Source organism: Thioclava marina, from assembly GCF_002020135.1.
Lineage (GTDB): Bacteria > Pseudomonadota > Alphaproteobacteria > Rhodobacterales > Rhodobacteraceae > Thioclava > Thioclava marina.
The window spans coordinates 278,558-733,061 of sequence record NZ_MPZS01000002.1 but is presented as its reverse complement, the minus strand read 5'-3'; the positions used below and the strand labels follow the sequence as shown (position 1 = coordinate 733,061).

The following is a 454,504-nucleotide window of genomic DNA, read 5'->3' as shown; positions in this document are numbered from 1 at the left end:
ACCGTCGAGGCCGAGATCTCGCCTGCGCATAGCCTGCGTATCGGCGATATCGAGAGCTTCCGGCGCGAGCTGGGGGCGGATGGACACTTCGAAGGAGTGGGGGCGCTGTGCACGCTCGTCGCCGACGAGGCCCATGCCGAGGCGCTGCTGGAACTGGCCGAGGAGCGCGCGCCGCTGCTCGACCGGGTCAAGCTGATCATCGCCTTCGAGGATGACCGCTTCGGCGAGACGCTGATGGATCGCTTCGGCGCGCGAATCCTTGCGCGGCAGATCAGCCTGCTGCCGATGAACCTCAACCTGACGACCTGGCTTCTCAGCCTGCGCATGATCGTCTCGGGCGGGCACTACATCCCGCCCGCGCTCCTGCGCTGTCGTCCGGCAGAGCCGCCGGGCGCCGAGCGCCGTGGCTCGATGGATCCTGATGAGGTCGCCGCGCGCTCGGGGCTCACCCCGCGCGAGGCAGAGGTTCTGGGTATGCTCGCCTCGGGCCAGCCCAACAAGATCATCGCCGGTCAGCTCAGCCTGTCCGAGCATACGGTGAAGCTGCATATCCATCGCATCATCGGCAAGCTCGGCGTGTCGAACCGGACCGAAGCGGCGATCTGGTATCACCGCCGTGGCGGGGCGTGAAGCGCACCTGGGCGGCGTGCCGCCGCCCGAGTTCGACGCCTTCCTCATGCAGGTGGGCCGGATCAATTATGCCTGGACCAATACCGAAAGCCTGCTGATCCACTTGATCGCGGGGCTTGCGGGAACGGACAAGGACGCGGCGGTGATCATTCACCTGACGCTCAATACGACGCGGGCGCGCCTTGATCTCGTGGAGCGTCTCGCCAAGCGTGAAGCCTGCCCGCTGCCTGAAACCGCGCGGGCGCGCATCCTCGCCGTCGCTGCGCGGATGAAGAAGGTGTCGGGGCTGCGCAACCATTTCAACCATTGTCTCTACGCCTTCGACGCGGGCGGCGGCCCGGTGCGCGCGATCCAGATGCGCATCGCCGATCGCAAATCCAGCCTGCGGATCGGAGAGGAAAGCGTGCTCGATGGTGCGACGCTGGCCGAGATGGAGACCGCATTAGCCGAAATGCAGGCGATCAACGCCGAGATCTGGTCGATCATCGCCGCCCATCGTCTGCCGGTCTGAGCCGCTCAGCCCCGGGTCGGCCCGGTGGTCAGGTGATAGCGCGAGAGTTCCTCCGCGCTGAGCACATGGATCCGGTCGGGCGGGGTCGCGAGCGCGGGCTGCAACATGCCCGGACCCACGCCCATCTCGTCGAGATAGGAGATCACCCGCGCCTCGCTCGATTGCAGATCCGACAGCGCCTTGCGCGGGTTTTGCCGGTCCCGATCTGGTTCGGCATCCGTGCTTTGATGCACCCCAAGCCGTGCCTTCGCCTGCACGATCCGCTGCGCGCCACCGGCGAACAGATAGGGGCAGGCGGAAAAGCAGATGTCGTTGTCGCGCACCTCGGTCGTGACGCCGGCGCTGCGCAGCACCCGCCCGATCAGGATCGCGTCATGCAGCGAGCCGCCCGTACTGTCGAGCGTGACCCGCGCGACCGGACTGCCCGCGCGCCGCCGCGCCGCGATCTCCAGCGCGACACGCCCCGCATCGCCCGGCGCGATATGGCCGCGCAGGCTCATCTCGTCACCAGAGACACGGATCACGAGATGAACGGGCATCGCATCTGTGCTGCCGCTCTCGGGGTCGGGACCGCTCGCGAGATCGGCTGCATCGGCCACTTGCGGCGTCTCGGGGCGGGGGCCTTTGCCGCTGTCGAACTCATAGCCGAATACGACGAGGCCGATCGCGGCAAGCATTCCGTTCACGGTATGAAACGGGGTAGCCGCGCCCGCTGGACGGGGATCGTTCTGGGATCGGGTCATGCGTCACCTCCCTTTGGCGCATAAGGTGACGGGAACTATGGGGAGACGCCCGCCGCTCCGGCGACTGCCCGAAATGTCGCACCCGGTCACGCTTGCGCGAGCGATCGGTGAAGGTCCGGGGCTGTCGCCGGGGCACTCAGCGCGTCATCTGCTCGTGCAGTGCGGCGGTGAGCATTTCCGGCATCGTCGGTTTGGAAAAGACCGGCACGTCGGGCAATTGCGACTGGAACGAGAGCGGCAACGGCTCGGCGGTATTCACCACCAGCGGGATGTCGCGCTCGTGCAGCTCGAGAACAAGGCTCTCCGCCCGCCCGTCGAGAAGGTTCATGTCGAGAATCGCGCCATCGATCGCGCAATCCGAATCCGCCAGCAACACGCGCGCGCGGCTGAGAGAGGCGACTGGTCCTTCCACCACTCCACCCGCTTCCTCGATCGAGTAAGCGATGTCATAAGCGATGAAGATTTCGTCCTCGACAACGAGGACATGGCGGCCTTCCAGCCGCGTGCTGCTCATGTACATGGGCTTACCTCACCCTTTTATCAGATCCATTGGCACGGTCATGCAGGATCTAAACCCTTCGGGGGCCCATTCGGTTCCATAGGAGCCACGCAATTGTCCGTTCACCGTCAGATCGATCAGGCGTGAGCCAAAGCCGTTATGCCCGGGTTGTGAGAGAACGCCCGGATGGCCGCTCTCTTCCCAGCGCAGTTCCAGCTGGCCTTCGGGGGTCAGCGACCAGCTGACCGCAAGCCGCCCCGCGTCATGCGAGAGCGCGCCGTACTTCACCGCATTCGTCGCCAGCTCGTGCAGAATCAGCGAGAGATTGGTGGCGCCCGAATGGTTCAGCACGATCTCGGGCCCGCCGATGTCGAGCCGACTGTCGGTCGCCTCCACGAAGGGCGAGAGCACCACCGCGATCAATGCGCCGAGATCCGCCGCGCCGCGGAAGTCGCGCTCGATCGTGGCGGTCGGGCTGATCAGCTCATGCGCGCGCGCCAGCGCCGTGATCCGGGATCGCAGACCTGCGGCCATCGCCTCGGGGCTCGCGGCATGGCGCGCGGTCATCCCGATCAGGCCCGACATCATCGCGAAGGCGTTCTTGACGCGGTGATTGAGTTCACGGGTAAGCGTGTCGCGCGCCTGCGCCATCATCCGCTCGTCGGTCACGTCGCGTAGATAGACGACCATCGTCTCGCCATCGGGATAGATCCGGGCCTCGAGCACCCGCTCATCGAGCCCCATCTGGTCGGTGCTTTGCGGCTCGCTCGTCGCGCGCGCGCGCTCGAGTGCCGCCTCGAAGGCCGAGCCGCGCAGATGCGGCGCGCTCTCCCACAGCACCGAACCGATAAGGCCGCTCGCCACCGTTTCGCTCACCGTGTCGCGGAAACGTTTGCGCAGCACGGAATTGGCAAAGCGCACGCGATCCTCGCGGTCGAGTTCGACGATGCCGTCGCGCGTCACCTCGTGGAAATGCGCGAGGCGCTTGTAGCTTTCGGCCGCCTCGCGACGCGCGGTGTTGAGTTCAGTCACGTCAAGCGCGGTCGAGACCGCAAGCGGCGGATCGCTGTCGATGCGGCGTGCGGAAACGACGAGGTCACGCGGCGCGGCATCGCTGCGTTCGATGCGGATTTCCTCGGCCGTGATGACCTCTCCCGACACGGCGGCGCGGCTGAGCGGCAGGTCCTTCGTCTCGTAACGACGTCCGTCGCTGGCATAGATCTCCAGCTTCGGCGCGAAGGGGCTGTTCGGCTTTTGCGTGCCCATCACCGCCCGCGCACTGGAATTGACATCGACCAGGCGGCCCGTGCCCACCTCGGCCAGCGCCACGCTCACCGGCATCTGGTCGAGAATGGCGCGGAACACCTCCTGTTCGCGGCGCGAGATGATGTGCTGGCGGCGCAGACGGATTTCCGCCTCCACTCCGGCTGCGATATCGGCGACGAGCTCGTGCTCCTCCTCGGTCCAATCGCGCGGGTCATGGCCGAGCACGCAGAACGAGCCCAACACATGTCCCTCGGTCGTGCGCAGCGGCACGCCGAGATAGGAGATCACGCCCAGATCCTCGACCGCGCCATTGTCGCGCAACTCCGGGTCCTTGCGGGCGTCGGGCACGATCAGCGAGCGGTCACGCTCGACCACGTAGCGGCAGAAGGAATGGCTCAGCGGCGTCTCGAGGAGCGGCACGTCGCCGGGGGCGCTCAAGCCGCTCTGCCCGGCAAGGATCTGGCGGTTTTCATCGATGAGCGAGACCAGAGAGACCGGTGCGCCGATCAGTTTCGTCGCCAGTCGCGTCGCACGCTGGAACGCGGCAACCGGCGCTGCCTCCAACAGGCCCGTCTGTCGCAGGGCGTTGAGCCGCTGCGGATCCGCGACTTTGGAGAGCTGCGGGCTCTCCCCCTCGGGAAGGTCGACGTTCATCGGGCAGCACTCGTTCCACAAAAGACACTCGCGGACACCTCTATGACGAAGATGCCGGATTTTACCTAGTGTCGAAAGACATAAGTCCCACCATTTTTCGCCCCTTTGGAGTGTTTTTTGCGGCGCTGCAGCACAAGCGATGGTGAGGGAAATTGTCGCACCGAAACCAGTTTCGGCTTTACGAAACCGGTTTCGGTCGCGTAGCTTTCCGACATGGAGGAGATTCGCGACACGGTTTCGCAAGGCAGGGGCGCCGCCCGCAGGGTGCGCATCTCTGATCTTGCCGAGGCGCTTGGGTTGACCAAGAGCACCGTTTCGCGTGCGCTCAACGATTATGCCGATATCGCACCCGAGACCCGCCGCCGCGTGGCCGAGATGGCCGCGCAGATGGGCTATGCGCCGATGCCCTACGCGCAGGCCGTGCGCACGGGGCGGGTGCGCGCGCTGGGTCTGGTGCTCGAACTCGACGCGCCCGACCGCTACGGCCCGTTCCTCGCGGATTTCCTCGGTGGCATCACGCAGGAGGCGACGCTGGAAGGCTGGACGCTGACCGTCGCCTCATCCAATTCGCGCGAGGAGATGGAGGCGACCGTCACTCGGCTCCTGCAAGAGCACAAGGTCGACGGCTTCATCCTGCCGCGCACCATGGTCGAGGATCCTCGTGTCGCGTTCCTGCGCGCCAAGCATGTGCCCTTCGTGCTGTTCGGCCGCGTCGGTCACGGCAAGCCCGATCCGGATCTGAGCTGGTATGACGTGGACGGGGCCGCGGCGATGCGCGCCGCCGTCGCGCGTCTTGTCGGGTTGGGACACAAGCGGATCGGTTTCGTCGGTCCGCCGTCGGCCTATAACTTCGCGGTGCTGCGGCGTGAGGGCTATCAGGCGGGACTGGCCGAGGCCGGGATCGGCTTCGATCCCGCGCTCGAGATCATGGAGGTCAGCGATCGTGCGGGCGGGGCGCGGGCTGCGCGTGATCTGCTCGATCTGCCCGATCCGCCGACCGCCATACTCTACGCGACCGACGCCACCGCGCTCGGCGCCTATGACGTGGCGCGCGAACGCGGGCTGCGGATCGGGCGCGAGCTGTCGGTGATCTCCTATGACGGCATTCCCGAGGGGCGGATGGTCGACCCGCCGCTCACGAGTTTCGCGGTGGACAGTCGGCATGCGGGCGAAAGACTCGCCGCTTTGCTCATCGCGCAATTGCGGGGCGCGGACCCGGCCAGTTTGCAAGAGCTGGTCCAGGCGCGCCTCGAACCCGGCGGCTCGGACGGGCCGCCACCCGCAAACCCATAAGCCAAACTTATCCAATCGGGAGGAAAATAAGTGAAACTTATCCGTGGAACCGGCCTGGCACCCCTGCTGGGCACCGCCGCCGCCGCGCTGATGCTCGGCGCGGTCGCGGTGAAGGCTGAGACGATCAAGTTCTGGACCACCGAGGAACAGCCCGAACGTCTGGCCAAGCAGCAGAAGATGGCCGATGACTTCAAGGCGAAGACCGGCATCGACGTGGAGGTGATCCCGGTCACCGAGAGCGACCTCAACACCCGCGCCACCGCCGCCTTCGCCGCCGGCGATCTGCCCGACGTGATCTACACGCCGCTGCAAAACGTGCTGCCCTGGACCGAAGCGGGCATTCTCGACAGCGGGGCCGCGACCGACGTCGTGGACAAGCTCGATCCCAAGACCTTCGCGCCCGGCGCGCTGAACATGGTCGAGACCGACGGCGATTATGCCGCCGTTCCGGTCGATGGCTGGACGCAGATGATCCTGTACCGCAAGGACATCTTCGAGAAGGAAGGCCTCGCGCCGCCGACCACCTTCGCCGCGATGGAAGCGGCGGTGAAGAAGCTCAACGATCCGCCGAACATGTACGGCTTCGTCGCGGCCACCAAGGTCGACGACAATTACATGAGCCAGGTGCTCGAACAGATCTTCCTGGCCAATGGCGTCTCGCCGGTGGGGCCTGACGGGTTCAAGCCGCTCGACGAGAAGAAGACGGTCGACGCGCTGAAATTCTACAAGACGCTGGCCGAGGCCTCGCCTCCGGGCGACAATTACTGGAAGCAGTCGCGCGAACTGTATTTCGCAGGCAAGGCGGCGATGATCATGTGGTCGCCCTTCATCCTCGACGAACTGGCGGGCCTGCGCGATTCCGCGCCGCCGATGATCGACGGAGATCCCACCTCGAAAGCGCTCGCGCAGGATACCGGCGTCGTGACCAAGATCGCCGGGCCGGACAATCCCGACGGGGCGAGCTGGGCCGACATGCGCTATTTCGGGATCACCACCGATGCCGACATGAACGCGGCCGAGCAGTTCGTGGATTACTCGATGAACGAAGGCTATGGGCAGACGCTTTCGATCGCGCCGGAGGGCAAGTTCCCGACCCGTCGCGGCACCGATGCGGACCCGGCCAAGTTCACCACCGAATGGGCGACCCTTCCGGTCGGCGTGGATCGCAAGGCGCCGCTGAAGGATCTCTACGATCCGGCCGTGATCGACGAGATCACCAAGGGCCTCGACACCGCGCAGCGCTGGGGCGTGAGCGACGGTCAGCTGGCGCTGGCCTCGAAGATGCTCAACACCCAGTCGATCAACCGCGTCGTGCGCGACTATCTCGACGGCAACATCTCGGCCGAGGATGCGGTCGCGAAGATGAATGACGAGCTGTCGAAGATCAACTGATCGCGCTTGAGTGACAGGGCAGGGCGCGCGCGCCCTGTCCGACCCCGCCCCGCCGGACAAGGGGGCGATCCAGGGAGGATGTCATGACCGAGATTTCGCCGCCCAAGGGGCGCGGCGCGCTCGCCCGACGCGAGGCGCGTCTGGCCTGGGGCCTGCTTTTACCCACGATCACGATCGTCGCACTGGTGGTGATCATTCCGCTTCTTGCGATCTTCTGGATCTCGGTGAAGCCGGTGAAACTGGGCGACCTTCGCCCCGCCGAGACCCGCCTGCGCGTCTCCTTGCGCGACCGGGGCGACGTGCCGCAGCTGGAATATCGGGTGACGAACCCCTCGCGCACGGCAGAACTCTATGGCGCGGGCTTTACCGATACTCTGCCCGAGGGCGTGACGCTGACCGGCGAACTGCCGCAGGGCTGTGCGCTGAGCGGTCAGACCATGACCTGCGATTTCGGCACGCTCGCGCCGGGTTACAACGAACGATTCCGTATCGACGCGCAGATCGCGGGCGACCCGAAAGCCGCCGAGCAGGCGGTGCGCGACGGGGCGCCTGTCGTGCGTGGCGCCGCCGATAACGTGCTGACCAATTCCACCTTCACGCTGGAGAATTTCCGCAAGCTCTTCGACAGCGGCGAGTTCTGGTCGGTCTTCGGCGTTACCGTTTTCTATACCGTCTTCGGCACGCTTGGCGCGCTGGTCGTGGGGCTGTTCGCGGCGATGCTCTTGAACAAGAGCTTCAAGGGGCAGGGCATCCTGCGGGGCCTCTATCTGTTCCCTTACGTGGCCCCGGTGATCGCCGTGGCCTTCACCTGGATCACGCTCTTCGATCCGTTCTCGGGTTCGGCCAATGCGCTGCTGGTGCAGATGGGCGTGAGCCAGGGTGCGATCAATTTCTTCGGTCAGAAGCCTCTGGCGCTGATCATGGTGACGCTGTTCGAGGTCTGGCGGTATTTCCCGCTGTCCTTCCTGTTCATCCTTGCGCGGATGCAGAGCATCGACACGGATATGTATGAGGCGGCCGATATGGACGGGGCCTCTCCGTTCCAGAAGTTCTGGTATCTGAGCCTGCCGCAGCTGCTGGGGATCCTCTCGGTCCTGTTCCTGCTGCGCTTCATCTGGACCTTCAACAAGTTCGACGACATCTTCCTGCTGACGGGCGGCAATGCGGGCACGCGCACGCTGACCGTGAACGTCTATGAGCAGGCCTTCGCCGTGTCGAATATCGGTGCGGGGGCGGCGGTCGCGGTGGTCGTGTTCGGCTGCCTGCTGATCTTCTCGGCCTTCTTCTTCCGCATGATCAGCCGGGAGGAAGGGCTATGAGTTTCCTGCACAAAGGCTATCTGACCGGGCCGATCATCGGGGCGCTCTGGGCGCTGGTGATGTCGGTGACTTTGGGCGTCGCGGTCTCGTTCGCGAGCGGCGAGGCGGCGCGGCCCGCGCTTTGGGGGGCGCTGGTCCTTGGCGCGATCACCGGGCTGGTCAGTGTCTGGCGCGGCAATCGCTGGCTGACCGATGGGGTCGCGGTGGTCGTGGCACTGGCCTTGATGGGCACGGGTCTTGGTGCGCTGCAATTCGGGGGTGGCTTCGCGATGGCGAGCCGGGTCGCGCTGACCATCGTGCTGGCTGGCATCGTGGCGATCCCGCTGGGCACGATCCTGAAGGGGCTGCCCTTCGGGGTCGCCAACCGGCACGAGTTCGAGGAGGCGGTGATCCGCTTCCTGACCGGCTTTGGCTACCTGTTCTTCACCGCGATCGTCATCATTCCCTTCTACGTGATGGTGATGACCTCGATGAAATCGCAGCAGGAGCTGATGCTGAATCCGCTCGATTTCACCATCGATCTCGGCAAGGGCTGGCATCTCTTCGACAGTTATTACGAGCTGTTCGAGAAGTTCCATTTCGGCCGCTACATGTGGACGAGCTTCTATGTCTCGGTGCTGACGGTTCTGTTGACGCTGCTGTTTTCCGTGCCTGGCGCCTATGCGGTGGCGCGGCTGCGGTTCCGGGGGCAGAAGGTGTTCTCGCGCGGGATTTTGCTGATCTACATGGTGCCGATGATCGTCTTGGCGCTGCCGATCTACATCGCCTATTCGATGGTGGGGCTGCGAAACTCGATCCTCGGGATCGTGCTGATCTACCCGGTCACGACCATTCCCGTGGCGCTTTACATGCTGCAGGGCTACTTCCGGGGCTTGCCCGTCGAGGTCGAAGAGGCCGGGCTGATGGACGGGCTCTCGCGGCTGAAGGTAATCTGGAAGATCACCCTGCCGCTGGCGCTGCCCGCGCTGGCCTCGGTTGGCCTTTACGTCTTCATGATCGCCTGGAACGAGTTCCTGCTGGCGTTCATGCTGCTCGACGATCCAAGCAAATTCACCCTTACGCGGGGGATTGCCTCGCTCAACTCCTCCGAGATCCCGCGCCAGCATCTGATGGCGGGGGCCGTGATCGCGACGGTGCCGATCATGGCGATCTTCCTCGGGCTGGAACGTTTCATGACCCGTGGCCTGACGGCCGGCGCGGTGAAAGGATAAGACGATGATGACCGATACCTTGCCGCCCGAGGCGGTGTTTTCCGAGCGCGACGAGGCCGCGAAGGCGATCCTGATCGCCAATGACCGCGGCGGCTATACCGTGCCGACGGCGGGGCTTTATCCCTACCAGTGGAACTGGGACAGCGCCTTTGCCGCGCTTGGCTTCGCGCGGTTCGATCTGAACCGGGCGTGGCAGGAAATCGAGACGCTCTTCACCGGGCAGTGGGAGAGCGGCATGGTTCCGCATATCCTGTTTCACAAGCCCGATCCGGGCTATTTCCCGGGCCCCGATGTCTGGGGCTGCAACGGGCCGATCGCGTCCTCGGGGATCACGCAACCGCCCGTCGCGCTGAGCTTCACGCCGCGCCTGCTGCGGCAGGACCCCGATTTCGGGGCCGAGCGGTTCCGCGCGCTCTATCCGAAGATGCGGGCCTGGGCCGACTGGTTCCTGCGCTGGCGGCGTGACGAGAAGGGGGCGATCTTCGTCATCCATCCCTGGGAGTCCGGGCGCGACAACGCGGTGGATTGGGACAACGCGATGGAAGGCGTGGATCCGCAGGGCGTGGGTTATTACGAGCGCCGCGACACCCAGCATGTCGATGCCTCGATGCGGCCGACGAAATACGATTACGACCGTTATATCTGGCTGGTGCAGCGCGGCAAGCGACTGGGCTGGGACGATGCGGCCATGGCCGAGGACAACCCGTTCCGTGTCGCCGATCCGACGATGCATTTCATTCTGCTGCGGGGGCTGCGCGAACTTCTGGTCGCGGGCGATCACCTCGGGCTGGATACCGAGGGTCTGGAGGACCAGATCGCCGGGCTCGAAGAGGGGGCGAAGGCGCTCTGGAATCCCGGCATGGGCTTCTTCGACAGCTACAATTGCAATAACGGGATCTGGGCAAACGCCCTGACCAACGCCTCCTTCCTGTGCTGGTTCGGCGGTGTCTCGGCGCCCGAAATGGATCGCCACCTTCAGCGCGTCCTCGATGCCGCGCCCTATGGGGTGCCTTCGCTCGCGCCCTTCGATCCGCGCTTCGATGCCAAACGCTACTGGCGCGGGCCGACTTGGGCGATGATGAACATGATGATCGGCGAGGGCGCCGCCGAGGCCGGGATCGCGCTGGGCGAGGAGGTCCGCAAGCGGACGCAGGAGGTCATCGCGAATTACGGCTTCGTCGAATATTTCGACCCGATGACCGGCGAGGCCGCGGGCGGCAAGGCGTTTACCTGGACGGCGGCGGTCTGGCTCGCCTGGGCCGGGAAGGAGGGCTGAAATGGGTGCGATTACACTCTCAGGTGTCGAGAAATGGTTCGGCGAGGTTCAGGTCATCAAGGGAATCGACCTCGAGATCGCGGATGGGGAATTCGTGGTCTTCGTCGGCCCCTCGGGCTGCGGGAAATCCACGCTTCTGCGGATGATCGGCGGGCTTGAGGATACCTCGCGCGGCAAGATCCTGATCGACGGCAAGGACGTCACCGATCAGCCGCCCTCCAAGCGGGGGCTGACGATGGTGTTCCAGTCTTACGCGCTCTACCCGCATATGTCGGTGGCCGAGAATATGGGTTTCTCGCTGAAGATGGCCGGGGTGAAGGAGGCCGAGTGGCGCGCCAAGGTCGATGCGGCGGCCGATATCCTGAAGCTCGAACCCTATCTTGACCGGCGGCCCAAGGACCTTTCGGGTGGGCAGCGTCAGCGGGTCGCGATCGGACGTTCGATCGTGCGCGACCCGACGGCGTTCCTGTTCGACGAGCCGCTGTCGAACCTCGATGCGGCCTTGCGGGTCGAGATGCGGCTGGAGATCGCGCGGCTGCACCGCAATCTCAAGCGCACGATGATCTACGTGACCCACGATCAGGTCGAGGCGATGACGCTGGCGGATCGTATCGTGGTTCTGGAATACGGGCGTATCGCGCAGGTGGGCACCCCGCGCGAGCTTTACGAGAACCCGGCGAACCTGTTCGTGGCGCAGTTCATCGGCTCGCCGAAGATGAACGTGATGCCCTGTTCGGCGGCGAGCGGAAGCTACAGCCTTGAAGGCGGGCGCGGCGGGGCCTGTGCGTCTGGCGCGGCTACTCAGCTTGGTATCCGGCCCGAGCATATTTCGCTCGTGGCAGAGGGCGAGGGGCAATGCGACGGGCGCGTCGATGTGGTCGAATTCCTCGGCGCGGATACGTTCATCCTGTTCGATTGCGGGCCGCTGGGGCCGGTGAACGTGCGGGTGGCGGGAGATACGCATTTGCGCCCCGGCGATGTGGCGGGGCTGGCCTTCGAGGCCGACCGGCTGGTGTTCTTCGACAAGGACGGGCTGGCGGTGAAGTGAGCGATGAGGGACGCGCCTGACCCTCGGGTGGGCGCGTCGCAACGCTCGTGGCCTGCGCTTTATCTCAAAAGTCCGCAGGTCGGTCGGACCCGCGATCTCATCGCCAATGCTCCCTCCCGGGGGGGAGGGTCGGGCGCGCGGCCCGGGGCTGGTTGCCCCGCCCCAAAGAGGCTTTACCGGCTGCCTCCCGGCACCCAGAGCACGTCGTCCTTGCCATCGTCATTGGCGATCCGGGCGGCGACGAAGAACCAGTCCGACAGGCGGTTGAGATATTTCACCGCCCATTCGTTCACGCCCTCGATCGCGGCCAGCGCCACCGCCTCGCGTTCGGCGCGCCGCGCGACGGTGCGGCACATGTGCAGATGCGCGGCCAGAGGCGTGCCGCCGGGCAGGATGAAACTGCGCAGCGGCTCGAGCTTGGTGTTCATCGAGTCGATCTCTGTTTCGAGTCGGGTCACCTGACTCTCGACCATGCGCAGCACCGGATAGCCCGCTTCGTGATCGTGCTCCATATCGGGCCGTGCCAGATCGGCGCCCAGATCGAAGAGGTCGTTCTGGATCACCGAGAGCTGCTTTTGCAGCGCCTCGCCCGCATGCAGCCGCGCAATGCCGAGCGTCGCGTTGAGCTCATCGACCGTGCCATAGGCGGTCACGCGGGCGGAATGCTTCGCCACGCGGGTTCCGTTCGACAGCGCCGTCTCCCCGGCATCGCCGGTGCGCGTATAGATGCGATTGAGAACGACCATCAGCCACCTCTTCTCAGATAAACGAACAACAGGATCAGCGCGATCGCGACTGCCTGTGCGGCGATGCGCAGCCGCATCAGCTTGTTCGCGTGTTTCTTGTTGAAATCACCGCCACGTCCGAACCCGGCGATGCCAATCATCAAAATGACCAGTACCGCAAAACTCGCAGCGGCCACGACATAGAACAACGGGTCGTTGCGCATGCATTTCCTCTCCCTCTCGTACCAAGACATAGCCGGAGCGAGCGGAATTGCGAAAGCTTTTTCACCCGTTCGCGAGCACCCAATCCAGCATCCTGTCGGGCAGGATCCGGCGCGCCACGCCCATCACCTTCGTCGGGGTGGTGATCATGTAGCGCGCCTTCGGGCGGGGGGCTTCGAGCGCGCGCAGGATGACCTGAGTGACGGCCGAGGCGGGAAGCTCGAACTTGGCGGGGCCTTCGCGGTGGTAGAGCTGGTCGAGGAGTTGCTCTTCATATTGCGCGCGCCGGGCGGAGTTCTTCCAGTCCACCCATTTCTCGAAATGCGGGATCGCGTTCTTGCGGAATTTCGAGGTGATCGGTCCGGGCTCGATCAGCACCAGCTTGATCCCGGTGTCGCGCATCTCGAGGCGCAGCACATCGGTCAGCCCTTCGAGCGCGAATTTCGTCGCGACATATGCGCCGCGCCACTGATAGCCGACCATGCCCAGAACCGAGGAGCACTGAAGAATGCGCCCCTCGCCGTTGTCGCCCTGCGCGCGCATCACCTTGATCGCGCGGGCGGTCAGGTCGTGCAGGCCGAAGAGATTGGTCTCGAAGATCTCGCGCAAAGCGCCGGGGGGAATGTCTTCCGCCGCTCCGGGGCAGGCGAAGGCCGCGTTGTTGTAGAGCGCGTCGAGACGTCCATGTCCGCGCGCCAGGGCTTCGTTGAAGCCCGCGTCGATGCTCTCGGGATCGGCGACGTCGAGCTGGAAGGAGGTCAGCCCCTCGGCGCGCAGGCGCTCGCAATCCTCTTCGCGGCGGCAGGTCGCGAAGACCTTCCAGCCCGCGGCCTTGAGCCCGTGCGCCGCGTCATAGCCGATGCCCGAGGAGCATCCGGTGATCAGGATCGTCTTTGCCATTCTTGCCCGCCTCTTCCTGTCTGTCGTCGCCTGCCGTGCCGCGCATCGGAGCGTCCCTGCCGTTTGGCGGGATATGGAGGGGGCGATGAAAAGGCAAGGTTTGCAAGTGTCACGGCAAGATCGCCCGCGCGGAGCGTTGCGCGAAAGGCAAAAAAAGCGGGCCGTTTCACGGGCCCGCCTGATCAATCCGTTCAGTCGTGGAGCGCGGATCAGTTCGCCGGGCTCAAGTAACGTTTCGCGACCCAGCCGTCGATCCCGTCGCCTTCGATCTTCACATGTGCCCAGCCATCCCTTTCGGCCACGACGAGCACCTGTTCACCGCGCAGGACGCGGTCGATCGCGCTGTCGCCGGTCGAGGGGCCCGAACGCACGTTGAGCGAATTGGCGGTGACCTCCCAGAGCGTGCCGCCCTTGACCGCAGGGGCTTTCTCGCGGCTGCGATATTCGGGCGAGGGTTGCAACGCCGGACCGGGCATGCGCGCCACCGGCGTAACGCGGGTGATCAGGGCTGCCTTCTCGACCATCGCCGCGTTGGCGGACGGGGCGGTGATCTTCGTCGGATCGTAGAGCGGGTCGGTCGCGGCCTGCGCGACCTCCTCCGGTGCAGCCTGCTCCTGCGGAGCGGGCGCGGCCTGAGCCATCTGCGTCTGGTCTGTCGGCAGGTCCCGTCCGCCGATCGCCATCACTGCGTAGATGCCCGCGAGGGTCGTAATCAAAAGTTTCCCCATCTTTTCGCTCCCCCGTGATCGCAAAGGACTCGGATCACATTTAGTTTATCATTTCTTGTTCTTCCTTACGCTGGGGGAATTCCTCCAACAGGGGAAAAGTTCCCGAGTTTTTCCCCCGAAAGCGTTTCCCGCTGGACCGTGACCGGGCGCGGCTTTAGAAAAAATCCATGAGCAGTGACGACGAAAACCCCCTCTCCACGACCACCGAACCGTTGAGCCGTGCGATCGGCGAGCGCTACCTGACCTATGCGCTCTCGACGATCATGCACCGGGCGCTGCCCGATGCGCGCGACGGATTGAAACCGGTGCACCGGCGCATCCTTTTCGCGATGCGCGAGCTGAAGCTGTCGCCGACCGGTGGCTTCCGGAAATCGGCGAAGATCTCGGGCGACGTGATGGGCAACTATCACCCGCATGGCGATGCCGCGATCTATGACGCGATGGCGCGTCTCGCGCAGGATTTCGCGATGCGCTACCCGCTGGTCGACGGGCAGGGCAACTTCGGCAATATCGACGGGGACAACCCGGCGGCGAGCCGATACACCGAGGCGCGTCTGGCCTTCCCGTCGGAGGCGCTGCTCGAGGGGTTGGCCGAGAACGCGGTCGATTACCGCCCGAACTATGACGGCACGCTCGAAGAGCCCATCGTTCTGCCCGCCGCCTTCCCGAATCTGCTGGCCAATGGCGCAAGCGGTATCGCGGTGGGGATGGCCACGAACATCCCGCCGCATAACCTTGACGAACTCGTGCAGGCGAGTCTCGCGATGATCGCGAAACCCTCGATCACCGAAGAGGAACTTGTCGAGCTTATCCCCGGACCCGATTTCCCCACCGGTGGCGTGATCGTCGAGCCGAAGGAGAATATCCTCGAGGCCTACCGCACCGGGCGCGGTGCGTTCCGGCTGCGCGCGCGCTGGGAGAAAGAAGATCTCGGTCGCGGCCAATGGCAGATCGTGGTCACCGAGATCCCCTATCAGGTGCAGAAATCGAAGCTGATCGAGCGTCTCGCCGAGGTCATCCAGACCCGCAAGGTGCCCGCGCTGGCCGATGTGCGCGACGAGAGCGCCGACGATATCCGCATCGTGCTCGAGCCCAAGACCCGCACGGTCGAGCCCGAGATGCTGATGGGGATGCTGTTCAAGAACTCCGATCTGGAGATCCGCTTCTCGCTCAACATGAACGTGCTGATCGACGGGCGCGTGCCGAAGGTCTGTTCGCTGGGGGAAGTGCTGCGCGCCTTCCTCGATCACCGCCGCGAGGTGCTGGTGCGCCGCTCGCAGCACCGGATGGACAAGATCGACGCGCGTCTCGAAGTGCTCGAAGGTTACATCATCGCCTTCCTCAACCTCGACCGGGTGATCGAGATCATCCGCTACGAGGACGAGCCGAAAGCGATGCTGATGGCCGAGTTCGAGCTGTCGGAAGTTCAGGCCGAGGCGATCCTCAACATGCGCCTGCGCAGCTTGCGCAAGCTTGAGGAGATGGAGCTCAAGCGCGAGCGCGATGCGCTGATCGAGGAGCGGGCCGGGCTCGAGGATCTGCTGGGCTCCGAGAAGCTGCAGTGGAAGAAGATCGGCTCGGAGCTGAAGGACATCGCGAAGAAATTCGGCAAGGATGCGCCGGGCGGCGCGCGACGCACCGGTTTCGCCGAGGCCGGCGAGGTCGAGGAAGTGCCGATCGAGGCGATGATCGAGCGCGAGCCGATCACCGTGATCCTGTCGAAGATGGGCTGGATCCGCGCGATGAAGGGCCACAACCCGCTTGATGCCGAGGTGAAGTTCAAGGATGGCGACGGTCCGATGTTCGCCATGCATGCCGAGACCACCGACCGGATCGTCGCGATGGGCTCGAACGGGCGCGCCTTCACTGTGCTGGGTGCGAACCTGCCCGGCGGGCGCGGCATGGGCGAGCCGCTGCGGCTGATGGTCGACATGCCCAACGAGGCGGAGGTCACCCATCTTCTGGTGCCGAAAGCGGGCGAGAAATACCTGCTGGCGTCGTCGGATGGCGACGGGTTCGTCTGCCCCGGCGAGGAGCTGGTGGCGCAGACCCGCTCGGGCAAGCAGGTGCTCAACATGAAGGGCGGGGCCAGGACCACCGTCTGCGCGAAGATCGCGGGCGATACGGTCGCCTGTGTCGGCCAGAACCGGAAACTGTTGGTCTTCCCGCTCGACGAGCTGCCCGAGATGGCGCGCGGCAAGGGCGTGAGGTTGCAGAAATACAAGGATGGCGGGCTGTCTGACGCCACCACCTTCCTGTTGGCGGACGGGTTGAGCTGGAAGGATCCGGCGGGCCGCACCCGCACCGAGCTCGACCTTGCCGAATGGATCGGCAAGCGCGCCTCGGCCGGCCGCATGGCCCCGCGCGGCTTCCCGCGCGACAACACCTTCACCTGAGGTTTCGCCCGGGCTGCCCCGGGCGAGCCACAATGGGGGCGCTGCCCCCTCTTGCCCTGCCGGGCAATTCACCCCCGGGATATTTTCGCCAAGAGGAAGAGATGAGGTTTCTTCCTCCCTGTTCATATCTGCCGCGGAGGCGAAGCCGAGGGGTTGCCCCCTTGGCCCCGGATCAGGCGCGTTCCGCCGTCAGCCAGATGCCACCCCTCGGGCGGGTCGTCAGGATCATCTCGGGCACCGGCTCGCGCCCCGGAACGGCGGTGAAGCGGAACCGGGCGAGGAGCGTCGCGAGGATGATCTGCGCTTCTTGCAGCGCGAAGCCCGCGCCGATGCAGATGCGGGGGCCCGCGCCGAAGGGCAGGAAGGCGAAACGGTCATGGGACGGATTGGCGAAGCGTTCGGGGCGGAAGGCGTCGGGGTCCTCCCACAGAGCGTGGTGGCGGTGCAGCGCGTAGATCGGCAGCATCACCGTGTCGCCCTTGCGGATCTCGCGCCCCAAGAGCCGGTCGGGCCGGCGCGCGGTGCGCGAGAGGAACCCGGCAGGCGGGTAGAGGCGAAGGCTTTCGTTCACGATCTGCGCAATCCGCGGAAGATGCGGCAAGTCCTCGACACCGGCGGGGCGCGCGCCGAGCCGGGATTGCGCCTCGGCGCGCGCAGCCTCCTGCACCTGCGGGTCGAAAGCGCACAGATAGAGCGCCCAGGCCAACGTCAGCGCCGTCGTCTCGTGGCCGGCCACGATGAAGGTCAGAAGGTTGTCGCGCAGCTCGGCCGGGCTCATCTCGCGGCCCGTTTCGGGATCCTGCGCGCCGTCGAGCAGGTCGAGCAGATCCGGAACGGTTTTCGCGCCCGCCTTGTGCCGCGCGGTGATCGCGGTATCCGCGTGACGTTTGAGATCGCGCAATACATGGGCCGAGGCGAGACGATGCGGGCGCGGCACCCAGCCGGGCAGGGCGAAGAAATCAAGTAGCGAGACGCGGGCGGTCTGCGCGATATAGGCGTCGATCGCGGCATGAATCGCTGCGCGGTCGAAGCCTTCGTCGCCCGAGAAGGTCACGTCGGAAATCACCTCGAAGGTCGCGGCGACCATCTCCTGATGCAGGTCGATCGCGCGGCCGGTTCCGGCGGCGGTGGCGATACGGCGCGCAGAGGCTTCGGCGGCGGCCTGCATCACCGGGGCGAGGGCTTCCATGTTGCGCGCGGCGAAGACCGGTGCTGCGGCCCGGCGCTGCCAGCGCCATTCCGCACCTTCCGCGACGAAGAGGCCTTCGCCCACGGCGGGGCCGAGGATCAGCTTGGTCACCACCGACTTCGGATAATCCTCGACGCGGGTCTTGAGCACGTGGCGCAGGCTGTCGGGATCCATCACCATGTGCCAGCGCGCCCCGGTATTGCCCGAGATGATCGGTGCGTGAGTGGCCAATTCCGGAATGATTTCAAGCAGATTGCGCCGCGCGGCCCGCAGGCTGGGCAGGATCCCGAGGGGTTTCTCGGCGAGCGGCGCGCGGGCAGGCAGGGCCCGGGACGGGACGATGGCGGAACGTTGCATCCGCGAAAGGTAGCACGGGCCGTCGCACGGCCAATATGAAACCGTTCGCAGGGGGGCGAAACCGTGCAATCCGGGCTTGATTTTTCCCCGCTGGCGCAATAGGTAGCGCGCGATATTGACTCGGGCCCGCGCCAAAGCGGCCCCCTAACCAGAGGCGCCCTGCGAGATGGCAAAGGAAAAGTTTGAACGTAACAAGCCGCACGTCAACATCGGCACGATTGGCCACGTTGACCACGGCAAGACCACTCTGACGGCTGCGATCACCAAGTACTTTGGTGACTTCAAGGCGTATGACCAGATCGACGGCGCACCGGAAGAGAAAGCGCGCGGGATCACGATCTCGACGGCGCACGTTGAATACGAGACGGAGAACCGTCACTACGCGCACGTCGACTGCCCCGGCCACGCCGACTACGTGAAGAACATGATCACGGGTGCGGCGCAGATGGACGGCGCGATCCTGGTGGTGAACGCGGCCGACGGCCCGATGCCGCAGACGCGCGAGCACATCCTGCTCGGCCGTCAGGTGGGCATCCCGGCGATGGTCGTTTACATGAACAAGGTTGACCAGGTCGACGACGAGGAACTTCTCGAGCTCGTCGAGATGGAAATCCGCGAACTGCTGTCGTCCTACGACTACCCCGGCGACGATATTCCGATCGTGAAGGGCTCGGCCCTGGCCGCTCTCGAAGGCCGCGACCCGGAAATCGGCGAGAACTCGATCCGTGCGCTGATGGAAGCGGTCGACGCTTACATCCCGACGCCGGAGCGTGCGGTTGACCAGCCGTTCCTGATGCCGATCGAAGACGTGTTCTCGATCTCGGGCCGTGGTACGGTTGTGACCGGCCGCGTCGAGCGTGGCGTGATCAACGTCGGCGACGAACTGGAAATCGTGGGTATCCGCGACACCAAGAAGACGACCTGCACGGGCGTCGAGATGTTCCGCAAGCTGCTCGACCGTGGTGAAGCTGGCGACAACATCGGCGCGCTGCTGCGCGGCATCGACCGTGATGGCGTTGAGCGTGGTCAGGTTCTGTGCAAGCCGGGTTCGGTGACGCCGCACACGAAGTTCGAAGCGGAAGCCTACATCCTCACGAAAGAGGAAGGTGGCCGTCACACGCCGTTCTTCGCGAACTACCGTCCGCAGTTCTACTTCCGCACGACGGACGTGACCGGGACCGTGACGCTGCCGGAAGGCACCGAGATGGTTATGCCGGGCGACAACCTGAAGTTCACCGTCGAGCTGATCGCCCCGATCGCGATGGAAGACGGCCTGCGCTTCGCCATCCGTGAAGGCGGCCGCACCGTCGGCGCCGGCGTCGTCTCGAAAATCCTCGAGTGATCCTCTGATCCTGTCGAGTTGCGAAGGGCCGCCCGGTTGGGCGGCCCTTTTGCTTTTGGTTTGCACTCTTTTGCGCGTTTCACCAATTTGCCGCCTATGGTTCGGGAGGAGCTCGTGGAAACTGATTTGGACCGGCTGCAAGGGCGTTGGGTTCAACGGTCTTTCGAGGAAGACGGCGAGGCGGACCGCCCCGATACGCATGGAGCGCAGGGCGCGGTGATGACGGTGTCGGGCTGCACCTTTCATGTAGCGCTTCCCGAAGGGGCGACGCTCCTAGAGGGTAGCTTCAGGCTCGATGAGGCCCGCTATCCGAAATGTATCGACTGGGTGGACGCGATCGGTGACGATGCCGGACAGACGATACCCGCCATCTACGAATTGGACGGCGATTTTTTCAGGTTCGCAGCGGCAGACCCGAATATGGAGCGACCCGAAGGGTTCGCAGGTGGGCAAGGCATCTCGATCCGGAGCTTTTCTCGTGCGTGAGAGGGATATGCCGCGACCGGTTCGGCTTGGCGCCAGCACGTGACAATCTGGCCTCAGGCCCGTCTTTGCGGTATACGGGGGCCACAGCGATGGAGACTTCGATGGACAAGACCCTTTCCTGATCCCGTTTCCCTGAAACCCTGATCGAGAGAGGTCTCTGCATGTCCGCCCATCCGCTGCCGCGGCGCTTTCCTGCGCCCGATACCCGTCATCCCGTTCTTCTGCCCGACGGCACGCCCCATGAACCGACCGTGTTTCTTCAGGCGGTGATCGATCACCCGAATATCGAGGTCGGGCCCTATGCCTATTACAGTCCGCTTGCCCCGGTGACGGATGCGGCGGCAGAGCTGGCGCCTTATCTTTATCCCGGTTGCCCCGAGCGGCTGGTGATCGGGGCTTTCGCGCAGATCGCGCATGGGGTGCGCTTCATCACCGCTTCGGCCAATCACCCGATGGGCGGGCTCACCACCTATCCGTTTCGTATCTTCGATATGGAGACGGCCGGGAAATATCTCGAGGAGAATGCCGCAATCGGAGACACCGTGGTCGGCCCGGATGTCTGGCTGGGGTTCAACGCGATGGTGATGCCCGGTGTGACGATCGGGGCCGGGTCGATCGTGGCCGCGGGGGCTGTTGTCGCGACGGATGTGCCGCCCTTTGCGATCGTCGCGGGCAATCCCGGGCGGGTGGTGCGGTGGCGTTTCCCGCCCGAGGTGATCGAGGCGCTTCTGGCGCTCGCATGGTGGGACTGGCCGATCGAGGCGATCCGCGCGGCGCTTCCCGCGCTTGAGGCGGGGGATGTGGAGGCGCTCGCAAAGGCCGAGCCTTGACGCACGGGCTTGTTCCGCGCCCGCCATGCGCTAGGGTCTTGCAAAGCCCGACGCCTCGCGAGATCCGATGACCCAGAGCCCGATTCTCTTTTCCCACGTCCTGACCGGTGCGCCCGATCCTGAAGGCCCCTCGGATATCGTGGCGGCGCTGCGCGACGAACGGCTGGCATGGGCGCATCTCGACGGCACCCACCCGCAGGCGCAGCGCTGGATCCGCGAGGAGCTCGATTATCTCGACCCGCAGGCGGTCGAGGCGCTGCTCGACGTGGATACGCGGCCGCGGATGAGCGTGGTCGGCGAGGGCATCCTCGTGATCCTGCGCGCGATCAACTTCAACGAGGGCGAAGACCCCGAGGACATGGTCTCGCTGCGCATGTATCTCGACAGAGAGCGGATCCTGACGATCTCGCGCAAGCGGGTGCGGGCGATCGAACGGATGAACCAGATCCTGCATGACGGGGGCGGGCCGAGCGATCCGGGCACTTTCCTCGTGCGGCTGACCGAGGACATCGTTTCGAGCATCGGGAATTTCCAGCGCGAACTCGACGAACAGGCCGAGACGCTGGAGGATCAGGTTTATTCCGGTCAGGCCGATCACATGCGTCAGGACGTGCTCGAACTGCGGCTGAAGGTGATCGCGGCGCGGAGATATATCTTGCCGCAGCGCGACGCGCTCTTGCGGGTCTCGCAGGCGGAAAGCCCGGTGATCGACGAGGTGACCCAGCGCGAGATCGAGGAAGAGACCCTGAAGATGACGCGGATCGCGGAAGATATGGACGAGCTGCGCGATCAGGCGCAGGTCTTGCGCGAGGAACTGTCAAGCCAGCTTTCCGACCGGGTCAACCGAAATACCTTCGTGCTTTCGGTGGTCTCGGCGATCTTCCTGCCGCTGGGCTTCCTCACCGGGTTGTTCGGGGTCAATCTCGGGGGCATGCCGGGGCTGACCTCCGCCTCTGCCTTCACCTATCTGGTGATTACCTGTGTGCTGATCGTGGTGGGGCAACTGGTGGTGATGGGGCTCATGCGCCTGCTCAAGAAATACGCAAGAGACTAGGTCGCGCTGCAATGGATGCGCCGGATTTTTTCGTGTCGCTTGAGGCGCTGGGAGCGCCTTGCCTTGGGCCACGAATGAGAGGCGCGCGCGGCGCGTTCCGAGGTCTTTTCGTCCGCGATCGGGCGGCAGAGCGGAGGCGAGGCGTAATCTCTTTGAAAATCGCGAAATCGCTCTTGATTTCGCCTGCGCGCTGGCTTAGCACCCACGCCACGGCCTAGGGGTGTAGCTCAGTTGGTAGAGCATCGGTCTCCAAAACCGAGGGTCGGGGGTTCGAGCCCCTCCGCCCCTGCCAGCCGTTTCCCGTAAATTAACGCTTCTTCGCGTAACTGTTCAGGCGCGCCCCGCTACGGGCCGCGCGCTTATGTGTTACGGAGTGCGTCTTGCTGGGCAGAACCCTTCGCATTTTTGACCGGTTCGCCGAGGCGAATCTGCGGATTGATTTGTGTGCGCCGTATCCGTGGGCGTTGCCCGGCCGGATCGCGCGGATCGAACTGCGGCAGAACCGGCTGCTGCTGGAGGGCTGGATCGCTGCGCCGCGCATCGGTTTGCGGCTGGGCGCTGCGACCAGCTGGGCACGGCCGCAAGCCGAACCCGGCCCGGACAAGGGCCATTTCCTCTTCGATCTGCCTTATGAACTGGGCTCTGCGGCGCTCATCGTGCAAACTGAGGCCGGGGTGGAGGAGATCGCCTTGCCGGGGCTTTCGCGTCAGCGCATGGCGTGGGCCCGCGTGATGTTAATGGTGCGTTTCCTGTGGATCCTCTCGTGGCACATGCCTGCAATCTGGCGTTGGAAACGGCACGGGGATCTGCGCTCGCGTCAGCGCGTGAAAGAGGCGCTGGGCTTGGCTGTACCTGCCGCTGCGGGAGAGATGCCTTCGGGGCTTCTGGCGGATGTGATCGCTGAAAGGGCGCGAGCGCGGGGGCCGGTGGTGATCGTCATGCCCATCTTCAACGCCTTCGATCTATTGGCCGAATCGTTGCGACGGGTCGAAGCCCATACCGATCTCGACTGGCATCTGCTCCTGATCGAGGACGGATCGAGCGATCCGCGCGTGCGTCCTTTTCTGCGCGACTGGGCGGTGGCGCGCACGCGCGTCACACTTCTTGAAAACGCGCGCAATCTCGGCTTCGTGGCAAGCGTCAATCTCGGCTTCGACTGGGTGCGGACCCATGCGCCCTCCCGCCCGGTGATCCTGCTCAATTCGGATGTCTTCGTGCCTTCGGGCTGGGCCTCGCGGCTGGTCGCGCCGCTGGCCGCGCAAGATGTCGCGAGCGTGACACCGATGTCGAATGACGCCGAGATCCTCTCCGTCCCGGCGATGGGGCAGCGCAATGACCTGCCCGCGGGGGCTGTGGACCGGATCGACGCGCAGGCACGGCGGCTTGCTCCGGAATTCGCGACGGCAGAGCTGCCCACGGGGATCGGGTTCTGCATGGCGATGGCGCCTGGGTTTCTGGCTCGATTGCCCCGGTTCGATCCGGCGTTCGGGCGCGGCTACGGGGAGGAAACCGATTGGTGCCAGCGCGCCGCGGCTCTGGGTGGGCGGCATCTCGGGATCGCGACGCTTTTTGTGGAACATCAAGGCGGTGCATCCTTCGGTACGGCCGAGAAGGCGCGGCTCTTGTCTCGCAATCACCTCGAGATCTGTCGCCGCTATCCGCGTTACGAGGGGGCGGTTCGACGCTTCCTCGCAGACGATCCTCTGCGCGCGGCGCGGTTCGCGGTGGCGTTGGCCCATGCCGGGGCCTGCCAGACGTCGCCGTTGCGCATCTGGCTCGCCCATGCCCAAGGCGGCGGGGTGGAGCAATACCTCGACGGGCGGCTTGCCGCAGAGATCGTAGCGGGGCGGCGGGCAGTCGTTCTGCGCGTGGGGTTGCGGCATCGCTGGCAGATCGAGCTTCACGGATCCGAAGGGGTGATGCGGGGATATAGCGATGATACCGAGGCAATGATCCGGCTGCTTGCCAACATCGAGCGGCGAGAGGTGATTTACGCCTGCGGGGTAGGCGATCCCGATCCGCTATCGCTGCCGGACGTTCTGAGGGAGTTGTCCGCCGGGCAGAGGCTCGAGATCGAGATGCATGACTATTTTCCGATCAGCCCTTCCTACACGTTGCTTTGCGCCGATGGTCGCTATCACGGAGTGCCCGTGGCGGGCGATGCGCTTGCCCGAGATTGCGCGCATCGCGGTAAGAGTGGGCTTGCGGAATGGCAGTCAGCCTGGGGACGCGCGATTGCAGCCGCAGATCAGGTGACGGTTTTCTCCCATGCCGCGCGTGCGGTGGTCATGCAGTTTTTTCCGGCGGCGCGCGACAAGATCGTCCTGCGCCCGCACGAGATGGATCTGCGTCTTGCGGCTCTTCGCAATTGCCCGGTTTCGGGCCATGCGGGGTCCGTGGTGATCGGTGTTCTCGGCAATATCGGGGCGCATAAAGGTGCAGCCGAAGTCGCGGCGCTGAGCACGGAACTCGCGCGCCAGGGCATTCGCCTTGTGGTGATCGGCGCGCTCGATCCCGGATATCGGCTCGCGCCACCCTCGGTCGTGCATGGCGCGTACCGGCTCTCGGATCTGCCGCGTCTGGTTGCGCGCTACGGTATTTCGGCCTGGCTTATCCCGTCGATCTGGCCCGAGACATTTTCCTACACCACGCGCGAGGCGCTTGCGACAGGTCTGCCGGTTGCCTGTTTCGACCTTGGTGCGCAGGCCGAGGCGGTGCGAGCCGCCGGGGCGCAGGGTGTCGTCTTGCCGTTGCCCGGCGTGCCGGGGGAGATCGACATTTCACCGCTCGTCGCGCGGACCCGACATATGCGGTGTGCGGCATGAGCGCTTTCGGGGACAGGGCTGCGGTCTTGCATATCGGTGCGCCGAAATGCGGCAGTTCGGCGCTGCAGACGGTTCTGAGCGCGCGACCGGATCTGACCGGGGCACAGGGGCGCTCGTTGCGCTACAGCGCCATGCTGGAAATCAGGGGGCGCGTGATGCGGTTGCACGGTTCGATGCTGCGCCAGCTCGCCGCCTGGTCGCCCTATGGCTACCAATCCTGGCCCGATCTCGGCAGGCAGGTGTCCGGCTCGGCCCTGTTCCATGCGATCGGCTTGGAAATTGCGCAAGGTCGTCGCGATGGCTACCTGCCGATCATGTCGAGCGAGGGCTGGATCCGCCATCCCGAACGCTTCGCGCAAGCACTCGGCGCCATGGGATTTCCACCGGTTCAGGTCATTGCCTATTTGCGCCCGCCCTTGCCTTGGCTCAATGCCGCATTCTGGCAATGGGGAGTGTGGACGCGCCCGTGTTTCGACGATTGGGTGCGCCAGCGGCAGCTGTCCTACAGTTTCGGCATGAACCTGCGACGCTGGTCGGAGATCCCGAATGTCACGTTGGATGTGGCGACCGGCAATGTGCTGCAGGATTTCAAGGTGCGGATCGCGAGCGATCTCGCGCTGGAGGGGCCGCGCCACGGGGCTGCATCGCCCGCGCTGGTCGGTTTTTTGCTCCGCAATCGGCAGTTTCGCCGCACGGGTCACGATGCGGCGCTTGAGTTCATCATCCAGCGTTGGTGTCCGCGCCCCGCGCGCCGTGCCTGGGCGATCGCGCCCCATCACCTGCCTCGGATCGCAACACTCACGCGCGAAAATCGCGGTGTGCTTGAGCGTTGTTTGCCCGAAGGGGTGGTGCGGCAGCTGCTTTGTGATCCGCTTTGGCAAGAAGACTGTCCCTATCTTCCCGAAATCGAAACAGGCCCCACGCCTCTCGATGACCGCGCAGAGCTCGTGCAACTGATCGAGGCTCTCGTCGCGGGATGCGCTCGGGCGAGCCTTGCAAATGGGCTCCCCCCGCCGGGAATTCCTGACCGGCCCCGCCTCGCGGCGCCGTTGTCGGACTGGGATGCGGTCGCGACCGGTTTGTTGCAGCGCTTGATCGCGCTCGACCGGCGTGCCCGGCAGCGCTGGGCCTGGGGAGGGATGCAACGTCTCGACGCGCGGATCGCCCGGGTCGAGGACATGGCAGCCTAGCGGGCAAGCAGATCGCGATAGCTTTTGCGCAGGAGTGCGAGACCGAGCGCGAGGCAGATCAGCGAGACGCCTGCAACATAGGATGGCGAGAGATAGTCGGGCCGGTAGCCGCCGTAGATCCCTTCGCGCAGCCGCCCGATCACATGCACGAGCGGGTTGAACCAGAGCAGGCGTGCAATGGGCTCCGGCAGGTGGTCGATCAGGAAAAAGACGCCCGATACGATGAACATCGGCCGCATCAGGATCGACCAGCCATACGCCCAGACAGGGAAGCGGATGAAGAGATAGCAGTTGAGCACGCCAACCCCGAGTGCGAGCAGCGCGCCCAGCCCGTAGGCCTCGAGGATGCGCGCGAGATCAGGACGAGCGCCGGTGTCGAGCAGGAGCAGGCATCCTGCAAGCACGGCGTAGGAGACGAGCAATTTCGTCAGCGTGTTGAGGAGGAAGCGCGCGATCAGCGCGTCGAGGAAGCTCACCGCCGGATAGGCCAGAAGCGCGCGCGAATAGATCAGTGCATGGGCGATCTTCGCCTGCACGTCGGAAAACAGCATGAAGGGCAGGAGGCCCGTCGCGTAGAAGAGCGCGAAGCTCGAGCCCAGGGGTGGCGCGTGGAAGGTGAACGAGAAGACCAGCGTCAGAAGCGCAATGCCGCCAAGGGGCTCGAGGAAAGCCCACAGATAGCCGCCCGGAGAGCGCCCGTAGCTCGAAGACATCTCGCGAAGGATCAGCGCCCAGATCGCGCGCAGCCCCGGCAGGGAGCGCGCGCGGGGCGCTTGGGCGGGGGGCGCGTTGAATGACATGCTCTGAGCTTCCTTAACCAAAATGCAAGTCCGCTCCCGTTAGATGGCCTCAGAGGGTTCGGCGGGTGACCGGATATGGAGGCGATCTTGAGGGCTCTGGCTAAAGAAAACGCTAAGAATGGCGAGATTGCGGAGACGGCAAAGGTGCAATCTCTGCACGGGAGCCGCGCGGATGTGGCGCCGGTCGAGTCTCCTCCCGTTCCTGCCCGTCGGATCGAACCCTCCGCTCCCGGCGTCAAGGCGCTGCCGGATCCAGCGCGGCACGGAGGTTGGCGGTTGCGTCATACGGTGGTCGCGCTCAGTTTCCTGCTGTTCGTGCTGGCCCCGGCACTGGGTTCCGCAGCCTATCTCTGGGGGCGGGCTGCGGATCAATTCGTCTCGCGGCTGGGATTTACCGTGCAGCGCGAGGAGGCGGGGCCAACGGTCGATCTTCTGGGCGGGTTATCGAGCCTTTCGGGCAGCAGTTCGAGCGATACCGACATTCTTTATGCCTTCATCCAGAGCCCGACCCTTGTAGCCGAGCTCGATGCCGCGCTTGACCTGCGCGCGATCTGGTCGCGGACGCGGGGTGATTACGTCTTCGGTCTCGCCCCCGATGCCGCACTCGAGGATCTGGCCGCGTATTGGGGCCGGATGGTGCGGGTCAGTCATGGTGCCGGGGCGGGGCTTCTCGACATCGAGGTGCGCGCCTTCGATCCGACGGATGCGCAGCGCATCTCGCAGGCGCTTCTGGCGCGCAGCTCGGACATGATCAACCAGCTGAGTGCGATCGCGCGCGAGGATGCGATTGCCCATGCGCGCGGCGAGCTGGAGCGCGCCGAGGCGCGATTGAGCGCCGCGAGAATGAAGCTGACCGGCTTTCGCAACACCCACCAACTGATTTCGCCGGAGATGGACCTGCAAAGCCAGGCCGGGGTGCTTGGTACGCTCGAGGAGCAGCAGGCACAGGTGATGATCGATATCGACCTGCTGCGCGACACGGTGCGCAACGTCTCCGATCCTCGGCTCAAGCACGCCGAGCGGCGGCTGGCGGTGATCGAGGAGCGGATCCGGGCGGAGCGTGAAAAGCTCGGCATAGGGCAGGGCGATCAGGGTGATCAGGCCTATGCCGATATCGTTGGTGAGTTCGAGCGGTTGATGGCGGAGCGCGACTTTGCCGAGCGTGCCTATGCCGCGACGCTGGCAAATTACGATGCGGCAGCGGCCGAAGCACGGCGCAAGAGCCGGTATCTCGCGGCTTATATGGAGCCAACATTGGCCGAGAGTGCGGAACATCCAAGGCGCGTCGTACTGTTCGTGATGGTCGCGGGGACGCTGTTTCTGCTCTGGGCGATCGGTACGCTCGCGGGCTATTCGGTTCGCGACCGGCGCTGAGGACGGCCGATGATCCGCTTGCACAATCTGAGTAAATCCTACCGGATCAATGGGGGAACCAAGATCGTCGCGCGCGATCTGTGCGCGCGTTTCCCCAGCCGCCGCGTGGTCGCCCTGCTTGGGCGAAATGGTGCCGGGAAATCGACCCTTTTGCAGATGATCGCGGGCACGCTCAATCCGGATCGCGGCCGGGTGATCACACGCGGCTCGGTCTCTTTCCCGGTGGGCTTCGCAGGCTCGTTTCACCACGATCTGACGGGCGCGCAGAATTGTCGCTTCATCGGGCGGGTCTACGGCGTCGATACCGACGAGCTGGTTGCGTTTGTCGAGGGCTTCGCGGGCCTCGGCGGCCATCTCCGGATGCCGCTGCGCACCTATTCGGCGGGGATGCGATCGCGGTTGGCTTTCGCGGTCTCGATGGGAATCGCCTTCGACACCTATCTCGTGGATGAGATCACAGCGGTGGGCGACGGCGCGTTTCGCGAACGCAGCGCAGAACTGTTCCGCGCGCGGATGGCCCATGCGGGAGCGATCATGGTGAGCCATTCGATGGGCCAGGTGCGCGAGCTGTGCGACGCGGCGGCCGTACTCGAAAATGGGCGGTTGGAGTTTTTCGACGATGTCGAGGCGGCGATCGCCTGTCACGAACGCAACCTGGCGCAGACCGCCTCGGCCTGATCGGGTTCTTTCTGCGTCGGGTTTGAATAGAAAGCGAAGGTTTTTCCACATTTCCGCCGGGTTTCAGCAAGGCTTTCCTTAATCCGCTCAGAGAGAATTTCACCAAGTGACGATGAAATCTCTTTCGGGGAGAGCTGAGAGGATCATGGTGGAGATCACGCCGATTGCGACGAAGAACGACGGGCCCGACGGGTTCATGGCGTCGATTTCCGATCTGCTTCTGGTGCAGGAGGCCGACGCGCTCAAGCTCTACACGATTTCCAACGCCGGCGGCGGCATCCAGCAGCTTCTGCCCGAACGCGGGCTGAGCCTGAAGGATACGGCCTATCTGTTCGAGACCGAGGGGCTGGATGCGGCGGGCGCGCTGACCGAGATCAGCATTGATGGAAGCCCGGCGCTGCTGATCACCGGGGCGTCTTCGGGCGCGTTTCGCGCGGTGAGCCCGCAGCCAGCGACCGGCAAGATCAGCGATGTCTTCACCTTGCCGGGAGATGTCGCGCCCGGCCCGGTCCTGTCGATCGAGGCGCTCATGCTCGAGGGGCGGCAATTTCTCGTAGGCGCTCTCAGTCAAGGTCCGGGGCTGCATGTGTGGGAGATCGGCTCGGGCGGGCAGATCTCGGAAATCGCGCAGGGAAATTCCGGCGCGCTCTGGCAGAGCAATGACGTGCATGCGCTCGACGCGGTCGAGATCAACGGGGAGCATTTCCTGCTTGCGGCCTCGGTCGATGACAACAGTCTCACGAGTCTCGCTCTGGGCGCGGACGGGCAGCTGTCGCCAGCCGGGCGGATCGACATGCGCGACGGGCTTTATATCAACACGCCCAACTCCATTGAAACGGTGACGGTGGGAGGACAGGCTTTCGCGCTGCTCGGCGCGGCGGGAACCAGTTCGATCTCGGTCGTCGAAATCGGGCCGGGCGGGTCGATGAGTGTCGCCGATCAGGTCAATGACGACCTGTCGACCCGTTTCCAGGGGGTGACGTCGCTCGACTCGGTCGAGATGGGGGCACATAGCTACGTACTCGCCGGCGGAGCCGATGACGGGGTGAGCCTGATGACGCTCTTGCCGAGCGGGCGGCTGGTGCAGATCGGTACGATTGCGGACGGGATCGACACCGCGCTGGCCGATCCGCGCGCAGCCGAAATGATCGCGGATGCGACCGGGCTCGATATCTTCGTGGTGGGGGATGTGCCGCCGGCGCTGAGCGATCAGGGGACCGGGATTACCCAGCTCCGGGTCGAGTTGGGTCCGGCCGGACTGGCGCTGCGAATGGCGGATGGTGGCGGGCAGGCGGTGGGAACCTCTGCGAATGACCTGATCTCGGGTGGCTCGGGGAATGACGGGATCACCGGCGGAGAGGGGGCGGATATCCTGCAAGATGGGGCGGGCGCGGATTCGCTTTGGGGCGGGGCGGGCGCGGATATCTTCGTGCTCGATGCAGACGGGCAGACTGACTGGATCATGGATTACGAGCCGGGGACGGACCGGCTCGACCTCTCCGGCATGGCGTGGTTCTACAGCAAGGATGCGCTCGACATCACATCGACCGCCACAGGGGCAGAAATCAGCATCGGGGATGAACGGGTCTTCGTGCAGTCCGCCGATGGCAGCAGCCTGAGTTCAGACGATTTCACGATCGGCGATCTGCGCGACATGTGGCACAGCACGATCACCCCGCCCGAGATCGGCAACATTCATACCGAAGGCACGCAGCAAGCCGATTTCATCGACGGGCGCGGCGGCAACGATACGCTGGTGGGCAATGACGGGCCCGATATCCTGCAAGGTCTGGGCGGCGACGACCTGCTCAACGGTGGGCGCATCGACCGCAGCTATGATCCGTTCGCGGCGCAGATCTACCGGGTCTATCAAGCCACGCTCGACCGCGCGCCGGACGCGAAGGGGCTCGCCTATTGGACCGATATTCTGGGCTCGGGCGCGTTGAGCCTGCAACAGGTGGCCGACGGTTTCATCAACTCGGCAGAGTTCCAGACGCTCTATCAGGATACCAACGACACCCAATTTCTGACGCTGCTTTATCAGAACGTGCTGGACCGCCCCCCCGACAACGGCGGTTTGACCTGGTGGCTCGATCAGCTCGAGGCGGGAACGAAAAGCCGCGAGGAGGTCGTGGTCGGCTTCTCGGAGAGCGCTGAATTTCGTGACGCCACCGCGATTGACACATTGGGCCTGTCGCGAGTGAGCACGCAGACGGATTTCACCGATGATGTGTTTCGGCTTTATCAGGCGACGCTTGGGCGTGAGCCGAACCTGGGCGGAATGGTCTATTGGAGCGAGATGCGGGCCGAAGGAATGGACTTCCTCGAGATGGTTACGGGTTTCGTCAATTCGCCGGAATTCCTGGGTACCTATGGCAATCTGGACGATGAGGGGTTCATCTCGCTTCTCTATCAAAACGTTCTGGGCCGTGCGCCCGACAGCGGCGGGTTGACCTGGTGGCTCGATCAACTCGACAGCGGCGTTTATACGCGCGAGCGGGTCGTGGCTTCTTTCGCACAGAGCCCCGAAATGATCACCCAGAGTGCGCAGGCGCAGATCGACTGGTTCCGCTCCTTCGACTTCGAGGACGTCCTCGATGGGGGCGCGGGCTACAACTTGCTGCAAGGCGGGATCATGGCTGATCAGTTCGTCTTCCGCGCGGGCGAGGACGGCCACCATGTAGTCCTCGACCTCGAGCCCTGGGACAAGCTGAGTTTCGAGGGGTTCAATTACACTTCGGCTGCCGACGTGCGCGCGCATATGAGCGAGCAGGGCGACGACCTGCTGTTCAGTGATCTCGGCGTGACGATCGAATTCGTCGATGTCGATCTGAGCGGGATCGGCGACGGGATGGTCGATGTGTGATCTCAGCCCAGACTGTCACGCAGCTTCGCGAGGTGGTGTTCGACAAGGGCGCGGGCACGCGCGGGGCTATCGGCTTCGGCGTAGCAGCGGCACTCCGGGGCATTGCCCGAGGGGCGCAGGTGAACGATCTCGCCCGAGGTGAATTGCAGGCGCAGGCCGTCGGTGCGGTCGATCGTCTCCGTGGGCCCCAGCGTGTCGAAGAAACGCGCGCGTTCGGCCGGATCGGCGGCGAGCGCATCTATCAGCGCGGCGGAGCGGTCGGTCGGGATCTCGGCGAGCCGGTCGGCGGCGGTGAAGCGCGCGGGAAGGCGCGAGACGAGTTCGGAAAGGCGGACCCCGTCGCGGGCTGCTGTAACAAGGGGCGCGAGGATCGGCAGGAGGCAATCGCGGGTCGCAAGCGGTGGGATCGGGCCAGTGGGGCCTTGCGCCGTGAAGCCGAGAAGGAAGCCGCCATTGGGTTCGAAGCCGACGACCCTGGCGTGAGGGTCTGCGTCGAGCGCAGCTTCCATCGCGGCGATGACGAAGGGAGAGCCTATCTTCGTGCGCTCGATCCGCGCGAATTCGGGCATGGCATCGATCATCGTGTTGGATGAAACCGGGGTGCAGAGGATCTTCGCGCCGAGCGCCTGCGCGGTGAGCGCACCGAGGACGTCGCCGGGCACGATCGTTCCCGTCTCGTCGGTGACCATCGGCCGGTCGGCATCGCCATCGGTGGAAATCAGGGCATCGAGTGCGTGCTCGGCGCACCAGGTTGCGAGCCGGGTGCGGGTTGCGGGGTCGACGGCTTCGGTATCGACGGGGATGAAGATGTCGGACCGCGCGAGCGGCACGGGCTGCGCACCCAGCTGCTGGATGGCGGCGATGAGGATGTCGCGCGCGACCGAGCTGTGCTCGTAGATGCCGATGCGCATCCCGGCGAGCGCATCGGTCCCGAAACCTGAGACATAGCGCGCGATGTAATTTGCAGCACTCTGCGCACCCTCGGTCAGCGCGCCGGGTTGGCGCGCAATCTCCCAGTCCTGGCCGATACGCATCAGGATTTCGCGTTCGTCTTCCTTGGTGATTTCGCCCCCGGGAACGTAGAATTTCAGCCCGTTGCGGTCTGCGGGAATATGACTTCCGGTGACCATGATCGCGGCGTGCCCCGTACCCATCGAGGACAGTGCCAGCGCGGGGGTGGGCAGGGCGCCTTCGCGGATCGCCTCGATCCCGGCCGCTCTGATCGCGGCAATCACCATCTCGGCGATCGCAGGCGAGGAGGGGCGCAGATCCCAGCCCACATGCACCGCGCCGCCGGTCGGGCAGGCTTCGAGAAAGGCGCGGGTGTAATCGGTGACGAGATCCGCAGTCAGCTCGGTCACGAGACCGCGCAAGCCACTGGTGCCAAATTTGGGAGCCATCGGGAAAGTCCTGAACCTGTGATCGTACCGAACCTAGGGGTTGGTGGAGAGGGGGGCAAGGCAGCGCGCGCCGCGCTCGAAATCTGTTAACCCTGTCCGCCTATCGTCCTGCCCCGTAACGTCTCAGCGCAGGAAGTTCTCGATGTCTGATCTCTCGGCCAATCTCGCGCTGCCCTATATGCTCGGCAGCCAGGCGCAAAAACACGTCACCCATAACGAAGCGCTGCAAATTCTCGATGCGCTGGTGCAGCTCGCGGTGCTCTCACGCAGTCAGGCCGAGCCGCCGCTCGCACCGGCCGAAGGCGCGCGCTACCTTTTGCCGACTGGCGTGACGGGAGCTTGGGCGGGGCAGGCCGGCAAGCTCGCGCTGTGGTCGGCGCAGGCTTGGCAATTCCTTGAGCCGCGCGACGGCTGGCGGGCATTTGTGCTCGACGAGGGTGTGGAACTGGTGCTTGCGGGCGGGGCGTGGGACATGCTGCCGCTGCCCGCGCTGACCAATCTCGACGGTGTGGGGATCGCGACGGGCTATGATACAACGAACAGGCTGGCGGTTTCGGCCGATGCGACGCTGCTGAGCCATGCGGGCGCGGGCCATCAGCTGAAGGTGAACAAGGCGGCGGTGGGCGAGACGGCGAGTCTGCTGTTCCAGTCGAACTGGTCGGGTCGCGCCGAGATGGGAATCGCGGGCGGTGACGATTTCGCGATCAAGACGAGCGCGGATGGCGCGAGCTGGTTCGAGGGGCTGCGCGTAGAGGCCGCGACGGGGCGCGCGGTAATGGCGCAAGGTGCTGTGATCGAGGGCGCGCTGAGCGGTTCGGCGATCGTGGGGACGGTTTCGCAAACGGGCGGCGCGGTGATCGAGCGGGGCACGAATGCCTCGGGCGAATATGTGCGTTTCGCCGATGGCACGCAGATCTGCACGCAGAGCCTTGGCCTTGCCTATGACGCGAACTGGGCGCTCAAGGTCTATTGGTCGTTCCCGCAAGCCTTCGTGGCGACACCCGCGTTGAGCATCGCGCTCGATGCGGACAGTCTCGCGGCGGGCAGCGCTATCGGGGCGGGCGCGGTGTCCTTTGCCGGTTTCGAGGGCGGCAGCGCGGCCGGGGCCTGGGGGGTGCTCTATGCGGCGAACGGTGCGAGTTTCGCTGCGGGCGACAGCTGCACGCTCTCTGTCACGGCGATCGGGCGCTGGGTCTGATCAACGCGCGTCGAGTTCGTCAAAGATCTCGCGCAGGCGCACCTCGTAGCGGCGTGCTATGGCGGAGGCCGAGAAATCGCGGCGCACCCTGATCTGGGCCTGCGCCGCTTTTTTCCTTCGAAGCTCAGGGTCAGATCGGAAAGCGCGCAGTTGCTCGATTGCGACGGCAAGGTCGGGCTCGCCCCAGTGCTGGCCGGGGCGGGCGAAGATGTAATCCTGAGGGCCGACTTCGACGAGATCGGCCGGAACGAGCCATGCGGTCTGAGGGTCGCAAAACTCGAGATTGCCGGAATATCCAGTGCATAGGACCGGCGTGCCGAGCGCCATCGCCTCGAGCATCCCGAAACCCCAACCCTCCGAGCGGTGCAAAGAGAGATAGCCATCCGCCCCCGCGATCAGGCGCAGGACCTCGGAATAATCCATCGTTTCATCAAGCAGCAGAATTCGCGGATCGGCGGCGATCTCGCGGTCGATTTCCGCCCAGAGCGCGGCTTGTGCCGGGTCGCGCACCTTCGCGCGGTTCTGGCTCTTGAGGATCAACCGGGCTTCGGGGTCGTCGGGGAAGGCCGCGCCAAAGGCGCGCAGCGTCCCGAGGGGGTTCTTGCGCTGGAGGAAGGAAAAGCTGTCGAAGCTTGTGAGCAGGGTAAAGGCAGAGGTGGGCAGTTCGAGGCGGGCGTGCAGCGCGTGGCGGGCTTCGGGGCGCTCGATCGCGGGGGGCTCTTCGAAACACATGCCGACATTGGTGACCGGCTTGGTGGTCGCGCCCCGATAGATCTCGGCGCAGTACTCGGACGAGACCCATATCTCATCCACCAGATCGAGCGCGAGATGGTGACAGAGTGCGGGGCTGTCGAGCTCCCAGTAGATATAGGCGATCGTGTAGGCGCCCGAGAAAATGTCGGGCTCGTAGGCGAGCGCGGCGGGGACCGCTTCGGCGTTGAGATGCAGCAGGTTGATGCGCGCGGGGCGCGCGGCTCCGGTCTCGATCCGCGGGCGGCTCGGTGTGGGGTTGTCGCGGGCGATATCGACTGCGTGAAGGCTGTAGGGGGTGTGGCCGAGGATCGCTTGCGAGAGCCGGGTCGACTGGCCGAGCCCAGCGGCCTTGTGAAAGGGGCCGAGAATCTGGATATCGACGGGAGCCTCTGAGGGCACAGGGAGGCGGGCGGCCTCGATCCGGTGACCCTCGGGGCTGCGCAGGAAGCTGCGCGTGTCGAGATCGAACCCGGTTGCGCGCAGGGTCGCGCCATAGCGGGACCGAGAAGCCGACGTGCCGGGACACAAGTCGGTTGCGAAATTCGAGAAAGCGCCGCTGTCGAGGAGCGTGTCGAGATCGGTGCGCGGCACGAACCAGAGGAAGGCAGGCTGTTCTAGCGCAAGCGCCATCACCGCGAGTGTCAGGGTGCGCCGATCTTCGCTCTGCGTCGGGTCGAGGGCTGTGAGCGCCGGGATCGTGGTGTGCAGGTGGCGCGTGAAATGGTTGAGCGCGAAAGGGTCGGATGTGAGCGGTTCGCAGAGGTGGGCGCGATGCGTCTCGGAAATCAGGCAATCCGCCAGGTCGAGGCTGGGGGCGAGTTCGGTCGCCCAATGGGCGATCGCGCGTTCTCGGTCGGGGGCGTGCGGGTCAAACAGCCCAATGGCGCGGGTGATCCCGTTCTCCTCCGTGTTGAGCCAGTCGATCGCCGCGCGCGAGAGCGGGGTCTGAAGGCCGGTGCGCCGCGCGCCGTACTCGTCGAGATACCAGCGCAGGAGTTCGCCGATCTGCTCGGCATCGTGTTCGGGGGGGAATGTTTCCGGACGAGCGTCGCGATGCCGGACGAAATCGAGATAAGCGAAGAGAGGGGCCGGAAGAGCTTCGGGGCCTGCGGCGGCGCGGTTGCTGAAAAGCGCGCGATGGCGGGAAAGATCGGGGCGCGCGTCGTGCGCGACGGGATCGCCGAGACGCAGGAGTGGACCGAAGAGATGGCGGGCAAGCGGTGAGCCTTTTCCCGATGCATGCGCTTCGGTGCCGAGTTCGAGCCGCGCGATCTCCGGGCCTGCCTGCGCTTGGCGAAGCGCGATCCAGCCTCCCGCATGGACGGCTTCGATCAGCTGAGGCGGCAAGGCAATCGAAAACCCGTGCCGCCCCGTGCCGATGCCTGCCCCTTCGAGATCAGCCCGATACGCAGCCGCGCGCAGTGTCGCGAGGCGTCCGTCTGCGCAATGCAGTTCGACTGTGAGAGGGGGCGACGCGCCTCGCTGCGCCGCCCAGCCGGTGACGGTTGCCCCCTCTATGCGGTCAATCGCGCCGCGCAGTCCACTCAAGCGTCGCCAGAGCCGGAGGGCCGGTGTGGCGGCGCGTGTGTGAAGCAAGGAGGTTTTCGGGGGCAACAGAAGCTCGAAATGCAATCATGAGTTGCATTCCTTTTTAGAGCGCCCCCGCCCGTGCGGCAACGGGTTTGGCGTTGGTTACTCCGCAGGTTTCATAAGCTCCTGCGCCAGCGAAGCCGCAGAGCTGCCCTGTGCCTCCGCGATCTGGGTCAGGCTTTGGCCGATCGTGGTCGCGCCAAGTTTGGCAAGTGCCTCCTGCTCGGTGAGCCCGAAGACCGGGGCGACGGTGCCGAGCGGCGCATCGAACATCGCCTGAGCGATCGCGAATTGCGGCGGACCGCCACGCACCGCGCCACTCGGTTGCATTGCGGCGGGAATCGCGAAGGCGAGCGCTGCGACCAGCGACACGGCGAGCGCCAGGAACATCGGTGCACGCTTGAAGTAATTCATCATCGCGCGCCAGTTCTTCCAGATGTGAAGAACAAAGGGCACGATCAGGACCAGCGAGAGCCATTCATGCATGCCGCGGAACCACGACGAGCCCCAGTGGAAGAACAGCGCCACCCCGGAAATCAACGAGATGAGGAAGAGGCCGGTGATGAACGGCGTGGCATAGCGGTTGAGAACGGTCGGCATCGGGTTGCTCCATGACTGGCGCGGAGGGCGCCATCTTCTTGTGATCTCCTTTAGCACGAAGCAGGTGCAATTTTCCGTCTGCAGGGCCGCCATGCGCATCACGCAGATCACTGCGCGCGCGGCCAGTGACGGCATCAGCCTTGAAATCCGGGAGGGGAGCGCGTATCTGGCGGCAATTGCGCCTCTCGGGGCGCTTCGGGCAGATGAGGCGGCGCGACATGCGGCGCGCATAAGGGATGACGAGAATGGCAAACCCCCTCCAGTTTCTCCAGCAGGTGCGCTCGGAAGCGGGCAAGGTGACCTGGCCGAACCGGCGCGAGGTTCTGCTGACGACCGGCATGGTGCTCGCGATGGCGGCCCTGACGGCGATCTTCTTCTCGCTCGTCGACTGGATCATCCGTCTTGGCGTGACCCAGGTGATCGGCAGCTGATCCCCGAACGGGCACGCGGCGATTGCGCCTCTCGCAGTTGCGGCGAAGAAGTGACCGCGCTGCGGCCTAACGGTCTTGAATTCAAAGGCCTTCGGCGGTAAAGGGGCGGAACTTTCCAGAACCGGCGTGCATCGATTCGCGTGGTGCACGCTGTTTTTTGTTCTGGGGATGGCGGGCCAACCCCGTGATATAACAGGAATTTTCGATGCCTTGGCATCGGTGGTAAGAGGCAAAGAATCGGCATGGCGAAACGTTGGTATTCGGTGAGCGTTCTCTCGAACTTCGAGAAGAAAGTGGCCGAGAGCATCCGTCAGGCCGTGATCGACAAGGGTCTGGAAGACCAGATCGAAGAAGTCCTCGTGCCGACCGAAGAGGTGATCGAGGTGCGTCGTGGCAAGAAGGTGACCTCCGAGCGTCGCTTCATGCCGGGCTACGTGCTCGTGCGTATGGAGATGACCGACAAGGGTTATCACCTGATCAACTCGACGAACCGGGTGACCGGTTTCCTCGGGCCGCAGGGCAAGCCGATGCCGATGTCGGATGCGGAAGTGAACCGCATCCTGAGCCGCGTCGACGAATCGGGTGAGCAGGCCGCGCCGCGCAGCCTCATCACCTTCGAGGTCGGCGAGAACGTGAATGTGACCGACGGGCCCTTCGAGGGCTTCTCGGGCATGGTCGAGGAAGTGGACGAGGCGGCGAGCCGCCTGAAGGTCACCGTCTCGATCTTCGGCCGGCCGACGCCGGTCGAACTGGAATACACGCAGGTGCAGAAAACCGCCTGAGTGTGAGCCGTGGGAGGCGAGGGTCCTTGCTGAGACAAGGTGTCCCGGACCGAACCACTAAACTTCGCATCCTCCGGGTGTGACAGTGATAAGGAGAGGGCCACATGGCCAAGAAAGTTATCGGGCAGCTCAAGCTGCAAATCCCGGCAGGCGGCGCGAACCCGTCCCCGCCGGTCGGTCCGGCGCTGGGTCAGCGCGGGATCAACATCATGGAATTCTGCAAGGCGTTCAACGCCAAGACGCAGGAGATGGACAAGCAGGCGAAGATCCCGACGATCATCACCTATTACGCTGACAAGTCCTTCACCTTCGAGATCAAGCAGCCGACCGCCAGCTTCTTCCTGAAGCAGGCTGCGGGCCTCAAGCCCGTCGGCAAGCGCAACCGTCCGAAGGGCTCGGAGAAGCCGGGTCGTGAAGTCGCCGGCACCGTGACCGCCGCTCAGGTTCGTCAGATCGCCGAAGCGAAGATGAAAGACCTGAACGCCAACGATATCGAAGGCGCGATGAACATCATCCTCGGCTCCGCGAAGTCGATCGGCATCGAGGTGAAAGGCTAAGTCATGGCAAATCTCGGTAAACGCACCAAAGCCGCCCGCGAAGCCTTCGCCGGCAAGGACAACATCACCGTCGAGGAAGCCGTCGCGCTGATCAAGTCGAACGCGAATGCGAAATTCGACGAGACGCTCGAAATCGCGATGAACCTCGGCGTCGACCCGCGCCATGCGGACCAGATGGTCCGTGGCGTCGTCGCTCTGCCGAACGGCACCGGCAAGACCGTCCGCGTGGCTGTCTTCGCTCGCGGCGCGAAAGCGGATGAAGCCAAGGAAGCCGGGGCCGATATCGTCGGCGCCGAGGACCTGATGGAAACCATTCAGGGCGGCACGATCGAGTTCGATCGCTGCATCGCGACCCCCGACATGATGCCGCTCGTCGGCCGTCTGGGTAAAGTCCTGGGCCCGCGCAACCTGATGCCGAACCCGAAGGTCGGCACCGTGACGATGGACGTGAAAGCGGCTGTCGAAGCGGCGAAGGGCGGCGAAGTCCAGTTCAAGGTCGAGAAGGCCGGCGTCATTCATGGCGGCATCGGCAAGGTCTCCTTCACCGAGGAGCAGCTCGCCCAGAACGTCCGCGCTTTCGTGGACGCCGTGTCGAAAGCCAAGCCCACGGGCGCGAAGGGCACCTACCTCAAGAAGGTGTCGCTGAGCTCGACCATGGGCCCGGGCGTGTCGCTCGACCTCACGTCGGCGACCGGCAACTAAGAGAATTCCGCCGGGGGAGACCTCGGTGGATGGCAGGGCGGCGGCCTGACGCTTCCGCCCTGACCTGTCCGAGACGGAGGGTGCCCGATCCCGCAAGGTGACGGCTTAATTTCCTTCCTGAGATGGGGATCGAGACCAATCCGGGTTTGGGCCTTCGGGCCGATCTCGGGCGATCTGGCCTCGGGCCCTTCGGACCCGACCCCGGGAAACCGGGACAATGAGAGCCGGGGGGAAACCCCCATACTTGGAGTGTAACTGTGGATAGAGCCCAAAAAGAGAAAGTGGTCGAGGAACTCGGCCAGATCTTCGCAAGCTCTGGCGTCGTGGTGGTTGCTCACTACGAAGGCATGACGGTTGCTGACATGCAGGACCTCCGCGCACGCATGCGTGAAGCGGGTGGTTCGGTTCGTGTTGCCAAGAACAAGCTCGCCAAGATCGCCCTTGAAGGTCAGCCCTGCGCAAGCATCGCTGAATACCTGACGGGCATGACCGTGCTTTCCTATTCTGAGGACCCTGTCGCCGCGGCGAAAGTGGTCGTCAAGTACGCCAAGGATAACGAGAAACTCGAAATCCTCGGCGGCGCAATGGGAGACTCGGCCCTCGACGTCGCCGGTGTCAAAGCCGTCGCCGATATGCCGTCGCGTGAAGAGCTCATCGCTCAGATCGTTTCGGCCATCGGTGCACCCGCTTCGAACATCGCCGGTGCCGTTGGCGCGCCTGCTTCGAACATCGCGAGCATCCTTTCCACCATCGAGGAAAAGGCTGCGTAAGCAATCGACTTGTCCCGTAGCGGCTTGAAACCGCGACGTTGGAAAACCCAAATCTAGGAACTGTAAAATGGCTGATCTGAAAAAACTCGCCGAAGAAATCGTGGGCCTGACCCTTCTGGAAGCCCAGGAACTGAAAACCATCCTGAAAGACGAATACGGCATCGAGCCGGCCGCCGGTGGCGCCGTCATGATGGCTGGCCCGGCTGCTGGTGCTGCTGAAGCTGTCGAAGAGAAAGACGAATTCGACGTCGTTCTCGTGGAAGCTGGCGCCAACAAGATCAACGTGATCAAGGAAGTCCGTGGCATCACCGGCCTGGGCCTGAAAGAAGCCAAAGACCTCGTTGAGGCTGGCGGCAAGGTCAAGGAAGGCGCTGCGAAAGCGGAAGCCGAAGAGATCAAGAAAAAGCTCGAAGAAGCCGGCGCGAAAGTCGAGCTCAAGTAATCGAGCCGGATGCGCCTGCATCCGATCTGAAAAATGGGCTGGGTCCGGGCAATCCCCGGGCCCAGCCGAACCTGTCTCGGAGAGGGCTTTGCCGCCCTGAAGCCCTCTCCAAGGCGGCGTTCGCGGTTCGGGAGCCTTTCGGTGGGACGGAAGGCAGGTATGGAACCGCCCCCCTTCATTCGCCTTGCGGCGCGCAATGGGCCCCGACATTGCGCCAGTCGCGAAGAGACGAAAGGTCACGCAGAGCATGGCTCAAGCTTACGTTGGTCAAAAACGCATCCGCCGCTATTACGGCAAAATCCGTGAAGTCCTTGAAATGCCGAACCTCATCGAGGTTCAGAAATCCTCCTACGATCTGTTCCTGCGCTCCGGCGAGGCGGACAAGCCCACCGATGGCGAGGGTCTCCAGGGCGTTTTCCAGTCGGTCTTCCCGATCAAGGATTTCAATGACAACGCCATCCTGGAGTTCGTGAAATACGAGCTCGAGAAGCCGAAATACGATGTCGAGGAGTGCCAGGCGCGCGACATGACCTATTCGGCGCCGCTGAAGGTCACCCTGCGTCTCATCGTGTTCGATGTGGACGAGGAAACCGGCGCGCGCTCGGTCAAGGACATCAAGGAACAGGATGTCTTCATGGGCGACATGCCCCTGATGACGAAGAACGGTACGTTCATCGTGAACGGGACCGAGCGGGTCATCGTGAGCCAGATGCACCGTTCGCCCGGCGTGTTCTTCGACCATGACCGCGGCAAGACGCACAGCTCGGGCAAGCTGCTGTTCGCCTGCCGGATCATCCCCTATCGCGGGTCGTGGCTCGACTTCGAATTCGACGCCAAGGATCTGGTGTTCGCACGCATCGACCGTCGCCGCAAACTGCCGGTGACGACGCTTCTCTATGCGCTCGGCCTCGATCAGGAAGGCATCATGGATGCCTATTACGAGACCGTCTCCTACACCGCCAAGGGCCGTTCGGGCTGGGTCACCAAGTTCTTCCCCGACCGCGTTCGCGGCACCCGTCCGACCTTCGACCTCGTCGATGCGGCTTCGGGCGAGGTGATCCTCAAAGCGGGCGACAAGGCGACCCCGCGCATGGTCAAGAAATGGCGTGACGACAACTCGGTTCCCGAGCTGCTCGTGCCGTTCGACCACATCCTGGGCCGCTTCTGCGCCAAGGACATCATCAACGAGGACACCGGCTTCATCTACATCGAAGCGGGTGACGAGCTGACGGCGGATTACGACAAGGATGGCGAGCTCGTCGGCGGGTCGATCAAGACGCTGCTCGACAACGGCATCACCGAGATCCCGGTGCTCGACATCGATAACGTCAATGTCGGCCCCTACATCCGCAACACCATGGCCGCGGACAAGAACATGAACCGCGACACCGCGCTCATGGACATCTACCGCGTCATGCGTCCGGGTGAGCCGCCGACCGTCGAAGCCGCCTCGTCGCTCTTCGACAGCCTGTTCTTCGACAGCGAGCGCTACGACCTCTCGGCCGTCGGTCGCGTGAAGATGAACATGCGTCTTGACCTCGATGCGCCGGACACCCAGCGCACGCTGCGCCGCGAAGACATCATCGCCTGCATCAAGGGCCTGGTGGAACTGCGCGACGGCAAGGGCGAGATCGACGACATCGACCACCTCGGCAACCGCCGTGTGCGTTCGGTCGGCGAACTGATGGAGAACCAGTATCGCGTCGGCCTGCTGCGCATGGAGCGCGCGATCAAGGAGCGCATGTCCTCGGTCGAGATCGACACGGTCATGCCGCAGGATCTGATCAACGCGAAGCCGGCCGCGGCCGCGGTGCGTGAATTCTTCGGCTCCTCGCAGCTGTCGCAGTTCATGGACCAGACCAACCCGCTCTCGGAAGTCACGCACAAGCGTCGTCTTTCGGCGCTCGGGCCGGGCGGTCTGACCCGTGAGCGTGCCGGCTTCGAGGTGCGCGACGTTCACCCGACCCACTACGGCCGGATGTGCCCGATCGAAACGCCGGAAGGTCAGAACATCGGTCTGATCAACTCGCTGGCCACCTTCGCCCGCGTGAACAAGTATGGCTTCATCGAGACCCCGTATCGCAAGGTCGAGGATGGCAAGGTCACCGACGAGGTGGTCTACATGTCCGCGACCGAGGAAATGCGTCACACCGTGGCGCAGGCGAACGCGACCCTCGACGAGAACGGCAAGTTCATCAACGACCTCGTCTCGACCCGCCAGTCGGGCGAATACGCGCTCAACCCGCCGGAAATGGTGGACCTGATCGACGTGTCGCCGAAACAGCTGGTCTCGGTCGGTGCGGCGCTCATCCCGTTCCTCGAAAACGACGACGCGAACCGCGCTCTGATGGGTGCGAACATGCAACGTCAGGCCGTGCCGCTGCTGCGTTCGGAAGCGCCCTATGTCGGCACCGGCATGGAAGCGACCGTGGCGCGCGACTCTGGGGCTGCGATCACCGCGAACCGTGGCGGCATCATCGACCAGGTCGATGCGCAGCGTATCGTTATTCGCGTGACCGACGATCTCGAAGCGGGCGATCCGGGCGTGGACATCTACCGTCTGCGCAAGTTCAAGCGTTCGAACCAGTCCTCGACCATCAACCAGCGTCCCGTCGTGAAAGTGGGCGACAAGGTGGTGAAGGGTCAGGTTGTCGCTGACGGTCCGTCGACCGATCAGGGCGAACTGGCGATCGGCCGCAACGTGGTCGTCGCCTTCATGCCCTGGAACGGCTACAACTACGAAGACTCGATCCTGATCTCCGAGCGGATCCACCGCGACGACGTGTTCACCTCGATCCACATCGACGAATACGAAGTGGCGGCGCGTGACACCAAGCTCGGCCCGGAAGAGATCACCCGCGACATCCCGAACGTTGGCGAGGAAGCCCTGCGCAACCTCGACGAAGCGGGCATTGTCTATATCGGCGCCGAAGTGGGGCCGGGCGATATCCTCGTGGGCAAGATCACCCCGAAGGGCGAAAGCCCGATGACGCCGGAAGAGAAACTCCTCCGCGCCATCTTCGGTGAGAAAGCGTCCGACGTGCGCGACACCTCGCTGCGTCTGCCGCCGGGTGCCTATGGTACGATCGTGGAAGTCCGCGTCTTCAACCGTCACGGCGTCGACAAGGACGAGCGTGCGTTGCAGATCGAGCGTGAGGAAGTCGAACGTCTGGCCCGTGACCGGGACGACGAGCTCGCGATCCTCGAGCGCAACATCTACGCGCGCCTCAAGACCCTGATCATGGGCAAGACCGCCGTGAAGGGGCCGAAAGGCATCAAGGCCGGTTCGACCATCGACGACGAACTGCTGGGCACCCTGTCGAAGGGCCAGTGGTGGCAGCTCGCGCTCGAAGACGAGGGCGATGCGAAGGAAGTCGAAGCGCTCAACGACCAGTTCGAGGCGCAGAAACGCGCGCTCGACCTGCGTTTCGAGGACAAGGTCGAGAAGGTCCGCCAGGGCGACGACCTGCCTCCGGGCGTGATGAAGATGGTCAAGGTCTTCGTGGCCGTGAAGCGCAAGCTTCAGGCAGGCGACAAGATGGCCGGTCGTCACGGGAACAAGGGCGTCGTGTCGAAAGTCGTTCCGATGGAAGACATGCCGTTCCTCGCCGATGGCACCCCTGTCGATCTCGTGCTGAACCCGCTGGGCGTGCCTTCGCGCATGAACGTCGGTCAGATCCTCGAGACTCACATGGGTTGGGCGTCGCGCGGTCTGGGCAACCAGATCGACGAGGCGATCCGCGCCTATCGCCGCAACGGCGACATGACCCCGGTTCGCGAAGCGATGAAGATCGGCTATGGCGAAGAGACCTATGACGAGGTCCTCGCCGGTATGGATGACGAGGCCTTCATCGAAAGCGCCGAAGCTGTCCGCACCGGTGTTCCGATCGCGACCCCGGTCTTCGACGGTGCGAAAGAAGCCGACATCAACGACGCGCTCAAGCGTGCGGGCTTCGATCAATCCGGTCAGTCGACCGTGTTCGACGGCCGCACCGGCGAGCAGTTCGCGCGCAAGGTCACGGTGGGTGTGAAGTACTTCCTCAAGCTTCACCACCTCGTCGATGACAAGATGCACGCCCGTTCGACCGGTCCGTACTCGCTCGTCACGCAGCAGCCGCTGGGTGGTAAGGCGCAGTTCGGTGGTCAGCGTCTCGGGGAGATGGAAGTCTGGGCTCTGGAAGCCTACGGCGCCGCCTACACCCTGCAGGAGATGCTGACGGTGAAATCGGACGACGTGGCCGGCCGGACGAAGGTCTACGAGTCGATCGTCAAGGGCGAGGACAATTTCGAAGCCGGCGTGCCGGAATCGTTCAACGTTCTCGTCAAAGAGGTCCGGGGCCTCGGCCTCAACATGGAACTCCTGGACGCGGAGGAAGAGGAGTGAGGGCTTTGGCCCTCCTCTGATCCCTTCCGCCCTCATTCAAGGATTTACAGATGAACCAGGAACTGACCCAAAACCCGTTCAACCCGCTCGCGCAGCCGAAGGCGTTTGACGAGATCAAGATCTCGCTGGCCTCGCCGGAGCGGATCCTGAGCTGGTCCTACGGCGAGATCAAGAAGCCGGAAACCATCAACTACCGCACGTTCAAGCCCGAGCGTGATGGCCTGTTCTGCGCGCGTATCTTTGGCCCGATCAAGGATTACGAATGCCTGTGCGGCAAGTACAAGCGCATGAAGTATCGCGGCGTTGTCTGCGAGAAGTGCGGCGTCGAAGTCACCCTCCAGAAAGTCCGCCGCGAGCGTATGGGCCATATCGAACTGGCCTCGCCCGTCGCGCATATCTGGTTCCTCAAGTCGCTGCCTTCGCGCATCGGCCTGATGCTGGACATGACGCTGCGCGATCTCGAGCGCATCCTCTATTTCGAGAACTACGTGGTGATCGAGCCGGGTCTGACCGACCTGAGCTACGGCCAGCTGCTCTCGGAAGAAGAGTATCTCGACGCGCAGGACGCCTATGGCGCTGACGCGTTCACGGCGAATATCGGTGCGGAAGCGATCCGTGAGATGCTGGCCGCGATCGACCTCGAGGCGACCGCCGAGCAGCTCCGCGAGGAGCTCAAGGAAGCCACGGGCGAGCTGAAGCCGAAGAAGATCATCAAGCGTCTGAAAATCGTGGAATCCTTCCTCGAGTCGGGCAACCGCCCCGAGTGGATGGTGCTGACCGTGCTTCCGGTGATCCCGCCGGAACTGCGTCCGCTCGTCCCGCTCGATGGTGGCCGTTTCGCGACCTCGGATCTCAACGACCTCTACCGTCGCGTGATCAACCGGAACAACCGTCTCAAGCGTCTGATCGAACTGCGTGCGCCCGACATCATCGTGCGTAACGAAAAGCGGATGCTTCAGGAATCGGTCGATGCGCTGTTCGACAACGGCCGTCGCGGCCGCGTCATCACGGGCACCAACAAGCGCCCGCTGAAGTCGCTGTCGGACATGCTCAAGGGTAAGCAGGGTCGCTTCCGTCAGAACCTTCTGGGTAAGCGCGTGGACTTCTCGGGTCGTTCGGTCATCGTGACCGGCCCGGAACTCAAGCTGCACCAGTGCGGTCTGCCCAAGAAGATGGCGCTCGAACTCTTCAAGCCCTTCATCTACTCGCGCCTCGAGGCCAAGGGCCTGTCGAGCACCGTGAAGCAGGCGAAGAAGCTGGTCGAAAAAGAGCGTCCGGAAGTCTGGGATATCCTCGACGAGGTCATCCGCGAGCACCCGGTTCTGCTGAACCGCGCGCCGACGCTGCACCGTCTGGGCATCCAGGCGTTCGAGCCGATGCTGATCGAAGGCAAGGCGATCCAGCTGCACCCGCTCGTCTGCTCGGCGTTCAACGCCGACTTCGACGGTGACCAGATGGCCGTCCACGTGCCGCTCTCGCTGGAAGCCCAGCTGGAAGCGCGCGTGCTGATGATGTCGACGAACAACGTCCTCTCGCCCGCCAACGGCGCGCCGATCATCGTTCCTTCGCAGGATATGATCCTTGGTCTCTACTACGTGACCATGGAGCGTCAGGGCATGAAGGGCGAAGGCATGCACTTCGCCTCGGTCGAGGAAGTGGAGCATGCGCTCAATGCGGGCGAGGTGCATCTGCACGCCAAGATCACCTGCCGCGTCAAGCAGATCGACGAAACCGGCAACGAGGTGTTCGAGCGCTTTGAGACCACCCCGGGCCGCGTCCGTCTGGGCTCGCTGCTGCCGCTCAACGCGAAGGCGCCCTTCGAGCTGGTCAACCGCCTGCTGCGGAAGAAAGACGTGCAGAACGTCATCGACACCGTCTACCGCTATTGCGGTCAGAAGGAGTCGGTCATCTTCTGTGACCAGATCATGGGCATGGGCTTCCGCGAAGCGTTCAAGGCCGGCATCTCCTTCGGCAAGGACGACATGGTGATCCCGGACAACAAGTGGGACATCGTCGAAGGCGTCCGCGACCTCGTGAAGGACTTCGAACAGCAATACATGGACGGTCTGATCACCCAGGGTGAGAAGTACAACAAGGTCGTCGATGCCTGGTCGAAGTGTAACGACAAGGTCACCGAGGCGATGATGAACACCATCTCGGCGCCGAAATACGACGAGGCCGGTGCCGAACAGGAACCGAACTCGGTCTACATGATGGCCCACTCGGGCGCTCGTGGCTCGGTGACGCAGATGAAACAGCTCGGCGGGATGCGCGGCCTCATGGCCAAGCCGAACGGCGAGATCATCGAAACGCCGATCATCTCGAACTTCAAGGAAGGTCTGACCGTTCTTGAATACTTCAACTCGACCCACGGCGCCCGTAAGGGTCTATCGGATACCGCTCTGAAGACGGCGAACTCGGGTTACCTGACCCGTCGTCTCGTCGACGTGGCGCAGGACTGCATCGTGCGTACGCATGATTGCGGCACCGAGAACGCGATCACGGCTTCGGCTGCGGTCAATGACGGTGAAGTCGTGGCCCCGATCTCCGAGCGTATCCTCGGCCGCGTCGCGGCTGATGACGTGCCGGTGCCGGGCACCGACGAGGTGATCGTGCGCAAGGGCGAGCTGATCGACGAGCGCAAGGCCGACGCGATCGAGCAGGCGGGCGTGCAATCCGTCCGTATCCGCTCGGCGCTGACCTGCGAGGCCGAAGAGGGCGTTTGCGCGCTTTGCTATGGTCGCGACCTCGCACGCGGTACGCTGGTCAATATCGGCGAAGCGGTGGGTATCATCGCGGCGCAGTCGATCGGCGAACCGGGCACGCAGCTCACGATGCGGACCTTCCACTTGGGCGGTGTTGCGCAGGGCGGCTCGCAGTCGTTCCTCGAGGCCAGCCAGGAGGGCAAGATCGAGTTCCGCAACCCCAACCTCATCACCAATGAGGCGGGCGAGCAGATCGTGATGGGCCGCAACATGCAGATCGCCATCATCAACGAGCATGGCGAAGAGCTTGCGAGCCACAAGATCGGCTACGGCACCAAGGTCTTCGTGACCGACGGCGCGGATGTGAAGCGTGGCGACAAGCTGATCGAATGGGACCCCTACACCCTGCCGATCATCGCCGAGAAACCCGGTAAGGTTCGCTTCGTCGACCTCATCTCGGGCATCTCGGTCCGCGAGGATACCGATGACGCGACCGGCATGACGCAGAAGATCGTGTCCGACTGGCGCGCGGCGCCCAAGGGCAACGACCTCAAGCCGGAGATCCTGGTGCTGGGTGAGGATGGCGAGCCGGTCCGCAACGATGCGGGCAACCCGGTGACCTATCCGATGTCGGTGGACGCGATCCTCTCGGTCGAAGACGGTCAGGACGTGAAAGCGGGCGACGTGGTTGCACGTATTCCGCGCGAAGGCGCGAAGACGAAGGACATCACCGGTGGTCTGCCGCGTGTGGCCGAACTCTTCGAGGCACGCCGTCCGAAAGATCACGCGATCATCGCCGAAATCGATGGCTATGTGCGCTTCGGCAAGGACTACAAGAACAAGCGCCGCATCGCGATCGAACCGCGCGACGAAGGTCTGGAGCCCGTCGAATACATGGTGCCGAAAGGCAAGCACATCCCGGTGCAGGAAGGCGACTTCGTGCAGAAGGGTGACTACATCATGGACGGCAACCCGGCGCCGCACGACATCCTTCGCATCATGGGGATCGAGGCTCTGGCCGACTACCTCATCAATGAGGTGCAGGACGTGTATCGACTGCAGGGCGTGAAGATCAACGACAAGCACATCGAGGTGATCGTTCGCCAGATGCTGCAAAAGATCGAGATCCTCGACTCGGGCGATACGACGTTGCTGAAGGGCGAACATGTCGACAAGGTCGAGTTCGACGAGGAGAACGAGAAGGTCGCGGCCCGCGGTGGTCGTCCGGCGAACGGCGAACCCGTTCTGCTCGGCATCACCAAGGCCTCTCTGCAGACCCGTTCGTTCATCTCGGCGGCCTCCTTCCAGGAGACGACCCGCGTTCTCACCGAAGCCTCGGTGCAGGGCAAGCGCGACAAGCTCGTGGGCCTCAAGGAGAACGTCATCGTCGGCCGCCTGATCCCGGCGGGCACCGGTGGCGCGACCACCCGCGTTCGCAAGATCGCGGCGGAGCGCGACCACAAGGTCATCGTGCAGCGTCAGGCGGAGGCGGAAGCCGCCGCAGCGCTCGCCGCACCGATGGACATGGCCGAGAACGATGCTGATTTCGGCCCGGTCGAGACGCCCGAAAGCCGCGATTGATCCTCAAACCGAGGTTTGATCGAGTGAAAATCACCCCCGCGCGGTCCGTCCGCGCGGGGGTTTTGCTTGTCTTGGCGGGCAAAGCCGCGCACCTTGCCCGCGACGCGATGACGGCAAGAGGGACGATTGCGATGTTGAAGGCGACGATTCTGGCACTCGGTATGACGGCGCTCGGTGCGGGAACGCTCTGGGCCGGTCCGTTTCAGGACAGCGAGGCGCAGTTGCGGGCAGCCTACGGCACCTATCGTTCGGCCTTGTTCCTGTCGAACCAGGGTAAGGGCCCCGAGACCGCGGCCGCGCTGGAGCGTTTCTCCACGGAATGGGCGAAGATCACGCAAAATTGGTCGGCCGACCCGCCGCCGCAATATGCCGACGATCCGGTGCTTGGTGCGACGTTCGAGACGGTGACCGAGCTTGCGGCGAAGGCCAGTGAAGAGGTCGAGGCGAACCAGCTTCCCGAAGCGCATGAGACGCTCGAAGGCGTACGTGAGGCAATCGGCGACCTGCATGTGCGCAACGGTATCGTCGGCTTTTCAGACCGGATGAACGCCTATCACGCCCAGATGGAGCGAGTGCTGACCACGGATTACGTCAATCTGGGCGAGGAAGGCGGGCGCGAGTTGATCGCCGATGCCTCTCTTCTGAGCTATCTCGCCGCTCAGATCGTGAAACATCCTGCCCCGGAGGCCGAAACTGCCGAAGGGTATCAGAAGCTCGTCGATGGATTCGCGGTTTCGGTCGCGTTTTTCTACGACGCCGCGATTTCGGGAGATGTCGCCCGCGCGATGGTCGCACGTACGAAACTCAAGCCGAGCTACGCGATGCTCTTCGCGAAATTCGGCTGATCGCCTGCGGCGCGGATCGGTCCGTGCCGCAAGACTCGTTTACAAGCCGGGGCGGCGCGGCTAAGAGGAACCCGCCTTCGCGCCCAGCCAAGAGTTCGGCCTTTCATGCCTGAAATTTCCATCGTCATCCCCGCCAAGAACGAGGCGCCCAATATCGCGTCGCTGCTCGACGAGATCGACGCCGCTTGCGCGCCGGTCTGCGACTACGAGGTGATCGTGGTCGATGACGGCTCGGATGACGGGATGGGGGCAATCGTGCGCGAGCGGATGAAGAGCCATCCCAACCTGCGTCTGCTGCATCACCCGAACTCCGCGGGCCAGAGTGCGGGCGTGCATTCGGGCGTATTGGCGGCAAAAGGGCAGATCATCTGCACGCTCGATGGTGACGGGCAGAACCCGCCCTCGGAACTGCCTGCGCTGATGGCGCCGCTGCGCGCGGCGGGGTCCGACGCGGTGGGGCTTGTCGCCGGACAGCGGGTCGGGCGGCAGGATACGCTTTCGAAGAAACTCGCCTCGAAATTCGCCAACAAGATCCGCTCCGCGATCCTGAAGGACGGCACGCGCGACACAGGGTGCGGGCTCAAGGCTTTCCGGCGCGAGGCTTTCCTCGCGCTTCCCTATTTCGATCACATGCACCGCTACCTGCCCGCGCTGTTTTCGCGCGATGGCTGGCAGGTTGCGCATGTCGACGTGACGCACCGCTCGCGCGGGGGCGGACGGTCGAATTACAACAACCTGCAACGCGGTCTGGTCGGCATCGTCGACCTGATGGGCGTCGCCTGGCTCCTGAAGCGGCGCAAGAAGGCGCGCGCCAGCGAGATCGCACGCGAGGAGTGAGCCGATGCAATGGCTGATGAACATGCTGCATGTGGACAGCATCACCGAGCTTTGGTGGGTCATCTTCGGTCTGCTCGCGCAGCTGATGTTCACCGGGCGCTTCATCGTTCAATGGATCGCCTCCGAGCGGCAGCGCGATTCCGTCGTGCCGCTGGCGTTTTGGTATTTCTCGCTCGCGGGCGGGCTGATGCTGTTCAGCTACGCGGTCTATCGCAAGGACCCGGTCTTCATTCTCGGCCAGTCGCTGGGCGTGTTCATCTATTCGCGCAATCTCTGGCTGATCTATGCCAAGCGTCGCCGCGAAGCCTGATCTCGGCGCGGATCGGGGCGGCTGGTTCGGCCCGGCCCTGATCGTCGTCGCGGCCGTCACGGTCTTGCGGCTGGGGCTGTTGGCGTTCAACCGCACCGATCTTTTCGTCGACGAGGCGCAATACTGGCTTTGGGGCCAGCATCTCGATTTCGGCTATTACTCCAAGCCGCCTCTGATCGGTTGGTTGATCCGCGCGGTCACCGATCTTGCAGGGTCGGATGCACCGTTCTGGGTGCGTATGCCCGGCGCGGTGCTGCACGGGGTCACGGCGCTGGCGCTCGGTGCGCTCGCGGCACGGATCGCGGGTCGGTCCGTGGCGGTCTGGACGGCGGCGCTCTATGTGACGCTGCCTTTCGTCGCGCTCGGCTCGGTGCTGATCTCGACCGATACGGTGATGGCGCCCTTTTACGCGCTGGCGCTGTTGTTTTTCCATCGCGCGGGGCAGGGGCGGGGTGCTGTCGATGCTCTGGCGGCGGGGATCTGCGCCGGCCTGGCCTTCATGGCCAAATATGCCGCGATCTACCTGATCCCGGGCCTCGCCCTCGCCGCGCTGGTTTCTCCCGCATGGCGGGTCGGCTGGCGAAATGTGGTGATCGCGGCCCTGGTTTTCGGGGCGGTGATCGCGCCGAACGTGATCTGGAACCTCAACAACGGGCTCACTACGGTCTCGCATACGATGGACAATGTGGGCTGGGTACGCACCGGAGCGGCGCTGAATTTCGGCTCGATGGCGGAGTTCTTCGGCAGCCAGTTCGCGGTCTTCGGTCCGGTGACGATGGCGGCGCTGCTGATCGGTTATGCCAGCTGGCGCGACCCGGCCAAGCGTGGGCTCGCGATGCTTTCGCTGCCACCGCTGGTCGCCGTGACGCTCGAGGCGCTCTTGGATCGGGCCTATGCGAACTGGGCCGTGGCGGCCTATTTCGCAGGGACGGTTCTGGCGGCGATGGTGCTGCGCGGCGCGTGGCGCTGGATCGCGCTGGCGGTGAATGTCGTGATCGCGCTGGCGATCCCGGTTCTGACGGTGCTGGCGCCATGGCCCGAGCGCGATGGCGCGCCGCTTCTCAAGCGCTGGCTGGGGCAGGGAGATTTGAGCCGCTCGATCCTCGCGTTGGCCAAGCAGACGGGCGTGCCGGTCTACGCGGACAACCGGGCAATCCTCGCTGACCTCTACTATACCGGTCGCGATGCCGGAATTGTGGTCTACGCCCCCGCGCCGCGCGGACGTGCCGAGAGCTATTACGAACAGATGTGGCCGCTGCCGGAGCATTACACGGGCGAGCTTCTGGTGGTTTCCGACCATGCGCCCGATTGCGGTGCGGGTCCGGTCGCGCCTGTCGGGGTCCTGGATGCAAGCGGCACCTGGGCTGGCAAAGGCTATCAAGCCTATCGAGTGGAGGCGCGCTGTGTCCGAGCCGAAGATTGACATGATCCTTACCGGCTGGGCATTGCTCGCGGCCTGGGTTCTGGGGTTCGTGCTGTTTCGCGCGATCCCGGGGCTCGACACCGGAGTCGCAGGCCTGTTCTACCGCGCGGGTGAGGGCTTCACGGTCATCACCAACCCGCTCTGGGAATGGTTCCGCCAGCGAATCTGGGATGTCTCGATCGTCCTTTTCCTGATCTCGCTCATTGCCTGGCCGCTCGCAGGGCTGCGTCATCGCAAGGTGTTCGCAATCCCCGCTCGGATCTGGGGCTTTGTGGGGCTCCTGTATTTCCTCGGGCCGATCCTGATCGTGAACGGCATCCTCAAGGCCAATTCGGGACGGGCACGGCCTGCCAATGTCGACCTCTTCGGCGGCGAGCATCATTTTACCCTCGCGGGCACCTTCACCGATCAATGCGCGAAAAACTGCTCTTTCGTGTCAGGCGAGGTCTCGGCGGCGGTGGCGCTGGCGATCCTGATCTGGCTTGGCGCGGAGTTGTGGCGCAAGTCCTTGCCGCACTGGGGGGTGGTCTACCTCCGCGCCATCGGGGTTTTCGTGGCGCTCTTCATCGTGCTTCAGCGGATCGGGACGGGCCGGCACTTCCTGTCGGACACCTATTTCGCGGGGCTCGTGTCGCTTTCGGTGGCGTGGCTTCTCTGGGGGTTGCTCTTTGCGGGCTGGGTGCCCGCGATCCGCGCAGGGCTCCGGCGCAAGAGTTGACAACCTAACCGACTCCCCCTATACGCCGCGCTACCTGACGGGCGCAGTATGTCCTGAGGGTAGCCGATTTCTAGTGGTCAAGATCCGGGTTTTCGCCCCGATCCTCTGGAATTCAACGCATTCACCGCGGTCCTCGGGCCGGGGAGGAATGCGATTTGGCGTTTTCGCGAATCCGCGCGGGAACGTGTCGAGAAGTGGCGCCTCCGGAAACGGGGCGAGTATTGACAGCAGAACGGGGAACCGAATGCCGACGATCCAACAGCTGATCCGCAAACCGCGGCAGCCCAAGGTGAAGCGCTCTAAGTCGCAGCACCTCCAAGAATGCCCGCAGAAGCGTGGCGTTTGCACGCGCGTCTACACCACGACGCCGAAGAAACCGAACTCCGCTATGCGTAAGGTCGCCAAGGTGCGCCTGACGAATGGCTTCGAGGTCATCTCCTACATCCCGGGCGAGAAGCACAACCTGCAAGAGCACTCGGTTGTTCTCATCCGCGGCGGTCGTGTGAAAGACCTTCCGGGTGTCCGTTACCACATCCTGCGCGGTGTGCTGGATACCCAAGGTGTCAAAGACCGTCGTCAACGCCGTTCGAAATACGGCGCGAAGCGTCCGAAGTAAGGAGATCTCCAGATGTCTCGTCGTCACGCCGCTGAGAAGCGCGAAGTTCTGCCCGACGCCAAGTATGGCGATCGCGTGCTGACCAAATTCATGAACAACCTGATGATCGACGGCAAGAAGTCCGCCGCCGAGAAAATCGTCTACAACGCGCTCAACCGCGTTGAGGGCAAGCTCAAGCGTGAGCCCATCGAGGTGTTCCACGAAGCCCTCGACAACGTGAAGCCTTCGGTCGAAGTGCGTTCGCGCCGCGTCGGTGGTGCCACCTACCAGGTTCCGGTCGAGGTTCGCCCGACCCGTCGCGAAGCGCTGGCCATCCGTTGGCTGATCGCGGCCGCCAAGTCCCGCAACGAGAACACCATGGAAGAGCGCCTCGCCGGCGAGCTTCTGGATGCGGTGAACTCGCGTGGTTCCGCGGTCAAGAAGCGCGAAGACACCCACAAGATGGCCGACGCGAACAAAGCGTTCAGCCACTACCGCTGGTAATAACGGAAGGACGCCATTATGGCACGCGATTATCCCCTCGAGCGTTACCGCAACTTCGGGATCATGGCCCACATCGATGCGGGCAAGACCACCACGACGGAGCGGATCCTCTACTACACCGGCAAGTCCCACAAGATCGGCGAAGTCCACGACGGCGCCGCGACCATGGACTGGATGGAGCAGGAGCAGGAACGCGGGATCACCATCACCTCGGCTGCGACCACGACCTTCTGGCAGTGGCAGGAAGATCCGACGGCTGAAGGCACCGACGACACCAAGTTCCGCTACAACATCATCGACACCCCCGGCCACGTTGACTTCACCATCGAAGTCGAGCGTTCGCTGGCGGTTCTCGACGGTGCTGTTGCGCTGCTCGACGGTAACGCCGGTGTGGAGCCGCAGACCGAAACGGTGTGGCGTCAGGCCGACCGTTACAAGGTTCCGCGTCTCGTCTTCGTCAACAAGATGGACAAGATCGGCGCTGACTTCTTCAACTGCGTGAAGATGGTCAAGGATCGCACCGGTGCGATCCCGGTTCCGGTCAACTTCCCGATCGGCGCCGAGGACCAGCTCGAGGGGATCGTCGACCTGATCACCATGGAAGAGTGGGTCTGGAAAGGCGAAGACCTGGGCGCTGCCTGGGTGCGTCAGCCGATCCGTGACGATCTGAAGGCGACCGCCGACGAATGGCGTGCGCACATGATCGAGCACGCCGTCGAAATGGACGACGACGCGATGATGGCCTACCTCGAAGGGGAAGAGCCGGATGTCCCGACGCTGCGCAAGCTGATCCGCAAGGGCTGCCTGTCGATGTCCTTCGTGCCGGTTCTCGGCGGCTCGGCCTTCAAGAACAAGGGCGTCCAGCCGCTGCTCAACGCCGTGGTCGACTTCCTGCCCTCGCCGCTCGACGTGCCGCCCTACATGGGCTTCTCGCCGGACGACGAGAGCGAAGAGCGCAACATCGCGCGTCATGCTTCGGACGAAGAGCCCTTCTCGGGCCTCGCGTTCAAGATCATGAACGACCCCTTCGTCGGCTCGCTGACCTTCACCCGTATCTACTCGGGCGTGATCAACAAGGGTGACTCGATCCTCAACTCGACCAAGGGCAAGAAAGAGCGCCTCGGCCGTATGATGATGATGCACTCGAACAACCGCGAAGAGATCGAATCGGCTTACGCCGGCGACATCATCGCGCTGGCCGGTCTGAAGGAAACCACCACGGGCGACACGCTCTGCGCCGTCAACGCGCCGGTCGTGCTCGAAACCATGACCTTCCCCGATCCGGTCATCGAGATCGCCGTTGAGCCGAAGTCGAAAGCCGACCAGGAAAAGATGGGCCTCGCCCTTCAGCGCCTGGCTGCCGAAGACCCGTCCTTCCGCGTCGAGACCGACCTCGAGTCGGGCCAGACCATCATGAAGGGCATGGGCGAACTTCACCTCGACATCCTCGTCGACCGCATGAAGCGCGAGTTCAAGGTCGAGGCGAACATCGGTGCGCCGCAGGTGGCCTACCGCGAGACCATCTCGCAGCCGGCCGAAATCGACTACACGCACAAGAAACAGACCGGTGGTACCGGCCAATTCGCGCGCGTGAAACTCGAGATCACCCCGACCGAGCCGGGCGAAGGCTACTCCTTCGAGTCGCGCATCGTCGGTGGTGCGGTTCCGAAGGAATACATCCCGGGTGTCGAAAAGGGCATCAAGTCGGTCATGGACTCCGGTCCGCTCGCCGGCTTCCCGGTTATCGACTTCAAGGTCGCGCTGATTGACGGTGCGTTCCACGACGTCGACTCCTCGGTTCTGGCGTTCGAAATCGCGACCCGTGCGGCGATGCGTGAAGGTCTGCGCAAGGCCGGCGCGAAGCTGCTCGAGCCGATGATGAAGGTCGAAGTGGTGACGCCGGAAGAATATACCGGCGGCATCATCGGCGACCTGACCTCGCGTCGCGGCCAGGTGCAGGGCCAGGACACCCGCGGCAACGCGGTGGTCGTGAACGCCTTCGTGCCGCTCGCGAACATGTTCGGCTACATCAACAACCTGCGTTCGATGTCCTCGGGCCGTGCGGTCTTCACCATGATCTTCGATCACTACGAAGCCGTGCCGCAGAACATCTCGGACGAGATCCAGAAGAAATACGCGTAAGGGATGCGCGCCGGGGCGACCCGGCGCCTCTCCAACGTCACGAAATGACAGGAGGCCATCATGGCAAAGGAAAAGTTTGAACGTAACAAGCCGCACGTCAACATCGGCACGATTGGCCACGTTGACCACGGCAAGACCACTCTGACGGCTGCGATCACCAAGTACTTTGGTGACTTCAAGGCGTATGACCAGATCGACGGCGCACCGGAAGAGAAAGCGCGCGGGATCACGATCTCGACGGCGCACGTTGAATACGAGACGGAGAACCGTCACTACGCGCACGTCGACTGCCCCGGCCACGCCGACTACGTGAAGAACATGATCACGGGTGCGGCGCAGATGGACGGCGCGATCCTGGTGGTGAACGCGGCCGACGGCCCGATGCCGCAGACGCGCGAGCACATCCTGCTCGGCCGTCAGGTGGGCATCCCGGCGATGGTCGTTTACATGAACAAGGTTGACCAGGTCGACGACGAGGAACTTCTCGAGCTCGTCGAGATGGAAATCCGCGAACTGCTGTCGTCCTACGACTACCCCGGCGACGATATTCCGATCGTGAAGGGCTCGGCCCTGGCCGCTCTCGAAGGCCGCGACCCGGAAATCGGCGAGAACTCGATCCGTGCGCTGATGGAAGCGGTCGACGCTTACATCCCGACGCCGGAGCGTGCGGTTGACCAGCCGTTCCTGATGCCGATCGAAGACGTGTTCTCGATCTCGGGCCGTGGTACGGTTGTGACCGGCCGCGTCGAGCGTGGCGTGATCAACGTCGGCGACGAACTGGAAATCGTGGGTATCCGCGACACCAAGAAGACGACCTGCACGGGCGTCGAGATGTTCCGCAAGCTGCTCGACCGTGGTGAAGCTGGCGACAACATCGGCGCGCTGCTGCGCGGCATCGACCGTGATGGCGTTGAGCGTGGTCAGGTTCTGTGCAAGCCGGGTTCGGTGACGCCGCACACGAAGTTCGAAGCGGAAGCCTACATCCTCACGAAAGAGGAAGGTGGCCGTCACACGCCGTTCTTCGCGAACTACCGTCCGCAGTTCTACTTCCGCACGACGGACGTGACCGGGACCGTGACGCTGCCGGAAGGCACCGAGATGGTTATGCCGGGCGACAACCTGAAGTTCACCGTCGAGCTGATCGCCCCGATCGCGATGGAAGACGGCCTGCGCTTCGCCATCCGTGAAGGCGGCCGCACCGTCGGCGCCGGCGTCGTCTCGAAAATCCTCGAGTGACCTGACGCTCTCGGGGCCGGTTTTCCGGTCCCGAAAAACGACAATGGACAAGAATTTGGATGGTGCGCCGAAAGGCGCGCCATTCGCTCTTGACAGACTCAGGGAACCCCCATAGAGGACGCGCCTGATCTGCCAAGATTACAGGTTCGACGCAGGCGCCACATTCGGTGCCGTCTGCCTCTCAACCTTCACGCCATGCGAGAGGCATGACATATGACCGGCCAAAATATCCGCATCCGGCTCAAGGCGTTCGATTACCGCGTGCTGGACGCCAGCACCCAGGAAATCGTCAACACCGCGAAACGCACCGGTGCCCAGGTTCGCGGGCCCATCCCGCTTCCGAACAAGATCGAGAAATTCACGGTTCTGCGTGGTCCGCACATCGACAAGAAGTCGCGCGACCAGTGGGAAATCCGTACGCACAAGCGTCTTCTCGACATCGTCGACCCGACCCCCCAGACCGTGGACGCGCTGATGAAGCTCGACCTCGCTGCGGGCGTTGACGTCGAGATCAAGGTTTAAGGAGAGCAACATGCTGCGGACTGGTGTTATCGCCAAGAAGCTGGGCATGACCCGGCTCTTCCTCGAGGACGGCAAGCAGGTTCCTGTGACCGTTCTCCAACTCGACAAACTTCAGGTGGTGGCTCAGCGCACCGCCGACAAGGACGGCTACACGGCCGTTCAGCTCGGCGCCGGCGAAGCCAAGGCCAAGCGCACCACGGCTGCGATGCGCGGTCACTTCGCGAAAGCGAACGTGGCGCCCAAGCGCAAGGTCGCCGAATTCCGCGTCGCCGAGGAAAACCTCATCGACGTGGGCGAGGAGATCACCGCCAACCATTACTTCGAAGGTCAGTTCGTGGATATCGCGGGCACCTCGATCGGTAAGGGTTTCGCGGGTGCGATGAAGCGTCACAACTTCGGTGGTCTGCGCGCCTCGCACGGCGTGTCGATCTCGCACCGCTCGCACGGTTCGACCGGTCAGTGTCAGGATCCGGGCCGCGTGTTCAAGGGCAAGAAGATGGCCGGTCACCTCGGTGCCGTCCGCGTCACGACCCAGAACCTGCAAGTGGTCAAGACCGACGCCGATCGTGGCCTGATCATGGTCAAGGGTTCGGTCCCGGGCGCCAAGGGTGGCTGGGTCACGGTGAAAGACGCCGTGAAGAAGCCGCTCTCGGAGAACGTGATCTACCCGGCCGCGCTGAAATCGGCTGCCGAAGCCGCCGCGAAAGCCGCTGAAGAAGCTGCCGCCGCCGCTGCTGCCGAGGCCGAGGCCGAAGCCAAGCGTCTCGCCGAAGAGCAAGCTGCTCAGGAAGCCGCCGCGCTGAAGGAAGCCGAAGCCTCGATCGAGGCCGACAAGGCTGACGACGCGGGTGACGCGCCCGAAGGAGACAAGTGATGAAACTCGACGTGATCAAACTCGACGCCGGCAAGGCCGGTTCGATCGACCTCTCCGACGAGATCTTCGGGCTCGAGCCGCGTGCGGACATCCTGCACCGCGTCGTGCGCTGGCAGCGTGCGAAAGCGCAAGCTGGCACCCACTCGGTCTTGACCAAGTCGGAAGTCAGCTACTCGACCAAGAAGATCTACCGCCAGAAGGGCACCGGTGGCGCACGCCACGGCTCCCGCAAGGCTCCGATCTTCCGCAAGGGTGGTGTCTACAAGGGCCCGACCCCGCGCAGCCACGCTCATGACCTGCCCAAGAAGTTCCGGGCTCTGGGTCTGAAGCACGCGCTGTCGTCGAAAGCGGCCAGCGGCAAGCTGGTGGTGCTGGACGATGCCGTGATGGCCGAAGCCAAGACCAAGCTGCTTGCGAAAGCCGCGAAGGAGCTGGGCTGGAAGAAGGTCCTGGTGATCGACGGTGCCGAGGTGAACGAGAACTTCGCCAAAGCCGCGCGCAACATCGAAGGCATCGACGTGCTGCCCTCGATGGGCGCCAATGTCTATGACATCCTCAAGCGTGACACGCTCGTGCTCACGAAGGCGGGTGTCGAAGCTCTGGAGGCTCGTCTGAAATGAGCGCGAAACCCGAACATTACGACGTGATCGTCAAGCCGATCATCACCGAGAAAGCCACCATGGCCTCGGAGAACGGCGCCGTGGTCTTCGAAGTGGCGAAAACCGCCTCGAAGCCGCAGATCAAGGAAGCCGTGGAGACCCTCTTCGGCGTCAAGGTGAAGGCGGTCAACACCACCATCACCAAAGGCAAGACCAAGCGCTTCCGGGGCATCCCGGGCAAGCGTTCGGACGTGAAAAAAGCCTACGTGACGCTGGAAGAAGGCAACACGATCGACGTGTCGACCGGTCTCTGATCCGTTCCGGATCGTGAAATTGGAAAGGCCCTCGCGTTCGCGGGGGCCTTTTCGTTTGATGGTTGGCGCAGGTAGGGCCGGGCCCTCACTTCTCCCGAAGGTAGCTCTCGGAGACGTAGCCCTTGAGCCCCGGCGCGCGGTCGAGCCGGATATTGCACCAGCGGGTATTGCCGATCCGTTCGCAGCTCTGGACACGGACGACCGTGCCGTTGGGAAGCCCCACGATCACCTGGTAGCCGGTGCCGGGGCCCTCGCGCATTTTCAGCATGTCCTCGCCCTTCACCCCGGCGACCAGATAGGTGCCGCGCCAGGCATCGGCGAGGGCAGGGGGGGCGAGAAGGGTGGCCGTCGCGAGGGCGGTGGCCAGCGGACTGAAGATCGCTCGACGCATGGGGGCTCCTGTTGTTGTTGTCTGCCTAGCAGCCACTGTGGCGTCTTCATGCCGCGAATTCCAGTTGCGGCGGCGCATCATGCGCGAATTCAGGCCCAAGCCTATAGACTCACCCCCGCATCCCTGCTACATCGCGCCAGTCTCGAGGCCTCGGATTCGTTCCGGGGCCCGTGATTTTTGAATTCGGGGACCTTCGGGGCCCTATACACACAGACAGGCGAGGCAACTCGCCGCAAGCTAACGGAAGACAGAAAGCATGGCACTCAAGTCGTATAAACCGACGACGCCGGGCCAGCGTGGGCTGGTTCTGATCGACCGTTCGGAGCTTTGGAAAGGCCGTCCGGTCAAAGCCCTCACTGAGGGTCTGACCAAGACGGGTGGCCGGAACAATACCGGGCGGATCACGATGTGGCACAAGGGTGGTGGCGCCAAGCGTCTCTACCGCATCGTCGACTTCAAGCGTCGCAAGTTCGATGTTCCGGCGACCGTCGAGCGGATCGAATACGATCCGAACCGCACCGCCTTCATCGCGCTGATCAAGTATCAAGATGGCGAGCTCGCCTACATCCTCGCTCCGCAGCGTCTCGCTGTCGGCGACACCGTGATCGCGGGCGCCAAGCAGGACGTGAAGCCGGGCAACGCGATGCCCTTCTCGGGCATGCCGATCGGTACCATCGTCCACAACGTCGAGCTGAAGCCCGGCAAGGGCGGCCAGATCGCACGCGCCGCGGGCACCTACGCCCAGTTCGTCGGCCGTGACGGCGGCTACGCACAGCTGCGTCTGAGCTCGGGCGAACTGCGCCTCGTGCGTCAGGAATGCATGGCCACCATCGGTGCCGTGTCGAACGCTGACCACTCGAACCAGAACCTCGGTAAAGCCGGCCGCAAGCGCCACATGGGCGTGCGTCCGACCGTTCGCGGTGTCGCGATGAACCCGATCGACCACCCGCATGGTGGTGGTGAAGGCCGCACCTCGGGTGGCCGTCACCCGGTGACGCCGTGGGGCAAGCCCACCAAGGGCAAGCGCACCCGCTCGAACAAGAAGACGGACCAGTACATCCTGCGTTCGCGTCACGCGAAGAAGAAGGGTCGCTAAGATATGTCTCGTTCTGTTTGGAAAGGCCCTTTCGTTGACGCCTATCTGCTGAAGAAAGCGGAAAAGGCGCGCGAGTCGGGCAAAGGCGAAGTGATCAAGATCTGGTCGCGTCGTTCCACCATCCTGCCGCAATTCGTGGGCCTCACCTTCGGGGTCTACAACGGCCAGAAGCACATCCCGGTGAACGTCACCGAGGAAATGATCGGTCAGAAATTCGGTGAATACTCGCCGACCCGTACTTACTACGGGCATGCGGCCGACAAGAAAGCCAAGAGGAAGTAATCGTCATGGGTAAGGAAAAGAATCCGCGCCGCGTGGCGGACAACGAAGCAATGGCGAAAACCCGCATGCTTCGCACCTCGCCGCAGAAACTGAACCTCGTCGCTGCGATGATCCGTGGCAAGAAGGTCGACAAGGCTCTGGCCGATCTCACCTTCTCGAAGAAGCGTATCGCTGTCGACGTGAAGAAATGCCTCCAGTCGGCGATCGCCAACGCTGAGAACAACCACGGCCTGGACGTGGATGAGCTCGTCGTGGCCGAAGCCTGGGTTGGCAAGAACCTGGTGATGAAGCGTGGCCGTCCGCGGGCACGTGGCCGCTTCGGCAAGATCATGAAGCCGTTTTCGGAACTCACCATCAAGGTGCGCCAGATCGAGGAGCAAGCGTAATGGGTCAGAAGGTCAATCCGATTGGCATGCGCCTCCAGGTCAACCGCACCTGGGACAGCCGCTGGTACGCCGACAGCAAGGACTACGGCAACCTCCTGCTCGAGGATCTCAAGATCCGCGAGTTCATCCACGAGGAAGCCAAGCAGGCCGGCGTCAGCCGCGTCATCATCGAGCGTCCGCACAAGAAGTGCCGCGTGACCATTCACGCTGCGCGTCCGGGCGTCATCATCGGCAAGAAAGGCGCTGACATCGAAGCGCTGCGCAAGAAGCTGGCGAACTTCACCGACAGCGAGCTGCACCTGAACATCGTCGAAGTCCGCAAGCCGGAACTCGACGCGCAGCTCGTCGCCGAGTCGATCGCTCAGCAGCTCGAGCGCCGTGTCTCGTTCCGCCGCGCCATGAAGCGCGCCGTGCAGAACGCGATGCGCATGGGTGCCCTTGGTATTCGCGTCAACGTCGCCGGCCGTCTGGGCGGTGCCGAGATCGCGCGCACCGAGTGGTATCGCGAAGGCCGTGTGCCGCTGCACACCCTGCGTGCCGACATCGATTACGCACTCTCCGAAGCCATGACCCCCTACGGGATCATCGGCATCAAGGTGTGGATCTTCAAAGGCGAGATCATGGAACATGATCCGCAAGCTCGCGACCGCAAGCACGCCGAAGCCCAAGAGGGCCCGGCTCCGCGCGGCCCGCGTCGCGATCGCTGAGGGAGTAGATAGTCATGCTGCAACCGAAACGGACGAAGTTCCGCAAGATGCACAAAGGCCGGATCCACGGCGAAGCCAAAGGTGGCTTTGACCTGAACTTCGGTCACTTCGGCCTCAAGGCAGTGGCGCCCGAGCGCGTCACCGCCCGTCAGATCGAAGCCGCGCGTCGTGCGATCACCCGCCACATGAAGCGTCAGGGCCGTGTCTGGATCCGGATCTTCCCGGATACCCCGATCACCGCGAAACCCACCGAAGTCCGTATGGGTAAAGGTAAGGGCTCGGTCGACCGTTGGGCCGCCAAGGTCAAACCCGGCCGCGTGATGTTCGAAATCGACGGCGTCAACGAAGTCGTCGCGCGTGAGGCCCTGCGCCTCGGCGCCGCGAAGCTCCCCGTTGCCTGCCGCATCGTCGAGCGTCAGGACTGGTAATCCCGGTCTGACCGCGAGAGAAACGAAAGCCCCGCCAGAGATGGCGGGGCTTTTGGTTTGTGTGGGGCGCGTTCCGGTAGGCGGCGTCTCAAGGTTGAGAAAAATAGGGGTCGTCCGCATCCTTGAGGCCGCAGACATTCCCGTCGGGATCCAGAAAGGCGCCCGTCGTTCCCCAGTCATGGTGTGTTATCTTCACACCGATGCCCTGCGCTGCGAGAAGGCGTGCCGATAGCTCGACATCGGCCACGTTGAAGCGCAGCACGGTAGGGTTCTCGGCGATCGCCTTGCGTTCGGCACTCGCGTTCCCGCCGGTTTCCACCATCAGATAGCCGGAGCCGAAGCGCAGACAGCACAAGTCTGGCTTCTCGAACCAGACAGGCAGCCCCAGCTTGTCCCGGTAGAAGACAACGCAGTCGTCAAATCGCTCGGTGAAAAGGATGATACCCGGTGTGACCAGCGCATCGAACAAGGTTGCGGGGGCGTTTGTCATCTCTCACTCCTTGAACAGTTTTATTGCGTTGCTTCAACTGTGTCGGAACGAGGGAATGTAAAGGGATGTGCTCCGCCTCACTCCACCCACTTGTAATTGAAGCTCACCGAGATCCGGTCGTATTCCGACATGTTCATCGGCACTTCGTGGCGCAGCCAGCTTTCCCAGAGAAGCACCTCGCCGGGCTCGGGGGCGACGTAGATGAAGGGCTGCAATTCTCGCCGTGCGGTTTTCACCCGCGTCGGTGCGGCCATCATCATCGCCAGCCGCGGGTCTTCGAGTTTCAGTGCCGAGGCGCCGTCGGGCATCGCGACATAGGTCGTGCCAGAGATCACCGAATGGGGGTGGATATGCGAGCCATGCGTGCCGCCCTCGGGCAGGATGTTGATCCACAGATCCTCCAGCACCAGCTTGCCGCCGCCAAGCTCGAATTGCAGATCCTCGGCAAAGGCCGCGACGTGCTTGTCTAGCGATTTCACGATGTCGTCGAAGATCGGGAAGCGCCAGGGCAGGTCGGTGAGCGAGGCGTAGGACGTATAGCCCGGATAGCCGTTCTCCTCGCACCATTCCTGGCCCGCCTCGTCATCCTCGGCGATCGCGTAGCACGAGGCCTCCAACTCGTCGGTGTCGACCTTGGGGCCGAGTTCCGAGAGTTTCGCGCGGTAAAGGCGGGTTGCGAAGAGGCTTTCGATTTGCGACATGGCTGGGCGCTCCGAGAGGGGGAAGTTGCCTTCTCCTACCCGATCGGAGGGCAAAGGCCAAACAATCCTTGCCATATCCGATTCTCTCTGATATTGGCCCCGAGTTCCTGAATTCAGGACCGACATAACCCATCAGATACAGGGTCACCCGCGAGGGGCCCTCTGATGCCAAGAAAGGACCCGGGATGAACGCCCAAGAACTCAAGGCGAAGACGCCTGATGAGCTGCGTGATCAGCTCGTCGCGCTGAAAAAAGAAGCCTTCAACCTCCGCTTTCAGCAAGCCACCGGCCAGCTCGAGAACACCGCGCGCATGCGCACCGTTCGTCGTGACGTTGCGCGGATCAAGACCGTGCTGAACGCCAAAGCCGCTGAAGCCGCGAAGTAAGGAGAGCTTCCTATGCCCAAACGCATCCTGCAAGGCACCGTGACGTCGGACAAGAACGACCAGACCATCACCGTTTCGGTCGAGCGCCGCTTCACGCATCCGGTTCTCAAGAAGACGATCCGGAAATCGAAGAAATACCGCGCCCATGACGCGGAAAACCAGTTCAAGACCGGTGACATTGTTCGCATCGAAGAATGCGCGCCGATCTCGAAGACCAAGCGCTGGCGGGTCGTGGTTTCGGCGTAAGCCGGGGCCATATCGCCAGTATTCGAAACCCTGGGGCCCTTACTGCATAGGCGTCCCCAAAGGTCGGGAGTAACCCCATGATCCAGATGCAGACCAATCTGGATGTCGCTGACAACTCCGGCGCTCGCCGAGTTCAGTGCATCAAGGTCCTCGGCGGCTCGCACCGCCGTTACGCATCCGTGGGCGACATCATTGTGGTGTCGGTCAAGGAAGCGATCCCGCGCGGCCGCGTGAAGAAAGGTGACGTCCGCAAGGCCGTCGTCGTGCGCACCGCCAAGGAAGTTCGTCGTGAAGATGGCACCGCCATCCGTTTCGACCGCAACGCCGCCGTCATCCTGAACAACGCGGGCGAGCCGGTCGGCACCCGTATCTTCGGGCCGGTCGTGCGCGAGCTGCGCGCCAAGAACTTCATGAAGATCATCTCGCTTGCTCCGGAGGTGCTGTGATGGCTGCTAAACTCCGTAAAGGCGACAAGGTCGTCGTGCTCGCCGGCAAGGACAAGGGCAAGCAAGGTGAGATCACCTCGGTTGACCCGAAAGCCGGCAAGGCTGTCGTGGACGGCGTGAACGTCGCGATCCGTCACCAGCGTCAGACCCAGACCACCCAGGGTGGCCGTCAGCCGAAGGCGATGCCGATCGACCTGTCGAACCTGGCTCTGATGGATGCCAACGGCAAAGCCACCCGCGTCGGCTTCCGTGAGGAAGACGGCAAGAAGGTGCGTTTCGCCAAGACCACCGGGGAGGCGATCTGATGCTTGATCAAGCGACCTACACTCCGCGTCTGAAAGCGCTCTACAAGGACCAGATCCGTGCGGCGCTGAAAGAAGAGTTCGGCTACAAGAACGACATGCAGATCCCGCGCCTTGAGAAGATCGTTCTCAACATGGGCGTTGGTGAAGCCGTCAAGGACACCAAGAAGGTCAAGCAGGCTGCCGAGGAGCTCTCGCTCATCGCCGGTCAGAAGGCCGTGATGACCAAGGCGAAGAAGTCGATCGCAGGCTTCCGCGTCCGTGAAGAAATGCCGCTGGGCTGCAAAGTCACCCTGCGCGGCGACCGGATGTACGAATTCCTCGACCGTCTGATCAACGTCGCCATGCCGCGCGTCCGTGACTTCCGCGGCGTGAAACCGTCCTTCGACGGCCGCGGCAACTTTGCCATGGGCCTCAAGGAACACATCGTGTTCCCGGAAATCGACTTCGACAAGGTCGACGAGGTTCTCGGCATGGACATCATCATGGTGACCACGTCTGACGTGGATGCCGAAGCGAAGGCGCTGTTGAAAGCTTTCAACATGCCTTTCAACGCCTGATCGCGGAGGAACTCAATCAATGGCTAAGAAATCCATGGTTGCGCGCGAAGTTAAGCGCCAGCGTCTTGTGAACAAGTACGCTGCGAAACGGGCCGCGCTCAAGGAAATTATCGCGGATCAGGACCGCCCGATGGAAGACCGCTTCAAGGCGTCTCTGAAACTCGCGGAACTGCCCCGCAACTCGTCGGCGACCCGGCTGCACAATCGTTGCCAGCTCACCGGTCGTCCCCATGCTTACTACCGTAAGCTCAAACTCTCGCGGATCATGCTGCGCGACCTGGCCTCCTATGGCCAGATCCCCGGCATGGTGAAGTCGAGCTGGTAAGGAGGGCGACATGTCTGTGAACGATCCTCTCGGCGATATGCTGACCCGCATCCGCAACGCTCAAATGCGTGGCAAATCCACCGTCCGTACGCCGGCTTCGAAGCTGCGCGCCTGGGTGCTCGACGTGCTCAAGGACGAGGGCTACATCCGTGGCTATGAGAAAACCGCTGACTCGAAAGGTCATCCGGAGCTCGAAATCAGCCTCAAGTACTACGAAGGCACCCCGGTCATCCGCGAACTCAAGCGCGTTTCGACCCCCGGCCGTCGTGTGTACATGGCTGCCAAGGACGTGCCGTCGGTCCGTCAGGGCCTGGGCGTTTCCATCGTCTCGACCTCGAAGGGCGTGATGTCGGATGCAAGTGCGCGCACTGCCAATGTTGGCGGTGAAGTGCTCTGCACCGTGTTCTAAGGAGGGCTCAATGTCTCGTATTGGTAAGAAACCGGTCGAGCTTCCCAGCGGCGTTTCGGCGTCTCTGTCGGGCCAGACCATCGAGGTGAAGGGGCCGAAAGGCACCCGCACCTTCACCGCCACCGACGACGTGACCCTCGCGGTCGAAGACAACGCCGTCAAGGTCACCCCGCGTGGCCAGTCGAAGCGCGCCCGCCAGCAATGGGGCATGGTGCGCTCGCAGGTCGCCAACCTCGTCACCGGCGTGACCGAGGGATTCAAGAAAGAGCTCGAAATCCAGGGTGTCGGTTACCGCGCCCAGATGCAGGGCAACGTCCTGAAGCTGTCGCTCGGCTACTCGCACGAGGTGAACTTCGAAGTCCCGAACGGCGTGACCGTGACGGCTCCGAAGCAGACCGAGATCGTTGTGGAAGGTATCGACCAGCAGCAGGTGGGCCAGGTTGCGGCCAACATCCGCGAGTGGCGTGCGCCGGAGCCCTACAAGGGCAAGGGCATCCGCTACAAGGGCGAGTATATCTTCCGCAAAGAAGGTAAGAAGAAGTAAGGAACGCGAAAATGGCAAACAGCAAACGGGATCTGTTCCTCAAGCGCCGCCTGCGCGTCCGGAACAAACTTCGCAAGATGGCCGCTGGTCGCGCCCGTCTTTCGGTTCACCGCTCGTCGAAGAACATCAGCGTTCAGCTGATCGACGACGTCAACGGCGTGACGCTGGCTTCGGCCTCGTCGCTCGAGAAAGATCTCGGCGTCGTCGGCAAGAACAACGTCGAAGCGGCGGCGAAAGTCGGTGCTGCGATCGCCGAGCGTGCGAAGAAAGCCGGTGTCGAAACCTGCTACTTCGATCGCGGCGGCTTCCTGTTCCACGGGAAGATCAAGGCGCTTGCCGATGCAGCCCGCGAAGGCGGTCTGAAGTTCTAAGAACCGGAGGGTGGCGGCAACGCCACCCCGATGATCCGGGAGCGTCCCCGCGATGGGGCGCTCACCTGGATTGGATGAAACGGCGTGTTACCACGCCATCACGAGAAGGAATGCCTTATGGCAGAACGTGACAACCGTCGGGGCCGCCGCGAAGAGCGCGAAGAAACCCCGGAATTCGCCGATCGCCTTGTTGCGATCAACCGTGTGTCGAAAACCGTGAAGGGTGGTAAGCGCTTCGGCTTCGCAGCCCTCGTGGTCGTCGGCGACCAGCGCGGCCGTGTCGGCTTCGGCAAGGGCAAGGCCAAGGAAGTTCCGGAAGCGATCCGCAAGGCGACCGAACAGGCGAAGCGCCAGATGGTTCGCGTGCCGCTGCGTGACGGCCGCACCCTGCACCACGACATCGAGGGCCGTCACGGCGCCGGTCGTGTTGTGATGCGCACCGCCCCGGAAGGTACCGGTATCATCGCAGGTGGTCCGATGCGTGCTGTCTTCGAAATGCTCGGCGTCAAGGACGTCGTGTCGAAGTCGCTGGGCTCGCAGAACCCCTACAACATGATCCGCGCCACGCTGAACGGTCTGACCAAGGAAGCGAGCCCCCGTCAGGTGGCAGCGCGCCGTGGCAAGAAAGTGGCCGACATCCTGAAGAAGCCCGAGGCTGAGGCGACCGCCGAAGCTTCGGAAGCGTAAGGAGAGCGATCAATGGCTACCATCGTCGTCAAGCAGATCGGTTCGCCGATCCGTCGCCCCGCCATCCAGCGTGAGACGCTGAAAGGTCTGGGTCTGAACAAGATGAACCGCACCCGCGAGCTGGAAGACACCCCGGCCGTGCGTGGCATGGTCGCGAAGATCCCGCACCTCGTGGCGATCATCGAAGAAAAAGCCTGAGCCAAACGGTTCTGGTGAAAAACGAAACGCCCCGACCGCAAGGCCGGGGCGTTTTGCTATTCCGTGTCGCGAAGCGCCCGCGAAGCTTTTCGGAACGGCGGCTGCAAACTGCTCGGGAGCGATACGCTCGCGCCCCGTTCCTGTGTCATTTCATATGATTTTATTCACGTTTTTTGGAACCCGACCCCAAGGCACCCGTTGGTCGGATAGGTTCCCCGCATGCTCTCGCCGGGAACTACGGAAACGTGAGGGATTAAAATGTTCAATAAAATCATGGTTCCGGTGGATCTGCGTCATGTCGAAAAGATGGGCAAGGCGCTGAGCATCGTAGCGGAACTCGCAACCACGCATGATGCCGACGTGATCTTCGTGGGCGTCACCAGCCCGGAGCCGAATGCGCTCGGGCACAATCCGAAGGAATACGAGGCGCGTCTGAAGGAATTCGCGTCCTCCAAGGCCGCAGAAAAGGGCTATCGAAGCGCCGCGCATATGATCGTTGCGCACGACCCTGCGATCGACCTCGACAAGCACTTGCTCGAAGCAAGCAAGACCTTGGGAACGGATCTCGTCGTGATGGCCACGCATCTGCCCAATGTCGCGGATTATGTCTGGGCGTCGCACGGTGGTCATCTCGCGGCCCATGCGCAGGCTTCGGTCTTTCTCGTGCGCGGCTGAACGCGCACCAAGAATCAACACACAAGGACAGGAGGACGGCATATGGCCGAACCTGAGGACATTCAGGGAATACCTGCCCCGGAGGGGGAAACCCAAATCATCGACACCGATTACGAAATCGGTCAGGACAATCTGGAGGGGCAGCTCGGTCCCTTCGGTTTCGACGTTCACAACCCGGTCTTTCTGGTCTCCGCACTGACCATCGTGGCCTTCGTCTTCTACGCGCTGGCCCTGCCCGAGCAGGCGAGCGCGGTCTTCGGGGCGATGCGCCCCTGGCTGACCTCGACCTTCGACTGGTTCTTCCTGAGCGCCGCGGACATCTTCGTGATCTTCTGCCTCGCGCTGATCGTGAGCCCCTACGGCGCGGTCCGCCTGGGCGGCACGGATGCCGAGCCCGACTACACTTATATCGGCTGGTTCGCGATGCTCTTCGCCGCCGGCATGGGCATTGGCCTGATGTTCTTCGGTGTGCTCGAGCCGGTCTACCACATGGCGATCTCTCAGCCGTTGGGCACGCCTTCGCCCTTTGACGCCGATGGCAACCTGATCCCGGCCAATGTCGAGCGGGCCAAGGAGATGGGCCTTGCGGCCACGATCTACCACTGGGGTCTGCACCCCTGGGCGATCTATGCGGTGGTGGCGCTGGCGCTGGCGCTCTTCTCCTATAACAAGGGGCTGCCGTTGACGATCCGCTCGGCGTTCTACCCGATCTTCGGTGAGAAGATCTGGGGCTGGACCGGCCACGTGATCGACATCCTCGCGGTGTTTGCCACGCTCTTCGGTCTGGCGACCTCGCTCGGCTTCGGCGCGCAGCAGGCCAATGCGGGTCTGAACCACGTCTTCGGCGTGCCGATCAATACCACGGTGCAGATCGTCCTGATCACTATTATCACCGGTATCGCGCTGTTCTCGGTTCTGCGGGGTCTCGATGGCGGGGTGAAGCTGCTGTCGGAGATCAACATGGGGATTGCTGCGCTGCTTCTGGTCTTCGTGCTCCTCGCCGGACCGACACTGGCGATCTTCACCGATTTCGGAAAAGGACTTCTGGCCTATGCGAAGGACATCATACCCCTTTCGAACCCGGTCGGACGCACGGATGACGTCTATCGCGACGGCTGGACCGCGTTCTACTGGGCGTGGTGGATCTCCTGGTCGCCCTTCGTCGGCATGTTCATCGCCCGCGTCTCGCGCGGCCGCACCGTGCGCGAGTTCATCATCTGCGTGCTGCTGATCCCCTCGCTGGTCTGCGTGCTCTGGATGGCCGTCTTCGGCGGCGTGGCGATCGATCAGGTGATCTCGGATCCGGCAGGCTCGCTGGTGAAGGCGAACGTGATCGACAGCTACAACCCGCCGCTGTCGCTGTTCGCGATGCTCGAAGGGCTGCCGCTGAGCTCGATCACCTCAGTCATCGCGATCGTTCTGGTCATCGTGTTCTTCGTGACCTCGTCGGACTCGGGCTCGCTCGTGATCGACACGATCACCGCGGGCGGCAAGGTCGATGCACCGGTGCCGCAGCGTGTGTTCTGGGCGACGTTCGAGGGCGCGGTCGCGATCGTGCTGCTTGTCGGCGGCGGGCTGAGCGCTTTGCAGGCAATGGTCATCTCGACCGGGCTGCCCTTCACGCTCGTCCTCCTGGTGATGTGCTGGGCGATCTTCAAGGGACTGCGCAGCGAACCGCGCTGAGCATCGCTCAGTTGAGGGGAAAGCGCGCGGGGCAGGGGTGCCTCGCGCGTTTTCGTTCCGGGGCTGGCTGCCATAGGTTCTTTCTCTACGACCAATGCCATCTGGAAAGCGCGCGCGGCTGCGTGTAAGCACGCGCGCATGTCCGGAACTGATCCGATCCCCGCCGCGAGTCATCTCCGGCTTGATGCTCTGGGCCACGAGCTCGAAGGGCGCGTGGTTTTGCAAGATATTTCCGTCGAGACGCGCGCGCGCCGGATCGGGATCGTCGGGCGCAACGGATCGGGAAAATCGACGCTGGCGCGGCTGCTCGCGGGGCTGATCGCACCGACGCAGGGGAGTTTGCGGATCAATGGCTACGACCTTGCCACCGACCGCAAGGCGGCGCTGCGCGAAGTGGGCATCCTGTTCCAGAACCCCGATCACCAGATCATCTTCCCGACCGTGCTCGAGGAGATCGCCTTCGGGCTGCGCCAGCAAGGGGCCTCGAAGCGCGCCGCAGAAGCGCAGGCGCACGAGACGCTGACACGCTTCGACAAAGAGGGCTGGCGCGATGCTTATGTGACGACGCTCAGCCAGGGCCAGAAGCAGCTTCTGTGCCTGATGGCGGTGAGCGCGATGGCGCCGAAACTTTTGATCCTCGACGAACCCTTCTCGGGTCTCGACATTCCGACCAAGGCGCAGCTCGCGCGTTATCTGGGGCTCTATCGCGGCACGCTGATCCAGATCACCCATGATCCGCGCGAGGTCGAGACCTATGACGAGGTCCTCTGGCTCGATCAGGGGCGCTTGCGGATGCACGGCGCCGTGGGCGAGGTCCTGCCTGCCTATATCGAAGAGATGACGCGACAGGGAGAGGCCGATGATATCGCTGACCTCTCCGGTTAAGACCCGCGCGCATGACTGGCCCGCAGGCCTGAAGCTCGCGGGGCTCTGCGCGAGCACGCTGGGGCTGTTCTACATCACCAGCCCCTACGCGCATCTGGCGATCCTTCTGACGATCCTCGCCGCCTATGCCGCACCGGGGCGGGCGTTTCTGCGCTCGGGGCTGCGCGCGCTCAAGGTGCTCTGGCCCTTCATCGTGATCGTCGGCATCTGGCAGGTGGTGATCGGAGAGATCGCCGACGGGCTGATGATCGTGATGCGGATGATCTCGGCGGTGGCGCTGGCCAATCTGGTGTCGATGACGACGCGGCTGAGCGACATGATCGCGGTGGTAAGCTGGCTGAGTACGCCGCTGCGCAAACTCGGGATGCCGACGCAGGTGCTGGAGATCGCGATCGCGCTGGTGATCCGGATGGTGCCGGTGCTCATGGGAAAGGGCACGCGGCTGACCGAGAGCTGGCGTGCGCGGGCAACACGGCGGCCAAGTTGGCGGCTCGTGCTGCCCTTCACGCTTCTTGCGCTTGACGACGCCGACCATGTCGGCGATGCGCTTCGGGCCCGGGGAGGGCTCACATCTGAAAGGGAGAATTAGATGGAAAAGAATGTCGCGCTGATCGCGCTTTTTGCGGCGCTGATCGCCGTTCTGGGGCTGATCCCCAAGATCACGCTGGGCTTTGGCGTGCCGATCACGGCGCAGAGCCTCGGGATCATGCTGGCCGGCGCGGTGCTGGGCTCGAAACGCGGGGCGCTGGCGGTTCTTCTGTTCCTTCTGCTCGTGGCCGTGGGCCTGCCGCTTCTGGCTGGTGGCCGGGGCGGTCTGGGCGTCTTCTTCGGCCCGACGGGCGGTTTCCTCTTCAGCTGGCCGGTCGCGGCCTGGCTCATCGGGTTCATCGTCGAGAAATGGCGCCAGCCGCCGCTCGCCGTGTCGGTCTTCGTGGCCTCGATCCTCGGCGGGATCGTGCTGTCCTATGCGATGGGGATCGTGGGTCTGTCGCTCGCGCTTGGCAAGAGCCTGACCGAGAGCACCTCGCTGATGCTCGTCTTCATCCCCGGTGACCTGATCAAGGCAGCGGTCGCCGGTGCGCTGACCTCGGCTCTGGCCAAGGCGCGCCCCTCGAGCGTGCTCTCGCGCGCCTGAGCACCGTGGCGATCCTGCTGATCCATACCGGCGGTACGATCGGCATGATCGCCACGCCTGATGGTTTTGCACCCGCGTCCGGCGTGATCGAGGGGTTCCTCGCAGATCACGCGGATGCGTTCGAAGGCGTGGAGATCCGCGCCTTCGCACCGCTTATCGACAGCGCGAACGCAACACCTGCCGACTGGGACCGGATCGCCCGCGAGATCGCCACCCATTACGACGCTTTCGACGGGTTCGTCGTGACGCATGGCACCGATACTCTGGCCTACACCGCAGGCGCGCTGTGCTTCGCGCTTGAGGGCTTGGGCAAGCCTGTGATCGTGACGGGGGCGATGTTGCCGCTGACGGTCGAGGGCTCGGATGGCGGACGCAACCTGCTTGATGCGCTCGACGCTGCACGCTCGGCCGAGCCCGGCGTCTGGGTGCAATTCGGAGGCCGCCTTCTGCATGGCGCGCGGGTCCGCAAGAGCCATTCGCGTGCTTTCGACGCTTTCAATGCCGACCCTTCGGAGATCCCGCCCCGCCAGCCGGGCGCTGCGCTCCGGCGTCACCCGATCGCTCCGGCGCGGATTGCCGTTCTCGCCGTGGCGCCGGGAATGGAAGAGAGCCTTTTCGAGCATGCCGCGCAGGTCTGCGACGGGCTCGTGTTGCGCTGCTACGGCTCGGGTACCGCACCAGATACCGCTGGGTTGCGTCAGGCGCTCGCCACCGCGCAAGCGCGCGCCATTCCGGTCATCGCGGTCAGCCAGTGTCCCGAGGGTGGGATCGCGCTTGGAACCTATGCAGCTGGCGCGGTCCTGCGCGATCACGGCGTGATCGACGGGCGCGACATGACCGTCGAGGCCGCCTTCGCCAAGCTCAACCACGCGCTGTCCTTCAGTCCTGATCGGCACGCTCAACAGGCGCGTCTCGGTCGCGCACTCTGCGGCGAGATGACGCCCGAACTTTGAACTGGCGGGATCGTTTCGGCCGATGGCGCGTGGTCAGCGCCGGTCAGGGGGCAGGGCGCCGAAGATCGAGCGCAAGTCACGCAGAAAGGCCGCATCGCTTTCGACATCTGTCATCTCGTCGAAAGAGATGAAATTCACGAAACGCATGTTCTGAAGGCTGAAGATCGCCTTGCCGAGATCATAGGCCGAAACGTCCGGAGAGACCGCGTCCCGCGCCTGAAGCACCTCGATCTCGCGCACCAGTACCAGCGCGAGTTGATGGTCGAGCGAGTGATAGGATTTGCCGAAGCGCGAATTCGCCTCGGCGATGGAGGCGGCGAAGACCTGCCGCCAGATCTCCTTGTCGAGGAAGGTGATCGCGTGGTCGCGGATGATCGCGGCGAAGCGGCGTGCGAGGTCGATCACATCGTCGCTTTGCCCGGGCAATTCACGCGCCATCTTTTCCAGGAGCTCCCGGTCGCTCTCGGCCACAAGGGCCAGCAACACGCCGGATTTCGTTCCGTAGTAATTGTGCACGGTCACGCCCGAGACCCCGGCCGCGTCGGCGATCGCCTCGATCGTGGTCGCGTCGGGACCGGCCTTGGCAAAGAGCTTGCGCGCCGCTTCGAGGATTCGGCGGCGTCGATCTGCCTTCTGCTTTTCTCTCAACCCGGACACGAGGGAGCCTCCTTGAATTCAGCCTTGACTAACGCGTCCAGCTTGAAGGGACAAGAAAGATTAAGCCAGAAAAATTTTTTATTGCCTAAAAAATTTTTCGAGACAAAGATTGTGACAGAAGCCATCACGCACAGAGGATCGAATCATGCGTACTCTTCCGCTCCTCCTTCCGGCCGCGACGCTCGCCGCCGCATTGAGCACCACCGCCGCCTTCGCAAAAGAAACCGTCAATGTCGGCGTCTGCGTCTCCTGGCCGGGCTACGCGATGCTTGAGGTTGCCAAACAGAAAGACCTCATCCCCGATTACGACCTGAACATCACGATCTTCGAAGACCCGCTCGGCGGCCATGCGGCGCTCGCGGCGGGGCAGGTCGATGTCTACGGCTGCACCGCGGATTATACGCCGCTGGTGGCCGATCGCGGAACCGACGTCGTCAATGTCGCGCTGCTCAACCCCTCTTACGGTGTGGATCACGTGATCCTTGCCCCCGATGTGACCGCCGCCGATCTCAAGGGCAAGAAGGTCGCCGCCCCGCAGGCCTATATCGGCCAGCTCCTGATGGGTGTCTGGCTCGACGGGGAAGGGATCGCGCCGGGTGATGTCGAATGGGTCAACCTCAATGCCGATGAGGCAGTGGGACCGATGCTCTCGGGCGATCTTTCGGCGGCCTATATGTACGAGCCCTGGATCTCGAAAGTTCTCGAGGCGAGCCCGGGCGCGAAAAGCGTCACCGACACGTCCAAGCCCGAGGTCCTGCAAACCGGGATCTTCATGGATGCGCTCTACATGAACAAGAACTTCATCGCGAAGGACCGCGATGCGGCGCTTGCAGTGCTCAAGGCGCGCTGGGAGGGTCTGGGCTACTGGCACGACCATGTCGAGGAAACCAACCAGATGCTGGCCGATTTCCTGCAATGGCCGGCCGAGGATATCGGGTATGTCATCGGCACCAACGGCAAGAGCTTCGAGGGCGGCATCTACATGTTCGACTTCGACGAATCCGCGAAAGCCTGTGGCGTGCTCGAGGGTGACATGCCGCTTGGCCTGAAGAACGGCTTCATGCCGGAGGCGGCCGCACTCACCAATGACTGGTGGATCAAGCTCGGGTTGATGACCAACAAGGTCGACGTGACCTCGGCCATCGACTGCTCGCTGATGGGGGACCTCGTGGCCTCTGGCTACCGCCAGTCCTTCGGTCCGAACGAGTAAACCCCTGCGGACGTCGCCCATCCCCACCAAGGGCGGCGTCCGTATCTGATCAAGACAGGCTCTGACATGCGTCACCCCAGCCCGCATAAACCGCGTTTTCTCGAAGTTCGGCGCCCCGTTTCGCGCCGACAGGCCGTGCTCTCGGCCATCGCCATCTGGGTGCTGTTCTTCGGCATCTGGCTGATCGCCTCGGAGAGCGGCATGGTGAACCCGCTGCTCGTGCCCTCGCCGGTGCAGGTCTTCGAGACCACCTGGAACCTCTTCGTCGATCGCGGCTTCATCGGCGATATCGGAATCTCGGTCTGGCGCGTGGTGCTGGCCTTCGCGATGGCGAGCGCGCTCTCGGTCCCGCTGGGCGTGATGATGGGAACCTTTCCCGCCATCGAGGCGATCTTCGCGCCCTTCGTCTCGGCCTGGCGCTACCTGCCCGCGCCCTCTTTCATCCCGATCCTCTTGATGTGGTTCGGCACGGGCGAGGCGCCGAAACTGGCGCTCCTGTTCCTCGGGGTGGTGTTCTTCCTGATCACGCTGGTGATGGATCACACGAAGACCGTGCGCAAAGAGCTGATCGAGACCGCGCTGACGCTGGGCGCGAACCGCAAGGTGACGGTGCTTAACGTGGTGCTGCCCGCCGTCCTGCCCGAGATCGTCACCGCAATGCGACAGATGCTGGCGATGACCTGGACCTATCTCGTGATTGCCGAGATCGTCGCCTCGACCACCGGTATCGGTGCGATGATGATGCGTGCGCGGCGCTTCCTGAAGACAGACGAGATCCTCTCGGGGATCATCGTCATCGGGGCGCTGGGTCTTCTGTTCGACCTGCTCTTCAAGGCCGCGCATCGCTGGCTCTTCCCCTATCTTCAGGAGAAACGCTGATGAGCTCGGCTGTTCTTCATCTCGATGAGGTCTCCAAGACCTTCGCGCTTGCGAAGGGGCGGGAACTGACCGCCGTCGACAAGGTCTCCTTCGAGGTCGAGCGCAATTCGATCGTGGTCCTGCTCGGTCCCTCGGGCTGCGGCAAATCGACGGTGCTGCGGATGATCGCGGGGCTTGAGACGCCGACGGGTGGCGCGATCACCCTGGGAGAGACGCCGGTCACCGGCCCCGGGCGCGACCGCGGGATGGTCTTTCAGGCCTATACCTCCTTCGACTGGCTTTCGGTGCGCCGCAATGTCGAGTTCGGCATGAAGATCAACGGCGTGCCCGCCGCCGAACGGCGCGAGCGGGCGGAGCATTTCATCCGTCTCGTGGGCCTGTCGAAATTCCTCGACGCCTATCCCTCCCAGCTCTCGGGCGGAATGCGCCAGCGCGTTGCCATTGCGCGTACGCTCGCCAACGGGCCCGAACTTCTGCTGATGGACGAGCCCTTCGGCGCTCTCGATGCCGAGACCCGCTGGCAGATGCAGGAACTGATGATCGACGTGGCCGAACAGGCCCAGACCGGCATGATCATCGTCACCCATGACATCGAGGAGGCGATCTTCCTTGCCGACAAGATCGTCTTTCTCTCCGCCCATCCCGGCCGGGTGAAGGAAGAGATCATCCCCGCCTTCAAATCCGGTGGCCGTATCCGCTCCAAGGAAGAGCTGGTTCAGACGCCCGGCTATGCCGAGCTGGAACGCAAGATCATGCGCCTGATGCGCGAAGAAGGACAACACGAATGAGCAAGACGATGCGCACCCATGTGATGCCGGAAATGACCTGGCCCGAATATGCCGAGGCGTTGAAATCGAACCCGGTCGTCTTCATTCCCACTGGCGCGCTCGAGCAGCACGGGCCGCATTTGCCGATGGGGCTCGACTATCTCGTGCCCTCGGCGATCGCGAAGGATGTGGCCGAGGCGGTGGGCGGCGTGGTCGCGGCGCCCGTCACCTATGGCTACAAGTCGATGACGCGCTCGGCAGGCGGGCCGTTCTTTCCCGGCTCGACCGGGCTCGACGGGCAGACGCTGAGCAGCATCATCCGCGATATCATCCGCGAACTCGTGCGCCATGGCGCACGCCGGATCTGCGTACTCGACGGCAATTACGAGAACCTCTGGTTCCTCAACGAGGGGATCGACCTCGCGATGCGCGAGGTCGGTGACAAGGGCGTGCGGGTGATGTGTCTCCAACATTGGGAGTTCCTGACCGAAGAGACGCTCGGGCAGGTTTTCCCCGACGGCTACCCGGGGATCGAGCTGGAACATGCCGCCGTGCTCGAGACCTCGCTGATGATGCATTACCGCCCCGATCTGGTGCTCTTCGACAAGGTACCCGACAACGCACCCGCCGATGCGCCCTGCTACGACACCTGGCCGCCGCGTCGCGAGTGGGTCGCGAAAGAGGGCTCGCTGATCTCGGCCAAGGGCGCCAGCCCCGAGAAAGGCGCGCTGATCGCCTCGCAATATCTGCGCGACATCTCGGCCGCCGTGAAACACGAATTCTACGAGCTCGGCTGATGCGCGCCTCTTTCGATTACAGCGGCACGCGCGTGCTGGTCACCGGGGCGAGCCGAGGCATTGGCTACGGCATCGCAGAAGGCTTCGCGAAGGCCGGAGCCGATCTGACGATCCTGGCCGAGAGTGAAGAGGTCTTTGCGGCGGCCAGCGCGCTCGGCGCGACCCCGATCCTGTGCGACATCTCCGATCGAGCCGCGCTGGCCGATGCGCTCTTGGGTATCGAGAGCCTCGACGTGCTGGTGAACAATGCCGGGATGGAACGCCCGACGCCGCTCAACGGTCCCACACCCGCGACCGACGAGACTTTCGAGCGGGTGATCTCGGTCAATGTCACCGGCACGCAGAACGTGACGCGCGCTCTGGTCTCACGCATCCGCGACAGGGGGCGGGTGATCCTGACCTCCTCGATCTGGGGCAAGACCTCGGTGCCGGAGTTTTCCGCCTATGCCGCCTCGAAACACGCGATGATCGGGCTGGCGCGCACCTGGGCGCGCGAGCTTGGCCCGCGCGAGATCACGGTGAACGCGGTCTGCCCGGGCTGGGTGAAAACCGATGCGGCGATGGCCTCGCTTGCTGCGATGTCGCGATCGACCGGCCGACCCGAGTTCGAGCTTCTGGGCGAGGTGATGGCGGCGCAATCCATCGGCGGACTGATGGAGCCCAAGGACGTCGCGGGGCTTTACCTCTTCCTCGCTTCGGACGCGGCGGCCAATATCACCGGGCAAGCCATTTCCATCGACCGCGGAGAGATCCTGCAATGACGCTTTCGGGAAAGACCGCTCTCGTCACCGGAGGCACGCGCGGCATCGGTTTTGCGATCGCCAAGGCGCTCGCGGCCGAGGGCGCGCGCGTGGCGATCTGCCATCCGGGCGATCCGCGTGCGGGCCGCGCCGAGGCCGAGCTTTCAGCCCTCGGACCTGCCTTCGCCTTCACGGCCGATGTGTCTGTCGAGGCCGATGTGGTCGCGTTTTTCGATGCGGTGGAGGAACGCCTTGGTTCCCCCGATATCGTCGTGGCCAATGCGGGTATCTTGCGCGAAGCCCCGATCACCGAGATGCCGGTCGAGCAGTTTGACCGGGTGATCGCGGTGAACCTGCGCGGCAGTTTCCTGACCACGCGCGAGGCGGCGCGCCGGATGAGCGCGGCCAAGACCAAGGCCGGGCGGATCATCACCATCGCCTCGGATCTGGCGCATCTGGGCCGCGAGGGGCTCTCGGCCTATGCCGCCTCCAAGGGGGGCGTGGTCAGCCTGACCCGCTCGCTCGCGCGCGAGCTTGCGCCCGCGATCCTCGTGAACGCGATCGCACCGGGCTCGACCGTGACCGACATGACGAGCCCCGAGAACATGAGCCCCGAGGCCTTGGCCAAGGATCTCGACACCCCACTCGGACGCTTTGGAGCGCCCGAGGAAATAGCAGCGATGGCGGTCTTTCTCGCCGGACCCGGCGCCGGGTTCATCACCGGGCAGGTCTTCGGCGTGAATGGCGGCAGCGCGATGACCTGAGGACCCACGATGAACGATCCCTTCTTCCTCCCCGTTTCCGCAATGGAGATGCCGCGTTACGCCGGTATCCCGACCTTCATGCGCCTGCCCCATGTCGGGCTCGACGACGCGCGCCTCTCCGAGGTGCAGATCGGCCTGATCGGCGTGCCGTGGGATAGCGGTACCACGAACCGTCCCGGCCCGCGTCACGGGCCGCGCCAGCTTCGTGACATGTCCTCGATGTTGCGCGCCGAGAACGGAGCGACCCGTGTGCGCCCCTTCGAGTTGGCGAACTGCGCAGATCTCGGGGATGTCTCGCCCAATCCCGCCGATATTCAGGATGCGATGGGCCGGATCACGCGGTTTTACACGCGCGTTCTCGAGGCCGGAATCGTGCCGCTGACGGCAGGCGGAGATCACCTGACCTCACTGCCGGTTCTGCGCGCGGTGGCGGCAAAAGCGCCGGTGGGCATGATCCATTTCGACAGCCATACCGACCTCTTCCATTCCTACTTCAACGGGATGATGTACACCCATGGCACGCCCTTCCGCCGCGCGGTCGAGGAAGGCCTGCTCGATCCCAAGCGGGTCTGCCAAATCGGCATTCGCGGTTCGACCTACGATCAGGAGGATCGTGATTTCGCCCGCTCTGTCGGCATCCGCGTGATCCCGATCGAGGAATTCCACGCTCGCGGCGTCGAAGACGTGATGGCGGAGGCGCGCGAGATCGTCGGGCAGGGCGACACCTATATCTCCTATGACATCGACTTCATCGACCCCGCTTTCGCGCCGGGAACCGGCACGCCCGAGATCGGCGGGCCGAACTCTTATCAGGCCTTGCAGGTGGTGCGCGAACTGAAGGGTGTGAAGGTCGTCGGGGCCGATCTCGTCGAGGTCTCTCCGCCCTTCGACTCCGCGGGGGGCACGGCCTATCTCGGCGCGACGGTGATGTTCGAGCTGCTCTGCATCATTGCCGAGCAGGTTGCGGCTCGGGCCTGAACACGGTGGGCGAGGGCGGATATGCCTGCTCGCGCCTGTCGGAAAAAACTGGCGATCCCTGAAGGACTCGAACCCTCAACCTGCTGATTAGAAGTCAGCTGCTCTATCCAGTTGAGCTAAGGGACCGCGCGACCCTTAAATGCGCGATCACGCCCGGGCGTGCAAGCTCAGATCGTGCGTGTCAGGAAGACCGAGTTGGGATCGGGGCGGTAGCTGGCGAAGGGCGGGCATTCCGTGAAGCCCGCGCGCAGGTAGAGCTGACGCGCCGCCTCGAAGGAGGCCTGTGCTCCGGTTTCCAGGCTGAGCCGGGTGATCCCCTCGGCGCGGGCCTCGCTGATGAGGTGATCGAGCATCACCCGCGCGAGCCCCTGTCCACGCAGCTCCGAGAGCACATGCATCGACTTGATCTCGGCCTCCTGCGCCGACATCCGCTTGAAGGCGCCCATCCCCACGGGCGTACCTGCGCGGCGCATCACGAAAAAGGCGATCTCGGGCGCGGCCAGCGCATCGGCGGGCAGCATGTGGATCGAACCGGGCGGGGTGTCGGCATGCATCGCAGCGGTATGACGCGCGTGAAGCTCGGTCAGATCGGGGCCGAGCGGGGTTTCGCGGGCGATGGTGATGTCGGTGCTCATGCCGGGCTATCCTTCGTGCAGGCGCGTCGATGACCGGGGCAAGATAGTTCAGCGCCTGCCGAGCGCAATCGCAGAAATTTCTTTGCGTGCCACGGCGGGTGCGAGGTTGTGGTGTGCCGGTGGCGGTCCTAGAAGTTTCGCCAACGCGGACACAGCCGGAGGCAAGGCGATGAACAGACGCAACCTGATGCAATGCGGTGCGGCAGCGATGGGCATGATGATGATGCCGCGCATGTCGCTGGCGGCCTTCACGCCGAAGCCCGAGGGCTGGCGCAAGTTCGAGCTGGTCACCAAGGTCACGCTCCCCGCAAGCGACAAGGGCGCGCAGCTCTGGTTGCCGGTGCCGTCGGTCCATGAGGCGGGCTGGATGAAACCGGGCGAGGCGAGCTGGACGAGCGGGGCGCAAAGCACCGAACTGGTGGTCGACCCCGAAAAGGGTACACGCATGCTTCATGCGGTCTGGGGCCCGTCCGACGCTCCGCGCGAACTGGTGCTCGTCGCCATCGCCTCGACGCAGGATTTCGTCGTCGATCTCGACGCGGCGCAGGAGGTCACTCCGCTGAGCGCGGACGAACGCGCGCGTTACCTCGCGCCGACCGATCTGCTGCCGACCGACGGGATCGTGCGTGAGACCGCCGACGAGATCACCCGTGGCAAGCGCGGCGATCTCGAGAAGGCGCGCGCGATCTATGAATGGATCGTCGAGAACACTGCGCGCAACCCGAAGACACGGGGCTGCGGTCTGGGCGATATCGCTTCGATGCTGACGATGGGCGATCTGAGTGGCAAATGCGCCGATCTCAACGCGCTCTTCGTAGGGCTGGCGCGGGCGGCAGGGCTTCCGGCGCGCGATGTCTATGGCCTGCGCGTCGCGCCTTCGCGGTTCGGTTACAAGAGCCTCGGTGCGAAGTTGGCCGATATCACCAAGGCCCAGCATTGCCGCGCCGAGGTCTACCTCGACGCGCATGGCTGGGTGCCGGTGGACCCCGCCGATGTGCGCAAGGTGATGCTCGAAGAACCGCCCGGAAATCTCAAGCTCGACGATCCGAAAGTGGTCGATGTGCGCCGCGCTCTGTTCGGGGCGTGGGAAGGCAACTGGGTGGCCTATAACTATGCGCATGACGTGACGCTGCCCGGCTCGGATGGGCCCAAGGTTCCCTACCTGATGTATCCGCAGGCGGAGCTGGACGGGGTGCGGCGCGACAGTCTCGACCCGGCGAGCTTCACCTACGAGATCACGGTGCGCGAAATCGCCGCCTGAGGACCAGGCGGGCCCGTATCGGTGACAATCGCGCGCTTCCCCTTTGCCCCGCGCGGGGGTAAGGGCGAAGCAGGAGGTGCGCGATGCGTGTTTTCATCAACGGTTTCGGGCGGATCGGACGTTCGGTCCTGCGGGCTTGGGCGGAGGCGCCCGAGCGCTGGCCGGGGCTCGAGATCACGGGCGTCAACGATATCGAAGCACCCGAGATGCTCGCCTATCTCTTCGAATATGACAGCGTCTTCGGTCCGTGGCGCGGGACGGTGAGCCTTGAAGATGGCGCGCTCGTGGTGAACGGGCGGCGCATCGCGCTCCATCGCGCCTCCGATATCTCGTCTTTTGATTTGGCGGGCGTCGATCTGGTGATGGAATGTACGGGGCGCGCCGACAGCGCGGAGATCGCAGGGCAAGGGCTGGCCGCGGGGGCGGCGCGGGTGCTGGTCTCGGGGCCATCGAAAGCGGCGGAGATCACGGTCGTACTTGGGGCCAATGACGCGGCGCTCAACGGGCAGAAGATCGTCTCGAATGCGAGCTGCACGACGAATGCGCTGGCGCCGCTCGCGCGGCTGCTCGATGCGGCATTCGGCATCGTGACCGGCTCGATGACGACGGTGCATTGCTATACGGGTTCGCAGCCCACGGTCGACAAACCGCGCGGCCCGATGGAGCGCTCGCGCGCTGCGGCGCTCTCGATGGTGCCGACGACGACATCGGCGGGCCGCCTCATGGAAGAGGTACTGCCCGATCTTGCAGGCCGGTTGATCGCGCAGGCGGTGCGTGTGCCCACCGCCTCCGTCTCGGCGGTGGATCTCGCGGTGACGGTCGCGCGTCCCGCATCGGTCGAGGCGGTCAACGCGGTGCTGCGCGAAGCGGCGGCGGCGCCCGGTGCGGTGATCGGTGTCACCGAGCGCCCGCTCGTCTCGACGGATCTGCGCGCGCGGCCCGAAAGCGTCGTGATGGCGCTGCCGGAAACGCGTGCGACCAATCACGGTTTGATTCGAGTATTTGGCTGGTATGACAACGAGTGGGGGTTCTCCAATCGCATGCTCGATATGGCGCTTCGGATGAACTGAGCGCGGTCACGGCGCGAGTTTTGATCACTTTCTTTACCTTAGGGCAATTTTTACGCCTCGGCCCTCGACGGCGTTCGGGCCATGACCTTCGCAGGTTGAAAAGGTTTGTGACAGAAGGGTGACCTTCGAAAAACAAGTTTCCGATCCGGTCGCGACGCGATCCCTGTGCACTGAGAAAGCCTTGAAATTAACGCACAGACGCGTGATACGGCGTGAGCTGGCCTGTCGTCCGGGCCAGCCGTTTTCTGCGGCTCATCGGTTACGCAGGCGAAATTCAGACCTCCGTATTTTCGCAAACTGCGACGCATGAACGGGGTGTTGCCCGCTCGCACCCCTTTTTTTCTTGGCCCAGAATGCATTGACAAAACGTCGCACCCAAAATTAACCTTTTCGTGTCTGAAGACGCACGGTGTCGGTCATCACCGTGGATATGCCGTAAATCCGGTCCAGGCGTTTTGACCATTTGTCTCGGCCTCCGGGCCGTTTTCAAATGGGTTGCGCATGTTTGAATGTCTGACGGCGGATTTGGTTCGAGTGTCTTTGACGCGGGCGGTCCTGTGTGTGGTCGGGATCACCCTCTTTTCGAGTTCCGCTGATGCTGCGCCGCAGAGCTGGGCGTTCCGAGACTGGTCCGCGACCTGTCCCGGCACCCCGCAACCCTGCATCGCATCGACGACGACTTTCGCGAAGGACCGGACCTGGCTGGCGACGTTGCGGGTGCAGCCCGCAGACAAGGGGGGCGTGCGCTTGCAGGTGCTATTGCCGCAGCAGATCCATCTCGGCTCGGGCGCGTTTGCGCAAGTGCCGGGTCACAAGGCGCAAGAGTTGCGCCTCATCCAATGTGTTCCTGGTGCTTGCGAAGCGCGGCTCGACCTCGACGCGCAGGGGCTCGCGGGCTGGAAACGCGCTTCGTCCGCCACCCTGACCTACCGGCCAGCACCCAATGTGCCGCCGATCAGCTTCGACGTTTCACTGATGGGTCTGACCAAGGCACTCGAACGCGCCGGCGAGGGGGATGGTGCACCGTGAGACCGTGGATCTTTTCTCTCGCGCTTTTCGGCGCCGTGCTCGCCCTGTCGCCGCTTGTGCTGCCGTCGCAGGCGCGCGCAGAGCAACAGCCCGCCGCGCAGGCAACGCCGGTTCAGACCTTTACCCTGAGCAAGGTGGTCTTCGATCCCTCGAGCTATCTCACGCCCGATCAGCTTCAGGAGGTTGCCGACCGCTACACCGGACGCCCCATCAGCTTTGCCGATCTGCAAGCGATGATCGCGGAGATCAAGCGGCTGTACCTGACACAGGGCGTGCCCACGGCGGAACCGATCCTGCCGCCGCAGGAAATCCGCAACGGGGTGCTCCATGTCGCGCTGATCGAGGCGAAGATCGAAAGCGTGCGCATCGACGGTTTCCCGCGCACCAACCCGACCTTCCTCAACGACCGGATCAGCGTCACCCCTGGCCAGAAGCCCGATTTCGACCAGATCTCGCGCGAGCTGCGGGTGTTCGATCTGTCCTATGACATCCAGCCCTCGCTGAAATTCTCCCCCGGTACCGAGCCGGGCACGACCATCGCCACGATCTATGGTGAGCCGCCCAAGCGCTTTGCCGCCACGCTCTCGCTCGACAATTACGGCCGCCCCGAAACCGGGCGCGAGCGCGCCTCGGTCTTCCTGCGCTGGTCGAACGTCTCGGGCGTGCGCGATGCGCTCTCGTTCCAGGCGCAGAAATCGCAAGGGGCTTATGCGCTGTCATTGGGTTATTCTCGGCCCATCGGCACGCGCGGGGGCGTGATCACCGGCGCGATCAGCTCGTCGAACAGCTCGATCATCGGCGGCGAGTTCACCCCGGTCCAGATCACCTCGGATTCGACCGAGTTCACGATCAACTACCGCCAGCCCGTCAAGATCCGTCCCGATCGCTATTTCACCATCGAGGCCGGGGTTGATGCGGGACGCAACCGCTCGAAGGCGGGGACGCTCGGGTTTTCCGACATCACGCTGCGCGAGATCTACGCGGTCGGGCGTTTCTACCGGCAATGGCCACGGACGCAGATCAGTTTCGGCATAGGTGCACGGATCGGACGGGCGGATGCGAAAGGCACTTCCGAAACCGAGGGCTCTTACCAGCTGGTTTATGGCGATGCCTCCCTGAGCACGCGGCTGGGCGAGCGGCTGCAATTCGACGCGACCGCGACCTACCAGATAGCTCCGGGCCAGAACCTGCCAGTCTCGCGGCTGATCACCGCGGGTGGCGCGGGCAGCGTGCGCGGCTATCCGAGCGAGGTGCGCGGTGGCGATTCCGGTCTCGTGCTGAACCTCCAGCTCTCGCGCGCCCAGCCCTGGAGCCTGATGGAAGGCAAGCTGAACGTGCGTCCTTTCGCCTTCATCGATGCGGCCGTGATCGTTCCCTACCGCCAGTCGGGCGGGTTCGACTCCAGTCAGGACGTGCTGGCCTCGGCCGGGGTCGGCGCGGCGGTGATGCTGAAGGAGAAGACGGCAATGCTGGCAAGTGTCGGTGTGCCGCTGAAGGAAACGCTTGGGTTTACCGATGTGGGCAAGCCGACGGTTTATGTCGGGCTCGATTACAAATTCTGAGGAGAAATGAGCGAATGAACTGGATGGAAGACAAGGGCGTGACGCGGTCGCGGATCGCGAAGGGGCTTGCCGCGGGGGCGCTCGCGTTGACCTGCCTCGCTCCGGCTGGCTGGGCCGAGACCGCAGCGAAGGATGCGACCAAGCCCGCCGCCAAGCCCGAGACCATGGCGCAGGCGGCAGAAACCACCGCGCCGACCGAAGTGGCCGACATCGCCAACAACACGGCCTTTGGCGACTGGATCCTGTCTTGCCAGGCCGCGACCGTGAAAAAGACGGTGTGTCAGCTCGTGCAGGAGCAGCGCGTCAAGAGCTCCAACCAGCTTCTCGCCCGGTTCATCGCGATGCCCGCCAAGGATGGCGCGGTGCTGATCGCGCAGGTGCCGATGGGTGTCTATCTGCCCGGCGGCGCGGTCTACCGTTTCGAAAACAAGGAAGACCTCAAGCAGCGCGACATGGTCTGGCAGACCTGCCTCAACGGTATCTGCGAGGCCGCCGCGCCGCTTTCCGCAGACGAGCTGAAACTCTTCGACGAGAACCCGGCGATCCTGTTTGGCTACAAGCCGACCGCGACCGGAAAGCCGATCGTGCTGCGCGTCAGCACCAAGGACTTCAGCAAGGCTCTCGAAGTTCTGAAGAAAGCCGAAGGCTAAGTGTCTGACGCGGCCCGTGGGGGGCCGCGAAGCATACGGGGAAATGCGATGATGGACCGCCGTAAGACGACGAAACGCTCTCTGAGCCGCCTGATCCTCATGCGGCTTGGCTGGTTCTCCAGTGTCTCTGCGGCGGCCCTCTTCGCAGCCCTTCCGACCTTTGCCGATGTGATCGCGGCCACGTCCACCACGAATGTCGTGACCTCGGGCACCACCACCGACGTCACCACTTCGAACATTCAGGGCTCGACCGCCTACAACAAGTTCAGCCAGTTCAATGTAAACGCAGGCTCGACCGTCAATGTGTATCAGCCGCTCAACACGGATGCGCTGGTCAACATCATCAATGGCGGGCAGAGCACGATCGCGGGCACGCTGAATGCGATGAAAATCGTTGATCCGAATGTCTTGAATTCGGCGACCGCGATCGGCAGCAACGTCTTCTTCGTGAATTCGGACGGCTTCGTCGTCAGCTCCAGCGGCACGATCAATGCCGGGCAGCTGACGATGAGTGCTCCGACCTCGGATTTCGTCGCGAGCCTGACGAATGAGGCGGATGGCAACCTGACCGTCGGGCTCGACTCGCCCACGGCACAGCTTTTCGCGGGCTCCGAACCGCTCAGCGATACGGGCCAGATCACCATCGACGGCCAGATCAATGCGGCGCGGCTGGCGTTGCGTTCGGGTGGGGCGGGGATGCTGCTGAGGGGGCGGATCACGGTCGAGGATCCGACGGCGCTCGGTCCGGTCTCGGTCGGCGTCAACGTCGACGGAACGCCGCAGGCGGCGGGGCTTGTCAGTCAGGGTGGGGTGATCCGTCTCGTGTCCAAGGGCGGGATCTCCAGCTCGGGCACGATTTCGGCCAAGCGCGGAACGGGGACGACCGCGACGGGGGGCGTCGTCCTTGGTGAAGCGCAGGGCACGCTGAGCGCAGGCGGCACCTATGACGTCTCCGGCACGGGCGCGAGCGATCCGACAGGCACCGGCAAGGGCGGTACGATCTTCCTTTATACCGAAGGGTCGGCCTCGATGGAGCCGAGCCTCAAGGTCGATGCGAGCTCGACCGCGGGTGACGGCGGGGCTTTCGTGCTGCGCGCTGGGCCCACCGATGGCAATACGCTGAGCGCTCAGGGCGATTTCGACATGTCCGCGCCGAACGGGACGGCCGGTTCGGTCTTCCTGCGCGGGCAGGATATCTCGACGGCGGGCACGATCACGACCCATGGCGGCGACCTCGCCATCGCGGCGGACAAGACCGTCACGCTGAGCGACAATATCTCGACGCGCGCCGATGGTGCGGGCGATCCGATCACCGGCGGGCCCGGCGCGGGCACCGCCGGGTCGATCTATGTCGCCGCGCAGGATATCAACGTCGAGTCCGGCACCACGATCCGGGCCGACAGCACCGGCGCCGATGGCGGCGGGATGCTGCTGCTCTCGGCGCGCTCCTTCAACACGGGGATCGTCTGGGCGATCAACCCCGACAGCGAGACCGCCTCGATCACGATCACCAGTGCCGATCTGAAAGCGGGTTCGATCGTGGTGAACTCGGTCGCGACCGTCTCGAATACGCTGGGCAGCGATGTCGACAGCGTCGAGGCCGCGCAAGTCGAGGGGCTCGAGGACGCGACGAACGAAGACAGCCTGCTGACGACCGTCAATTCCGGCATCGACATGATGGAGGGGCTGTTCACCCAAGGCGCGAGCGCCGCAAACGGTTTCGTGCCGCTTCAGGTTCAGGTGCTCAACGCGCAGTCCAATGTGACGATCACCGACAGCACCCTGACGGCGGACGGCAACTGGAAGGACCGCTACCTCGCGCCGCGCGTGCTCAACACCGATACCGCGGCCGATAACGGCCAGCTTGGTGCGACGGGTCTGCTCGAGAACACTTACGGCTTCCTGTCCGATCCGCCGCTGAGCTTCACTTCGACCCCGCAGGATATTCTGGACAACGCGACCGGAAGCCTGCTGGGCGGCGGCGTGCCCTACAGCCTGTCGATCAAGCTGCCTGCGGCATGGGATCCTTCGCAGGACGCGATGCTGATCCAGTCGCATGCGCAGACCAGCTATTCGATCGCCCCCAAGGCCTATGCGCTGGGCGTTGTCGTGGCCGACAGCCAGGTTGCGAGCCAAGTGCTGCTTTCGGGCAATTCGCTGACGACCGGGGCAGGCAACATGCGCCTCGCCAGCACCGCAGCCGAGGATCACACGGTCTCGATCGCTGCGAAGAAGGTGAAGGATGTCGCGGCGGCGGTCGTGGTCACGACGCGCAACCTCACCAATCAGTTGATTGTCGAAGGGGGCACCACGACATCGGCGGGCGCACTCTATGCGGGCGCGTATACCGGCAAATCCCATTCGATAACCACCGGCGCCAATGCCGGCATGGAAGGCCTCGGGGCGCTCGCGGTCAGCGTCGATGTGTCCAAATCGCTCACCGAGGCTGCGCTGGGCGGCACGGTCAATACCGGCGGTGCGCTCGATCTCGACGCCGAGACGCTGTTCTTCAACAAGGTTCACGCGACCACCGCGACGATGGGCGTGGCCAATCCGGCGACCAAGATCGCCAAGCAGAAGGCAGCCGACAGCACCCTCGTTCAGGCGATCCCCGGCGCGCAGAGCAAAATCCAGGGCAAGCCGGTCGATCCGAACCGCGCTCCGCATCTGGGCCTTGGCGTCGCGATCGACGTGCAGGTCGACAATGACAGCACCTACGCGACGCTGGGCGGGAATTACCACGATCTGAGCAATGCCAATGGGCTCACCGCGCTGGGCGCGACCAATGTCACGGCTACCGGTCAGAATGTGTCTGTGAACTCAGCCTATCGCTTTGCCTCGGTGACCGAGGGCGGCAGTGCGCTATCGCGCAGCGTCTCGGCGGCGTTTGGAACGCTGAATTTCGCGGCGAAGAAAGTGCTCGACCGGTACAATGCCGCGCACCCGAACGCGACGATCACCCAAGATGAACTGCTCGGCAAATATTCGCAGGCTCTGATGCTGACCGCATCGGTCTCGACCATGGCGGGCGACACGCAGGCCGAGATCGGGGCGGACGCCACGGTGAATGCAGCTGGTGCCACGGTGCAAGCCCGGACCCGTTTCCCGCATGCGGATCCGATTCAGGATATCCGCGACAAGTGGGAGCAGTTCGTCAGTCAGGTCACCGCTTACGAAGCGCTGCCCGACAATCCGACCGATGCAGCCAATCTCGAGACGCCTGACGCGCCGGGTCTTCTCGACACGCTCAATCCGCTCAACCTCATCACAACCGACGTCAAGAGCAAAGCCGAAGCTCCCGTCCCGAGCGATGGCTCGCGCCCGGTCGTTCCCGAGGATCAGCAGAAGCTCGCCCTCGGTATCACCGCGAATGTCTTCAACACCGACAACACGACGCAGGCGGTGGTGCGTGACGGCGCGGTGCTGAACCTGACCGGCGACATGAATGTGCTCTCCAGCCAGGAGGGCTGGTTCCTCCACGTCGCCAACCTGCCCAAGAAGAACCCGATCTCGGGCGATGCCAAGGTCAACGACGCGATCGGTGTCGCGATCAATGTGGACCGCGTCGGCAGCAAGGTCTCCTCGGTGGTCGAATCCGGGGCGACGATCAATGCGGGCACCAACGCGACCAATGTCACCGCCTATACCCGCAACATCACGGGCATCCTGAGCTTCTCGGGTGGGCAGGGCGCGAGCACGGCCGTCAACGCGACGGTGGCGACCAATATCGCCGATGCCGAGACCACGGCGCGGATCGGTGACGACGCCTCGGTCACCGCAGGCGCCGTGACGATCTCGGCCAAGGACGAGTCCGTCGACTGGGCGGCGGCGGGCGCGATTTCGGCCTCGGAAAACATCGGTGTCGGGGCCTCGGTCGGCCTCAACATCACCGGTCGCAAGGTCTGGGCAGGGATTGGCCCTGACGACCCGGCGGCCCCGGCGGTGAACGCGGGCAGCACGGTGATCGACGCGGACAGCCTCGTCATCAGTGCCGAGAACGCAACGGTCGATGTCGTCGTCGGCGTGGCCGGTTCCAAGGTCCAGGGCAAGCCCACGCAGCAAGCCGAGCCGGATCAGACGAGCCAGGACGATGACACGATCATTCCGTCCTGGCTCTTTGCCGAGGATGAGAACGACGCGATCGATGCCCAGCAGAGCATGGACACGCCATCCGATAGCGACGGCAATACGCAGAAATCGGGCTGGGCGGTTACCGGCGTCGCGTCGCTCAACCTGTCGCTCGGCAACGAGACCACGGCGGCGATCAACACCCAGGGCACGATCGAGCTCGCTTCGACCCTGAGCCAGACGGCGAAGAACAACGCGGTGCAGATCGCGGTTGGCGGGGCCGTGTCGGCGGGTCTGGGTCAGGCGCAGGACACCAACGCGATCGCCGGGGCTTTCTCGGTGATGGTCGACACGCGCAAGCTCAGTTCCGAGGTCTCGAACGCCACGATCAACGCGGGTGGCGCGGTGACGATCGGCGCTGAGGATCACGCGACGGTGGTGAACGTGGCCGTGGGCGGTGCGGGAACCTCGCGCGGCGATATCGCGCTGGCGGGCTCGGTCGCGGTCGCGGTACTCGATGGCGGTACGACCGCCAGCATCGCCGATGCCTACATCACCTCGAGCCAGCTCGATCTTTCGGCCACCGATGGCTCGACCACGGTCGCGATCGGCGGCGGCGTCGGCATCAACATGGACAAGACCAAAGGCTACGGCGTCGGCATCGGGATCGCGGTCAACACCGTGACCCGCAGCGCGACGGCCAAGCTCACCGGCGCGAGCACCATCGACACCGGTGCCTTCGGGATCATCGCCAACAGCACCCAGTCGATCTACGGCTTCGGTGTATCGGCAGGCTCGGGCAAGACCGGGATCGCGGGCTCTGTTTCGGTCAATAACATCACCGGCGGCGCGCGGGCGGATGTGACCGGCAACGGGCCGGATGCGGACCGGTTGGGCATCTCGGCCAGCTCCATCAATATCGGCGCAACCGAGGCCAATTCGATCTTCTCGCTCGGCGGTGCGCTTGCCAATGGCGACAATGCCTATGGCGGTGCTGCGACGGTCAACGTCATCTCGGCCGATACCGGCGCGACGATGACCGATGCCGTGGTGACAGGACAGGGTGGCACCGGCGGGACGGGCACGATCACCCTCGATGCGACCGGAACGAGTACGATCTTCTCGATCGCCGTCGCGGGCGCGGTGGCGAACGAGCAGACGGCTGCGGGGGCGGGGATCTCGGCCAACAACATCACCGCAGGCGTCGTCGTTTCGGCCGCTGGGACCGAGGCGCTGGATGCGCAAAGTATCGCTCTGAATGCGACCGGCACGCGGACGATTTCCAGCATCGGCGGCGGTGCGGCGGCCTCCAATGGCAGCGCGGGTGGTTTCGCGAGCACGCTCAACCTGCTGACGCAGAACACCACCAGCGTCAATCTCGACGGCGCGCATCTCACCACCACCGGAGCGGGCACGATCGCGGCCGACGCGACCGCGAATGGCACGATCCGTTCGGCCGCCGTGGCGCTGAGCGCATCGCGCGACACCTCGCTCGGCGGGGCGGTGACAGTGAACTATTCGCAAGCGGTCACGCAGGTCTCGAGCGTCGGTGCGACGCTTGGCGCAGGTGGCGCGTTGAGCCTGACCGCAGACGATACGGGCCTGATCGAGAGCCTTGCTGGCGGTGCGGTGGTGAGTGCGAACGGCAGCGGAGTCGGCGGCGCGATCTCGGCCAATTTCATCGGCCATGATACCGGCGTTCTGACGAATGGCGCGACCCTGTCGGGTGAGGGCGTGAGCCTGACGGCCACGAATGGCTCGACGCTCAAATCGGCGGCCGTTGGCTTGACGCTTACAGGCGCAGGTCCGACTGCCGTGGCGGGTTCGCTCGCGATCGGCGATATCGGCAATACGACCTCGGTGAATGCGACGAGCACCTCGATCGACGCAGGCACCGGGGCGATTTCGCTCAGTGCGACGCGCACGGGGCAGATTTCGATCCTGTCTGGAGCCGCTGCCGGAGCGGGTGGCGCGACCGCGGTGGGCGTGGCGCTGACCGTGGCCACGATCCATGGCGGCACGACCGCCGATCTCGTGAGTTCCGAAGCGGTGACTGGCGACTCGCTGTCCGTCTCGGCGACCGATACCGCCGGGATTGACGCGATTGCGGTTTCGGGCGCGGCCTCGGGGCAGGCTGCGGTTGGCGGCTCCGTGGTCTATGCTCAGATCGGCCAGCCCGGCACGGATGGTCCGAGCGTCGATCCGCTGCCCGGACCGGCGAGCGATGATCCGGTCGGTGGTGCTCAGAGCGAGGTTGCCGGCCTTCGGGATACGGCTCTGACAAATCTCGCGACGAGCGTGAGCGACACGACCAAGGCACCCGATTTCGACGCGAGCAAACTGGCGTTGACGCTGGATGCCGATGCGGTCACCCGCGCCCGGGTCGAGCTTTCGGGCACGGCGCCCGCGCTTCCCGCCACCACGATCAATGCCTCGACCACCGGCACGATCCGCTCGCTCGCGGGTGCGGTCGCGATCGGCGGCTCTGGCGCAGGTGTCGGCGCGGGCATCGGGGTGAACCTGCTCTTCGGCAAGACCGAAGCGGAACTGGTGCTTCCGGCGGATGCGGAAACCTCAGCTCCCTCGGTGGCGCTGAGTGCGATGCAGACCGGCACGATCGAGACGGCCGCCGTGTCGGGCGGCGGCTCGGGCGGTGTCGGCGGGGCGGGTTCGATTCTCGTCAACGTGATGAACCGCCAGGCTGATGCGCATATTCGCGGCAATGGCACGGGCGCGCGCGCCGCGCTGCGCACCGATCGCGGCGATGTCTCGCTGAGTACGACGCAAACCGGCACGATCAAGGCGCTGGCCGGTTCCGCCGGGATCGGCGGGCAGGCGGGTATCGGAGGCGCGATCGTCGTCAACGTGATGTCCGACGATACTGAAGCAGCGATCGAGGATGCCGCGATCCTGGCGCGGCAGGAGACCGAGGATGCGGCCAATCCGCTGGCGAATGCGGGCGCGCTGACGATCTCGGCGACGCAAGGCATGACGCTGGAATCGCTCTCGGTCGGCGCGGGCGGCGGTGGCAGCGGCGCCTTCGCGGGCAGCTTCGCCGTCAACGTGGCCAATGGCGAGGTCTACGCAGGGCTGCGTCGCTCCGAGGCGCAGGTGGGCAGCCTCTCTGTTTCAGCGACCTCGACTCCGTCGCTGACGGGCAAGGCCGGTGCCTTCGCGGGCTCGGGCGGTGCCTCGGTCGGTCTTGGTATCGTGATCAACAATTCCTATCAGACCGTGCGTGCCGACATCACCTCAAGCACGGTGCGCAGCGGAAGCTCGGTGGTACTTGGCGCTTACGAGACCACGACCTTCTCGGGCAGCGCGATCTCGGGGGCAGGCGGCACGGTCGGCGTGACCGGCACGGGTGTCAACAACACTGCCGCGAACACTGTCGAGGCACTGATCCAGGGCGAGCCGATCGCGCTCGTCGATCCGGTGAGCGGCACGAGCGCGAATACGCTTTATGGCTCGGATGTGGTGGCGCGCGGCTCGATCCTGGTCGATGGCCAGTCGAAGACCACGATTTCGCTTCTTGGCGGGTCGGAAGAGTCGAAGCCCGGCTCGACGGAGGACGCGCGCGGCGACACGCCAGGCGTCAACCTGTCTTTCTCGGGCGGGGCGACGGCGGGTGTCGGCGTCTCGGCCTCGATCAACACGATCAAGAACCGCGTCAAGGCGGCCGTTCTCGACACGGCGCGCGTGACCGCGCTGGGTGAAAGCGCGATCAGCTGGGATGATGCTGACGGCGCAACGCGCTCGACGCGCGGGTTCGCGGTGAATGCTCAGGCGCGCAGCGCGATCTCGATGCTGACCGCGAATGGCTCGGTTGGCGGGGTCGCGGGCGTGAGTGCGCTCTTCGCCCTCAATCTCATTGATGACGAGGCACTGGTGCAGCTCGGCTCGGAGACCGGCGAAAGCCTCGTTCGGATCAACCCCGAGAACGACGCGGATTTCGAGGGCGATATCGGCACCGCCACCGCGAATGCGGGCCAGGACGTTCTGGTGAACGCGGATGTGGCGAACTCGTCGACCTCCTATACCGTCAATGTCGGCATCGGCGGCGCTGCGGGCGTTGGCGCGAGCGTGGCGACCACGGTTGTCACTTCGGCGGCGAAGGTCGCGACCTATGATGCGCAGCTCAACGCGGCCGATGCGCTGACGATCAATGCCAACAGCAAATCCGTGCTCACGAGCTTCGTGGCAGGGATCGGTGGCGGTTTCGTCGGGGTGACCGGGAACGGGAACGTCAACGTGCTCTCCTCGACGGCGGATGTCGCCATCGGGGGCGGTTCGCTTGAAGCGGGCGGTGCGCTGAACATCGACAGCAAGATCGACAACGACATCTATGCGATGACCGGCAGCGGCGGCGGCGGGCTCGTCGCGGTGGGCGGCGCGATTCAGGTGACCGTGGTCGATGGCAGCTCGAAGGTGACGGTCGGAAACGGCCGCGCGGGCCAGAAAGCCTATCTGACGGCAGGCGGCGATCTTGGGGTCAACGCGAAATCCTACCTGACCCAGCAGGGCTATGTGGGTGCGGGTGCGGTTGGCGGCGTGGGCGTTGCGCTCTCGGCCAATGTGCTCGTGGACCGGACCTTTACCGGCGTGACCATCGCTGACGGGCAGAGCCTGAGTGCCGCGGGCAAGATCGATCTGACGGCCTTCGAGAAGGCGACGATCACCGGTGTCGCGGGCTCCGTTGGGGGCGGCGCAGTGGGCGTGGGGCTTGGCCTCGATTACGCAAACCTGCAAGGCACGACGACCGTCAATATCGGTGACGGGGCGTCGATCACCGCGAATTACAATGCGGGCGGCACGCGCGGCGTGGGCCAGAAGGGCATCACCATTTCGGCGGCGTCCGAGCGTGAACTCGGCTCGACTGTCGTCGCGATTGGCGGCGGGGCGATCAGCGTCGGCGCAGCGCTGTCCGTCGCGGAACTGGGCGGCACCGTCGATGATCAAAGCGGCAACCTCTCGGATGCGCTCGCCTCGATCAACAGCGACCTGTCGAGCGATCAGAACGGCGATAGCGGTCTGGATGCGAACGCGAGCGATCAGGACAAGCAGAACACCGCAGGCTCGGTGGTCGGCTTCGCGGGTGGTTCGGACACGCAAAGCCAGATCGTCGCGACGCGCCAGGGCCTCGACCCGTCCGCGGCTGGCACCGATCAGGTCTCGGTCACGATCGGCTCGGCCAAGCTCTATTCCGACGGCGATATCAAGGTCGACAGCTCGGCCAAGATCCGCGTCACGCAGGATGCGGGCGCGGGCTCGGGCTCGATCTTCGGCGGCGCGTCGAGCGGTATCGCGATTTCGAACGTGGCGACGGGTGCGGGCATCGAGTTGCAGAGCGGCGCGGTGCTGAGCGCGGGCGGTGCGGTCGATCTTGGCGCGGCGACCGGTCAGCTCGACACCAATCCGCTGATCTCCTCCTCGGTGACCACGGCCTCCGCCTCGGGCGGGTATACCGGCGGCGCGGGCGTCTCGGTGGCCAAGCTCGACGCGGGCGCCTCGGTCTCCGTGGGCGATGCGGTCGCGATCTCGGGCAAGTCGGTCGCGCTGAGCGCGGACCGTTCGGGTCTGGTCAGCACCGACAGCTACAATGTGAATGTCGCGATCGTCGGCGCGGCGGGGGTTGCCGTCTCGGATGCGACGAGCGTCGGAACGAGCGCAATCACCATCGGCGCGGCAGGCGGCAACTCGGGCTCGATCTCGAGCGGATCGGGCGGAACCAATATCTCGACCAGCGACACCACGCGCGTCACCGCGACGGGCGAAGGGAGCTCGGGCGGTATCGCGGGCGGCGTCAACGCGGTGATCGTGACCGCGACGAACAGCGGCAACAGCCTTGTCACGGCCCGCGACTACACCTTTACCAGCTCCGGAGCTTTCGATCTGGAGAACACGAGCGCGGGTTCGGCCAAGGCCTATGCGAAAGGTATCGCGGTCGGCGGCGGTATCGCCATCGGAGCCGGTGTCGCGACCTCGCGCGCCAACATGAACGTGGCGACGATTTTCGAGGCCGACGTCACGGCGAACAACATTGCGATCAATTCCGAGATCAAGCTCAATTCCGGCTTCACATCGAGCTATGCCGAAGCGCACTCGACCTCTGGCGGGCTGCTGTCGGGCAACGGCGCGGATGCCAAGGCCTTCACGGGACACGCCATCACCTCGACGATGAGCGGCACCTATATCGCGACCGGCACGCTCGAGTTGAGCGCGGATGCGAGCGCGGTGAAGGCGGAAGCCTATGCGACGGGCCGCTCCGGCGGCGCGGTCGCGATCGGCCTCACGCTGGCGACCGCCGGTCAGGACACCGCGAATGGCGGCAGCGGCGATGTCGTCTTCAATCTCGACAACGCGCGTCTGAGCGGACGGGTCGTGACGCTTTCGACCGGCAATGCGCCCAGTGCCGTCGCCAAATCGGATTCCGGCTCGGGCGGGCTTGTCTCGGGCTCTGGGGCAGAGACCCATGTGAGGACGGACACGCGCTCGATCTTCAATATCGGGGCGACCACCACAACCGTCATCACCGCAACGGATCAGCTCCAGATCACCGCAGCGCAATCAGGCACCTTCGGCAGCCAGGTCGATTCCACCAGCGCAGCCGCGCTGGGATATTCGGGGGCCTTCAGCGAAACCACGATCGCGGCGACGACCGCGCTGACGCTGGGTGGCAAGACCACGATTGCGGCGAAGAACATCGATATCGGGGCGGAAACCTCGATGAACCGGCCCGATGACGGCTACAACGTCGTTTCCGGCTCGGGCGGTGCGATCGACGTCGCGGCGATGCGCAGCGAGGTGACGGTCAACGCTTCCACCGATCTCGTGGTCAGTGACGATGCGGCGCTGGTGCAGACCGGGCTGCCGGACAACAACCAGGTCTTCCGTCTCGGCGCCGCGACCAACATGGCGCTGACCGACCGGCTCAAACTCGATTCCGGGGGCGCGATCGCAAGCCCGATCGGCCAGAGCACGCTCGACGTGCAGAGCAATACCGCGCATGTGACGATCGGTGCTGCGAAGCTGCTCGCGGTCGATGTGCTTCAGCTCTATGCGGGCGGGGATGCGAACCTCTATTCCGAGGTGGACACGACCTCCTACGGTCTCTCGGGGGCGGCCTCGGGCAAGACTTACGCGACCTATAACGCCGACAACCAGATCACGCTGAACTCGGGTGCGGATCTGCAATCGCTGACCGATATTCAGCTCAAATCTGGCTATACGTCGAACGGGGCGCAGCAGGTCGCGGTCAAGGCCGAGACGCGCGTCTTCAACAAGACCGCGATCCCGATCCCGATCACCCCGGTCGCGGATGCGACGGCCAACGCCAATCAGCGCGTGAATATCGACACCGGCTCCAGCGTCGCGGCGGTGCATGACGTCTACATCTTCGCGGAGCGTGGCGGTGGAGAGGTCATCGGCTATGGCCGTGGCAAGGATCTCTACCGCGAGGTCGCGGCGGCGATCGGTTCGGCACTGAGCGAAGCCTTCGGCGGTGATCCGGTCAGCCTCGACATCGAGAGCGGTACCTCCACCGATACCGGCGACAACCTGATCACGGTGAACGGCTATGTCCGCGCGGGCTCGCGCAACAAGCAGATCCTGATCCTCGATCAGAACAACCAGCTCGACAATTCGTCGGAATACTACGTCAACGGCTCGGGCCAGCAGATCTGGTTCACCGATGAGGACGCCCGCGGCATCCTCGAGGATCCGACCAACTCGGCGGCCGAGATCGCGGCGATGATCCGCGAGAACGTGCCGCTGAGCGATCTGCTCGACGCGCGCATTGCGGAACTTCAGTCGAAGATCAACGATCCGATTCTGAGCCAGGATGCGCAGGCCGTGCAGGCGTGGAATGACGAGCTTGCCTCGCTCATCACCCGTCAGGCCGATTTCAGTGGCAATGCCGATTTCATCGATCTACCCGATATCCGTGCCTCTGAAGGCAGCATCTATCTGCGCGCCGACACGGTCCAGGGCGCCTCGACCGGCACGCTCGATGCGCCGGGCAATGCGCTGATCCTCGTGCATGTCTATTCCGATGCCTATGTGAACACAGGTTCGATGGAGATCCCGTGGAACGAGGGCGGGCGGATCGTCTTCAACGACGTGACCGTCAAGACGCCGCAGGAAATCCAGAACCTCGCCAACCCCAAGGGCGCCCCGATCGACTACACGATGATCTCGGGCACCGATGCGGGCGAGCCGAAGATCGAGGTCGTGACCTATGGCAACGGCTCGATCGAGGTTGGCGGTCCGATCACCAACATGGGCGGCACGGTCCTGATCAATTCCAACTTCGGCGATCTCGACGTACAGGCCGACATCTCGGCCAAGACGATTCGTCTGAGCGCCGGGCGCGACTTCACGCAGGGCTACACGCCGGGGCTGCGCAATGTTTCGGGAGATCCGCGCTCGATCTATGACAACTACTTCCAGCAGGTCGATGACGACGCGCGCGCATGGATCACCAGCGGCTTCACCGTGACCGGCAGGTCAGGCGGCGACCTTACGGTCCCGTTCTCGACCACCACGCTCGATATCGGCAATGTCGCCGCTTTCGAGCTCGGCGCACGGCCGACCGCGATCCGCGCCGGGCGCAATGTCTACATCACCGCAGACAAGCTCAATATCAACGGGCTGATCCAGGCGGGTGTGGGCTCTTACGAGATCGACATTGCCGCGGGGCTGATGGATGACATCGCGGGCTTCTCGACGACCACGCCGACGGTTCTGTTCGACCCGTCCGAGCCGGTCACGCCCAATGTCACGCGCAATGCCAATGTCACCTCGGATGTCTGGGTGAAATACGACCCGACCATGCTCAACGACAAGGGCGAGCAGACCGGCGCGATCGTGATCGATCCGATGGTCGTGCAGGGTGGGCGCGTCGAGATCACCGGCCAGATCCTCTCTACCGGTGGTGGCAAGATCGAGTCTCTCGACGGCTATGGCAGCATCACCGTCAACAACGACACCTCACTTCCGGTCGTGCTCGGGCGCGTCGACACCGGCGATCCGGGGGCGAACGAGCAGGGCATCGAAGGCGTGGTGCGGATCACCGACACCGATCCTGCCAAGGCGGTCAACGGGGCCGCGCGGGTCACCGAATTCACTCGCATCGGCCGCACGCTCTACGTCAGGGACAACTCCAGCACCTTCGACACCGAGACCCTTACCTATGGCGATCCTACCGATCCCAACAGCGTCAGTGTCACCCGCGTAATCCCGACGACGCTGGTTTCGTCCAGCAGCGTGAGCGACGGGCGCGAGGGCAGCTACCAGCCGACGCTGAATCGAGACTTCGTCGTGCTGCAATCCGAGGTCGTTACGCAGGTTGTCGAGTATAGCCAGAAGACTTCCTACTTCTGGTTCAAGCTTGGCGAGTCGATTTCGTCCAAGGTCTACGATCCGAAGGTCACGCCGCTCGATCCGACTGTCGCCTTCGGGGCCGACGGCAATTACGTCGCCTCGGAAAACACCTCGATCAATGGCGGTGTGTATGACTATGGCTTCACCGGCTCGCTGACGTCGCAGAACACCAAGAAAGGCACCGTCAAAACGGATGACCGCCGCATCCTCGGGATCGGCGATGTCTACAAGAGCTGGAACGAGACGGTCACGTCGAACGTGCTCTATACGCATCGTCTGAAGGCCGATTACCCGATCGAGATCGTGTTCAGCGGCTCGGATACGGGTGGGCTGAACATCACCTCGAAAGGGGACGTGATCTTCACCGATACGGTCTCCAACGTGGTTGGCGATAGCAAGATCACCTCGAGCGCGGGCTCTGTGCTGACCGCAGGCTCGGAAGTCACCGCCACGCTGGCCAATCTCGATGTCTCGGCCGTCAACGGCCGGATCGCGGGCAGCTCGGGCGCGTTCCGCATCGATCAGTCGGAAGGCTCGACGCTGACGGCAGCGGGCGGCAGCGCGGTCAATATCCGCGAGCTGTCGGGGGCGATGAACCTCGTGAGCGTGACCACCAAAGATCGTCCGGCCACCAGCGACGCGCCGATGACGGGGGTGGTGACGCTGACCGCTGATGGCGACATCACCATGGCGGATGCCTCGACGGGCGGGATTGTCGCGAGCTCGATCGACCTGGTCTCGATCAACGGCGCGGTCGGTCAGTCGGGCGCCCCGATCTGGGTGACCCATGAGGGCGGTGTGCTCGATGTGACCGCGCTCAACGATGTCCATGTGAGCGCGCTGACGGGCGATCTGCCCCTGCATGGTGTCACCTCGCAGCTTGGCTCGGTCACGCTGAGTGCGGCGAGCGGGTCGATCCTCGATCGCAACAATGTCGAGGTCCGCGATATCCGCTCCGAGTCCGAACTGGCGAAGCTCTGGACGCAGGACATGGGGCTCGACGATGCGGTCGCGCAGGATGACCGCGCGCAGCAGCAGCTCGACGCGCTCGCCAATGCCCGCGAGCATGCCTATCGCGAATACTGGCGCGAGCGGCGTGCGGCGGGCGGCAATCCGATCGACTACACGATCGATCAGGCCACGGCGGATGCCCTTAGCTCTGGCGGCTGGACCCAGACGCAGCTCGACAATTACGTGGCAGAGCAGCAGGGGCTTTATGCGGAGTGGAACGCGGAGAGCGCAGAGCAGGAGACCTTCACCTACGTCCCGACGGCCAGCGATCAGGCGCAGATCCTCGAAGGGATCGGCTGGACCACGGATGAGCTCAAGCACTGGATCCGGGCGGGTCTGATCAAGGGCACCGGCGATACCAATACCCGGATCGAGGATCCCAACGTCACGGCCTATGGCGACATCACGTTGAGCGCCGGCGGAACGGTCGGTGAGATGCTCGATCCCTACACGGTGGGTTCGACCAATGATCTCACGCAGGATCTGCAGATCCTGTCGCAGGCTGAGCCGTCCGATCTGACCTTCACCGCTGACGGCAAGGTCGTCGTGCGCCGGGCCGAGGATCTGAACTTCGCCTTCACCGGCTTCGACGCGAATGATGCGCCGGTCGGTACGCTCACCGCGATCTCGGAAGGCACCGATGTCTATCTCGGCGCCGAAACCCCGGCCGCACTGCATCTCGTGAACGCAGCGCGCGACGTGACGGTGAAGATCAACGGCATGATGTCGGATGCCCATGGCAGCGAACCTGCGGTGATGGGTCGGATCATCGTGCTCGAGAGCGGCAACGACGCGCCGATCGCGACGCAGGACAACCCGCTGACCGTCGCGGTTCGCACCGGTGGCATGCTGACCGCGCGTTCGGGCGTCGAGGTGAATATCGCGGCGACCGGCGATCTGCCCCTGGCCGAGATCTATGCACCGGGTGCGGTGCGCATCAGCGCGACTGGTGCGATCACCGATGCGCTGGCGACGGGTGCGGTGCGCATAAGTGCGGGCAGCCTGACGCTCTCGGGGGCCTCGGTTGGCACGCAGGCCACGCCGCTTCCGATCGAACTGACCGATACCGCGAATGGCGGCGCACTCGATCTCGAGACGCTTTCGGGCGATGCCTGGCTGACGGCCACGGGAGACCTGCCGATCACGCGGGCCTCGATCGCGGGCGGCGGGGCCATCAGCACCGATGCGCTGATGTCCTTCATCGGCACCGACACGGTGAGCTTCGGCACCGCATCGGCCCTGACGCTGAGCACGGCAAGTGGCATCGATCTCACCGGATCGAGCGGCACCGATGTGAAGGGCGGCACGCTCACCATCGTCACCGGCGGTCCGGTCGGCACCGAGACCAAGCGCCTCGAGACCGCGCTTGTCGGGCTGAACTACGCCGCGACTGGCACCGCGCTCACGCCGTTCTGGCTTCACGAGGCGGATGATCTGACGATCACCAGCCTGACCCAGCTCACCGCCGGGTCGATGACCGATCTGGTCGTGGACGGAGCGCTGACCATCGGCACCATCTCGTCGCCCGACGAAGTGCATGTCGCGGCGGGCTCGATCACCGAGGGCCGCATCATCGCGAGCCGCACCCAGCTGAGCGCGAACGGCGCGATCGGCTCGGCGGCGCCGCTGAACGTGAAAACCGGACGCCTCTACGCGAAGACCGTTGACGGCGATATCCGGATCGGGCTGCGCGATGGTGCGACCGATATCGAAGAGGTCACGGCAGGCGGCTCCGGGGCGATTGCGCTGAGCTCGACCAACGCGCCGCTGACATTGCTGGCAGGTCCGGGGATTACCACCCAAGGTGGAGCGCTCGGTCTGGATGTGACCAGCCTTGTCGCGAATGCCGATATTCTCAGCCATGGCGGGGCGATCTCGATCCTGTCCGCGGGGCTGCTGCGACAGGCGGCCGGGACCGCGATCGACGCCGGAACCGGCACGATCAAGATCGGCGTGAAGGGCGACATGATCGCATCGCATGTGGTGACGCAAAGCACCGCTGACCCGGCGCTGACCCTCTCGGTCGATGGCGCGCTCTCGATCGCTTCGGGCCAGACCGGCACGGTGCTCGAGGCGAATGCTGCGGGGGCGGGCGCGGTCCTGACCCTCGGCGCGCTGACCCCGGTCGGCCCCGATGGGCTACCGGTCGCCTTCGACCATGTCACGGCGCAGGTCGCGAATGGTCCGATGCATCTCAACGAGCGCGACGCGATCCGGCTGGATCAGCTGCGCACCGATAGCGGGCTGATCGACCTCTATGCGGGTGGCCCGATCACCGTGCGCGATGTCATCTCCGGTGACGCCTCGCCGATCGTTATTTCGGCGGGCACGGGCGATATCCGCTCGGATGGCGCGACGATGTCGGGTGGCGATGTCCGGCTCTTCGCCTTCGGTGGTGCGATCACCGGCGAGACCGGCGCGACCTTCATGGGCGACATGTCCCCCGGCACCACGGGTCATTTCTACGCCGATGGCGACGTGAACTACACGGAGACCGCGGGTGATATGCGGGTAGGCTTCGCGCTCTCGCAAAATGGCGGGCTCTATCTCGATACGATGGGCGGGACGATGGAGCTTGGTGTGCTGGGCGCGCGGACCGATGTGATGCTGGCAGCCGACGACGCGCTGCATGTGAATATCATCGGAGGGGCGAGCGTCGATCTGGCCGATGAGACCGCGATGGCGTTGATCCATCCCGAACTCTACGGGCGGCGCGAGGCACAGGCGCCCGACAATGCCGATCTGCGTGCGCGCAATCCGGGCTCGACGCTTTATGCGGGCTTCGTGAACGTGCGCAAGACGCTGGGGCTGCATGCCGATTACATCGACGCCCAGCTCTATGACATGACCCCCGAGGATGCGCTCGCGCTGACCCTCGACGGGCATGATGACGGCATGGCCTCTTATGTCGATGTGGCTTCGATCGGTGACGGTCCGATCCTGTTCATCCCAGAGGGCCAGTATTTCGACGATGTGCGCGACCGCCTGACGGGCCGTGACAGGGCGCGCGGACCGCTCAACCTCGTGCGGGGCCGGATCACGACGGGTCAGGTGAGCCATGCCGGGCCGGTGCTCAACGGTCTCGACGTGGTGATCGGCGGCGATGTCTGGTTCTACCAGCAAGGCTTCTCGGTGCTGGCGCAGGCGGTCTACGATCAGCTCTCGACCGTGGCCGATGCGCAGACGCTGGCGATCAACGACGGCAAGTACAGCTTCACCCAGTCGAACCGGATCGACCTGACCGTGACCGAAGGGTTGGTACTGAACCGTCGCCTCGGCGGGGCAGGCGTCAATGGCGGTCAGGGCTATGGCTTCGAGGTGGGCGTGGAGACCGATATCCTTGGCTTCCCCTATACCACCACCTCGGGTGCCCCCGCGGGCGTGACGCGTCCGGGGGCCTTGATACGACTGCCGAGTTCCAGTGCGGAAGAGGAAGATCCGCGCGTCACCTGGGTGATCTCCTCGGCGGAGTGAGCGTTGCCAAAGAGCGAAACAGGGAAAGGGCTGCCGAGAGGTGGCCCTTTCTTTGTCGATGCAAAGCCGAGAGGACCACGGGCGCAGGGCGGCAGAGGCCCGGCCGCGCTGCGCAAGGCGCAAGCACTTCGACAACGAATCGCGGGTGACTTCTTTGAGGGGGGAAGTGGTGCTGCTGGAGAGACTTGAACTCTCGACCTCTCCCTTACCAAGGGAGTGCTCTACCGCTGAGCTACAGCAGCGCCGGTTTTCGGTCCGTCGCTTCGACCGTGGGCGGGGATTTAGACGCAATCGCCGAGGGGTGCAAGGGTAAATCTTGCTCTCTCTCGACAGGATTTGCAGGTCGCGTTAAACGGGGCGCCATGACGGGCGAAGACAAAGACGGATCGGGCAAGTCCCGCGAGGCGCAGATGAGCCGCGAGGAACGCCGCGCCGAAGCGCTACGGGCGAATTTGCACCGGCGCAAGGCACAGGCGCGCGCGCGCAAATCCGCCAGCTCCGCGCCCAAGGATAACGAGAACGAGGGCAGTTGAGATGGATAGCATCGTCGTGCGCGGCAACGGGCCGCTTTCCGGGCAAATCCCGATCGCGGGTGCGAAGAACGCCTGTCTGGCACTGATGCCGGCGACGCTTCTGAGCGACGAGCCGCTGACGCTGACCAATGCGCCGCGCCTCTCTGACATTCGCACGATGACCGAGCTTCTGGCCTCTCTCGGGGCCGAGGTGACGGCGCTGCAGGACGGCAAGGTTCTGGCGACCTCGTGCCATGGCGAGATCAACCCGGTCGCCGATTACGACATCGTGCGGAAGATGCGGGCGTCGAATCTGGTGCTTGGCCCTCTGCTGGCGCGTCTGGGCCATGCGGTCGTGTCGCTGCCCGGCGGCTGCGCGATCGGCGCGCGCCCGATGGATATTCATGTCGATGCGCTCTCGGCGCTCGGTGCGGAGATCGAGCTGAAGGACGGCTATCTTCATGCCGAGGCGAAGGGCGGGCTGAAAGGCGCCGTCCATGAGTTGCGTTTCGCCTCTGTCGGTGCGACCGAGAACTTCCTGATGGCGGCGTCGCTGGCGAAGGGCACCTCGGTGCTGAAGAATGCCGCACGCGAGCCGGAGATTGTGGATCTCGCGAAATGCCTGCGCGCGATGGGGGCGCAGATCGAGGGCGACGGCACCTCGGAGATCGTGATCGAGGGCGTGGACCGGCTCCATGGTGCGACGCACCCGGTCGTCGCGGACCGGATCGAGCTGGGCACCTATATGCTTGCACCCGCGATCTGCGGCGGCGAGGTGGAGTGTCTGGGCGGACGGATCGACCTGATCGAGAGCTTCTGCGAGAAGCTCGACGCCGCCGGTGTCTCGGTCGAGCAGACCCATACGGGCGTCAAGGTGAGCCGCAAGAATGGCCGCATCCGCGCGGTCGACGTGGTGACCGAACCCTTCCCCGGCTTCCCGACCGACTTGCAGGCGCAGATGATGGCGCTTCTGTGCACCGCCGAGGGGACGTCGGTTCTTGAGGAGAAGATCTTCGAGAATCGCTTCATGCATGCGCCCGAGCTGATGCGGATGGGTGCGAATATCGAGGTGCATGGCGGGCACGCGACCGTGCACGGCGTCGAGAAGCTGAAAGGCGCGCCGGTCATGGCGACCGATCTGCGCGCCTCCGTGTCGCTGATTCTCGCAGGGCTCGCAGCCGAGGGCGAAACGGTGGTCAGCCGCGTCTATCACCTCGATCGCGGCTATGAGCGGGTCGAGGAGAAGCTCAAGGGCGTCGGTGCCCATATCGAGCGCGTGAAAGCAAGCTGATTGACTGGCAATCGCGCCCGGTCTTCCCATATCGAGTAGCAGAGGTGGCCCATGACCCGTGACGCGAAATTCGAAGATGGTGGCGAAGGCGCGATTGCGCTGCGCGCCGAGACCAAGGAAGACCTCGCGGTGATCGCCGCGCTGGTACAGGACGCGATCCTGCCCATCACCGAGATCGCCTGGGAGGCCAAGGCCCGCAGGCTGGCGCTGCTGATCAACCGCTTCCGCTGGGAAGACAAGACGGCGGCAGAGGCCGAGAAACGCCCTTACGAACGGGTGCGCGCGCTTCTGGTGCTGTCGGACGTGACCCATGTCGCGAGCATGGGAATCGATCGCTCGGATCGCGATGTGGTGCTGTCGATCCTTGATATCTCTTTCGAGGAGAAAGACGACGGGGCGGGGCGTGTCACCCTGACGCTGGCCGGAGATGGCGCCTTGGCGGCAGATGTCGAATGCCTCGATGTCGATCTGCGCGACGTGGAGCGGCCTTATCGCGCGCCCTCGGGACACGCGCCGCATCATCCCGACTGAGCCGCGCTTTGCGGCCGGGGATGCCTCCGGCGGGGATATTTTCACCAAGGCGAAGCGGAAATGTCTTCATCGGCAGGGGCGGCGCTTGCGGGGGGCTCGCGGAGCCTCTAATCCGAAAGGCGGAATAGGAGACTGTCGATGCCGCATTTTCTTGACACGCGCGAGGATGGGTTCGAGGCCCGATTTGTCGAGCTTCTGGGTATGAAGCGCGAGGACAGCCCCGATGTGGATGCGGTCGTGGCCGGGATCATCGCGGATATCCGCGCGCGCGGCGACGCGGCGCTGATCGAACTGACCGCCAAATTCGACCGGTTGGAGCTGACGCCCGAGACGCTGGCCTTCTCGCCCGAAGAGATCGCGGCGGAAGTGGCCAAGGTGCCCGCCGAAGAGCGCGCGGCGCTGGAACTCGCGGCCGAACGCATCCGCGCCTATCACGAGCGTCAGATGCCGCATGACGCACGCTGGATCGACGCGAGCGGGGCGGAGCTTGGCTGGCGCTGGGGGCCGGTCTCGGCGGCGGGGCTTTATGTGCCCGGTGGCCTCGCGAGCTATCCCTCTTCGGTGCTGATGAATGCAATCCCGGCGAAGGTCGCAGGCGTGGAGCGGTTGGTGGTCGCCTGTCCGACCCCGGGCGGGGCGGTCAATCCGCTGGTGTTGCTGGCCGCGCAACTGTCGGGCGTCGATACGGTCTACCGGGTGGGCGGCGCGCAGGCGATCGCGGCGCTGGCCTACGGGACCGAGACGATCACGCCCGTCGACAAGATCACCGGGCCGGGCAACGCTTTTGTCGCCGCCGCCAAGCGGCGCGTTTTCGGGCGCGTCGGTATCGACATGATCGCGGGGCCCTCGGAGATCCTCGTGATCGCGGATGGCACGGGCGATCCGGACTGGATCGCGCTCGACCTGATGAGCCAGGCGGAACATGACGAGAGCGCGCAGGCGATCCTGATCACTACCGATGAGGCCTTCGGCAAGGCGGTCGTGGCGGCGGTCGAGAAACGGCTCGAGACGCTGGAGCGTCGTGCGATCGCAGGCGCGAGCTGGCGCGATTTCGGCGCGGTGATCGTGGCGCGCGACCTGATGGAAGCCGCCGAGCTGTCGAACCGGGTCGCACCTGAGCATCTGGAGCTTTGCGTGGCCGATCCCGATTGGCTGGCGGAGGCGATCACCCATGCCGGCGCGATCTTCCTGGGCGCCTACACGCCCGAGGCGATCGGCGATTATATCGGCGGGCCGAACCACGTCCTGCCCACGGCGCGCTCGGCGCGGTTCTCCTCGGGGCTCTCGGTGATGGATTTCGTCAAGCGCACGACGCTGGCGAAGATGACGCCCGGCGCGCTGAAGGCGATTGGTCCCTCGGCGGAGGTGCTGGCGAAATCGGAAAGCCTCGAGGCGCATGGGCTGTCGGTCCGCGCGCGGCTCGATGCGCTCAATGACGAAGGAGGGCAGTGATGGCCCGGATTTCTCATATCCAGCTCGATACTGGGGGCATTCCCGCGCCCTCGCCCGAGATCGAACAGGAGCGCAAGGTCGCGATCTACGACCTGCTGGAAGATAACAGTTTCAACATTCCGGGCCGGGACGGTCAGCCTGCGCCCGAAGGGCCGTTTGCCCTGACGCTGGGTGTGCGCGACCGGCGGCTGGTCTTCGATACGCAGACCGAGAGCGGCGCGAAGGTCGCGGAGTTCCATCTGTCCTTCGGTCCGTTTCGGCAGGCGGTGAAGGATTACTTCCAGATCTGCGAGAGCTATTTCGAGGCGGTGAAGAAACTTCCGCCGAGCCAGATCGAGGCGATCGACATGGCGCGGCGCGGTATCCATAACGAAGGTGCGCGCATTCTGCAGGAACGCCTCGAAGGCAAGGCCGAGATCGACATCGACACGGCGCGCCGCCTCTTCACTCTCGTCGCAGTGCTTGCTCCGAGGTAAGCGCAATGGGCGAACTTCCCAACTCGGTTCTGTTCGCGTGCGATCACAATTCCACGCGTTCCCCCATGGCCGAGGGGATGATGAAGAAATTCTACGGCACCGACTGTTATGTGCAGTCGGTCGGTGTGAAATCCGATCTGGAGATCGACGGGTTCACCATCGCCGTGATGGCCGAGATCGGGGTCAACCTTGAGCGGCACCGGGCCCGCACCTTCCAGGAGTTGCAGGAATGGGGCGATGATCTCTCGGCTTTCGACCTGGTGATCGCGCTTTCGCCCGCCTCGCAGCGTCAGGCGCTGGAACTGACCCGGTTCTTCCATCTCGAGGTGGAATACTGGCCGATCCTCGATCCGACCGGCATCGGCGAGACGCGTGAGGCCAAGCTTGCCGCCTATCGCGACACGCGCGATCAGATCCGCCGCCATATCATCAACCGCTTTGGCCCCCCCAAGGAGTAAGCCCATGCCACGCGCCCGCGCTCTCGACACGATCACGCGTTACTATGACGCTTTCAACGCGGGCGACACCGCGGGGATGGAGGCGCTGCTGGGCGATCCCTTTGCTCATCATGTGAACGAGGGCAAGATCCGTCACGGGGTCGAGGCGTTCCGTGCGTTCAACAAGCATATGAGCCGCTGCTATCGCGAGCAGCTGACCGACATGGTGATCATGGCCAATGACGCGGGCACGCGCGGCGCTGCCGAGTTCATCGTCAACGGTGTTTATCTGGAGACCGATGACGGGCTGCCCGAGGCGCGCGGGCAATCCTACGTGTTGCCGGCAGGGGCGTTCTTCTCGCTCGATGAGGGCAAGATCACGCGGGTGGTCACCTATTACAACCTCGCCGACTGGATCGCGCAGGTCTCGTGATGGAGGTCCGTCGGCTGACCGGCGAGGCGCTCGACGCCGCGCTTGAGGATGTGGCTCGGCTGCGGATCGCGGTGTTTCGGGACTGGCCCTATATCTATGACGGCTCGCTGGACTATGAGCGGCGCTATATCCAGAGTTACCGGGAGTCTGAGGCCGCCGTCGTTGTCGGCGCGTTCGACGGGCGCCGACTGGTGGGGGCGGCGACGGGCACGCCGTTGGAAGATCACGCCGATGATTTCGCAGCGCCCTTCGCGGGCACGGGGTTGAAGCTGGAAGACGTGTTCTACTGCGCCGAGTCGGTTCTGCTGCCGGAATATCGCGGGCAGGGAGTGGGCCATGCTTTCTTCGATCACCGCGAGGCCCATGCACGCGAGCTGGGGCGGAGCCATTCGGTTTTCTGCTCGGTAATCCGGCCCGACGATCATCCCTTGAAGCCCGCCGATTACCGCCCGCTCGATACGTTCTGGCGCAAGCGCGGCTATGCGCCGATGGAGGGCGTGATCGCGCGGTTCAAATGGACCGATCTAGGGGACGAACACCAGACCGAGAAGGCGCTGCAATTCTGGAGGCGCAAGCTGTGAGCCGCGAGGTCACGATTGCCGCGGCGGCCTATCCTCTCGACTGGTTCGAGGATTGGGCGGGCTATGCAGCGAAGGTTTCGGCCTGGGTGGCGGGGGCCGTAGGGCAGGGTGCGCAGCTTCTGGTCTTTCCCGAATACGGGGCGATGGAGCTGGCGAGCCTTGGTGGCGCGGAGGTTGCCGCCGACCTGGAAGCCTCGCTGACCCATGTCGCGGGGGTGCGCGGGGAGATGGAGGCGCTCTTCGCGCGTCTCGCGGCGCGACATGGAGTGCATATCCTTGCGCCCTCGGGCCCGGTGATCGAGGGCGCCAAGCGCGTGAACCGGGCGAGCCTCTTTGGCCCCGGCGGGCTGATCGGGCATCAGGACAAGGCGATCATGACCCGTTTCGAGCGCGAGATCTGGCATGTCGATGCGGGCGAGGGGCTGGTGCTGTTCGACACCGCGCTTGGCAAGATCGGCGTCACGATCTGCTACGACAGCGAATTCCCCCTGCTGGCGCGCGCACTGGCGGAAGCCGGGGCGGAGATCCTCCTCGTGCCCTCCTGCACCGACACGGTCGCGGGCTATAACCGGGTGCGGATCGGGACGATGGCGCGGGCGCTGGAAAACCAATGCGTGACCGTGCAGGCGCCGACCGTGGGCGATGCGCTCTGGTGCCCGGCAGTCGATGAGAACCGGGGCGCGGCCGCGATCTTCGCGCCGCCCGATGGGCTCTGGCCCGAGAGCGGCGTGGTGGTGGAAGGGGCGTTCGACTCACCCGGCTGGGTGTTGGCGAAAGTGGATCTCGATCTGGTGGCCCGAAGCCGCGCCGAGGGGGCCGTTTTGCCTTTCAAACATTGGGCGGAGCAGGCAAGGAAGCTTTGGTAGCTTTCGGGAGTGGCGAGAAGCGTCAGGACCAAGGGAGTTGAAGGAAGGAGAGGCCTGGTTTGCCGCAGACGGCAAATTTTGACTTTGGGTCCGGCTTTCGTCTCTTGTCATCTGAGTGAGCACGGTGCTGATTTCTTGGGTGCGCCGCATCCTCGTAACTCTTGGCCAATTGGACCAAAGCTATGAGCTAAGGTGAGTTTCCTCGCCACACGAATTTCCAAAAATTATTTATTATTTAAGTGTATTGGTCCCGAAAGATTTTCGATTAGCGTTTTATTATTTTGGGACTTGGTGTTGTCTCTGGTGGCGCTTGTTTTGTTTTTCTCTAATCGGCCTTGAGGATTGGTGTGGGTGTTATTTTAATGAGTTATTATTTTTATGTTGCGATTTATTTTGATTTTTTTTATAATGGCTTCAATGTCAGAGATTAGATCCCTTTCTTATAAAATCTACCCGAGCCGCTCTCAGGCAGCGTCTCTTTGGCATAAACACTGCCTTCTGGCCGATCTCTGGAATGCAGCGCTTGAGGAGCGGATTGGAGCGTGGCGCCGGGGCGTGCGCATCTGGCTTTCAGATCAGGAAAAAGCGCTCAAGTTCATCCGGTCAGATGTGCCAAGTTGGTCATCATATGTGCACACACACGAAGCGCAGGTTGTCCTTAAGCGCCTCGATCTTGCGTTCTCCGGCTTCTTTCGTCGACTAAGAAATGGTGGTGCTCCCGGATTTCCGCGCTTCCGTGCCCCAGAGAGGTTTAGGGGTTGGGGGTATAAGCAGCATGGCAATGGTTTCAAGGTCGAGATCGGAGTCGGTGGCCGCCACGGGTTCGTTACCCTCTTCGGCATTGGTCGAATGCGGATGCGTGGCATTGCACGGACGCCTGGACGAGTTCTGAAGGCGGATGTCATCCGCGCGGCACGCGGTTGGATGTTAAATCTCGTTGTAGAAACCGGATGTGCGCAGCGTGAACGCGCTCATGGTCCTGCAATCGGTTTGGATTGGGGGGTGTCAGAGTTCGCGACGATCGCGACTGAGGCGGGTGAGTGCGAGGTGATCCACAATCCTCGGCATCTAGCGACCGAGGCTGAAGATCTTCGTAAAGCGCAGCGTAGCCTTTCCATCGTAGCCCGTGAAAGAAAAATCTCTTCGAGGGCTCTGCGTAAACATCGCAAATCCCTTGCGCGGAAACATGCAAAGATTTCGGCTCGGCGTAAGGATTTTCTTCATAAGGTGTCTCAAGAGCTAGTCGCAAAGCACCGGTTTATTGCGACCGAAATGCTAAGCCCACGAAATATGACGCGCTCTGCGCGCGGCACGGCCAAGGCTCCGGGGCGAAACGTGGCCCAGAAAGCGGGTCTCAATCGAGCGATTCTCGATACGGCTCCCTCAACATTTTTGAACATGCTCCGATACAAAGCGGAAGAAGCTGGTGCGGAGTTACTTGAAGCGTCCACGCGCGCTTTGAAGCCTTCCCAATGTTGCCCTGAATGTGGCGCTATGAGGAAAAAGGCTCTTTCTGAGCGCGAGCATTCTTGCAGTTGCGGTTGCAAGATGGGACGGGATGAAGCTTCTGCCCGTGTTCTTCTCCAGTGGGGGCTTCGTTTCGAAGCTAGCACTGAGGCGAAACGTGCCGAAGTGAACAGAGCGGCCGGGACGGCCGTAGGTTAGACCTGTTCTGACCTGAAACCGCCTCTTCCGATTGGAATGATGGCGGAAGGTTCATATTTCCCTTGAATTTCTCGGTCCGCGGGCGCATTTAACGCTCGCCCGCAACTGGCGCGGGTAACCAAGTATGGAGTGACCATGGCCAAGGAAGAAATGCTCGAATTTCCCGGTGTCGTGAAGGAACTCCTGCCTAACGCGACGTTTCGGGTCGAGCTGGAAAACGGCCATGAGATCATCGCGCATATGGCAGGCAAGATGCGCAAGAACCGCATCCGTGTTCTGGCTGGCGACAAGGTTCAGGTGGAAATGAACACCTACGACCTGACGAAGGGTCGTATCAACTACCGCTTCAAGTGAAGCTGATCCTCGGCTCGGCGAGCCCGCGACGGCGCGAACTTCTGGCCCAGCTCGGGCTGGAACCGCATGACGTGCGCCCCGCCGATATCGACGAGACGCCTTTGAAGGGCGAGCCCGCGCGCGATTATGTCGCCCGCATGGCCCGCGAGAAGGCGATGGCGCTGACGATCTCCGGTGACGAGGTCATCCTGAGCGCCGATACCACGGTGACCTGCGGGCGCCGAATCCTCGGCAAACCCGAAGACGAGAAAGAGGCGGCGGAGTTTCTCTGGCTGCTCTCGGGGCGTCGGCATCATGTGCTGACGGCCGTTGCGGTGCGCACCGTGGATGGGCTGCGCGAGAGGCTTGTCGATACGGTAGTAAAGTTCAAGCCGCTCAGCGATGAGGATGTGAACGGTTATCTCGCGTCCGGCGAATGGCACGGCAAGGCCGGTGGCTACGGCATCCAGGGGAGGGCCGGGGCCTTCGTGCCGTGGATCCAGGGGTCGTTTACCGGCGTCGTGGGGCTGCCGCTGGCCGAGACCGCAAACCTGCTCGCAAGTGCAGGCATCCGGGGAGAGGTGGAATGAAGGGACGCGTGGTTCTGCTGGACGAGATCGGCGGTCGCGAAGCGGCGGCGCTGATGGTGGATGGCCAGCTTGAAGACCTGATCGTGGATGCCTCCGACGAGGTGCCCTTCGCGCCCGGAGCGATCCTGCGCGGCGTCGTGGGGCGTCAGATGAAAGGGCAGGGTGGTGTCTTCGTCGATCTGCCCGACGGCACGCGCGGCTTCCTGCGCGAGGCCAAGGGGCTGGCGCCGGGCCAAAGCGTGATCTGCATGGTCTCGGGCGGCACCGAGCCGGGCAAGGCGCTTCCCGTCACGCTGCGGGTACTGTTCAAATCGCGCCTCGCCATCGTCACCCCCGGCGCGCCCGGCATCAACGTCTCGCGCCGCATCCGCGAGGACGACCTACGCGAAGAGTTGCAGGCGGTCGCGACGGCGGTGATGGAGGGCTCTGATATGGGCGTGATCCTGCGCTCGGCCGCCGCTCATGCCTCGCCCGAAGAGGTCGGCGAGGATGTCGCTGCGATGCGCGAGCTGGCCGAGGCTGTAACGGGCGATCTCGAGGGTGGCCCCGAACTGCTCGTCGATGCGCCCGATCCGCATGAAGAGGCTTGGCGCGATTGGGCCGATCCGGTCCCCGACGAGGTGATCGAGGGCGGCTTTGACGATCACGGCGCGACAGATGCGATCGAAGCGCTTTTGTCCCCGCGCGTGGAGCTGCCCGGCAGCGCTCATATGATGATCGAGCCGACCCGTGCCCTGATCGCCGTCGATGTGAATACCGGCAATGACACGACGCCCGCCGCGGCGCTCAAAGCCAATATCGCCGCCGCACGCGAGCTGCCGCGCCAGCTGCGCCTGCGCGGGCTTGGCGGCCAGATCGCGATCGACTTCGCGCCGATGCCCAAACGCGACCGACAGGCGCTCGAACAGCAGCTGCAACGCGCGATCAAGGGCGAACCCGAAGCCGCTCTCGCTGGCTGGACGCCGCTTGGCAATTTCGAGATGCAGCGCAAGCGCGACCGCGTGCCGCTCGCGCGTCTTTTGCCGGGCCAGAACGGGGAGGCGACATGAGCTGTCCGATCTGCGGCAAGGATGCTGATCCCAAGTATAGGCCATTTTGTTCGAAGCGCTGCGCCGATGTCGATCTGGCGCGCTGGCTCAATGGTTCTTACGTCATCCCGGGCGATATCGCCGACGAGGAAGAGCGCGCCCCGAGCGGCCCCGCGGGCGAGGACACGCCCCCCGGCAAACCGCATTGAGATCGATTGGCGAGATCTCGGAATTTTCTGTCAAATCCCTCTGGACAGCCCCTGCGCCCTCGTCTAGTAACCGCTCCACCAAGACCGTCAGGTCGAAGTGCCCGGATAGCTCAGTTGGTAGAGCAGCGGATTGAAAATCCGCGTGTCGGTGGTTCGAATCCGCCTCCGGGCACCACTTAAATCCCTGAAATACAACATGTTTTCGGTCTCGCTTTGCGCTGGATCTGACGCTGTTTGCGTGATTTTCTGCTCGGGGTTCCACCGGGGTTCCATTTCGCAGACGACTAAAATCCCGGTCCGTCATCAAAGGGTGACGGCTCGGGTGGCGAATCTTCTGGAGGGTCAGTCTCGGGAACGGGATGAGTTTGGCTCGGCTCGAAAAAGGATGCAAGTCGCGCCGCATCGGGACCGTCCTTGAGAATGTCGATCCCTTGCGAGGAAACGATGGCCTGGTCACCCGCCTCGAACATCACGCCGAGGGCTGGCCGATCCGCCAGTTTGCGCCACCGCCATTTTCGGAAGTTCGACCGTAGGAGGCGTAGCACCCGCGCGAGAAAGGCGCCGAAGCTCAGCTCATCGGTAAGCCCAAAATGTTGAGGATTTGGTTCAGCTTCAGTTTGATCTGCTTCAATTGAACTTCTTGCTTGTTCATTCGTCCTACGAGATCCTCGCGTTCGTTCTTGAATTCCTTGAGCGCGTCCATGTGCATGTGATGGATACTCCTGTTCGCTCCAAGTTCCGTTGTCATCATCGAAAGGGCGTCCAGAAGCGCTTTGCCCAAATCCGACTGTTCCGTCTCGAGCAGTTTCAAAAGCTCCCGCAGCGCCATCAGGCTGTCCGTTTTCTCGTCGATCGCGATCAGGAGATTTTTCATCACCGTCGGGTCGGTCGCGGGGTTCATCGTGGTCGGTTCGTTTGGCATCGGTCAGCTCCTTCAGCTGGTTGCGGATTGCGCGGAGGGACAGGGTGATCCCGACGATGGACAGGGCCATCGCAAGGTCGAGGCGGGCATGAAGATGACGGGGCTCCCAAGCTGCGCCGAGCCGACCGCCATAGAGGGTCCCGTGGGATGTTTCGAAGAGGTAGCTCTCGCGGCCATACACGTTCTGATCCACCGTGATTTCGATCGGATCGTCGCGATCGCGCAGGCGAGCGGCGAGCATCTCGATGGTGGTCGGTGGGCTTTGCGCGAATGTCTCCGAGAGTGCCGTGTGTAGCGCTTGGGCTTTCTTCGGCTTGAGATTTCGCTGCGGGGTCGGTGGCATGAGTGTCGGCACGGACGGGTCGAAATACTCGGGCACAGGCAGCCCTAGGAGCTTTGCGAGTTGCCGATGGTTCCGGTCCGTTTCCCGCCGCGACAGGCGCGGTTTGAGCGGCATGCCGGTGAAAGTCTTCAGGACACACGCGATGTGAATGTGGTCGCAGTGCGCGTCATGGTGCCGGGCCGCAGACCAAGGAATTTGAAAGGGTGGGAGCCCCATCAGGTCGAGCTGGGTGAGCGCGATCTGCAGCCAGTCCTCCCGCTCCTTGAAAAGGCCGGCGGGCAGCGAGAGTGTGATGTGCAGGAAGGTGTGACCGCGGCCCAGCTCCTCGAACTGGAGCCGCAGGTCATGCCGACCTTCCGCGACGAGCGTGCCGCCAATCAGCTCGGCGCCGTCTCGGAAAATATAATCCTCGACGAACTTTGCATGGTCGTGCCGCTTGGTGAAGGCGCGCATCGATCAGCCCTCCGACCATCGTCGGATCGCCGCCGTCAACTCTCGGACCTCCTTGGCGAGGGCACGCGCCCCCGCCGAAGATCCGGGACCAAGCTGATTGACAGCGATGCCGAGCCGACCGAGGCGGTCGGCGATGTCGTGTGCCTGCGTGCGGCTCTCCGAAGTGCCGTCGAGGGCCCGCTCCCGGAGGAACCTTCCCCGCGTCGGCGTCCCGGCAGCTTTCCTGTCAGTGTCGATGCGCTCGATCTCTTTTTGAGAGAAGCGCACCTTCACCTCCGTCTCTCGCCGCTCAGCCATCGAGCTGTGCCTCGCGGCTCTCGAGCCAGGCTTCGATGTCGCTCACGCGGAAGCGCGCACAGCCCGGAGTAATGAGGACCTTGCGCGGGAAGTCGGGGCGGTCGCGGTGCCAGCGATCGACGGTCGGGCGGGTGACGCCGCAGATCCTGGCGACTTGGTTGATCGTGTAGTAACGTGCGAGTTCTTGGCTCATGGCAGTTCTCCTTTGCGCGCGGGATTCCGCGTTGATTGGGCGACGAATTGTCGGGGGATGCCCCCTCTTGGGGACACCTCAATTATAGCTGTTTTCAGTCGGTTGCGGAGGGGGCGGACCGCAGATTCCTGTTGATCCACGGAATGTTTCACGCAAAAAAAATGTGGATAACTCATCGATGATCGGGTCGTGCTCTTGCCATCCCAAAAGTTGACCGTCTTCCGGTGTGTTGACCGCAGATTGCGGAGGGAAGGCTTTGCGACCGTGAGGTGTCTCCTCTTTCAGACGGGTCTCCCGGCTCCGCGCGCGGTCGCGCGATAGAACCTAGACGGCGCGTGATTTCGGGCCCGATCTCGGGTGGAAGTTGCGTCGACGCCAAGACGTATTCAGCCGCCCGGTGGAGAGGGATCTTCGGCCGGCGCGGGCGCTAGAGGGGTCAGAGCTGCCCCCTCCTGAGAGGGGCGAAGTAGGTCTGCAAGCGCCTGCCCATCCAGTTCCCGGCGCTCGCACAGCGCGCGCGCCGCAGCCTCGAGCCGATCCTGATGCGCAGCGAGCAACGCGTCTGCACGCCGCTCGGCGGTCGCCAGCCGCTTGCGGACTTTCGCGTAAACGGCTGGATTGCGGAGGATTGCTTCGTCGATGCCATTGAGCCAGACATGGCCGTGGTGACCGAGGCCGAACCGCGTTTCGATGTCGATGGCGCGGCGTGTTGCCAGCGCGAGATCCGAGTCTGCGGAGCCGCCGGCCCCGGCCGAGACCTCGCCCAGCACCAGCCGTTCGGCGGCACGCCCGGCAAGCATGAAGGTCAGCTCGTCCTCGATATCTGCCAGCGTTTGGATCGCGCGGGTCGGTTTCGGATGCGCCTCGCCCCCGCCGTCGCGACGGATCAGGACGCGGCTGATGGAGCCGAGACTCAGTTGAGTAAAGGCAATTGCATGGCCGATTTCGTGGATTGCTGTGCGCCAGATCACCGCCGGGTCCGATTGCTGAAGGCCGCCGATTTGTCGGTGCAGATCGAGGATTTCAAGCGCTCGCCTCTCCGCGCGCGCAGAGCTTTTCGCCGTGCGGATCGCGGCATCAAGATCCGCCGCGCTCATCCCCACGGCGGCCTGTGCAAGAGAACGCAGTTGGTCGTCGGGCAGATCGACATGCGTCTGCAGGACGCCGATGAGCGTGTTGGCATCAGGCAGAGGCATGGGCACATGCAGATCGAAGCGGCCCGGCCGCAGGATCGCGGGATCGAGCGCGTTGCGGTCATTCGTGGCGCCGACAATGATGACACCTTCCGCGCGGACGGTGGCGTCGATCTCGGCCAGGAAGGTGTTGATGACCTGGCGACGATATTCGCGGTTGTGGCGGTCGGGCGCCCAGCGAGAGCCGGCGGCGTCGATTTCATCGATGAAGAGGATAGATGGGGCGGTGTTGCGCGCCTCATCGAAGCTCGCGCGCATCGCTGCGAGCATCTTGCCCAGATGGCCCTCAGCTTGCCATTCGCCGAAGCTGGCGGAGACAAAGCTCACATTGGCCGAGTTGCCCATAGCGCGGGCGAGATAGGTCTTGCCCGTGCCCGGCGGGCCGAAGAGCAAGAGCGATCGCGTCAGGTCAGACCAGTCGACCTCGCCGCTCCGCCACAGCGCCAGATCCGCGACGATGCGCCGGACGGTAAGCAGCGCCTCACCGGCGCCGGCCAGATCGTTAAGAGTCGGCCCCTGCGGCGTGGGCGCGGGTTTCGGAAGGGCCCGTGTGATCCGACGCGCGGCGTCCTCGGCGCTCGGGGCGCGCAGGGCGAAGCTCAACGCGGCGGCGCTGATCGCGTCGAACTCGCCCTTGCTCGGCAGCAGAGCTTGGAGCCTGGCGAATACCGGGGGCGCGTAGGTCAGATGGAGCAGCGCGAGAATGATCTCGCGCGAGAGCGGCGCGAGCATCAGAGGGGCAGGTAGCACCTCAGCGAGGGTGTCGGGCAGCGTGGTCGTATCAGGGACCAGAATGAGCAGCGGCTCGGTGCTTGCGAGCAGTTCCTCGATCTCAGCCATGACGTCTGACCGCAACATCTCGCCGAGGGTGTGGATCGACAGATCTTTGTGTTGCTTCAGTCTTTTCAACGGGCGCTGCGCGATCTCTCGGTCGGCGGGCAGAAGGTGGTCTTTGAGGATCGTTGCCGCGTCGTCCAGTTCCGAGCGATCCCCGGCGCCGGTCATCAGTGTGACTGCGCCGGGCGCAAAGAGCGCGTCGATGTGACCTTGCGTTTCGAAGGTCGCGGCCAGCCGCAGGATCATCGCGAGCTCGGTCGGGCGCAGGCCCGTGACTTTGTGGGCGTCCCAGAGCGAGCCCTCATCGGTAATTGTGGCAGGTGTCGAAGTCGCGCGCTGCTCTGCGTCGAGAGCGTCGAGATGGTCGCCGATCAGCGCGGCCTGATCCTCGGGATCGAGCCCGGTAAGGTCAGGGAGCGGAGTTGGGACGGAGTCGTCAGGCATTTGTGTCCGGGCCAGCGCGCGGAGCGCGAGGGCAGCCCAGGGCGGATTGGTAAGAGGCGCTGTGAGAGTCAAGGGCGATGCGAGAGATGTGTCGGTCATGGCAGGGTCCAATCGGCGTGAGTGGGGAGGGCGGCCCCGCGAGGTGCGGGGCCGTTCAGGTCATGTGAGGAAGGGAAGGTTTCGCAGGCAGGTTGTGTGGGGCTATGCCTGAAACGAGCCCTCGGATCGGCTAGGTGCTCAGGCGCCGTTCGACCTCAGCCAGTTCGGCGAAGATGGCATCGCGCAACTCGGGCCGGTAGATCTCCGATTTCACCTTGAGGTGCTTACGATAGACCGTGTGCGGCACCACACCGTCCGGGAAGCGCTCGATCAGGCGCTTGTGGACTTTCTTTTCCGCCCGCAGCGCAGCGCGCCCGGTGGGGAAATGGATCTCGGCGAGGATCCGATATGGCAGCACCTTCCGCACGAAGAGCTGATACTCGAAGCGCGAGTAGGTGTTGCCGGAGAAGCCGAGTTTGAGGACGGTTCTTTTGCCAAGATCGATCTCCGCGAAATAGATCGAACTCGGTTCATTCGACCAACCTTTGCCGCAGCTGGGACATTGAAAACGCTGGGTCTTCATATTGCCGATCAAGACACGGCACGACTCGCCGCAGCCGTCCGCATGCCGATAAAGACGATAGTTATTGTCACCTTCGGGATCGGGGCCGACCAGTTCCCATCCGTAAGCCCGCGCCTCGCGTTTGTAGCGCTCAATCGTGCAGCTCTCGCAGACGATCTCGCCGCCTTCGGTCGCGACCTTCTTCGTTCGGCTGAATTGCAGTCGCTTCGTGTGGCCGCAGGACACTAGGAAATGCCCGTAATGCCGGTCTTTTTCATCGCGCTTCACAAAGGTGAGGCGGTTCACTTTCGCATCGGCGATCCAGCGTGCTTCCTTGCAGTTGGGGCATTGCGGCTGGAAGCCTGTCAGAACGCTGTGACGGCAGACGAACGTTCCCCGACACTTCTTGCATGCGAGGGCGAGGTTGTCCTTGTTCTTCACGCGCGCGAGCACGTGATAGCCCTTTTCGGCAGCTGCGGCGTGCCATTGCGGATGGATGGGACCGGGCCAGATCGGGTGGGTTTCGCCGCGGATGATCATCGTAGTCTTGGAAGTTTGGGCCATGAGAGAGCCCTCCGTGAAATTGTGCTGTGTGAACGGGCGCGGCAAACCGCACCCGAGCGGGTCACAATTGACCTTCAGGTAGGCGTGCTCGGACACGGGCCCCAAGGAGGGCCGGTGTCCGAGCACGCGGTATCTGGGAAGATCAGGCTTCGGCCTGCTCGAGCGCGTCGAACGAAAAGACGTCGAGCAGCTGATCGAAGAGGATCAGCGCCCGCTTGAGCAGGACATTCACTTCGCGATCGGTGTCGCAAACCTCGGGAATGAGAAGGTCGCTTCCGCGGCGCCGCACGAGGTCACGGAAGCGTTCGCGGTGCTCGCCGTCCTCGTCCAGCATCGCAAGGCGCACTCCGAACGCGATCAGTTTCAGTGGTTTCTCGACCTGCACGCGCGGCGTCAGTTCGAGGATTTGGTCCTGCAGTTGCAGCATCTGCACCTGAGCTTCGTCAGAGGCCCTCTGCCAGCCCGCGAAAGCCGGATCCCAGCTCTGAGTGCGGGACAGGTCTTGCTCGTAGTCGAGGAACTCAGCGAGGGCCTCGAAGAACTGCGGAAACAGGGTCAGGATCCGCGGTTCCTGATCGTCGGTTGCGTCTTCTTTTGCCAGAAGCTGCGTGATAAGCGGGAATGTAGCCATGGTTGTCTCCTTATCCGAGATGGCTGTGGTCAGAGCGTTGGCAGGAGTTGCAGCTCTTGCCTTCGCTCGATGTTTATAGCACCATAAAACCGTTAAACCAAGTGGAGATTTGGTGTTTTGGAAGAAAAGGTGAAAAAAGGTCGCCCTCGCGTGGATACAGAGGCGGTGAATCTTCGTCTGCCGCGAGAAATGCTCCAGGCACTCGATGATCGACGAAAGCTGGAAGACGATCTGCCATCTCGACCCGAGATGATCAGGCGCCTGCTTGCCAAAGCTCTTGCCGAGCCAGAGGGCTGAGACGGTCGCCGGTCACATCGAATAATACGGTTGTCGTGATCGTCGATGGATCTGCGACCAGTTGAGTTTAATGACCAAACTCAATTCCGTAAGGCGCTCGCCCCAAAGTGATATCGCATGTCGGCAACGCTTGCCTGCGTTTGACAAGCCATGTCCTTTGACACGTATCCCAGCCGGTGGATCACTTTCAGGGGAGAACTCCACCCTGGCAATATTTTTCGGCTGGATGATGACGCCTTCATTTGGTTGTCGCCCGATGAAGGCTGAGCGGCATCGGAATGAGAGGTGGGTTCAGAGTAAATCGGAATTCCTCTCCGACATATTCGCGCCGGATTGCGAGTCAAATTTGCAACGGAATCATTCGTAATCAATAAGATGGACTGGATTCCGCCCCGTCCGAGCGGTTTTCGTGCTACACATGGTGATACACAGGGGGCCCTTTCCCGGAGGTGTGCGATGAATATCACCAAGCGCGGCGAAGTCTGGCATCTGCGTCGGCGGGTTCCCAAAGCCTATGCCCCGGTCGATCCGCGCCGCGAGGTGGTGATCAGCCTGCGGACGGGTTCGGAAGCGGTGGCGCGTCAGAGGGCGCCGCTGCTGTGGGATCGGCAGGTCGAGACCTGGGAGGCGATGCTCGACGGCGCTGCGGGTGATGCGGAGGCGCGGTTTGCTGCGGCCAAACGGCTTGCGAAGGTGCAGGGCTACCGGTTTCTCGATTCAAGCAAGGTGGCGCGTTTGCCGTTGCAGGAGTTGCTCGCACGTATCGAGCTGGCTGCTGGCGACGAGATGCGCGATCCGCTCGGGGCAGATTCGCTTCTTGGCGGGGCGGAATTGCCGCTCATCACCGTGTCGCGGGCGCTCGAGCTTTTCTGGGGGCTCGCGCGCGACAAGACCCTAGGCAAGAGTGCAGATCAGATCCGTCGGTGGCGCTATCCGCATATCAAGGCGGTGCAGAATTTCATCTCGGTTGTCGGAGACAAGCCGCTGGCCGATCTCACGATCGACGATTTCCTCGATTTTCGTGATTGGTGGGCGGATCGGCTGGAGCGTGATGGGCTCACTGCGAATTCCGCAAACAAGGATCTGACGCATCTTGGGGCTGTTCTCAAGCGTGTGAATCGCGACAAGCGGCTCGGGCTCGAGCTGCCGCTCGAAGATCTTAGCTTCCGGCAAGGCAGGGCGGCGCGGCGACCGCCGTTCTCGGATGCGTGGATCCGGGATCAGTTGCTTGCCCCCGGAGCGCTGGATGGTCTCGAGCCGCAAGCGCGGGCGATCCTGCTGGTGATGGTGAATACCGGGCTGCGTCCGAGCGAAATCGCGGCGCTGCGGCCCGAGGAGATCCGGCTCGACGACCCGATCCCGCATTTGCGCCTGCAGCCGATCGGTCGGGTTTTGAAGACGCAGAATGCGGAGCGGGTGATGCCGCTTCTCGGGGTGTCGCTCGAGGCGATGCGGGCATTTCCGGAGGGGTTTTCGCGCTATCGCGAAAGCTCGGCCACGCTGAGCGCCACGGTCAACGGATACCTCCGGGAGGCCGGCCTCCTTGAGAGCGATCGGCATTCGCTTTACAGCCTGCGGCACGCGCTCGAGGATCGCATGCTCGCGGCGGAGATCGACGAGCGGATCCGGCGCGACGTGATGGGGCATGCGCTGGGGCGTGAGCGCTACGGGGCGGGTGGGCGGTTGGCCGTGATCGCGCAGCTCCTCGAGCCCATCGCTTTCTGAGCCGGGCGAGCGGTCAGCTCCGCTGTCTCACCTCGAGCAGGGAAGCAGGATCGATATCGAGCGCTTGTGCGAGGCGCCAGACATTGTCGATAGAAATATTCTGCTCGCTACGCTCCACAGCGCTCAAATAGGTTCGATTGAGACCAGATTCGAGTGCGAGACGTTCCTGCGACCATCCGCGCTCGGCGCGCAGTGATCTGAGGTTGATCGCGAGCGTGTCGCGCAGGGGGCTTTTCGGCGTTCGTTTCACCCCCTTGCAATCGCGCAACGTTGGTTTTAACTCTACCGGTTATAAGAGACATTCGTGTGCTCGCTCATCTATCATCCGAAAGGGAGCCTCCTCGATGGCCGCAACTGAAATCGACCCGAGTTTTCTGCTCATTTCCGATCGAGAGATGTATGTTCATCGTGATCGCAGTCTTGCCGGAGCACTCGGGGATGGGTTTGTCTATCGCCGTATCAAGCACATGCTGGCTGACCCATTGCTGCGCACGATCCTCGAACTGCTGGAAAATGGTGCGACGAGCTACGAAGGGGCGCTGAAACTCAAAGGGCGCGGTTTTCTCGAGACGCGCAAGATGATCGCGCGGAGAGGCCCGTTCAAGGAAGAAGAGTTGGAGTATGTCCTGCTGACGGATGAGGCCTGCAGCTATGCGCATCGCTGGCTCTTCGGGAAAGCAGAAGGGGCTGAGCCGGATCTGAATCCTGCAGAGGCCCTGTTGACGGCTATTCGTCGCTATCTCGTTGTCGACACTGGCTCAGGCATCGTGGTGGGGCGAGACGTGCTGGAAGTCGCGATCGATCTTGACGATATGGAGATCCTGGGGCGTCTCGTGCATATGGATTTCGGAGTCCGTCAAGTTTCCGATCCCGGTTTCGGTGACCCGGTTGCCGAGGAAGACTGGATGGAAGCGCGCGCCTATTGGTCTGGGGCGGATAGTGACGATCGAGTCGGCGCGGCGATTGTCTCCTTTGGCTCGTCCGGAACCCATTGAGACTTCTCGCGAGGATATGAGCAGGGCTCCAAGCAGTGTCAGCCTTTCTTTCCTTCATTGGCATTGGGATGGAAAGATTTTCAAACAGAAAGAGCCACGACTTTGATGTCGTGGCTCTCGTTTTCTGTAAATATCTCGAGGCTTCGGAGCTGCCTCTCCCTAGGATGCAGCGAGGCTCTTACCCTTTCGCGCCCTGTCCGCGCGCGTAGACATCGTCGTAGCGGATGATGTCATCCTCGCCGAGATAGCTGCCGGTCTGCACTTCGATCAGCGTCAGCGGCACCTTGCCGGGGTTCTCCATTCGATGGACGGCGCCGAGCGGGATGTAGACGGACTGGTTCTCGCTCACGAGTTTCACCTGATCGTCGATCGTCACCTTCGCGGTGCCCTCGACGACGATCCAGTGCTCGGCGCGGTGGTGATGGCTTTGCAGGCTGAGTGCGGCGCCGGGATGCACGTGGATCCGCTTCACCTGGAAGCGCTGGCCGATGACGAGGCTCTCATACCAACCCCAAGGGCGGAAGTCGCGGGGCAGGGTCTCGGCCTGAGCGGCCCCCTTGGCTTTCAGTTCGGCAACGGCTTTCTTCACGTCCTGTGCGCGGTCCTTGTGGGCGACGAGCACCGCGTCGGGCATGGCAACGGCGATAATGTTCTCGAGCCCGATGCCCACAAGCTCCTGCGCCTCGCTGGTCGACTGCAGAAGCGTATCGCTACAGTCGATGGCGGTGGCGGGGCCGGTCGCGACGATGCCGTTTGCATCCGGGTTCTGCTCGCGCCAGACCGCCTGCCAGTCGCCCAGGTCCGACCAGGCGCCGCCATAGGGCACGACGGTCAGGTTGTCGGCGCGCTCCATCACCGCGTAGTCGATCGAGATATCCTCGAGCTGCGCCCAAGGCTCGGCCGCGAGGCGGGTGAAGCCCAGATCGCGCTCGGCGGCCTCCACCGCGGCCTTGGTCTGCGCCAGCGTTTCGGGCGCGTGTTTGGCGAACGCTTCGAGGATCGCCGAAGTCGAGAAGAGGAAGATGCCCGCGTTCCAGAGATGCATGCCGCCGTCCAGCAGTGCCTCGGCCTTCGCCAGATCCGGCTTCTCGACGAAGGATTTCAGCGGCTGTGGGGTTGCGGAGAACTCCGAGTCTGGGGCTTCGCTGAGTTCCAGCCAGCCATAGCCGGTCTCGGGTCGGTCGGGGCGGATACCGAAGGTGACCAACTGGCCTGCCTCAGCAGCCGGGGCGGCCGCTTCAACCGCCGCGCGGAATCGCGCAGGATCAGGAATGACGTGATCCGAGGGCGCTACGAGCATCAGCGCACCCGGCTCACGGGTCTCGAGGACGAGAGCGCCTGCGCAGATCGCCGCGGCGGTGTTCCGCGCAGACGGCTCGATGAGAATATCGGCGGGCGCGATCTCGAGCGCGGCGAGTTGCTCGACCGCGACGAAGCGGAAATCCGATCCGGTGATCACCGAGGGCGCAGCGAATCCGTTCCCGGCAAGCCGCCTGGCAGAGGCTTGGAAAAGGCTCTCTTCGCCCATCAGTTTGACGAATTGCTTCGGATAGGACTTGCGCGAGAGCGGCCAGAGCCGCGTGCCCGATCCTCCGCAGAGAAGGACAGGATGGATCGTCTTGCTCATGAAATCTCTCTCAGGTTCTGGCGGTGTCGTGATTTTCGAGGAACCAGCGATAGGTCTCGTCGATCCCGTCTTCGAGGCCGATACGCGCCTGCCAGCCCATCGCTTTCAGGCGGCTGATATCCATCAGCTTGCGCATCGTGCCGTCGGGCTTGCTCGGATCGGTGGTGATCCGGCCCGCGAAACCCGTGACCTGCGCAACCAGCTGCGCGAGTTCGAGGATCGAGATGTCGCTGCCGGACCCCACATTGATGTGGCTCAGCATCGGATCGGTATTCGCGTCATATTCGGCCTTGGGGAGATCAAGCACGAAGAGCGAGGCTTCGGCCATGTCATCGACATGCAGGAACTCGCGCCGCGGCGTGCCGGTGCCCCAGATCGTGACCTCTTCGAGTCCGTCGCGCGTCGCCTCGTGGAAGCGCCGGATCAGCGCGGGCAGAACATGGCTGTTCTGCGGGTGGAAATTGTCGCCCGGCCCGTAGAGGTTCGTCGGCATCACCGAGCGGTAATCGACGCCATGTTGGCGGTTGTAGCTCTCGCAGAGTTTGATCCCGGCGATCTTCGCGATCGCGTAGGGCTCGTTCGTGGGCTCTAGCGGGCCGGTCAGCAGCGTATCTTCCGCCATCGGCTGCGGCGCGGCCTTCGGGTAGATGCAGGAGGAGCCGAGCTGCAACAGCTTGGTGACCCCGGCGGCGAAGGCCTGATGGATCACATTGGCCTCGATCATCAGGTTCTCGTAGATGAACTCGGCCGGGTAGGTATTGTTGGCGTGGATCCCGCCGACCTTCGCGGCGGCGAGGATCACCACGTCGGGTTTCTCCGCCTGCATGAAGTCGCGCACCGCCGCCTGATCGGTCAGATCCAGCTCGGCGTGCGTGCGGTTGATCAGCTCCAGCGCCGCGCCCTGGGCCTGACGCGCCTCCAGCTGGCGCAGGATCGCGCCGCCCACCATCCCGCGATGGCCTGCGATATAGATCTTGGTCATGGAGCTTCCTCAGCCTTCGAGTGAGACTGGCAGGTCCAGTCCGTGTTCCTTCAGAAGCGCATGGCGCCGCGCGGCCTTGTGGTCCTCCGCGACCATATCGGCACACATCTCCTGCGCGGTGATCTCGGGCACCCAGCCGAGTTTTTCCTTTGCCTTTGACGGGTCACCCAAGAGAGTGTCCACCTCGGCGGGACGGAAATAGCGCGGGTCAATCCGCATCACGACGTCGCCGACCTTCAGGGCAGGCGCTTTGTCACCCTTGATGGCCGCAACCGTGGCGGTCTCCTCGGTGCCGGAGCCGGAGAATTCCAGCTCGATCCCCAATTCGCGCGCACTCCAATTGATGAATTCGCGAACGGAATACTGCTTCCCGGTGGCAATAACGAAGTCCTCCGGCGTGTCTTGCTGCAGCATCATCCACTGCATGCGCACGTAATCCTTGGCGTGGCCCCAGTCGCGCAAGCTGTCAATGTTGCCCATGTAGAGGCAGGGCTCGAGGCCCATCGCGATGTTCGACAGGCCACGGGTGATCTTGCGGGTGACGAAGGTCTCGCCGCGTCGCGGGGACTCATGATTGAACAGGATGCCGTTGCAGGCATACATGCCGTAAGCCTCGCGGTAGTTCACCGCGATCCAGTAGGCGTAGAGCTTGGCAACCGCATAGGGAGAGCGCGGATGGAAGGGCGTGGTCTCGCGCTGAGGCGTTTCCTGTACGAGGCCGTAAAGTTCGGAGGTCGAGGCCTGGTAGAAACGGGTTTGCTTTTCGAGGCCGAGGAAACGGATCGCTTCAAGGAGCCGCAGCGTACCTATGGCATCGACATCGGCGGTGTATTCGGGGGCTTCGAACGAGACTGCAACATGGCTCTGCGCACCAAGGTTATAGACCTCGTCGGGCTCGATATCACGGATCAGGCGCGTGAGGTTTGAGGTGTCCGAGAGATCTCCGTAATGGAGCTTCAACTGGGCGTGGTTGCTGTGGGGGTCCTCATAAATATGGTCGATCCGCTGCGTGTTGAAGAGCGATGCGCGGCGCTTGATGCCGTGCACTTCGTAGCCTTTTTCGAGCAAAAATTCAGCGAGGTAGGAGCCGTCCTGACCGGTGATGCCGGTGATTAAAGCGCGTTTTGTCATGGTTCCATGCTTATCTAGAAGTGTCGAGATCGGTTTGAGGTTTGTCCAGGCGTGGGCGAAGAGGTGGATAGTTTGGTAAAACACGCTCGGCGATGAACCGACGGTTTTTTTCTACGAGGTCGAGATTGATTTTCACGTCCTTGGGGAGATGGAATTTTTCATAGGGCAAGATGCGGTCTAGTCCGGCCTGCATGAGGCCGCGCCAAGTTGGCAATCGCCCAGTGGCAAGGCGTCGTAGCAGACTCCGTCTCGCGTCTCGATGCTCGGTCATTGAGGGTGTGCGGGCCCAGGCACGAGCCAGAGCGAGGTAATCGTGATAGCGACGATCGGCACTCCCAAAAGTTTTCAGACCGAACCGGCGTAAAAGCCGTTCGCGTGCAAAAGTAAGTTTCATCGCCCTCAAGGAATAGGATCTGTTTTCCGAGGTGGCATTATCGAATCTCGATCGAAGCCCGTCTACGATCGCGGTGTCGAGATCGAACAACTCATCAACGAAGTCCATTCGCGCAATCTGCGAAACGTCGACTATTACAACTTGGTCAAATCGATCACTGTAGAGCCGATCAAGTTCAGCATAGTCTAAAAGGTCTGAACAAAAATAGTCGAGCCGCGTTGGTGAGGCAAGGGGAGCGAGAGTAGCCAACTCATCTCGGTCGACAAAGAATTCGTGCGGCTGCACCACGTTTCCTTCGTGAATGACTTGTTGGTATACACTGGTCATCCATTCTATTGGCTCACGCACAGAAATTAAAATTGAGGTAGCTGGGCCGAATAGCTCTAGGTTTCGATCGGCTGCCCATTGCCAGAAAGCCGGATTCCAGTTTACCAAGCCTTCGAGGCTGATGAAATGCCGTTCCGCTTTGAGTTTGCGGGCGATATCATCTTTCTCTTCCGTGGAAAGTTTTAACGCATTCCCCTTAATCAGCAGGGCAACCAGATGGGGATCGTTGAAACGGTATCCTCCCAGCCGGGCAAGTTCAGGGAAAACATGCTTTTGTAGAGTTGTCGTGGCCGTTTTCCCAAGGCCAATATGAACGATGGTCATGAAACTTTCCGCACAGAGAAGATAAAGAAAAAGGCCTTCCATGCCAAAAGGAAAGCAAAGGCCGCAGCGCGAGCGAAGGCAACTGCGGTTTCAGGTGAGCCGCTCCAGGAAAGAGTGAAGAGAACGAACAATGCTAGTGCAAAGAGATGGCCGTACATGATTAGTTTCTCACGATGAAGGGCGTATAGCCCAAAATGGGGCACCATCGACCATGCTTGCAATGTTACGGAAACAATAAGGGCGTAGAAAATTGTTCCATACTCGGCGTAGCGGCCAATTCCAAGAAGATTGAGGCCAAACTCAAAGAAGACCGCGCCACCGCAAATAAAGATCCCGGTTGCGACAAGTGTTGGTTTGAGAAGGTTTTTCACTTCCCGACGAAGGTCGTGCGAACTGCCTCGTCCTGCAGCGATAATCTTGGGTAAACCGAATGAAAATATTCCTGCGTCCAGCACGGAGATCAGCGAAATCGCTAGGCCGAAGAAAAGGACGTAAGCTGCTAGCGAAGCGTCGCTGCCGAGTTTCGCTTGGAAAGAACGATCGAGGAAATTAATAGTTCTCAAGCCAAAGGCAGCGCCGAAGAACACAAGTGCGACAGGAAGGCCTCGAGCGATCCACTGAATGTCGATCCGCGAATCCCACGACAATCCGAAATCTTGAAAGACGGCGAACCCCGCAACCAACGCTGAAATCGTTACGCCGCAGATCCAGCAGTAGAGAACGAAATCTAGCGTCCGAAGGTTCGGAAAAAAGAATAGCCCGAGAATGACCGCAAAAACCCAAATACCTTGACGTAGAAATAAGGTGACGCTGGCGAGCACTGGCCGCGAGAGTGCGACCAAAATGCGGTATCCTTCTTGAGCCCATTGCTCCATCACGGTTAGTGCGAGAGTCAAAAGGGTGAATTTGAAGTTTAGGAGACCCGCGCCCCAAGCCAGGAGAACCCCTGATGAGAGCATAAACTGCAACGAACCGACAAGGCTGATATGGTTGAGTATCGCGCTAGCCTGCTGCGCGTGCGAGCTCCTAGCTACATCTCGCACTGTATAGTTGTAGAACTCCATGCCGGTGATAAAGGTGCCATAAGCGACGGTTACCGCGATCAAACCAAAGGTGCCGACCTCCGCATTGCCGAGGAAACGTGCTAACGCAAGAAAAACGACAAGCTTGCCCGCCAAGGCGGAACCTCGAAGGGTAAGGGAAAAGAGGCGCGCTAACAGGGTTATTCTCCGAAAGTACGCCAGCGCCGTCTCTGTGCGCGGACGTAAAGCGCAGGAAGTAGGCTCAGCGCAGCTGCGATAAGACGCTTCGCGATCAGTGGAAAGTAGGGCTGGATATCTCCATTGCTCACTGCGTTCAGATATTCCCGCAGAACCCTTCGCGCCCCTATTGGGCTGTTAGATATTCCTCCGAGTCTCATTGAAACCCCCACGGCGCCTAGATGCCCGGCGACGGGTAACTGGCGGAACTGCGCGTAGAACACCAAGTCCCCGATGATGCGATACTGCTCGGGAAAGCGACGGTTCTGGAAAATTGAGCTCGCGACCGCGAGACCGGGATGTGCGAAGGCATTAGCGCGAGTGTTGAGTGTGCCGACCCGGGGGTTTCTGAAGACACCGACCCGGGTGTGGGATGCGTCTTCTAAACTAACGTCGCAAGCCAAGACTGATGGTTCGTTCGGCGGAATATGAGAAGAGGCAAAGGCTACCCACTCAAGCGAAGGCAGGTCGTCGATCCCGAGAAACCCGACCCAATCGCCCGAGACGCGGGGCAGCGCTTGGTTCCAGGCATCGTAAATCCCTGTGTCTGTCGCGCTGACGAGCTTGACATAGGGACGCTGCCGCAGCTCTGCCAGGACCGCCTCGCCCGAGCAGTTGTCCTGCACGATGAGTTCGAAAGCCAGACCCTTTGCTGCGAAGGCGTCATAGGTGGCGAGGATCGGCGCAAGCTCTTCGGGCGCCAACTTCATGGTCGCGGTCACGATGGAGAACATTTAGGCACCTTCTAGGTGGGGCAGGTTGCGGACAGGCGGTTACGCATGGGCGGACCGAACCCCGATCCGGCGCCAGCGTCCGCGCCGATCTGGCGTGGCGCTGTCTGGTGGCGCAAGGATGATCGCCAAGACGATGAAGCTCGCCATCGGCATCGCCAGTGGGGTCGATGAGAACAGCATCGCGATGATCGCGACCGTCGCTGCAAGCGCGTCGCGCCCCATCCGAGTGGCTTGGCGCAGAAAGAAGACAATCCAGCCAGATGCGAGAGCGAAACCGAACCAGCCGAGTTCATAGACATAAGAACCCCAGCCGCTTTTCAGGCGAACGCCGCCAAGGCCGTGACCAAAGGGGGAGCCGTTGATCAAGGTGTCGTAGGCCGCATCCAGATCGGATGCACGGCTGGTAATGCTAATGTCGTCCAGTTGCGCGTCGGGCGAAAGCAGGATTTCGATCAAGCGAGTGATTCGACGACTTCGCGGCAACTTGTCGAGCACGTATTGCGGATCGACTGTGGTCATGACGACCACGACCAGGATCACGATAATGGCAACCAGAAGGACGTGGTTATGGGCCCGCACTCCCAACCACGCGAGGGCGAGAATCACGAAATAGACGAGGCCAACGGCCGACTGAGCCACCACCAGCACGGTAAGAAGGGCGATCCCGGCGCTCACGTAGCTCTGCTTCACCACGAAATAGGCGGCGAACAGAAACAGGACGGAGGCATAGGCGCTCGGCTCGCCGGAGAAGGACATCCACCCCCGATCGGCCGAGGTGCTCGTTCGCAGTGTCAACTGCACAATGGCAGAATGGGTCACGAGTTGCAGGGCGCCGAACCCGACCCAGATGTAGAAGCTGCGCCGGATGACAGTTTCTAGCATCGGCGCGCTTTCGGGTTTCGACAAGACGGATCGTGTAAAAAACAGGACGAGCGGCGGTGTCAGATAGGCCGGCCAGCCGCGGAAACTCTGCATTTCTGGATTGGCAATCGTATAGGATAGGAGAAGGCACAGGATGCCGACAAAGACCACAAGCTCGTTGAGCCGCACCGAGAGTAACAAGGGGCTGCAGATGATGATCGCGATCAGGAAATTCGGCTGCACATCGGTGGGCAGCGGGAGCACGCGAATGTAGGGAAAAAGAATTGTGAGGATCACGATCACCGTCGCCACCTGCCGCACCGGCATGCGCTTCACGCCCGTTCGCCGTCCACGTGCACGCCCGAGCGGGGCGTACCTTCCCGTCACAGGTTCGAGGTGGCCAAAGGGGCCGCTGTCCTCTGATGGATGTGACGTCGACGGGCCGGTCATCGGAACGGGGAATAGCCGAGGTCGGATTCGAGCGAGGCCAACCCGGAGCCATAGGGCCCGGGTAGCGCGAGGATTTCGTCGCGCTGCGCGAGGGGAATGACCCGATCGGCGACGTCTGCGCCGATGTTCCACAGCGCGGTTGATTCGAAAGCGCCCAGCCGCAGCTCGGCATCGAAGCCCCAAATAAGGAATTCAGCCGGCAGGACGTCGAGGCTTTCCGGCAGCTTCCGCAGTGCCGGCAAGTCGCCATCGGACTTGCCGCGCTTGGGAAACTGCTGCGGATCGAAATGATGCCCCTTGAGATAGACCTCATAGGGCGTGCCAGCCATCGCCAAGTGCAAGCGGTGCAACTGCTCGTCGAGCGGGATCAGCGGATATACCAGCAGGATCACCGAGACCCGACCGGGTGCGAAGGGATGTTCGAGTCTGGAGACGCGCTCGTGGATCAGCGTACGTTCGAGCGGCAGGTGGACCCGCCCTGACAAAGGCAGGAAAGCGTAATAACTGAACGTCCGCAAGGCTGGTCCAGAATAGAGCCAAGCGTATTTCAGCCGTTCGGCGCGGGTCTGCCGCCGGGTGCGCAGGTAGTCACCGGCACCATGATCGACGACATGAAGCCTGGGCACCCGGGCAAGGCGGAAGGCGCTGGTCGTGCTGCAGACTATTTCCGTGACGCCGGTGTGGCGGCAGATCGAGTCGATCTCTGCGGCGATGCGCCGGTAGGTGACTACCTTTCCAAGACGTTTGCGCCCGGCGGAAAACAGGTTCTTCGTGTCCATATTGCGGATCGGGAGATCGTGGCCGATATTTAGCACTCGCAGGGCTTGGCTGATGCCACGGTCGAGCTTTTCACTCGCGCCGCGTTCGATCCAAATCTCGTCTACCTGCGCGCGCAAGGGGGTGAACAGGATCGAGATTGAGGACGGATTGTTGAGGACGAGGACGGTCTTAGTCATTGGCTTCACCGCCGATCGTCTTGATCTGGCGTGCTGGCACCCCGGCCCAAACGGTGAAGGACGGCACGTCGCGGGTGACCACGCTGCCGGCCGCGATAACCGCGTGACGGCCGATTCGCACCCCGGAGAGCACTGTCACGTTGGCCCCAATCCATGCGTCTTCCTCGACGACGATATCGCGGGCTGGGTAGTGGCCCTGATCGATGATTGGCACCTCCGGGTCGTCGAAACGATGGTTCGCGACGTAGAAATGTACATTGCCCCCAACCAGCGTACCGTTTCCGATGCTGATGTGAGCATTCTCGGCCATGAGAGTCGTGTTCGGGCGCAGCACTACGCGTTCGCCAAGCGAGATCCGGTCAGTTGCGACCAGATAGACATGGGGGCGGATCTCCGCCCCCTTGCCGAAATGGGCAAGCCGGCGGCGTGCCAGTCGCGACCCCAGTGTAGGGAAATATAGCGTCCAGTGGGTCAGTGGCATGTCCGGTCCTATCCGAGGTGCGGTGGCCCAGAAGCGAAGCCGTTTAATCAGCGCGAACATCTTCTAGATACCTTCGCGAGGTACGAGACCGTCTGCATCGTCATTTCCATCGCGCCTTACCAGATGCCCCAGCCGCCGTCGACCCGAAGCACCTGCCCGGTGACATAGGCTGCAGCGTCGCCAGCGAGATAGGCCGCGGCGCCGCGGAAATCGTTCTCCGAGGCCATCCGCCGCATCGGTGTGCGCGCGACATATCTTTCGACGAAGCACCCGGGTTGGTCACGCGCCACACCGCCGGGCGAGATAGCGTTGACCCGCACCTCCGGTGCAACGGTAGCGGCAAGCCAGCGGGTGAACTGGAACAAACCGCCTTTGGAGGCACCGTAGGCGGCTGGATTGCCCATCGAGGTGCCCTCATAAAGGCTCCAGTCGGGGCCAAGTTCGCCGTAGATCGAGCCAATATTGATGATCGAGCCGCGCGCTTTGGCCCGCAACAACGGCAGTAAACCCTGCGACAGGTGGAAGGCCGCAGTTAGGTTGACTTCGAAGGCGCGCCGCCAAGTGTCGAGACTCTGCTGTTCGAAGGGCACCACCCATCCGCCAAGCCCGGAAGTGCCCACGAATGCGGCGTTGTTCACTAGGACATCAAGTCCATGTTCGTCGCCAGTGACTTCGGCGATCATCTCGGCCCGCTCGGTCTCGTCCTCAAGGTTGCAGGCATGGGTGGTCACGGCCACACCGAAATCGGTGCGAAGCCGCTCCGCGAGCGCATCGAGCCGGCCAAGGTCGAGATCAACGAGCACCACCGCCGCGCCCAGCTCAGCCAGGGTTTCGGCCATCGCTGTGGCGATATGGCCTGTGCCGCCGGTGATCAGCGCGCGCCGACCGACGAGCGACATCATGCTGGCAAGGTGGTTCATCCGTGCTCCAGTCTTTTCTTCATCAGCAGTTCCGCAACTTCGAAATCAAGCTGCGTGTCGATGTCGGCGGTGCGCTCGACCGGCACCACCGCCGCCGAGACGCGTCCGGAAAACAAGTCGTCGTGCTGCATGACATAGCCAGAGCGCGCGACATAGGCGACGGTCGTTATGTCAAAGACCTCGGGGGCGTCTTGGCGGCGCGCGATGCGCCGGCCGCGACCATCGTCGTTTACTAGGCTGAAACCGCCCTCGGGGCGGCGTTTTACCATATTAAACCAGGGGCTGCGATGCGCCGGGGCCACGCTCAGCACCACGTCGGCACCGCTGCGCGCGTATTCGTCGAGGCAGGCGTCGATGTCCTCGGGCAGGCGCAGGGGCGAGGTTGCCGGCACCGAGATGAAAGTCTCGGGCATCGTTCCCTCTGTTTGGCGGAGAAATTCGAGCGCATGGCGCCAGGCCAGTATCTCAGGCGTCAGGTCGCCAGCCAGCGTCTCGGGGCGCATGAAGGGCACCTCGGCCCCATGGGTCCGGGCGGCCTCGGCAATTTCCGCGCTGTCGGTCGAGACGATCACCCGGCCGATCCGTTCCACCGCAAGCGCCTGTTCCACCGCCCAGCCGATCAGCGGCTTGCCCGCGAAGGGGCGAATATTTTTGCCCGGCAGCCCTTTCGAACCGCCGCGGGCGAAGATGAATGCTGTCAGAGTCATGGTCGCACCTGCGCCTTGATCTCGGGCACCTGTGCGCGCCCGTCGGTGGCGTGCGAATGGCGCACCGCTTCAACGATCTCCATCACTGCGGCCCCGTCAGTGCCGGGCACCACCACTGGGGAACCGGTGGCGATACTGGCGAGGAAGGCGTCAAGTTGGGCGACATAGGTGGCATCGCGCTCCGGCTTGCGGTCGAAAAGCAGAACCTCGGCCGCGCCGGGCCGCGCCAGTCGAAGCTGCGAGGAAACGCCGTCCCAAGTTAGCGTTCCGGTCTCTCCGATCGCGGTGCAGCGGCGCAGCGTGTCGCGGCGGATGAAATCGAGGGTCACCACCGCGACTGGCGCGGCCCCGTCGGAACGGTCGGGCAGCGGACTCGCGAATTCGAGCAGCATGTGGACAGTGTCCTCGACATCGATTCCGAGCCCGCCTTGCTGGCCCAGCCAGCCGCGGAGCCGGGTGACCTCCCCGAAGATCCAGCGCAGGTAGTCGATCTCGTGGCTGAGCTCCAGCAGCGCGCCGCCGCCAAGCTCGGACCGGGCGGAAACCCCGGCGCGGAAATCGGTGCCTGGACGCCAGTCGGGGAGATACTGCCCCACCTCCGCGCGCACCGAGCCCACTCGCCCGATCTCGCCGCCGAGCACGGCGGCGCGAAACGTTGCGAGGCTTTCGAGGAAACGCAGATTGTAGCCGACTTGCAAGACGACCCCAGTCGCCTGCGCCTCGGCTGCAAGAGCCCGGGCGTCTGCGGCGCTTGCCGCCATCGGCTTTTCCACAAGGATATGCGTTCCGGCTCGCACCAAGGCGATTGCTGGCGCTGCATGGTAGGGTGCAGGAGTGGCGATCACCGCGACCTGCGGGGCGAAGTCGAGCGCTTCTTCGAGCTCGGTTGTACAGAAGTCCGCTCCCACCACGGACTCGCTGCAACCGGAATGGCGCAGGACCATGATCTGCGCTTCCGGCAGCCGGGCACGGACCAACCGCAGGTGTCGCCGCCCTATGCTGCCGAGCCCAGCAACAAGCACACGGTGAATTTTAGTCAAGGTCTTTCCCCGAAACTGGGCCGAAGACGTCGTCGAACTCGTCGCGCGCCCGGTGCAGGTCCTCCATCCTGCCGATGTCCATCCAGTATTCCTGGATTGGAAAGACCGATGCTGTGTCACCGTTGGCGATCATCCGTTCGAATAGGGTCGGCATGTCGAGGAAGACGTCGATTTCAACGTAATCGAGCGCATCGGGCGACAGCACATAGATCCCTGCATTGACGAAATGCGAATAGGTTGGCTTCTCGACGATACGTCGGAGCGCGGTGTCCTCGACCTCGATCACGCCATAGGGGACCTGCATTTGAAAATCACGGGCGCACATCGTCCCGGTCGCCCCAGTCTCCTGATGGAACCGGACCAGCGCATCGAACGGGATCGCCGTCAGCAGATCGCTGTTCATCACGATGAAGGGTTCGGACGGGCGTTCGCTCAGCAGCGATAGGGCCCCGGCGGTGCCCATCCTCTTGGTTTCCTCGACATAGTCAATGCGCGCGTTGAACCGGCTTCCATTTCCAAAGTAGTCGCGAATCATCTCTCCTCTGTAGTTGAGCGAGATGGTGAATTCGTGAAAGCCCTGATCGGTGAAATTGCGCAAGATCAGCTCGAGGATCGGCTTTCCGCCGATACACAGCATCGGTTTGGGGACGGTCTCGGTCAGCGGCCGTAATCGGGTGCCTAGCCCGCCCGCCATCAGGATCACGCGGGTGCTGCGGCGCGGGATCCCTAGGGCTTCTTCCTGAAGGGCAAGATCGATCAAGTGACCTTCGCTGTCTAGGATTGGCACCTGGTGCAACCCACGCGCCTGCATCAGTTCGAGCGCTGCTTTGTGCCCTTCCGCCTCAGTGACAGCCGTGAAACCAGTGTGCATGACCTCAGTGACCGGCGCGTCCAGATCGATCCCGCGCAGCAGTCCGCGACGAATGTCGCCGTCGGTGATGGTGGCACGCAATCGGCCTTCGGCATCGGAGACTAGAGCGATCTGGCGCGCGCCACGGTCAATCGTCTCCATTGCGTCGCGGATGGTCGCAGTGTCCGAAAGGATAAGCGGTTTAAGTTTTGCGGGAACTTCAGTCATGTTTCCGATCTTTCCGTATGAGACGCGCCGGGTTACCGGCGACCACGGTGCCGGGGGCCACGCTTCGTGTAACCACCGCGCCCATTCCGACCGTGGCTCCGGTGCCGATCACCACCGGCGCCCCGGGCTCGCCCTGACGGATGAGGGCGCCGCCACCGATATAGGCGCCGTCTTCTACGATCACATTGCCGGCGCAAACGACATTGGGCCCGAAGGTGACGAAATCGCCGACCACGCAATCATGCGCGAGGTAGGACGAAATGTTGAGATGGAAGCTGATACCGACCTGAGTATTCGACGTGATCGAACTATGCCCGCACAGGATCGCTCCCGGGCCAAGAGTGACTACGGACTGCACCTCGGCACTTTCGGCCCGAACTTCGAGAGGTTCGGCGCCGCTATCGACGGCGCACAGATGTAGCCGTTTGCGGATCGCGGTGTCGGCGATGGCGATGACGAAGCCCCGCGCCCGCGAATCAGCAAGAAAATCCGCCTCGGCGATGACTGGAACGCCGTTTACTGGCGATTTGGGCAGTGGGGAGACGAACACCAGCTCATCTTCCGGGCTTACATGGTCCAGCTGCCGCTGCACTATCGGCAGGACCTCCCGCCCGAATCCGGCAGTGCCGAAGATCCCGATCAGTCGGCCCATGCCATCGCGCTCCAGTCGAGCGCCGTATCTTCCGCCAGCGCGATGCGGCTGCGGCGGCCGATGCAATCCCACAACGCCATGGCGGGGATCGGTCCGCCAGCGCGTTTTGATGTGAGGTCATCGAGGGTGAGGATCCGACCAGCCGGGATATCGCGCGCTGCGACGACACATTTGCGCACGATCGGACGGTTGCGGATCTCTGCCGGACCGGGCCGCTTGATACCATCGCCTAGCCCGGCCTCAATGGCGCGGATGTCACGCACCAGGGCGGCAAGCTCGCCGGGCTCGACCGACGCAGCGTGATCCGGCCCCGTCATCGTCCGGTCGAGGGTGAAGTGCTTTTCGATCACTCTAGCACCTCGCGCCACGGCGGCAATACTCATAGCGTTGCCTTGAGTATGATCGGAATAGCCCACCGGTAGGCCGAAGGCTTGGCGCATGGTGTCGATCGCGCGCAGGTTCGTGTCCTCGACTGCGGCGGGATATTCGGTGGTGCAGTGTAAAAGCGTCACCCGCGCGCGCAGCGCCGACCAAGCGGCGGGGTCGAGCAGTGCCTCGGAGAAATCCGTCCGCCCCTTGGGCGTGCCCGTGCGAAGAAGGCCGAAGGCGACGACGCCAAGCGCCTCTTCGACCTCTGAGAGGCTGCCCATTCCGGTAGACAGCATGAGCTGCATGCCGCTTCGCGCAGCGGCGAGCAGGATCGGGCCGTTGTTCAGCTCGCCCGAGCCGAGCTTGAGGGTCTTCAGTCCAAGCTCGCCCGCTAAGAAGGCGAGGCTTTCGAGGTCGAAGGCGGTCGACAAGAAGGCAATGCCGCGCGCGGCGCAGCGTTCAATCAGCGCGCGGTGAGCCTCGGGCGACAGTTCGAGCCGACGCAGCATCTCAAGCTGGGTTTCTGCCGCATCCGTGGTGACCTTCTGATAGTCCGCCTTCGCCGCAGTCCCGCAGGCGAGCCGGGCACCCTTAAAGGTCTGGAACTTGACATAGTCCGCCCCGGCCTCGGCGGCCCGGTCGACCAGCTCGAGTGCGAGGCCGAGTTTGCCGTTATGGTTCACGCCGGCCTCGGCGACGATGATCGTGCGTGTCGTGTCGGTCATTTCGACAGATCCAAAAAAGTTTTCCGGATAAGGGTTGCGGGCGCATCGATCGCCGCAAGCACCGCGAGGATGCGCGCCGCCGCGGCGCCATCGCCGAACGGGCTGGCGACCCCCTCGCAATCGAGCGCAAGAGCTGCGGAGATGGCCGCCTCGATGGCATCGGCGCGCGGAGGACAATCGATAACGGATGCCGCACGTGGCCGGCGCGCCTGACGGTCGCCGATATTCACCGTCGGCACGCAGAAACTGGGCGCCTCCATGATCCCGCTCGAGGAATTGCCGATCACGAGGTCGCAATGGGCTAGGGCGGAAAAATAGCGCTGCGAACCCAGCGAGGCGTGAAATACAGCGTTGTCAAGTTTGTCGACGTGGGCCCGAACGAGGGCGTCGATCTCTCGGGCGCCCGGGTCGGCGTTGGAGCCGGTGAAGATAAGCCCCACGTCGGGGAATGCACCGAGCGCGTCGAGCATGGCCCGGGCCTGGGAGATGGAATCGTAAGACAGTGTGGCCGGATGGAAGGTCACGACGAAATTGCGCTCCCGCGGCGCAAGGCCGACCGAGGCGAAGAAGGCCTCACGCGGCATCGGCGTGAGCGAAAGGATCCGGTCAATCCCGGTAGAACCGACATCATGCACCCGTGCCGGATCTTCGCCCATCTGCACGATCCGCGCGGCACTCTCGGCATTGGTCGGAAAATGCAGCGCTGCGAGCTTGGTGATGGCATGGCGGATCGCGTCATCGATCGCCCCTTCGGTGACGTCGCCGCCGCAAAGATGCGCGATCGGCACCCGCGCCACCACCGCTGCCTGCACCGCGGCGAGAATCTCGTAGCGGTCGCCCAGGACGAGGAGCAGATCGGGGTTGCTGTCGGCCAACACCTCGCCCAGCCCCGCGACTGCGGCCGCCATACCGTGCGCTAGGGCCGGCGGACGGTCGTCGGTGCAGAGCCCCATGTCGATTAGGTGATCCGCCCGGTGACCGTCGGCGGTGATCGCAGCAAGCGAACCGCTTCCGGCCATCAGATGCTGGCCGGTGGCCGCGATTTCAAGCGTAAACCGGTCGTCGTCGCGCAACGCGTCGAGTACGGGCACGAGCAGGCCCCAGTCCGCCCGGGTGCTGGTGAGCGCCAGGACTTTCATGCCCGATCCGCAAGCATCGCTGACGAGGGCAGGTTGATGATCCGCCGCTCGAGGTCTTCGGCGACGGGCAGCGGCGCGCGGGGGGCATGGGTGTGGAACGATAGCCGGTGCATCAACGTCCACACCGGTCGGGCCATGTACCCTGCCGCATTGAGACCATCGAGCAGCGTGTCTCGAGCCGTTTCGCCGATGTCCGGCGCAAGCACCAGCGTATTGAGCCAGTAGTTGCTTTCCGCGCCTTCGGGTTCGGCGAAGAGCGTCCCACCGTCGAAACCAGAAAATCCGTCGAAATAGCGCCGCGCTAGCCGGCGCTTCTTCTCGACGCGCCCGCTGAGTTGAGCCATTTGCGCCACGCCAAGCGCGGCATTGAGATTGGGCAGGCGGTAATTGTAGCCTGGCTCGTCATGCACGAAGGCCCAAGGGTGCGCGATCTTGGCCGTGGTCGACAGATGCTTGGCGCGCCGCGCGAGCGCTTCGTCGTCGGTCACGATTGCGCCGCCGCCGCCGGTGGTGACGATCTTGTTGCCGTTGAAGCTGACCGCCGCGACCCTGCCGAAGCTGCCGCAGGCACGCCCTTTGTAGCGGCTGCCGAGAGACTCGGCAGCATCTTCGACGATCGTAAGACCGAATTCACTGGCCACGCCGGTGAGCCCGTCGAGATCGGCCGGGTGGCCAAAGACATGCATCGGAACCACGCAGGAGATCCGCCGCCCGGTCTCGCGGTTGTAGAGCCCGTCGGGGCGGGCTTGGCTGATCCGGCGCAGATGCGCGCCAAGTGCCACCGGGTCGAGCCCCAACGTGTCGAGTGCGCTATCGACGAAATGCGGGATCGCGCCGAGGTGATGGGCCGCGTTGGCTGTGGCGACGAAGGTGAGCGCCGGCATTATAACCTCGTCGCCAGCTTGCACGCCTGCCAGCTTCATTCCTAGTTCAAGCGCGGCGGTGCCGTTGACCACTGCGACACCATAGGCGGTGCCGCAAGCGGCCGCCACATCGCGTTCGAATTGATCGACATAGGCGCCGACCGAAGAGACCCAACCAGTATCGATGCAATTAGCCACCAGCGCGCGTTCCTCGCCGAGGAACTCGGGGACATGGAGAGGGATGAAACCATCGGAGGGACCCAGCACTGATCGGAGTCGTTCGAGCGCCTCTTCGAGCAGGGCGGTATTTTTCAAAGTCTCATCCATGGCCCGGCCTCAGACGTTGTATTGGCCGGTCTTGTAGGCGGCCAGGTTAGTCGGGGCCTGAAACCACTCGGCAGTCTTGGCGATGCCTTTGGCGAACCCGTCGCGCCCGCCGTGCTCCGGCGCCCAGTCGAATAGGCGGCGCGCCTTGTCGACCCCGGCGTATAGACGTTCCACCTCGCTGTCTGCGGGGCGCATGCGTTCCTGATCGGACACGATCTCGATCTCAACGCCCATGACCTCGGCGATCAGCGCGACGGTGTCCTTGATGGAAATCTCGAAGTCCGACCCGATGTTTGTGGCCTCGCCGACGCATGCGTCACATTCCATCGCCTTGATGAAGCCCTGCGCGGTGTCATGAACGAAAGTGAAGTCGCGCGTCGGACTCAGCGCGCCAAGCTTGATGCGGCGCTCGCCCGCGGCAATCTGGCTGATGATCGTCGGGATCACCGCGCGAGCGGACTGGCGCGGGCCGTAGGTGTTGAACGGGCGCAGCACCGCCACTGGCGTGCCAAAGCTTTTTTGGAAAGATAGCGCCAACTGGTCGGCAGCTACCTTGGTTGCGGCATACGGCGACTGCGCGTTGACCGGGTGCTCCTCGGTGATCGGCACGAATTGCGCCGTGCCGTAGGTCTCCGAGGTCGAGGTCGAGATCACTCGCTGCGTCCCCAGCCGTCGCGCCGCTTGCAGCACGTTCAGCGTGCCGGTGACGTTAGTCGCGACGTAGCTGTCCGGCGAATGGTAGCTGAAGGGGATCGCGATCAGCGCCGCGAGATGCAGCACCGCGTCGCAGCCTTCCATGGCGTTGGCCACGCCATGCGGGTCGCGAATGTCGCCCGCGACGACCTCGAAGTTGCCCTTCACGTCCTCGGCGGGACGGTCTAGCCAGCCCCACGAATTCAGCGAGTTGTACATCACGAAGGCGCGGGTGTCGTAGCCCGCGCGCACCAGCGCCTCGGTTAAATGGGAGCCGATGAAACCGTCAGCGCCGGTCACAAGCACTTTTCCAAATGACTTGGACATCAAATTTCACTCTCTAGCTAGTTATATTCGGTGCGTGTTTTCAGTTGTGCCTTAAGCAAGCGATACTGTTTGCTGCTGGAAGTTGTCCGTAGGCGAACCCGCCTTTTACGGAGAGCGCAATAAATAGCTGCGCAAATTCGAGATCCTATGGACATGCGCTCTGTTGACCCTTTTCACTTTTCTTTGTCCTCGGACCTGAGCGCCTCAATCTCCGCCTTAAGCGCCTCAAATTCCACCATCTTCCTCGACAGAAACCGCTGCGTAATCGCCGCCTTCTCCGCCACCCCCTTCGGCGTCAACAGGTAGGCGTAACGTCTCTTGTCTTCTGCGGCCTTGAAGTTTCCGAGCTTCACGAAGCCCTTTTCCACCAGAGCTTTCAACACGTAGTTCGCACTTCCCGTGCTCACGCCGACCGCCTCTGCCAGCTCGCGTTGCGACAGTTCCGGATTTTCCTCGAGAAGGCGCAGGACACGAAAACGGACATCTTCCTGGATCTTGTCGCGCTGGCCTGGCATCAGAAGGCCGCATTCTTGCAGGCTACCGCAGCAGCGCTGACTCGGGTCAGCCTGACAGGAGAGGCGTTCGCAGGTAGGTGTCGAAGATCCGACATCGTTCAAAGATGAGCGATAGCAGAATGCTGCACTCGCTAAAAGGGTGTTTATGCAAATCGCCTCATCCGGCAATGGAGTTCACGGCCGTGTGATCGCGGGTTTCTCGGAGGTGGCGAGATTATGCGCAGTCGGAGCTTCCGGAGTTCTCGGTCCGCTCTGACTGCCTCGTGTCTTCCGTCGCGACGGATTGTGATGCTGCCGTGCCCTAGACCCTGCGGGTTGCACGAGAAACGCATCAAGACCCCGTCTGGCGCGCCCGAATGGAGTGGGTGAGGGGGCGGTGCAAATCCTCGAGCGTTTCCCCGGCGCAGGGGCGCTCGAAAGCACGGGCCAATCGCGTCACGTGCTTGACCTCGTCGACGTCGAAAAGCTCTGCGCAGTGAGTGGCGGTTCGCGCGGCGATCATCTCGGAGAAGGGCCACCTGGCCGAAGGCTTCCGGCAGAAAACGACCGACGTCGTTCACTTCGCGGCGAAGGAGCGCCCAACATGAGCGAAATCGCCGGGCGGATGCGTGCGACGCGCCTTGCGATCGCAGTATTCCCAAGCCGCAGCGATTTCCGCGCTGGTGTAGGCGAGGCTGAGCGCGAGGGGCGTCACATCCCGGCATCGGCCGGGGTCGGCGAGGTTGGAAATGTCGAGCAGCAATTTCTACTTAGCTTGATCTATGATCTCAGTTTAGCCAAGGCGCGCGAAAACGAGCCTGTAAAAGCGCTCGAAAACCTCCCGGCTTCGCAAAATTATGTCGATACCTCCGTGTTGAGCGCTGGAAGGCGGTTCCAGAGGCTGAGAATAACGTTCCGTCGGAGATGGTCTGTTGTGAGCTTTCGGCCTCGAGTCAATAGGGCGCAAGAGCAACGAAGTGAGCTGTTCGAGCGTTTCGTGATTATTCGATCGGTGTTTCTGATTAAGTGCGGTTGGGGATACATGGGGTGTCCAGTCAACCTGGCCGTTTGCCGTATCGACTGAAGATCGAGCGTTGCGCCGACCGATCGGCACGCGAGGATACGGAGTATCCGGCTTGCGGTCAGAGCTGTCTCGGCGCGTGGTGGTGGGGGGGGGAATTAGGCGCGATCCGGTTTTGCACCTTCCGGTCCACAAATCTTCCCTTCGAGAGACCTCTGAACTGTTCGGTATGCTTTCGTTGTCGATCCCCCTTGCGAGGGGACAAAGCAACCGGATCGCTTTGGAATACTATTCGCCTAAGATACGAAAGTAAACAAAAATACAACCAGAGGTTGAAATATTTTCTGCCGCTGGAAGGCACGAAAGTGCACCGCCTCTTTCTAGGCGCATCTCTCGTGAGTCAGCTTTTCTGCCGCTCGAAGAACTGTCCCAGCTTCGAGAGGTTCTTGCTCGCAAGCGTCATAACGCAGCCGACCTTGTTGCGTCGGATCGCGCGCCAATCCTCGCCCATCTTCTCGCGAATGCGCGCAAGGTTGCGATTGCTCACACCGCCCAGGCGCATCTTGTAGAGCACTTCGGGGATATAGACGGATCGACCTGTCGCTTGCGAGACATAGTCGAGATTGGAGAAGACCGCTTTGACCCGCGGGTCTTCGAATGCGGCGGCAATGCGGGAGAGCACGTCGTCATGGGCGAGGAAGTCGTCGCTGTGAACGAAACCCAGGACATCGCCGGAGGCTTTCGCCACGCCCTTGTTGAGGGCATCATAGATCCCCTTGTCACGCTCGCTTGCCAGAAACATCCGGTCATGCGACGCGCGCTCGATGGCGGCGAGCGAGCCATCCGTCGACTTGCCCTCGATGATCAGGTGCTCGAGCTCGGGATGGGGCTGCCGCCCGACGCTCTCGATCGCCTCGCCGACGGTGGCTTGAGAATTGTAGACGGCGGTGATGACGGTGATCTTCATGGGAAAGGGCGGCAAGGAAAAATAGTTTGATCTGTCTATAGGCGCTCTCTTCGCAGGATGAAACTGGGCTCTGCTCGCTCCGGGTCGTGGCGGCGCTATCTCCCGCTCGCCGCGTAAGCCGCGATGCCAACCCATTCCTTGACCGCAAGATCCACCGTGTCGAGATGGCCTGCGAGATCCCAGCCAATGCCATCGAGAAACCCATCTGCGCGATAATCGACAGGGTAGGGGATCACGTCATCCCATCCGGCTCGCTCAAAGCTCGCTACCGCGCGCCTCATGTGAAAGGCGCTCGTGACGAGGACCCAGGTCTCACCCGGTTTGGGCTGCGCGAGATCGGCGCTGAAACGCGCGTTCTCGGAGGTGTTGCGCGAGCGGCTCTCGAGAAGGAGCCGGGTCTGTGGAATACCCGTTTCGCGAAAGGCCGCGGCCATGACCTCGGCGCCGGGCATGCTCTCTCGGGCAAGGTCGCGCAGGTCGCCGCTGCCGCCAGAGAGCAGGATCCTGGCATCGGGAAAGCGATGTGCGAGGGCTAGGCCTGCAGTGACGCGCTCGGCGGCCGCGTTGAGTTGAACCTGATGGTGGCGGGCTGTGCCTGCGCCATCTTCCGCACCGCCCAGGATGATGATCCCGTCGACATGGGTGAGCTGCGGGTTGGCCGGATAGGTTCGCTCCAGGGGCGCGATGAGGAGATCGCCGAGGGGAAAGATCCCCAGAGCCAGAAGGCCCGCCAGCGCTACGGAAAGCATCCCGCGCGCGGCGCGCAGGCGCCCCCTCACGAGCGCGATCAGTGCGGCTGCGAGCAAGAGCGCTGCCCAGGTTTCTGCGCGCAGCAGGAGGGTCAGGAGCTTGGAGGCGATGAAGACGAGCGTATCCATGGGGCCCTTTTCGGCGCTTCCGTGCTGGTCTGCAATCGCACTGTTTCGAAATCTTCCGGCCAACGAAACAACGCGCATAACTCTCGCTGCAAGCGGTTCGATTCCCGAAGGGAGCAGTGTGTAATGCTCCTCTCCGAAAAGGTTATCCCTAGTAGGTCTGTCTGTCCAAACGCTGTCCGACAGTGAGAATGGAATTTTCCTGAAATTTTCCGACCGGAATTTTCAGGTCGGCAAGGGACACTGGGTCCCATGAAAGACCTTGCGAACCCTCACGCCGATCTGGCGCGCTCCAATCCCCGGGCCGCGTCGACCCGTATTCAAACCTGCACTCTCTCAAAGGCGAAGAGTCAGCGCATGCATGACTATCGGTTGGGGCACATCCCCGCCTATGTCGACCAGACGAAGCTGGGCGACAACCGCGTGCTGATCCAGTTGCGTCCGCTTACACAAGTACGCGCCGAGAATGCGCGGCTCCGCGAACAGGCCGGTCGGCAGCGCAAGATGAAATCGAACGCGGCGGTGGTTTTGCGAGGGGTGATCACTTTCGGCGTGCTTGCAGCACGAGATTTCATGAAGCTCTCGCCGAAGCGGCAGAACAAGGCGTTTAAGAAGCTTGTCCGGAGCCTCGCCAAGCGGCTCGCCACAAAGGTGGAGTCACTGGTCGTCCATCTCGACGAAACGACGATCCACGCGCACTTTTTGCTACGCGCCTATGACCGTTTCGGGCATGCGCTCAGCGACAAAATCAAGCGCGATGTCACTGTCTCGATCCAGGATCTTACGCACCGCGTGCTCGCGCGCTTCTGCCCGGGAATCGAGCGCGGGAATCGTAAGCTCGACCGCCTTGCCGCCGGTGCGGATTATGTCGACACGCTTCATCGGAGCGTGCGGAGACTTCATCAGGATTTGCCGCGCGAAATCGCGGAGCGGGAAGCGACGCTCGCTGCGTTGGAGGGTGCCAAAACAGAGCTTCAGGCCGAGATCGACGAGGGGCGCAGAGATCTCGATCGTGTGAGCGAGGAGAAGCGCGCCGAGCGCATTTCCTTGGCGTCACAGGAGACGGAAATGGAGGCCCGCGCGCGGGCACTCGATGCGCGGGATGCGGATATTCGGGGGCGAGAGGACAAGCAGCAAAAGCGTGAAGATGGGCTCGACCGCCGGGAAGCGAGTATCGACAAAGAGAAAGCAGATCTTGCCAGGGAGCGACGGGCGCAGCTTTTAGCCGCAGACCAACTTGTCAAGCGTGAGGACGAGGTCGAGGCGGTGCGCGCCGAGGCCGAGAAAACCCAATCGACCTACCGGGCCGCGCTTGCTGCAATGGAGGGGGCCCTTGCGGAAATTTCAGCTGAAACCCTGCGGCGCGACCCCAAGACGGGCAAGCTCGTGATGAAGGACGCGTGTCTTCTACGGGCGCTCCCGGAGGAGCTGCGCATGGGGCTCTTGCGCCCCATGCTTGGGCTCGTGGATATCAGGTCTCGAGTAGATCAACGATCCAGAGAGCTTGATAGAAGAGACCGGGAGTTCGCAGAGAAGCACGCCGCCGTCGGCGAGGTCATAACCGCGCTCACCGAAGGCCGTGCTCAGATCTCGGAAGGCTCCATTGTGATCGAGGATATGCCGCGCTGCCTCAAGGAACTCGGTAAGAAGAAGGAGGACTGGATGATCCAAGCTGTTCTCGATCTCATCGTGCGGGCTGGGGAGGCTGGGGTGATGCAGCCGTCGCAGGATGACGAGATTGAGGGGCCGGGAATGGGGTAGGTTGCTGGAGCGTTCTTGCGCCAGAATGTCCCTAGCTTGTGAAACTGACGATCAGGAGCGGTCTTCCTTGCTTTTGAGCTGAAATGGTTCCTTCGGCAAAGAAGTTTTCCTTCAGGGGTATGGCTTGCGTCCCTTTACCGACCTACTCAGTTCGACTTTCGGTAAATCTGGGTTCGCCCCATCTTTCCCACAGCCAGTAAAGTGCTCGATTATATGCAGTTCGGGTGCGGCATGTCGTTGATCGAGCATCAGGGAGGGCGAGTTGTGCACGTGCTCTCTCGCGGGTTTCTTCAATCGCCGTTCTTCTCAGCTCCGTCAATCTTCTCGAAGAACGAAGCCGATCGAACGACGGAGGATGCTTGTCCAGAGACCCCACGAGATGTCGCACTGATGGCTCAAAGACAGCCATGCGCCGACAATGGAGCTTAAAAACCCATGAGGGTTTTTGAGTGCCAGTTCCAGCTGCTTTATCTCGCGCTCGATCGTTGCCGGGCAAGCTGATTTAGGAAGTATTGGCGATATTCAGAAGGTTCATCGAATGGCTCTAGATAGTTTTCTGTTAAGGCGTTAACTATGCTTGGTGCCCAAATGCTTTCCGTTCCGGCCAAGGTGCACACGTCTGCGTGCCTTGTGATTGGCCATAGACGGTAATAGTATTCGAGCGGACTTGTTTTATGAGGTTCTGGTTGCGGGGGCATGAATCTGGAAAGAACATGTTGGGCAAAGGCAATCGGAAGTTTGTAGGGTCAGGACCCATTAAATTTCTTGATTCCGTCCTGTCGGCGTGATTCACGCTCCCAAACAGGTGGGGGCTTCATGACCAATCTTTTCTGGCTGACGGACGAACAGATGAAGCGGCTGAAGCCGTTCTTCCCCAAGAGCCATGGTAAGCCGAGGGTCGATGACCGGCGCGTTCTGAGCGGCATAATATTCATCAATCGCAATGGGTTGCGGTGGTGCGACGCGCCCCGGGAGTATGGCCCGCCCAAGACGCTCTACAACCGGTGGAAGCGCTGGAGCGAGATGGGCGTGTTTGCCAGGATCTTCGAGGGACTGGCCTCGGAGGCGACAGATCAGAAGACTGTCATGATCGATGCGACATATCTGAAAGCCCATCGCACGGCGTCGAGCCTGCGGTTGAAAAAGGGGGGCGTGGACGCCTGATTGGCAGGACCAAGGGCGGTATGAACACCAAGTTGCATGCCGTCACGGATGCCACAGGCCGCCCACTCAAGTTCTTCATGACGGCCGGCCAAGTCAGCGATTACACCGGTGCGGCGGCGCTGCTGAGCAGCCTGCCTCGGGCGGACTGGCTGCTCGCCGACCGAGGCTATGATGCGGATTGGTTCCGCCACGCCCTGAAAGACAAGGGGATCACGCCCTGCATCCCGGGCCGGAAGTCCCGCGGCGAGCCCGTCAAATACGACAAGCGACGCTACAGACGCCGCAACCACATCGAGATCATGTTCGGCAGGCTCAAGGACTGGAGGCGCGTTGCCACCCGTTACGACAGGTGCCCAAAGGTCTTCCTCTCCGCCGTCGCCCTCGCTGCCACCGTCATGTTCTGGCTGTGAAACTCAATGAGTCCAGACCCTAGAGCAGGGCGATTTCCACCGGACTCGAACGCGCCTCGATCTGCGCGGCCGCTTCAAACAATATATCCTCGCGGAACCGCCCGGCGACCATCTGGATGCCCAGAGGCGCGCCGTCGGGCGTCGCTCCCGTCGCCAGCGCCAGCGCAGAAAGTCCTGTGACCGGCAGGCCGATCATCGCCCGCTGCGCCTCCCAGACGCGCTTGAAATCGGCCTCGCTACCCAGATCGAGATTGTCGGCGAAGGGCAGGTCCGCGCTCGGTGCCAGAAGCACCAGCGGGTAGCGCTCCACGAAAAGCGCCCATTCCCGCGCGATCTCTGCCCGGCGGATCAGCGCGCGCGGGATCGCATCGGGGGCGAGGGAGCGGATGGGGGCAAGCCGATTGATTGACGAAGCCAACCTTTGACATCTGACATCTGACATCCGTGCGCGCGGACAGGGTGAAGTTCGCCGTTCCGGGGGACGGATCCCGGAAAGACCTCCCCATTTCGAGTTTCCTTAAGGCTCCACGATCACGGGCGTGCCCTTGTAGGCGGGGGTCTTCGAATTCTTTTCATGGTAACCCAGCGGAACCAGCGGGTTAAGCTCTGGATAGTAGCCGGCGATGCAGCCCATCGGCAGGTCGTAGCCCGTCACCCTGAGGTCATCGATCCGGCGTTTCACCCCGTCCTGCACGGCGCAGCTCAGCGCCACCTTGGCGCCCTCGACAAGGCCGAGCCGCGCCATTTCCTGCGGGTGGATCAGCACGATCATCCGGTCGCCCTCCAACCCTCTCAGCCGGTCGGAATATCCGTAGATCGTGGTGTTGAACTGGTCGTTCGAGCGCAGGGTGATCAGCGTCATCTCGCGTTCTCCCTCCGGTGCCTGACCCAGCGCCGAGAGCGTCTCGGGCGGGGTGAAGACGGCCTTGCCGCTCTCGGTCTTCCAGGTGCGCTCGCGCGCGGGATTGCCACGGTAGAAACCGCCTGGCTGATGAAGCCGTGCGTTGAAATCGGCGAAATCGTCGGGGAAGGTTTCGGCGATCAGGTCGCGCACTTTCCCGTAGTCGGCGGTCCAGCCATCCCAGTCGAGCCGGTCGTTCGCCGGCAGCGTCGCCTTTGCCAGCCCGGCGACGATCGCCGTTTCCGAGCGCAGGTGGGGCGAGGGAGGCGTTGCCGCGCCGATCGATCCGTAGATATGCGAGAAGGTATCCTCCATTGAGGTCGCCTGCCGTCCGTTCGCCTGCATGTCGGCATCCGCGCGTCCGAGGCAGGGCAGGATGTAGGCGGCCTTGCCGGGCGCGAGATGCGAGCGGTTGAGCTTCGTCGCAATCGAGACCGAAAGGTCGAGCTGCGGATAGGCCGCCTCGATCCGCTCCCGGTCGGGCATCGCTCGCACGAGGTTGCCGCCGAGCGAGATCAGCGCCTTGACCCGGCCCTCCAGCAGCGCTTCGAAGGCCATGACGGCGTTCATGCCGTCCTCCTTCGGCGCTTCGATCCCGAAGAGCTCGCGCAGCTTTTCGGCAGGCATGTGCGCCGATTTCTCGCCGATCCCGACGGTGCGCTGGCCCTGTACGTTGGAATGGCCTCGGACGGGCGAGATCCCAGCGCCCAGACGCCCGATATTCCCCCTCATCATCAGAAGGTTGCAATACATTCCAAGGTTCAGCCAGCCATTGACGTGCTGGGTCATCCCCATGCCGTAAATGCCGATTACGTTCTTCGCCGAGAGGTAGACCTCCGCCGCCTCTTCGATCATCGCGCGGGTGAGGCCCGAGTGACGTTCGATCTCCTCCCAGCGGGCTGCCCGGACGGCGGACTCGGTCTCGGCGAACCCGGTGGTGTGCGTGTCGATGAAGTCCCGGTCCAGCACGCTGCCCGGGGCTGCATCCTCGGCCGCGAGGACACATTTCATCATCCCCGCCAGCACCGCGATGTCGCCGCCGGGGCGGAGCTGGTAATATTGCTCGGAGATCCGCGTGGCCTTGCCAAAGGTCATCTGGCCGAGGTTCTGCGGATCAACGAACTCGATCAGCCCGCGTTCGCGCAACGGGTTGAAGGTGACGATCCTGCAGCCTCGTTTCACTGCTGCCTTCAGAGTGTGCAGGAAGCGGGGGGAGTTGGTGCCGGTGTTCTGACCAAAAAAGAAAATCGCGTCGCAATGGTCGAAATCTTCCAGAGTGCAGGTGCCGACCGGCGTGCCGATGAAGGATTTCAGGTTCACGCTGGTGGTCTCGTGGCACATGTTCGACGATTGCGGCAGGTTCTGATGCCCCATCGCCCGGGCGAAGAGGGCATAAAGGTAAGAGGCCTCCAGCCCCGCGTGACCCGAGGCGTAGAAAACGGCCTCCTTCGGATCCATCGCTTTGAGGATGGCGCCGATGGCGGTGAAAGCTTCGTCCCAGCCGACCGGCTGGTAGCGGTCGTTGGCGGCGTCATAACGCATCGGTTCGGTCAGGCGCCCCGCGGCCTCCAGGTCGTGATCAGGCCAGGTCTTCAGCTCGGCCACGGTATGCTCGGCGAAGAAATCGGCGCCGACGCGGCGCTGGTCGAGCTCCCACAGCACGGATTTGGCGCCGTTCTCGCAGAATTCAGCGGCATGTGGGTTGGCGGGCTTGGCCCAGGCACAGGAGGAACACATGACCCCCTTGGGCTTGTTCAACTCGTAGAGAATGCGGAAGGCCTCACTGTCCTTGCGGACGTCGCCGAAGATCTTGGCAACTCCCTTCAGCGAACCCCAGCCGCCCGAGGGATGGTCGAAATACGGCAAGCCCTCGTCCTGTTTGGTTGCGTCATGGCGGGGCGGCGTGGTTCTGGTCATCGGATCCTCCTGCGGCTCGTTGGAAAACAGGAAAGCGCGACGCGGGTTCCTTCACGTTGTCGCGCGCTGCGGACGCGGCCTCCACTGACATTCTCCAGATTGCTTGCCGTCGCCTTCGAGATCGCCTGAAACTGCTCGCTGAACAAATGCGCTCCGCCCTGCGTGGAGGCCGTTGATGTGCAAATGCCTCGGGCTGGGCTGCTTGGGCCGGGCTGAACGAATTTGGCCGCGAACCCGGATCTTCCTGGCTGCGCAGCAACGTTTCGAGCCCTTCGGGCGGACCCGCTCTGGGGCACCGGGAGGGCGTGGGGCAATTTCGTGTCAGGTGACATTGCGCTATCCGTTCCCGAACACCCGTGCGATCTGTCACGCAACGGTCAGCACGATTTTGCCCCGGATATGCCCCTTGGCGGCCCGCTCATGCGCAGCGCTGGCCTCCTCCAGCGGCCAGGTGCTGTCGATGGCGGCACGGATCGTTCCATCAGCCAGAAGCACACCCAGTTCCTGCAGTTGCGCCCCGCTGGAGCGGACCTGGGTCGCCGAAACAGTCACGCCGCGCGCCGTTGTCTCTTCGGTGTCCCGAAAGCCGAGAAAGACCGGGAACAGGGCGCCCGCTCTCTTCAATATGCGCAGGAAGCGCCCGGTGCTCGGGCCGCCAAGCATGTCCAGCACCAGGTCGAGGTCGCGCGCCACCTTTTCGGGTGGGCTCTGAGTATAGTCAATGAAGGCATCGGTCCCAAGATCACGCAGGAATGCCTCATGCGTGGTCGAGGCCACGGCGGTCACATGGGCACTTTTCAGCTTGGCGATCTGGACCGCGAAATGCCCGACCCCGCCAGCCGCGCCGATGATCAGCACCTTGCGGCCTTCGAGCGGGACCGGCCGGTGCAGGCCCGGTTGAAGCGGGTTGGGGTGATCGTGGTCCGGCTCGAACAGGAATTGCCAGGCCGTGAGTAGCGCCATCGGCGCGGCGGCGGCGTCGATATGCAAGAGTTCGGCGGGCTTGTGCGCGACGTGCGATACGGGCGCGGTAACGTATTGCGCGTTGGCCCGGCTGTCGCCGAAACTCGGGGACCGCACCATGGAGAAGGCTTCGTTTCCGACTGCGAAGTCCTCAACATCCGACGCCACGGCCTCGACTTCCCCGGATACATCCGTCCTGAGGATCACCGGGAAGGGCACCTCGGGGCGCCATTCCGGCGGCAGCTTCTTGTAACCGTCGCGCAGATATCAGTCGGGGGGCTGATCCCCGCCGCGTGAAGGCGGATGACAGCGGGGCGCCGCTGTCATCCGATGTCTTGAGTGCCGGGACTTACTGCGGCTGCTCGGGGACGTCCTCGGACGTGGCGGCGGGGGCAGGGGCCTCAGCCGGGCTCGGCATCATCTCGGCGAGCAGCCCGTTCATGCCCTTGTCCATGTTCAGTCCCACCTGTTTGCCGATCGCATCGAGCGCGGGAAGCTGGAAGGCCATCTTGCGCATCTCGTCGAAGGCCTGATTGACGAGCCCGTCCCCGCCCGAAGCCGACGTGCCCTCGCCGCCCGCCGCGCCCGCGCCGGTCAGCCCGTCGACCTTGTGGATCGTGATGCCGCCGATCTTCTCGGCGGGCTTGACCATCTCGGCCACGATCTTCGGCATCGCGTCGAGCCGCGCCTTGGCGAGACGGAAGTCGATGATCGAGCCCGACAGCCCGTTCTCGGCCTCGGCAAGTGCGCGGGTGCCCTCGGCTTCGGCGAGCTTCTGAGCGCGCAGACCGTCGGCCTCGGCCAAAGCCTCGCGCTTCGCGGCCTCGGCGCGGATCGTCACCTTGTCCGCCTCGGCCTGCGCCAGCTCGCGCATCGCGGCGGCGCGGTCATCGGCGGCCTCGCGCTCGGCCTTGGCCGCCACGCGGATCGAGGTCGCGTTCTTCTCGGCCTCTTCCTCGGCGGCGAGGATCGTCAGGCGTTTCTGACGCTCACCCTCGGCGACGCGACGCTCGGTCTCGATCGACTCGGTGGCCTTGATCGCATCGGCCTTGGCCAAATCGGCGCGCGCGCGGGCCTGGCTCTCGGCCTCGGATTTCTCCGACACCGCGATCTGGCGATCCTGTTCGGCGATCTCGATGGCGCGGCGGCGTTCCTGCTCGGCGATCTCGATCGCCTTCTCGCGCGCGATCCGGGCCTGTTCGGCGGCGGTCGAGGCCTCTTCGTGCTTGCGCGCCTTCTCGGCGGCTTCGCGGGCCGAAAGCTCTTCCATCTTCACGCGCTGCGCGACGCGGGCCTCTTCCTGTTCGCGCTCGACCTCGTAGCGTTTGACCTCTGCCTCTTGCCGGGAACGCGCGACGGCCACTTCGGCCTCCGCCTCGATCGCGGCTCGCTGCTTGCGGCTCTCGGCGATACGTTCCGCCTGGTTCTTCAGGCCCTCGGCGTTGAACACATTGTTCTCGTCGAGCCCGTCGAGCGGCGTCTGGTCGAGCGCGGTGAGCGAGACCGATTCCAGTTCCAGACCGTTCTTGCGCAGATCCTCGGTGACCGTCTGCTGCACCTGCTGGACGAAATTCGCCCGGTTCTCGTGCAGATCGTCGAGATCCATCTTCGCGGCGACGGCGCGCAGGCCGTCCACCAGCTTGCCCTCGACCATCTCGCGCAGCGCGCGCTCGTCGAAGGTCCGGTCGCCCAGCGTCTGGGCTGCCCGCGCGATCCCCTCTTCGGTGGCCTGAACCGTGACGTAGAACTCGACGCCCACATCGACGCGCATCCGGTCTTTCGTGATCAGGGCCGAGTTGCCGTCACGGCGCACTTCAAGCCGGGTGGTGCGCATGTTGATCCGGGTGACCTCGTGCAACACCGGGATCACCAGCGTGCCGCCGTCGATGATCACCTTGCGCCCGCCGGTGCCGGTCTTGACCAGACTCACCTCGCGGGTGGAGCGCTTGTACATGCGCGAGAATGCCATTGCCACGACAAGAAAGGCGAGGATTATCAGGATGAGTGGCAAGGCGAGGCCGAAGATGAGGGGCATGGAAAGGGTCCTGTTTTGGTCGATGAATGATGTGTGAAATCGGGTCTCAGGCGGGCTCGCCGATCCCGACGAGGCGCAATTCGCCCCGTGGCAGGCGCAGCACCAGAACCTCCGCGCCCTCCGCGAGCACGTCGCTGTCGGAGAGCGGTTCGAGCATCGCGTAATGGGTGTTGCCGAACCCGTCGGTGATGCGCACCTGCGCCGGACTGCCGCGCCGGGCGGTGCCGACGGTGATCACGCCCCGGCGCCGTCCCAGGCTGCGCTCGGAGATCGCGGAGGTCTCGTCGCGCGGGATCAGACGGGCGATCATTCCCGCCAGCGACCGCGTGAAGGCCAGCGAGGGCACGAGCGCCAGCGGCACTGCGACGATCCGAGGCAGCATCCAGCCCAATGTGCTCCAGAGCGCGGTCTGCAGGACCAGCCCGGCTCCGGCGAAGAGCGCGCAGAACAGCGCCAGCCAGACCGTCAGCGGCACTTTCCGGATCCCGAGAATGTCGAGGATGCCGCCTGCGGAGGGGCCCGACACCTCGCCTGCCGTGTTGGGTTCGGGCACGTCATAACCTTCCAGATCCGCCTCGATCTGCAGCGCGATCTCATCGGGCAGATCGAGTTCGGCGGCCAGTTCCGGGGCGCTCATCGTGGTCACATCGACCTCGAGATCGGGTGCGTCGGCCAGATCCGTTCCGTCGCCCGCGCTCGACAGGCCAGTGGTGAGCAGGAGGAGTTCCAGCAGCAGAAGGAATACCACCAGCCCCGCAGAAATCAGGAAGGGAAAGAGCTCGGGGCTACCAAGAAAGGACATCGGTCAGAAAGCATTCCGAAGGAAAATCAATTGGCCGCAGAATTGACCGACGGGCAGCCGCAATCAAGTCTTACATGCGGCTGAGGCGGCCGTTATTTGGGTCAAGCGCGCGCATGACCTCCTGGCGACGCTCCCAGTCGTGTCTCGCCTTTCGCACCTCGGGCTTGTGGCGCTCTTCGGTGAAAGAAATTTTTCCCTATTATCCACGAGAAAAAGCAGGAGGCTCGCCAGGTTCGTGTTCGACCGCTTCGCGGACAATCCAGACTTCAACAGCTTGCCGTGTTCGATACCATCGGTAGGGTGGATGGATGAGCACACCTTATCGCCTGCCAGAAGAGTTCGAGACAGCCCGCTACTTCCTCCGCCGCGTGAAGGTGGATGACGCACAAGCCATTTTCGACAGCTACGCCACCGATGCGGAGGTCACACGATTTCTCGGATGGAAGCCTCATCGAAGCCTTGCGGACACGTCCGCATTTCTGGAAATTGCGGCCGCGGAATGGGACCTCGGGAGCGACTTTCCCGTTGTCGCATTCGACCGCAAAAGCGGAAGCTTCCTTGGCATGTTTCACCCCAAAGTGGTTGGCCATAGGGTGAACTACGGCTACGTTTTGCGGAGATCGGCATGGGGCAAGGGTTGCGCAACAGAGGTGATGCGTTGGCTCGTGGAACAGGCGCTCGCTCACCCCATGATTTTCAGGGCGGAAGCTTTCTGCGACGTGGATCATCTTGCGTCTGCCCGAGTGATGGAAAAAGCGGGTATGGAGCGCGAGGGCATCCTGCGGCGCTACTTCCGGCACCCCAACATTTCCGAAGCGCCCCGCGACTGCGTCATCTGCTCCAAGGTCCGGTAAGGGCTCAAGGCGGACTTGCGGTCCTGCAGTGAACGACACAGCCACGCTGGTTCCCGAAACTGTCGCTGACGATCCTTTCCCGACGGTCGCTCGGCATCACGGCGTCGAGGGTCAGCCTTGCGGAGATTGCAGATGTCCTACGGACGAGAAAAAGAATAAACGCCCGAAAAACGGCGACGCGGCGCATCATACCGATGTAGACCCTCCCCATGTTGTTTGATCTTCCTGACCACCGGACCCTCTATGCCGCTTTGCTGGCCCGCGACTCCCGATTCGACGGGCAGGCGTTCGTCTGCGTTTCCTCTACAGGCGTTTTCTGCCGGCTGACGTGCCCCGCGCGAAAACCGAAGGCAGAGAACTGCACGTTCTTCGCCACGATCGGGGAGTGTATCGAGGCGGGCTACCGACCCTGCAAGCGCTGCCATCCGCTCGAGGCCGCAGCCTTGGCCGAACCGACGATTGCCATTTTGCTTCGGGCGCTTGACCAACGACCTGACCTGCGCTGGTCCGAGACCCGTGTGGAACAGTTCGGCTTCGACCCCTCAACGGTGAGGCGCAGCTTCAAGCGACAGTTCGGCATGACCTTTCTGGAAATGGCCCGCCAGCGCCGCTTGCGTGAGGGGTTCGAGACGCTGGCTGCCGGGGGCAAGGTCATCACGGCTCAGCACGAGGCGAGCTTCGATTCAGCCAGCGCCTTTCGAATGGCCTTTGCGCGCCTTCTCGGCTGCGCTCCGGCGGCGCTGAAGGCGGACCGGCCGTTGCGGGCGACGTGGATACCGACACCGCTCGGCGACATGATCGCGGTCAGTAGCCGCTCTCACTTGCACTTGCTGGAGTTCGCAGATCGCAAGGGCCTGGCTGGGGAGTTGGCTCGGCTGCAAGCTGGGTCGCAGGAGGGAATAGGGATCGGTCCCCTGCCGCCCTCAGAACAAGCAATGGCGGAGCTCGCCGGCTACTTCGCTGCGCGGTCAGATCGCTTCCTGACACCGCTCGCCCTGACGGGCAGCGCATTCAACCAACAGGTCTGGGAGACGCTGCGTGATATCCCGGCGGGAGAAACCCGCAGCTATTCTGAGATCGCGCGGCAGATCGGCCGCCCTTCGGCCGTGCGTGCGGTTGCCCGCGCCAATGGAGCAAACAAGATCGCACTGATGATCCCATGTCACCGGGTTATCGGCGCTGACGGATCTCTGACCGGATACGGCGGTGGACTTTGGCGAAAGCAGCGCCTGATCGAGATAGAACGCCAACTCAAGACATCCCGCAAAGCGAGTTCTAGATGAAATTACAGATCGACAAAGCCGAGCGGTTCCGGAGCCTTCATGTCCCGCACGACCCTATTATTCTCTACAATGTCTGGGATGCTGGCAGTGCCAAGGCCGTCGTTCGCGCTGGAGCCAGGGCTGTCGCGACGAGCAGCTGGTCCGTGGCGGCCTCCCAGGGCTACGAGGACGGGGAGGAGCTTCCTCTCGATGGCGCGCTGGCGGTGGTGGACAGGATCGTGCAAAGCGTGGATTGTCCAGTATCCGTTGACTTTGAGGGCGGATATGCTGCCGATCCCGATGGTGTGAATCAGAACGTCCGGCACCTGCTGAAGCTCGGCGTCATTGGCCTGAACTTCGAGGATCAGGTGGTGAATGGCCGGGGCCTCTACAGCATCGGAGTTCAGGTGGAGCGACTGCGCGCTGTTCGCGCTGCCGCCGACGCTCTGGGTATTCCCGCCTTCATCAATGCCCGCACCGACGTGTTTTTGAAGTCAGCACCCGAAGTCGATCATGCCAGTTTGGTGGACGATGCCCTCGCCCGCGCCGAAGCCTATGCTGAAGTGGGCGCGGACGGGTTTTTCGTGCCGGGGCTCACGGACAAGGCGCTGATCCGCGCCATCTGCGAGAAGACTTCGATTCCGGTTAACGTTATGGCCGCTGATCCGCAGCATGACGGCAACTTCGCAAGCCTTGGTGTTTCACGCATCAGCTTCGGGCCCAATCCCTACATCAGATCGGTCGCCGTGTTGGAACGCGAAGCCCTTGCCTGAAAGCAATCCCCGCGCCAATGCGTGGCTCGTTTCGGTATTCGTAGCATCCCTTGGGGCAAATCGGCGTTTGAGGGCAGGCATCCGAAGCGCTATCGCAATTTTCGAGGCAAGCGGTCGACTGGGACCGCGCGCGTCACCCATGTGTTTTGTATGATGCCAGAGATTGACGAGGTTTTCTGGCGCGCAGGGCGTCCGTCGCCGCATAGGATCGGGTCGCCTGACGGTCGGAAGACGGAGAAGAGAGATTTTCCGCCGCCGAAGACCGCAAGCGCTCCGCGGGGTTGGAGGTAACACGGACCCCCGCGCGTTTTCCGCCAGTTGCGGCTCGACGTCCCCCCCCCCGGTGCGCTTTTGCCCCGCGTTCCGCCGATCGATCGTCTCGGGAGGAGAGCGACCCTCAGGCCAGAGCGGGACCTGGCGCGCGGTGATATGGGGGGGAATAACTGCGATCCGGTCGAAAGTCTTGCGCTGGAGCGCGCTCTTCGGCGAGACACCCTCGAGCCGCTCACCTGACCCTCGTTGCAGATGATGTTTCCGATCTCCCTTGCAGGGGGACAGTGGAACCAACCATGAAGGAGCACCATGTTCTCGCATTCACTCTGTCAGATCGTTCTAAACCATCTCCGTCGAGTGGGCACTTCAACCGGATCGCTTGAAAACATTAGGTCGCGATTTTTTCAAAGTAAACAGAAATGCAGCCCAGAGTTGTATTCTCGGCTTCCTTCTCAAGGGACGCAAACGCGCCGAAGCCTCTGGGCCCAATGTCGCGGTCTCAGCTTTTCTGCCGCTCGACGACCTGTCCCAGCTTGGAGAGGACCTTGCTCGCCAGCGTCATCCCGCCGCCGACCTTGCTCGACCAATCGAGATCATCGCTGGTTTGCACGTGCTGGCTTGGCACTTTTCGTGCTCTCGTTCGCTTTCGAAGAACTCGCGCAATGCCCTCGGTTCTGGACTGCGCTTTCGGGGCTATACTCCTAAAATGCCTGCTCGGTTTTCGCAAAAATCAGGTTTCGCGAAATGCGAGCTGCCTAGCTCTCGAATTCACCCGACTTGACCGTGAGACCTGAACGCAAACGGGAAGGGGTCTCATGGTGTTGCCGTTTGAACGCGGTCGAGAAACTCTCGGCCGATCGATAGCCTGCAAGTCGCGCGGCCTCGCTCACGGATGCCCCCGCACGAAGAGCGGTGGTCGCGCGATCCATCCGCAATTGCCTGAGGCGCGCGATCACGGTCTGGCCATGGGCCTTCTGGAACAGGCGCCGGGCAGAGGAAACGCTCATCCGACCTGATTGTGCGATCTCGTCAAGGGACGGCAAAGGGCCATCGCGCAGGGCGTGCCCCTCCATCCGCTCGAGGCGTCTTCGTTCATCCGGCGTGAGGTGTCCGGCTCCGCACAGCCCCGCAATGCGCTCCAGAAGCCGGCCCGCAAGCGTCAGCGCGAGGGCTTCGCGCTCCAGCGCGCCGCCCTGTGTATCGCCGCGATCGAGTGCGACCAGTCGCTCTCCCATCGCGATTTCGTCCGCCTGCGCAAGCCAGCTGCCCTGCATAAGGGGCGCGTCGGCCATGATCGTTTCTACAGACATGTCGCGGGCGGCAAGCCAGTCCCACGGTATCACGATATTCACCTTTCGGAGATAATCGCCCTCGCGCGCGCGCCGCAGGAACGGCAAGGCGGTGCGGGTGGCGCTATAGGCCAGCCGGACCGGTGCGCCCGCGCTGCGGCTCAGCGCGAGGGGCGTGCCGCCCACCGTCGCATCGATGACCCCTTCAAGGACGAGATGCAGCACCATCGCGGGCGGGCGAGTGAGTTGCGTTGTGAAATCGGTCTCGGCGCGGGCGTCTAGTGTGTGCAGCTTCAGGCCAAGGGGTAGGGCGCGCATATCGCGTTGTCCGCGCAGGGCGACGACATCCTCGCGAAGTGTCGCGCCGAAATCGGCGCCGGACAGATGCGCCTTGCGGGCGATGTCTCGCAAAAAGATCGAGTCCGACATGGAAGCTCTCAGAATGGCGGTTTGGGCAAGGTTTTTGGCGCTTTGCGACAGGTCGGGCAGTGGCTTTGTCGATGGCTGGAACATAAAGACTACAAAAATAGTCAGAAATCAACGCCGGAGAGATTTCCATGATAACTTGGCAAATGCGGATCGTCCTGACGATGACCACGGCCCTCTGTGCGCCCGGCGCCATGGCGCAGGATATGTTTCAACTCGACGAGATCACCGTCACCGGGTCGAGTTACAAGACCGAAGGCACCGGGAGCTATCGCAGCGGGCTGATCTCGGTCGGTGAAAAAGCCGCGATGACCCCGCGCGAAGTGCCGCAATCGACCACGGTGGTGACTTACCAGCAGATCGAGGATGGCGGTTACAGCGCACTGGAGACCGCGATGGAAGACACGCCCGGTATCATGGTGCTCAATAACGATGTCGGACGGTCATCGCTGTTCTCGCGCGGCTTCGAGTTCGACTACCTCTACTACGACGGCTTGCCCGCCCCGGTCTCGTCGATCTACGGCACGCAGCCCGATCTCTCGATCGTCGACCATATCGAGGTTCTCAAAGGCCCTTCGGGTCTGTTCATCGGCACCGGGTCGCCCGCAGGGTCGGTGAACATGCGGCTGAAACAGGCTGACCGGACCGATCCCGGCGGCTATGTCAGCTTTGACCTGGATTCGACCGGACATGCCCGCGCAGAGGCGGATTTCGGCGGCAAGCTGAATGCGAATGGCTCTCTGCGCGGGCGGATGGTTGTCGCGTATGGCGATGGAGACGGCTTCGTCGACCAGCAGACGAACGGCGTGAAGCAGGTCTATGGCACGTTGGCCTGGGACATCACGCCTGACACCGAGGCGACGCTGTCGTTGTCGCATATGGAACGCGATATCTCGCCTTATAACGGCTTGCCCAGCTATGCCGACGGCTCGCTTTTGTGGATTGACCCCCAGGCCACGACCGCCGCGGACTGGAACCGGTTCGACAATCAGGTAACGGATGTCATCGCCGCGATCGAACACCGTTTCGGGGCCGGAGCGCGGGTGAAGTTCTCGCTGCGCAATTCCCACCAGACGGGCGATTTCCTCTACGCCTATGCCGGATCGGCGGCGGCGCCGGACAATACCGTATCGAAACTGTCGTGGCTCGCGCGGGACTTCGAGCAAGACTCGCTGGCCGCCGATCTCCATGTCGAACTGCCCTTCACCGTGGGCGGATGGGACGGCATGGCGATCGTGGGCGCGGATGCGCAACGCACGACTTCACGCGTCCTTCAAGATCGTGGCGCGTTTACCGGAAGCTTCGATCTCGAAGAGTGGGATGTCTCCGGCGTGGCACGTCCGACGGTGGACTACACCAGCGCGACGGCGTCGCGCACGGATAGCACGACCAACTCGCGCGGCCTGTACGCCCAGACCCGGATCAAGCCGACCGAGGCCCTGACCCTGATCGCCGGCGCGCGGCTGTCGTGGTATGACACCAGGACTCACGACCTCGTGGCCAATACGATCTCGCGCAGTTCCGAGGACGGGCATGTCACGCCGTTTGCGGGTTTCACCTATGACATATCGACCGCGACCACCCTATATGCGAGCTATTCGGAGATCTTCCAGCCGCAGGATCAGCTCGATGCGTCCGGCAACGTGATCGACCCGCTGGAGGGCAGCCAATACGAGATCGGCACGAAGTCAGAATTCGCAAACGGGCTGAGCCTGTCGGCGGCGCTGTTCCAGCTCGAGCAGAAAAACCGTGCCTTGCAGCCGTCGGGCTCAAGCTCTTACGTCGCACAGGAAAAGGTGCGCGTGCGGGGCTTCGAGGTCGAGGCTGCCGGCGAGATCGGCGAGCACTGGCACCTCGCGGGTGGCTATACCTATTCGGAGTCGAAATACCTCAACGGTCCGACCGAGGGAAATGTCTTCTCCACCTACACGCCGAAGCACATGATCAAGCTCACCGCGGAATATGAGGTGACCGAGGGCGTGCTCGACGGATGGAGCTTCGGCGGACGGCTCAAGGCGGTTTCGGGCTTCTCCTCGGTCTCGCGGGGCACCACGCTAAGTGCACCGGGTTACGGCGTCGTCGATCTGACGGCGGCCAAGGAACTGCCCGGCGACACGGAATTGCGGTTGAGCGTGAACAACGTCTTCGACAAGGATTACTACTCGCGCGTCGGCGGCACCTCCGTGTTCAACTTCCGCGGCGAGCCGCGCAGCGTCAACCTGTCGCTCAAGAAACGCTTCTGATGCGGGCGGGCGCTTTCACGTTGATGGGCGTTCTCGCCATGATTGGCGGGGAGGCCTACGCCCAGCAAGCGCCCGATCCGGGCGCGAGCCTCGGTGCACCGGTCACGCTGGCCCGTAGCGCAAGCTTCGATATCGACGCACCGGGCGGAGCGATGCGGGTCCTCGTGTCGTGGCCGGAGACGCCGCCACCGGCTGAAGGCTACGGCGTGATCTACGCGATGGATGCGAGCTGGAGCTTCGGCACCTTGCGAGATGTGATGGCGCGACACGATGTGGTCGCGCCTGCGGGTGTGGTGCCGAGCGTGATCGTGGCGATTGGCTGGCCCACGCCCGATCTTGTGGACATGGTGCGCCGCGGTCGCGATCTGGTCGGCAAGGACGCGACCGGGCCGGGATTTGCGAGCACTCTGGCTTTGCTCACCGATACCGTTCTGCCGCGCGTCGAAGCGGCTCTGCCGGTCGATCCGCGCCGTCGGATGGTTCTTGGTCATTCCTATGGCGGGGCTTTTGCGCTGCGGGCAGGGTTCGTCCGGAGCGATCTGTTCTCGCATGTGGCCGCCGGCAGCCCTTCGATCTGGACCGACCCCGACTGGTTCCTCGATCCGCAGCGCGCCGTGCCGGGCCAGAAGATTCTGATTGCGCTGGGAGCGCTGGAATATGCCGATGCGGCGGGGGCGGCGGGTACGTCGCCCGAGCGCGTGGCGCGGTTGCGCAAGCGCGATATGGCGGGGCGGGCGGAACGCGTGGCCAAGATGCTGGACGCGCAGCTCGTCGTCTTCGACGGCGCCGGCCACGGCAGCTCTCTTTTGCCCTTCCTCGACCGCGCCGCCAAGTTTCTTGGTGAGTGAATGCGTCCGATGTCCCGTCTCTTTGATCTCTGGCCTCAACACCCCCCGGTCGCTTTCGTCCCTCGCAGTGAATCTGAGGCCTCACACTCGCATCAAATAACCCGATCTTTTTTGTCGCCTATCGTCTGGCCATTTGCCGCGCAAACGTTTATGCGTCGCGCCGCGCACAGCCAGATCTCAGCCATGCCATCCCAGATGAAACGGAACGAGATCATGAAACTTACCATCCTCACAACTGTCCTGGCGCTCGCGAGCGGTGCGGTGCTGGCCGATCCCGTCGAGATCGAAACCGCGCGCGGTCCAGCTTCGGTAGAACAGAGTCCGCAAAAGGTCGCCGTCTACGATATCGCCGCGCTCGATACGTTGCTCGCGCTTGGGGTGACGCCCGCCGGGGTGCCCGAAAAGGTCTATTTGCCACGCTTGGCAGAGCCGGTCGCGAAAGCTGCCAAAGTCGGAACCCTGTTCGAGCCGGATCTGGAGGCGCTCTCTGCGCTGAACCCTGATCTGACAATCGTGGGCGGACGCTCGGCCCCGCAATTCGATGCGGTCTCGCAGGTTGGTCCGGCGATCGACATGACGATATCGCCCAATGTCGTGGGCGACCTGCGCGCCCGCCTTGCAGCCTATGGCAGCTTGTTCAACAAGCAGGATGCGGCGGACGACCTGACCGCGACGCTCGATGACGAGATCGCCGCAGTGCGCGCAGAGGCGCAAGGCCGCGGCACCGCCCTGATCGTGCTGACAAACGGGCCGAAGATATCGGCCTACGGGCGGGGCTCGCGCTTTGGCTGGCTGCATTCGGCGCTTGGTATTCCCGAGGCCTATCCGAACCTCGCGCCGGAGACGCATGGCGATGCGATCTCATTCGAGTTCATCGCGGAGGTGAACCCTGACTGGCTGTTCGTGATCGATCGCGGTGCCGCGATCGGGGCCGGGGGCGCGTCGGCCCGCGAGACGCTGGACAACCCGCTGGTTGCCGGAACCAAGGCGGCGCAGAACGGGCACATCGTCTATCTCGATGCGGGAAGCGTCTACGTCGCCGGCGGTGGCTACACCGCTTTGATGACCACGCTCGAACAGATGCGTGCTGCACTGGTCGGCTGAGCGATGAGGGCGCGGGGTTGGTGGGTAACGATGGCAGTCGTGCTGATCGCCCTGGCAGGCGCAAGCCTTGGCGTGGGCGCCGCGCGCCTGCAGGCGGGCGATCCAATGTCGGCGCTCGTGCTGAGCGTGTCGCGGATCCCGCGCATGTTGGCGGCTGTTCTGACCGGGGCGGCGCTTGCCGTGGCGGGGGTGGTGATGCAGCAGATCGTGCGGAACCGTTTCGTCGAACCCGCCACCGCAGGCTCCCCGGAGGCGGCCGCAGCAGGTCTGCTGGCGGTCACGCTGATCGCGCCGCATGCGCCGCTTTGGGTCAAGATGGTCGTAGCAGCCGCAAGTGCGCTGGCGGGCGCTGCATTGTTCGTTGTCCTCATCCGTCGCCTGCCGCCGCATGAAATCTTCCTCGTGCCGCTGGCAGGACTGGTGCTGTCGGGGGTCGTCGGGGCCGGGGTGACATTCATCGCGTGGCAGGCGGATCTGATGCAATATGTCTCGATCTGGATGCTCTCGGGCGAGTTCTCCGGCGTGATAGCGGGGCGCTACGAGCTTCTCTGGATCGGCGGGGCGGCAGCCGCGCTGGCATGGGTCGCAGCCGACCGCTTCGCGATTCTCGGTCTGGGCCCGGACGCCGCGACGGCGCTGGGCCTGAGCCCGCGCGCGGTGATCAGGTTCGGCCTTCTCGTCGTGGCGCTGGTGACCGCGATGGTCGTGGTCAGCGTGGGCATGATTCCCTTCGTCGGGCTGATCGTGCCCAATCTCGTCTCGCGGATGATGGGAGACAACCTGCGCGCCTCGCTTCCGGTTGTGGCCCTGAGTGGGGCGATCCTCGTCTTGGCGTCGGATCTGGTCGGGCGGTTGATCATCTATCCCTACGAAGTGCCTGCCGGGATCATCCTTGGCGTCTTTGGCGCGGCGGCCTTTCTCGGGTTGCTTTGGCGTGGCGATCGCCATGTTCACTAGGTTCGACGCAGCCGCGCGACTCGCCATGGTCGCGGCGCTGGTCGTCTTTCTGGCGATGCTTTGGCTGTTTCAGGGGCTGGGCGAGGGCAACTGGCGCTTCGTGCTGGCATTGCGCGCGACCAAGCTAGCGTCGCTGGCTCTGGTCGCGGCCTCGGTCGGCGTGGCAACGGTGCTGTTCCAGACCGTGGCGCAGAACCGCATCCTGACGCCCGCGATCATGGGGTTCGACGCGCTCTACCTGCTGATCCAGAGCCTCGCCGTTACGGGGCTTGGCACGATCGGTTTCGCTAGCCTGCCTACGGGCGCCAAGTTTCTCCTCGAAGCGATGTTGCTGACCGGTGTCTCGGTCGCGTTGTTCGGCGCGCTCTTGGGCCGGGCGAGCGCGGAAACGATCGGTCGCACGATCCTGACAGGCATGATCCTCGGCGTGATGTTCCGCTCTGGCGCGGTGCTGCTGGGGCGGCTGCTCGATCCCAATGAATACGCGATCGTGCAACAGGCGAGTTTCGCCAATTTCTCGCGTCCTGCCGGGGGCACGCTGGGCTGGGCGGCGTTGTTAGCACTGCCTGCGCTTGCGGTCTCGCACTGGCTCGGCCCGCAGCTCGACGTGTTGGGATTGGGCCGAGATCGGGCGATCTCGCTGGGATCGGCGCATCGCAGAATGGTGATTGGCGTCCTGGCGCTGGTGGCCGTGCTGACCGCGGTCTCTACCGCGCTGGTCGGCCCGGTCGCCTTCTTCGGGCTGATCGTCGCGGGGCTGGCCCATGCGCTGCTGCCCGGCGCGCGGCACCGCGCATTGCTTGCGGGTGCGGCCCTGCTGGCAATGGCACTGCTGATCAGCGGGCAATGGGCGTTCGAGAGGGTGCTCGGCCTGCGTGCCACGCTCAGCGTGGTGATCGAATTCGCGGGCGGGCTGTTCTTTCTGGTGCTGCTGTTGCGGGGGCGGGTGCGATGATCGAAGTCGAAGGGCTGAGTTTCGATATCCGGGGCGTACCGATCCTGAAATCCGCCGATCTGCGGCTGGAGCCGGGAAAGATCACCGCGTTGATCGGCCCGAACGGGGCAGGAAAATCGACCCTGACTCGCCTGATCGCGCGGATCGAGCCGCCACCGAAAGGCCGGGTGCGGGTCAACGGGCTTGATGTCGCCACCACCCTGTCCGACAGGTTGGCGCGCGAGATGGCGTTTCTCGGGCAACAGACATATCTGGCCTCGCGGCTGCGGGTGCGCGAGCTGGTGGCATTCGGCCGCTGGCCACATTGCCACGGGCGTCCCGGTCCCGCGGATCGCGCCGCAGTGGATCAGGCGCTGACGGATTTCGACCTCGAAACTCTGGCCGACCGGTTCGTCGAGACGCTTTCCGGCGGGCAGGCGCAGCGCGCGCATCTCGCGATGGCGGTGACGCAACAGACTCCATGGCTGATACTCGATGAACCGCTCAACAATCTCGATCTTGCCCACGCGCGCGCGCTAATGGCGCATCTGGCGCGGCTGCGCGACGCGGGGGGCTCGGTGCTGATCGTGCTGCACGATCTGAACTTCGCCGCCGGCTGGGCGGATCACATCGTGGCGATGAAAGATGGTGCTATCGTCGCCGAGGGGCCGGTGGAAGAGGTCGTGACCACAGCACGCCTGAGCGACCTCTACGAGACACCGATCAGCGTCAGCGCCCACCAGGGGCGTCCGCTGGTGCTGCACCACATCTGACAGCACGCGCGGGCGTGGAGGCGAATGCGACCGCGAAACGGCGGAAAACGAGATGAGCTTTGACGACCTGATGCGAAGGCAGACGACCGAGCGAGGCGGGATTTCGTGGCTCCGGGCGGGCCTGCGATGCGGGCGATTGCCGCACTCGCGGTGGGGCTTCTCGCGCTGATCGTGTGAAAACTCTGGCGGCTTATCTGGCTTGCCGCGCGGCCTGAAGCGTCCCGAGATCGAAGGGGCGAGTGGCGCGCGGAGCGGCGGAGAGGATGTGGTGAGCCTGAAGCCTGCGAGCGCAGCCGTGGAAGGGATGATCGCGCGGTCCGACGATCCGCTTCTAGGTCAACCGTTTCAGGCGCGACTTTCGCAGATGTCGTTGCCTGAGCCCGTCGTGACACCGGCCAACACGCCGCCGTTGGAATTGCCGCCGCAGGCGCAACTGCGCGAACTCGATCTGGCACCGCCCCCGCAACTGACGGCGCGCAAGACACGACCCGACACTGAGACTGCGCCCGAGGCCTCAGCCAAGACGATGTTCAAGCCCGAAAGGCAGCAGGTCGCGCGCAAGGCCGGGCCCGCCTCGAAACCGGGCCGGCGCAAGGCGCGACATGCAGGGGCGCCATCGGTCGCGCAGAGGGCGGCGGGGAGGGGGGCGCCGCCAGTGCAGGCGATCGGCGGGCCAACTGGGCAGCGACCCTGTCCAAGGCGCAGGAACAGAATTTGCGCGCGCGGCATGGTGACGGCGCATCTCATGGTGACGCTCTCGGGGCAGCTTGCGGGTGTCTCGGTCGCGCGCTTGTCCGGCAATGCCGCGTGCGACCAAGCTGCGTTGCGGGCGGTCCGGCGGGTAGTTCAGTTCACCGCCGCTCCGGCCGGGCTGACCAACGCCCGCTACAGCTTCGTCCTGAGTATCCGCTTCGCGCGCTGAAACCGCAAGCGCAGGCCCGCGTCGGAGCGGTCCGCGTGGGCCTGAACTTCTCACAGGTCCTTCGCCGACGCGTCGGCCTGCCCGGCAATCCAGTAGCCCGCCGCTTTGAGCCATTCCTTTGGATGACCGCGGGCGGTCAGGTCGTCTCGCAAGGCCCGGGCGACGCTAGCCTCGGCGGCGATCCAGACGAAAGTCCGCGGCGGCAGAGCAATTCGCTCCAGCAACCGGCGTAGCGGCGCGCCGTCCGCCGGATCCGAACGATGCGCCCAGAGCGCAAGGTGATCGGCCTTGGTCTCGATGTCTTGCTCTTCGCCAGCGTCCGCGACAGCGATGAGGCTCGTGACCGGCATGGCGGAGGGCAATTCCTCGATTCGCCGCGCGATAGCCGGAAGAGCGGTCTCGTCGCCGATCAATACCCAGCGGGCGATGTCACCGTCGATGACTTGCGAGCCGCGGGGCCCGGCAATACTTGCCGTGTCACCCACTTGGGCCGCGAGCGCCCAGTTGGTTGCGGGGCCCGCATCGTGCAAGGCGAAATCGATCTCGAGAAGTTCCGCGCCGGGGAGATAGCGGCGGGGTGTATAGTCCCGCATCACCGTCGCGCCGGTGCCATCGGGAACGATGATCTTGATGTGGTCGTCCGGCGCGGCGGAGACGAACCCCGCGAGATCGGGACCCTTCAGCGTCAGACGCAGCATTTGCGGCGTTACGTGCTCGGTCCGGGCAATGGTCAGATTTCGTCGAATGATATCGTGCCGGACCCTGCGGATCCGCGGCATGTCGGTCATATCCAGTCCTTTTCAAATCAGGTTCCGTCCGGTCTGGCGGCGGCTGGACATACCAACGTGCTGACCGGGCACCCCCGGTGACAGTGCGTTGATCGACGTGAACGCTTGCGCGCCCCCTTGCGAGGACGATTGTCAAAGACTTAGTCGAACCTGAAGGCGCGACAAGCGGATTTTGCGAATTTGTCGCCAGCGTCAAGACGCGACTTGTGAAGAGCGGCGCGTTACGAATGAGCCGGGGCCGATGCATGTTGATCCGCTCTCCAACCTGCAGGTTCTCGTTATGAATGCGGGAGCCGCAGGGAACAGGTCAGGCTGCAAGGCCCTGGTCCATCGCAGAGCCGCGTCGCGGCAGACGCCAAGCGCTGCTTGAGGTCGTGTCTTTTGTCCGCGATGCAAATCTCACCCAAAATTCGCTTGTCGACATCAGAGGGGGTGCTCGTTTCGCAGCATGAGGCATTATCTCGATTCCATAGAGTTCAATGGCTTGCGGGTGGTGCGGGGTGCTCGACTAACAGCATGCGGCGTCGCGACCCGAGCACCTTGACAGCTGATCCATGTCGTTAGTCGAGCAGGGGCGATCCCGTCTGCTGCATGCTCGACAATATGCATTCGCGCGCTGCCATGTCGTTTGTCGAGCACCTACCGGGTGCCATTGGTGGCCGGCGACCGGACGCAGCCGGAGCGGTCCCGGGGTTCGACGCGCCGGCCTTGCTTGCCGCTCGGACAGGCCGGTGGTCTCGCTCCACAATCCGGACAGACCATTTCCGCCGTCTTCTCGTCTCGAACCGGCAATCCAATGCCGCATTGTGGGCAGGCAGGCATCCGGTTGCCGCACAGCTTTAAAGGGTGGCAGCGATACCAGCCCGGTCCATCCTGTCCGGGCATGCAGATCAAGTGGCCGCCGCATCGGCCTCAGGCATGCGTCCGCTCCGCGGTGCCGCCGGGGGCTCACGATCTCGTAGCGCGGGTCTGCCCATGCTTCGACTATGCAGGGCCTCAGCGACACCGGAGGCTCTCAGCTTTTCTGCCGCTCGACGAACTGTCCCAGCTTCGAGAGGTTTTTGTTCGCAAGCGTCATCACGCCTCCGACCTTGTTGCGTCGGATCGCGCGCCAGTCCTCGCCCATCTTTTCACGGATCCTGGCCAAGTTGCGGTTGCTCACGCCGCCCAGGCGCATCTTGTAGAGCACTTCGGGGACATAGACGGATCCACCTGTCGCTTGGGAGAAATATCGAAGGATGAAATCGTAATCTGCCGCGATCCGGAAGCTGGTGTCGAAGCCGCCGAGGCGCTCATAGACGGATCGCCGGAGATAGAGGGTCGGGTGGGCCGGCATCCAGCCGCGTTTGAGTTTCGCTGCGCTATAGGGACCCGTCGCCCAGTGCCGCACCACTTTCGTCGTGTCCGCTTGCGAGACATAGTCGAGATTGGAGAAGACTGCTTCGACCTGCGGGTCTTCGAATGCGGCGGCAATGCGGGTGAGCACGTTGTCATGGGCGAGGAAGTCGTCACTGTGAACGAAGCCCACGATATCGCCGGACGCCTGCGCCACGCCCTTGTTGAGGGCATCATAGATTCCCTTGTCACGCTCGCTTACCAGAAACATCCGATCATGCGACGCGCGCTCGATGGCGGCGAGCGAGCCGTCCTTCGACTTGCCCTCAATGATGAGGTGCTCGAGTTCGGGATGGGTTTGCCGGCCGACGCTCTCGATGGCCTCGCCGACCGTTTCTTGGGAGTTGTAGACGGCGGTGATGACGGAAATCTTCATGGGATATGGGGTGCCGATATGAATGCGTTTGATCTGTCTATAGGCAGTGAGGGAGGGGGAGGAAACAGACCAATCTCTCGGTCGGCGCGAACTTGCAAAACGCCCGGCGCTATCCTCGCTTCTTAAGTGAAACCGCATGTCCCTCGCGACCCGACGTCGAACTCTCATCTAAAGCCTTCAGAAAGAGCGAGAAGAGTTGTGCCTGAGAGGAAATTGACAGCTTTCGGTAGGCGTTCTTGCGGTGAACTTTTACCGTCTCGTCGCTGATCACTAGATTTGCGCCGATCGCAGCGGTCGAGTATCCGCGCAGCACCATCGCGATCACTTCACTCTCTCTTGGGGTGAGCACGCCACCGGCTATCCGATCGAGCAGAACCTGCAGCGGCGGCACGGCGGAGTGCGCCGGATTGGCAAGTGCATCTCGGGCGGCTGAGACGCCCCAATGGGCGCGCATAAGGGCTTCGATCACTGGCCCTACTTCGGCAAGCTTCGCGCGCTCGCGTGCGCTGAAGATTGGTTGGCCGCGTTCTCTTGCGAAGCTGATGACAGCGACCCGGCGCGGACCAATAGCAGCGAAGACCCCGATCTCGTCGCGAATGCCCGTGCGGCTGTAGTGCTTGGCGTAATATTCCGATTGGAAAAACTTGTCCGGTGCCATCTGCCGGAGCCCCGCCACTCCGGTGCGGCGTCCGGCCTCGGTCTGCGCGTAGAACGGATCAAGCAAGTAGGGCCCGACGCAGTAATCCCAGATCACGATCCGCGCCGCGTCTGGCGGCAGGTTGTGATAGAGCGATTGTGGTGTCGCGTTGCCCTCATAAGCGAAAACCATGCAAATCTTGTATGGGAACAGCGTCTCTGTCGCCCGATCAAGCGTTCGGGCGAATTCATCCGTTCCCACTGTGGTGATCGCATCGGCGATGCGTTCGTTCCATCCAGACATCGTTCCGGGTCTCGTTTCGATCCGCGCCTAACCCTTCGGGGGTAAGGCTCTACCCCTCGGGGGGTATTGGTGGGCACATTCAAAGCTCTAAGCTGACCATAATTAGGAAAAAATGGAATGCTGCGGAAATGCAAGCTGATACCCCCAATCATGTCGATATGCACGAAATGCTCGATCGGATCGGCGCGCAGCATGTTCACATCGGGATTTTCGACCAGGACGGTATGTTCCGCGTCAAACGGGTCGCGCGCTCGAAGGCGGAGAAGCTCGGTCGGGGCGGCTATCCGTTCTGTGATGTGCTTTACAATTGGGACAGCGCTGAGAAAACCTACGGTGGCGGCGACTATACGGATGTTCCGGCGCAGCTTTTCCCCGAAACATTGCGCGCGTGGCCCTTCGAGGGTGAGCAAGCGATTTGCATCGCCGACTACGCGATGCCTTTCGGAGAACGCTCTGCGCGCAACCAGTTGATCAGGCAGATCGAGAAGGCAGCGGAGATGGGCTTCTCAGTCCAATCGGCCTTCGAGTTCGAATTTAATGTGCTCGATGAGAACGCGTCGAGCCTGCGCGAAGGCGGCTTCGACAAGCCGAAGCACTATGCCCTCGGTAACAAAACCTACTCTCTCGAAACGCTGGCGAACGAGCACAGTCTTTTGGATGGCCTTGTAGACATGATGGAGCGGCTTGGGATCGGCCTGGATGCGCTCCATACGGAATTGGGCCCCGGCTGCCTTGAGGTCCCGTTGACCCATGCGCAGGGTGTCAAAGCTGCCGATGATGCGGCGCTGTTCAAGAATTTCGCGAAGACCTATTTCCGGCGCAATGGGCTCACCGCCTGTTTCATGTCGAAGTTAAACGAAAATCTCTCGGGGCAATCCGGTCACCTTCATGTCTCGCTGCGCAGTCTGAAAGACAAGAGCGCTGCCTTCGTGGATCCCGACGATACGGACGGCTTGAGCCGGACTGCTCGGCATTTCATCGGCGGGCTGGTCGCCTTGATGCCCGAGATGCTCGCGCTTTGCAGTCACACCGTGAATGCCTATCGCCGGATGGTTCCGGGAATGTGGGCGCCGACTTCGGCATCTTGGGGGATTCAGAACCGCACTGTCGCGGCCCGGGTGATGAATGACTCCCCGGATGCGACGCGCGTGGAGTTTCGGGTTCCTTCGGCAGATACGAACCCGCATGTGGCGTTGGCCATGTGTCTCGGCGCCGGATTGTGGGGCATCGAAAATGAGGTCGATCCGGGGCCACCGGCGTCTGGCGATCAATATGTGCTTCAGCCTTCCCCCGAAAGCCGCTTTCCGAGCGATCTTGGTATGGCGGCCGACCGGCTGAATGAGAGCCGGATCGCCCGCGCTCTTTTCGGGGATGTCTTCATCGACAGTTTCGTGCGGGCGCGCCGTCACGAATACGCGTCTTTCCTGCGCCACGTGAGCACATGGGAACGCGAAAGATACCTAGAGGTCGTCTGAAACAAACAAAAAAACGGGCCTAGATCAAACCAACCGGGAGTTAAGAGAGATGACAAAGTCCAAGGGAATACCAATGTTTTCGCCCAATCGCCGCACTTTCCTGCAAGGCATGGGTGCCGCCGGGCTCGCGGGTGCTGGCCTGATGCCTCGGTCCGCGCAGGCCGCCACATCGATGAAGTTCATGTGCTGGGAGGGCTATGACAGCCCCGACATCATCAAGCCTTTCGAGGAGGCGAATGACGTCTCGATTTCGATCGACCTTATCACCGACAGTCCCGGCGGCTTCGCGAAGCTCGCGGCAGGTGCGTGGCGTGACTTTGATGTGGTCGCAACCGACAGCCCCTGGGTGCAGCGCATGGGGCCGGCGGGTATCGGAGAATTTCTCGACGATGCCGAGTTCGCCGATGTCTACGACAGCTTCTATCCGCAGTTTCGCGCGCCTTTCGAGCCGCTCAACTTCGAGGGAAAGACAACGGGTCTTCCGACGCGTTGGGGGTGGGTCGGGCCGACCGTCAACACCAAATATGACAAGCTCGAAAGCTGGCGCAGCTACGCGCCTTGCTTCGATCCAGCCTACAAGGACAAGATATGCGTGCTCGACTGGGGTGACTGGCCGATCATGCCGATGGCGCTCTACGCCGGGATCGACCCCTACAAGGAGCTCGATGACGCCGAGCTCAACGAGATCCGCTTGGTGCTGCGCGCGCTCTTCAAGAATACACGGGCGATCGTCGGTGACCTGTCGGTCGCGCAAAAAGGCTTGATGGACGGCTCGTTCAGGACCCTGATCGGCGGTGGGACCTACTGCACCTCGGCGCTGCGCAAGGATGGACAGAAAGAGATCATGTCGATCGTGCCCGAGCCGAAAGACGGCCTGAAGCAGGGTATCATCTGGATGGAAGCGGGCGGCATCGTGAAAGATCCGGTCGATGACGCGAAGGCCAAAGCGCTCTTGCGCGATCTGACCTCGCCCGAGGTCGCCGTCAAGCTCGCCTGGACGGAAGCGACCTGCAACCTCGTCCCGTCGCAGAAGGCCGAGGCGTTGTTCACGGACGAGCAGAAAGACGTGCTGCAGATGGATTACATGTGGGAGGCCTGGGACAAGTCCCACTTCCACAATGTCGCTCCGAACATCGACCAGATGCTTGAGATTTGGTCTCAGGAACTGGCCGCCGCGCGTTGAACTACTGCTTTGCAAGGGTGGCTTTCGCCGCCCTTGCTCTATTTCTGAGACAGGAACTCCCCCCTTGGTTTCTCCCATCATCAAAGCCTCCGGAATCGAAAAATACTACGGCACCTATCGCGCGCTTTCCGATATCTCTCTGGAAGTCGCGAACGGTGAATTTCTGGCGCTCGTCGGACCATCAGGGTGCGGAAAGACATCGCTGCTCAAGATCCTCGCCGGATTTGAGGATCTCTCGGCGGGCAGCCTCGTGATCGACGGAAAGGACATGGCGGGGATACCCGCCTCGGCCCGACCGACGCGGATGGTGTTTCAGAAACTCGCGCTGTTTCCTCACAAGACCGTCGCGCAGAATATCGGCTTTCCGCTTCATCTTGCCAAACGCCCGAAATCGGAAATCGACACTGCGGTGCGCAGAATGTTGGAGCTGATGCACCTCAAGGAAAGCTATCTCAACCGATTTCCGCATGAGCTGTCGGGAGGCGAACAGCAGCGCGTGGCGCTCGCCCGTTCCATGGTGTCGCAACCTCCGGTGCTGCTGCTCGACGAACCGATGAGCGCGCTCGACGCGAAGCTGAAGAAATCCCTGCAGGCAGAACTCAAACACCTGCACCGCCATGTCGGGACGAGTTTCGTTCACGTCACTCACGATCTCGAGGAAGCGATGATGCTCGCCGATCGGATCTGCGTGATGCGCGCGGGACGGATTGTGCAGCTGGGTGCGCCATCCGAAATCTACTATCGCCCCGCGGATGCCTTCGTTGCCGGGTTCATCGGAGACACCAATCTCTTGCCCGCCAAGGTCACGCGAGTTGGCGAGGGGTTCCGGTTCTCGTGCGAGATACTGGATTGCACCGAACCTCTCCTTTCAGCCGATCAGGTGGCGCCCGGAGTTGCAGCAGGAGGCGATGCGGCGCTTATGATACGGCCGGAAATGCTGCGCCTGCTTCCGCAAGGCGAGAATGCCGAATGCACCATTGTCGGCACGGTGAACGAGTATTTCATCCGTGGCGCTTCCATCCAGTATCGGATCGCAGCGGCTGGCACCGAAATCGTGATGGATATCCCCGGCACCTCCACTCTGCCCGCAAAGCAGGGCGATGCCGTGAGGCTCGGTCTCGCGCTGGGCGACCTGTTCGCTGTGGGGGCCTGAGCGATGGCTGAGATACAGAAATCCTGGCGAGACGGAGCGTTGCGCCTGTCGACCTTGCCGCTCTTGCTGCTGATGGGGCTGTTCTTCGTGATCCCGCTGATCATGACGGCGCTTCTGAGCTTTCAGGGCACCCAATACTATCGTCTGGTCTGGACCTGGGATCTGAAGGTCTGGACCGACGTGTTCAGCCAGGTCCATTACTGGACGATCATGTGGCGCACCTTGGTGATGGCGCTGATCTGCACTTTGCTCTGCACGGTCCTGGCGATCCCGATCGCTTATGGCATGCTCCATCGGCTGTCGCGTTGGTCCGACCATATCACCCTGTTGATGGTCTTTGCCTTTCTCACAGACGCCGTTCTGAAGACCTTCGGTTGGGTTCTGTTTCTCGACCGCTCAGGCGTGTTGAACGGCACGCTCGAGGCGATTGGATTTCCGGCCGCTTCGGTGAACGTGCTGTTCACGCCGAACGCGACGATGATCGGCATGGTCTACAATTTGCTACCCTACACGATCTTCACGGTTGCGCTTTCGATGGCGCGGATCGACGGGGATCTGGTGCTGGCGGCACGCGATGCCGGCGCCTCGCGGTTGCGAGCCTTTGTCGAGGTGACTTTGCCGCTTGCCAAACCCGGCATCTGGGCGGGTGCGGTCTTGGTGTTTGTCCTAAGTCTCGGGGTTTTCCTCGAACCCAAGGTTATGGGGGGCGGGACCTCTCCACTCGCGGCAGAGCTGATCCGGCAGAGTTTCGAAACCAGGGTCAACTGGCCGCTTGGGGCGGCTCTGACGCTCGTTCTGATCGTGATCGGTGCAGCGGCTTTGACGGTGTTCGGAGCGGTCGCTCTCTGGCAGGCTCGGAGGGTGGCAAATGACTGATCTCATGGAAAAGCGGATTGCGGATGTCGTGCTGTATGGCTCGGTGATCGCGGCGCTTATTTTCTTCTACATTCCGATTGCCACGCTCGTTCTTTTCTCTTTCACCAAGAGCCGCTTTCTATCCTGGCCGATCCCGGAGTTTTCGACGCGCTGGTATGGAGAGCTGCTGGCAGATCGCGACTTCTGGTCGTCGCTGGGGAACTCTGCACTCCTGGCGGTTCTGGCAACGCTGTTCGCCACGCTTCTGGGCATTGGCGGAGCCTTCGCCTGGACCCGCTACAAGTTCCGCTTCCAGTGGGGCTTCCGGATCCTGACCTTCGCACCGCTCCTGTTCCCGCAACTGCTGTTGGGCGTCGTGATGCTCTTGTGGTTTTCGGTTCTGGCTGGATGGCTGAATTTGTCGCCGGGGCTTTGGTCTGCAGTGATCGGGCATGTCATCTACATCACGCCTTTCTGCATCGTGATCATCTCGGTGCAAATGCAAGGCTATGACAACACGCTCGACTATGCCGCCGAGGATGCGGGGGCGACCCGCTGGCAGATTTTGCGAGAGATAACGCTCCCGCTGATCTGGCCGGGTATTTTCTCTGCAGCGGTTTTTGCTTTCCTGCTCTCCTGGGGGAATTTCTACATAACTTACAGCCTCTCGGGCTCGACGCGCACTTTGCCGACTTTCGTCTTTTCAGGGATCGCAGTGGGCTCTTCCCCGATCTATCCGGCACTTGCCACTCTGACCTTCATGCCAGCCTTGGTGTTGATCTTTGCTGTCGACAGACTGCGCAAACGTGCCGCTCGTCGTCGCCTGAGCAAGATCGCCGATAGCTGATCAATCTGACAGGAAAACTCGATGACCGAATACGATTTCGCAAATCTTCAAACCCGCTGGAGCTTTCCGACGCTGGTCTGGTTCGGCGCCGGGCGTCTGTCCGATCTGCCGGGCGCTTTGGCGGAGATTGGCGGAAAAGCACCGCTTATCATCACCGATAGAGGTCTGGCCGCGTCTTCAATCATCACTGGGGCACAGCAAACGCTCAAAGCCGCTGGCATCGCCTCCGGTTTCTTCTGTGAAGTGCAGCCGAACCCGACCGGCGAAAATGTCGTCGCCGGGTGCGAGGTATTGCGCAAAGGCGGCCACGATTGCGTCATCGCGATCGGCGGTGGGTCCGCGATGGATGCCGCCAAGGCCGTGGCGATGATGGCGGGGCAAACCCGTCCGCTGTTGGATTTCGAAGACATCGGCGACAATTTCCGGCGCGTTCAGACAAATGGGATGCTGCCGGTCATCGCACTCCCGACCACTGCAGGGACGGGCTCTGAATTCGGAAGGTCGTCGGTGATCACCGATACTGACAGCCACCGCAAGGTCATCATCTTCCACCCCAAGATGTTGCCCGAACTGGTCATCCTCGACCCTGAGCTCACGGTCGGCCTGCCGCCTGTTCTGACGGCCGCAACGGGCATGGATGCGCTCTCGCATGCACTCGAAGCACTATGCGCACCGGGATGGCACCCGATGGCCGATGGCTTGGCGCTTACGGCTTTGAAGATGATCGACGGCGCTTTGGCGTCTGCCTATTCGGAGCCGGGCAACCTTACTGCGCGCTCGAATATGCTTGTTGCATCAGCGATGGCTTGCACGGCTCTGCAAAAAGGGCTTGGGGCGGTTCATGCCTTGGCGCATCCGTTGGGCGCGCGTTACGATGCGCATCACGGCATGCTCAACGCGGTCTTGATGCCCCATGTGCTCCGCTTCAATCTCCCCGCTGTCAGCGAACAGATGGCGACGCTCGCGCATGAATTGCGTCTGGAGGGAAGCGATCCCGGTGCGGCCGTTCTTTCTTGGCTCGAGACGTTGCAGGCGCGGGTCGATATGCCGTCGAGCCTGAGCAAGATGGGCGTGAACGTGGACGAAACCGAAATCCCCGGCTTGGTTGCTGATGCATTGCGAGACCCGTGCGCCTTGGGAAATCCGATCCCCCTCAATGAGGCCGGTGTCGAGCAGATCTTGCGAGCTGCGCTCTGATCGGGTGGCCTGCAACACGCTCGATCACCTTGCCCGCGGAAAATGGAGGCAGACATGAGAGTCGCGATCGTTCAACCGCAACCGCTCTCTTCTGACCCGGCTCAGATATTTGCGATTATCGAGACCTGGGTAGACGGTTTGTCCTCGCTTGGCGTTGATATGGTCGTGCTTCCAGAGCTGATCCTGCCTGGCTATAATCGGCCCGAGGACCATCGCTCGCAGGCGCAGCCATTGGGGGGCTCTTGGTGCAAGGCGATGGGTGACATCGCGCGCAAAAACGGCTGCGCTATTTGTTATGGCTGGGCAGAGCGGCTGGACGATGATGTGTTCAACGCGGCCTCTGTGGTCGACAAGACCGGCGCGCGGGTCGGCCACTATCGCAAGATTCAGCTTTTCGGTGACATGGAGCGAGCGAGCTTCGCTTTCGGCACCGAGCCACCGCCAGTTTTCGACCTGAACGGCACCCGGACGGGGCTGCTGATATGCTACGATATCGAGTTCCCTGAACATGCACGCGCCTTGGCAAGAGCCGGGGCCGAGTTGATCCTTGTGCCCACGGCGAACCCGGTTGGCTATGATCACGCCCCTGATCTGCTTGTGCGGGCCCGCGCGAGCGAGAACGCTGCAGTGGTTGTCTATGCAAACTACTCAGGCCCTGATCGAGAAGTCGTCTTCGGCGGCCTATCGGTGATTGCGGGTTCCGACGGACAAGCTTTGGCGCAGGCCGGAAGAGGGCCGGCAATGCTTATTGCGGACGTGCCGGAGCCGACGGATTATCCAAAAGAAGCAATCTCGGTCCAGTTCGACGATTTGCGGAGCTTGGAGTAAGGGGGGCTCATTCGATGGGACCCGCCACAGAACTTTCGCCCATCCCTCCGAGAGCCCGCTTGGTGCTCATGCCGATCGGCGCAGACAGAGCAATCGCCCGAGGCGCGGAGCACTCGTCTCCCGCGAGCCGGGGCAGGCCAAAGCGCTGGGGGCGATCTGACGCCTTTCGGGTGAGGATAGTTCGCAGCGACGGTCCATCGGGAAGAACACCCAGTCCATCCAGAACAATTCCGACGAAAAAAGTAAACTAATATCTGGTCAAGCGCCCGGTAACGCGATAGTGAGACCGCGGTGCGCAGCCAATCATCAGCCACGCCACGAATAGTTCGCTGGAGGATAGAGGATGATTGGGTGCTCTTTGGGGGGATGTCTCGGGCTTCCCGTTCGGAAGCCATCGCTTCGAAACCCTCACTCATCTGAAGTCCTTGAATTTGGCCTCCTTCCAAGACGCACAAGTTCCAAGGAAACAGACGATGTTCCCGAATGATCTCTCTCCGATTTTCGCTACGACCCTCGAGCGCATCCGCGATTTCGTTCTGCTCGGCGGACCTGCAATGTGGGCGATCGCTGCGCTCTCAGTCGCGACCCTCGCGGTGATCCTGTGGAAGCTGTGGCGGTTGATCCTCTTCGGCGCGTGGTCGGGCGGGCGCCATAGCGAACGCGCGCTTGAACTCTGGTCGAAGGGAAAACGCGCTGAGGCGGTCGCGGAATTGTCAAACCGCCATTCCGGGCGCGCACGACTTGTGCGTGCGGCAATGGTCGCGGCCCGTGACCCAGCGTTGCCGCTCGAGGCGGCACAGGAAGAAACTGTGCGCGTTGCGCGGAAGCTGCTCGCTCAGGCACGCGCAGGACTGCGCGGCATCGAGCTGGCGGCGGTGATCGGCCCGCTTCTCGGCCTTTTCGGCACGGTTACCGGCATGATCTCAGCGTTTCAGGCTCTTCAGGAGGCCGGCTCGCGCGCCGACCCCGCGACGCTTGCAGGGGGCATCTGGGAAGCGCTGCTGACTACGGCGGCAGGCATGGCTGTCGCCATTCCCGCGCAGGTCGCCCTCGCCTGGTTCGACTCCGTGGTCGAAAGGATGCGGCACGACATGGAAGACGCAGCGACGCGGGTCTTCGTGGCCCGGTCCGCCGCCCGCGATCTCCAGGAGAACGGAGCCCAAGCCCAGCCACGGATCGTGGGAGCGGAGTGATGCTGAGTTTCGAGGCGCACCGTCCCGCGCGGCGGCCCAACCTCACGCCGATGATTGACGTGGTTTTTCTTCTGCTCGTCTTCTTCATGCTGGCGTCGCGCTTCATCTCGGAGAGCACGGTCCCGCTGGCCAACGCGGCGGGGCAGGGCGGGCAAGATCCCGCCCCGCTGCGGCTTGTCGACATCGGCCGGGAGGGGCTTGAGCTCAACGGTAGTCCCGTCTCCATCGAGGGTTTGCCGGCCGCACTCGCCGCGATCGACAGCACACCCGACGCGCCGGTGGTGCTGCGCGGACGCGAAGCGGCGTTGCAGGGTTTGGTCTCGGTGGTCGAGAGTCTGCGCGCCGCCGGCTTCACCCGATTGGTTCTGGTGGAGTGAGCGATGGAGTTCCCACACCCGCGCAGAAGCGGCAACGACGCCAATCTCCTGCCGATGATCAACGTCGTCTTCCTGTTGCTGATTTTCTTTCTGATCTCGGCGCAGCTTGCTCCGCCCGAGCCTTTCCCCGTCACGCCCCCCAGCGCGCGGGATCAGGAACAACAGACGGCTGATTTCACACTCTATCTCGATGCGTCCGGCCAGCTGGGCTACCTCGAAGGGATGAGCGGCGAAGCTGCAAATGACGCGCCCTTGATAGCCGCGTTGCAGAGCGCACGCGCGAGCTATTGCGCCGCGCATGATTGTGACGCGTTGCCGCCCCGGCTGTTCCTGCGCGCAGATAGCAAGGCGCCCGTGGCGCGGATTGCCGGGCTTTTACCGGCTCTCGGCCAAGCGGGCTTTGCCCAGACCGATCTCGTCGTTCAGTCAGAGGCGGTAGAATGACGCTGCGCGGCCTTGTTGAACTCAGCTTTTTCATCGCGCTCGCCTGCGCGGTGCATGCCGTCGTTTTCTGGGTGGGGCCCGAGTCGAAGGGGCTCGGCTCGGCCGGGGCCGAGGGCGACAGCTTGATCAGCCTCGCCGCCGCGAGCCCATCCGTGCAGGAGATGGTCGAGCGTTTCGACAACCCGGCGAGAACCATGCCGGAACTCGCCGAGCCGTTGCCCCCGCCTCGGCTCGAGATGCCGAAAATCGAATTGCCCCCTCTACCCGCGATGCTTGACCTGCCTCGGATATCGACGCCGCCGCAGGAACGGCCACCTGAACCGAAGCCCGAGGTCGAGGCGACCACCGCCGCGCCGAAAGTATCGAAGCCGCCGCAGCCCAAGCCCAAGCAGCAGACAGCCGAACCGCCTCCGCGCAAGGCGGCTCCCGCCCCGAAGAGGCCGGCCCCTCAAAGCCGCGATTCGACGGCTCAGCGCGCCGAAGGCCTAGGCGGTCAGACGGCGGCCGGCACGCGCCGATCGGAAAGCACAACTTCGCTACCCGCTGAACGGCGCGCCAATCTGATCCAGCAGTGGGGCAACGGACAGATCCGGTCCCGGATCGAGCGACGCAAAAGCTATCCATCCGCCGCCGGACGAGCGAGCGGCACCGTGACACTGAGGGTGACGGTCACGCTGGCGGGACGTCTTGCGGGCGTGTCGATCTTGAACTCGTCCGGAAATTCCGCCCTCGATCGCGCGGCGATCTCTGCGGTGCAGGCTGCGAGCCCGTTTCCGCGCGCACCGGCCGGACTAACCAAACCAAGTTATTCATTCAGCATCGCTCTTCGCTTCACCCGATGACACGCACCGAAAACCCACGCCGCTACTCCCGACGCGCCGACACGCTTGTCCGCAACTCGCGCCATGGCGCGGCTGGATGGCTCCGCTTGGCGAGCGCCTGGCGAACCGGGGGTGTCCTCATTCGTGTGATGCGATCACCTCATAGCCCGACCGAGAACGGAAACGGGCTGCACGCTTGGTGCAGGAACACGCTCAAGCGTGTTTCCGGACACCGCTCAAAAGGGATAGCCAGCAAAACCGCGCGCCAATTCCGTCGAACTTCAGACAGGGAACTGGCCTCATGTCTCATAGACCTCTCACGCGCGCATCGCGCATTCTTTTGCTCACAGCTTGCGCCTTCGAAGCCCTCACACTGACTGCCTCGACCGCACAAGCACAGGAAAGCATCGAGCTTGACCCGATCACCGTCCGGCGGTCGGCCTGGGAATGGCTCAGCTCTCTTCTGACCGAAGATCCGGCAGATACCGGCACGACGACGCTCGATAGCACCGCGTTGCGCAACCGGGGCGACGGATCGGATGACGCCAACGAGGCGTTCACCAAGCTTCCCACGGTGCAGGTGGCTGGAGATGCGGACAATACGGCCGGTGAGAACGCGGATACGGTTCTTGACCTGCGACCGCGCGAAATGTCGATCTCGGGTGCCCGAACCGATCAGAATACGGTCATCGTCAACGGCATGCCGGTCAACTCTCTGACCGGAAACGAAGACCCGTTCGGCGCCACCCCGCTGGACGAGGAATTCGGCAACGTCAATTTCAATTCGATCTACGGGCTCCATTCGCAGACCCAGTTCATTCCTTCGAGCCTCGTGGAAACGGCCACGCTGACGGATTCAAACGCCTCGGCGGAGACGGGCGGGTTCCAAGGCGGTGTCCTGCAATATGATCTCGTAAAACCTTCGCGCGAGGCCTCGGGCAAGCTGAGCGTCTCGTTTCAGAATGACAGTATGACCCGCTATGAACTGGGCACCGAAGACGGCACCAACCCCAAGGACAGGGCCAAGCCGGATTGGAGCAAATGGAGCTATTCGTTCCAACAGACAATGCCGGTTGGCGAAGCTTCCTCGCTGGTCATCGGACATTCGACCCAGCACGCGGAATCGGTCAAGGAGGTCTTGCCCCAATACCGCCGCGGGACGGCGGAGAGCGAGAGCGACTCCCGCTTCTGGCTGCTCGGTTTCGCGCATGATTTCAAAAGTGACAACACGTTTAACCTGACTGGAACCTGGAGCGACTACTATCAAGACTGGGAATCCTACTATGTCGACGGGCAGCAAATCGACCAAACCAACGAGTCGCGGGCGTTGACGGCAAGTTGGCAAGGTGGATTGGGAGATTATGCTCTCGGGCGAACGCAACTGAGCAACCTGCGTTTCTCGCTTGATGTCAACATTCAGGATAACGCCACCCGCAATCTTGCGAATTCGAACGTCTACTATTCGTGGTATGGCGCGTATCGCGATGGCTACGAGACAGATGCCTTCAACGACTGGTGCGACAGTTCCATCGACTATACCGGCGCCACGGGGGTCCCGTGTCGCACCGGCGGGATCGGCGACCGGGCCTATGAAGACCAGCGCGCGCGGCTCGCCGGAAAACTCACCGGCGACATTTGGCACGGCACCTTCAAGTTCGGGGCCGCCGTCGAGCATGTAAATGCACGGCGCAAGGGCGAGGGCTATGTCTACAATTCCTCCACCACCCGGACCACAACGGGCAGCTATGTCTGCCCGGCCGACGCGGACGATTGCATCCCGACCCAGTTCTTCTCCACCCGCGTCGTGCAGCCCGCGTATGATGTCGAGGTCGATGCGACAAAGGCCGAGGCTTTTTTCGAACTCGACCAGAAATGGGGCGAATTCGGCCTGCGGGCCGGATTGCGCGCGGATTACAACGATTATCTGAGGAATCTCGATATCGCTCCACGCCTCGTTGCTACCTGGACGCCGACCCCCTCCACCACTCTGACGCTGGGGGCCAACCGCTACTACAGCGCCGATTTCCTGACTTACGCGATCCATGACGCTGTGCCCCGTGGGATCACCCAGCGGCGCACCGCGACCGATGGCGTGGTCGGCGAGTGGACGACCTTGATCGACAACGGCTCCTATTACTACTCGCAAGGGAACCTCCGGACCCCCTACACCGACGAATTGTCTTTCGGCGCGACCTGGACCGACAGTGTGACGGATGGCACTTGGCGCGCACGCATCATCGACCGCCACGGCAAGGATCAGTTCGCGGGCACCTATGAGGGCAGGGCTGACGGAAGCCGTTCGCTGTATCGGCGCCTGACCAATGACGGCACCAGCCGCTATCGCTCCTTCACGCTCGAATATGAGAAGAAGTGGCAGCCTAGGACACAGTCCCGGCTCGACTATGTCGGGCTGACTTTCTCAGGCGTCGTCGCCGCGCGGAAGGTTTCTGCCGAGAGCTATTTCGGCAGCTCGGAAAATGGCGAGGCGATGGAATTCATCTGGTATAAGGACCAGTCCTATACCCGCGACGAATTCGATGCGGCCACTGGCAATTTCGACATTCCGGTGCGGGCAGCACTGGACGTGACGGGCAGCTGGAACGACGGCGGGCTGATTGCCGGTCTGTCTACCGGCGTGACCTTCGCCTATGACGGGGCGCGGTGTCAGGCTTCGTCCAGCTCGAATTGCGCCGAATCCGACCGCGACAATCCGGTCTATGGAACCCAGCCCCACCTGCTTTTCGAACCTTTCCACTATGATGCCGTGGTGACCGTCGATCTCAATATGCAGGCCCGGATTGCCGAAGTGCGCGGAAACCCGGTGATGCTCGAACTGAAGATTTCCAATCTGTTTGACGAGCGCGGGAACCGGACCGCCTCCACGTCAAATCCCTGGATTGCGGGGCGCTCGGGCTGGCTCGGCACCACGATGACATGGTGAGCCGATGTCTGCTTTGCATCGCCCTCTGCTGACCGCCGTGTGGACTCAACGCTGGCTCTGGCCAATCTGGGGCGCGGTGGCGCTTGTGCTTCTCGTCGGGGTGGAGGAGAGCCGCCGCCCCGACCTGTCAGACCCCGCCGATCTGCGCCAAATTTATTCGGGCGACCCCGCACTCTGGCCACGCGCCTGGATCGACGAGGGCGTGGATTTCGTCGAATTGGCGCCGATGGTGCTTCCTGATCCGCCCGCCCCGGGCAGTGCGCAAGCGGCCCGCGTGGCATTGGGAGAGCAGCTCTTCAAAGACCCGGTTCTATCTGACTCGGGCCATATCGCCTGCGAGAGCTGTCACAACCGCCGGCTTGGCTGGTCCGACGGGTTGCCGCGTTCCTTCGGGCACGAACGCGCCGAGGGCCGACGCAATGCGCCCTCGCTCTATGCCGCAAGCACGCGTGATGCGTTGTTTTGGGATGGGCGGGCCGCCAGTCTCGAAGAGCAAGCGATCGGGCCCCTGACGGCGCCTGAGGAAATGGCTGTGCGCGATCTTGAAGAAATGGTTGCGCGGGTTGAGGCGAAGGCACCCTACCTCACGCTTTTCGGCGAGGCGTTTGGCGAGGAAGAGGTCACTCTCGACGCCATTACCCAGGCACTTGCCAGCTTCGAGCGCCAATTGGACCGCCAGAGCGATCTGGACCGTTTCCTGTCAGGAAAGCCTGATGCTCTAAGTGATCCGGCGGTCCAAGGGTTGCATCTGTTTCGGACCAAGGCGCGTTGCGCCAATTGCCATTTCGGCCCCACGCTCTCGGATGGAAGGTTCCACAATTTGGGCCTCTCCTATTTCGGGCGTCGTTTCGAGGATCTTGGTCGCTACGAGGTCACCGGGGTAAGCGAGGATGCGGGCCGTTTTCTTACCCCAAGCCTGCGTCACGTAGCTCGCTCGGCACCCTATATGCACAACGGCCTCTTCCCAAGCCTTAGCGGTGTGGTGGCCTTGTATAACGGCGGCGGCGGTGCTTCGCATGCTCGTGACGAGAAAACGAGTGACCGACCGTTGTTCGGCGCCGCAAAAACCAGCTCCCCGCATCTCCGCCCGCTTGCTTTGAGCCAAGACGAGCGGGCAGCGCTTGTGGCTTTCCTGAACGCACTTTGAACGCGCCGGGACCGGGTTCTGAGCAGAGATGGAGCGGAAATGTTCAGAGAGGGCCAGCCGCGCCTATGATCCCGCGTGCATTTTCATCGAGCCCGGAAACCCTCTTGATGGATGAAACGACAGTATCCATCGACCCGGTATCCTTACCGGTGTACTGGCACACGCCGCGCCCAAGAGCTGAAAGACCGCGAGGCGGTTTTTACGATCAGATGCTCAACTTAATCGGCAATGTGCCGTCAAACACGAATGTTGGGTCGTTTAGCATGCTTCAAAAACGAGTTCCGGGATGATGACCTCCCAAGCGTCCCGTCTCAGGGTGTGATGAAACGCTTCGTGGCCATCTTCCTTGCGCCAGCGCAGAATTGCGGCGATTTCGCCTCGGAGAAATCGCGCGTTCGCCGGAGGTGTAAAGCTTTTGGACATGCGGCCCAAACTCCGGCCATGGACGTCCTTCAGCTGCCAACGGTCGAGCTCATGCGTCAGGAAGATCGGCTCTCCGACGCGCGCCTCTGCGATGGCGCGGAGCGCGGGATGACCGGCTCTCTGGCGCCCTGCGAAAGACAGGTCGACCATGCGCATTTCGGCAGACTGGAAATAGCGCCGGGGGCCGGGAAAGGCCGAGAGATCCGGTGTGACATGGCGGTTGATGATCGAGGGCGATTGTTCGGGGAGATATTCGTGATTGTCGTTGCTCATGACGATGAGGTTGCGGCGCGCCCTTGTCATCGCGACGTAGAAGAGCCGGCGGGGCGCATCTTGGTCTTCGTTACGAGACGGTCGCTCCCAGCCGCCATCCAGAATGACAACGTCGTCGAATTCGAGCCCTTTCGCACGATGAGCGGTCAGAAGTTTTAGACCCCGTTGCTCGCTCCAGGCCTCGCGAGACCATTCGGCAAACCATTCGATCACGTCCGGAGCGGGAAGGTTACGCCCGTCGACTTCGCGCGCGAGCAGGCCAAGGCCTTCGCCGATCCGGTCGGTCCAGCGCGAAGACGGGATCGAGTTCAAGATGCCGGTCAGGTCGCTCAAGGACACGACACGCCCGTGATCGGCGCGCAAGGCTTCGATGAAGATCTGCATTTCTCGCATGCGCCAGAGGCCGGGCAGCTTCTCGTTCGCATATTCGACAGGGATGCCGAGCGCTTCCGCGAAATCGCGCACGGGGGCCAGTTTGCGCCAGTCGCGTGAGATGATTGCGGCGCGCGACCAGGTCCAGTCGGGTATCAGTCGAGACAGGCGCACAAGCTCATCAAGTGCAGCCATGGCTTGTGCATCATTACCCGCTGGGCAGCCAAGAATCTGCACCCTGCCATGTGCGACGGGATCGAGCGTCGCCATGATGCCGCCCATTGGTTCTTTGCTCCGGCCATTAGTGACCGTGATGTCGTGACCAATCTTCATCCGCGCGGAGGCCGCTTCGATCACCGCATTTGCGGCGGTGATGATGTGACCGGTCGAGCGATAATTCTCGGTTAGGAAAAACGGCTTTGCCGAGTAGTCCTCTTCGAACTGCCGGATGTGCCGGATCGAGGCGCCAGCGAAGGAATAGATGTTCTGATCGTCGTCGCCCACGGCAAAGAGGCTGATGCGCATGTCCGGGTCGTCGAGGCTTCGGCCTGCCACCGCGGAGATCAAGGCGTATTCTTCAGGGCCGACATCCTGATACTCGTCGACGAGGATCCACCGGTAGCCCTGGATCAGCGTGTCGCGTAGCGCTTCAGCTTCGACCTTGTCCAACCCGTCGCCTCGCAGGAGTTTCACGGCATCCATTAGGAGCGTGTCGAAATCCTGGCCCTCCGCACCGGTGCGTCCAGCGAAGCTTGCGCCGACCAGCCGCATCGCCAGGGCATGGATCGTCGAGACCGTAATGAAACGCGCATCGTCGCCAATAAGGCGGCGCAGGCGTTCGCGGATTTCTGCGACGGCGTGACGGTTATAGGCGAGCACGAGAATGCCGTTCGGATCTTCGCGCTTGATCTTCACCAGATAGGCGATGCGGTGGACAAGGACGCGGGTCTTGCCTGACCCCGGACCTGCGAGCACGAGAACGTTGGTTTGCTCGCGATCATCCTGGACGATCTTTTCTTGCGTGCTGTTGCCAAGTGCGTCGACAATCTGCCTCCAGACCTCGCCGGTCGCCTGCCGTCGGAATTCGGTTCCACGTCCGGGCATCCATCGGCGCATGAAGGCGTCGCGATCGAGCACGAAGTAATCGGCCGCCAGCCTCTCCGCATCGTCGATGCTTTTGAGGCCTTTCTCGCCATAGGCGGCCATCACATGAGTCTGGATGGTTTGCTCGGTGTAATGCTCTTCAAGTGGTGCGAAATGCTGGGTGGTAAACTGGCCGCCCTTGGGATTGAGATGCAGGGTGATCGCAGGACGGAAAACCGAGAGCCCTTTGCCAAGCGCCACAACCTGTTGCTCGTGAAGCCAGAGTAGTGCCCGGTCCATCAATTTGTTCGGATCGTTGACCGCCCCACGCAGCATTGCATCGCCATTGATAGCGCCGAGCAGTGCGCCAAGGGTTGTTTCGACAGGGATGTCTTTGCCGCGCAGGCCTTTCTGAACCCTTCCGACAAGATGCTCCAGCAGGCGCTCTGCGCCCAGCCTGCGCAGTTCCGCAGTCTTCTCGATGACGGACCATGAGCGTTGCAGGCGCACGAAAAGGCTTGTGCGTGAGGCTTTGCGCAGATGCAGATTGCCGCGCCCGCCCTCCATATCGCGCCCGTCATGTGCCATGCCGCGAAGAAGCCCTTCGATGACATCGGGACGAACCGTGCCATGACCTTTTTCACGAAGCGCTTGGCTGGTCGCCGCCAAATTGAAAGCTGATGCTTCGCCATTATCGGCATCGGGCGCATCCTCGCGCATCTGTGCGATCAGATCACGCTCCAGCCGCGCTGCGGCTTCGAACCTCGCACGCGAGGCGTTCTCGACCGCCACATGCACGTGAATCGTGATGTTAGTGTCGTTGTTGGCGATCCCGAGAGCCTCGAGGTCCGTCATTGCCTTTCGTAATGCCGGACCCGTCAATCCGCTCGCGCCGCTTAAGTCATCAGTCGAGATCCCCTCATCGGCAGGCGCATTGATGATGTGCTGAACGATTCCAAGCAGCTGCTGCCTGCGCGTCCCGGTAATCTCCGCCTGATCGAGAATTTTTCGCACCTGTTCGAGGCTTCGCACGAGAAGCGATGCAGGAAAGACCTGCACACGGTTTTCCTCGCGCCTTAGAAGAGCTGCTTCTTCAAGCCAGGCGACCGCAGTCTTGACGCGAGTGTCTTCCGTTGCGTTGTCGCGTAGAAATTCCCGGTCTTTTTCTTCATGAATGATTTCGCCGGGTGTGGCGATCACCTCGCCCTTCTTGCCAGATCTGACGTCGAGCCTGCGCACAGCTTTCAAGATGGCGCCGATTTCATGGCGTGCGAGGCGAGAGCGAGCACTCAGACTGAACTGTCGATCCACGTCGTCAGAGTTGAACAAGAGAACGCATTTTGCAGGATCACGATCGCGCCCCGCTCGACCTGCTTCCTGTAAGTAATTCTCCAACGAACCCGGAACATCGCCATGCACGACGAGGCGAATATCGGGTTTGTCGATGCCCATGCCAAAGGCGTTGGTCGCAGCTATCACCCGCAACTCGCCAACGCGAAAAGCCTCTTGGATGTCGCGCTTTTCGTCGGGGCTCAGGCCGGCATGATAGCGTTCGGCAGCAAGCCCTTGCTGCTTAAGAAACTCTGCCACCCGTTCCGTGGTATTCCGGGTCGCGCAATAGACAACCGCGCCGGATGCCCCGGTGGCTGGCAAATCGGACTCGAGCGCATCGAGAATATCGGCCAGTTTTGTCTGTCGCTGGGTCGGAAGGACGCTGAAACTCAAATTCGTGCGGGATGCGCCGCCATCAAGCAAGGTGAGTTCACAGCCGAGACGCTCGCTGAAATGCTCGCGAATATCCCTGACGACATCGGGTTTTGCAGTGGCGGTGAGGCAGAGAACGGGGGCGACGTCCTCGCCCGAACTTTCTTTGATGAAGCGGCTGATATAGCGGTAATCCGGCCTGAAGTCGTGGCCCCATTTCGACACGCAATGCGCCTCGTCGAGAACCCAGAGCCCGACTTCGCGCTGGGCGAGGACGGAGCGGACCGATGTGCTGCGCAATTGCTCGGGGGAGATCAGAAGGATCGCTGCGTCGCCAAGACGAACCCTGTCCAGCGCATCCTGCCGTTCGGGAAGCGACAAAAGACCGTTCACCGTGACTGCCGATGCGATCCCCGCTCTTGCAAGTCCCTGCACCTGATCGGCCATCAGAGCCACAAGGGGCGAGATGACCACTGTCAACGCACCGGTCTTGTCGAAACGCGACAGGGCGGGGATCTGATAACAGATGGATTTCCCCGTGCCGGTCGGCAGGATCCCGAGAAGGCTCTCTCCGTGCATTGCTGTTTCGACGATGCGCTCCTGCAGCGGGCGTCCAAATTCGTCGACGGGTTCAGGGCGGAAACTCTCGAAGCCAAACCAGCGATGTAAGGCGCGTCTGGGATCGTTGTGAGCCCGACAATAGGCGCATGCGGCATCGCCGCACTTAGTGTCGCGCAAGTCGCGAACGATCCGGGCCGCATCGCGGAACTGAGCGCGCACCCAGGGGGGCATGACCGAGTCACCACCCGCAACTGAGATCCAGGAGAGCGCATAGGCCATCGGCCAACTTAGGGAGATGTCATCGAGGTTTTCGAGGGTTCGCTCCAGATTGGTCGAACAGCACGCTGTCTCAAGCAGGCGCCGGATCGCGGCATGCGCCTCCTGCTTGTCGGGCCTTTTCGTCTGTCGGATCGTATCGAAGAGTTTTTCGAACCCCTCGCTGCGCGGCGGTCGGCTGCACAGGTAATGATAAGCGGTCAGTGCGTCAGGCGACCTTTTCCCGATTTCGGCGAAGGCTTCGATCTGATTGTTCAGGACTTCGAAGACGAGTCTGGCGTCGAACTCGGGATCATTAACATGTCCGCTTTGCAAGCGCCCATCCTGATAGTGTTTGACCAGGTGGTGATAAGGGTTGCGCGGGAAGGCGAGCGGATTGAGCCAGAGTGTGTCGATCGGGGACTCGGCGAGACGAGCGAAACGCATCGAGGCTGCCATGAGATGAGGCAGATCGTGCCGCAGGATATTATGCCCAATCACATGATTGAAGCCGTCGCAGAAAGCATCGAGGCTCTGCAATCCAGCTTCGACCGCGGCTCGAACCACGAGAGCCTCGCTTTCGAAGGCAGATTTTGCCGCCGCGAAAGAGAATATGCGAGCAGTCGAAGGGTCGACCTCCAAATCAATGGCCACACATCGCGCCAGAAGATCTGATCCCGTCTTGTTGGCGCTCCCTTGCATGCGTGAAGTGGTGTCCGTTCTCTACACAAATCTTTGATGACCTTATCCTTTCCAGATGGAAAGAAAAGAATTTCGGCACTCTCATCTTGTCTGGAGCGGATTGCGAAAGCAGCCATTATGCGGCCGAGTGCGGCGCATGATCGGTCATGACAACCGTCTCGCCATCGAAAGGCGCGGACATTCTGACCTAAGAGCCCGACGCCTGGCCTAGCCCTATCGCCATGAACACCTAGGAGGAACGGCGGCAGGCGTTCGGTGACTCAATTATGGCTTCTGCAGCAAATTCGTCTGAGGGGCTGCAAAGCGAAACTTAAGAACAGCACGTGGGGCCGTTGCGCTCGGAAACCTGAGAAGTCCGACCCGCAGACGACATGGTCGCGGTTATCTTTTCCGCCGCAGCTCGATCTCTTCGCGCCGCTCGAGCTCCTTGATTTCCTCCTCGCTCATCCGCTCGAAGGCATCGAGCGCGGCTGCAAGCCGGTCCAGCGCAATCTTTTGCGGATCTTCGACATGCAGCATGATCTTCCGCGTGACCTCGGCGTAGTGATCAATCGAATTCGACGCGCCCGTCTTCGTGAGTGCGTTCGTGTGGGCGAGAATCGTGTCGACGATCATCGGCGGAGTGTTGAGTTCGAGCATGATCTGGCTGGCCGTGCGGCGCAGGTCGTGACGATGCCAGTCGCTGGTGCCGCTCTCCCGCTTGATCGCGTCGTTTGCACGCTGAAAGTTCCCCGCCGGTCCGCCGGCCTCATTGGCAAAGACATAGGCATTCGAATGCCTGTCTTGATATCCGGGCAGGCAAGTCAAGATCCGCAGAGCTTCATCCGAAAGCGGCAAAACCTGGCTCCGCTCCTGCCCCTTCGATTTCACTTTTGGTTTGAACCATTTACCCGCCTCGAAATCCACGTCGCACCAGCGCATGTCGATCACCTCCTGTCGGCGCGCGGCGGTTAGCAAGATGAAGCGCATCGCGACAGGGCGAAGGTCCTGCGTCGTGACATCGACCAGTTTCAGCTCTTTCGGTGCGGGATATCTCAAATAGGGAAGCACCTTCGCGAGTTCGGCCCCCGAAAGGACGCGGGTGCGCTTCCCCGTGATCGTCGGATCATCCTCGGCGAAATCGTGGGTGTCGCGGATATCAGGCGTGTTCACCTTCGGCTCACGCCCCGCCCCAGCCTTTCTGAACTTGTTACGCCTCGCAGCCCAGTCCAGAGGTTTGATGAGGTAGCTCCGTGCGCGCGAAGTCTGACCATGCGCGGTGGCTTTGCCGCGGTTCTGACGCGGCTCGTAGGTTCTCATTCCTTTCGCAAAGTCATCCACGGTGATGTCTGACACCGGGCGGTCGAGCAGCTTGTCGAACACCGCGTCGATCCGCAGACGGGCTTCACATCGTCCTTTCGGCGATCGCGTCCAGATCCTCTGCTGTCCGGCCATCTTCGCCTCGTAATCGTCGAGCACATCGCGAAGCGTGACCTTCTCGGAAGCTGCTTCTTCGCGCAGGCGACGCTTCTCTTCATTTGGATCCTTGCCTTCCTTCAGCTCTCGACGGATCCGCTCAGCTTCTTCGCGAGCGGCCTTCAGACTCCAGGTCGGGTAGTCTCCGATCGTGACGGTCTTCTTCGTGCCGTTGAGCGCCCGTCCGTGATAGGCGAAGGTCAGATGCCCGTTTGCGCCGACACGCAGGCGCAACCCGATTTGCTGAGCGTCCGAATAGGAGGTGCGAATGCCCTGCGGCTTCAGTTTGCGGATAAACAGATCGGTCAATGAAACTCTAGTCGACATGGGATCCCTCCTTGGATGCGGGGTGGCGGAGCGCTTCCGGGGTTCCACCGGGGTTCCAAATGCTGCGTCCTTCAATGTTGAGAGTTGTCGGCTCGTGAGTCACGAATTTTTCGCCACTATCCACATAAACTATTGAATTGGTGCGAAAAAATATATGCAAACGTCGTGCGGCATGGTTTTTTTTGGAGCGCCGTGACTCCCGTAAAATGTGCCCATTTCGGGTTGAAAATCCGCGTGTCGGTGGTTCGATCAATCACTGCATTGAGGAGCGCCCGCACGGCGCTGCGGCGCCAGTCCGTCACCCTGTGCGAAGCCGGCAAATTCTGCCGATGGGCTGTAAAAGCCGGGGCGGCGGACCAGCATTGAGGCGGGCCGCCGACGTCAATGCGAAACCATCAACATGCATGGCTTGCCCCAGTGTCGGACTGCGGCATAGGCTGGGAGGATGACGAGTCTGCTTGTTTGCCCCTCATTTGCCTCGCGTGGGTGGTGTGTCTGACGAAGGTCAATTCGCAAGGTCAAAATATGCTTACAGGCCCCCAGATCGTCGCGCGACAGGCGTCAGCTCTTGCCATGACGCCAGAGCTGCGACGCGCGATCGGTTTGTTGAAACTTTCCAATTCGGAACTGGCCCAGGAACTGACACGCGAGGCTGCCTCGAACCCGGCGCTAGCAGTGAGGCTACCTGCGCAGGATACGATATTGCACCTGTGGAAGCCAACTTCGGGCGCGAATGCCCGACCGCCTCGTTTGCAGCTTGGTATCGGTGGCGGTTTGGCGGAGGCGCTGGGGGTCGCAGGCAGTCCGGGATTGCAGGAACATATCCTGTCCGAGCTGCGTCTCTTGCTGCGCGAGCCGCTCGATCTCGCGATCGGAGAGGCTCTGGCGCAGGCTGTCTCTCCTTGGGGGTGGTTAGATCGTCCCATCGATGAAATCGCTGAAGAAATTAGGGTCCCTGTGCCGCAGGTAGAAGCGGTGCTGAAACGGGCGCAGCAAATCGAACCTGCGGGCCTGTTGGCGCGCGACTTGCGGGAATGCCTGTGGTTGCAGGCGAAGGACTGTGGCTTGTTGACGCCGGTAATGGCCAGCGTGCTGAACAACCTACCTCTGCTAGCCGAGGGGCGCCTGAGCGATCTTGCGCGGTTGGGCGGCACAACCGAAGGGGAAATCGGCGTGCAACTGGCGCTGATCCGCAGCTTCGATCCCAAGCCGGGCCTGTGTTTCGATCCAGCTCCTCCACCGCCCAGCGAACCCGATATCATCGTGCGCCGCGAGGCAGGGGCCTGGCGCGTCTCGCTCAATCGCTCGACGCTTCCTGAGGTTGAGATCAATGACGACGCAAGTCAGGGAAGCAAGGAGCGTCGTGAGGCAGAGCTTCTGCGACGCGCGGTGGTTCGACGCAACGAAACGCTGCTACACCTGGCAAGCGAGATCGTTCAGCGCCAGACTGGATGGCTTGAAGAAGGACCTGCACGCCTTGCGCCGATGAGCTTCGCCAGTCTGGCGGCGGCGCTCGGGCTGCATGAGACGACGGTGGGCCGTCTGGCCGCCGGACGGATGATGGCCACGCCGCGCGGAACGGTGACATTGCGTGCCCTGTGCAGCGCGTCGATCACAACGCAAGATGGGGGGCAGATCTCGGCGGTGGCGCTGCGCCATCGCATCGCGGCGATGATAGAGCGGGAGGGGGATGCCCCGCTGAACGACGCGCAGATCGTTCAGGAACTCGCGGATGTAGGCATTGCTCTGGCGCGCCGTACGGTCGCGAAATACCGGGGGCAGCTGGGAATTCCGAACGCGTCGATCCGCAGCGAAAGAGCCCAATCCGCTCGCGCGTAATCCGCACGCGATGCGTGTGAAATGCGCGCGAGCCCGCGCCGAGCTTTCGCGGGCATCTCGTGAATTTTCTTTATATCTTTGATTTTTGGTGCCTTTTCTCTTTTTTCTCGTCTTGGATTTCGTGGAACAGTTCCTGCATCAGATGTTATGTCCACCAAAAAAATACGTCACGTAGCAACGCGACGAAACAGGGAGATAAGGAATGAAGACACTGCATAAGATGCTAACTGCGGCGGCGGTGGCCGCTTGTTTCGGGACACCTGCCGCGTGGGCGACTGACCTTACGGTTGGATTTACCCTCGACGCGAACACGCTGGACCCGGCGAACCACCGCAAGCGCGAAACTGAAACCATCATTCGCAACATGTATGACGGCATTCTGACGCGCGATGCGAACATGAAGGTCGTTCCGCAGATTGCGGAGTCGATGGTTCAGGTTTCGCCGACCGTCTACGATTTCAAGATCCGCAAAGGCATCAAGTTCCACGATGGCAGCGATCTGACTGCGGACGATGTGAAGTTCACGATCGATCGCATCACCGAGGATGGCGGCATGGGCAACGGACAGACCAGCCCGCGACAAAGCCTGATGGGCCCGGTCGCCGGCACTGAGGTCATTGATGGCGACACCGTGCGGATCACCCTCAAGGAGCCCTGGCCGATCCTGCCCGCGATGCTGCCTTTCGAAGAGGTGGTTTCCAAGGCCTGGATCGAGAAGGTCGGCAATGAGGGCGCGGCGACCTCGGAAAACGGCACCGGTCCCTTCAAGCTGGCCGAATGGCGCAAAGGCGACGCGATCATCATGGATCGTTTCGACGAATACTATGGTGGCTCGACCGAGATCCCGCCGGTCGGCAAGGCCTGTGTCGATCGCGTGATCTTCAAGATTATCCCCGAGAGCGCTTCGCGCGTCGCCGCGCTGCTGGCGGGCGATGTCGATATCATCAACGAATTGCCTCCCTTCTCGGTGAAGCAGGTCGAGAACAACCCCGACACCGTCGTGATGAAGGTGAATGGCACGCGCAGCTTCTTCATCGCGATGAACATGCAAGGCAAGTATTTCGCGGATCACCGTGTGCGCGAAGCAGCGGCGCATGCGATCGACAAGCAGCTGATCATCGACAAAATCCTGGGCGGAAACGCGGCGCCGATCGAGGGCATCCTTTCGCCTGACGCCTTCGCGGCCTCGACCGACTTGCACAAGTACAGCTACGATCCGGAATTGTCGAAGAAGCTTCTGGCCGAGGCTGGTTACCCGGACGGTATCGACATCACGATGGATGTGGAAGGTGCGTTCAAGGACACCGCGGAGGCCACGGCTTCGTTGCTGAGCAAGGCTGGCTTCCACACCAAGGTTGTCGTCGGCGAAGGCGCGCAGCTTTCGGAAAAGTGGCGCACCAAGGGCGGCGAAAAGACTGGTGACATGTATTTCACCAGCTGGGGGAATGGCTCGCTCGACCCCTTCGACATCTTCACGCCGACCCACAAGACGAACGATCGCGGCAACTCGGCGGGCTATTCCAATCCCGAGGTCGACAAGCTGCTCGATGAGGCTGCTGTCGAAGTCGACACTGTGAAGCGCGCCGGGATGTATCATCAGGCCGAGGTCATCGTGAACAAGGACCTGCCCTACATCTACCTCTGGGTGCCGGCGGACCTCTACGGTGTGTCGAAGCGCTTGAAGGGATGGAAGCCCAGTGCCGACAGCCGCATCAACCTGCACGACGCCTGCATCGAATAAGATCAGAGAGGGAGAACGGGCATGAGCCTCAGCAAGCTCCTGGAGCGTATCGCACAACTTGTGCCCGTTCTGCTGGGTGTCAGCGTCATCGCCTTTACGATGATGGCACTGACACCGGGCGATCCGGTGCAGATCATGATCGGTGATCAGGCCATTACCGCAGAACAAGAGGCGCAACTGCGTCACGACATGGGTCTCGACCGGCCGATGGTTGAACGCTTCTTCATCTTCCTCGGAAATACCACGCATTTCGATTTTGGCGAAAGCTTCTATCACAAGCGTCCGGTTGCCGATGTGATCGCCGAGCGGCTGCCCGCCACGATCGAACTCAGCCTCGTGGCCTTGGTCGTCGCGCTTGCGACCGCAATCCCCCTGGGCGTTCTGGCCGCGATCAAAAAGAACTCGATCTTCGATCGGATCGCCACGGTGGGGTCTTTGCTGGGAGTATCTTTACCGGGGTTCTGGTTCGGAATTCTGTTGCTGATGCTTTTTGCGGTGCATTTGCATCTCCTCCCGGTGTCGGGTCGGATCGGCTTCGATTCCGAAGTGCCCAGCGTCACCGGCTTTCTTCTGATCGACACCCTGGTCGCGGGGAACATGAAGGCGTTCGGGGACGCTGTCGCCCATCTCATCTTGCCTGCGATTACGCTTGGCTTGCCGATGACCGCAATCCTGATGCGGGTCACGCGCACCTCGATGCTGGAAGTGTTGCGACAGGATTATGTGACCTTTGCCGATGCCAAGGGGCTGTCGCGTCGTCGCGTGCTGTTTCGCCATGCGCTCAAGAATGCCCTGATCCCGACCGTCTCGGTGGCCGCGATCGAGACCGGCAGCCTGCTAGGTGGCAACATGATCGTCGAGACTGTCTATGGCTGGCCGGGCCTGGGCCGCCTCGTTGTCGAGAGCATCTTCTTGCGCAACTACCCACTCGTTCAGGCGGCCGTGCTGTTCTACGCCGTGACCTACGTGCTTTTGAACTTCGTCGCCGACCTGCTTTACACCGTTCTGAATCCGAGGGTGAAACTGTGAGCCTTGCAGCCGAAACCCCCGCCGCGTCGGAAACCATCCTGCGCCGCAATCTCGCGACTTTTACTGGCAACCGGCTGGCGATGCTCTGTGCGCTGATCGTCGTGTTGTTCGTGGTGATGGCGGTCTTTGCGCCCTGGATCGCTCCGCATGACCCGAACGAGACCGACCTGTTCCGCCGCCTGCAGCCGCCGGGCTGGATGGCCGGGGGGGAGTGGTCCTATGTTCTGGGCTGCGACGCGCTGGGGCGCGATATCCTCTCGCGCATCGTCTATGGGGCGCGGATCTCGATCTTCATCGGGATCGTGGTGATCCTGGTCGCGACCACGATCGGCATTCTCGCCGGTCTGGCTGCGGGCTATCTGCGGGGCTGGGTGGATATGTTGATCTCCCGGATCGTCGATATCCTTCTCGGCTTCCCCTATCTGATCTTCGCGATCGGCCTGATGGCGATGATGGGGCCAGGGCTTTGGAACATCATCTTTGCGCTCGCCTACAAGGAATGGGTGATCCCGGCACGTGTCGTGCGGGGCGAAACCCTGGTGACGCGAGAGCTGGAATATGTCGAAGCGGCGCGCGCATTGGGCGCCTCGCGCGGTCATATCATGCTGCGCGAGATCCTTCCCAACGTGCTCTCTCCGGTGATCGTGGTGGCCACGATCCGGATGGCGCATGTGATCATTCTCGAAGCCTCGCTCTCCTTCCTGGGCCTCGGGGTCCAGCCGCCTACCGCATCCTGGGGCTCTATGGTGGCCGACGGGCGCGCCTTCATGCTCGAAGCCTGGTGGGTTTCGACCTTCCCCGGCCTTGCGATCCTGTTTCTGGTGCTGGCGATCAATGTCGCGAGCCAGGGTCTTCGCGACGCTTTCGATCCGAGGTTTTCCGAATGAAAGACGCTTTGCTGGAAGTGCGCGACCTGCGCACGGTATTCGAGACGCGGGCCGGGCGGATCTGTGCGGTGGACGGTGTCAGCGTGGCGGTGCGACGGGGCGAATGTCTCGGCATCGTGGGCGAGAGTGGCTCGGGCAAAAGCGTGACCTTCGCCTCGGTCATGGGGCTGGTGAAAGCGCCGGGCCGGATCGAGAGCGGGACAATCGTGTTCGACGGCCGCGACCTGCGCGGTCTCAGCCCCCGTCAAATGCGTGCGGTCCGCGGACGCGACATCGCCATGACGATGCAGGACGCGCTGACAGCGCTCAATCCTGCGCTGAGCGTGGGCGAGCAGATCGCCGAAGTGCTGGAGGCCCATGATGAGACTCTGCCCGCACGCGGAGCTGCGCGGCGCAAGGCGATCCGCAAGGCCTCGATCGAGATGCTCGGGCTTGTCGGCATTCCGTCGGCCGAGACCCGGCTCCGGCAATATCCGCACGAGTTTTCGGGCGGGATGCGGCAGCGGATCATGATTGCGATTGCGCTGGCCTGCCGACCCAAGCTGCTGATCGCCGACGAACCCACCACTGCGCTCGATGTGACGATCCAGGCGCAGGTACTCGAACTGATCTCGGACATTCGCGCGAAGCTCGGAATGAGCGTGGCGCTGATCACGCATGATCTTGGCGTGGTGGCCGAGCATTGCGACCGTGTAATGGTAATGTATGCCGGACAGGTCGTCGAGGAAGGCCCGACCACAGAGGTGATCGGCGCGCCGAAACATCCCTATACGCAGGGGCTTCTGGCGTCGATCCCGCGGCCTGCTCTGCGCGGCCAGCCGATCCACCCTATCGAGGGTCAGGTGCCGGACCTCATCGGGCTCGCGCCGCAATGCCGCTTCTACTCGCGGTGCACGCAGCGGCGCGAAGCCTGCCTTGCGCCCGTGGAAATGCGGGCTGCCGGCCCCGCGCACAATGCGCGCTGCATCCTGATCGGAGGGGATGAAGAATGAGCCTGCTCAAAGTCGAAGGCCTGTCGAAACACTACGAGGGCAGGCGCGGTATCTTCGATCGCCTGACTGGCGCGAAGCACACGGTGGTGCGTGCGGTCAACGAGATCAACCTCACGGTCGAGAAGGGCGAGATCCTCGGTCTGATCGGGGAGTCGGGCTGCGGAAAGTCCACGCTTGGCCGCGCGATCCTGCGTCTGCACGAACCGACCCGCGGCGAGGTAACCTTCGACGGAACCGAGGTGACCGCGCTGGACGCCGCTGCACTCAAGGCGATGCGGCGGCGGATGCAGATCATCTTTCAGGATCCCTATGCTTGTCTCAACCCTCGGCGCACCGTTGCCGAGATCGTCGGGTTGCCGCTGAAGCTTCACGGCTTGGCCGCGAACGACGCTGAACTGCGTGAGAAGGTCGCCGCGATCTGCGCGAAGGTTGGTTTGAAGCCCGGCCAGATCGACCGATATCCGCACCAGTTCTCGGGTGGGCAACGTCAGCGGATCGGTATCGCGCGTGCCCTCATTTCGCATCCCGAATTCATCGTCTGCGACGAACCGGTCTCGGCTCTCGACGTATCGATCCAGGCGCAGATCATTGCACTGCTTCTGGAACTGAAGCGCGAGATGGGGCTGACCTATCTGTTCATCAGTCACGACATCTCGGTGATCGGCTACCTCGCCGACCGGGTCGCAGTCATGTATCTGGGCGAGATCGTCGAGATGGGGCCGGTCGAGCAGATCCTCGCCAATCCGCGCCATCCCTATACGCAAAGCCTGATGTCGGCGGTGCCCGAGGTTGACCATGCCGGGCGGAACAAGCGGATCAGGTTGGCCGGCGATCTGCCTTCGCCGCTCAATCCGCCGAAAGGGTGCAAGTTCCACACCCGGTGCCCGCTGGCGATCGATGCTTGTCGCAGTCAACAGCCTGGAGCGGAGACTGTTGGCCCCGGTCACACCGCGGCCTGCCACCGACTGGCCGAGAACCTCTCCCTTCTCGACGAGACGCAAGCATGAGCGCGGCGATCACGCTCGAACTCAGCGGCTCGGCCGAGGAGCGTGGGCGCGGGCAAGCGCATGCCGGGCGCGCCGATCAGGTGCGCGCCGCCACGATCGGGCGCGTCGCTCAGGCGCGCTCGGAAGGGCTGATCGATGCTGCGGCCGAGGATTACCTCTCGGCGCAACGTGCGCTCCATGAGCAGATCGACCCCGAAGGGCTTGCCGAGCTCGACGGCATCGCGGTCGGCTTTGCGCTGGATCCCGCGGAATTGTTCGCGCATCTGCATCTGGGCACGTTGCGTGACCTCAAGGGGGGCGCGCGTCTCGAGGATGGCTGTTCCGCCTGGGCGGTCTCTGACGGGCCCGAGGGGCCGCTCGTCGTCAAGAACCGTGACTTCTCCGGCACTCATCTGGGCATCCAGTCCGTGGCGCGCCATGCGGGTCCGGATGTGACGACCGGGGCGATGCTGTGCCTTGGATCCATAGGCAGTCCGGGCGCTTATTCTTCGGGCGTGAATGCACGCGGCTTCGCGCTGGCCGATACCCAGGTCGCGGTGCGCCACCATCGCGTCGGATGGCTGCGCTATTTCCTGATGACACGGCTTCTGGCGCGCTGCGACACGGTCGCTCAGGCGCTGGACATCATCCGGTCGCAGCCACATGCCGGCGGCGGTACTCTGGTGATGGCGGACGCCAGAGGGGCCGTCGCGGCGGTCGAGCTTGGCGCCAGCGGCCCACAGATTGTCGAGGGTAGTCTGGTGCTGCGCACCAACCATTACATCTCGGATGCTCTGGCAAAGGACACGCTGCTGCCCGAGGGCGATTGCATCGCCTCCAATTCGGTGCGCCGCTACGAATATCTGGCATCGACCTTGCCGACGCGCAGCTGGGATCGTGCGAGCGCACGGGTCTTGATGGCGAGCCACCCCGAGCAGGGCGCCCCTGTCTGCCAACACGGCGCGGAGGATGGCACCAAGACCATCGCGTCGGCTGTCTATTCCTGCGCTGCACCCGGGCTGCTACTCTGTGCGGGCTCCCCCTGTCGCGATGCGTGGTATGCCCATCATCCCCTGGCCGGATAGGAGCGCGGATCAGTGGCGGGGACAGCGCAGGGAATGGCCGAATACGAGAACGAACTGATCGGGTCGCATCCCGGCATTCTCGCCTTGCGAAAACTGGTCGCGCGCGTGGCGAAAAGTCCCGTGCGCACGGTCTTGATCTATGGCGAGACCGGCACCGGCAAGGGGCTGGTCGCACGCATGATCCATCGCGCCTCCAGCCGTGCCTCCAAGGAGTTCATCGACCTGAACTGCGCCGCAATCCCCGCAAGTCTGATGGAATCCGAGCTGTTCGGTCACGAACGCGGCGCGTTTACCGGAGCTATTGAACGCAAAGTCGGCCTCGTCGAGGCGGCCAATCAAGGCTCTATTTTCCTTGATGAAATTCGCGAGATGGACCTGACGCTTCAGGCCAAGTTACTCAGCCTTCTGGACACGCAGCAGTTCCGCCGGGTCGGCGCGGTGAAATCCACCTCGGTCGATGTCCGCTTCATCGCCGCGACGAACAAGGTCCTTCTGTCCGAAGTGAATTCGGGCAAATTCCGAGAGGACCTCTATTACCGCTTGCAGGTCGTGGCGCTGAATATTCCGTCGCTGCGCGATCGCGGTGAGGATGTGATCACCCTCGCGGCGCATTTCATTGCTCGTTACAATCGCCAGTACAATCGCAACATACACGGCCTGCACCCCGAAACGGCCGAGATTTTTCGTGCCTATCGCTGGCCGGGCAATGTGCGCGAGCTGGAGAACCTGCTTGAGCGGATTTTCATTCTTGAGGAAGAGGATGAAATCCTGCCGAGCCACCTTCCCGAACGGATCCCACGCAGCCTGCGCCAAAGCGCGGGAGAAGCAGCCCCGATGCAGTCACTCCCCAAGGGCGGGTTTCACGAACTGTCCGCGGAATTTCAGCGCCAGATCATCGCTCAGGCACTTGCGGACGCGAACGGCAATCTCCAATCGGCAGCCGAAGCTCTCAAGCTAAGCCGTCATGCGCTGCGCCACCAGATGATCAAGCTCGGTCTCCGGCAAGACTGAGTTTTTCCGAATTTTTTCGCTGATACGACGTGCTGCGTGCAATTTGCGCGTGGCGCGTCGATTTTGCACGCCAACTCCGCGAATATGTCGAGATTTCGGGTAAAAACCGTTGGCACGAAACCTGCATCTTAGACTGCAGGAACGATAGCAAAACGAGGCATCCATGGCATCGCTCAAGATCATCTGCCCGAACGGGCATCTCGGCTTCGCCCCCCTCAAGACAGGGAGCTTCCATCTTGGCGTCGCCGCTAAGCCCGACTTCATCGCGGCGGATTCGGGCAGCGATGACATCGGCCCGGTCCCGCTGGGCAACGACAGCTGCGCAAGCCCGCGCGCCTGGCAAGAGCACGATCTCGAAGAGATGCTGCTCGCCGCACGCAAACTGGACGTGCCGATGATGATCGGCTCGGCCGGCGATACCGGCACCAACAGCCATGTCGATATGTATGTCGAGATCATCCGCGACATCGCCAAGCGCCACAACCTCGCCCCCTTCAAGCTCGGCTGGTTCTATTCCGAGGTCGACCGGGAATATGTCCGCGCCAAGATCCGTTCGGGCTCGGCGGTCAAGGGGCTCGACGCCCGTCCCGACCTGAGCGAGGAAGAGCTTGACGCGACGCAGCGCATCGTCGCGATGGCCGGCGTGCATCCGTTCATGAAGCTGCTCGACGAGGGCTGCGATGTGATCATCGGCGGGCGTTGCTCTGACAGCGCGATCTTCGCTTCGGCGGCCTTGCACCGCGGCTTCCCCGAGGCGCAAAGCTACTACCTCGGGAAGGTCCTCGAATGTGCGTCCTTCTGCGCAGAGCCTTACGGCGCGAAAGAGACCGTCATGGGCGAGATCACCTCGGATCATGTCGAGGTCACCGCCATGGCGCCCGAGCAGCGCTGCACCATCGCGTCGGTCGCGGGCCATGCCATGTATGAGCGCTCGAACCCGTTTCACGAATTCGTGGCGGGCGGCAAGCTCGACATGACGAACTGCCATTACGAGCAGGCTGCGGAAAAGACGACCCGTGTCACTGGCATGACCTTTGATCCGGCCGAGGAATTCCGGGTCAAGCTCGAAGGGTCGGGCAAGGTTGGCGAGCGCTTCGTCGGCATGGCGGGTATCCGTGACCCCTACACGATCGCCAATGTCGATCAGGTGATCGAATGGGCCCGCCAGCAGACCGTGGACCGGTTTGGTCCCGAAGGCTGGGAGCTGCACTATTCGGTCTTTGGCCGCGACGGCGTGATGGGTGACATGGAGCCGCTCCGGGATCAGCCCGGCCACGAGCTATGCGTCGTCGTTCAGGGCGTCGCCCCGACGCGCGAAATGGCCGAAGAGGTGGCCATGACCGGCACGCGGCAATTGTTCTACGCCCGGTTGCCCGATGTGAAGGGGACCGCAGGCGGTGTGTCCTTCGTCCTCGACGAGGTGATGCAGGCAAGCCCGGCCTATCGCTGGACGCTCAACCACACGATGGCGGTGGATGATCCGCTGGAACTGTTCCCGACCCATAGTGCTACGATCGGCTGAGGAGAGGCCCATGAATACCCGTAAGAAACTCGCTGATCTGGCCAAGACGATCCGCTCCAAGAATGCAGGCACGGACAAGATCACCTTCGACATCATCTTTCGAGAGAAAGATACCTACGAGATGGTCAAGCGGTCGAAGGCGCTGACGCCGGAGAGCGTCTGCGCGGTGCTAGGCGTCGACGCGGCGCGTCTGACGGATTTTGTCGAATATGATCCGGCATATGCGATCAAGTTCACTATCTTGCGCGAACGCCCGTCGGGCAGCGCAGGGGATGGCGATATTTTCGGCGCGCAACAATACGCACCCTTCCTCGACGTGGAAGTGGATTTGAGCGCTTGAAAGTCATTGCGCACGCGGCGCCGACAGGGCGCCGCGCAGTCTCCTGAAGCCATGCTCCCCGTTGGTCGTCTCGATCGGCGGGGAGTTTTCCGATATGAGGTATGAAAAAATCGGGACTTTATCGAGATCGTTTTCGGTTCCGGTACTGGCAACAGTTGCTGGCCCGCTATGACTAGCTGCCCGCAAGACGTCCTCGCAGCCAAATCCGCAGCGCCCGCTTCACGCCAAATCCCGCCGCGTAGATCAGGTAGCACGCGCAGAGCGGATACGGGATATCTGTCGTGCCCCCGTCAGCATCCGTCGGACAACTGAGTTGATTCATTAATCGAGAGTTTCTGGCTCATCGGCCCCACCAAAGCGTGACGTTGGCGACGGAAAGCCGGAACAGCGAAACCGGCGGCGGAAACGATGCTGAAGGGCATCCGTGGGGGACAAGATCCGAACATGCAGTATACGGCGAGGCTCGAAAGCCGGCATTCGCTTCCGAGAGATCTAAAGTCGCGCCATAAAGATTGCGGAAAAACAGCCCCTCACAAAGGCTGGGCGCTGGATGTCATTCCTCTCTCGTGATCTGCAAATTCACTTTCGAATACCAATCCGCAAATTGTCGGATCTGCTCATCCGAAAGCTTCGCGGCGATCTCCGACATGATTTCATGCTTTCGCGTACCTATCCGAAACGCTCTGAGCTGCGTGACGATATAGGTATTCGCTTCTCCCGCCAGGTTCGGCGCATTCAGTGCAATCGAGATGCCATCGATCCCGTGACAGGAGACACATTCAGACGGAGCCTCGTCTTCGCTCGTTCCCGCGGGAAGCGAGGCGCTGGCGGTATGGGATGCATACCAGGCCGCAACGTCCGAAATTTGCTGGGCAGAAAGGGTCGACGCCACGACCGTCATCATCTCGTGTTCGCGCGCGCCGGTCTTGAACGCCATGAGCTGAGCCTCGAGATACTCTTTCGGCTCCCCTCCGATGTTGGGTGCGATCGGCATGCGTGCAAGGCCGTCAATGCCGTGACAGGTCTGGCACATTCTTGCGACCTTCTGACCCTCGACGGGATCATCGGCGAAAGCGGGTGTCCCCCCGGCGAGCATGAGCCCGCCGAGGATCGTGATTGCTGCCAGCCTCATTGAGGGCTCACAGGATTGTAAGTGATCCGCCAGATCGCGCCGGCGAAGTCATCGGAAACCAGCATCGAGCCGTCCGGCAGGAATGCGATATCCATCGGGCGCCCCCGGTATTCGCCAGTCTCCTGGTTCAACCAGCCTTCGGCAAAGACTTCGGTCGATGCGGCGTTACCCTCTTCGTCGAGAGCCGTGAACATCACGCGGGCGCCGACAGGGGTGGTGCGGTTCCAAGAACCGTGTTGGGCCGAGAAGATCCCGCCATGATATTTTTCCGGGAACGAACCCTTCTTGTAAAAGCGCATCCCGAGATCGGCCGCATGCGCGTCCATTTGGACTTGAGGCTCTACGAATTCGACCGCCTCCGGTCTCGGCACGTCCTTATAGGCGGGGATATCGACGCCGCCATTGGTCCAAGGGAACCCGAAATGCTGACCTGCTGCATTCTGGCGGTTCAATTCACCCGGCGGGATGTCGTCGCCCATCCCGTCGACCTGGTTGTCGGTGAACCAAAGTTCGCCATTGGCCGGGTTGAAATCATGCCCGACCGAGTTGCGGATGCCGCGTGTGTAGACTTCGCGTCCGGAGCCGTCGGTGTTCATCCGAATGATGCCGCCGATGCCGATCTTGTCATACATCTCGAGTTTGTCGGCCGGCTGAACGTTATGCGGCTGACCCAGCGAGATATAGAGCTTTCCGTCGGGACCGATGCGACAGACCCGGGCGGTATGGTTGAAGCTTTCCTCCTCGGCGGGGATGAGCTGGCCCTGCGGCACGACCTCGCCCACCGCCGGATCGGGCCCCTCGAAGAAGAACTCGGCCGCCGGGAACGTCAGAACGCGGTTGCGCTCGGCGATGAAGAGAAAGCCGTCGGGCGAGAAACACGGCCCGTTCGGAATATCAAAGCTGACCGAAGGCGCGAAATCCTTGACCTCGTCGGCAACGCGATCCCGATCACGATCAACCACTGACCAGACCTTGTCTTTGCGGGTGCCCACGAAAGTCACGGTCCCCTGCGGCGCCACTGCCATCGAGCGCGCATCGGGCACGACAGCATAGAGGCTGACCTCGAATCCCTCGGGCACCTTTATGTGCTGGACGATATCGCGAAGCGCGTTGGCGCGTTCTCCCTCCTGATCGACATAGGTGAAGCTCGCATCTGTCCGCTGCATGTTGGACAGCTTTTCCATGTTTTCTTGAGCGATTACCGGCATAGCAATCACTGTCCCGAGCATTATGCCCGGGATGAGCGTTTTGATCTTCATTTCATCCTCCCAAAATGACGGCCCCGCGCCATTTCGCTTCTCCCTCAAGCGACGCGAGGCCGCATACAGGGTGAGTAAGGCACCACCTTTCTGTCAACACTTTCGTGATTTTTGCTTGATCCGCGCGTGATCGAGGCGAACAACCTGCTTGGAAGTCCCCGACGTTTTCCCTTAGTCGCGAGCCTGGCCGGGGAGGGGGCGTCGCTATCTGCCGAGAGGGAACCACCACCTTTCGCCTCCTTGGCGACCTGATATGAGGGTGACCAGTCGGGTTTGGAGCGCGGCGCACTTCATGTCATTGGGACTTGGGGGCGAGACTTGCTCATGTCGCAGGGCCGCCGCCCATCGGATGGCTGCCTTTCACGCGGCGCTTTATGTGCGTAGCGCGCGGGCGTATCCCGGGCGTCCCTGAGCGTCGGCCGCATCCAGGCTTGCAGGCATAGTCCAGACCGGCGAGATTATCGCAACGCGGCGATCGGATATCGCTGGCGGCAAATTTTCCGCAAAGACGAAAGAACAGAACAACGATGAGCATCGAGACGCAGACCGGAACGGTTGTGGCGCTCTGGCAGGGGCAAACGGTCGCTGGAGATCGCGAGGCCGCATTCGATCAAATCGCGCGGGTCGCGGGCGCTGCGGGTCGGGCCGGGGCTGAGGTTGTGGTCTTTCCCGAACTTTTCCTGACCGGGTATCAACGAGAGGACCTAGGCGAGCTCGCAATGAGCGTCGAGGAAATGGCGGAGCGGATCGCTCCGCTGGCACGAGCGGCCAGCGGAGCGATTTGCGTGGGCTACCCGGAGCGCGCGCAGGAGGGGCTCTACAACTCTGCGCTCTGCATGTCGTCAGCAGGCGCGTTGCTGGGCAATCATCGAAAGATCCAGCTCTACGGAGCTGCGGAAGCCGAGCGTTTCTTGAGAGGTTCGCGATACACGATCTTTGATCTGGGAGGGAAACGCGCAGCGATTCTCATCTGCTACGATGTCGAATTCGCACCGCATATCGCAGCTCTGCGCGCGCGGGGTGTCGATCTCATTCTTGCTCCGACCGCGGCCATGTATCCTTTCGAGCACGTGGGCGAGAATGTCGTGCCCGCGATGGCGGCCAATCACGGACTGGCAATCGTCTATTCCAATCTCTGCGGTACAGAAGCCGATCTGGAGTATTTCGGCCTGTCGGTGATCGTGGGGCCGGATGGCAAGACCCTCGTGCGTGCAGGAGCGGAACCCGCGATGCTCCTCGCGGCGCTGAAGCCGCAATACGACGCCGCGTTGCTCTCAACCCAAGCGCGCGATTTTCGGCCGATCGAAGAGGATCGCTGATGCAGCTTGCGGGAACGGATCTACGCCTTCTCAGAGTGTTTGACGCGGTCGTGCGCCATCGCGGTTTCGCCGCTGCGCAGGCAGAGCTCAACGTCAGCCAGTCGACGATCTCCACCCAGATCACCGCTCTGGAGGATCGTCTGGGCGTGACGCTGTGCCGTCGGGGGCGTGCCGGGTTCCGGCTGACCCAGAAAGGTGAGGTCGTTCATGCGGCCGTGATCAGGCTGCTCGCCGCGACGGAGGAGTTCGTCAGCGAAACCGCCGCCTTGCGAGGTACGCTTTCCGGAACTTTGCGCGTCGGCCTTGTCGATCATGTCGTCACAGATCCGAATTTCCGGTTGCCCCAGGCGATCGCGGCGCTGGAAAGGCGCGCACGCTCGTTGCGGTTCGAACTTGCCCAAGGCTCTCCGCAGGAATTCCAGACCCGCGTTCTCGAAGGCTCGCTTCATCTCGCGATCGGATCGTTTCCGCACAAGGTCGCGGGGCTGCATTATCAAAAGCTCTATGAGGAGGAGAATTTCCTCTACTGCGCGCCGGGGCATCCGCTCTGGGGGGTGCCCGACGAGGCTCTGACACCGGAATTCGTCAGTTCGATGCGCGCGGTGGGGCGCAGCTACTGGCGTGACGATCATTGGAACAATCGAGATTTTCCGCACACGACCGCAGTCGCGCAGGGGCTTGAGCAGCAGCTCGTGATGATCCTGTCGGGCGCCTTCATCGGCTATATGCCGGATCATTCGGCGCGTCGCTGGGTCGAGGCAGGTCGCTTGCGGGCGATCCTGCCTGAGCGCTTTCTCTATCGCTGTCCGTTCGAGGCCATCACACGGCCCGATGCCGAGGCATCGCCACTTGCACAGGCGATGCGCACGGAGCTCCAAGCGCTCTACGCGAGTGATGCTGAAAAAAGCGACAGCTGCTGAGCGATGCTTCGATTTTTGTCGAAGTGAATTTCAACGCATCGATATTTTTCAGATCAACTCTGCGCCGCATTCTCCGCCTGCGTAACGGAGACTGCGATGACCGAACACCGCTTCAATCAACCCCTCAGCGGCAATGCCATGCCGCGCACCGGTGGCCCTGCAACGATGATGCGGCTGCCTTCCGCACCCACAGCGGAAGGGCTCGACGCGTGCTTTGTCGGAATTCCGATGGATATCGGAACCTCCAACCGCCCCGGCACCCGGCTCGGCCCGCGTCAGATCCGCGACGAAAGCCGGATGATCCGGCCTTACAATATGGCGACGGGGGCTGCGCCCTTCGAGCATCTGCAGGTGGCCGATATCGGGGATGTGCCGATCAATCTCTACGACCTGAAAAAATCGGTGGAGATCATCGCGCAGCATTACCGATCCATTCTGTCCCATGACGTGATCCCGCTCACACTCGGGGGCGATCACACGCTGACATGGCCCATTCTCCGGGCGATCGCCGAGAAGCACGGGCCAGTCGCCCTGATTCACGTCGATGCACATTCTGACACGAACGAGGACATGTTCGGCGAGACTGTCGCCCATGGGTGCCCGTTCCGGCGTGCCTGGGAAGAGGGTTGCCTGATCAACGACAAGGTCTTCCAGATCGGCCTGCGAGGTACTGGCTACGGACCGGATGATTTCGGCTGGGGCCGCGAACGCGGCTGGACCTGCATTCAAGCCGAAGAGTGCTGGCACAAATCGCTCTCGCCCCTTATGGCCGAAATCCGGGCACAGATCGGCGATGCGCCCGTCTATCTTTCCTACGATATCGACAGTCTCGATCCCGCCTTCGCGCCAGGAACGGGAACGGCCGAGGTCGGCGGCCTCACGACGATGCAGGGACTAGAGATCATCCGCGGGACGGCGGGGCTCAATCTCGTGGGCTGTGATCTCGTCGAGGTGTCGCCGCCCTATGACATGGCGGGCAATACCGCCGTGATCGCCGCCAACTTCCTCTATGAAATGCTCTGCGCGCTGCCCGGCGTGCCGCATGGGCGAAAATAAGAGCCGGACAACAGGGAGATTATCCAATGAAAAGACGTGAGTTTCTACTGAGTGCGGCTCTTGGAACGGCGGCCCTCGCGGCCCCGACGGTGCTGCGCGCGGCCGGTTCGACACTGAAGGTCGGCACCTATGGTGGCTACTTCAAGGACAGTTTCGACAAGTTCATCTATCCCGATTTCACGGCGGCCACCGGCATCGAAATCGAGAGTATCGCCGAGCCTACGGGCGAAGCGTGGCTTGTTCAGCTGTCTCAGGCCGCGCGTGCGGGGCAGGCACCGGCCGACGTGTCGATGATGGCGCAATTGCCGCGCATCAAGGGCGAACGTTCGGGGCTTTGGGCCAAGCTCGACGCCGACAAGATGGGCAAGATAGCGGCGCTGCCCGACCACTTCGTTCATCGCTACGAGGATGGCAGCGTCTACGGCACCGGAGCCGTGAGCTGGTATGTCACGCTCGTGACCAATACCGACGCCTATCCCGAGGCGCCGGCGTCCTGGCAGGCGCTGTGGGATCCGGCGAACAAGGACAAGCTGGGGCTGATGTCGCTCGCGACCAACTCCTTCTTGCTCGAGATCACCGCGAGCACCCATTTTGGCGGCACCGACATTCTCAAGACGGAAGAGGGTATCCTCAAGGTCATGGAGAAGCTCGCCGAGGTGAAGCCGAATGTGCGCCTTTGGTATCGCGACGAGGGCCAGTTCCAGCAGGCGCTCGAAACCGGGGAAATCCCGATGGGCGAGTATTACCACGATGTCACCTCGCTCGCCGCATCGCAGGGCAAGCCTGTCCGGTCGACCTTCCCGCAAGAGGGTGCCGTTCTCGATTCCGGCTCCTGGGTGGTGTCAAAAGCCTCGAGCGCGCTCGAACAGTCGCAAATCTTCATCGACTACATGGCGCAACCCGAGATCCAGGCGAAGATGTCGCGCAATGTCGGCACCGCGCCGACCGTGCCGCGCGATCTGACCGATCTGACCGACGAGGAATTCGCTTCCGTGTCCTCGGACAAGGCGCCGATCCTGCCGCTCTACGACATCTATGTGGATCGCGGCGACTGGATCAATCAGAAGTGGTCGGAAATGATCACCGGCTGATCTGGCCGAACTTCGAAATCGGTGCCGTGGCGTCTCGATGTCGCCACGGCACTCATTTGCTCAGGCGGAACGGGAGAGCGATGACAAATCTGCGCATCGAGAGGCTTAGCAAGACATTCGGGTCGTTCACCGCGCTCGACGATGTCTCGCTCGAAATTCCCACGGGCAAATTCGTCTGCCTTCTCGGGCCTTCGGGTTGCGGGAAGACCACGCTGTTGCGGCTGGTTGCGGGGCTTGAGACTCCGAGCGGCGGCCGCGTCCTCGTCAATGGAGAGGATCAGACCCAGGTGCCGACGCACCGGCGTGACATGGGAATGGTGTTTCAGTCTCTGGCGCTTTTCCCACATCTCGACGTGGCCGGAAACATCACCTATCCGCTCGCGATCCGCGGGGCGGATCGTGCATCGCGCGAGGCGCGGGCCGAGGAATTGCTCGAGCTGGTGCGGCTGCCGGGGATGGGTGCGCGGCGGATCGACCAGCTCTCGGGCGGACAGCGCCAGCGTGTCGCGATCGCGCGCGGCCTCGCCATCGATCCGAAGGTTTTCCTTCTCGATGAGCCGCTTTCGGCCCTCGATGCGGGGCTGCGCGAGCATATGCAAATCGAGCTGCGCCAGATCCAGCAGAGCCTTGGCGTGACCACCATTGTCGTCACCCATGACCAGAAGGAAGCCCTGACCATGGCCGATCTGGTAATCGTGATGAAGGATGGCGTCATCCAGCAGGCAGGCGCACCGATGGAGATTTACCGAAATCCGGCGAATGCCTTCGTGGCAGGCTTCATTGGCACGACCAACCTTCTGCCCTGCGCGATCCATGACGGGGCGATCGAGCTGCTGGGCGCGCGGTTGCCGATTGTCGAGGGTGACCGGGTCGGGGTCGATCACGGGGCGGCGCAGCTCTCGGTGCGCCCCGAGCATGTCGCGATCATGCCCGCTGGCGAAGGCGCTATCGAGGCCGAAGTGACTTTCGTGCGCGATCTGGGCGAGAGCCGCCATGTGCTGTTGCAGGCGAGCGGGCAGGAGGTCATCGCGCAACTCACCCCCGAGACGCAGGCGAGCTATCGCCCCGGCGACCGGGTGAGCCTCGACTTCCGGCCGGGCGAGCGCGTGGTGGTGGCATGAGCGACGGGGCCGAGATGCGCGCGACGCCGGGTTGGGTCGCCTTGTGGCCGGCGCTGATGCTGGCGATCTTCTTCCTCGTTCCGTTCGGGATCATGCTGGCGGTCTCGGTCTCGCATCGCGATCCGGCGGGCGCATTCATTCCGGGCTTCGAGCTCACCCATTACGCGCGCTTCCTGTCCGCTTTCTTCGCCAAGGTGATGGCGGTTTCGGTCGGGGTGTCGGTCGCGGCTGCCGCGATCTGTGTCGTGCTGGCCTTTCCCTTCACCGTGTTTCTCGCGTCGATGAGCCACCGCACGCAGACCGTGGCGCTTGTCGTTTTGCTCTCGGTGCTGTCGCTCTCCGAGGTGATCATCGGCTTCTCGCTTTCGACTTTGCTGTCCAAGACAGCCGGAATTTCGAACCTGTTCTACTGGCTTGGGCTGATCTCAGAGCCGCAAGCCTATACGCCATCTCTCTTCGCCCTTGTGACCGGGCTTTGCTACATCGGCTTTCCCTTCGCGGTTCTGGTGCTCTACCCGCCCGTCTCGCGGCTCGATCCCGAAATCGTGGAGGCCGCCCGCGTGATGGGGGCGTCGGCTAGCCGGGCCTTCTTCGGAGTGGTCGTGCCTAACCTCAGGGGCGCAATCGTCGGGGCGTTCATCCTCGTCTTCGTCTTCACGCTCGGTTCCTATCTTCTTCCGCAGCTTCTGGGGCGTTCCGAGGACTGGACGCTGTCGGTCCACATCACCGATCAGGCGATCTACCAGACGAACCTGCCCTTCGCCGCGGCGATGTCGATCTTCCTGATGCTCGTGGCGCTGGCGCTTGTCGGGCTTGCTTCGCTTGCGGGGCGGCAGAGGAGGGCGGCATGACGCAACTGCTCAAACGCGCCTATGTGGTAGCGATCCTGCTGATGTTGCTTGCGCCGCTTGTGGTGGTGACGGGTGTGTCTCTCAACGGACCGCAGACGCTGCGCTTCCCGCCAGTCGAGCCGTCGCTTCGCTGGTATGGGACCTTGTTTCAGGATAGCGCATGGCTCGTTCCGCTCGGCCATTCGCTTTTGATCGCCGCCTGCGCCTCCGCGCTCTCCGTGTCGATCGCGCTGCCGCTCGCGCTTTTCGCCTGGGAGCGCAACGGCATCGCGGCGCGCGTGTTGACGGGGCTCGGGCTTGCCCCTTTTACCTTGCCGCCCGTGATCTCGGCGCTTGGGTTCATGGTGTTCTGGATGACGGTCGGCGGATACGGCCAGATCTGGGCGACGATCATCGCGCATGCCGTTTTCCTCGTGACGCTGCCGCTCGTGACGATTTCTCTCGGCCTGAAAGGTATCGACAGATCCCTGCTGGAGGCGGCGCGGGTGATGGGGGCAGGGCGCTGGACGGTGATGCGCACGGTGATCGGCCCCCTCGTGCTGCCCTTCATCGTCTCTGGCTATGCCTTCGCCTTCGTGCTCAGCCTGAACGAATACATCATCGCCTACATGGTCGCCGGGTTCACCGTCGAGACGATCCCGATCAAGATCTTCAACGCCCTGCGCTATGGCTACACGCCAATCCTCGGCGTGGTGTCGGTTCTCTTCGTTCTGCTCGCCGCGCTGGTCTTCGGTCTGATCGGCCGGTTCGGGGATCTGCCGCGCCTGATGGGATCGGAACGCGGTCGGAGCGAATGAGCGAACTGGTTGCTCGCATGGATCTGTCGGGGGCGGAAGTCGCGATCGAGGACTGCGGGGTTTGTCGGCGGCGCCTTGTCTCTCACGGCCATCTATGCGTCGGTGCGATCGTCCGAGTGCTCAAAGAACTGCATCACTTCATGAACCTGGGCGAAGACCGTCTCCTTCAGCGTGGAGAGGCTCATCGTCTCGGAGGTCGTGAAGGCCATGAAATGTCCATTGAGGCAGAGAAAGATCATCTCGCCGAGACGCTGCGGACGCGCCTCTTCCCGGATGGCGCCGCGGCTTTGCAAGCTGCGCACCAATGCAACCACCTGATCGCTCAGGGCGGTATCGAGCCCTCGATAGCGCTTGGAAAAAGGTGTTTCGGGATGCTGGATCGCGAGCGCCATTGCCGTGCGCCACATCTCCTTGGTCAGATAGACCAGCGAGTGATCGTAGTAGACGGAGATCAGCGCGCAAAGAGCGTCCTGGGGGCTGGCAGGCGGGTTGGCGAGAACCTCCTCGCCCTGATGAAGAACCTCTTCCACCTCCATCGACACGATCGCAAGAAGCAGATCGGCCTTGGTCTCGAAGTAATTGTAGAACGTGCCGACGGAGACCTCGGCACGCTCCGCGATCGCTTCGATCCGCACCGCCTCGTATCCGCTTTGCCCAAAAAGCGCGCTTGCTGCCTTGAGAATGGCGCGATTGCGCTTGGCTTTTTGTTTTTCGCGAAGCCCCGCCATGGGTCCTCCTGATCTGCCTTAAAATTATTATTGACTACAAAAATGAACCCGTTCAACTTTTTCGTCATCGCACGGCGCGAAAAGATGCCGGCACGCAACAGGAGAGAGAGATGACTTTCAAGAGAACATGCGCCGCTGCGGCGTTGCTGCTCGGTCTGGTCCCCGCGGCGCAGGCTGAAGAACTCAATGCACTGATCTGGTGCGACCATGCGGACCCGGAGCTGCTCGAGCCTTTCGAGAAGGCCCATGATGTCCGGGTGAATGTGAAGGAATACGAGGGGACGGCGGCTGGATTGACGATCCTCCAGCAATCGCGGCCCGGAGATTGGGACGTGATGGTGATCGACGCTGTCGATGTCGCGCGCGCCGTGGAGCAGGGCTATCTCGCTCCGCTGCCCGACGGGGCGGTCTCGACCGCTGATTACTTCCCGCAGGTCGTGCTGGCAGACCATAATTCCGTCGATGGCAAGACCTACGCGGTGACCGAGAAGTTCGGCTACAACACGCTGGCCTACAACAAGGCGAAGGTGGATCCAAAGGACATGGAAAGCCTCGCCACGCTTTGGTCGGGTAAATATGACGGCCGGATTGCTGTCTATGACTATTACCTGCCGGTCCTCGGGCTGGTTGGCCTCGCGGAGGGGATCGACACCGCCAATCTCGACGCCGCCGCGCTCGAGAAGCTGCGCGACCCGCTGATGAAACTCAAGGCGGCCTCCAAGCAGGTCTCGGACGTGGTGGCGAGCCAGACCGCGCTTGCGACCGGCGAAGTCGATGTGCTGATCGGCGGCGGCGAATGGCTGACTGCGGTACTTCATTCCGAAAATCCCGATCTCGACTGGACAATCCCGAAGGAGGGCGGCCTTCTCTGGGCGCAGTCGATCGGGATGGTCGAGGGCACGCAAAAACCCGAACTCGCGATCGAGTTTATCAAATACATCACCTCGCCAGAGGGGCAGGCACGGCTTGCGACCTCGTCTTGTTATTGGGGCATGCCCGCGAACAAGGCTGCGGGTGACGCGCTGAGCGAAGATGAGAAGGCGGTCCTTCGCTGGAGCGACCAGGCCGATTATCTCGCCCGGGCGCAGCTCTACCCTGTGCCGGATGCGCAGACGGATTCGGCGATGCAGGACTTGTGGACCGACATGCTCCAGAACTGAGGGCGGTGCGCTCATGAGCATTGAACGGATCGAGAAACGTCAGGGAGCGACGCTCGTCGCTCCCGCGCTCTTGTGGACGTTGGTCTTCTTCGTCCTTCCCTTCCTCGCGATGGCGCTGATGAGCCTGTCGCATCTCGAGGGACGCTCCGTGGTTTCGGGGCCGGACTTGCGGAACTACGCGAAGATCTTCACCGAACCGTCGCTGCTCAAGGGGATCGCCGTCTCGCTCGAGATCACGGCGCTTGTCACCGTCATTTCGGTGGCGCTCGCCTGGCCGCTCGCCTGGATCATCGCCACCCGTATCCCGGTGCGCTGGCGGCGCCTTGCGCTCCTGCTCGCAGTTCTGCCGTTCTGGACCTCCTATGTGGTGCGGTCCTATTCCTGGGCGCTCGTGCTGGGAGAGAAGGGGGTCGTGATGAATGCCCTCGTCGGTCTCGGCATGCTATCCGAGCCGGTGCAGATCATGGCCACGCGCAGCGCGACCGTGATCGGCTTTGTCCATTTCTTCGTGATGCTGCTGACGTTGACCATCTATTCCAATCTCATCCAGCTCTCGCCGAACTATGCCCGTGCGGCCGAGGATCTGGGTGCTTCGCGATGGCAGGTGATCCGGCTGGTGATCTTGCCGCTCACGCTGCCCGGGGTCGTGACAGGCGCGTTCCTGACCTTCGTGCTGTGCATTGGCGATTACATCACCCCGCAGATCCTCGGCGGCAATAACGAGCTGACGCTGCCGCAGCTCATCATGCTGCAACTCGGGCGGCGCGGCGATTACCCGATGGCGTCCGCGCTCTCACTGGTTCTGATGCTGATCGTGACGCTTGCCTATCTCGCCTGCGCACGCTGGCTCAAGATGGAGCGGGTCTGATGCGCACGCTCTCCTGGGTCTATCTCGGCGCGATCTTCACCTTCATCCTGCTTCCCGTCGTCGTGTTGGTCATCTTCTCGTTTCAGGACGGCCGGTTGCCCGTTCCGCCCTTCAAGGGCGCGACGCTGAAATGGTATGCCAAGATCCTCGCCGACCGCGACCTGATGGAAGCGCTCGTCAATTCGTTGATGGTTGCCGTCCTGTCGTCTCTGGTGGCGGTCACGCTGGGTTTTCTGGCCGCCTCGGGTCTGGCGCGGACGGTTCTGCCGGGCAGCGCGCTGATGCGCGGGCTTTTGATCGCGCCGATGACGGTAAGCTACCTGATCATCGGGCTGGGGCTCTTGCAGATGTTCAACCAGGTGGGCATCCGGCCTTCGCTTCTGGCCACCGGGATCGGTCATGTGGTGATCAACCTGCCGCTTTGCTTCGCGATCGTCTATGCCGCGATCGGGGAGCACCAGAAAAGCGCGCTTCAGGCCGCCCGCGATCTGGGCGCGCGGGAGTGGCAGGTGCTCTGGCATATCGCAGCGCCAATGCTTGCCCCCTCGCTGGCTGCCGCCTTCTTTCTGTCGTTCACCTTCAGCTGGGATGAGTTCATCATCGCCTTCCTGCTGACGCGTTTCGACGTGACGCTGCCGGTCGAGATCTGGTCGATGCTGCGCTCGGGCCTTTCGCCCGCGACGAACGCGGTGGGCTCACTCGTGTTCCTTGTCTCTGTAGCTGTCGTCGTGACGCTCGAACTTACGCTTTTCCGAAAGGGGTCCAAATGACCGCCGAGGTGCAGATCCGTTCCGTCAGTCACAGGTTCCAGAGTTTCACGGCGCTCGAAGGAATTGATCTCGAGATCGCGGCGGGAGAATTCATCGTGCTTCTGGGCCCCTCCGGCTGCGGCAAGACCACGCTTCTGTCGATCATCGGAGGATTTCTGACGCCGTCGGAGGGCGAGATCGTGATTGGTGGTCGCGATATGACACGTGTCGCGCCCAAGGATCGCCCGACCACCACGATGTTTCAGGACTACGCACTTTTCCCGCATATGAACCTGCGCGACAACGTAGCCTTCGGCCTGAGAATGCGCGGCGTCGGGCGTAAAGCGCGTCATGACCGGGCGCTCGAGATGCTCGAGATGGTCGGGCTTTCGGCGTTCGCCGCGCGCAAACCACATGCGCTTTCAGGCGGACAGAGACAGCGGGTGGCACTTGCCCGGGCGCTTGCGGTGGAGCCGGATGTGCTCTTGCTCGACGAGCCTCTCGGCGCGCTCGATCTGAAACTGCGCCGCCAGATGCAGGACGAACTCAAGAATATCCAGCGCAAGGTCGGCACGACTTTCATCCATGTGACGCATGATCAGGAGGAGGCGATGGCGATCGCCGATCGGATCGTGGTGATGAATCGCGGCCATATCGAACATTTCGGAACGCCCGAGGATGTCTACCTGCGCCCGCGCACGCTGTTTTCTGCCGATTTCATGGGCGAGATGAACCGCATCCCGGTGCGCCGAGACGGCGGCAATTCGGTCTCGCCGCTCGGTCCGCTGCCGCTCGATCTCGGCGAAGGTCTCTTGTGTCTGAGGCCGGAGAATATCGGGTTCGAAGGCAGCTTCAGTCTTGGGCGCGCACGATTGCAGGAAGCCGCGTTCTTCGGAACCCATCATCGCTGTCATTTCGTCCCGCTCAACGCGCCCGATCTGACCCTGACGGTGAATCTGCCGCAGGGCGCGCATCCCGCGCCGGGAGCGGAGGTCGAGCTTTTCGGGCGGGATCCTGTGCTGCTCTCGGAGGATGGCCGATGAACCCTATCCCTCCGAAGGACTGGTATCGGCAGCGCCATGTCGGGGACGGGATCACCTGGATCGACGAGCCGTGGATTCAGGAGTTTTACCGCTGCAACATCTGGCATGTGCGCGGGCGCGATCGTGATCTGATGGTCGATAGCGGCATGGGGGTGGTGTCGCTGCGCGAATGGGTCCCGCTGGTCAGCGAACGTCCGCTCGACGCTGTGGCGAGCCACACCCATTTCGATCATATCGGCTGTCACCACGAATTCCCCTGCAGGCTTTGCCACGAGGCGGAGGCCGAGATCCTGGCGCATCCGACCCGCGCGAGCACCCTGGCCGATCCCTATGTCACCGACGAGATCTTCGACGCGCTTCCGGACGTGCCCTACAGGTCGACGACCTATGCAGTGAAAGGGGCGCCCGCGACGCGGCTGCTCGTCGATGGCGACATCATCGACCTGGGCGACAGGCATTTCGAGGTGATCCATACGCCCGGTCACAGCCCCGGCGGTATTGCGCTCTGGGAAGCGGCGACCGGTATCCTGATCTCGGGTGACATCGTCTATGACGGGCCGCTCATCGAGGACACTTATCACGCAGATGCGGCCGATTACATGCGGTCTATGGAGCGTCTTCTTCGGCTGCCGGTGCGCGTCGTGCATGGCGGGCACTTTCCCTCCTTTTCAGGCGAGCGCCTGCACGACCTCATCACAGAGTGGCTGCGCGAGAAACAAGCGTGAGATCGGGCCGAACGGATCTTTAGGCCCGTCTCCGCCGGACATTCGGATGAGGGCCGCAATCGCGCCCGATGCGGCTAGCACCGCGCGGCCGGTCTTTCCCTTTCATTTTGAATTCGGTCTGAGGCTGCTTCCGCGATCAAACTCACGTCGCAGCAGCGTTTGTCGACGATCTTGCGCGCGTGGCGCCCAAGAGCACGCACGTATGGAAGGCAGAACCTGCGCGAGGTCGGGGCCCTCGTCGGCATTGCGACTTGCCAAGCGACGGATGGGGGCTTTGTGGCGCGGCAGTTCCGCGGGCGTGATAGGCTTCGGCAGTAACCGTGAGCTTCGCGGATAGGCTGAAAGGCTTGCGGGCTTGCAGTGCGCGGGGCAATCATGGGGCATCCAGGGACGTTGGGCGTCGTCTCAGGAGCGGGTTTGCCCTGCATCGTTACCATCATCTGAACCGGGGGAGGGGGCATGCCTGACATTCTGACAATCACCCTCAAACCGGCGGTCGATTTTGCAACCTCCACCGACCATGTCGAGGCCGGGCCGAAGCTCTATTGCGCGGAGCCGCGGATCGATCCGGGTGGCGGCGGGGTCAATGTCGCGCGCGCGATTTCGCGGCTCGGCGGAGGCGTGCGGGCGCTTGTCGTGGTCGGGGGCGCGATGGGCGATCGACTTCTGTCATTGCTGGCGGCTGAGGGTGTCCCTGTCGAGGCGTGCCGGGTGGCCGGCGAAACGGGACACAGCCTCGCGGTCACCGACGCTGCTTCAGGTGAACAGTTCCGCTTTACCGTGCCGGGCGGACCGGTGAGCGAGAGCGAAGCGCAGACAATCCTCGAACGGATATCCGAGGCCGTTCCCGAGAACGGCTTCGTCGTGCTCAGCGGTGGTGTCCCCAAGGGGCTTCCCGACGATTTTCCGCAAAAAGTGCAGGCGCTTGTTGCGCAAAGGCACGCGAGATTGATCGTCGACACCTCCAAGGCGCCGTTGCTGCACCTGATCTCGGCACCCACGGCGCCGCTGGGTGTTCTGCGGCTCGACCGAAGCGAGATGGAAAAAGCGATGGGCCGCTCGATGCGCTCGGTGGCTGACAATCTGGCCTATTGCCGCGAACTTGTTGCCCGCGGCGTCGCGCGGATCGTGGTTTCGGGGCATGGTGCGCAAGGTTCGGCGATGGTCGCGGGCGACCGGCAGGTCTTCTGCCACGCTCCGCAGGTGCCGGTGCGCAGCAAGATCGGTGCCGGGGACGCGCTGGTCGGCGCCTTTACCTTCTCGCTCGCGCAAGGAGAGACGCCGGAAGAGGCGCTGAAATGGGGCGTGGCGGCTGCCGCGGCGACAGTCGGCACGGAGGGAACCGCGCTGCTCGGTCGGGCCGAGACCGAGGCCTTGTTTGCCAAATGCAGAGTGGAGCGGTTCTAGACCTCCCCGGCTCGCGAACTCCAAGATTTGGCGGCGGAAAGGATTTCCCGGCGGCCGAAGAGAAACCCGATCGCAAGATCCCGCCCAAGACGCTCGCAAAGGTCCCTATGCGCGATGAGCCGAACGGCCCGGCCGCGCTCAACGGGGACGCTGATCTTGGGCGGCGTCCGGGCCGGCTGCTCTCGCAGGGTCGATCTGGCTCGCGGCGTTGAAGAACAGCTCGATCAACTCGTTTCTTTCGTCCTTGAGGGCGAATACGACCTCGTCCACCGTCGAGCGGATTTCGCGGATCAAAAGCCGACGCACGGTATCGGTGCGGTAGGTGCCAAAGCGCCACATGAAGCCGATCCCGATCCCCAGGGCCACCGCCTCGTAGACGGCGTCGCGGGTATCGGCGATCAGTTGCGGCTCGGGTGAAAGGCCGGCCGCACGGAAGGCGCGATCGACGACCTTCTGCGTCGAAGACCCTTGCGAGCGGAAGATCAGCGGCAGTTGCGCCAATTCCTCCAGGCTGACCTCGTCGCGCAATCCGGTGGGGCTATCGGCGGAAACGATGCCGACCACCTCTTGCGACAGCACGCGCGCAGTGCGGAACCGGCCGTCCTTTGGAAGGTCAGGCAATACCGCGACATCCACCTCGCGGCGCAGCAATGCCGCAAGGATGTCCTGGTGCGAACCGCTCTCGACCGAGACCGTCAGCGAGGGATGCTGGCGCAGGAGCTGGTTGACGATCGCGATCCCCGGCATGGAATTTCCCAGACCGACACGCAGCCTGCGCTTGCCGGTCGGACCACGGCGCTCGAGGATTCGCAGTGCATCATGCTCGGCCTCGCGCATCCGGGCGCCGATGTCGCAAAGCTGCGCGCAAAGCGGTGTCGCGCAGAGGGTTCCGTTGAACCTGTCGAACAGCCGCACGCCGAAGGCGGTCTCGAGATCGCGAATCTGCTGCGCGACCGCGGAATGCGACACCCCCAGTTGGCGAGCGGCGGCCGAAAAAGAGCCCTCCTCGGCGACCGCAGTCACCGAGCGCAGGCGCGAGAGCGACAGGGCGCTCGCCAAGGATCCAACCGAAGCTTTCATCGTCCGACTGCTTAGCTTGCAGATGTAACATCTCCGTCACAGAGACTCGTCAAACCGTGAGCAGTCCGGGGCGCCGCCCCATCACCGCATGAACAGTCGCACAGCGCATCAACGGGGCCGGGGCCCCGAACGGAGAGGATTTGCCCATGACCCAGCCTATCGGACTGTCCGAGTTCCTGTCAGGACCGCTCCCCGAACGTGCCGCGGTCCTGGCCGATCTCGATGGCTGTCTGATCGCCGGAGACCGGGTGTTGCCGGGCGTGCCCGAGCTGATCGAGCGGTGCGGCGAGCGGCTTTGGGTCGTTTCGAACAACTCCACCGACACCGCCGAGCACCTCTCGGCCCGGCTCGGCCGGATGGGGCTTACGGTGTCGGCAGAGCGGATGGTGCTGGCGGGCGAGGAAACGCTCCGCAATCTGCAGCGCCGCCGACCGGGCGCCCGTGTCGCCCTCTTCGCCGCACCGCCGCTCGTGGCGCTGGCGCGCAAACTGGGGCTGGTGCCCGACCGGACCCAACCCGAGCTGGTGCTCCTGGCGCGCGACACCGGCTTCAGTTTCGCCGATCTGACGCAGCTTACCGCGATGGCCGCGCGCGGCCTGCCCGTGCTGCTGAGCAATGCCGATACCTTCCACCCCGGCCCTGACGGCACGCCACAGCCCGAGACCGGCGCGCTCTGGGCTGCCGCGCGCGCCGCGGTACCCGCCGCCACCGCCTCGAGCCTCGCCAAGCCCGCGCCCGATCTGGTCCACGCGGCGCTGTCGCGCGCGGGGGTTGCGCCGGGCGCGGCGGTATTTCTTGGGGATACGCCCGAAACAGACGGCCGTGCCGCCGCCGCTGCCGGGGTCGAGTTCGTTCTGCTCGCCCGCCCGGGCGGCGTGACCCTCGCCCAGGAGATCGTCACATGTTGACCTATACCCTGCGGACGCTCGTCCGGATGGCGCTGACCTTCTTCGTCATCGTCACACTTGTGTTCTTCGCCACGCGCCTGTCAGGAAACGCCATCGATTTCCTCGCAGGCGAGGGCATGACCCAGCGGGACCGCGAGATCCTGATCCGATATTACGAACTCGACCGCTCGATCTGGGACCAGTATCTCGCCTTTCTGCGCGCCTTCCTCGACGGGAATTTCGGTCTGTCCTTCATCGAGCGTCGGCCCGTGATCCAGATCGTGGTGGAGCGCTTGTGGCCCTCGGCGCAGCTGCTCTTGTCGGCGATCGGGCTCACCCTCGTCGTGGCGCTTCCGCTGGGAGTGATCGCCGCGATCTGGCGCAAGCACTGGCTGGGCAGCGCGGCGATGGTTGTGGCCTTCCTGGGCTACGCGGTCCCGAATTTCATCCTCGCCGTGGTGATGGTGCTGGTCTTCGCCTACTGGCTGAATTGGTTGCCCGTTGTCGGCAATGGAACGCCGCTGCATTTCATCATGCCGACGCTGGCGATGTCGGGGGTGCTGATCGCCGCACTGACGCGCTTCACACGCAACGCCATGCTCGATGTGCTGGGGCAGGACTTCATGCGCACCGCCCGCGCCAAAGGTCTGCCCGAGCGCGCGGTGATCTTGCGCCACGGATTGCGTAACGCCTCGATCACCCTTCTGTCGGTGATCGGTCTTCAGATCGCCGGGCTCGCCGCCTCGGGGTCCGTGGTGGTGGAATCAATCTTCGCCTGGCCCGGTATCGGCGACCTGCTCGTCTCCTCGGCGATCCGGCGCGACTACCCGGTGCTCCAGTTCGGGGTCATCACCGTCGCCATCGCCGTAATCGTCATCAATGCCGCCATCGACCTTGCCTATGCCTGGGCCGATCCGCGTCTTCGCCATCAACTCAAGGGGTGATCCGATGAGCATGGCCCTCAACATTCCCGCGTCTTCGGCCCTGCGCCGCATGTGGACCGATACGAACACGATCCAGAAGATCGCGTTCGCGGTCGGGCTCGCCCTGCTCGTCATGGCCTTTCTCGGCCCGCTTGTCGCGCCGCATGATCCCGATGCGCAGAGCCTTCTGGCCCGTTTGCGTCCGCCGATCGGGTTCGAGCGTGCCAATCCGGCCTATCCGCTGGGCACGGACGAGCTGGGGCGCGATATCCTGTCGCGCAGCCTGCACGGATTGCGGCTGACGCTGATGCTGGCGATCCTTGGCGCGCTGCTGGGTCTGCTCTTTGGCGGGCTGTTGGGATTGCTTGCCGGCGTGGTCGGCGGACGCACCGATGCCGTCATAATGTCGGCTGTCGACACCCAGATCGCGGTGCCTTTCACGCTGATCGCGCTGTTCACGCTGGCGATCTTCGGCAGCTCGCTTCAGGTGATGGTGATTGTGCTGGGCCTTGCCGGCTGGGAGCAATACGCCCGCATCGTGCGCGGCGACGTGCGCCGCCTGATGCACCTGCCGTTCATCGAGGCCGCCCGTGCCGCGGGCGCCGGACCGCGGCGCATCGCCTTCACCCATCTGCTGCCCAATATCGTCTCGCCGCTGGTGGTCCAGTTCACGCTGTCGCTGTCCAATATCGTGCTGCTCGAGAGCACGCTGTCCTTCCTCGGCCTCGGCGTGCAGCCCCCGACCGCGACGCTTGGCTCGATGGTCGGCATCGGCCGCGACTACATGCCGACCGCCCCCTGGATCGTCATCGTCCCCGCCTTGCTGATCGTGCTGCTGACCTTCGCCGTCCAGGTGGTCGGTGACTGGCTGCGCGACAGTGTCGATGTGCGCCTGCGCGCACGCTGAACCCCGCAACAAGACCAGAAGGCCAAAGCGCCCGCCAAACCCTGCAACGGAGACACCCATGCTCAGACTGCTCATTTCCACCGCTCTTGCCGCCGGCCTCGCCGCCGCCGGCGTCACGGGGGCCCAGGCCCGCGAACTCAAGGTCGGCGCTGCCAACGTCGCCAAGTATCTCGACCCTGGCCGCGACCACTCGAATGTCGGCTCGCAGTTCTACTACAACAGCTTCGACACGCTGATCGACAAGGATCACGAAAAGATCGGCGGCGAATGGCGCCCGGGTCTGGCGACTGAATGGCATCTCGTGTCGCCCAAGGTCATGGAATTCAAGCTGCGCGAAGGCGTGACCTTCCAGAACGGCGAAGCGATGACCGCCGGTGACGTCGTCTTCTCGCTCAACCGCATGTACCAGGCCACCTTCCCGCCTTACATGGTGCGCTCGAAGGACCGTCTGAACAACTTCGAGAAGGCCGAGAAGGTCGACGATTACACCGTCCGCATCACCGTGAAGCGCGAAGAGCCGCTTTGGGAGACGCTCGTGAACCTGCAGCAGGTCATGATCATCCCCGAAGACTACACCAAAGCCCTGACCGGCGATCCGAACGTGGCCGAGGACAGCGATTACGAGGCCTTCTCGATGGCGCCGGTCGGCACCGGCCCCTATGCGATCAGCGAGTTCAAACCGGGCGAGCGCGTGGTCTATACCCGCTTCGACAATTTCTGGGGCGACAAGGCGCCGCTCGAGAAGGTTACCGTGATCCACATCCCGGAAACCGCCTCGCGCATCACCGCGCTCAAGACCGGCGAAGTCGACATGATCACCAATGTCGCGCCTGACCAGCTGCCGCTGATCGACGCCGATCCCAATCTCAAGGCCGCGGGCAGCGTCACGCCGCTGTTCCACGTCATGATCATGAACACCAACCATCCCAAGCTGCGTGACCCGCGCATCCGTCAGGCGCTCAGCCTCGCGATCGACCGCGACGCGCTGAACGAGGCGCTGTGGATGGGCAAGGCCGTCGTGCCCTCGACCCACACGATGAAGGAATACGGCGATCTCTACATGCCGGAGCTGAAGACCTTCGAATACAATCCCGGCAAGGCCCGCGAGCTGCTCAAGGAAGCCGGTTATGACGGGTTCGAGATCACCTATGACACCGACGCGGTCTATTACACCAACGGCCTTCTGGCCGCGCAGGCGATCACCGAGATGTGGGCGCAGGTCGGCGTCAAGGGCAAGGTGAACGTCGTCGAGAAATGGACCGGCAACAGCAAGGACATGATGACGCGCAACTGGTCGAACCCGATGTATTTCGCGGACCCCTTCGGCTCGTTCGGCGTGATGTGGGCTCCGGATGCGGCGTCGGAATCGGAAGGTCGCTTCACCACCGACGAGGCCTATCGCAAGACCTGGGACAAGTTCCGCTTCTCCAAGGATGTCGCCGATCGCCGCGCCGCCTATGCCGAGCTGATGGACCGCATCCAGCAGGATCCGCCGGTTCTGCCGCTCTATCGCCCCTATGAGAGCTGGGCGATGCGCAAGGATGTCGAATGGGCGCCCAAGCCCGGCCATATCCCCTACGTGCTCGACTTCCGCGCCGGCGCGATCGCCTTCGCGTCCAACTGACACTGCCCGCCCGTCGCCGCTTTCGGGCGGCGGCGGGCACCTTCCCCCAACTCTTCGGAAAGTTTCACCATGTCCACCCGTATCGCCATCGTCACCGATATCCACCACGGCAAGCCCTCGACCGCGAAGCGCGGCGACATGGCGCTTCCCTTGATGGAAGAATTTGCCCGTTACGTTCGCGATGGCGGCGCCGATCTGGTGCTCGATCTCGGGGACCGGATCTCGGACGAGAACCGCGACACCGACCTGCGGCTGGAAGGCGAGGTGGCCGAGGCCTTCCGCGACGTCGATGCCCCGATCCTGCATCTCAACGGCAACCATGACCGCGACCATCTGGACGTCTCGGACAACGAAGACATCCTCGGCCAGTCGCTCGATCATGGAGTTGTCGATATCGGCGGCTGGCGCATCGTGCTGTGGCGCGCCGACAGCCGCATCCGCCGCACGCCCGACTATTCCGGCTTCGTGCTGACCGAGCCCGACGTGATCTGGCTTTCGCGCACCATGCAGGCGACCGACCGTCCGACGCTGGTGGTCAGCCATGTGCCGATCTCGGGTCATTCGCAGGTGGGCAACTACTATTTCGAGAACAACCCCGCCAGCTCGACCTATCCGATGGCCGAGCGCGCCCGCGCCGCCCTTGCCCGCGCCAACGTGCCGGTCGTCTGCCTCGCCGGGCACGTGCACTGGAACACCGTCACCACCGTCGATGGCATCACCCATCTGACCCAGCAATCGCTGACCGAAAGCTTCACCACCGAAGGCGAACCCGCCGGCGCGATGGGGATGATCGAGCTGGGCGACAGCTTCAAATGGGAAGTGGTGGGCGACGATCCCTTCGCCTTCGAGACCACCCCCCGCCACCGCCGCTGGACGCCTCCGCTGCCGTCCTTTGCCGACCATCCCGAGGCGCGCGCCCGTCGCGCCGCCGCAGCCGCGAGTTGATCCATGAGCCGCGCATCGCTTCTTTCGGTCCAGAACCTGAGCCTCGCCTTCGGCTCCCATACCGCGCTGTCGGGGCTCAGCTTCGACATCGCGCGCGGCGAAACCGTCGCGCTGGTGGGGGAATCCGGGTCGGGCAAATCCGCCACCGCGCTTGCGCTGATGCGCCTGATCGAGCGCGAGGGCGGGAGCGTGACCGGAGGGCGCATAGATCTGGCTGGCGACGCGCCCCTCGAGATCACGTCGCTCGATGAACGCGCAATGCAGCAGGTGCGCGGCAACCGGATTTCCATGATCTTTCAGGAGCCGATGACGGCGCTCAACCCGGTGATGCCTCTTGGTGAGCAGGTGGCGGAAGTGTTGCGCCTGCATCAGGGGCTGGACCGAAAAGCGGCATTGGCGGCGGCCCGTGCCGCGTTCGAACGGGTCAATATCCCCGAGCCCGAGCGGCGGCTGGTGCAATATCCGCACGAGCTTTCGGGCGGGCTGCGTCAGCGCGTCATGATCGCGATGGCGCTGGCCTGCCAGCCCGACTTGCTGATTGCCGATGAACCGACGACGGCGCTCGACGTCACGACGCAGGCGGAAATTCTTTCGCTGATCAAGCAGCTGCAGGAAGAAAGCGGCATGGCCGTGCTGTTCATCACGCACGACATGGGGGTGGTGGCAGAGATCGCCGACCGCGTCGTCGTGCTCTGTCGTGGCGAACAGGTCGAATCCGGGCCGGTTGCCCAGATCTTTTCAGCTCCGCAGGCCGAGTACACCCGGAACCTGATGGCAGCGACGCCAATGCTGGGCGGGGGCGCCCCGAAGCGGCCGCTTGGCGCCGGCGCGCCGCTGCTCGAAGTCGACCGGCTTTGTGTCCGTTTCCCGGTGCGTCGCGCCTTGCCGGGGCGGCCCGCGCTCGACTATCACGCGGTCAATGGGGTTTCGCTGACCCTCGGCCGGGGCGAAACGCTCGGGCTCGTGGGTGAATCCGGTTGCGGAAAATCCACGCTGGCGCGGACGCTGCTCGGGCTCGAGACGTCCTTCGGAGGGCGGGTCCGACTGAGCGGGCAGGAGCTGACCGGTCTGACATCACAAGAACTGCGCCCGCTGCGCGGAAACATGCAGATGGTCTTCCAGGACCCCTATGCGAGCCTCAACCCGCGCCTCCCGGTCTACGACCTGATCACCGAACCGGCCCATATCCGCAATCCGATGACGCGCGCCGAGCGTCGAGCGATGGCGGGAGAACTTTTGGAGCGGGTGGGCCTGGAAAGCGCTGCGATGGACCGCTACCCGCACCAGTTTTCCGGCGGACAGCGCCAACGGCTTTGCATCTGCCGCGCGCTCTCGGTCAAACCGGCAATCATCGTCGCGGACGAAGCGGTCTCGGCCCTCGACGTTTCGGTCGCGCGCCAGATCACGGATCTGATCGCCAGACTGCAGAAGGAAGAGGGCGTTTCCTTCCTCTTCATCTCCCATGACATCGCGGTCGTCGAACGCGTCAGCCACCGCATTGCCGTGATGTGGGCGGGGCAAGTCGTCGAGACCGGGCCGACCGAAACCGTTCTCAGCCGACCGCTGCATCCCTATACCCGGCGGCTGTTGTCGGCGGTGCCGCATCCGGATCCGCAGCGAAGACCGCTCGAGCGGGAACGCGCGACCGACCTCCGAATGCCAAAGCTCCTGCTGCCGCGCGACACTGACCCCGAGCGTATCGCGCTCCGCGAAGTCGAAGACGGGCATTTCGTTGCCATTCGCGACACGGTCGAGCTGTTGGATTACCGGACAAGGGCAGGCGCCGCGTCGGAGACGCCACGCAACGTGAGGAGCGAAGACGTTGGGAGCATGGCCGTCTAGCGTCTCGACCGGCGGCCGTGACGCCACGAGTTGACGAGGCAACAATGTCGCCCCTCGGGATCATGCCAGTCCCTCGGCGGTCCGAGGCGTCAAGCCCCGGGCCGCAGGGTCCAGGTTTATCTCAGGTAAACCTGATCGCCCCTCCGCACGACGCTCACTCTGTCGCCGACGCGGAAGGTGTTCGAGAGCTGAATCACGGTGATCGAGCCGCCGTTGTCGAGGCGCACGGTCCAGGCGTAAGACGTGTAGGTGCCGCCTTGGCTCGCGATATTGCTGCCCACGATCGCACCGGTCACTGCGCCGGCCCCTGTCATCAGGTCCTTGCCGGTTCCAGACCCGAACTGGTGTCCGATCACGGCACCGACCAGCGCGCCGGTGACGGTGCCGACGATCCGGTCCCCATCGCTCGTTCGCTGCATCGTCACCGGACGTACGGCAACGATGCGACCGTATTCAATGGTCTCAGCAGGGTAGGATGAGTAAGGCCTCGGCCGTGGGCCGTCCGGATATGGACCAGGTGTGGGGTAACAGGCTGCGACGGCCAGCACTGCTGGCAGAAGTAGAAGGAAACGCATTGCAAACCTCCATGTAACGAATCCACCGAATGCGTTGAGCATGCGGGTGTGAGAGCGATTTTGGGGCGGATTGGGCCATGTTGCATTGATTTCGAACAAGGCGCCGGGTGGTCGGGTGTCGGGTATTGGAGCCGAGTCTTCCCAAGGATCGAGATCTCGCGTTGAGCAAACTGCCGATTTTGGCGAGGTGAAGAGGCCGACGTCATGCTCGCACCATTTCGGAGCCGATCAGGACGTCATGATCGGGTTTTCCAGTACATATCGCTCTTCCTTAGCCCTTCAGGCAAGCCAAGGTTCGCGACAGAAAAGGCCTGCTGAGACATCAGGTGATCGGGTGGATGGGCTTTCTCTGCGGAATGCACGACGCGCCGCGTTGCAGGAAAATGCTCTGATCACCGAGCTGTCTTCAAATCCCGGTCGTCCTAATCACCCCCGGATCGGCAGTGACGCAACGCGGTGCGGGACGATCACCGGGCTGCCCTCTCGGTCACTGAGACATTCCGACGAGATCGAATAGACCGGATCAAGGATCGTCCGTGTCAAGACCTCTGCGGGAGGGCCGACCGCACGCAAGCGGCCGTTCTCGATCATCACGAGCCTGTCGGCAAAACGCCCCGCAAGGGTGAGGTCGTGCAATGCGGTAATCACAAGGATATCGTGTCGGCGGGTGGCCTTGAGATGGGTGAGGACCTCGATCTGGCGATGCAGATCCAGCGCACTGGTGGGCTCGTCTAGGATCAGGAGCCTCGGGCTGCGCAACAGACGTTGGGCCAGCAGAACCAGCTGCTGCTGACCTCCGGAGAGGTTGTCCATGCGCTGCGTGGCGAGCGCGCCGAGGCCAAAGGCCTCCAGCGCTCGCTCGACCTCGGCATGATCTTGCGGGGTGATCCGCCATCCGAGGCGCTCGCGCCGCCCCAGCAACACGCATTCGGTCACGCTCAGCGCCGCGCGCACCATGAAATCCTGCGGCATGAACCCGATCTGGCGTGGAGCGGGCCAGCCGGTCCCGAGTGTCTTCACGCCACGATGCGGAAGCACCCCCGCCAGCGCCTTGAGCAGCGTGGATTTGCCTGCCCCGTTCGGCCCGACGACCCCGACAAGGCCAACGGCTGGCAGGTCGAGCCGGTCGATGCGCAGCACCTTCTGCCGCCCGATCGTGACCGAGAAATCCGTCAGCGAAAGCCCGGTCATTGCCGTCCCCCTTTCTTAAGGATCACGCCCATCAGCATCGGAATACCAGCGATCGCGGTGATGATGCCCACCGGGATCACCGCGCCGGGCGAGATAACCTTGCCGACGACCGAGGCGGCGACCAGAACGATTGCGCCCATGATCCCGGCCATGGGTAGCGAAAAGCGATGGTCCTCGCCCACGAGGGAGCGGCCGACATGCGGCGCGATCAGACCGACAAAACCGATCGTCCCGGTAAAGCTGACCGCCCCCGCCGTCAGCAGCGCCACGATCACGAGCACCCGGCGGCGCAGCGCGTCGATATCGAGCCCGAGGCTCGCCGCGTTGCCATCGCCCAGCCGCAGCGCGGTGAGGTTCCAGGCGTCGCGCAGGATGAAGGGCAGGCTCAGCGCGAGGATCAGCGCGATCACCTTGACGCTCGTCCAGGTGGATTTGAGCAGACTGCCAAATAGCCAGAAGACGATCTGTTGCAGCACCTCGGGGGCGGCCATGAACTGCAAGAGAGATTGCAGGGACTGGAAGAAGAAGAGAACCGCGATGCCGGCGAGGACCAGCATTTCGGGCGAGGCGCCGCGATAGCGCGCCACGAGGTAGACGAGCGAGGCCGCGACCAAGGTTCCCGCGAAGGCGGCCAGCGGCACCCCGATCCACATCGCCACCGGTAGTGCCGTGCCAAAGAGAATGACGAAGGCCGCTCCGAAGCCTGCGGCGGCGGAAAAGCCCAGTGTGTAGGGGCTGGCGAGCGGGTTTGCGAGGATGGTCTGCATCATCAGCCCGGCGATGCCGAGGCTGGCCCCCACGAGGGCGGCGGTCAGGGTTTGCGGCATTCTGAGAAACCAAAGGATCGTGGCAAGGCGGCGGTCTTCGCCGCCCGGGCCTTCGGCCAGCCCGTGCAGTACATCGAGCAGGGCGATCCCGGCAGGACCGGTGATCAGGTCGGCCACCATGAGCGCGCACAAGGCTGCGAGGGCGGCCAGAAGCGTCCCCGCCCGGATCGCGCCGGAGCGACGCAGCGCGTCGCTCCGGTATGTTGTGGCGGTGCTCATTCCGCCTGGATCATGAAGACGCCGTCGGCCTCGACCGGCAGCCAGTCGGCATAGAACTGTGCAAGCTCGGCCTGCGGATCGACATCGGCAAAAGCTTCGGGGTGGATCGCCTTGCCGATGAAGCGGAAATAGGCGAAGTCCGAAAGCGCGCGCGTGCCGCCGTGATAGACGCCATAGACATTGCCGGACTTGACCGCGGGCAGCTCGGCCCAGCCAGCACGTCCCAGGTAGGCTTTCATCCGCTTTTGCGCGACGGCTTTGTCCTGGGCAAAACCCAGCGTCACGGCGGCGGGACGGTTCAGCCATTCGGAGCCCGCGAGCAAGATCACGTCGGGCTGCTCGGCCAGCACGTATTCCGGCGAGAGCGGCCCCCAGTTCTCGATCTGGCCATTGGCGATGTTTTGCCCGCCCAGCCCGTCGATGATGCCGCCCCACATGCCGCCCGCGTAGGAATTTCCGGCCTCGTCCGGGCCTTTCTGTGCCAGCTCGACATAGACCTTGGCGTTAGAGGGGCCCGCTTTGGCCACGCGTGCGGCGGTGTCGGCGCTCATGTCTGCATAAAGCCTGGCCAGCGTTTCGGCACGCTCATCGGCCCCCAGCGCCGCTCCAAGCGCACGGGTCGAGGCGAGGTGCTTTTCCAGCGTCTGGGCATTGTAGTCGAGCACGAGCACGGGAATGCCAGCCGTATCGAACTGGCCCACACTTTCACCCAAGGCGTCATATTGCCAGGCCGCGAGCAGCACGAGATCGGGCTCGGCGGCGATCGCGGCCTCGATCGAGAATGTCGCGCTTTCGGTATCGCCGACATCGGGGAGATCCTTCAGCTGCGGAAAGGCTGCGGTGTAGACCTCCCACTGTCCGGGTCGCCAATCGGCCCAGGGTCCGCGCGAGAGCGCCGCAATCCTGTCGACGCCGCCCTCGCCGGCCACGGCCAGGAATTCCTGGTAATAGAAGCCCAGGAGCACATGCTGCGCCGGCTCTTCCAGAGTGACGGAGCGGTCGCGCAGGTCGGTGATCGTGATCTCGGCCAGCGCGGGGGCGGCGAAGGCGCCAAGGAAAGCAGCCGCGAAGGCTGCGGATTTGAAGATGGGTTTCATGGTATTTCCCTAGAATTTCGGTCGGCGTGGCACCGGCAGTGATGCCGCGCTCGGAAAACGTCGAAGTCCCGTGACGCAAATCTGCCTGGCAAGCAGCAGCTGGCATGCGGGCAAAGGGGCCGGGAGCTTTTTGGTCTCGCCAAGCGAACCGGGGCTTTGCCCACATGCGCGCGAGGAGAAAGGGCGATCATCGCCTGTTTCGCGGATCGCTACCTCGGTCCGAGCCTGGGCAGGCTCACATGAAAGCAGGTGGAGCTCTGCTGCGCCGGGCGTCATCAACAACCTGGCGGGACAGGACCTGATGGGAAATCCCGGCCAGAACGACCGGGGTGATGGCTATGTTCCGCGGTTCGATGTCGGGAAGCGAAAAGGCATGGGCGATCAGGTTGACCTGAACGCAATGCTGTTCGTGGGTTTCTGTTTGTTCGTGGCCCGGATCGACCGGTGTTGTCTTGCCATCGTCCGTCAGCCAGACCTCTTGGACGCCGTCTGCGGTGCAAAGCACCAGGCGCATCCCGTCAGCGCTGGCCTGACGCATCATGCCATCGGGCACCAACCCGGCCAGCAAAACCGCCAGCAGGAGGAGAAGGCGAGCAAGCCGCCCGCCGATAGTTTTGACGCCGATCACGTTCATGTGAGCGACGGTATGGAGGGAAGTCGTCCGACGCAAGTGGACAATTCAGGAGATGATTTCTGAACGGCCTGAAATGAGTCCATCCCCGCCGGCGCGATAGAAGGCCCATGCAAAAGGACCGCGTTGGCAAGCTGTTCGTGCGATCCGTTCAGCGATTTGGGGCTTTGCCGCAGTCGGAGAGGGATGCGCGACCGGCAGCCTCTTGTGCCTCTCGCGGTGAGTCGCTCAAGCCTAACCGACGACAAACCCCGGTTGCTTCGGGGCGTGAGCGCAGGCGGAGTGCTATGAGATCGGCGTGACGCTTGGGCGAAAGCACGACCGAAACAGACAGTGATGAGCGTCGCTCCGGTCGCGCCTTTCAGATATCAGCCGGAAAAAGCCAGCCACGCGCCTGCCATGGCCGTGAGCGCGCCGAGCATCTGCGTGGCATGCGCGGACTTGAGCTGGCGCGAAAGGGTCACTGCGATCCCGACGCCGATCGCATGAAGAACTGCCGTCGAAAGCGCGAAGCCGAAACCGAATGCCGTGGCACCGGCGCTGCCAAGTTCGCCGCCATGCGCGTGGCCGTGGAACAACCCGAACAGCGCACAAAGCGCAATGCTGGCATTCACCGGCATTTTCGCCGCCGTTGCCACCACCAGTCCGAGTACGACCACCGAGGCGAGGATCATTGGTTCGACAAACGGCAACGGAACACCTCCGAGCGCCAGGAAGAACCCGACCACCATTGCTCCCACGAACGCGGTGGGTAGCTTCCAGACGGCTCTTCCGCCAAACATAGCAGCCCAGAGGCCCACAGCGACCATGGCCAGGATGTGATCGCTCCCGAACCATGGATGCGATGCTCCCGCCATGAACGAGCCGTGCTCGTCGGGGTTCAGATGCGCGTAGGATGGCGACGCGAATGTCAGGGCGATCAATGCGGAAGCGAGTCTTTTCATGTCGGGCCTCGGGTTCGATAGTTTCATTGATGGAATGACCCTACTGAAAATGTCTTGTCGCCAAAGCGGCAATCCGGCCACTCATGCGCTGGCAAATGCTCGAGGTCGACCCTGCTCAAAAAATGATCGAAATTGCCCGGCCCATGCGAAATTTTCTCGCCACTTTGCTTTTGCGGTTCGCGCTGGGGTCGAGAAGCCAGACCGTAAACGAGCCCGACAATTGCGAGTGTATGGCGATCGCGCCCCTCGGGGGGCAGGTGCGCAAATCGGGTGAGGGACGCACTTTCCCGTTCCCCGGACCAACCTGTCGCGCTACCTCGGCGACGTGCATTCCGAGCGCTTCATAGCGGTTCGAGGTCTCGCGCCTTTCGTGGTGATCAGACGACATGATCGCCCGGCTACCGTTCGCATCATGGCATTTTGGGGTGTCATGGGCGCCACAGGCGGTCACGCTGCCGATCTCCTGAACCTCCCGCTTTCGGGCGAGCAGTCCGGACAGGATCGCGTCTCGCCGATACGGCATCCTGTGATTTCGACCTGCCGGATTTCCGGCGTTTCTCCGTCAATACCGGGGAGGCTCTGGGGCCAGAAGCGTTGCTAGGGGCCGCCCTGCGTGCGGGCGTGCTGTTCGTCTTCCCGCTGGCGATTGATCCCGGTGCTATCGCTCGGGAGGTGCGGTGCCGGTCTGCTCTTGCGCCCGTGCTGCGACCCCGGATTCACGAAACGAACTCTCTCGAAGTTTTTACAGCGACGACCCGAGCGCAAAAAACAAGAAACCCCGCTTGCGTGGGGAAATGTTATTTTGTAACAAAAGTTATATTATAACAGGAGATGCAAATGGACAGCCGCCTTCCCGTCACCGTGTTCTCTGGCTTTCTCGGCGCCGGAAAGACCACGCTTCTCAACCACATCCTTGCCAATCGCGACGGTTTGCGCGTCGCGGTGATCGTCAATGACATGTCCGAGGTGAATATCGACGCCGACCTGATCCGCGCGGGCGGCAGCCTCACGCGCGGCGAAGAGAAGCTCGTCGAAATGACCAATGGCTGTATCTGCTGCACATTGCGCGAAGACCTGTTGATCGAGGTGCGCCGCCTCGCGCAAGAGGGCCGTTTCGACTACCTGTTGATCGAATCGACCGGGGTGTCGGAGCCGCTGCCCGTCGCCGCCAGCTTCGAGTTCCGTGACGATCAGGGCGAGGCGCTCGACGATATCGCCAAGCTTGACACGATGGTCACCGTAGTCGATGCCGCGAACCTCACGCGCGACTTCTCGGCACAGGATTTCCTCGCTGATCGCGGGGTCGAGCTGGGTCCGGAGGATGAGCGCAGTCTCGTGCAGTTGCTCACCGAGCAGATCGAATTCGCGGATGTGATCGTGCTCAACAAGATCGGCTCGGCCAGCGAGGTCGAGCGCGAGACTGCCCGCGCGATCATCCGCGCGCTCAATGCCGATGCGAAGATCGTCGAGACCGATTACGGCAAGGTCGAACCGCGAGAGATCCTCGGCACGGGGCGGTTCTCCTTCGAGCAGGCGCATCGTCACCCGACCTGGGCGCAGGAGCTTTACGGTTATGCCGATCACACGCCAGAGGATGCCGAATACGGGATCACCTCGTTCGTGTTCCGCGCCGAGCGTCCCTTCGACCCCGCGAAGCTGGCCGAATTTTTCGAGACGCCGCTGCCGGGCGTGATCCGCGCCAAGGGGCATTTCTGGCTCGCCACGCGCCCCGACTGGGCGGGCGAGTTCTCGATGGCCGGGCCGATGATGGAGGTACGCGGACTTGGCCTGTGGTGGTCCGCCGTCCCCGAGCAGCATTGGCCCGAAGCGGCCCGCGAACACATGGCCGCGCGGGTGGCGCAGGAATTCGGCGACCGGCGGCAGGAGATGGTCTTCATCGGAATGCTGGGCGAGATGAACCGGGCCCGGATCGAGACGATGCTGGCGCGATGCCTCGTTCCCGAGACCCGCTTTGCGCCCGAGGCCTGGACCGATCTGGTGGATCCTTTTCCGCAATGGGGCCGTGCGGCATGAGACAAAACCTCGTCACCCGGCTGCGCAGGCGTGGCCGGGCGAACCCCATGGCGGCGCATGACAGACTGCCACCCCGGGCGCGGGTCTGGGTCACACAGGCTGCGTTGCCTTGGTCGGCGGCATCGGTATCTCGAATCTGGGCGCGTGCCTTGCGCGAGACGGGCAGCGAAGAGGCAGCCATCGCGCGGCTTGATTTGGCCGAAGCGAGAATGCTCGCACGCGACGGGGTTGTCGCGGATCTGCATCGCATGACCAAAGAGGAGGGATTGGCGGCAAGGGTCTTCTAAGTGCCGCCGCGCGCCGCGATCCCAAAGTGCCCGGCCGCTATCCTCAGCACATGGGGCACTGCCGGTCAGGGCCCATCTCGAAGCCCGCCGCCTCTTTGAACCCCATGTCGAGCCACTGATCCGGGTAATATTTTTCGCGTTATCCGAACCGCACGAAGGTGATCGCGAGTTCAAGAAACAGGACCGCGCGTCATTTGCCGGCTCGGTCTGCGTGCGATAGTCGGTGCAGCACGAGTTGCCCGGCACAATGCGCCTTCGCGCGACGCTGCCGCTCGATTCCTTCGGCGGTGTCGGCCAGCGAGTTATAGCCTGACGATAGTCTGAGTGGTCATCGACAAAGAGCGAGGCGGACGGTGGTTCTGAACTGCCTGTCGCGGATGCTCGCAGATGCCGCGTAGATTGTGCGCTTGAAGGGAACGGAAACACGTTCGGGGAAGCTGTGGTCGGAACCAGCGGAAAGGGGGGGGGCGTCGAGCTGCTGCCATCGCAAAGACACGATATTCGCCATCTCGTTGCGATCCCCTGCGATTTGATCCCGGGCCCGCAGCTCGCGGCAGCGGTCAAAGCTGGCGACCGCTCGTATTGCCGTGAGAGTGGCGCGCGCGGCCATGGCGCAGCGATGACGAACTCGTCTCACGGGGGGCATCCATTGGCTCGGCCGCCCCTGAAGTGGTGCAAAGCTGGTAGGCGCGCAACGAGTGCAAATCTGCGACAAACCGAGTTTTAGCGTCCTTCCGGGCTACATGCTTAGGGTCTACTCTGTTAGGACACAGCAACAGATCATTACCTGAGCGGATTCCATTATGTTCCTGCGTCCACTCGGTCACCGCAGATGGCCAATTTTTCTGGCTTTAAGCGCTTTTGGCGCAACGGTTTTCTGCCACCCTTCGCCGTTGCGCGCAGAGGGGGCGGATGTCGCGCTGGGGTATAACAGCTTCGGTGTCCCCGGCTTGATTGACATGCCTTCGGCGGGCAGTCGCGAAGATGCGGAGCTTGGTTTCACGATCTTCCACATGCAGAACCAGACGCGGGTTTCGGCGGCATTCCAGATCACGCCGCGACTCTCGGCAGGATTCCGCTATTCCTCTGTCGGCAATTACAACGGCGGCAGCACGCTCTATGACCGCAGCTTCTCGGTCCAGTATCGTTTCCTCGACGAAGGGCGGTTCCGGCCTGCCATGGCGGTCGGCATCAACGACATGGCTGGCACCGGCGTCTATGCGGGTGAATATGTCGTGGCGTCGAAGGCGCTGACGCAGAAGCTGCGAGCGACGGCGGGCATCGGCTGGGGGCGGCTGGGCTCGTTCGGGAGTTTCGACAACCCTCTGGGTGTGATCTCGGATCGGTTCGACACCCGGCCCAAGGCGGATGTCGGTAAGGGCGGCACATTTCAGCCTTCTCAATGGTTTCGCGGTCCAGCGGCGCTTTTCGGTGGTGTCGAATGGCAGGCGAGTGACCGGCTGACCCTGGTCGCGGAATATTCGTCGGATGCCTACACGCGCGAGGACGGGCCGACCTTCGATCGCAAATCGCCCTTCAATTTCGCCGCGCGCTACCAGATCAACCCGAATGCCTCGGTGAGCGCGGGTTACATGTATGGCTCGACGTTGAGCCTCCAGCTCAATTATGCGCTCAACCCCAAGTCTAATCCGCATCCCAGCGGGCTCGAGAGCGCGCCGCCGCCGGTGGTGCCGCGCGGAGGCGCGGATGCGGCGAAAAGTTGGGCGGGCGATCCGGCGCTGCTCGAGGCGTCCTTGCGCCCGGCGCTTGCCGCGCAGGGACTTGCTCTCGAGGGCATCGCGCTTAGCGGTGACCGGCTCGAGATCCAGATCCGCAACGATCGTTACAATGCCGCGCCCGAGGCGATCGGGCGCGCGGCGCGGGTGCTGAGCGCCCAAGCCCCCGCAAGCGTCGATCGCTTCGCCATCACCCTGTCGGAAAACGCGATGCCGGTGAGCACGACCGAACTCAAGCGCGCCGATCTCGAAGCTTATGAATTCCACCCGATCGGGGGAGAGCTGATCCGCGCGAACGCGCAGATCGGCGACGCAACGGGCCGCCTGCCACCGGCGGACGGTGTTTATCCGCGCTTCTCCTGGCGCATCGGCCCTTATCTCAAGCCTGCACTCTTCGATCCTGACGATCCGCTGCGCGCCGATATCGGCTTCAGTCTCGGGGCCAGGTTCGAGCCGCTGCCGGGACTTTTGCTCTCGGGGCAGGTGAATCAGAAACTGATCGGCAATCTGGATCAGGCCAACCGGCCTTCGGATTCGGTTCTGCCGCATGTGCGTTCGGATGCCTGGCTCTATTACAAGACCTCCGGTCCGCAGATCCCCGAACTGACTGCGGCTTATTTCTTCCGCCCCGGTCGCGATCTCTATGGCCGGGTCACGGCTGGCTATCTCGAGGCGATGTTCGCGGGCGTCTCGGCGGAGGTGCTCTGGGCGCCGCAAAACAGCCGCCTTGCGCTCGGGGCCGAGATCAACCGGGTGCGTCAGCGCGGCTATGACCAGCGTTTCGATCTGCGTGACTACGAGGTCACGACCGGGCATCTTTCGGCCTATTACCGTCTGAGCGACGATTTCTACACGCAGCTCGATGTCGGGCGTTATCTCGCGGGCGATACCGGGGCCACGCTGAGCTTCGCGCGCGTCTTCGACAATGGCTGGCGCGTGGGCGTCTACGCCACGAAGACCGACGTCTCCTCGGCTGATTTCGGCGAAGGCTCCTTTGACAAGGGGTTCACGCTGACCATCCCGCTGGGTTGGGTGACGGGGCAGGCGACACGCACGAAGTATTCGACCGTGATCCAGCCGATCCTGCGTGACGGCGGGGCGCGGCTGCATGTCTCGGATCGGCTCTATGGCCTGGTGCGTGACGATCAGGCGGCCACGCTTGATGGCAATTGGGAAAGGTTCTGGCGATGAGGTTGTGGCTCGCGGCGTCCCTTCTGGCGCTTGCCGGTTGCGGCAAGATCCCGATGTCGTTTTCGGCCGGATCGGCCGACGCTCCGCAAGGGAAGGGAGTGCAGGTCGTGATCGCGCAAGGTGGCGACGCCGGCACAGGGCTGGAGGTGGTTATCCCCTCGCGTAACGCGACAGCCGTGTTGCGCCCGATCGGACGAAACGGGACGGTCGGCACCTGGGTTTCCGATGACAATATCGCCGTGAGCGTCGATCGGGGCGTTGTGGTGGCGACGCGTGGTCTGGGCGATGATCTCATGGGAGCCGATGCCGAGCCGACGCTTGCGGCGCTGCGCGGCGAGACTGCGGGGCCTTATCGGCGGACCTACCGGTTGCTCGATGCCGAGAACCACGCGCGCTACGTGCTGATGGGATGCGAGATGGACAGCAAGGGGCCCGAGATGCTGGCCGGTCGACGTCTGATCCGCAACGAGGAAAGTTGCGCCACTGCGGGGCTGCGCACGCAGAACCTTTATTGGACCGACGGGGCAGGGCGGATCGAGGCGGCGCGGCAGTGGATTTCGCCCAAGGTCGGGGCAATTGCGACGGCAATAATCACGACCGGCAAAAACTGACCGGCCCGGGGAAGATTCTACTGGGGCGTGCAAACCGAATGTTATATGATTGAAGAATGTTAACTGTTCATCCGATCCCGGAGGCTTTGATGACCAAACTGATTACGGCTTCGCTGGCCATTGCCGCGACCTTCGCCGCCACCCTTCCCGGCCTTGCACAAGGCGTGCAGGCTCCGCCGAACCTGAGCGATGAGGCTCTCATGGCTTGGGCCGAGCAGGCGAATGTCTGCGGCGGCAAGCAAGTGCTTGGGGCCCAGTATACCGCTGGCGGCATGGCTCAGGTGACCTGTGCGAAGGGCATGGGCGGCAATCTCGGCGGCGCGACGCCGGTTGTGATGGTGATGATTGGCGTGGGTGTCGCCGCAGCGGCCATGGGCGGCGGCAGCGGTGGGACGAGTTCCACGAACGGCACGAACTGAACGAGCGCGTAAGCGCCCGCCTTTCGCGAACGAGATCGAGAAAAGCCCCGTCGGCATGCCGGCGGGGCTTTTCTTTTATGCCCGATATGCCCGATTTTGGCCATTTACCCTATCAAATGGTTAATAGCGGCGACCACATTTTTGCCGCATAGCTTTAACAAAATTGTTACGTTGTCCTAGGGAAGAGGCGCGAGATGCTCTCAGCTCTCATCATATTTCCGCTGTCGGCGCTGCTTTGGCTCATGCTGAGCGAGCATTTTGCGCCGATGGAAGATCAGCCGCCCCATCGGGAAGGCTGAGCGCATCTCTCAGGCGCGGTGCCGAATCCGTGCGTTGAACGCCCGGCGAATGCGGCTCAGAAGGGCTACGCGCCGATAGATAAGCAGATACAACACGTAAACGACCCCGACACCCGCTCCGAGTATCCACGGTTCGTCCGGCCAGATCACGGTGATCGAGCAGGCCACGAGCGTCAGCGACCAAAGCAGGACCGAGGTGATCGGATTGCGCATTTTCGGTCGATTGATCGTCTCCGCGATGCGCTTGGCGCGGCTGCGATAGACGAGACTGTGTAAATGCAGGCGATCGGCCTCGCCCGGATGGGTGCCCTCGCGCTTCACGCGGCGACGGATCGAGACCAGCGTTTCGATCCAAGGGTATGCCAGGGCGAGAACCGCGATCAGCGGCGAATATTGAGGATTGCGCGCGGGCAGCACGATGCCGATCACCGCGAGCATGAAGCCCGTCGAATAGGCGCCCGCATCTCCGTAAAAGAGCCGCCCCGAGGGGAAATTCAGAACGAAGAAACCCGCAATCGCGCCGATCATCAGCAGGCAGATTGCGAGAACCGAGCTGTCGCCCGCTTTCGCCGCAAGCACCGCGAAGGCCGAGAGGACGATGATCGCTGTGCCCGAGGCAAGCCCGTTCACCCCGTCGATGATATTGAGCGAATTGGCGATGCCGCCGATGGCAATGGCGCTCAGCGCGATACCGAATGCCGGGTATTGCAGGAGGTAGTCGAGACCGGGAATGTCGGCGCGTTCGATGCGATAGCCAGAGACGACGCAGAAGATCAGCCCGGCGAAGACCGTCGCCAGCAGCCGCCATTTTGCCGAGACCTTCTTCGTTACGTCCTCAAGCGCGCCCGAGCCGAAAGCCGGGATCCCGCAAAGGCAGATCGTCCACCAGAGCGCCTGCGTGGCCGGATCGAGCGTCCAACCCGCCGCGAACGCCCCCGCGAGAAGCGCAAAGCCGCCGATTCTGGGCACCGGTGCGGCGTGGATCTTCTGCACCCCGGTAGAGCCGTCATAACTCAACCCCCCGTGGAATTCCTGAGTGATGACAATCAACACGGCGAAGAGAAAGGAGGCAAGGAATGCGACGCCGATATAGATAAGCCCAGCCATGATACCGCCTTGTGCAGAAGCTACGAGAGCCGTTGAAACTGAAGCGTTGCTCGCGCGGGAGACTAACAATTCGTGTTTTATTCGAAGGGGACCCGACGCAATACTTCTTAACCAGACGAAGCGGCCGCAGTAAAGGTTTGGTGAGCGAGACTCCGCCTGAAACCGCAGCGCGACTGCGACCAGCGCCTGCAAATTAGGCACAACCGTAGGTTGAGCAGATTGCCGGCCGGTCGCCAAGCCAATATGCAACGTGGTAACTGGCCGAATCGATTCGTGCGCTATGTGCGGTTGGCAGAAGCGCACGGCTCGGCTATCCAGTCAGAGACTGGCTCTCGATGCTTCCGAGGGCGAAACAGGTAAAGATTGCGCCGTTGAGGCGAAAAGCTCAGGAGGGCGTTCATGGGGGCGATGACGAAGGTTCTTGGAGCATGTCTTGCGCTGCTGCTTTTGGCCTCCTGCGATAATTCGACGACGAATTTTCCGCTCTCCTCGCGTCCCGTCACCACGACCGAAGACCCGGTTGCCGGCAATATCGCCGTGGTGCGTCTTAGTGCGGCGAATGTCTCGACCTTTGGCTCTCCGGCGGATCTGAGCGGCGGTCGTACGACCCTTCCCTCCAACGGGTATTGGAATTACCGCGTCGGCACCGGCGACCTGCTCGACATCGTGGTCTGGGATCACCCCGAGCTGACGATGCCGGCTGGCGCAAACCGCACGCCCGCCGAATCGGGGCTGCGTGTACAATCCGATGGCACCTTCTTCTACCCGTATGTCGGTCAGGTGCGTGCCCGTGGACGCACGCCCGATGAGATTCGCGCCGATCTGGCCGAGAAGCTCAAAGAATTCATCCCCTCGCCGCAGGTCTCGGTGCGTGTGGTGGGTTACAATTCGCAGACCGTTTCGGTCACTGGCGAAGTTGGTCAGCCCGCCCGGATCCCGCTCACCTCCTCGGCGCTGACGCTGCTCGATGCTGTCAACGAGGCGGGTGGTCTTACCGAAAAAGCCGATGCGCGGCGTGTGATCGTGCGCCGGGGCGGACGCAGCTACAGCGTCGACATGCAGGCCTTCCTCAATCAGGGGATCTCGTCGAACAACCCTGTGCTGCACAATGGCGACGTGATTGCGGTGCCGCGTGCCAAGGCGGCCGAGGCCTATCTGCTTGGCCAGCTCGTCAAGCCCGGACCGATCGACCTGACCAAGGACGATGTGACTCTGACCGAGGCCGTGACTTCGGTGGGCGGGCTCAAGACCGAGGCCGCCGATGCGCGCGGGATCTTCGTCTTCCGCGACACGCCCGCGGGCGTCACCGTCTACCAGCTCGATACGTCGAGCGCGGCCGCCTATGTCGTGGGGACGCGCTTCTATCTGCACCCGCAGGACGTGGTCTATGTGACCACCGCGCCAGTCGCGAAGTGGAACCGTCTCATCTCGAACCTGCTGCCGACGCTGAACACGGCCCGCGCGGCGGACGCGCTGGCGAACTGATGGCGCAGGTCGGCTCTATTCTGGTCGTCTGTGTCGGCAATATCTGCCGCTCACCGGTGGGGGAGCGCCTCCTTGCGCGTGAGCTTCCCGAAGTCACGGTCAGTTCGGCCGGGATCGGCGCCGTGGTGGGGGCGCCCGCCGACAAGGTGATGCGCGAAGTGGCCGGGGCTGAAGGGGTAAGCCTCGAAGGACACGTCGCGCGCCAGTTCACGGCCGAAATCGGCGCCGCGCATGAGTTGATACTCGTGATGGAAGCGGGACACCGTTCCGAGATTGCGCGGATCGCTCCGCATCTGTCAGGGCGCACGATGCTCTTCGATCAATGGCTGGGCGGGCAGGGCATTGCCGATCCCTATCGCAAGCCGATCGAGGTCCATCGCGCGGCCTTCGCCCAGATCCGGACTGCGGCCGATGGGTGGGTGGCCCGCCTTGGGCACAAGAGAGGGCAGGGATGATGACGGGAGACGCGCGGGGGTGTGGTTCGCGTGTCCGGTCGTTCTATTGTTGGTTTTCGAGATTGAGTTGAGTTGAGATAATGAAGCAGATCCCCGGCATTTCGCAGGCTCCGATGCAGACACAGGAAAACGACGACGACGAGATCGACCTGATGGCCCTCGCCGGTGCGCTGGTCTCGGGATGGAAATGGATTCTGGCCGCCTTCGTGGTGGCGGTGTCGATCGGGGGCTTCGCGGCGCTGCGCAGTGCGCCGACCTATCAAGCCATGGGTCTGCTGCAACTCGAGCAGTCTCAGGACGCGCTCGCGCTGCCGGAGGGAATGAAGGATCTTTTCGCCTCGAGCGGCGGGAAATCCGAGGCCGAGACACAGATGGCGATCATGGAGTCGCGTCTCGTTCTGGGCCAGGCGGTAAAAAAGCTCGATCTCGAAACCTTCGCCTATCCCAAGCGCCTGCCGGTGTTTGGCCTTTTCCCGATGCATGTCGGTCTGCCGAGCTTCGGCCTTCTTCCGAGCTACCAATGGGGGCCGGAAAGCATTTCGGTCGGTCGGCTCAAGGTTCCCGATTTCTGGATCGGCGAGCAAATGCCTCTGACCGTCACAGGGCCGTCGAGCTACAGTATCGAGCTGCCCGACGGGACGATGCTGAACGGCGAGGTGGGTAAGGAAGTCACCAATGCTGATCGCAGCTTCGCGATCGCTGTTTCGGAGCTCAATGCACCCGAGAAACGCCAGTTCATCGTTGGTCGTCGCTCGCTCGATGCTGCCATCGGGATGGTGTCTTCACGGTTTTCGGTGACCGAGTCCCCGCGGGGCAGCTCGATCCTTCGCACGAGCTATCAGGATACCGAGCGCGCGCGGGCCGCGACCATTCTCGACGCAATCGCCAATGCCTTTCTGGAGCAGAATGTCGAACGCAACGCCGCCTCGGCCGAAAACAGCCTCGACTTCATTCAAGGCCAACTGCCGCAGGCGCGCAATAACGTCGCCGATGCCGAGCAGGCGCTCAACGAATATCGCCAGAAACAGCAATCGGTCGATGTGAATTACGAGACGCAGGCGTTGCTCGAAAGGGTGACGAAGATCGAGGGCGAGCTTTCGGCGCTCGATCTCAAGGAAGCGGAGCTGCAGAATCAGTATACCGTCAACCACCCCGCCTATCAGGCGCTATTGCAAAACCGCACGGAATTGCAGGCTCAGCTCGAACAAGCCAAACAGGCCACGCAAAGCCTGCCCGAGACGCAGAAGGACATTTTCAACCTGCAGCGCAATCTCGAGGTGGCCCAGCAGGTCTATACCCAGCTTCTGAATCGCAGCCAGGAATTGCAGGTGGTGCGGGCCTCGACCGTGGGCTCGGTGCGGATCATCGATACCGCCTATACCAACCCGATCCCCGTTGCGCCGCGCAAGGGCAGGATCATCGCGCTTGCGGCTCTTCTGGGTCTGATCGTGGGCGCTGGCATCGTGCTGCTGCGCCGTGCCCTGCGCAAGGGGATCAAGGGGGCCGAGGAAATCGAGGCGCTTGGCTTGCCGGTTTTCGCGACAGTGCCTTTTGCCGCAGAGGCGGCGGATCTGCGCAATCGCAAGGGAGTTCTGCCGATCTTTGCGCTGGATCATCCCGACGCAGTCGCAACCGAGGCACTGCGCTCGTTGCGCACCTCGCTGCATTTCGGACTGCTCGATGCGAAAACGCATTCGATTCAACTGACCTCCGCCTCGCCTGGCGTCGGCAAGAGTTTCACCGCGATCAACCTCGCAGTGGTCGCCGCTCAGGCGGGCCAGAAAGTTTGCGTAATCGATGCCGATATGCGGCGGGGCTATCTGCGCCGTTTCCTGCATCTGCCGAAGGATGCGCCGGGACTTTCGGATTATCTCGGGCACGAAAAGCCGCTCGACGAGGTCATCGTGACGGGGCCGGTCGAGGGTATGTCGGTCATCGTCGCGGGGCGCTACCCGCCCAACCCGTCCGAGCTGCTGATGCGCGCGGAATTTGCGAAGATGCTGGCCGAGCTCGACAATCGCTACGACCTGATCATCGTCGATGCCCCGCCCGCACTGGCGGTCACCGACCCGGTTGTGATTGGGCGTTCGGTCGGCGCGACGATCGCCATCGCTCGCCATCTTGAGACGATGCAGGGGGCGCTGCGGGCCGTGCAGGCGAGCTTCGAGGCGGCGGGCAGCTCCGTCACGGGGGCGGTGCTCAACGGTTTCAAGGCCAGTGAGGCCGAGCGCTACGGCGGTCATTACCAATACCATTACAACTACCGCTACAGCTATAAATCCGACGATTGAGCATGAACCGTCCTGGATTTTCGCGTCTTCGACAGTCGAGTGGCGCGGGACATCACGAGCCACCGGGTGCACAGCTATTTCGCAAAAGCCCGCGAAACTGCGGATGGAATTGTGCTCGGATGCCTCGTCGAGCAGGCGCGCGCCCGGCACAGAGGGGCGAGTGAGGTTTCCCAGTCCGTCTGAAAATCGGCCATCTGAACCCCGGACCCGGCGAGAGGATCTTTTGAGTGGCAATGTCAGCTGATGAACCTTTTTCGTGACGATTCTTTTCCGGGAGTTCCAAGCGCCCGGATCCCGTAGGGGGTGCTGCACATAGGGATGCGCTAGAAAGCGCTCATTGCAAAAATGAATTCTGGTAAAGTATTGGTTTTTAATGGATTATACGGGTTTGATCGCGGGGAGCTAAGGTTGCCGGTTCCGATCTCCGCCTTGGAAGGGAAACATCTTCGGGTTGCATTCCCTTCGCCAATGAGGATGAATTCGCTCATTATTGAACGAAATAATCGTGGCCCTCATGATCACCGAAACTCCCTGGTTCCTGGCTCAGCTCAAGCCCAACAGCGCGGCGATCGCACAGACACATCTGGAGAGGCAGGGCTTCACTACTTTCTTGCCGCGAGAGGTGCGCACGATTCGTCGCGCCGGTCGTTTTGAAAGAGCGCGTCGCCCGCTCTTTCCCGGATACCTTTTCGTCTCCTTCGACCCCGCACGCGGGCTCTGGCGAAAAATCAACGCGACGCGCGGCGTCAGTCGGCTTGTGAGCTTCGGCGCAGAGCCTCGCCAAGTGCCTTCTGGGCTCATTTCGGAACTCGTGGCGCAGTGCGACACAGAGGCCTGCCTCCAGTCCGAAGCCAGCTTCAGCGCTGGGGACACGGTGCGTGTGGCCAGTGGCCCTTTCACCGATCTGGTGGGGCGGATCGCAGAGATCGACCCTGACGCCCGTATCTGGGTGCTGCTCGATTTCATGGGCGGCGAGAGACGAATCGCGGTCGATCCCAAGGCGCTGCGTTCGGTCTGAGATCGTTCGGCCCAGGCGCGACGAGGGCATGAGCAGGTCTTCGAAGGTTTATCTGGCGAGGGCTTTCGAACGGCTCTGCGAAGCCCGAGATGAGCTGCCTTGCGACGGTTCTGTCAGACAAGGAAGTCTGGGTGAAGCCCCGGCTTTTGCGTGTCAGGGTTCCCGGGATCAGGTCAGCTAATCTTGGGGCGCGATCCCGCCGTCAGGATGGGAGAGCGCAGTCGCTCGCAACCAATCGAAACCAAAGACCATTGCGTGGGGAAGCGGTTCGCCTGCATCCGCAGCCGAACCTGCCCGGCGCTCTTCTCAAGGCGTCCGTGGAGCGCTAGTGGGCTTCCTTCGAATGCGTGTCGCTAGGGAGCGGCATCAGCCTGCTCTGGATGATCGCAAGCGCGCTCGAGAGCGAGGCAGCCTCGCGTGAACTCGTCGTTTCCTCGGGGAAGACCCGGTTGCCATTCGCAATGCTCTCGGCCGTCTTTGCGAGTCTTTCGACCGGGCGCAGGAGCAACTTGAGAAACACCAGCGTCACGATGAGCATGCCCAGTGCCGCCACCGCCACCGTCGAGAGCGTGACTTCGGTCAGGACCGGCAGGTCATTCGACATATTGTCCTGCCGCAGCACCGCAAACACGCGCCAGCCGAACGCGGGAAGGCTCTTCCAGACGAAATTGGGTGCGTAGGCATAGGTGTCCCCGTTCGTGTCTCCGACGAGATGGAAGGCGCCAGATGAGTTGCTTCGCAGGCTTGCGCTCGCGGTCAGGTTCTCGGGGATCGGCTTGACCGTGTGGCGCGTGTCGATCACGAAATCGCCGTTTACGTCCTGAATGACCACATCGACACCGAGGTCACTGCTGGCCTTGAGGAGGAAGCTCCGCACCCACTCGATCCGCAGTCGGTAGACGAGCACACCCATCGTCTGTCCATGGGGGCCGATCACGGGGGTCGACAGGTTCAGATAGCGTTCCAGCTCGCCGGTGCGTTCGTTCTCGACCGTTCCGGCTTCGGTAATGGTTTCGATCGACGGTCTGCGGAGACCATCGCGGAACCACTGCTTTGCGCTGATATTCGTCCCTTCCTGCAGACGGTTCGAGCCGGATTTGATCGTTCCATCCAACGACGCAAACCCTGCCCAAGCAACCTGTCCCCCGGTCTGGGCGACCGCGTCCATGAATTTGTTCATGTCTTCCTGAGAGGCGGAACCGATGCTTTTGGCGACAGCGTGAAGACTGTCCCATTCGCGCGTCAGCGCCGTATTGAAGCTGAGTGCGACCGCATCAGCGCCCCTGAGCACCAGTTTGTGCTCGATCGATTTCTGGAATTCCAGAGCTTGCTTGGAGACAACCTCAGTGACGAATGCGGCCGTCGCCACAACGATAAGAACCATTGCGATCGCGGTGCGCAGAAAGATGCCCGACAGATCCAGATTTCGAGGAGCGCGCATATTCGTTACTATCCTGAGTTGCTCGGAAAAAACAAAAATCGTTTTGAATCGATTATATAGTAAATGTGGCAAAAAGGTGAGGCTCAATTATTTCTTCTTAAGATTGTGCTCTGCGGGTTGCAAAGCGAGGTGCTATGCAAAACACTCCGGCAGAATGAAGCCTCCGGTTCACGGAGCGCGGGTGGCATTCGAGGGATGCGCCCAAAGGGCAGCGGTTTACAGGAAATCAAGCAATGCGCAGAGTTTACGGTTTAGGCATCGCTGTCGCGACGGGTGTCGCACTGTCATTGGGGCATGCCCACGAAGCGCGCGCCGACGGGGTGTTTTTTCAGGTCGATGCCGCGCAGAATACCTCTGACACCGTCTTTTCGATGACCCGAGGCAAGGTGAGCTTCGGAGCGAACTTCTCGGATTACGAGGGCGGCTGGTCGACCGGTGCGTCGCTCTCGCGTGATTTCGTCGTCGACGGAATCGGCACGCTGAAGATCGGACCGAGCGTCGGCAAGACCCTTTCGGAAGGCAATTGGCGATTGGGGGCGAAAGTCGCTGTGGAGCGTTACACGCCGACTGCCTTCGGTCATGTCTTCGTTCTGGCCCAGTACAACACCATCGGCCAGGACTGGTTCGCTCTCTTCCAGGCAGGCAACAAGTCCGGCTTCGGACTCGAGCTTTCGGCAGGCGGAAGCGACACCTATTCCGAGCGCACCGTCGCGTTCTCCAAGAAGATCGGCGATGGGCCGGTTGCGATCCGGGCGGGCTATCACGTGTTCGCTGAAGAGGCCTTCCTGGGCTTCACCATCAATACCTTTTGAGCGGTGCGGCCCGGCTAGTCCTCGGAAGAATATTTCGGAAGGAAGCGGCCGTAGAGGTCACGCAGGAGCGCGCCTGCATGGACATGGCTGACGCCTGGCTCGTCGCCTTCGGCATGGAGGCGCACCAGGAGCTCTTCGCGTTGCGCCTCGTTGGGCAGAAGCTGCAAACGCGCACCGTCGCGGGTCTTGGCGATGACATAGCATGCGATCGGCCCGGAGATCTGGTCGATCGTGAGCATGCCGTAGGTCCGCTCCGGAAAGGTCACGCCGCGCACGCGCACCGTGTCCATCGTCAAGGAGGTGATCCAGAGCCAGTATTCCACGCCGTCGGACTCGAAGGTGGTATGCTCGGGCTCATCGGCCACATGGATCTCGCGACGCGGCAGCTCGACACAGGCGCGGCAGGTCATGGCGAGCACGAAAAGGTTGTAGATCGTCCAGAACAGGATCACCCATTTGCCGTCGCCTGCATCAAAATAGGCGAAACGATCCCAGATAATCCCGATCAGAAGCCCGCCCAGCGTCAGGAAGAACATGACGAGGAAGGGGGCCATGATGCGCCATTGGATGACCACCCGTGAGCGGTCGCCGCCCTTTGCCGTCACCGAAAAAGGATGGCCATAGGGCTGAAGCAACCCGGTAAAGGCCGCGCGCGTGATCGGGATCGCGGCGATGAGCTGACTCACATCGTTGAGCAGCGGGACGACCATGCCGCGACTGAGCATGTTCAGCGCCATCAAGCTCCAGAGGTAATAGACCCCGAAGTAGCTCAGAACATCCGACAACCCTGCATTCACGACAGTAATGTTGAAGTACCAATAGAGCAGAGGATAGCAGATCGCAGCGATCCGGAAGGTGAAAGTCGTGGTCCAGTAGAAGATCGAATCGATGACGCTCCAGCGATCGCGCAGGCGCAGGTTGCTCTTGGCAAACGGGCCGAGCGAAGAACGCGCGATCTGCATCAGGCCGAGGCACCAGCGGGCGCGCTGGGTCACGTATTCCTTGAGCCCTTCGGGCGCCAGACCTTCGGTGAGTGGCTCGGTGAGGTAAACGGTTTTCCAGCCCGCGTTCTGCAGTGCCAGCGTCAGCATGAAATCCTCGGTCACGCTTTCGGTGTTGAAGCCGCCGATCTCGCGTAGGGCGCTCCACCGGCAGATCGAGGAAGTGCCGCAGCAAAAGGCGATCCCCCAGCCGTCGCGCGAGGGCTGCATCTGGTCGAAGAAGAAGCGCTGCTCGTCGGGATAGGAGCTTTTGAGGCCGAAGTTCTGCTGGATCGGATCGGGGTTGAAATAGTGCTGGGGCGTCTGCACGAGACCCACCGCCGGGTCGTGAAACAGGGCTAGCGTGCGCGAGATGAAGCCGCGATGGGGCACGAAATCGGCATCGAGGATTGCGACGTATTCGGGTTGTCTTTCCTCTTCGGCCAGACGATCGAGCGCGTGATTGATATTGCCGGCCTTTTGCCCTTCGTTATCGGGGCGGCGCATGTAGCGCACGTCATGCGCTTCGCAAAGATCGCGCAGCCAGTCGCGTCGGTTGTCATCGCAGACGATTACCATCTTGTTGTGATGGCGCAGGAATTTCGCTCCGACGATCGTCCGTTCGAGGATGTCGCGATCCTCGTTGTAGGTCGCGATCAGGATCGCGACGAGCGGCGCTTCTTCGGCCGACAGGTTCGCGTGTTCGTCGGCTTCCTCGCTGCGCGCCTTGGTTCGCGACAGGATCAGGAAAGCGCTCAGAGAGCCGATCATCGTGAGCGCTTCGAGGGCGAAGAGCGACCAGCTTGCAGCAACGTCGAGGGTCAGCCCCGGCGGGGCCAGGGTCTGTGTCGCGCGCCACCAGATATAGCGCAGGGCAAGCAGGGCACTGATCCCGAGCAGCACAGAGCGGTGCAAGTTGCGCTTGGGATCCATGAAACCCCGCGCCACGACCATGAAGCCGACCACAAGTATCAGCTGGACTGCCGCCGAGCCTATCTCTCCGAGTTGGGGATACGGGATCATGCCAAGCCGCCGTCAGCGACTGAAATCGAGCGGGCGCTTTTCGAAAAAGACCCTCCCGGTCCGCCCCACCGCGCAGTCCACCTCGGGGTCGGATTTCAGGCCCGGAACCAGCAAGGTCACATCGTAACGTTCAAGATGTTTCTGGCTCGGTGCGATCGCGAGGTTCTGGTAGATCGAGGCCGCGCCGCTGCCGGCAAGACGGGCGATCGTCGCAGCGTAAGTGCTGCCGTTCGATGCCAGCTTGAAGGTGGCTGCGTCGCCCACATGCAGGCGGTTGTAGATCCCCTCGCTGACCGAGGCGGTCACGATCGAAACGTCGCAGTCCACGAGCTTCAGGATCGAGTCGCCGCGCTGGATTGCCACGCCGTCTGCCTGAAGGTTTTCCCAGTAAAGCCCGTTCACCGGCGACATTATCGAATTGGTCGAAAGCGTATTTACCCGTGTCAGCTCCCGCGCGCTGCGATCGGTGAGGGCCCGGAGACGGCTCTGCGCATGAGCGAGAGCCACCTCAAGGGAGGTGATTTCGCCGTCAAGTTCGAGTCCGCGCTGCTCGGAATTCGGCGCGTCGTTATACCCATCGCCAAGGAAGACCCCCTTCTTGGCGGCTTCGAGAGAGATCTTTAGCAGCGCCACGTCCTCGCGCAGCTGGGCGAGCGGCTCGGTGCTCGCGGCGGAGGCTTTCGTGGCCTTCGAAGTGCCCGCATCGGGTTTCGTGTCCCCTGTTTCCGCGCGATCGAGCCGTGCCTGGGCGAATTCCAGCTTCGTCTCGATCTCGGCAATGCGTTGTTGCCGGAAAATCGCCGTGCGCTCGACATAGGTCTGACGTTGCGCGCGCCTGGCATTCAGATCGCCCCGGATCTGATCGACATTCGCCTGCGCGATCGTCTTCTCCATCTTGAGGTCGTTCAGTCGGGTTGTGTCCGCGAGGGTGTCGTCGACGCTCGCCAGCAGTTCACCCTTATTAACGTGGGCACCCAGCGGGCGTCTCGGGAGCTGGAGGTTTCCGGCGGTGCTGGAGCGCACCGTCACCACGGGCGCATTGACGACGGCATCCGCGCTGACCCCCGACATTTGTTCTCCGATGATCACCCAGAGCGCACCTGCGACCAGAACGACACCGATTACGGGGCGGAAGGTTTTCAATGAGACGCTCCTCGGGATTGTTCGGTTGCTCGCGGTGAGGCGGCAACTCTCAACAATCTATAATCGTGCAAATCTGCCAGCGCGCAACCTCAAGCTGCGGTGAGTGTTGTGGATTTGCAGACAGCCTGGAGATTGCCGTTGATCGCTGCGCACAGGCCGCGCCCGCGCTGTCGCGTCGTCGATGGCCCGCTTTCTGTCGCTCGCCAATTTTGACGCACCAACGACACGCATTGGCGCAGTCCAGGTTCGATCATCTTCAGGCGCACGCTGCTGCGCCCGCGAAGCCCTGGTGAATCTCGATACTTACGATGCGAAATTTTGGCGCGAGATCTGGTTTTGCTGGCGGGACAGGAAAAACGCATTGTTCTGGCGCGCGGCTCTGATCGCGTTCTTGAGCCGAACCTCGGAGATAGGTGATTTCAGCGTGACGTCGCAGGCTTGCATGCGTTCACAGGTGAAGTCATCTGCGCGCATCTCGCTGGAGACCAGGATCACGGGCAAAGCGGGAGATGCGCGCCGTACACGCAAACAGAAGTCGATCGTGTCTTCGATCTCTCCGAGATAGTCGCCGTCAACCATCAAGACGTCGATCTCTTCTGAGTGAAGCGCGAGCCAGCTCGTCGCGAGAAGTCCCTCGGAACAAACAAGAAGCTCTGCATCTTCCCGTTTGCAGATTTGGCCGATCTCACTGCTGAGCATGGGCGAGTCGCCACAGAAGATGATGCACCGTTTCGGCAGGAGCCCGGATGCCGCGAAGCCAGAGCCTCCTCCCGTCGATGTCCTGGATCTTCGATCTTGGGAGGGTTCGTCTGTGGTATTCGCTTTTCCCGCGACGCTTCTGAGGAACACTCGAGTCATCTCAATATCCTTGAAAAATCGGCCCGAAATTGCGGGGTTGGAAAATGTGCTTCAAAACCAGCGTACAAAACAATTTAAGGGAGAGTCTTAGAGAAATCACAACTTTGAGGCGAAATTGTGCCAAGCCTCTTTCGTCACGGATGTCATTCTCGGTTTGATCGGCAGAAAATACTGCGTTCTCTGATGTTTACGTTTTTTGCCCTTCGCGCTCACCGGCGCAATTGCCGCCGATTGCGGGTAGGTCTAAGCGGTAGGGTGGCCCCTCATCAGTCGTTTCTAGCCTTGCAGATCGGTTGAATCAAGAAGTGATTTGCAATCATAGGTTGAATGCTGGATGATCGTGGCTCATGAACCCGAGGGTTAAAAAGAGATGACGCCAAGTACTTTTTTTACGCCTCACGATCGCACCATAAAATGTGTGGAGTGGAAGAACGGGGCGATGTCGATTCACTTTCGTGACGGGGAGACCGTTCTCTATCGAGGTGTACCCGAGATCGCCTACCGGACCTATGTGTCGGGCTACCTGAAGATATCTTTGGAAGATTGTCGGGAGTTCGAGACGCACTGACGACTCCGCTCGGGGTGCATGCGTGGTTGGAATGAGCAGCGTCACGATATGTGGCCGCTGTATTGGAACTCGCTGCTGCCTTGCTGGATCGCGCGTGTCCCTCACGCCTTTCTCACACGCGGTATCGCCCCGGCTCGAACCGACTTGCGGGCATGGCACAGGGCGCCGCGGGGAACGCTCTCACGAGAGCGCCACGATGACACAGACCTTGGTCATCCTCCCGGTGGTTCAGTATTCGAAACGAAAGACAGGCGGCTTGCGACCGGACAGCGCGACGGGCCGCCCTTGCTCCAATTCGATCCGGTTCAATGCGCGGCGGCCATGGTCCGACGAAACCTCTTGATCGCCACCACGAAGAACGCCGCGCTCAGTACTGACATGATCACCATGTTGGGCCAGACGATCGAAAGCCCTGCGCCGCGATAGAGGATTGCCTGCGAGAACGCGACGAAATGGGTCGAGGGGGATATCTGCATCACGTTCTGCAACCAGACCGGCATCGATTCCATCGGCGTCGTGCTGCCGGACAGGAGGTTCATTACGACCAGAACGGGCAAGGCCAGAAGTCCGAACTGGGGCATCGACGTGGTAAAGGTCGCCAGTAGGATGCCCAGCCCCGTGACCGACACGAGATAGAGCGCCGCCCCCAGAATGAAGAGCGGGATCGAGCCCGCAACCGGCACGCCCAAAAGCAGCTGCACCACCAGAAAGATCGACAGGATCGCCGCGACAATGATCGCAAGGCCGTTGGCCCAGATCTTGGCGACCATGATCTCTGAGGGCGTGACGGGCATGACCAGAAGATGCTCGATCGTGCCATGCTCGCGCTCGCGGATCAGCGCGGCGCCGGTCAGGAGAACCGACAGGATGGTGATATTGTTGATGACCTGCATCACCGAGGAAAACCAGACCGTGTTGCGGTTGGGATTGAACAAGGTGCGCACCACAAGATTGATGGTAAGCGCGCTGGTGCTGTCATCGCCGGAGACGAATTTCGTGACCTCTGCGAGGATGATCTCTTGCAGGAAGACCGAGCCATTGCCCGCCTGCACCATTGCCGTGGCATCGACATCGAGCAGGATTTCCGGCTGGTATCCGGCCAGAACATCGGCTTCGAAATGGGGCGGAATTGTCAGGACGAAGACATATTTTCCGCGATCCATCACCTCTTGGACCTGATTGGCCGATATCTCTTCTGGCGGATTGAATTCCGGGGGAAGGATCGCGCTCAGGATACGTCCGCTAAGGGCGGAGCGGTCCTGATCGACATAGGCGACCGAGGCATTGAGCACTTCGAGTTTGGCGCCCGTCGCCACCGAGTAGACCGCGAAGCTGAAGATATAGACGATCAGCACGATCAGCACGGGGTCAGCGCGCAGGCTGCTGAGCTCTTTCAGACCGAGCCGGAAGACATTGCTGAGCCAAGTTTTCATCTCAGCGCTCCTGCTTTCGAAGGGCCAGGATCGCCACGGCGACGAAGAACAGCGCGAACCCCGCCAGCATGAGGAGGTTCTGCCATAGCTCAGCGAAGCCCAGGGCCTTGGTGAACGTGCCGACGCTGATCTGTTGATACCAGGCAGACGGGAAGGCGAGACCGATGAGTCTCCCGCTGCCCGAAAGCGACGAGACGGGCACCAACAACCCCGAGAAGTTGACCGCAGGAATGATTGAGATCACGGCTGCGGCGAAGGTCGCGGCCACCTGCGTGCGCGTGAAAGCGGAGATCAGCACGCCAAAGCCCGTCGCCGCCATGACGTAGAGCAACGTCCCGAGCAGGAGGGTGCCGACAGAGCCCTTGGGCGTCACGCCGAATACGCCATAAGCCATCATCATCAGCGTGACGAAACTGAGCAGCGCGATCACGACATAGGGGAGTTGCTTGCCCAGAATGAATTCGGTCCGTGTCACCGGGGTGGAGCGGAAATTGGCGATCGAGCCGGTCTCTTTTTCGCGCACCACCCCCATCGCCGACATCATCGAGGGGATCAGGATCAGCATCAGCATGATCACCGAGGGGATCATCGCATAGACGCTTTCGAAGGACTGGTTGTAGCGAAACCGGGTCTCGATGCTGGCGGCCGATGTGTCAATCACGCGTCCATAAGTGCGCTCGATTTGATCTGACATGTAAGAGGCCGCAAGGCCCGAGAGATAGCCGCGCGCGGTTTCGGCACGGAAGGGCATCGCGCCATCGATCAGGACGCGCACCTCGGGATCTTCGCCCTGCAAAAGGTCTTTGCCGAAATCGGGCGGGATCTCGATGCCGATGACGACCTCCGCGTTCTTCAGGCGGGCGTTCAGATTGCTGGCGCTGGTCGCAGGGGGCTGTTCGGAAAACCAGCGCGAGCCGGAGAAACTTTCCATCAGCTCGCGGCTCTCGGCGCTCTGGTCCTGATCGAACACTGCGTAGGGCAGGTCCTGAACATCGAAGGAAATGCCATATCCGAAGGTCAGCATCAGGATAAGCGGGCCGAAAAACGCGAAGCTCAAGCGGATCTTGTCGCGCAGCAGTTCGAGGCTTTCGCGCCGCGTAAAGGCCCATAGCCGGGCAGGGTCGAAGATGCGATTGCGCGGCGCGGCGCTTTGGGTGTCGGCATGGAAGGCGGGGGGCTGGGGCGCGTGATCTGAGCTCGTATCGGCCTCGCGCAGATAGCTGACGAAGGCGTCTTCCAGATTGTCCGTGCCCTTGCTCCGCGCCAGATCCTTCGGGGAGCCCACCGCCAGAACCCGCCCCGCATGCATCAGCGAGATCCGGTCACAGCGTTCCGCCTCATTCATGAAATGCGTCGAGACAAAGATCGTGACGCCGTGATTGCGCGACAGGTCGATCAGGTATTGCCAGAAACTGTCGCGTGCCACCGGATCGACGCCCGATGTCGGCTCGTCGAGGATGAGCACCTCTGGCGAATGGATCAGCGCCACGGCGAGTTGAAGGCGTTGGCGCATGCCCAGCGGCAGACCATCGGGGCTCTTCTCGGCCTCTTCCGAGAGGTCGAAAGTCTCGAGCATGTCGCGAACCCGCTGGGCGCGGGTTTCCACGGGCAGCTGGTAAAGCTCGGCGTGAAGTTCGAGGTTCCTGCGGACACTGAGCTCTGTGTAGAGCGAGAAGGATTGCGACATGTAACCAACACGTCGCCGTGTCGCCATGTCGCCGGTATTCAGCTCTTCGCCAAAGAGCAGCGCCTTGCCTTCGCTGCTCGGCTGAAGGCCGGTGAGCATCTTCATGGTCGTGGTCTTGCCGCATCCATTCGAACCAAGGAAGCCGAAGATCTCGCCGCGCTCGATCTTGAAATCCACATGATCGACGGCGGTGAAGTCTCCGAAGCGGCATGTGAGGCCCTGCGCCTCGATTGCGGGCGGGCCGTCGGTGAGCGTGCGTGGGGGCACGATCACCTCGTGATGGCCTGCGCGTTCGGCTTCGGGCAGAAGCTTGATGAAAGCCTGCTCCAGCGTAGCTTCGCCAGCCTGTGCGCGGATCTCTGCGGGTGCTCCGGTGGCGATAACCTGACCGTTCGACATCGCCGCGAGCCAGTCGAAACGCTCTGCCTCGTCCATGTAGGCTGTGGCGACGATCACGCTCATCGTGGGGCGCACGCTGCGGATGCGTTCGATGAGTTCCCAGAATTGCTGGCGTGAGAGAGGATCGACGCCAGTGGTCGGCTCGTCGAGGATCATCAGGTCGGGATCGTGGATCAGTGCAGAGCAAAGCGAAAGCTTTTGCTTCATCCCGCCCGAGAGCTTACCCGCGGCCCGGTCGGGAAACGGGTCGAGGCCCGTCGACCGCAACAGATCGTCGATGCGTGCGCGCCGTTCGTCTTCGGGTTGCCCGAAGAGGCGGCCAAAGAAATCGAGGTTCTCGCGCACGCTCAGCGTCGGGTAGAGATTGCGCCCCAGACCTTGTGGCATGTAGGCGATGCGGTGATTGCAGCTCCGCAAATGGGCGTGGTCGCGAATATCGCCGCCCAGCACCGTTGCCTCGCCTGTCTGCAGCTTGCGGACCCCGGCGACCAGTGCCAGCAGCGAGGATTTACCCACCCCGTCCGGCCCGATCAGCCCAGCCATGCAACCCGCCGGAATATCAAGGCTTACATTGTCCAGCGCGCAAGTGGTGCCGTAGCGGTGGGTGATGCCCGACAGGCTTGCGACCAGAGCGCGCGTCATTGTGGCAGCTTCACCTGAAGCGTCTCGGGCCACTGCGCGCTGTCATTCACACGCACATAGCCGATCCCGGCCACGCCCGCCTTCGCCTGTTGCTGATATTTTGCCAGCAGCTCGGGGGAGATCGACAGTTTTACGCGGAACATCAGCTGTTCGCGTTCATCCGAAGTCTCGACCGATTTCGGTGTGAATTGCGCTGTGCTGGCGACGAAAGTCACCGTTGCGGGGATGACGTATTCGGGGATCGGATCGAGGATCAGCCGTGCTTGCGCCCCGATCGACAGCCGCCCGGCATCGGCCGCGGGCAAAAAGATCGTCATGTAGATATCGGTCAGATCGGTGAGCGTCACGACAGTGCCACCCGCGGCGACGATCTCGCCGCTCTTGATCAGGATATATTGCACGCGCCCGTCATGGGGTGCCTTGAGCTCCATGTCGGACTGGACGCTCTTGAGTTGCTCGACCGAGGCATTCGCAGCTGCGATCGTTGCGCTGGCGAGATCGATTCCCGCAGCAGCCGAGGCGACCGCAGCCTGCGCGGTGGTCAGGGAGTTGCGCACGGTATCGAGCTGCTCCTGTGTCGCGTGGCCGTTCGCGGCCAGCTTCGCCGTGCGGTCGAATTCGCTCTGGACATACTGCTCTTCGGAGAGGCGCTGCCTCGACAGGGCCTCTGCCTGGATCTTCTGTTGTTGGGCCTGAAGCACGGCGGCCTCGGCGGCGCGGAGCTGGGCATCGATCTCCGCGGAATCCATCCGGGCGACTGTCTCTCCCGCCTTCACCCAATCCCCTTCAGAGACGAGAACTTCGGAAATCCGGCCCGCCATCTTGGCGGAAACATCGATACGCTCGGCCTCGATGCGCCCATTGCTCATCGCAAAGCCTGCGGGCAGGGCAGGGGTCTTCGTTTCCAGCCAGTAGTAATATCCGCCCCCTGCGATCACCAGTATGGCCGCGAGGATGAGATATACAGGTTTCCATCGCATGGGCTCTGTCTCCAGTTCTCGCGGGGCGCAACCGGGCGAAGGGTCGCCGGGCGGTCATCCTGCAGGGCAGCGCTTTTCTGCGCTGCGGCGAAGCATATGCCTTTGGCATAGCAGTAGCGAATTATTGAAGTCAACGAGAGCGAGACGGCATAACGGCCATGCGCAGGCATCACGATCGTCCATGTTTGCCGGAGCGTTTCTGATGCGCCACCATATCTTTACAGTGCAAAGAGGGTAAATGCAGATTTCCGCCTTTGCAGTTCCCGGTTTTCGACCTTTTGCCTATAGTCGGCACTTCGCAGAAAATACGATAAATCCCTCACACATCACAAAAACCTGTTGATCGAAGTCAAAGTGCGAAGCAAGCTTGTGAACGATATGGTTCACTTTGGGGCACGGAAGAGATTGCCCCCGCATAAGGAGATGACACATGAAAAAAACGATCACGAACAAGGCAATGCTGGCGCTGTTCGTATCCTTCGCGCTGGGCGCGCTGGCGGCATGCGACCAGACGCAAGAAGCTGCGGCGGTTGCTGGTGCGGACAACGTGCCCAACATGACTGCCCATATCGAAAACCCGATGTAAGGGCCTCCGCGTCCCGAAATCAGAATTTGGCCTCGTACTCTTGCGCCCGATGGTAAGTCAGGGTGCAAGGGCGGGGCAGGCGCTCCCGTCAACTCGGCGGGAGCTTCGCCTTTCGCGCATGGTGAGGCAGTCCCTCTTTCACTGCGGGGGCGTCCTCCCGGGGTATTCGTAAGCGACCCCCCTGAATGCGGTAAAGCGGGTCACGATTGCTCTGCAATCTCGGGTTTCGCCAAGGTCGCTGTCGAAGCGGCCTGCCAGCGGCCATTAGCCTTGCGGCGTCACGCGACGCGGCTTGATCTCGACGCAGCGCTAGCGCTGGTGTCCACCCGGTCCCCGTCATTGGACGCGTTCTGGATATTTCAACGCACGAATGGCTTCGTTTCGTGTACTATCCGGAAACTGCGGCTCGGTTGCTGGCGGGCCGCAGTCAAGATTGTCAATTGTGCAAGAGTGGAGTTAGGCCCGATTGAGTTGGATGGAAAAGTCGTGCCGGATGTCTCGCTGCGAAAGCGTGCTCACGATCTATCCAACAGCGGTGCTATTCTTGTCCAAAAGAAGACACAACATTGCCATCAGCCCGTGTGATCCACCCTATTCCACGAGCGATCACGCCCGGATGCCGGGCGGCGCGAACTTGAAGGAGCTCTCGATCATGAATGTTTGCCGCGTTAGCCTTGATTTGTTTGTCGTGATTGATGATTTCCGAACCGCGGTGAAAACCAAATACAAGCTTTGCTTTTCCGACAGCCTTCCGGCGCAGGCGAAACTGGCGCCGATGGTCCTGAGCGGCTCCACAGATCCGAGCCAGCCGGAAAATGTTTTCACCTCTGCCCTGCGTCAGGAATTGTTCGGCCAGCGTGCCGTCTTCGACGCCTCGAACTTCTCGGTCGACGTCAAGGTTCGTTCCGGCGCTTCAATGGATTTGGAGGTCGAGGTCGAAAGACGCTGGCGCAGAGCCCTCGTCTCGTTTCTCGAAAGCTACATCACCAAGACGCAGCCGAAGCTCTCGTCTGAGCGCGCGCAGGGCTGGTTCACGGAGCCGATGCTCGTACCCGAGGCGCCCCGTCACTGACAGCCCCGCCCGCGGCCCGTTTCAGAGCGCAGATCGCTCTTGAGGCGTTGCGTTCTGGGCAGACAGTCGCGGAATGTGCTCAGGTTTCGATGCAACCTGGATCATCCCCCGAGCCGGCCGATGATCCGGGCCTGTTTCATCTGGTGGCGAATTTGCGATCGTAGACCCCCCGCACGAGGAGCGCCATCGCGCCTTCAAGCGGAAGCCACGCAAGGCAATAGAGCCAGACCAGCAAGGCGGCGCTCCAGCCGATCGGGGTCACGAACAGCCCGTAGACCGCGATCAGCGTGCCCAGAAGTTGCGTTGCCTCGGTCGTCGCAAAAAGCCGCAGCGCCGGGAAGGGCCTGCGCCAGAACCAGCTTTGGTGGCGCGTGACGAACAGCGTCATGTGCCCCGAGACGAGAAGCTTCAGGAAGATGATCGTCTGGATCTGGTCGCGGGGCAGGCCGAGATGGGCATCGACGAACCAGAACAGCAAGAAGGTCTCGATTACCCCTGTCACGCCGAGGGTGGCCGCGACGGTGAGCACGCGCCGCATGTCCCATCGCACCGGGCGCGGCGAGACCGAGACATTATCATAGGCGATCATCATGATCGGGAAGTCGTTGAGCACCGCCAGAAGGACGATCATGATCGCGGTGACCGGGTAGAAATCGAAGACGAGAATGGTGAGCGTCATGAACAGCAGGACCCGGATCGTCTCGGCCACGCGGAAGGTGGCGTAGCTTGTCATCCGGGCGAAGATCCTGCGCGATTCCTCGATCGCGGTGGTGATGATCGACAGGCCCTTGTCGGTCAGCACGAGATCGGCGGCAGCACGGGCGGCATCGGTCGCCCCGCTCACGGCGATGCCTGCATCGGCCTTGCGCAGGGCAGGGGCGTCATTCACCCCGTCCCCCGTCATCGCGACGATCGAGTGTCCGGCCTGTAGCGCTTCGACGATGCGGAATTTGTGCTCGGGCAGAACGCGGGCGAACCCGTCCGCGGCGCGGACATTGGCCTCGACCGTCGCGGGGTCTCCGTCAAGCAACTCGCCGGCGGGATAGATCTTTTGCCCGAGGTCGAGCTTGCCCGCGATCTGGCGCGCGATCGCCTCATGATCGCCAGTGATGATCTTGACGTCGATCCCCATCTCGCGCGCCTCTGCGATGGTGCTTGCCGCATCTGGGCGCGGCGGGTCGATGATCGGCAGCAGGCCAAGAAACTCCCAGTCCGCGTCCGCAAGCTTTCTTGCGGCCCCGAGCGCTCGGTAACCCTGCTGTGCCAGCGCCTCGACGTCGCCTTCCACCGCTTCGCGCAAGTGGGCGTCCATCGCGGCGAGCTCGACGATGACCTGAGGCGCGCCTTTGGCGACCCGCCATCGCTTTCCATCGAGTGCCACCTCGGCCTCGCTGCGCTTGCTGACGGGATCGAAGGGTGTGAAATCGAGGGTTTCGATCGCTGTCAGGGCAATCTTGTCGGCCGCGGCAAGCACCGCCGTGTCGATCGCATCGGGGGCATCGCGGTCACAGGCGAGCGCGGCCGCACTCAGCAAATCCTCGACCGCGACACCCTCTGCCGGACGCGGGTTCTCGACGGTCAATTCATTGAGCGTCAGCGTGCCTGTCTTGTCCGAACACAGCACATCCACCCCGGCCAGTTCTTCGATCGACACGAGCCGCGAAACGATTGCCTTCATCCGCGCCAGACGTTCCGCGCCCACCGCCATCGTCACCGACAAGACGGTCGGCAAGGCCACAGGGATTGCAGCGACCGTCAGGATCAGGGCGAACTGGATCACCTCGAGCGGCGGATTGTGCCGCTGGAAGGAGACGATGACGATCATCGCCACAAGAACCAGCGCAGCCGCGATCAGGAAATTGCCGATCTGCATCACGGCCTTCTGGAAATGCGACTTGCCGGTCGTGGTCTGCACAAGCGACGCGGTATGCCCGAAATAGGTCTCCATTCCGGTCGCGGTCACTTCGCCCGTCATCTCGCCCAGCTTGATCACCGAACCCGAGAAGGCTTTGTCGCCGACCGACTTGTCGACGGGCAGGGACTCGCCGGTCAGCGCCGCTTCGTCGACCGAGAGATACTGGCCCTCGAAAAGGTCCAGGTCCGCCGGAACGATCTGGCCGATCGACAGGCGCACGATATCGCCGGGCACGAGTTCGCGCGCGGCGATTTCCTGCCATTGCCGGTCCCGTTTCACGCGGGCATTCGGCGCGAGCTGCGCCTTGAGCGCCGCGATGGCCGAACTTGCCTTGCTCTCTTCTTTGAACCCCACGGCGGCGTTGATCAGCAGCATCACGAAGATCACGCCGAAATCGGACCAGTCGCGCAGCACGAGCGACAGGCCTGCGGCAAGCTCGATCAACCAGGGGATGGGGCCCCAGAAATACCCCGCGATGCGTTGTAGCAGGGTCTTTTCTTCACTCTTGAGCGCATTGGGACCGTATCGCTCGAACCGCTTCGTTGCCTCCGCCGTGCTCAGACCGGTCTTGCGGTCCGTTTTCGGCAGGTCCTTCCGGGTCTGCGGCTCAGTGACGGTCTGGTCCATTTTGCGTGTCTCCAGCTTTGGCCCCGAGAGATCCGAGCCACTGGCCGATTTCCGGCCAGACATTCGCAAGGGTATGGCTGCCCATGAAAAGTCCGATATGCCCGCCCTCGACCAGCCGGGAGACGATCTCGTCGCGCTTGGTGCCGAGGAGCGTCTCGGCTGCGAAAACCTGCTCGCGCGTGGTGATGTCGTCGCTCTTTCCCGCGAGCAGGAAGGTCGGGCTGGTGATCACGCCGAGATCGAGCTTTTGCCCCAGGCCGACGAACTTGCCCTTGGCGAAGAGGTTCTGTTTGAACAAGAGGTCGATGGCTTGCAGGTAATAGCGCCCGGGCAGATCGATCGGGTTCTCGTACCAACTCTCGAAGTGCTCGGTGCGCTTCATGAAATTCCGATCGTCAATATGCTGATAAAGGTCGACGAACTTGCCGAAATATTGCTGATCGGCATGCATGTTCTTCCAACCCGTGAGCATGAAGCGCCCCGGCATCCGGCCCTCTCCCGCCTCGACCATCTCCTGATAGGCCGAAAGCGGCATCTGATGGGCGAGCTTACGGATCGGCCCGTGCCCGGCATCGGTGTCGATGGGCGCGCCGGCCAGAACGAGGCCTGCGACCTTTTCGGGGAAACGCGCGGCATACATCGCCGACATCCACCCCCCCTGACATAGGCCCACCAACATCACGCGCCCTCCGAGATCGTCGACCGCGACATTGATCTCGGCGAGATACTTGTCGATGTCGAAATCACGCATCTCAGGCGTCGCGCTTTTCCAGTCGGTGCAGAGCACGTGCCCCAGCCCGGCGGCCAGCAGCGTCTCGATCAGGCTTTGGCCTTTCGCATAATCCGCGATGGTCGAGGAGTGACCGGCATAAGGCGCATCGACCAGCACCGGGATGCCGCCGCCGGTGCCGCCGAAATCGCGCAGCCGCATCGTGTCGAGGTCGAGGAGCACGTGGTTCTTCGTGGCCCATTGCGGCTCGGGCGGGGTCGTGATCTTCGCGGCCTCGTCGAGATAGGTCAGCCCTTTCTCGACCGCATCGAGCCCGATCTTCTGCCACTCCATCGCGGCGGCCATCGGCCAGAAGAAGGGAACGCTATGCTCATACGTCTTTTCTGCATCACTCATGATCGACACTCGCAAGAAGTTTCTGCACTGCAGTATCTTCTTGAAACGCCACCGAGGCTGAAATTGCAAGCAAAGCCGAAGGTGCGCGCGGCAACGTGAAGGTTTCGTGCGAAGGGGTGAGAGGATTGCGACGAGAGCAAACTAGGGGTTTCTCGCGTGTGCTCAATCCCTTCGGTGCAATGTGACGGGAGCTCGCGCCAAGGGGGCTCATCCTTCGATGGCGACAAGGTCGGCGGAGCGGGCGATGGGGCGCATCTGCCCCATTGCCCTCAATCTGCGCTCAGAAGATCTCGAACAGCCCCGCCGCGCCCTGACCGCCGCCGATGCACATCGACACCACGCCGTAGCGCGCGCAGCGCCGTTTGCCTTCCAGCAGGATATGCCCCGCCATCCGCGCGCCCGACATGCCATAGGGATGCCCGATAGAGATCGCGCCACCATTGACGTTGAGCTTCTCATCGGGAATGCCGAGCTTGTCGCGGCAATAGAGAAGCTGCGCCGCAAAGGCCTCGTTGATCTCCCACAGGTCGATGTCTTCGATGGTCAGTCCTGTGCGCTCCAGCAGGCGCGGGATCGCGAAGACCGGGCCGATCCCCATCTCGTCCGGCGCACAACCCGCCACCGCGAAACCCCGGAAGGCGCCCAGCGGCGAGAGCCCGCGCCTTGTCGCTTCCTCACCCGACATCACCACGCAGGCCGAAGCGCCATCGGAGAGCTGCGAGGCATTCCCGGCGGTCACGCATTTCTCGGGGCCCAGAACGGGTTTGAGGCTCTCCAACCCGTCCAGTGTCGTGCCGGCGCGATTGCACTCGTCGAGCTCCAGCCGCACCACCTCTTCATGCGTCTCGCCCGTGGCCTTGTCTTTCACGAGCTTCACCGCCTCGACCGGCACAATCTCCGCATCGAACCTCCCCGCCTCCTGCGCCGCAGCCGTGCGGTTCTGGCTTTGCAGCGCATAGGCATCCTGCATCGCGCGCGTGACGCCGTAACGTTCGGCCACGACCTCGGCCGTCTCGATCATCGACATGTAATAGGCGTCCGGCACGCCGGGGCTGCGGTAGCGATAGCCGTTCCAATGGCTGTTCTGTACCAGCGAGATCGAGTCGAGCCCGCCCGCCAGTGCCACCTCGACACCCTCGGCCATCACCATATGCGCGGCCGAGGCGATCGCGTTGAGCCCCGAGGCGCATTGCCGATCCACCGTAACCCCCGCCACCGTATCCGGCAGACCGGCGGCCAGCGCGATATGGCGCGCGACATTGACCCCGGTGGGGCCCTGGGTGAGCGCCGAACCGAAGATAGCCTCTTCGATCTCGCCGCCCTCGAGCCCTGCTCGCGCCACAGCAGCCTTCACCGCATGGGCAGCCAGCGCCGGACCTTCGAGATTGTTGAACGCGCCGCGATAGGCTTTGCCGATCGGTGTGCGGGCGGTGGAGACGATGACGGCGTCGCGCATGGGGAACCTCAGATGGTTTCGAGACCGCACCAGTCCGCGATGAACAGGGCGGTGGATTGGGTGATGCGCCGGATGCTTTCCAGCTCGACGCGCTCGTTGAAGCCGTGGATCGCCTCGGCGCGCGGGCCGTAGACCAGAGCGGGGGTGTCGGCATAAAGCCCGAAGAACCGCGCATCGGTGGTCGCGGTGATCGCCATGCGATCGAGCATCGAGCCGTTGACCGCCGCGTGCGCCGCGTCCAACGAGCCGATGGCGGCCGTGGCAGTTTCCGAACGGTCGTCCGCCAGCGCATAGCCCTCGGCCATGAAACCATGCCAGACGATCTCGGGCAGCGAGTTCTTGAGGAAGGCGTTGGAGCGCGCGGCTTCCATGATCGTGTCCACGATCTCGGCTTTTGCGGCCTCGATATCCTGACCGGGATAGATCGCGATCCGCATGTCGAACACGCACCAGGCGGGCACGGAACTCGCCCAGTCGCCGCCCTTGATCTTGCCGATGTTGAGATTGATCGGGTGATGGGTGTGACCGTATTCGGAATGCCGACAGCCGGGCGCGTTCCAACGCTCTTCCAGCCCGTGCAGCGCGGAAATCAGCGGGATCGCCGCCTCGATCGCATTCGCGCCGGAGCCCGCATAGGCAACGTGCGTCGGCAGCCCCTTGAGATGCACCTGCGCCCAGATCACGCCAAGCTGCGCAGTGACCAGTTTTTCCTCGAACGGCTCGGGGATCAGCGCGGCGTCAGCCTTGTAGCCGCGTTCAAGGCAGGCCAGCGCGCCGTTGCCGGTGCATTCCTCCTCGACGACCGATTGGAAAAACACATCCGCTGCTGGCGCCAAGCCAAGCGACCGCAGTGCATCAAGCGCGAACAGGTTTGACACCAGCCCGGCCTTCATGTCACCCGCGCCACGACCGTAAAGCCAGCCGTCATCGACATGCGGCTCGAACGGCGGACGGTCCCACATGTCCAAGGGCCCCGCAGGCACCACGTCGATATGACCGTTGAGGATCAGCGAGCGCCCCTTCTGAGTCGTGCTGCGATGGCTGCCCACCACGTTCACCGCATCCTCGTAATCGCCGATCACCGGCGAGAAGCCCGGCAGGTTCCGGATCTTGTCCACCTCGATCTGCCAGCGGTCGACCTCGTAACCGCGCTCATTGAGCGCCCCGGCCATGCAATCCTGTGCGCCTTGCTCCTGCCCACGGGTGGACGGGTACGCGGTCAGTTCGGACAGAAAGGCGATCTCGTCGTCGAACGCGTCATCGACCGCCGAGAGGATGCGGGTTTGAAGCTCTTGATCCATGTCTCACCTCAGAATGTCGGAATGTCGCCAGCGGGGATCGCGATCGGCGCGCCGGTGGCCTCGCGCAGCTCGGGCAGCGAGACACCTTCGGCCAGCTCAACCAGCGCGAAGCCCTCGGGCGTCACATCGACCACCGCCATGTCGGAATAGATCCGCGCGACGCGGCCCTTGGCGGTCAGCGGCAGGGTGCAGGCCTCCAGCAGTTTCGGATTGCCCTTGCGGTCGCAATGGGTGGTCATCACCACCACGCGCCGCGCCTTTTGCGCGAGTTCAATCGCGCCGCCCGCGCCGGGAGAGAACTTGCCCGGGATCTTCCAGTTCGCCAGATCGCCGTTCTGCGCGATCTCGAAGGCGCCGAGCAGGGTCAGGTCGAGCCGCCCCGAGCGCACCAACGCGAAGCTCACCGCACTGTCGAAAAACGCCGAGCCGGGGATCGTCGAGACATAGGCCCCGCCCGCATCGATCAGGTTCCGGTCCGCCTTGTCGTGAGGCAGGGTCGGACCGATCCCGGTCAACCCATTTTCCGAATGGAGGCAGACAGGAAAATCGGCGGGCAGGTAGTTCACCACCTTGGTCGGCAGGCCGATACCAAGGTTCACGACCATACCGGGCGCGATCTCGCGCGCGGCACGGGCCACCATGCGGGATCTAGCGTCGGACAATGCCATACTCCTGAGAAAGTTCGGACAGCTCCACGACCTGATCGACGAAAGCGCCGGGGGTCTCGACCGCGTCGGCGGCGAGGCCTCCAAGCGGAACAAGGGTCTCGGTCTCGGCGATCACCTGTTTCGCGGCCATCGCCATGAGCGGGTTGAAATTGCGCGCGGTGGCGGCATAGGCGAGGTTGCCGAACGGATCGGCGGTGGTTGCGTGGACCAGTGCCACATCGGCCCGCAAAGCGGGCTCGACCAGCATCGGGCGGCCCTCCATCTCGACGACCTGCTTGCCCTTAGCCAGTTCGGTGTCGATGCCGATATCGGTGAGGATCGCGCCCAGCCCCGCGCCGCCTGCACGGATGCGCTCGGCGAGGATGCCCTGGGCGCAAAACTCGACCTCGATCTTGCCCTCGTTCATCGCGGCGATGGCGTTGGCGTTGAGGCCGAGATGGGTGACGATCAGCTTGCGCACCTGACCCGCGGCGATCAGGTGGTCGATCCCCATGCCCGCCTCGTTCGCGTCGTTCTTCACCAGCACGAGTTCGCGCTGGTCCTGACGGGCGAGTTCGCGCAGCAGCGTGAAGGGCGTGCCGGGCACGCCGAACCCGCCGACGAGCACCGTCGCCCCTTGCGGGATCGCGGCCACGGCCTCTTCGAGCGTGGTGGATTTGTTGGGCAGCTTCATGCGCTGACCTCCTCGATCACCGGCAGGTCGTGCCTGGCGGCGAAGGCGTCGAGCGCGTCGGTCAGGATCTCCATGATCTCACCGATCTGCGGCTCGGTGATGATCAGCGGAGGACAGACGAGGAAGTGATCGCCCTCGTAACCGCCACGCGTGCGGCGCGCATAGATGATCAGCCCGCGCTCGTAAGCCAGTTCGACCAGCTCGGAATGGGCGTTCCACTCCTTGGGCAGGACCTTCATCGTCTCGCGATCCGAGACCAGCTCGAACGCCAGCAAAAGCCCCTTGCCACGCACATCGCCGATGAACGGATAGCGATCCATCAGCCCGGTCAGGCGGGTCTTCAGAACCTCGCCCATTCGCGCGGCATTGCCGACGATGTCGTGCTCTTCCATCTCTTCCAGCACGGCGAGACCGGCGGCACAGGCCAGCGGGTTGCCCGCATAGGTGAAGCCATGCAGGAAACCGCCCGCATCGAGCAGCGCCTCGACCATATCGCCCCGCGCAACCACCGCGCCCAGTGGCGCATAGCCCGCGCCGAACCCCTTGGACATGGCGATGATGTCCGGCGTGATCCCCCAATGCTCGGCTGCGAGGAACTTGCCGGTGCGGCCCGCCCCGGTCATCACCTCGTCGAAGATCAGCAGGATGCCGTATTCGCGGCAGATCTCGGCGATGCGGGTGTAATAGCTGTCGGGCGCGACCAGCGCCCCGGTCGAGGCGCCGCCCACCGGCTCCATCAGGAAGGCTAGGACGGTGTCGGGGCCTTCCGCCTCGATCTGCTCGCGCAGTTTCTCGGCATATTTGAGGCCGCGCTCTTCTTCGGTGAGGTTGTCGCGGTCGAGATAGCAGGTTGGCGCCGCGATCTTCGGCATCTCTTCGAACATCGGCGCGAACGGGCCGGTGAACAGCGGGCTTCCGGTCACGCCGAGTGAGCCCATCGTCGCCCCGTGATAGGAGGGCAGGCGCGAGATCACCTTCCAGCGGCTCGTCTGGCCCTGCGTCACCGCATATTGCCGCGCGAGTTTCATCGCGGTTTCGACCGCCTCGGAGCCGCCCGAAACGAAGAACACCCGATTGAGCCCTTCGGGCACCAGCGAGGCCACCTTGGCGGCCAGATCCTCGGAGGGACGCGTGCGGAAATGCAGGCGGTAGCCGAAGGTCGCCTTGTCCATCTGCGCCTTCATCTTGGCGAGCACGCGCGGATTGGAATGGCCGATATTGGACACCATCGCGCCCGACGATCCGTCGATATAGCGCTTGCCGGATTCGTCGTAGAGATAGATCCCCTCGCCATGGTCCAGGAACGGACGGGGCTGACGGGACTGATAGAACAGGTGGGACTGTTCGTCGCTCATTTCGCACCTTCGAGATGTTTGCGCAGGAAATTCCGGGTTCGCTCTTGCGTCGGGTTGCGGAAGACTTGCTCGGGCGGGCCTTCCTCGACCACGACGCCCTGATCCATGAACAGCACGCGGTCGCAGACCGAGGCCGCGAAATCCATCTCGTGGGTCACGATGATCATCGTCATGTGCTCTTGCGCGAGCTTCTTCATCACGAGGTTCACCTCCTCGACCAGCTCGGGATCGAGCGCCGAGGTCGCCTCGTCGAAGAGCATCAGCTTGGGTTTCATCGCGAGCGCACGCGCAATCGCCACGCGCTGCTTCTGACCGCCCGAAAGCTGCGCGGGGTAATAGTCGATCCGCTCGAGCATCCCGACGTGATCGAGCTGTTCCTCGGCGAGCTTGTCCGCCTCCTTGTCCGAGATCTTCTTGAGAAGCTTCGGCGCCATGGTGACATTCTCGCGCACGGTGAGATGCGGGAAGAGGTTGAAGTGCTGGAACACCATCCCGATTTCCTGGCGCATCTGGTTGATGTGCTTTTCATACTGGCGATGCGGCAGGGCCTTGTTCACCTGAACACCGTCGAGCCAGATTTCACCACCCGTGAGCGGATCGAGATCGTTGATCGCGCGCAGCAGCGTGGATTTGCCCGAGCCCGAGGGGCCGATGATCGCGACGATCTGGCCGCGCTCGACATTGAGCGAGATATCCTTGAGCACTTCGAGCGTGCCATAGGATTTCTGCGCGTGACGGATCTCGACGAAGGAATGGGGCGCGGTCATGTCGATATCTCCCGGTTCAGCGATAGAGGCGGTTGCGGTTCTCGAACCAGCGAAGCACCGCTTCCATGCCGAGATTGATGATGTAGTAAAGGACGGCGGCGGCCGCATAGAATTCGAAGGCGCGGTAGGTCTGGCCGATGGCACGCTGCGCCGAGAGGGTCAGTTCCGACACCCCGATCACCGAGACGAGCGCGGAGTCTTTCAGCAGCGCGATCATGTTGTTCCCGATCGGCGGGATCACGTCGCGCACCGCTTGCGGTACCACCACCTTGATCAGCGCCTGGCGACGCGACAGGCCAAGCGTGCGCGCGGCCTCCATCTGGCCCTTGTCCACCGCGATCATCGCGGTCTGGATCAGCTCGGAGTTATAGACCGCGAAGTGAAAGCCCAGACCGATCACGCCCGCCACGAAGGCCGGAAGGTCGATCCCGATCTGCACGAGCCCGAAATAGATCAGGAAGAGTTGCAGCAGCAACGGCGTGCCCATGAAGAGCCACGCGAGGAAGCGGAACGGCAACCGGATCGCCATCGGAGCATAGAGCGCGATCACCGCCAGAAGGATGCCGCCGAAGAAGCTCAGAACAGCCGAGGCCGCAGTGATCGCAACGGTCCAGAGTACGCCGAGAGCAAGCGTGCCGTAGAAAGGCGGGAGGACGGAGAAATCGAGTCCCATGTCTTACTCCTGTGCCGCTTGGGTGTGGGGGAAGGTCAGGCTCATGCGGGCAGCCTCACCTTGCGGTCGAGATAGGCCACGCCCTTGCCCGTGATCGTGATGATCACGAGGTAGAGGACACCGGCAAGGAAGAACATCTCGAAGGGTTTGTAGGTCGAGCCGATATAGCGCTGCGCGGTATAGGTCAGTTCGACCACCGAGATCGCAGAGACCAGCGCCGTGCCCTTGATCTGCGCGTTGATATTGACGCCCAGCGGACGGATCATCAGACGCAGCGCCTGCGGCAGCACGACCTTCCGGAAGGCTTGCGAGCGCGACAGGCCCAGGGTGCGGGCGGCTTCGCCCTGTCCCTTGTCGATCGCGATGATGGCGCCGCGCATCGTCTCGGTCATGTAGGCGCCGATATTGACGCCCAAGCCGATCACGCCGGCCTCGAACGCATCAAGTTGGATGCCGATCTGCGGGCCGCCGAAATAGAGCAGGAACAGCTGGATCAGCGCGGGCGTGCCGCGAAAGAAGCTGACATAGGCCGCACCCAAGAAGCGCAGTGACTTGAAGCGCGAGAGCCGGGCGGTCGCGCCGAGCGCGCCGCAGATCAGCCCGAGCGCGATGGTCAGGACCGAGAGCTCGATCGTGATCAGGGCGGCTTCGAGGAAATATGGATAGACCTTGAGGATCAGTTCCGTATCCATGCGTTCGCGGGTCCCGGCGTCTTGAGAAAAGTTTTCCGCGCCCGCCGCCGCAATCAGCGGCGGGCGCGGTTCGTATCAGCCATAAGCCGAGCGTCAGCGAATGTCGCCGCCGACCCACTTGTTGGCGATCTCGAGATAGGTGCCGTCTTCCTGCATCGCGTTGAGCGCGTCCTGCATGGCTTTCTTTAGTTCGGGATTGTCCTTGCGGATCGCGATGCCCGCCTGATCGGCCACGCCGCCCAGATCGACATCAAGCTCCTTGATCGGCGCGTCGTTCTTCGAAATCGCGAGCAGGACCGGGATATCGTCGTTCACGATCGCATCGACGCGGCCGTTCTCGAGTTCCAGCATCAGCTCGGGGAGGCCCTTGTAGGTGCGCACGTTGTAGCCCTGATCGCGGGCCCATTGCTCGTGCGTCTCGCCCAGCGTCACGCCCAGCGTCGCGGATTTCAGGTCGTCGAGGGTCTGGATCTTGCTGTCCTTGGTGACGAAGATCCCGCGGCTCATGCGATAGTAGGGGCCGACGAAATCGACGACCTTCTCGCGCTCGGGCGTGATCGACATCGAGCCGACGATGGCGTCATACTTGTTGGCCAGAAGACCGCCGATGATGCCGTCCCAGGCGGTCGTGATGATCTCGACCTTGAGGCCCATGCGCTTGGCGATTTCCTCGCCGATGGCCGGGTCGAAGCCGACGACTTCGTTCTGTTCGTTGATGAAGTTGAAGGGCGGGTAGGCGCCCGACATGGCGATGCGGATCACGCCCTTTTCCTTGAGGCTCTCCAGCTCGTCCGCCATCGCGAGCGAGGGCAGCGAAATCCCGGTCGCGGCGAGCGCGCCAGCGCCGAGCAGGGTTTTGAGAAGCGTTCTGCGGTTAGTCATGTGTCTCTCCTGATGGATTGCATAACGGGCGCCCTGTTCCCGGTGCGTCCCGCTCTGGAAAGGCCTGCTGGCCCCCTCGAAGGAAACGCTTGCATGCGGCAAGATATCGCGCAAATAAATAATCAAAATCTTCAATATAGATAAGATTGATGGTCAAGCCCTACGAACAGCGCTTCCCCTGGCACCTCGACTGGAACCTTCTGCGCACTTTCATGGTGGTGGTGGAGCAGCAGGGCATCTCGCGGGCAGCCTATTTCCTCGGGCTCAAGCAACCGACGATCTCCGCGGCGCTCAAGCGCCTTGAGGACACCACCGGGCATGAGCTTATCATCAGAAAACCAAATGAATTCAAGGTTACGCGCGCTGGAAGCCTGCTTTATCAGGAATGCGCGCAGATCTTCGGATCGGTGTCTCAGCTCCCCTCGTTGCTGCAAAGCGGGGCCGAGGAATTGCGCGGTCACATCTCGATCGCCACGACCTCTCACGTGATCTCGGACCATTACGACGCGGTGCTGCACGACTTCGCGGTCGCCCATCCCAAGGTGACTTTCTCGATCGCGGTGGCCGAAAGCGAAGAGGTCGTCAGCCGCGTGCAGCAGAACCGCGCGAGCCTCGGAATATGTCTGCTGCACAAAATTCCCGCAAACTTGAAGGCGTCGATCCTCTATCGCGAATATTTCGGCTTGTTCTGCGGCGCGCGCCATCCGCTGTTCGGACAGGAGCGAATCGAGCTTTCCGAGATCGAGGGGGAAACCTCGGTCTCGTTCCAGACCGAAACCGAGGAGGGGCCGCTCTTTCCGGTGGCGCAACTGCGCGCACGGGCGAAGCTTGCCCCGGGCTGGAGGGGCGTATCGTCGAACCTGCACGAACTGCGCCGGATGATCGTGGCCGGGGTCGGGATCGGCGCGCTGCCGCTGCATGTCGCCAAGCGCGACGTGGAAAGCGGGCGGTTGCGTCAGCTCCCGCCCTACACGGAACTGCCGATGGTCAATATCTACCTGCTGACCAATCCGCTGCGAAAGCAATCGGATGCCGAGATCGCCTTCCTTGCTCTTTGTCAGGCGGCGATCACCGGGACCGATCTTGCGGAGCGAACTTACGAATAATGCGGGGTCGGTGTCGGAACCCGGGCCGGGGGCTGATCTGCCCCGGCCCGGGTTTTGGGCAAATGCGCTCCCATCTCAGCGCGCGCGGTAGCTGCCCTGACGCTCCAGCATCCAGCCGGGATATTCGGCGGGCAGCGCGCTGACCTTGTCGAGGGTCGCCAGCTCTTCGGGATCAAGCGTGATCTGCGTCGCGCCGATATTGTCGCTCAGCTGATCGATCCGTTTCGCACCGACGATCACGCTGGTGACGACGTCTTGATGCAGCAGCCAGGCAAGCGCCACCTGTGACACGCTCACCCCCTTCGCCTCGGCAATCGGGCGCATCGCGTCGATCACGTCGAAGGCGCGATCCTTCTCGACCGGCGGGAAATCGAAGGTTGCGCGGCGACCGTCCGCCCCCTTGCCGTCGCGATCATATTTGCCCGAGAGCAATCCGCCCGCGAGGGGGCTCCAGACCATCAGGCCGATCCCGGTGTCGCGCAGCATCGGCACGATGTCGCGCTCCAGATCGCGTCCGGCAATGGTGTAATAGGATTGTAGCGAGAGGATCGGGGCGAGCTTGCGCGCCTCGGTGATGCCTACCGCCTTCATTACCTGCCAGGCCGCCCAGTTCGACAGCCCGACATATCGGATGTGGCCGTGCCGTACGAGCGTATCGAGCGCCTCGAGCGTCTCGGTGATCGGCGTCATCGGGTCGAAGCCGTGAATCTGGTAAAGGTCGACGTGGTCGAGTTGCAGCCGCGAGAGGCTCGCCTTGCATTGCTCCATGATGTGATAGCGCGAAGCGCCGCGTTGGTTGATGCCTTCGCCCATGGGGCCGAGCACCTTGGTCGCGATCACTACCTCGTCGCGTGCCACGCCGAGATTGCGCAGGCTTTGCCCGAGGATCCGCTCGCTCTCGCCCCCGGCATAGATGTTGGCGGTGTCGATGAAGTTGATGCCGGCGTCGAGCGCGGTGCGTACCAGCGCGTCGGCTTCGTCCTGGCGCAGCTGGCCGATCTGGCCCCACATGCCCTCGGAGCCGCCGAAAGTCATCGTGCCAAGGCAAAGTTCAGAGACCAGAAGGCCGCTCGGGCCGAGAGGTTTGTAACGCATGGGTCTGTCCTTTCCGGTTGAAAGGGCGCGGCATGGCCGGGCCCGATGCATCCCAAGATGGGGCAGGGGTGCGGAGCGGGCGAGAGCGATCCTCTCGAATGATTGCACGATCCTGTCATCTGGCGCTCTTGGCGCTTTGGATTGCCGGGGCAGGGGTCTAGTGTGGAAGCCATGGACAATGCAGGTTTGGACAGGCTTACGGATTGCGCGGAACGGCTGTGGCGCGTTCACGGCGCGCAATTGCCGATCGAAGGTTTGACGCTGGCGCGGCGAACGACACCGAGCGGACCCTTTCACGGTGTCTACAAACCCTCCCTTTGCGTCGTGCTGCGGGGGGCGAAGATCAGCAGGCTGGGCTCCCAGGCTTTTCGCTACGATGCCGGGAAATGCCTGATCGCCTCACTCGATGTCCCGATCCGCGCCGAGGTGGTCGAGGCCAGCCCCACCGCCCCCTATCTTGCTTTCGCGCTCAATCTCGACACGACGCTCGTGGCCGAGATGCTGATCGGTGCGCGCGGCGGCGATGCGGGAGAGGGGCCGACGCTACCCGCGCTTGCGGTGCATGAGATGGACGAGGCGCTGATCGACCCGCTCACGCGTCTCCTAGCGCTGGCCGAGACGCCGGGCGACATCCCCGTTCTTGCGCCGATGCTGCATCGCGAGATCGTCTGGCGTCTGCTCAACGGGCCGCAAGGTGCGGCGCTGCGTCAGGTGGGGCTTGCCGGAAATCGCCTCTCGCAGATCGGTCAGGCGATCGGCTGGATCCGTCAGAACTTCACGCAAACGCTCAGCGTGGCGCATCTCGCCGCTCTCGCGGGAATGAGCGCCGCGACCTTCCATCGCCATTTCAAGGCGGCCACGGGGATGACCCCGGTGCAGTACCAAAAGAGCCTGCGCTTGCAGGAGGCGCGACGGCTTCTGCTGTCGGAAGGGCGCGACGTGGCCCGGATCGGCTTTGCGATCGGCTATGACAGCCCCTCGCAATTCAGCCGCGAATACCGCCGGATGTTCGGCACGCCTCCCGGGCGTGACCTCGCCCAGATGCGCCGCGAGGTGGCGATGGTCCCCAGCCGCTGACGCCTCAGCCCGCCAGAGCCCGGAGATGCGCCTCGACGCCTTCGGCGAGCGCGGGCAGGTGATAACCGCCCTCGAGACAGGAAACGATGCGCCCGTTGCAATGCTGGGCGGCCACGGCGCAGATCGCCTCGGTCAACCAGGTGTAATCCGCGCCGGTCCAGAGCAGGCCCGAGATATCGTCATCGCGATGCGCATCGAAACCGGCCGATAGGATAATCAGATCGGGCGCGAATGCGTCCAGACGCGCAAGCGCGATCTCCCAGGCCGCACGCATTTCCTGCGTCCCCGTTCCGCTCGCAAGCGGCAGGTTCAGCACATTGTCATGCGCGCCGGTCTCCGAGGCCTCGCCCGTCCCCGGCCAGAGGGTCTCGGGCTCCTGATGGGACGAGACGAAGAAGCTGCGCGCCTCATGCCACAAGATGTCCTGCGTGCCATTGCCGTGATGAACGTCGAAATCGAGCACCCCGACGCGCGACAATCCGTGACGCTCAAGCGCATGGAGCGCGGCGAGGGCCGCGTTGCCATAGATGCAAAAGCCCATAGCGCGTGTGCGCGTCGCGTGATGTCCGGGCGGGCGGGTCGCGACAAAGGCGTGACGGCTCTCGCCCGAGAGCACCAGATCGACACCCTGCAACGCTCCCCCGGCACCGAGCAGACTTGCGCGGCGCGAGCCGGGCGAAACATGGGTGTCCTCGTCAAGATCGACATGCGCCTCGCGCGCGAAGACCTCATCGAGGGCCACGAGATAGCGCGGATCGTGGCCCAGAAGCAGATCCGCCTCGTCGGCTTCGCGCGCCTCGACGATCGGCAGGCCCATCCGGTCGATCACCGCTCGGACGGTTTCGAGACGCGCGGGGCGCTCGCGGTGACAGGGCCCGGTGTCATGGCCAAGGCAATCCTCATGGGTGATCGTGATCAGCTCGCGCATACCGCTCTCCAGCAACCGGTGGGGTGTCCATCTCTCATGTTTCGCGGCGACGCTGCGCGATGCCCGGCCAAATGACAAGCGCGACGCGGGGAACCGGCGCCATATCCGCGCCGGCGGCGACTGTCTTCGTCCTCGGCGCGAAGCGCAGCCGCAACCGGCCGCTCGCCACACAACAAGATTGACCTGCTCCCAATTGGCAATATCCTTTTGGCCCGGATGAGCTGCGGTTCATCCCGGCAATCGGATCTAAGGGAGGAGATACGATATGTGCCATGTTTTCGCCGGTCAGGACCCGGAACGCTATTCCAGCGAAACGCGCCGGCTGCGGCTCAATGGCCACAGCACGAGCATCAGGCTCGAGAATGCGTTCTGGGATATTCTCGATGAAATCGCCGCCCGCGACGGGGTGTCCACGCCGACCTTCATCTCGACATTGCATGCCGAGGTGCTGGAGCTGCGCGGCGAGCCGTCGAACTTCACGTCTCTGCTGCGCTGCGCCTGTCTGAAATTCATGGAAATCTCGACCGATCGTGCGCCGCTCGCCGTCGCCGCCGAGTGATCGAAAGCCTGACGCCAAAGTTTCTTCAAGGGTAGTATAGACCTACTACCCGGACCGCATCGGTCCGCTGCTACGCTCTCAGAACCAATGACAGCAAAGCAGCGGGAGCAACCGGTGGCAAAATCCATTCATTCCATGATCCGGGTCCTCGACGAGGATCGTTCGGTGGCGTTCTACGACAAGGCCTTCGGGCTGAAGGTCGCGGACCGTCTCGACTTTCCGGATTTCACGCTTGTCTATCTGAGCAATCCCGAGACCGAGTTCGAGCTGGAACTCACCATCAACAAGGGCCGCAGCGAGCCCTACGACCTTGGCGATGGCTACGGCCATTTCGCGGTTTCGGTCGATGATCTCGACGCTGAACACAAACGCTTTGAGGCGGAGGGGCTCGCGCCCCGCAAACTCGTGGAATTCGCGCCGGCAGGGGAGGTCGTCGCGAAGTTCTTTTTCGTGGCCGATCCGGACGGATACCAGATCGAGGTGATCCAGCGAGGCGGCCGCTTCAAGTGAGATTTTCCTAAGGGAGACATCAGGGAGGAGACGACAATGGCAACCAAGGTAGGCTCGAAAGGGCTCACCCGACGGCAGCTTTTGGCGCGGGCGACCGCGGCGGGGGCGAGTTTCGTCGTGGGCTCGGGGTTCATGGCGGCGCGCAACGCGGCCTGGGCGACCGAGCTCTCGGCGCTCCAGCCGACGACATTCGCGACGCTGGTGCAGATGGCGCGCGACATCTATCCGCACGACAGGATCGACGACCAGTATTACGTGCTCGCGGTCAAGGGCTACGACACCGCAGACGCGGCGCCCGAGATCGAGGCGGGGATCGCGGCTCTCGATGCGGCGGCGCGCGGCAAGGGGTTCGCGAATTACCTCGAAACGGGCTGGGAAAAGGATCGCGTCGCGATCTTGCGGGGCATGGAGGAGAGCCCCTTCTTCCAGAAGATCCGGGGCGGTCTCGTGACCGGTCTCTACAACCAGAAAGCGGTCTGGCCGATCTTCGGCTACGAGGGCGAGTCCTATTCCAAGGGCGGCTACATCAACCGCGGTTTTGATGACATCGACTGGCTGTAAGGGAGGCGGACATGGTTGCTAAATTTGATCTGAGCGACGACAGCGTCGTCGTCATCATCGGTACCGGCGCCGGCGGCGGGGTGCTTGCGAACGAACTGGCGCAAAAGGGCGTCAAGGTGGTCGCGCTCGAGGCAGGCGGTCGCTATCTGCCCGACGATTACATCAACGACGAGTGGGAAAGCTTCGGCCAGCTCGCCTGGACCGAGCCGCGCACCACGAGCGGCGACTGGCGCGTGGCCAAGGATTTCTCGGGGCTGCCCGCATGGATCGTGAAAGCGGTCGGCGGCACCTCGATCCACTGGGCCGGCGCGAGCCTTCGCTTTCAGGACCACGAGTTCAAGACGAAGACCCATTACGGTAATGTCGACGGGGCGAACCTGCTCGACTGGCCGATCGATCCGGCCGAGCTGGCACCCTATTACGACAAGGCCGAGGCCAAGCTGGGTGTCACGCGCACCGGCGACCGCCCGGGCCTGCCGGGCAACAACAACTTCAAGGTGCTGGAGAAAGGCGCGAAGGCGCTTGGCTATCAGGAAGTGAATACCGGCCATATGGCGATCAACTCGATCGAATATGACGACCGGATGTCGTGCCAGCAGACGGGCTTCTGTTTCCAGGGCTGCAAATGGGGAGCGAAATGGTCTTCGGCCTATACCGACATCCCGCGCGGCGAGGCGACCGGCAATCTCGAGGTGCGCGATCACTGCCACGTCGCGCGCATCCTGCATGACGACAAGGGCATGGCCTCGGGGGTCGAGTATTTCGACAAGGACGGCAATCTGCAGATGCAGAAGGCGAAGATCGTCTGCCTCGCGGGCAACTCGATCGAGAGCCCGCGCGTGCTGCTGAACTCGCATTCGGCGATGTTCCCGGACGGGCTTGCGAACTCCTCGGGTCAGGTCGGGCGCAACTACATGCGTCACACCACGGGCTCGGTCTATGGCGTGTTCGACAAGCCGGTGAAGATGTGGCGCGGCACGACGATGGCGGGCATCGTCCGCGACGAGGCGCGTCACGATCCCTCGCGCGGATTCGTCGGTGGCTATGAGCTGGAAACGCTCAGCCTCGGCCTGCCGTTCATGGCGGCCTTTCTCGATCCGGGCGGCTGGGGGCGCGAGTTCACCTCGGCGCTCGACAGCTACGAGAACATGGCCGGAATGTGGATCGTCGGCGAGGACATGCCGCAGGAGACCAACCGCATCACCCTCAATCACGGGGTCACCGATGCCTATGGGCTGCCGGTCGCGAATGTGAACTACACCGATCACCCCAATGACCGGGCGATGCGCGATCATGCCTATGCCCGAGGCGCCGCGATCTATGATGCGGTGGGTGCGACCCGGACCTTCCCGACGCCGCCTTATCCGTCGACGCATAATCTCGGCACCAACCGGATGTCGGAGAAGCCGCGCGACGGGGTGGTGAACAAGCACGGGCAGGCGCATGACGTGCCCAACCTGTTCATCTCGGATGGCTCGCAGTTCACCACCGGTGCGGCAGAAAACCCGACGCTGACCATTGTGGCGCTCGCGATCCGTCAGGCGGATTTCATCGCTGCGGAAATGTCCAAGGGCAATATCTGAGACCCGTTGCGGTCATCAGTGAAAAAGGGACCGGGCCGCCTGCGGGTGGCCCGGTTCGTTTTGGATGAGGCGAGGCACTCCCGCCGAACGTAGCTGATACGCTTTGCGGGCAATTTCGCGGCTTTCCCGAAGCTGCCCGCCTCAGGGCCTGACACGCGGACAGGCATCGGCGGGGCTCAGAGGCCGAAGGGAAAGGTCTCGCCCTCACCTTTGCCGAAGGCGGCTGGAGCGGCCGTTACCGCTTTCGTCTCGTCGAACCAGACGAAACCGTCATACTGATCGGGCAGCGTGGCGTGCGAATAGTGGCTCCAGCGCTCGGTTTCGGGACGGTAGATCACGCCGATGTAACGCTCCAGACGTGGCTCGGAGAGCGCATGACGCAGGCCCGGGGGCAACCTCTCCCCGAGATCGAGCAGGAAACGGGGCTCGCCCGTCGCATGGCACAAGGCCTCGTAGCTGTCGGGCCGCGAGGGGCGGACCTCTTTCACTTCCATCGGCGCGCCCCATTCTGAGGCTGCAGCGACCGTGCCGCCATGCGTGCCGAACCCGATCAGCGCGGCCTTTGCGCCATAGGCCTCGCGGCAGAGCTGGCCGATATTCCACTCGTTGCGCGTGCGGCCCATATCGGTGAAGCGTGCGTCTCCGATGTGAGAGTTATGGGCCCAGACGACCGCCTTGGCCTCGGGACCGCCGCGTTCAAGAATGCGCTGGAGGGTTTCGAACATGTGCCGGTCGCGCAGGTTCCATGTCTCGTTCGAGGCGTAATACATCACGCGGTAATAGCGTTCTGCATTCGCGACGAGCCGGGCGTTCTGCACCGCGTCGAAGAAGTCGTCACCGTCGCGCGCGGAATAGTCGAGTTCACCTTCGAGAAGGTCGAGCAAGGTGCGCGTCACCGAGTCTTCGCAGAGCGCATAGCCGTGGCTGAGCGAGGCGCGTCCGTAGGCGGCAAGCTGATGCGACCAGGGATCGAAACAGGCATAGCGTTGCCGCGCTTCTTTGGCGGCCACGGGATCCACGTTGTCGAGATAATCCAGCACCGCCGAGATCGAGGCGGACAAGCTGTAGAGATCGAGCCCCGAGAAACGCACCTGCTGATCCGGCGCGCGCTGCGCATTGAGTGCCTGCAGCGCTTTGACGAATTCATCGACTTCGCGGTTGCGCCACATCCAGGTCGGAAAGCGCGTGAAGGGTCGTTCGCGATCCTTATGCGCAGGCAAGTTTCGGATATGTCGGTCGATCGCGCTGGCATCGGGCCAGTCGGCTTCGACGCAGATATGGGTGAAGCCGTGTTTCTCGATCAGCCGTTGCGTGATCGCAGCGCGGGCACGGTAGAATTCCGAGCTGCCATGCGAGGCCTCGCCCAGCAGCACGATGCGTGCATCCGCATAGCGGTCGAAGGCCTCGGCGAAGGTCGGGTCGTCGATCTCGGGCAAGGGCTGGATGGCCTTGCGCAGCGCGGTCGCGATCTCCTCGGGTGTTTTGGGGTGCGTCTCGAGCTGTGGGTGAACCGCCGAGGCGGGCAGGCGGAGATTCTTTTCGAACCACTCGCCCGCCATTGCGCAGACCATCTCGAGAGTGCCGGGCTCTTCGAAGAGATGCGTCGCTCCCGGTACGATCCTGAGCGCCTTTTGGCAGCTCAATTCCGCCAGAGCGGCACGGTTAAGCGCTATCACCTGATCGTCATCGCCGCCCACAATGAGAAGGCTGGGCGCGGTGACCGACCCGAGATGCGACCCGGCGAGATCGGGGCGACCGCCCCGTGAAACCACCGCCGCGACCCGGTCCCCCAGTTCGGCCGCTGCGACGAGGGCGGCCCCGGCCCCCGTGCTCGCGCCGAAAAGTCCCACGGGAAGATCTGCAATGTCGGGCTCGCCACTGACATAGAGCACGGTTTCGACGATCCGCGCGGCGAGAAGCGGGATATCGAAGACATTGTGCCTGTCCTCCGCTTCCTCCGGGGTGAGCAGATCGAAGAGCAGCGTGGCGAAACCGCGCGCGTTGAGCGTGTCGGCTACCGCCTTGTTGCGGGGGCTGAGCCGGCTCGACCCGCTCCCGTGAGCGAAGATCACGAGCCCTTTGGGATCGGCGGGCACCGTCAGATCGCCGTCCAGATGGTGCGGAGAAATCTTCACGACGCGGCGCATCGTGCTGGCCGTCTCGGTCGCGGCCGGATCCTCATCCGCCGCCCAGCCTTGCTGCAAAAGCCCGACCGTCTCTTCATCCGTGAGCTGGTGGAAATCGTCATAAAAGGCACCGACGCCATAAAACCGCTCCGTCGGATTCAGGCAGACAACGAGATCGGCAAGTTCTTCGAATTCGGGTATGGCGGAGGCAGGCGCGACGGGAACGGCTATCCAGATCTGCGCCGCCCCTTGCTGGCGCAAGCCCAGAAGCGCCGCTTTCATCGTGGCGCCCGTTGCCAGCCCGTCATCGACGAGGATCGCGGTACGGCCCTCGGGCGAGATTTGCTTGTGGTCGCCCAGATAGCGTTTCCGGCGCCGTTCGAGTTCCACCAGCTCGCGGGCGCGCTCGCCTTCGAGATAGTCCGCATCGGCGTGAGAATGGCGTCGTACCGCCTCGTTGATCACCATTTGCGGATTGGCGCCGTCCACGATGGCCCCGAGTGCAACCTCGGGCGAGCCCGGCGCGCTGATCTTGCGCACGAACACCAGATCGAGCGGCGCCTTGAGAGCGCGTGCCACTTCCAGCGCGACCGGAACACCACCGCGCGGTAATCCGAAAACGACGGGCCGATCCGGTTTCAGATCCGTCAAGCGGCCGCCGAGCATCCGGCCGGCCTCTGCGCGATTTGCGAAACGCAATTCCCTGTCAGCCATCGCGACGCCTCCCCTCCGGGCCCGACCCGACCTAGTTACGCTGCGGTCGAAGTCAGCCTGTTCTGGTGATCTAAAATTCAGCCTAACACCAAACAGAGCCCTCGAAATTGATCTTGCGCATCACAGCGCTGGGGTTGGGCTTGTTCTTCGCTCATCGGGATCGCGGTCAGAAGGGACCGGGGAGGGCTGTCTGGACGTGATCCAAGTCTTCGCAGCAGGCGCTCAGTCGAAGCTTGCCCTGAACGAGGTCGCCGTCAACGACACATGCGCGTCGAGCGGCGGACGGAGTTCGAAGGCGCGGGGGCCGCGCGAGAACTGATAGAGGCGAAACAACACCCAGTCCTCGCGGCGATCATCCGCCACGGCCAGTTCGTTGCGCGAGATATGGAAGGGCGTGCGCTCCCAGCCGTTGGTGGTCTTCACCTCGATCAGGCGGGGCTGACCTTCCGGCGTGAAGCTTCGGATGTCGTATCCAGCCCCGTCGCCCTCTTGCTGGCTCACCCATACGATCTCGCGGGCGAGGTCGTCGCGACCGGCGGCGCGGAGCACGCTTTGCTCATGATGGAGCACACGTTCTTCGCCCATCTTGCCGAGCGCACGGTTGCGTTCATCCCGGCCCGCCACGTCGAACTTTCTCGCCACCGAAAGCATCTGTTCAAGTTCGCCTGGAGGCGGCGTGTTTCGCTGCGTCGGCGGCGGCTCGGGCCAAAGCGGTGTCGCATCCTGGAAGTCGCGTGACCCCGGATGAGTTGGCGGCACGATCCAACCACCTTGCTTCTGAAGCTGGCGGCTCACGACGTCTTCGAGCGACGCCTGGAAGTTGAACGCGGGTTTGTAGCCGGAAATCCAGGTCTCCCCCAAGCTCTTCAGAACTGCCGAGATGTTCTGGTGCTTGAACGCGATCGACCCGCGCGATCTATCGATCTGTGACTGGAGGTCGCGATTGTGTGCTGCCTTGTTGTAGCGCTTTCCCGAGAGATCGTCTGCGAGCATGGCGAAGTATTCCGCTACGATCGCGGCGTTTTCCGCCTCACTCCAATCCTCGCCTGCCATGGCGCCAGGCTACGATTGGGTATCTGATATGTCAGTAGAAAAGCAGACTGTCGGGTCGGTTCCGTAAAGCGACCGGTCACCCGGAGTCCCGATTTTCGGCTAAGTAGGTGGAGGCGAGTACCGGAATCGAACCGGTGTACACGGATTTGCAATCCGCTGCGTCACCACTCCGCCAACTCGCCATCCGTGGTGTTGGCGTCAGATACGGTATCGGGGGCGGGCGCGCAAGAGGGGAGTTGTGCGCCGATCGGCATGAGATTTCCGTCTGTGCGTTCGCGAAGAGGGGGCTGAGCGGGGTGTGAAGCCGGGAAGTTGCAGGGTGTTCTTGCCCCCTAGGGGCAGTTGTGGCAAAACCTCGCGCAAGGGTTTCACACCGAAGAGTTCACGACATGCAAGATTTCGCCACGCGCCGCACCATGATGGTCGACACGCAGGTCCGCCCCAACGACGTGACCAAATTCCCCATCATCGCCGCGATGCTGCATGTACCGCGCGAGGAGTTCGTGCCGGCCACGAAGCGCGAAGCTGCCTATATCGGCGAGAATGTCGAACTGGCCCGGGGCCGTGTCGTGCTCGAGCCGCGCAACTTCGCGAAGATGCTCGACGGGCTCGACATCCAGCCCCATGACCTCGTGCTTGATATCGGCGTGGGGCTCGGCTACTCGGCCGCGGTGATCGCGCAGATGGCCGAGGCGGTTGTGGCGCTCGAGGAGGAAGATCTCGCCGCGCAGGCAGAGGCCGCGCTGGCACAGGCCGGCGCCGACAATGTCGCCGTCGTCGCGGGTAAGCTCGCCGAGGGATCTGCCAAGCACGGACCTTACGACGCGATCATCCTCGAGGGCGGGGTCGAGACCGTGCCGCAGGCGATCGCCGATCAGCTCAAGGAAGGTGGCCGGATCGCGGCGATCTTCATGGAGGGCGTGCTGGGCACCGCGCGGATCGGCTACAAGATCGATGGCGTGATCAACTGGCGCGACATGTTCAATGGCGCTGCGCCGCTTCTGCCGGGCTTTGCCTTGCAGCGCGAATTCGTGCTCTGAAGGGCACATCCAAACGGCTACACATAATGCCGCAATTGAAACTGCAGGCATTGACTGTAACAATCGAAAAATCCCGGGCCCGGCGCCGGTCTGCTTTGGCGTGCGTGGCGATAAAGGAATGAGGGCAGAGGCATGTTGCGCAAGACTTTGAGACTGACCGTTCTGGCCGCGGTGACGGCGATGGCGCCCTATGCGGTGAGTGCCGAGACGCTGGCCGATGCACTGGTTTCGGCCTACAAGAACTCGAACCTTCTCGAACAGAACCGCGCCACGCTGCGGGCCGCCGATGAAGATGTCGCCCAGGCGGTCGCCAAGCTGCGCCCGGTCCTGCAATGGACCACCGATTACACCGTCCAGCACACCAACAAGTCGAGCGTCACCGGCAACCCGGTGACGACCCGCGCCGCCACCGCGACGCTGGGCGCCTCGATGACGCTGTTCGATTTCGGCCGCACCAAGCTCAATGTCGAGATGAAGAAAGAGACCGTTCTGGCCACCCGAGAGGCGCTGCGCTCGGTCGAACAAAGCGTGCTGCTTTCCGCGATCCAGGCATATTCGGACGTGAAATCGGCCTCCGAGCAGGTCGCGATCAACCAGAACTCGGTGCGCGTTCTGGGCGAGGAACTCAAAGCCTCGAACGACCGCTTCGAAGTGGGTGAAGTGACCAAGACCGACGTGTCGCTTGCGCAGGCGCAACTAGCTTCGGCCCGGGCGTCGCTCGCGGCGGCCCAAGGCAGCCTGCGTACCGCGCGCGAGGCTTACAAGGCGGCGACGGGTCATTACCCGGGAGCGCTCGCAGCCTTCCCGAAAACTCCGGCCCTTCCGAAATCGCTCGATGCGGCGCGCGACATCGCGCTGCGCAACCATCCGAGCGTGAAGCAGCTTCAGCACACGGTTGCTGTTTATGATATCGCGGTGTCCTACGCCAAGGCGAATCGTTTGCCGACGATTTCGGGCTCGGTCGGGCTCGTCCAGGGCGAGATGGGGACCACCTCGCGCTCGGCCTCGATCGAAATGAACCAGACCCTCTACTCGGGTGGCGCATTGCTTTCCGCACAACGTCAGGCGATCGCGAATGATCAGTCGGCGCGTGCCCAGCTCAGCCAGGCAGGGGTGACGATCTCGCAAGGCGTCGCGAACGCCTGGGCCGCGATCGATATCGCGAAGGCGCAGATTTCGGCTTATGACCAGCAGATCCAAGCCGCGCGCACCGCCTATCAGGGTGTGAAGGAAGAGGCGCTTCTGGGGGCCCGCACCACGCTTGACGTGCTCTCGGCCGAGCAGGATCTGCTCGACGCGCAGGCGGGGCGGATCGATGCTGCGGCCACGCTTCAGGTAGCATATTATCAACTGCTCTCCGCTATGGGTCTTCTGACGGTGGACAACCTGAAGCTCGGGATCCCGACCTATGATCCGGCTGCCTATTACAATTCGGTGCGGAACGCGCCCCTTACGCTCAGCCCGCAGGGCAAGCGGCTCGACCGCGTGCTCAAGGCGATGGGTGAGAACTGATCGCATCGCGCGATCGGGGCGGGCGTTCGAGCCTGCCCCGGCGCCGTTCATGTTCGGCGCGCAAGTTACCTCTCAAATCAACGCGATCCCGAGGGATCAGATGACTGGACAGGCGGGCGAGCTCGCATCAGGATGGGGGCACCATGGCTGAAACCGGAACCCGACCTGAGATTGAAGATGTGCTGGCATCGATCCGGCGACTTGTGTCGCAGGACAGCCCGCGTCAGGCGGAGAACTATCCCGCCCCGCGCCGTCCCGCACCGCCCGAACCGCTGGTGCTGACCCCAGCGCAGCTCGTCTCTGAAGATACCGAGGTGGAAGAGGTCGAGATTGCCCCCGACCTCCCCGAGCCCGCGGAGATTTCGGCAGCCCGGCGCGCACCTCAGAATTTCGAACCTGATTTCGATGACAGCGCGGTCGAAGCCTGGCCCGCCGAAGAAGATTTGCCGCATCAGTCACTCGGGGAGGAGCTGGCGCGTCTGGAGGATACGCTGGCCCACCTCGAGGCAGAGGTCGCGCGCGACGGTATCGACTATGAGCCCGAGCAGGGCGACCGTTTCGAGCTGGTGGGCGTGCCGCCGCTGACCGATCTGCCCGAAGATTTTGATGTCGAGGCGCTTGGCGGGCTGGAGGATGCTCTGATCGAAGGCGCCGTTTCGGCCACGTTGGTCGGAGGGGCTTCCAACCCCGATGTTGGGGGAGAGGAGTTCCCCAACTCGGTGGCCGTGGACCTGCCGCCGCTCATTCTGGCCTCGGAGGACGCGCAAAGCGCGAGCATGCGTGACGTGGAAGAGGTTGTTCCGGTCGATCTTGGGACTGAGATCGACCCGGACCTGATGGATGCCGACTGGGCGCGGATGCCCGAGGAGATGGAGGAAGAGGCGCAGTCCGAACCCGTTCCCGAAGAGGAAAACGCCCCGGGCCCGGAGTGGGAGGGGCACTGGCCGGTCGAGCCTGCGCAGCCGCGCCGCCTGCATCTGAGCGATGCCGAGGCGCGCGCGCCTGAGCCGGAGCCGCGTGCTTCGAGCTACGAGGATCTGCGCGACGCGCTGGCGAAGGAAGAGGTCGGGCCCGATCTCGAAGCGCTCGAGGCCGAACTGGCGGGGATAGCGGATGAGCCTCAGGCACCGCTGCATCCCGCGGCGCTGTCGCTTGATGAAGGTCAGTTGCGCCAGATCGTTTCGGCGATGCTGCGCGAGGAATTGCAGGGGGCACTCGGCACCCGGATCACACGCAACCTGCGCAAGCTCATCCGACGCGAGGTGCAGCGTGCCCTCATGAGCCGCGATCTCGACTGATCGTCACAACGGGAGCGCACGTTGCACGCCCGCGCAGCGTCTGCCAGACATTGAAAACGGCGCGGCCCTTTCGGGACGCGCCGTTTTTCATACCGGGCTCCGGAGTGATCCGGAGCCACCGGCTCAGGCTGCTTCGGCCTCGTGTTCGTCCGCCGCAGCCAGACGACGTTCGCTCTCTTCGCGCGACAGCGCGACAGAGGTCCGCACGCCCTTGGCGACGAATTCCATCAGGCCTTTCACCACGCGCTCGTTCGGGTCAATCCCGGCGCAGGACAGCACTTCGCGTCCGTCACGCGACCGCGCCCAACGCGCGATCTGTTCGGGGCCGTTGCCGTATTTCTTGTCGTCGGCAATGGCGTCGTCCAGCGCAGCGAGCACCACCGCGGCGAAGAGTTTGCGGGCGCGTTGACCCTGTTCGTAATTGAAGGCCGAGCCGTCAACGAAATCGCGCATTCTTCCGTCCTTTTTATTGCTCTTGCGTTTCCTGGCGTGGGGGCCATCTAGAGCGGATAAGCTCCGATTCGATATGGCTCTCAGCACATGGCAGGCATGCGCATGACGCATATCACCCCTGCGATTAACTGCATATCTCTGAGCAGCCCCCGATGAAGTCTTGGGCAGATAGGCAGGATACGCTGGTTTTCAAGGGGCCGAGATCGCCCTTCCATCAGGGCGTGGCGTGGTGGTTGGTTAACAAGTATTTGAAAATTATAGATAGTTTCTCAAGTCAGCGCGTGGGGCGAATTTTTCGTCATGAGGCGCCGCGAGAGCGCGGCAAAACCGTTTCCCCGCAAACACGCTTCGAAAACATCCGTTTTCCCGCCACTTGAACTTTCCGAAATTCTTTTTCGGACCTTCGCGGGCGGGGTCATAAATAAGTGATCTCGGCCTCGTCCGCCCGTAGCGTTCCCTCGGCCCGGTCGAGGCGCAGATAGGCGATCGCGCGGTTGCCCGCCCGGGTAAAGAGCTGGCCAACGCGACGCCCCTCCGCGGTGATCTCCGCACCGGGCTCCGCAGAGCCCGAAATGCCCACGCTGACGAAGCCCTTGCGCAGCTCGGTCTTGTGTTTCATCCGCGCGGTGACCTCCTGTCCGACATAGCAGCCCTTGCGGAAATCGACCCCGTTCAGCCGCTCAAACCCGGCTTCGAGGATATAGGTGTCCGGGGTCAACTCGATCCCGGTCTCGGGGATGCAGTGGGCGACGCGGATGTCATCCCAGTCGCTCCCATCATCCCCCGAGCGCTTGCCGTAAAGCCGCCAGCCCAGATCGGGATGACGCGGATCGGGCAGGGCGCCTTCGGGCGCGGGGCCAGTGCCGCGATACACCTTGAGGGCCGAGGGTGCGATCTGCACATCGGCGCGCAGCTTATACATCGACAGGCGTTTGATCGTCGGCTCGGCGATGCTCTCGTCGAGGTCGATCACGATCGCCTCGCTCCGGTCCAGCAGGAAGAAATCGGCCAGATACTTGCCCTGCGGCGTGAGCAGCGCGGCATAGACGAGACCGTCTTTCAGTTTGCGGACATCATTGCTGATCAGCCCTTGCAGGAAATGCTCCCGGTCGCTGCCGGTGATCTCGTAGAGGATACGCTCGCTCATGAGTAACTCCTTTCAAGGGGCATGTAGGGCGCGCGGGCGCCGATGTCAGCCTCAGTCGAGTAGTTGCATCCGGCAGAGCCCCGCATAGACGCCGCCCTTTGCGACCAGATCGTCATGCGTGCCTTGCTCGACGACCTGACCTTCCACCACGACGACGATTTTGTCCGCATTGCGCACGGTCGAGAGGCGATGTGCGATCACCAGCGTCGTGCGGCCCTGGCTGAGTTCGGCCAGGGCCTCGGCCACCTTCGCCTCGGAAACGGTGTCGAGGGCGGAGGTGGCTTCGTCGAGCAGCAGGATCGGCGCGTTGCGCAGCACCGCACGGGCGATGGCGACGCGCTGGCGCTGGCCGCCAGAGAGGGCCGAGCCGCGCGGTCCCGAGGCGGTTTCGATCCCGTCGCTCATCAGATCGGTGAATTCGGTCACATGTGCCGCTTCGAGCGCTTCGCGCAACGCCTCGGCGGCGACATCCGCCCGCCCGAGCAGGACGTTTTCGCGGATCGTCTCGTCGAAAAGGGCGGCATCTTGCGAGACGGTCGAGAATTGGCGGCGCAGTTGCGTCAGGTCGAGATCGGCGAGCGATGTGCCCCCCAGCGTCACACGCCCGCTATCGGGATCGACCATCCGGGTCAGCAGGTTGAAAACGGTGGTCTTGCCCGCGCCTGAAGGCCCAACGAGTGCGGTCGTTTGGCCCGGCTCGGCAGTGAAGCTGAGCCCGCGCAGAACCTCCTTGTCGCCATAGCGCAGATGCACGTCCTCAAGTGCGATCCGGGTCGAGGCGGGCAGGAGCGCGGGCTGTGCGGGCGAGGCGATCGTGGGCTGCGTGTCGAAGAGCCGATAAAGCCGCTCGAGGCTCGCCGCCGCCGTCTGCCATGAACCTGCCGTGTTGGCGAGGCGGCGCACCGGCTGGAAGGTCAGCGCCATCGCGGTGAAGAAGGACATGAAATCGCCCACCGAGCGTTCGCCCGCCATGATCTGCTGTCCGCCCAGCACCAGCACGACGAAGAAGCCCAGACCGGTGATGATGTCGATCATCGCGGGCACGAGACCCGAGATCACCGTGGTCTTGATCTGCGCGTTGCGGACTTCGTCCACGAGGCGCTCGAACCGGCCAGCCTGATAATCTTCGATCCCGTTGAGTTTGACCGCCGCGATCCCGTGGAAAACCTCGTCAAGCCGGGTCGCGCGGTCGGAGGAATGCTCACGCATCTTCCGGGTCTTGCGCCGGATGTAGCGCTGCGCCATCCCGACGGGCAGGATCAGCAGCGGTGCACCGATCAGCGCACCAAGCGTCCAGACCGGGTCGATCGAAACCGCCACGGCAAAAAGCGAAACGAGCGCCATCAGGTCGCGGCCGGTCCCGGTGATGAAGATCTTCCAGACATTCTGCACGGCTGCGGTGTCGCCCTGGACCCGTTCTATCAGCGCGCCGGGCGGGTTGTTCTGGTAGAAATGCTGGTCGAGCCGCAGCATGTGCCGGAAAAGGTCCACCTGCATGTCGCTCGAGGTGCGCAGCGCGACATTGGTCATCACCGCGCGCGAGCCGACCGAGGTCACCGCGCGGATCACGAAGAGCAGGAAGATCCCGAGCCCGACCCACCAGATCAGATCGCTCTCGCCCTGCACGAAGACCTTGTCGAAGAGCGGCTTGAGCATCCAACTCAGCGCGCCCAGCGTCGAGCCCTCAATGAGCAGCAGCACCGCTGCCACGATGACCCAGACCCAGTGCTTGCGCAGGTAGTCGCGCCACATCCGGCCGAAAAGGCGCTTCGAGCTGTAGGGATCGGAGGTTTTGGCCACTTGGAACCGTCACATTGAGCGCATTTCGCGCGGATTGCCCCGTGGATTACCGCGAGAGGGGGGCAGCGCGCAAGCTCGGGCGCGATTGACGCCGCGCCGCAGCGGCATTACCGATGGTCCGTTCTGCGTGATGGAGAAGACAGATGAGCCTCGCCCAGGGTCGCCCCTACCTCGCCATTCCCGGCCCCTCGACCATGCCCGACCGCGTTCTTGCGGCGATGCACAAGCCTGCGCCGAACATCTATGAGGGCGAAATCGAGGAAATCGCCGCGCGCGTGGCCGCGAACCTGCGCCGGGTGGCGATGTCGTCGTCGCATGTCGCGATCTACATCGCCAACGGGCATGGCGCCTGGGAGGCTTCGATCGCCAATGTCTTCTCGAGGGGCGACAAGGCGCTGAGCCTCGTGACGGGCCGCTTCGGCGATATCTGGGCAAAGAGCGCGACCACAATGGGCGTCGAGGTCGAACGGCTGGAATTCGGTCTGAAATCCCCCGCCGATCCCGCGCGTGTCGAAGAGGCGCTGCGCGCCGATACCGGCCACGAGCTCAAGGCCGTGCTGATGACCCATGTCGATACCGCGACCTCGGTGCGCAACGACGTGGCTGCGATCCGCGCCGCGATCGACGCGGCGAACCATCCCGCACTTTTGATGGTGGATTGCATCGCCTCGCTCGGCTGCGACGAATTCCGTATGGATGACTGGGGTGTCGACGTGATGGTCGCAGCCAGCCAGAAGGGGCTGATGGTGCCGCCGGGGCTGGGCTTCGTGTGGTTCTCCGACAAGGCGCTCGAGGCCAGCCGCAGCTCGAACATGGTCACGCCCTATTGGAACTGGCACCCTCGGGCCTTCCCCGAGATGGTCTATCAGTATTTCGGGGGCACCTCGCCGACGCATCACCTCTTCGGGCTCGATGAATCGCTCAAGATGATCCTCGATGAGGAAGGACTGCCGCATATCTGGAAACGTCATGCGGCGCTGGCCCGCGCGGTCTGGGCGGCTTTCGAGACCTGGGGGCAGGGCGGTGACCTGGCGCTCAATATCGCCGAGCCCGCCCACCGCGCCCATTCGGTGACCGCGGCGCGGATCGGAAATGGAGGCGCGGAGCGGCTGCGCAAATGGCTCGAGGCCGAGGCGGGCGTGACGCTCGGGATCGGTCTTGGCATGGCCGAGCCGGGCACGCCCGAGGCCGACGACTTCCTGCGCGTCGCGCATATGGGCCATGTGAACGCCCATATGACGCTCGGCGCGCTCGCCACGATGGAGGCGGGGATGCAGGCGCTCGATATCCCGCACGGGCGCGGTGGGATTGCCGCGGCGGCGGGCGAGATCGCGAAAGGTGTGGCTCAGGCCTGACCGTGGCGCTCCAGCCAGTCGGTCAGCCAGCCCAACTCCTCGGCCTCGTCGGTTCCGACCTGCGCGATCTCCTCGTCGGGGATCGAAAGGCGTGTCTCGCGTCCGATCTGGGTGCTGCCGGCATAGGCACCGAAGGCCAGAGCAAAGGCCAGCGGGCTCAGCATCGCGATATGGCGGTTACGGGTCTTGCGGCTCATGGTTTCTGCTCCTGTTGGTTGGGCAGAAGATGGGCGCGCCAGTGAGTCGGGGCAACTCACCTTGAAGCGAGAAAGGACCGCACCGGCCCTTTCCCGCTGATCTCATGGGCGGATTTGTGCGCTCGTCGTATGGGGCGGGTTGGGCCGGTCTTGAAATCGGCCCATCCGAAACCCAACGGCAGGAGCCTCAGGCCTTGTCGGCCAGCGCCTTGCACCAGGCTTCCATTTCCTTCGTGGCCACTTCCATCGGCGGTTCGAGGAAGGTCAGGTGGAAGCTGTCGCCCATATCCGCCACGCCGATTGCGCGCGGACGCACGGCCAGCACATGCGGGTTGGGGAGAGCCACGCCGAAACAGAACACGATGTTCTTCGCGTCCGAGATGTTCTCGGCCACGGTGCCTTCGATCGACTTTGTGTGGGTGTAGTGATCGAAGGTGGCGATATAGGCGACCTTCGGATGGGCGTCGATCTTCTCGCGCAGCTTGGCGATGATCTCATCAACGCTCGCGCAGGAGGTTTCGGCCTTCGGCAGGGTCATGTCGAAAACCGGGTATTTTTCCATCAGCAGCGACTGTCTCATCTCGCAATCCTTCATCTGGGAGGCATGTTTCGCCTTCCCGGATGCCCGCAAACTGCGCGTGGATCAACGCGACAGCTTGGCGCGGGCGGCTGCGAGGGCGTCGGGGAGTGCCGCGGCGAAAGCGTCAAGCTCGGCATCGGGGCCGACCGAAACACGGATGCAGCGATCCTGTGGCGCGACGAAGGGCATGCGCACGAAGATGCCCCGCGCGCCCAGTTCCGCCAGCACCGCACGGGCAAAATCGCCATCCTGCCCGCAGTCGATCGCGACGAAATTCGTAGCCGAGGGTAGGGCGCTAAGCCCGTTCTCTTCCGCAATCGCCGTGATCCGGTCGCGCGCGCCCGCGACGAGCAGTCGCATGTAGGCCTGCCACGTCTTGTCCTGAAGCGCGGCCAGTGCGCCCTCCTGCGAGATCCGACACATGCCGAAATGATTGCGGATCTTGTCGAAGGCCGCGATCAGCCCTGGCGCCGCCAAGGCATAGCCCACCCGCGCACCCGCCATCCCATGCGCCTTTGAGAAAGTGCGCATCCGGATCACGCGCGGATCAGCGGCGGCGATGCGCGCTTCGGTGCCTTCCGGGGCGAACTCCACATAGGCTTCGTCGAGCGCCATCAGTGTCCCTTCGGGCAGCGCTTCGATCATCTCCTCGATCGTCTCGCGCGCGTGCCAGGTACCCATCGGATTGTCGGGGTTCGCGATATAGACGAGTTTCGCCTGCGTCTCGGCGGCTTTGGCGATCAGCGCTTGCGGGTCTTCGCGATCCGTTGCGTAAGGTACCTTGTGCAGCACGCCGCCAAAACCCGCGACATGGTAATTGAAGGTCGGATAGGCACCATCGGACGTCACCACCGCATCGCCCGACTCGATCACCAGACGGCACAGATAGCCCAGAAGCCCGTCGATCCCTTCGCCCACCAGAACGTTCTCGACCGCGACGCCGTGATGGGCGGCGATCTCGGCGCGCAGCTCGAAACTCGTCGAGTCGCCGTATTTCCACACATCTCCTGCCGCAGCTGCCATTGCGGCAATCGCGCGCGGCGAGGGTCCGAAGCCGTTTTCATTGGCACCGAGCCGCGCTGCGAAGGGGCGGCCAGCGCGGCGCTCCTGTTCCTCGGGCCCGACGAAAGGCACGGTGGCGGGAAGGCTCTCGATCAGTTTGGTGTAACGCGGTCCGGTCATGGCAACAGGCGTAAGCGCAAAGCCGGGATGCGGCAAGGGGCCGCGTGGAACCCCGGGCTGGGCGAGACACTTAATTTTACGTAACCTGCGATCGAGCACCGACCCGGAGAGCCAGCCGATGAGCGCCAGCGACACCTCCCTTGCGAACAGCCTCTTCCAGACCCTGACCGGGGCGGACGGGGGCAAGCCGAGGGAACTGAGTGCGGATGCGGCGTGCCACGAACCCGCCAATTTCCTGCGCCATGTCGCGTCGCTATCTATGACCAAGCTCGCCGATGGGCTGATCGACCCGAAGCTGGTGTTGAGCTGGTTGATGCAGGCAGTGGGCGCGCCGGCGGCGCTGGTCAGCTGGCTGGTGCCGGTGCGTGAGGCGGGTTCGCTCCTACCGCAGTTGTTCACCGCGCCGCATATCCGCAAGATGCCCGAGCGCAAATGGGCCTGGGCGGCGGGCAGTCTGTTTCAGGGGGTCGCAGCGGCCATGATCGTCTTCGTCGCCCTGACCATGCAGGGGGTAATGGCGGGGCTTGCGATCCTCGGCGCGCTCGCGGTGTTGGCGGTGGCGCGCTCGATCTCTTCGGTGAGCTACAAGGATGTGCTGGGCAAGACGGTGGACCGCACCCGGCGCGGAACCTCCACGGGAATCGCGACGACCGTGTCGGCGGCGGGAGTGATCCTGTTCGCGCTTGTCATGATGAGCGGAACGATCGAGCGGATGGCGCTCGTGATCGGGGCGATCTCGCTCGCGGCGGTGCTCTGGATCGCGTCGGCTGTGACCTTCTCGACCCTGCGTGAGGAAGACCAGCCCGGGGAGGCGGAGGACAAGGTCGGCCTGCGTGAATTGCGCCTTCTTTGGGAAGATCGCGATCTCGGCAAGTTCGTGATCGCGCGCACCTTGCTGCTGCCGACAGCACTTGCCCCGCCCTATATCGTGCTGCTCGCGGCGCAGGCGGGAGATAACCGGTTCGGGGCGCTGGGTGCGATGGTGCTGGCCTCGGCGCTGGCCTCGCTGGTGAGCTCCTATATCTGGGGGCGGCTCGCGGACCGGTCGTCTCGCAAGGTGCTGATCTTCACCGGGCTGGTCGCGGCGGTGTTTCTGGTGTTGGCGGTGATCCTGAGCTGGTCGGGGTTGATGGGCACGATCTGGGCCTCGCCGCTGGCGCTGTTCGGGCTGATGATCGGCTATCAGGGCGTGCGGCTGGGGCGCTCGACCTATCTTGTGGACATGGCGCCCGCAGACAATCGTGCAGCCTATACGGCGGTGTCGAACACGACGGTCGGGGTGATGTTGCTCGCCTTCGGTGCGGCCAGTTCGGCGCTTGCGCTGGCGGGACCCACAACCGTGCTCGCCATCTATGCCGCGATCTGCGTCGCGGCGTCCGGTGTCGCTTTCACGATGAAGGAAGCCGACGACTAACCTTTGAGGAATTTGCGCCGGGCCTCTTCCGCGATCGACTGCTTCATCATCAGTTCAGAGAGCGCGGCCATCGCGGATTTGCGCTCCGCCTCGGTGGTGGCCGCGGCGAGGATTTCCTTCGCCGCCGCGACTTTCTTCTTCAACTCGATCTCTTCGGGCAGGACACCCGCGGCGGCCATCATGCGGAAGGCGACCTGCTCTCCCGCATCGAGATGCGCTTCACCCGAGCGGTCGGGCAGGGGTTTGCCCTCGCCCTCGAGCCCGGCCATCTTCCCTTCGGCCCGCGCCTTGAGCATTCGACGTTCCGCGATCCGCTCAAGCCAGCTTGCCATTGGAGCCTCCGTTATCCCAGCTCTGCCAGACGCGCCACGGCCTGGCGGACCTTCTCGGCCTCTTCCTCGGCGCGGGCGAGGTTGTCGCGGGTTTCCTCGACCACCTCGGGATCGGCATTGGCGATGAATTTGGGGTTGTTCAGACGGCCCTTCATGCCGCTGATATCCTTCTCCATCTTGCCCAGAGCCTTTTCCAGACGCGCCTTTTCCTTGCCGATGTCGATCACCCCTTCGAGCGGCAGCCCGAAGAGCGCGCCCTGTGCCGGGATCGAGATCGCCCCTTTCGGGATCGGCGCTTCGGTGATGCTGTCGACACGGGCGAGACGGAAGATCAGCGCCTCGTTATTGGCGAGTGCTGCGCGGGCCGCCTCATCCGCTTCGGCGAGAACCATCGGCAGTTTCAGACCCACCGGCACGCCCATTTGTGTGCGCGACGACCGGATCGCCTCGATCAGCTCGATCACCCAGTTCATTTCGCGGTCGGCGGCCTCGTCCACCAGATCGGCCGCCGCGTAGCTCGGCCAGTCGGAATGGACGAGCATCTTCGCGCGGTCGCTCTGCGGTGCGGTCAGCTCCCAGAGCTCTTCGGTGATGAAGGGCATGATCGGGTGCAGCAGCGTATAGCACTGGTCGAGCACCCAACGCATGGTCGCCCGCGTCTCGTCCGCGTGTTCGCCATCGAAGAGAGGCTTGGCGAATTCCACATACCAGTCGCAGACCTTGCCCCAGACGAAGCCGTAAAGCCCGAGTGCTGCGTCATTGAAGCGGTAGGCGGCGAAGGCCTCGTCCACCAGTTCGCGCACCTTCGCGGTCTCGCCGATGATCCAGCGGTTCACGGTGTGAGTGGGCTGCGGGATCTCGGTCACCACCGGGCCTTCGAAGACGCCGTTCATCTCGGCGAAACGCGTGGCGTTCCAGATCTTCGTGCCGAAGTTGCGGTAGCCCTTGATGCGCTCTTCCGAGAGTTTCAGCACGCCGCCAAGGGCCGCCATCGCCGCATTGGTGAAGCGCAGCGCATCCGCGCCGTATTCGTCGATGATCGTCAGCGGATCGATCACGTTGCCCGCGGTCTTGGACATCTTCTTGCCCTTCTCGTCGCGCACGAGCTGGTGCAGGTAGACGGTGTGGAAGGGCACCTGATCCATCACGGCCAGCTGCATCATCATCATCCGCGCCACCCAGAAGAACAGGATGTCGAAGCCGGTCACGAGGACATCGGTCGGGAAATACTTGCGCATCTCGTCGGTATCTTCGGGCCAGCCGAGCGTGCCGATCGGCCAGAGCCCGGACGAGAACCAAGTGTCGAGCACATCCGCATCGCGCCAGACCGGGTAGATCAGCTGCGTCGGGTCTTCGGTCATCTCGTATTGCGCGAGGCTTGCGGCCAGCGCCTCGATGGCGGCATGGCGGTCTTCCACCTCGACGATCCGCGCCGCGTTGAGCGGCGTCGGCAGATCAGCATTCGCCGCCTTGAAATAGCCGGTCACGCCTTCGAAATCGGGCGCGCAGTGATAGCGGTCGTCAAGGTGCACCATCTTCGTCTCGACGAGCAGACGTCCCATCTCGACAAGGTCGATCGCGCCATCGTTTTCGTCGTCGCGGTAATCCGAGGCCTCGAGGTCCAGACCATACCAGACCGGGATCTGGTGGCCCCACCAGAGCTGGCGCGAGATGCACCAGGGCTCGATATTCTCGAGCCAGTGGTAATAGGTCTTCTCGCCCGCCTCGGGCAGGATCACCGTGTCGCCATTGCGCACCGCGTCGAGCGCCTTGCCCACGATCTTCTCGGCATTGACGAACCACTGATCGGTCAGCATCGGCTCGATCACCACTTTCGAGCGGTCGCCGAAGGGCTGCATGATCGGCTTGGCCTCGACGTAGGGCACCAGCGTTTCGGTCTCGTTGCCGTCTTCGTCGGTGACCGTTTGGGTGGTCATCACCGCCAGACCTTCCTCGGTGATCTGGTCGATGACAGCTTTGCGCGCCTCGAACCGGTCGAGCCCGCGCAGTTCTTCCGGCACGAGGTTCAGCGCGTCGATCTCGGCCTCGGTGAACTGGGCGCCGCGCGAGATTTCCATCGCACGGGTCGCGCACTCCTCATAGGACAGCCCGTCGGCGCGCATCGCGCCCTTGGTGTCCATCAGGCGATACATCGGGATGCCGTTCCGCTTCGCGACCATGTAGTCGTTGAAGTCATGCGCGCCGGTGATCTTCACCGCGCCCGAGCCGAAGGTCGGATCAGGATACATGTCGGTGATGATCGGGATCAGGCGGCGATGCTCTTTCGGGCCCACCGGGATTTCGCAGAGCTTGCCGACGATCGGCGCGTAACGCGCGTCGGAGGGATGCACCGCCACCGCACCATCGCCGAGCATTGTCTCGGGGCGGGTGGTGGCGATCGAGATGTAGTCGCGCTCCTCCTCGAGGATCACGTTCCCGTCCTCGTCCTTCTCGACGTAGGTGTAGGTCTCGCCGCCCGCCAGCGGGTATTTGAAGTGCCACATATGGCCGGCGACCTCGATATTCTCCACCTCGAGGTCCGAGATCGCGGTCTCAAAATGGGGATCCCAGTTCACCAGACGCTTGCCGCGATAGATCAGGCCCTTTTCGTACATGTCGACGAAGACCTTGATCACCGCGTCATGGAAATTGCCCTCGTTACCCTCAGGCGCTCCGGGTGCGCCGGACATGGTGAAGGCGTTGCGCGACCAGTCGCAGGACGACCCCAGACGCTTGAGCTGGTTGATGATGGTCGAGCCATACTGACCCTTCCATTCCCAGACCTTCTCGAGGAATTTCTCGCGGCCGAGTTCCGTGCGCTTGGGCTGCTGGGTCTTGGCCAGTTCCTTTTCCACCATCAACTGGGTCGCGATGCCCGCATGGTCCTGGCCCGGCTGCCAGAGCGTGTCGAACCCGCGCATCCGGTGCCAGCGCACGAGGATATCTTGCACGGTGTTGTTGAAGGCGTGGCCGACATGCAGCGCGCCCGTGACGTTGGGCGGCGGGATCATCACGCAGAAGGTCTCATCGCGCGAGGCGTTGGCCCCGGCTTTGAAAGCCCCGGCTTCTTCCCATTTCGCGTAGATCCGCGGCTCGGCGCTCGCGGCATCGAAAGTCTTGTCCATCGTCATGTCAGGCATCCTTGGCTCGGCTTGAGCGCTGTTTAGCCCGGAGCGTGCGCGAGGAAAACCCTTCGCGAAAGAGAGTGGCGGGTCGGAAGGGCCGGTTCGAGCGGCCGGTCCGGCTGGATGGACGTTCAGGCGCCTTTGCTCGGGATATGGGGGCGTTCCATCTTGGGGCGGCGATTGTGACAGCGCATCCCCCCTACACGTCGTCAAAAAGAGGCGCGTACGAAGAAGTTTGCCCTATTCCCGTCTGGTCGGATCTGCCGACCCGCTTTCGCAGCGGATGGGTCGAAAGGCCGTCATGGGCGAACGACCGGGGGCACCCGATCGCGGCAGAGGTCTTTCGGTGTATCGATATCACGGGCTTCTTCGGCCGTCAGGGGCACAAGCGAGTTGTGGGGCAGGGAGCGCAGCAGCGCGCGCGCGCCTTGGTCTCCTTCCTCTGCGCGTAATCCCCGCATGTCGTCTGCCGTCAAGAGTGCCGGTGGCATCGGGATCCCATCGAAGACGCAGGCGCGGCTGCCGCCGTCGTCAGCCATCAGCGTTCGGATTGTTCCGGCGGAAACCGAGGGCATGTCGCCCAGCATGAACAGGGCGCGTTCCGCTTGCAGCTGTTGCGCGTGGTCACGCGCCGCTCGCCAAGTATGAGAAAGCGGCAGGCCTGGCGCCACCCGGATTGCCCGGAACGGTGCGGGGAGTACGGCTTCGACCGCATCGGAAGAGACGAGCGCAAGGAGCGCGTCACAGCCCGCCGCTTCAAGCGCACGCGCCGCCGCCACAACCAGAGGCGCGCCCTCCCAATCGGCGAGGAGCTTGTCTTGAGCCCCGAACCGACGGGAGGCGCCAGCGGCGAGCAGAATGCCGAGCGTGCGCATGGAACGCCCCCGGCTCAGTCCAGTGGAGAGAAAGCGGCGGGTTGCAGGAAGATGCTTTCCTGATGGACGAGATAGGGAAGGATCTTGGGAACGAACTCCTGCCACTGCGGGTCTGCGCCGAGTTTGGCTCTTTGTGCGCTGCGGTGGGCGTAATCCTGATAGGCCCAAAGAAACGTGACGGCGTTCAACACGCCACTGTCACTGACCCAGCATCCGGCGAGCTTCGCGTACTGGCTGATGATATGGAGCCCCTCGGCTTCGTAGAGCTTGAGGAACTCAGGCGCTTTCCCGGGCGTGATGCGATAGGTTCTTTGTTCGTAGATCATGATGCGCTCCGGCATGATTGGTGTGGACTCTCGGACGCTGGCGCGCCGTTTCGATCCGAGGCTAAGGCAAGAGTTCAGGTTTTCGCAACGTTTAAGTCGTCAATTGACGAAAAGATGCTTTGCCGATGCGCACAATGGGCTAATGTGTAATCCTGAGGGCGTGGCGTCCGGCGTCAGTGTTGAGAGAATGAGTGCGAAGGAGGTAACGTGCAGGCCAGATCGATGACGAAAGAGGGCTCATCCAAGGTGGGGGGGGCGGGAAGCAAGCCGGGCTCGCCGCAGGGGGCGGTCCGCATGCCGTTCAATGAGCGTCGCGCGCAGATTCTGGATGTCGCTTCCGACTTCTTTGCCGAGAACGGTCTTGCGGGGCAGACGCGTCAACTGGCAGAGAAATGCGGCATTTCTCAGCGTCTCCTCTATCGCTTCTTTCCGACCAAGGAGGACCTTCTCCGGGAGGTCTATAACCAGGAGATCCTCGGGGCATTCAAGGCGGTTTGGTTCGTGGAGCTCCAGGATCGCTCGCAGCCGGTTTCGGTGCGGCTCGAGGCCTTTTATCGCGACTATCTCCAGTCCACCCTGACCCGCAAATGGCTGCGTTTGTTCCTTTATGCCTCCTTGGCCGAGGCGAATATGGCGCCCGATTACATCGCTGCGATCATCACCCAGCTGCTGGAAGTTGTGATGCGCGAGGTGGCGCACGAGAAAGGGGTCGTCCTGCCGGCTGATCCGGCATTGCTCCGTGAAATGGCATGGACGCTGCATGGCGCGATCTCTCACTACGCAATTCGGCGCCATATCTATCAAAGCAGCCTGTCCCTGTCCGAGGATCAGGTGGTTTCGATGCATGTTCGCCTGTTCGTCGCGGGATTTGCCGACATGATCGACGCGTGTCGCGGCGACTGACCGCAACAATCGGTTCTCTTTTCTTGGATTTCCCCCTGCGGTGACGGCTGTGGGTGGTGAAAATTTGTGCAATTTCCTTAGGGGAAGTTGAATCATCACTTTTCGTTTTGTCGTCAGTTGACGAATTAATAAATCGCCAATAGCGTCGATTCTTATAAGAAAGTTCAACAGGGACGGTTTGCTGCGGCGGGGCTCGGATGGGGCCCGCGGCGGGCGGCCACGCAAAAGGAATCGAATAATGCTAAAGGACAAGACGCGCCACCTCGGGCGCCGGGATTTCCTCCGCTATTCGGCGGCGGGCGCAGGGGCGCTGATGGCGCCGGGTCTGGTTCGTCAGGCACGTGCTGAAACGGCCACGCTGACGATGCATACCTGGTCGGCCGCGGTCGACACCGTGCAGAGCCACCTCAGCGCGTTTACGAAGGAAACGGGGATCCCCGTGAATTACGGAAACTCTCCTTGGGCGCAGTACCGCGAGGGGATGGTCGCGAAATTCGTCGGGGGCGCGCCGCTTGATGCGATGTGGGTATCGGACGCCTGGCTGCCTGAATGGGCCGAGGCCGGCTGGATCGCACCGGTCGACGAATTCGACAGCCTGATGAAATACAACGCCGAAGCCGAGGATTTCTGCACCCAGTCGATGACCTATGACGGTCGGCAATACGGCCTGACCTATTACACAGATTACATGGCCTTCCTCTATGACGAGGCGAAGCTCAAGGAAGCCGGCTTCGATGCGCCGCCGACGAGCTGGGACGAGCTGGTGGAGCAGTCTCTGGTCATGAAGGAAAAGGGCATTTCCGACTATCCGATGATGCTCGCGATGGCGCAGGAAAGCTGGCTGATCGAGTTCATCTCGACGCTCGTCTATTCGCATGGCGGACGGTTGGTCGACGACAGCGGCTCGGCCGTGATGCAAGACGAGAAGGAAGGGGCCGTCGAGGCGCTGCAATGGGTCGTCGATGCGGTCAACAAGCACAAGATCGTCTCGCCCGCCTGTGTCGAGACCGGTGAGTTGGCGGGGTTGAAGTCCTTCGCTGCGGGCAACCATGCCTTCGCGATGGTCGCGAAATATCGTCTGCGGATGCTGAACGATCCCGCACAATCGCAGATCGCGGGCAACGTGAAGCAGGCGATGATGCCGCAAGGGCCCAACGGATCTCATGCGACGGTGGGGTGGATGCGCTTCCATGGCATGTCGGCACAAGCGGCGCAGGACAAGGCGCGCGCCGAAAGCACCGCAAAGCTGATTGAATGGTTCGGCGGTAAGTCCGATGGGGCCTACACGTTCCAGAAGCTCCTGTTCCTCGATATCGGCGCCGGGTTCGGCGTAAAGCCGCTATTCGAGGATCAGGAGGTCCGCGCCGCCTACGACTCCTACGGCGATGTCGACATGATCCAGGCCCAGCAGGCGCTTGCCCTCAAGAAGGACACGGTCACGCCGTGGTTCGGGGAGTGGAACGACACCAATGGCTCGGCCTGGCAATCGGCGATCTTGGGTAATGTCGATGCCGCAGGGGCGGTCAAGAAATCCGCAGATCTGTGGAATGAGCTGAAGGACAGCTACTGATCCCGGTGCGGCGGGCCTTTGCGAAGGCCCGCCGACTGACGGGCTGGGCAACGGGAGAGCATGACGTGGCGGATGCAATGATTGGGGCGACGCGCCCGAGATGGCGGCTGGGATACGAAGAGCGCAGCGCCATGCTGTTCCTTGCTCCGGTAATGGTTGTGCTGGGTGCGGTTGCCGTCTTCCCGATCCTCTATTCGCTCTACATCAGCTTTTTCAGCGTCAAGCTCACGCGGCCGAACCGGACGCCCTTCGTCGGCCTCAAGAACTATACCGATCTGCTGGGGGACGCGGCTTTCTGGAGCGCGGTCTGGCGCACGGTGAGTTTCTCGCTCGTCTCTGTCAGTGCGATCGCGGTGATCGCATTGCTTGTTTCGCTGCTGCTGAACCAGGAGTTCCGCGGTCGCCGCATCCTCTCCACGATCCTGCTGGTGCCTTGGGCAATCCCCTACGTGGCGAATGCGCTGATGTGGAAATGGATCTACGATTCCAGTTATGGCGCCCTGAACGGTCTGCTCTACCAGCTTGACTTCATTGACAAATACATGGTCTGGCTCGGTGATCAGGACAAGACGCTGTTCCTGATCGCGAACGCTTTCGTGTGGAAGGAAGTCCCGCTCGCGACGATCCTTCTTCTGGTCTCGCTCAAGTCGATCCCTGCGGATCTGTATTCGGCCGCCCGCGTCGATGGCGCGACGGTCTGGCAGCGCTTCGTCCATGTCACCCTGCCTGCGATGAAGCCCGGTTTCATGCTGGTGATGATCTACGAGACGATGATGGCAATCCGCCATTTCGATCTGTTCTTCGTGCTGACCGAGGGCGGTCCCGGCAGCGCCTCGCATGTCTTGTCCTGGCACATCTATGTCGAGACCTTCCGCAACCTCTCCTTCGGGAGTGGGGCCGCGATGTCCTACCTGCTCGCGATCGCGACCTTCGCGCTTTCCTATCTCTTCATCCGAACGCTGGGGCGCAAACTCTGATATGACCGATATGCCCAACACCCCTCCCGCCGACGCGATCGACTACCGCCGCCGCCAGAAAATTGCGCGCATCGTGCAGCGGCTCGTGATCGTCGTCTCCGCGATCGTCCTGGCGATCTATGTGCTCGCCCCGGTTTCCTGGCTTGTCTCGTCGGCCTTCCAGACCGAGGCCGAGATCGTCTCGATCCCGCCGCACTGGATCCCCGACGAGCCGACATTGCGCAATTTCGAGGCGATCTTCACCGCCGGAGACAGCGAGCCGGTCACCTACGAGACGCGCTCGGGCACTGATCCGGCCGCAGGTGATTTCATCCCCTCGACCGCGAAGAACCTTCTGCCTTCGATGCTCAACAGCCTCATCGTTGCGACGCTTGTTGTGATCCTCAATCTTCTCGTCGGGGTGCCCGCCGCCTATGCGATCGCGAAGATCCGGTTTTGGGGGCGTAATGCTTCCGTCTATTTCATCCTGATCACGCGGGTGATCCCCGATATTGCGTTGGTCGTGCCGTTCTTCCTCGTGATCCGCAAACTCGGGATGCTCGATACGCTGGGCTCGCTCGTGATCACTTACCTTGCGATCACGGTTCCGTTCACGGTCTTCATCATGATCCAGTACTTCGAGGGACTTCCCGACGAACTGGACAAGGCCGCACGAGTTGATGGCTGTTCCCGATTGCAGGCGCTGATCAAGGTGTTCCTGCCGCTCTCGCTGCCCTCCCTCGTCGCCGTGGTGCTGTTCACCTTCCTCGCCAGCTGGAACGAGTTCCTGCTCGCCCTGATGTTCACTCAGACCTCGGCGTCGCAGACCCTCCCCATCCTACTGGCCTCGTTCACCTCCGATTTCACGGTGAGCTTCTCCTTCCTCAACGCCGCGGGCGTTCTGGCAGTCGTGCCGCCTGTCATCGTCGCAATCGTCTTCGAACGCTACATCGTTTCCGGTCTGACCGCCGGGGCTGTCAAAGGTTAGAAAGGACAAAGTCTTGGCCCGGATCCGCTTCACCAACGTCAACAAGAAATACGCCAACGGCTTCCACGCCGTTCGCGATCTCAACCTCGATATCGAGGATCGCGAGTTCATCGTCCTGCTTGGCCCGTCGGGCTGCGGCAAATCCACGACCCTCAACATGATCGCGGGGCTCGAGGAGGTCTCGGACGGCAATCTGATCTTCGACGAGCAGGTTGTGAATTACGTCCCCCCGCACAAGCGCGACGTCGCGATGGTCTTCCAGAGCTACGCGCTCTATCCGCACAAGACGGTCTACGACAATATCGGCTTCGGTTTACGGATGCGGAACGTGTCGAAGGAAGAGATCGACAGGCGCGTGCGCGACGCGGCGCAAAAACTCGAGATTTCCCATTTGCTCGACCGACGCCCGTCGCAGCTCTCGGGCGGCCAGCGTCAGCGTGTGGCGCTGGGGCGCGCGATGGTTCGCGAGCCTGCGGTATTCCTGATGGACGAACCTCTCTCGAACCTCGATGCGGCGTTGCGGATTTCGATGCGTGCGGAGATCAAGGAACTCCATCGCGCGATGCAGACGACTTTCGTCTATGTGACCCACGATCAGGCCGAGGCGCTTACCCTCGCGGATCGTATCGTGGTGATGAATGACGGTGTTGTGCAGCAGATCGGCACGCCGGATGATATCTACGAGCGTCCGGCGAACACCTTCGTCGCTTCCTTCCTCGGGAGCCCGCCGATCAACTATTTCGACGGGGTGCTCGAAGTCGGGCCGGATGACCGGATGAGCTTCATCCGTGACGGGTTGCGTCTCGCTTTGCCGGCGGCTCATGCGGCGCGACTCAAAGGGCAGGACGGCCGCGCGGTGCGGCTAGGTATCCGGGCCGAGGATGTCGCCGAAGGCCCTGCGGAGCTTGAGGTCAACGCGCTGAGCGGCACCGTGAATTCGGTGCTTCCGGTCGGCTCGGACCAGTACCTGGGAATGGATTTCGGCGGCGAAGAGCTGTTCTTCCGCGTCGGCAAGGATCTACGCCACGCCTTCGGTGAGGAGATCACCCTCGCCGTTGACCTCAACCGCCTGCACATCTTCGATCGTGAAACCGGTCAGTCGCTGATCTGGAACGCAGTCTGAAGCGATGAAACCGGCCCAATTCACCTACCACCGGCCCGCGAGTCTTGCAGAGGCTTTGGCGCTTTTGCGCACGCACGGGTCTTCCGCGAAGTCGCTCGCCGGGGGGCAAAGCCTCGGTCCGATGCTGAACATGCGGCTGGCGCGGCCGGACCATCTCGTCGATCTCAACGACTTGATCGAGCTCGACAGCGTCCGGGTGAGCGATGACATGGTCGAGATCGGCGCACTGACGCGCCATCACCGCGTGGCGAATGCGCCGGAATTGCGCCGCAGCCTTCCTCTTCTGAGTGCCGCCGCCGCATCCATCGGGCACTACGCCATCCGGCAGCGCGGAACGATCGGCGGCAGTCTCGCCCATGCGGACCCGGCGGCCCAATTGCCGCTGATTGCGGTGACCCTCGGCGCGTCGCTGGTGATCGCGGGTCTGCAGGGCACTCGAAACGTCGTTGCGGCCGATTTCCTGCAATCGATCATGACAGTCGATCTGCGCGATGGCGAACTCATCACCGCCCTTCGCTTTCCGCTGCCTGTTGGCGGTTTTTGGGCCTTCGAACATTTCTCGCGCCGCCATGGGGATTTCGCGATCGTGAGCGTTGCGTTGAACTTCGCGCAGGATGCGGACGGCAAGATCGATGCGCTGAGGCTCGGTCTCGGTGGCGTCGATACCGTCCCGCTGCGCTTGCCCGAGATCGAGGCGCGCGCGCAGGGCAGGCCGGCAGATGAAGACACCATTCGCGAGCTCGCTGCGGCAACTGCCTCGGCGATTGCGCCAGAGGACAGCGCGCAGGTGCCCGCAAGCTATCGCCGGAGGCTGGCCGAAACGCTTGTCATTCGGGCGTTCCAGTCCGCTCTGAACCGGGAGGAGGGCGCATGAACGCTCACAAACCTGAGCCCCTGACCCTGTCGCTGAGCGTGAATGGCCAGACCTATGATTTGCAGGTGCCCGCGCGCAAGCTGCTGTCGGATGTTCTGCGCGAGGATCTCGGCCTGACGGGCACCCATGTTGGTTGCGAGCACGGCGTCTGCGGTGCGTGTACCGTGCTGATCGACGGGCGTCCGGCACGCGCCTGCCTGACCTTCGCAGCCCAGATGGAAGGTCACGATATTACCACGATCGAGGCTGTAGGGCGGCCCGATGCTCTCTCGGTCCTGCAGCAGGCTCTGCATGAGGAACACGGGCTGCAATGCGGTTTTTGCACACCCGGCATCGTGATGACCTTCGAACACTACCTGCGCGAGAACCCGGCCCCGACCGCAGATGAAGTGCGTGACGTATTGTCGGGGAATCTGTGCCGCTGCACGGGCTATCAGAATATCGTGGCTGCAGTGCTGAAGGCTGCCGCGCGGATGCGGGGAGAGGCGGCATGAGCGACGCCTTCACCGAGATCGGTCGCGCCCTGCCGCGCAAGGAAGACCGCCGTCTCGTCACTGGCCGCGGCCGCTATCTCGACGACCTCGCCTTTCCTGGCGCGCTGCATGTGAGCTTTGTGCGTTCGCCGCATGCCCATGCTCGCATCCTCGGGATCGACAGCGTTGAAGCCGCTGCAATGCCGGGCGTCATGGGTGTATTCACCGGACGCGATCTCGATCAGTGGACGACGCGGCTGCGCCTCGCTCCGCCGATCGAGGGGTTGCAGCCGACCGAGCTCACGACGCTGCCGATCGACAAGGTGCGGTTTCATGGCGATCCCGTGGCCTGTGTGGTCGCGACAGATCGCTACCTCGCCGAGGATGCGGCCGAATGTGTCGTTGTCGACTATGAACAAATCCCGGCCGTGACCTCGATCGAAGAGGCCTTTGCGCCCGATGCCGTGCTGGTCGATGAAACCTTGTCCAGCAACATGGTCTCGCACCAAAGTCTGTGTGTCGGCGATCCCGCAGCACGGCGGGCAGAGGCCCATCGCGTGGTCTCGGCGCGTTTCGCCCTCCACCGCCACACGCATGCCCCCCTCGAGACGCGCGGCTGCGTTGCCGATTGGGACGACGGCCGAGCGCATCTGAATATGCATATCGGCAATCAGGTTCCGCACCCGCTGCGCAGCCAGCTCGCCGCGCGGCTGGGCCTCTCCGAAAGCCAGGTCACGGTGATGAGCCCCGATGTCGGCGGCGCGTTCGGTCAGAAGATCGCGCTTTACCGCGAGGAACTCGCTGTGGCGGCTCTCTCGCGTCATCTCCGCCACCCGCTGCGTTGGCGCGAGGATCGGATGGAAAACCTGATGGCCGCCGCCCATGCGCGCGAATACGAGTGTCGCACACGCGCCGCGGTCAGCGAAACGGGTAAGATCCTCGGGCTGGAACTCGAGATCGACGAGGATTTCGGAGGCTATTGCTTCTACCCGGCCAATTACATGGCGCGGGTCATCGCGCTCATCATGACCGGCCCGTACCGCATCCAGGATTATGCCTATGAGGTTCGCGTCGCCCTGACGAACAAATGCGGCGCCGGTCCTATGCGTGCGCCGATGGCGGTCACGAGCTGGGTGATGGAAGGCACGATCGACGCGATTGCCCGCGAGCTCGGCCTCGACCCGGTTGAAGTGCGCCGTATCAACGCGCTTGGCCCGGGGGACCTGCCCTACACGATGCCGACGGGCGAAGTCCTTGAAGATGTCACCCCGAAGGAAACGCTTGAAACCGCCGTTGCCGCAATCGATGTCGCGGCGTTCCGTGAGCGGCAAGCGCGGGCGCGGTCCGAGGGGAGGTATCTGGGGCTCGGGCTGTGCACCGTGATCGAAAGCACGACCTATGGATCGGAATTCTACAAATCCGCCGGCATCCCGGGATCGGGGCACGAGGCTGCGTGGGTGCGGATCGAACCCAGCGGGGCGGTCAATGCCTCCGTCGGGCTGATGGGCACGGGGCAGGGCTACGAGAGTCCGCTTGCGCAGGCCGTGGCCGAAGGACTCGGAGTGCGCTCGGAAGACGTCACGGTCCACATGGGCAACACGGACATCGCGCCCTACGGCATGGGCAGCCGCGGCGGTCGCGGCGCCACTGCCGGGGGCGGGACGCTCTATCTGTGCGCGCTCAAGGCGCGCGAGCGGGTGCTCGCGATCGCGGCTTCGATGCTTGATCTCAACGATGCTGGCGGGCTGCGGATGCGCGCGGGGCACATCGAGCGAATGATCGGTGAGGATTGGCAGAAAACCGGGCTTGCTCTGACGGATATCGCGCGGCGTGCCTATCTCGACCCGCTGGCGCTGCCAGAGGGTGTCGCGCCGGGGCTCGATTTCTCGCATAGCTATGACCCGCCAGCGATGACCTATTCGAATTCGACCCATGCCTGCGAAGTGGAGGTCGATCCGCAAACGGGTGCGATCTCGATCGACCGCTATATCGTGGCCGAGGATTGCGGCACCGTTCTCAATCCGATCGTCGTGCGCGGCCAACAGCAGGGCGCGATCGCGATGGGGCTGAGCGGCGCGCTGCTCGAACAGGTGATCTATGACGGCGCCGGGCAGAACCTTTCGGCGACGCTCGCCGATTATCTCGTGGCCTCCCCGAATGAATTGCCCGAATTCGAGATCCTGCATCACCACACTCCGAACCAACGCACGCCTGCCGGGATCAAGGGCATGGCCGAAGGCGGAGTGATGGGCGCGATCGGTGTGATCGCCAATGCGGTGAGCGATGCGCTCGCCCCCCACGGAATGACGATCGAGCGTCTTCCGCTGACCCCTCAATCCATTTGTGCGCTCCTGCAAGAGGCAGCGACCAGCCCAGCGAAAAGGACCCAGCTGTGATGGAACAGAAACCCACTGTCGGCTTCATTGGCCTCGGAATCATGGGGCACCACATGGCGGGGCACATCCTCGCTGCGGGCTACCCGCTCAATATCTACAATCGCACCCGCGCCAAGGGCGACGATCTGGTGGCACGGGGCGCTCAGTGGTGTGACAGCCCCGGTGCGGTTGCCGCGGCCAGCGACATCACGATCACGATCGTGGGCTACCCTGCCGATGTCGAACAGGTCTATCTCGCGGATGGCGGGATCCTCGCCAGCGCGCGGCCGGGATCCGTGCTGATCGACATGACCACCTCGAGTCCGGCCCTCGCCGCGCGGATCGCGCAATCGGGTCTCTTGAGCGGTGTTGCGGCCCTAGATGCCCCGGTTTCGGGTGGCGATGTCGGCGCGAAAGCGGGAAAGCTCGCGATCATGGTGGGGGGCGACAAACGCACCTTCGATCGTGTGTTGCCGGTGCTGGAAGTGATGGGGGCGAATATCGCGCTGATGGGCAAGGCAGGTGCAGGCCAGCACACCAAGATGGCGAACCAGATCGCGATCGCCTCGACCATGCTCGCGGTGGCCGAAAGCGTCAGCTACGCCCGTGCCGCCGGTTTGGATCCTGCGCAGGTTCTGAAGGTTATCGGAACCGGGGCGGCATCGAGCTTTCTGCTCAACGGGCTCGGGCCGAAAATGGTAGAAGAGGATTTCGCTCCCGGTTTCTTCATTCACCACTTCGTCAAGGACATGACCATCGCGCTGGATGAGACCGAAAGACTTGGTCTCGATCTGCCGGGCCTCGCTCTCGCGCGGAGCCTGTATCTCAAGCTCAAGGACGATGGGTTCGGTGAAGAGGGCACGCAAGCGCTCTACCGTGCATATAACGCGATCCACTCGGAGGCGGGTTGATGCAGTTCGAGGGCGATCACCTGATCCCGGCGGATCCTGAAACGGTATGGCGCGGGCTCAACGATCCGGAGGTCTTGCGCCGCGCGATACCGGGCTGCGAGGCGATGGAGCAGACAGGTGAGGCCGAATATACCGCGACAGTCGTCGCACGGGTTGGGCCGGTTGCGGCAAGCTTTCGCGGCAAGGTCGAGCTGTCCGATCTGGTCCCGCCCGTGTCCTACCGGATCACCGGACGCGGGCAGGGCGGGCCTGCGGGCTTTGCCAAAGGGGGCGCGGAAATCAGGCTCTCTCCCGAGGGCGACGGCACGCGGTTGTCCTACATCGCCGATGTCGAGGTGGGCGGTAAGCTCGCGGCGGTTGGCGGACGGTTGATACAGGGCGTCGCACGCAAGAATGCTGAGGATTTCTTCAATGCCTTCTCGCGGGTCGTGACCGGAGAGGCCGAGTCAGAGACTCCTGCCCGTGAGGGCTCTGCTCGGCCGGGCGCGATGGCCGCTGCCGCAGCGGGGCATATCCCGCTGATCGACCGTGTCGCATGGCTTCTGGTCGGTCTCGGTCTTGGTCTCGGGATCTGCTGGCTCTTCGGTTGAAAGGACGCGCGATGAATATCTCCCCGGCGATCAAGGCGATGGAAAACCAGCTTGTCGAGTGGCGGCGCGCGCTGCATCGCCGTCCCGAGCTGGCGTTCGAGGAGCATGAGACCGCCGCCTTCATCGCCACCCACTTGCGGGCTTTCGGACTTGAGGTGCATGAGGGGTTGGCCGGCACCGGGGTAATAGGCATTCTGCGCAATGGCGAGGGGCCAAGTGTCGGTCTGCGCGCTGATATCGATGCGCTGCCGATAGCGGAATTGACCGGGGCCGACTATGCCTCGGAAACTCCCGGCAAAATGCATGCCTGTGGCCATGACGGGCATACAACGATGCTGCTCGGGGCCGCGCAGGTGATGGCGGCCGATCCGCCCGGGCCGGGGACAGTCGTATTCATCTTCCAGCCCGCCGAGGAAAACGAAGGCGGAGCGCGGGTGATGATCGAGGATGGCCTGCTCGAACAATTCCCTCTCGACAGCACGTATGCGCTGCATAACTGGCCGGGGCTGGAGGCGGGCAGGATCGCAATGCGTGCAGGCCCCGTCATGGCCGCTTTCGATACGTTCGAACTGAAGGTGATGGGCAGGGGATCGCATGGTGCGATGCCGCATGAGGGGATCGACCCGATCACGCTCGCGGCGCAATTGCAGATGGCCTGGCAGACCATCGTCAGCCGCGCCGTGGATCCGACCGACGCGGCGGTGATTTCGGTGACGCAAATCCATGCGGGCCACACGCTCAATGTCATCCCCGATGAGGTGATCCTGCGCGGCACCGTGCGCACGTTGCGGCCCGCGACGCGCGATTTCGTTCAGGCCGAGATGACGCGCCGTGCCGAAATGATCGCTGAGGCATTCCACGCCTCGGCCGAGCTAACCTATCAGCGGCGCTACCCGGCAACGATCAACTCCCCCGAGGCGGCCGAGACTGCGCGCCGCGCGGCGGAGGCGATTGTGGGGCGCGATGCGGTGCAAACCGATTACGCGCCGAGCATGGCGAGCGAGGATTTCGCTTTCCTTTTGGAAAAGGTTCCCGGTGCTTACGGCTGGATCGGGAATGGATCGGCCGAGGGCGGGCGCAACCTCCACAGCCCGCACTATGATTTCAACGACGAGATCCTTCCGCTTGGTGTGCAATTCTTCGTCGAGGTCGCGCGGCGTGCCCTGATCGGAGCGAACGAATGACGGGGCGTCCATGACCCATCCCGCCGCGCAAGATCCCTGGCAGGAGCTTTCACAGACGGAAGCGCCCGGCGCGATTGCGGTGATTTCGGGGATCGAAGGTCCGGCCTATCGAAATGCCGGAACTGCGATGGCGATCTTGCATGACGGTCGGCGCATCGGCGCGCTCAGTGCTGGCTGTATCGAGGAAGATGTGGCCGAACATGCGCGAGCGGCGCTCCTCGACGGGAAGGTTCGCAAGCTGCGCTACGGCGTGGGCTCGCCCTTTTTCGATCTGAAGCTGCCCTGCGGCGGAGCACTCGAGGTGACCGTGATCCCGGCACCTGACCGGGAGTTGCTGGGTGAACTCGCGGCACGTCGCGCCCGCCGCGAAGAGACAGCGCTATGGCTGAGCGCTTCCGGCGATCTGCGTTTTACGGAGGAGGGCGCGGCGTCCGGGAAACCCGACGGGTTTCGCATCGCGTTTCGCCCCGAGCCACGCTTCGTGATCTTCGGCGCAGGGGCCGAAGCGGTGTTTTTCGCGGATCTCGTGCGCGCCACCGGTGCGCCGCATCTTCTTTTCACGCCGGAAGATGCCACCTTCGTCAATGCCAAGGCTGCCGGCTGCACTGTACGTCAACTGAACCGTACAGGAGTTCCGCCAGAGGCTGCTATCGACGCGCGCACCGCCGTGATCTTGCTATTCCACGATCACGATTGGGAGCTGGGTATCCTCGAGGGGGTGCTCGCGACCCAGGCTTTCTACATCGGGGCGCAGGGGAGTGTGCGCACCCAGACCCGACGGCAGGAAGGTTTGCAGGCTCGTGGTCTAGCTGCCGCGACGCGCGCGCGGGTTCACGGACCGATCGGGTTGATCCGGTCTGCGCGAGAGCCGCGACTGCTGGCTGTATCGGTGCTTGCCGAGGTCTTGGCTCAGGCGGAGAGCCATCCCTGAATTTTACCTGAATAGAGCAAGCGGGCTTTAGGGGCGGTGCTCCTTATCCACGCGATGCTTTCTCGGCGATGCCCGACGTGCCTTCGCGGCGCTCCAGTTCGGCGAGAACCTCGGCAAGGGGAATGTCGCGCGCAGCCAGCATCACCAGCAGGTGATAGAGCACATCCGCCGCCTCGTAAGTCAGGTTCTCCCTGTCGTTCTTCGCGGCCGCGATGATCGCTTCCACCGCTTCCTCGCCGAATTTCTCGGCGCATTTCTCCGGCCCCTTGGCAAGAAGCTTGGCCGTCCAGGAGGTTTCCGGGTCGGCACCCTTACGGGCTTCGATGGTCGCCGCGAGTTGCTCCAGAATGCTCATTGCAGCCTCATCGGGATGCCCGCGGCGGCCATGTATTCCTTGGCTTCGCGGATCGTGAATTCGCCGAAATGGAAGATCGAGGCCGCGAGCACGGCTGACGCCCCGCCCTTGGTCACGCCTTCCACCAGATGTTCGAGATTGCCAACGCCCCCGCTCGCGATCACGGGCACGTCTACCGCGTCCGAAATCGCTTTCGTCAGTTCGAGGTTGAAACCTGCCCGCGTGCCGTCGCGATCCATCGAGGTCAGAAGGATCTCGCCCGCGCCTTTCGCGGTCACCGTGCGGGCGAATTCGACCGCGTCGATGCCGGTGGATTTGCGCCCGCCATGGGTGAAGATCTCCCAGCGGCCCGGCTCCACGGTCTTGGCGTCGATCGCGCAGACGATGCATTGCGACCCGAAACGATCTGCGGCCTCGGCGATCACGTTGGGATCCGCCACGGCGGCCGAGTTGAACGACACCTTGTCGGCCCCGGCCAGCAGCAGCGCGCGCACATCCTCGTGGCTGCGGACGCCGCCGCCAACGGTGAGGGGCATGAAGCATTGCTCGGCGGTGCGGGTCACCAGATCGAACATCGTGCCGCGGTTTTCATGCGTTGCGTGAATGTCGAGGAAGCACAACTCGTCGGCGCCCGCCGCGTCATAGGCTTTCGCGGCCTCGACCGGGTCGCCCGCGTCGATCAGGTTGACGAAGTTCACGCCCTTGACCACGCGGCCATCGGCCACGTCAAGGCAGGGGATGATGCGGGTCTTCAGCATGGGCGGGCTCCTTTGGCGCCTTCATAGCGCGCAGCCGGCCGAAGGCAAAGAGGGAACGCACAGCACTCAGAGTGCCTCGACAGGGCATTGGGGCAGCAGTTTGCGCACCATCGCCGAAGAGCAGAGATCCGTCGCGGGCGTGGTGACTGCGGCCGACGCGCCAGCGGCTCCATGACGCAGCGCCTCGGGGAGCGATTTGCCGCGTGCGAGCGCGAGCGTGAACGCGGCCACGAAACTGTCCCCCGCACCAACTTTCGAGACGACCTTGACCGGGGCGGCCTTGGCAAACCAGCGCCCCTCGCGGGTGGCCAGAACGTTACCATCCGCGCCGCGCGCCAGGATCACTGCATGGGCGAGGCCGCGCGTCACCAGTTCCTGCGCGAAATCCGCGCTGTCGGTGCGCTCGGGCAAGGTGCGCCCGGCCAGTTCCTCGGCCTCCAGTTCGTCCATGCGCAGCACGTCGGCGGGCTTGGCCTCGGCGCTCAACAGGTTGTGCAGCGCCTTGCCGGAGGTATCGAGAAAGAGCTGTGCGCGGGTGCGCGAGATCCGCGTCGCAAGTCTTGCGGGGAAGTCGTCGGGCACGCCGGGTGGCTGGCTGCCCGAGAGAACCACGATCCCGCCTTCGGGCGCGGCCCTTGCGATGCGGCTGAGGGCTTTGTTGACGTCAGCCGGGCCCCAGTCCGGCCCCGGCATCACGAACCGGTATTGCTCGCCCGTGGTTTGATCGGTTGCGGTGAGGCTCATCCGGGTCTCGCCCGGTGCGGGGAAGGGAAAGAGACCGATCCCAGCTTCGGCCAGTAGCCGCATCACCTTGTCACCGGTCGTTCCGCCGAGCGCGACGAAGGCGGTGGAGTTGCCCCCGAGCGAAGAGATCGCTCGGCTGACATTGAGGCCACCACCTCCCGGATCCGTCAGCGGCCGGGTGCAGCGCAGCTTGCGCTCCGGCGTCACCGTGTCTGCCTCGATCGAGAGATCGACGGTCGGGTTCAGCGTGATCGTCAGGATCGAGGTCATCGCGCGCTCCGCAGCTTTGTTGCACCCGGATCATCGCAGCTGTGCGCCTGCGATCAAGGGTACAGATGCGGTTGCGAATGGAGAGGCGCGCCGCGCGAATGCCGCACGGCGCGCCTACCCGGGGCGTATGCGCCCCGCTCAGAGATTGAGCTGATAGGTCATCGGGTGGAAATGGAACCCGTCGCCCGTGGCCTCGAGATGGCCGACGCCGGGGAAGGGCATGTGGTAGCCGATGAAGGCCAGCCGATCCGCCGCCACCATGCCCAGAAGCGATTTGCGGGTGGCGGCCGCCGCTTCCTTGTCCATGTCGTATTTCACTTCCCAATCGGGTTTCTGGAGCGACCAGACATAGTGGTTGGTGGTGTCGGCAGCGAGCATCAGACCCTTGCCGCCAGACTCGAGCCGGAACGCCATATGACCCGGCGTATGACCGAAGGCGTCGACAGCGGAAATGCCCGACACGACCGAATCGCCGCCCTTGAGGAAGGTGATCTTCTCGGCCAGCGGGCGCACCTTGGCCTCGAAAGTCTCGTTGCCCGCGTTCGACCAGTGATCGAATTCGACCTGGCCGGTCACATATTTGGCATTGGCGAAGGTCTCGCCACCGTCGCCCATCAGCCCGCCGATATGGTCGCCATGCATGTGGGTGATGACGACGGTCGTGATCTCGTCGGGCGAATGGCCCGCAGCGGCGAGCGCGGCGGTGATACCGGCAGGCATGAGGCCGGTGTCGAAGAGGATCTTTTCCGAGCCGGTCTCGACCAGCGTGGGGGTGAAGAAATTCAGCGATTTGTCATGCGGGATGAAGGCATTCTGCGAGACTTCCGCAAAATCTTCGGGGCTTGCGTTCATGCCGAAGATGGTCTGCGGGTTCTCGAGTTCGCGGGTGCCGGCAAGCAGGGTCGTGACGGTCATGTCGCCAAGCTGCATCCGACGATAAAGCGGGATCGCGGGCGGGGACTCGGTGCTCTGGGCGGCAGCGCGCGTGCCGGTCAGGATCGCGGGGGCTGCGGGCAGGATCGCTGCGGTCTTGAGCGCGGCACGGCGGGTCATCAAACTCCTCGTCATCTCAATTCTCCCTGTCATGGTGGATAAACTCCCAGTTCCGAAGTCTAGCGCAAAGCGCTGCTTCTACCGATATGTGAACGTGCGTGAGCGTGAGATGGTTCACTCCCACCAGCGGTCGATCGAAGAAATGTCGTCATCCGACCAGCCGAGGTGATGGGCGAGTTCGTGCACGAAGATGTGGGTGACCAACGTGCCGAGGCTCTCATTGCCCCGCGAAACCCATTCGTCGAGGATCGGGCGGCGGAAGAGCCAGATCACATCCGCATGTCCGCCCGGGTCCATCACGGATTTCTCGGTCAGGGGCACGCCGTCATAAAGACCGGTCAACTCGAAAGGATCTTCGATCCCGAGTTCGGCGAGCATCTCTTCGGAGGCGAAATCCTCCACACGGATCGCGACGCCCTCGGCGGCCTTCGCAAACGCTTCGGGAAGGGCGGCGCGCGCAGCCTCGGCCAGAGCCTCGATTTCCTCGATGCCCGGGGCCATCACATCACGCCAGTCGTCGGTCTCGCTCATCGCTTTCTCCAAGCCGTCCTGCACCTCTCGCATAGCCCCTCATATGGACAAACGGGCCGCTGTGTGAAAGAGCAGGCCCAACAGGAGTTTGCCCAGATGACCACCGTTACCCGTTTCGCCCCGTCGCCCACCGGCTATATCCATGTCGGCAACCTGCGCACCGCGCTGATGAACTACCTGATCGCCCGCAAGACCGGCGGCACATTCATCCTGCGCCTCGACGATACCGACCAGGAACGCTCGAAGCAGGAGTATATCGACGCGCTGAAGCAGGATCTCGAATGGCTCGGCATCGAGTGGGATCGCGAGGAACGCCAGTCGTTGCGTCTCGAGCGTTACGCCGAGGTAGCCGAGCAGTTGAAAGCGGACGGCAAGCTCTACGAATGCTTCGAGAGCCCGACCGAATTGGACCTCAAGCGCAAGAAGCAGCTCAACATGGGCAAACCGCCGGTCTATGACCGCGCGTCGATGCATCTGAGCGAGGCCGAGAAAGAGGCGCTGCGCGCCGAGGGCAAGGAAGGCTACTGGCGCTTCAAGCTCGAACTCGAGCGGATCGAGTGGACCGACGGCATCCTCGGCGATCTGTCGATCGACGCGGCCTCGGTGTCCGACCCGGTGCTGATCAAGGCCTCTGGGCAGGTGCTCTACACTTTCGCCTCTCCGGTGGACGATGCGGATATGGGCATCACCCATATCGTGCGCGGCGGCGATCACGTCACCAACACCGCAACCCAGATCCAGATCATCGAGGCGATCGGCGGTAAGGTCCCGGCCTTCGCGCACCATTCGCTGTTGACCGGCCCGCATGGCGAGGAGCTGTCGAAACGCCTCGGCGCGCTCTCGATCCGCGATCTGCGCGCCGAAGGGATCGCGCCCGAGGCACTTTTGTCGATGATGGCGCGTCTGGGTTCGAGCCAGCCGATCGAGCTGAAGATGTCGATCGACGAGCTGGCCGACGGGTTCGAGTTGAGCCAGTTCGGCTCGGCGCCGACCAAGTTCGATCGCAACGACCTGATCCCGCTGACCCGCGCGCGCAACCAGCACCTGCCGTTCTCGGCAGTGGCCGACCGGATTGCGGCGCTGGGCATCCCCGAGGATCAGCGCGAACGCTTCTGGGCCGTGGCCTCGCAGAACATCGACAAGCTCGACGATCTGGCAGGCTGGGCCGATCTGTGCCTGAACGGGGCCGAGCCCGCGATTGCGGATGAGGATCGCGAGTTCATTGCGCAGGCCATGACGATGCTGCCCGACGCGCCTTACACCGAGACCACCTGGAAGGATTGGACTTCGGCGGTGAAGGAGGCGACGGGGCGCAAGGGCAAGGGGCTTTTCATGCCGCTGCGCAAGGCCGTGACGGGCATGGATCACGGCCCTGACATGGGCGAGCTGATGCCGCTTTTGCACAAGGTGCGCGCGAAGGGCTGAGGCGGGCGCAGATGGCCTGCACCCCTCGGGGTGGGCGGCGCGATCCGATCAGGATTGAAAAAAGGGCGGTCTCCCAGCGGAGCCGCCCTTTTCAATTCATCCCGCGCTTCAGCCCTGATGGATCAACGTCGCGAACAGCTTCGGATCGAGGCTGGCGCTTGCGAAGGTCGGGCCTTCGGTCAGCACCGCCACTGCGTCATGGCTATGCAGGCTCTCCTGATGGCTGGCGACGATGCGGAAGTCACCGATACGCGGTTCGGCCAGAAGGCGCTCGGCGAAGGCGCGCACCGCATCCTCGACGAAAATCGGGTTCGCGGCGTTGAGCTCGGCAAAGGCCTGCTCGTCCTCGCGCTTGACCATCACTTGCGTTTCAGTGGGCACGGCGGCGCGGGCGAGGTCGATGAGATCCTCGAACCAGAGACATTTGCCCGGCTCCACCACCGCCGAGATCCGCGCGACGGAACGCTGCGAATGGGGCGTCGCAAGCTGGCCGCGCATGGAACGCGCATGCTCGGACAGCTCAAGCGAACACGGGCAGGTCGAGGAATAGACGTAATCGAGATGGATCACCTTGCAGCGCTCTCCCGCGACCTCGATCAGTTCCAGCGCGATGTCGTAATATTGCCAACCCTCAAGCCCGGAGCGCAGCGAAGGCCGCTTCACCGGGAAGGAGACGCGCATCATCAGTCGCGCATCGAAGCTGTCAAGATCGTCCTTGTAGTCGTCGAGGGCGGCTTCCATCACCTCGAAGGAAAAGCTCTTTTCGGCATGGGCATAGAAGCTGCGCATCACGCGGCTCATGTTGATGCCCTTCTTGTCTGCCTCGAGGCTGACCGTGCCGGTGACCGAGGTTTCCAGCGTCAGATCGCCATTGTCGCGGGTCTTGAACCGCACCGGAAGGCGGAAATTCGAGATCCCGACATGCTCGATCCGGGTGTTCGCGCCCACGATCAGCGAGGCGGGGCCGTTTTGCAGATCGGGCAGCGAAGCCTTGTAGCTGTCGTCGACGGAGAATTGCGCGTCATAGACGCGGCTCAGATCGGGATAGTTCGACAATGCGTGCCCCGGCAGCAACCGCGCGATCGCCGGATCGAGCTGCGCCACCTCGACCGGATCGGCCTTGGCGGCCCATGCGCGCAAGGTTTCGAGCGCCGCGCGGGCCTCGTCATTATCCGGGGTCTCGATCCTGCCTTGCACGTTCATATCCTGTCCTCCGGTCTGCCCGGTCCCGCCAGATATGGGCGTTATAGGGGCGTTGTCCAAGGAAATACGTGCAAATGCGGTAATCGGTTCACCGGATCAGACCGCCTCGAGCGCCTGTTTGATATCTGCGACGAGGTCCGAACCATCCTCGATTCCCATCGAGATCCGCACCAGACCGGGCGTGATCTTGATCGCGGCGCGGTCCTCGTCCGAGAGGTTCTTGTGCGTCGTCGTCGCCGGATGGGTGGCGATGGATTTCGCGTCGCCGAGGTTGTTCGAGATCGACACGATCTGTAGCGCGTTGAGGAACCGGAACGCCGCCTCCTTGCCGTCCGCCAGATCCAGCGCGATCATCGTGCCGCCCGAGCCCATCTGATCCATGGCGAGCCCGTGCTGCGGGTGATCCATCAGTCCTGGATAGACGGTGCGCGCGAGTTTCTCATGGCCCGCGACCGCCGCCGCGACCGCCGCCGCGTTTCCTGCCTGCGCGCGCACGCGCAGGTCGAGCGTCTGCAAGCCGTTCAGCAGCACCCAGGCGTGAAACGGGCTCATCGCGCCGCCGGTGTGTTTCACATACATTTCCAGCGGTCCGCGGATGAACTCCTTGGTGCCGCAGACCACGCCGCCCAGCACACGCCCGCCGCCGTCGATATGCTTGGTCGCGGAATAGACAATGACATCGGCGCCGAGTTCGACCGCGCGCGAGAAGATCGGCGAGGCGAAGGCGTTGTCCACCACGACGCTGGCGCCGCCCTCATGGGCGATCTTGGCCACGCCCGCGATGTCGATCACTTCCAGCCCGGGGTTCGAGACGCTCTCGAAGAAGCAGATCTTCGTCTCGGGGAGCATGGCGGCGCGCCATTCGTCGAGCTGGGTGCCGTCGACCAGCGTGACATCCACGCCGAATCCTTCCAGCACCTTGAGCACATGCAGGCACGAGCCGAACATCTGCCGCGCGGCCACGATGTGATCGCCGGCTTTCACCAGACAGGTCAGTGCGCCGTTGATCGCGGCCATGCCGGAGGCGCAGGCAAACGCGTCCTCGGTGCCTTCGATGGCGGCCATGCGGTCTTCGAACATCCGGGTCGTGGGGTTGCCGTAGCGCGCATAGATGAATTCGTCATCGCCCGACGAGAGGAAACGCGCCTCGGCGGCCTCTGCCGAAGGGTAGACGAACCCCTGCGTCAGAAACAGCGCCTCGGCCATCTCGCCATACTGGCTGCGGCGAATGCCGTCATGGACAAGTTTCGTGCGGATCTTGCGCTCGGTCATGGATGCCTCCTGCGGCTCTCTGTCGCGGCTTGCCGTTGCGATAACGCGGGTGCGAGACAGGGTCAACGCATAGCGGATCCGTTTATCGCGCAGGGTGGTCGCTTCGATGCCCGTTCGCACAGATCCCTGTGCGTTCGGGGGGTTAAGGCCGTGGGAACCCGGAGAAAGAAAACTGCGTTGGCTATTCAGTTCTCCCAAGCGCATCCGCGCAAACCCGAAATCCGAGTTCTGTCATGCCGCTCATCGAGGTCCAAGCCAGCACCGAACTCCCCGCCGAGGTGATCGCGCGGGCCGCGGCCCTGCCCGAAGACGCGCCGATCGTGATCATGATCCACGGCTACGGCTATGCGGCCGGGGTCGAGGGGCGCGATCCGCATGACCATATCCTCTCGCTCGATCCCAACTATCACCTGCACACCGCGGTCAGCTGGCCGCGCGCGCTCGGCTTTGCGGGTTCCAACCCCGGCGAGGGGCTGGGTGTCGCATTTTCGTGGCAGTCGACCGGCCGGCTGACCCGGATCTACGACATGGCCGAGATCGCCGCACAGCGTCTGGCCCGGCTGATCGGAGCACTTCATGCGGCGTCCGGGCGACCCGTCGGGATCATCGCCCACTCCATGGGCTGCCGGGTGGCTCTGCGGGCCTTGCGTCATGCCCATGCCGGGCAGGTCGCGCGAATGGTGCTGCTCGCCGCAGCCGAGTTCCAGCGCCGCGCTGAGGAGGCTATGGACAGTCCCGCCGGGCGCAGTTGCGAGGTGCTCAACGTCACCAGCCGCGAGAACGACCTGTTCGATTTTCTTTTCGAACTGGGGGTGGCGCGCGGGCGCGAGAAAAGCCTTGGCAATGGTCTGTCCTCACCGCGCCGCAACTGGCTCGATCTCCAGATCGACGCGCCCGAGGTGATGGCGGTGCTGGAGGATCTGGGCTACCCCGTCGCAGCGCCGGAGAAACGCATCTGCCATTTCTCCTGCTACATGCGTGCGGGGCTGTTCGACCTCTATCGGCAGGTGCTGCGCCAGCCAGAGCGGCTACCGCTGCCTTTCCTCGCCGAGGCGCTGCCCAAGGCTCAGGCCCCGCGCTGGTCACGGCTTTTCGCGCGCAGACGCACAGCGCGCTTCGCCTTGCCTTCGCTCCAGCGCGGTGCAGATTGATCCCCGACACGCAACTGCGGAGGGACCATGATCGATCTTTACTATTGGCCGACGCCGAATGGCTGGAAAATCTCGATCGCGCTGGAAGAGATGGGGCTGGCTTATCAGACCCATCTGATCGACATCGGCGCGGGCGACCAGTTCAAACCCGAGTTTCTCAAGATCTCGCCCAATAACCGAATGCCCGCGATCGTGGACCCGGAGGGGCCAGACGGCGCGCCGATCTCGATCTTCGAGAGCGGCGCGATCCTGCAATATCTCGCGCGCAAGACGGGCCAGTTCTACGGCGAGACCGAACGCGAACGGATCGCGGTCGAGGAATGGCTGTTCTGGCAGGTGGGCGGGCTTGGTCCGATGGCGGGGCAGGCGCATCACTTCCTGAAATACGCTCCCAATCTCGATCCGCCGCAGGATCTGCCTTACGCCAAGGATCGCTACCGCACCGAGACCGGCCGCCTCTACGGTGTGATGGACCGGAAGCTGGCCGAGACCCGTTACCTGGCCGGTGATTTCTATTCGATCGCGGACATGGCGGCCTGGGGCTGGGCCTCGCTCTGGGAAGGCCAGGAGCAGACGCTGGAGGACAAACCGAACCTGAAGCGCTGGCTCGATGAATTGTCCGCGCGTCCCGCGGTGCAGAAGGGCCGGGCGCTGGCCGCGGATCGTCGTGGCGGGACGCAATCGAAAGAGGCGCAGAAGGTGCTCTTCAAGCGCTGAGCGACGAGCCCTTTCAGGGGCGGTCAGGAGAGGGTGGGGCGGGTGGCTACTCCACCCCGTCCTCTTCGGCCTTGTCGATCCCGTATTTCTCGAAGAGCTTCGCCTGCGCCATGATGAAGCCGATCAGGATGATCGGCAGGCCGAAGGTCTTGAAATCGACCCAGATCTCGTCCGACATCGTGCGCCAGACGATCTCGTTGGCCACCGCGAGCGCGAGGAATAGCCCGACGAAGCGCTTGGTCAGGATCATCCAGCCCTCATGCTCCATCGGGAGCGCCTGTTCCATTACCAGCTGCAACCAGGCCTTGCCTCGCAATAGCCCGGCCCCGAGGATGCCGGCAAAAAGCAGGTAGATGATCGTGGGCTTCATCTTGAAGAAGGTCGGATCGTTGAGCCAGACCGAGAGCCCGCCGAAGACCAGAACGAGCACCAGCGTCGCGATCTGCATCGCCGAGAGCTTGCCCGTCAGTCGCCACAGCACCAGCGTGGAAAACGCGATGAGCGGGATGAACAAGGCGGTCGCAACGACGAAGCCGGAATAATCCCGCCCGAGGATCTCGTAGCTGCCATCCTTGAGCCGGTTGAAGGCGATGAAAAACACGATCAGCGGCCCCCAGTCGAGGCCTGCCTTCACCCAGGGGGAAATCTTCTTCTCTGCCATCTGCCCTATTGTCCTGCCATTTCCACGATCACCGCACCCACGGCGATCAATCCCATCAACGCGGTACGCCGCGGCCCTACCTTCTCGCCCAGAACGAGCCAGGCGATGAGGGCGGCGAAGACCGTCGAGGTCTCGCGCAGCACCGCGGCTTCGCCCACCTTGTCGAGCCGCGTCGCCAGCATGATCGCACCGAAGGAGAAATAGGCGACGATTGCGCCAATAACACCCCTTTTCATCAAGGGCACGATCTCCGAACTGGGCAATTTCGTCCAGCGCCGGGCGGTTAGGATCGGCATGAACCAGCCATCAATGAAGAAGAACCACGCAAGGAAGGTGAACGGATCGGCGGTCGCGCGGATCCCGTAGGCGTCATAGGTGGTATAGAGCGCCACGAAAGCCCCGGTCGCCACAGCCAGCATCAAGGCGGGCACCATCGTCTCGCGATCGACGGTGATGGTGCGCAGGTTGTAAAGTGCCAGCCCGTAGATCCCCGCGAGCAACACCGCAACGCCCGCCCATTGCCCCAGCGTGAAATGCTCGCCGAAAATGATCCCGGCGCCGATCACCGCAAAGAGCGGCCCCGTGCCGCGCACCACCGGATAGACGACGGTGTAGGCTCCACGCGAATAGCTCATCGCCTGCAACAGCTTGTAGCCGACATGGATGAAGAACACGCCCACGAAGATCGGCCACATGAAAGGCTCGGGCCATGGCACGACGAAGAGCGCAAAGGGTGCCGCGATGATGCCGTAACTCGCGTCGATCGCAGCCCGGCTGAGCCAGGGATCGTGCCGACCCTTCTGCAAGGCGCCAAAGAGCGCGTGCAGGAAGGCCGCGAGAAGCGCGAGGCCGAGCGCGAGATTTTTGCCGGTCTCGGTCCCGGCAACGGAAATGATCCAGTCGCTCAAAGTGCAATCCTTCTGGTGGCGGGGCAGGGGGTACTGCCTCCGCCGTCGCCGGCTGGCGACAATCATTGCGCGAAGAGAGGGCGTCGCCCCCCTCTGGCCTCACGGCCATTCACCCCCGGGATATTTGGGGCGGTTGGAAGGTGAGACCACGTATTTTTTTCCAACTGCCCGAAATATCCCGGGGGAGCCGCGCTTGCGCGGCGGGGGCGGCGCCCCCTTACTGATCGAGGAGTTTCGCCACGGCACGCAGCTCGAATTTCTGGATCTTGCCGGTCGAGGTCTTGGGCAGATCCGAGAAGATCACGCGCTTGGGCGTCTTGAAGCCCGCGAGCCGCTCGCGGCAGAACTTGATGATCTCGTCTTCGGTCGCCTCCGCGCCTTCTTTCAGCTCGACGAAGGCGCAGGGCACTTCGCCCCATTTCTCGTCGGGTTTCGCGACCACCGAGGCCAGCGAGACGCTGGGATGCGCCGCGATCACGCCCTCGACCTCGACCGAGGAGACGTTCTCGCCGCCCGAGATGATGATGTCCTTCGCGCGGTCGGTGATCTTGATGTAGCCGTCGGGATGCATGAAGGCGATGTCGCCGGAGTGGAACACGCCGCCCTCGAAGGCCTCGCGGGTCGCCTGCGGGTTCTTGTAATAGCCTTTCATCACCATGTTGCCGCGGAAGACGATCTCGCCGAGATGCTGGGCATCGCGGGCGACCTCCTTGCCGTGGTCATGCACGGTGACCTTCTCGAGCATCGGCATCGACACCCCGGTGCGGGCCTTGAGATCGGCACGCTCCTCGCCCTTGCTGTCCTGCCAGGACGGTTTCCAGGTGCATTCGACCGCGGGCCCGTAGGTCTCGGTCAGGCCGTAGACCTGTGTCACGTTGAAGCCCAGCGGTTCGATCGCGGCGAGCGTCGAGGCGGGAGGGGGCGCGCCGGCGGTGAAGACTTCGACGATATGGTCGAAGGGGCGGCGGTGTTCTTCCTTGGCGTTGATGATCGTGTTGAGCACGATCGGAGCGCCGCCGAAATGGGTGACGCCATGATCGGCGATGGCGTCATAGATCGCCTTCGCCGTCACATCGCGGCAGCAAACGACCGTGCCGCCCATCATCGGGATCATCCAGCCATGGGTCCAGCTGTTGCAATGGAAGAGCGGCACGATGGTCAGCAGCACCGGATAGAGCTGCATCCGCCACGAGATCGCATTCGCCTGCGTCGACAGATAGGCCCCGCGATGGTGATAGACGACGCCCTTGGGCCGCCCCGTGGTCCCGGAGGTGTAGTTGAGCGCGATGCTCTCCCATTCGTCCTCGGGCATGATCCAGGAAAACATCGGATCGCCTTCGGCCACGAGCTCTTCATATTCGAGATAATGCCCGGTCGGGTCGAACCCGTGCTGCGGATCGGCCACTTCGACGATCTGCGGGGCAGCGCCCTTCATCTTCTTCACCGCCTCTTCGGCGAGCGGCAGGAAAGCGGTGTCGCACAGCACGATCTTCGCGCCGCCATGCTCGAAGATATAGGCGATGGTGTCGACATCGAGGCGGGTGTTGATCGCGTTCAGGATCGCGCCGCAGGCGGGCACGCCGAAATGCGCCTCCACCTGGGGCTGGGTGTTGGGCAGGATGGTGGCGACCACGTCACCGGGATTGACGCCGCGTGCCTTGAGGGCAGAGGCGAGCTGGCTCACGCGGGCGTGGTAGTCGACATAGCTCAGCTGGGTCTTGCCGTAGACGAGCGCGGTGCGCTCGGGGAAGACTTCCAGCGCGCGGTTGAGATGCGACAGTGGCGTGAGCGGCACGAAATTCGCCGCGCATTTTTCCAGACCCGTTTCGTCGGCCAGCCAACCCATGAAAACCTCCTCCGTCTCAATTCGAGGCGCATATTCGTGGGATGCGTGGGGAAAGGGAAGAGGGATTGCGCAAACTTTCGCGGGCGCTAGTCTCCCGCGCATGATCCTTTCGCGCGGCCGTCGCTTCATCTTCGTCCATATCCCGAAAACCGGTGGCACGGCGCTGGCGCTGGCGCTCGAAAAGCGGGCGATGGCAGAGGATATGCTCGTGGGCGATACCCCCAAGGCGCGCCGACGCAAGCGGCGGCTTGAAGGGGTCGAGACGGCGGGACGGCTGTGGAAGCATTCGACACTGGCCGACGGGCTGGGGCTCTATTCCGAGCAGGAGGCGCGGGCGTTCTTTACCTTCACGCTTGTGCGCAACCCCTGGGACCGGGTGGTGAGTTATTACCACTGGCTGCGCGAGCAGAGGTTCGATCACCCTGCGGTCGGGATGGCGAAGGCGCATGACTTCTCGGGTTTTCTGGGGCAGCCGCTGACGCAGGCTTCGCTCGCGAACTCGCCTTATGCGGGTTACGTGACTCTCCCTGGGGGCGAGGAGTGCTGTGACCTGTTCATCCGCGTCGAGAATCAGGTCGAAGACGCCGCCCTTTTGGAGACACATTTGGGATTTGCGGTGACCCCCTTCGCGCGCTGCAACGTCTCCCGGCGTGATCGCGACTGGCGAATTTACTACTCTGATTCTGATGCAGAGCTGATTTTTCGTCTGTGCAAAGGCGATATCGCCCGATTTGGCTATACTTTCTCACTTTCGTAATCGCGTTTTGCGAATTGCGATGGCCTCACGTTCCGATCACGGGCTCGTGAGGTCGAATACTGTCTAAAAGTTAGGTTTGCCACTTTTGCGCCACTTTTTGGCCCCCGAAATTGCGCGAGAATCATTTCGAGTAGTGATTACGGAGAAACGTGGCCCCGCAGGCCTTTCAGAAGGAAGACGCACATGTTTCGCAAAACCGCCAAGGCTTGGGAGGAGAAAATCGCCCATGGGTTGCGCATGGCGGAGATTCTCGATGCTGAGCTTTCCGAGTTCGGACCGGCGGAAGGGATCGTGGCGGGAACGCAGATCGCGACCCAGATGGGATGGCGTCCGGTCGAGGCGATCGCAGCTGGCGACATGGTGATGACCTTCGATCACGGTCTGCTCCCGGTCGCAGCGGTGAAGCGCTCGCAGCTCTGGATCAGCGGCCGCGCCTGCCCGTCGCAGCTCAAGCCGCTCGCGGTGCCGGTCGGTGCTCTGGGAAACAAGACGCCGATGCTGCTGCTGCCCGAACAGCCCGTGCTGGTCGAAAGCGACATGGCCGAGGCGCTCTTTGGCGACCCCTTCGCGCTGATCCCGGCAGCCGCGCTTGAGGGCTATCGTGGCATCGACCGCATCACGCCGCATCAGCGCGTCGAAGTGGTCGTGCTGGAGTTCGAGCACGATCAGGTGATCTACGCCAACGGCGCGGGCATGGTCCATTGCGCCTCCGTCCATACGGGCGGGATTGCCACTCTCTTCGACGAGGAAATGCCGAGCTACGAGACGCTGCCGCTCGAGATGGCGCGTTCGATCGTGGCGGGACTCATCGACGAAGATCAAACCGCCCACGCCTACGCCTGCGCGGCCGAGTGAGCGCGCGAGGCGTCTGAAGTCCCAGGACAGTCAGAGATACAGCGCGCCGTGACCTTCTGGTCGCGGTGTTTCTCTTTGACGCGGCGGGCCAGCCATTTCACCGATGTCCGAAAACGAGAACGCCGGGGTCTTGCGACCCCGGCGCCTCGATTAGACCCGCACGGCGGTAGGGAACCGTCTCCCCGCGCGGACCATCATGTATTGGGCTCAGGCGGCTTGCGCGGCCTGACCCTCGCCGAAGCGTGCGTAGAAGCTGTCGCCCTTGGCCGCGATGTCGCGCAGCAGCGCCGGGGTCTCGAAGCGCGCGCCATATTGGGCGGTGAGAGCTTCGCAGATCTCGACGGCCTTGCCCGCGCCGATGATGTCGAGCCAGGCGAACGGGCCGCCGGACCAGGGCGCAAAGCCCCAGCCGAGGATCGCCCCCACGTCACCCTCGCGAATGTCTTCCAACACGCCTTGCTCGAAGGCGCGCACGGCTTCCAGCACCTGCGCCATCAGCAAACGATGCTGGACGTGATGCACGTCCGGCTGCTCGTCGGCGCGCGGGTATTGCGCGTTGAGACCTTCCCAGAGGCCCTGACGCTTGCCCTTGTCATCATAGTCGTAGAAGCCCGCGTTCGACTTGCGGCCCATCCGGCCCTTGTCGGCCATCCAGAACAGCACGTCATCGACCGCGCCATCGGGATAGGCATCGCCCATCGCCGCCTTCGTGGCCTTGGCGATCTTCACGCCCAGATCGATCGAGGTCTCGTCGACCAGTTGCAGGGGCCCCAGCGGCATGCCGACCATCGTCGCGGCATGCTCCACCAGCGTCGGGTTCACCCCTTCGGCGACCATGCGGATGCCTTCGTTGATATAGGGGATGATGCAGCGGTTGGCGTAGAAGAAGCGCGCGTCGTTCACCACGATCGGCGTCTTGCGGATCTGGCGCACGAAATCGAGCGCTTTCGCCACGGCGACCGGACCGGTCTGCGCGCCCTTGATGATCTCGACCAGCATCATCTTGTCGACGGGCGAGAAGAAGTGGATGCCGATGAACTGCTCGGGGCGCGCGCTGGCCTTGGCCAGTTCGGTGATCGGCAGGGTCGAGGTGTTGGTGGCGAAGATCGCCGTATCGGGAATGATCGCCTCGGCCTTCTTGGTGACCTCGGCCTTCACACCCGGATCTTCGAACACCGCTTCCACGATCAGGTCGCAGCCCTCAAGGGCGGCGTAATCGGTGGTCGCGTTGATCAGGCCCAGCACCTTCGCCTTGCCTTCCTCGGTGACCTTCTTGCGCGAGATGCCCTTGTCGAGGATGCCCTCGGAATAGGACTTCCCGCGATCGGCCGCCTCTTGCGTGTTGTCGATCAGGACGACCTCGATGCCAGCCTTGGCCGAGACATAGGCAATGCCCGCGCCCATCATGCCCGCGCCGAGGATGCCGACCTTCTTCACCCGCTGATCGGGCACCTCGGGGCGGTTCGCGCCTTTCTCCAGCGCGCCCTTGTTGATGAAGAGCGAACGGATCATCGCGGTCGAGGAGGGGTTCATCAGAACGTTGGTGAACCAGCGCGCCTCGATCTTGATCGCCTGATCGAAGGGTACGAGCGCGCCTTCATAGACCGCCGACAGCAGCGCCTTGGCCGCCGGATAGACGCCATTGGTCTTGCCATGCACCATTGCGGAAGCGCCCACGAAGGTCATGAAGCCTGCCGGGTGATAGGGCGCGCCGCCGGGCATCTTGTAGCCCTTGGCATCCCACGGTTTCACCAGATCGGCATCCTTGGCGTTCAGCACCCACTCTTTCGCGGCCGCGAGCGGGTCTTCGACGACCTCGTCGATCAGGCCCGCGGCTTTCGCCTTCTTCGGATCCGAGAGCTTGCCTTCGAGCAGGAAGGGCGCCGCGACCATCGCGCCGAGCTTGCGCGCAAGGCGCGTCGTGCCACCGCCGCCGGGGAAGATGCCGACCATGATCTCGGGGAGGCCTATCTTCGCCTTGGGGTTGTCAGCGGCAAAGATTCGGTGCGTGGACAGCGGCAGTTCCAGACCGATGCCAAGCGCGGTGCCGGGGATCGCCGTCGCGATCGGCTTGCCACCCTTGTTGGTCTTGGGGTCCATGCCGGCGCGTTCGATCTTGCGCAGGACATGGTGCATCTGCATCACGCCGTCGAAGATCGCCTGCGCGCCGCCTTTGCGCATCTCGGCAATGACGTTGAGGTCCATGCCGCCCGCGAAATCGGGCTTTCCGCTGGTGATGACCACGCCCTTGACGGCGTCATCTGCCAGCGCCTTGTCGATGAAGCTATCGAGGAGCGCGAAGCCCTCCATGCTCATCACGTTCATCGACTTTTCGGGAACGTCCCAAGTGATGACGGCGACGCCATCGGCGCCAAGTTCATAAGTGAAATCAGCCATTTTCTCTCCTCCGCGTGCCTGCCGCGGAGGCGAGGCACATCAGGCTATTGCGTAAGCAGATTCGGTTTCCGACGGTCGCGGGACCATGATCGGCCAGCGTCTGTTGTCGATTTGCAGGTCGATGCTGGAGGTCTTCCAGCTCAGATCCTCTTGCAGTTCGAGCGTGATATCGGCCGTGTAGAGCGGAACGATTTCGTCGCGATCCTTCATGCAGCTCGAAGCGTAGCGACCGAAGATCCGACGGTTCGTGATCCCCGTGACGGTAATCGCACGTCGCGCGATGCAATTCACATTGAGCGAAAGCATCATGTCGGAGAAGGCGTCGAAACCCTCTTCGAGCATGTCTTCGGTTTCGATCCAGAAGGTCGAACTGTTGGTTGTCACTTTGAGCGGAAGCGCGACGCAGGAGAGGTATCTCTCGAAATCCCCGTCCAGAATCGCGTCCGACATCGTCGTCAGGTGATTTTTCAGGATGCCGATTGCCACAACCTATACTCCATTTCGCGCCGCGCGGACTGCTGTCAGAGCAGGATCCCGCCACGATGAGACTATGGTTGTTAAGATTGCAGTAATCTTTTTCTGAGTCAACCAGAGGTTGCATGCCCTTTCCCGGCGTTCGAGCAGGGGAGCCGGAGGCCCCCGCTGCTCGGGAAAAGAGTATGCACAGGTCGAACATCACACGCGCTCGATGATCGTTGCGGCACCCATGCCGGATGCGACGCAGAGCGTCGCGAGGCCGGTCGACAGGTCGCGCCGTTCCAATTCATCGAGCAGCGTCCCGATGATGATCGCGCCGGTCGCGCCGAGCGGGTGGCCAAGTGCGATCGCGCCGCCATTGACGTTGACCTTGTCGGCATCGACCTGGAAGGCCTGCATGAAGCGCAGCACCACTGCGGCGAAAGCCTCGTTCACCTCGAAGAGGTCGATGTCCGAGATCGACATGCCCGAGTCGGCGAGGATCTTCTCGGTCACCGGAACCGGGCCGGTCAGCATGATCGTCGGATCGGTGCCGATCTTCGCGGTGGCGCGGATGCGCGCGCGCGGCTTGAGGCCATGCGCTTCACCGAATTCCTTGTTGCCGATCAGGATCGCCGCCGCACCATCCACGATGCCGGATGAGTTGCCCGCGTGGTGGACGTGGTTGATGTGGTCGAGATGGGGGTATTTCAGCATCGCGACCTTGTCGAAGCCCGGCATTACCTCGCCCATCTCCTTGAACGAGGGCTTGAGCGCGGCGAGGTTTTCCATCGTGGTGCCCGGACGCACGAATTCGTCATGGTCGAGGATCACGAGCCCGTTCTGGTCCTTCACCGGCACGATGGATTTCGCAAAGCGGTTATCCTTGATCGCTTCCACCGCACGGCGCTGCGATTCCACGCCAAGCGCGTCCACGTCTTCGCGGCTGAACCCGTATTCGGTGGCGATGATATCGGCCGAGATCCCCTGCGGGACGAAATAGGTCTTCATCGCCAGTGTCGGGTCGACGGCGATCGCCGCCCCGTCCGAGCCCATTGCGACACGACCCATCATCTCGACGCCGCCCGCGATATAGGCCTGACCTGCGCCACCCTTCACCTGGTTCGCGGCGAGGTTCACCGCTTCCATGCCCGACGCACAAAAGCGGTTGATCGACAGGCCCGGGATCCGCTCGTCGAGATCCGAAAGCAGCACCGCCGAGCGCGCCAGACAGCCGCCCTGTTCCATCACCTGGGTCGCGTTGCCCCAGATCACGTCCTCGACCGCGTGACCCTCGAGGCCGTTGCGCTCCTTGACCGCGCTCAAAAGCCGTGCCGACAGCGCGACCGAGCTGACTTCGTGCAGCGAGCCGTCCTTGCGGCCCTTGCCCCGCGGGGTGCGGGCTGCATCATAGATATAGGCTTCCGTCATGGTTCCTCCTCACGCCCGGTCGGAAGGGTTGCCGGGCATCAAATCATAGGGGTGTTTCCAACCGGGCAGGGCGGCAATGCCATCCAGCCAACGGTCGAGATTGGGAAATTCGGTGCGGTCGAACCCGAAGGGCTCGGGGTAGTAGAGGTAGCCGCAGCAAGCGAAGTCGGCCAAGCTGGGCCGATCGCCCACGATCCACTCGCGGCCTTCCATGTGACGCTCCAGCGTCTTCAATGCGGTCAGGACGCGGCCCTTGAGCCAGGCGATCGCTTCTTGCGGGCGCTTCGCCTCGGGCAGGAAATTCATCAAGAAGCGCAAGGAACCTTGCTGGCCCGAGCCCTTCTGCGCATCCCAGAACAGCCAGCGCATCATTTCCTGCCGGTCATCGGCCAGAAACTTGCCCGTCTTTTCCGCGATATGAAGCTGGATCACGCAGCTCTGCGAGAGAGTCAGATCGCCTTCGACGAAAACCGGCGCCTCGGCCATCTCGTTGAGCGCCTGATATTCGGCGCTGCGCGCCTCGCCATTGAAGAAATCGACGTAAACGGGCTCCCAGTCGTAGCCCGCAAGCTCCATCGTGAGCGCTGCCTTGTAGGCATTGCCGGACTCGCCGAAGCAATAAAGCTTTGCCGTCATGGTCTCAGACCTCCCTGATCCTGGGCCCAATCTGGCCCCTAAGTGACGCGAACGTAAGCCCCTTGCGGGCGTTTCGCCGCAACGTCATTCGATCACGACGTTGCGTCCGAAGCGAGGGCCGATCCGGCGTTTCGTCGCGGGAGGTGACGGGAGAGTGAACGGCGCGCGGGCCGGGGCAGGGCGGCTTACTTCACTGCTTCCATCGTGCCCGAGGGGAAGGTGATGCCTTCGAAATCAGGATAGACCTTGCGCAGAATGGCGAGCTGCGCGGGGCTGTCGATACGCACGAGATACCATTCCTCGCCATCCTTCAGCGCCAGCGTGGTGTTCGTCGCGCGGATCTTTCCGAGATTGGGCGCTTCCATGACCGACTCGGTCGGGATCTTGGCATAGGCGCGCCCCGAGGCGGTCTCGCCCGTCTCCATCGCGGCGGTATCCATTTTGAAGCTGTCCATCTTCACCGATGCCATGGCTTGCGTGATCTGCTTGGCCATCGCCGCTTCGAGCGCCTCGACCGGCATCCCGGCCTGATCTGCGATGGTCTGCATCATTTTCGGCGGCACGGTGTCGAAGAAAACGGCGTATTCCTTCTCCTCGACCGCCTTTTCAAACCCCGCGACCTCCTGCGTGACTGCATTGCGATCCGCGGCATCAAAGGCTGCGGCGGGAAAGGCAGAGGCGAGGATCAGGGCGAGGGAGAGCGACAAGCGGGGCATGGTCAAGCCTCTCATCAGGATTTGCGTGCGTCGAGCTCGGCCTTGAAGAGGCGCAGCCGGTGATTGAGGTTGTCGTGATCGGTGACCGAGTTGAAATGCTCGAAAAGGAAAGTCAGCGCCTCGTCGGACGTGATCCCGGCGTCCTGCGCGAAGCGGTTGAGCTGGCGGTAAGCGTCATTCGTCATCGCGACCGGAAAGCGTCGCGTCAGGCGCAGGCGTTTGGGCATCAGTCTTCCTTGGATTGGTGCGAGACCACGACGGCGAGCAATTCGGGCCGGGTGGTATGGGCGGGCAGGGAGGGCAGGGCGTCCAGCCAGCTCTTTCGGGCCTCCATCCCACCCTGATCTTGCGGGAGGAACGGGACGTCGGGGCTGAGGCAGCCAGCCATGAATTCGAACGTGTCGTCGGTGCGCAGATAGAGCGGCGTGCCGCAAGTGGGGCAGAAGCCGCGCTGCGATATGTTCGAGCTGGCCCATTCGCTCGGGGCTACACCTTCCCAAGACACGCGGGCTGCCGGAACCTCGAGGAGAGGTGCGAAGGCGTTGCCGGTTGCGCGTTGGCACATCCGGCAATGACAGAGCCCGGCCTTGGCGGGGCCGGCCGCGATGAAAAACCGGATCGCGCCGCATTGGCAACCGCCGCGGGCGTCGGGATAATCTTGCGGGGCGTTGGTCAAGGCAGGCTCCTGGGCACGATTTGGTGCAGGGTATCGGGAGGCGATGGGGCTGACCAGTGTGAAGAATTCACAATCTCTCCCCCTTGAACCCCACGGTCCCGAAGTTCTATTTCGAATGAAGCAAATGCAACGGACGGCCCGTCCGGGGAGGCAGCGATATGCGCAACGCGGCACTGATGCTCGGGATCATCGGCGGGATCATCGCCATGCTCGTGGGGTTTTTCGGCTACGGCTATACCGAGGTGGTGCAGCGTCATTCCGAGGTGGGCGAGATGTTCGGCAACTTCGACAAGCCCGAGCTGATCCGATTCGCGAGCTTCTTCGCGCCGCTTCTGGCGATTGCCGGGGGGGCGATGGCGAAGATCCGGGCGCTTTGGGGCGGGGTCTTGATGCTGATCGCGGGCGGTCTTGTCTATTACGCCTTCGGCTTTGGTGTCTTCACCATGTTCCCGATCGGCTTCCTGCTGCTGGGCGGCGTTCTGGCACTGGCCGCGGGCAAGCCGGATGAGCCGAAAGCGCATTTCTGAGCAACGATTGAGTTTGGCTCGGGCGACCAGCCCGGGCCGCGCCCGTCCGGCCTTCGCGAAGCTCAGGCGTTCGCCGGGGCGTCCTTGCACTGGAAGGCCGCTTCGTCCCGGCTCACCCCTCCCCCCGGGAGGGCGCATTGGCGATGGCTCGCGGGTTCACGCGACCTGCGGGCTTTTGAGATAAAGCGCCCACCCAAGGGTCGGGCGAGGCCCTTAGTGACGACCTCTCCCCAAACCAAAAGGGCGCGGAAAACCGCGCCCTTTCTCGTCTCTTGCCTGATTTATCAGAACTGATCGTCGGCCAGCGCCATGACCGGATCGGCGCCGGTCTCGATCCGCGCGAGGTGCATCGCGCAGGCCGGAAGCTGGCGGGCCATGTAGTAGCGGCCCGTGGCGATCTTGCCCTCGTAGAACGCGGTGTCCGACGCCCCGTTGTCGAGCGCGGCAAAGGCGGCTTTCGCCATCCGCGTCCACATCAGGCCGAGGCAGACATGGCCCATCAGGTGCATGAAGTCATACGAGCCCGAAAGCGCCGCATTGGGGTTCTTCATGCCGTTTTGCATGAAAAACATGCCCGCCGCCTGAAGCTGCTTCGAGGCGTTCTTCAGCGCATCGGTGAAGGGCTTCATGCGCTCGTCATCGTCATGCGCCTTGCACTCGGCCTTGACCATCTCGAAGAAGGCCATGACATGCTTGCCGCCATCCTGCGCGAGCTTGCGGCCCACCAGATCGAGCGCCTGAATGCCGTTCGCACCCTCATAGATCATCGCGATACGTGCGTCGCGCACATGCTGCGACATCGGCCAGTCTTCGGTATAGCCGTGGCCACCGAAGACCTGCTGCGCCGAAACGGCGGTCTCGAAGCCCTTGTCGGTCAGGAAACCCTTGATGACCGGGGTCATCAGCGAGATCAGCCCGTCGGCCGCCTTGTCGTCGAGCTTGTGCGCCCGGTCGATCAGATGCGCCCCCCAGAAGGTGAAGGCACGCGCGCCCTCGACGAAGCTCTTCTGGTCCATGAGCATCCGGCGCACGTCGGGGTGCACGATGATCGGGTCGGCGGCCTTCTCGGGCGCCTTCGCGCCGGTCACATCGCGGCCCTGGATACGGTCCTTCGCGTAGGCGACGGCTTCCTGATAGGCGGCCTCGGCCACGGCATAGCCTTGCAGGCCCACGCCAAGACGTGCCTCGTTCATCATCGTGAACATCGCGCGCATGCCCTTGTGCAGGTCGCCCAGCAGCCAGCCTTGCGCGCTGTCATAGTTCATGACGCAGGTCGCGTTGCCGTGGATGCCCATCTTCTCTTCGAGCTTGCCCACCGAGACGCTGTTGCGCTCACCGAGCGAGCCATCCTCGTTCACCAGGAACTTCGGCACGATGAAGAGCGAGATGCCCTTGGTGCCTTCACCGCCGCCCGGCGCCTTGGCCAGAACGAGGTGGATCACGTTCTCCGACAGGTCGTGGTCGCCCGCCGAGATGAAGATCTTGGTGCCGGTGATCAGGTAGGAGCCATCGTCCTGCGGATCGGCCTTGGTGCGCATCATCCCCAGATCGGTGCCGCAATGCGGCTCGGTCAGGTTCATCGTGCCGGTCCACTCGCAGGTGACCATCTTCGGCAGATAGGTCGCTTTCTGCTCATCCGTGCCATGGGCGTGGATTGCGGAATAGGCGCCGTGGGTCAGGCCCTGATACATGTTGAAGGCCATGTTGGCCGAGACGAACATCTCGCCCACGGCGCAGTTCAACAGGTAGGGCATGCCCTGGCCGCCGAAGTCCGGGTCGCAATCGAGCGCGGTCCAGCCACCCTCTTTCATTGCCTCGAACGCAGCATCGAAGCCCTTGGGCGTGCGCACCACGCCGTTCTCGAGCACGCAGCCTTCCTTGTCGCCCACTTCATTGAGCGGAGCCAGCACCTCGGAGGAGACCTTTCCTGCGGCATCCAGCACGGCCTCGGTGAAGTCGCGGTCCAGCTCTTCGTAGCCCGGCACGCCGGCTTCCGAGATCTTCAGGACCTCATGCAGCACGAACTGCATATCCTTGGTGTTGGCGGTGTAGCTCGACATGGTTCGCTCCCTTTAGTCGTCGTCGCGGATCAGGCCGCGTCGTCGTGGCGAGCCTTATCCAGTTCCTGTTCCGCCCAGTCGATTTGCCCGGCCAGTTCCTCGATCGCCTGACCCAGCTCGTCGCGCTGGCGTTTCATTTCCTCCAGACGTTGCTGCGCGAGCTTGATCGTCTCGCTCAGCTGCGTCTTCTGCTTGTCGCCCATCTCGTAGAGGTCCAGCAGCTGGCGGATGTCCTCCAGGCTGAAGCCAAAACGCTTGCCGCGCAGGATCAGTTTCAGCCGGGCGCGATCACGTCGCGTGAACAGCCGCTTCTGCCCCTCGCGGATGGGAAACAGCAACTCCTTGCTCTCGTAGAACCGCAGGGTGCGCGGGGTCACGTCAAACGCGTCGCACATCTCACGGATCGTCATAACAGTCTCGGTCATACTCTCGGCCTCGTCGCTTCCTTTAGGTAATGCGAAGGGGCAGATCGTTTGATCGCCTCCACATTACAAGAGATCTTTACGTGCACGTCACCGTAACGTGGCGTCACGAATTCAGTGACGTAATGTCAGGGATTTTTTACCACTCGGTAAAGCAAGTTTCTTTCGTTGAAACCGGCAATAATCGTCAAGCCCGCCTACCCTTATGAGGGTTACGTTGACGTTAAGGAATGCATTTTGCAATCAGGAATCAAGTGTCTCCTGCACCTGATCACGCAATTGTCGGAGATCTTCGATCGCGGCTTCGAGCTCTTCGCGCTGCTGGGCAAGGACGCCCAGCTGGCGATCGGCCATCTCGATCCAGACCTTGTTTTGCTCTTCGGTGCCCTTCTGGTCGTAGATGAGAAGCCACTGGCGCACCTCCTCGAGCGAGAAGCCAAAGCGGCGGCCGCGCAGGATCAGCGTCATCCGGGCCACCTCGCGCGGACCATAGAAGCGCGAGCGGCCTTCCTTCTGGGGATTCAGGAGCTCGATATATTCGTAATAGCGCAGCGTGCGCGCGGTCACGTCGAACCGCTCGCACATTTCCTTGAATGACAGCAACTCTGACATGATCGGCCTCCCGTTGGGGCGTGAAGCTAGCGTGCCGGACGGGAAGCTGCAAGCGATGCAACGCGCCGCCCGGCAGGCCGTGCTCAGATCTCGATCGCCTTGAGGATCTCGGGCTCGATCACGTCGACGCCCGGCAGCGCGTCGGCCAGCGGCTGGGCCGACTGTTCGAGCAGCGGGAAGGTCTTGTAGTGGCAGGGGATGATGGTCTTGAAGTTGAAATACTTCTTCGCCGCCCATGCCGCGCGCTTCATGTCCATCGTGTAATGGCCTCCCGCGGCGATGATCCCGATATCGGGATTGTGAAGCTCACCCATCCATTCCATGTCCGCCATGACGTCGGTGTCGCCGGTGACGTAGATGGTGTGACCCTCGGCCTCGATCATGAAGCCCGCAGGCTGGCCCGCATAGATCGGATCACCGCCCTTGTAGTCGATCGAGGCGGAGTGGGTCGCGTTCACCATCGTCACCTTGACCCCGTTCAGATCGACCGTGCCGCCCTTGCCGAAGCCCACGGTTTCGGCGCCGTCCTTGCCAAGGATGATCGACATCTCGTGGATGCAGTAGACGGGAATGCCGAGTTCCCTGGAGATGGGGGCGGCGTCGCTGGCGTGATCGCCATGGCCGTGGGTCAGCAGCACATGGGTCGCCCCCTTGATCGCCTCGTCGCGCTTGGCGTGGGGAAAGACCGGCGAGCCGGTGAGGAACGGGTCGAGCAGGATCACCGCGTCGCCGGATTCGATGCGAAAGCCGGAATGGCCGAGCCAGATCAGTTTCATGTGTCAGTCCTCCTTTGCTGGCCCACAGTGTAGGGCGCAAATCCGCGCGCGAAAGGGGAGGGGAGGCTCACGAATGGGCGGGGCGCTTGAAAGCCCCACTGGGTCGGGCTAAACCGCCTCCCAAGACAAGCGGAGAAGCATATGTCCATTGATATCGACACCGCCCGCAAGGTGGCGCATCTGGCCCGGATCCGGGTGCCCGAAGAGCACCTGCCGGAACTCGCGCAGGAACTGTCCAACATCCTGACCTTCATGGAGCAGCTCAACGAGGTTGATGTGGAGGGCGTCGAGCCGATGACCTCGGTCACGCCGATGCGCCTCAAGCGCCGCGTCGACGAGGTGACCGATGGCGGTTACCAGGACAAGATCCTCAAGAACGCCCCCGATGCCCGCGAGGGCTTCTTTGCCGTGCCGAAGGTGGTCGAATGAGCCTGAACAAACTGACGATTGCCGAAGCGCGCGACGCGCTGAAGAAGGGCGATGTGACCTCGGTCGAGCTGACCGAAGCCTGCCTGTCCGAGATCGAGGGCGCGGGGGCGCTGAACGCTTTCGTGCACAAGACCCCCGAGATCGCTCTGGAACAGGCGAAGGCCGCTGATACGCGCATCAAGTCGGGCGACGCGCCCGCAATGTGCGGCATCCCGCTGGGGATCAAGGATCTCTTCGCGACCAAGGGCGTGGCCACGCAGGCGGCGTCGAACATCCTCGAAGGGTTCAAGCCGGAATACGAATCCACCGTCACGCAGAACCTGTGGGATGCGGGTGCGGTGATGCTCGGCAAGCTCTCTATGGACGAGTTCGCGATGGGCTCGTCGAACGAGACGGCGTGCTACGGCCCCGTGGTGAACCCGTGGAAGGTCGATGAGCGCCAGCTGACCCCGGGCGGCTCCTCGGGTGGCTCGGCTGCCGCCGTGGCCGCGGATCTGTGCCTTGCCGCGACCGGCACCGATACGGGCGGCTCGATCCGCCAGCCCGCCGCCTTCACCGGCATCGTGGGCATCAAGCCGACCTATGGCCGTGTCTCGCGCTGGGGCGTGGTGGCCTTTGCGTCGTCTCTCGATCAGGCGGGACCGATGACCAAATCGGTGCGCGATGCGGCGATCATGCTTGGCACGATGTGCTCGCATGACCCGAAGGATTCGACCTCGGCCGATATCCCGGTGCCGGATTTCGAAGCGGCTCTGACCGGCGACATTCGCGGCAAGAAGATCGGCATCCCGAAGGAATACCGTCTCGAGGGCATGCCCGCCGAGATCGGCAAGCTCTGGGATGACGGCATCGCGATGCTGAAGGATGCGGGCGCCGAGATCGTCGACATTTCGCTGCCGCATACGAAATACGCGCTGCCCGCCTATTACGTCGTGGCGCCTGCGGAAGCCTCCTCGAACCTCGCGCGCTATGACGGCGTGCGCTATGGCCACCGTGCCAAGCTCGCCGCGGGCGAGGGTATCGTGGACATGTATGAAAAGACCCGCGCCGAGGGCTTCGGCCCCGAGGTGCAGCGCCGCGTGATGATCGGCACCTATGTGCTGTCGGCGGGTTTCTACGACGCTTATTACAATCGCGCCCGCAAGGTCCGCGCGCTGATCAAGCGCGACTTCGAGCAGGTCTTCGCGCAAGGCATCGACGCGATCCTGACGCCCGCCACGCCCTCGTCGGCGTTCGGGCTGGGCGAGATGGCCGATGCCGATCCGGTCGCGATGTATCTCAATGATGTGTTCACCGTGACGGTGAACCTCGCGGGCCTGCCGGGCATTTCCGTGCCGTGCGGTCTCGACTCGAAAGGTCTGCCGCTCGGGTTGCAACTGATCGGGCGTCCCTGGGAAGAGGGCGATCTCCTCAACCATGCCCATGTGCTCGAACAGGCTGCGGGCTTCGCGGCCAAGCCGGAGAAATGGTGGTAAGATGAAACAGGCGCTCGCGATCCTCGGTGGTGTTCTCGCCCTGTCGGGCTGTATCTCCACGGTCCCCGACAGCGGTCCCGCTGCCCGTCGCGAGGCCGAATTGCGCGGCCAGCCCATTTTGCCGCCCGCGGCGCAAAACGTGATGCCCGCAGCGCCGGGTGCACTGCCCGATCCCTCGCCGCCCGGCGCACCGCTCAATGCGACCGGCACGGCACTGCCCGGCACGACCGATGCGCTCTCGGCGCCCACGATCAATGCCGATGGCACGGTGGGTTCGAACCCTGCGGTTCCCGCCCCGCCAATGCCGGGCGACACGAATTCCGGCGCGACGATCGGCGCCGAAGCGATGCAGGCGCTGCAACAGACCGCGCCTGCGGGCACGCCGCCCGCACCCGTCGCACCCGCGCCCGTCGTCCAGCAACCGATCGCGACGCAGGACAGCTCCGGGCCGAACCTCGCGGCCTATGCGCTGTCGGTGAATAACCGTCCCGGCCAGTCCGTCTACAAGCGCGGCGGGATGCATCTGACCTCGACCGAGAAGGCCTGCGCCAAATATGTCTCGGCCGATCAGGCGCAGCTTGCCTTCCTCGCGGCAGGCGGTCCCGAGCGCGATAAGCTCAATCTCGATCCCGATGGAGACGGATTCGCCTGCGACTGGGATCCGACGCCCTTCCAAGCCGCGCGTCAGTGAGCGCCGGCTGGCCCTCGCCCAATTTCGGCCCGCGCCGTGATGGCGCGGTCCCCGAACTGATCGTGATCCATTACACCGCTATGTCGAGCTGCGCCGCCGCTCGCACGCGCCTCTGCCTGCCCGAGGCCGAGGTCTCTGCTCATTGGCTGATCGGAGAGGACGGCCAGACCGAGCAGCTCGTCCCCGAAGAGATGCGCGCCTGGCATGCGGGCCTGGGTAGCTGGCGGGGGCAGGATGACGTGAATTCGCGGTCGATCGGGATCGAGCTCGACAATATGGGCGACCGGCCGTTCACCGAGCCGCAGATGGCCGCGCTGGAGCGCCTCTTGCCGCAGATCATGGCACGCTGGGCGATCCCGCCGGAAAACGTGCTGGGACATTCCGATTTCGCCCCGGGCCGCAAGATCGACCCGGGCCCGCGCTTCGACTGGCTGCGACTGGCGCGCCAGGGGTTTGCGATCTGGCCCGAGCCCCGCAACGCCCCGGCACCCGACACCGAGACTTTCTGCGCCCTCGCCCAGAGCTTCGGCTATCCCGAGGCCCCGATCTCGGTGCTCCTGCCCGCTTTCCGCCTGCGGTTCCGCTCCTCTTATGACGGCCCGCTCGACGCACGCGACATGGCACTCGTGGCCGATCTCGCGCTGCGTTTCGGCGATGACGGAGGGGTGTGGCGCGCGAGCTAGGGGGCGCTGCCCCCTCTTTGCTGCGCAAATTCACCCCCGAGATATTTTCGTCAAGAAGAAGGGCCGATCCTGTTCGCTCTTCGAATTGGTTCAAATATCCCGGGGGTGAGCGCGTAAGCGCGAGGGGGCGGCGCCCCCTGCCTGCCTCAGGGTTTGATGTAGCTGTAGCCCTGTTTTTGCAGCTCGACGAGATAGGCCGCGCCCGAGGGGACCACCTCGGCCTCTTCGAGCATGGGCGGGGCGACCCCCTGTTTCTTGGTCATTCCCGCGATCGTGTTGGCGCAGGCACGGAAATGAATCGGCTGTTCGGTCATCGCGATGTCCTCGATCCGGGCTTTCACCGGCGAGGTGTCCGAGCGTAGCATGTTGAGGCCGGGCCCGTAGGTCACGAGCTCGATATTCACCTCCTCGCCCTGTTCCTTGTAGTACTCGATGAGGTTCAGCGCGTTGTTGAGCGCCATGTTCATCACCTGCGGATCGCTGCTGTTGACCTGGATCGCGATATTCTCGGTCGCGAGGGCCGGCATCGCCCAAACGGCCGCCGCGAGCGCCAGCCCGAGGCGGGTTCCTCCCTTGTGCATGTGATCTCCCTTTCACATTATGGATTTCCAGCCTCGGCCCGACTCGGGCGAAAATCAAGAAAAAGCGCGCTCTCACCCATTGGTCCTTCACGCAGTCGTGAATTGGCGGTCCGCATCTGCGCGGCAATTGGTCATGGCCGGGTCGGGCCGCGTCGAGCCGGGTCGCGTATCGATGCAACGACGACAGGAGAGAGATGATGGCCGAGATGACGTCCCCCCGCCGCCTGCTGGGGCTTGCCGGGGCGGTCTTCGCCTTTCTGACGGTGATGCTGGGCACGACGATGCCCACGGTGCTCTATCCGCTCTACCGGCAGGAATTCGGCTTCTCCGAGGTGATCATCACGGTGATCTTCGCGGTCTATGCGGGCGGCGTGATCACCGCGCTTCTGGCGATGGGGCGATGGTCGGACCAGATCGGGCGGCGGCCGATGCTGCTCCTGGGGCTGATCTGCGCGGGCGCGAGCGATCTGATCTTCTGGCAGGCGCAGGGATTGGGATGGCTACTGGCGGGGCGGTTCGTGTCGGGGCTCTCGGCCGGGATCTATACCGGGGCGGCAACGGTCGCGGTGATCGAGCTGGCCGGGCCGCGGCTGCGCGAGGCGGGCACGTTTGCGGCCATTGCCGCCAATCTGGGCGGGCTGGGGGTCGGGCCGCTTTTCGCCGCCTCGATGGTGGCTCTCCTGCCCGGGCCGCTTGCTGCGCCCTATCTTTCCCATCTCGCGCTGGCGGGAACCGCGGTGCTGTTGATCCTCGCGGCCCCCGAAACCGTGCACATTCCTTCGCGACCGCGCCTGCAATTCCAGCGCCTGAGCCTGCCGCGCGAGGTCGTGCCGGTCTTCGTTCCCGCTGCGATCGCCGCCTTCGCGGGCTTCATGGTGGCGGGATTCTTCACCGCCGTCTCGCCCGCTTATCTGGGAGAGATTCTGGGCCGACACAGCCCCTTTCTGATCGGGCTCGACGTGGCCTCCTTGCTGATCTCCTCGGTTGTGGGGCAGCTGGCGCTGGGGCTTTTGCCCTCGGGACGCCGGTTGCCGATCGGAGTTTCGATCCTGTTTTGCGGGGTCGTGATCCTTGCTGCGGGGCTTGGGCTGGCGCTTTTGTGGCTGATCTTTCTGGGTGCCATGGTGGCGGGCTTCGGTCATGGGATCGGGCTGCGCGCGGGGCTGGGAAATGTCGCGCAGGCGGCCCCGGAGACCGAGCGCGCGGGCGTCACCTCGACCTTCTTCACCGTGGCCTATGTCGCGATCTCGCTGCCGGTGGTGGGGGTGGGGCTGGCGAGCGCCGAGTTCGGGCTGCGCGCGACCAGTCTCGGCTTTGCGGGGATCGTGGCGACGCTTTGCCTGATCGCGATCGCGCTTCTCCTGCGCGGCACCGGACGGGGAACGGCGCAGGCGGCCGAATAAGAGCGCGATTGACGCCTCGCGCGCGATTGCCTATCTGCTGACCCGCGCGGATGGCCGGATGACCGCGAGCGCCCGTAACCCCGCGTCCAGCGGGTAGTCGGGGGCCCGAGGAAAGTCCGGACTCCATGAAGCGACGGTGCCGGGTAACGCCCGGGCGGGGGAACCCGACGGAAAGCGCCACAGAAATGAAACCGCCCTGCTCCGGCAGGGTAAGGGTGAAACGGTGGGGTAAGAGCCCACCGCGGGACTGGCAACAGGACCGGCACGGCAAGCCCCACCGGGAGCAACGCCGAATAGGGATCGCGCGCCGCGCCCGGCAACGGGGGACGGCAGGGGAGCTTCGCCCCGAGCGGTCCGGGTTGGCGGCTGGACCCTGTGAGCAATCGCAGGGCGAGAGGAATGGTCATCCATGGGGCGCAAGCCCCGGGACAGAATCCGGCTTACAGGCCATCCGCGCAAATTTCGCTTAGTGACATGAACCCGGCTTAGCCGGGCGCGCGCCGCGACGGCAGGAACCTCGGCTGGGCCATAGCTTCGACGCGCCGCGCACAATCCGCCGGCGTCATCGTGACTTGCCTTTTGCGATGGCGCACCCACTCTTCGGTGCACGAGGTGTGAAGACAGGAGAGGAGTTTTGGCTATGGGCTACACGATCGACAAAACGATGAACGGCGATTTCGACGCGGTGGAGGCGAAGGTTCGCGAAGCGCTGGCCGCCAAGGGCTTCGGCGTGCTCACCGAGGTCAATGTCTCGGCGACGATGAAGGCCAAGCTCGACAAGGATATGCCGCGCTACAAGATCCTCGGGGCCTGCAATCCCAAGCTCGCATTCGAGGCGATCAGCCATGTGCCGAAGATCGGCGTGATGCTGCCGTGCAACGTGATCTTGCGCGAGACGGATGCGGGCGTCGAGGTTTCGGCGGTCGATCCGGTCGCCTCGATGCTGGCGATCGAGAACGAAGATCTCACCGACGTTGCGAGCCATGTGCGCCAGATGCTTGCCGAGGTGATCGAGGGGCTTTGATATTCCCCCCAAATTTCTCTGGTCAAAGCGGACGAGTCGCGCAAAGCTGACCCGGACGTAACTTAACACGGGGGAATGCAATGAGCTTCGTGAAGACCTTGGCCACTCTTGCGGTCGGCTTTGCCGCCGCGAAGGGCGTGGAGAAATTCAACAAGATGGGCGGCCTCGACGGGATGAAGGACGCGCTCGGCAAGGCGGGCGAACCCGGCGGCGTGGCCGACCAGATGGGCGACTGGGCCGAGAAGATGGGCATGCCCGGCGGCAAGGAGACCGTCCGCGGCATGTTCACACAGTTCGGCAACCAGGCGGCTTCGGCGACCGACGCGACCCAGGCGGGCCTCGGCGCCCTGATCGGGGCGATGACGGGGGCTGCAAAGACCGGTGCGAGCGGGATCTCGGACATGCTGAGCGCGGTGACCGCGGGCACTCCAGTCAATACGATGATGGAGGATCAGGCCAAGCTGATGATCCGCGCGATGATCCAGGCGGCCAAGGCCGACGGCGAAATCGACGAAAGCGAGCGCCAGACCATTCTCGATCATCTCAACGATGCCTCCGATGAGGAAATCGCCTTCGTCAAATCCGAGCTTGAGGCCGATGTCGATGTGACCGCGCTGGCCGCCGCCACCGCCGATCACATGAAGGCGCAGGTCTACTCGGCGGCGCTCATGCCGATCACCGTCGATACCGAGGCCGAGAAGCAATATCTCGCGAACCTCGCCGCCGCGCTGGGGCTCGAGACCGCCAAGGTCGCGCAAATCCACGAGGCGATGGGCAAGCCGCTCGTCTGAGCGCGGCGGTTCGGGCCATTCCGGCAGGGCGGGAAATAAATTTCAACGCCCTGTCCGGTTTCGCGGTTGACTCCGCATGGCGCATCGCTAAAAGGCGGGCTTCAAGGATTCCGCGGGTGCGCGCAACGGTGCCCGGAGCTAGGAGATAGACAATGGCGAAGCCGACGACGATCAAGATCCGTCTGAACTCGACGGCGGGCACCGGGCACTTCTACGTGACCAAGAAGAATGCCCGCACCATGACCGAAAAAATGACCGTGAACAAATACGATCCGGTCGTTCGCAAGCACGTCGAATACAAGGAAGGCAAGATCAAGTAAGATCGCCTGACTTGACGGGATAAGGGCCGTGCCTTCGGGCGCGGCCTTTTCTTTTGTGTTGCTGGGATCCGCCTCCTTGGCATGGGAGGCATGCCGGGAACAGCCGTGAAGCGGCCCGGGTGGCGCCCGACCGCCCCCTCGGTCTGGCGCTGCGGCCACGCCAGCGCGTGGGTCGAGGCTGTGCGGATGTGGCTGGAGCAACTGGACGCCCCAGAATGCGATGCGCCCACCCGGCGATCGGGCGCTGCCCCCGGTGGACGCCAAGTCTCTAAGGTTTTCTTTCAGTTGAACCGCGCGGCGAAACGCTTGCGCAATCCGCGTTCGCCGTTTCGGTGGCGCCACAGGAATCGCCGCTCCACGCTTTCAGCGCAGAGCGCGGCTCACCCCACCAGCCAGAGCGACAGGTAGAGCGCGCCGAGCCCGCCCAAGATCGCCCAGAGCGTGTTGCGCGTGATGATGCCCACGCCGAGGGCCGCGAACGCCGCGATCAGGCGTGCCGGGTCAGGCTCGCCGCCGGTGCCCGACGGCCAGAGCACGAGCGGGGCCACAAGCCCCGGCAACACGGCTACGGGCGTGTAGCGCAGGTAGCGCAGCGCCCATTCGGGCAGTTGGCGGTCGCCCAGGAACCCAAGGAACGAGAATCGCAGGTAGAAGGTGCCCACGCCAAGCGCCGCGATAATCCCCCAGACGAGCGCATCCGAATAACCGTTCATCCTTGCACCGCCTTTCTGCGCGCCACCCAAAGCTCCACTTGTGCGCCCGTCACCATCGCCGCAAGCGCCGCGATCATGAGGCCCACGCCCGAGGGGAGGAAGCTCAGTGCGAGCGCCCCCACCACCGAGACCAGCGCCGCCGCGACATGGGCCAGCGTGCGCAGCGCGGGGCCGATCATCGCGAGGAAGGTGATCGGCACGGCGAAATCGAGCGCGAATTCCGGCGGGATCTGTGCGCCTACCAGCGCGCCGACAAGCGTTGCGACATACCAGTTCGGACAGACCGGGGTGCACACGCCCGCGTAATAGGCCAGCTTCTCGGCGCGGCTCATCTCGCGATGGCTCTCGTATTCATTGGCCGCCAGCGCATAGGCCTGATCGACCATGAAATAGGCCACCAGCGCCTTCTGCCAGGTCTTCGCCTTGCCCAGATGCGGGGTCAGCGCCGCCGAATACATCGCCATGCGCAGGTTGACCGCGAGAGAGGCCGCCAGCACCAGCACCACCGGGGCATGATCGCCCATCAGCTGAAGCGCGGTGAATTGCGCGGCCCCCGCGATCACCATGATCGAAAAGCCCATCACCTGCGCAAGATCGAGCCCCGCATTGGTCGCGGCCACGCCGAACAACAGCCCGAATGGCACGATCACGAGCAGGAAGGGCAGCCCGTGGCGAACTCCGCGCCAATAAGCGTCCCTGATTGCGGTGCTGTCGGACATGATACTTGCCTCCCGATCCCAGTTGCGGGACAGATAGGCGGGGCGGCGCGGAAAGGCAAAGCGCGAGATTGTAACGGAGGCAATCGCAAGGGTGGATCGTCAGGTGGTCGCAGTGATCCTCGCCGGAGGGCAGGGGCGTCGGATGGGCGGGGTCGACAAGGCGATGGTGTCGCTTGCGGGTCGGCCGCTCTTCGCCCATGTCGCGGCGCGGATCGGGCCGCAGGTGGCTCAACTCGCGATCTCCGCCAATGGCGACCCGCTGCGCTTTGCTCCGTTCCCCGTCCTGCCCGACGCGCCCGCACGGCGCGGCGAGGGGCCGCTCGCAGGTGTCCTGAGCGCACTCTACTGGGCCGAGGCGCAGGGCGCGAGGGCCGTGCTGAGCGTGCCGGTCGATACGCCCTTCCTGCCGGGCGATCTGGTGTCACGGCTTTCGGGCGCGGGCCATGCCATTGCCTGCTCGCAAGGCCGTGCCCATCCCAGCGTGGCGCTCTGGCCGGTGCGCCTGCGTCCCCGGATCGAAAGCCTCTTCGCCCAGGGCGAACGCCGCCTGCGCATGGCCTGCGAGGGCGCGCGCGAGATCGACTTCGATGCCACCCCCGATCCCTTCACCAATCTCAATACCCCCGAGGATCTGAGCGCGGCCGAGCTCATCCTCGCAAGAGGCATGCCGTGAGCATCGCCCTGCGCCACGGCCTTGCTGGCGAGCATCGCGCCGAGGCTGCCCGCCTTTACTGGCAAGCCTTCGGCAGCAAGCTTGGCCGCGTGATGGGGCCCGAACCAAAGGCGCTGCGCTTCATCGCGCGCGTGATCGAGGTAAGCCATGTGATCAGTGCGATTGACGAGAGCGGCGAGCTGATCGGGGTGGTGGGGTTTCGCACGCCGCGTGGCTCTTTCGTGGGGGGCTGCTGGGACGATCTCGTCGCGATCTATGGCTGGTCTGGCGCGCTCTGGCGCGCGGCCTGCCTGCATCTTCTGGCCCATGACCTCGCCCCGAAGGTGATGATGGTCGACGGCATCGCGGTGCGGCCGGATCGCCGCGGGACAGGCGTGGGCGCGGCGCTGATCGAGAGCCTCGTCGCCGAGGCGCGCGAGCGCGGCTATGACGCGCTTTGCCTCGACGTGATCGACGAGAACCTGCGCGCCCGCGCGCTCTACCAGAGGCTCGGCTTCGAGGTGACGGGACGGCGCAGCTCCGCCCTGACCCGGATCGTCTTCGATTTCCGCTCGGTGCAGGTGATGCGCCGCAGGCTCTAGAAAAGGGGCTCTGCCCCCGCGCTGACGCGCTCCCCCGAGATATTTCTTTCAAGAAGAAGCCATGCGCGATCTCGTCGCCCTTCTTCTTGATCGAAATATCTCGGGGGAGGCTCCGCAAGGAGCCGGGGGCAGCGCCCCTAGTCGAAACTGCCGGTTACGCGGCCCAGCAGCATGAAGGCGCGGGCGGTACGGGTTTCGGCAAGCTCCGCGATTTCCTGATCGCTTGCGTTCTTCTCGAACTCGGCGAAGGTGCGGTCGAACTGGCGCAGGAAATGGTGGGCCGCGTCGCGAAAGATCGTGTCGCCGCGCATCCGGCCCGCCGTGAGCGCGAGCGAGGAGCGGTCGCGGATGCCGCCGAGCGAGGCGATCTCGCGGCCGCGCTCGCCTTGGGCGAAGCGCCGCCAGAGCTCGGGTCGGGCGCGATCGGGCTTGAGGTCGTCCATGTAGATGCCGTCCTGCGCGAGCAGGTTGAGCACGTCCTGGGCCGAGCGCAGCAGTTTTGCCGTGGCGCGATCCTCGAGCGCGCGACGCAGCGCGCGGAAGCCGTCGGCATCATCGGGCGAATCGGGAAAGTTCAAGGCGCGGACGAAATCGGCGACCGAGATCGGGGAGCGCAATTCCTCGGCCGGGGTGCCGAGGGCCAGCATCGGCTCGCTGTCATCGGCACGCGCGGGCGGAGGTGCGACCAGCGCCGCCTTGCGATCGGCGGAGGGTTGGCTTGCCTGCGTGTCGCGGCGCGAGGCGAAGGTCGCGATCGTCGTCTCGGCCTGGCGGGTGACGGCGGCAATCTCCTCGAGTTTCTTCTCGACATTCTGATCGTTGCGCAGCGCCTGCTGGTTCAACCAGGCCATGCGCATCGCCTCGACCGATTGTTTGAGCGCTGCGGCCTCGGCGCGCATCTCGCGGCTGGCACGGGCGGTGACGGCGGCGATCCAGATCATCGCGATCGGCAGGGCCATGCCTACGAGCAGGCTTACGGTGTTGAACAAAGAGGCTGTCGAGGCCACGCCGGGGGCGAAGAACCAGAACCCCGCCACCATGGCGATCCAGAGCAGGGTCACGCCGAGTGCGATCCATTCGATACGACCGGGGCCGCGGACCAGGGGTTCGGCGGGGGCGGGCGCAGAGGGTTTCTGCGCGCCGAGAACGGAGATTTTCTCCTTGAGCCGATCCGCGGGTCTTCCCATAGCCCCCTTCCGTGCCGTGGCGTCGTGCCGAGACGGGTCTCAGACGAATTCGATCTTGAGGATCTCGTAGGCCTTGTCACCCCCCGGCGTGCGCACTTCGACCGAGTCGCCCTCATCCTTGCCGATCAGTGCCCGCGCAAGCGGCGATTTCATGTTCAGCTTGCCTTTTTCGAGGTCGGCCTCGGGCTCGCCCACGATCTGGTAGGTCTTTTCCTCGTCGGTATCCTCGTCGACGATGGTCACGGTCGCGCCGAATTTCACCGCACCCGACATTTTCGTCGGGTCGATCACTTCCGAGCGGCCCAGAAGACTCTCGATCTCCTTGATCCGGCCCTCGATGAAGCCCTGCTTCTCGCGTGCCGAATGGTATTCGGCATTCTCCGACAGGTCGCCCAATTCACGCGCTTCCGCGATCGCCGCGATGATCGCCGGACGTTCCTCGGACTTGAGTTTTTTCAATTCTTGACTGAGCGCGTCATACCCCGCGCGCGTCATCGGCACTTTTTCCATGGAAGGCTCCCGAATTCGGAACTGTCCCTAATTCAGGGCATCTAAATCTGGTCTGCCCACCCGAAGTCAAGTGGACAGCGCGATTTTCGCCGGGAAACGCCCGGGATGCAGGCGTAATATTGTTGCGCGGCATCGCAGCGTAACAATTGCCTCATTACGCAAGGTAGGCTAGTCAGTCGGCAAAGCTGGAACGGCAAGCCAAGGGGTTTGGGACATGACCGAAGTGACGCGCGAGTCGATGGAATATGATGTGGTGATCGTGGGCGCGGGGCCGGCAGGCCTCTCGGCGGCGATCCGTCTCAAGCAGATCGACCCGGAGCTGGAGGTCGTGGTGCTCGAGAAAGGCTCGGAAGTGGGCGCGCATATCCTGTCGGGCGCGGTGCTCGATACGAGCGGTCTCGACCAGCTCATCCCCGACTGGAAAGACAAGGGCGCGCCGATCACCGTGCCGGTGAAGAAGGACAACTTCTACATGCTGGGCGAGGCCGGTGCGATGCGCATCCCGAACTGGCCGATGCCGCCCCTGATGTCGAACCACGGCAAATACATCGTTTCGATGGGCAATGTCTGCCGCTGGATGGCCGAGCAGGCCGAGGGCCTTGGCGTCGAGATCTTCCCGGGCATGGCCGCCTCGGAAATCGTCTGGGATGGCGATCGCGTCGCCGGTGTCGTCGCGGGCGAGTTCGGCAAGGAAGCCGATGGCTCGGAAGGCCCGGGCTACGAGCCGGGGATGGAACTGCGCGGCAAATACGTGATGATCGCGGAAGGCGTGCGTGGCTCGCTCGCCAAGGTGGTGATGGAGAAGCACAACCTCTCGGACGGTCACTGCCCGCAGAAATTCGGCCTCGGCATGAAGGAGATCTGGGAGATCGACCCGGCCAAGCACCGCGAGGGCACCGTGACCCACACGATGGGCTGGCCGTTGAACGGCAATGCGGGCGGCGGGTCGTTCATCTACCATCTCGAGAACAACCAGGTTTACGTGGGCTTCGTCGTCCACCTGAACTACGAGAACCCCTATCTTTACCCCTACATGGAGTTCCAGCGCTTCAAGCACCACCCGATGGTCGCGGAGCTTCTGGAGGGCGGCAAGCGCGTGGCTTATGGCGCGCGCGCGATCTCGGAAGGCGGCTGGCAGTCGATCCCGAAGCTGACCGTGCCGGGCGCGGTTCTGCTGGGCTGCTCGGCGGGGCTCGTGAACGTGCCGCGCATCAAGGGCAACCATAACGCGATGCTCTCGGGGATCGCGGCGGCGGAAGCCGCGGCGGCGGCGATCAAGGGCGGGCGTTCGGGCGATGAGCTCACTGAATACGAGGCCGATCTGCGTTCGGGCCCGATCGCGAAAGACCTCAAGAAGGTGCGCAACGTGAAGCCGATGTGGTCGAAATGGGGGATGATCCCCTCGCTCGTCTTCGGCGGGTTCGACATGTGGACGAACGACCTTTTCGGCTTCTCGCTCTTCGGCACGCTCAAGCATGGCAAGTCGGATGCGAAGGCGACCGGCGAGGCGAAGAATTTCAAGGAAATCGAGTATCCAAAGCCCGATGGCAAGCTGAGCTTCGACCGCCTGACCAATGTCAGCTTCTCCTTCACCAACCATGAAGAGAGCCAACCCTGCCACCTGAAGCTGAAGGACCCGTCGGTTCCGATCTCGGTGAACCTGCCGAAATATGCCGAGCCCGCGCAGCGTTACTGCCCGGCTGGCGTCTACGAGGTTCTGGAGAGTGCCGAGGGGCCGGAATTCCGGATCAACTTCCAGAACTGCGTCCACTGCAAGACCTGCGACATCAAGGATCCGAGCCAGAATATCAACTGGACGACCCCGCAGGGCGGCGACGGGCCGAACTACCCGAACATGTAAGAGGCGCGCCCGACTGTCGGTCGGGTGCTGCAAAGGCAAGGAAGGGCGCGATCTCGGAACGTGCCCTTTTGCTTTGCAGGGTTAGCGCGCGGCCCGCGTCGCTTGGCGCAGTCCGGCCTCGAACCGCGCGAGCTCGCCGGCGCTCGGGCTGCGGCCCGTGTAGATCTCGACGTAATGGGAAATGCGCGACAGCCGGGTTTCCAGCGTTTCCTCGGTGCGCATCGAGATATAGCCGATCTGCACGAGGTAGATCGTGCGGGCGCGCACATCGGCGTCCTCCGCGTCGTGGCCGTGGGTGATCAGCATCGCGCGCAAGGCCTCCAGCCGCGCCGCATCCGCCTGCGCCAGCCGCGCGGCCATCGCCGGATCGCTCAGCCCCCAGGCGCGCGCCGCATATTCCAGCCCCGCATCGAACCCGCCTGAAAGGAAACAGCCCAGAACGTTGAGCATCGCCTCGGCTTCGGTCTCGGCATAGGCGCGGGTGGCCGCCAGAAGCGGCGCGGTGGTCGCCTCGTCCCAGGCGGCCGCGAGCGCGTCGAGCAGCGCCTCGCGGTCCTTGAAGAACCAGTAGAATGAAGTGCGCGACAGTCCGAGCCCCTTGGCCAGAGGCTGGATCTTCACCGCATCGACCCCGCCTTCGATCAGCGCGGCTTTCGCGGCCTCCAGCCAGCCCTCGCGCGAGCCGCGCCAGCCGGTGTCTTTTTCGGTCTCGGAGGTGGTGTCCATGGTCCCAGGTTAGCCTTTCCGCACGGCGCTCTCAAGAAAATGTTCACATATGAACCTAAACTTGACACATATGAACATTTTGTCAGACTGGCCGCGCAATCAGGAGATTCCCCCATGTCCAGCGATCCGCTCCTTCAGCCCTATCAGCTCAAGCACCTGACGCTTCGCAACCGCTTCATGATCACCTCGCATGAACCCGCCTACCCGGAAGACGGGATGCCGAAAGCTCGCTACCGCGCCTATCACGCGGAGCGCGCAAAGGCGGGGGTGGCGCTGACGATGACGGCCGGATCGGCAAGCGTGGCGCGCGACAGCCCGCCGGTGTTCAACAACATCCTCGCGTGGAAAGACGAGGTCGTCGGCTGGATGAAGGATCTGACCGACGAGTGCCACGATCACGGCTGCGCGGTGATGATCCAGCTCACGCATCTGGGCCGCCGCACGCGCTGGGACAAGGCCGACTGGCTGCCCGTCGTCTCGCCGGGGCACGAACGCGAGGCCGCGCACCGGGCCTTTCCGAAGAAGGCAGAGGATTGGGACATCGCGCGGATCATCGAGGATTACGCCGATGCGGCCGAGCGGATGCAAGCGGCGGGCCTCGACGGGATCGAGTTGCAGGCCTACGGGCACCTGATGGATCAGTTCTGGTCACCGCTGACCAATGATCTCGACGCACCCTATGGCGGCTCGCTCGACAACCGGCTGCGCTTCACCTTCGACGTGCTCGACGCGGTGCGCAAACGGGTGGGGTCGGAGTTCATCGTGGGCGTCCGCTATACCGGCGATGAAGACCTCGAGGGCGGGCTGACCAAGGCCGACGGGCTGGAGATTTCGCGGCGCTTGCGCGATAGCGGCATGGTCGATTTCCTCAACGTCGTGAAGGGCCATATCGACACCGATCCGGGCCTGACCGACACGATCCCGATCCAGGGCATGCGCAACGCACCGCATCTCGATTTCGCGGGCGAGATCCGGGCGGCGACGCAATTCCCGACCTTCCACGCGGCGAAGATCCCCGATGTCGCCACCGCGCGCCATGCGATCGCGAGCGGAAAGCTCGACATGGTCGGAATGACCCGCGCGCATATGGCCGACCCGCATCTGGTGGCCAAGGTGATCGCCGGGCGTGAAGACGATATCCGGCCCTGCGTGGGGGCGAATTACTGCCTCGACCGGATCTATCAGGGTGGCATGGCGCTGTGCTTGCACAACCCCGCGACGGGGCGGGAACTGGAGGTCGGGCATGACATCGCACCCGCGACTGAGCGCAAACGCATCACCGTGATCGGCGCGGGGCCGGGCGGGCTCGAGGCCGCCCGCGTCGCCGCCGAGCGCGGACATGCGGTCACCGTCTTCGAGGCCGCCGATCAGCCCGGCGGGCAGATCCGGCTGACCGCGCTGGACGAACGCCGCCGCGAGATGATCTCGATCACCCAGTGGCGTTACGACCAATGCGTGAAGCTCGGCGTCAGCTTCCGCTTCAACGAATTTTCAGAAGCGGCGGATGTGCTCGCGACCGCGCCCGATGAGGTGATCGTCGCGACCGGGGGGCTGCCGCATACGGAAGTGCTGGTTGAGGGCAATGATCTGGTGGTTTCGGCCTGGGATATCCTCTCGGGCGACGTGAAGCCGGGGCAGGACGTGCTGATTTTTGACGACGCGGGCGACAATCCGGGGCTGATGGCCGCCGACAAAATCTCGGCGACCGGGGCGAAGGTCGAGATCGTGACGCCCGACCGGGCCTTTGCGCCTGAGGTGATGGCGATGAACCTGGTGCCCTATATGCGCAACCTGCAAGGGCGCGACACGACCTTCACCATCACTTGGCGGCTCATCTCGGTGGCGCGCGAGGGCAACCGGCTGCGCGCGCGCCTTGGCAGCGATTACGGGGATTTCATCCGCGAGCGGCTGGTCGATCAGGTCGTGGTCAATCACGGCACGCGACCGCTCGATGAGCTGTATTTCGACCTCAAGCCACTGTCGTCGAACCTCGGCGAGGTGGATTACGACGCGCTCTCGACCGGCGGCGTGCAGGCTCTGAAGCCCAATCCCGAGGGTGCGTTCCGCCTGTTCCGGATCGGCGATGCGGTGGCCGCGCGCAACACCCATGCGGCGATCTATGACGCATTGCGGCTGGTGAGGGGGCTCTGAGCGCAGTCCGAGGGGAGGGCGGTGCTGCCCGGGTCGCTTCGTAGCCGATCCGGGTCGATGTCGGGCCCAGGTATCAGACCTCGACCTCCACCTCCCCGATCGGCTTGGAGCAGCAGGCAAGAATGTAGCCCGCAGCCACATCGTCCTCGGAAATCCCGCCATTATGGACCATGTGCACGTTGCCCTTGAGCTTGCGCGTCTTGCAGGTGCCACAGACACCGAAGGTGCAGCCAGAGGGGATGACGATGCCGGCCCGACGCGCGACGCCCAGAACCGTGTCCGCTTCGGAGCATTGCGCCGTCACGCCGGAGCGCTTGAAATGCAGCTGTGCGCTCGCGGTCATGTCGGGTACCAGATCATCCGTTTCCGGCACTTCGTCGGCGGTCTCGGCAGGCGCCGCGAAACTCTCCTGATGGTAGCGATCCATGTCATAGCCAAGCCCGATCAGCATCTCGCGCACCGATGTCATGAAGCTCTCGGGGCCGCAGCAATAGATCTCGCGCTCGAGGTAATCGCTCGCCATCAACCCGATCATGATCTGGTTGAGCCGCCCGCGATAGCCGGTCCAGACATGATAGGGATCGTCCTCGGAGACGAGAAAATGCAGTTTCAGCCCCGGCACGCGGGCCGCCATGTTCTCCAGCCTCTGACGCGCGATGATTTCGGAGGGACGGCGCGCGCAGGTCACGAAACACACGTCGATATCGGTGCCGCGATCGTAGAGATAGGTGGTCATCGACAAGGTGGGGGTGATCCCCGACCCGGCCGAGATGAAGAGGTATTTCTTGCGCTCCTTCGGCGGCAAGGTGAACACCCCCGCCGGTCCCATCGCCTTGATCTTCACGCCCGGATTCAGGTTGTCGAGCATCCAGCGCGTGCCGAGGCTGCCTTCCTGCGCCTTCACCGTGATCGATATGCCGAGCGGGCGCGAGGGCGAGGACGAGATCGTGTAGGTCCGCCAGAGCGGGCCGCCCGGAACCGGCAGCTCCAGCGTGAGGAACTGACCCGGCAGGTAGCGAAACATCGCTCCCGAGGGGGCGACGAAGCTGAAGGTGACGGTATTGGGCGCCTCGGGCACCACCGCGCAGCATTCGAGCGGTTCGGAATCGGTCCAGATCCCTGCGTCGTCCGCGGCGCTCATTTCGACATGTCCGGTCATTGGCTCACTCCGCTGCGAGGGTCGAGCGACCCATGTCCCGCCCGGTCATCGCGCGGATCATCGAGTCCGCATACCAGTTCGAGAACTGGATCAGCCCGTCTTCGTGGCTTTGCGAATAGGGGCCGGGTTCGTAGGCGGGCGAGAGAATGCCGCGCTGGTTGTTCTCGACGACTTCGCGATCCTCGTCATTGGTGTGGAGCCAGACCTCGGTCAGACGATCAAGGTCATAATCCACCCCTTCGACGGCATCCTTGTTCACCAGCCAGGTGGTCTGCACCTCGGTCTGCATCGGGCCGATCGGGATGACGCGGAAGGTGATCGAGTGGTCGGCAAGGAAATGGTTCCAGGTCGAGGGATAATGGAACTTCACCAGCGTCCCCGCCTCGCGCTCGGCAATCCGGCCAAGGCGTTTCGTGACCGCAGGCTTGCCGTCCATCGTGTAGCTCTCGGCCCCTTCAAGGAGAGGCATCCGCGCCAGACGATACTGGCCCGCCGGATCGAGCCGGAAGCGCGAGGGAGCGCCGGCCGCCTCGAGGCGCTGGAAATGTTTCTCGATCATCGGGGGGAAGTTGCCATCCGCACTGACGCCGCTGATCGTGGGGTCCTCCGGGTAGGTGCGGCACAGCGAGGGGTGGTTGCCCGCACAGTGATAGCACTCGCGGTTGTTCTCCCAGACCAGCTTCCAGTTGCCTTCCTCGATGATCGTCGATTGATAGGCGACCTTGGCATTGGCCAGATCGTGGGGCGCGAGATAGGGCTCTGCGATGGCTGCGAACGTATCGAAATCCGGGGCGTCCTTGGCCACGCAGATATAGACGAGCCCGGCCAGCACCCGGCAATGCACGGGTTTGAGCCCATGTTTCGAGGCGTCGAAATCGGGGCCCATATCGCGTGCCCAAAGCAACTTGCCGTCGAGCTCGTAGGTCCATTGGTGATAGGGGCAGACGAGCTTGGGGTTGGTCCCCTTGCGGGTCTTGCACAGCACCGAGCCACGATGGCGGCACGAATTGTGGAACGCGCGGATCACGCCGTCCGAGCCGCGCACGATCACCACCGAATAGGCGCCGAGCTCGTAGACGACGTAATCGCCGGTCTTCGGGATCTCGCAGGCGGGCATCGCGAAGAGCCATTCGCGATACCAGAGGTTTTCGAGATCCGACTGAAACACGCCCGGGTCGCAATAGAGCGCCTGGGGCAGGGAATGGGCCGGTTTCCGGCGCATCAGCAACGAAAGGACATCCGGGTCGCGCAGCATGGGAGGTCTCCGTGGGAACCGGCGGGGAGGGCCGGGGCAGGTTGCGACAAGCGGGCGGGGTGAGGGGAACCCTGCGCCATGATCCCAAGAAGCCGCGCGCGCGCAAATTTGTCGGCGTCCGAAACGACATCCGGTGCGCCTCTCGCGACTTGAGGGGGGCGCAAGGGGAGGGTCGGGCGGAACAAAAGAGGGCGCTGCCCCCTCTTGGCTTACGCCAATTCACCCCCGGGATATTTTCACCAACTCGAAGGATGGATCGGCCGCGTGATTGCCGCCCGCGCGCGCGGTCCTCATCGGGTTGATCGCGAGACAGGGCGGCATTGCGCGCAGCGATTGATGCAGGTCAAGGCCGCTTTCCCGGCTGCGTGGCACTTGCTCTGACAAAGGAAACGCAAGGAGACCTCCCATGAGCTACAAGGCCAAGATCGACGAGATGCGCAACGAGCTGCGCGCGATGTACCGGGCGATCCCCGACACCACCGCGGGCTTTGGTACGCTGTCGAAAGCGGTGAAGGAAAACGGGCCGCTCGATGTGAAGACGAAAGAGCTCCTGGCGGTCGGCATGGCGATCGTGCTGCGCTGCGAGCCCTGCATCAACTTCCATGTCGAGGCGCTGATGAAGGCCGGGGCGACCCGCGAGGAGCTGGGCGATGTGCTCGGCATGGCGATCCAGATGGGCGGCGGTCCGGCCGTCATGTATGCCGGTCACGCGCTGGGCTGCTGGGACGAGCTGGCCGCGGCCTGAGGCCTGCCCGCGCCTTGAGTGCGACAAGTTGTCTGGCCCGCGGCGGAAGCTGCGGGCCGTGACGTTTCAAGGCCAGAATGAGTTTTCGCAAAGGACAGGACCGATGAAATATCTAGCTCCACTCGCCGCCGCCATGGCTCTCGCGGCAGGCCCGATTTTCGCTCAGAACGTTCCCGTTCCCGGCGTGGAATTCATGGCGCAATGGGATCTGAACGGAGATGGAAAGGTCACGCTCGACGAGGCGCGGGAGCGTCGCGGCGACATTTTCACCATGTTCGATCAGAACGAGGACGGGACATATTCCGCCGACGAGATCGCGATGATCGACGAACACCGAGAGATGGAGCGCGAGGCCGGCATGGGCCCGGGCCACCAGCTTCCCGAAGGCATGCAGCCGGGGCAGGGGCTGGGCATGGGGCAGGGGCTGGGCATGGGGCAGGGACCCGGCAACGGGATGGGGCCGGGGCAGGGCCCCGGCAAGGGCGGCATGGCGCCCGGCAGGGGGATGGGCCCCGGCCAAGGTCTGGGCCAAGGTCCCGGTCAGGGCCGCGGTCTTGGGCCGGGCGGAAATGCGGCCGCCGTTGCGGGCTTTGACACGCCCGCGGGGGAAGGGCTGATGATTTTCGACCGGAATGGCGACAGGGTGATCTCGCGCACGGAATTCGTGGCGGGCACCGATCTTTGGTTCCGCATGCGCGACCGCAACGGCGACGGGATGATCACCGGGGCCGATTTCGGCCCCGGAAACTGACGCCAGCACATTGATGCCGGCAAATTCATGCTGGCGGACTGATCCCGGCAAGGCTTTGCCGATAGCCCTGATTGGCCCGGTTGTCACAGGTGACAGCCGGGCCTTTGCATGAGAGGCTGGTACAAAATCACGAGGAGGTGAGCATGGGACTCTCGCGCAGGCTGTTCGTGACCGGGGCGGCGCTGAGCCTTACGGGATGCGGCGCGCCGCGCGGCCAGCAGGCGGAGTTGATGCGGCCCGCGATGCTCGCGGCTTCGAACTACCGCGCCGACGGGATCCCCGCGCGCTTCGGCGATACCGACCCGCATGGCTGGGAAGGGCTGACGCCCGCGAGCCTGCCGGTGCACGGCATCGACGCGGCGCGTTATCAGGGCGAGATCGACTGGCACCGGGCGCGCGGCGCGGGGGTTTCGTTCGCCTGGCTCAAGGCGACGGAAGGGGGCGATCACTCCGACCCGGGCTTTCGCGTGAATGCCGCGCTGGCGCGCGGTGCGGGGGTGCCGGTCGGGGCCTATCACTTCTACTATTTCTGCCGCTCTCCCGAGGAGCAGGCGCGCTGGTATATCCGGAATGTCCCCAGGCGTGCGGGGGATTTGCCGCCGGTGCTCGATATCGAGTGGAACCATACCTCGCCGAGCTGTCGTCGCCGCCCCGCCGCCCGCGAGGTCCGCGCCGAGATGCGCCGCTTCCTCGCCATCGTGAACGAGCATTACGGCACGCGGCCCGTGATCTACACCACGGTCGATTTCTGGCGTGACAACGGGTTGGAGCAGTTCCCGGGCTACGAGTTCTGGCTGCGCTCGGTCGCGGGACACCCGATGGAGCGTTATCCGGGCGCGCAGTGGAGCTTCTGGCAGTATAGCGGCACCGGCGTGGTGCCCGGCGTGCCCGGCACGGTGGATATGAACGCCTTTGCGGGCTCTCCCGGCGCCTGGGAGGGCTGGCTCGCGCGGCGAGCGCAGCGGGGTTGAAAAAGGGCGGCCACGGGGCCGCCCTTGTCATTCTGAAACCTGTGTTGCGCGATCAGGCCGCGAAACCGCCCAGACCCGGCAAGTAGTTCAGCAGATCGCGCTGCTTGAAGGTCGCGCGCTTGTTCGGGCCGAAGGTGAATGTCGCGCCCACCGAGATGAAGTCCGACGGGCCTGCATAGCCCTGGTCGAAATGGCCGATCGTGCCGCTCAGGGTGAGGGCGTCCGTCACGCTGTAATCGACGCCGATCGAGGCGCGGTTCGTGTTCATGTAGGAGACATTGAAGACGTCGAGGGCTGCATTGAACGAGACGCGATCGTTGAGCGTGTAGCGCCCCGAGACACCGTAGAGATCACCCGTCGTGTTCCTCTGGTCGACGCGGGTGAAATAGGCTTCCCCCCAGAAGGCGCCGACGCTGTGGCCCACTTCGATCCCGTAATAGTTCGAGCCACTCCCGTTGATCGTGTCGCGGCCCCAGAAGGCGCCGAGCGCGGTGGCGCTCGCCGGACGATAGATCGCGTGGAGCCCGACGTTATTGGAGTCGAGTTCGAAATTATGCCCGCCGTTGAAATTCACATAGGCGAGGTCGCCCTGCACCGAGAAGGCCGGGCCGAAGCTGACTTCGGCCGAGCCGGAAACCGCGCGTTTGGCCAGCGCCGAGTAGTAGTCGTTATTGACCAGATCCGAATAGCTCAGCGTGACCGAGCCGCCCACCAGTTCGGCGGCGCTGGAGGCGTGAGGGGCGAGTGCGACGAGTGCCGCGGCAAAAAGAGACGTTTTCATCTGTCCTGCTCGTTTGTGGTGTTCTTGGTTCCCTGACTGTCACGCCGGACGTGATCGCCACTCAATCGAAGTTTGCGTGAGAATGAAAAGGCCCCCGGAACCTGTGTTCCGGGGGCCACAAAATGACGATCTGTCAGGTGTTTACTGCAACGACCGTACGTGAACCTCGCCGTCCCGGGCGCTCTTGATCGCCGCCACGGCCGCGATCGAGGCGGCGGCGGTGGTGAAGTAGGGGATCTTGTCGTAGAGCGCGACGGCGCGGATGTCGCGACTGTCCGAGATCGCCTGGCTGCCATCGGTGGTGTTGAAGACCAGCGCGATCTCGTCGTTCTTCAGACGGTCCACGATGTTCGGGCGGCCCTCATAGACCTTGAGCACCTTCTCGGCTTTCACGCCATGCCCGTCCAGCCAGGCGCTGGTGCCACCGGTGGCGATGATCGAGAAGCCCATCTCGATCAGGTCGCGCGCGGCCTGTGCCAGCTCGTCGGACTTGTCGGAATCCTTGATCGAGAAGAAGACGCGACCGCTCTCGGGCAGCACCGTGCCTGCGCCGAGCTGTGCCTTCCAGAAGGCGGAGGGGAAGTCGCGATCCCAGCCCATGACCTCGCCGGTCGAGCGCATTTCCGGCCCGAGCAGCGTGTCGACGCCCGGGAAGCGGGCGAAGGGCAGCACCGCTTCCTTGACCGAGAACCACGGCGTTTGCGGATCGGCCAGCGTGAGCGGATCTGCGAAGGGCAGCGGAGTGTCGGGGCCGACGCCTTCGGGATAGGGCGGACGGGCCGGGAAGGCCGAGAGCTTCTCGCCCGCCATCACGCGCGCGGCGATCGAGGCGATGGCCGAGTCGGTGGCTTTCGCCACGAAGGGCACGGTGCGCGAGGCGCGCGGGTTGACCTCGAGGACGTAGATCTCGCCATCCTTGATCGCGAATTGCACGTTCATCAAGCCGACCACGTTGAGGCCGCGCGCGAGCTTTTCGGTCTGCACCTTCAGCTCGGCCACGATCTCCGGGGACAGCGAATAGGGCGGCAGCGAACAGGCCGAGTCGCCCGAGTGGACGCCCGCTTCCTCGATATGCTGCATGATGCCCGCGACATGGACGCTCTCGCCATCGCAGAGCGCATCCACATCGACCTCGATCGCGCCTGCAAGGTAGCTGTCGAGCAGGACGGGGCTGTCACCCGACACCACGACCGCGTCGCGGATGTAGCGCTTGAGCTGGTCGAGGTCGCGCACGATTTCCATCGCGCGGCCGCCCAGCACATAGGAGGGGCGGATCACCAGCGGATAGCCGACGCGGCCCGCGATCTCGAAGGCTTCGGCGTCGGAATGCGCGATCCCGTTGACCGGTTGCTTGAGTTCGAGCTGGTTCAGCAGCGACTGGAACCGCTCGCGGTCTTCGGCAAGGTCAATCGCGTCGGGCGTGGTGCCGAGGATCGGGATGCCTTCGGCCTCAAGCGCGTTGGCGAGCTTCAGGGGCGTCTGGCCGCCGAATTGCACGATCACACCATGCAGCGTGCCGTTGTCGCGCTCGACGCGCAGGATTTCCAGCACATGCTCGAGCGTCAGCGGCTCGAAGTAGAGGCGGTCCGAGGTGTCGTAATCGGTCGACACGGTCTCGGGGTTGCAGTTGACCATGATCGTCTCATAGCCCGCATCGGTCAGCGCGAAACAGGCGTGACAGCAGCAATAGTCGAACTCGATCCCCTGACCGATCCGGTTCGGGCCGCCACCGAGGATCACGACCTTCTTGCGGTCGGAGGGACGCGCCTCGCATTCCACGTCGCCCATCGCGGGGGCTTCGTAGGTCGAATACATGTAGGGCGTCTGCGCCTCGAATTCGGCCGCGCAGGTGTCGATACGCTTGAACACGGCGGTGACGCCGAGGTTGCGGCGTGCGCGGCGGACCTGCGCCTCGTCGCGGCCGGTCAGCTTGGCCAGACGCGCATCCGAGAAGCCCATCATCTTGAGTTTGCGCAGACCCTTCTCGTCGAGCGGCAGGCCGTGCTTGCGCACCTCGGCCTCGGTCTCGACGATCTCGCGGATGCGCGCGAGGAACCACGGATCGAAAGCGGTCGCGTGCTGGATTTCGACATCGGTCAGACCGTGGCGCATCGCCTGCGCGATGAGACGGATGCGGTCCGGGGTCTGGGACGAGATCGCCTTGATCACGGCGGCCTTCTCGGGCGCGCCCTCGATCTCGATCTCGTCGAAGCCGGTCAGGCCGGTTTCCATCGAGGCCAGCGCCTTTTGCACGGATTCGTGGAAGGTACGGCCGATTGCCATCGCTTCGCCCACCGATTTCATCGCGGTGGTCAGTTCCGGCTTGGAACCTGCGAATTTCTCGAAGGCGAAACGGGGGATCTTGGTGACGACATAGTCGATGGTCGGCTCGAAGCTCGCGGGCGTGACCTTGGTGATGTCGTTGTCCAGCTCGTCGAGCGTGTAGCCCACGGCCAGCTTCGCCGCGATCTTCGCGATCGGGAAGCCGGTGGCCTTCGACGCCAGCGCCGAGGAACGCGACACGCGCGGGTTCATCTCGATCACGACCATGCGCCCGTCTTCGGGGTTGATCGCCCATTGCACGTTCGAGCCGCCCGTTTCCACGCCGATCTCGCGCAGCACGGCGATCGAGCCGTTGCGCATGATCTGGTATTCCTTGTCGGTCAGCGTCAGCGCGGGCGCCACGGTGATCGAGTCGCCCGTGTGCACGCCCATCGGGTCGACGTTCTCGATGGAACACACGATGATCGCGTTGTCCGCTTTGTCGCGGACGACTTCCATCTCGTATTCCTTCCAGCCCAGCAAGCTTTCATCGACGAGGATCTGCGCCATCGGCGAGGCATCGAGGCCCGAACGGCAGATCCGCTCGTAATCCTCGCGGTTATAGGCGACGCCGCCGCCGGTGCCGCCCAGCGTGAAGGCAGGACGGATGATCGCGGGCAGGCCGATATGCTCCAACTCGACCAGTGCCTGACGCACGCCCTCATTGATGTCGAAACGTCCGTCTTCGCGTTTCGGCGCGGTGATGATCGTGGCTTTCGGGTTCTCGATGCCCAGCCGGTCCATCGCCTCGCGGAACAGTTTGCGGTCTTCGGCCATCTCGATGGCGTCGCGGTTCGCGCCGATCAGTTCGACGCCGAATTTCTCCAGCACGCCCATGTCGGCCAGCGCCAGCGCGGTGTTGAGGCCGGTCTGGCCACCCATCGTCGGCAGCACCGCGTCGGGGCGTTCTTTCTCGATGATCTTGGCGACGACCTCGGGAGTGATCGGCTCGATATAGGTGGCGTCCGCCAGCCCCGGATCGGTCATGATCGTCGCGGGGTTGGAGTTCACGAGGATGACGCGGTAGCCCTCTTCGCGCAGCGCCTTGCAGGCCTGGGCCCCCGAATAGTCGAATTCGCAGGCCTGTCCGATCACGATAGGTCCGGCGCCGATAATGAGGATGGACGAGATGTCTGTTCTCTTCGGCATGGGAATCCCCTCTGATCGCTGCGCAAATTGAGGCGCTTTATACGCAACGACGCCCCGGTCGCAAGAGGGGTGAGCCGCGTTCAGTGCCTTTGCATGGATCGGGGGGGGGGGCGGTGGCGCTACCAAAGCGGCGAACGCGAACGGCGAGCCCCGGACGCCGGATCGCAGTCCCCTGCCTTGAGCCTTGGCGCGGATCGGGCATCTGGCGAGCCGTCAGCGTCGCCCCGGGGACACTCCTCCATCCCCGATGTTGGGCAAAGCGCCCCTGCGTCGCCCCTTGATCCCCTGCCGTCCCTCGTCGATAGTCTGCCCGACCCAAACCAGCGGACAGGTCCATGAGCACCTCCGACGACCCAATTCTCGAACAGGCCCGCCAATTCATCGAGGCGATCCCCCATGCACGCGCTCTTGGCATGCGGATGGATTCGATAGGGCCGGGCACGGCCTCCCTTTCGATGGCCTATGATACCCGCTTCGTGGGCGATCCGCGCACCGGCGTCATCCACGGAGGCGCGGTCTCGGCGCTGATGGATACCTGCGCGGGCGCGGCCGTGATGAGCCATCCCGACGCAGGGGCGATCACCGCGACGCTTGACCTGCGCATCGATTACATGCGTCCCGCCAAGCCCGGCCAGCGCATCACCGCGCGCGCCGAGTGCTATCATGTCACGCGCTCGGTCGCCTTCGTGCGCGCCACCGCCCATGACGAGGAAGAGGGGCTGCCCGTTGCCGCCGCCACCGGCGCCTTCACCGTCACCCGCCGGGAGGGGAGCAAATGAGCCGTCCGAAGCCCGAACCCGTCCAGACCGTAAAGCAACGTCGCGACGCCGCCCTGCGGATGCTCGTCGAGGGCGTGCCCTACTCGCAGTTTCTCGGCATCCATTTCGACCGCCGCGGCGATGAGTTGACCGCGATCCTGCCGTTCGATGAGAAGTTGATCGGCAACCCGATGCTTCCCGCGCTCCACGGAGGCGTGACGGCGGCCTTTCTCGAGGTCGCCGCGATCATCGAGCTGAGCTGGTCCTATCTGTGGGAAGATATCGAGGCGGGGCGGATCGACCCCGGAAAGCTCAATCCCGAAACGATGCCGCGCCTGCCCAAGACGATCGACTTCACCGTCGATTACCTGCGCTCGGGCCTGCCGCGCGACGCCTATGCGCGTGCGCGAGTCAATCGCTCGGGGCGGCGCTATGCCTCCGTCCATGTCGAAGCCTGGCAGGACAATCGCACGCGGCTCTTCGCGCAGGCGACGGGGCATTTCCTGATGCCCGCGCGCGACGCCATGCCCTCGGATGGCTGAGATCACCCATGCCCGCGTTCTGAAGATCGCGGGCCCGATCGTCCTGTCGAACGCCACGATTCCGATTCTCGGCGCGGTCGATACCGGGGTGGTGGGCCAGCTTGGCCTGCCCGCGCCGATCGGGGCGGTGGGGATCGGTGCGGTCATCCTGTCCTCGATCTACTGGGTCTTCGGCTTCTTGCGCATGGGCACGACCGGGCTCGTCAGCCAGGCGCACGGGACGGGCGACAGCGCCGAGGTCTCGGCGGGGCTGATGCGCGCGCTGATCATCGCGGGCCTCGCGGGGCTTGGCCTGATCTTGCTGCAAATCCCGCTTTTCTGGGCCGCCTTCCGCATCGCTCCCGCCAGCGACGAGGTCGAGAGCCTCGCGCGGACCTATCTCGGGATCCGGATCTGGGGCGCGCCGCTGACGATCTCGCTTTATGCCTTCACCGGCTGGCTGATCGCGCTCGAGCGCACCCGCGGCGTGCTGGTGCTTCAGGTGACGATGAATGCGCTCAATGTGGGGCTCGACCTGCTTTTCGTGCTCAGCTTCGGCTGGGGCGTCGCGGGGGTGGCAGGTGCGACGCTGATCTCTGAGGTGGCCGGGGTCACACTCGCGATCTGGCTGTGCCGCGCGGCCTTCGCGAACGGGCTGTGGCGGGCGCGCGCGATCTTCGACCGGGTGAAACTCGCCACGATGGCGCGGGTGAACACCGATATCATGCTGCGCTCGATCCTGCTGCAAGCAAGCTTCACCGCCTTTCTCTTCCTCGGCGCGGGGCAGGGGGACGTGACGCTTGCGGCCAATCAGGTGCTGGTCCAGTTTCTCAACATCACCGCCTATGCGCTCGACGGTTTTGCCTTCGCGGCGGAAAGCCTCGTGGGCCAGGCGGTGGGGGCGCATTCGGTGCTGCGGCTGCGCCGCGCGGCGGTTGTCTCCTCGCAGTGGGGTGTGGGAGGCGCGGCGCTTCTGGGCGCAGCGTTCTTCCTTGCTGGCCCCTGGATCATCGACCTGATGACCACCGCCCCGCATGTGCGCGAAGAGGCCCGCGCCTACCTGCCCTGGATCGCGGCAGCTCCTCTGATCGGCATCGCGAGCTGGATGCTCGACGGCATCTTCATCGGCGCCACGCTCACCCGCGAGATGCGCAACGCGATGCTCCTGTCGGTCGCGGTCTATGCCGGCGCGCTTGCCCTCTTGATCCCCGCGTTGGGCAATCACGGGCTCTGGGCGGGGCTGATGGTGCTCAATGCCACGCGCGGGATCACCATGGCGCGGCTTTATCCCCGCGCCGAGCTCAAGGCGCGCGGGGCGAACTGAGGCCCCATTCGCCGCTTTCGCGCAAGGCCGAGGTTGCAAAGGCGGCGCAGCGCGGCTAACCCGTGAGCCAAGAAATTCCCGGGGGAAGACATGCAAGAGCTTCGCGATAAATACCTGAGCGCCGTGGCCGATGTGACCGACGAGGCCGCGCTGGAAGAGATCCGTCTGGCCGCCTTGGGCAAGAAGGGCGAGATCAGCCTGAAGATGCGCGAGCTGGGCAAGATGACCCCGGAGGAGCGTCAGACCACCGGCAAGGCGCTCAACGTGCTGCGCGACGAGATCGACGCGGCGCTCCGCGCGAAGAAGGTGGCGCTGGCCGATGCGGCCCTCGATGCGCGCCTGCGCGAGGAATGGCTCGACGTGACGCTGCCGGGCCGTCCGCGCCGCGCTGGCACCATTCACCCCGTCAGCCAAGTGATGGACGAGGTCACCGCGATCTTCGCCGATATGGGCTTTGCCGTGGCCGAAGGCCCGCAGATCGAGGATGACTGGCACAATTTCGACGCGCTCAACATCGCGCCCGAACACCCCGCGCGGCAGGAGCATGACACGTTCTTCATGCATCGCGACGAAGGCGACACCCGCCCGCCGCATGTGCTACGCACCCATACCTCGCCGGTGCAGATCCGCGCGATGCTGGAGCAGGGCGCTCCGATCCGCGTGATCGCGCCGGGCCGCGTCTACCGCATGGACATGGACCAGACCCACACGCCGATGTTCCATCAGGTCGAAGGCCTCGCGATCGGCAAGGACATCTCGATGGCGAACCTGAAATGGGTGCTCGAAGAGTTCTGCAAGGCCTTCTTTGAGGTGGACGGCGTCGAGCTGCGCTTCCGCGCCTCGCATTTCCCCTTCACCGAGCCCTCGGCCGAGGTCGATATCCGCTGCTCGTGGGAGGGCGGCTCGCTCAAGATCGGCGAGGGCGACGACTGGATGGAGATCCTCGGCTCGGGGATGGTGCATCCGAAAGTGCTCGAGTCCGCCGGGATCGACCCGAGCGAATGGCAGGGCTTCGCCTTCGGCATCGGCATCGACCGCCTCGCGATGCTGAAATACGGCATCCCCGACCTGCGCGCGTTCTTCGAGAGCGACCTGCGCTGGCTGAAGCATTACGGGTTCAGCGCGCTGGATCTGCCGACGGTGGCTGGTGGGTTGAGCCGGTGATCTCCGCCGATTGGGCATCACTTTACGCGGCACTGGTTGCCGTGATTGGTGGGGCAGCTGCGTACTGGAATCAGAAGCGCATTGATCACAGATTGGAACTAGCTAGAGAGAAACGAGACGCATACCGAGAGTTTTTGGCTAGTATCAGGGTTTACGAGCGCCGTGCGATTCGAGCGGGAATGCCTGAAGCGGTAGAGCCAAGAAGGGCTGCAGTCGAACAGTATCTTGGGGCGCTTTCCACACTTCAAGTTTTTGCTCCGGCTTCTGTATTTGAGGCGAGCGAGAAGGCCGACAGAAGCTTCAAGAAATACGTTGAGCTGTTACGAAAACACTATGAAGAGAAGACGGCGTCGGACGCCGACGTGAAATCAGCAGAGAAAGAATTTTCCGCAGATTTTCGAGCTCTGATTTCGGTGATGCGCAACGACATCAAGAGCGGTTAAGCCCGATTTTTAGGAGTTGGATGCTAAATTCGTGTTTCGCTCTAGTTTGCCTGCCCTTGGTGAAATCGAAGCTCCAAACTCGTTTAAAGGAATCGTGAGCTTCCACCCCGCTTCCCCAACCGCAAAGGAAGCCCCCATGCCCGACCCCATCACCTTCACTTTCATCACCTTCACTTTCGGCGATAGCCGCGCGCTCTGCGACCAGCTCCTCGCCCTGATCCGCGAAGGCAAGAAGACCGCCACCTGCGGCGCGCTCACTTATTTCACCGAAGGGGGCGAGGATATGCCGGTGGTGGGGCGGCGCGATATCGCGCTCGACTGGGACGGCAAGCCCGCGATCATGATCGAGACCGTCGAAGTCACGATCCGGCGCTTTTGCGATGTCGATGAGGATTTCGCGCTGGCCGAGGGGGAGGATGAGACGCTGATCGGCTGGCGGCAGGGCCATCAGGCCTATTTCGAGCGTAACGGCGGTTTTCACCCGGAAATGGAACTCGTCTGCGAGCGGTTTCGCTTGGTCGAAGACCTGCAAGGAGCCAGACCATGACCGCCCGCCTCTTCGACACCCCGCGCCACGAACACACCCCCGAGCAGCGCCGCTTCTACGCGCTCACCGAGATCGCCTACACGATCGTCGATTTCGGCGCGGCCTTCTGTTTCGTCATCGGCTCGATCTTCTTCTTCTATGACAGCCTCGCCTTCGCCGCGACCTGGCTTTTCCTCATCGGCTCGGTGCTTTTCGCCGCAAAACCCTCGATCCGGCTCTGGCGGGAGTTGAAACTCCTCAAGATGGGGGATTACAAGGACCTCGCGCAGCGCAAGACATCCTGAGGGAAGACCGATGAAATTCACCCTGTCCTGGCTCAAGGACCATCTCGAGACCGACGCCACCGTCGATCAGATCGCCGAGGCGCTCACCGATCTCGGCCTTGAGGTCGAGGAGGTCGTGAACCCCGCGTCGAAGCTGGAGACGTTTACGCTCGCCAAGGTGCAATCGGCCGAGCAGCACCCCGACGCCGATCGTCTGCGCGTCTGCATGGTCGAGACGGATGAAGGCGTGAAGCAGATCGTCTGCGGGGCGCCCAATGCGCGCGCCGGGATCACGGTCGTTCTGGCCAAGCCGGGCGACTATGTGCCCGGCATCGACGTGACCCTGTCGGTCGGCAATATCCGCGGTGTGGAAAGCCACGGCATGATGGCCTCCGAGCGCGAGCTGGAGCTGTCGGACGAGCATAACGGCATCATCGAACTGCCCTCGGGTGAGGTCGGGCAGAAGTTCACCGATTGGCTGGCGGCAAACCGTCCCGAGGCGGTCGATCCGGTGATCGAGATTGCGATTACGCCGAACCGCCCCGATGCGCTGGGTGTGCGCGGCGTCGCCCGCGATCTGGCCGCGCGGGGCCTCGGCAAGCTCAAGCCGCTGGAGATCCCGGCGGTGGAAGGGGCGTTCGATGCGCCCGTTTCCGTCACCATCGACCCCGCGCTGAAGGAGAAGGGCTGCCCGCTCTTTGCAGGCCGCGTGATCCGCGGCGTGAAGAACGGCCCCAGCCCCGAGTGGCTGCAAAAACGGCTCAAGGCGATCGGTCTGCGCCCGATCTCGACGCTGGTCGATATCACCAACTATTTCACCTATGACCTGAACCGGCCGCTCCATGTCTTCGACATGAAGAAAGTGGCGGGCAATCTGGTGATCAAGCCGGCCGAGGGTGGCGAGGAGTTCCTCGCGCTCGACGAGAAGACCTACACGATGCGCCCGGGCGACATGGTGATCTGCGATGACAATGGCGTCGAAAGCCTCGCCGGGATCATGGGTGGCGAGGCCTCAGGCGCGGATGAGGACACGGTCGATGTGTTCCTTGAGAGCGCCTATTGGGACCCGATCACCATCGCGGCAACCGGCCGTGCGCTGAAAATCAACTCGGATGCGCGCTACCGGTTCGAGCGCGGCGTCGATCCGGCCTTCACCCTGCCGGGGCTCGATCTGGCGGCGCAGATGGTCGTCGATCTCTGCGGCGGCGAGGTGTCGAATGTCGTGATGGACGGCGCTGTGCCCGATGTCAGCCGCGCCTATCGGCTGGACCCGGCCCGCGTGATTTCGCTCGTCGGGATGGATATCCCCGAGGCCACGCAGCGCGAGACGCTGGAAGCCCTGGGTTTCACGCTGAACGGCGACATGGCGGTGCCGCCCAGCTGGCGCCCCGACGTTCTGGGGGAGGCCGATCTGGTCGAGGAAGTGGCGCGCATCGCCTCGCTGACGAAGCTGGAGGGCAAGCCGCTCGCGCGCGAGACCACCGGCGTTCCCGGCGCGATACTGACCCCGATGCAGCAGCGCGAGCGCATGGCGCGGCGCACCACGGCGGCGCTGGGTTACAACGAATGCGTGACCTACAGCTTCATCGACGAGGCCTCGGCCAAGCTCTTTGGCGGCGGCGCGGATGCGACGAAGCTGGAAAACCCGATCAGCTCGGAAATGACCCATATGCGCCCCGACCTGCTGCCGGGTCTGCTGCAGGCAGCAAGCCGCAATCAGGCGCGCGGTTTTGCCGATCTGGCGCTCTTCGAGGTCGGCCCCGCCTTCGCGGGCGGCGAGCCGGGCGAGCAGGTCTTGCAGGCAACCGGGCTTCTGGTCGGACAGTCGGCCCCGCGCGATCCCTTCGGCTCGCGCCGTCCGGTGGACCTTTATGATGCGAAGGCCGATGCCGAGGCCGTGCTGGCGGCGATCGGGGCGCCTGCGCGCGCGCAGATCAACCGCAAGCTCGATGCGTGGTGGCACCCCGGTCGCGCGGGCAACATGGCGCTTGGCCCGAATGTGCTGGCCACGTTCGGCGAGGTCCATCCCAAGGTGCTGCGCGAGATGGGCGTGAAGGGTCCGGCGGTCGCCTTCACGATCCGGCTGGAAAACATCCCCTTCCCGAAGAAGAAGGGCGCGACCCGTCCGGCGCTGGAAATCTCGGATCTGCAGGCGGTCGAACGCGATTTCGCCTTCGTCGTGGATGCATCTGTCGAGGCTTTGACGGCGGTGAACGCGGCGATGGGCGCGGACAAGAAGCTGATCGAGAGCGTCAATGTATTCGACCAGTTCACCGGCCCGAAGGCCGAGGAGCAGATGGGCGCGGGTAAGAAGTCGATCGCGCTGACGGTGCGGATGCAGCCCGCCGACAAGACGCTCACCGATGCCGAGATCGAGGCGGTGAGCAAGAAGATCGTCGAGAAGGTGAGCAAGGCCACAGGCGGCACTTTGCGCGGCTAAGGCTTCTCGCGAGAGAGTTCGGAGCGCTCGGTTCGCAAGGACCGGGCGTTTTCCTTTGCGTACACGGGAGGGCAGGGGCTGACCGCTGGACGGGCGCACGGACCTCTGACGTCGCCGCTCTATCCCTGCCACATCCGCGCGATCTCGCTCCGCGCGCTTCTGTCACCCAAGTGCCCGCCCGAAGGGGTGGTTGGGCGCTGTCCGGGCTGCTTTGCGGCGGTTCCGGGCAAAGCCCCCCAAGGCTCGGGCGCGCCCCTTTCCATTCCGACCCCGCGTCACGCTTCCCAAACCCCGCAAACCCGTTAGGCTTCCCGCGAACAGGGGAAGGAGGAGCCCTTGCGGTTCGACTATCTCATTCTGGGCGGCGGCTCGGCGGGCGCGGTTCTGGCGGCGCGGCTGTCGGAAGATCCATCCGTCTCCGTCTGCCTGATCGAGGCCGGGCGCAAAGCGCGGGATATCTTCGTGCGCGCGCCTGCGCTGGTGGCCGCGATGGTCGCGGGGCGGCCGCCGATCCATAACTGGGCCTATCACACCACACCGCAGCCGGGGCTGAACGGGCGGCGCGGGTTCCAGCCGCGCGGGCGCGGGCTGGGCGGGTCGTCGGCGATCAACGCGATGCTCTATGTGCGCGGCCAGCCCGAGGATTACGACGGATGGGCCGAGGCGGGGGGCGAGGGCTGGGATTGGGACAGCGTGCGCCCATGGTTCCTCGCCTCCGAGCGCAATATGCGTGGCGGCTCGGATTGGCACGGGGCAGAGGGCCCGTTGCAGGTCGGCGATCAGCGCCGTCCGCGTGCGATCAGCCGCGCCTTCGTCGAGGCCTGCGCGGCGGTGCAATGCCCGCCGAACGCGGATTTCAACGCAGGCGAACAGGAAGGCGCGGGGCTCTATCAGGTCACCCAGTTCTGGGATGGTCCGCGCAAGGGCGAGCGCTGCTCGGCCGCCGCCGCCTATCTGCATCCGGTCATGGGGCGCGCGAACTTGACCGTTCTGACCCGCGCGCGGGCCGAGAAGATCGAGATCACGGAGGGCCGCGCGACCGGCGCGGTGATCGTGCAGGGGCGCAAGCGGATGCGGATCGAGGCCGCGCGCGAGGTGATCCTCTCGGCGGGCGCGTTCGGCTCGCCGCAATTGCTGATGCTCTCGGGCATCGGCCCGGCCGATCACCTGCGCGAGCACGGGATCGAACCGCGCCTTGAACTGCCCGGGGTCGGTGCGAACCTGCACGACCATCTCGACTATATTCTCAGCTATACCTCCCCCCGGCGCGATGTCGTAGGACTGAACCCGCGCGGGCTCATGCGGCTTGCACGCGCGGCGGGGGGATGGCGCAAACATGGCGAGGGGCTCTTTGCTTCTCCGATGGCCGAGGGCGGGGCATTCCTGCGGTCGGATCCAAGCCTCACCCGGCCCGATCTGCAGATCCATTTCGTCGTGGGCATCGTCGATCAGCATATGCGCAAGCCGCATCTGGCCGATGGGTGGTCCGCGCATATCTGCCCGCTACGGCCCCATTCGCGCGGCACGCTGCGGCTGGCCTCGCCCGATCCGGATGCGGCGCCGCTGATCGACCCGGGATTCCTCTCCGACCCGCGCGACGCGGCGCTGATGCTGAAGGCCGCGCGGCTCTTGGAGCGGATCACCGAGGCCGAACCGCTCAAGCCATGGCGCGGGCGCAGGCTCTATCCCCATGACGGGACGGACGACGCCCTGATGACCGATATCCGGGCGCGGGCGGATACGATCTATCACCCGGTCGGCACCTGCGCGATGGGGCAGGGCGATCTGGCGGTGGTCGATCCCGAACTGAGGGTGCGCGGGATTGACGGCCTGCGCGTCGTCGATGCCTCGGTCATGCCGCAGCTTGTGTCCGGCAATACCAACGCGCCGACGATCATGATCGCCGAACGCGCGGCCGATTTCATCCGACGCGATCGGTCGGGTGATTGACGCCGTCGCTCCACGGCACCGGATCGAGATCGCGCGGGTTCACTCCTTCCAGGCAAGCCGCATTCACCCCGTACTGGTTCGGGTTCGAGCGGCGCTGGTGATGGGTGTAGATGCCGCAAGTTTTGCAGAAGTAATGCTTCGCCGTCATCGTGCCGAACTGGTAGAGGCTCAGGTTCTCCTCGCCCTTCACGATGCGGATGCCGGTCAGCGGGGCCGAGACCGCCACCGCCCCGCGCCGCCGACAGAAGGAACAGTCGCAGCGCCGCTTCGTGCTCAGCCCGTCCGAGAGCGTCACCTCCATTTCCACGGCGCCGCAATGGCAGGTCAGGCGATGGGGCGTCTGGATCTCGGGAAACATCAGCGTCTCCTCGGAACTTGGGGAATGTTGGTGGTGGCAAACCGCGCCTCGGGGAAGGGGGGATGGCCATGGGTCAGGCGCCAGAAGAGCGGCCCCCCAAGGCGATGCCAGAGCGGCACGATCAGGATCAGCCCGGCCACGAAGCCCCCGATATGAGCCATATGCGCAACCCCCGCCCCGGTGCCGGTCGAGATCTCGTTGAGGATCTGCATCGCGAACCACAGCCCCAGAACCAGCCAGGCGGGCACGGGCCAGATCTTGAAGAAGACGATGAAGAAGAACAGCACGTCGATCCTTGCCTTGGGATAGAGCAGCAGATAGCCCCCCATCACCCCCGCGATCGCCCCCGAGGCGCCGACCATCGGCACCATCGCATCGGGCTCGCTCGCGACCTGCGCCAGCGCCGCCGCCAGACCACAGGTAAAGTAGAAGGCGAGGAAGAACCACGGACCGAGTCGGTCTTCGAGATTGTCTCCAAAAACCCATAAAAACAGCATGTTGCCCGCGAGATGCAGGATGCCGCCATGCAGGAACATGTGGGTGATGAGCCCGTGCCAGGCGAGGCCCTGAGTGATCGCTGCGGGCCACAGCGCATTCTCCATGAAGAAGTCGCGCATGTCGAAGCCCCAAGGCGCGATCATCACGTAGACGATGCAGTTGACCGCGATCAGGATCCAGGTGACCCAGGGCGTGTTGTAGGAAGGATTGTGATCGCGAAACGGGAACATGGCGCGAGTGGGCCATGCCCGCGCGCGCCGGTCAAGCGCCCTATTGCGTCGCCACGATGACGCTTTTCCCGTCCGAGACCAGCTCGAGCCGGTCAGCCGCGATTTTCACCGCATCCACGCGGGCGATGTTCGAGCGAAAATCTTCTTCGACCTGCATCATCGCCTCGGGACACATCATCCTGGTCCCCGCAAGCTCGCCGATGCGAACGCGCCCCTCATGCTCCGAGATGCGCCCGTTATACCGGTTGCAGCCCGAGGCGCCCGCGATCAACCCTTTCTCGGGATGGGTCAGCGTCACCTCGATCCCGGCGGGGACCGGCTTGCCGCCGATCTTGACCACTTCCCAGATCACATTGGGTGCCACCGCCTCGAGCGGATCGCGCGGCTCTTCCTTGCAGCCTGCCAGCAGCCCCGCGCCCAGAACGGCTCCGATCAAGATCGCACGCATTGTCTGTCCCCGTATTTCTTTCCCCGGCACAAGCCCGGAGCGGGCCGGTCCGGCCCTCGCCAGGACAATTTACTGCCCCGGTTTGCGTCCCCTTACCCCGTCGATGCGCCCGCGACCATTCACGCCCACGTGAGGGGCGGTGAATTGTTGCGACATCGCCCCGCATCCTCCTTGGCCTGCCCGGCGGTTATCTCTATGATCGCGAGCCGCGACAGGAGGAGTCCCATGATCAACGAACTCGGGCATTTTGCCCTGATTCTCGCTTTTGCCGTTGCCATCGTGCAGGCGGTAGTGCCGCTGGTGGGTGCGCATAAAGGCTGGCGCGGCTGGATGGCCGTGGGCGAACCGGCCGCCATCGCGCAGTTCCTGCTCATCGCGGTGAGCTTTGCCGCGATCACCTATGCTTTCGTGGTCTCGGATTTCTCGGTGAAGCTGGTCTGGGCAAACTCGCATACCGACAAGCCGATGCTCTACAAGGTCACCGGCGTCTGGGGCAACCACGAGGGCTCGATGCTCCTGTGGGTGCTGATCCTCGCGCTCTTCGGCGCGGCTGCCGCGTGGTTCGGTGGCGCCCTGCCGCCGCGCCTGCGCGCCCGCGTGCTGTCGGTTCAGGCCTGGATCGGCGTCGCCTTCCTCGGTTTCATCATCTTCACCTCCAACCCGTTCCTGCGTCTCGCCGAGCCGCCCTTCAACGGCGAGGGGATGAACCCGCTCCTGCAAGACCCCGGTCTCGCCTTCCACCCGCCCTTCCTCTATCTCGGCTATGTCGGCCTCTCGATGGCCTTCTCCTTCGCGGTGGCCGCGCTGATCGAAGGCCGCGTGGACGCCGCCTGGGCGCGCTGGGTGCGCCCGTGGACGCTGGCCGCGTGGATCTTCCTGACCATCGGCATCGCGCTTGGCTCCTGGTGGGCCTATTACGAGCTCGGCTGGGGTGGCTTCTGGTTCTGGGACCCGGTCGAGAACGCGTCGTTCATGCCGTGGCTTCTGGCGGCGGCGCTGCTGCACTCGGCCATCGTCGTCGAGAAGCGCGAAGCGCTGAAGTCGTGGACCATCCTGCTCGCGATCATGGCCTTCGGTTTCTCGCTGATCGGCACCTTCATCGTGCGTTCGGGCGTGATCACCTCGGTGCACTCCTTCGCCTCCGATCCGCAGCGCGGCATCTTCATTCTCGCCATTCTCGCGATCTTCGTGGGCGGCGCGCTGACGATGTATGCCTTCCGCGCGACCTCGATGCAGGCCAAGGGCGTGTTCTCGATGGTCTCGCGCGAGACTGCGCTGGTCATCAACAACATCCTTCTGGCCGTCGCGGCGCTGGTGGTTTTCGTCGGCACCGTCTGGCCGCTGGTCGCGGAGATGTTCTTCGGCCGCAAGCTCTCGGTCGGGGCGCCCTTCTTCGATCAGGCCTTCACGCCGTTCATGGTGATCCTCGCGCTGATCCTGCCGGTCGGCGCGATGATGCCGTGGAAGCGCGCGCGCCTTGGCCGCGTGGCGAAGCCCCTGATCCCGGCTTTCGTGTTGGCGCTCGCGATGGGCGGGCTCGCCTGGTCGGTCGAGAGCGGCAATTCGATGCTCGCTCTGATCGCCGTCTTCCTTGGCTCGTGGCTCGTCTTCGGCGCCGCGACCGAACTGTGGCAGCGGGCGGCTCGCAATTTCGGCCGCCTCAAGCGCCTGCCGCGCGCCGATTGGGGCAAGGCCACCGCCCATGCGGGGCTCGGCATCACCTTCATCGGGATCGGCCTTCTGACCGCCGGCCAGATCGAGGATATTCGCGTCGCCAAGCTCAACGAGCCCTTTACCGTGGACGGCTACCAGATCACCCTGACCAAGGTCGAAGAGGTGAAGGGGCCGAACTACATGTCTTCGACCGGCACGATGACGGTCGAGAAGGACGGCAAGCTGATCGGCACGATGCATCCCGAGAAACGCGTCTACCCGGTGCAGCGCATGCCCACGACCGAAGCCGCGATCCACACCACGCCGCTGGGTGACATCTACCTCGTGATCGGCGATCCGCAGCAAGATGGTGGCTACGCGGTGCGCACCTATATCAAGCCCTTCGCGGACTGGATCTGGGCGGGCGCGATCATCATGTCGCTCGGGGGCTTGCTGAGCCTTTCGGATCGTCGCTACCGGGTGGCGGCGGGTGCCCGCAAATCGCGCGCGGTCCCGGCTCAGGCGACGCCGGCGGAATAAGAGATGCTTATGAAACTCCTCCGTGTATTCGCGCTGCTTATCGCGGCGAGCCTCTCGGCCGGACCGGTCCTCGCGGTCCAGCCCGACGAGATCCTGAAAGACCCGGCACTCGAAGCGCGTGCCCGCGAGATTTCCAGGGTCCTGCGCTGCCCGGTCTGCCAGGGCGAGAATATCGACGACTCGAACGCCGTTGTGTCGCGCGACCTGCGGCTTCTGGTGCGCGAGCGGCTCATTGCGGGCGATACCGACAGCCAGGTGATCGACTATGTCACCGACCGCTACGGTGAATATGTGCTCTTCGAGCCCGAGAAGAGCGGGGCGAACCTGCTGCTGTGGTATCTTGGACCCGGCGCACTGATCCTCGCGCTGATCGGCGGGTTCTTCTATGTGCGCTCGCGCCGCAACGCCTCGGAAGGCCCGGCCGCGCCCGCGCTCTCGGAAGACGAACAGAAGCGCCTGAACGAGCTGATGGGAGAGTGAGGGGCGCTGCCCCTCTTTGCTGCGCAAATTCACCCCGGGATATTTGAACCAATTCGAAGGCGGAATTGCTTTCGAGTTGGAAAAAATATCCCCGCCGGAGGCATCCGACCCCGTCCTCGGCACCACGAGGCGGCATTGTGACGCACCGTTCCGCTTTTCGATTTTCCGTGCTTCGCTATCGTGGCGGCGAAGCGAGGTTAGGGAGGCGCGCGATGTTTCAGGCAATTGAGTATTCCTGCGAGGGCGGGGTTGCGGTGATCACACTCAACCGGCCCGATGTGATGAACGCGCTCAACACGCAGATGCGCGCGGAGATTCTCGAGGCGATGAAGCAGGCCGAGACGGAGGCGCGGGTGATCGTGCTGACCGGGGCGGGCAGGGCTTTCTGCTCGGGTCAGGATCTGGGCGACGGGGTGGCGGCGGCCGGGCTCGATCTGGAGCGGGTGCTGCGCGACGAATACGAGCCGATGCTCAAGGCGATCTACGACAGCCCCCTGCCGGTGATCTCGGCGGTGAACGGGCCTGCGGCGGGGGCGGGGGCGAACCTTGCGCTGGCTGCCGATGTCGTGATCGCCTCGGAAGCCGCGAGTTTCATTCAGGCTTTCACGCGGATCGGTCTGATGCCGGATGCGGGCGGGACCTATTGGCTGCCGCGTCAGGTGGGCTTTGCTCGTGCGATGGGACTGGCGCTGTTCGCCGACAAGGTCTCGGCTCGGCAGGCGGCGGACTGGGGCATGATCTGGGAGGCCGTGGCGGAGGTCGATTTCGATCACCACTGGCGCGCACGGGCCGCCCATCTGGCGAATGGCCCGACGGCGGCCTACCGGGCGGTGAAACGCTCGCTGCGCGAGGGCTATGCGAATGACCTCTCGCAGCAGCTGGAGTTGGAGGCCGAGTTGCAGGGCGGCCTTGGAGAGAGCCACGATTTCCGCGAGGGCGTCCTGGCCTTCCTCGAAAAGCGCGCCCCGAAATTCGAGGGCCGCTGAGCGCGCCGCGATCTTGCCAAGCCCGCCCGCCCGCGCTAGCCAGAGCGCGCTGCGGGCGTGGCGAAATGGTAGACGCACGGGACTTAAAATCCCTTGGGCTTAGCCCGTGCCGGTTCGAGTCCGGCCGCCCGTAGCGGATTTTCCAAAATGTGAGCCGTCGTGATCTCTCGCCTATGCGGGCACGAGGGGCGGCGGGCCAATCGAGGCTTGTCTGGCGCGCCTGTGCCCCCTAAACCCGGGGGCAAGCAAGGGGGGATTCATGGCTCGCAGACCGACCGGCCCGGCCGACGACCGGCCCAAGACGAAGAAAATCGGTGCGCTCAGGGGGCTTGGGCCCTTCATCGCGCCGTATCGGGGGCTCGCCTTCGGGGCGCTCCTGGCGCTGATCGCCACCGCTTCGATCTCGCTGATCCTGCCGCTGGCGGTGCGCCGTGTGGTCGACGGGTTCCAGCAAGGTGCGGCGCTGCTCGATCAGTATTTCTTCGCCGCTCTGGTGATCGCGGGTCTGCTCGCGCTGGGGACGGGGCTGCGCTACTACCTTGTCACGCGTTTCGGCGAGCGGGTTGTCGCGGACATCCGCAAGGCGGTGTTCGATCGGGTGATCTCGATGAGCCCGGCGTTTTTCGAACGCATCCTGACCGGCGAGATCATCTCTCGGATCACCACCGACACGACGCTGATCCTTTCGGTGATCGGCTCGTCGGTTTCGGTCGCGCTGCGCAACGTGCTGATCTTGATCGGCGGTCTGGTGATGCTGCTCTTCACCTCGGCCAAGTTGACGGGTCTGGTGTTGCTGGTCGTGCCGGTGGTCGTGGTGCCGATCGTGGTGCTGGGGCGGCGGTTGCGCGTCTTGGGACGCGAGAACCAGGACTGGATCGCGAATTCGTCGGGCTCGGCTTCGGAGGCGCTGCTGGCGGCGCAGACCGTGCAGGCTTTCACCCATGAGGCGCTTACGCGCGAGCAGTTCTCGGGCGTGACCGAGAAGGCTTATCTCTCGGCCAAGAAGCGGATCGGGACGCGCGCGGTGATGACCGTGATCGTGATCTTCCTCGTATTCGCGGGCGTGGTGGGGGTGCTCTGGATCGGCGCGCGCGACGTGCGCGGTGGCCTGATGAGCGTGGGCGAGCTGGTGCAGTTCGTGATCTACGCGGTGATGGTGGCGGGCTCGGTGGGCGCGCTGTCGGAAATCTGGTCGGAGCTGCAGCGCGCGGCGGGCGCGACCGAGCGTCTGGTGGAGCTTTTGCAGAGCGAAGACCAGGTGAAGGACCCCGAGCATCCCGTGCCGCTGCCGATGCCCGCAAAGGGCGCGATCCGCTTCGAGGATGTGAGCTTCCATTACCCGTCGCGGCCTCAGGCCTCTGCGCTCGATCATGTCGATCTCGAGATCGCTCCGGGCGAGACCGTGGCGCTGGTCGGGCCCTCTGGCGCAGGCAAGACCACGGTGATCCAGCTGATCCAGCGGTTCTGGGATCCGGAAACCGGCAAGGTCACCATCGACGGCTATGACCTGCGCGACATGGCGCGGCATGATTTCCGTCAGGCGATTGCGCTGGTGCCGCAGGATCCGGTCGTCTTCGCGGCCTCGGCGCGTGAGAATATCCGCTTTGGCCGTCCAGATGCGTCCGATCGCGAGGTCGAGGAGGCGGCGCGCGCGGCCCATGCCTATGACTTCCTCGAAGCGCTGCCCGATGGGTTCGACACCTATGTGGGCGAGCGCGGTGTGATGCTTTCGGGCGGGCAGAAACAGCGCATCGCGATTGCACGGGCCATTCTGCGCGACGCGCCGATCCTGCTGCTGGATGAGGCGACCTCGGCGCTCGATGCGGCGTCCGAACGCGAAGTTCAGGCGGCGGTGGATCAACTGGCCAAGACGCGCACCACGGTGATCGTGGCGCACCGTCTGGCCACCGTGAAGAAGGCCGACCGGATCGTGGTCTTCGACGAGGGTCGGATCGTGGCGCAGGGCACGCATGACAGCCTCGTGGCCGAGGGCGGCCTTTATGCCGAGCTGGCGAAGCTGCAATTCACCGACGGGGTGTAATACGCAGCAGTCGCGTGGCGCGGGGCAATGAGCCCTGTGGCCGCGTGCGCCCCGCTGGCCCTTTCCTCATGTGGAATTCCTCAGCCGTTTTCCCCCTGTCCTCCATCGCCTGCTTGCGCCATCCTGTCGGCAGGTCCGGGGATGGTCCGGCATATCCAAGAGGAGAGTGACATGGGTCTTTGGAGTTTCATGAAGGGTGCGGGCAAGTCGCTGTTCGGCGGTGAGGCCCATGCGGGCGAAGCGCCGAAGGAAGAGGCGCTCAAGGCGGAGCTGAAAGAGCTCGGACTTGACGATAGCGGCGTCGATCTCGCGGTCGAGGGCGACAAGGTGATTGTCAAGGGCAAGGCGGTCGACGCCGAGACCAAGGAAAAGATCATCCTCGCGGTGGGCAATGTCGATGGCGTGGCCAGCGTCGAGACCGAGGACGATGCCGACACGTCCGACGCGACCTTCCACACCGTCGAGAAGGGCGACACGCTTTGGGCGATCGCCGAGAAGACGCTGGGCAACGGTTCGAAATATCAGGCGATCTTCGAAGCCAACAAGCCGATGCTCAAACATCCCGACAAGATCTATCCCGGTCAGGTGCTGCGCATCCCCAAAGCGTGAGCCGGGCAGGGCAAATCATGCAGGAGGGCGCCTTTCGGGGCGCCCTTTCTCTTGACGCGATAGTCTTGTTTCCCCACGTCAAAATTTCCATGACGTGACGTTTCGCAAGGGCACGCCCCTTGCCGCCCGTGGCGTTTTTGCCGCATCCTGCTTTACGGGTCGTACACGGAGGAGCGGGCGACCCTCGGGAGGATGAGAATGCAGAGATTTGCGACAGTAGCCGACCGTGATGCGGTCGAGGCCGAGAAACCCTGGGAGGCGCGCAACCGCCCCGCCACGATCTACGGTTTCCTGAGCGAGGCAAAGGCGGCCCATGCCAATCGCCCGGCATTGTCGTTCCAGATCCTGTCTGGTCCCCAGGACAAGGCTGAAACGCTGAACTGGACGCAGCTTCATGCCAAGGTCACGCAGGCCGCGAACCTTCTCCATCACCTCGGCGTCGGCCCGACCGATACGGTGGCCTATCTTCTCCCCAATTCGCTCGAGACGGCGATCACGCTGCTTGCGGGGGCAACCGCCGGGATCGTGAACCCGATCAACCCGCTGCTCGACGCCGAGCAGATCGCGGGCATCCTGCGTGAGACCAAGGCGAAGGTGCTGGTCACGCTCAAGGCCTTCCCCAAGACCGATGTCGCGCAGAAGGCGGCCGAGGCCGTCCGCCTCGCCCCCAATGTCGAGGCTGTGCTTGAGGTCGATCTGAACCGTTATCTCACCCCACCAAAGAGCTGGATCGTGCCGTTCGTGCGGCCCAAGGTCGAGACGAAGCACCATGCCAAGGTGATGAATTTCAACACCGAGGCGGCGAAACTCCCGGGCGACCGGCTGATGTTCGAGGATGTGCAGGAAGACCGTGTTGCGGCCTATTTCCATACCGGCGGAACCACCGGCATGCCCAAGGTCGCGCAGCACAAGTATTCCGGCATGATCTACAATGGCTGGCTTGGCGGGCGGCTGCTGTTCGATGAGACCGACGTGATGATCTGCCCGCTGCCGTTGTTCCACGTCTTCGCCGCCTATCCGATCCTGATGTCGGCGATCGCGAGCGGGGCGCATGTCGTCTTCCCGACCCCTGCGGGGTATCGCGGCGACGGGGTGTTCGACAATTTCTGGAAGCTGGTCGAGCGCTGGCAGGTCACTTTCCTGATCTCGGTGCCGACCGCGATCTCGGCGCTGATGCAACGCCCGGTCGATGCCGATATCTCGTCGCTGCGCACCGCGATCTCGGGCTCGGCGCCGCTGCCGATCGAGCTTTACAACCGCTTCAAGGCGGCCACGGGCGTCGAGATCTGCGAGGGCTATGGCCTGACCGAAGCGACCTGCCTGGTGTCGGTGAACCCGGTCGATGGCGAGAAGAAAGTGGGCTCTGTCGGCATCCCGCTGCCTTACACCCATGTCCGTATCCTCAAGAAGCGCAATGGCAGCTTCGACGAATGCGCGCGCGACGAGGTGGGCGAGATCTGCGTTGCCAATCCCGGTGTGTTCGAAGGCTCGACCTATACGGAAGCCGACAAGAACCACGACCTCTTCGCCGAGAACCGCTTCCTGCGCACCGGCGATTTGGGGCGCATCGACCCGGATGGCTATCTCTGGATCACCGGTCGCGCGAAGGATCTGATCATCCGCGGCGGGCACAATCTCGACCCGGCCGAGATCGAGGACGCGCTGTTGTCGCATCCTTCGGTCGCTTTTGCCGGGGCGATCGGCCAGCCCGACAGTTTCGCTGGCGAACTGCCCTGCGCTTATGTGGAGCTTGTGGCCGGGGCATCGGTCACGACCGAGGAATTGCTCGAACACGCCAAGAAGAACATCCACGAGCGTGCCGCCGTTCCGAAGCATCTCGAGATCATGGACGAGCTGCCGAAAACGGCCGTCGGCAAGATTTTCAAGCCCGACCTGCGCAAGATGGCGATCATGCGGGTTCTCAACGCCGAGCTGGAGCTGGCCGGGATCGCGGCGCATGTGATCTCGGTCACCGAGGACAAGAAACGCGGCCTCGTGGCCCATCTCGCGACAAAGGGCGCGTGTGACGAGGATGCGTTGATGCACAAGCTGGGCGAATTCACCGTCCCGTGGGACTGGGCGCGCTGACCTCTGCGTTTCCTGAAGCTGACCAATCAAGCGTCGCCTTCTGGGCGGCGTTTTGATTTGGGAAACATTGTGGCACCGGCTCGCCCCCGCGCCGCCATATTGTCCCGCTGCAGTCCAAATCTCTCCCGATTCGTAGCGTTTACTCTCCCTCAATCAGATCCCGCACCCGGCAAGGAAACGGGGCGATTCGATCAGAGGCAGAGCAGAAGGCACTGGGACGATGGCATTGGGGCGTCTTTGGAAAGCGATGATCGCGCTTGCTACGGCAAGTGTGCTGTCTGCTGGGGCGGCCCAGGCGCTGAGCGTCGATCTGATCACCAACGGCACCTTCGAGAGCGGTTCGCTGTCGGGCTGGTCCACCACCGGCAATGCCGCAGGAGAGACCTTCGTCGTCAATGATGGCACGCCGGTCAACAATTCTCGGGGCTTGCCGTTCCAGCTGCCGTCCGGGCTTGCAAGCAAACTCGGCACGATCGGGAAGTCCCCGGAGGCGCGGGGCGGCAGGATCGAACCGATTTCCGGCCTCTATGATACGATTTTCAGACCGGTCTATTCGGGCGTCGCGACGCTGACCCAATACTTTACCGTGCCCGACGAGGTGATCTCCGCAACCTTCGATTTCACCGCGCGGGTGGGGCTCTTTGGTCTCTATTCGGATCCCAATCATCAATTCCGCGTTTCCGTGGTCGATCAGCTCGGCGATGTGATTCAGGAAGTCTACGCGACCGCGACGGGCGGGATACAGCTGGGCAACGGCACTGCGACCACGCTCACCTTCGATCTGACGACGCTGTTGCAGGCCAATCAGGGGCAGACCCTGGGCGTGCAGTTCGCGCTCGAGGCGCAGACCTGGCAGATGAATGTCTCGCTCGACGATATCGCGATGATGGTCGAGACGCCCGCCACCGTGCCGCTGCCCGCGAGCGCGTGGATGATGCTGGCGGGGCTTGGATTGTTCGGTGCGCTCGGCTGGAAACAGCGCCGCAGGGCCGGAGAGGGCGGTGCGCCGAGCTGATCCTCGCACGCCAGATTTAGCGACCCGACAAACGAAAGCGACGCGCAGCCTCAAGGCTTGCGCGTCGTCTTCGTTTCATCTTTCGAGGAAGATTGGTGGACCTGACGGGAGAGGAATCGAACCACCTCTTCCAGGTTCTCGAAGACTGGGAACGCCATCTCGCACAACTTGACCTAGACGGTCTGGGGGTGCGTGATGAAAATCTCCACCCATAATTTCAATAGGTTAGCGCCGCCCTCGACGGCTAAGAAGCCGAAAGCGAGCAAGCCGACGCCGTTCTCGTTGCGCCTAACGTTCGCAGAACGGGCGCAGCTCGAACAGGACGCGGCGGATATGTCCCTTGGGGCATATATCCGAGAACGGCTGTTCGGTGAGGATGCTGCGCCGCGAAAAACGCGCGGCAAAGCTCCCGTGAAGGACTATGAGGCTTTGGGGCGCGTTCTGGGTGCGCTCGGCTCGTCGCGCCTGTCGTCCAACCTCAACCAACTTGCCAAGGCCGTGAACACGGGATCACTGCCCGTCACGCCCGAAACCGAGGCGGAACTGCGCGAAGCTTGCGCGGCGGTGCTGGTGATGCGCGAAGAGCTTCTTATGGCACTCGGGCGCGGTGTTTATCGCGACGAGCCTGGGAGCGAGCCATGATCCTCAAGGCCAAAGAACGCGGCGGCGGGGCGCAACTTGCCCGCTATCTGCTCTCGATGCGCGAGAACGATCATGTCGAGCTGCATGAGGTTCGCGGCTTTGTCAGTGATGATCTGCTAGATGCGTTTCGGGAACTCGATGCCATCGCCGCTGGAACGCGCTGCAAGAACTACATGTTTTCGGCGAGCCTGAACCCGCCTGGTGGTGCCGATCCCACCGTCGAGGACTTCGGCAAGGCTGCCGATGCGGTCGAGCGCAAGCTCGGCCTCGAAAACCAACCCCGCGCTATCGTCTTCCATGAAAAGGACGGGCGGCGACATGCGCATGTCGTCTGGTCGCGGATCGATGCAGAACGGATGCGGGCGATCAACATCTCGCACTACAAGCTGCGCCTGCGGGACGTATCCCGTGAGCTGTTCCGCGAACATGGTTGGGAGATGCCGAAAGGCTTGCTCGATTGGCGCGAGCGCGATCCGCTCCGCTACACGCTGCAAGAATGGCAACAAGCGCGGCGCGTCGGCCTCAACCCCAAACAGATCAAGACGCTCTTCAAGGAATGCTGGGAGCATTCGGATTCGGCTTCCGCCTTCGCCCAAGCCCTCAAAGAACGTGGGTTCACTCTTGCGCGCGGTGATCGGCGCGGTTTCGTCGCTGTCGATTATCGCGGCGAGGTCTATTCCGTGGCGCGTCAGGCAGGCGTGAAGACGAAGGATGTCGCGGAACGCCTCGGCGATCCCGAGAACGTGCCTTTGGTCGATGAGGCGCGGCAGGCAATCGCTGCGCGGATGTCCGAACGCCTCAAGGGCTTTGTCAGACAGTCCGAACTCGAAGCTGCGCGGGGCCAGAAGGCGCTGGAATTCGAGCGAAGCGAAATGGCTGGGCGGCATCGGCAGGAACGGCAGATGCTCCACGATGCTCTGGAGAAGCGCTGGATCGCGGAAACCAACGCGCGGGCGGCGCGGCTGCCGCGCGGGTTTTCGGGCGTCTGGAAAAGGATCACGGGCGGTTACGCCAAGATCAGGGAACAGAATGAGCGTGAGGCGTGGAATGCCCTTCTGCGGGATCGGGCCGAACGCGACAAGCTGGTTGCCAGTCAACTCGATGAACGCCGCGATCTGCAAAGGCACATCCGAGAACAGCGGGAACGGCAGCAAGCCGATCTGCTCCTGCTACGCGAAGATATCGCCCGTTACCAGGAAATGAACCTGCCTGAACGCTCCAGCCCGCACCGCGAGAAGGAGCGCGAAGGGCGAAAGCGCGGACGCGGGCCTGATTTCGGATTCGAACGATGATAGATAAGGAGAAGAACATGGAACAATTCGAATGTATCGCCTATGTGCCGCGCCGCATCTTCGATCTCTACGAAGCGGCCTATGCGGGCACGTCGGAAACCCGTGAATGGGGAGAGGAATCTCAGCGGATAGCCCGCGAGGCAAGCGATGCCGATCACTTCTACGCGGAACGCTTTATGCTCTTGTATGAAAATCAGGACCTGCACGGACCCGTGAAGGTTGTCGTTGTAGACGATCCGTCGCTGGACCGCGTGTATGAGGTCCTACCGCACAAGATGCATTGAGGGACGTGCCCAGGCGGCGCAAGCGCCGCCAGCGTATCAGTCGAACTCGACCGCAACAGGGACAAACGTGCAGACATCTTCGGCCCACTCTTCATGGTCCTCGGGAAGCTCATCGGCGTTGCGGCAGGCGGCTTCGGCGTTCTCGGCATCGATGATGATCGTGCGTTCGATATAGATGGTTTTTGAAACTAGGTAGGCAGGCATCTTCTTGTCCTTTCTTGTTTTGGTGGAGGGCGCGCTCATGCGCGCCCGCTTTCGTTTTGCCCGTCGCCGCCGTTCGGCTCGTCGAGGGGCTGACGCAGGACGATGCGGCCATTGATCGGGACGACTTCAAGTTGGAGCGTATAGCCTTTCCCGTCCCTGTGCCGCCATGCGGCGCCGACCTTGTTCCAGAAAGACTTTTCGCCCTTGTCGGTGACGTGCCAGGCGAGGAACTCGGGCGCGTTGGGCTGCTGGTTGTCGGGTTTCGTGTTTGTCCGTGCCATGATGGGGCTCCTTTGGTTTGTGGTTTGGCTCGTTACGCCATTCCGCAAGACCGCAGGGAGAAGGTCGGGCGTCATATCCCACACGGTTCGGCCCCGCCGAAGTGGTGCGGGCAGGATATTGACGGCTGACCGCGTGCGGTCAGGAATTCAGGCGTGTCAGGACGAGGCAGGTCCACTTAACCAAGGGTTTGATCCGTCGCGCGCATCACGAGGCAGGCAATCAGCTTCGAGCCCGCGATCCCCCCTTCCGTCTGCACCCGTCCAAGGGCTCTTCCGAAAATCATGAATGGCAGAAAGGGCTGCGTATGCGGCCAAGGCGTGAAAGCCTGCTTCACTGCGTTGCGTCCGAAGGTGGCCGATAGCAGCCGCGTCCTGCGCCTTCCGATCCCCGAGAAGGCCCGAATTGGTCGGGTCGAAACGAAACGGAGGATCACATGATCGCAACCATCACCATGCAAGAGCTGCAATGCTTAACGGCCCAACAACTTGGCGAACTGCACCAGTTCTTTTCCTCGCTGCTGACTGAACCTACCCTTGATGAAGCCGAGCGCCGCAACATCCTTGCCACCCTCGAAAATCTCGAGCGCGCGATGGGCTATCCCGCCAGACCGACGCCGCGAGGCTTCACGATGCAGCCATGAGCCACATGTCGAGAAGGGCGCCGCATAGGTGGCCTCTCAGTTGGCCGACAGAACGTTACTAATGAAAGGCCACCCAGCCATCAAAGGTGCATCCCTGAAACGCATCAAAAGACGAGTTGTACATTATCTCGCCTGTCTGACCGGACGGGTTGGAACACCCGCCACCGCCCGATCCGGCCGCATGAAGCGCAATCCAGTTAAAAAGCGCGCACCCCTGAAAGACCCGTTCGCTGCTATTATAGATGATCTCACCCGAATTTCCTGTCGGGTTACTGCATTGGGTTTGAGGGTTTACGAAACAGGCAAACTGATCCGTCGTGCCGCAGGATTGCGTTGTATCATTCCAGCGCGTGGAGCTGTTTGAACTTGTATCCCCGCGTCTCCCACTTCCACCTGTACCTAGCGTCCAGTTGTTACAGGTATTCCCAATGTCAGCGGAGAAATCCGCGGCGCGCCCTGTCCAGTAATACGTCCATCGCGCAAAATATTGATCAGTGTCCCAACTATCCGTGTCGGCGGAAGGATATAGACCATTTGCATCGGCGGCGAATGCCATACCGCCAGTCGTCTCTTCGCCAGCTTCGGTCTTACCGAACGCATACTGGGTGTTCGGATTGAAGTTCTGGCATTCACTATCATCGCAGAGCCAGGCTTTGACATTGGATTCCGTCAACATATTAGTCCTGTTCGCAATGCTGCTGCCAAGCCAGTCATACGTCGTGAGCCAGCTCAGACATGTGCTGTTGGCACCGGAAAGCCCCCCCAAATTACCGGTGAACTCATTACCTTCAACATTTGTCGGCTGGTTCCCGATCAACACGAAATAGCCAATCTCCGGGGCTGCACTAAGGTAAACATTTTCCACCTCGTTTCCGCTCAACGCTCGGTCATAGACATAAACCTCATCGATAAGACCATTAAATTCATTGTCTACCGTTGATATGTCCCGCATCTCCGCACCAATAGACGTGCCGCGAACGTTTTGGGTGGTTGACTCCCACAGGGCAAGTCCCGGCGCCGATGTCGAAACAATTGTGCCGTTCTTGTATAAAATGAAACTTGTTCCATCCCATGTAACCGTGAAGTGGGTCCATTGGTCTACGCGCTGAGAATCGATTTCAGTGGTGTCATACATGATATGTTGTGACGTTCCATCGCTGATATTCGTTGTCCACTTATTTGCCGCTCTCGTAAAGAGCGCATAAGTTGTGCCGTCGGATGCAGTATTTACGCCTCCGCGTGTGAATACTGTGGTATTCGCCTGCAAGGCGGCCAGTTTCGTCCAAGCGGAAATCGTAAATGCATTCGCGCTCGCAAAACTAAAAGCACCTTGGTAGGTGTTTTCGAGAAAAATCCCGTCACCGAGGCCGTCGAAGCTTGCCGCATTTCCTATCATGCCTGGTGCGGTTTTCACCAATGCAGGGCTATCGTCGCTGACCCAGCTTCCGTCATTGCCATTCCCACTGCCATCCACCACTGTAGTGCCCGAAATGTCATCCATGCTCCAATAGCCGACCAAACCGTTTGTCGGGGGCGCACCTGGCCCGTTGCCATGAAGTGCTTGCCATGTGTCATCTGCCTTGCAGCCTTGAAAAAATCCTGCACTGGAATTGTAGATAATTTCCCCTTGCATGCCCGTCGGGTTGGCGCAGGCGGCATAGGCGGGCGACGCACTTGAGATGCCAAACGCCGCACAAACGAACGCGACGAGGAAAAGCCAGTATGCGCATTTCTCCCATTGGATCATAGGTCTTCGGGGTTGCTAGCGGTTACGGGCCCGTCACGGGCTTCCAGTTCGTCGATCCTGGCTCTTAGCACCTCGATTTGTGCTTGCTGCTCCTTGATCGCCTCGATCATCGGGGCGATCAGACCATCATAGCTAACCCCAAGGGAACCATCTTCGTCGATCTGATGCACAAGCTCAGGAAAAACCTTTTGCACGTCTTGTGCCGACACGCCATATTCTGTCGTGTGCTTCTCATCACCTCTCATTTGAAATGAAAAACCATTCAGCGAGGTGAGCTTTCGAAGCGGTTCCTTCAACGGGTGAATGTTTTCCTTGAGGCGAATATCGGACACATCCACGATCACGCCTGTGTAATTAATGTCACCGACAACATCGAGAGCGGCAGAGGGGGCAATATCGCCTATCCCGACATTGCCGTTTTCCCCCAAAATGCGCACTCTTTCAGCGTTGTTTGTTTCAAATACGATGTCCCTATCGCCATAGCTCCTTAAATACAAGGAGTGCGGGTGTTCGGAATCCGAACCGATTGTGCCGATCCCTGCGTTATTTGAAGTTCCCCAACTGTGCCCAAAGTGTATCATGTTTTCGCCCGCCACTGAGCTACTATTTTTTATATACATAGCCGTAATATTGCCGCCCGCCGAACCGGGTGGAATAATATGAACACCTGGCCCAACATAGGCACCGGGCAGGACCTGTGAGTGAACATAAAAGGACGTGCCCGCGCCGCCGGCGTTAAAACGAATAAGGTCATTATCAACATCAGAGTCATCTTCAGTGCGGATCGACGTATCACCATCTGCATCAATGACTTTGTTGCCGCCACCACCGCCTGCGCCATTGTACCAATTTCCGGCACTATATAGAATGACATCGCCATTGGCCGCGCTGCTCAAAACAACGTCGCCAAGATCGGAAAGGTTGGCTGTGGCGGCAGGAGCGTTGCCGGATTTGCTTACCGCGACAAGCCCTTCTTGCTCCCAGGTGGTTCCATTGCAGACTAGAGTGACCTGTAAACCGTTGCCGTCAGAATCGGCTGTCATGCGGGTCGCTCCGGTCGGGAATCCCGCGCAACTGTCGCCAGCGGATGTGTCGGTTCCCGCAAGCTGCGCCTGCGCCAATTGCGGCGCGGCGATCATGAGAAATAGCAATACTGTCCCCAAAAACCTCATAAGACCATTGTATATTGATTAACCTTATCAGAATACTAAGAATTTCTGTTTTCCTCAGTTAAATGAGTCTGGGGTTACCATTGTTTAGAATTCGTCAATTCAATGCCGCATGAAGTTGGCGTTTTCGGTTTATTAGCATGGTGTGTATTATATGTATTAAGTCCCCGTTCCCTTGGGGTAATGCGGAATAACTTTCTCTCTTCCGAGAAAGGTGCGGCTGGCCATTTGGCCAGCCGCGATTTTTTGCCACGGTGATGGCCCCGCCGCTTACGCGGCGGCGCTCTCCTTCTGCTCGGGTTGCTGTTGGAAATTATTCAGGAAGTCAGCAGCGCGCTGTGCATGGGCGGCGGCAGTGAAGATCGCGCGCTTGTCGTTCTTCAAGACCTTGAGCCAGCTCTGGATATAGGCCGCGTGATCGGTGCCAGGCTCGGGCGTCAGGGCCAGATCGGCACAAACGAACGCCGCGCCAAGCTCCGCGACCAGTTCCTCGCGGGCATAGCCCTCATCACCCCACTTCTTGCGCCCGAATTCGCGGTCGAGGCGTTTGGGGTGCTTCGTCCAGTGGGTCAGCTCGTGGGCAAGCGTGGCATAGTAGGCTTCGGGGCTGCGAAAGCTCTCGAAATGCGGCATCTGCACATGATCCGTTCCGCCGCTATAGTGGGCAGAATTCCCGCCGTGGCGGATGTCTGCGCCCGTGGCCGCAAAGAATTCCTCGGCATGGTCGATCCGCTGCGCGGGGTCGATGATCGGCTCGGGCTTGGCATAGAAATGCTCGGGCAGCCCTTCGATCTGCTCGACGTTGAACACGCTGTAGCCTTTCATAAACGGGATTTTGCGCTCTTCCTCGCTGCCGTCGTCCTGCTCTTCGGTCTTGGTGATGGTGTTCGCATAGACAACGAGGTTGCCGCGCTCGCCCTTGCGGACATGTGCGCCGTATTCCTTGGCTTGGCGGTAGGTCATCCAGAAGGGCGAAAGATAACCGCCCTCGATGGCCGCGCCCCAAAGCATCAGCACGTTGATCCCGCTGTAGGCCATGCCGTTATGGCGCAGCGGCTTTATTATCCGCCCGTCCATGTTTCCTGCTGACCACGGCTTGAGCCAAGTCAGCTCGCCTTGCTCCAAGTCGGCAATAATCTTGCCGGTCACTTTCTGATAAACGTCTTGTTTCATTGGTCTTTTCTCCTTTTCAAAGTCGGTTGCGCATGCAACCGGACTAGGCCCGCGCCAATGAGCGGGGGGAGACCGTCAGGACCGCAGACAGCGGAGGGGGATCACCCGTCCTGCACAAACGAAGAGCGGAAGGACGGGGAGACCGCTGACTGCGCCCGCAGCACATGCGGAGGGCTTGGTCTTGACGGAGGACGGGGCCGCAGGCCCCAAACAAAAGAAGGAACGTCAGCCCTTCAGGGCTGGCCAATGATGCGCAAGGGATGGAAGCCGCATGGCCGAGACCGCCAAAGGCGGGCTCGGTTCACGACAGCCCGACCTGAAAGGGTGCGCCCCTACTCCTGCGATGCCAGTACCAAACCCACTCTCTAACAACGTTTGAGGCTCGATAGACGCCTACACCAAGATGTCTTGGAAGTGGCGTCTGCCTCGCCGCAAAATCGCATCTCGCCCCAAATTTGTCCATATTTGTCATAATGTTAGAGCGACTCGCAAAGGTTGCATTTTTTTCTCTGGTCTGCAATTCTTTCGGCTAGGGGCAGGAAGGTAAGACAAATGACAAGTGAAGCAGAAATGCCGGACAGCAAGAACGATCCGATCATCCGCGAGATCATCGAGTTGGAGCGGAGCTACTTCTTTGAAAAGCGTAACGTGAAGACAGAACGCCAACGGAAGCTGCGTGAGATCATTGAGCGGCACACAAAACCTGGGAGTGTTGCGGATGATACTTGAAGAAATTCGCCTTACCGATTTCAGATGTTTTTTTGGTGAGACATTCATTCGGTTCTCCGAAGACCCCGAGCGCAATGTAACGATTATTTATGCCGAGAATGGGGTCGGCAAGACGACGCTGCTAAACGCCCTTCTTTGGTGCTTCTACGGCGAGACAACTGCACGCTTTGAGAAGCGTGAGGAGATACTGAACTACGACGCCAAGAAAATGGGTCGAAAGGTTGCCTCGGTCGAAGTTCTCTTCGAGCACAATGGCAGCCGCTACATAGCTAAGCGCTTCTCTAATATCGCAAATCCTGGCGGACGTGATTTCGTTATCGCTCGCATCGACGATGGCAGTCAGATCACACTCGACTCGCCCGATACGTTTATCAACACGGTGATCCCGCGTGACATGGCCTCTCATTTCCTTTTCGATGGGGAGCATGCGGAGGTCTTCCTAGGAGAGACCAACAAAGGGTCTATCAAAAGCGCCGTACGCGACATCTTGGGGTGCTCGCTAATCGAAACCGCGATAGATGATCTGCAAGCGGTCTCCAGCCAGTTCCGCAGGCAGATACCATCGACGGCGGCAACCAAGAAAATCGAGGACCTGAGCAGTCGCTTGGACGCGCTGACAACCCAAGTCGAGACCGCCAAAGCCAGCATCACGACGATGAAGGCAAAGCGCGATCAGACGGACCAGCAAATTAACGATATTGAAGCAAAACTTCGAAATACTGCTGCTGCCAAAGAGCTTCAGCAAAGCCGTGATCGTCTGAATGCCCAGCTTCAGCGCGCGTCGAAGCGTCAGAAGGAATACGCCGATGAGGTATACAAGTGGCTCGGCGAGAATGGGCGCTTCATCGTTTCCAAGCGCATTACCGAAGAAACCTTTTCGTTCCTAGATGAGAAGGAACATCGGGGCCGTATTCCCTCGCCGTACAATGAAGAATTCGTCAAAGACGTCCTTGAAGCTCAAGAGTGCATCTGTGGCGCAAAGCTCGAACCAGGCAGCCCCGAGGCCAAGAAAGTTGCGAGCCTGCTCCAGAAGGCCGCGAACCAAGTGATGCGAGACCGCGTGTCGAAAGTGCGCGGGAGATTAACATCACTGAAGACGGAGCGCGCCAAAGCTCCGGGCCGCCTTACAAGAGCCAAGGCACAACTTACAGAGGCAAATGAAGACTTCGCAACTGCCGAGGCTCAACTCGCGGAAATCAGTGAGAAGCTAAAGGGTATCAATTTTGAAGACATCGCGGAACGGGAACGCCGACGCAGCGAACTGCGCGATGAACTGCGGGAAATTGACCGAAAGATCGGTGCGTTCGAGACAAACATAAAGAGTTCCGAGCGTGAAAAGGGTGAAATCGACCGAGAGATCACTGAACTCGCGAAGCAAGACAAGCAAACGGCGATTTATGGTCGCAGACGCAATCTTTGCGAAACTATCAAGGGCAAGCTAGAGGTGGAGCTCAAGGCTGAGGAAGATGCTGCACGCAAAGTCCTCCGCGCGGGGATCAGGCGGATTTTGGAAGCTACGACCCGTAAGGCTTTAAACCTTCGCATGACTGATGACTACATGATTAGTCTCGTGAATTCAGACGGAACGGCTTTGCCAAAATCAAGTGGTGAAAACCAGCTCCTTGGCCTAGCTTTTACGGCGGCGCTCGTCGAGTTCGCCAACATCAGGCAGAACGCCAAGGACTACCGGCTGTTGCCTGGCACAATTGCACCACTTGTTCTCGACTCCCCCTTTGGTCAGCTCGATGATGCCTATCGTGCCACGACCGCAGAATTCATCCCGAAAATGGCCCGTCAAGTTGTGCTCCTTGTCTCAAAATCTCAAGGCTCGGATGAAGTTTTGGAGGTTTTGAAAGGGCATCTCGGTGCGGAGTATCTGCTTGTGCGTCACAACACTGAAACGCAGGGGGAGCGCAAGCCAGAGAGCCGCTATTTCAAAGGTAAAGAGTTCAAGACTGCCATCTTTGAATCAGACTTTGATGGCACAGAGATTGTGGAGATTAGAGAGCCATGAGTTCACGCGCACCAAATATCAATAGAAGTCGCATACACGAAGAGATGGTGCAGCGTCTTGCTATGCAGAAACTTCCGGACACGGATCGCACTCTCTTCCCTACGATCCGTGAGCTGCTCTGCTTTGCCGCCCTGCTTGGATATTCTGAGAAGAGACGCATTCCGCTGGATAGGGAAAAAGGTGTTGAAGATATCTCCTATCAACAATTCGAACGGGGCGACGCCGAGGACCTCATTTACCTTATCGCTTTGGCAGAGACCAAAGATCCTGAGATTCTAAAGGACGGAGAGGAAAGCCGCTGTGCTGAGATTTTCGAAGAGTACGCAAACGGCGGCCTTCAAATCCTGCGTGAAGCAATGCTTCGAGGCGGCGGAGAATATCCGGACCGGGATATCCTGGAGCTGTTGAAAGAGCGTGGGTATTTGGACACAGAAGACAAAGAGCCTGACCTTTCGGGGATCAAATTCTAGATGCTGAGAGACCTGAGCTACAAGGGAGTCTATAAGTCTGACCTCGACAACATACTGGAAGATTTCTATTTTCCCACGTTGTCTGTAGCGAACCGTTATGATCGGGCAGTCGGTTTCTTTTCGGCATCCACAATCAGCTACGCAGCGCAAGCGCTATCGGTCTTCGTCAAGCATGGCGGCCAGATTAGACTGATCCTGGGTGCGTTTTCTGACCAAGAAGACCTAGAAGCCGTCAAGCAAGGCTACCAGGAAAAAGAGATTTCCGAAAAGATCGGGAATGAACTCTTGTCGATGATATCAAACGTCAGCGACGAACTCTTCCAGAACCGCTTTGACACGCTCTCATGGCTCGTCGCGCATGGGCGTCTCGACGTCAAAATCGCCCTTCGTGAGCGCGGCATGTACCATGACAAGGTCGGCATCATCACTGACGAAGCTGGTGATCGCGTGGTCTTTGCGGGCTCAGCCAACGAGAGCACCCACGCGCTTCTTCCCACGCACAACTACGAGTCGATCAACGTTTTCCGTACCTGGATTCCGGAACAGGCGGAGTTCTACGACCCTCACATCGAGAGCTTTGAGCGCCTGTGGCGGAACGAAAGCCAGTCAACGGCCGTAATCGACATACCGACTGCGGTGAAAGAAAAGCTGATAGCAACAGCTCGCGCCCTCGACTACACGCCGGACCCCGAGATTGAAGCGGCGATTGCAGCGCGAATTCTTGGAAAGACGGGCTCTGCTCACAGTACAACATCAGGGAAGCCGCGCGAACCAGCCACGATCAATGGCCAACCGTTCAAAATGCGCGATCATCAAATCGCTGCGCTCGAAGCCTGGCGGGCCAAAGGCGACTTCCAAGGGACTTTCGATCTCGCGACTGGCGCTGGCAAGACCATCACAGCCATTCATGCCATTGTCAGGCTTTCTGAAGCAATCGACGGGCTAGCCTGTGTGATCGCGGCCCCCTACCAGAACCTCGCCGACCAATGGGTCGATATCCTGGCGACGTTCAACATCTATCCCGTGAAGTGCTATGTCTCCCGCGCCCAATGGGAGGAGAAACTCCGCAACATGGTCCATGAGCTGACAATGGGCAGCCGCAAGTTTGGCGCCATCGTTGTTGTAAACAGAACGCTGAAGAGCCCTGAGTTCCAGGATAAACTTTCGAAGATCAAGGGAAGCCATCTGCTTTGGATCGGCGATGAGTGCCACCATCATACTTCGAAGGCATATGAGGGCTTTCTCCCGGAACATGCACGTTATCGGATTGGTCTCTCCGCCACACCAGAGCACTATCTCGATGAAGAGCGCAACGAACGCCTCAACGAGTTCTATGGGGATATCGTCTACAGCTACACTCTCAAGCAGGCGATCAAAGACAAGGTTCTGACTCCGTACGTCTACTACCCACACCTCGTCGAATTCACAGAAAGCGAAGCCGAGGAATTCGTGGAACTGTCTGAGCAAATCGGGCGCATCATGGCGAGGCAAAATGGCAAGGCAAGCGAGATGACGCCCCAGCTCACAGGTTTGCTGATGCGTCGAGCTCGACTTGTGGGCTCTGCGGCCAACAAGCTTCCAGCCCTACAAGCTGTGTTAGCGGGAAAGAAGCCGACCCAGCACACCCTCTTCTATTGCGGGGATGGATCAGTCGAAACAGACGAAGGCGAGACGGGTTCTGAAGAAAGCATCAATCAGAGCAAGCGACAGGTGGAAGCCGTCAGTGCCATGCTTCACGGTATGTCCTGGGACGTGTCGCGTTTCACCTCGCGGGAGTCACGCAAGGACCGTGACAACATCCTTGAGAACTTTCGCCTAGGCATCATCGACGCAATGGTCGCGATCCGTTGCCTCGATGAAGGCATAGACGTGCCCGCGTGCAGCACAGCCTACATCTTGGCAAGCTCTCGGGACCCAAGACAATTTGTGCAGCGGCGCGGACGTATCTTGCGACGTTCGCCGGGCAAGCAACAGGCACTCATCCATGACTTCATCGTTGTTCTACCCGACGGCTACGAGGGTAGCTCGGACTACGCCAAGCGCCTCATCAAATCTGAGCTTGGTAGAGTAGCAGAGTTTTCGTCTCTGTCAGAGAACAGGTCGGAAGCCTATGAGACGCTCGCTCCTGTGCTAAAAGCCTACGATCTGGAGCACATGATCTAAGCACAAGACTCAGCAAAGTGAGAATTTCCAAATTCGCAGCAGCCAACAGATACAGAGTGCGCCGAGATACAAAAAAGCTATTCAGCATCCACTTCTTTGAGGAAGTTTAGAAATCGGTTTAGGTCTTCATAGTTGTTGTCAGAAGATATTGGAATAATCCGCATATTGTAGTCCTTTTTCCAACGGCCACGCTCCGTATCACCGATTTGGTCGGTCGTCATGAGCGCATAGTGCGGGATTCCGCCTTCGGGGAACGCGGCGTTAATGTAGTTAAGAAGAAGGCGAAGCTCTGGGTCTTGAAGTGATGATCCAAGAAAAATCACCGAGTACATCGTGAAAATTGACTGAAGAGCGCTTTGATACCCAGGCTCTTTATACAGTATTCTCCTATAATCCTTGTCGGTCAGAATAATGTGCTCGGGTGCTGTTTTGGCATCGCCGTGAGCTTTTAGAAGAAAAAACGACCTCTTATACAAATCCCGCTGAAGTGCATGTGCCTCATAGTACTTATAGCCCTGCCTGAACTCACCGCTAGCCGCGAACGCCTGTTCGATTAGCATGTCGTAATTGGTCGTAATTATAAACCTATTATTCTTGAGAGATATTAGTAGCTCATGAGCAGGGGTCGGCTTGAGATTGGGGTTTCCAAAAACGTCCTCAATGACGGTCTTAAACTCAACGCCCAATATTTCCTTCATTTCCTGAGCAAGCATTAAGAATTTGTTTGAGTCCGCTGCAAGCTCTCTGCAATCCTCGGCCTTATCACCCGAAATCGAGTGATCGGTCTCAGCCTTTTCAATAAGGCTTCCCAGAAGGCCACCCCAATCCGGAAGTCCAGCCCCCATAGAAAGTCCAGCCCCTACAAAGACACCGCACTTTCCCTCTCGATACGCTTGTAAGAGTTCCGTTGGAATATCCTTCTTTTCAAGTGCCATCACGAAACCCCCAAAGCTTTCTTGAATCTACGATCAATTACATCTGCTCTCTGCATTAAGTTAGAGCGCTCACCGCCTCCGATTTTAAATGAAATAATATACGCATACAGATCTTTCTCATCCTTAGAGGCTTTGCCACCAAGCAAGTTCTCGGGCTCCGCGTTGTGCTTCATCCTATCTGCCTCAAAAGCCAGATAGACTTTTGCGAAAGTTGGAGCATCGAACTTACCCATCTGCGACCTGTGTCGGTAGAGAAAGTAGAATAAATCGACGAATATCCACTTTTGAGTGAGCTTCTTCGCGGCAAGCTCATTCACATCCTTCAGAAAATCGAGGATGTTGTTCGCTTCGGCAACCAGCGGAGCGTAGACAGCGCTGTCAGTTATGTAAGTATAGTCGTCATGTAACTGAGGTGCCTTCACTTCGCGCTTTCCGTCATGATGGCAAACAGAAAGGGCGTGGGCGAGGTAATCTTGGTGCTTAAATCGTGCAGCAGATATTTTGGATTCTGCAAAAAAGGTGTGCGTACGAGCTACGGTATCAACAGCCTGGCGGTAACCTGTTTGTATCGCATTTCGCAGTTCCGCAGGATTTAGGCGAACTCCCATCTGCATACGCGAGAAGACCACTGAGATTTCTGGTTGCTGAGCGTTCTCAATGTAGGCGATTACGACTTCGAATTCGTCGAACTTGTCGCGGAAGGATTTCGGTAGTTTTTCATACTCTTTCCCAGCAATCGGTTGAGCGCCAATGTTCGGCGCATCGCTGTTCAAGCTAAAGTCACCATCCAGGAACTCCCATATTGCCCTGAGCCGCTGCTGACCGTCCACAACCTCATAACGAAACGGTTGGGCGGCGGCTCCTCGATCCCATAGATAGATCATTGGAATGTCGTAGCCCCGAAGAATCGAGTCAATTAGCAAAGCCTGTTTCGGCGCAGGCCAAACCGGGCCACGCTGCCAAGACGGGTCTAACCGTACTTTGTCACGTATTGCGACGAGGTCTTTTAGCTTTTTGGTTCTGTGCTTAATGTCCATTCGTTTCTCAGTTCAGTCCTGATCTCATCACTTGTGACATGCGAGGCATCCCTTTGATTGACCGAAAAGTTCATCGATATCGATGTCACCTATGTCACTACGAAGGGGGTTTATTTGACGTTTGGCCTTTGCCCTCTCGACACGCTTCTCATAGTCTCCTTTGATTTGGGCGACTCTATCAGGTTGGGTCAATTCATCTAGGGACTCGCCCTGTGACCATGTAAAAGGTGAGCCATTTTCGACGGCATCCTTCTCGTAGGATTTGGCCTCTTCAAACGCCTCAGGATGTTGTTCCTTTAGTCGAACCCACTCAATCTTTTGCTGATAGAAGCAGAACGTGCAACCGCTCCGAGAGCGCCAATCATAGTATTTCGGAAGCCCTAGCCCGGACGCGTCAAGAATATCGATGACACCTGGTTTATCAATGCCCGCCTCCTTGAAGGGTAACAACACCTTCAGTCGGTCGTGTTTCGAGCTGTAGCCCTCTCGGTATTCTTCATCTGCGCGAATGGCCACATAACTGTAGACCGTATTTCCCTCTTCCAGGATAGGACGAAGCCAGTGCTCAAATGGACGAAGTTTGAGCTGCCTAGTGCACCAGCGCGTTTGTGGTGACGGAAGGAAATTGTTGTACTGTTTGAGCCAGAAATCGAAGTCTCGGTCGGGGTTCAGTCGGAGGATCGATTTCCCGAGAAACCCTTCAAGGCGTCCAAGGAATTCGTAGACTTCGGGTAGTTCCTTCCCGGTGTCGGTGAAGAAGTACTCGATATCTAGCTCTGGATGATGCTGACGCATGTAGACCGCGAGGGCCGCGCTATCCCGCCCTCCTGAAAGCCCCAGTACGTGCTTCTCTGGTGCATTGGTCACGATACAGCTCTCTCCGTTTCTTTGTCCTTGCTTTCCTGAACTTCGACCATGTAGCGCGAGCTTAGTTCTGCAAGCGCAGCAAGTACCATCCGACGCTTTGTGTCGTCACCAGCATCGATGACGCTTTCAAGTTGCGAAATGATTTTGTCGATCCCTGCTCGTTCTCCTTCAGTCACTTCAAATTCAGCATGAAGGGGAGCAGGACGACCATTCACACCAACAACAACGGCCATTGCGTGGCGCTTGTCTACACGTCCTTTCACGCGAGCGAAGTTCTCAGAGCGAATAAACTTCTGAGCAAGGTCGGCGAGCTCAACAGACGCCCTGTCAAGGTCGGGGTCAGTCCAGTCTCTTGGGGGTTTGTTTGCGGCGAGGCTAGCGATGCCTTCCACGTCAGAGACGCTTCCTTCAAATTTGGCAAGTCGACCAATGAAGGCATTGAGGCGGAAGTCACCACTAATTTGCATGATGTTTTCAGCGCGTTCACGGAGTTCGGCGAGTGCTTGTGGCGACATGTTGGGCACTTGCAGTTCAGCAAGCATTAGGTCTGTCAAACGTCGGAGCATCGACGGATATGACTCGACCAGTTCTTCAAGGCCTTCGCGGACATCGTTCACAACCGCTTGTATCGCCTTATCGTTGTCGAGAGCGCCGCGCTCACCGAAAGCCGCCGGAATATCATCAAACAGGAACTTGTTTGGGTCGTTTGCTAGTTTGAATAGATCGCGAACACGAATTGCGTTGGCAGAAAGCTGAGTTGTGCGTTTGGTCCAAGAGTGCAGACGATCAAAGATTGCGATTAGACCACGAGCGACGTCGATTGGAGCGAGATGGGTAAGGCTATTGTTTGTATCAAGTTCTCGCACGACTTCTGCCATGCTTGAAAGCAAACGCCTGGACAAAGCAGACAAATCCATCCAGCGAAGCTGGATTTCACGTGGGTCTTTTGCGAGGATTTCGACATCAATGTCCTTGAAGCGCGCTTGGAAGACACCTTCCCTATAGAGTGCAACCTGTTCACGTCGCGAGAGAATGAACGCGACAACAAGCACGGGCATGAGGCCATCTTTGACCCCAAACGGCGGCTCCGACCAAAGCCTATAAATTTCCGCAACGCTTACAGTTCGGTCGTCAGCTTCCTTCAGAAGCCTAACCGTTGCGTTCCAGAGTGGGTAAAGATCGTAGTCGTCGTTTTCCGAAGGTTGGCAGAAGCGCAATCCTTCGCCTTTGTCTGCATAGAGGCCTGTAGCTTCTAGGAGGGAAGCGTACAAGCCACCTTCCGCAGGAAACCCTTCGATGCCGAGGCGCGGCGTTCCTTCGTTTGAGACCATTGCGCGCAGCAATGCGTTTTGTGCTGCAACCGCGTTACTCGATGGCTTGATGCGGTTGAGCAGCTCGTTGTTGAGAAGCGGTGAACTGGGATATCGCGCTGATGCGAGCTCCGAAGCAACATTGTTAAGTTCCGCATGCAGCCACTGCTGCGGTTTTCGATTTTTTAGATACCAAGTCGCATTGTCGAAGGCGCGGCGGATTTCTTCTTCAAGCTGCCCTTGCAACACAGCTTGCCGCGCCTGAACTTCACGTTGTGCCACAGCGTCTCCCGCGAGGTCAGGATGCTCCTCTTGCACTTCTGAGAGCGCGATCAGTTCGCGAGCAAGGTCGGTAATCGCCCAGGCCCGTTGCGATAACCCAGTTGCAACTTCCCAGTCCTTCGACTCACGTGCCGCCTCACGACAGATCTTCTGGGCCTGTTCGCTTGTTTCGCCCTCTGTCGGAATCGCAAGTAGGAATTCGCCGATTGTACCTGCATGAGGTTGGTAGGCCTGGACACGTTCTCTGAGGCTGTTCAGTGGCGCAACTTCCACATCGAACCAACGTAGAGCGCCCGTCTCATGGTAATGTCGCTTTGCCAGTATAGGTTGCAGGCCCGCAAGCCTTTGCAGTGATGCAAAATCCACTTCCCGCACGTGCTCCAATGTGTCTTGCACAGCGCGGTCAATGTCAAAGTCACTCCCTGCGTAGATCGCATAAGCGTCTACAAACTTTCTGTAGATAATCAGTGACCAAGTTTTGAGTTGGTTGAGCGCGGCGGTAATCTGGCCCTTTGGTGCTCCACCTACGCAAGCACCAAGGAGCTCGTCCGTTGGCATGAGGCCGGACCGTTCCTTGAATAGGTCAATCAACGCAATTGCCTTGAGTAGCCTAATGTGGAGCGCGTCGCCGCCGAGCGCCTCGCAGCGCTCGATTGCTTCTGCCGCCATCGCCCATCGGTGGCCATCTGGCGAAGCAAGAATTGAGGGCTCCAAGTTAACTCGCAGATAGTCCCAAAGGCGGTCAGGCTCATAGAGACTGTCTTCAGTATTGTGACGAATAAAATCCTGGAAACCCGAAGGCTCTGCGGAATTTAGGAAGCCGAAAATGCTGCGTTGGTTTTGGCCGAAACGTCGGCGTGATATGGGGCCCAACAAACAGGCTACGACTGGGTGAAGCGGCCAGCATCCTTCGAGTGTCTCAGATAGGTAGGCTGACGCAGCCGGACGCTGACGCTTAATTTCGTTCGCAATTAGGTTGGCGAGCTTGCCTGGCTTAGTCAGAGAACGTCCATTTTCGATAGCGCGCGATATTAGCTCGATCTGCTCTTCACCAGCGGCATTCACTGAAAGGTCTATGAAGCGCCCCTGGATTTTGGACCACTCGTCGCGCATTTCGCGGGATAGTCGGTTAGCATACTCTTCGAAAGCTTGGTGAAGAATGCCAACCACAACCAAGCGGCCATTGCTGCGCGATGCGGCTTCCGCAAGAAGTTGGAACAGATAGACGTCCGCACCTTCTTGCGCAGCAGCCTCAAGGAATTTTCCCATCTCGTCGATGAAGAGGATGAGGCCGCCTTGGTTGCGTGGATGTCTGTTTGCAAGTTCGGTCAAGGCTGAAACAACTGCATCGTCGGTCCAACGCTTTCGACGGGAGGGGCCAAGGAGACCACGCTCTTCCAAAGCTTCGCCGATAATTTTGGCTGCGTCATCGCGGCGGCCAACGACAGGAATTGTGAGCCATCCCTTCGTTTTTGGCGGCAAAGCAGCAAGGATTTGTTTTGCTGCGGCCTTGCCAATCGATGTTTCGGCCTTCTGCTTCAGTGCGCTGTCGCCGCCCAATAGTCCGCTAAGCGCAACAACAAGGCTCGATTTCCCACTCCCGTACGGCCCCGTCCACGTAAAGGCACCATGGCCAGTTTCCCTGACGTGATGTCCGATGGACAACAAAACGTCTGTCGAAGATTTGGGGCAAACGTAGCCCTCCAACGCAGCAGCGTCGTTGTAGTCGGCGTCGATGCGTATGGAACGCTGAAAGCGGCGGGCAATATGTACGCTGTCTGAGAGAGCCATCACGCCGCCTCTTTCGTTTTCTTGGGTTTATAGTCGAAGGCGGCGTATTTGAGCGCGAAATCACCATCCAGAGGAACATCGCGCAACACTTGTTTGAGGCCAGCGGTCTCGGACCAACGGAAAGCGCCCTCAGTGAATTCCTCAAGGTCAAGCAATCGATCGGCGATGTCATTTTCATCGAGGAGGAACACGCGCCCAGGCGACCCCGGTTCGTGCGCAATGGCCTCAAAAGACAAGGTTTTCGCAGTTGTGTAGTACTTCCAGAAATCGATCAGGGCATAAAGAAATACCCCCCTTCCCAAAGTGGATTTTGGCCCACGAACAAATCGGAATCCATCTCGCTTGCCCAGAGCCTTGATTAGGCCCAACTCCGATAGGGGAGACTCTAACGTGTCCTCAGGTGAAGCGTTCGCAGATGGGCGTTTAGCCACATAGGTGCGGAGGAAACACTCCACATCGCGCCTAATCGTAGTCGCAGAAACCCGCGGCCAAGCACGATCTTTGGCAACCTTTTCAAGAGCTCGAACAAGCCTTTCCCGCTCAAATGTTACTCCAGGAAAATTGTTGAAACTCCAATACCATGTTGTTTTCTCGGGATGCCCCGCGAGATGCCAATGAACAAGCCAAAGGCTTGTGGGGTGCTCCATGTAGGGGTCGAATCCAGACCGCCCAAAGATGCGGTCGCCTAGCTCTGTTGTGGCGAGTTCGTTCGCGCCCTCTCCGTCCGCGATGACCCCACAGCAAGTGGCCCAATGACGCATCGAAGACACCATATTTTTGCCCACCCCGAATCGGGCGATTGCATCGTCGCGAGTGAATGCTGCCTTACTGTCAGGGTCACCTGCACGTTCCGAGACGGCATCGTAGGCCTTCTTCAGCCATCCGTAGCGCAGCGGAAAGGTCTCGTGTCCGGAAAATTGGGGCTTGTATGTGTCTTGAAAAATAGGTCCTCGTGGCATCGCGTCTCGTCCTGGATAATTGATCCAGCTCGACTTTACCCCACAAAATATGGTAGGGTCAAACTCATTCCTGGAGATATCCTCCAGAAAGCCCGCGAGCCGCGCTGAGCGCTAGTTTGCGAGGTTAATAACTGGCTAAGAGATTGGCATTTAAGTGAAAAAATCGAAGACCATATATCTGGATCACCAGGCGACGACACCGCTCGATTCGCAGGTTTTTGAGGCTATGCGCCCATATTTCGGCGAAAGCTTTGGGAACCCACATTCTTCCGATCACGCAGCAGGCTGGCGAGCTGCCAAAGCCGTCGAGGGCGCAGCCGAAGATGTGGCCGCGATGATTGGTGCGGACGCCGATGAGATTGTCTTCACATCAGGCGCAACCGAGGCCAACAACTTGGCGTTGTTGGGTGTCGCTAGGCGTGCGGTCGGCGGCGCGCGAAAGCGCATTCTCATGAGCTCGACGGAACACAAATGCGTCTTGGAAGTTGGTCGCGTACTTGAACGGCAACTGGGCTTCACAGTGACCCATTTGTCTGTCGATTCTGAAGGGCGGCTTGATCTGGACATGTTGCGTTCCGAGCTCAATGAGGATGTGCTTCTCATTTCGGTCATGGCAGCCAACAATGAGATCGGAACACTACAGGACATTACCGAAATTGCGCGAATGGTCTCCCAGTCTGGCAGCCTACTACATTGTGACGCAGCACAAGCGCCCTGCGCCATGGACATGTCAAGATTTGCCGACGTCGTGGACCTATTGAGTCTGTCAGCTCACAAAATGTACGGGCCAATGGGTGTCGGCGCTCTATTCGCAAAGCGCGAGCTACAGGGTAGGATCGAGCCGCTCGTGTATGGAGGAGGACAGCAAAATGGGCTTCGGTCCGGCACGCTGCCCACAGCTCTGTGTGTTGGGTTGGGATGTGCTGCGAGGCTCGCCTCTGGTGAGCATGCCATGGGCGAAAGGGAGGCGTTGGCACAACGCAGGGACTTCCTCCTTGAGCGGCTGAGGGAGCTGCCCTATCCCTCTTGGATAAATGGTCCGAAGAACCCTGAACACCGACATCCAGGCAACATCAATATCGGATTTCGTGGCATTGTCGCAGCCGACCTCTTGGGCCGCATCCAACCAAATCTCGCAGCTTCTACAGGATCGGCGTGCACAAGCGGTATTCCCGAGCCGTCGCACGTTCTTCGGGCCATCGGTCTAACTGATGAAGAGGCGGGTGCGTCGATCAGGTTGAGCGTGGGCAGAAGTTCGACTGAAGAAGAATTGGTGAAAGCTGTCGATATCATTCGAGCTGCACTGGAACAGGTATCCAGCGAACGCGATTCCATGTTTGCTTAGACCAAACTCATCCTGAAGCGGCGGCAAGCCGCGCGCGTCCAAACTGAGCGAGATTGGTCCCGATGAGGTCGTCTCGATGACATGGCCTACATGGCGTGGCGAGGATCGAACGGGCGTCAGTTTGTGCATGGTTCGGTGTTGGTGGAGATTGACTTCTCCGAGCCTGACGAGCCGGGTTCAAGGGGGCCGCGATTGGCCTCCTGATCGTGATCCATCTTCGACAAGATGGCGGCATCCAATCCGCGCAGGGTTGGTCAGGGATGCAAGGGGCACGAAGGCTCCTGCTCGATGGGATGGTTCCAAGGAAAGGGTAGCGCGAAAGCTCCCTTCCTGGTCTCGATGAAGTCGTCTCCATGAAATGGTCATGGGGGTATCGGTGGGAGCAGGAACGCTCCCCTGATTGGTGATCGGACGGCCAGACGTTCGTGCATGGTTCGGTGCAGGTGGAGAGGCACTTCTCCAATCCCTGCGAGTGGTTGATCGGCGATACGATCTTCTGGCTCTGGAACGGGTTCAATGCCCTGGAAGAGCCACGGCCTGGGGGATGCAACGGGGGCGCGCAGCGAGCCCCCTTGCCAAGATGGTGTTGTAGTACAACACACATCTTGCAGGCAGTCTTAACCCCGATTTGCGTGTCCTGTCAGGTATTTCGGAGCGCACACCTAAGAGGAGCCCTTCGAACACCTTAGGCGAAGACCATCTCTACGATCAAGCTACAGCCAGATTACCGCTCGTGACCAAGGCCGCCTCGTCGGTGATGCCTGTGACGCCGAGGATGGTCGCCACGGCGGAGAAGCTGTCCCCGCCACCATTGGCATCGACGGAAAGTGTGCTGTCGGTTCCGTTGTCGGTGATCTGAACAAAATCGGTCAGCACGTCGGTCATGGGATCGTAGGCCGAGAGCAAATCGGAAATGTCGATGACATCGCCTTCGCTCGCGCTGAAGTCGGCAATCTGGTCGGTGTTGTTGTAGGCGGTCGTTGCGTCGAAACTGAACGTATCGCTACCGCTGCCGCCCCAGAGCACATCGAGGCCGTCATCGCCATAGATCGTATCGTCACCAACGCCACCGTGCAGGAAGTCATTTCCGTCATCGCCGTGGATGGTATCGGTTCCCGCACCACCATGAACATCATCCGCACCGGCGCCAGCGTCGATAGTGTCGTTTCCGGCATCGCCGATGATCACGTTGTCGCTGCTATTGCCGGACGTGCTGTCATTGCCAGTCGTTCCCCACATCCAGCCATTGTAGCTCTCAAGCTGGTCGGTTTCGAACCCATCGTCGAAGCGCAGGTTTTCGATATGGTCGTAGGATGTCGTCGTGTAGCGCTGGTGATAAAGGAAGACTTCATCCGTACCGGAGTTGACCGTGATGGTCGCGTTGTACGTCCCTGTGTTGGCAATGCTGATCTCATCGACCACAACACCGCCCGTAATCCAGAGTGTATCGTTGCTGGTGTAGTTGCCGTCGCGCAACTCATCGAGGCCACCATCATAGATGTAGAGGTCGTCGCCACCCTGGCCCTTCAGAACATCATTGCCGTCACCGCCAATGAGCGTGTCCGCTCCACCCTGGCCGCTCAGCGTATCGTTTCCGGCAAGCCCGTAGAGCGTGTCGCTGACAGTCCCGCCACTGATATTGCTGTTGGTGATCCCGCCAAACGTGTCGTTCCCTGACGTTCCATAGGTTACGTAGTCCATCGAGGTCAGATCAATCGTTGTGTTCCCGTCATCGAGGCTCACCGTTTCGATCTGCCTGTTCCCGTAGAACATGTTGTCGATGGTGATCGAGTTCACGCCCGTCGTGCCGACCGTAATCACGAGATCGTTCGTTGCTGTGCTGTAGCGGGCGAAAGAAAGATCATCGACGGTCCAGCTATTGTCGATCTCAAGTACATCCGTTCCCGTGCTGTATTCGTTGATCGTATCGTGGCCGCTGACATAAACGTAGTGATCGTTGCCATAGCTACCGTTCATGATGTCGTCACCGGCGCCACCATCCAGATAGTCATTATCCTGACCGCCATGGAGCGTGTCATTGCCAGCTCCGCCATAAAGCGTGTCATCGCCGTAGTTGTTACCGCTGCTCGAACCGAGCGTATCATTGCCTTCATAGCCATAGAGAAGGTCATCCCCGCCCGTACCGCTCAGGGTATCGTTACCGCTCGTGCCCTGCTGGACGTAAGTAACAGCACTCAAATCGACCGTCGTCGTGTTGTCATAGACCAGAGCGGTGATCTGGCTGCCGTTGAACATATTAACAACCGTCAGCGTGTTTGCCGCCGTGAAGTAGATTTGAAGGTCATTGCCGATGCGGTAGTAATCCGGCGTCACCCCGTCATAGGCCGCATCGAGATAGATCGTGCTGCTGGCATTGCCGCTGACCGTCGTGTGGCCGCTCTGATAGTGGAAGTCATCGACTCCACCGCCGCCAATCAGAGTATCATCACCTGCGCCGTCATAGAGCACATCATCATCACCACCGCCGTGCAGATAGTCGTCGCCATCGCCGCCGTAGAGCACATCATCGCCATACTCGCCGTAGATGGTGTCGTTGCCTGCCTCGCCGTAGAGCGTGTCAGCGGTTGAGTCGTTCGTGTTGATCGCGGCCCCGTTGATATAGTCATTGCCTGCACCGCCATAGATCGTGTCGATACCCGTACCGCCCGAACCGATGTGAACACCGTAGATCGTGTCATTGCCCGTCGTGCCGTAGGTCGTCCAGTCCTGGCTATCGAGATCGATGGTGCTGTTGTCGGAAAAGCGGATCGTTTCGACATGGCCATTGCCCTTGAACTGGTCCTCGATGAAAATCTGCCCCGTCTGCGTGCCTGTATCGATATCGATGACCAGCCCGTTGCTGTTGTAGCGCGTCAGGGTCAGATCGCCGCTGTCGATCCCGCTACCGAACACAATCTCGTCGGCATCGTTGCCTGTGCCTATGCCGCTTTCCTTGATGATGTCCCATCCTGTGCTGAGATCGTAGTGGTAGGTGTCATTGCCGCCACCACCAAGCAGGTAATCACTGCCGTTTCCGCCATAGAGCGCATCATCACCGCCATTGCCGTTCAGGGTATCGTTCCCGTCATTGCCATAGAGGGTATCGTTGCCGGTATCGCCGTTCAGCGTGTCATAGCCCGTACCGCCCGTCAGCGTATCATCACCGCTCGTGCCGTTATAGGTCGAGCCAGCGGGCGCGACAAAATCCAGATTCCCGACTATCGTAGAAAGATCGAGGCTGGCATCGCTGTTCGTAATCGCATCATCGAGCGCGGTTTGATCGCCTGTTGAAAGGTTGCTCGTCCCGATGGCGAATTCCACCATGCGGATCACATTGCCCCAGAAGATCGTTTTCTCGCCTGTCGTAGAAAGCGCCGTCGCTTCGGTCTCAAGGCTCGAAAGCGCCGTGCTGTCGATGCCCGTAATCCCGCTGAAACTGTCGCTCGCCACATCGTAGTGGAAGTCGCCGTCAAAAAGCTGTCCACCCGCAACCTGCGTCACGAGGCGGGCATAGATGTTGTTATAGGCGATCTCGAACGCTTCATCGATGAGTGTCGCCGCATACGGACCAGGGTTTGTCGCGCCGCCCGCGTGGACTTGTACGAAATCCTGCCCCATCATCTTCTCCAGGAACTCCAGTTCCTGCGCATCGACATTCACCCCGCGCGAGGTCGGCGGCACGCCGTCAACGCCCGCCCAACGGAACATGATGTCCCGAATGTCTGTGCGGATGTCGTTGGTTTCGTCAAACAGATTGGCGAAGGATGTGTCGTTCAAGTCCGAGACAAGGTCAAGAAGGTTCCCCGTACCAGTGTTGTCGAGTGACATAGCGACTTGCATAACTGAAATAATTCCATATCCTCTCAGATTACTTAGCCCGATAGTGTCCGGATTTAATTCGAAACTCTGATCATACACAGAGTTCAGATCACTATATTTAAAGTATGCATCCACAACATCATTAACATTTCCATTGATTGTGAACGTACTTTCCTGCAACACATCGTTGCCCGCGATAGTAGTGGCTACATTGCTGTATCCCAAATCAATACTGGTGATTAAAAGATCGCTCATCGAGTGAAGCTCTGTGTCCTCCGAATAACCGTTTGAGTTCGCATCTCTCCAGACTATGAGGTTATCCCAGGCCGAGTCAGATAAATCTATGACGCCATCATCGTTTGAGTCATAAGCAGAAAGAGCTAGAAATCCGTTTTCATACCCTGTCTGGTTTCCAAACAACTCGGCGGAGTCATTGATGATCCCATCGTTATTTAGGTCTATGGCCAAGAGGCCGTCATCTGAGCCAACCCACCCAGAAGCCTCCGCAAAACCATCAACATCAATGTCCCAATATACCGCTCCGGCGCTTTGTAGCGATACGAGTTCCACGCCATCTCCATCAAGATCGAGAACAAGCGGGCTGGAACTATTGCTGCCATCGTCGAAATTCGATTTCACATCGTCCGCATAGCCACCAGTGCTAGAACCATCGTCGTCGCCACCTCCAGCGTCCAAATGTGATAGACCGTCTTGAATATCGTCATCATCGTCGCTATCACCACCATCTCCGTTCGCATCTTCGTCTCCAGACTGAGGCTTAACACCTTGGACGGGCGGTTCATCGTACAAATCCCAATCGAACGGGGAATTTACCTCAACATTTTCTAGGCTGTTTAGGTAATTGAGATACGCAAGCAAACCCGGATGTTCGCTCGCGAATGTTGAATCAAAGTCTGGGACATTAATAGATAGGGTGTCTGTAGACGGGTCCACCGCACCGGAGCTACTATTAGGATCATCGCCATTTGACCAACGCTTGTGAACGGCTTCGAGAATATCCATATATTCATGATCAGAAGGCATTACGGACGTATCACCCGCTAAGATCGCGCCTTCTTTCAGTCTTCTATTCGCGACGCCCGCAACGGCGGCCTTAGGGTCTCCGGCACTGTAGAGAGCATTTGATTCCTCAAGCACCTCAGTTAGCGCTCCATTTGCATCATTATTGAGGAAGGCCGTTCTCAGATTTTGTCCGAGAAGGTCAGGAAGATTATAATAAAGACTTAAACTTGTGAGCAACTCGTTGGGGCTAAGGTAGGTACCGGACAGGTCAGGCGCCCCCTGAAAGACAAGTTCCATATCGGCAAGCCTTGATGTGATAGCCAAGTCCGTAAGCGCATCGCTCTGGCTCTGAGAGATTGAAAGGTTTCCGAGATAAACATCTTCCTGATTGGCAAGTGAGATGCCAGCATTTGCCAGAACAGAAGAAAGGCTCGGATTGTTGGTCTGGAAATCGGTTGGCGTGCCACCAGTAATAACTTCACCATACTGATCCATATTATAGCCGACACCTATTGTACGTAACCCATTCGTGTCATCATACGCAGTAAGCCTAACTCCCTCAACATCGCCAAGAAGTGCGCGAGCTGCACTCATAAAGGTTGAGTCGCTAGCAGCACTGCTGACATCATCGCCTTGATAGCTGCTAACAGTCGCTAGATCGTCAATAATATCCTGAATATTGCTTTCTGCCGTTCCGTCTAGCTCAAGATCCAATGTAACACTAGTCATTTCTATTTTTCTCCCGTAAATTGCTTTGGATTAAATCTAAGGCTTTCACATTTCCGTCGCGCGAAACCTGTGCAGGCGTGGATATAATGAAATCCATTAAAATACTGGTATGCCATAATATGTGGAGCGTAGGCCTCCTTGAAAGCATCAAACCCAGCCATAGGCACTACATTCTGGTTTCCGAATTCCTCAAATGTATGAGCTGTGTTTCCGTTAATCTTCACGTTCACGGTGTACCACCGGCTGTTAAGGCACGGACTTTCCTGGCAGTTAAATTGGATCAACTCGAATTCGACTTTGACATCATATTGCGGGAATGAGCATGTTGGATTGTCGTGACCAGTCCATAGACCATATATGTCCGCTTGCTCTTTCTTGACTTTGCCATAAGATCTTGTCGTTGTTAGTTCCGCATAGCCGATTTCGGGTATGCACGAGAACTTCAGGTACTCGTGAATTTCATCGGCCTTGCCCTGCGCCGGCCACAGCAAAACTGCGGAAATAAAAGCAACTATTCTAAGAAAAGTCATGTTCGCCCCACAAAAAACAAAATTCAGCGTACACATAATATTTCTCATTTCATATCTTGAAAATTGAATTTGTTTTTGGCCTAATGATCGATGGCTCGATAGACTAAAGTATTATGACAACGCTGAGTTTTTCCGACGATACTTGGCTACCCACAACGTCCGCCCTTTTCACAGCGCTCGCGAATCTTGGCAGAGCTATTTTAACGTCGCCAAGGACGTGCATACGGGCGTATGCGTGGCATGCTCTCTGGGCTCCGAATCTTTCGCATGGCACGCCGCATCTAGTGGGTGTGGCTTTGAACGGGGCTCGGGTGGAAAAATCGCTTCGGCCAGGTTCATCTTCGATTGGTCGAACGTGGCTCTCTTCATTGACTGATGGCGGCGCTCTCTAGAAGGCCGCGAAGGAAGGGTAATAACGCCCTTCCTGCGGCCTGGACTGTCCAACCCGTCCCACACGCGAGTTCACGGGTCCGTGATTACTCTGGATATTTTCAAAAAATGTGGCATAGGCTTGAGATGCGACATCAATCAAAGCCAACTCCAAACCCCCTAGGCAAGCTGCTGAGCGGCGGGTCGATTATTGCACTTTCGTCAGCCCTCGGGCGGGCAACGGGCGCGTCGAGCGATCCCGTCTCCGCTGCCTATTCGGGCTTCATGCTGCTGGCGGGCATCTGGCTCGTCGCCAGTGGCGGCCTCGATCTCATCCGCAAGGTCGCCCTGCGGACCGCTCGCAAGCGGGCCGAGAAGCCGACAGGCGTCTATGGCGAGGCCAAGCTGGCCACGCCGCAGGATTGCGCCGATGCGGGCCTGACCAAGCCGAACGGCCTGTTCCTTGGGCTGCTGCGTGGCATACCACTTTTCTTCAACGGCAAGGCACACCTCATCACCGTGGCCCCCGCTCGTCAGGGCAAAGGCGTCACGGTCGTCATTCCGAACCTGCTGCACTATTCGGGCTCGGTGTTCGTCACCGATCCGAAGGGTGAACTCGCCGCCGTGACGGCACGGCATCGGAAAGAGACGTTCGGGCAGCAGGTCGTCTACCTGAATCCGTGGGGGCTGCATGGCTTGCCGCGCCATCGGTACAATCCGCTTCAACCTCTCATCGACATGGCAGCCGATCCGCGCCGCCACCACGAACTCGGCGACACCGTGCGCTCCAACGCGTTCATGCTCATCCCCGAACCTGCGGGCGGGGATAGGAACCAGCATTTCAGGGACGGCTCGCGCAACCAACTCGAAGGTCTGCAATTGCAGTTTGCGACGTGTGGAAGGCCGGAGCGCTGCACGCTGCCCAACCTCTGGAAGACCATCAAGAACCCTGAACTTCTGGAAATGACCTTTATCGCCATGTCGGAGTCCGATGCGCTCGACGGTGTGGTGTCAGCCTATGGGCGGGAATTGCTGCACCAGATGGAGGAAGGGTCGCGCCAATTCGAGGACTTCCGGACGGGCGCATCGAATGCGCTTCAGGTGTTCCGGCCTGGCGGGCCGCTGGCCGATGCCGTGTCCAGCTCCGATGTCAGCCTTGAAACCCTCAAGACCGAAAGCACGACGGTCTATGTCATGATCCCCGCCGAGCGGATCAGCGACTATGGCATGTGGCTGGGGCTGGTCAGCAAGCACGCCATCAATGCGGTCGCGACACAGCGCACCAATCAGCGCGTCCTGTTCCTGCTCGACGAGTTCGCGAACATGGGCAAGATCGCGGGGCTCGCCGAAGCCCTGACGCTGCTGCCTGGCTATGGCGTCCGCGTCTGGGCCATCGTGCAGGACCTCCAGCATCTACGGCAGGTCTACGGGCGCGAGACCGCCGACATCATCCTGAGCCAATCCGAGGTAAAGCAATTCTTCTCGGTGCAGGACGTGGACCTCGCGCAACGGCTCTCGCGGCAGATGGGAGAGCAATCCATCGTCACGCGGAACTACAACCTCGGCCAGACCGAGGATGACGAACTCGGTGTCAGCCTGTCCGAGCGCGGCGTCTCCCTCATGCTGCCGCAGGACATCATGGGCCTGCCAGACGATCACCAGCTTCTGTTCGTGAAATCCGCCCCGCCCATTCTGGCAGAGAAGGTTCCCTATTGGGACGTGTCGCCCTGGGTAGATTGGGCCGATCAGAACCCCATGGAAGGCGATCACCGGCGCGGGCGCAAGCCGCGCCTGCGCCTTCGCTACACCATCAAAGGAGGCAAGCATGACTGAGGTCAAAGTCGAAATCCTGAGCCGCAAACCGCCGCGTCCGCGCAAATTCAAGTGGGTGCGCGTGGATCGGGTCAAGAAGGCACAGCCCAGGACAAGCGCCGTCGCAAGCGCCGCCAAACTGGCTTGGTGGCTTGTGAAACCGCGCCGCGCAAGCTGGGCGCTCGCCTCGACTGTGGCCGTGGTGGTCATGTTCGGCACGCCGCACATGCTCGTCACCTATCGGTGCGGCGGGCAGCGCTGCGATGAGTGCCGCTACATCGGCGTTCAGGGGATGCGCAGCCATCTCGGCCCGAATTGGACCTGCCCCGTCATCACCATGCTGCCCGTCGATTGGGCCGCGCTGCAACGGCAGCTCTTCAACTGAGCCATGACCAAAGGAGATTGAAGATGAAATTCCTCGAAACCCTGAAAGATCAGATCAGCGGCACGCCGCGCGTCAGCGGTCACGCGGGAGATTTCCGCCTGACAGCCACCCATCGGCTGCCGTCCAGCGGCGATGAAATGATAACCGTGTTTCGGATCATCGGGTTCGGCGGCGCTGCCGCGATCCTCGTCGCGCAGTATCGCCCCGACACCCCGCCCGACCCGAACGCCAATATCTTCCTCGAATTCGGCAACATGGTCGTTGCGGGGCTCTCGAATGCGGTCGCCCGCCTGGGCGATGTGATTGAACAGGGTACGCTCGACGTGCCGCTGGAAAGCCTGCACGGCTGGGGATTGGCACTCGCCTTCCTCGGAGGCGTCACCGTGTTTCGCCATTCGGGGCTGTTCGACCTCTACACGTACCTGACCAATCGGGAACACGTCAGGATCGCTGTGGATCGAGAAACCCTGACGCTGCGGCGCGGGACGTATGGTCTACCCAAACGGTTCGCGCGAGACGGAATTCAGGACGTTCTGATCCTGCCGAACCACAAGACGGGCCATGACGTGATGCTCCAGCATGACGGCAAACTGACCCGCCTTGCCAGCATCTTCGGCGACCTGACCAGGCCGACGCTCTTCAAGCTGAAACTCGAAGAAGCGCTAGCTGGTGGCCAGCTCTCCCCGACCACAAGACCTGACACACTTTTGCAAGCACACAACTAAAGGTTGTATACTTAGAGATAGGGCATCGACTGCGCTGTCCAGAAAGGTAAGACGATGAAAGACGATATCAGAAACGGCAACGGCACTGGCCTCTCTGAGAAATTCGCCTCTTCGGCGCAGCGCATCGTGGAAATAGACGTCGCAAAGTATCAGGCGCACCTGGATGCCTCAGACCTGACGCCAGAGCAGAAAGAAAACGTTCTGCGGGGGCTCCTGTCTATCATCCTCGCAATCAGCGATCTTGGATTTGAGGTGCGTCCACTGGAAGAATTCAGTGGAAAAGACCTCAAAAAACGCACTCAGAGCCCCAAAGCGACCTTGGATCGGGTAAGATCGAAGGAGCAGCTCAATCTTGGAAGCAATAGAAATTCCGGCCCGATGGGCGGTCTGGAGGTAGAATGACGAACAAAAACATTGAACAAGGGGACACGCGCGCGGTGATCTACTGCCGCGTGTCCAGCACAAAGCAGAAGACCGAAGGCAGCGGTCTCGAAGGTCAGGAGCATCGTTGCCGCCAATATGCGGCTGCGCAAGGCTACGAGGTCGAAGCCGTGTTCCCCGACGATGCGTCGGGCGGCGGCGACTTCATGAAACGGCCTGGCATGGTCGCGCTACTGACCTACCTCGATGCGCAGCCTGACAAGAACTACGTGGTCATCTTCGATGATCTCAAGCGCTTCGCGCGGGATACCGAGTTTCACATCAAGCTGCGGCGCGAGTTTCTGCAACGCGACGCGCGGATCGAATGCCTAAACTTCAAGCTCGACGATACGCCCGAGGGCAAATTCGTCGAAACGATCTTCGCGGCCCAAGGCGAACTGGAACGCGAGCAGAACAGGCGGCAGGTGATCCAGAAGATGAAGGCGAGGGTCGAGAAAGGCTATTACGTCTTCCATCCGCCTGTGGGCTACCGCTACGCCAAGGATCGCATTCATGGCAAGTTGCTCGTCCGTGACGAGCCTGTGGCTTCGATCATCGCAGAGGCGCTCGAAAGCTATGCCAGCGGGCGGCTCGCGTCACAGAGCGAGGTGATGCGCTTCTTTGAGAGTAAGCCTGATTTCCCGAAATCCTCCGATGACGGCAGCGTCCGCATTACCAAGGTCAGGGAAATCTTGGAACGTCCAACCTACGCGGGATACGTCGAAGCCCCGAATTGGGGTGTCAGCTTGCGCAAAGGGCATCATGAGCCCCTTATCAGCTTTGCCACGCATGAGCGCGTCCAGGCGCGCCTCAAGGGCAATGCCAACGCTCCCGCGCGCAAGGACATCAACGAAGATTTCCCGCTACGTGGGTTCGTGCTGTGCGACGATTGCGGGGAGGCTATGACTTCTTGTTGGTCCAAGGGGCGCAACAAGCACTATCCCTACTACCTTTGCGACACGCCAGACTGCGCGTCTAAGCGCAAGTCTATCCCGCGTGCCGATATCGAAGAGGGAGCGGAAGCGATCCTTCGCTCTCTGCAACCCGCCACGCAGCTCTTCGATCTGGTCAGGGCCATGTTCATCGACGTTTGGGAAATGCGTCTCACCGAGGCGCGTAGCGCCAGAAAGACGCTAGAGTCCCAGATCAAGGATATCGACGGCCAGACCGAGGCGCTCCTTGATCGGATCGTCGAAGCGACGAGCCCCTCTGTCATTCAGGCGTATGAAGCGCGGATCGAAAAGCTGGAACGGCAGAAGATCAGGCTTTCCGAACAGGCGGCGCAAATAGTGCCGCCAAAAGGACGCCTGGAGGAATTTATCGAACACGCCCTGACATTTCTGGGAAACCCTTGGTTTCTTTACGAAAAGGGCGGATTCGCCTTCAAGAGAACTGTGCTGAAATTGGCTTTCGCAGAGCCTCTGCGGTACAGCCGTGATGGAGGTTATCGAACCGCTAAAATCACCTTTCCATTCAAGGTGTTAGCGGATTTCTCAACACAAAAGTGCGATTTGGTGGAGCCAAGGGGAGTCGAACCCCTGACCTCTTGAATGCCATTCAAGCGCTCTCCCAACTGAGCTATGGCCCCACCGGAGGTCCAGCGCGGGGCGTGCCCGGCTGCGTGGGGAGGCGTATAGGCAAAGCGCCGAGTGGGCGCAAGAGGAATTTTGCGCGTTCCGCGCGGATTTTCCGTGGCAACGGTTATTCCCTTGCGGCAGCGGAGGAAAACCGGCGCCGGACGCGATCGCCCGCACGGAATGAGGTGGGGCTGCAGGCGCGTGGCAGGCATGGAAAAAGGCGCGAAGGGATGCCCTCGCGCCTCGATCCGAACCCGTCCGGGGTAACCCGGTCAGCTGTCTTCCTTGTCCTCGGTGCTGACATCGGCGATGTCGTCGAGCGAGACGTTGTCGTCATCGTCATCCTCGAGCAGATCATCGTCGAGATCCACGTCGCCGGTGTCGGCGTCGAGATCGTCATCTTCGAGGTCGATGTCCTCTTCCTTCTGCGACGCGGTCTTGTCGGTGACCAGAGTGCGCGTGCTGCCGGCGTTCAACGCCTCCAGCGTGAAGGTGTTGTTGCAGACCGGGCAGGTCATCGGGTCGTTATTCAGGTCGTAGAAGCGGCTCGCGCAATGCGGGCAGAGACGCTTGACGCCCCATTCCTCTTTCGGCATGGAATTCTCCTGCACACTTATCCAGCAGAGTCGCAGCCAACTGCCACAGCACAGGCTGGGTGTCAAAGCCTTTTCGCGCGTTTTTTCAGGGCTGCGACTGCGCGGCCCGCCCAAGGGAGAGACATTGCCCCGCGAACCGCACATTCCCGAGCTGCCCCATCTGGAGCTGGTCCTGCGCCGCTCGGGCAAGGCGCGGCGCTTCTCGCTGCGGGTTTCGCGGGTCGACGGGCGCGTGGCGCTGACGATCCCGCGCGGCGCGAGCGAGCGCGCGGCGCTGGCATTCGCGCGGGCGCAGACCGATTGGTTGCGCAAGGTGCTCGACGAGGTCGCGCCGGTGCGACAGGTGCGATTCGGTGTCGAGATCCCCTTCGAAGGGCGGGCGCTGCGCATCGAGCCCGGGGCCTTGCGCGCGCCGCGCATCGAGGGAGAGCGGCTGATCGCGCCCGAGGATCCGGCGCGGCTGGGGGTGCGGCTCGAGACCTTTTTCAAACATGCCGCGAGGGTGCGGCTGCAAGCGGCAAGCGAGAGATATGCGGGCCAGCTTGGCCGGCCCTTCTCCTCGATTACCCTGCGCGACACCCGTTCGCGCTGGGGGTCGTGCAGCGCCTCGGGGGCGCTTTCCTACAGCTGGCGGCTGATCATGGGGCCGCCGGAGGTGCTCGATTACGTCGCGGCCCACGAGGTCGCGCATCTCGCGGAGATGAACCATTCGCCCGCTTTCTGGCGCGTCGTGGCAGAGCTGCGTCCGGGGTTCAAAGCCGAGCGCGCCTGGCTCAAGCGCGAGGGCTCTGCGCTCCATGCAATCCGGTTTCGCGATTGACGGACGCTGCAAACGTGATCACAAAAGCGCCATGACCACGATTACCACCCGTCCGATTGAAACGGCTGCGCATGACCGGCTTTACCGGAACCTGCGCCAGCAGATCATGGTAGGCGAGCTGTTGCCCGGCACGGCGCTGACGCTGCGGGGGCTGGGCAAGCAATACAATGTTTCGATGACGCCCGCGCGGGAGGCGCTGCGGCGGCTGGTGGCGGAAGGGGCGCTGACGCTGTCGAGCTCGGGGCGGGTGACAACGCCGGAGCTGTCGAACGAGCGCATCGAGGAGCTGGCCGCCTTGCGGGCGTTGATCGAACCGGAACTGTCGGCGCGGGCCTTGCCGCGTGCCCACCTCGCACTGATCGACCGCCTCAGCGCGGTCAATGTGGCCAATGCCGAAGCTGTCGCGAAACAGGATGCGGTGGGCTATATCCGCACCAACCTCGAATTTCACCGCACGCTCTACCTGCGTGCTCAGGCGCCCGCGATGCTGGCGGTGATCGAGACGGTCTGGTTGCAACTCGGCCCGACGATGCGCGCGCTCTACAACAAGGTGCAGCGCAACGAGCCGCCGCGCCATCACCGGATGATTCTCGCAGCTCTCAGGGCAGGGGACGAACCGGCGCTGAGGCTGGCCGTGCGCACCGATGTGACGCAGGGTTTGCGCCATCTGGCGCAGCGGGGCTGGTAAAACAGGGCGATCAAAGGTCCCCATACCTCCATAAAAACGGCTTGAGCGACTTGACGCGGAGCAGGTTTGGCCTTATTCCGCGCCAACGGATTTTCGGGCGCTGCCAGACGGCGCCCTTTGATGTTGGGGCCGGAGCGCGATTCGCGTGGGCTGGCCGGGAAAGAAACGAAGGAAGAATGCCATGTCGCGCGTTTGCGAACTGACCGGCAAGGGCCCGACCACGGGCAACAAAGTGAGCCACGCGAACAACAAGACGCGTCGCCGCTTCCTGCCGAACCTGAACGATGTCACCCTGATCTCGGACGTCCTGGGCCAGAGCTTCAAGCTGCGTATCTCCGCGGCCGGCCTGCGTTCGGTCGACCATCGCGGCGGTCTCGACGCGTTCCTCGCCAAGGCGAAGAACGAAGAGCTGTCGGCGAAGGCGCTGAAGATCAAGAAAGCGATCGAAAAGGCCCAGGCTGCCGCCTGATCCTCGTGATCCGACAAGATTGCGAAGGCCCCGCTGGTTGTCCCGGCGGGGCTTTTGCCATGCGCGGAGGATGCCAGGTCGGTCTTGGCTTTGCATCGCCTTGCGCGACGCGCTAGCTTGAGGGCCACGCGCGAACCGGCCACCTTCCGACAGAGGAGGGGCCATGAGGAGGACACCCCTATGATCCGCAAATTCCTGATGCTGGCGGCCGCCTGCACGATCGCCATGCCCGCCTTCGCCGACGAAATCGAAATCGTCGACGCCTATGTGCGCAGCTCCAGCCCGATCGCGAAATCGGCAGCGGCCTTCATGGATATCCGCAACACTACCGATCGCGACGACCGGCTCGTCTCGGCCAGTTCCGATCTCGCGGCGCGGGTCGAGCTGCACACCCATCAGGTCGGTCCCAATGGCGAGATGCAGATGCGTGAGGTCGAGGGCGGCTTTCCGATCCCCGCCCATGGGGGGCATCTGCTGGCCCGTGGCGGCGATCACGTGATGATGATGGGGCTTGGCCATCCGATCCATCAGGGCGATCTGGTGCGCCTTACGCTGGTCTTCGAGAAGGCGGGAACGATGGTGCTCGATGTGCCTGTGGATCTCGAACGCGGTCAGGACATGACGCAAGACGATCCGGTCACCCATGGTGAGGTCAGCCATGGCGGCATGACCCACGGCGAGATCACCCATGGCGATCCGCAGCTTGGCAAAACCGAAAGCGATATGTGAGGCTTGCGCGGCGGCCTAGCCGTGCAGCAACTCCAGCATCGTGGCCGCCGCCGCCGAAGGCGCGTTCTGCCCATCGGCCACTGCATCGCCGAGCTCGGTCATCTTCGCGCGGATCTGCGGGTCTTCGCGCAGCCGTGCCAGCAGCCCCTCGCGCACCTCGGCTTCGAACCAATGGCGCGCCTGCTCGGCCCGGCGGCGGTCGAAATGCCCGTTCGCGCGGCGCCATTCGGCGAGAGTCTGCATCTCTTCCCAGGCCTTTTCCAGCCCGTGTTCCTCGATCGCCGAGACGGGCAGCGCTTTGGGGAACCCCTCGGGATCCTGAGGGCGTTTGCGCAGCAGGCGCAGAGCGCCCGCGTAATCGGCCACCGTGCGCATTGCTGCCGGTTTCAGATCGCCATCGGCCTTGTTCACGAGGATCAGGTCGGCCATCTCCATGATGCCGCGTTTGACGCCCTGCAGCTCGTCGCCGCCCGCGGGCGCCATCAGCAGAACGAAGAGATCCACCATCTCAGCCACCAGCGTCTCGGACTGGCCGACGCCCACGGTCTCGATCAGCACCACGTCGAAGCCTGCGGCCTCGCACAGGCTCACCGCCTCGCGGGTGCGCCGCGCGACACCGCCGAGATGGGCTTGCGAGGGTGAGGGACGGATAAAAGCGTTGGGATCGCGCGAGAGGCGCTCCATCCGGGTCTTGTCGCCGAGGATCGAGCCGCCAGAGCGCGCCGAGGAGGGATCGACCGCCAGCACCGCGACGCGCAGCCCCTTGGCGGTCAGCATCATCCCGAACGCCTCGATGAAGGTCGATTTGCCGACGCCCGGCGTGCCCGAGAGCCCGATGCGCAGCGCCTGACGCCCTTCGCTGGCCAGTTCGTCCAGCAGCGCCGTGGCCTTCGCGCGGTGCTCGGCGCGCCCCGATTCCACCAGTGTGATCGCGCGGGCAAGGGCCCTGCGGTCGGCGGCGAGGATGCGGGTGGCGAGATCGGCGGGGCTTTGGTCACTCATCGGCGGGCTTTCGCTGATTTTTTGCTTTCGTGTCAAAACTGACATGAGACGTGAAGACTTATCGGTTACTTGCCTTCACCCTGCGACCTATGTCCAGAGCGAATGGAAAATTCCCGAGGTGAACAAAGCAATGACCTCTCTTCTGACCCGCATCTCCCGGCCGCTCGCCGGTGTCGTGGCCGCGGCCATGCTCGCAACGCCGATTGCCGCCGTGCCGGCGCGCGCCGATCAGAGCGACCGGATCGTTTTCGACGTGGAGCTCAAGGGTATCCGCGCGGGCGAACTTTCGATCAATGGCAAGATCACCGAGGGCGCCTATGGCGCGAACGGCGTGTTGCAGACAGCGGGGCTCGTGGGCTTCCTGCGCAAGATCAAGTTCACCGCAAGCGTTTCGGGCCTGTTCGCGGATGGCCGGTTTACCCCGCTCAAATATACCGAGGTGGATGACGCGCCGAACCGCGATTCCCGCCATGAGATCATCTACAACAACGGCACCCCGGTTTCGGTCAGCCGCGTGCCGCCGCGCAAGCCCAAGGACCGCGACGTCGATCCGGCGAAACAGGGCGGCACGGTCGACCCGCTGACCGCGCTTTATGCGGTGCTGCGCGACGTGCCGCGCGACGAGGCCTGCAAGCTTGACGTGAAGATGTATGACGGGGCGCGGCGGTCTCAGGTGCGCCTGTTCGATCCCAAGCCCGATGGCAAGGGGCTCGTCTGCTCGGGCGAGTATCGCAGGCTCGAGGGCTTCTCGGAGAAGGACATGAAGGAGAAGAGCCGCTTCGCCTTCACCCTCTATTACGATCCGAGCGCTAAGGGCGGTTTGCAGGTCGACCGGATCGAAACCGATACGATCTATGGAAAAGGCCGCCTCACTCGGCGATAAGGGCCGGGTGAGCAAGGACAACCTCTCCCTTCCGATTGATGCGGTGCTGCCCGAGCTGCGGGCGGCGCTGTTGGCGCATGGCCGCGCGGTGCTGATGGCGCCTCCCGGGGCGGGCAAGACGACGCGCGTGCCGCTGGCGCTGCTCGATCAGGTTGAAGGCCGGATCGTGATGCTCGAGCCGCGCCGGTTGGCCGCGCGCGCCGCCGCCGAACGGATGGCCGAGACCTTGGGCGAGAAGGTGGGCGAGACGGTCGGCTACCGGATCAGGGGCGAAGCGAAGGTCTCGAAAACCACCCGGATCGAGGTGGTGACCGAGGGCATCCTGACCCGCGTGCTGCAATCGGACCCGGAGCTGTCCGGCATCGGCTGCGTGATCTTCGATGAATTTCACGAACGCTCGCTCAATGCCGATCTCGGGCTGGCGCTGGCCTGGGAGGTGCGCGGCGCGCTGCGGCCCGATCTGGCGCTGGTGGTGATGTCGGCGACGCTCGATGCCGAGCCGGTGGCGGCGTTGCTGGACGATGCGCCGATCGTGGTATCCGAGGGGCGTGCCTATCCGGTCGAGACGCGCTGGCTGGATCGTCCGGTGGATAGCTCGATGCGCTTCGAGGCGGCGATGGCGGGGTTGATCGTGGAGGCCGCCGGGGCGACGAGCGGCAGCCTGCTGGCCTTCCTTCCGGGCGAGGGTGAGATCCGCCGCGTCGAGGGGCTACTGAAGGGGCGCTTGCCCGATGATATCGCGATCAGGCCTCTGTTCGGGGCGATGGAGTTCGCCGCCCAACGCGCCGCCATCGCGCCCGCACCCTCGGGGCGCAAACTGGTGCTGGCCACCGCCATCGCCGAGACCTCGCTGACGATCGAGGATATCCGCGTCGTGATCGACGGCGGCAAGGCGCGGCGCGCGCGGTTCGATCCGAGTTCCGGTATGGCGCGGCTGGTGACTGAGCCCGTGAGCCGTGCCGAGGCCGAGCAGCGCCGGGGCCGTGCGGGGCGCGTGGCCGAGGGGATCTGTTACCGGCTTTGGACCAAGGGCGCGGAAGGGGCACTGCCCGCCTTCGCCCCGCCCGAGATCGAGGTGGCGGACCTGACGGGGCTGGCGCTGGAACTCGCGGTCTGGGGCAGCGATGGCGAGGATCTGGCCTTCCTGACCCCGCCGCCTGCACATGCGATGGCCGAGGCGCGCGCGCTGCTGGAGGAATTGGGCGCGCTGAAATCCGGGCTGATCACCGAGCACGGGCGCAGGCTCGCGAAACTGCCGCTGCATCCGCGGCTTGGCCATATGCTGCTGACGGCGGGTGCGGAGGCCGCGCCCCTTGCCGCGCTGTTGGCCGAGCGTGATCCGCTGCGCGGCGCGCCCGCCGATCTGACCCTGCGCCTCAGTGCCGTTCGCGATCCCAAACGCTTCGAGGCGCGCCACCCCTACACGCCCCATCGCGGCACGATCGAACGTATCCGCTCCGAGGCGAAGCGTCTCGCCCGTCTCGCGCCCGACACGCGTGAGAGCTATTCCCCCGCCGAGCAGCTCGCGCTCGCATACCCTGATCGTGTGGGCCTGCGCCGCAAGGGCGATGCGCCGCGCTTTGTGCTTTCGGGTGGCAAGGGGGCGGTTGTGGCCGAGGGCGATCCGCTGGGGGCGCAAAGGCTGATCGTGGTGAGCGATCTCGACGGCGACCCGCGCGAGGCGAAAGTGCGGCAGGGCATCGCGATTTCCGAGGCCGAACTGCGTCGCCTCTATGCCGACCAGATCGCCTGGGAGGACGTCTGCGACTGGTCGAAACGCGAGGGCCGGGTGATCGCGCGCAGGCAGGAGCGCTTCGGGGCGCTTGTGCTCGACGATCGCGTCTGGAAGGACGCCCCGCGCGAGGCGCTGGCTCATGGCGCGCTGGCCGGGCTGCGCCAGATCGGGCTGCCGATGAGCGCGGCCGCGCGCCGCTTGCAGGCGCGGGTGGAGCTGTTGCGCGGGCAGGGGGCCGACCTGCCCGATTTCTCCGATGAGGGGCTGCTCGCCTCTGCCGAGGACTGGCTGCTGCCCTACCTTGGCAAGGCCCGGACCGAGGCCGATCTGCGCAAGCTGGACCTGACCGATGCGTTGCGCGCGGCGCTCGACTGGGAGCAGATGCAGCTGGTGGACCGCCTTGCACCGGCGCATTTCGAAACGCCGCTGGGCCGCCGCGTCCCCATCGACTACGCGGGCGAGGCGCCCGGCATCGAGATCCGCCTGCAGGAGATGTTCGGCGTCACGACCCATCCCACGGTCGGTCCGAAACGCCTGCCGCTGCGGATCACGCTGCTATCGCCCGGCCACAAGCCCATTCAGGTCACGATGGACCTGCCGGGGTTCTGGGCGGGATCTTATGCCGATGTGCGCAAGGATATGCGCGGGCGCTACCCCAAGCACCCCTGGCCCGAGGACCCGCGCGAGGCGGATCCGACCCTGCGCGCCAAGCCCCGAAAGTGAGTGCGCGCATTTGCCCTGATTGACCCTGTGCCCCGCTTTGGGCCAAATCGCGCGAAAATGACGAGGGACATCCATGACCGAAACGCTGAGCTTCGAGGACCGCAAGCGCCTCGTGATGACCGTGCTGATGACGCCAGATCAGGCGAATTTCTCCGGCAAGGTTCACGGGGGCGCGCTGCTGAACTGGCTCGACCGGGTCGCGTTCTCGCTCGCCTCGCGCTACTCGCAGCGCTACGCGGTGACGCTGAGCGTCGATCAGGTGACCTTCCAGCAACCGATCAATGTGGGCGAGCTGGTGACGTTTCGGGCCAGCGTGAATCATACCGGGCGCACCTCGATGGAGGTCGGTATTCGGGTCGAGGCCGAGAACATCACCGCCGGCACGCGGCGCCACACCAATAGCTGCTATTTCACGATGGTCGCGGTGGATGAAAACGGCAAACCCGCCGAAGTGCCCAAACTGGAGCCCGCGACGAAGGAAGAAAAGCACCGCTGGCACGCGGCCGAGCTGCGCCGGGCACTGCGCCGGGAATTCGCCGCTAAGATGGAAGCTGCGGCCGATCACGACGAGGATTGAGGCCGCCAGGCGCTTTGTCATCGTGCCTTCCGAACGACAAGGGGCGGCCTCCGTGCCGCCCCTTGTCTTGTGTGGCACTTGCCTCTCAAGCGGGCACGGCAGAGCCATGCAGCAGTGCGGTGCGACGCTCGGGCGAGATCTTGAAGGCCTTGGAGAGCTGCGAGATGAAGGCGATCTCGGCTTTCTCGAATTTCCCATCGGCCATCGCGACCAGCATCGCGGCACGCAGCACCAGCTCTTTCGCCTCGGTTTTCAGCCCCTTGCCGAGGGCTCGGAAATCCGCCGGTTGCAGATCGCTGCGCGACATCTCCGCGATTTCGGCGATCAGGCGCGGATCGCAGTCTTCTCCGGTCAGCCTTGTGACGATGCTTGCGATCGTGGCGACCTCGTGGGGGCTGACCGCGCCATCGGCCTTGGCCATCGCGCAGGTCACATCCGCGATGCGCTGCGCGACCGGGGGGAGCGCTCCGAGCGCAGCTTTGCGCGGCTTTGCGGCCCGACCCTGGCCCAGCCGCGCGCGCAGCAGCATCAGCAGGAGAAAACCGATCGCACCGAAGGTGATATAGCCGTTCATCTTCTGCGCCGTGCTGAGCTGAGGCTCGTCGGGCAGATCGGCCGGGAAGATCCCCGCCTGCTTGCCCGCTGCGAGCTTTTCGGCCGTGATGGGGTAATATTGCCCTGCGTCGCATTTGCCCGCGGCCATCGCGTAGCCATCGGGGCTGTAATAGATCGGAATGCCGAATACATGGTTTTTCGTCTTCAGCGCGCAGAGCGACAATGCGCCCTTGCCGTCCGGATCTGGGAGCGGGATGGCGGCGACGAATTCGAGAAACTCGCTATGACCGAGCCTGCCGCGGGCTTCGGCCTGTGTCGCCGTGGTCGCCAGCGCCGCAAGGAGAACGAGCGCCGGAATGGATCTGGGGTGCATGACAGGCTCCAACTCAAACTCAAATAGGCCCGGGCGAGACGCCACGGGCCTATCGAGAGTCGCTGTCATTTGCGGCCTGAATAGGGCTCTAACCCGGCAATTGTTTACCGGGCGACCCTCAATCAGGCGTGGATCGCACCGTCACCGCAAGCCAGTGCCGCCTCGCGCACTGCCTCCGAGAAGGTCGGGTGGGCATGGCAGGTCAGCGCCACGTCCTGCGCGGAGGCGCCGAATTCCATCGCCACGCAGATCTCGTGGATCAGGTCGCCGGCGCCGGGGCCGATGATGTGGCAGCCGAGGATGCGGTCGGTTTCCTTGTCCGCGATCAGCTTCACGAAGCCTTCCGACTGGAACACCGCCTTGGCGCGGCCATTGCCCATGAAGGAGAACTTGCCGACCTTGTAGGCGCGGCCCTCCTGCTTGAGCGCTTCTTCGGTCTTGCCGACCGAGGCGACCTCGGGGGTGGTGTAGATCACGCCGGGGATCACGTCGTAATTGACGTGGCCGTGCTTGCCGGCGATGACCTCGGCCACCGCCATGCCCTCGTCCTCGGCCTTGTGCGCGAGCATCGGGCCGACGATCGCGTCGCCGATCGCGTAGATGCCCTTCACATTGGTCGCCCAATGCGCGTCGGTCTTGATCTGACCGCGCGGCAGCATCTCGACGCCCGCGCCCTCAAGACCGAGGCCATCGGTGTAGGGCTTGCGGCCCGTCGCGACGAGCACGGTTTCGGCGTCGAGGGTGGCCTCGCTCTCGTCCTTGCGGAGCTGGTATTTGACGGTCGCCTTGCCGCCTTTGACCTCGACACCCTGCACGGCGGCGCCGAGCACGAATTTGAGGCCCTGCTTGGACAGGATCTTCTGGAAGTTGCGGGCAACCTCGCCATCCATGCCGGGGGTGATCGCGTCGAGATACTCGACCACGGTCACCTCGGCGCCGAGGCGGGCATAGACCGAGCCCATCTCAAGGCCGATGACGCCCGCGCCGATCACCACCATCGACTTCGGCACTTTCGGCAGCGAGAGCGCACCGGTCGAGGTCACGACGGTCTTCTCGTCGATCTCGATGCCGGGCAGCGAGGCGGGCTCGGAGCCGGTCGCGATAACGATGCTCTTCGCGTTGTGGACCTCGTCGCCGACCTTCACCTGACCGGCAGCCGGGATCGAGCCCCAGCCCTTGAGCCAGTCGATCTTGTTCTTCTTGAACAGGAACTCGATACCCTTGGTGTTGCCGTCGATCACGTCCTGCTTGTAGGCCTGCATCTGCTTCCAGTCGACCGAGGGAGCTTTGCCCTTCAGGCCCATCTTGGCGAAGTTGTGCTCGGCCTCGTGCAGCGAATGGGTGGCGTGCAGCAGCGCTTTCGAGGGGATGCAGCCCACGTTGAGGCAGGTGCCGCCCAGGGTCTCGCGGCCCTCGACACAGGCCGTCTTGAGGCCCAGCTGCGCGCAGCGGATGGCGCAGACATAGCCGCCCGGGCCGCCGCCGATCACGATCACATCATAGTCTGCCATTGGTCTTGCTCCTTAGAAGTCTTTGGCGCGCGGAGACCCGCGCGGGTGTTCAGATCAGCGCGGCCACGACCAGCGCCAGGATTGCGAAAAACGAAAAGCCCCAGACGAGCGAGCGCCAGGGCACGAGCCCCATCAGATAGGCCGGGATATAGAGGACGCGCGCGATCAGGAAGCAGACCGCCGCGCCCGCCGTCGTCTGATCGGCCTGGCCCGAGAGCACCACGATCAGCACCGCAGGGGTGAAGAGGATCAACCCCTCGAAGGAGTTGTTCACCGTGCGCTGCAACCGCCCCAGCAGGACCGATATCTCAGGTGCGGCCTTGTCGCGCGGGCTCAGCGGGTAGCGCGTGCCCAGCTCGGTATTGGCCTTGATCGAATAGGCGACCATCAGGCCGAGATGGAGAAGCAGCGCAAGGGCGAGGGTGGTGAGTTCGGGGGTCATGTGTCGCTCCCGGTGGAGAGGGCGGACCGGGGGGCTGCCTGCCCCCCCCGGACCCCCCGGGGATATTTGGACCAAGAGGAAGGGGCAGGGAGTGCCGCCTTCGTTCCTGTCTTTACAGATCCATCAGCAGGCGGCGCGGGTCTTCCAGCGCTTCCTTGACGCGCACGAGGAAGGTCACGGCGCCTTTGCCGTCGACGATGCGGTGGTCGTAGCTCAGCGCGAGATACATCATCGGTTTGATGACGATCTGGCCGTTTTCGACCATCGGGCGCTCCTGGATCTTGTGCATGCCGAGGATGCCCGATTGCGGCGGGTTGAGGATCGGCGAGGACATCAGAGAGCCGTAGACGCCACCGTTCGAGATGGTGAAGGAGCCGCCCTGCATCTCGGCCATCGACAGCTTCCCGTCGCGCGCACGCACGCCGTATTCGGCGATCTGCTTCTCGATCGAGGCGAAGCTCAGCTGGTCGGCGTCACGCACGACCGGCACGACGAGACCATTGGGCGTGCCCACCGCCACGCCCATATGGACATAGTTCTTGTAGACGATCTCGTTGCCGTCGATCTCTGCGTTGACTTCCGGCACTTCCTTGAGCGCGTGGCAGCAGGCCTTCACGAAGAAGGACATGAAGCCGAGTTTGACGCCGTGCTTCTTCTCGAAGAGGGTCTTGTACTCGTTGCGCAGGTTCATCACGCCCGACATGTCCACCTCGTTATAGGTGGTGAGCATCGCGGCGGTGTTCTGGCTGTCCTTGAGACGCTTGGCGATGGTCGCGCGCAAGCGGGTCATCTTCACGCGCTCTTCGCGGCTGGCATCGTCTGCATTGACCGGCCCGCGCGGAGCCTGCGCCGGGGCCGGGGCCACGGCGACGGTCGCCGGTTTCGGAGCGTCGGCCGCCTTGGCCACATCTTCCTTCATGATCCGGCCATCCTTGCCAGAGCCCTGAACCGAGGCCGGGTCGATGCCCTTCTCGGCCATCAGCTTCTTGGCCGAAGGCGCATCTTCGACGTCTTTCCCGCCAGCCGACGCCGGAGCGGCTTCGGCCGGAGCGGCGGCGGCGGGTGCAGCAGCCCCAGCCGAGGCGCCCTCGGAGATCACGGCGAGCTTGGCCGAGGCGTCGACGGTCGTGCCTTCCGCGGCGACGATCTCGGTCAGCACGCCCGCGGCGGGGGCGGGAACCTCGACCGAGACCTTGTCGGTCTCGAGTTCGCACAGCATCTCATCGGCCGCGACCGTGTCGCCGACCTTCTTGAACCACGTCGAAACCGTTGCCTCGGTGACCGATTCACCAAGGCTGGGCACCATCACATCGACCATCTTTCCCTCATTCGATTGGGGTTGGGCGGCTGCCGCCGCCGGTTTGTCTTCCTGCTTCGGAGCGGCGGCCGCAGCCCCCGCCTCTTCGATCGTGGCGAGAAGGGCTGCAACGCCCACCGTGTCGCCTTCGGCGGCGACGATCTCGCCAAGCGTGCCGGCGGCGGGCGAGGGAACCTCGACCGTCACCTTGTCGGTTTCGAGCTCGCAGAGCATCTCGTCGGCGGCGACCGCATCACCCGGTTTCTTGAACCAGGTGGCGACGGTGGCTTCCGTGACGCTCTCTCCGAGCGTGGGAACGCGGACTTCAGTGGACATCGGTTCAACCCTCCAGTGCATCGTTGACGAGCGCGTCCTGCTCGGCCTTGTGGCGGCTGGCCAGACCCGTTGCGGGCGAGGCCGAGGCCGCGCGACCAGCATAGCGCGCACGTCCGTGTTTCGCGTCGATCTTGGCCAGAACCCATTCGATATAGGGTTCGACGAAGGACCAGGCGCCCTGGTTCTTCGGCTCTTCCTGGCACCAGACGATCTCGGCATCCTTGAAGCGGGTGAGCTCTTTGGTCATCGCCTGGGCGGGGAACGGGTAGAACTGTTCCAGACGCAGCAGGTAGACATCGTCGAGGCCACGTTCGTCGCGCTGCGCGAGCAGGTCGTAATAGACCTTGCCCGAGGAGATCACGACGCGCTTGATCTTGTCGTCCGACTTCAGCTTGAGATCCGAATTGCCCATCTCGGCATCGTCCCACAGAACGCGGTGGAAGGTGGAGCCGGTGGTGAACTCCTCGGCCTTCGACACGCATTTGGGGTGACGCAGCAGCGATTTCGGCGTCATCAGGATCAGAGGCTTGCGGAAGTCGCGATGGATCTGGCGGCGCAGGATGTGGAAGTAGTTGGCCGGCGTCGAGCAGTTCGCGACGATCCAGTTGTCTTCCGCCGAGAGCTGAAGGTAGCGCTCGAGACGCGCTGAGGAGTGCTCGGGGCCCTGACCTTCGAAGCCGTGCGGCAGCAGGCAGACGAGGCCCGACATGCGCAGCCATTTGCGTTCGCCCGAGTTGATGAACTGGTCGAACATGATCTGCGCACCGTTGGCGAAATCGCCGAACTGGGCTTCCCAGAGCGTGAGCGCCTTCGGCTCGGCCAGCGAGTAGCCGTATTCGAACCCGAGCACCGCATATTCCGAGAGCATCGAGTCGATCACCTCGTAGCGCGCCTGCCCCTCACGGATATTGTTGAGCGGGTAGTAGCGGTCTTCGGTGTTCTGGTCGATGAAGGCGGAGTGACGCTGCGAGAAGGTGCCGCGCGTCGCGTCCTGACCCGACAGGCGCACCGGGTAGCCCTCGGTCACCAGCGAGCCGAAGGCGAGCGCCTCTGCGGTTGCCCAGTCGAAGCCGGTCCCGGTCTCGAACATCTGCTTTTTGTTTTCGAGCAGACGCGTGACGGTCTTGTGCATCGCGAAGCCATCGGGCGCGGTCACGAGCGCCTTGCCGACCTCCTGGAACGTGTCGGGCGCGATTGCGGTGCTGCCGGGCTCGTATTCGCCCTTCTCCTGCTCCATGCCCGACCAGCGGCCATCGAGCCAGTCGGCCTTGTTGGGCTTGAAGACCTTCCCGGCTTCGAACTCTTCGTTCAGGTGCGACTGGAAGGCGGCCTTCATGTCCTCGATCTCGCCTTCGGGGATCAGCCCGTCAGCCACGAGACGTTCGGTGTAGAGCTGCAGCGTCGTTTTGTGGGTCTTGATCGACTTGTACATCACCGGGTTGGTGAACATCGGCTCGTCGCCTTCGTTGTGACCGAAGCGGCGGTAGCAGAAGATGTCGAGGACAACGTCCTTGTGGAACTTCTGGCGGAACTCGATCGCGACGCGGGCAGCGTGCACGACGGCCTCCGGATCGTCGCCGTTCACGTGGAAGATCGGGGCTTCCACCATCAGGGCGATGTCGGTCGGATAGGGCGAGGAGCGCGAGAAGTGCGGCGCGGTGGTGAAGCCGATCTGGTTGTTCACGACGATATGGATCGTGCCGCCGGTGCGGTGGCCGCGGATGCCCGAGAGCTGGAAGCACTCGGCCACGACGCCCTGGCCCGCGAAAGCCGCATCGCCATGCAGCAGAACCGAGAGCACCTTGGTGCGATGCTCCTGATCGTTGAGCTGGTCCTGCTTGGCGCGCACCTTGCCGAGCGCGACGGGGTTCACCGCTTCGAGGTGCGAGGGGTTCGCCGTCAGCGACAGGTGGACCTTGTTGCCATCGAATTCACGGTCGGCCGACGCGCCGAGGTGATATTTCACGTCGCCCGAGCCGTCCACGTCCTCGGGTTTGAACGAGCCGCCCTGGAATTCGTGGAAGATCGCGCGGTAGGGCTTTTGCAGCACGTTCGCGAGTACCGAGAGGCGGCCGCGGTGCGGCATGCCGACCACGATCTCTTCGAGACCGAGCTGGCCGCCCCGCTTGATGATCTGCTCCATCGCCGGGATCAGCGCTTCGCCACCGTCGAGGCCGAACCGCTTGGTGCCCATGTATTTGACGTGCAGGAACTTCTCGAACCCTTCCGCCTCGACGAGCTTGTTGAGGATCGCCCGGCGGCCGGTCTTGGTGAAGGTGATTTCCTTGCCGTAGCCTTCGATGCGCTCTTTCAGCCAGGCCGATTGCTCGGGGTCGGAAATATGCATGTATTGCAGCGCGAAGGTGCCGCAATAGGTCCGCTTGAGCACGTCGATGATCTGGCGCATCGACGCAATCTCGAGGCCGAGCACGTTGTCGATGAAGATCGGACGATTCATGTCGGCATCGGTGAAGCCGTAGCTCTTGGGGTCGAGCTCGGGGTGATGCTCATGCTCGCGCATGCCCAGCGGATCAAGATCGGCGTTCAGATGGCCGCGGATCCGGTAGGCGCGGATGATCATCAGGGCACGGATCGAGTCGAGCACGGCGCGTTTGACCGCCGCTTCGTCCAGCGCGATACCCGCCTCGGCGGCCTTCTTCTTGATCTTCTCGCCAGCGGCCTTGCCCTCTGCCATCACCGGCCATTCGCCGGTCAGCGCGGCGGTGAGGTCATCGGCGGCGACCGGCGGCCAGTCCGTGCGTTCCCAGCTCGCGCCCGTGGCGGATTTCCTCACATCCTGATCGGGATCGCCGAGCGAGGCGAAGAACGCGGCCCAAGCGGTATCGACCGAGGAAGGATCCTCGACGAATTTCGCATAGAGCTGCTCCACGTACTCGGCATTCGCGCCTTGCAGGAACTGCGAGGCATTGAACTGGTCGTTGGGGGATTGGTCTGTCATTTTCCTCACCTCGGTGCGGTGAACATCAAACTGTGTGGCGGTCCGGTCAGGGATGGGCCGCGTGTGTGAGCGGGGGTGCGATATCGGGTGTCACGTGGTTGCCGCCCGGTGCGATCGCAAGGGGGCACGCAACGGCAAACGGGACAATGTGGATTTGAGCGGAGCAGGGCATGGCAGGGAACTCCGGCGTGCGGCACATCATGACAGGCACTCCACGACGAGCACCTGCACCCCCGGAGCATTGTCCTCCGGACGCGTGATGTAAGAGCTTTGCACCGGGCTGCCGCGCTTCGCGCAGATCCGCGTCGGGGCCTGATCAACCGTGCCGGGCTGGGCTGCGACGGGATCGAACCAGACATAGGCGGGTTTCGTGCCGAGCTGAACGGCCGCGACCGCGTCGCCATTGATGCCCGTCAGGGTCTGGAACATGCCGTGCGAACGCTCGTCGCGCGGCACGGCCGGGGCAGGGGCATGCGCAGTCAGATCAGAGGCCTGCGCGCCTGCGGGAGCGAGAGTGCCCCCCGGCCCGATCGAGGCGGACCGGCTCTCCACGCAACCTGCGAGCAGAGCGCAAGCAACCAGCCCCGTAAGCGGGCGGGTGGTGCGCCGTGCTCTGGCGAGTGGCATGGGTCCGGTCCTTTCCTCGTGAGACCGGAGCCGCGCGAACGCGGCCCCGCTTGTCTTCAGTTCGGGCTTATTCGCCCTTGATCGCCTTCATCACGGCTTCGCCGAGCGTGGCGGGGCTGTCAGCGACGACGATACCGGCCGATTTCATGGCTTCGATCTTCGACTCTGCATCGCCCTTGCCGCCCGAGACGATCGCGCCGGCATGGCCCATGCGGCGGCCCGGAGGTGCCGTGCGGCCCGCGATGAAGCCAGCGGTCGGCTTCCAGCGGCCCTTCTTGCGCTGCTCGGCGAGGAATTCCGCGGCTTCTTCTTCCGCCGAACCACCGATTTCACCGATCATGATGATCGACTGGGTTTCCGGATCGTCGAGGAACATGTCGAGCACGTCGATATGCTCGGTGCCCTTGATCGGGTCACCGCCGATGCCGACGGCCGACGACTGGCCGAGGCCCATGTCGGTGGTCTGCTTCACGGCCTCATAGGTGAGCGTGCCCGAGCGCGACACGACGCCGACCGAACCGCGCTTGTGGATGTGGCCGGGCATGATGCCGATCTTGCAGGCGTCGGGCGTGATGACACCGGGGCAGTTCGGGCCGATCAGGCGCGACTTGGAGTCGATCAGCGCGCGCTTGACCTTCATCATGTCGAGGACCGGGATCCCCTCGGTGATGCAGACGATCAGTTCCATTTCCGCGTCGATCGCCTCGAGGATCGAGTCGGCCGCGAAGGGCGGGGGGACGTAGATCACGGTCGCGTTCGCTTCGGTCACGGCCTTGGCTTCGTGCACCGAGTTGAAGACCGGCAGGTCGAGGTGCTTCTGACCGCCTTTGCCCGGGGTCACGCCGCCGACCATCTTGGTGCCGTAAGCGATCGCCTGCTCCGAGTGGAACGTGCCCTGCGAGCCGGTGAAGCCCTGACAGATGACTTTGGTGTTTTCGTTGACGAGAACTGCCATGATATTAGCCCTTCACCGCTTTGACGATTTTCTCTGCGCCATCCGACAGGTTGTCGGCGGCGATGACGTTGAGGCCGGAATTGGCGATGATTTCCTTGCCCTTCTCGACGTTGGTGCCTTCGAGGCGCACGACGAGCGGGACCTGCAGGCCGACTTCCTTGACCGCGGCGATAACGCCCTCGGCGATGATGTCGCAGCGCATGATGCCGCCGAAGATGTTCACGAGGATGCCTTTGACGTTCGGATCCGACGTGATGATCTTGAACGCCTCGGTCACTTTCTCTTTCGTGGCGCCGCCGCCGACGTCGAGGAAGTTCGCGGGCTCGGCGCCGTAGAGCTTGATGATGTCCATCGTGGCCATCGCGAGGCCCGCACCGTTCACCATGCAGCCGATCTCACCATCGAGCGCGATGTAGTTGAGGTCGTACTTGGAGGCTTCGAGTTCTTTCGGATCCTCTTCGGTCTCGTCGCGCAGCGCGGCGATGTCCGAGTGGCGGTAGACGGCGTTGCCGTCGAAGCCGAGCTTGGCGTCGAGAACCTTGAGATTGCCGTCGGTCATCACGATCAGCGGGTTGATCTCGAGCATCTCCATGTCCTTCTCGGTGAAGGCACGGTAGAGATTGCCGAGCAGCGCGACCATCTGCTTGACCTGCGGGCCTTCGAGGCCCAGCGAGAACGCGACGCGACGGCCGTGGAAGGCCTGGTAGCCCGTGGCCGGGTCGATCGAGAAGCTCAGGATCTTTTCGGGGGTCGAGGCCGCGACTTCCTCGATGTCCATGCCGCCTTCGGTCGAGGCGACGATCGAGATGCGCGAGGTGGCGCGGTCGACGAGCAGCGCGAGATACAGCTCGCGCGAGATGTCCGAGCCGTCTTCAATATAGATGCGGTTGACCTGCTTGCCGGCCGGACCGGTCTGGTGCGTCACCAGGGTCTTGCCGAGCATCTGCTTGGCCAGCGTCTCGGCCTCTTCGACCGACTTGGCGAGGCGAACGCCGCCCTTTTCACCCGCTTCGGGCTCCTTGAAGTGACCTTTGCCACGGCCGCCGGCGTGGATCTGAGCCTTCACGACCCAGAGCGGGCCGTCGAGCTCGCTCGCGGCGGTTTTGGCTTCTTCAGCCTTGAGAACGACGCGGCCATCCGAGACCGGAGCGCCGTAGCTCTTGAGGAGCTGTTTGGCCTGATATTCGTGGATATTCATCCTTGGATACCCCATGCTGGTGCGATTTGCAGGGGTTCTAGGCGCTTTGAGACTTCACTCAAACTGAAATCGCGACAATTCGCCTCGCTCGGCCTGAAAAAACGACATATGTGATCACAGGCTCAAAATGTGTGATCACAAATGCCAAAATGCTGCAGTGTGGCATGCGGGCACTGGCACGACTCGCGAAAATCGAGTCAGTTGCGGGAAAGGGACAGTCGAAGCATGACAGGCGTATGACGCAAAGTGAAGAGATGCCGCGCTGGGGCGTCGTGGCCACCGTGGATGAGCCCGCAGCGCTGGTCGCGGCCTATGTCGCGCATCACCGCGCGATCGGGGCGAGCGAGGTTCATGTGTTCTTCGACCGGCCCAACCCCGAGGCCGAGGCTCTGATCGGCGGGGTCGACGGCGTGTTCGTCCACCATTCGGGCGAAGATGGCTGGGCGCGGGGCTGGCGCAACAAGCGACCGGCGCGCCATCAGGGACGGCAGAAATACAATGCGACCCGGACCCTGGCCGAAACCGATCTGGATTGGCTCATCCATTGCGATGCGGACGAGTTCGTGAGCCTCGCGCGCCCGCTCGAATGGGAACTGGCCAAGACCGGGGAGCAGAAGGCGTGGCTGCGGCTCGAGGTGGACGAGCGCTGTTATCTGAGCAAGGCGCCCGGCGCCGATATCTTCGCGGGTGCCTTCCGCCGACGCTGGGATGGTTTCGCCGAGGAAGGGCTGCTGTTCTATGGTTTGCGCGCGCGCTACCTGCACAAGGGGCTTGCAGGCCATGTCGCGGGCAAGCCGGTGGTGCGCTCGGGGCGCGGCTATGCGATCGGGGTGCATTTCCCGCTCAGCCATTGGGACAGCACGGTCAACGATCTGCCCTATCGACCCAGCTACAACGCGCGGCTGATGCATTTCGACGGGCTTACGCCGCTGCATTTCCTGCTCAAGATGCTGCGTCGGGTGACGACCAAGGTGACGGGGCAGCCGGTGCCCTATGTCAATTCGCGCACCGCCCAGTTCAACGAGGCCGCCTTGCGCGCCGAAGATCCCGATGAGCTGATGCGGCTGTGGTGGGACGTCCAGGGCCTGCGCGATTACGAAGCCGAGGAACTGGCGGCGCATGAGCTGTTGATCCGCCCGCAGCTGGCCATCGCCGAGGAAACACACGCGCTCTTTGGAGATAAGGTCGATCTGAGCCCAGCAGGGTTCGATCGCGCGCTGATCCGTCACGAGGCGGATCTGATCGGCCGGCTGCACGACGCGTTTGGCTTTGACCCCGAGCCGCTCGTCAGTTCAGCGTGACCATCATCGCCCTGACGGACTCGCCGGCCAGAAAACGCAAAGAGCGCGCCCGAAGGCGCGCCCCAAATTCGGATCAGGCTTGATTTTCGATCAGGCGAGGGTGCTGTCGATGCCCTTGCAGGCTTCCACGAGGCCCTTCACCGCGTTGACCGAATTGTCGAACATCGCCTGCTCGTCCTTGTTGAGCTTGATGTCGATGACCTTCTCGATGCCGCCAGCGCCGATCACAGTCGGCACGCCGACATAGAGACCGTCGAGGCCGAGCGCGCCTTTGACGTAGGCTGCGCAGGGCAGGACGCGCTTCTGGTCTTTCAGGTAGGCTTCCGCCATCTCGATCGCCGAGGTCGCCGGGGCGTAGAAAGCCGAGCCGGTCTTCAGCAGGCCGACGATCTCGGCGCCGCCGTCGCGGGTGCGCTGGATGATCGCGTCGAGCTTCTCCTGGGTGGTCCAGCCCATTTCGACCAGGTCGGGCAGCGGGATGCCGCCAACGGTCGAGTAGCGGGCGAGCGGCACCATCGTGTCGCCGTGGCCGCCGAGCACGAAGGCGTTGACGTCGCGCATCGAGACGCCGAATTCGACCGACAGGAAGTGGCGGAAACGCGCGGAGTCGAGCACGCCGGCCATGCCGACGACTTTCTCGGCCGGCAGGCCCGAGAACTGCTGCAGAGCCCAGACCATCGCGTCGAGCGGGTTGGTGATGCAGATCACAAATGCGTTGGGCGCGTGCGCGGCAATGCCTTCGCCGACGGACTTCATGACCTTGAGGTTGATGCCCAGCAGGTCGTCGCGGCTCATGCCCGGCTTGCGCGGAACGCCGGCGGTGACGATGCAGACATCTGCGCCCGCGATGTCGGCGTAATCATTGGTACCCTTGAAGGTGCCGTCGAAGCCTTCGGAGGGGCCCGATTCCGCGATGTCGAGGGCTTTGCCTTGCGGCGTGCCTTCGGCGATGTCGAACAGCACGACGTCGCCGAGTTCCTTGATGGCGGCGAGATGAGCGAGCGTGCCGCCGATCTGACCGGCGCCGATAAGGGCGATCTTGGGTCTGGCCATTTGGTCCTCCGGGTGGGTGGATTGGGTAAATCTGACGCGGTTCAACTAGCTCTTTGGTTCCCAAAGGGCAAGGGTGCTGCGCTGCGGCGGGGCGCGGAAACGAAAAAATGTATGCAAATGTATGCCGAAGCGGTCCGCTTTCGGACTTTGCTTACATTCTCTTTTCGGGGTCGCGGTTCCCTTCGACCCGTCCCCATGCAACTCAGGGACAACGGTCGGGGAGGGCGATTCTCGATCGGGAGGAGAAAACGCGATGTTGGAACTGAGTGTGACGGGCTGGGCCCTGGCACTTCTTGCTGCGGTGATGGTCGGCCTGTCGAAGGGCGGTATCCCGATGGCGGCATCGATCTCGGTTCCGGTGTTGGCGATGGTGATGGATCCGGTCGCGGCCGCGGGGCTCTTGCTGCCGGTCTATATCGTCGCGGACATGTTCGGCCTCTGGGCCTATCGCAAGGCGTTCGACCGGCGTGTGCTCGCGATCATGATTCCCGCCACGACGATCGGGATCGGCATTGGCTGGGCCACCGCCGAGATCGTGTCCGAGCGTTGGGTGACGCTGATGGTGGGGACGATCGGTGCGGTGTTCGCGCTCAACGCGCTGTTCCGGCATCGGCCCGGCGCGCGCCAGGAGGCGAAGGTCGCGCCGGGGCTGTTCTGGGGCACGATTGCGGGCTTCACCAGCTTCGTCAGCCATTCCGGCGCGCCGCCCTTTCAGACCTACACGATCCCCCTCAACCTCCCCAAGCAGGTCTTCGCGGGCACAGCGACGGTGCTGTTTTCCTATGTGAATCTGGCGAAGCTCGGCCCCTACATCGCTTTGGGCGAGGTGAATTGGGATTCGTTGGGCACGGCGATGATCCTCGCCGTTCCGGCCTCGGGAGCGGTGTTTCTCGGGGTTTGGCTGGTGAAGCGGATGCCCACCGAGATCTTCTACAAGATCGTGATCTGGGCGCTGCTGCTGATTTCTCTAAAGCTGATCCACCAGGCGATTTTCGCCTAGAGCGCGGTGTCCTGAGCCGGCAGCGTTTCGGCAAGCGCTTCGAAGGCCTCTCCCGAGGCGATCAGGCAGCTTTGCCCGTTCGCGCGCGTAACGAGAATTGTCCAGCTCCCGCTTTCGGAGGCGAAGATCTCAAGCACCGCGTTGTTTTCCGCCAGCGCGATGGCGCGGCGGGTCTCGAGATAGCGGGTTTGGAGTTGGGACACGAGATCGGCGCGCTGGCCGCAAGAGGCGGTTTCGGCGGGCGCGCGCTGCGCAAGCGCAACCACCAAAGCGAAGCCGAGGGAGAGGCCGATCATCTTTTGCAGCATAACGCGCCCTTTCGTCACAGAAGTCCCGAACCTGCGCCGCGAGATGCGAAAATAGGGTTAACCTCCCACGCGAGCTCCGCGCAGCGTCCCGCAAAGAGGCGATTTTTCTGCGTTGCGGCAAATCGGGGCTTGCCGATTCTGTCTCGTTTGTGCGATCTGGCGAAAGAAAATTGCGAGATGGAGAATCAAATGGCCCGCCCCACCCGTTCCGTGCTCTACATTCCCGGCTCGAAAGAGCGTGCGCTGGAGAAAGCCACGGGGTTGGCCTGTGATGCGATCATCTTCGATCTCGAGGACGCCGTTGCCATTGACGAGAAGGTGAATGCCCGCGCGCTGCTGGCGAAGACGCTGGCCGAGGCCGATTACGGCCCGCGGATGCGGATTGTGCGGGTGAACGGGCTCGACACCGACTGGGGTCGCGAAGACATCCTCGCCTTTGCCGAGGCGATCCGCGCAGGCGCCAAGGTCGATGCGATCCTGATCCCGAAGGTCTCGACGACGGGGGATCTGGACGCGGTGGCCGATCTGATCCCGGGCGTGTCTCTCTGGGCGATGATGGAGACCGCGTTGGGGATGCTCAACGCAGGCGCCATCGCCGCGCATCCGCGGCTCGAGGGGATGGTGATGGGCACCAACGATCTCGCGAAGGAACTCGGGAGCCGCTTCCGCGCCGACCGTCTGCCGATGCAGGCGGGGTTGGGCCTGTGCCTGCTGGCGGCCAAGGCTCATGGCAAGATCATCGTCGATGGCGTCTACAACGCGTTCAAAGATGACGAGGGCCTGAAATTCGAATGCGATCAGGGCCGCGACATGGGCTTTGACGGCAAGACGCTGATCCACCCGGCGCAACTGACGGTCTGCAACGCCGCCTTCGCGCCTTCGGAAGCCGAGATCGATCTCGCCAAGCGTCAGATCGCGGCCTTCGAAGAGGCCGAGGCCGCGGGGCAGGGGGTTGCGGTCGTGGATGGTAAGATCGTGGAGAATCTGCATATCGTCACCGCGCGGCAGATCCTCGCCAAGGCGGAGGCGATTGCCGCGCTTGGCAGCTAAGAGGCAATCGCAATGGCACTTCTCATCCTCGGCGTCCTGATCTGGTCGCTGGCACATCTCGCGAAACGGATCTTCCCGGGCTTCCGGCGCGCGCTCAAGGGCGCGGAGCGTCCGATGGTGGCCGCACTCGTTCTGATCAGCGTCGTGCTGATGTTCATCGGCTGGCGCGCTGCCGATCCGGTTTTCTATCTCTGGACGCCGAACGCGGCGCTTAAAGGCGTCAACAACCTGCTGATGCTGTTCGCGGTCTATCTGTTCGCGGTCTCGGGCATGAAACTGTGGCTCAGCGGCAAGATCCGCCACCCGCAGCTGACCGGGGTAAAGACCTGGGCGCTCGCGCATCTTCTGGTCAATCCGACCCTGCCGGGGATCATCCTGTTCGGCGGTCTGCTGGCCTGGGCGGTGCTGGAGGTGATCCTGATCAACAAGCAGAGCAAGCCCGCCAAGCCCAACCCGCAGGTCAATATCGGTAAGGAAATCGGTGGCATCGTCGGCACGCTGATCCTTTATGGCGCGATCGCGGGCATCCACTACTGGTTCGGCTACGCGGTTTTCGGGGCGTAACATGGCACTGATCTATCGTTTGCTTACCGAAGACGACACCTCGGCCTTTTGCCACAAGGTCAGCCTCGCGCTCTCGAAGGGCTGGGCGCTGCATGGCGATCCGCAATACGCCTTCGATCAGGCGAAGGGCGTGATGCGTTGCGCGCAGGCCGTGACCAAGGAAATCGCGGGCGAATATCACCCCGACATGAAGCTGGGAGAGCAATGATGGGCAAGACCAATCCGGGCCGTTTCTTCGAGGATTACAAGATCGGCGACGTGATCCGCCACGCGGTGCCGCGCACCGTCGCGGAAGGGGAGCGCGCGCTCTATCACGCGCTCTATCCGGCACGTCACGCGCTCTATTCCTCGGACGAGTTCGCGGCTGCCTGCGGGCTCGAGGGCTCGCCGCTCGACGATCTGATCGCCTTCCACGTCGTCTTCGGCAAGACGGTGCCGGATGTCTCGCTCAATGCGGTGGCGAACCTTGGCTATGCGGAAGGTCGCTGGATCAAGCCGGTCTATCCGGGCGATACGCTGCGCTCCGAAAGCGAAGTGATCGGGGTTAAGCAGAACTCGAACGGCAAATCCGGGGTGGTCTATGTCCGCACCCGCGGCTTCAACCAGATGGATGAGGTCGTGCTGGAATATGTGCGCTGGGTAATGGTGCGCAAACGCGACTTCGAGGCCCCCGCACCCGAGACCGTGCTGCCCGAACTGGCCAAGGTCGTGGCCCCTGAGGATCTGGTTATCCCTGAGGGGCTGAGTTTCGAAGGCTACGATTTCGACCTCGCGGGCGAACCGCATCGCTGGGGCGATTACGAGATTGGCGAGAAGATCGACCATGTGGACGGCGTCACGATCGAGGAAGCCGAGCACATGATCGCCACCCGGCTGTGGCAGAACACCGCCAAGGTGCATTTCGACGCCACCTTCCGCGAGGATGGCCAGCGCCTGATCTATGGCGGGCATGTGATCTCGATGGCCCGCGCGCTCTCGTTCAACGGACTGGCCAACGCGCAGATGATCGTGGCGCTCAATGGCGGCGCACATGCCAATCCCTGCTTCTCGGGCGATACGGTGAAGGCCTGGTCGGAAGTGCTCGACCGCGCCGAGACCGACATTCCCGGCGTCGGCGCGATCCGGCTGCGGCTGGTCGCCACGAAACAGGGTGCGAGTGAGTTCGCCTATAAGGGCGAGGACGGGAAATACCTGCCCGAAGTGCTGCTCGATCTCGATTACTGGGCGCTGATGCCGACCTGATCGCGGCGGGAGACTCACTCGCGGGGGCTGCGGCCTCCGCGAGCGGTAACATGTGATCACGCTCAGAATTTATGTGATCACAAAGCGAATTTTTCACCCCTGTTTGAGCGCAAATCACAGTTTTTCATGCTCTGAGCGCGTGACTTGGGGGAAAATTGCGTTAGTAACAAACCCAATTCCGGCCAGCTCCGCGCAAGCCCGGACCCCGTTCATGGGGCGCTGCTTGTGTCGAGCCCAGCGAACAAAGGGACCGATCATGGCTGAAGTGAAACAGGTTGAGCGCCCGCTTTCCCCGCACCTTCAAATCTACCGCCCGCAGATGACGTCGTTCTCGTCGATCATGACGCGGATCACCGGCAACGGGATCATCGTCGGCGTGCTGCTGCTCGTCTGGTGGCTGCTCGCCGCGGCGACCAGCCCCGCCTATTTCGACTTCGTGAACGCGATCGCGACCTCTTGGTTCGGCGATCTGGTCTTCACCCTGTCGCTGCTGGGCGTCTGGTATCACTACCTTGCAGGGATCCGTCACCTGATCTGGGATACCGGCCGCTACATGGACATCAAGACCGCCGAAATGCTCGGCTGGGTCTGCATCATCGGCTCGGTCGTGCTGACCGCGCTGACCCTCATCATCATTCATCTGTAACGGAGGCCGAGATGCGTTACCTCACCGACCGCAAACGCGCCGTTGGCAAAGGTGCCTCGGGCACCGGTACCGAGCATCACTGGTGGATGTCGGCATCCGCCGTGGCGCTTGCCTTCATGATTCCGACCTGGCTCTTCATCGTCGGCACCACGCTGGGCGCTGACCAGCAGACCGTGATCTCCACCTTCGCGAGCCCCTTCCCGGCGATCCTGACCGCGCTGATCGTGATCGTCGGCATGCAGCACTTCGCGAAGGGCACCGAAGTCTGGATCGAAGACTACGTGCACGGCACCGCCGGCAAGGCGCTCAAGATCGCGATGCATTCGCTGGCTTACGTGATCATGGCGACCGCACTCTATGCACTCGGCAAGATGGTCTTCATCGGCCTTCTGCTGGGCAACTGATAACGGGACGAGGCAAATGGCTGCATACGAATACGAAACCCACAATTACGACGTGGTCGTGGTCGGCGCCGGTGGCTCGGGTCTGCGCGCCACGCTGGGCATGGCCGAACAGGGCCTGCGCACCGCCTGCGTGACCAAGGTCTTCCCGACCCGCTCGCACACCGTCGCCGCGCAGGGCGGTATCGCCGCGTCCCTGGGCAACATGGGCCCGGACAGCTGGCAGTGGCACATGTATGACACGATCAAGGGCTCGGACTGGCTCGGGGATAACGACGCGATGGAATACCTCGCGCGCGAAGCCCCCAAGGCCGTCTACGAGCTCGAGCATTACGGCGTGCCGTTCTCGCGCACCGAAGAGGGCAAGATCTACCAGCGCCCCTTCGGCGGCCACACCACCGAATACGGTGAAGGCCCGCCCGTGCAGCGCACCTGTGCCGCCGCTGACCGCACCGGCCACGCGATCCTGCACACGCTTTACGGTCAGTCGCTGAAGAACAACGCCGAGTTCTACATCGAGTATTTCGCGATCGACCTGATCATGTCCGATGACGGGCAGTGTCAGGGCGTCGTCTGCTGGAAACTCGACGACGGCACGATGCATGTCTTCAACGCGAAGATGGTGGTTCTGGCCACGGGTGGCTACGGCCGCGCCTATTTCTCGGCCACCTCGGCCCATACCTGCACCGGCGACGGTGGCGGCATGGTGGCGCGGGCTGGCCTCGCGCTTCAGGACATGGAATTCGTGCAGTTCCACCCGACCGGCATCTACGGCTCGGGCTGCCTCATCACCGAGGGCGCGCGCGGCGAGGGTGGTTACCTGACCAACTCCGAAGGCGAGCGCTTCATGGAGCGTTACGCTCCGACCTACAAGGATCTGGCCTCGCGTGATGTGGTGTCGCGCTGCATGACGCTAGAGATCCGCGAAGGCCGCGGCGTGGGCGAGCACAAGGACCACATCTTCCTCAACCTCAGCCACCTTCCGCCGGAAGCGCTGGCCGAGCGTCTGCCGGGGATCTCGGAATCGGCGAAGATCTTCGCCGGCGTCGACGTCACCAAAGAGCCGATCCCGGTTCTGCCGACCGTGCACTACAACATGGGCGGTATCCCGACGAACTATCATGGCGAGGTCATCAACCCGACCGCCGACAATCCCGATGCGATCGTGCCCGGCCTGATGGCCGTGGGCGAGGCGGGTTCGGCTTCGGTGCATGGTGCAAACCGTCTGGGTTCGAACTCGCTGATCGACCTCGTGGTCTTCGGTCGTGCCGCCGCGATCCGCGCCGGTCAGATCGTCGATCCGAACAGCGCCAACCCGATCATCCCGAAAGCCAAGATCGACGCGATCTTCGACCGCTTCGACAAGGTGCGTTACGCCGATGGCGGCACGCCCACGGCCGAACTGCGCCTCGAGATGCAGCGCACGATGCAGGCCGACGCGGCGGTGTTCCGCACCGACAAGACGTTGGCCGAAGGTGTCGAGAAGATGAAGGTCGTGGCTTCCAAGCTGGACGATCTGAAGGTCACCGACCGTTCGCTCATCTGGAACTCGGACCTGATGGAAACGCTGGAACTCGAGAACCTGATGCCGAACGCTCTGGCGACCATCGTCGGCGCCGAGGCCCGCAAGGAATCGCGCGGTGCGCATGCGCACGAGGATTACCCGGATCGCGACGACGCGAACTGGCGCAAGCACTCGATCATGCATGTCGATGGCAACGAGGTGAAACTCAGCTTCCGCGCGGTCCATCTCGATCCGCTGACGCCCGAGGCCGATGGCGGCATCGAGCTGAAGAAGATCGCGCCCAAGAAGCGGGTCTACTGATGCGCCTCGGACCGGCATATGGGCTGATGGCGGCGGGGCTCGGCCTCGCTGCCTGCGGTCCCATTCCGGTCGAACAGGCCGAACGCCAGTGCTACGCCCAATATGCTCCGAAAGCGCCGGTCACCGGCTCGGCGGGCATGGGCGTCACGAACGAGGGTTTCCACTCCGAAGTGGAACTCGACTTCAATCTCGGCGTCACGGTTCAGGGCGATCCCTCAGAGGCCTACAACGCCTGCGTTTACAGAAAATCCGGCCGGATGCCCACGCGGCCGCTCTATTCGTACTGACGGAAAGGGGACCAATCATGGTTCAGTTCACGCTTCCGAAGAATTCCAAGATCCGCGTCGGCAAGACCTGGCCGAAGCCGGATGCCAAGAACGTCCGCAAGTTCCAGATCTATCGCTGGGACCCGGACACCGGGGAGAACCCGCGGCTCGACACCTATTTCCTTGATATGGACAAGTGCGGGCCGATGGTTCTCGACGCGCTTCTCAAGATCAAGAACGAGATCGACCCGACGCTGACCTTCCGCCGCTCGTGCCGCGAAGGTATCTGCGGCTCCTGCGCGATGAATATCGACGGGATCAACACGCTGGCCTGTATCTATGGCCTCGACGAGATCAAGGGCGACGTGAAGATCTATCCGCTCCCGCATATGCCGGTGGTGAAGGACCTGATCCCGGACCTGACGCATTTCTATGCCCAGCACGCCTCGATCATGCCCTGGCTGGAAACCAAGACGAACCGCCCCGAGAAGGAATGGCGTCAGTCGATCGAGGATCGCAAGAAACTCGACGGTCTCTATGAGTGTGTGATGTGCGCCTCCTGCTCGACCTCGTGCCCGAGCTACTGGTGGAACGGCGACAAATATCTCGGCCCGGCGGCGCTTCTTCACGCCTATCGCTGGATCATCGACTCGCGCGATGAGGCGACCGGGGAGCGTCTCGATGCGCTGGAAGATCCCTTCAAGCTCTATCGTTGCCACACGATCATGAACTGCACCAAGACCTGCCCGAAAGGCCTGAACCCGGCCAAGGCGATCGCCGAGATCAAGCGGATGCAGGTCAACCGCGTGGTTTAAGCCACAGTGCATATAGCGGGTGGCCGAAGTGCTTACCCCAATGGATTGTAGAAGGGCGGCGCAAGTCGCCCTTTTTGCTGCGTTGCAGCGAGCGCATATCGCACATGCGGCATTTTCGGGTTTGATTTTCCGCGGATGAGCCTAAATGTCCTCGCAGGGAGGAACTCGCAACTGGAGAGAGTTCCATGGTGGAAATCGTCAAATTCCCGAAAGGGACGCAACCTGTTCAAGTCGCCGAAGAGCATCTGGCCTATTACACCCCCGAGAAATCCGCGCCTGTACTGATCGCGCCGGCAAAGCCGCGCAAGGAAACCGGCCTCGAGGCGGTTGAACTGATGTACGAATATTATAACGCCGCCTGAGCGTTGTAGCGAAAAGCGTTCTGTCGCGACTGCCCCGGTCCTGGACCGGGGTTTTTCTTTGCGTTCGGGAAGGGCAGAGTGGCGCAAAAGAGGAGCCTTTCATGCACCCGAGACCCGAACATGAGCCGCCCGAGGACTCAGAAGCGCGCAAGTCCCTCGCCCCGGTGATCTGCTACCCGGTTGAAGCCCTACCTGAGCCCGACCTCAGCGCCTATCGCTCTGCCCGGAACGGTTGGGAAAAGGTCGCGGACCTGCGCGTGCCGCCACGCGAAGCCCTGGCCTTCGAGGTTCCCGCCGGGCATTTCTTCCGCATCACCTCGGTCGAGGGGCCGCAAGTTGGCGATTTGAACCTGTTTTCCGCGGACCTGTCCGAGCGGTTCTATTCGGGCAAGACCCGCGCGCTGCATGGCACCCATCTCAGCCGGGGTGACCGGATGTGGTCGGGCTTTCCGACGCTTCGGCCCATGGCAACGATCACCGAAGATACGCTCGACTGGTATGGGATCGACCCGTTCGGTGGCTCGGTCCATGACGTGATCGGCACGCGCTGCGATCCCTATACGCATTGCCTGCTTTCCGATGGCGGGCAGTATCACCATTGCTGCCATTCGAACCTGACGCGCGCATTGGCCGAGGCGCGCAACCTTTCGCCGCGCGAGGCGGAGGCGCTGGTGCATGACGTGCTCAACGTCTTCATGTGCACCGGCTTCACCCGCGAAACCGGGCAGTATTTCATGAAGGCCAGCCCCGTTCGGCCCGGCGATTTCCTCGAATTCTTCGCCGAGATCGACCTGCTGGGGGGTCTCTCGGCCTGCCCGGGCGGGGATTGCTCTTCAGAGCACAGCTCGGACACGGCGGCCTGCTACCCTCTGGGCGTGGAGATTTACCGCCCCGCGCACGCGCCCGAGGGCTGGGTCCAACCGGCGGCCAACCGATACGACCGCAGCCACGGGTTGTAAGCGGGCAGGCTCAGCGCGACGAGGTCAGCGAGACGAAGACCTCTTCCAGCCCCGGCTGTTCGCTTGCGATATCGCGGATCTGGATGCCGGCGGCGCGCAGCGCGTCGAGGATATCCTCGGCCGAGGTCTCGTTGCGCGAATAGGAAAATGCCATCTCCCCACCCGCGCGGGTCTCCATGCTCACCCCGTCCGGCAAGCGGATTTCCTGGCTGACAGCGTTGCGCGGCTCGACGACCAGCGCCTTGCGGTCCATGCGCTTGAGAAGGTTCGGCGTGGTGTCGCGGATGATCAATTCGCCGTGGTTGATGATCGCAATCTCGTCGCACATTTCCTCGGCCTCTTCGAGGTAATGCGTGGTCAGGATGATCGTCATTCCCTGCTCGTTGAGCTTGCGCACATTGCGCCAGAGCATCGCGCGCAGCTCGATATCGACGCCTGCGGTGGGCTCGTCCAGCACGAGGATCTGCGGCCGGTGCACCAGCGCCTTGGCCAGCAGGAGCCGCCGCTTCATCCCGCCCGAGAGGTTGCGCGCATAGGCCTCGGCCTTGTCCGTGAGCCCCACCAGTTCAAGGATCTCATCGGTCCAGCGCTCGGATTTCGGCACGCCATAGAGCCCCGCCTGCATCTCCAGCGCGGCACGCGGGGTGAAGAACGGGTCCATGTTGAGCTCTTGCGGCATCACGCCGATCGCCGCGCGCGACTGGCGCGGGTTCACGTCCTGATCGAAGCCCCAGATCACCACGCGGCCCTCGGTTTTCTTCACCAGCCCCGCGAGAATGTTGATCAGCGTCGATTTTCCGGCCCCGTTTGGCCCCAGAAGCCCGAAGATCGAGCCCGCCGGGATCGACAGATCGAGCCCCTTCAGCGCCTCTTTCGGTTCCTGTTTCTTGCCGCCCGCATAGGTCTTGCGCAGCCCGGAGACCTCGATTGCCTGCTGTTCCAACTTGCCCCGCCTTTCGCGATTGCTAGAATGCGCCTGAATGACAGGCGCGGGTTCTCGTGCCTTATATAGACGGAGCTTCCATGACTGCCACCCATTCGCCCAATGCCCCCGAGGCGCCGGAAACCGAGATCGTCACCACCTGGAAAGTCGCCTGCGATGGCGGCGAGGGTGCTTTGGGCCATCCGCGCGTCTGGCTGTCGATCCCGCGCGATACCGGCTTCGTCGAATGCGGCTATTGCGACAAGAAATACGTGATCGACCGCGACCACGCGCATGACGATCACTGAGCCACTCTTGCCGCCCGAGCGGGCGGCTCGGGTGCGTGCGAGTGCCGAACATCTCGACTTCGAAGACCCGGCGCTGTTTCGCGACACTTTCGCGCGGCTTTACGCGGTCCATCCCGAACTTGATCAGCTGCTGCCCAACAGCGAGGGCGGGCAGCAGCTGAAATATGCCGCGATGATGGAGGTGATCCTTGCGACCCTCGATCCGCCCGAGGAGCAGGAACTGGAACTGCCGGGCCTCGGCCAGATGCATGTGCTCTTCGGGGCCGAGCCGGACTATTATGCCTGGCTGTCAGAGGCCGTGATCGCAGGGATCTCGGCCAAGCTGGGAGATCTCTGGACGTCCGAGCTGGAGGCCGACTGGGCCGAGCTTCTGAGCGGGGTGTCGGCAAAGATGATTGCCGGCGCCGAGGCGCTGGAGGCGGACCTCTGAACGCGGGCCCTCACTTGCCCTTCTTCGCCGCCGCCTTCATCCGTGCCAGCAGTTCGGCCTTGGGGTCTTTCTTGCCGTAAGGCGTCTTGTCGGTGCCATAGGCATTGTGCTCGGCGTGCTTGGGCGTGTTCTTGGGCTGTTTCGCCCCGCCCATCTTGGAATAATCCATCGGTTCGATCCTTTGTCGTTGTGGTTGAGATGGGGGATTTCGGGGCGTCTGGCAAGGGCTGTGCGTTCATCCCTTCGCCCGGGCGACCAGCCCCTGGCCGCGCCCGACCCTCACACCGGGAGGGCGCGTTGGCGAAGTTTCGCGGGTTCAAGCGACCTGCGGGCGTTTGAGATAAAGCGCCAAGCCACGCGCGGAACACAGCGCCCACCCGAGGCTATGGCGCGCCCCTTTACGCCCAGCCGCCCCCGATCCTCTTTCCCTCCGCACCCCCCTGTGGCACAACCGGGCCCAACGCGTGAAGGAGGGCCTCGCAATGGCATTCGGCAAAGGTTGTCACCTGCATCTGATCGACGGCTCGGCCTTCATCTTCCGCGCCTATCACGCGCTGCCGCCGCTGACGCGCAAATCCGACGGGCTGCCGATCGGGGCGGTCTCGGGCTTTTGCAACATGCTCTGGAAATATATCGAGGACGCCAAGGGTTCGGACGCGCCCACCCATGCTGCGGTGATCTTCGACAAGGGCAGTCATACCTTCCGCAACGACCTTTACGATCTCTACAAGGCCAATCGCGAAGCGATGCCAGAGGAGCTGCGCCCGCAGATCCCGCTGACCCGGGAGGCAACCAAGGCGTTCAATATCGCCTGCGAGGAACTTGCGGGCTACGAAGCCGATGACATCATCGCGACTCTCTCGCGTCAGGCGCGCGAGGCGGGCGGGCGCGTGACGATCATCTCGTCCGACAAGGATCTGATGCAGCTCGTGGGCGGCGGCGTCCAGATGTTCGACGCGATGAAGAACCGGGCGATCGGGGTCGAGGAGGTCGAGGCGAAGTTCGGCGTCGGCCCGGAGCGCGTGATCGACGTTCAGGCGCTTGCGGGCGACTCGGTCGACAACATCCCCGGCGCGCCCGGGATCGGCGTGAAAACGGCGGCGCTGCTGATCAACGAATTCGGCGATCTGGAAACGCTTCTCGCCCGCGCGGAAGAGATCAAGCAGCCCAAGCGGCGCGAGACGCTGATCGAGAAGGCCGATCAGATCCGGTTGTCGAAGCGGCTCGTGACGCTCGACGAGCAGACCCCGATCGAGTTCACCCTCGACGATCTGGAACTGCGTGAGCCAGATCCCGACCAGTTGATGGATTTTCTCAACCGGATGGAGTTCCGCACGCTGACCCGGCGTGTGGCCGAGAAATTCGGCACCGAGCCGCCACCCGTGCCCGAGGTTTCGGCAGTGCCTGCGAGCCACGACGAACCGGCGCAGGAGATCGAGCAGCCTGCCTTCGAGCCTGACAGCTACACCTGCATCCGCGATGCAGGTGAGCTTGCGAAATGGCTCGACGAGGCGCGCGCGAAAGGCTGGGTTGCGGTCGATACCGAGACCACCTCGCTCGACGAGATGCAGGCCGAACTGGTGGGCGTCTCGCTTTGCATCGAGGCGGGCAGGGCCGCCTATATCCCGCTGGGGCACAGCTCGGGCGGCGACGACCTTTTCGGCGGCTCCGAGCGTGTCGCGGGCCAGATGGATTTCGATGAGGCGTTGACGCTCCTGAAACCCGTGCTCGAAGATCCGGCGATCCTGAAGATCGGGCAGAACATGAAGTATGACTTCAAGATCTTCGCCCGCCACGGCATCCGCGTGGCCCCGATCGACGACACGATGCTGATGAGCTACGCGATGTTCTCGGGGCTGCACGGCCACGGGATGGATGCGCTTTCGGATCGCTATCTCAACCACCAGCCGATCCCGATCAAGGAGCTGATCGGGACAGGGAAAAGCCAGGTCACCTTCGACAAGGTCGAGATCGAAAAGGCCACCCGCTACGCCGCCGAGGATGCCGATATCACCCTGCGCCTGTGGCAGCTGTTCAAGCCGCGCCTGCATCGCGAGCACGTCACCACCGTCTACGAGACGCTCGAGCGTCCGCTCGTGCCGGTGCTGGCCGATATGGAGATGGCGGGGGTGAAGGTCGACGCTTCCGTTCTGGCCCGCATGTCCAATGCGTTCGCGCAGAAAATGGCGCAGCTCGAAGACGAGATCGGCCAGATCGCAGGCCAGCCCTTCAATGTCGGCTCGCCCAAACAGTTGGGCGAGATCCTCTTCGACACGATGGGCGTCGAGGGCGGCAAGAAGGGCAAGACCGGTGCTTACGGCACGGGCGCCGATGTGCTCGAGGACGTGACCACGATGGAGGACACCAACCCGCAAGCTGCGAAACTCGCTGCCCGCGTGCTCGACTGGCGCCAGATCTCGAAGCTGAAATCGACCTATACGGATGCGCTCCAGACCCATGTGAACCCCGAGACGGGCCGCGTGCATACGTCCTATGTGATCTCGGGGGCCAATACCGGGCGCCTCGCGTCGACCGATCCGAACCTGCAGAATATCCCCGTGCGTTCGGAAGAGGGGCG

At 62.8% G+C, this 454,504-nt stretch carries 416 protein-coding genes, 7 tRNA genes, 1 other RNA gene and 1 pseudogene (2 of these 425 cut by a window edge); 261 read left to right on the top strand and 164 right to left on the bottom strand.

The window, feature by feature from the left end; all coding sequences use genetic code 11:
• Together BMG00_RS13685 and BMG00_RS13680 are read left to right on the top strand one after the other, a co-directional pair.
• Nucleotides 1-630: the 3' portion of a helix-turn-helix transcriptional regulator gene (locus tag BMG00_RS13685; protein ID WP_211274146.1), read on the top strand. It extends 75 nt beyond the left edge of the window; 630 of the gene's 705 nt are visible here — the last part of the coding sequence; the start codon falls outside the window, past its left edge; the stop codon is at nt 628-630.
• Nucleotides 617-1,141 (top strand): hypothetical protein, encoded by a 525-nt coding sequence (locus tag BMG00_RS13680; RefSeq protein ID WP_245795037.1) that lies wholly within the window; start codon nt 617-619, stop codon nt 1,139-1,141. The genes BMG00_RS13685 and BMG00_RS13680 overlap by 14 nt, the downstream gene beginning before the upstream one ends.
• A 5-nt stretch (nt 1,142-1,146) precedes the next feature.
• Here the strand turns inward: BMG00_RS13680 and BMG00_RS13675 are convergent, their stop codons facing one another.
• The 3 genes from BMG00_RS13675 to BMG00_RS13665 form a co-directional block, all read right to left on the bottom strand.
• Nucleotides 1,147-1,884 (bottom strand): COG3904 family protein, encoded by a 738-nt coding sequence (locus BMG00_RS13675; protein WP_146642656.1) that lies wholly within the window; start codon nt 1,882-1,884, stop codon nt 1,147-1,149.
• Nucleotides 1,885-2,020: 136 nt separating this feature from the next.
• Nucleotides 2,021-2,404: a response regulator gene (locus BMG00_RS13670; protein WP_078574719.1), complete on the bottom strand. Its 384-nt coding sequence runs from the start codon at nt 2,402-2,404 to the stop codon at nt 2,021-2,023.
• Nucleotides 2,405-2,413: 9 nt separating this feature from the next.
• Nucleotides 2,414-4,303: an HWE histidine kinase domain-containing protein gene (locus tag BMG00_RS13665; RefSeq protein ID WP_078574718.1), complete on the bottom strand. Its 1,890-nt coding sequence runs from the start codon at nt 4,301-4,303 to the stop codon at nt 2,414-2,416.
• Nucleotides 4,304-4,516: 213 nt separating this feature from the next.
• On the opposite strand from BMG00_RS13665, the gene BMG00_RS13660 reads away from it, so the two are divergent.
• The 6 genes from BMG00_RS13660 (at nt 4,517) to BMG00_RS13635 (ending at nt 11,842) form a co-directional block, all read left to right on the top strand.
• Nucleotides 4,517-5,596 (top strand): LacI family DNA-binding transcriptional regulator, encoded by a 1,080-nt coding sequence (locus BMG00_RS13660; protein WP_078574717.1) that lies wholly within the window; start codon nt 4,517-4,519, stop codon nt 5,594-5,596.
• A gap of 90 nt (nt 5,597-5,686) precedes the next feature.
• A complete protein-coding gene (locus BMG00_RS13655) occupies nt 5,687-6,988 on the top strand; it encodes an ABC transporter substrate-binding protein (protein ID WP_078529603.1) in 1,302 nt (433 codons plus the stop codon).
• 83 nt (nt 6,989-7,071) lie between these two features.
• Nucleotides 7,072-8,307 (top strand): carbohydrate ABC transporter permease, encoded by a 1,236-nt coding sequence (locus BMG00_RS13650; protein WP_078529271.1) that lies wholly within the window; start codon nt 7,072-7,074, stop codon nt 8,305-8,307.
• A complete protein-coding gene (locus BMG00_RS13645) occupies nt 8,304-9,518 on the top strand; it encodes a carbohydrate ABC transporter permease (protein ID WP_078574716.1) in 1,215 nt (404 codons plus the stop codon). Before BMG00_RS13650 ends, BMG00_RS13645 begins: the two co-directional genes overlap by 4 nt.
• Before the next feature lie 7 nt (nt 9,519-9,525).
• Nucleotides 9,526-10,794 carry an MGH1-like glycoside hydrolase domain-containing protein gene (locus tag BMG00_RS13640; RefSeq protein ID WP_078574828.1) on the top strand — a complete coding sequence of 423 codons (1,269 nt, stop codon included), beginning with the start codon at nt 9,526-9,528 and terminating at the stop codon, nt 10,792-10,794.
• A gap of 1 nt (nt 10,795) precedes the next feature.
• On the top strand, nt 10,796-11,842 hold the full coding sequence (locus BMG00_RS13635) for an ABC transporter ATP-binding protein (protein WP_078529275.1): 1,047 nt from the start codon (nt 10,796-10,798) through the stop codon (nt 11,840-11,842).
• A gap of 173 nt (nt 11,843-12,015) precedes the next feature.
• Here the strand turns inward: BMG00_RS13635 and BMG00_RS13630 are convergent, their stop codons facing one another.
• From BMG00_RS13630 to BMG00_RS13615, 4 genes are all read right to left on the bottom strand, one after another.
• Nucleotides 12,016-12,588: a cob(I)yrinic acid a,c-diamide adenosyltransferase gene (locus tag BMG00_RS13630; RefSeq protein WP_078574715.1), complete on the bottom strand. Its 573-nt coding sequence runs from the start codon at nt 12,586-12,588 to the stop codon at nt 12,016-12,018.
• The gene (locus BMG00_RS13625; RefSeq protein ID WP_078529279.1) at nt 12,588-12,791 is read right to left on the bottom strand and encodes a twin transmembrane helix small protein; all 204 of its coding nucleotides are present in this window, start codon (nt 12,789-12,791) and stop codon (nt 12,588-12,590) included. Before BMG00_RS13625 ends, BMG00_RS13630 begins: the two co-directional genes overlap by 1 nt.
• A 61-nt stretch (nt 12,792-12,852) precedes the next feature.
• A complete protein-coding gene (locus BMG00_RS13620) occupies nt 12,853-13,689 on the bottom strand; it encodes an SDR family NAD(P)-dependent oxidoreductase (protein ID WP_078529281.1) in 837 nt (278 codons plus the stop codon).
• A gap of 209 nt (nt 13,690-13,898) precedes the next feature.
• The gene (locus BMG00_RS13615; RefSeq protein WP_078574714.1) at nt 13,899-14,417 is read right to left on the bottom strand and encodes an SH3 domain-containing protein; all 519 of its coding nucleotides are present in this window, start codon (nt 14,415-14,417) and stop codon (nt 13,899-13,901) included.
• Between the two features lie 167 nt (nt 14,418-14,584).
• Between BMG00_RS13615 and parC the strand changes: the two genes are divergently transcribed.
• The gene (gene parC / locus BMG00_RS13610; RefSeq protein ID WP_078574713.1) at nt 14,585-16,813 is read left to right on the top strand and encodes a DNA topoisomerase IV subunit A; all 2,229 of its coding nucleotides are present in this window, start codon (nt 14,585-14,587) and stop codon (nt 16,811-16,813) included.
• Nucleotides 16,814-16,985: 172 nt separating this feature from the next.
• Here the strand turns inward: parC and BMG00_RS13605 are convergent, their stop codons facing one another.
• Nucleotides 16,986-18,359: a cytochrome P450 gene (locus BMG00_RS13605; protein WP_078574712.1), complete on the bottom strand. Its 1,374-nt coding sequence runs from the start codon at nt 18,357-18,359 to the stop codon at nt 16,986-16,988.
• Between the two features lie 166 nt (nt 18,360-18,525).
• Between BMG00_RS13605 and tuf (BMG00_RS13600) the strand changes: the two genes are divergently transcribed.
• The 7 genes from tuf (BMG00_RS13600) to BMG00_RS13570 all read left to right on the top strand — a co-directional run bounded on the left by tuf (BMG00_RS13600) (nt 18,526) and on the right by BMG00_RS13570 (nt 26,086).
• The gene (gene tuf, locus BMG00_RS13600; RefSeq protein ID WP_078529333.1) at nt 18,526-19,701 is read left to right on the top strand and encodes an elongation factor Tu; all 1,176 of its coding nucleotides are present in this window, start codon (nt 18,526-18,528) and stop codon (nt 19,699-19,701) included.
• A 114-nt stretch (nt 19,702-19,815) separates the two neighbouring features.
• Nucleotides 19,816-20,187: a TIGR03067 domain-containing protein gene (locus BMG00_RS13595; protein ID WP_211274138.1), complete on the top strand. Its 372-nt coding sequence runs from the start codon at nt 19,816-19,818 to the stop codon at nt 20,185-20,187.
• 161 nt (nt 20,188-20,348) lie between these two features.
• Nucleotides 20,349-21,017, top strand: coding sequence for a CatB-related O-acetyltransferase (locus BMG00_RS13590; protein ID WP_078574711.1), 669 nt, complete (start codon nt 20,349-20,351; stop codon nt 21,015-21,017).
• Nucleotides 21,018-21,084: 67 nt separating this feature from the next.
• Complete coding sequence (locus tag BMG00_RS13585; RefSeq protein ID WP_078574710.1) at nt 21,085-22,071, top strand: zinc transporter ZntB; 987 nt, start codon at nt 21,085-21,087, stop codon at nt 22,069-22,071.
• 216 nt (nt 22,072-22,287) lie between these two features.
• A tRNA-Trp gene (locus BMG00_RS13580) sits at nt 22,288-22,363 on the top strand.
• Nucleotides 22,364-22,451: 88 nt separating this feature from the next.
• Nucleotides 22,452-24,896 carry a glycosyltransferase gene (locus BMG00_RS13575; RefSeq protein WP_146642654.1) on the top strand — a complete coding sequence of 815 codons (2,445 nt, stop codon included), beginning with the start codon at nt 22,452-22,454 and terminating at the stop codon, nt 24,894-24,896.
• On the top strand, nt 24,893-26,086 hold the full coding sequence (locus BMG00_RS13570; RefSeq protein WP_146642652.1) for a hypothetical protein: 1,194 nt from the start codon (nt 24,893-24,895) through the stop codon (nt 26,084-26,086). The genes BMG00_RS13575 and BMG00_RS13570 overlap by 4 nt, the downstream gene beginning before the upstream one ends.
• On the opposite strand, the gene BMG00_RS13565 is transcribed toward BMG00_RS13570, so the two are convergent.
• A complete protein-coding gene (locus BMG00_RS13565) occupies nt 26,083-26,886 on the bottom strand; it encodes an ABC transporter permease (RefSeq protein ID WP_078574707.1) in 804 nt (267 codons plus the stop codon). The two genes, BMG00_RS13570 and BMG00_RS13565, sit on opposite strands and share 4 nt — an antisense overlap.
• Before the next feature lie 276 nt (nt 26,887-27,162).
• On the opposite strand from BMG00_RS13565, the gene BMG00_RS13560 reads away from it, so the two are divergent.
• The 3 genes from BMG00_RS13560 to BMG00_RS13550 all read left to right on the top strand — a co-directional run bounded on the left by BMG00_RS13560 (nt 27,163) and on the right by BMG00_RS13550 (nt 31,804).
• Nucleotides 27,163-28,260 carry a KpsE/RkpR family capsule polysaccharide export protein gene (locus BMG00_RS13560; RefSeq protein WP_245795035.1) on the top strand — a complete coding sequence of 366 codons (1,098 nt, stop codon included), beginning with the start codon at nt 27,163-27,165 and terminating at the stop codon, nt 28,258-28,260.
• A 9-nt stretch (nt 28,261-28,269) separates the two neighbouring features.
• The gene (locus BMG00_RS13555) at nt 28,270-28,938 is read left to right on the top strand and encodes an ABC transporter ATP-binding protein (RefSeq protein WP_078574706.1); all 669 of its coding nucleotides are present in this window, start codon (nt 28,270-28,272) and stop codon (nt 28,936-28,938) included.
• 145 nt (nt 28,939-29,083) lie between these two features.
• Nucleotides 29,084-31,804, top strand: a complete 2,721-nt coding sequence (locus tag BMG00_RS13550; protein WP_158521738.1) for a DUF4214 domain-containing protein — start codon at nt 29,084-29,086, stop codon at nt 31,802-31,804.
• A 2-nt stretch (nt 31,805-31,806) separates the two neighbouring features.
• On the opposite strand, the gene BMG00_RS13545 is transcribed toward BMG00_RS13550, so the two are convergent.
• Nucleotides 31,807-33,204, bottom strand: coding sequence for a phosphomannomutase (locus BMG00_RS13545; RefSeq protein WP_078529304.1), 1,398 nt, complete (start codon nt 33,202-33,204; stop codon nt 31,807-31,809).
• A gap of 142 nt (nt 33,205-33,346) precedes the next feature.
• Between BMG00_RS13545 and BMG00_RS13540 the strand changes: the two genes are divergently transcribed.
• Nucleotides 33,347-34,402: a DUF2793 domain-containing protein gene (locus BMG00_RS13540; protein ID WP_078574704.1), complete on the top strand. Its 1,056-nt coding sequence runs from the start codon at nt 33,347-33,349 to the stop codon at nt 34,400-34,402.
• On the opposite strand, the gene BMG00_RS13535 is transcribed toward BMG00_RS13540, so the two are convergent.
• Both BMG00_RS13535 and BMG00_RS13530 read right to left on the bottom strand, forming a co-directional pair.
• Entirely contained in the window at nt 34,403-36,703 is a 2,301-nt protein-coding gene (locus tag BMG00_RS13535; RefSeq protein ID WP_146642648.1) for a glycosyltransferase, read from the bottom strand.
• Between the two features lie 144 nt (nt 36,704-36,847).
• Nucleotides 36,848-37,345, bottom strand: a complete 498-nt coding sequence (locus tag BMG00_RS13530) for a DUF4405 domain-containing protein (RefSeq protein ID WP_078574702.1) — start codon at nt 37,343-37,345, stop codon at nt 36,848-36,850.
• A 245-nt stretch (nt 37,346-37,590) separates the two neighbouring features.
• Here BMG00_RS13530 and secE point away from each other — a divergent pair, with 245 nt between their 5' ends.
• The 21 genes from secE (at nt 37,591) to BMG00_RS13425 (ending at nt 60,618) form a co-directional block, all read left to right on the top strand.
• On the top strand, nt 37,591-37,776 hold the full coding sequence (gene secE, locus BMG00_RS13525; RefSeq protein WP_038074699.1) for a preprotein translocase subunit SecE: 186 nt from the start codon (nt 37,591-37,593) through the stop codon (nt 37,774-37,776).
• A 242-nt stretch (nt 37,777-38,018) separates the two neighbouring features.
• The gene (gene nusG / locus BMG00_RS13520) at nt 38,019-38,558 is read left to right on the top strand and encodes a transcription termination/antitermination protein NusG (protein WP_078529310.1); all 540 of its coding nucleotides are present in this window, start codon (nt 38,019-38,021) and stop codon (nt 38,556-38,558) included.
• Between the two features lie 104 nt (nt 38,559-38,662).
• On the top strand, nt 38,663-39,115 hold the full coding sequence (gene rplK, locus BMG00_RS13515) for a 50S ribosomal protein L11 (protein WP_078529312.1): 453 nt from the start codon (nt 38,663-38,665) through the stop codon (nt 39,113-39,115).
• 3 nt (nt 39,116-39,118) lie between these two features.
• Nucleotides 39,119-39,817, top strand: coding sequence for a 50S ribosomal protein L1 (rplA, locus tag BMG00_RS13510; RefSeq protein WP_078574701.1), 699 nt, complete (start codon nt 39,119-39,121; stop codon nt 39,815-39,817).
• A 257-nt stretch (nt 39,818-40,074) separates the two neighbouring features.
• Nucleotides 40,075-40,587: a 50S ribosomal protein L10 gene (gene rplJ, locus BMG00_RS13505; RefSeq protein WP_078529316.1), complete on the top strand. Its 513-nt coding sequence runs from the start codon at nt 40,075-40,077 to the stop codon at nt 40,585-40,587.
• A gap of 67 nt (nt 40,588-40,654) precedes the next feature.
• On the top strand, nt 40,655-41,029 hold the full coding sequence (rplL, locus tag BMG00_RS13500; protein ID WP_038074704.1) for a 50S ribosomal protein L7/L12: 375 nt from the start codon (nt 40,655-40,657) through the stop codon (nt 41,027-41,029).
• Between the two features lie 247 nt (nt 41,030-41,276).
• Nucleotides 41,277-45,413: a DNA-directed RNA polymerase subunit beta gene (gene rpoB / locus BMG00_RS13495; protein ID WP_078529319.1), complete on the top strand. Its 4,137-nt coding sequence runs from the start codon at nt 41,277-41,279 to the stop codon at nt 45,411-45,413.
• 50 nt (nt 45,414-45,463) lie between these two features.
• Nucleotides 45,464-49,699 (top strand): DNA-directed RNA polymerase subunit beta', encoded by a 4,236-nt coding sequence (gene rpoC, locus BMG00_RS13490; protein ID WP_078529321.1) that lies wholly within the window; start codon nt 45,464-45,466, stop codon nt 49,697-49,699.
• Between the two features lie 131 nt (nt 49,700-49,830).
• Nucleotides 49,831-50,544, top strand: coding sequence for a hypothetical protein (locus BMG00_RS13485; RefSeq protein WP_078574700.1), 714 nt, complete (start codon nt 49,831-49,833; stop codon nt 50,542-50,544).
• A 105-nt stretch (nt 50,545-50,649) separates the two neighbouring features.
• Entirely contained in the window at nt 50,650-51,381 is a 732-nt protein-coding gene (locus BMG00_RS13480; RefSeq protein ID WP_078529325.1) for a glycosyltransferase family 2 protein, read from the top strand.
• A gap of 4 nt (nt 51,382-51,385) precedes the next feature.
• On the top strand, nt 51,386-51,691 hold the full coding sequence (locus BMG00_RS13475; protein WP_093470096.1) for a lipid-A-disaccharide synthase N-terminal domain-containing protein: 306 nt from the start codon (nt 51,386-51,388) through the stop codon (nt 51,689-51,691).
• A complete protein-coding gene (locus tag BMG00_RS13470; RefSeq protein ID WP_078574699.1) occupies nt 51,666-53,114 on the top strand; it encodes an ArnT family glycosyltransferase in 1,449 nt (482 codons plus the stop codon). The genes BMG00_RS13475 and BMG00_RS13470 overlap by 26 nt, the downstream gene beginning before the upstream one ends.
• Nucleotides 53,095-53,832, top strand: coding sequence for a phosphatase PAP2 family protein (locus tag BMG00_RS13465; RefSeq protein WP_158521737.1), 738 nt, complete (start codon nt 53,095-53,097; stop codon nt 53,830-53,832). The genes BMG00_RS13470 and BMG00_RS13465 overlap by 20 nt, the downstream gene beginning before the upstream one ends.
• 244 nt (nt 53,833-54,076) lie before the next feature.
• The gene (gene rpsL / locus BMG00_RS13460) at nt 54,077-54,448 is read left to right on the top strand and encodes a 30S ribosomal protein S12 (protein WP_038074720.1); all 372 of its coding nucleotides are present in this window, start codon (nt 54,077-54,079) and stop codon (nt 54,446-54,448) included.
• Nucleotides 54,449-54,460: 12 nt separating this feature from the next.
• On the top strand, nt 54,461-54,931 hold the full coding sequence (gene rpsG, locus BMG00_RS13455; protein ID WP_075773836.1) for a 30S ribosomal protein S7: 471 nt from the start codon (nt 54,461-54,463) through the stop codon (nt 54,929-54,931).
• A gap of 18 nt (nt 54,932-54,949) precedes the next feature.
• A complete protein-coding gene (gene fusA / locus BMG00_RS13450) occupies nt 54,950-57,073 on the top strand; it encodes an elongation factor G (RefSeq protein WP_078529331.1) in 2,124 nt (707 codons plus the stop codon).
• A 60-nt stretch (nt 57,074-57,133) separates the two neighbouring features.
• Nucleotides 57,134-58,309 carry an elongation factor Tu gene (gene tuf / locus BMG00_RS13445; RefSeq protein WP_078529333.1) on the top strand — a complete coding sequence of 392 codons (1,176 nt, stop codon included), beginning with the start codon at nt 57,134-57,136 and terminating at the stop codon, nt 58,307-58,309.
• A gap of 213 nt (nt 58,310-58,522) precedes the next feature.
• Complete coding sequence (rpsJ, locus tag BMG00_RS13440) at nt 58,523-58,831, top strand: 30S ribosomal protein S10 (RefSeq protein ID WP_036639457.1); 309 nt, start codon at nt 58,523-58,525, stop codon at nt 58,829-58,831.
• Nucleotides 58,832-58,841: 10 nt separating this feature from the next.
• Entirely contained in the window at nt 58,842-59,705 is an 864-nt protein-coding gene (gene rplC / locus BMG00_RS13435) for a 50S ribosomal protein L3 (protein WP_078529335.1), read from the top strand.
• Nucleotides 59,705-60,325, top strand: a complete 621-nt coding sequence (rplD, locus tag BMG00_RS13430) for a 50S ribosomal protein L4 (protein WP_078529337.1) — start codon at nt 59,705-59,707, stop codon at nt 60,323-60,325. Before rplC ends, rplD begins: the two co-directional genes overlap by 1 nt.
• Nucleotides 60,322-60,618 (top strand): 50S ribosomal protein L23, encoded by a 297-nt coding sequence (locus BMG00_RS13425; RefSeq protein ID WP_038073544.1) that lies wholly within the window; start codon nt 60,322-60,324, stop codon nt 60,616-60,618. The genes rplD and BMG00_RS13425 overlap by 4 nt, the downstream gene beginning before the upstream one ends.
• An 85-nt stretch (nt 60,619-60,703) precedes the next feature.
• On the opposite strand, the gene BMG00_RS13420 is transcribed toward BMG00_RS13425, so the two are convergent.
• Nucleotides 60,704-61,009 (bottom strand): SH3 domain-containing protein, encoded by a 306-nt coding sequence (locus tag BMG00_RS13420; protein WP_078574697.1) that lies wholly within the window; start codon nt 61,007-61,009, stop codon nt 60,704-60,706.
• Between the two features lie 256 nt (nt 61,010-61,265).
• Here BMG00_RS13420 and rplB point away from each other — a divergent pair, with 256 nt between their 5' ends.
• Genes rplB through rplP form a run of 5 tightly spaced genes read left to right on the top strand, consistent with a single transcriptional unit; the run spans nt 61,266 to nt 63,908 of the window.
• Complete coding sequence (rplB, locus tag BMG00_RS13415) at nt 61,266-62,105, top strand: 50S ribosomal protein L2 (protein ID WP_038073548.1); 840 nt, start codon at nt 61,266-61,268, stop codon at nt 62,103-62,105.
• 3 nt (nt 62,106-62,108) lie between these two features.
• Entirely contained in the window at nt 62,109-62,387 is a 279-nt protein-coding gene (gene rpsS, locus BMG00_RS13410) for a 30S ribosomal protein S19 (RefSeq protein ID WP_078529341.1), read from the top strand.
• A gap of 5 nt (nt 62,388-62,392) precedes the next feature.
• Nucleotides 62,393-62,773: a 50S ribosomal protein L22 gene (gene rplV, locus BMG00_RS13405; protein ID WP_078529342.1), complete on the top strand. Its 381-nt coding sequence runs from the start codon at nt 62,393-62,395 to the stop codon at nt 62,771-62,773.
• Entirely contained in the window at nt 62,773-63,480 is a 708-nt protein-coding gene (rpsC, locus tag BMG00_RS13400; protein WP_078529344.1) for a 30S ribosomal protein S3, read from the top strand. The genes rplV and rpsC overlap by 1 nt, the downstream gene beginning before the upstream one ends.
• 14 nt (nt 63,481-63,494) lie before the next feature.
• On the top strand, nt 63,495-63,908 hold the full coding sequence (rplP, locus tag BMG00_RS13395; protein ID WP_078529346.1) for a 50S ribosomal protein L16: 414 nt from the start codon (nt 63,495-63,497) through the stop codon (nt 63,906-63,908).
• Nucleotides 63,909-63,996: 88 nt separating this feature from the next.
• On the opposite strand, the gene BMG00_RS13390 is transcribed toward rplP, so the two are convergent.
• Both BMG00_RS13390 and BMG00_RS13385 read right to left on the bottom strand, forming a co-directional pair.
• The gene (locus tag BMG00_RS13390) at nt 63,997-64,398 is read right to left on the bottom strand and encodes a VOC family protein (RefSeq protein WP_078574696.1); all 402 of its coding nucleotides are present in this window, start codon (nt 64,396-64,398) and stop codon (nt 63,997-63,999) included.
• 77 nt (nt 64,399-64,475) lie between these two features.
• On the bottom strand, nt 64,476-65,099 hold the full coding sequence (locus BMG00_RS13385; protein WP_078574695.1) for a 2OG-Fe(II) oxygenase family protein: 624 nt from the start codon (nt 65,097-65,099) through the stop codon (nt 64,476-64,478).
• 185 nt (nt 65,100-65,284) lie between these two features.
• Here BMG00_RS13385 and rpmC point away from each other — a divergent pair, with 185 nt between their 5' ends.
• The 17 genes from rpmC to BMG00_RS13300 all read left to right on the top strand — a co-directional run bounded on the left by rpmC (nt 65,285) and on the right by BMG00_RS13300 (nt 74,904).
• A complete protein-coding gene (gene rpmC / locus BMG00_RS13380; RefSeq protein ID WP_038073562.1) occupies nt 65,285-65,485 on the top strand; it encodes a 50S ribosomal protein L29 in 201 nt (66 codons plus the stop codon).
• A gap of 12 nt (nt 65,486-65,497) precedes the next feature.
• Nucleotides 65,498-65,731, top strand: coding sequence for a 30S ribosomal protein S17 (gene rpsQ, locus BMG00_RS13375; protein WP_078529352.1), 234 nt, complete (start codon nt 65,498-65,500; stop codon nt 65,729-65,731).
• 77 nt (nt 65,732-65,808) lie between these two features.
• The gene (gene rplN / locus BMG00_RS13370; RefSeq protein WP_038073566.1) at nt 65,809-66,177 is read left to right on the top strand and encodes a 50S ribosomal protein L14; all 369 of its coding nucleotides are present in this window, start codon (nt 65,809-65,811) and stop codon (nt 66,175-66,177) included.
• Nucleotides 66,177-66,482 carry a 50S ribosomal protein L24 gene (gene rplX, locus BMG00_RS13365; RefSeq protein ID WP_078574694.1) on the top strand — a complete coding sequence of 102 codons (306 nt, stop codon included), beginning with the start codon at nt 66,177-66,179 and terminating at the stop codon, nt 66,480-66,482. The genes rplN and rplX overlap by 1 nt, the downstream gene beginning before the upstream one ends.
• The gene (rplE, locus tag BMG00_RS13360; protein ID WP_078529356.1) at nt 66,482-67,039 is read left to right on the top strand and encodes a 50S ribosomal protein L5; all 558 of its coding nucleotides are present in this window, start codon (nt 66,482-66,484) and stop codon (nt 67,037-67,039) included. Before rplX ends, rplE begins: the two co-directional genes overlap by 1 nt.
• A gap of 19 nt (nt 67,040-67,058) precedes the next feature.
• Nucleotides 67,059-67,364 (top strand): 30S ribosomal protein S14, encoded by a 306-nt coding sequence (gene rpsN / locus BMG00_RS13355; RefSeq protein WP_078529358.1) that lies wholly within the window; start codon nt 67,059-67,061, stop codon nt 67,362-67,364.
• A gap of 10 nt (nt 67,365-67,374) precedes the next feature.
• On the top strand, nt 67,375-67,773 hold the full coding sequence (rpsH, locus tag BMG00_RS13350; protein WP_093470092.1) for a 30S ribosomal protein S8: 399 nt from the start codon (nt 67,375-67,377) through the stop codon (nt 67,771-67,773).
• A 10-nt stretch (nt 67,774-67,783) separates the two neighbouring features.
• Nucleotides 67,784-68,317, top strand: a complete 534-nt coding sequence (rplF, locus tag BMG00_RS13345) for a 50S ribosomal protein L6 (RefSeq protein ID WP_078529360.1) — start codon at nt 67,784-67,786, stop codon at nt 68,315-68,317.
• An 11-nt stretch (nt 68,318-68,328) separates the two neighbouring features.
• Complete coding sequence (gene rplR / locus BMG00_RS13340; protein WP_078529362.1) at nt 68,329-68,688, top strand: 50S ribosomal protein L18; 360 nt, start codon at nt 68,329-68,331, stop codon at nt 68,686-68,688.
• Between the two features lie 117 nt (nt 68,689-68,805).
• The gene (gene rpsE, locus BMG00_RS13335) at nt 68,806-69,375 is read left to right on the top strand and encodes a 30S ribosomal protein S5 (protein ID WP_078529364.1); all 570 of its coding nucleotides are present in this window, start codon (nt 68,806-68,808) and stop codon (nt 69,373-69,375) included.
• A gap of 12 nt (nt 69,376-69,387) precedes the next feature.
• Nucleotides 69,388-69,573, top strand: coding sequence for a 50S ribosomal protein L30 (gene rpmD, locus BMG00_RS13330; RefSeq protein ID WP_038073580.1), 186 nt, complete (start codon nt 69,388-69,390; stop codon nt 69,571-69,573).
• 258 nt (nt 69,574-69,831) lie between these two features.
• Complete coding sequence (locus BMG00_RS13325) at nt 69,832-70,248, top strand: universal stress protein (RefSeq protein ID WP_078574693.1); 417 nt, start codon at nt 69,832-69,834, stop codon at nt 70,246-70,248.
• A gap of 42 nt (nt 70,249-70,290) precedes the next feature.
• Entirely contained in the window at nt 70,291-71,931 is a 1,641-nt protein-coding gene (locus tag BMG00_RS13320; protein WP_078574692.1) for a BCCT family transporter, read from the top strand.
• 138 nt (nt 71,932-72,069) lie between these two features.
• Nucleotides 72,070-72,816 (top strand): energy-coupling factor ABC transporter ATP-binding protein, encoded by a 747-nt coding sequence (locus tag BMG00_RS13315; protein WP_078574691.1) that lies wholly within the window; start codon nt 72,070-72,072, stop codon nt 72,814-72,816.
• The gene (locus BMG00_RS13310; RefSeq protein ID WP_078574690.1) at nt 72,791-73,405 is read left to right on the top strand and encodes an energy-coupling factor transporter transmembrane component T family protein; all 615 of its coding nucleotides are present in this window, start codon (nt 72,791-72,793) and stop codon (nt 73,403-73,405) included. The genes BMG00_RS13315 and BMG00_RS13310 overlap by 26 nt, the downstream gene beginning before the upstream one ends.
• Entirely contained in the window at nt 73,406-73,951 is a 546-nt protein-coding gene (locus tag BMG00_RS13305) for a biotin transporter BioY (RefSeq protein WP_078529383.1), read from the top strand.
• Between the two features lie 5 nt (nt 73,952-73,956).
• Complete coding sequence (locus BMG00_RS13300; RefSeq protein WP_078574689.1) at nt 73,957-74,904, top strand: asparaginase; 948 nt, start codon at nt 73,957-73,959, stop codon at nt 74,902-74,904.
• A gap of 33 nt (nt 74,905-74,937) precedes the next feature.
• Here BMG00_RS13300 and BMG00_RS13295 read toward each other — a convergent pair whose 3' ends face one another.
• Nucleotides 74,938-75,561, bottom strand: coding sequence for a TetR/AcrR family transcriptional regulator (locus BMG00_RS13295; protein WP_158521736.1), 624 nt, complete (start codon nt 75,559-75,561; stop codon nt 74,938-74,940).
• Between the two features lie 145 nt (nt 75,562-75,706).
• On the opposite strand from BMG00_RS13295, the gene BMG00_RS13290 reads away from it, so the two are divergent.
• The 7 genes from BMG00_RS13290 (at nt 75,707) to speB (BMG00_RS13260) (ending at nt 81,696) form a co-directional block, all read left to right on the top strand.
• Nucleotides 75,707-76,771: an ABC transporter substrate-binding protein gene (locus tag BMG00_RS13290; protein ID WP_078574687.1), complete on the top strand. Its 1,065-nt coding sequence runs from the start codon at nt 75,707-75,709 to the stop codon at nt 76,769-76,771.
• 66 nt (nt 76,772-76,837) lie between these two features.
• Nucleotides 76,838-77,650 carry an ABC transporter permease gene (locus BMG00_RS13285; protein WP_078574686.1) on the top strand — a complete coding sequence of 271 codons (813 nt, stop codon included), beginning with the start codon at nt 76,838-76,840 and terminating at the stop codon, nt 77,648-77,650.
• Entirely contained in the window at nt 77,650-78,438 is a 789-nt protein-coding gene (locus BMG00_RS13280; protein ID WP_078574685.1) for an ABC transporter ATP-binding protein, read from the top strand. The genes BMG00_RS13285 and BMG00_RS13280 overlap by 1 nt, the downstream gene beginning before the upstream one ends.
• On the top strand, nt 78,435-79,214 hold the full coding sequence (locus tag BMG00_RS13275; RefSeq protein WP_211274137.1) for a creatininase: 780 nt from the start codon (nt 78,435-78,437) through the stop codon (nt 79,212-79,214). The genes BMG00_RS13280 and BMG00_RS13275 overlap by 4 nt, the downstream gene beginning before the upstream one ends.
• On the top strand, nt 79,214-79,975 hold the full coding sequence (locus tag BMG00_RS13270) for an SDR family NAD(P)-dependent oxidoreductase (protein ID WP_078529395.1): 762 nt from the start codon (nt 79,214-79,216) through the stop codon (nt 79,973-79,975). The genes BMG00_RS13275 and BMG00_RS13270 overlap by 1 nt, the downstream gene beginning before the upstream one ends.
• A complete protein-coding gene (locus tag BMG00_RS13265) occupies nt 79,972-80,718 on the top strand; it encodes an SDR family NAD(P)-dependent oxidoreductase (RefSeq protein WP_078574684.1) in 747 nt (248 codons plus the stop codon). The genes BMG00_RS13270 and BMG00_RS13265 overlap by 4 nt, the downstream gene beginning before the upstream one ends.
• 9 nt (nt 80,719-80,727) lie before the next feature.
• A complete protein-coding gene (gene speB, locus BMG00_RS13260; RefSeq protein ID WP_078574683.1) occupies nt 80,728-81,696 on the top strand; it encodes an agmatinase in 969 nt (322 codons plus the stop codon).
• A gap of 49 nt (nt 81,697-81,745) precedes the next feature.
• Here speB (BMG00_RS13260) and BMG00_RS13255 read toward each other — a convergent pair.
• Nucleotides 81,746-81,822, bottom strand: a tRNA-Arg gene (locus BMG00_RS13255).
• 41 nt (nt 81,823-81,863) lie between these two features.
• The gene (locus BMG00_RS13250) at nt 81,864-82,331 is read right to left on the bottom strand and encodes a GNAT family N-acetyltransferase (RefSeq protein WP_078529444.1); all 468 of its coding nucleotides are present in this window, start codon (nt 82,329-82,331) and stop codon (nt 81,864-81,866) included.
• 169 nt (nt 82,332-82,500) lie between these two features.
• Between BMG00_RS13250 and BMG00_RS13245 the strand changes: the two genes are divergently transcribed.
• From BMG00_RS13245 to BMG00_RS13220, 6 genes are all read left to right on the top strand, one after another.
• Nucleotides 82,501-83,592 carry a transglutaminase-like domain-containing protein gene (locus BMG00_RS13245; protein WP_078574682.1) on the top strand — a complete coding sequence of 364 codons (1,092 nt, stop codon included), beginning with the start codon at nt 82,501-82,503 and terminating at the stop codon, nt 83,590-83,592.
• 83 nt (nt 83,593-83,675) lie between these two features.
• On the top strand, nt 83,676-84,662 hold the full coding sequence (locus tag BMG00_RS13240) for a type I glyceraldehyde-3-phosphate dehydrogenase (RefSeq protein ID WP_078574681.1): 987 nt from the start codon (nt 83,676-83,678) through the stop codon (nt 84,660-84,662).
• Between the two features lie 561 nt (nt 84,663-85,223).
• Entirely contained in the window at nt 85,224-85,691 is a 468-nt protein-coding gene (locus tag BMG00_RS13235) for an invasion associated locus B family protein (RefSeq protein ID WP_158521735.1), read from the top strand.
• Entirely contained in the window at nt 85,688-87,253 is a 1,566-nt protein-coding gene (locus tag BMG00_RS13230) for a ShlB/FhaC/HecB family hemolysin secretion/activation protein (RefSeq protein ID WP_158521734.1), read from the top strand. Before BMG00_RS13235 ends, BMG00_RS13230 begins: the two co-directional genes overlap by 4 nt.
• A gap of 14 nt (nt 87,254-87,267) precedes the next feature.
• Entirely contained in the window at nt 87,268-87,903 is a 636-nt protein-coding gene (locus tag BMG00_RS17655) for an invasion associated locus B family protein (RefSeq protein WP_158521733.1), read from the top strand.
• Nucleotides 87,904-87,954: 51 nt separating this feature from the next.
• Nucleotides 87,955-105,837 (top strand): leukotoxin LktA family filamentous adhesin, encoded by a 17,883-nt coding sequence (locus BMG00_RS13220; RefSeq protein WP_158521732.1) that lies wholly within the window; start codon nt 87,955-87,957, stop codon nt 105,835-105,837.
• Between the two features lie 167 nt (nt 105,838-106,004).
• Here BMG00_RS13220 and BMG00_RS13215 read toward each other — a convergent pair.
• Nucleotides 106,005-106,079, bottom strand: a tRNA-Thr gene (locus BMG00_RS13215).
• 120 nt (nt 106,080-106,199) lie between these two features.
• Between BMG00_RS13215 and BMG00_RS17650 the strand changes: the two genes are divergently transcribed.
• The 15 genes from BMG00_RS17650 (at nt 106,200) to BMG00_RS13145 (ending at nt 116,416) form a co-directional block, all read left to right on the top strand.
• Entirely contained in the window at nt 106,200-106,370 is a 171-nt protein-coding gene (locus tag BMG00_RS17650) for a hypothetical protein (RefSeq protein WP_158521731.1), read from the top strand.
• Between the two features lies 1 nt (nt 106,371).
• A complete protein-coding gene (murA, locus tag BMG00_RS13210; protein ID WP_078574677.1) occupies nt 106,372-107,640 on the top strand; it encodes a UDP-N-acetylglucosamine 1-carboxyvinyltransferase in 1,269 nt (422 codons plus the stop codon).
• Between the two features lie 51 nt (nt 107,641-107,691).
• The gene (locus BMG00_RS13205; protein ID WP_078529460.1) at nt 107,692-108,171 is read left to right on the top strand and encodes a DUF2948 family protein; all 480 of its coding nucleotides are present in this window, start codon (nt 107,692-107,694) and stop codon (nt 108,169-108,171) included.
• A gap of 138 nt (nt 108,172-108,309) precedes the next feature.
• Entirely contained in the window at nt 108,310-109,623 is a 1,314-nt protein-coding gene (gene hisD / locus BMG00_RS13200; protein ID WP_078574676.1) for a histidinol dehydrogenase, read from the top strand.
• The gene (locus BMG00_RS13195; RefSeq protein ID WP_038073687.1) at nt 109,623-110,099 is read left to right on the top strand and encodes a UPF0262 family protein; all 477 of its coding nucleotides are present in this window, start codon (nt 109,623-109,625) and stop codon (nt 110,097-110,099) included. The genes hisD and BMG00_RS13195 overlap by 1 nt, the downstream gene beginning before the upstream one ends.
• Before the next feature lie 5 nt (nt 110,100-110,104).
• Nucleotides 110,105-110,557, top strand: coding sequence for an arsenate-mycothiol transferase ArsC (locus BMG00_RS13190; protein ID WP_078574675.1), 453 nt, complete (start codon nt 110,105-110,107; stop codon nt 110,555-110,557).
• Between the two features lie 4 nt (nt 110,558-110,561).
• Nucleotides 110,562-110,969, top strand: a complete 408-nt coding sequence (locus tag BMG00_RS13185) for a ketosteroid isomerase-related protein (protein ID WP_078574674.1) — start codon at nt 110,562-110,564, stop codon at nt 110,967-110,969.
• Nucleotides 110,969-111,550: a GNAT family N-acetyltransferase gene (locus tag BMG00_RS13180; protein WP_078574673.1), complete on the top strand. Its 582-nt coding sequence runs from the start codon at nt 110,969-110,971 to the stop codon at nt 111,548-111,550. The genes BMG00_RS13185 and BMG00_RS13180 overlap by 1 nt, the downstream gene beginning before the upstream one ends.
• Nucleotides 111,547-112,416, top strand: a complete 870-nt coding sequence (locus BMG00_RS13175; protein ID WP_245795034.1) for a carbon-nitrogen hydrolase family protein — start codon at nt 111,547-111,549, stop codon at nt 112,414-112,416. Before BMG00_RS13180 ends, BMG00_RS13175 begins: the two co-directional genes overlap by 4 nt.
• A 378-nt stretch (nt 112,417-112,794) precedes the next feature.
• A complete protein-coding gene (locus tag BMG00_RS13170) occupies nt 112,795-114,081 on the top strand; it encodes an RNA-guided endonuclease InsQ/TnpB family protein (protein WP_078574671.1) in 1,287 nt (428 codons plus the stop codon).
• 135 nt (nt 114,082-114,216) lie between these two features.
• The gene (gene infA, locus BMG00_RS13165; RefSeq protein ID WP_010397442.1) at nt 114,217-114,435 is read left to right on the top strand and encodes a translation initiation factor IF-1; all 219 of its coding nucleotides are present in this window, start codon (nt 114,217-114,219) and stop codon (nt 114,433-114,435) included.
• Nucleotides 114,432-115,004, top strand: a complete 573-nt coding sequence (locus BMG00_RS13160; RefSeq protein WP_078574670.1) for a Maf family protein — start codon at nt 114,432-114,434, stop codon at nt 115,002-115,004. The genes infA and BMG00_RS13160 overlap by 4 nt, the downstream gene beginning before the upstream one ends.
• Entirely contained in the window at nt 115,001-116,053 is a 1,053-nt protein-coding gene (locus tag BMG00_RS13155; protein WP_078574669.1) for a ribonuclease E/G, read from the top strand. Before BMG00_RS13160 ends, BMG00_RS13155 begins: the two co-directional genes overlap by 4 nt.
• Complete coding sequence (locus BMG00_RS13150; protein WP_078574668.1) at nt 116,050-116,241, top strand: DNA gyrase inhibitor YacG; 192 nt, start codon at nt 116,050-116,052, stop codon at nt 116,239-116,241. The genes BMG00_RS13155 and BMG00_RS13150 overlap by 4 nt, the downstream gene beginning before the upstream one ends.
• 99 nt (nt 116,242-116,340) lie before the next feature.
• Nucleotides 116,341-116,416: transfer RNA gene (locus BMG00_RS13145), tRNA-Phe, on the top strand.
• Between the two features lie 109 nt (nt 116,417-116,525).
• On the opposite strand, the gene BMG00_RS17520 is transcribed toward BMG00_RS13145, so the two are convergent.
• The 6 genes from BMG00_RS17520 to BMG00_RS13110 form a co-directional block, all read right to left on the bottom strand.
• Nucleotides 116,526-117,959 (bottom strand): hypothetical protein, encoded by a 1,434-nt coding sequence (locus BMG00_RS17520; protein ID WP_146642645.1) that lies wholly within the window; start codon nt 117,957-117,959, stop codon nt 116,526-116,528.
• A gap of 3 nt (nt 117,960-117,962) precedes the next feature.
• A complete protein-coding gene (locus tag BMG00_RS13130; protein ID WP_078574665.1) occupies nt 117,963-118,256 on the bottom strand; it encodes a plasmid mobilization protein in 294 nt (97 codons plus the stop codon).
• Entirely contained in the window at nt 118,249-118,485 is a 237-nt protein-coding gene (locus BMG00_RS13125) for a helix-turn-helix transcriptional regulator (RefSeq protein WP_281251072.1), read from the bottom strand. The genes BMG00_RS13130 and BMG00_RS13125 overlap by 8 nt, the downstream gene beginning before the upstream one ends.
• Nucleotides 118,486-118,835: 350 nt before the next feature.
• Entirely contained in the window at nt 118,836-120,923 is a 2,088-nt protein-coding gene (locus tag BMG00_RS13120) for an AAA family ATPase (protein WP_158521730.1), read from the bottom strand.
• A 229-nt stretch (nt 120,924-121,152) separates the two neighbouring features.
• Nucleotides 121,153-122,088, bottom strand: coding sequence for a GIY-YIG nuclease family protein (locus tag BMG00_RS13115; RefSeq protein WP_146642643.1), 936 nt, complete (start codon nt 122,086-122,088; stop codon nt 121,153-121,155).
• Nucleotides 122,089-122,230: 142 nt separating this feature from the next.
• Nucleotides 122,231-122,719, bottom strand: coding sequence for a hypothetical protein (locus BMG00_RS13110; protein WP_078574661.1), 489 nt, complete (start codon nt 122,717-122,719; stop codon nt 122,231-122,233).
• 129 nt (nt 122,720-122,848) lie between these two features.
• Between BMG00_RS13110 and BMG00_RS17745 the strand changes: the two genes are divergently transcribed.
• Both BMG00_RS17745 and BMG00_RS13105 read left to right on the top strand, forming a co-directional pair.
• Complete coding sequence (locus tag BMG00_RS17745; protein WP_342745861.1) at nt 122,849-123,016, top strand: ribbon-helix-helix protein, CopG family; 168 nt, start codon at nt 122,849-122,851, stop codon at nt 123,014-123,016.
• A gap of 456 nt (nt 123,017-123,472) precedes the next feature.
• A complete protein-coding gene (locus BMG00_RS13105; RefSeq protein WP_078574660.1) occupies nt 123,473-124,741 on the top strand; it encodes a DUF6538 domain-containing protein in 1,269 nt (422 codons plus the stop codon).
• Nucleotides 124,742-124,754: 13 nt separating this feature from the next.
• Here the strand turns inward: BMG00_RS13105 and BMG00_RS13100 are convergent, their stop codons facing one another.
• Complete coding sequence (locus BMG00_RS13100; RefSeq protein ID WP_078574823.1) at nt 124,755-124,991, bottom strand: helix-turn-helix domain-containing protein; 237 nt, start codon at nt 124,989-124,991, stop codon at nt 124,755-124,757.
• A gap of 94 nt (nt 124,992-125,085) precedes the next feature.
• Between BMG00_RS13100 and BMG00_RS13095 the strand changes: the two genes are divergently transcribed.
• The gene (locus BMG00_RS13095) at nt 125,086-125,736 is read left to right on the top strand and encodes a hypothetical protein (RefSeq protein WP_078574659.1); all 651 of its coding nucleotides are present in this window, start codon (nt 125,086-125,088) and stop codon (nt 125,734-125,736) included.
• Nucleotides 125,737-125,914: 178 nt separating this feature from the next.
• On the opposite strand, the gene BMG00_RS13090 is transcribed toward BMG00_RS13095, so the two are convergent.
• From BMG00_RS13090 to BMG00_RS13000, 19 genes are all read right to left on the bottom strand, one after another.
• Nucleotides 125,915-127,363 carry a mannose-1-phosphate guanylyltransferase/mannose-6-phosphate isomerase gene (locus BMG00_RS13090; RefSeq protein ID WP_078574658.1) on the bottom strand — a complete coding sequence of 483 codons (1,449 nt, stop codon included), beginning with the start codon at nt 127,361-127,363 and terminating at the stop codon, nt 125,915-125,917.
• Between the two features lie 10 nt (nt 127,364-127,373).
• Nucleotides 127,374-128,345 (bottom strand): GDP-L-fucose synthase, encoded by a 972-nt coding sequence (fcl, locus tag BMG00_RS13085; protein WP_078574657.1) that lies wholly within the window; start codon nt 128,343-128,345, stop codon nt 127,374-127,376.
• 9 nt (nt 128,346-128,354) lie between these two features.
• Nucleotides 128,355-129,476 carry a GDP-mannose 4,6-dehydratase gene (gmd, locus tag BMG00_RS13080; protein ID WP_078574656.1) on the bottom strand — a complete coding sequence of 374 codons (1,122 nt, stop codon included), beginning with the start codon at nt 129,474-129,476 and terminating at the stop codon, nt 128,355-128,357.
• Between the two features lie 10 nt (nt 129,477-129,486).
• Nucleotides 129,487-130,521, bottom strand: a complete 1,035-nt coding sequence (locus BMG00_RS13075) for a hypothetical protein (RefSeq protein WP_078574655.1) — start codon at nt 130,519-130,521, stop codon at nt 129,487-129,489.
• Nucleotides 130,518-131,699, bottom strand: coding sequence for an MATE family efflux transporter (locus tag BMG00_RS13070; protein WP_078574654.1), 1,182 nt, complete (start codon nt 131,697-131,699; stop codon nt 130,518-130,520). The genes BMG00_RS13075 and BMG00_RS13070 overlap by 4 nt, the downstream gene beginning before the upstream one ends.
• A gap of 44 nt (nt 131,700-131,743) precedes the next feature.
• The gene (locus BMG00_RS13065; RefSeq protein WP_078574653.1) at nt 131,744-132,514 is read right to left on the bottom strand and encodes a glycosyltransferase; all 771 of its coding nucleotides are present in this window, start codon (nt 132,512-132,514) and stop codon (nt 131,744-131,746) included.
• Between the two features lie 39 nt (nt 132,515-132,553).
• Complete coding sequence (locus BMG00_RS13060; RefSeq protein ID WP_146642639.1) at nt 132,554-133,711, bottom strand: hypothetical protein; 1,158 nt, start codon at nt 133,709-133,711, stop codon at nt 132,554-132,556.
• A gap of 110 nt (nt 133,712-133,821) precedes the next feature.
• Entirely contained in the window at nt 133,822-134,781 is a 960-nt protein-coding gene (locus tag BMG00_RS13055; RefSeq protein ID WP_078574651.1) for a hypothetical protein, read from the bottom strand.
• On the bottom strand, nt 134,774-135,262 hold the full coding sequence (locus tag BMG00_RS13050) for an acyltransferase (RefSeq protein ID WP_158521729.1): 489 nt from the start codon (nt 135,260-135,262) through the stop codon (nt 134,774-134,776). The genes BMG00_RS13055 and BMG00_RS13050 overlap by 8 nt, the downstream gene beginning before the upstream one ends.
• 116 nt (nt 135,263-135,378) lie before the next feature.
• On the bottom strand, nt 135,379-136,182 hold the full coding sequence (locus BMG00_RS13045) for an SDR family oxidoreductase (RefSeq protein WP_078574649.1): 804 nt from the start codon (nt 136,180-136,182) through the stop codon (nt 135,379-135,381).
• Nucleotides 136,179-136,889, bottom strand: a complete 711-nt coding sequence (locus BMG00_RS13040) for an acylneuraminate cytidylyltransferase family protein (RefSeq protein WP_078574648.1) — start codon at nt 136,887-136,889, stop codon at nt 136,179-136,181. The genes BMG00_RS13045 and BMG00_RS13040 overlap by 4 nt, the downstream gene beginning before the upstream one ends.
• A complete protein-coding gene (locus BMG00_RS13035; RefSeq protein ID WP_245795048.1) occupies nt 136,886-137,911 on the bottom strand; it encodes a Gfo/Idh/MocA family protein in 1,026 nt (341 codons plus the stop codon). Before BMG00_RS13035 ends, BMG00_RS13040 begins: the two co-directional genes overlap by 4 nt.
• A gap of 10 nt (nt 137,912-137,921) precedes the next feature.
• Complete coding sequence (locus tag BMG00_RS13030; RefSeq protein WP_078574646.1) at nt 137,922-139,007, bottom strand: nucleotidyltransferase family protein; 1,086 nt, start codon at nt 139,005-139,007, stop codon at nt 137,922-137,924.
• Nucleotides 139,000-139,659, bottom strand: a complete 660-nt coding sequence (locus BMG00_RS13025) for an acetyltransferase (protein WP_078574645.1) — start codon at nt 139,657-139,659, stop codon at nt 139,000-139,002. Before BMG00_RS13025 ends, BMG00_RS13030 begins: the two co-directional genes overlap by 8 nt.
• Nucleotides 139,647-140,753 (bottom strand): N-acetylneuraminate synthase, encoded by a 1,107-nt coding sequence (gene neuB, locus BMG00_RS13020; protein ID WP_078574644.1) that lies wholly within the window; start codon nt 140,751-140,753, stop codon nt 139,647-139,649. The genes BMG00_RS13025 and neuB overlap by 13 nt, the downstream gene beginning before the upstream one ends.
• Complete coding sequence (neuC, locus tag BMG00_RS13015; RefSeq protein ID WP_078574643.1) at nt 140,750-141,892, bottom strand: UDP-N-acetylglucosamine 2-epimerase; 1,143 nt, start codon at nt 141,890-141,892, stop codon at nt 140,750-140,752. Before neuC ends, neuB begins: the two co-directional genes overlap by 4 nt.
• Nucleotides 141,889-143,082 (bottom strand): LegC family aminotransferase, encoded by a 1,194-nt coding sequence (locus BMG00_RS13010; RefSeq protein ID WP_078574642.1) that lies wholly within the window; start codon nt 143,080-143,082, stop codon nt 141,889-141,891. Before BMG00_RS13010 ends, neuC begins: the two co-directional genes overlap by 4 nt.
• A 9-nt stretch (nt 143,083-143,091) precedes the next feature.
• Complete coding sequence (locus BMG00_RS13005; RefSeq protein ID WP_245795033.1) at nt 143,092-144,075, bottom strand: NAD-dependent 4,6-dehydratase LegB; 984 nt, start codon at nt 144,073-144,075, stop codon at nt 143,092-143,094.
• A 200-nt stretch (nt 144,076-144,275) separates the two neighbouring features.
• The gene (locus BMG00_RS13000; RefSeq protein ID WP_078574640.1) at nt 144,276-144,617 is read right to left on the bottom strand and encodes a MarR family EPS-associated transcriptional regulator; all 342 of its coding nucleotides are present in this window, start codon (nt 144,615-144,617) and stop codon (nt 144,276-144,278) included.
• Nucleotides 144,618-145,200: 583 nt separating this feature from the next.
• Between BMG00_RS13000 and BMG00_RS12995 the strand changes: the two genes are divergently transcribed.
• Nucleotides 145,201-145,680 (top strand): hypothetical protein, encoded by a 480-nt coding sequence (locus BMG00_RS12995; protein ID WP_078574639.1) that lies wholly within the window; start codon nt 145,201-145,203, stop codon nt 145,678-145,680.
• Nucleotides 145,681-146,017: 337 nt separating this feature from the next.
• On the opposite strand, the gene BMG00_RS12990 is transcribed toward BMG00_RS12995, so the two are convergent.
• Both BMG00_RS12990 and BMG00_RS12985 read right to left on the bottom strand, forming a co-directional pair.
• Nucleotides 146,018-146,584 (bottom strand): glycosyltransferase, encoded by a 567-nt coding sequence (locus tag BMG00_RS12990; RefSeq protein WP_078574638.1) that lies wholly within the window; start codon nt 146,582-146,584, stop codon nt 146,018-146,020.
• A gap of 95 nt (nt 146,585-146,679) precedes the next feature.
• On the bottom strand, nt 146,680-147,462 hold the full coding sequence (locus BMG00_RS12985; protein WP_158521727.1) for a YdcF family protein: 783 nt from the start codon (nt 147,460-147,462) through the stop codon (nt 146,680-146,682).
• A 249-nt stretch (nt 147,463-147,711) separates the two neighbouring features.
• Here BMG00_RS12985 and BMG00_RS12980 point away from each other — a divergent pair, with 249 nt between their 5' ends.
• Nucleotides 147,712-149,220, top strand: coding sequence for a plasmid recombination protein (locus tag BMG00_RS12980; RefSeq protein WP_146642637.1), 1,509 nt, complete (start codon nt 147,712-147,714; stop codon nt 149,218-149,220).
• 816 nt (nt 149,221-150,036) lie between these two features.
• Nucleotides 150,037-150,794, top strand: a protein-coding gene (locus tag BMG00_RS12975) for an IS5 family transposase (protein ID WP_093470068.1) whose coding sequence is annotated in 2 segments (ribosomal slippage) — nt 150,037-150,358 and nt 150,358-150,794 — 759 coding nt in all. Because the reading frame shifts where the segments join, the coding sequence is not laid out codon by codon here.
• A gap of 19 nt (nt 150,795-150,813) precedes the next feature.
• Here BMG00_RS12975 and BMG00_RS12970 read toward each other — a convergent pair.
• From BMG00_RS12970 to BMG00_RS12950, 5 genes are all read right to left on the bottom strand, one after another.
• Nucleotides 150,814-151,212, bottom strand: coding sequence for an amidase (locus BMG00_RS12970; RefSeq protein WP_078574635.1), 399 nt, complete (start codon nt 151,210-151,212; stop codon nt 150,814-150,816).
• A gap of 99 nt (nt 151,213-151,311) precedes the next feature.
• Nucleotides 151,312-153,612: an FdhF/YdeP family oxidoreductase gene (locus tag BMG00_RS12965; RefSeq protein WP_078574634.1), complete on the bottom strand. Its 2,301-nt coding sequence runs from the start codon at nt 153,610-153,612 to the stop codon at nt 151,312-151,314.
• 366 nt (nt 153,613-153,978) lie between these two features.
• Nucleotides 153,979-154,782, bottom strand: a complete 804-nt coding sequence (locus tag BMG00_RS12960) for an NADP-dependent oxidoreductase (protein WP_211274136.1) — start codon at nt 154,780-154,782, stop codon at nt 153,979-153,981.
• Nucleotides 154,783-154,924: 142 nt separating this feature from the next.
• Entirely contained in the window at nt 154,925-156,610 is a 1,686-nt protein-coding gene (locus BMG00_RS12955; RefSeq protein WP_078574633.1) for a flotillin family protein, read from the bottom strand.
• Nucleotides 156,611-156,656: 46 nt separating this feature from the next.
• The gene (locus tag BMG00_RS12950) at nt 156,657-157,412 is read right to left on the bottom strand and encodes an OB-fold-containig protein (protein WP_078574632.1); all 756 of its coding nucleotides are present in this window, start codon (nt 157,410-157,412) and stop codon (nt 156,657-156,659) included.
• 308 nt (nt 157,413-157,720) lie between these two features.
• On the opposite strand from BMG00_RS12950, the gene BMG00_RS12945 reads away from it, so the two are divergent.
• The 3 genes from BMG00_RS12945 (at nt 157,721) to BMG00_RS12930 (ending at nt 160,301) form a co-directional block, all read left to right on the top strand.
• On the top strand, nt 157,721-158,266 hold the full coding sequence (locus tag BMG00_RS12945; protein ID WP_078574631.1) for a GNAT family N-acetyltransferase: 546 nt from the start codon (nt 157,721-157,723) through the stop codon (nt 158,264-158,266).
• Between the two features lie 209 nt (nt 158,267-158,475).
• Nucleotides 158,476-159,549: a bifunctional transcriptional activator/DNA repair enzyme AdaA gene (locus tag BMG00_RS12935; RefSeq protein ID WP_078574629.1), complete on the top strand. Its 1,074-nt coding sequence runs from the start codon at nt 158,476-158,478 to the stop codon at nt 159,547-159,549.
• Nucleotides 159,546-160,301, top strand: coding sequence for an isocitrate lyase/PEP mutase family protein (locus tag BMG00_RS12930; protein WP_078574628.1), 756 nt, complete (start codon nt 159,546-159,548; stop codon nt 160,299-160,301). Before BMG00_RS12935 ends, BMG00_RS12930 begins: the two co-directional genes overlap by 4 nt.
• Before the next feature lie 1,028 nt (nt 160,302-161,329).
• Here the strand turns inward: BMG00_RS12930 and BMG00_RS12925 are convergent.
• Entirely contained in the window at nt 161,330-162,292 is a 963-nt protein-coding gene (locus BMG00_RS12925) for a helix-turn-helix transcriptional regulator (protein WP_158521726.1), read from the bottom strand.
• A gap of 128 nt (nt 162,293-162,420) precedes the next feature.
• Between BMG00_RS12925 and BMG00_RS12920 the strand changes: the two genes are divergently transcribed.
• From BMG00_RS12920 to BMG00_RS12895, 7 genes are all read left to right on the top strand, one after another.
• A complete protein-coding gene (locus BMG00_RS12920) occupies nt 162,421-164,532 on the top strand; it encodes a TonB-dependent siderophore receptor (RefSeq protein WP_078574626.1) in 2,112 nt (703 codons plus the stop codon).
• Complete coding sequence (locus BMG00_RS12915; protein ID WP_245795032.1) at nt 164,532-165,380, top strand: alpha/beta hydrolase; 849 nt, start codon at nt 164,532-164,534, stop codon at nt 165,378-165,380. The genes BMG00_RS12920 and BMG00_RS12915 overlap by 1 nt, the downstream gene beginning before the upstream one ends.
• Nucleotides 165,381-165,593: 213 nt before the next feature.
• Nucleotides 165,594-166,484 (top strand): siderophore ABC transporter substrate-binding protein, encoded by an 891-nt coding sequence (locus BMG00_RS17400; RefSeq protein ID WP_093470136.1) that lies wholly within the window; start codon nt 165,594-165,596, stop codon nt 166,482-166,484.
• A gap of 30 nt (nt 166,485-166,514) precedes the next feature.
• Nucleotides 166,515-167,441: an ABC transporter permease gene (locus BMG00_RS17395; protein ID WP_093470089.1), complete on the top strand. Its 927-nt coding sequence runs from the start codon at nt 166,515-166,517 to the stop codon at nt 167,439-167,441.
• Nucleotides 167,431-168,396 carry an iron chelate uptake ABC transporter family permease subunit gene (locus BMG00_RS12905; protein WP_078574821.1) on the top strand — a complete coding sequence of 322 codons (966 nt, stop codon included), beginning with the start codon at nt 167,431-167,433 and terminating at the stop codon, nt 168,394-168,396. The genes BMG00_RS17395 and BMG00_RS12905 overlap by 11 nt, the downstream gene beginning before the upstream one ends.
• Nucleotides 168,393-169,148 (top strand): iron ABC transporter ATP-binding protein, encoded by a 756-nt coding sequence (locus tag BMG00_RS12900; RefSeq protein ID WP_078574625.1) that lies wholly within the window; start codon nt 168,393-168,395, stop codon nt 169,146-169,148. The genes BMG00_RS12905 and BMG00_RS12900 overlap by 4 nt, the downstream gene beginning before the upstream one ends.
• A gap of 268 nt (nt 169,149-169,416) precedes the next feature.
• Entirely contained in the window at nt 169,417-170,070 is a 654-nt protein-coding gene (locus BMG00_RS12895) for an energy transducer TonB family protein (protein ID WP_096349014.1), read from the top strand.
• Between the two features lie 50 nt (nt 170,071-170,120).
• Here BMG00_RS12895 and BMG00_RS12890 read toward each other — a convergent pair whose 3' ends face one another.
• The 3 genes from BMG00_RS12890 to BMG00_RS12880 form a co-directional block, all read right to left on the bottom strand.
• A complete protein-coding gene (locus BMG00_RS12890) occupies nt 170,121-170,858 on the bottom strand; it encodes a siderophore-interacting protein (protein WP_078574624.1) in 738 nt (245 codons plus the stop codon).
• A gap of 1,015 nt (nt 170,859-171,873) precedes the next feature.
• Nucleotides 171,874-172,767 carry a glycosyltransferase family 2 protein gene (locus BMG00_RS12885; RefSeq protein WP_245795031.1) on the bottom strand — a complete coding sequence of 298 codons (894 nt, stop codon included), beginning with the start codon at nt 172,765-172,767 and terminating at the stop codon, nt 171,874-171,876.
• Nucleotides 172,739-173,569, bottom strand: coding sequence for a helix-turn-helix transcriptional regulator (locus BMG00_RS12880; RefSeq protein WP_078574622.1), 831 nt, complete (start codon nt 173,567-173,569; stop codon nt 172,739-172,741). The genes BMG00_RS12885 and BMG00_RS12880 overlap by 29 nt, the downstream gene beginning before the upstream one ends.
• A gap of 128 nt (nt 173,570-173,697) precedes the next feature.
• On the opposite strand from BMG00_RS12880, the gene BMG00_RS12875 reads away from it, so the two are divergent.
• From BMG00_RS12875 to BMG00_RS12815, 13 genes are all read left to right on the top strand, one after another.
• Nucleotides 173,698-175,044: a glutamine synthetase family protein gene (locus BMG00_RS12875; RefSeq protein WP_078574621.1), complete on the top strand. Its 1,347-nt coding sequence runs from the start codon at nt 173,698-173,700 to the stop codon at nt 175,042-175,044.
• A 73-nt stretch (nt 175,045-175,117) separates the two neighbouring features.
• Nucleotides 175,118-176,227, top strand: coding sequence for an ABC transporter substrate-binding protein (locus tag BMG00_RS12870; protein WP_158521725.1), 1,110 nt, complete (start codon nt 175,118-175,120; stop codon nt 176,225-176,227).
• 64 nt (nt 176,228-176,291) lie between these two features.
• Nucleotides 176,292-177,380, top strand: a complete 1,089-nt coding sequence (locus BMG00_RS12865) for an ABC transporter ATP-binding protein (RefSeq protein WP_158521724.1) — start codon at nt 176,292-176,294, stop codon at nt 177,378-177,380.
• Nucleotides 177,381-177,383: 3 nt separating this feature from the next.
• A complete protein-coding gene (locus BMG00_RS12860) occupies nt 177,384-178,256 on the top strand; it encodes an ABC transporter permease (protein ID WP_078574618.1) in 873 nt (290 codons plus the stop codon).
• On the top strand, nt 178,249-179,082 hold the full coding sequence (locus BMG00_RS12855) for an ABC transporter permease (RefSeq protein WP_078574617.1): 834 nt from the start codon (nt 178,249-178,251) through the stop codon (nt 179,080-179,082). The genes BMG00_RS12860 and BMG00_RS12855 overlap by 8 nt, the downstream gene beginning before the upstream one ends.
• A gap of 21 nt (nt 179,083-179,103) precedes the next feature.
• Nucleotides 179,104-180,279, top strand: coding sequence for an iron-containing alcohol dehydrogenase (locus BMG00_RS12850; protein WP_078574616.1), 1,176 nt, complete (start codon nt 179,104-179,106; stop codon nt 180,277-180,279).
• Nucleotides 180,280-180,333: 54 nt separating this feature from the next.
• A complete protein-coding gene (locus BMG00_RS12845; protein ID WP_078574615.1) occupies nt 180,334-181,107 on the top strand; it encodes a carbon-nitrogen hydrolase family protein in 774 nt (257 codons plus the stop codon).
• 473 nt (nt 181,108-181,580) lie between these two features.
• On the top strand, nt 181,581-182,300 hold the full coding sequence (locus BMG00_RS12840) for a MotA/TolQ/ExbB proton channel family protein (protein ID WP_078574614.1): 720 nt from the start codon (nt 181,581-181,583) through the stop codon (nt 182,298-182,300).
• Nucleotides 182,300-182,677: an ExbD/TolR family protein gene (locus BMG00_RS12835; RefSeq protein ID WP_078574613.1), complete on the top strand. Its 378-nt coding sequence runs from the start codon at nt 182,300-182,302 to the stop codon at nt 182,675-182,677. Before BMG00_RS12840 ends, BMG00_RS12835 begins: the two co-directional genes overlap by 1 nt.
• Nucleotides 182,678-182,680: 3 nt before the next feature.
• The gene (locus BMG00_RS12830) at nt 182,681-183,121 is read left to right on the top strand and encodes an ExbD/TolR family protein (RefSeq protein WP_078574612.1); all 441 of its coding nucleotides are present in this window, start codon (nt 182,681-182,683) and stop codon (nt 183,119-183,121) included.
• Nucleotides 183,118-183,963 (top strand): energy transducer TonB family protein, encoded by an 846-nt coding sequence (locus BMG00_RS12825; protein ID WP_078574611.1) that lies wholly within the window; start codon nt 183,118-183,120, stop codon nt 183,961-183,963. The genes BMG00_RS12830 and BMG00_RS12825 overlap by 4 nt, the downstream gene beginning before the upstream one ends.
• Before the next feature lie 280 nt (nt 183,964-184,243).
• Nucleotides 184,244-186,883 carry a TonB-dependent receptor gene (locus BMG00_RS12820; protein ID WP_078574610.1) on the top strand — a complete coding sequence of 880 codons (2,640 nt, stop codon included), beginning with the start codon at nt 184,244-184,246 and terminating at the stop codon, nt 186,881-186,883.
• Between the two features lie 4 nt (nt 186,884-186,887).
• Entirely contained in the window at nt 186,888-188,030 is a 1,143-nt protein-coding gene (locus BMG00_RS12815; protein ID WP_078574609.1) for a cytochrome-c peroxidase, read from the top strand.
• Nucleotides 188,031-188,288: 258 nt separating this feature from the next.
• Here the strand turns inward: BMG00_RS12815 and BMG00_RS12810 are convergent, their stop codons facing one another.
• Both BMG00_RS12810 and BMG00_RS12805 read right to left on the bottom strand, forming a co-directional pair.
• Nucleotides 188,289-193,355 carry a RecQ family ATP-dependent DNA helicase gene (locus BMG00_RS12810; protein WP_245795030.1) on the bottom strand — a complete coding sequence of 1,689 codons (5,067 nt, stop codon included), beginning with the start codon at nt 193,353-193,355 and terminating at the stop codon, nt 188,289-188,291.
• Between the two features lie 429 nt (nt 193,356-193,784).
• Nucleotides 193,785-195,185, bottom strand: coding sequence for a tyrosine-type recombinase/integrase (locus BMG00_RS12805; RefSeq protein ID WP_078574607.1), 1,401 nt, complete (start codon nt 195,183-195,185; stop codon nt 193,785-193,787).
• A gap of 384 nt (nt 195,186-195,569) precedes the next feature.
• Between BMG00_RS12805 and rpoN the strand changes: the two genes are divergently transcribed.
• From rpoN to BMG00_RS12755, 10 genes are all read left to right on the top strand, one after another.
• Nucleotides 195,570-197,024, top strand: a complete 1,455-nt coding sequence (gene rpoN / locus BMG00_RS12800) for an RNA polymerase factor sigma-54 (protein ID WP_078574606.1) — start codon at nt 195,570-195,572, stop codon at nt 197,022-197,024.
• Nucleotides 197,025-197,226: 202 nt separating this feature from the next.
• A complete protein-coding gene (locus BMG00_RS12795; RefSeq protein WP_078574605.1) occupies nt 197,227-198,765 on the top strand; it encodes an ABC transporter substrate-binding protein in 1,539 nt (512 codons plus the stop codon).
• Between the two features lie 21 nt (nt 198,766-198,786).
• Nucleotides 198,787-199,794 carry an ABC transporter permease gene (locus BMG00_RS12790; protein WP_078574604.1) on the top strand — a complete coding sequence of 336 codons (1,008 nt, stop codon included), beginning with the start codon at nt 198,787-198,789 and terminating at the stop codon, nt 199,792-199,794.
• Nucleotides 199,791-200,681, top strand: a complete 891-nt coding sequence (locus BMG00_RS12785; protein ID WP_078574603.1) for an ABC transporter permease — start codon at nt 199,791-199,793, stop codon at nt 200,679-200,681. Before BMG00_RS12790 ends, BMG00_RS12785 begins: the two co-directional genes overlap by 4 nt.
• On the top strand, nt 200,678-201,673 hold the full coding sequence (locus BMG00_RS12780; RefSeq protein ID WP_078574602.1) for an ABC transporter ATP-binding protein: 996 nt from the start codon (nt 200,678-200,680) through the stop codon (nt 201,671-201,673). The genes BMG00_RS12785 and BMG00_RS12780 overlap by 4 nt, the downstream gene beginning before the upstream one ends.
• Complete coding sequence (locus BMG00_RS12775) at nt 201,670-202,680, top strand: ABC transporter ATP-binding protein (protein WP_078574601.1); 1,011 nt, start codon at nt 201,670-201,672, stop codon at nt 202,678-202,680. The genes BMG00_RS12780 and BMG00_RS12775 overlap by 4 nt, the downstream gene beginning before the upstream one ends.
• Nucleotides 202,677-203,744: a C45 family autoproteolytic acyltransferase/hydrolase gene (locus BMG00_RS12770; RefSeq protein ID WP_078574600.1), complete on the top strand. Its 1,068-nt coding sequence runs from the start codon at nt 202,677-202,679 to the stop codon at nt 203,742-203,744. Before BMG00_RS12775 ends, BMG00_RS12770 begins: the two co-directional genes overlap by 4 nt.
• A 12-nt stretch (nt 203,745-203,756) precedes the next feature.
• Nucleotides 203,757-204,755 (top strand): sigma-54 interaction domain-containing protein, encoded by a 999-nt coding sequence (locus tag BMG00_RS12765; protein ID WP_245795029.1) that lies wholly within the window; start codon nt 203,757-203,759, stop codon nt 204,753-204,755.
• Between the two features lie 163 nt (nt 204,756-204,918).
• Nucleotides 204,919-206,277: an acyclic terpene utilization AtuA family protein gene (locus tag BMG00_RS12760; RefSeq protein ID WP_078574598.1), complete on the top strand. Its 1,359-nt coding sequence runs from the start codon at nt 204,919-204,921 to the stop codon at nt 206,275-206,277.
• Between the two features lie 10 nt (nt 206,278-206,287).
• A complete protein-coding gene (locus BMG00_RS12755; RefSeq protein WP_078574597.1) occupies nt 206,288-206,617 on the top strand; it encodes a DUF4387 domain-containing protein in 330 nt (109 codons plus the stop codon).
• A 553-nt stretch (nt 206,618-207,170) separates the two neighbouring features.
• On the opposite strand, the gene BMG00_RS12750 is transcribed toward BMG00_RS12755, so the two are convergent.
• Together BMG00_RS12750 and BMG00_RS12745 are read right to left on the bottom strand one after the other, a co-directional pair.
• A complete protein-coding gene (locus BMG00_RS12750) occupies nt 207,171-207,749 on the bottom strand; it encodes a c-type cytochrome (RefSeq protein WP_078574596.1) in 579 nt (192 codons plus the stop codon).
• Nucleotides 207,746-209,008 (bottom strand): PQQ-dependent sugar dehydrogenase, encoded by a 1,263-nt coding sequence (locus BMG00_RS12745; protein ID WP_078574595.1) that lies wholly within the window; start codon nt 209,006-209,008, stop codon nt 207,746-207,748. The genes BMG00_RS12750 and BMG00_RS12745 overlap by 4 nt, the downstream gene beginning before the upstream one ends.
• Nucleotides 209,009-209,535: 527 nt before the next feature.
• On the opposite strand from BMG00_RS12745, the gene BMG00_RS12740 reads away from it, so the two are divergent.
• The 7 genes from BMG00_RS12740 to BMG00_RS12710 all read left to right on the top strand — a co-directional run bounded on the left by BMG00_RS12740 (nt 209,536) and on the right by BMG00_RS12710 (nt 216,163).
• Entirely contained in the window at nt 209,536-210,327 is a 792-nt protein-coding gene (locus tag BMG00_RS12740) for a nitrilase-related carbon-nitrogen hydrolase (RefSeq protein WP_078574594.1), read from the top strand.
• The gene (locus BMG00_RS12735) at nt 210,327-211,247 is read left to right on the top strand and encodes a LysR family transcriptional regulator (protein WP_078574593.1); all 921 of its coding nucleotides are present in this window, start codon (nt 210,327-210,329) and stop codon (nt 211,245-211,247) included. Before BMG00_RS12740 ends, BMG00_RS12735 begins: the two co-directional genes overlap by 1 nt.
• A gap of 96 nt (nt 211,248-211,343) precedes the next feature.
• Nucleotides 211,344-212,303, top strand: coding sequence for an agmatinase (gene speB, locus BMG00_RS12730; protein ID WP_078574592.1), 960 nt, complete (start codon nt 211,344-211,346; stop codon nt 212,301-212,303).
• Nucleotides 212,304-212,329: 26 nt separating this feature from the next.
• The gene (locus BMG00_RS12725; protein ID WP_078574591.1) at nt 212,330-213,394 is read left to right on the top strand and encodes an ABC transporter substrate-binding protein; all 1,065 of its coding nucleotides are present in this window, start codon (nt 212,330-212,332) and stop codon (nt 213,392-213,394) included.
• A gap of 80 nt (nt 213,395-213,474) precedes the next feature.
• Nucleotides 213,475-214,515, top strand: a complete 1,041-nt coding sequence (locus BMG00_RS12720; RefSeq protein WP_078574590.1) for an ABC transporter ATP-binding protein — start codon at nt 213,475-213,477, stop codon at nt 214,513-214,515.
• Nucleotides 214,512-215,366, top strand: coding sequence for an ABC transporter permease (locus BMG00_RS12715; protein ID WP_093470085.1), 855 nt, complete (start codon nt 214,512-214,514; stop codon nt 215,364-215,366). Before BMG00_RS12720 ends, BMG00_RS12715 begins: the two co-directional genes overlap by 4 nt.
• Nucleotides 215,363-216,163 carry an ABC transporter permease gene (locus BMG00_RS12710; RefSeq protein WP_078574589.1) on the top strand — a complete coding sequence of 267 codons (801 nt, stop codon included), beginning with the start codon at nt 215,363-215,365 and terminating at the stop codon, nt 216,161-216,163. Before BMG00_RS12715 ends, BMG00_RS12710 begins: the two co-directional genes overlap by 4 nt.
• A 92-nt stretch (nt 216,164-216,255) precedes the next feature.
• Here BMG00_RS12710 and BMG00_RS12705 read toward each other — a convergent pair whose 3' ends face one another.
• Nucleotides 216,256-216,891: a TetR/AcrR family transcriptional regulator gene (locus tag BMG00_RS12705; protein ID WP_078574588.1), complete on the bottom strand. Its 636-nt coding sequence runs from the start codon at nt 216,889-216,891 to the stop codon at nt 216,256-216,258.
• A 110-nt stretch (nt 216,892-217,001) separates the two neighbouring features.
• Between BMG00_RS12705 and BMG00_RS12700 the strand changes: the two genes are divergently transcribed.
• From BMG00_RS12700 to BMG00_RS12675, 6 genes are all read left to right on the top strand, one after another.
• On the top strand, nt 217,002-218,051 hold the full coding sequence (locus BMG00_RS12700; protein WP_078574587.1) for a polyamine ABC transporter substrate-binding protein: 1,050 nt from the start codon (nt 217,002-217,004) through the stop codon (nt 218,049-218,051).
• 13 nt (nt 218,052-218,064) lie between these two features.
• Nucleotides 218,065-218,919: an ABC transporter permease gene (locus BMG00_RS12695; RefSeq protein ID WP_078574586.1), complete on the top strand. Its 855-nt coding sequence runs from the start codon at nt 218,065-218,067 to the stop codon at nt 218,917-218,919.
• On the top strand, nt 218,919-219,689 hold the full coding sequence (locus tag BMG00_RS12690; protein ID WP_078574585.1) for an ABC transporter permease: 771 nt from the start codon (nt 218,919-218,921) through the stop codon (nt 219,687-219,689). The genes BMG00_RS12695 and BMG00_RS12690 overlap by 1 nt, the downstream gene beginning before the upstream one ends.
• A complete protein-coding gene (locus BMG00_RS17940; protein WP_078574584.1) occupies nt 219,686-220,711 on the top strand; it encodes an ABC transporter ATP-binding protein in 1,026 nt (341 codons plus the stop codon). Before BMG00_RS12690 ends, BMG00_RS17940 begins: the two co-directional genes overlap by 4 nt.
• A complete protein-coding gene (locus tag BMG00_RS12680) occupies nt 220,708-221,436 on the top strand; it encodes an MBL fold metallo-hydrolase (RefSeq protein WP_078574583.1) in 729 nt (242 codons plus the stop codon). Before BMG00_RS17940 ends, BMG00_RS12680 begins: the two co-directional genes overlap by 4 nt.
• 459 nt (nt 221,437-221,895) lie before the next feature.
• Nucleotides 221,896-222,843, top strand: coding sequence for a 1-phosphofructokinase family hexose kinase (locus BMG00_RS12675; protein ID WP_078574582.1), 948 nt, complete (start codon nt 221,896-221,898; stop codon nt 222,841-222,843).
• A 138-nt stretch (nt 222,844-222,981) separates the two neighbouring features.
• Here BMG00_RS12675 and BMG00_RS12670 read toward each other — a convergent pair whose 3' ends face one another.
• Complete coding sequence (locus BMG00_RS12670; protein ID WP_078574581.1) at nt 222,982-223,923, bottom strand: LysR family transcriptional regulator; 942 nt, start codon at nt 223,921-223,923, stop codon at nt 222,982-222,984.
• A gap of 146 nt (nt 223,924-224,069) precedes the next feature.
• Between BMG00_RS12670 and BMG00_RS12665 the strand changes: the two genes are divergently transcribed.
• From BMG00_RS12665 to BMG00_RS12640, 6 genes are all read left to right on the top strand, one after another.
• Nucleotides 224,070-224,831: an HAD-IIA family hydrolase gene (locus BMG00_RS12665; protein ID WP_078574580.1), complete on the top strand. Its 762-nt coding sequence runs from the start codon at nt 224,070-224,072 to the stop codon at nt 224,829-224,831.
• Nucleotides 224,825-225,754 (top strand): ABC transporter permease, encoded by a 930-nt coding sequence (locus tag BMG00_RS12660; RefSeq protein WP_078574579.1) that lies wholly within the window; start codon nt 224,825-224,827, stop codon nt 225,752-225,754. Before BMG00_RS12665 ends, BMG00_RS12660 begins: the two co-directional genes overlap by 7 nt.
• A gap of 4 nt (nt 225,755-225,758) precedes the next feature.
• On the top strand, nt 225,759-226,640 hold the full coding sequence (locus tag BMG00_RS12655) for an ABC transporter permease (RefSeq protein ID WP_078574578.1): 882 nt from the start codon (nt 225,759-225,761) through the stop codon (nt 226,638-226,640).
• 58 nt (nt 226,641-226,698) lie between these two features.
• Nucleotides 226,699-228,264 (top strand): ABC transporter substrate-binding protein, encoded by a 1,566-nt coding sequence (locus tag BMG00_RS12650; protein ID WP_078574577.1) that lies wholly within the window; start codon nt 226,699-226,701, stop codon nt 228,262-228,264.
• A 69-nt stretch (nt 228,265-228,333) separates the two neighbouring features.
• A complete protein-coding gene (locus tag BMG00_RS12645) occupies nt 228,334-229,209 on the top strand; it encodes a metallophosphoesterase family protein (protein WP_078574576.1) in 876 nt (291 codons plus the stop codon).
• Between the two features lie 3 nt (nt 229,210-229,212).
• Nucleotides 229,213-231,051 carry an ABC transporter ATP-binding protein gene (locus tag BMG00_RS12640; protein WP_078574575.1) on the top strand — a complete coding sequence of 613 codons (1,839 nt, stop codon included), beginning with the start codon at nt 229,213-229,215 and terminating at the stop codon, nt 231,049-231,051.
• A gap of 116 nt (nt 231,052-231,167) precedes the next feature.
• On the opposite strand, the gene BMG00_RS17645 is transcribed toward BMG00_RS12640, so the two are convergent.
• The 6 genes from BMG00_RS17645 to BMG00_RS12610 all read right to left on the bottom strand — a co-directional run bounded on the left by BMG00_RS17645 (nt 231,168) and on the right by BMG00_RS12610 (nt 236,535).
• Entirely contained in the window at nt 231,168-231,470 is a 303-nt protein-coding gene (locus tag BMG00_RS17645; protein ID WP_158521722.1) for an outer membrane lipoprotein, read from the bottom strand.
• A 582-nt stretch (nt 231,471-232,052) separates the two neighbouring features.
• The gene (locus tag BMG00_RS12630) at nt 232,053-232,817 is read right to left on the bottom strand and encodes an ABC transporter ATP-binding protein (RefSeq protein WP_078574573.1); all 765 of its coding nucleotides are present in this window, start codon (nt 232,815-232,817) and stop codon (nt 232,053-232,055) included.
• Nucleotides 232,814-233,863, bottom strand: a complete 1,050-nt coding sequence (locus BMG00_RS12625; RefSeq protein ID WP_078574572.1) for a FecCD family ABC transporter permease — start codon at nt 233,861-233,863, stop codon at nt 232,814-232,816. The genes BMG00_RS12630 and BMG00_RS12625 overlap by 4 nt, the downstream gene beginning before the upstream one ends.
• Nucleotides 233,860-234,960 (bottom strand): ABC transporter substrate-binding protein, encoded by a 1,101-nt coding sequence (locus tag BMG00_RS12620; protein ID WP_078574571.1) that lies wholly within the window; start codon nt 234,958-234,960, stop codon nt 233,860-233,862. Before BMG00_RS12620 ends, BMG00_RS12625 begins: the two co-directional genes overlap by 4 nt.
• 235 nt (nt 234,961-235,195) lie before the next feature.
• Nucleotides 235,196-235,594: a DUF2946 family protein gene (locus BMG00_RS12615; RefSeq protein WP_078574570.1), complete on the bottom strand. Its 399-nt coding sequence runs from the start codon at nt 235,592-235,594 to the stop codon at nt 235,196-235,198.
• A gap of 365 nt (nt 235,595-235,959) precedes the next feature.
• Nucleotides 235,960-236,535, bottom strand: a complete 576-nt coding sequence (locus BMG00_RS12610; protein WP_078574818.1) for a HupE/UreJ family protein — start codon at nt 236,533-236,535, stop codon at nt 235,960-235,962.
• Nucleotides 236,536-237,372: 837 nt separating this feature from the next.
• Here BMG00_RS12610 and BMG00_RS12600 point away from each other — a divergent pair.
• The 5 genes from BMG00_RS12600 (at nt 237,373) to BMG00_RS12575 (ending at nt 242,813) form a co-directional block, all read left to right on the top strand.
• Complete coding sequence (locus BMG00_RS12600; RefSeq protein WP_211274134.1) at nt 237,373-238,569, top strand: GTP-binding protein; 1,197 nt, start codon at nt 237,373-237,375, stop codon at nt 238,567-238,569.
• Complete coding sequence (locus tag BMG00_RS17925; protein WP_342745854.1) at nt 238,485-238,856, top strand: DUF6525 family protein; 372 nt, start codon at nt 238,485-238,487, stop codon at nt 238,854-238,856. The genes BMG00_RS12600 and BMG00_RS17925 overlap by 85 nt, the downstream gene beginning before the upstream one ends.
• An 803-nt stretch (nt 238,857-239,659) precedes the next feature.
• Entirely contained in the window at nt 239,660-241,783 is a 2,124-nt protein-coding gene (locus BMG00_RS12585) for a YjbH domain-containing protein (RefSeq protein WP_078574566.1), read from the top strand.
• Nucleotides 241,780-242,394 carry a YjbF family lipoprotein gene (locus tag BMG00_RS12580; RefSeq protein ID WP_078574565.1) on the top strand — a complete coding sequence of 205 codons (615 nt, stop codon included), beginning with the start codon at nt 241,780-241,782 and terminating at the stop codon, nt 242,392-242,394. The genes BMG00_RS12585 and BMG00_RS12580 overlap by 4 nt, the downstream gene beginning before the upstream one ends.
• Before the next feature lie 89 nt (nt 242,395-242,483).
• Nucleotides 242,484-242,813 carry a hypothetical protein gene (locus tag BMG00_RS12575; RefSeq protein WP_078574564.1) on the top strand — a complete coding sequence of 110 codons (330 nt, stop codon included), beginning with the start codon at nt 242,484-242,486 and terminating at the stop codon, nt 242,811-242,813.
• A 308-nt stretch (nt 242,814-243,121) separates the two neighbouring features.
• Here the strand turns inward: BMG00_RS12575 and BMG00_RS12570 are convergent, their stop codons facing one another.
• The gene (locus BMG00_RS12570; RefSeq protein WP_078574563.1) at nt 243,122-244,219 is read right to left on the bottom strand and encodes an MraY family glycosyltransferase; all 1,098 of its coding nucleotides are present in this window, start codon (nt 244,217-244,219) and stop codon (nt 243,122-243,124) included.
• A 399-nt stretch (nt 244,220-244,618) separates the two neighbouring features.
• On the opposite strand from BMG00_RS12570, the gene BMG00_RS12565 reads away from it, so the two are divergent.
• The 4 genes from BMG00_RS12565 to nusG (BMG00_RS17920) all read left to right on the top strand — a co-directional run bounded on the left by BMG00_RS12565 (nt 244,619) and on the right by nusG (BMG00_RS17920) (nt 249,468).
• Nucleotides 244,619-245,704 (top strand): polysaccharide biosynthesis/export family protein, encoded by a 1,086-nt coding sequence (locus tag BMG00_RS12565; protein ID WP_245795027.1) that lies wholly within the window; start codon nt 244,619-244,621, stop codon nt 245,702-245,704.
• Nucleotides 245,704-246,159 carry an arsenate reductase/protein-tyrosine-phosphatase family protein gene (locus BMG00_RS12560; RefSeq protein ID WP_078574562.1) on the top strand — a complete coding sequence of 152 codons (456 nt, stop codon included), beginning with the start codon at nt 245,704-245,706 and terminating at the stop codon, nt 246,157-246,159. The genes BMG00_RS12565 and BMG00_RS12560 overlap by 1 nt, the downstream gene beginning before the upstream one ends.
• A 113-nt stretch (nt 246,160-246,272) precedes the next feature.
• The gene (locus tag BMG00_RS12555) at nt 246,273-248,450 is read left to right on the top strand and encodes a polysaccharide biosynthesis tyrosine autokinase (protein ID WP_093470126.1); all 2,178 of its coding nucleotides are present in this window, start codon (nt 246,273-246,275) and stop codon (nt 248,448-248,450) included.
• A gap of 514 nt (nt 248,451-248,964) precedes the next feature.
• Nucleotides 248,965-249,468 carry a transcription termination/antitermination protein NusG gene (gene nusG, locus BMG00_RS17920; protein WP_078574560.1) on the top strand — a complete coding sequence of 168 codons (504 nt, stop codon included), beginning with the start codon at nt 248,965-248,967 and terminating at the stop codon, nt 249,466-249,468.
• A 325-nt stretch (nt 249,469-249,793) separates the two neighbouring features.
• Here nusG (BMG00_RS17920) and BMG00_RS12545 read toward each other — a convergent pair whose 3' ends face one another.
• Nucleotides 249,794-250,996 carry a cache domain-containing protein gene (locus tag BMG00_RS12545; protein ID WP_146642635.1) on the bottom strand — a complete coding sequence of 401 codons (1,203 nt, stop codon included), beginning with the start codon at nt 250,994-250,996 and terminating at the stop codon, nt 249,794-249,796.
• Nucleotides 250,997-251,142: 146 nt separating this feature from the next.
• On the opposite strand from BMG00_RS12545, the gene BMG00_RS12540 reads away from it, so the two are divergent.
• Complete coding sequence (locus tag BMG00_RS12540; protein WP_078530371.1) at nt 251,143-251,721, top strand: hypothetical protein; 579 nt, start codon at nt 251,143-251,145, stop codon at nt 251,719-251,721.
• Nucleotides 251,722-251,735: 14 nt separating this feature from the next.
• Here BMG00_RS12540 and BMG00_RS12535 read toward each other — a convergent pair whose 3' ends face one another.
• From BMG00_RS12535 to BMG00_RS12525, 3 genes are all read right to left on the bottom strand, one after another.
• The gene (locus BMG00_RS12535; RefSeq protein WP_078574559.1) at nt 251,736-253,724 is read right to left on the bottom strand and encodes a glycosyltransferase family 2 protein; all 1,989 of its coding nucleotides are present in this window, start codon (nt 253,722-253,724) and stop codon (nt 251,736-251,738) included.
• Nucleotides 253,725-253,736: 12 nt separating this feature from the next.
• Nucleotides 253,737-254,867 (bottom strand): HlyD family secretion protein, encoded by a 1,131-nt coding sequence (locus BMG00_RS12530; RefSeq protein WP_078530373.1) that lies wholly within the window; start codon nt 254,865-254,867, stop codon nt 253,737-253,739.
• 303 nt (nt 254,868-255,170) lie between these two features.
• Entirely contained in the window at nt 255,171-255,566 is a 396-nt protein-coding gene (locus BMG00_RS12525) for a response regulator (protein ID WP_078530374.1), read from the bottom strand.
• 598 nt (nt 255,567-256,164) lie between these two features.
• On the opposite strand from BMG00_RS12525, the gene BMG00_RS17890 reads away from it, so the two are divergent.
• Nucleotides 256,165-256,293, top strand: a complete 129-nt coding sequence (locus BMG00_RS17890) for a hypothetical protein (RefSeq protein WP_273069956.1) — start codon at nt 256,165-256,167, stop codon at nt 256,291-256,293.
• A 305-nt stretch (nt 256,294-256,598) separates the two neighbouring features.
• On the opposite strand, the gene BMG00_RS12520 is transcribed toward BMG00_RS17890, so the two are convergent.
• Genes BMG00_RS12520 through BMG00_RS12510 form a run of 3 tightly spaced genes read right to left on the bottom strand, consistent with a single transcriptional unit; the run spans nt 256,599 to nt 261,434 of the window.
• Nucleotides 256,599-257,726: an ABC transporter permease gene (locus BMG00_RS12520; RefSeq protein WP_078574558.1), complete on the bottom strand. Its 1,128-nt coding sequence runs from the start codon at nt 257,724-257,726 to the stop codon at nt 256,599-256,601.
• Between the two features lies 1 nt (nt 257,727).
• Nucleotides 257,728-260,454, bottom strand: coding sequence for a ribosome-associated ATPase/putative transporter RbbA (rbbA, locus tag BMG00_RS12515; protein WP_078574557.1), 2,727 nt, complete (start codon nt 260,452-260,454; stop codon nt 257,728-257,730).
• Entirely contained in the window at nt 260,451-261,434 is a 984-nt protein-coding gene (locus BMG00_RS12510) for an HlyD family secretion protein (RefSeq protein WP_078574556.1), read from the bottom strand. Before BMG00_RS12510 ends, rbbA begins: the two co-directional genes overlap by 4 nt.
• A gap of 430 nt (nt 261,435-261,864) precedes the next feature.
• On the opposite strand from BMG00_RS12510, the gene BMG00_RS17640 reads away from it, so the two are divergent.
• Nucleotides 261,865-262,020, top strand: a complete 156-nt coding sequence (locus BMG00_RS17640; RefSeq protein ID WP_158521720.1) for a hypothetical protein — start codon at nt 261,865-261,867, stop codon at nt 262,018-262,020.
• Nucleotides 262,021-262,486: 466 nt separating this feature from the next.
• Complete coding sequence (locus tag BMG00_RS12505; protein WP_146642630.1) at nt 262,487-263,092, top strand: hypothetical protein; 606 nt, start codon at nt 262,487-262,489, stop codon at nt 263,090-263,092.
• Between the two features lie 136 nt (nt 263,093-263,228).
• Here the strand turns inward: BMG00_RS12505 and BMG00_RS12500 are convergent, their stop codons facing one another.
• From BMG00_RS12500 to BMG00_RS12450, 11 genes are all read right to left on the bottom strand, one after another.
• Nucleotides 263,229-265,634, bottom strand: a complete 2,406-nt coding sequence (locus BMG00_RS12500) for a plasma-membrane proton-efflux P-type ATPase (RefSeq protein ID WP_078574554.1) — start codon at nt 265,632-265,634, stop codon at nt 263,229-263,231.
• Entirely contained in the window at nt 265,615-266,760 is a 1,146-nt protein-coding gene (locus tag BMG00_RS12495) for an alpha/beta fold hydrolase (RefSeq protein ID WP_078574816.1), read from the bottom strand. The genes BMG00_RS12500 and BMG00_RS12495 overlap by 20 nt, the downstream gene beginning before the upstream one ends.
• Before the next feature lie 280 nt (nt 266,761-267,040).
• Nucleotides 267,041-268,216 (bottom strand): acetyl-CoA C-acyltransferase, encoded by a 1,176-nt coding sequence (locus BMG00_RS12490; protein ID WP_078574553.1) that lies wholly within the window; start codon nt 268,214-268,216, stop codon nt 267,041-267,043.
• Nucleotides 268,217-268,224: 8 nt separating this feature from the next.
• On the bottom strand, nt 268,225-269,517 hold the full coding sequence (locus BMG00_RS12485; protein WP_078574552.1) for an ArgE/DapE family deacylase: 1,293 nt from the start codon (nt 269,515-269,517) through the stop codon (nt 268,225-268,227).
• Between the two features lie 8 nt (nt 269,518-269,525).
• Nucleotides 269,526-270,179 (bottom strand): 3-oxoacid CoA-transferase subunit B, encoded by a 654-nt coding sequence (locus BMG00_RS12480; protein ID WP_245795026.1) that lies wholly within the window; start codon nt 270,177-270,179, stop codon nt 269,526-269,528.
• The gene (locus BMG00_RS12475; protein WP_078574550.1) at nt 270,166-270,858 is read right to left on the bottom strand and encodes a CoA transferase subunit A; all 693 of its coding nucleotides are present in this window, start codon (nt 270,856-270,858) and stop codon (nt 270,166-270,168) included. The genes BMG00_RS12480 and BMG00_RS12475 overlap by 14 nt, the downstream gene beginning before the upstream one ends.
• Complete coding sequence (locus tag BMG00_RS12470; protein WP_078574549.1) at nt 270,855-272,213, bottom strand: aminotransferase family protein; 1,359 nt, start codon at nt 272,211-272,213, stop codon at nt 270,855-270,857. The genes BMG00_RS12475 and BMG00_RS12470 overlap by 4 nt, the downstream gene beginning before the upstream one ends.
• Nucleotides 272,210-272,980 (bottom strand): amino acid ABC transporter ATP-binding protein, encoded by a 771-nt coding sequence (locus BMG00_RS12465; protein WP_078530385.1) that lies wholly within the window; start codon nt 272,978-272,980, stop codon nt 272,210-272,212. The genes BMG00_RS12470 and BMG00_RS12465 overlap by 4 nt, the downstream gene beginning before the upstream one ends.
• A 16-nt stretch (nt 272,981-272,996) precedes the next feature.
• Nucleotides 272,997-273,653: an amino acid ABC transporter permease gene (locus tag BMG00_RS12460; protein ID WP_078530386.1), complete on the bottom strand. Its 657-nt coding sequence runs from the start codon at nt 273,651-273,653 to the stop codon at nt 272,997-272,999.
• A 41-nt stretch (nt 273,654-273,694) separates the two neighbouring features.
• Complete coding sequence (locus tag BMG00_RS12455; RefSeq protein ID WP_078530387.1) at nt 273,695-274,345, bottom strand: amino acid ABC transporter permease; 651 nt, start codon at nt 274,343-274,345, stop codon at nt 273,695-273,697.
• A gap of 93 nt (nt 274,346-274,438) precedes the next feature.
• Entirely contained in the window at nt 274,439-275,227 is a 789-nt protein-coding gene (locus BMG00_RS12450; protein WP_078574548.1) for a transporter substrate-binding domain-containing protein, read from the bottom strand.
• Between the two features lie 149 nt (nt 275,228-275,376).
• Between BMG00_RS12450 and BMG00_RS12445 the strand changes: the two genes are divergently transcribed.
• Nucleotides 275,377-276,333 (top strand): LysR family transcriptional regulator, encoded by a 957-nt coding sequence (locus tag BMG00_RS12445; RefSeq protein ID WP_078574547.1) that lies wholly within the window; start codon nt 275,377-275,379, stop codon nt 276,331-276,333.
• A 75-nt stretch (nt 276,334-276,408) separates the two neighbouring features.
• Here the strand turns inward: BMG00_RS12445 and BMG00_RS12440 are convergent, their stop codons facing one another.
• Nucleotides 276,409-277,428 (bottom strand): aldo/keto reductase, encoded by a 1,020-nt coding sequence (locus tag BMG00_RS12440; RefSeq protein ID WP_078574546.1) that lies wholly within the window; start codon nt 277,426-277,428, stop codon nt 276,409-276,411.
• Between the two features lie 171 nt (nt 277,429-277,599).
• Between BMG00_RS12440 and BMG00_RS12435 the strand changes: the two genes are divergently transcribed.
• Entirely contained in the window at nt 277,600-278,505 is a 906-nt protein-coding gene (locus BMG00_RS12435; RefSeq protein ID WP_078574545.1) for an AraC family transcriptional regulator, read from the top strand.
• A gap of 4 nt (nt 278,506-278,509) precedes the next feature.
• Here BMG00_RS12435 and BMG00_RS12430 read toward each other — a convergent pair whose 3' ends face one another.
• Nucleotides 278,510-279,433: a histone deacetylase family protein gene (locus BMG00_RS12430; protein ID WP_078574544.1), complete on the bottom strand. Its 924-nt coding sequence runs from the start codon at nt 279,431-279,433 to the stop codon at nt 278,510-278,512.
• A gap of 265 nt (nt 279,434-279,698) precedes the next feature.
• Between BMG00_RS12430 and BMG00_RS12425 the strand changes: the two genes are divergently transcribed.
• The 4 genes from BMG00_RS12425 (at nt 279,699) to BMG00_RS12410 (ending at nt 282,646) form a co-directional block, all read left to right on the top strand.
• The gene (locus BMG00_RS12425; RefSeq protein ID WP_078574543.1) at nt 279,699-279,992 is read left to right on the top strand and encodes a ribbon-helix-helix domain-containing protein; all 294 of its coding nucleotides are present in this window, start codon (nt 279,699-279,701) and stop codon (nt 279,990-279,992) included.
• A gap of 114 nt (nt 279,993-280,106) precedes the next feature.
• A complete protein-coding gene (locus BMG00_RS12420; protein ID WP_078530394.1) occupies nt 280,107-280,502 on the top strand; it encodes a VOC family protein in 396 nt (131 codons plus the stop codon).
• Nucleotides 280,503-280,538: 36 nt separating this feature from the next.
• A complete protein-coding gene (locus BMG00_RS12415) occupies nt 280,539-281,063 on the top strand; it encodes a Twin-arginine translocation pathway signal (RefSeq protein WP_078530395.1) in 525 nt (174 codons plus the stop codon).
• An 11-nt stretch (nt 281,064-281,074) separates the two neighbouring features.
• Nucleotides 281,075-282,646, top strand: coding sequence for a GMC family oxidoreductase (locus tag BMG00_RS12410; RefSeq protein ID WP_078574542.1), 1,572 nt, complete (start codon nt 281,075-281,077; stop codon nt 282,644-282,646).
• A 176-nt stretch (nt 282,647-282,822) separates the two neighbouring features.
• Here the strand turns inward: BMG00_RS12410 and BMG00_RS12405 are convergent, their stop codons facing one another.
• The 3 genes from BMG00_RS12405 to BMG00_RS12395 form a co-directional block, all read right to left on the bottom strand.
• Nucleotides 282,823-285,486: an erythromycin esterase family protein gene (locus BMG00_RS12405; RefSeq protein WP_078574541.1), complete on the bottom strand. Its 2,664-nt coding sequence runs from the start codon at nt 285,484-285,486 to the stop codon at nt 282,823-282,825.
• A gap of 222 nt (nt 285,487-285,708) precedes the next feature.
• Complete coding sequence (locus BMG00_RS12400; protein ID WP_078574540.1) at nt 285,709-286,539, bottom strand: protein NO VEIN domain-containing protein; 831 nt, start codon at nt 286,537-286,539, stop codon at nt 285,709-285,711.
• A gap of 108 nt (nt 286,540-286,647) precedes the next feature.
• Nucleotides 286,648-286,721 (bottom strand) — tRNA-Cys (locus BMG00_RS12395).
• 207 nt (nt 286,722-286,928) lie between these two features.
• Between BMG00_RS12395 and BMG00_RS12390 the strand changes: the two genes are divergently transcribed.
• The 3 genes from BMG00_RS12390 (at nt 286,929) to BMG00_RS12380 (ending at nt 290,389) form a co-directional block, all read left to right on the top strand.
• Nucleotides 286,929-287,579 carry a protein-L-isoaspartate O-methyltransferase family protein gene (locus tag BMG00_RS12390; RefSeq protein ID WP_078574539.1) on the top strand — a complete coding sequence of 217 codons (651 nt, stop codon included), beginning with the start codon at nt 286,929-286,931 and terminating at the stop codon, nt 287,577-287,579.
• Between the two features lie 132 nt (nt 287,580-287,711).
• A complete protein-coding gene (locus tag BMG00_RS12385; RefSeq protein WP_078530400.1) occupies nt 287,712-289,091 on the top strand; it encodes a TolC family outer membrane protein in 1,380 nt (459 codons plus the stop codon).
• Between the two features lie 143 nt (nt 289,092-289,234).
• Nucleotides 289,235-290,389, top strand: coding sequence for a hypothetical protein (locus BMG00_RS12380; protein ID WP_078574538.1), 1,155 nt, complete (start codon nt 289,235-289,237; stop codon nt 290,387-290,389).
• Between the two features lie 123 nt (nt 290,390-290,512).
• Here the strand turns inward: BMG00_RS12380 and BMG00_RS12375 are convergent, their stop codons facing one another.
• The 3 genes from BMG00_RS12375 to BMG00_RS12365 all read right to left on the bottom strand — a co-directional run bounded on the left by BMG00_RS12375 (nt 290,513) and on the right by BMG00_RS12365 (nt 293,741).
• Nucleotides 290,513-290,842, bottom strand: a complete 330-nt coding sequence (locus BMG00_RS12375) for a DUF6280 family protein (RefSeq protein ID WP_038079895.1) — start codon at nt 290,840-290,842, stop codon at nt 290,513-290,515.
• Between the two features lie 415 nt (nt 290,843-291,257).
• Complete coding sequence (gene ygfZ, locus BMG00_RS12370) at nt 291,258-291,989, bottom strand: CAF17-like 4Fe-4S cluster assembly/insertion protein YgfZ (protein WP_078574537.1); 732 nt, start codon at nt 291,987-291,989, stop codon at nt 291,258-291,260.
• A 51-nt stretch (nt 291,990-292,040) separates the two neighbouring features.
• Nucleotides 292,041-293,741 carry an ABC transporter ATP-binding protein gene (locus tag BMG00_RS12365; protein WP_093470124.1) on the bottom strand — a complete coding sequence of 567 codons (1,701 nt, stop codon included), beginning with the start codon at nt 293,739-293,741 and terminating at the stop codon, nt 292,041-292,043.
• A 191-nt stretch (nt 293,742-293,932) separates the two neighbouring features.
• Here BMG00_RS12365 and BMG00_RS12360 point away from each other — a divergent pair, with 191 nt between their 5' ends.
• Complete coding sequence (locus BMG00_RS12360) at nt 293,933-295,144, top strand: pyridoxal-phosphate-dependent aminotransferase family protein (protein ID WP_078574535.1); 1,212 nt, start codon at nt 293,933-293,935, stop codon at nt 295,142-295,144.
• Here BMG00_RS12360 and BMG00_RS12355 read toward each other — a convergent pair.
• The 3 genes from BMG00_RS12355 to BMG00_RS12345 form a co-directional block, all read right to left on the bottom strand.
• Entirely contained in the window at nt 295,135-295,341 is a 207-nt protein-coding gene (locus tag BMG00_RS12355) for a hypothetical protein (RefSeq protein ID WP_078530405.1), read from the bottom strand. The genes BMG00_RS12360 and BMG00_RS12355 overlap by 10 nt on opposite strands.
• A 187-nt stretch (nt 295,342-295,528) precedes the next feature.
• A complete protein-coding gene (locus BMG00_RS12350; protein WP_078574534.1) occupies nt 295,529-295,921 on the bottom strand; it encodes a DUF6858 family protein in 393 nt (130 codons plus the stop codon).
• Between the two features lie 63 nt (nt 295,922-295,984).
• Nucleotides 295,985-297,103, bottom strand: coding sequence for a pyridoxal phosphate-dependent aminotransferase (locus BMG00_RS12345; protein WP_078574533.1), 1,119 nt, complete (start codon nt 297,101-297,103; stop codon nt 295,985-295,987).
• Nucleotides 297,104-297,221: 118 nt separating this feature from the next.
• Here BMG00_RS12345 and BMG00_RS12340 point away from each other — a divergent pair, with 118 nt between their 5' ends.
• On the top strand, nt 297,222-298,517 hold the full coding sequence (locus BMG00_RS12340) for an MFS transporter (RefSeq protein ID WP_078574532.1): 1,296 nt from the start codon (nt 297,222-297,224) through the stop codon (nt 298,515-298,517).
• On the opposite strand, the gene BMG00_RS12335 is transcribed toward BMG00_RS12340, so the two are convergent.
• The 4 genes from BMG00_RS12335 to BMG00_RS12320 form a co-directional block, all read right to left on the bottom strand.
• A complete protein-coding gene (locus BMG00_RS12335; protein WP_078530408.1) occupies nt 298,514-298,849 on the bottom strand; it encodes a DnaJ family domain-containing protein in 336 nt (111 codons plus the stop codon). The two genes, BMG00_RS12340 and BMG00_RS12335, sit on opposite strands and share 4 nt — an antisense overlap.
• 11 nt (nt 298,850-298,860) lie before the next feature.
• Nucleotides 298,861-301,980 carry a valine--tRNA ligase gene (locus BMG00_RS12330; protein WP_078574531.1) on the bottom strand — a complete coding sequence of 1,040 codons (3,120 nt, stop codon included), beginning with the start codon at nt 301,978-301,980 and terminating at the stop codon, nt 298,861-298,863.
• 293 nt (nt 301,981-302,273) lie between these two features.
• Nucleotides 302,274-302,849 carry an NTP transferase domain-containing protein gene (locus tag BMG00_RS12325; protein WP_078574530.1) on the bottom strand — a complete coding sequence of 192 codons (576 nt, stop codon included), beginning with the start codon at nt 302,847-302,849 and terminating at the stop codon, nt 302,274-302,276.
• Nucleotides 302,850-302,863: 14 nt separating this feature from the next.
• On the bottom strand, nt 302,864-303,175 hold the full coding sequence (locus BMG00_RS12320; RefSeq protein ID WP_078574815.1) for an NIPSNAP family protein: 312 nt from the start codon (nt 303,173-303,175) through the stop codon (nt 302,864-302,866).
• Between the two features lie 207 nt (nt 303,176-303,382).
• Between BMG00_RS12320 and BMG00_RS12315 the strand changes: the two genes are divergently transcribed.
• From BMG00_RS12315 to BMG00_RS12260, 12 genes are all read left to right on the top strand, one after another.
• Nucleotides 303,383-304,078 carry a TetR/AcrR family transcriptional regulator gene (locus BMG00_RS12315; RefSeq protein WP_211274133.1) on the top strand — a complete coding sequence of 232 codons (696 nt, stop codon included), beginning with the start codon at nt 303,383-303,385 and terminating at the stop codon, nt 304,076-304,078.
• Nucleotides 304,079-304,316: 238 nt separating this feature from the next.
• The gene (locus BMG00_RS12310) at nt 304,317-305,648 is read left to right on the top strand and encodes an extracellular solute-binding protein (protein WP_078574529.1); all 1,332 of its coding nucleotides are present in this window, start codon (nt 304,317-304,319) and stop codon (nt 305,646-305,648) included.
• 131 nt (nt 305,649-305,779) lie between these two features.
• Entirely contained in the window at nt 305,780-306,625 is an 846-nt protein-coding gene (locus tag BMG00_RS12305; RefSeq protein ID WP_210401969.1) for a carbohydrate ABC transporter permease, read from the top strand.
• 1 nt (nt 306,626) lies between these two features.
• Nucleotides 306,627-307,592: a carbohydrate ABC transporter permease gene (locus BMG00_RS12300; protein ID WP_211274132.1), complete on the top strand. Its 966-nt coding sequence runs from the start codon at nt 306,627-306,629 to the stop codon at nt 307,590-307,592.
• A 13-nt stretch (nt 307,593-307,605) separates the two neighbouring features.
• The gene (locus BMG00_RS12295; RefSeq protein ID WP_078574528.1) at nt 307,606-308,715 is read left to right on the top strand and encodes an ABC transporter ATP-binding protein; all 1,110 of its coding nucleotides are present in this window, start codon (nt 307,606-307,608) and stop codon (nt 308,713-308,715) included.
• A 4-nt stretch (nt 308,716-308,719) separates the two neighbouring features.
• Complete coding sequence (locus BMG00_RS12290; protein ID WP_078574527.1) at nt 308,720-309,589, top strand: FAD binding domain-containing protein; 870 nt, start codon at nt 308,720-308,722, stop codon at nt 309,587-309,589.
• Entirely contained in the window at nt 309,586-310,083 is a 498-nt protein-coding gene (locus BMG00_RS12285; protein ID WP_078530416.1) for a (2Fe-2S)-binding protein, read from the top strand. Before BMG00_RS12290 ends, BMG00_RS12285 begins: the two co-directional genes overlap by 4 nt.
• Entirely contained in the window at nt 310,080-312,458 is a 2,379-nt protein-coding gene (locus BMG00_RS12280) for a xanthine dehydrogenase family protein molybdopterin-binding subunit (protein WP_078574526.1), read from the top strand. Before BMG00_RS12285 ends, BMG00_RS12280 begins: the two co-directional genes overlap by 4 nt.
• Complete coding sequence (locus tag BMG00_RS12275; RefSeq protein WP_078574525.1) at nt 312,458-313,348, top strand: NAD(P)-dependent oxidoreductase; 891 nt, start codon at nt 312,458-312,460, stop codon at nt 313,346-313,348. The genes BMG00_RS12280 and BMG00_RS12275 overlap by 1 nt, the downstream gene beginning before the upstream one ends.
• Nucleotides 313,348-313,938, top strand: a complete 591-nt coding sequence (locus BMG00_RS12270; RefSeq protein ID WP_078574524.1) for an SRPBCC family protein — start codon at nt 313,348-313,350, stop codon at nt 313,936-313,938. The genes BMG00_RS12275 and BMG00_RS12270 overlap by 1 nt, the downstream gene beginning before the upstream one ends.
• 11 nt (nt 313,939-313,949) lie before the next feature.
• Nucleotides 313,950-315,122, top strand: a complete 1,173-nt coding sequence (locus tag BMG00_RS12265) for a M20 aminoacylase family protein (RefSeq protein ID WP_078574523.1) — start codon at nt 313,950-313,952, stop codon at nt 315,120-315,122.
• A gap of 10 nt (nt 315,123-315,132) precedes the next feature.
• Nucleotides 315,133-316,053, top strand: a complete 921-nt coding sequence (locus tag BMG00_RS12260) for an XdhC family protein (protein WP_078574522.1) — start codon at nt 315,133-315,135, stop codon at nt 316,051-316,053.
• A gap of 43 nt (nt 316,054-316,096) precedes the next feature.
• On the opposite strand, the gene BMG00_RS12255 is transcribed toward BMG00_RS12260, so the two are convergent.
• The 5 genes from BMG00_RS12255 to BMG00_RS12235 all read right to left on the bottom strand — a co-directional run bounded on the left by BMG00_RS12255 (nt 316,097) and on the right by BMG00_RS12235 (nt 319,764).
• On the bottom strand, nt 316,097-316,408 hold the full coding sequence (locus BMG00_RS12255) for a phosphoribosyl-ATP diphosphatase (protein ID WP_078530422.1): 312 nt from the start codon (nt 316,406-316,408) through the stop codon (nt 316,097-316,099).
• Nucleotides 316,405-317,166, bottom strand: a complete 762-nt coding sequence (gene hisF / locus BMG00_RS12250; RefSeq protein WP_078530423.1) for an imidazole glycerol phosphate synthase subunit HisF — start codon at nt 317,164-317,166, stop codon at nt 316,405-316,407. Before hisF ends, BMG00_RS12255 begins: the two co-directional genes overlap by 4 nt.
• 66 nt (nt 317,167-317,232) lie before the next feature.
• Nucleotides 317,233-318,180 carry a 1-phosphofructokinase family hexose kinase gene (locus BMG00_RS12245; protein WP_078530424.1) on the bottom strand — a complete coding sequence of 316 codons (948 nt, stop codon included), beginning with the start codon at nt 318,178-318,180 and terminating at the stop codon, nt 317,233-317,235.
• Between the two features lie 138 nt (nt 318,181-318,318).
• Nucleotides 318,319-319,248 carry an MBL fold metallo-hydrolase gene (locus BMG00_RS12240; protein ID WP_078574521.1) on the bottom strand — a complete coding sequence of 310 codons (930 nt, stop codon included), beginning with the start codon at nt 319,246-319,248 and terminating at the stop codon, nt 318,319-318,321.
• A 99-nt stretch (nt 319,249-319,347) separates the two neighbouring features.
• Nucleotides 319,348-319,764 carry a metallopeptidase family protein gene (locus BMG00_RS12235; RefSeq protein ID WP_078530492.1) on the bottom strand — a complete coding sequence of 139 codons (417 nt, stop codon included), beginning with the start codon at nt 319,762-319,764 and terminating at the stop codon, nt 319,348-319,350.
• Nucleotides 319,765-319,860: 96 nt separating this feature from the next.
• Between BMG00_RS12235 and gltX the strand changes: the two genes are divergently transcribed.
• Nucleotides 319,861-321,189: a glutamate--tRNA ligase gene (gene gltX / locus BMG00_RS12230; protein WP_078574520.1), complete on the top strand. Its 1,329-nt coding sequence runs from the start codon at nt 319,861-319,863 to the stop codon at nt 321,187-321,189.
• A 108-nt stretch (nt 321,190-321,297) separates the two neighbouring features.
• Here the strand turns inward: gltX and folE2 are convergent, their stop codons facing one another.
• Together folE2 and BMG00_RS12220 are read right to left on the bottom strand one after the other, a co-directional pair.
• Nucleotides 321,298-322,392, bottom strand: a complete 1,095-nt coding sequence (gene folE2, locus BMG00_RS12225) for a GTP cyclohydrolase FolE2 (RefSeq protein WP_078574519.1) — start codon at nt 322,390-322,392, stop codon at nt 321,298-321,300.
• A 96-nt stretch (nt 322,393-322,488) separates the two neighbouring features.
• A complete protein-coding gene (locus tag BMG00_RS12220) occupies nt 322,489-323,664 on the bottom strand; it encodes an aminotransferase class V-fold PLP-dependent enzyme (protein ID WP_078574518.1) in 1,176 nt (391 codons plus the stop codon).
• 233 nt (nt 323,665-323,897) lie between these two features.
• On the opposite strand from BMG00_RS12220, the gene BMG00_RS12215 reads away from it, so the two are divergent.
• Together BMG00_RS12215 and BMG00_RS12210 are read left to right on the top strand one after the other, a co-directional pair.
• The gene (locus BMG00_RS12215) at nt 323,898-324,815 is read left to right on the top strand and encodes an alpha/beta fold hydrolase (protein ID WP_078574517.1); all 918 of its coding nucleotides are present in this window, start codon (nt 323,898-323,900) and stop codon (nt 324,813-324,815) included.
• A 27-nt stretch (nt 324,816-324,842) separates the two neighbouring features.
• Entirely contained in the window at nt 324,843-325,532 is a 690-nt protein-coding gene (locus tag BMG00_RS12210) for a glutathione S-transferase N-terminal domain-containing protein (RefSeq protein ID WP_078530430.1), read from the top strand.
• Nucleotides 325,533-325,578: 46 nt separating this feature from the next.
• Here BMG00_RS12210 and BMG00_RS12205 read toward each other — a convergent pair whose 3' ends face one another.
• From BMG00_RS12205 to BMG00_RS12195, 3 genes are all read right to left on the bottom strand, one after another.
• Nucleotides 325,579-326,193, bottom strand: a complete 615-nt coding sequence (locus BMG00_RS12205; protein ID WP_078530431.1) for an inner membrane-spanning protein YciB — start codon at nt 326,191-326,193, stop codon at nt 325,579-325,581.
• Nucleotides 326,194-326,198: 5 nt separating this feature from the next.
• Nucleotides 326,199-327,101 (bottom strand): EamA family transporter, encoded by a 903-nt coding sequence (locus tag BMG00_RS12200; RefSeq protein WP_078530432.1) that lies wholly within the window; start codon nt 327,099-327,101, stop codon nt 326,199-326,201.
• 217 nt (nt 327,102-327,318) lie between these two features.
• Nucleotides 327,319-328,947, bottom strand: coding sequence for an AMP-binding protein (locus tag BMG00_RS12195; protein ID WP_078574516.1), 1,629 nt, complete (start codon nt 328,945-328,947; stop codon nt 327,319-327,321).
• A 100-nt stretch (nt 328,948-329,047) separates the two neighbouring features.
• Here BMG00_RS12195 and BMG00_RS12190 point away from each other — a divergent pair, with 100 nt between their 5' ends.
• Nucleotides 329,048-329,704 (top strand): sulfotransferase family 2 domain-containing protein, encoded by a 657-nt coding sequence (locus BMG00_RS12190; protein ID WP_078574515.1) that lies wholly within the window; start codon nt 329,048-329,050, stop codon nt 329,702-329,704.
• A 183-nt stretch (nt 329,705-329,887) separates the two neighbouring features.
• Entirely contained in the window at nt 329,888-330,559 is a 672-nt protein-coding gene (locus BMG00_RS12185) for a Hint domain-containing protein (protein WP_078530435.1), read from the top strand.
• A gap of 207 nt (nt 330,560-330,766) precedes the next feature.
• On the opposite strand, the gene BMG00_RS12180 is transcribed toward BMG00_RS12185, so the two are convergent.
• The 7 genes from BMG00_RS12180 to BMG00_RS12150 all read right to left on the bottom strand — a co-directional run bounded on the left by BMG00_RS12180 (nt 330,767) and on the right by BMG00_RS12150 (nt 336,871).
• On the bottom strand, nt 330,767-332,956 hold the full coding sequence (locus BMG00_RS12180; RefSeq protein WP_078574514.1) for a 3-hydroxyacyl-CoA dehydrogenase NAD-binding domain-containing protein: 2,190 nt from the start codon (nt 332,954-332,956) through the stop codon (nt 330,767-330,769).
• A gap of 39 nt (nt 332,957-332,995) precedes the next feature.
• On the bottom strand, nt 332,996-333,442 hold the full coding sequence (locus BMG00_RS12175; RefSeq protein ID WP_078574513.1) for a hypothetical protein: 447 nt from the start codon (nt 333,440-333,442) through the stop codon (nt 332,996-332,998).
• Nucleotides 333,443-333,631: 189 nt separating this feature from the next.
• The gene (locus BMG00_RS12170; RefSeq protein ID WP_078530438.1) at nt 333,632-334,843 is read right to left on the bottom strand and encodes an acetyl-CoA C-acetyltransferase; all 1,212 of its coding nucleotides are present in this window, start codon (nt 334,841-334,843) and stop codon (nt 333,632-333,634) included.
• Between the two features lie 9 nt (nt 334,844-334,852).
• The gene (locus tag BMG00_RS12165; protein ID WP_078574512.1) at nt 334,853-335,479 is read right to left on the bottom strand and encodes a glutathione S-transferase family protein; all 627 of its coding nucleotides are present in this window, start codon (nt 335,477-335,479) and stop codon (nt 334,853-334,855) included.
• Nucleotides 335,480-335,664: 185 nt separating this feature from the next.
• Nucleotides 335,665-336,195, bottom strand: a complete 531-nt coding sequence (locus tag BMG00_RS12160) for a hypothetical protein (protein ID WP_078530440.1) — start codon at nt 336,193-336,195, stop codon at nt 335,665-335,667.
• 14 nt (nt 336,196-336,209) lie between these two features.
• Nucleotides 336,210-336,422 carry a hypothetical protein gene (locus BMG00_RS12155; RefSeq protein WP_078530441.1) on the bottom strand — a complete coding sequence of 71 codons (213 nt, stop codon included), beginning with the start codon at nt 336,420-336,422 and terminating at the stop codon, nt 336,210-336,212.
• The gene (locus BMG00_RS12150) at nt 336,422-336,871 is read right to left on the bottom strand and encodes a GFA family protein (protein ID WP_093470081.1); all 450 of its coding nucleotides are present in this window, start codon (nt 336,869-336,871) and stop codon (nt 336,422-336,424) included. The genes BMG00_RS12155 and BMG00_RS12150 overlap by 1 nt, the downstream gene beginning before the upstream one ends.
• Nucleotides 336,872-337,029: 158 nt before the next feature.
• On the opposite strand from BMG00_RS12150, the gene BMG00_RS12145 reads away from it, so the two are divergent.
• The gene (locus BMG00_RS12145; RefSeq protein ID WP_078574511.1) at nt 337,030-337,398 is read left to right on the top strand and encodes a hypothetical protein; all 369 of its coding nucleotides are present in this window, start codon (nt 337,030-337,032) and stop codon (nt 337,396-337,398) included.
• Between the two features lie 284 nt (nt 337,399-337,682).
• On the opposite strand, the gene BMG00_RS12140 is transcribed toward BMG00_RS12145, so the two are convergent.
• The 4 genes from BMG00_RS12140 to BMG00_RS12125 all read right to left on the bottom strand — a co-directional run bounded on the left by BMG00_RS12140 (nt 337,683) and on the right by BMG00_RS12125 (nt 341,268).
• Nucleotides 337,683-339,458 (bottom strand): acyl-CoA dehydrogenase C-terminal domain-containing protein, encoded by a 1,776-nt coding sequence (locus tag BMG00_RS12140; RefSeq protein ID WP_078574510.1) that lies wholly within the window; start codon nt 339,456-339,458, stop codon nt 337,683-337,685.
• A gap of 29 nt (nt 339,459-339,487) precedes the next feature.
• Nucleotides 339,488-339,883, bottom strand: coding sequence for a MerR family transcriptional regulator (locus BMG00_RS12135; protein WP_078530444.1), 396 nt, complete (start codon nt 339,881-339,883; stop codon nt 339,488-339,490).
• 240 nt (nt 339,884-340,123) lie between these two features.
• The gene (locus BMG00_RS12130; RefSeq protein ID WP_078574509.1) at nt 340,124-340,492 is read right to left on the bottom strand and encodes a MerR family transcriptional regulator; all 369 of its coding nucleotides are present in this window, start codon (nt 340,490-340,492) and stop codon (nt 340,124-340,126) included.
• An 83-nt stretch (nt 340,493-340,575) separates the two neighbouring features.
• Entirely contained in the window at nt 340,576-341,268 is a 693-nt protein-coding gene (locus BMG00_RS12125; protein ID WP_078530446.1) for a metal-dependent hydrolase, read from the bottom strand.
• A gap of 141 nt (nt 341,269-341,409) precedes the next feature.
• Here BMG00_RS12125 and gatC point away from each other — a divergent pair, with 141 nt between their 5' ends.
• The 4 genes from gatC to BMG00_RS12105 are packed head-to-tail and all read left to right on the top strand — an operon-like array spanning nt 341,410 to nt 344,546.
• Nucleotides 341,410-341,697, top strand: a complete 288-nt coding sequence (gene gatC / locus BMG00_RS12120) for an Asp-tRNA(Asn)/Glu-tRNA(Gln) amidotransferase subunit GatC (RefSeq protein WP_038077367.1) — start codon at nt 341,410-341,412, stop codon at nt 341,695-341,697.
• Nucleotides 341,694-343,172, top strand: a complete 1,479-nt coding sequence (gene gatA, locus BMG00_RS12115) for an Asp-tRNA(Asn)/Glu-tRNA(Gln) amidotransferase subunit GatA (protein ID WP_078574508.1) — start codon at nt 341,694-341,696, stop codon at nt 343,170-343,172. Before gatC ends, gatA begins: the two co-directional genes overlap by 4 nt.
• A gap of 1 nt (nt 343,173) precedes the next feature.
• Nucleotides 343,174-343,863: a hypothetical protein gene (locus tag BMG00_RS12110; protein WP_078574507.1), complete on the top strand. Its 690-nt coding sequence runs from the start codon at nt 343,174-343,176 to the stop codon at nt 343,861-343,863.
• Entirely contained in the window at nt 343,860-344,546 is a 687-nt protein-coding gene (locus tag BMG00_RS12105) for an N-acetylmuramoyl-L-alanine amidase (RefSeq protein WP_245795025.1), read from the top strand. Before BMG00_RS12110 ends, BMG00_RS12105 begins: the two co-directional genes overlap by 4 nt.
• Before the next feature lie 146 nt (nt 344,547-344,692).
• On the opposite strand, the gene BMG00_RS12100 is transcribed toward BMG00_RS12105, so the two are convergent.
• Nucleotides 344,693-345,127, bottom strand: coding sequence for a DsrE family protein (locus BMG00_RS12100; RefSeq protein ID WP_078530449.1), 435 nt, complete (start codon nt 345,125-345,127; stop codon nt 344,693-344,695).
• A 197-nt stretch (nt 345,128-345,324) separates the two neighbouring features.
• Here BMG00_RS12100 and BMG00_RS12095 point away from each other — a divergent pair, with 197 nt between their 5' ends.
• From BMG00_RS12095 to rpmG, 5 genes are all read left to right on the top strand, one after another.
• Nucleotides 345,325-346,530 (top strand): MFS transporter, encoded by a 1,206-nt coding sequence (locus tag BMG00_RS12095; protein WP_211274131.1) that lies wholly within the window; start codon nt 345,325-345,327, stop codon nt 346,528-346,530.
• 46 nt (nt 346,531-346,576) lie between these two features.
• An RNA gene (gene rnpB, locus BMG00_RS12090) (RNase P RNA component class A) lies at nt 346,577-346,989 on the top strand.
• Nucleotides 346,990-347,170: 181 nt separating this feature from the next.
• On the top strand, nt 347,171-347,554 hold the full coding sequence (locus BMG00_RS12085) for a DUF302 domain-containing protein (RefSeq protein WP_078530451.1): 384 nt from the start codon (nt 347,171-347,173) through the stop codon (nt 347,552-347,554).
• Between the two features lie 80 nt (nt 347,555-347,634).
• Entirely contained in the window at nt 347,635-348,345 is a 711-nt protein-coding gene (locus tag BMG00_RS12080) for a tellurite resistance TerB family protein (protein ID WP_078530452.1), read from the top strand.
• 152 nt (nt 348,346-348,497) lie between these two features.
• Entirely contained in the window at nt 348,498-348,665 is a 168-nt protein-coding gene (gene rpmG / locus BMG00_RS12075; RefSeq protein WP_011750518.1) for a 50S ribosomal protein L33, read from the top strand.
• A 380-nt stretch (nt 348,666-349,045) separates the two neighbouring features.
• On the opposite strand, the gene BMG00_RS12070 is transcribed toward rpmG, so the two are convergent.
• Together BMG00_RS12070 and BMG00_RS12065 are read right to left on the bottom strand one after the other, a co-directional pair.
• Nucleotides 349,046-349,378 (bottom strand): AzlD domain-containing protein, encoded by a 333-nt coding sequence (locus tag BMG00_RS12070; protein ID WP_078574506.1) that lies wholly within the window; start codon nt 349,376-349,378, stop codon nt 349,046-349,048.
• Entirely contained in the window at nt 349,375-350,097 is a 723-nt protein-coding gene (locus BMG00_RS12065; protein ID WP_078530454.1) for an AzlC family ABC transporter permease, read from the bottom strand. The genes BMG00_RS12070 and BMG00_RS12065 overlap by 4 nt, the downstream gene beginning before the upstream one ends.
• Before the next feature lie 91 nt (nt 350,098-350,188).
• Between BMG00_RS12065 and mobA the strand changes: the two genes are divergently transcribed.
• The gene (gene mobA / locus BMG00_RS12060) at nt 350,189-350,770 is read left to right on the top strand and encodes a molybdenum cofactor guanylyltransferase MobA (protein WP_281251067.1); all 582 of its coding nucleotides are present in this window, start codon (nt 350,189-350,191) and stop codon (nt 350,768-350,770) included.
• Nucleotides 350,767-351,351 (top strand): GNAT family N-acetyltransferase, encoded by a 585-nt coding sequence (locus BMG00_RS12055; RefSeq protein WP_245795024.1) that lies wholly within the window; start codon nt 350,767-350,769, stop codon nt 351,349-351,351. Before mobA ends, BMG00_RS12055 begins: the two co-directional genes overlap by 4 nt.
• A gap of 137 nt (nt 351,352-351,488) precedes the next feature.
• Here BMG00_RS12055 and BMG00_RS12050 read toward each other — a convergent pair whose 3' ends face one another.
• Together BMG00_RS12050 and greA are read right to left on the bottom strand one after the other, a co-directional pair.
• Complete coding sequence (locus BMG00_RS12050) at nt 351,489-352,538, bottom strand: hypothetical protein (protein ID WP_078574504.1); 1,050 nt, start codon at nt 352,536-352,538, stop codon at nt 351,489-351,491.
• A gap of 39 nt (nt 352,539-352,577) precedes the next feature.
• Nucleotides 352,578-353,048 carry a transcription elongation factor GreA gene (gene greA, locus BMG00_RS12045; RefSeq protein ID WP_078530457.1) on the bottom strand — a complete coding sequence of 157 codons (471 nt, stop codon included), beginning with the start codon at nt 353,046-353,048 and terminating at the stop codon, nt 352,578-352,580.
• Between the two features lie 214 nt (nt 353,049-353,262).
• Here greA and BMG00_RS12040 point away from each other — a divergent pair, with 214 nt between their 5' ends.
• Nucleotides 353,263-354,909: an electron transfer flavoprotein-ubiquinone oxidoreductase gene (locus BMG00_RS12040; protein ID WP_078574503.1), complete on the top strand. Its 1,647-nt coding sequence runs from the start codon at nt 353,263-353,265 to the stop codon at nt 354,907-354,909.
• Between the two features lie 81 nt (nt 354,910-354,990).
• Here the strand turns inward: BMG00_RS12040 and BMG00_RS12035 are convergent, their stop codons facing one another.
• Complete coding sequence (locus BMG00_RS12035) at nt 354,991-355,635, bottom strand: TetR/AcrR family transcriptional regulator (protein WP_078574502.1); 645 nt, start codon at nt 355,633-355,635, stop codon at nt 354,991-354,993.
• 114 nt (nt 355,636-355,749) lie between these two features.
• Here BMG00_RS12035 and hpbA point away from each other — a divergent pair, with 114 nt between their 5' ends.
• On the top strand, nt 355,750-357,786 hold the full coding sequence (gene hpbA / locus BMG00_RS12030) for an N-methyl-L-proline N-demethylase HpbA (protein ID WP_078574501.1): 2,037 nt from the start codon (nt 355,750-355,752) through the stop codon (nt 357,784-357,786).
• A gap of 73 nt (nt 357,787-357,859) precedes the next feature.
• Here the strand turns inward: hpbA and BMG00_RS12025 are convergent, their stop codons facing one another.
• Nucleotides 357,860-358,945, bottom strand: coding sequence for an FAD-binding oxidoreductase (locus tag BMG00_RS12025; RefSeq protein WP_093470078.1), 1,086 nt, complete (start codon nt 358,943-358,945; stop codon nt 357,860-357,862).
• 4 nt (nt 358,946-358,949) lie between these two features.
• Nucleotides 358,950-360,200, bottom strand: a complete 1,251-nt coding sequence (locus tag BMG00_RS12020) for an aromatic ring-hydroxylating oxygenase subunit alpha (RefSeq protein WP_078574500.1) — start codon at nt 360,198-360,200, stop codon at nt 358,950-358,952.
• 406 nt (nt 360,201-360,606) lie between these two features.
• Between BMG00_RS12020 and BMG00_RS12015 the strand changes: the two genes are divergently transcribed.
• The 3 genes from BMG00_RS12015 to BMG00_RS12005 all read left to right on the top strand — a co-directional run bounded on the left by BMG00_RS12015 (nt 360,607) and on the right by BMG00_RS12005 (nt 362,667).
• The gene (locus tag BMG00_RS12015) at nt 360,607-360,945 is read left to right on the top strand and encodes a carboxymuconolactone decarboxylase family protein (RefSeq protein ID WP_038077404.1); all 339 of its coding nucleotides are present in this window, start codon (nt 360,607-360,609) and stop codon (nt 360,943-360,945) included.
• A 103-nt stretch (nt 360,946-361,048) separates the two neighbouring features.
• Entirely contained in the window at nt 361,049-361,696 is a 648-nt protein-coding gene (locus BMG00_RS12010; RefSeq protein ID WP_078574499.1) for a hypothetical protein, read from the top strand.
• A gap of 143 nt (nt 361,697-361,839) precedes the next feature.
• Entirely contained in the window at nt 361,840-362,667 is an 828-nt protein-coding gene (locus BMG00_RS12005) for a glycoside hydrolase family 25 protein (protein WP_078574498.1), read from the top strand.
• 52 nt (nt 362,668-362,719) lie between these two features.
• On the opposite strand, the gene BMG00_RS12000 is transcribed toward BMG00_RS12005, so the two are convergent.
• Entirely contained in the window at nt 362,720-363,448 is a 729-nt protein-coding gene (locus BMG00_RS12000) for a hypothetical protein (protein ID WP_078530464.1), read from the bottom strand.
• A 141-nt stretch (nt 363,449-363,589) separates the two neighbouring features.
• Nucleotides 363,590-366,919: a carbamoyl-phosphate synthase large subunit gene (carB, locus tag BMG00_RS11995; protein WP_078530465.1), complete on the bottom strand. Its 3,330-nt coding sequence runs from the start codon at nt 366,917-366,919 to the stop codon at nt 363,590-363,592.
• 335 nt (nt 366,920-367,254) lie between these two features.
• Between carB and BMG00_RS11990 the strand changes: the two genes are divergently transcribed.
• The 9 genes from BMG00_RS11990 (at nt 367,255) to BMG00_RS11950 (ending at nt 376,329) form a co-directional block, all read left to right on the top strand.
• Entirely contained in the window at nt 367,255-367,698 is a 444-nt protein-coding gene (locus BMG00_RS11990) for a PaaI family thioesterase (RefSeq protein WP_078530466.1), read from the top strand.
• Nucleotides 367,695-368,219, top strand: coding sequence for a PaaI family thioesterase (locus tag BMG00_RS11985; protein WP_078530467.1), 525 nt, complete (start codon nt 367,695-367,697; stop codon nt 368,217-368,219). Before BMG00_RS11990 ends, BMG00_RS11985 begins: the two co-directional genes overlap by 4 nt.
• On the top strand, nt 368,212-369,522 hold the full coding sequence (locus BMG00_RS11980) for an MATE family efflux transporter (RefSeq protein ID WP_078530468.1): 1,311 nt from the start codon (nt 368,212-368,214) through the stop codon (nt 369,520-369,522). The genes BMG00_RS11985 and BMG00_RS11980 overlap by 8 nt, the downstream gene beginning before the upstream one ends.
• Before the next feature lie 90 nt (nt 369,523-369,612).
• Complete coding sequence (pheS, locus tag BMG00_RS11975) at nt 369,613-370,686, top strand: phenylalanine--tRNA ligase subunit alpha (RefSeq protein WP_078574497.1); 1,074 nt, start codon at nt 369,613-369,615, stop codon at nt 370,684-370,686.
• Nucleotides 370,683-371,129 carry a hypothetical protein gene (locus BMG00_RS17510; RefSeq protein WP_146642625.1) on the top strand — a complete coding sequence of 149 codons (447 nt, stop codon included), beginning with the start codon at nt 370,683-370,685 and terminating at the stop codon, nt 371,127-371,129. The genes pheS and BMG00_RS17510 overlap by 4 nt, the downstream gene beginning before the upstream one ends.
• A gap of 136 nt (nt 371,130-371,265) precedes the next feature.
• Nucleotides 371,266-371,676 carry an ASCH domain-containing protein gene (locus BMG00_RS11965; protein ID WP_078574495.1) on the top strand — a complete coding sequence of 137 codons (411 nt, stop codon included), beginning with the start codon at nt 371,266-371,268 and terminating at the stop codon, nt 371,674-371,676.
• The gene (locus BMG00_RS11960) at nt 371,673-371,960 is read left to right on the top strand and encodes a YrhK family protein (RefSeq protein ID WP_078574494.1); all 288 of its coding nucleotides are present in this window, start codon (nt 371,673-371,675) and stop codon (nt 371,958-371,960) included. The genes BMG00_RS11965 and BMG00_RS11960 overlap by 4 nt, the downstream gene beginning before the upstream one ends.
• Before the next feature lie 10 nt (nt 371,961-371,970).
• On the top strand, nt 371,971-374,379 hold the full coding sequence (pheT, locus tag BMG00_RS11955) for a phenylalanine--tRNA ligase subunit beta (protein WP_078574493.1): 2,409 nt from the start codon (nt 371,971-371,973) through the stop codon (nt 374,377-374,379).
• 336 nt (nt 374,380-374,715) lie between these two features.
• A complete protein-coding gene (locus BMG00_RS11950) occupies nt 374,716-376,329 on the top strand; it encodes a GMC family oxidoreductase (RefSeq protein ID WP_078574492.1) in 1,614 nt (537 codons plus the stop codon).
• Here BMG00_RS11950 and BMG00_RS11945 read toward each other — a convergent pair.
• From BMG00_RS11945 to BMG00_RS11935, 3 genes are read right to left on the bottom strand one after another with little or no spacing between them, the layout of a single operon-like run.
• The gene (locus BMG00_RS11945; protein ID WP_078574491.1) at nt 376,301-376,687 is read right to left on the bottom strand and encodes a GFA family protein; all 387 of its coding nucleotides are present in this window, start codon (nt 376,685-376,687) and stop codon (nt 376,301-376,303) included. The two genes, BMG00_RS11950 and BMG00_RS11945, sit on opposite strands and share 29 nt — an antisense overlap.
• A complete protein-coding gene (locus tag BMG00_RS11940; RefSeq protein ID WP_078574490.1) occupies nt 376,687-377,415 on the bottom strand; it encodes a rhomboid family intramembrane serine protease in 729 nt (242 codons plus the stop codon). Before BMG00_RS11940 ends, BMG00_RS11945 begins: the two co-directional genes overlap by 1 nt.
• A gap of 40 nt (nt 377,416-377,455) precedes the next feature.
• On the bottom strand, nt 377,456-377,863 hold the full coding sequence (locus BMG00_RS11935) for an META domain-containing protein (RefSeq protein ID WP_078574489.1): 408 nt from the start codon (nt 377,861-377,863) through the stop codon (nt 377,456-377,458).
• Nucleotides 377,864-378,088: 225 nt separating this feature from the next.
• Between BMG00_RS11935 and BMG00_RS11930 the strand changes: the two genes are divergently transcribed.
• From BMG00_RS11930 to BMG00_RS11880, 11 genes are all read left to right on the top strand, one after another.
• Entirely contained in the window at nt 378,089-380,056 is a 1,968-nt protein-coding gene (locus BMG00_RS11930; protein ID WP_078574488.1) for a heme lyase CcmF/NrfE family subunit, read from the top strand.
• Nucleotides 380,057-380,065: 9 nt separating this feature from the next.
• Nucleotides 380,066-380,536 carry a cytochrome c-type biogenesis protein gene (locus BMG00_RS11925; protein ID WP_078574487.1) on the top strand — a complete coding sequence of 157 codons (471 nt, stop codon included), beginning with the start codon at nt 380,066-380,068 and terminating at the stop codon, nt 380,534-380,536.
• A gap of 212 nt (nt 380,537-380,748) precedes the next feature.
• Nucleotides 380,749-381,522 carry an enoyl-CoA hydratase-related protein gene (locus BMG00_RS11920; RefSeq protein WP_078530480.1) on the top strand — a complete coding sequence of 258 codons (774 nt, stop codon included), beginning with the start codon at nt 380,749-380,751 and terminating at the stop codon, nt 381,520-381,522.
• 51 nt (nt 381,523-381,573) lie between these two features.
• Nucleotides 381,574-381,655, top strand: a tRNA-Leu gene (locus tag BMG00_RS11915).
• Between the two features lie 126 nt (nt 381,656-381,781).
• Nucleotides 381,782-383,563 carry an ABC transporter transmembrane domain-containing protein gene (locus BMG00_RS11910; protein WP_078574486.1) on the top strand — a complete coding sequence of 594 codons (1,782 nt, stop codon included), beginning with the start codon at nt 381,782-381,784 and terminating at the stop codon, nt 383,561-383,563.
• A 171-nt stretch (nt 383,564-383,734) separates the two neighbouring features.
• Nucleotides 383,735-384,172, top strand: coding sequence for a peptidoglycan-binding protein LysM (gene lysM / locus BMG00_RS11905; protein WP_078530482.1), 438 nt, complete (start codon nt 383,735-383,737; stop codon nt 384,170-384,172).
• Nucleotides 384,173-384,370: 198 nt separating this feature from the next.
• A complete protein-coding gene (locus tag BMG00_RS11900) occupies nt 384,371-386,260 on the top strand; it encodes an acyl-CoA synthetase (RefSeq protein ID WP_078574485.1) in 1,890 nt (629 codons plus the stop codon).
• 220 nt (nt 386,261-386,480) lie between these two features.
• On the top strand, nt 386,481-387,275 hold the full coding sequence (locus BMG00_RS11895) for a PEP-CTERM sorting domain-containing protein (protein ID WP_078530484.1): 795 nt from the start codon (nt 386,481-386,483) through the stop codon (nt 387,273-387,275).
• Nucleotides 387,276-387,470: 195 nt separating this feature from the next.
• On the top strand, nt 387,471-387,917 hold the full coding sequence (locus tag BMG00_RS11890) for a hypothetical protein (RefSeq protein WP_078574484.1): 447 nt from the start codon (nt 387,471-387,473) through the stop codon (nt 387,915-387,917).
• Complete coding sequence (locus BMG00_RS11885; protein WP_211274130.1) at nt 387,830-389,209, top strand: relaxase/mobilization nuclease domain-containing protein; 1,380 nt, start codon at nt 387,830-387,832, stop codon at nt 389,207-389,209. The genes BMG00_RS11890 and BMG00_RS11885 overlap by 88 nt, the downstream gene beginning before the upstream one ends.
• A gap of 17 nt (nt 389,210-389,226) precedes the next feature.
• Nucleotides 389,227-389,493, top strand: a complete 267-nt coding sequence (locus BMG00_RS11880) for a hypothetical protein (protein ID WP_078574482.1) — start codon at nt 389,227-389,229, stop codon at nt 389,491-389,493.
• 36 nt (nt 389,494-389,529) lie between these two features.
• On the opposite strand, the gene BMG00_RS11875 is transcribed toward BMG00_RS11880, so the two are convergent.
• Entirely contained in the window at nt 389,530-389,736 is a 207-nt protein-coding gene (locus BMG00_RS11875; protein ID WP_078574481.1) for a hypothetical protein, read from the bottom strand.
• Nucleotides 389,733-389,978 (bottom strand): hypothetical protein, encoded by a 246-nt coding sequence (locus BMG00_RS11870; protein WP_078574480.1) that lies wholly within the window; start codon nt 389,976-389,978, stop codon nt 389,733-389,735. Before BMG00_RS11870 ends, BMG00_RS11875 begins: the two co-directional genes overlap by 4 nt.
• Before the next feature lie 434 nt (nt 389,979-390,412).
• Between BMG00_RS11870 and BMG00_RS11865 the strand changes: the two genes are divergently transcribed.
• Nucleotides 390,413-390,619 carry a hypothetical protein gene (locus BMG00_RS11865; RefSeq protein ID WP_078574479.1) on the top strand — a complete coding sequence of 69 codons (207 nt, stop codon included), beginning with the start codon at nt 390,413-390,415 and terminating at the stop codon, nt 390,617-390,619.
• A gap of 58 nt (nt 390,620-390,677) precedes the next feature.
• Here BMG00_RS11865 and BMG00_RS11860 read toward each other — a convergent pair whose 3' ends face one another.
• From BMG00_RS11860 to BMG00_RS11850, 3 genes are all read right to left on the bottom strand, one after another.
• Complete coding sequence (locus BMG00_RS11860) at nt 390,678-392,366, bottom strand: LamG domain-containing protein (protein ID WP_078574478.1); 1,689 nt, start codon at nt 392,364-392,366, stop codon at nt 390,678-390,680.
• A complete protein-coding gene (locus BMG00_RS11855) occupies nt 392,363-393,517 on the bottom strand; it encodes a tail fiber domain-containing protein (RefSeq protein WP_146642621.1) in 1,155 nt (384 codons plus the stop codon). Before BMG00_RS11855 ends, BMG00_RS11860 begins: the two co-directional genes overlap by 4 nt.
• A gap of 288 nt (nt 393,518-393,805) precedes the next feature.
• Nucleotides 393,806-394,708 (bottom strand): ArdC family protein, encoded by a 903-nt coding sequence (locus tag BMG00_RS11850; protein ID WP_078574476.1) that lies wholly within the window; start codon nt 394,706-394,708, stop codon nt 393,806-393,808.
• 552 nt (nt 394,709-395,260) lie between these two features.
• Between BMG00_RS11850 and BMG00_RS17635 the strand changes: the two genes are divergently transcribed.
• From BMG00_RS17635 to BMG00_RS11835, 4 genes are read left to right on the top strand one after another with little or no spacing between them, the layout of a single operon-like run.
• On the top strand, nt 395,261-395,437 hold the full coding sequence (locus BMG00_RS17635; protein WP_158521719.1) for a hypothetical protein: 177 nt from the start codon (nt 395,261-395,263) through the stop codon (nt 395,435-395,437).
• Nucleotides 395,427-397,451: an AAA family ATPase gene (locus BMG00_RS11845; RefSeq protein ID WP_078574475.1), complete on the top strand. Its 2,025-nt coding sequence runs from the start codon at nt 395,427-395,429 to the stop codon at nt 397,449-397,451. The genes BMG00_RS17635 and BMG00_RS11845 overlap by 11 nt, the downstream gene beginning before the upstream one ends.
• Entirely contained in the window at nt 397,448-397,921 is a 474-nt protein-coding gene (locus tag BMG00_RS11840; RefSeq protein WP_078574474.1) for a DNA phosphorothioation-associated protein 4, read from the top strand. Before BMG00_RS11845 ends, BMG00_RS11840 begins: the two co-directional genes overlap by 4 nt.
• The gene (locus tag BMG00_RS11835; RefSeq protein WP_078574473.1) at nt 397,922-400,084 is read left to right on the top strand and encodes a DEAD/DEAH box helicase family protein; all 2,163 of its coding nucleotides are present in this window, start codon (nt 397,922-397,924) and stop codon (nt 400,082-400,084) included. It abuts the gene before it with no gap.
• 77 nt (nt 400,085-400,161) lie between these two features.
• On the opposite strand, the gene BMG00_RS11830 is transcribed toward BMG00_RS11835, so the two are convergent.
• The 5 genes from BMG00_RS11830 to BMG00_RS11810 are packed head-to-tail and all read right to left on the bottom strand — an operon-like array spanning nt 400,162 to nt 407,265.
• Entirely contained in the window at nt 400,162-401,019 is an 858-nt protein-coding gene (locus BMG00_RS11830; RefSeq protein WP_078574472.1) for an SIR2 family protein, read from the bottom strand.
• Nucleotides 401,019-402,056 carry a DUF262 domain-containing protein gene (locus BMG00_RS11825; protein ID WP_078574471.1) on the bottom strand — a complete coding sequence of 346 codons (1,038 nt, stop codon included), beginning with the start codon at nt 402,054-402,056 and terminating at the stop codon, nt 401,019-401,021. Before BMG00_RS11825 ends, BMG00_RS11830 begins: the two co-directional genes overlap by 1 nt.
• 27 nt (nt 402,057-402,083) lie before the next feature.
• Nucleotides 402,084-402,923 carry a phosphoadenosine phosphosulfate reductase family protein gene (locus BMG00_RS11820; RefSeq protein WP_078574470.1) on the bottom strand — a complete coding sequence of 280 codons (840 nt, stop codon included), beginning with the start codon at nt 402,921-402,923 and terminating at the stop codon, nt 402,084-402,086.
• Nucleotides 402,920-406,306: an ATP-binding protein gene (locus tag BMG00_RS11815; RefSeq protein ID WP_078574469.1), complete on the bottom strand. Its 3,387-nt coding sequence runs from the start codon at nt 406,304-406,306 to the stop codon at nt 402,920-402,922. The genes BMG00_RS11820 and BMG00_RS11815 overlap by 4 nt, the downstream gene beginning before the upstream one ends.
• Nucleotides 406,306-407,265, bottom strand: a complete 960-nt coding sequence (locus tag BMG00_RS11810) for a DUF4007 family protein (RefSeq protein WP_078574468.1) — start codon at nt 407,263-407,265, stop codon at nt 406,306-406,308. Before BMG00_RS11810 ends, BMG00_RS11815 begins: the two co-directional genes overlap by 1 nt.
• A 154-nt stretch (nt 407,266-407,419) precedes the next feature.
• Between BMG00_RS11810 and BMG00_RS11805 the strand changes: the two genes are divergently transcribed.
• The gene (locus BMG00_RS11805; RefSeq protein WP_078574467.1) at nt 407,420-408,610 is read left to right on the top strand and encodes a cysteine desulfurase family protein; all 1,191 of its coding nucleotides are present in this window, start codon (nt 407,420-407,422) and stop codon (nt 408,608-408,610) included.
• A gap of 708 nt (nt 408,611-409,318) precedes the next feature.
• Here BMG00_RS11805 and BMG00_RS11800 read toward each other — a convergent pair.
• Together BMG00_RS11800 and BMG00_RS17505 are read right to left on the bottom strand one after the other, a co-directional pair.
• A complete protein-coding gene (locus tag BMG00_RS11800; protein ID WP_078574466.1) occupies nt 409,319-414,181 on the bottom strand; it encodes a type I secretion C-terminal target domain-containing protein in 4,863 nt (1,620 codons plus the stop codon).
• 2 nt (nt 414,182-414,183) lie between these two features.
• Entirely contained in the window at nt 414,184-414,747 is a 564-nt protein-coding gene (locus BMG00_RS17505) for a hypothetical protein (RefSeq protein ID WP_146642619.1), read from the bottom strand.
• Nucleotides 414,748-415,227: 480 nt separating this feature from the next.
• Between BMG00_RS17505 and BMG00_RS11795 the strand changes: the two genes are divergently transcribed.
• From BMG00_RS11795 to BMG00_RS17810, 5 genes and pseudogenes are all read left to right on the top strand, one after another.
• A complete protein-coding gene (locus tag BMG00_RS11795) occupies nt 415,228-416,913 on the top strand; it encodes a type IV secretory system conjugative DNA transfer family protein (RefSeq protein ID WP_158521718.1) in 1,686 nt (561 codons plus the stop codon).
• A complete protein-coding gene (locus BMG00_RS11790) occupies nt 416,906-417,277 on the top strand; it encodes a hypothetical protein (RefSeq protein ID WP_078574464.1) in 372 nt (123 codons plus the stop codon). The genes BMG00_RS11795 and BMG00_RS11790 overlap by 8 nt, the downstream gene beginning before the upstream one ends.
• Before the next feature lie 23 nt (nt 417,278-417,300).
• The gene (locus BMG00_RS11785) at nt 417,301-418,002 is read left to right on the top strand and encodes a hypothetical protein (protein WP_078574463.1); all 702 of its coding nucleotides are present in this window, start codon (nt 417,301-417,303) and stop codon (nt 418,000-418,002) included.
• 54 nt (nt 418,003-418,056) lie between these two features.
• The gene (locus BMG00_RS11780) at nt 418,057-418,404 is read left to right on the top strand and encodes a hypothetical protein (RefSeq protein ID WP_078574462.1); all 348 of its coding nucleotides are present in this window, start codon (nt 418,057-418,059) and stop codon (nt 418,402-418,404) included.
• Nucleotides 418,401-419,423: pseudogene (locus BMG00_RS17810) on the top strand (recombinase family protein); the annotation flags it as partial. The gene BMG00_RS11780 and the pseudogene BMG00_RS17810, both read left to right, overlap by 4 nt.
• Before the next feature lie 132 nt (nt 419,424-419,555).
• Here BMG00_RS17810 and BMG00_RS17805 read toward each other — a convergent pair.
• The 3 genes from BMG00_RS17805 to BMG00_RS11765 form a co-directional block, all read right to left on the bottom strand.
• Nucleotides 419,556-419,750, bottom strand: coding sequence for a hypothetical protein (locus BMG00_RS17805; protein ID WP_245795023.1), 195 nt, complete (start codon nt 419,748-419,750; stop codon nt 419,556-419,558).
• A 184-nt stretch (nt 419,751-419,934) separates the two neighbouring features.
• Nucleotides 419,935-420,010: transfer RNA gene (locus BMG00_RS11770), tRNA-Ala, on the bottom strand.
• Between the two features lie 261 nt (nt 420,011-420,271).
• The gene (locus BMG00_RS11765) at nt 420,272-420,595 is read right to left on the bottom strand and encodes an FYDLN acid domain-containing protein (RefSeq protein WP_078529959.1); all 324 of its coding nucleotides are present in this window, start codon (nt 420,593-420,595) and stop codon (nt 420,272-420,274) included.
• 124 nt (nt 420,596-420,719) lie between these two features.
• On the opposite strand from BMG00_RS11765, the gene BMG00_RS11760 reads away from it, so the two are divergent.
• The 4 genes from BMG00_RS11760 to BMG00_RS11745 all read left to right on the top strand — a co-directional run bounded on the left by BMG00_RS11760 (nt 420,720) and on the right by BMG00_RS11745 (nt 423,301).
• Complete coding sequence (locus tag BMG00_RS11760; protein ID WP_245795022.1) at nt 420,720-421,415, top strand: M48 family metallopeptidase; 696 nt, start codon at nt 420,720-420,722, stop codon at nt 421,413-421,415.
• A gap of 31 nt (nt 421,416-421,446) precedes the next feature.
• On the top strand, nt 421,447-422,103 hold the full coding sequence (locus tag BMG00_RS11755) for a GntR family transcriptional regulator (RefSeq protein ID WP_078529957.1): 657 nt from the start codon (nt 421,447-421,449) through the stop codon (nt 422,101-422,103).
• A 181-nt stretch (nt 422,104-422,284) separates the two neighbouring features.
• Nucleotides 422,285-422,572 carry a 50S ribosomal protein L28 gene (gene rpmB / locus BMG00_RS11750; protein ID WP_038077471.1) on the top strand — a complete coding sequence of 96 codons (288 nt, stop codon included), beginning with the start codon at nt 422,285-422,287 and terminating at the stop codon, nt 422,570-422,572.
• 180 nt (nt 422,573-422,752) lie between these two features.
• Nucleotides 422,753-423,301: a copper chaperone PCu(A)C gene (locus BMG00_RS11745; RefSeq protein WP_078529956.1), complete on the top strand. Its 549-nt coding sequence runs from the start codon at nt 422,753-422,755 to the stop codon at nt 423,299-423,301.
• Nucleotides 423,302-423,316: 15 nt separating this feature from the next.
• Here the strand turns inward: BMG00_RS11745 and meaB are convergent, their stop codons facing one another.
• A complete protein-coding gene (gene meaB, locus BMG00_RS11740; protein WP_078574460.1) occupies nt 423,317-424,303 on the bottom strand; it encodes a methylmalonyl Co-A mutase-associated GTPase MeaB in 987 nt (328 codons plus the stop codon).
• Nucleotides 424,304-424,433: 130 nt separating this feature from the next.
• On the opposite strand from meaB, the gene BMG00_RS11735 reads away from it, so the two are divergent.
• The 3 genes from BMG00_RS11735 (at nt 424,434) to BMG00_RS11725 (ending at nt 428,221) form a co-directional block, all read left to right on the top strand.
• A complete protein-coding gene (locus tag BMG00_RS11735) occupies nt 424,434-425,186 on the top strand; it encodes a DUF3108 domain-containing protein (protein ID WP_245795021.1) in 753 nt (250 codons plus the stop codon).
• Entirely contained in the window at nt 425,158-427,644 is a 2,487-nt protein-coding gene (gene hrpB / locus BMG00_RS11730) for an ATP-dependent helicase HrpB (protein WP_078574459.1), read from the top strand. The genes BMG00_RS11735 and hrpB overlap by 29 nt, the downstream gene beginning before the upstream one ends.
• Nucleotides 427,645-427,717: 73 nt before the next feature.
• Nucleotides 427,718-428,221, top strand: a complete 504-nt coding sequence (locus BMG00_RS11725; protein ID WP_078529952.1) for an acyl-CoA thioesterase — start codon at nt 427,718-427,720, stop codon at nt 428,219-428,221.
• An 85-nt stretch (nt 428,222-428,306) separates the two neighbouring features.
• Here BMG00_RS11725 and BMG00_RS11720 read toward each other — a convergent pair whose 3' ends face one another.
• From BMG00_RS11720 to sucC, 8 genes are all read right to left on the bottom strand, one after another.
• A complete protein-coding gene (locus tag BMG00_RS11720; RefSeq protein WP_158521717.1) occupies nt 428,307-429,149 on the bottom strand; it encodes a tellurite resistance TerB family protein in 843 nt (280 codons plus the stop codon).
• A gap of 122 nt (nt 429,150-429,271) precedes the next feature.
• Nucleotides 429,272-430,660, bottom strand: a complete 1,389-nt coding sequence (gene lpdA, locus BMG00_RS11715) for a dihydrolipoyl dehydrogenase (protein WP_078574457.1) — start codon at nt 430,658-430,660, stop codon at nt 429,272-429,274.
• 49 nt (nt 430,661-430,709) lie between these two features.
• Complete coding sequence (locus BMG00_RS11710; RefSeq protein WP_078574456.1) at nt 430,710-431,102, bottom strand: MAPEG family protein; 393 nt, start codon at nt 431,100-431,102, stop codon at nt 430,710-430,712.
• 112 nt (nt 431,103-431,214) lie between these two features.
• Nucleotides 431,215-432,735, bottom strand: coding sequence for a 2-oxoglutarate dehydrogenase complex dihydrolipoyllysine-residue succinyltransferase (gene odhB / locus BMG00_RS11705; protein WP_078529948.1), 1,521 nt, complete (start codon nt 432,733-432,735; stop codon nt 431,215-431,217).
• Nucleotides 432,736-432,739: 4 nt separating this feature from the next.
• Nucleotides 432,740-435,694, bottom strand: coding sequence for a 2-oxoglutarate dehydrogenase E1 component (locus BMG00_RS11700; protein WP_078529947.1), 2,955 nt, complete (start codon nt 435,692-435,694; stop codon nt 432,740-432,742).
• A gap of 198 nt (nt 435,695-435,892) precedes the next feature.
• Nucleotides 435,893-436,321, bottom strand: a complete 429-nt coding sequence (locus BMG00_RS11695; RefSeq protein WP_078529946.1) for a hypothetical protein — start codon at nt 436,319-436,321, stop codon at nt 435,893-435,895.
• A gap of 67 nt (nt 436,322-436,388) precedes the next feature.
• Complete coding sequence (gene sucD / locus BMG00_RS11690; RefSeq protein ID WP_078529945.1) at nt 436,389-437,276, bottom strand: succinate--CoA ligase subunit alpha; 888 nt, start codon at nt 437,274-437,276, stop codon at nt 436,389-436,391.
• A gap of 4 nt (nt 437,277-437,280) precedes the next feature.
• The gene (gene sucC / locus BMG00_RS11685; RefSeq protein WP_078529944.1) at nt 437,281-438,474 is read right to left on the bottom strand and encodes an ADP-forming succinate--CoA ligase subunit beta; all 1,194 of its coding nucleotides are present in this window, start codon (nt 438,472-438,474) and stop codon (nt 437,281-437,283) included.
• A 236-nt stretch (nt 438,475-438,710) separates the two neighbouring features.
• Between sucC and BMG00_RS11680 the strand changes: the two genes are divergently transcribed.
• Nucleotides 438,711-439,775: a glycosyltransferase family 2 protein gene (locus tag BMG00_RS11680; RefSeq protein ID WP_158521716.1), complete on the top strand. Its 1,065-nt coding sequence runs from the start codon at nt 438,711-438,713 to the stop codon at nt 439,773-439,775.
• Between the two features lie 90 nt (nt 439,776-439,865).
• Here the strand turns inward: BMG00_RS11680 and mdh are convergent, their stop codons facing one another.
• Entirely contained in the window at nt 439,866-440,828 is a 963-nt protein-coding gene (mdh, locus tag BMG00_RS11675) for a malate dehydrogenase (RefSeq protein WP_078529942.1), read from the bottom strand.
• Nucleotides 440,829-441,081: 253 nt separating this feature from the next.
• Between mdh and BMG00_RS11670 the strand changes: the two genes are divergently transcribed.
• Nucleotides 441,082-441,828, top strand: a complete 747-nt coding sequence (locus BMG00_RS11670) for a sulfite exporter TauE/SafE family protein (RefSeq protein WP_078574454.1) — start codon at nt 441,082-441,084, stop codon at nt 441,826-441,828.
• On the opposite strand, the gene BMG00_RS11665 is transcribed toward BMG00_RS11670, so the two are convergent.
• Complete coding sequence (locus BMG00_RS11665) at nt 441,825-442,136, bottom strand: hypothetical protein (protein WP_078529940.1); 312 nt, start codon at nt 442,134-442,136, stop codon at nt 441,825-441,827. The two genes, BMG00_RS11670 and BMG00_RS11665, sit on opposite strands and share 4 nt — an antisense overlap.
• Nucleotides 442,137-442,325: 189 nt before the next feature.
• Between BMG00_RS11665 and BMG00_RS11660 the strand changes: the two genes are divergently transcribed.
• The 11 genes from BMG00_RS11660 (at nt 442,326) to BMG00_RS11615 (ending at nt 450,266) form a co-directional block, all read left to right on the top strand.
• A complete protein-coding gene (locus tag BMG00_RS11660; protein WP_078574807.1) occupies nt 442,326-443,186 on the top strand; it encodes an HpcH/HpaI aldolase/citrate lyase family protein in 861 nt (286 codons plus the stop codon).
• 12 nt (nt 443,187-443,198) lie between these two features.
• Entirely contained in the window at nt 443,199-443,750 is a 552-nt protein-coding gene (locus BMG00_RS11655) for an NnrU family protein (RefSeq protein WP_078574453.1), read from the top strand.
• A 1-nt stretch (nt 443,751) separates the two neighbouring features.
• Nucleotides 443,752-443,958 (top strand): DUF1737 domain-containing protein, encoded by a 207-nt coding sequence (locus tag BMG00_RS11650; protein ID WP_078574452.1) that lies wholly within the window; start codon nt 443,752-443,754, stop codon nt 443,956-443,958.
• Complete coding sequence (locus BMG00_RS11645; protein ID WP_078574451.1) at nt 443,958-444,992, top strand: MaoC family dehydratase; 1,035 nt, start codon at nt 443,958-443,960, stop codon at nt 444,990-444,992. The genes BMG00_RS11650 and BMG00_RS11645 overlap by 1 nt, the downstream gene beginning before the upstream one ends.
• A 256-nt stretch (nt 444,993-445,248) precedes the next feature.
• Nucleotides 445,249-445,638: a succinate dehydrogenase, cytochrome b556 subunit gene (gene sdhC, locus BMG00_RS11640; RefSeq protein ID WP_038077515.1), complete on the top strand. Its 390-nt coding sequence runs from the start codon at nt 445,249-445,251 to the stop codon at nt 445,636-445,638.
• An 11-nt stretch (nt 445,639-445,649) separates the two neighbouring features.
• Entirely contained in the window at nt 445,650-446,042 is a 393-nt protein-coding gene (locus BMG00_RS11635) for a succinate dehydrogenase, hydrophobic membrane anchor protein (protein WP_078574450.1), read from the top strand.
• A gap of 16 nt (nt 446,043-446,058) precedes the next feature.
• A complete protein-coding gene (gene sdhA, locus BMG00_RS11630) occupies nt 446,059-447,864 on the top strand; it encodes a succinate dehydrogenase flavoprotein subunit (protein ID WP_078529934.1) in 1,806 nt (601 codons plus the stop codon).
• The gene (locus BMG00_RS11625) at nt 447,864-448,151 is read left to right on the top strand and encodes a hypothetical protein (RefSeq protein WP_078529933.1); all 288 of its coding nucleotides are present in this window, start codon (nt 447,864-447,866) and stop codon (nt 448,149-448,151) included. The genes sdhA and BMG00_RS11625 overlap by 1 nt, the downstream gene beginning before the upstream one ends.
• Before the next feature lie 17 nt (nt 448,152-448,168).
• On the top strand, nt 448,169-448,945 hold the full coding sequence (locus tag BMG00_RS11620) for a succinate dehydrogenase iron-sulfur subunit (protein ID WP_078529932.1): 777 nt from the start codon (nt 448,169-448,171) through the stop codon (nt 448,943-448,945).
• A gap of 185 nt (nt 448,946-449,130) precedes the next feature.
• The gene (locus tag BMG00_RS17630; RefSeq protein WP_158521715.1) at nt 449,131-449,307 is read left to right on the top strand and encodes a hypothetical protein; all 177 of its coding nucleotides are present in this window, start codon (nt 449,131-449,133) and stop codon (nt 449,305-449,307) included.
• A gap of 101 nt (nt 449,308-449,408) precedes the next feature.
• Nucleotides 449,409-450,266, top strand: coding sequence for an urea carboxylase-associated family protein (locus BMG00_RS11615; RefSeq protein ID WP_078574449.1), 858 nt, complete (start codon nt 449,409-449,411; stop codon nt 450,264-450,266).
• Nucleotides 450,267-450,276: 10 nt separating this feature from the next.
• Here the strand turns inward: BMG00_RS11615 and BMG00_RS11610 are convergent, their stop codons facing one another.
• Nucleotides 450,277-451,209 (bottom strand): ABC transporter ATP-binding protein, encoded by a 933-nt coding sequence (locus BMG00_RS11610; protein WP_078529930.1) that lies wholly within the window; start codon nt 451,207-451,209, stop codon nt 450,277-450,279.
• An 80-nt stretch (nt 451,210-451,289) separates the two neighbouring features.
• On the opposite strand from BMG00_RS11610, the gene BMG00_RS11605 reads away from it, so the two are divergent.
• Nucleotides 451,290-451,496 carry a zinc-finger domain-containing protein gene (locus BMG00_RS11605; protein ID WP_038077533.1) on the top strand — a complete coding sequence of 69 codons (207 nt, stop codon included), beginning with the start codon at nt 451,290-451,292 and terminating at the stop codon, nt 451,494-451,496.
• The gene (locus BMG00_RS11600) at nt 451,483-451,926 is read left to right on the top strand and encodes a globin domain-containing protein (RefSeq protein WP_078574448.1); all 444 of its coding nucleotides are present in this window, start codon (nt 451,483-451,485) and stop codon (nt 451,924-451,926) included. Before BMG00_RS11605 ends, BMG00_RS11600 begins: the two co-directional genes overlap by 14 nt.
• A 10-nt stretch (nt 451,927-451,936) precedes the next feature.
• Here the strand turns inward: BMG00_RS11600 and BMG00_RS17715 are convergent, their stop codons facing one another.
• Entirely contained in the window at nt 451,937-452,095 is a 159-nt protein-coding gene (locus tag BMG00_RS17715) for a hypothetical protein (protein WP_168172777.1), read from the bottom strand.
• 313 nt (nt 452,096-452,408) lie between these two features.
• Between BMG00_RS17715 and polA the strand changes: the two genes are divergently transcribed.
• A protein-coding gene (gene polA, locus BMG00_RS11595; protein ID WP_078529928.1) for a DNA polymerase I crosses the window boundary here: on the top strand, nt 452,409-454,504 show its 5' portion. The gene runs 730 nt beyond the window's last position; the window shows 2,096 of its 2,826 coding nt (coding positions 1-2,096); its start codon is at nt 452,409-452,411; the stop codon falls past the right edge of the window.

What these genes read in the sequence shown, in the direction of transcription:
- fcl (WP_078574657.1), bottom strand. Translation starts at nt 128,345, where the DNA reads ATGACCAAGATCTATATCGCAGGCCATCGCGGGATGGTGGGCGGCGCG.
- BMG00_RS12965 (WP_078574634.1), bottom strand. Translation starts at nt 153,612, where the DNA reads ATGACCAGAACCACGCCGCCCCGCCATGACGCAACCAAACAGGACGAG.
- BMG00_RS12930 (WP_078574628.1), top strand. Translation starts at nt 159,546, where the DNA reads ATGAAATTACAGATCGACAAAGCCGAGCGGTTCCGGAGCCTTCATGTC.
- BMG00_RS12380 (WP_078574538.1), top strand. Translation starts at nt 289,235, where the DNA reads ATGGCTGAAACCGGAACCCGACCTGAGATTGAAGATGTGCTGGCATCG.
- BMG00_RS11700 (WP_078529947.1), bottom strand. Translation starts at nt 435,694, where the DNA reads ATGACAGACCAATCCCCCAACGACCAGTTCAATGCCTCGCAGTTCCTG.
- BMG00_RS13480 (WP_078529325.1), top strand. Translation starts at nt 50,650, where the DNA reads ATGCCTGAAATTTCCATCGTCATCCCCGCCAAGAACGAGGCGCCCAAT.
- BMG00_RS11920 (WP_078530480.1), top strand. Translation starts at nt 380,749, where the DNA reads ATGTTTCAGGCAATTGAGTATTCCTGCGAGGGCGGGGTTGCGGTGATC.
- BMG00_RS17715 (WP_168172777.1), bottom strand. Translation starts at nt 452,095, where the DNA reads ATGGATTATTCCAAGATGGGCGGGGCGAAACAGCCCAAGAACACGCCC.
- BMG00_RS12070 (WP_078574506.1), bottom strand. Translation starts at nt 349,378, where the DNA reads ATGAACGGTTATTCGGATGCGCTCGTCTGGGGGATTATCGCGGCGCTT.
- BMG00_RS12185 (WP_078530435.1), top strand. Translation starts at nt 329,888, where the DNA reads ATGTTTCGCAAAACCGCCAAGGCTTGGGAGGAGAAAATCGCCCATGGG.
- BMG00_RS13030 (WP_078574646.1), bottom strand. Translation starts at nt 139,007, where the DNA reads ATGACTGAAGTTCCCGCAAAACTTAAACCGCTTATCCTTTCGGACACT.
- BMG00_RS12985 (WP_158521727.1), bottom strand. Translation starts at nt 147,462, where the DNA reads ATGGATACGCTCGTCTTCATCGCCTCCAAGCTCCTGACCCTCCTGCTG.
- BMG00_RS12780 (WP_078574602.1), top strand. Translation starts at nt 200,678, where the DNA reads ATGAAAGACGCTTTGCTGGAAGTGCGCGACCTGCGCACGGTATTCGAG.
- gltX (WP_078574520.1), top strand. Translation starts at nt 319,861, where the DNA reads ATGACCACCGTTACCCGTTTCGCCCCGTCGCCCACCGGCTATATCCAT.
- BMG00_RS12435 (WP_078574545.1), top strand. Translation starts at nt 277,600, where the DNA reads ATGGACAATGCAGGTTTGGACAGGCTTACGGATTGCGCGGAACGGCTG.
- BMG00_RS12350 (WP_078574534.1), bottom strand. Translation starts at nt 295,921, where the DNA reads ATGAGACAGTCGCTGCTGATGGAAAAATACCCGGTTTTCGACATGACC.
- BMG00_RS12195 (WP_078574516.1), bottom strand. Translation starts at nt 328,947, where the DNA reads ATGGGTTGGCTGGCCGACGAAACGGGTCTGGAAAAATGCGCGGCGAAT.
- BMG00_RS12825 (WP_078574611.1), top strand. Translation starts at nt 183,118, where the DNA reads ATGACGCTGCGCGGCCTTGTTGAACTCAGCTTTTTCATCGCGCTCGCC.
- BMG00_RS12275 (WP_078574525.1), top strand. Translation starts at nt 312,458, where the DNA reads ATGGAACAGAAACCCACTGTCGGCTTCATTGGCCTCGGAATCATGGGG.
- BMG00_RS12100 (WP_078530449.1), bottom strand. Translation starts at nt 345,127, where the DNA reads ATGCACAAGGGAGGAACCCGCCTCGGGCTGGCGCTCGCGGCGGCCGTT.
- BMG00_RS12670 (WP_078574581.1), bottom strand. Translation starts at nt 223,923, where the DNA reads ATGAAAGCTTCGGTTGGATCCTTGGCGAGCGCCCTGTCGCTCTCGCGC.
- BMG00_RS13170 (WP_078574671.1), top strand. Translation starts at nt 112,795, where the DNA reads ATGTTGCGATTTATTTTGATTTTTTTTATAATGGCTTCAATGTCAGAG.
- parC (WP_078574713.1), top strand. Translation starts at nt 14,585, where the DNA reads ATGAGCAGTGACGACGAAAACCCCCTCTCCACGACCACCGAACCGTTG.
- BMG00_RS11710 (WP_078574456.1), bottom strand. Translation starts at nt 431,102, where the DNA reads ATGACCCCCGAACTCACCACCCTCGCCCTTGCGCTGCTTCTCCATCTC.
- BMG00_RS13275 (WP_211274137.1), top strand. Translation starts at nt 78,435, where the DNA reads ATGAGCAAGACGATGCGCACCCATGTGATGCCGGAAATGACCTGGCCC.
- BMG00_RS12365 (WP_093470124.1), bottom strand. Translation starts at nt 293,741, where the DNA reads ATGTGGCGCGACTACCTGCGCAAGCACTGGGTCTGGGTCATCGTGGCA.
- BMG00_RS11985 (WP_078530467.1), top strand. Translation starts at nt 367,695, where the DNA reads ATGAGCCGTCCGAAGCCCGAACCCGTCCAGACCGTAAAGCAACGTCGC.
- rplP (WP_078529346.1), top strand. Translation starts at nt 63,495, where the DNA reads ATGCTGCAACCGAAACGGACGAAGTTCCGCAAGATGCACAAAGGCCGG.
- nusG (WP_078574560.1), top strand. Translation starts at nt 248,965, where the DNA reads ATGATCACCGAAACTCCCTGGTTCCTGGCTCAGCTCAAGCCCAACAGC.
- BMG00_RS11600 (WP_078574448.1), top strand. Translation starts at nt 451,483, where the DNA reads ATGACGATCACTGAGCCACTCTTGCCGCCCGAGCGGGCGGCTCGGGTG.
- infA (WP_010397442.1), top strand. Translation starts at nt 114,217, where the DNA reads ATGGCCAAGGAAGAAATGCTCGAATTTCCCGGTGTCGTGAAGGAACTC.
- BMG00_RS11945 (WP_078574491.1), bottom strand. Translation starts at nt 376,687, where the DNA reads ATGTTTCCCGAGATCCAGACGCCCCATCGCCTGACCTGCCATTGCGGC.
- BMG00_RS12715 (WP_093470085.1), top strand. Translation starts at nt 214,512, where the DNA reads ATGAGCGACGGGGCCGAGATGCGCGCGACGCCGGGTTGGGTCGCCTTG.
- BMG00_RS12340 (WP_078574532.1), top strand. Translation starts at nt 297,222, where the DNA reads ATGAGCGCCAGCGACACCTCCCTTGCGAACAGCCTCTTCCAGACCCTG.
- BMG00_RS11795 (WP_158521718.1), top strand. Translation starts at nt 415,228, where the DNA reads ATGCGACATCAATCAAAGCCAACTCCAAACCCCCTAGGCAAGCTGCTG.
- BMG00_RS13660 (WP_078574717.1), top strand. Translation starts at nt 4,517, where the DNA reads ATGGAGGAGATTCGCGACACGGTTTCGCAAGGCAGGGGCGCCGCCCGC.
- BMG00_RS11645 (WP_078574451.1), top strand. Translation starts at nt 443,958, where the DNA reads ATGGGCAAGACCAATCCGGGCCGTTTCTTCGAGGATTACAAGATCGGC.
- BMG00_RS17630 (WP_158521715.1), top strand. Translation starts at nt 449,131, where the DNA reads ATGGTGGAAATCGTCAAATTCCCGAAAGGGACGCAACCTGTTCAAGTC.
- BMG00_RS17640 (WP_158521720.1), top strand. Translation starts at nt 261,865, where the DNA reads ATGAAAAAAACGATCACGAACAAGGCAATGCTGGCGCTGTTCGTATCC.
- hisF (WP_078530423.1), bottom strand. Translation starts at nt 317,166, where the DNA reads ATGCTGAAGACCCGCATCATCCCCTGCCTTGACGTGGCCGATGGCCGC.
- BMG00_RS13120 (WP_158521730.1), bottom strand. Translation starts at nt 120,923, where the DNA reads ATGCCTGACGACTCCGTCCCAACTCCGCTCCCTGACCTTACCGGGCTC.
- rplV (WP_078529342.1), top strand. Translation starts at nt 62,393, where the DNA reads ATGGGTAAGGAAAAGAATCCGCGCCGCGTGGCGGACAACGAAGCAATG.
- rplR (WP_078529362.1), top strand. Translation starts at nt 68,329, where the DNA reads ATGGCAAACAGCAAACGGGATCTGTTCCTCAAGCGCCGCCTGCGCGTC.
- BMG00_RS12385 (WP_078530400.1), top strand. Translation starts at nt 287,712, where the DNA reads ATGTTGCGCAAGACTTTGAGACTGACCGTTCTGGCCGCGGTGACGGCG.
- BMG00_RS11655 (WP_078574453.1), top strand. Translation starts at nt 443,199, where the DNA reads ATGGCACTTCTCATCCTCGGCGTCCTGATCTGGTCGCTGGCACATCTC.
- sucC (WP_078529944.1), bottom strand. Translation starts at nt 438,474, where the DNA reads ATGAATATCCACGAATATCAGGCCAAACAGCTCCTCAAGAGCTACGGC.
- BMG00_RS12290 (WP_078574527.1), top strand. Translation starts at nt 308,720, where the DNA reads ATGAAACCGGCCCAATTCACCTACCACCGGCCCGCGAGTCTTGCAGAG.
- BMG00_RS12815 (WP_078574609.1), top strand. Translation starts at nt 186,888, where the DNA reads ATGTCTGCTTTGCATCGCCCTCTGCTGACCGCCGTGTGGACTCAACGC.
- BMG00_RS13055 (WP_078574651.1), bottom strand. Translation starts at nt 134,781, where the DNA reads ATGACTAAGACCGTCCTCGTCCTCAACAATCCGTCCTCAATCTCGATC.
- BMG00_RS12770 (WP_078574600.1), top strand. Translation starts at nt 202,677, where the DNA reads ATGAGCGCGGCGATCACGCTCGAACTCAGCGGCTCGGCCGAGGAGCGT.
- BMG00_RS13280 (WP_078574685.1), top strand. Translation starts at nt 77,650, where the DNA reads ATGAGCTCGGCTGTTCTTCATCTCGATGAGGTCTCCAAGACCTTCGCG.
- BMG00_RS12440 (WP_078574546.1), bottom strand. Translation starts at nt 277,428, where the DNA reads ATGCGTTACAAACCTCTCGGCCCGAGCGGCCTTCTGGTCTCTGAACTT.
- rplK (WP_078529312.1), top strand. Translation starts at nt 38,663, where the DNA reads ATGGCCAAGAAAGTTATCGGGCAGCTCAAGCTGCAAATCCCGGCAGGC.
- BMG00_RS11870 (WP_078574480.1), bottom strand. Translation starts at nt 389,978, where the DNA reads ATGGCACGGACAAACACGAAACCCGACAACCAGCAGCCCAACGCGCCC.
- BMG00_RS12705 (WP_078574588.1), bottom strand. Translation starts at nt 216,891, where the DNA reads ATGGCGGGGCTTCGCGAAAAACAAAAAGCCAAGCGCAATCGCGCCATT.
- BMG00_RS13585 (WP_078574710.1), top strand. Translation starts at nt 21,085, where the DNA reads ATGACCCAGAGCCCGATTCTCTTTTCCCACGTCCTGACCGGTGCGCCC.
- BMG00_RS12790 (WP_078574604.1), top strand. Translation starts at nt 198,787, where the DNA reads ATGAGCCTCAGCAAGCTCCTGGAGCGTATCGCACAACTTGTGCCCGTT.
- BMG00_RS12125 (WP_078530446.1), bottom strand. Translation starts at nt 341,268, where the DNA reads ATGAAACTGATCTGGCTCGGCCATTCCGGCTTTCGCATCGAATCCGGC.
- BMG00_RS13665 (WP_078574718.1), bottom strand. Translation starts at nt 4,303, where the DNA reads ATGAACGTCGACCTTCCCGAGGGGGAGAGCCCGCAGCTCTCCAAAGTC.
- BMG00_RS12990 (WP_078574638.1), bottom strand. Translation starts at nt 146,584, where the DNA reads ATGAAGATCACCGTCATCACCGCCGTCTACAATTCTCAAGCCACCGTC.
- BMG00_RS13150 (WP_078574668.1), top strand. Translation starts at nt 116,050, where the DNA reads ATGAGCTGTCCGATCTGCGGCAAGGATGCTGATCCCAAGTATAGGCCA.
- BMG00_RS12720 (WP_078574590.1), top strand. Translation starts at nt 213,475, where the DNA reads ATGACAAATCTGCGCATCGAGAGGCTTAGCAAGACATTCGGGTCGTTC.
- BMG00_RS11650 (WP_078574452.1), top strand. Translation starts at nt 443,752, where the DNA reads ATGGCACTGATCTATCGTTTGCTTACCGAAGACGACACCTCGGCCTTT.
- BMG00_RS13325 (WP_078574693.1), top strand. Translation starts at nt 69,832, where the DNA reads ATGTTCAATAAAATCATGGTTCCGGTGGATCTGCGTCATGTCGAAAAG.
- BMG00_RS11840 (WP_078574474.1), top strand. Translation starts at nt 397,448, where the DNA reads ATGAGTTCACGCGCACCAAATATCAATAGAAGTCGCATACACGAAGAG.
- BMG00_RS12035 (WP_078574502.1), bottom strand. Translation starts at nt 355,635, where the DNA reads ATGGACACCACCTCCGAGACCGAAAAAGACACCGGCTGGCGCGGCTCG.
- BMG00_RS12085 (WP_078530451.1), top strand. Translation starts at nt 347,171, where the DNA reads ATGGGCTACACGATCGACAAAACGATGAACGGCGATTTCGACGCGGTG.
- BMG00_RS12900 (WP_078574625.1), top strand. Translation starts at nt 168,393, where the DNA reads ATGATCGAAGTCGAAGGGCTGAGTTTCGATATCCGGGGCGTACCGATC.
- rpsE (WP_078529364.1), top strand. Translation starts at nt 68,806, where the DNA reads ATGGCAGAACGTGACAACCGTCGGGGCCGCCGCGAAGAGCGCGAAGAA.
- BMG00_RS12450 (WP_078574548.1), bottom strand. Translation starts at nt 275,227, where the DNA reads ATGACTAACCGCAGAACGCTTCTCAAAACCCTGCTCGGCGCTGGCGCG.
- BMG00_RS11930 (WP_078574488.1), top strand. Translation starts at nt 378,089, where the DNA reads ATGATCAACGAACTCGGGCATTTTGCCCTGATTCTCGCTTTTGCCGTT.
- rplA (WP_078574701.1), top strand. Translation starts at nt 39,119, where the DNA reads ATGGCAAATCTCGGTAAACGCACCAAAGCCGCCCGCGAAGCCTTCGCC.
- BMG00_RS12875 (WP_078574621.1), top strand. Translation starts at nt 173,698, where the DNA reads ATGCAAGCTGATACCCCCAATCATGTCGATATGCACGAAATGCTCGAT.
- BMG00_RS13655 (WP_078529603.1), top strand. Translation starts at nt 5,687, where the DNA reads ATGCTCGGCGCGGTCGCGGTGAAGGCTGAGACGATCAAGTTCTGGACC.
- rplD (WP_078529337.1), top strand. Translation starts at nt 59,705, where the DNA reads ATGAAACTCGACGTGATCAAACTCGACGCCGGCAAGGCCGGTTCGATC.
- BMG00_RS12215 (WP_078574517.1), top strand. Translation starts at nt 323,898, where the DNA reads ATGCCGCTCATCGAGGTCCAAGCCAGCACCGAACTCCCCGCCGAGGTG.
- BMG00_RS12920 (WP_078574626.1), top strand. Translation starts at nt 162,421, where the DNA reads ATGATAACTTGGCAAATGCGGATCGTCCTGACGATGACCACGGCCCTC.
- BMG00_RS13045 (WP_078574649.1), bottom strand. Translation starts at nt 136,182, where the DNA reads ATGAACCACCTTGCCAGCATGATGTCGCTCGTCGGTCGGCGCGCGCTG.
- BMG00_RS13635 (WP_078529275.1), top strand. Translation starts at nt 10,796, where the DNA reads ATGGGTGCGATTACACTCTCAGGTGTCGAGAAATGGTTCGGCGAGGTT.
- BMG00_RS12465 (WP_078530385.1), bottom strand. Translation starts at nt 272,980, where the DNA reads ATGACCGCGCCCCATTCCTTCGTCGAGATCCGTCACGCGCAGAAATCC.
- rpoB (WP_078529319.1), top strand. Translation starts at nt 41,277, where the DNA reads ATGGCTCAAGCTTACGTTGGTCAAAAACGCATCCGCCGCTATTACGGC.
- BMG00_RS13545 (WP_078529304.1), bottom strand. Translation starts at nt 33,204, where the DNA reads ATGGCTCCCAAATTTGGCACCAGTGGCTTGCGCGGTCTCGTGACCGAG.
- gatA (WP_078574508.1), top strand. Translation starts at nt 341,694, where the DNA reads ATGAGCCTGAACAAACTGACGATTGCCGAAGCGCGCGACGCGCTGAAG.
- BMG00_RS11695 (WP_078529946.1), bottom strand. Translation starts at nt 436,321, where the DNA reads ATGCCACTCGCCAGAGCACGGCGCACCACCCGCCCGCTTACGGGGCTG.
- BMG00_RS12570 (WP_078574563.1), bottom strand. Translation starts at nt 244,219, where the DNA reads ATGGCTGGGCTTATCTATATCGGCGTCGCATTCCTTGCCTCCTTTCTC.
- BMG00_RS12135 (WP_078530444.1), bottom strand. Translation starts at nt 339,883, where the DNA reads ATGACCGAGACTGTTATGACGATCCGTGAGATGTGCGACGCGTTTGAC.
- BMG00_RS11980 (WP_078530468.1), top strand. Translation starts at nt 368,212, where the DNA reads ATGGCTGAGATCACCCATGCCCGCGTTCTGAAGATCGCGGGCCCGATC.
- BMG00_RS12760 (WP_078574598.1), top strand. Translation starts at nt 204,919, where the DNA reads ATGGCATCGCTCAAGATCATCTGCCCGAACGGGCATCTCGGCTTCGCC.
- BMG00_RS12390 (WP_078574539.1), top strand. Translation starts at nt 286,929, where the DNA reads ATGCAAGATTTCGCCACGCGCCGCACCATGATGGTCGACACGCAGGTC.
- BMG00_RS12405 (WP_078574541.1), bottom strand. Translation starts at nt 285,486, where the DNA reads ATGGCTGACAGGGAATTGCGTTTCGCAAATCGCGCAGAGGCCGGCCGG.
- BMG00_RS13220 (WP_158521732.1), top strand. Translation starts at nt 87,955, where the DNA reads ATGGACCGCCGTAAGACGACGAAACGCTCTCTGAGCCGCCTGATCCTC.
- lpdA (WP_078574457.1), bottom strand. Translation starts at nt 430,660, where the DNA reads ATGGCAGACTATGATGTGATCGTGATCGGCGGCGGCCCGGGCGGCTAT.
- BMG00_RS13205 (WP_078529460.1), top strand. Translation starts at nt 107,692, where the DNA reads ATGACCCGTGACGCGAAATTCGAAGATGGTGGCGAAGGCGCGATTGCG.
- BMG00_RS12660 (WP_078574579.1), top strand. Translation starts at nt 224,825, where the DNA reads ATGTTGACCTATACCCTGCGGACGCTCGTCCGGATGGCGCTGACCTTC.
- BMG00_RS11900 (WP_078574485.1), top strand. Translation starts at nt 384,371, where the DNA reads ATGCAGAGATTTGCGACAGTAGCCGACCGTGATGCGGTCGAGGCCGAG.
- BMG00_RS11725 (WP_078529952.1), top strand. Translation starts at nt 427,718, where the DNA reads ATGACCGAAACGCTGAGCTTCGAGGACCGCAAGCGCCTCGTGATGACC.
- BMG00_RS12680 (WP_078574583.1), top strand. Translation starts at nt 220,708, where the DNA reads ATGAACCCTATCCCTCCGAAGGACTGGTATCGGCAGCGCCATGTCGGG.
- BMG00_RS11755 (WP_078529957.1), top strand. Translation starts at nt 421,447, where the DNA reads ATGACCACGATTACCACCCGTCCGATTGAAACGGCTGCGCATGACCGG.
- sucD (WP_078529945.1), bottom strand. Translation starts at nt 437,276, where the DNA reads ATGGCAGTTCTCGTCAACGAAAACACCAAAGTCATCTGTCAGGGCTTC.
- BMG00_RS13105 (WP_078574660.1), top strand. Translation starts at nt 123,473, where the DNA reads ATGAATATCACCAAGCGCGGCGAAGTCTGGCATCTGCGTCGGCGGGTT.
- tuf (WP_078529333.1), top strand. Translation starts at nt 57,134, where the DNA reads ATGGCAAAGGAAAAGTTTGAACGTAACAAGCCGCACGTCAACATCGGC.
- BMG00_RS11875 (WP_078574481.1), bottom strand. Translation starts at nt 389,736, where the DNA reads ATGAGCGCGCCCTCCACCAAAACAAGAAAGGACAAGAAGATGCCTGCC.
- rpsQ (WP_078529352.1), top strand. Translation starts at nt 65,498, where the DNA reads ATGCCCAAACGCATCCTGCAAGGCACCGTGACGTCGGACAAGAACGAC.
- BMG00_RS13530 (WP_078574702.1), bottom strand. Translation starts at nt 37,345, where the DNA reads ATGCCGACCGTTCTCAACCGCTATGCCACGCCGTTCATCACCGGCCTC.
- BMG00_RS12855 (WP_078574617.1), top strand. Translation starts at nt 178,249, where the DNA reads ATGACTGATCTCATGGAAAAGCGGATTGCGGATGTCGTGCTGTATGGC.
- BMG00_RS13565 (WP_078574707.1), bottom strand. Translation starts at nt 26,886, where the DNA reads ATGTCATTCAACGCGCCCCCCGCCCAAGCGCCCCGCGCGCGCTCCCTG.
- BMG00_RS11835 (WP_078574473.1), top strand. Translation starts at nt 397,922, where the DNA reads ATGCTGAGAGACCTGAGCTACAAGGGAGTCTATAAGTCTGACCTCGAC.
- BMG00_RS11810 (WP_078574468.1), bottom strand. Translation starts at nt 407,265, where the DNA reads ATGCCACGAGGACCTATTTTTCAAGACACATACAAGCCCCAATTTTCC.
- BMG00_RS12000 (WP_078530464.1), bottom strand. Translation starts at nt 363,448, where the DNA reads ATGAAAACGTCTCTTTTTGCCGCGGCACTCGTCGCACTCGCCCCTCAC.
- rplX (WP_078574694.1), top strand. Translation starts at nt 66,177, where the DNA reads ATGGCTGCTAAACTCCGTAAAGGCGACAAGGTCGTCGTGCTCGCCGGC.
- BMG00_RS12640 (WP_078574575.1), top strand. Translation starts at nt 229,213, where the DNA reads ATGAGCCGCGCATCGCTTCTTTCGGTCCAGAACCTGAGCCTCGCCTTC.
- BMG00_RS11800 (WP_078574466.1), bottom strand. Translation starts at nt 414,181, where the DNA reads ATGACTAGTGTTACATTGGATCTTGAGCTAGACGGAACGGCAGAAAGC.
- BMG00_RS12270 (WP_078574524.1), top strand. Translation starts at nt 313,348, where the DNA reads ATGCAGTTCGAGGGCGATCACCTGATCCCGGCGGATCCTGAAACGGTA.
- BMG00_RS13285 (WP_078574686.1), top strand. Translation starts at nt 76,838, where the DNA reads ATGCGTCACCCCAGCCCGCATAAACCGCGTTTTCTCGAAGTTCGGCGC.
- BMG00_RS13570 (WP_146642652.1), top strand. Translation starts at nt 24,893, where the DNA reads ATGAGCGCTTTCGGGGACAGGGCTGCGGTCTTGCATATCGGTGCGCCG.
- BMG00_RS11965 (WP_078574495.1), top strand. Translation starts at nt 371,266, where the DNA reads ATGCCCGACCCCATCACCTTCACTTTCATCACCTTCACTTTCGGCGAT.
- BMG00_RS12330 (WP_078574531.1), bottom strand. Translation starts at nt 301,980, where the DNA reads ATGACGATGGACAAGACTTTCGATGCCGCGAGCGCCGAGCCGCGGATC.
- BMG00_RS12745 (WP_078574595.1), bottom strand. Translation starts at nt 209,008, where the DNA reads ATGAAGATCAAAACGCTCATCCCGGGCATAATGCTCGGGACAGTGATT.
- BMG00_RS12700 (WP_078574587.1), top strand. Translation starts at nt 217,002, where the DNA reads ATGACTTTCAAGAGAACATGCGCCGCTGCGGCGTTGCTGCTCGGTCTG.
- carB (WP_078530465.1), bottom strand. Translation starts at nt 366,919, where the DNA reads ATGCCGAAGAGAACAGACATCTCGTCCATCCTCATTATCGGCGCCGGA.
- rplN (WP_038073566.1), top strand. Translation starts at nt 65,809, where the DNA reads ATGATCCAGATGCAGACCAATCTGGATGTCGCTGACAACTCCGGCGCT.
- rpoN (WP_078574606.1), top strand. Translation starts at nt 195,570, where the DNA reads ATGCGAAACCATCAACATGCATGGCTTGCCCCAGTGTCGGACTGCGGC.
- BMG00_RS12755 (WP_078574597.1), top strand. Translation starts at nt 206,288, where the DNA reads ATGAATACCCGTAAGAAACTCGCTGATCTGGCCAAGACGATCCGCTCC.
- BMG00_RS13290 (WP_078574687.1), top strand. Translation starts at nt 75,707, where the DNA reads ATGCGTACTCTTCCGCTCCTCCTTCCGGCCGCGACGCTCGCCGCCGCA.
- BMG00_RS12475 (WP_078574550.1), bottom strand. Translation starts at nt 270,858, where the DNA reads ATGAAGCTGCCCAACAAATCCACCACGCTCGAAGAGGCCGTGGCCGCG.
- BMG00_RS17650 (WP_158521731.1), top strand. Translation starts at nt 106,200, where the DNA reads ATGACGGGCGAAGACAAAGACGGATCGGGCAAGTCCCGCGAGGCGCAG.
- BMG00_RS11880 (WP_078574482.1), top strand. Translation starts at nt 389,227, where the DNA reads ATGGAACAATTCGAATGTATCGCCTATGTGCCGCGCCGCATCTTCGAT.
- BMG00_RS12740 (WP_078574594.1), top strand. Translation starts at nt 209,536, where the DNA reads ATGAGCATCGAGACGCAGACCGGAACGGTTGTGGCGCTCTGGCAGGGG.
- BMG00_RS12610 (WP_078574818.1), bottom strand. Translation starts at nt 236,535, where the DNA reads ATGAAAAGACTCGCTTCCGCATTGATCGCCCTGACATTCGCGTCGCCA.
- BMG00_RS11990 (WP_078530466.1), top strand. Translation starts at nt 367,255, where the DNA reads ATGAGCACCTCCGACGACCCAATTCTCGAACAGGCCCGCCAATTCATC.
- rpsC (WP_078529344.1), top strand. Translation starts at nt 62,773, where the DNA reads ATGGGTCAGAAGGTCAATCCGATTGGCATGCGCCTCCAGGTCAACCGC.
- BMG00_RS11860 (WP_078574478.1), bottom strand. Translation starts at nt 392,366, where the DNA reads ATGATCCAATGGGAGAAATGCGCATACTGGCTTTTCCTCGTCGCGTTC.
- meaB (WP_078574460.1), bottom strand. Translation starts at nt 424,303, where the DNA reads ATGAGTGACCAAAGCCCCGCCGATCTCGCCACCCGCATCCTCGCCGCC.
- rpoC (WP_078529321.1), top strand. Translation starts at nt 45,464, where the DNA reads ATGAACCAGGAACTGACCCAAAACCCGTTCAACCCGCTCGCGCAGCCG.
- BMG00_RS12080 (WP_078530452.1), top strand. Translation starts at nt 347,635, where the DNA reads ATGAGCTTCGTGAAGACCTTGGCCACTCTTGCGGTCGGCTTTGCCGCC.
- BMG00_RS13190 (WP_078574675.1), top strand. Translation starts at nt 110,105, where the DNA reads ATGGGCGAACTTCCCAACTCGGTTCTGTTCGCGTGCGATCACAATTCC.
- BMG00_RS12375 (WP_038079895.1), bottom strand. Translation starts at nt 290,842, where the DNA reads ATGCGCGATTTCGTTGACGGCTCGGCCTTCAATTACGAACAGGGTCAA.
- rpmG (WP_011750518.1), top strand. Translation starts at nt 348,498, where the DNA reads ATGGCGAAGCCGACGACGATCAAGATCCGTCTGAACTCGACGGCGGGC.
- BMG00_RS13155 (WP_078574669.1), top strand. Translation starts at nt 115,001, where the DNA reads ATGAAGGGACGCGTGGTTCTGCTGGACGAGATCGGCGGTCGCGAAGCG.
- BMG00_RS12575 (WP_078574564.1), top strand. Translation starts at nt 242,484, where the DNA reads ATGACCAAACTGATTACGGCTTCGCTGGCCATTGCCGCGACCTTCGCC.
- BMG00_RS17925 (WP_342745854.1), top strand. Translation starts at nt 238,485, where the DNA reads ATGCCTCGTTCCCGAGACCCGCTTTGCGCCCGAGGCCTGGACCGATCT.
- BMG00_RS12500 (WP_078574554.1), bottom strand. Translation starts at nt 265,634, where the DNA reads ATGGACCAGACCGTCACTGAGCCGCAGACCCGGAAGGACCTGCCGAAA.
- gatC (WP_038077367.1), top strand. Translation starts at nt 341,410, where the DNA reads ATGTCCATTGATATCGACACCGCCCGCAAGGTGGCGCATCTGGCCCGG.
- pheT (WP_078574493.1), top strand. Translation starts at nt 371,971, where the DNA reads ATGAAATTCACCCTGTCCTGGCTCAAGGACCATCTCGAGACCGACGCC.
- BMG00_RS13180 (WP_078574673.1), top strand. Translation starts at nt 110,969, where the DNA reads ATGGAGGTCCGTCGGCTGACCGGCGAGGCGCTCGACGCCGCGCTTGAG.
- BMG00_RS12565 (WP_245795027.1), top strand. Translation starts at nt 244,619, where the DNA reads ATGGGGGCGATGACGAAGGTTCTTGGAGCATGTCTTGCGCTGCTGCTT.
- BMG00_RS12190 (WP_078574515.1), top strand. Translation starts at nt 329,048, where the DNA reads ATGATCCTTTCGCGCGGCCGTCGCTTCATCTTCGTCCATATCCCGAAA.
- BMG00_RS12305 (WP_210401969.1), top strand. Translation starts at nt 305,780, where the DNA reads ATGCTGTTCCTTGCTCCGGTAATGGTTGTGCTGGGTGCGGTTGCCGTC.
- BMG00_RS12165 (WP_078574512.1), bottom strand. Translation starts at nt 335,479, where the DNA reads ATGACGGCAAAGCTTTATTGCTTCGGCGAGTCCGGCAATGCCTACAAG.
- folE2 (WP_078574519.1), bottom strand. Translation starts at nt 322,392, where the DNA reads ATGAACGTGCAAGGCAGGATCGAGACCCCGGATAATGACGAGGCCCGC.
- BMG00_RS13485 (WP_078574700.1), top strand. Translation starts at nt 49,831, where the DNA reads ATGTTGAAGGCGACGATTCTGGCACTCGGTATGACGGCGCTCGGTGCG.
- BMG00_RS12410 (WP_078574542.1), top strand. Translation starts at nt 281,075, where the DNA reads ATGGTTGCTAAATTTGATCTGAGCGACGACAGCGTCGTCGTCATCATC.
- secE (WP_038074699.1), top strand. Translation starts at nt 37,591, where the DNA reads ATGGCAAACCCCCTCCAGTTTCTCCAGCAGGTGCGCTCGGAAGCGGGC.
- BMG00_RS13645 (WP_078574716.1), top strand. Translation starts at nt 8,304, where the DNA reads ATGAGTTTCCTGCACAAAGGCTATCTGACCGGGCCGATCATCGGGGCG.
- BMG00_RS12560 (WP_078574562.1), top strand. Translation starts at nt 245,704, where the DNA reads ATGGCGCAGGTCGGCTCTATTCTGGTCGTCTGTGTCGGCAATATCTGC.
- BMG00_RS13115 (WP_146642643.1), bottom strand. Translation starts at nt 122,088, where the DNA reads ATGGCCCAAACTTCCAAGACTACGATGATCATCCGCGGCGAAACCCAC.
- BMG00_RS12690 (WP_078574585.1), top strand. Translation starts at nt 218,919, where the DNA reads ATGCGCACGCTCTCCTGGGTCTATCTCGGCGCGATCTTCACCTTCATC.
- BMG00_RS13550 (WP_158521738.1), top strand. Translation starts at nt 29,084, where the DNA reads ATGGTGGAGATCACGCCGATTGCGACGAAGAACGACGGGCCCGACGGG.
- BMG00_RS13090 (WP_078574658.1), bottom strand. Translation starts at nt 127,363, where the DNA reads ATGAGCAAGACGATCCATCCTGTCCTTCTCTGCGGAGGATCGGGCACG.
- BMG00_RS12455 (WP_078530387.1), bottom strand. Translation starts at nt 274,345, where the DNA reads ATGGATACGGAACTGATCCTCAAGGTCTATCCATATTTCCTCGAAGCC.
- tuf (WP_078529333.1), top strand. Translation starts at nt 18,526, where the DNA reads ATGGCAAAGGAAAAGTTTGAACGTAACAAGCCGCACGTCAACATCGGC.
- BMG00_RS13050 (WP_158521729.1), bottom strand. Translation starts at nt 135,262, where the DNA reads ATGCCACTGACCCACTGGACGCTATATTTCCCTACACTGGGGTCGCGA.
- BMG00_RS12600 (WP_211274134.1), top strand. Translation starts at nt 237,373, where the DNA reads ATGGACAGCCGCCTTCCCGTCACCGTGTTCTCTGGCTTTCTCGGCGCC.
- BMG00_RS13605 (WP_078574712.1), bottom strand. Translation starts at nt 18,359, where the DNA reads ATGCAACGTTCCGCCATCGTCCCGTCCCGGGCCCTGCCTGCCCGCGCG.
- rbbA (WP_078574557.1), bottom strand. Translation starts at nt 260,454, where the DNA reads ATGACGCGCGCTCTGGTCGCAAGCCTGTCGGGCATCACCCACCGCTAC.
- BMG00_RS13470 (WP_078574699.1), top strand. Translation starts at nt 51,666, where the DNA reads ATGCCAAGCGTCGCCGCGAAGCCTGATCTCGGCGCGGATCGGGGCGGC.
- BMG00_RS12820 (WP_078574610.1), top strand. Translation starts at nt 184,244, where the DNA reads ATGTCTCATAGACCTCTCACGCGCGCATCGCGCATTCTTTTGCTCACA.
- BMG00_RS11735 (WP_245795021.1), top strand. Translation starts at nt 424,434, where the DNA reads ATGACCTCTCTTCTGACCCGCATCTCCCGGCCGCTCGCCGGTGTCGTG.
- BMG00_RS12905 (WP_078574821.1), top strand. Translation starts at nt 167,431, where the DNA reads ATGTTCACTAGGTTCGACGCAGCCGCGCGACTCGCCATGGTCGCGGCG.
- BMG00_RS13130 (WP_078574665.1), bottom strand. Translation starts at nt 118,256, where the DNA reads ATGGCTGAGCGGCGAGAGACGGAGGTGAAGGTGCGCTTCTCTCAAAAA.
- BMG00_RS13475 (WP_093470096.1), top strand. Translation starts at nt 51,386, where the DNA reads ATGCAATGGCTGATGAACATGCTGCATGTGGACAGCATCACCGAGCTT.
- BMG00_RS12840 (WP_078574614.1), top strand. Translation starts at nt 181,581, where the DNA reads ATGTTCCCGAATGATCTCTCTCCGATTTTCGCTACGACCCTCGAGCGC.
- BMG00_RS12300 (WP_211274132.1), top strand. Translation starts at nt 306,627, where the DNA reads ATGACCGATATGCCCAACACCCCTCCCGCCGACGCGATCGACTACCGC.
- hpbA (WP_078574501.1), top strand. Translation starts at nt 355,750, where the DNA reads ATGTCCAGCGATCCGCTCCTTCAGCCCTATCAGCTCAAGCACCTGACG.
- BMG00_RS11615 (WP_078574449.1), top strand. Translation starts at nt 449,409, where the DNA reads ATGCACCCGAGACCCGAACATGAGCCGCCCGAGGACTCAGAAGCGCGC.
- BMG00_RS12155 (WP_078530441.1), bottom strand. Translation starts at nt 336,422, where the DNA reads ATGCCCAAACGCCTGCGCCTGACGCGACGCTTTCCGGTCGCGATGACG.
- BMG00_RS12130 (WP_078574509.1), bottom strand. Translation starts at nt 340,492, where the DNA reads ATGTCAGAGTTGCTGTCATTCAAGGAAATGTGCGAGCGGTTCGACGTG.
- BMG00_RS13025 (WP_078574645.1), bottom strand. Translation starts at nt 139,659, where the DNA reads ATGGGCCGACTGATCGGGATCTTCGGCACTGCCGGATTCGGGCGGGAG.
- rplC (WP_078529335.1), top strand. Translation starts at nt 58,842, where the DNA reads ATGCTGCGGACTGGTGTTATCGCCAAGAAGCTGGGCATGACCCGGCTC.
- BMG00_RS12850 (WP_078574616.1), top strand. Translation starts at nt 179,104, where the DNA reads ATGACCGAATACGATTTCGCAAATCTTCAAACCCGCTGGAGCTTTCCG.
- BMG00_RS11815 (WP_078574469.1), bottom strand. Translation starts at nt 406,306, where the DNA reads ATGGCTCTCTCAGACAGCGTACATATTGCCCGCCGCTTTCAGCGTTCC.
- BMG00_RS12665 (WP_078574580.1), top strand. Translation starts at nt 224,070, where the DNA reads ATGACCCAGCCTATCGGACTGTCCGAGTTCCTGTCAGGACCGCTCCCC.
- gmd (WP_078574656.1), bottom strand. Translation starts at nt 129,476, where the DNA reads ATGACAAAACGCGCTTTAATCACCGGCATCACCGGTCAGGACGGCTCC.
- BMG00_RS12540 (WP_078530371.1), top strand. Translation starts at nt 251,143, where the DNA reads ATGCGCAGAGTTTACGGTTTAGGCATCGCTGTCGCGACGGGTGTCGCA.
- BMG00_RS12495 (WP_078574816.1), bottom strand. Translation starts at nt 266,760, where the DNA reads ATGAGTGATGCAGAAAAGACGTATGAGCATAGCGTTCCCTTCTTCTGG.
- BMG00_RS12650 (WP_078574577.1), top strand. Translation starts at nt 226,699, where the DNA reads ATGCTCAGACTGCTCATTTCCACCGCTCTTGCCGCCGGCCTCGCCGCC.
- BMG00_RS13195 (WP_038073687.1), top strand. Translation starts at nt 109,623, where the DNA reads ATGGCCCGGATTTCTCATATCCAGCTCGATACTGGGGGCATTCCCGCG.
- BMG00_RS12205 (WP_078530431.1), bottom strand. Translation starts at nt 326,193, where the DNA reads ATGGCAGAGAAGAAGATTTCCCCCTGGGTGAAGGCAGGCCTCGACTGG.
- BMG00_RS12020 (WP_078574500.1), bottom strand. Translation starts at nt 360,200, where the DNA reads ATGCTGCGCGACCCGGATGTCCTTTCGTTGCTGATGCGCCGGAAACCG.
- BMG00_RS11780 (WP_078574462.1), top strand. Translation starts at nt 418,057, where the DNA reads ATGAAAGACGATATCAGAAACGGCAACGGCACTGGCCTCTCTGAGAAA.
- BMG00_RS12245 (WP_078530424.1), bottom strand. Translation starts at nt 318,180, where the DNA reads ATGACCTCGATCCTGACGATCACGCTGAACCCGACCGTCGATCTCTCG.
- BMG00_RS12310 (WP_078574529.1), top strand. Translation starts at nt 304,317, where the DNA reads ATGCTAAAGGACAAGACGCGCCACCTCGGGCGCCGGGATTTCCTCCGC.
- BMG00_RS13385 (WP_078574695.1), bottom strand. Translation starts at nt 65,099, where the DNA reads ATGTCGCAAATCGAAAGCCTCTTCGCAACCCGCCTTTACCGCGCGAAA.
- BMG00_RS12415 (WP_078530395.1), top strand. Translation starts at nt 280,539, where the DNA reads ATGGCAACCAAGGTAGGCTCGAAAGGGCTCACCCGACGGCAGCTTTTG.
- pheS (WP_078574497.1), top strand. Translation starts at nt 369,613, where the DNA reads ATGCAAGAGCTTCGCGATAAATACCTGAGCGCCGTGGCCGATGTGACC.
- BMG00_RS12630 (WP_078574573.1), bottom strand. Translation starts at nt 232,817, where the DNA reads ATGACCGGGCTTTCGCTGACGGATTTCTCGGTCACGATCGGGCGGCAG.
- BMG00_RS12520 (WP_078574558.1), bottom strand. Translation starts at nt 257,726, where the DNA reads ATGAAAACTTGGCTCAGCAATGTCTTCCGGCTCGGTCTGAAAGAGCTC.
- BMG00_RS12220 (WP_078574518.1), bottom strand. Translation starts at nt 323,664, where the DNA reads ATGACCGAGCGCAAGATCCGCACGAAACTTGTCCATGACGGCATTCGC.
- BMG00_RS12010 (WP_078574499.1), top strand. Translation starts at nt 361,049, where the DNA reads ATGAAATATCTAGCTCCACTCGCCGCCGCCATGGCTCTCGCGGCAGGC.
- BMG00_RS13265 (WP_078574684.1), top strand. Translation starts at nt 79,972, where the DNA reads ATGACGCTTTCGGGAAAGACCGCTCTCGTCACCGGAGGCACGCGCGGC.
- BMG00_RS12995 (WP_078574639.1), top strand. Translation starts at nt 145,201, where the DNA reads ATGAGCGAAATCGCCGGGCGGATGCGTGCGACGCGCCTTGCGATCGCA.
- odhB (WP_078529948.1), bottom strand. Translation starts at nt 432,735, where the DNA reads ATGTCCACTGAAGTCCGCGTTCCCACGCTCGGAGAGAGCGTCACGGAA.
- BMG00_RS13640 (WP_078574828.1), top strand. Translation starts at nt 9,526, where the DNA reads ATGACCGATACCTTGCCGCCCGAGGCGGTGTTTTCCGAGCGCGACGAG.
- BMG00_RS12625 (WP_078574572.1), bottom strand. Translation starts at nt 233,863, where the DNA reads ATGAGCACCGCCACAACATACCGGAGCGACGCGCTGCGTCGCTCCGGC.
- BMG00_RS12555 (WP_093470126.1), top strand. Translation starts at nt 246,273, where the DNA reads ATGCAGACACAGGAAAACGACGACGACGAGATCGACCTGATGGCCCTC.
- BMG00_RS11605 (WP_038077533.1), top strand. Translation starts at nt 451,290, where the DNA reads ATGACTGCCACCCATTCGCCCAATGCCCCCGAGGCGCCGGAAACCGAG.
- rpmD (WP_038073580.1), top strand. Translation starts at nt 69,388, where the DNA reads ATGGCTACCATCGTCGTCAAGCAGATCGGTTCGCCGATCCGTCGCCCC.
- BMG00_RS11865 (WP_078574479.1), top strand. Translation starts at nt 390,413, where the DNA reads ATGATCGCAACCATCACCATGCAAGAGCTGCAATGCTTAACGGCCCAA.
- BMG00_RS12285 (WP_078530416.1), top strand. Translation starts at nt 309,586, where the DNA reads ATGAACGCTCACAAACCTGAGCCCCTGACCCTGTCGCTGAGCGTGAAT.
- BMG00_RS12950 (WP_078574632.1), bottom strand. Translation starts at nt 157,412, where the DNA reads ATGTCCTTTCTTGGTAGCCCCGAGCTCTTTCCCTTCCTGATTTCTGCG.
- BMG00_RS12775 (WP_078574601.1), top strand. Translation starts at nt 201,670, where the DNA reads ATGAGCCTGCTCAAAGTCGAAGGCCTGTCGAAACACTACGAGGGCAGG.
- BMG00_RS12430 (WP_078574544.1), bottom strand. Translation starts at nt 279,433, where the DNA reads ATGCGCGAGCTGATCACGATCACCCATGAGGATTGCCTTGGCCATGAC.
- BMG00_RS12325 (WP_078574530.1), bottom strand. Translation starts at nt 302,849, where the DNA reads ATGCGCACGCTCGGCATTCTGCTCGCCGCTGGCGCCTCCCGTCGGTTC.
- BMG00_RS11670 (WP_078574454.1), top strand. Translation starts at nt 441,082, where the DNA reads ATGTTGGAACTGAGTGTGACGGGCTGGGCCCTGGCACTTCTTGCTGCG.
- BMG00_RS12490 (WP_078574553.1), bottom strand. Translation starts at nt 268,216, where the DNA reads ATGCGCGACGCCGTCATCGTCTCCACCGCCCGCACACCGATCGGCAAA.
- BMG00_RS12355 (WP_078530405.1), bottom strand. Translation starts at nt 295,341, where the DNA reads ATGAGCCGCAAGACCCGTAACCGCCATATCGCGATGCTGAGCCCGCTG.
- BMG00_RS12525 (WP_078530374.1), bottom strand. Translation starts at nt 255,566, where the DNA reads ATGCTCAGCAGTGAGATCGGCCAAATCTGCAAACGGGAAGATGCAGAG.
- BMG00_RS13315 (WP_078574691.1), top strand. Translation starts at nt 72,070, where the DNA reads ATGTCCGGAACTGATCCGATCCCCGCCGCGAGTCATCTCCGGCTTGAT.
- BMG00_RS12915 (WP_245795032.1), top strand. Translation starts at nt 164,532, where the DNA reads ATGCGGGCGGGCGCTTTCACGTTGATGGGCGTTCTCGCCATGATTGGC.
- BMG00_RS12345 (WP_078574533.1), bottom strand. Translation starts at nt 297,103, where the DNA reads ATGACCGGACCGCGTTACACCAAACTGATCGAGAGCCTTCCCGCCACC.
- BMG00_RS12180 (WP_078574514.1), bottom strand. Translation starts at nt 332,956, where the DNA reads ATGGCTGATTTCACTTATGAACTTGGCGCCGATGGCGTCGCCGTCATC.
- BMG00_RS12725 (WP_078574591.1), top strand. Translation starts at nt 212,330, where the DNA reads ATGAAAAGACGTGAGTTTCTACTGAGTGCGGCTCTTGGAACGGCGGCC.
- BMG00_RS11745 (WP_078529956.1), top strand. Translation starts at nt 422,753, where the DNA reads ATGATCCGCAAATTCCTGATGCTGGCGGCCGCCTGCACGATCGCCATG.
- BMG00_RS12400 (WP_078574540.1), bottom strand. Translation starts at nt 286,539, where the DNA reads ATGGCAGGCGAGGATTGGAGTGAGGCGGAAAACGCCGCGATCGTAGCG.
- fusA (WP_078529331.1), top strand. Translation starts at nt 54,950, where the DNA reads ATGGCACGCGATTATCCCCTCGAGCGTTACCGCAACTTCGGGATCATG.
- BMG00_RS12845 (WP_078574615.1), top strand. Translation starts at nt 180,334, where the DNA reads ATGAGAGTCGCGATCGTTCAACCGCAACCGCTCTCTTCTGACCCGGCT.
- BMG00_RS11680 (WP_158521716.1), top strand. Translation starts at nt 438,711, where the DNA reads ATGACGCAAAGTGAAGAGATGCCGCGCTGGGGCGTCGTGGCCACCGTG.
- nusG (WP_078529310.1), top strand. Translation starts at nt 38,019, where the DNA reads ATGGCGAAACGTTGGTATTCGGTGAGCGTTCTCTCGAACTTCGAGAAG.
- BMG00_RS12835 (WP_078574613.1), top strand. Translation starts at nt 182,300, where the DNA reads ATGCTGAGTTTCGAGGCGCACCGTCCCGCGCGGCGGCCCAACCTCACG.
- BMG00_RS12925 (WP_158521726.1), bottom strand. Translation starts at nt 162,292, where the DNA reads ATGTCGGACTCGATCTTTTTGCGAGACATCGCCCGCAAGGCGCATCTG.
- BMG00_RS13185 (WP_078574674.1), top strand. Translation starts at nt 110,562, where the DNA reads ATGCCACGCGCCCGCGCTCTCGACACGATCACGCGTTACTATGACGCT.
- ygfZ (WP_078574537.1), bottom strand. Translation starts at nt 291,989, where the DNA reads ATGAGCGAGCGTATCCTCTACGAGATCACCGGCAGCGACCGGGAGCAT.
- BMG00_RS13095 (WP_078574659.1), top strand. Translation starts at nt 125,086, where the DNA reads ATGGCCGCAACTGAAATCGACCCGAGTTTTCTGCTCATTTCCGATCGA.
- BMG00_RS11790 (WP_078574464.1), top strand. Translation starts at nt 416,906, where the DNA reads ATGACTGAGGTCAAAGTCGAAATCCTGAGCCGCAAACCGCCGCGTCCG.
- BMG00_RS12535 (WP_078574559.1), bottom strand. Translation starts at nt 253,724, where the DNA reads ATGATCCCGTATCCCCAACTCGGAGAGATAGGCTCGGCGGCAGTCCAG.
- BMG00_RS13615 (WP_078574714.1), bottom strand. Translation starts at nt 14,417, where the DNA reads ATGGGGAAACTTTTGATTACGACCCTCGCGGGCATCTACGCAGTGATG.
- BMG00_RS12695 (WP_078574586.1), top strand. Translation starts at nt 218,065, where the DNA reads ATGAGCATTGAACGGATCGAGAAACGTCAGGGAGCGACGCTCGTCGCT.
- BMG00_RS12620 (WP_078574571.1), bottom strand. Translation starts at nt 234,960, where the DNA reads ATGAAACCCATCTTCAAATCCGCAGCCTTCGCGGCTGCTTTCCTTGGC.
- BMG00_RS13630 (WP_078574715.1), bottom strand. Translation starts at nt 12,588, where the DNA reads ATGGTCGTTCTCAATCGCATCTATACGCGCACCGGCGATGCCGGGGAG.
- BMG00_RS13555 (WP_078574706.1), top strand. Translation starts at nt 28,270, where the DNA reads ATGATCCGCTTGCACAATCTGAGTAAATCCTACCGGATCAATGGGGGA.
- BMG00_RS13245 (WP_078574682.1), top strand. Translation starts at nt 82,501, where the DNA reads ATGAACAGACGCAACCTGATGCAATGCGGTGCGGCAGCGATGGGCATG.
- BMG00_RS17890 (WP_273069956.1), top strand. Translation starts at nt 256,165, where the DNA reads ATGTCGATTCACTTTCGTGACGGGGAGACCGTTCTCTATCGAGGTGTA.
- rpsS (WP_078529341.1), top strand. Translation starts at nt 62,109, where the DNA reads ATGTCTCGTTCTGTTTGGAAAGGCCCTTTCGTTGACGCCTATCTGCTG.
- BMG00_RS12005 (WP_078574498.1), top strand. Translation starts at nt 361,840, where the DNA reads ATGGGACTCTCGCGCAGGCTGTTCGTGACCGGGGCGGCGCTGAGCCTT.
- BMG00_RS13250 (WP_078529444.1), bottom strand. Translation starts at nt 82,331, where the DNA reads ATGAGCACCGACATCACCATCGCCCGCGAAACCCCGCTCGGCCCCGAT.
- BMG00_RS12750 (WP_078574596.1), bottom strand. Translation starts at nt 207,749, where the DNA reads ATGAGGCTGGCAGCAATCACGATCCTCGGCGGGCTCATGCTCGCCGGG.
- BMG00_RS13540 (WP_078574704.1), top strand. Translation starts at nt 33,347, where the DNA reads ATGTCTGATCTCTCGGCCAATCTCGCGCTGCCCTATATGCTCGGCAGC.
- BMG00_RS11960 (WP_078574494.1), top strand. Translation starts at nt 371,673, where the DNA reads ATGACCGCCCGCCTCTTCGACACCCCGCGCCACGAACACACCCCCGAG.
- BMG00_RS11935 (WP_078574489.1), bottom strand. Translation starts at nt 377,863, where the DNA reads ATGCGTGCGATCTTGATCGGAGCCGTTCTGGGCGCGGGGCTGCTGGCA.
- BMG00_RS12585 (WP_078574566.1), top strand. Translation starts at nt 239,660, where the DNA reads ATGTTCCTGCGTCCACTCGGTCACCGCAGATGGCCAATTTTTCTGGCT.
- BMG00_RS13000 (WP_078574640.1), bottom strand. Translation starts at nt 144,617, where the DNA reads ATGCCAGGCCAGCGCGACAAGATCCAGGAAGATGTCCGTTTTCGTGTC.
- rpsG (WP_075773836.1), top strand. Translation starts at nt 54,461, where the DNA reads ATGTCTCGTCGTCACGCCGCTGAGAAGCGCGAAGTTCTGCCCGACGCC.
- sdhA (WP_078529934.1), top strand. Translation starts at nt 446,059, where the DNA reads ATGGCTGCATACGAATACGAAACCCACAATTACGACGTGGTCGTGGTC.
- BMG00_RS12935 (WP_078574629.1), top strand. Translation starts at nt 158,476, where the DNA reads ATGTTGTTTGATCTTCCTGACCACCGGACCCTCTATGCCGCTTTGCTG.
- BMG00_RS13390 (WP_078574696.1), bottom strand. Translation starts at nt 64,398, where the DNA reads ATGACAAACGCCCCCGCAACCTTGTTCGATGCGCTGGTCACACCGGGT.
- murA (WP_078574677.1), top strand. Translation starts at nt 106,372, where the DNA reads ATGGATAGCATCGTCGTGCGCGGCAACGGGCCGCTTTCCGGGCAAATC.
- speB (WP_078574683.1), top strand. Translation starts at nt 80,728, where the DNA reads ATGAACGATCCCTTCTTCCTCCCCGTTTCCGCAATGGAGATGCCGCGT.
- greA (WP_078530457.1), bottom strand. Translation starts at nt 353,048, where the DNA reads ATGGAAAAAGTGCCGATGACGCGCGCGGGGTATGACGCGCTCAGTCAA.
- BMG00_RS11850 (WP_078574476.1), bottom strand. Translation starts at nt 394,708, where the DNA reads ATGAAACAAGACGTTTATCAGAAAGTGACCGGCAAGATTATTGCCGAC.
- BMG00_RS12795 (WP_078574605.1), top strand. Translation starts at nt 197,227, where the DNA reads ATGAAGACACTGCATAAGATGCTAACTGCGGCGGCGGTGGCCGCTTGT.
- BMG00_RS12860 (WP_078574618.1), top strand. Translation starts at nt 177,384, where the DNA reads ATGGCTGAGATACAGAAATCCTGGCGAGACGGAGCGTTGCGCCTGTCG.
- BMG00_RS11620 (WP_078529932.1), top strand. Translation starts at nt 448,169, where the DNA reads ATGGTTCAGTTCACGCTTCCGAAGAATTCCAAGATCCGCGTCGGCAAG.
- BMG00_RS12025 (WP_093470078.1), bottom strand. Translation starts at nt 358,945, where the DNA reads ATGACCGGACATGTCGAAATGAGCGCCGCGGACGACGCAGGGATCTGG.
- BMG00_RS11895 (WP_078530484.1), top strand. Translation starts at nt 386,481, where the DNA reads ATGGCATTGGGGCGTCTTTGGAAAGCGATGATCGCGCTTGCTACGGCA.
- BMG00_RS17635 (WP_158521719.1), top strand. Translation starts at nt 395,261, where the DNA reads ATGACAAGTGAAGCAGAAATGCCGGACAGCAAGAACGATCCGATCATC.
- rpsJ (WP_036639457.1), top strand. Translation starts at nt 58,523, where the DNA reads ATGACCGGCCAAAATATCCGCATCCGGCTCAAGGCGTTCGATTACCGC.
- neuB (WP_078574644.1), bottom strand. Translation starts at nt 140,753, where the DNA reads ATGACCGACACGACACGCACGATCATCGTCGCCGAGGCCGGCGTGAAC.
- BMG00_RS12655 (WP_078574578.1), top strand. Translation starts at nt 225,759, where the DNA reads ATGAGCATGGCCCTCAACATTCCCGCGTCTTCGGCCCTGCGCCGCATG.
- BMG00_RS12870 (WP_158521725.1), top strand. Translation starts at nt 175,118, where the DNA reads ATGTTTTCGCCCAATCGCCGCACTTTCCTGCAAGGCATGGGTGCCGCC.
- BMG00_RS12170 (WP_078530438.1), bottom strand. Translation starts at nt 334,843, where the DNA reads ATGACGGAAGCCTATATCTATGATGCAGCCCGCACCCCGCGGGGCAAG.
- BMG00_RS13425 (WP_038073544.1), top strand. Translation starts at nt 60,322, where the DNA reads ATGAGCGCGAAACCCGAACATTACGACGTGATCGTCAAGCCGATCATC.
- BMG00_RS13110 (WP_078574661.1), bottom strand. Translation starts at nt 122,719, where the DNA reads ATGGCTACATTCCCGCTTATCACGCAGCTTCTGGCAAAAGAAGACGCA.
- BMG00_RS11665 (WP_078529940.1), bottom strand. Translation starts at nt 442,136, where the DNA reads ATGCTGCAAAAGATGATCGGCCTCTCCCTCGGCTTCGCTTTGGTGGTT.
- BMG00_RS13040 (WP_078574648.1), bottom strand. Translation starts at nt 136,889, where the DNA reads ATGACTCTGACAGCATTCATCTTCGCCCGCGGCGGTTCGAAAGGGCTG.
- BMG00_RS12265 (WP_078574523.1), top strand. Translation starts at nt 313,950, where the DNA reads ATGAATATCTCCCCGGCGATCAAGGCGATGGAAAACCAGCTTGTCGAG.
- rpsL (WP_038074720.1), top strand. Translation starts at nt 54,077, where the DNA reads ATGCCGACGATCCAACAGCTGATCCGCAAACCGCGGCAGCCCAAGGTG.
- BMG00_RS11825 (WP_078574471.1), bottom strand. Translation starts at nt 402,056, where the DNA reads ATGGACATTAAGCACAGAACCAAAAAGCTAAAAGACCTCGTCGCAATA.
- BMG00_RS12360 (WP_078574535.1), top strand. Translation starts at nt 293,933, where the DNA reads ATGAGCCTCGCCCAGGGTCGCCCCTACCTCGCCATTCCCGGCCCCTCG.
- BMG00_RS12320 (WP_078574815.1), bottom strand. Translation starts at nt 303,175, where the DNA reads ATGATCTACGAACAAAGAACCTATCGCATCACGCCCGGGAAAGCGCCT.
- BMG00_RS13670 (WP_078574719.1), bottom strand. Translation starts at nt 2,404, where the DNA reads ATGTACATGAGCAGCACGCGGCTGGAAGGCCGCCATGTCCTCGTTGTC.
- BMG00_RS12425 (WP_078574543.1), top strand. Translation starts at nt 279,699, where the DNA reads ATGTGCCATGTTTTCGCCGGTCAGGACCCGGAACGCTATTCCAGCGAA.
- BMG00_RS12580 (WP_078574565.1), top strand. Translation starts at nt 241,780, where the DNA reads ATGAGGTTGTGGCTCGCGGCGTCCCTTCTGGCGCTTGCCGGTTGCGGC.
- BMG00_RS13620 (WP_078529281.1), bottom strand. Translation starts at nt 13,689, where the DNA reads ATGGCAAAGACGATCCTGATCACCGGATGCTCCTCGGGCATCGGCTAT.
- BMG00_RS12735 (WP_078574593.1), top strand. Translation starts at nt 210,327, where the DNA reads ATGCAGCTTGCGGGAACGGATCTACGCCTTCTCAGAGTGTTTGACGCG.
- BMG00_RS11660 (WP_078574807.1), top strand. Translation starts at nt 442,326, where the DNA reads ATGGCCCGCCCCACCCGTTCCGTGCTCTACATTCCCGGCTCGAAAGAG.
- BMG00_RS13010 (WP_078574642.1), bottom strand. Translation starts at nt 143,082, where the DNA reads ATGGATGAGACTTTGAAAAATACCGCCCTGCTCGAAGAGGCGCTCGAA.
- BMG00_RS12240 (WP_078574521.1), bottom strand. Translation starts at nt 319,248, where the DNA reads ATGACGAGGAGTTTGATGACCCGCCGTGCCGCGCTCAAGACCGCAGCG.
- BMG00_RS12210 (WP_078530430.1), top strand. Translation starts at nt 324,843, where the DNA reads ATGATCGATCTTTACTATTGGCCGACGCCGAATGGCTGGAAAATCTCG.
- rplF (WP_078529360.1), top strand. Translation starts at nt 67,784, where the DNA reads ATGTCTCGTATTGGTAAGAAACCGGTCGAGCTTCCCAGCGGCGTTTCG.
- BMG00_RS11765 (WP_078529959.1), bottom strand. Translation starts at nt 420,595, where the DNA reads ATGCCGAAAGAGGAATGGGGCGTCAAGCGTCTCTGCCCGCATTGCGCG.
- BMG00_RS13625 (WP_078529279.1), bottom strand. Translation starts at nt 12,791, where the DNA reads ATGCGCAACGACCCGTTGTTCTATGTCGTGGCCGCTGCGAGTTTTGCG.
- BMG00_RS12830 (WP_078574612.1), top strand. Translation starts at nt 182,681, where the DNA reads ATGGAGTTCCCACACCCGCGCAGAAGCGGCAACGACGCCAATCTCCTG.
- BMG00_RS12645 (WP_078574576.1), top strand. Translation starts at nt 228,334, where the DNA reads ATGTCCACCCGTATCGCCATCGTCACCGATATCCACCACGGCAAGCCC.
- BMG00_RS11830 (WP_078574472.1), bottom strand. Translation starts at nt 401,019, where the DNA reads ATGGCACTTGAAAAGAAGGATATTCCAACGGAACTCTTACAAGCGTAT.
- BMG00_RS13320 (WP_078574692.1), top strand. Translation starts at nt 70,291, where the DNA reads ATGGCCGAACCTGAGGACATTCAGGGAATACCTGCCCCGGAGGGGGAA.
- BMG00_RS11890 (WP_078574484.1), top strand. Translation starts at nt 387,471, where the DNA reads ATGAAAATCTCCACCCATAATTTCAATAGGTTAGCGCCGCCCTCGACG.
- BMG00_RS12050 (WP_078574504.1), bottom strand. Translation starts at nt 352,538, where the DNA reads ATGGGAAGACCCGCGGATCGGCTCAAGGAGAAAATCTCCGTTCTCGGC.
- BMG00_RS12015 (WP_038077404.1), top strand. Translation starts at nt 360,607, where the DNA reads ATGAGCTACAAGGCCAAGATCGACGAGATGCGCAACGAGCTGCGCGCG.
- BMG00_RS12145 (WP_078574511.1), top strand. Translation starts at nt 337,030, where the DNA reads ATGCGCAACGCGGCACTGATGCTCGGGATCATCGGCGGGATCATCGCC.
- BMG00_RS17655 (WP_158521733.1), top strand. Translation starts at nt 87,268, where the DNA reads ATGAACTGGATGGAAGACAAGGGCGTGACGCGGTCGCGGATCGCGAAG.
- BMG00_RS12040 (WP_078574503.1), top strand. Translation starts at nt 353,263, where the DNA reads ATGACCGAAGTGACGCGCGAGTCGATGGAATATGATGTGGTGATCGTG.
- BMG00_RS13650 (WP_078529271.1), top strand. Translation starts at nt 7,072, where the DNA reads ATGACCGAGATTTCGCCGCCCAAGGGGCGCGGCGCGCTCGCCCGACGC.
- BMG00_RS17645 (WP_158521722.1), bottom strand. Translation starts at nt 231,470, where the DNA reads ATGCAGCGAACGAGCGATGGGGACCGGATCGTCGGCACCGTCACCGGC.
- BMG00_RS12235 (WP_078530492.1), bottom strand. Translation starts at nt 319,764, where the DNA reads ATGAGCGAGACCGACGACTGGCGTGATGTGATGGCCCCGGGCATCGAG.
- BMG00_RS12095 (WP_211274131.1), top strand. Translation starts at nt 345,325, where the DNA reads ATGGCCGAGATGACGTCCCCCCGCCGCCTGCTGGGGCTTGCCGGGGCG.
- BMG00_RS12335 (WP_078530408.1), bottom strand. Translation starts at nt 298,849, where the DNA reads ATGGCAAGCTGGCTTGAGCGGATCGCGGAACGTCGAATGCTCAAGGCG.
- rplB (WP_038073548.1), top strand. Translation starts at nt 61,266, where the DNA reads ATGGCACTCAAGTCGTATAAACCGACGACGCCGGGCCAGCGTGGGCTG.
- hrpB (WP_078574459.1), top strand. Translation starts at nt 425,158, where the DNA reads ATGGAAAAGGCCGCCTCACTCGGCGATAAGGGCCGGGTGAGCAAGGAC.
- BMG00_RS12160 (WP_078530440.1), bottom strand. Translation starts at nt 336,195, where the DNA reads ATGCCCCGCTTGTCGCTCTCCCTCGCCCTGATCCTCGCCTCTGCCTTT.
- BMG00_RS12955 (WP_078574633.1), bottom strand. Translation starts at nt 156,610, where the DNA reads ATGCCCCTCATCTTCGGCCTCGCCTTGCCACTCATCCTGATAATCCTC.
- rpsH (WP_093470092.1), top strand. Translation starts at nt 67,375, where the DNA reads ATGTCTGTGAACGATCCTCTCGGCGATATGCTGACCCGCATCCGCAAC.
- BMG00_RS12980 (WP_146642637.1), top strand. Translation starts at nt 147,712, where the DNA reads ATGAAAGACCTTGCGAACCCTCACGCCGATCTGGCGCGCTCCAATCCC.
- rpmB (WP_038077471.1), top strand. Translation starts at nt 422,285, where the DNA reads ATGTCGCGCGTTTGCGAACTGACCGGCAAGGGCCCGACCACGGGCAAC.
- BMG00_RS13675 (WP_146642656.1), bottom strand. Translation starts at nt 1,884, where the DNA reads ATGACCCGATCCCAGAACGATCCCCGTCCAGCGGGCGCGGCTACCCCG.
- BMG00_RS17520 (WP_146642645.1), bottom strand. Translation starts at nt 117,959, where the DNA reads ATGCGCGCCTTCACCAAGCGGCACGACCATGCAAAGTTCGTCGAGGAT.
- BMG00_RS12065 (WP_078530454.1), bottom strand. Translation starts at nt 350,097, where the DNA reads ATGTCCGACAGCACCGCAATCAGGGACGCTTATTGGCGCGGAGTTCGC.
- BMG00_RS17940 (WP_078574584.1), top strand. Translation starts at nt 219,686, where the DNA reads ATGACCGCCGAGGTGCAGATCCGTTCCGTCAGTCACAGGTTCCAGAGT.
- speB (WP_078574592.1), top strand. Translation starts at nt 211,344, where the DNA reads ATGACCGAACACCGCTTCAATCAACCCCTCAGCGGCAATGCCATGCCG.
- BMG00_RS12710 (WP_078574589.1), top strand. Translation starts at nt 215,363, where the DNA reads ATGACGCAACTGCTCAAACGCGCCTATGTGGTAGCGATCCTGCTGATG.
- BMG00_RS12510 (WP_078574556.1), bottom strand. Translation starts at nt 261,434, where the DNA reads ATGCGATGGAAACCTGTATATCTCATCCTCGCGGCCATACTGGTGATC.
- BMG00_RS11845 (WP_078574475.1), top strand. Translation starts at nt 395,427, where the DNA reads ATGATACTTGAAGAAATTCGCCTTACCGATTTCAGATGTTTTTTTGGT.
- BMG00_RS11635 (WP_078574450.1), top strand. Translation starts at nt 445,650, where the DNA reads ATGCGTTACCTCACCGACCGCAAACGCGCCGTTGGCAAAGGTGCCTCG.
- BMG00_RS11910 (WP_078574486.1), top strand. Translation starts at nt 381,782, where the DNA reads ATGGCTCGCAGACCGACCGGCCCGGCCGACGACCGGCCCAAGACGAAG.
- BMG00_RS11785 (WP_078574463.1), top strand. Translation starts at nt 417,301, where the DNA reads ATGAAATTCCTCGAAACCCTGAAAGATCAGATCAGCGGCACGCCGCGC.
- BMG00_RS12110 (WP_078574507.1), top strand. Translation starts at nt 343,174, where the DNA reads ATGAAACAGGCGCTCGCGATCCTCGGTGGTGTTCTCGCCCTGTCGGGC.
- BMG00_RS12805 (WP_078574607.1), bottom strand. Translation starts at nt 195,185, where the DNA reads ATGTCGACTAGAGTTTCATTGACCGATCTGTTTATCCGCAAACTGAAG.
- BMG00_RS11720 (WP_158521717.1), bottom strand. Translation starts at nt 429,149, where the DNA reads ATGCACCCCAGATCCATTCCGGCGCTCGTTCTCCTTGCGGCGCTGGCG.
- BMG00_RS13270 (WP_078529395.1), top strand. Translation starts at nt 79,214, where the DNA reads ATGCGCGCCTCTTTCGATTACAGCGGCACGCGCGTGCTGGTCACCGGG.
- BMG00_RS12885 (WP_245795031.1), bottom strand. Translation starts at nt 172,767, where the DNA reads ATGCGGTTTCACTTAAGAAGCGAGGATAGCGCCGGGCGTTTTGCAAGT.
- BMG00_RS12460 (WP_078530386.1), bottom strand. Translation starts at nt 273,653, where the DNA reads ATGGGACTCGATTTCTCCGTCCTCCCGCCTTTCTACGGCACGCTTGCT.
- rpsN (WP_078529358.1), top strand. Translation starts at nt 67,059, where the DNA reads ATGGCTAAGAAATCCATGGTTGCGCGCGAAGTTAAGCGCCAGCGTCTT.
- BMG00_RS12470 (WP_078574549.1), bottom strand. Translation starts at nt 272,213, where the DNA reads ATGAGCGACGAACAGTCCCACCTGTTCTATCAGTCCCGTCAGCCCCGT.
- BMG00_RS17400 (WP_093470136.1), top strand. Translation starts at nt 165,594, where the DNA reads ATGAAACTTACCATCCTCACAACTGTCCTGGCGCTCGCGAGCGGTGCG.
- sdhC (WP_038077515.1), top strand. Translation starts at nt 445,249, where the DNA reads ATGGCTGAAGTGAAACAGGTTGAGCGCCCGCTTTCCCCGCACCTTCAA.
- rplE (WP_078529356.1), top strand. Translation starts at nt 66,482, where the DNA reads ATGCTTGATCAAGCGACCTACACTCCGCGTCTGAAAGCGCTCTACAAG.
- BMG00_RS12890 (WP_078574624.1), bottom strand. Translation starts at nt 170,858, where the DNA reads ATGACCGACATGCCGCGGATCCGCAGGGTCCGGCACGATATCATTCGA.
- hisD (WP_078574676.1), top strand. Translation starts at nt 108,310, where the DNA reads ATGCCGCATTTTCTTGACACGCGCGAGGATGGGTTCGAGGCCCGATTT.
- BMG00_RS13075 (WP_078574655.1), bottom strand. Translation starts at nt 130,521, where the DNA reads ATGACCATCGTTCATATTGGCCTTGGGAAAACGGCCACGACAACTCTA.
- BMG00_RS12485 (WP_078574552.1), bottom strand. Translation starts at nt 269,517, where the DNA reads ATGGATCAAGAGCTTCAAACCCGCATCCTCTCGGCGGTCGATGACGCG.
- BMG00_RS11625 (WP_078529933.1), top strand. Translation starts at nt 447,864, where the DNA reads ATGCGCCTCGGACCGGCATATGGGCTGATGGCGGCGGGGCTCGGCCTC.
- BMG00_RS17395 (WP_093470089.1), top strand. Translation starts at nt 166,515, where the DNA reads ATGGCAGTCGTGCTGATCGCCCTGGCAGGCGCAAGCCTTGGCGTGGGC.
- BMG00_RS12255 (WP_078530422.1), bottom strand. Translation starts at nt 316,408, where the DNA reads ATGAGCATTCTGGAGCAACTCGCGGCGACCATCGAAGCCCGTAAGGGT.
- mdh (WP_078529942.1), bottom strand. Translation starts at nt 440,828, where the DNA reads ATGGCCAGACCCAAGATCGCCCTTATCGGCGCCGGTCAGATCGGCGGC.
- BMG00_RS12675 (WP_078574582.1), top strand. Translation starts at nt 221,896, where the DNA reads ATGCCTGACATTCTGACAATCACCCTCAAACCGGCGGTCGATTTTGCA.
- BMG00_RS13420 (WP_078574697.1), bottom strand. Translation starts at nt 61,009, where the DNA reads ATGCGTCGAGCGATCTTCAGTCCGCTGGCCACCGCCCTCGCGACGGCC.
- BMG00_RS12140 (WP_078574510.1), bottom strand. Translation starts at nt 339,458, where the DNA reads ATGTCGAGCTACACCGCCAACACCAAGGATATGCAGTTCGTGCTGCAT.
- BMG00_RS13305 (WP_078529383.1), top strand. Translation starts at nt 73,406, where the DNA reads ATGGAAAAGAATGTCGCGCTGATCGCGCTTTTTGCGGCGCTGATCGCC.
- lysM (WP_078530482.1), top strand. Translation starts at nt 383,735, where the DNA reads ATGGGTCTTTGGAGTTTCATGAAGGGTGCGGGCAAGTCGCTGTTCGGC.
- BMG00_RS13240 (WP_078574681.1), top strand. Translation starts at nt 83,676, where the DNA reads ATGCGTGTTTTCATCAACGGTTTCGGGCGGATCGGACGTTCGGTCCTG.
- neuC (WP_078574643.1), bottom strand. Translation starts at nt 141,892, where the DNA reads ATGAAAGTCCTGGCGCTCACCAGCACCCGGGCGGACTGGGGCCTGCTC.
- BMG00_RS11940 (WP_078574490.1), bottom strand. Translation starts at nt 377,415, where the DNA reads ATGTTCCCGTTTCGCGATCACAATCCTTCCTACAACACGCCCTGGGTC.
- rpmC (WP_038073562.1), top strand. Translation starts at nt 65,285, where the DNA reads ATGAACGCCCAAGAACTCAAGGCGAAGACGCCTGATGAGCTGCGTGAT.
- BMG00_RS12880 (WP_078574622.1), bottom strand. Translation starts at nt 173,569, where the DNA reads ATGTCTGGATGGAACGAACGCATCGCCGATGCGATCACCACAGTGGGA.
- BMG00_RS13065 (WP_078574653.1), bottom strand. Translation starts at nt 132,514, where the DNA reads ATGTTCTCCATCGTGACCGCGACCATGAAGTTGGCGCCCGAAGAGCTT.
- BMG00_RS12260 (WP_078574522.1), top strand. Translation starts at nt 315,133, where the DNA reads ATGACCCATCCCGCCGCGCAAGATCCCTGGCAGGAGCTTTCACAGACG.
- BMG00_RS13310 (WP_078574690.1), top strand. Translation starts at nt 72,791, where the DNA reads ATGATATCGCTGACCTCTCCGGTTAAGACCCGCGCGCATGACTGGCCC.
- BMG00_RS12615 (WP_078574570.1), bottom strand. Translation starts at nt 235,594, where the DNA reads ATGAACGTGATCGGCGTCAAAACTATCGGCGGGCGGCTTGCTCGCCTT.
- BMG00_RS17505 (WP_146642619.1), bottom strand. Translation starts at nt 414,747, where the DNA reads ATGTGTACGCTGAATTTTGTTTTTTGTGGGGCGAACATGACTTTTCTT.
- BMG00_RS11925 (WP_078574487.1), top strand. Translation starts at nt 380,066, where the DNA reads ATGAAACTCCTCCGTGTATTCGCGCTGCTTATCGCGGCGAGCCTCTCG.
- BMG00_RS12945 (WP_078574631.1), top strand. Translation starts at nt 157,721, where the DNA reads ATGAGCACACCTTATCGCCTGCCAGAAGAGTTCGAGACAGCCCGCTAC.
- BMG00_RS12445 (WP_078574547.1), top strand. Translation starts at nt 275,377, where the DNA reads ATGGTCAAGCCCTACGAACAGCGCTTCCCCTGGCACCTCGACTGGAAC.
- rplL (WP_038074704.1), top strand. Translation starts at nt 40,655, where the DNA reads ATGGCTGATCTGAAAAAACTCGCCGAAGAAATCGTGGGCCTGACCCTT.
- BMG00_RS13590 (WP_078574711.1), top strand. Translation starts at nt 20,349, where the DNA reads ATGTCCGCCCATCCGCTGCCGCGGCGCTTTCCTGCGCCCGATACCCGT.
- BMG00_RS12280 (WP_078574526.1), top strand. Translation starts at nt 310,080, where the DNA reads ATGAGCGACGCCTTCACCGAGATCGGTCGCGCCCTGCCGCGCAAGGAA.